General features: G+C 68.3%; 420 protein-coding genes, 4 tRNA genes and 1 pseudogene (1 of these 425 cut by a window edge). 175 read left to right on the top strand and 250 right to left on the bottom strand.

Translation table 11 applies throughout. The features are described 5' to 3' along the window. Positions 1–81: 81 nt before the first annotated feature. Positions 82–534: a CopD family protein gene (locus tag BDK89_RS03335; RefSeq protein ID WP_166657349.1), complete on the top strand. Its 453-nt coding sequence runs from the start codon at positions 82–84 to the stop codon at positions 532–534. A gap of 4 nt (positions 535–538) precedes the next feature. On the opposite strand, the gene BDK89_RS03330 is transcribed toward BDK89_RS03335, so the two are convergent. Continuing rightward, positions 539–1156, bottom strand: a complete 618-nt coding sequence (locus tag BDK89_RS03330; protein WP_133867604.1) for a type 1 glutamine amidotransferase family protein — start codon at positions 1154–1156, stop codon at positions 539–541. A gap of 80 nt (positions 1157–1236) precedes the next feature. Here BDK89_RS03330 and BDK89_RS03325 point away from each other — a divergent pair, with 80 nt between their 5' ends. The 4 genes from BDK89_RS03325 (at position 1237) to BDK89_RS03310 (ending at position 6477) form a co-directional block, all read left to right on the top strand. Continuing rightward, on the top strand, positions 1237–2091 hold the full coding sequence (locus BDK89_RS03325) for a 3-hydroxyacyl-CoA dehydrogenase family protein (protein ID WP_133867603.1): 855 nt from the start codon (positions 1237–1239) through the stop codon (positions 2089–2091). A gap of 31 nt (positions 2092–2122) precedes the next feature. Continuing rightward, positions 2123–2800 (top strand): leucyl/phenylalanyl-tRNA--protein transferase, encoded by a 678-nt coding sequence (gene aat / locus BDK89_RS03320; protein WP_243839083.1) that lies wholly within the window; start codon positions 2123–2125, stop codon positions 2798–2800. A gap of 294 nt (positions 2801–3094) precedes the next feature. After that, positions 3095–5047: a protein meaA gene (locus tag BDK89_RS03315; protein WP_133867602.1), complete on the top strand. Its 1953-nt coding sequence runs from the start codon at positions 3095–3097 to the stop codon at positions 5045–5047. Between the two features lie 131 nt (positions 5048–5178). Beyond that, the gene (locus tag BDK89_RS03310; protein ID WP_133867601.1) at positions 5179–6477 is read left to right on the top strand and encodes an MFS transporter; all 1299 of its coding nucleotides are present in this window, start codon (positions 5179–5181) and stop codon (positions 6475–6477) included. Between the two features lie 10 nt (positions 6478–6487). Here the strand turns inward: BDK89_RS03310 and BDK89_RS03305 are convergent, their stop codons facing one another. Further along, on the bottom strand, positions 6488–7189 hold the full coding sequence (locus BDK89_RS03305; protein ID WP_243839082.1) for a hypothetical protein: 702 nt from the start codon (positions 7187–7189) through the stop codon (positions 6488–6490). A gap of 147 nt (positions 7190–7336) precedes the next feature. Then, positions 7337–7690 (bottom strand): LysM peptidoglycan-binding domain-containing protein, encoded by a 354-nt coding sequence (locus BDK89_RS22020; RefSeq protein WP_208293949.1) that lies wholly within the window; start codon positions 7688–7690, stop codon positions 7337–7339. Between the two features lie 70 nt (positions 7691–7760). Between BDK89_RS22020 and BDK89_RS03295 the strand changes: the two genes are divergently transcribed. Then, positions 7761–8672, top strand: a complete 912-nt coding sequence (locus BDK89_RS03295) for an alpha/beta fold hydrolase (RefSeq protein ID WP_243839081.1) — start codon at positions 7761–7763, stop codon at positions 8670–8672. Beyond that, the gene (locus tag BDK89_RS03290) at positions 8669–9313 is read left to right on the top strand and encodes an alpha/beta fold hydrolase (protein ID WP_208293947.1); all 645 of its coding nucleotides are present in this window, start codon (positions 8669–8671) and stop codon (positions 9311–9313) included. Before BDK89_RS03295 ends, BDK89_RS03290 begins: the two co-directional genes overlap by 4 nt. A gap of 43 nt (positions 9314–9356) precedes the next feature. Here the strand turns inward: BDK89_RS03290 and BDK89_RS03285 are convergent, their stop codons facing one another. Further along, a complete protein-coding gene (locus tag BDK89_RS03285) occupies positions 9357–10079 on the bottom strand; it encodes a spheroidene monooxygenase (protein ID WP_166657260.1) in 723 nt (240 codons plus the stop codon). Between BDK89_RS03285 and BDK89_RS03280 the strand changes: the two genes are divergently transcribed. Beyond that, entirely contained in the window at positions 10063–10644 is a 582-nt protein-coding gene (locus tag BDK89_RS03280) for a glycerol-3-phosphate acyltransferase (protein ID WP_208293946.1), read from the top strand. The two genes, BDK89_RS03285 and BDK89_RS03280, sit on opposite strands and share 17 nt — an antisense overlap. Here the strand turns inward: BDK89_RS03280 and BDK89_RS03275 are convergent. Together BDK89_RS03275 and BDK89_RS03270 are read right to left on the bottom strand one after the other, a co-directional pair. After that, positions 10571–11665: a glycosyltransferase family 2 protein gene (locus tag BDK89_RS03275; protein WP_133867596.1), complete on the bottom strand. Its 1095-nt coding sequence runs from the start codon at positions 11663–11665 to the stop codon at positions 10571–10573. The genes BDK89_RS03280 and BDK89_RS03275 overlap by 74 nt on opposite strands. Continuing rightward, entirely contained in the window at positions 11662–13113 is a 1452-nt protein-coding gene (locus BDK89_RS03270) for a phytoene desaturase family protein (RefSeq protein WP_279586767.1), read from the bottom strand. Before BDK89_RS03270 ends, BDK89_RS03275 begins: the two co-directional genes overlap by 4 nt. A 33-nt stretch (positions 13114–13146) precedes the next feature. Here BDK89_RS03270 and BDK89_RS03265 point away from each other — a divergent pair, with 33 nt between their 5' ends. Then, positions 13147–13734 (top strand): DinB family protein, encoded by a 588-nt coding sequence (locus BDK89_RS03265; RefSeq protein WP_133867594.1) that lies wholly within the window; start codon positions 13147–13149, stop codon positions 13732–13734. A gap of 53 nt (positions 13735–13787) precedes the next feature. Next, the gene (locus BDK89_RS03260; RefSeq protein ID WP_133867593.1) at positions 13788–17330 is read left to right on the top strand and encodes a PAS domain S-box protein; all 3543 of its coding nucleotides are present in this window, start codon (positions 13788–13790) and stop codon (positions 17328–17330) included. Here BDK89_RS03260 and BDK89_RS03255 read toward each other — a convergent pair whose 3' ends face one another. From BDK89_RS03255 to BDK89_RS03240, 4 genes are read right to left on the bottom strand one after another with little or no spacing between them, the layout of a single operon-like run. Beyond that, positions 17331–18068, bottom strand: a complete 738-nt coding sequence (locus BDK89_RS03255) for a carotenoid biosynthesis protein (protein WP_133867592.1) — start codon at positions 18066–18068, stop codon at positions 17331–17333. It lies immediately after the preceding gene. Next, entirely contained in the window at positions 18065–18910 is an 846-nt protein-coding gene (locus BDK89_RS03250; protein WP_133867591.1) for a phytoene/squalene synthase family protein, read from the bottom strand. Before BDK89_RS03250 ends, BDK89_RS03255 begins: the two co-directional genes overlap by 4 nt. A gap of 15 nt (positions 18911–18925) precedes the next feature. Next, a complete protein-coding gene (locus BDK89_RS03245) occupies positions 18926–20416 on the bottom strand; it encodes a phytoene desaturase family protein (RefSeq protein WP_243839080.1) in 1491 nt (496 codons plus the stop codon). A 41-nt stretch (positions 20417–20457) separates the two neighbouring features. After that, on the bottom strand, positions 20458–21519 hold the full coding sequence (locus BDK89_RS03240; RefSeq protein ID WP_208293944.1) for a polyprenyl synthetase family protein: 1062 nt from the start codon (positions 21517–21519) through the stop codon (positions 20458–20460). Between the two features lie 65 nt (positions 21520–21584). Between BDK89_RS03240 and BDK89_RS21580 the strand changes: the two genes are divergently transcribed. Beyond that, positions 21585–21752, top strand: a complete 168-nt coding sequence (locus BDK89_RS21580) for a hypothetical protein (protein ID WP_166657346.1) — start codon at positions 21585–21587, stop codon at positions 21750–21752. A gap of 6 nt (positions 21753–21758) precedes the next feature. Here BDK89_RS21580 and xseB read toward each other — a convergent pair whose 3' ends face one another. The 11 genes from xseB to BDK89_RS22015 all read right to left on the bottom strand — a co-directional run bounded on the left by xseB (position 21759) and on the right by BDK89_RS22015 (position 32745). Continuing rightward, positions 21759–21983: an exodeoxyribonuclease VII small subunit gene (gene xseB / locus BDK89_RS03235; RefSeq protein WP_133867590.1), complete on the bottom strand. Its 225-nt coding sequence runs from the start codon at positions 21981–21983 to the stop codon at positions 21759–21761. Continuing rightward, positions 21980–23314 (bottom strand): exodeoxyribonuclease VII large subunit, encoded by a 1335-nt coding sequence (gene xseA, locus BDK89_RS03230; RefSeq protein WP_166657345.1) that lies wholly within the window; start codon positions 23312–23314, stop codon positions 21980–21982. Before xseA ends, xseB begins: the two co-directional genes overlap by 4 nt. A 47-nt stretch (positions 23315–23361) precedes the next feature. Further along, the gene (locus BDK89_RS03225; protein WP_133867588.1) at positions 23362–24681 is read right to left on the bottom strand and encodes a DNA recombination protein RmuC; all 1320 of its coding nucleotides are present in this window, start codon (positions 24679–24681) and stop codon (positions 23362–23364) included. Positions 24682–24762: 81 nt separating this feature from the next. Next, complete coding sequence (locus BDK89_RS03220; protein WP_166657344.1) at positions 24763–25329, bottom strand: GNAT family N-acetyltransferase; 567 nt, start codon at positions 25327–25329, stop codon at positions 24763–24765. A 44-nt stretch (positions 25330–25373) separates the two neighbouring features. Continuing rightward, on the bottom strand, positions 25374–26498 hold the full coding sequence (locus BDK89_RS03215) for a lysylphosphatidylglycerol synthase transmembrane domain-containing protein (RefSeq protein WP_133867586.1): 1125 nt from the start codon (positions 26496–26498) through the stop codon (positions 25374–25376). Between the two features lie 51 nt (positions 26499–26549). Next, positions 26550–26741 carry a hypothetical protein gene (locus tag BDK89_RS03210; protein WP_133867585.1) on the bottom strand — a complete coding sequence of 64 codons (192 nt, stop codon included), beginning with the start codon at positions 26739–26741 and terminating at the stop codon, positions 26550–26552. A gap of 43 nt (positions 26742–26784) precedes the next feature. After that, positions 26785–26949: an RDD family protein gene (locus BDK89_RS22635; RefSeq protein WP_133870954.1), complete on the bottom strand. Its 165-nt coding sequence runs from the start codon at positions 26947–26949 to the stop codon at positions 26785–26787. A 21-nt stretch (positions 26950–26970) separates the two neighbouring features. Next, positions 26971–28512, bottom strand: a complete 1542-nt coding sequence (locus BDK89_RS03200; RefSeq protein WP_133870953.1) for an acyl-CoA carboxylase subunit beta — start codon at positions 28510–28512, stop codon at positions 26971–26973. 61 nt (positions 28513–28573) lie between these two features. Beyond that, on the bottom strand, positions 28574–29395 hold the full coding sequence (locus tag BDK89_RS03195) for a M14 family zinc carboxypeptidase (RefSeq protein WP_133867584.1): 822 nt from the start codon (positions 29393–29395) through the stop codon (positions 28574–28576). 40 nt (positions 29396–29435) lie between these two features. Next, positions 29436–31664 carry a transketolase C-terminal domain-containing protein gene (locus BDK89_RS03190; protein WP_424955294.1) on the bottom strand — a complete coding sequence of 743 codons (2229 nt, stop codon included), beginning with the start codon at positions 31662–31664 and terminating at the stop codon, positions 29436–29438. 58 nt (positions 31665–31722) lie between these two features. After that, positions 31723–32745, bottom strand: a complete 1023-nt coding sequence (locus BDK89_RS22015; protein ID WP_133867583.1) for a M14 family zinc carboxypeptidase — start codon at positions 32743–32745, stop codon at positions 31723–31725. A 61-nt stretch (positions 32746–32806) separates the two neighbouring features. Between BDK89_RS22015 and BDK89_RS03180 the strand changes: the two genes are divergently transcribed. The 4 genes from BDK89_RS03180 (at position 32807) to BDK89_RS03165 (ending at position 43305) form a co-directional block, all read left to right on the top strand. Next, positions 32807–33739 carry a nitrilase-related carbon-nitrogen hydrolase gene (locus BDK89_RS03180; RefSeq protein WP_133867582.1) on the top strand — a complete coding sequence of 311 codons (933 nt, stop codon included), beginning with the start codon at positions 32807–32809 and terminating at the stop codon, positions 33737–33739. Next, a complete protein-coding gene (locus BDK89_RS03175) occupies positions 33736–35457 on the top strand; it encodes a hypothetical protein (protein ID WP_133867581.1) in 1722 nt (573 codons plus the stop codon). The genes BDK89_RS03180 and BDK89_RS03175 overlap by 4 nt, the downstream gene beginning before the upstream one ends. A gap of 109 nt (positions 35458–35566) precedes the next feature. Continuing rightward, positions 35567–40522, top strand: a complete 4956-nt coding sequence (locus tag BDK89_RS03170) for a DUF7933 domain-containing protein (protein ID WP_166657342.1) — start codon at positions 35567–35569, stop codon at positions 40520–40522. Positions 40523–40704: 182 nt separating this feature from the next. Then, entirely contained in the window at positions 40705–43305 is a 2601-nt protein-coding gene (locus BDK89_RS03165; RefSeq protein ID WP_166657341.1) for a molybdopterin cofactor-binding domain-containing protein, read from the top strand. Between the two features lie 9 nt (positions 43306–43314). Here BDK89_RS03165 and BDK89_RS03160 read toward each other — a convergent pair whose 3' ends face one another. After that, positions 43315–43782 (bottom strand): DUF7715 family protein, encoded by a 468-nt coding sequence (locus tag BDK89_RS03160; RefSeq protein WP_166657340.1) that lies wholly within the window; start codon positions 43780–43782, stop codon positions 43315–43317. Positions 43783–43955: 173 nt separating this feature from the next. On the opposite strand from BDK89_RS03160, the gene BDK89_RS03155 reads away from it, so the two are divergent. Together BDK89_RS03155 and BDK89_RS03150 are read left to right on the top strand one after the other, a co-directional pair. Further along, positions 43956–44384 carry a hypothetical protein gene (locus tag BDK89_RS03155; RefSeq protein ID WP_133867577.1) on the top strand — a complete coding sequence of 143 codons (429 nt, stop codon included), beginning with the start codon at positions 43956–43958 and terminating at the stop codon, positions 44382–44384. Continuing rightward, entirely contained in the window at positions 44384–44593 is a 210-nt protein-coding gene (locus BDK89_RS03150) for a helix-turn-helix transcriptional regulator (RefSeq protein ID WP_133867576.1), read from the top strand. Before BDK89_RS03155 ends, BDK89_RS03150 begins: the two co-directional genes overlap by 1 nt. 29 nt (positions 44594–44622) lie before the next feature. On the opposite strand, the gene BDK89_RS03145 is transcribed toward BDK89_RS03150, so the two are convergent. Next, complete coding sequence (locus BDK89_RS03145) at positions 44623–44988, bottom strand: hypothetical protein (RefSeq protein WP_133867575.1); 366 nt, start codon at positions 44986–44988, stop codon at positions 44623–44625. Positions 44989–45030: 42 nt separating this feature from the next. Beyond that, positions 45031–45870 carry a hypothetical protein gene (locus tag BDK89_RS03140; protein WP_133867574.1) on the bottom strand — a complete coding sequence of 280 codons (840 nt, stop codon included), beginning with the start codon at positions 45868–45870 and terminating at the stop codon, positions 45031–45033. Positions 45871–46176: 306 nt separating this feature from the next. Between BDK89_RS03140 and glnII the strand changes: the two genes are divergently transcribed. The 3 genes from glnII (at position 46177) to BDK89_RS22525 (ending at position 49412) form a co-directional block, all read left to right on the top strand. Next, the gene (glnII, locus tag BDK89_RS03135) at positions 46177–47220 is read left to right on the top strand and encodes a glutamine synthetase GlnII (RefSeq protein ID WP_133867573.1); all 1044 of its coding nucleotides are present in this window, start codon (positions 46177–46179) and stop codon (positions 47218–47220) included. A gap of 159 nt (positions 47221–47379) precedes the next feature. After that, positions 47380–48717 (top strand): glutamine synthetase family protein, encoded by a 1338-nt coding sequence (locus BDK89_RS03130; protein ID WP_133867572.1) that lies wholly within the window; start codon positions 47380–47382, stop codon positions 48715–48717. After that, positions 48717–49412: a winged helix-turn-helix transcriptional regulator gene (locus BDK89_RS22525; RefSeq protein WP_133867571.1), complete on the top strand. Its 696-nt coding sequence runs from the start codon at positions 48717–48719 to the stop codon at positions 49410–49412. The genes BDK89_RS03130 and BDK89_RS22525 overlap by 1 nt, the downstream gene beginning before the upstream one ends. Before the next feature lie 90 nt (positions 49413–49502). Here the strand turns inward: BDK89_RS22525 and BDK89_RS03120 are convergent, their stop codons facing one another. From BDK89_RS03120 to BDK89_RS03070, 12 genes are all read right to left on the bottom strand, one after another. Beyond that, on the bottom strand, positions 49503–50354 hold the full coding sequence (locus tag BDK89_RS03120) for an SGNH/GDSL hydrolase family protein (protein ID WP_133867570.1): 852 nt from the start codon (positions 50352–50354) through the stop codon (positions 49503–49505). A 36-nt stretch (positions 50355–50390) separates the two neighbouring features. After that, complete coding sequence (locus tag BDK89_RS03115; RefSeq protein ID WP_133867569.1) at positions 50391–51992, bottom strand: ABC transporter permease; 1602 nt, start codon at positions 51990–51992, stop codon at positions 50391–50393. Next, positions 51989–52894, bottom strand: a complete 906-nt coding sequence (locus BDK89_RS03110; protein ID WP_133867568.1) for an ABC transporter ATP-binding protein — start codon at positions 52892–52894, stop codon at positions 51989–51991. Before BDK89_RS03110 ends, BDK89_RS03115 begins: the two co-directional genes overlap by 4 nt. A gap of 148 nt (positions 52895–53042) precedes the next feature. Further along, positions 53043–54398: an 8-oxoguanine deaminase gene (locus tag BDK89_RS03105; protein WP_133867567.1), complete on the bottom strand. Its 1356-nt coding sequence runs from the start codon at positions 54396–54398 to the stop codon at positions 53043–53045. A gap of 15 nt (positions 54399–54413) precedes the next feature. Next, complete coding sequence (locus BDK89_RS03100) at positions 54414–55778, bottom strand: pyridoxal phosphate-dependent decarboxylase family protein (protein ID WP_133867566.1); 1365 nt, start codon at positions 55776–55778, stop codon at positions 54414–54416. Between the two features lie 10 nt (positions 55779–55788). After that, positions 55789–55944 carry a hypothetical protein gene (locus BDK89_RS21565; RefSeq protein ID WP_166657339.1) on the bottom strand — a complete coding sequence of 52 codons (156 nt, stop codon included), beginning with the start codon at positions 55942–55944 and terminating at the stop codon, positions 55789–55791. A gap of 22 nt (positions 55945–55966) precedes the next feature. Then, positions 55967–56317, bottom strand: a complete 351-nt coding sequence (locus BDK89_RS03095) for a RidA family protein (protein ID WP_133867565.1) — start codon at positions 56315–56317, stop codon at positions 55967–55969. A gap of 37 nt (positions 56318–56354) precedes the next feature. After that, positions 56355–57878 (bottom strand): (2Fe-2S)-binding protein, encoded by a 1524-nt coding sequence (locus BDK89_RS03090; protein WP_133867564.1) that lies wholly within the window; start codon positions 57876–57878, stop codon positions 56355–56357. 19 nt (positions 57879–57897) lie between these two features. Then, positions 57898–58509 (bottom strand): hypothetical protein, encoded by a 612-nt coding sequence (locus BDK89_RS03085; RefSeq protein WP_133867563.1) that lies wholly within the window; start codon positions 58507–58509, stop codon positions 57898–57900. Between the two features lie 69 nt (positions 58510–58578). Continuing rightward, positions 58579–60204, bottom strand: coding sequence for a fasciclin domain-containing protein (locus tag BDK89_RS03080; protein WP_133867562.1), 1626 nt, complete (start codon positions 60202–60204; stop codon positions 58579–58581). A 108-nt stretch (positions 60205–60312) separates the two neighbouring features. Next, entirely contained in the window at positions 60313–60636 is a 324-nt protein-coding gene (gene erpA, locus BDK89_RS03075) for an iron-sulfur cluster insertion protein ErpA (RefSeq protein ID WP_133867561.1), read from the bottom strand. Positions 60637–60778: 142 nt separating this feature from the next. After that, a complete protein-coding gene (locus BDK89_RS03070; RefSeq protein WP_133867560.1) occupies positions 60779–61504 on the bottom strand; it encodes a helix-turn-helix transcriptional regulator in 726 nt (241 codons plus the stop codon). 39 nt (positions 61505–61543) lie between these two features. Here BDK89_RS03070 and BDK89_RS03065 point away from each other — a divergent pair, with 39 nt between their 5' ends. Next, positions 61544–62734, top strand: coding sequence for an Mrp/NBP35 family ATP-binding protein (locus tag BDK89_RS03065; protein ID WP_133867559.1), 1191 nt, complete (start codon positions 61544–61546; stop codon positions 62732–62734). Positions 62735–62853: 119 nt separating this feature from the next. On the opposite strand, the gene BDK89_RS03060 is transcribed toward BDK89_RS03065, so the two are convergent. From BDK89_RS03060 to orn, 8 genes are all read right to left on the bottom strand, one after another. Further along, entirely contained in the window at positions 62854–63696 is an 843-nt protein-coding gene (locus BDK89_RS03060) for an NUDIX hydrolase (RefSeq protein WP_133867558.1), read from the bottom strand. A 10-nt stretch (positions 63697–63706) separates the two neighbouring features. Beyond that, a complete protein-coding gene (locus BDK89_RS03055) occupies positions 63707–64591 on the bottom strand; it encodes a cytochrome c biogenesis CcdA family protein (RefSeq protein WP_133867557.1) in 885 nt (294 codons plus the stop codon). Beyond that, positions 64591–65193: a TlpA family protein disulfide reductase gene (locus BDK89_RS03050; protein WP_133867556.1), complete on the bottom strand. Its 603-nt coding sequence runs from the start codon at positions 65191–65193 to the stop codon at positions 64591–64593. Before BDK89_RS03050 ends, BDK89_RS03055 begins: the two co-directional genes overlap by 1 nt. Positions 65194–65357: 164 nt before the next feature. Next, positions 65358–65804 (bottom strand): WhiB family transcriptional regulator, encoded by a 447-nt coding sequence (locus BDK89_RS03045; RefSeq protein ID WP_133867555.1) that lies wholly within the window; start codon positions 65802–65804, stop codon positions 65358–65360. 548 nt (positions 65805–66352) lie between these two features. Then, positions 66353–66790, bottom strand: a complete 438-nt coding sequence (locus tag BDK89_RS03040) for a WhiB family transcriptional regulator (protein WP_133867554.1) — start codon at positions 66788–66790, stop codon at positions 66353–66355. Between the two features lie 207 nt (positions 66791–66997). Continuing rightward, positions 66998–67972 carry an NAD(P)H-quinone oxidoreductase gene (locus BDK89_RS03035; protein ID WP_133867553.1) on the bottom strand — a complete coding sequence of 325 codons (975 nt, stop codon included), beginning with the start codon at positions 67970–67972 and terminating at the stop codon, positions 66998–67000. A 125-nt stretch (positions 67973–68097) separates the two neighbouring features. Then, positions 68098–69021, bottom strand: a complete 924-nt coding sequence (locus tag BDK89_RS03030; RefSeq protein WP_133867552.1) for a hypothetical protein — start codon at positions 69019–69021, stop codon at positions 68098–68100. Beyond that, positions 69002–69643 carry an oligoribonuclease gene (orn, locus tag BDK89_RS03025; RefSeq protein ID WP_133867551.1) on the bottom strand — a complete coding sequence of 214 codons (642 nt, stop codon included), beginning with the start codon at positions 69641–69643 and terminating at the stop codon, positions 69002–69004. Before orn ends, BDK89_RS03030 begins: the two co-directional genes overlap by 20 nt. Positions 69644–69683: 40 nt before the next feature. Here orn and BDK89_RS03020 point away from each other — a divergent pair, with 40 nt between their 5' ends. Next, complete coding sequence (locus BDK89_RS03020) at positions 69684–70292, top strand: poly-gamma-glutamate hydrolase family protein (RefSeq protein ID WP_133867550.1); 609 nt, start codon at positions 69684–69686, stop codon at positions 70290–70292. A gap of 33 nt (positions 70293–70325) precedes the next feature. Here BDK89_RS03020 and BDK89_RS03015 read toward each other — a convergent pair whose 3' ends face one another. After that, positions 70326–71543 (bottom strand): M20 metallopeptidase family protein, encoded by a 1218-nt coding sequence (locus BDK89_RS03015; RefSeq protein ID WP_133867549.1) that lies wholly within the window; start codon positions 71541–71543, stop codon positions 70326–70328. A 55-nt stretch (positions 71544–71598) separates the two neighbouring features. On the opposite strand from BDK89_RS03015, the gene BDK89_RS03010 reads away from it, so the two are divergent. From BDK89_RS03010 to BDK89_RS02990, 5 genes are read left to right on the top strand one after another with little or no spacing between them, the layout of a single operon-like run. After that, positions 71599–72114: an NUDIX hydrolase gene (locus BDK89_RS03010; RefSeq protein WP_133867548.1), complete on the top strand. Its 516-nt coding sequence runs from the start codon at positions 71599–71601 to the stop codon at positions 72112–72114. Between the two features lie 34 nt (positions 72115–72148). Beyond that, a complete protein-coding gene (locus BDK89_RS03005) occupies positions 72149–72385 on the top strand; it encodes a hypothetical protein (RefSeq protein ID WP_133867547.1) in 237 nt (78 codons plus the stop codon). Continuing rightward, positions 72382–72750 (top strand): helix-turn-helix domain-containing protein, encoded by a 369-nt coding sequence (locus tag BDK89_RS03000; RefSeq protein WP_133867546.1) that lies wholly within the window; start codon positions 72382–72384, stop codon positions 72748–72750. Before BDK89_RS03005 ends, BDK89_RS03000 begins: the two co-directional genes overlap by 4 nt. Before the next feature lie 26 nt (positions 72751–72776). Beyond that, positions 72777–73475 (top strand): HAD family hydrolase, encoded by a 699-nt coding sequence (locus tag BDK89_RS02995; RefSeq protein ID WP_133867545.1) that lies wholly within the window; start codon positions 72777–72779, stop codon positions 73473–73475. Next, positions 73472–74218: a class I SAM-dependent methyltransferase gene (locus BDK89_RS02990; protein WP_133867544.1), complete on the top strand. Its 747-nt coding sequence runs from the start codon at positions 73472–73474 to the stop codon at positions 74216–74218. Before BDK89_RS02995 ends, BDK89_RS02990 begins: the two co-directional genes overlap by 4 nt. 77 nt (positions 74219–74295) lie before the next feature. On the opposite strand, the gene coaA is transcribed toward BDK89_RS02990, so the two are convergent. Beyond that, positions 74296–75213 (bottom strand): type I pantothenate kinase, encoded by a 918-nt coding sequence (gene coaA, locus BDK89_RS02985; protein ID WP_133867543.1) that lies wholly within the window; start codon positions 75211–75213, stop codon positions 74296–74298. Between the two features lie 24 nt (positions 75214–75237). Here coaA and BDK89_RS02980 point away from each other — a divergent pair, with 24 nt between their 5' ends. Continuing rightward, on the top strand, positions 75238–76656 hold the full coding sequence (locus BDK89_RS02980; RefSeq protein WP_133867542.1) for an N-6 DNA methylase: 1419 nt from the start codon (positions 75238–75240) through the stop codon (positions 76654–76656). On the opposite strand, the gene BDK89_RS02975 is transcribed toward BDK89_RS02980, so the two are convergent. Further along, a complete protein-coding gene (locus tag BDK89_RS02975) occupies positions 76598–77263 on the bottom strand; it encodes a zf-HC2 domain-containing protein (RefSeq protein ID WP_166657338.1) in 666 nt (221 codons plus the stop codon). The genes BDK89_RS02980 and BDK89_RS02975 overlap by 59 nt on opposite strands. A 53-nt stretch (positions 77264–77316) precedes the next feature. Between BDK89_RS02975 and BDK89_RS02970 the strand changes: the two genes are divergently transcribed. The 5 genes from BDK89_RS02970 to BDK89_RS02950 are packed head-to-tail and all read left to right on the top strand — an operon-like array spanning position 77317 to position 80300. Continuing rightward, complete coding sequence (locus tag BDK89_RS02970; protein WP_133867540.1) at positions 77317–77868, top strand: sigma-70 family RNA polymerase sigma factor; 552 nt, start codon at positions 77317–77319, stop codon at positions 77866–77868. Next, a complete protein-coding gene (locus BDK89_RS02965) occupies positions 77868–78275 on the top strand; it encodes a c-type cytochrome (protein ID WP_133867539.1) in 408 nt (135 codons plus the stop codon). Before BDK89_RS02970 ends, BDK89_RS02965 begins: the two co-directional genes overlap by 1 nt. Before the next feature lie 8 nt (positions 78276–78283). Continuing rightward, positions 78284–78886 carry an SCO family protein gene (locus BDK89_RS02960; protein ID WP_133867538.1) on the top strand — a complete coding sequence of 201 codons (603 nt, stop codon included), beginning with the start codon at positions 78284–78286 and terminating at the stop codon, positions 78884–78886. Next, complete coding sequence (locus tag BDK89_RS02955) at positions 78883–79290, top strand: cupredoxin domain-containing protein (protein WP_133867537.1); 408 nt, start codon at positions 78883–78885, stop codon at positions 79288–79290. Before BDK89_RS02960 ends, BDK89_RS02955 begins: the two co-directional genes overlap by 4 nt. Beyond that, on the top strand, positions 79287–80300 hold the full coding sequence (locus tag BDK89_RS02950; protein WP_133867536.1) for a hypothetical protein: 1014 nt from the start codon (positions 79287–79289) through the stop codon (positions 80298–80300). The genes BDK89_RS02955 and BDK89_RS02950 overlap by 4 nt, the downstream gene beginning before the upstream one ends. A gap of 7 nt (positions 80301–80307) precedes the next feature. Here the strand turns inward: BDK89_RS02950 and BDK89_RS02945 are convergent, their stop codons facing one another. The 17 genes from BDK89_RS02945 to BDK89_RS02865 all read right to left on the bottom strand — a co-directional run bounded on the left by BDK89_RS02945 (position 80308) and on the right by BDK89_RS02865 (position 98297). Continuing rightward, positions 80308–80799, bottom strand: coding sequence for a TlpA family protein disulfide reductase (locus BDK89_RS02945; protein WP_133867535.1), 492 nt, complete (start codon positions 80797–80799; stop codon positions 80308–80310). Beyond that, positions 80796–81389: a copper chaperone PCu(A)C gene (locus tag BDK89_RS02940; RefSeq protein WP_133867534.1), complete on the bottom strand. Its 594-nt coding sequence runs from the start codon at positions 81387–81389 to the stop codon at positions 80796–80798. The genes BDK89_RS02945 and BDK89_RS02940 overlap by 4 nt, the downstream gene beginning before the upstream one ends. A 57-nt stretch (positions 81390–81446) precedes the next feature. Next, positions 81447–82430: a type I methionyl aminopeptidase gene (gene map / locus BDK89_RS02935; RefSeq protein WP_133867533.1), complete on the bottom strand. Its 984-nt coding sequence runs from the start codon at positions 82428–82430 to the stop codon at positions 81447–81449. Positions 82431–82697: 267 nt separating this feature from the next. Then, positions 82698–83759, bottom strand: a complete 1062-nt coding sequence (locus BDK89_RS02930; protein WP_133867532.1) for a sensor histidine kinase — start codon at positions 83757–83759, stop codon at positions 82698–82700. Beyond that, positions 83756–84457 (bottom strand): response regulator transcription factor, encoded by a 702-nt coding sequence (locus tag BDK89_RS02925; RefSeq protein ID WP_133867531.1) that lies wholly within the window; start codon positions 84455–84457, stop codon positions 83756–83758. The genes BDK89_RS02930 and BDK89_RS02925 overlap by 4 nt, the downstream gene beginning before the upstream one ends. An 84-nt stretch (positions 84458–84541) precedes the next feature. Next, a complete protein-coding gene (locus tag BDK89_RS02920) occupies positions 84542–85888 on the bottom strand; it encodes a hypothetical protein (RefSeq protein ID WP_133867530.1) in 1347 nt (448 codons plus the stop codon). A 168-nt stretch (positions 85889–86056) separates the two neighbouring features. After that, positions 86057–87379 carry a hypothetical protein gene (locus BDK89_RS02915; protein ID WP_133867529.1) on the bottom strand — a complete coding sequence of 441 codons (1323 nt, stop codon included), beginning with the start codon at positions 87377–87379 and terminating at the stop codon, positions 86057–86059. Between the two features lie 82 nt (positions 87380–87461). After that, complete coding sequence (gene pdxH, locus BDK89_RS02910; protein ID WP_133867528.1) at positions 87462–88109, bottom strand: pyridoxamine 5'-phosphate oxidase; 648 nt, start codon at positions 88107–88109, stop codon at positions 87462–87464. A gap of 1 nt (position 88110) precedes the next feature. Next, on the bottom strand, positions 88111–89415 hold the full coding sequence (gene serS, locus BDK89_RS02905; protein WP_133867527.1) for a serine--tRNA ligase: 1305 nt from the start codon (positions 89413–89415) through the stop codon (positions 88111–88113). A gap of 78 nt (positions 89416–89493) precedes the next feature. Further along, the gene (locus BDK89_RS02900) at positions 89494–89841 is read right to left on the bottom strand and encodes a cytochrome C oxidase subunit IV family protein (protein ID WP_133867526.1); all 348 of its coding nucleotides are present in this window, start codon (positions 89839–89841) and stop codon (positions 89494–89496) included. A 14-nt stretch (positions 89842–89855) separates the two neighbouring features. Further along, positions 89856–90488, bottom strand: a complete 633-nt coding sequence (locus tag BDK89_RS02895) for a cytochrome c oxidase subunit 3 (RefSeq protein WP_133867525.1) — start codon at positions 90486–90488, stop codon at positions 89856–89858. Continuing rightward, positions 90481–92484: a cytochrome c oxidase subunit I gene (gene ctaD / locus BDK89_RS02890; RefSeq protein ID WP_133867524.1), complete on the bottom strand. Its 2004-nt coding sequence runs from the start codon at positions 92482–92484 to the stop codon at positions 90481–90483. Before ctaD ends, BDK89_RS02895 begins: the two co-directional genes overlap by 8 nt. Before the next feature lie 12 nt (positions 92485–92496). Continuing rightward, the gene (gene coxB / locus BDK89_RS02885; protein WP_133867523.1) at positions 92497–93729 is read right to left on the bottom strand and encodes a cytochrome c oxidase subunit II; all 1233 of its coding nucleotides are present in this window, start codon (positions 93727–93729) and stop codon (positions 92497–92499) included. A gap of 41 nt (positions 93730–93770) precedes the next feature. Next, entirely contained in the window at positions 93771–94898 is a 1128-nt protein-coding gene (locus tag BDK89_RS02880; RefSeq protein WP_133867522.1) for a hypothetical protein, read from the bottom strand. A gap of 13 nt (positions 94899–94911) precedes the next feature. Then, entirely contained in the window at positions 94912–95505 is a 594-nt protein-coding gene (locus BDK89_RS02875; protein ID WP_133867521.1) for a cytochrome c oxidase subunit 3, read from the bottom strand. Further along, on the bottom strand, positions 95502–97178 hold the full coding sequence (locus BDK89_RS02870) for a cbb3-type cytochrome c oxidase subunit I (protein WP_133867520.1): 1677 nt from the start codon (positions 97176–97178) through the stop codon (positions 95502–95504). The genes BDK89_RS02875 and BDK89_RS02870 overlap by 4 nt, the downstream gene beginning before the upstream one ends. A 183-nt stretch (positions 97179–97361) precedes the next feature. Continuing rightward, a complete protein-coding gene (locus BDK89_RS02865; RefSeq protein WP_133867519.1) occupies positions 97362–98297 on the bottom strand; it encodes a heme o synthase in 936 nt (311 codons plus the stop codon). A 146-nt stretch (positions 98298–98443) separates the two neighbouring features. Here BDK89_RS02865 and clpS point away from each other — a divergent pair, with 146 nt between their 5' ends. Both clpS and BDK89_RS02855 read left to right on the top strand, forming a co-directional pair. After that, complete coding sequence (gene clpS / locus BDK89_RS02860) at positions 98444–98749, top strand: ATP-dependent Clp protease adapter ClpS (protein ID WP_133867518.1); 306 nt, start codon at positions 98444–98446, stop codon at positions 98747–98749. Positions 98750–98767: 18 nt separating this feature from the next. Further along, a complete protein-coding gene (locus BDK89_RS02855; RefSeq protein WP_133867517.1) occupies positions 98768–99253 on the top strand; it encodes a DUF2017 family protein in 486 nt (161 codons plus the stop codon). Positions 99254–99285: 32 nt separating this feature from the next. On the opposite strand, the gene BDK89_RS02850 is transcribed toward BDK89_RS02855, so the two are convergent. Continuing rightward, positions 99286–99723, bottom strand: a complete 438-nt coding sequence (locus BDK89_RS02850; protein WP_133867516.1) for a MarR family winged helix-turn-helix transcriptional regulator — start codon at positions 99721–99723, stop codon at positions 99286–99288. Positions 99724–99845: 122 nt separating this feature from the next. On the opposite strand from BDK89_RS02850, the gene BDK89_RS02845 reads away from it, so the two are divergent. Next, positions 99846–100421, top strand: coding sequence for a YceI family protein (locus tag BDK89_RS02845; protein ID WP_133867515.1), 576 nt, complete (start codon positions 99846–99848; stop codon positions 100419–100421). 162 nt (positions 100422–100583) lie between these two features. On the opposite strand, the gene BDK89_RS02840 is transcribed toward BDK89_RS02845, so the two are convergent. Beyond that, positions 100584–101939, bottom strand: a complete 1356-nt coding sequence (locus BDK89_RS02840) for a PAS domain-containing protein (RefSeq protein WP_133867514.1) — start codon at positions 101937–101939, stop codon at positions 100584–100586. Positions 101940–102022: 83 nt separating this feature from the next. Between BDK89_RS02840 and BDK89_RS02835 the strand changes: the two genes are divergently transcribed. After that, complete coding sequence (locus BDK89_RS02835; protein ID WP_133867513.1) at positions 102023–102436, top strand: DUF1801 domain-containing protein; 414 nt, start codon at positions 102023–102025, stop codon at positions 102434–102436. A 40-nt stretch (positions 102437–102476) separates the two neighbouring features. Here BDK89_RS02835 and BDK89_RS02830 read toward each other — a convergent pair whose 3' ends face one another. The 5 genes from BDK89_RS02830 to BDK89_RS02810 form a co-directional block, all read right to left on the bottom strand. Further along, positions 102477–103259 carry a nitrilase-related carbon-nitrogen hydrolase gene (locus BDK89_RS02830; protein WP_133867512.1) on the bottom strand — a complete coding sequence of 261 codons (783 nt, stop codon included), beginning with the start codon at positions 103257–103259 and terminating at the stop codon, positions 102477–102479. Beyond that, positions 103259–104449 carry a pyridoxal phosphate-dependent aminotransferase gene (locus BDK89_RS02825; protein WP_133867511.1) on the bottom strand — a complete coding sequence of 397 codons (1191 nt, stop codon included), beginning with the start codon at positions 104447–104449 and terminating at the stop codon, positions 103259–103261. Before BDK89_RS02825 ends, BDK89_RS02830 begins: the two co-directional genes overlap by 1 nt. Positions 104450–104586: 137 nt before the next feature. Then, the gene (locus BDK89_RS02820; protein ID WP_166657337.1) at positions 104587–105783 is read right to left on the bottom strand and encodes a GGDEF domain-containing protein; all 1197 of its coding nucleotides are present in this window, start codon (positions 105781–105783) and stop codon (positions 104587–104589) included. A 201-nt stretch (positions 105784–105984) separates the two neighbouring features. After that, a complete protein-coding gene (locus BDK89_RS02815; protein ID WP_133867509.1) occupies positions 105985–107751 on the bottom strand; it encodes a 4Fe-4S dicluster domain-containing protein in 1767 nt (588 codons plus the stop codon). Continuing rightward, positions 107748–108785 (bottom strand): amidohydrolase family protein, encoded by a 1038-nt coding sequence (locus BDK89_RS02810; protein ID WP_133867508.1) that lies wholly within the window; start codon positions 108783–108785, stop codon positions 107748–107750. Before BDK89_RS02810 ends, BDK89_RS02815 begins: the two co-directional genes overlap by 4 nt. A gap of 244 nt (positions 108786–109029) precedes the next feature. Here BDK89_RS02810 and BDK89_RS02805 point away from each other — a divergent pair, with 244 nt between their 5' ends. Genes BDK89_RS02805 through metH form a run of 3 tightly spaced genes read left to right on the top strand, consistent with a single transcriptional unit; the run spans position 109030 to position 114571 of the window. Beyond that, a complete protein-coding gene (locus BDK89_RS02805; protein WP_133867507.1) occupies positions 109030–110055 on the top strand; it encodes an ArsR/SmtB family transcription factor in 1026 nt (341 codons plus the stop codon). Continuing rightward, on the top strand, positions 110052–110879 hold the full coding sequence (locus tag BDK89_RS02800) for a methylenetetrahydrofolate reductase (RefSeq protein ID WP_133867506.1): 828 nt from the start codon (positions 110052–110054) through the stop codon (positions 110877–110879). The genes BDK89_RS02805 and BDK89_RS02800 overlap by 4 nt, the downstream gene beginning before the upstream one ends. An 11-nt stretch (positions 110880–110890) precedes the next feature. Next, complete coding sequence (gene metH, locus BDK89_RS02795; protein ID WP_133867505.1) at positions 110891–114571, top strand: methionine synthase; 3681 nt, start codon at positions 110891–110893, stop codon at positions 114569–114571. Here metH and BDK89_RS02790 read toward each other — a convergent pair. From BDK89_RS02790 to modA, 4 genes are read right to left on the bottom strand one after another with little or no spacing between them, the layout of a single operon-like run. After that, positions 114559–115113, bottom strand: coding sequence for a PadR family transcriptional regulator (locus BDK89_RS02790; RefSeq protein ID WP_133867504.1), 555 nt, complete (start codon positions 115111–115113; stop codon positions 114559–114561). The genes metH and BDK89_RS02790 overlap by 13 nt on opposite strands. Continuing rightward, positions 115110–116162, bottom strand: a complete 1053-nt coding sequence (locus BDK89_RS02785; RefSeq protein WP_133867503.1) for an ABC transporter ATP-binding protein — start codon at positions 116160–116162, stop codon at positions 115110–115112. Before BDK89_RS02785 ends, BDK89_RS02790 begins: the two co-directional genes overlap by 4 nt. Next, entirely contained in the window at positions 116159–116977 is an 819-nt protein-coding gene (locus BDK89_RS02780; RefSeq protein WP_133867502.1) for an ABC transporter permease, read from the bottom strand. The genes BDK89_RS02785 and BDK89_RS02780 overlap by 4 nt, the downstream gene beginning before the upstream one ends. Beyond that, positions 116974–117678 carry a molybdate ABC transporter substrate-binding protein gene (modA, locus tag BDK89_RS02775; protein ID WP_208293942.1) on the bottom strand — a complete coding sequence of 235 codons (705 nt, stop codon included), beginning with the start codon at positions 117676–117678 and terminating at the stop codon, positions 116974–116976. Before modA ends, BDK89_RS02780 begins: the two co-directional genes overlap by 4 nt. A 92-nt stretch (positions 117679–117770) precedes the next feature. Here modA and BDK89_RS02770 point away from each other — a divergent pair, with 92 nt between their 5' ends. Continuing rightward, complete coding sequence (locus BDK89_RS02770; protein WP_133867501.1) at positions 117771–118694, top strand: formylglycine-generating enzyme family protein; 924 nt, start codon at positions 117771–117773, stop codon at positions 118692–118694. 8 nt (positions 118695–118702) lie between these two features. Here the strand turns inward: BDK89_RS02770 and BDK89_RS02765 are convergent, their stop codons facing one another. From BDK89_RS02765 to BDK89_RS02755, 3 genes are all read right to left on the bottom strand, one after another. Then, positions 118703–120439 carry a chorismate-binding protein gene (locus BDK89_RS02765; RefSeq protein WP_133867500.1) on the bottom strand — a complete coding sequence of 579 codons (1737 nt, stop codon included), beginning with the start codon at positions 120437–120439 and terminating at the stop codon, positions 118703–118705. 69 nt (positions 120440–120508) lie between these two features. Beyond that, positions 120509–120581, bottom strand: a tRNA-Arg gene (locus tag BDK89_RS02760). A 67-nt stretch (positions 120582–120648) separates the two neighbouring features. Continuing rightward, positions 120649–122247, bottom strand: coding sequence for a LysM peptidoglycan-binding domain-containing protein (locus BDK89_RS02755; RefSeq protein WP_133867499.1), 1599 nt, complete (start codon positions 122245–122247; stop codon positions 120649–120651). Positions 122248–122523: 276 nt separating this feature from the next. Between BDK89_RS02755 and BDK89_RS02750 the strand changes: the two genes are divergently transcribed. Then, complete coding sequence (locus tag BDK89_RS02750) at positions 122524–123375, top strand: hypothetical protein (RefSeq protein ID WP_133867498.1); 852 nt, start codon at positions 122524–122526, stop codon at positions 123373–123375. Here BDK89_RS02750 and BDK89_RS22010 read toward each other — a convergent pair whose 3' ends face one another. From BDK89_RS22010 to BDK89_RS02725, 5 genes are all read right to left on the bottom strand, one after another. After that, complete coding sequence (locus BDK89_RS22010) at positions 123376–123705, bottom strand: TraR/DksA family transcriptional regulator (RefSeq protein WP_208293941.1); 330 nt, start codon at positions 123703–123705, stop codon at positions 123376–123378. Positions 123706–123794: 89 nt separating this feature from the next. Continuing rightward, entirely contained in the window at positions 123795–124907 is a 1113-nt protein-coding gene (locus BDK89_RS02740) for a helix-turn-helix domain-containing protein (RefSeq protein ID WP_133867497.1), read from the bottom strand. Between the two features lie 51 nt (positions 124908–124958). Next, entirely contained in the window at positions 124959–127709 is a 2751-nt protein-coding gene (locus BDK89_RS02735; protein ID WP_133867496.1) for an ABC transporter permease subunit, read from the bottom strand. Then, positions 127706–129826, bottom strand: coding sequence for an ATP-binding protein (locus BDK89_RS02730; RefSeq protein WP_166657336.1), 2121 nt, complete (start codon positions 129824–129826; stop codon positions 127706–127708). The genes BDK89_RS02735 and BDK89_RS02730 overlap by 4 nt, the downstream gene beginning before the upstream one ends. Further along, positions 129823–131313, bottom strand: a complete 1491-nt coding sequence (locus BDK89_RS02725; protein WP_133867494.1) for a type 1 periplasmic-binding domain-containing protein — start codon at positions 131311–131313, stop codon at positions 129823–129825. The genes BDK89_RS02730 and BDK89_RS02725 overlap by 4 nt, the downstream gene beginning before the upstream one ends. 74 nt (positions 131314–131387) lie before the next feature. Between BDK89_RS02725 and BDK89_RS02720 the strand changes: the two genes are divergently transcribed. From BDK89_RS02720 to BDK89_RS02700, 5 genes are read left to right on the top strand one after another with little or no spacing between them, the layout of a single operon-like run. Next, the gene (locus BDK89_RS02720; RefSeq protein WP_166657335.1) at positions 131388–132131 is read left to right on the top strand and encodes a TetR/AcrR family transcriptional regulator; all 744 of its coding nucleotides are present in this window, start codon (positions 131388–131390) and stop codon (positions 132129–132131) included. Next, positions 132128–133498, top strand: coding sequence for a M28 family peptidase (locus BDK89_RS02715; RefSeq protein ID WP_133867492.1), 1371 nt, complete (start codon positions 132128–132130; stop codon positions 133496–133498). The genes BDK89_RS02720 and BDK89_RS02715 overlap by 4 nt, the downstream gene beginning before the upstream one ends. Before the next feature lie 21 nt (positions 133499–133519). Next, positions 133520–135841 carry an alpha-L-rhamnosidase-related protein gene (locus tag BDK89_RS02710; protein ID WP_133867491.1) on the top strand — a complete coding sequence of 774 codons (2322 nt, stop codon included), beginning with the start codon at positions 133520–133522 and terminating at the stop codon, positions 135839–135841. Beyond that, positions 135838–137349 (top strand): arylsulfatase, encoded by a 1512-nt coding sequence (locus tag BDK89_RS02705; protein ID WP_133867490.1) that lies wholly within the window; start codon positions 135838–135840, stop codon positions 137347–137349. The genes BDK89_RS02710 and BDK89_RS02705 overlap by 4 nt, the downstream gene beginning before the upstream one ends. Next, positions 137346–138200, top strand: coding sequence for an alpha/beta fold hydrolase (locus BDK89_RS02700; protein WP_166657334.1), 855 nt, complete (start codon positions 137346–137348; stop codon positions 138198–138200). Before BDK89_RS02705 ends, BDK89_RS02700 begins: the two co-directional genes overlap by 4 nt. Before the next feature lie 75 nt (positions 138201–138275). On the opposite strand, the gene BDK89_RS02695 is transcribed toward BDK89_RS02700, so the two are convergent. From BDK89_RS02695 to BDK89_RS02685, 3 genes are all read right to left on the bottom strand, one after another. Next, positions 138276–140546, bottom strand: a complete 2271-nt coding sequence (locus BDK89_RS02695) for a xanthine dehydrogenase family protein molybdopterin-binding subunit (RefSeq protein ID WP_133867488.1) — start codon at positions 140544–140546, stop codon at positions 138276–138278. A gap of 208 nt (positions 140547–140754) precedes the next feature. Then, entirely contained in the window at positions 140755–142398 is a 1644-nt protein-coding gene (locus BDK89_RS02690; RefSeq protein WP_133867487.1) for a carboxylesterase/lipase family protein, read from the bottom strand. A gap of 109 nt (positions 142399–142507) precedes the next feature. Further along, positions 142508–143302, bottom strand: a complete 795-nt coding sequence (locus BDK89_RS02685) for an AIR synthase related protein (RefSeq protein ID WP_133867486.1) — start codon at positions 143300–143302, stop codon at positions 142508–142510. A gap of 156 nt (positions 143303–143458) precedes the next feature. Between BDK89_RS02685 and BDK89_RS02680 the strand changes: the two genes are divergently transcribed. From BDK89_RS02680 to BDK89_RS02670, 3 genes are all read left to right on the top strand, one after another. Then, positions 143459–144307, top strand: a complete 849-nt coding sequence (locus BDK89_RS02680) for a YceI family protein (protein WP_133867485.1) — start codon at positions 143459–143461, stop codon at positions 144305–144307. A gap of 300 nt (positions 144308–144607) precedes the next feature. Continuing rightward, positions 144608–145675, top strand: a complete 1068-nt coding sequence (locus tag BDK89_RS02675; RefSeq protein ID WP_166657333.1) for a DUF2817 domain-containing protein — start codon at positions 144608–144610, stop codon at positions 145673–145675. Between the two features lie 73 nt (positions 145676–145748). After that, positions 145749–146657, top strand: a complete 909-nt coding sequence (locus tag BDK89_RS02670) for an LLM class flavin-dependent oxidoreductase (protein WP_133867483.1) — start codon at positions 145749–145751, stop codon at positions 146655–146657. Here the strand turns inward: BDK89_RS02670 and BDK89_RS02665 are convergent. From BDK89_RS02665 to BDK89_RS02645, 5 genes are all read right to left on the bottom strand, one after another. Then, positions 146648–146917 (bottom strand): hypothetical protein, encoded by a 270-nt coding sequence (locus BDK89_RS02665; protein ID WP_133867482.1) that lies wholly within the window; start codon positions 146915–146917, stop codon positions 146648–146650. The two genes, BDK89_RS02670 and BDK89_RS02665, sit on opposite strands and share 10 nt — an antisense overlap. A 42-nt stretch (positions 146918–146959) precedes the next feature. Then, positions 146960–148246, bottom strand: a complete 1287-nt coding sequence (locus BDK89_RS02660) for a cation:proton antiporter (protein WP_133867481.1) — start codon at positions 148244–148246, stop codon at positions 146960–146962. A 189-nt stretch (positions 148247–148435) separates the two neighbouring features. After that, entirely contained in the window at positions 148436–149260 is an 825-nt protein-coding gene (locus BDK89_RS02655; RefSeq protein ID WP_133867480.1) for a phytanoyl-CoA dioxygenase family protein, read from the bottom strand. A gap of 220 nt (positions 149261–149480) precedes the next feature. Next, positions 149481–150701, bottom strand: coding sequence for an acetyl-CoA C-acetyltransferase (locus BDK89_RS02650; protein WP_133867479.1), 1221 nt, complete (start codon positions 150699–150701; stop codon positions 149481–149483). Positions 150702–151140: 439 nt separating this feature from the next. Continuing rightward, positions 151141–151971 (bottom strand): DODA-type extradiol aromatic ring-opening family dioxygenase, encoded by an 831-nt coding sequence (locus BDK89_RS02645; protein WP_133867478.1) that lies wholly within the window; start codon positions 151969–151971, stop codon positions 151141–151143. Between the two features lie 358 nt (positions 151972–152329). Between BDK89_RS02645 and BDK89_RS02640 the strand changes: the two genes are divergently transcribed. The 4 genes from BDK89_RS02640 to BDK89_RS02625 all read left to right on the top strand — a co-directional run bounded on the left by BDK89_RS02640 (position 152330) and on the right by BDK89_RS02625 (position 155969). Beyond that, positions 152330–153529, top strand: coding sequence for a S1C family serine protease (locus tag BDK89_RS02640; protein WP_133867477.1), 1200 nt, complete (start codon positions 152330–152332; stop codon positions 153527–153529). A 60-nt stretch (positions 153530–153589) separates the two neighbouring features. Then, on the top strand, positions 153590–154393 hold the full coding sequence (locus BDK89_RS02635) for an SDR family NAD(P)-dependent oxidoreductase (RefSeq protein ID WP_133867476.1): 804 nt from the start codon (positions 153590–153592) through the stop codon (positions 154391–154393). Positions 154394–154458: 65 nt separating this feature from the next. Then, entirely contained in the window at positions 154459–154833 is a 375-nt protein-coding gene (locus BDK89_RS22520) for an OB-fold domain-containing protein (RefSeq protein WP_133867475.1), read from the top strand. Then, positions 154830–155969: a thiolase family protein gene (locus BDK89_RS02625; RefSeq protein WP_133867474.1), complete on the top strand. Its 1140-nt coding sequence runs from the start codon at positions 154830–154832 to the stop codon at positions 155967–155969. The genes BDK89_RS22520 and BDK89_RS02625 overlap by 4 nt, the downstream gene beginning before the upstream one ends. Before the next feature lie 9 nt (positions 155970–155978). Here the strand turns inward: BDK89_RS02625 and BDK89_RS02620 are convergent, their stop codons facing one another. From BDK89_RS02620 to BDK89_RS21560, 6 genes are all read right to left on the bottom strand, one after another. Then, the gene (locus tag BDK89_RS02620) at positions 155979–157535 is read right to left on the bottom strand and encodes a class I adenylate-forming enzyme family protein (RefSeq protein ID WP_133867473.1); all 1557 of its coding nucleotides are present in this window, start codon (positions 157533–157535) and stop codon (positions 155979–155981) included. A gap of 43 nt (positions 157536–157578) precedes the next feature. Next, a complete protein-coding gene (locus tag BDK89_RS02615) occupies positions 157579–158805 on the bottom strand; it encodes a cytochrome P450 (protein ID WP_133867472.1) in 1227 nt (408 codons plus the stop codon). A 22-nt stretch (positions 158806–158827) separates the two neighbouring features. Then, complete coding sequence (locus BDK89_RS02610; RefSeq protein ID WP_133867471.1) at positions 158828–160093, bottom strand: cytochrome P450; 1266 nt, start codon at positions 160091–160093, stop codon at positions 158828–158830. 95 nt (positions 160094–160188) lie between these two features. Beyond that, entirely contained in the window at positions 160189–160935 is a 747-nt protein-coding gene (locus tag BDK89_RS02605) for a hypothetical protein (RefSeq protein ID WP_133867470.1), read from the bottom strand. 31 nt (positions 160936–160966) lie between these two features. Continuing rightward, the gene (locus BDK89_RS02600; RefSeq protein ID WP_208293939.1) at positions 160967–161443 is read right to left on the bottom strand and encodes an RNA polymerase sigma factor; all 477 of its coding nucleotides are present in this window, start codon (positions 161441–161443) and stop codon (positions 160967–160969) included. 52 nt (positions 161444–161495) lie between these two features. Then, positions 161496–161663 (bottom strand): hypothetical protein, encoded by a 168-nt coding sequence (locus BDK89_RS21560; RefSeq protein ID WP_166657332.1) that lies wholly within the window; start codon positions 161661–161663, stop codon positions 161496–161498. Positions 161664–161765: 102 nt separating this feature from the next. On the opposite strand from BDK89_RS21560, the gene BDK89_RS22515 reads away from it, so the two are divergent. Further along, positions 161766–163931, top strand: a complete 2166-nt coding sequence (locus tag BDK89_RS22515; protein WP_133867469.1) for a winged helix-turn-helix domain-containing protein — start codon at positions 161766–161768, stop codon at positions 163929–163931. A gap of 19 nt (positions 163932–163950) precedes the next feature. Here BDK89_RS22515 and BDK89_RS02590 read toward each other — a convergent pair whose 3' ends face one another. Genes BDK89_RS02590 through BDK89_RS02570 form a run of 5 tightly spaced genes read right to left on the bottom strand, consistent with a single transcriptional unit; the run spans position 163951 to position 168179 of the window. After that, positions 163951–164280, bottom strand: coding sequence for a DUF1294 domain-containing protein (locus BDK89_RS02590; protein ID WP_133867468.1), 330 nt, complete (start codon positions 164278–164280; stop codon positions 163951–163953). A 19-nt stretch (positions 164281–164299) separates the two neighbouring features. Continuing rightward, positions 164300–165529, bottom strand: coding sequence for a dihydrolipoamide acetyltransferase family protein (locus tag BDK89_RS02585; RefSeq protein ID WP_133867467.1), 1230 nt, complete (start codon positions 165527–165529; stop codon positions 164300–164302). Further along, on the bottom strand, positions 165526–166539 hold the full coding sequence (locus BDK89_RS02580; RefSeq protein ID WP_133867466.1) for an alpha-ketoacid dehydrogenase subunit beta: 1014 nt from the start codon (positions 166537–166539) through the stop codon (positions 165526–165528). Before BDK89_RS02580 ends, BDK89_RS02585 begins: the two co-directional genes overlap by 4 nt. A 1-nt stretch (position 166540) precedes the next feature. Continuing rightward, complete coding sequence (locus BDK89_RS02575) at positions 166541–167800, bottom strand: thiamine pyrophosphate-dependent dehydrogenase E1 component subunit alpha (RefSeq protein ID WP_133870948.1); 1260 nt, start codon at positions 167798–167800, stop codon at positions 166541–166543. A gap of 55 nt (positions 167801–167855) precedes the next feature. Continuing rightward, positions 167856–168179 (bottom strand): hypothetical protein, encoded by a 324-nt coding sequence (locus BDK89_RS02570; protein WP_133867465.1) that lies wholly within the window; start codon positions 168177–168179, stop codon positions 167856–167858. 134 nt (positions 168180–168313) lie between these two features. Here BDK89_RS02570 and BDK89_RS02565 point away from each other — a divergent pair, with 134 nt between their 5' ends. Beyond that, the gene (locus BDK89_RS02565; RefSeq protein WP_133867464.1) at positions 168314–168775 is read left to right on the top strand and encodes a winged helix-turn-helix transcriptional regulator; all 462 of its coding nucleotides are present in this window, start codon (positions 168314–168316) and stop codon (positions 168773–168775) included. Between the two features lie 19 nt (positions 168776–168794). Here BDK89_RS02565 and BDK89_RS02560 read toward each other — a convergent pair whose 3' ends face one another. The 5 genes from BDK89_RS02560 to BDK89_RS02540 all read right to left on the bottom strand — a co-directional run bounded on the left by BDK89_RS02560 (position 168795) and on the right by BDK89_RS02540 (position 175416). Then, the gene (locus BDK89_RS02560) at positions 168795–169196 is read right to left on the bottom strand and encodes a tautomerase family protein (protein ID WP_133867463.1); all 402 of its coding nucleotides are present in this window, start codon (positions 169194–169196) and stop codon (positions 168795–168797) included. 96 nt (positions 169197–169292) lie between these two features. Beyond that, positions 169293–171719, bottom strand: a complete 2427-nt coding sequence (locus BDK89_RS02555) for a dipeptide ABC transporter ATP-binding protein (RefSeq protein WP_133867462.1) — start codon at positions 171717–171719, stop codon at positions 169293–169295. A gap of 48 nt (positions 171720–171767) precedes the next feature. After that, positions 171768–172643: an ABC transporter permease gene (locus tag BDK89_RS02550; RefSeq protein ID WP_133867461.1), complete on the bottom strand. Its 876-nt coding sequence runs from the start codon at positions 172641–172643 to the stop codon at positions 171768–171770. Beyond that, a complete protein-coding gene (locus BDK89_RS02545; RefSeq protein WP_208293938.1) occupies positions 172640–173608 on the bottom strand; it encodes an ABC transporter permease in 969 nt (322 codons plus the stop codon). Before BDK89_RS02545 ends, BDK89_RS02550 begins: the two co-directional genes overlap by 4 nt. A 53-nt stretch (positions 173609–173661) precedes the next feature. After that, positions 173662–175416 carry an ABC transporter substrate-binding protein gene (locus BDK89_RS02540; RefSeq protein ID WP_133867460.1) on the bottom strand — a complete coding sequence of 585 codons (1755 nt, stop codon included), beginning with the start codon at positions 175414–175416 and terminating at the stop codon, positions 173662–173664. Positions 175417–175633: 217 nt separating this feature from the next. Between BDK89_RS02540 and BDK89_RS02535 the strand changes: the two genes are divergently transcribed. Further along, positions 175634–176557 carry a LysR family transcriptional regulator gene (locus BDK89_RS02535; RefSeq protein ID WP_133867459.1) on the top strand — a complete coding sequence of 308 codons (924 nt, stop codon included), beginning with the start codon at positions 175634–175636 and terminating at the stop codon, positions 176555–176557. 27 nt (positions 176558–176584) lie between these two features. On the opposite strand, the gene BDK89_RS02530 is transcribed toward BDK89_RS02535, so the two are convergent. The 7 genes from BDK89_RS02530 to BDK89_RS02500 form a co-directional block, all read right to left on the bottom strand. After that, positions 176585–176974 (bottom strand): hypothetical protein, encoded by a 390-nt coding sequence (locus BDK89_RS02530; RefSeq protein ID WP_133867458.1) that lies wholly within the window; start codon positions 176972–176974, stop codon positions 176585–176587. Between the two features lie 31 nt (positions 176975–177005). Then, positions 177006–177995 carry an NAD-dependent epimerase/dehydratase family protein gene (locus BDK89_RS02525; RefSeq protein WP_133867457.1) on the bottom strand — a complete coding sequence of 330 codons (990 nt, stop codon included), beginning with the start codon at positions 177993–177995 and terminating at the stop codon, positions 177006–177008. Beyond that, the gene (locus BDK89_RS02520; RefSeq protein ID WP_133867456.1) at positions 177992–179023 is read right to left on the bottom strand and encodes a phytanoyl-CoA dioxygenase family protein; all 1032 of its coding nucleotides are present in this window, start codon (positions 179021–179023) and stop codon (positions 177992–177994) included. Before BDK89_RS02520 ends, BDK89_RS02525 begins: the two co-directional genes overlap by 4 nt. Before the next feature lie 199 nt (positions 179024–179222). Continuing rightward, on the bottom strand, positions 179223–180173 hold the full coding sequence (locus BDK89_RS02515; protein ID WP_166657331.1) for a YeiH family protein: 951 nt from the start codon (positions 180171–180173) through the stop codon (positions 179223–179225). Between the two features lie 62 nt (positions 180174–180235). After that, the gene (locus BDK89_RS02510; protein WP_133867454.1) at positions 180236–181303 is read right to left on the bottom strand and encodes an LLM class flavin-dependent oxidoreductase; all 1068 of its coding nucleotides are present in this window, start codon (positions 181301–181303) and stop codon (positions 180236–180238) included. An 8-nt stretch (positions 181304–181311) separates the two neighbouring features. Then, positions 181312–182424, bottom strand: coding sequence for a Gfo/Idh/MocA family protein (locus BDK89_RS02505; RefSeq protein ID WP_133867453.1), 1113 nt, complete (start codon positions 182422–182424; stop codon positions 181312–181314). 100 nt (positions 182425–182524) lie between these two features. Beyond that, positions 182525–183424, bottom strand: coding sequence for an aldo/keto reductase (locus tag BDK89_RS02500; RefSeq protein ID WP_133867452.1), 900 nt, complete (start codon positions 183422–183424; stop codon positions 182525–182527). A gap of 105 nt (positions 183425–183529) precedes the next feature. On the opposite strand from BDK89_RS02500, the gene BDK89_RS02495 reads away from it, so the two are divergent. Further along, positions 183530–183886 carry a DUF2200 domain-containing protein gene (locus tag BDK89_RS02495; protein WP_133867451.1) on the top strand — a complete coding sequence of 119 codons (357 nt, stop codon included), beginning with the start codon at positions 183530–183532 and terminating at the stop codon, positions 183884–183886. A gap of 2 nt (positions 183887–183888) precedes the next feature. After that, entirely contained in the window at positions 183889–185586 is a 1698-nt protein-coding gene (gene betA / locus BDK89_RS02490; RefSeq protein ID WP_133870946.1) for a choline dehydrogenase, read from the top strand. A gap of 12 nt (positions 185587–185598) precedes the next feature. On the opposite strand, the gene BDK89_RS02485 is transcribed toward betA, so the two are convergent. Beyond that, on the bottom strand, positions 185599–186807 hold the full coding sequence (locus tag BDK89_RS02485; protein ID WP_166657330.1) for an MFS transporter: 1209 nt from the start codon (positions 186805–186807) through the stop codon (positions 185599–185601). Positions 186808–186973: 166 nt separating this feature from the next. Between BDK89_RS02485 and BDK89_RS02480 the strand changes: the two genes are divergently transcribed. The 4 genes from BDK89_RS02480 (at position 186974) to BDK89_RS02465 (ending at position 190497) form a co-directional block, all read left to right on the top strand. Further along, entirely contained in the window at positions 186974–187264 is a 291-nt protein-coding gene (locus BDK89_RS02480) for a hypothetical protein (RefSeq protein WP_133867449.1), read from the top strand. A 220-nt stretch (positions 187265–187484) separates the two neighbouring features. Further along, positions 187485–188642 carry an acetyl-CoA acetyltransferase gene (locus BDK89_RS02475; RefSeq protein ID WP_133867448.1) on the top strand — a complete coding sequence of 386 codons (1158 nt, stop codon included), beginning with the start codon at positions 187485–187487 and terminating at the stop codon, positions 188640–188642. Between the two features lie 58 nt (positions 188643–188700). Continuing rightward, positions 188701–189153 (top strand): SRPBCC family protein, encoded by a 453-nt coding sequence (locus tag BDK89_RS02470; RefSeq protein ID WP_133867447.1) that lies wholly within the window; start codon positions 188701–188703, stop codon positions 189151–189153. Positions 189154–189213: 60 nt separating this feature from the next. Continuing rightward, positions 189214–190497 (top strand): MFS transporter, encoded by a 1284-nt coding sequence (locus BDK89_RS02465; RefSeq protein WP_341785675.1) that lies wholly within the window; start codon positions 189214–189216, stop codon positions 190495–190497. Positions 190498–190502: 5 nt separating this feature from the next. On the opposite strand, the gene BDK89_RS02460 is transcribed toward BDK89_RS02465, so the two are convergent. From BDK89_RS02460 to BDK89_RS02450, 3 genes are all read right to left on the bottom strand, one after another. Then, on the bottom strand, positions 190503–191138 hold the full coding sequence (locus BDK89_RS02460; protein ID WP_133867446.1) for a bifunctional 4-hydroxy-2-oxoglutarate aldolase/2-dehydro-3-deoxy-phosphogluconate aldolase: 636 nt from the start codon (positions 191136–191138) through the stop codon (positions 190503–190505). Between the two features lie 49 nt (positions 191139–191187). Then, positions 191188–191700, bottom strand: a complete 513-nt coding sequence (locus BDK89_RS02455; RefSeq protein ID WP_133867445.1) for a hypothetical protein — start codon at positions 191698–191700, stop codon at positions 191188–191190. A gap of 63 nt (positions 191701–191763) precedes the next feature. Then, the gene (locus BDK89_RS02450) at positions 191764–192768 is read right to left on the bottom strand and encodes a hypothetical protein (RefSeq protein ID WP_133867444.1); all 1005 of its coding nucleotides are present in this window, start codon (positions 192766–192768) and stop codon (positions 191764–191766) included. Positions 192769–192912: 144 nt separating this feature from the next. Between BDK89_RS02450 and BDK89_RS22325 the strand changes: the two genes are divergently transcribed. Both BDK89_RS22325 and BDK89_RS02440 read left to right on the top strand, forming a co-directional pair. Then, positions 192913–193998 carry a sensor histidine kinase gene (locus BDK89_RS22325; RefSeq protein ID WP_133867443.1) on the top strand — a complete coding sequence of 362 codons (1086 nt, stop codon included), beginning with the start codon at positions 192913–192915 and terminating at the stop codon, positions 193996–193998. Further along, positions 193995–194648, top strand: coding sequence for a response regulator transcription factor (locus BDK89_RS02440; protein WP_243839077.1), 654 nt, complete (start codon positions 193995–193997; stop codon positions 194646–194648). The genes BDK89_RS22325 and BDK89_RS02440 overlap by 4 nt, the downstream gene beginning before the upstream one ends. 51 nt (positions 194649–194699) lie before the next feature. On the opposite strand, the gene BDK89_RS02435 is transcribed toward BDK89_RS02440, so the two are convergent. Beyond that, positions 194700–194918: a hypothetical protein gene (locus BDK89_RS02435; RefSeq protein WP_133867441.1), complete on the bottom strand. Its 219-nt coding sequence runs from the start codon at positions 194916–194918 to the stop codon at positions 194700–194702. A gap of 204 nt (positions 194919–195122) precedes the next feature. On the opposite strand from BDK89_RS02435, the gene BDK89_RS02430 reads away from it, so the two are divergent. Together BDK89_RS02430 and BDK89_RS02425 are read left to right on the top strand one after the other, a co-directional pair. Further along, positions 195123–195530 carry a pyridoxamine 5'-phosphate oxidase family protein gene (locus BDK89_RS02430; RefSeq protein ID WP_133867440.1) on the top strand — a complete coding sequence of 136 codons (408 nt, stop codon included), beginning with the start codon at positions 195123–195125 and terminating at the stop codon, positions 195528–195530. Positions 195531–195603: 73 nt separating this feature from the next. Next, entirely contained in the window at positions 195604–196110 is a 507-nt protein-coding gene (locus BDK89_RS02425; protein ID WP_133867439.1) for a hypothetical protein, read from the top strand. Between the two features lie 34 nt (positions 196111–196144). Here the strand turns inward: BDK89_RS02425 and nagA are convergent, their stop codons facing one another. The 14 genes from nagA to BDK89_RS02355 form a co-directional block, all read right to left on the bottom strand. After that, positions 196145–197266 carry an N-acetylglucosamine-6-phosphate deacetylase gene (gene nagA, locus BDK89_RS02420; RefSeq protein ID WP_208293935.1) on the bottom strand — a complete coding sequence of 374 codons (1122 nt, stop codon included), beginning with the start codon at positions 197264–197266 and terminating at the stop codon, positions 196145–196147. Positions 197267–197268: 2 nt separating this feature from the next. Further along, entirely contained in the window at positions 197269–198051 is a 783-nt protein-coding gene (gene nagB, locus BDK89_RS02415; protein ID WP_133867437.1) for a glucosamine-6-phosphate deaminase, read from the bottom strand. Further along, complete coding sequence (locus tag BDK89_RS02410; RefSeq protein WP_166657329.1) at positions 198044–198931, bottom strand: ROK family protein; 888 nt, start codon at positions 198929–198931, stop codon at positions 198044–198046. Before BDK89_RS02410 ends, nagB begins: the two co-directional genes overlap by 8 nt. Then, on the bottom strand, positions 198928–200385 hold the full coding sequence (locus BDK89_RS02405; protein ID WP_208293934.1) for a glycoside hydrolase family 3 protein: 1458 nt from the start codon (positions 200383–200385) through the stop codon (positions 198928–198930). Before BDK89_RS02405 ends, BDK89_RS02410 begins: the two co-directional genes overlap by 4 nt. A gap of 83 nt (positions 200386–200468) precedes the next feature. Then, the gene (locus tag BDK89_RS02400) at positions 200469–201305 is read right to left on the bottom strand and encodes a carbohydrate ABC transporter permease (RefSeq protein ID WP_133867436.1); all 837 of its coding nucleotides are present in this window, start codon (positions 201303–201305) and stop codon (positions 200469–200471) included. Beyond that, positions 201305–202276, bottom strand: coding sequence for a carbohydrate ABC transporter permease (locus BDK89_RS02395; protein ID WP_133867435.1), 972 nt, complete (start codon positions 202274–202276; stop codon positions 201305–201307). Before BDK89_RS02395 ends, BDK89_RS02400 begins: the two co-directional genes overlap by 1 nt. Positions 202277–202394: 118 nt before the next feature. Further along, positions 202395–203795 (bottom strand): extracellular solute-binding protein, encoded by a 1401-nt coding sequence (locus BDK89_RS02390; RefSeq protein ID WP_133867434.1) that lies wholly within the window; start codon positions 203793–203795, stop codon positions 202395–202397. 58 nt (positions 203796–203853) lie between these two features. After that, on the bottom strand, positions 203854–205008 hold the full coding sequence (locus BDK89_RS02385) for an ROK family protein (protein ID WP_208293933.1): 1155 nt from the start codon (positions 205006–205008) through the stop codon (positions 203854–203856). Positions 205009–205288: 280 nt separating this feature from the next. Next, the gene (locus BDK89_RS02380) at positions 205289–206452 is read right to left on the bottom strand and encodes an ABC transporter ATP-binding protein (RefSeq protein ID WP_133867433.1); all 1164 of its coding nucleotides are present in this window, start codon (positions 206450–206452) and stop codon (positions 205289–205291) included. Positions 206453–206455: 3 nt separating this feature from the next. Beyond that, complete coding sequence (locus tag BDK89_RS22320) at positions 206456–207691, bottom strand: (Fe-S)-binding protein (protein ID WP_133867432.1); 1236 nt, start codon at positions 207689–207691, stop codon at positions 206456–206458. Between the two features lies 1 nt (position 207692). Beyond that, positions 207693–208610, bottom strand: a complete 918-nt coding sequence (locus tag BDK89_RS02370; RefSeq protein WP_133867431.1) for an FAD-binding protein — start codon at positions 208608–208610, stop codon at positions 207693–207695. Beyond that, positions 208607–209989 carry an FAD-binding oxidoreductase gene (locus BDK89_RS02365; protein ID WP_166657328.1) on the bottom strand — a complete coding sequence of 461 codons (1383 nt, stop codon included), beginning with the start codon at positions 209987–209989 and terminating at the stop codon, positions 208607–208609. Before BDK89_RS02365 ends, BDK89_RS02370 begins: the two co-directional genes overlap by 4 nt. Positions 209990–210096: 107 nt before the next feature. Then, the gene (locus tag BDK89_RS02360) at positions 210097–210519 is read right to left on the bottom strand and encodes a GlcG/HbpS family heme-binding protein (protein WP_133867429.1); all 423 of its coding nucleotides are present in this window, start codon (positions 210517–210519) and stop codon (positions 210097–210099) included. Further along, entirely contained in the window at positions 210516–212702 is a 2187-nt protein-coding gene (locus BDK89_RS02355; RefSeq protein ID WP_133867428.1) for a malate synthase G, read from the bottom strand. The genes BDK89_RS02360 and BDK89_RS02355 overlap by 4 nt, the downstream gene beginning before the upstream one ends. A gap of 57 nt (positions 212703–212759) precedes the next feature. Between BDK89_RS02355 and BDK89_RS02350 the strand changes: the two genes are divergently transcribed. Beyond that, a complete protein-coding gene (locus BDK89_RS02350) occupies positions 212760–213479 on the top strand; it encodes a GntR family transcriptional regulator (protein ID WP_133867427.1) in 720 nt (239 codons plus the stop codon). Positions 213480–213552: 73 nt separating this feature from the next. Here the strand turns inward: BDK89_RS02350 and BDK89_RS02345 are convergent, their stop codons facing one another. From BDK89_RS02345 to BDK89_RS02295, 11 genes are all read right to left on the bottom strand, one after another. Then, positions 213553–214230 (bottom strand): aspartate/glutamate racemase family protein, encoded by a 678-nt coding sequence (locus BDK89_RS02345; RefSeq protein ID WP_133867426.1) that lies wholly within the window; start codon positions 214228–214230, stop codon positions 213553–213555. Next, positions 214227–215555, bottom strand: coding sequence for a four-carbon acid sugar kinase family protein (locus tag BDK89_RS02340; RefSeq protein WP_243839236.1), 1329 nt, complete (start codon positions 215553–215555; stop codon positions 214227–214229). Before BDK89_RS02340 ends, BDK89_RS02345 begins: the two co-directional genes overlap by 4 nt. Next, positions 215555–216811, bottom strand: a complete 1257-nt coding sequence (locus BDK89_RS02335) for a ribulose-bisphosphate carboxylase large subunit family protein (protein WP_133867424.1) — start codon at positions 216809–216811, stop codon at positions 215555–215557. The genes BDK89_RS02340 and BDK89_RS02335 overlap by 1 nt, the downstream gene beginning before the upstream one ends. Continuing rightward, on the bottom strand, positions 216808–217989 hold the full coding sequence (locus BDK89_RS02330; RefSeq protein ID WP_166657327.1) for an MFS transporter: 1182 nt from the start codon (positions 217987–217989) through the stop codon (positions 216808–216810). Before BDK89_RS02330 ends, BDK89_RS02335 begins: the two co-directional genes overlap by 4 nt. A gap of 122 nt (positions 217990–218111) precedes the next feature. After that, the gene (locus tag BDK89_RS02325; RefSeq protein ID WP_133867422.1) at positions 218112–219206 is read right to left on the bottom strand and encodes an NAD(P)-dependent oxidoreductase; all 1095 of its coding nucleotides are present in this window, start codon (positions 219204–219206) and stop codon (positions 218112–218114) included. Then, entirely contained in the window at positions 219203–220327 is a 1125-nt protein-coding gene (locus BDK89_RS02320) for an enolase C-terminal domain-like protein (RefSeq protein WP_133867421.1), read from the bottom strand. Before BDK89_RS02320 ends, BDK89_RS02325 begins: the two co-directional genes overlap by 4 nt. Continuing rightward, positions 220324–220827, bottom strand: a complete 504-nt coding sequence (locus tag BDK89_RS02315; protein ID WP_166657326.1) for a VOC family protein — start codon at positions 220825–220827, stop codon at positions 220324–220326. The genes BDK89_RS02320 and BDK89_RS02315 overlap by 4 nt, the downstream gene beginning before the upstream one ends. 26 nt (positions 220828–220853) lie before the next feature. Beyond that, positions 220854–222107: a Gfo/Idh/MocA family protein gene (locus BDK89_RS02310; protein WP_133867419.1), complete on the bottom strand. Its 1254-nt coding sequence runs from the start codon at positions 222105–222107 to the stop codon at positions 220854–220856. A 40-nt stretch (positions 222108–222147) separates the two neighbouring features. Continuing rightward, positions 222148–222975 carry a carbohydrate ABC transporter permease gene (locus BDK89_RS02305; protein ID WP_133867418.1) on the bottom strand — a complete coding sequence of 276 codons (828 nt, stop codon included), beginning with the start codon at positions 222973–222975 and terminating at the stop codon, positions 222148–222150. After that, entirely contained in the window at positions 222972–223718 is a 747-nt protein-coding gene (locus tag BDK89_RS02300) for a carbohydrate ABC transporter permease (protein WP_166657325.1), read from the bottom strand. Before BDK89_RS02300 ends, BDK89_RS02305 begins: the two co-directional genes overlap by 4 nt. A 256-nt stretch (positions 223719–223974) precedes the next feature. Then, a complete protein-coding gene (locus tag BDK89_RS02295) occupies positions 223975–225375 on the bottom strand; it encodes an ABC transporter substrate-binding protein (protein WP_166657324.1) in 1401 nt (466 codons plus the stop codon). A 201-nt stretch (positions 225376–225576) separates the two neighbouring features. Between BDK89_RS02295 and BDK89_RS02290 the strand changes: the two genes are divergently transcribed. After that, entirely contained in the window at positions 225577–226449 is an 873-nt protein-coding gene (locus BDK89_RS02290) for an NAD(P)-dependent oxidoreductase (RefSeq protein WP_133867415.1), read from the top strand. Between the two features lie 8 nt (positions 226450–226457). On the opposite strand, the gene BDK89_RS02285 is transcribed toward BDK89_RS02290, so the two are convergent. From BDK89_RS02285 to BDK89_RS02270, 4 genes are all read right to left on the bottom strand, one after another. Continuing rightward, complete coding sequence (locus BDK89_RS02285) at positions 226458–227510, bottom strand: Gfo/Idh/MocA family protein (protein ID WP_166657323.1); 1053 nt, start codon at positions 227508–227510, stop codon at positions 226458–226460. After that, the gene (locus tag BDK89_RS02280) at positions 227507–228373 is read right to left on the bottom strand and encodes an amidohydrolase family protein (protein WP_166657322.1); all 867 of its coding nucleotides are present in this window, start codon (positions 228371–228373) and stop codon (positions 227507–227509) included. Before BDK89_RS02280 ends, BDK89_RS02285 begins: the two co-directional genes overlap by 4 nt. Beyond that, on the bottom strand, positions 228370–229041 hold the full coding sequence (locus BDK89_RS02275; RefSeq protein WP_133867412.1) for a GntR family transcriptional regulator: 672 nt from the start codon (positions 229039–229041) through the stop codon (positions 228370–228372). The genes BDK89_RS02280 and BDK89_RS02275 overlap by 4 nt, the downstream gene beginning before the upstream one ends. A gap of 95 nt (positions 229042–229136) precedes the next feature. Beyond that, positions 229137–229445, bottom strand: coding sequence for a putative quinol monooxygenase (locus tag BDK89_RS02270; RefSeq protein WP_133867411.1), 309 nt, complete (start codon positions 229443–229445; stop codon positions 229137–229139). Between the two features lie 134 nt (positions 229446–229579). Between BDK89_RS02270 and BDK89_RS02265 the strand changes: the two genes are divergently transcribed. From BDK89_RS02265 to BDK89_RS02245, 5 genes are all read left to right on the top strand, one after another. Further along, positions 229580–230512, top strand: a complete 933-nt coding sequence (locus tag BDK89_RS02265) for a fumarylacetoacetate hydrolase family protein (RefSeq protein WP_208293932.1) — start codon at positions 229580–229582, stop codon at positions 230510–230512. A 61-nt stretch (positions 230513–230573) separates the two neighbouring features. Next, positions 230574–231974, top strand: a complete 1401-nt coding sequence (locus BDK89_RS02260; protein WP_133867410.1) for an aldehyde dehydrogenase family protein — start codon at positions 230574–230576, stop codon at positions 231972–231974. Continuing rightward, a complete protein-coding gene (locus BDK89_RS02255; protein WP_208293931.1) occupies positions 231974–232852 on the top strand; it encodes an MBL fold metallo-hydrolase in 879 nt (292 codons plus the stop codon). The genes BDK89_RS02260 and BDK89_RS02255 overlap by 1 nt, the downstream gene beginning before the upstream one ends. Before the next feature lie 66 nt (positions 232853–232918). Beyond that, entirely contained in the window at positions 232919–234433 is a 1515-nt protein-coding gene (locus BDK89_RS02250) for a sulfatase-like hydrolase/transferase (protein ID WP_166657321.1), read from the top strand. Beyond that, a complete protein-coding gene (locus tag BDK89_RS02245) occupies positions 234430–234747 on the top strand; it encodes an L-rhamnose mutarotase (RefSeq protein WP_133867408.1) in 318 nt (105 codons plus the stop codon). The genes BDK89_RS02250 and BDK89_RS02245 overlap by 4 nt, the downstream gene beginning before the upstream one ends. A 47-nt stretch (positions 234748–234794) precedes the next feature. On the opposite strand, the gene BDK89_RS02240 is transcribed toward BDK89_RS02245, so the two are convergent. Continuing rightward, positions 234795–235529 (bottom strand): GntR family transcriptional regulator, encoded by a 735-nt coding sequence (locus BDK89_RS02240; protein ID WP_166657320.1) that lies wholly within the window; start codon positions 235527–235529, stop codon positions 234795–234797. Further along, positions 235474–236427: an SMP-30/gluconolactonase/LRE family protein gene (locus BDK89_RS02235; RefSeq protein WP_166657319.1), complete on the bottom strand. Its 954-nt coding sequence runs from the start codon at positions 236425–236427 to the stop codon at positions 235474–235476. The genes BDK89_RS02240 and BDK89_RS02235 overlap by 56 nt, the downstream gene beginning before the upstream one ends. 25 nt (positions 236428–236452) lie before the next feature. On the opposite strand from BDK89_RS02235, the gene BDK89_RS02230 reads away from it, so the two are divergent. From BDK89_RS02230 to BDK89_RS02215, 4 genes are read left to right on the top strand one after another with little or no spacing between them, the layout of a single operon-like run. Continuing rightward, on the top strand, positions 236453–237565 hold the full coding sequence (locus BDK89_RS02230) for an isocitrate/isopropylmalate dehydrogenase family protein (protein ID WP_133867405.1): 1113 nt from the start codon (positions 236453–236455) through the stop codon (positions 237563–237565). Next, positions 237562–237972: a VOC family protein gene (locus BDK89_RS02225; protein WP_133867404.1), complete on the top strand. Its 411-nt coding sequence runs from the start codon at positions 237562–237564 to the stop codon at positions 237970–237972. Before BDK89_RS02230 ends, BDK89_RS02225 begins: the two co-directional genes overlap by 4 nt. After that, a complete protein-coding gene (locus tag BDK89_RS02220; RefSeq protein WP_133867403.1) occupies positions 237969–239354 on the top strand; it encodes a four-carbon acid sugar kinase family protein in 1386 nt (461 codons plus the stop codon). The genes BDK89_RS02225 and BDK89_RS02220 overlap by 4 nt, the downstream gene beginning before the upstream one ends. Further along, complete coding sequence (locus BDK89_RS02215) at positions 239351–240379, top strand: Gfo/Idh/MocA family protein (RefSeq protein ID WP_133867402.1); 1029 nt, start codon at positions 239351–239353, stop codon at positions 240377–240379. Before BDK89_RS02220 ends, BDK89_RS02215 begins: the two co-directional genes overlap by 4 nt. Before the next feature lie 462 nt (positions 240380–240841). Here the strand turns inward: BDK89_RS02215 and BDK89_RS02210 are convergent, their stop codons facing one another. Further along, positions 240842–241159: a hypothetical protein gene (locus tag BDK89_RS02210; RefSeq protein ID WP_133867401.1), complete on the bottom strand. Its 318-nt coding sequence runs from the start codon at positions 241157–241159 to the stop codon at positions 240842–240844. A gap of 72 nt (positions 241160–241231) precedes the next feature. Further along, complete coding sequence (locus BDK89_RS02205; protein ID WP_133867400.1) at positions 241232–241993, bottom strand: hypothetical protein; 762 nt, start codon at positions 241991–241993, stop codon at positions 241232–241234. Positions 241994–242565: 572 nt separating this feature from the next. On the opposite strand from BDK89_RS02205, the pseudogene BDK89_RS22630 reads away from it, so the two are divergent. Together BDK89_RS22630 and BDK89_RS02200 are read left to right on the top strand one after the other, a co-directional pair. Then, positions 242566–242769: pseudogene (locus BDK89_RS22630) on the top strand (GntR family transcriptional regulator); the annotation flags it as partial. Between the two features lie 9 nt (positions 242770–242778). Then, on the top strand, positions 242779–243252 hold the full coding sequence (locus tag BDK89_RS02200; RefSeq protein WP_243839073.1) for a GntR family transcriptional regulator: 474 nt from the start codon (positions 242779–242781) through the stop codon (positions 243250–243252). Here BDK89_RS02200 and BDK89_RS02195 read toward each other — a convergent pair. From BDK89_RS02195 to BDK89_RS02165, 7 genes are all read right to left on the bottom strand, one after another. Beyond that, positions 243240–243956: a sulfite exporter TauE/SafE family protein gene (locus BDK89_RS02195; protein WP_133867398.1), complete on the bottom strand. Its 717-nt coding sequence runs from the start codon at positions 243954–243956 to the stop codon at positions 243240–243242. The two genes, BDK89_RS02200 and BDK89_RS02195, sit on opposite strands and share 13 nt — an antisense overlap. A gap of 36 nt (positions 243957–243992) precedes the next feature. Beyond that, positions 243993–244727: a sulfite exporter TauE/SafE family protein gene (locus tag BDK89_RS02190; protein ID WP_133867397.1), complete on the bottom strand. Its 735-nt coding sequence runs from the start codon at positions 244725–244727 to the stop codon at positions 243993–243995. Positions 244728–244812: 85 nt separating this feature from the next. Then, positions 244813–245829, bottom strand: a complete 1017-nt coding sequence (locus tag BDK89_RS02185) for an ABC transporter ATP-binding protein (RefSeq protein ID WP_133870939.1) — start codon at positions 245827–245829, stop codon at positions 244813–244815. After that, on the bottom strand, positions 245819–246844 hold the full coding sequence (locus BDK89_RS02180; protein WP_133867396.1) for an ABC transporter ATP-binding protein: 1026 nt from the start codon (positions 246842–246844) through the stop codon (positions 245819–245821). Before BDK89_RS02180 ends, BDK89_RS02185 begins: the two co-directional genes overlap by 11 nt. Beyond that, entirely contained in the window at positions 246844–247938 is a 1095-nt protein-coding gene (locus BDK89_RS02175) for an ABC transporter permease (protein ID WP_133867395.1), read from the bottom strand. Before BDK89_RS02175 ends, BDK89_RS02180 begins: the two co-directional genes overlap by 1 nt. After that, positions 247935–248858, bottom strand: coding sequence for an ABC transporter permease (locus tag BDK89_RS02170; protein ID WP_133867394.1), 924 nt, complete (start codon positions 248856–248858; stop codon positions 247935–247937). The genes BDK89_RS02175 and BDK89_RS02170 overlap by 4 nt, the downstream gene beginning before the upstream one ends. Before the next feature lie 30 nt (positions 248859–248888). After that, positions 248889–250250: an ABC transporter substrate-binding protein gene (locus BDK89_RS02165; RefSeq protein ID WP_166657318.1), complete on the bottom strand. Its 1362-nt coding sequence runs from the start codon at positions 250248–250250 to the stop codon at positions 248889–248891. Positions 250251–250253: 3 nt separating this feature from the next. Here BDK89_RS02165 and BDK89_RS02160 point away from each other — a divergent pair, with 3 nt between their 5' ends. After that, a complete protein-coding gene (locus BDK89_RS02160) occupies positions 250254–251336 on the top strand; it encodes a GntR family transcriptional regulator (protein ID WP_133867392.1) in 1083 nt (360 codons plus the stop codon). A gap of 5 nt (positions 251337–251341) precedes the next feature. On the opposite strand, the gene BDK89_RS02155 is transcribed toward BDK89_RS02160, so the two are convergent. The 4 genes from BDK89_RS02155 to BDK89_RS02140 all read right to left on the bottom strand — a co-directional run bounded on the left by BDK89_RS02155 (position 251342) and on the right by BDK89_RS02140 (position 255029). After that, positions 251342–252112, bottom strand: coding sequence for an SDR family oxidoreductase (locus tag BDK89_RS02155; protein WP_133867391.1), 771 nt, complete (start codon positions 252110–252112; stop codon positions 251342–251344). A 2-nt stretch (positions 252113–252114) separates the two neighbouring features. Then, positions 252115–253503 carry an aldehyde dehydrogenase family protein gene (locus tag BDK89_RS02150; protein WP_279586808.1) on the bottom strand — a complete coding sequence of 463 codons (1389 nt, stop codon included), beginning with the start codon at positions 253501–253503 and terminating at the stop codon, positions 252115–252117. Between the two features lie 100 nt (positions 253504–253603). After that, on the bottom strand, positions 253604–254077 hold the full coding sequence (locus BDK89_RS02145; RefSeq protein WP_133867390.1) for a GlcG/HbpS family heme-binding protein: 474 nt from the start codon (positions 254075–254077) through the stop codon (positions 253604–253606). A 16-nt stretch (positions 254078–254093) separates the two neighbouring features. Further along, a complete protein-coding gene (locus BDK89_RS02140) occupies positions 254094–255029 on the bottom strand; it encodes a hypothetical protein (RefSeq protein WP_166657317.1) in 936 nt (311 codons plus the stop codon). A 137-nt stretch (positions 255030–255166) separates the two neighbouring features. Between BDK89_RS02140 and BDK89_RS02135 the strand changes: the two genes are divergently transcribed. Then, positions 255167–256060 carry an LLM class flavin-dependent oxidoreductase gene (locus BDK89_RS02135; protein WP_166657316.1) on the top strand — a complete coding sequence of 298 codons (894 nt, stop codon included), beginning with the start codon at positions 255167–255169 and terminating at the stop codon, positions 256058–256060. Positions 256061–256063: 3 nt separating this feature from the next. Then, positions 256064–257218, top strand: coding sequence for an MFS transporter (locus BDK89_RS02130; protein WP_133867387.1), 1155 nt, complete (start codon positions 256064–256066; stop codon positions 257216–257218). A 32-nt stretch (positions 257219–257250) separates the two neighbouring features. Here the strand turns inward: BDK89_RS02130 and BDK89_RS02125 are convergent, their stop codons facing one another. Next, positions 257251–258705 (bottom strand): gamma-glutamyltransferase, encoded by a 1455-nt coding sequence (locus BDK89_RS02125; protein ID WP_133867386.1) that lies wholly within the window; start codon positions 258703–258705, stop codon positions 257251–257253. Between the two features lie 102 nt (positions 258706–258807). Between BDK89_RS02125 and BDK89_RS02120 the strand changes: the two genes are divergently transcribed. The 4 genes from BDK89_RS02120 to BDK89_RS02105 all read left to right on the top strand — a co-directional run bounded on the left by BDK89_RS02120 (position 258808) and on the right by BDK89_RS02105 (position 260764). After that, positions 258808–259572 (top strand): iron-containing redox enzyme family protein, encoded by a 765-nt coding sequence (locus BDK89_RS02120; RefSeq protein WP_133867385.1) that lies wholly within the window; start codon positions 258808–258810, stop codon positions 259570–259572. Positions 259573–259636: 64 nt separating this feature from the next. Beyond that, positions 259637–260002, top strand: a complete 366-nt coding sequence (locus tag BDK89_RS02115; RefSeq protein WP_166657315.1) for a 2Fe-2S iron-sulfur cluster-binding protein — start codon at positions 259637–259639, stop codon at positions 260000–260002. Beyond that, positions 259999–260400 (top strand): Rieske (2Fe-2S) protein, encoded by a 402-nt coding sequence (locus tag BDK89_RS02110; RefSeq protein WP_133867383.1) that lies wholly within the window; start codon positions 259999–260001, stop codon positions 260398–260400. The genes BDK89_RS02115 and BDK89_RS02110 overlap by 4 nt, the downstream gene beginning before the upstream one ends. Next, positions 260306–260764, top strand: coding sequence for a RidA family protein (locus tag BDK89_RS02105; protein ID WP_133867382.1), 459 nt, complete (start codon positions 260306–260308; stop codon positions 260762–260764). The genes BDK89_RS02110 and BDK89_RS02105 overlap by 95 nt, the downstream gene beginning before the upstream one ends. A 355-nt stretch (positions 260765–261119) precedes the next feature. On the opposite strand, the gene BDK89_RS02100 is transcribed toward BDK89_RS02105, so the two are convergent. Continuing rightward, positions 261120–261196, bottom strand: a tRNA-Met gene (locus BDK89_RS02100). A 199-nt stretch (positions 261197–261395) separates the two neighbouring features. On the opposite strand from BDK89_RS02100, the gene BDK89_RS02095 reads away from it, so the two are divergent. Further along, the gene (locus tag BDK89_RS02095) at positions 261396–262097 is read left to right on the top strand and encodes a DM13 domain-containing protein (protein ID WP_133867381.1); all 702 of its coding nucleotides are present in this window, start codon (positions 261396–261398) and stop codon (positions 262095–262097) included. 37 nt (positions 262098–262134) lie between these two features. Here BDK89_RS02095 and BDK89_RS02090 read toward each other — a convergent pair whose 3' ends face one another. Continuing rightward, on the bottom strand, positions 262135–263058 hold the full coding sequence (locus BDK89_RS02090) for a LysR family transcriptional regulator (protein ID WP_166657313.1): 924 nt from the start codon (positions 263056–263058) through the stop codon (positions 262135–262137). 77 nt (positions 263059–263135) lie between these two features. Here BDK89_RS02090 and BDK89_RS02085 point away from each other — a divergent pair, with 77 nt between their 5' ends. Beyond that, positions 263136–263396, top strand: coding sequence for a hypothetical protein (locus tag BDK89_RS02085; RefSeq protein ID WP_133867379.1), 261 nt, complete (start codon positions 263136–263138; stop codon positions 263394–263396). Positions 263397–263475: 79 nt separating this feature from the next. Here the strand turns inward: BDK89_RS02085 and BDK89_RS02080 are convergent, their stop codons facing one another. From BDK89_RS02080 to BDK89_RS22315, 5 genes are all read right to left on the bottom strand, one after another. Next, positions 263476–264246, bottom strand: coding sequence for an LLM class F420-dependent oxidoreductase (locus BDK89_RS02080; RefSeq protein WP_133867378.1), 771 nt, complete (start codon positions 264244–264246; stop codon positions 263476–263478). 125 nt (positions 264247–264371) lie between these two features. Beyond that, entirely contained in the window at positions 264372–264815 is a 444-nt protein-coding gene (locus tag BDK89_RS02075) for a MaoC family dehydratase (protein WP_133867377.1), read from the bottom strand. 46 nt (positions 264816–264861) lie between these two features. Beyond that, positions 264862–265971 (bottom strand): adenylate/guanylate cyclase domain-containing protein, encoded by a 1110-nt coding sequence (locus tag BDK89_RS02070; RefSeq protein ID WP_133867376.1) that lies wholly within the window; start codon positions 265969–265971, stop codon positions 264862–264864. 7 nt (positions 265972–265978) lie between these two features. After that, complete coding sequence (locus BDK89_RS02065) at positions 265979–266875, bottom strand: alpha/beta fold hydrolase (protein WP_133867375.1); 897 nt, start codon at positions 266873–266875, stop codon at positions 265979–265981. Positions 266876–267009: 134 nt separating this feature from the next. Beyond that, a complete protein-coding gene (locus tag BDK89_RS22315; RefSeq protein ID WP_243839071.1) occupies positions 267010–267516 on the bottom strand; it encodes a Rho termination factor N-terminal domain-containing protein in 507 nt (168 codons plus the stop codon). Positions 267517–267626: 110 nt separating this feature from the next. On the opposite strand from BDK89_RS22315, the gene BDK89_RS02055 reads away from it, so the two are divergent. Further along, complete coding sequence (locus BDK89_RS02055) at positions 267627–268280, top strand: GumC domain-containing protein (RefSeq protein WP_133867374.1); 654 nt, start codon at positions 267627–267629, stop codon at positions 268278–268280. Positions 268281–268395: 115 nt separating this feature from the next. On the opposite strand, the gene BDK89_RS02050 is transcribed toward BDK89_RS02055, so the two are convergent. The 3 genes from BDK89_RS02050 to BDK89_RS02040 all read right to left on the bottom strand — a co-directional run bounded on the left by BDK89_RS02050 (position 268396) and on the right by BDK89_RS02040 (position 274812). Beyond that, positions 268396–271290 carry a UPF0182 family protein gene (locus tag BDK89_RS02050; protein ID WP_133867373.1) on the bottom strand — a complete coding sequence of 965 codons (2895 nt, stop codon included), beginning with the start codon at positions 271288–271290 and terminating at the stop codon, positions 268396–268398. A gap of 69 nt (positions 271291–271359) precedes the next feature. Beyond that, positions 271360–273459 carry a DivIVA domain-containing protein gene (locus tag BDK89_RS02045; protein ID WP_133867372.1) on the bottom strand — a complete coding sequence of 700 codons (2100 nt, stop codon included), beginning with the start codon at positions 273457–273459 and terminating at the stop codon, positions 271360–271362. Positions 273460–273555: 96 nt separating this feature from the next. Further along, positions 273556–274812 carry a S16 family serine protease gene (locus BDK89_RS02040; protein ID WP_166657312.1) on the bottom strand — a complete coding sequence of 419 codons (1257 nt, stop codon included), beginning with the start codon at positions 274810–274812 and terminating at the stop codon, positions 273556–273558. A gap of 28 nt (positions 274813–274840) precedes the next feature. On the opposite strand from BDK89_RS02040, the gene BDK89_RS21550 reads away from it, so the two are divergent. Further along, a complete protein-coding gene (locus BDK89_RS21550) occupies positions 274841–275137 on the top strand; it encodes a hypothetical protein (protein WP_166657311.1) in 297 nt (98 codons plus the stop codon). Beyond that, positions 275134–275757 (top strand): HEAT repeat domain-containing protein, encoded by a 624-nt coding sequence (locus BDK89_RS02035; protein WP_133867370.1) that lies wholly within the window; start codon positions 275134–275136, stop codon positions 275755–275757. The genes BDK89_RS21550 and BDK89_RS02035 overlap by 4 nt, the downstream gene beginning before the upstream one ends. Before the next feature lie 29 nt (positions 275758–275786). On the opposite strand, the gene BDK89_RS02030 is transcribed toward BDK89_RS02035, so the two are convergent. Beyond that, positions 275787–276935, bottom strand: a complete 1149-nt coding sequence (locus tag BDK89_RS02030) for an IS30 family transposase (protein ID WP_133867369.1) — start codon at positions 276933–276935, stop codon at positions 275787–275789. 121 nt (positions 276936–277056) lie between these two features. After that, positions 277057–277488: a GNAT family N-acetyltransferase gene (locus BDK89_RS02025; RefSeq protein ID WP_133867368.1), complete on the bottom strand. Its 432-nt coding sequence runs from the start codon at positions 277486–277488 to the stop codon at positions 277057–277059. A 74-nt stretch (positions 277489–277562) separates the two neighbouring features. Here BDK89_RS02025 and BDK89_RS02020 point away from each other — a divergent pair, with 74 nt between their 5' ends. Beyond that, positions 277563–278453 (top strand): PAC2 family protein, encoded by an 891-nt coding sequence (locus tag BDK89_RS02020; protein WP_133867367.1) that lies wholly within the window; start codon positions 277563–277565, stop codon positions 278451–278453. Between the two features lie 148 nt (positions 278454–278601). Here BDK89_RS02020 and BDK89_RS02015 read toward each other — a convergent pair whose 3' ends face one another. From BDK89_RS02015 to BDK89_RS02005, 3 genes are read right to left on the bottom strand one after another with little or no spacing between them, the layout of a single operon-like run. Beyond that, positions 278602–279297 (bottom strand): NUDIX hydrolase N-terminal domain-containing protein, encoded by a 696-nt coding sequence (locus tag BDK89_RS02015; RefSeq protein WP_243839070.1) that lies wholly within the window; start codon positions 279295–279297, stop codon positions 278602–278604. A gap of 34 nt (positions 279298–279331) precedes the next feature. Then, positions 279332–281659, bottom strand: a complete 2328-nt coding sequence (locus tag BDK89_RS02010) for a [protein-PII] uridylyltransferase (protein WP_133867366.1) — start codon at positions 281657–281659, stop codon at positions 279332–279334. A 40-nt stretch (positions 281660–281699) separates the two neighbouring features. Continuing rightward, positions 281700–282164: a hypothetical protein gene (locus tag BDK89_RS02005; protein WP_133867365.1), complete on the bottom strand. Its 465-nt coding sequence runs from the start codon at positions 282162–282164 to the stop codon at positions 281700–281702. 23 nt (positions 282165–282187) lie between these two features. Here BDK89_RS02005 and BDK89_RS02000 point away from each other — a divergent pair, with 23 nt between their 5' ends. After that, complete coding sequence (locus tag BDK89_RS02000; protein WP_133867364.1) at positions 282188–283435, top strand: ABC transporter substrate-binding protein; 1248 nt, start codon at positions 282188–282190, stop codon at positions 283433–283435. A 206-nt stretch (positions 283436–283641) separates the two neighbouring features. On the opposite strand, the gene BDK89_RS01995 is transcribed toward BDK89_RS02000, so the two are convergent. After that, on the bottom strand, positions 283642–284760 hold the full coding sequence (locus tag BDK89_RS01995) for a helix-turn-helix transcriptional regulator (RefSeq protein ID WP_133867363.1): 1119 nt from the start codon (positions 284758–284760) through the stop codon (positions 283642–283644). A 39-nt stretch (positions 284761–284799) separates the two neighbouring features. Next, positions 284800–285495 carry a hypothetical protein gene (locus tag BDK89_RS01990; RefSeq protein ID WP_166657309.1) on the bottom strand — a complete coding sequence of 232 codons (696 nt, stop codon included), beginning with the start codon at positions 285493–285495 and terminating at the stop codon, positions 284800–284802. A 527-nt stretch (positions 285496–286022) separates the two neighbouring features. Here BDK89_RS01990 and BDK89_RS01985 point away from each other — a divergent pair. Continuing rightward, positions 286023–286685, top strand: coding sequence for a chlorite dismutase family protein (locus BDK89_RS01985; protein ID WP_133867361.1), 663 nt, complete (start codon positions 286023–286025; stop codon positions 286683–286685). 111 nt (positions 286686–286796) lie between these two features. On the opposite strand, the gene fdhD is transcribed toward BDK89_RS01985, so the two are convergent. Both fdhD and BDK89_RS01975 read right to left on the bottom strand, forming a co-directional pair. Then, positions 286797–287594 (bottom strand): formate dehydrogenase accessory sulfurtransferase FdhD, encoded by a 798-nt coding sequence (fdhD, locus tag BDK89_RS01980; RefSeq protein ID WP_133867360.1) that lies wholly within the window; start codon positions 287592–287594, stop codon positions 286797–286799. Beyond that, positions 287591–288427, bottom strand: coding sequence for an ATP-grasp domain-containing protein (locus BDK89_RS01975; protein ID WP_133867359.1), 837 nt, complete (start codon positions 288425–288427; stop codon positions 287591–287593). The genes fdhD and BDK89_RS01975 overlap by 4 nt, the downstream gene beginning before the upstream one ends. Before the next feature lie 24 nt (positions 288428–288451). Between BDK89_RS01975 and BDK89_RS01970 the strand changes: the two genes are divergently transcribed. Genes BDK89_RS01970 through BDK89_RS01950 form a run of 5 tightly spaced genes read left to right on the top strand, consistent with a single transcriptional unit; the run spans position 288452 to position 293358 of the window. After that, positions 288452–289216, top strand: a complete 765-nt coding sequence (locus tag BDK89_RS01970; RefSeq protein ID WP_133867358.1) for an MIP/aquaporin family protein — start codon at positions 288452–288454, stop codon at positions 289214–289216. Next, positions 289185–289760, top strand: coding sequence for a DUF1697 domain-containing protein (locus BDK89_RS01965; protein WP_166657308.1), 576 nt, complete (start codon positions 289185–289187; stop codon positions 289758–289760). The genes BDK89_RS01970 and BDK89_RS01965 overlap by 32 nt, the downstream gene beginning before the upstream one ends. A gap of 5 nt (positions 289761–289765) precedes the next feature. Further along, a complete protein-coding gene (locus BDK89_RS01960; RefSeq protein ID WP_166657307.1) occupies positions 289766–290989 on the top strand; it encodes an MFS transporter in 1224 nt (407 codons plus the stop codon). 43 nt (positions 290990–291032) lie between these two features. Next, positions 291033–291515, top strand: coding sequence for an RNA polymerase sigma factor (locus tag BDK89_RS01955; protein WP_133867355.1), 483 nt, complete (start codon positions 291033–291035; stop codon positions 291513–291515). After that, positions 291508–293358: a hypothetical protein gene (locus tag BDK89_RS01950; RefSeq protein WP_133867354.1), complete on the top strand. Its 1851-nt coding sequence runs from the start codon at positions 291508–291510 to the stop codon at positions 293356–293358. Before BDK89_RS01955 ends, BDK89_RS01950 begins: the two co-directional genes overlap by 8 nt. Positions 293359–293421: 63 nt before the next feature. Here BDK89_RS01950 and groL read toward each other — a convergent pair whose 3' ends face one another. Continuing rightward, a complete protein-coding gene (gene groL / locus BDK89_RS01945; RefSeq protein ID WP_133867353.1) occupies positions 293422–295035 on the bottom strand; it encodes a chaperonin GroEL in 1614 nt (537 codons plus the stop codon). A gap of 248 nt (positions 295036–295283) precedes the next feature. Then, positions 295284–295559, bottom strand: a complete 276-nt coding sequence (locus BDK89_RS01940) for a ubiquitin-like small modifier protein 1 (protein WP_133867352.1) — start codon at positions 295557–295559, stop codon at positions 295284–295286. A 127-nt stretch (positions 295560–295686) separates the two neighbouring features. On the opposite strand from BDK89_RS01940, the gene BDK89_RS01935 reads away from it, so the two are divergent. From BDK89_RS01935 to BDK89_RS01925, 3 genes are all read left to right on the top strand, one after another. Next, on the top strand, positions 295687–296961 hold the full coding sequence (locus BDK89_RS01935; protein WP_133867351.1) for a hypothetical protein: 1275 nt from the start codon (positions 295687–295689) through the stop codon (positions 296959–296961). 103 nt (positions 296962–297064) lie between these two features. Next, positions 297065–298237, top strand: a complete 1173-nt coding sequence (locus BDK89_RS01930) for an aminotransferase class V-fold PLP-dependent enzyme (RefSeq protein WP_208293929.1) — start codon at positions 297065–297067, stop codon at positions 298235–298237. A 16-nt stretch (positions 298238–298253) separates the two neighbouring features. Further along, positions 298254–299231, top strand: coding sequence for a glycerate kinase family protein (locus BDK89_RS01925; protein WP_133867349.1), 978 nt, complete (start codon positions 298254–298256; stop codon positions 299229–299231). Positions 299232–299380: 149 nt separating this feature from the next. Here BDK89_RS01925 and BDK89_RS01920 read toward each other — a convergent pair whose 3' ends face one another. Both BDK89_RS01920 and BDK89_RS01915 read right to left on the bottom strand, forming a co-directional pair. Then, positions 299381–300091 carry a LytR C-terminal domain-containing protein gene (locus BDK89_RS01920; protein ID WP_133867348.1) on the bottom strand — a complete coding sequence of 237 codons (711 nt, stop codon included), beginning with the start codon at positions 300089–300091 and terminating at the stop codon, positions 299381–299383. Further along, a complete protein-coding gene (locus BDK89_RS01915) occupies positions 300088–300348 on the bottom strand; it encodes a DUF3263 domain-containing protein (protein ID WP_208293928.1) in 261 nt (86 codons plus the stop codon). The genes BDK89_RS01920 and BDK89_RS01915 overlap by 4 nt, the downstream gene beginning before the upstream one ends. 117 nt (positions 300349–300465) lie before the next feature. Here BDK89_RS01915 and udk point away from each other — a divergent pair, with 117 nt between their 5' ends. Continuing rightward, positions 300466–301113: a uridine kinase gene (udk, locus tag BDK89_RS01910; RefSeq protein WP_243839069.1), complete on the top strand. Its 648-nt coding sequence runs from the start codon at positions 300466–300468 to the stop codon at positions 301111–301113. A gap of 9 nt (positions 301114–301122) precedes the next feature. On the opposite strand, the gene BDK89_RS01905 is transcribed toward udk, so the two are convergent. Together BDK89_RS01905 and BDK89_RS01900 are read right to left on the bottom strand one after the other, a co-directional pair. Beyond that, positions 301123–301836 (bottom strand): LytR C-terminal domain-containing protein, encoded by a 714-nt coding sequence (locus BDK89_RS01905; RefSeq protein ID WP_133867345.1) that lies wholly within the window; start codon positions 301834–301836, stop codon positions 301123–301125. 87 nt (positions 301837–301923) lie between these two features. Further along, positions 301924–303426 carry an HD-GYP domain-containing protein gene (locus BDK89_RS01900; protein ID WP_133867344.1) on the bottom strand — a complete coding sequence of 501 codons (1503 nt, stop codon included), beginning with the start codon at positions 303424–303426 and terminating at the stop codon, positions 301924–301926. Between the two features lie 104 nt (positions 303427–303530). Between BDK89_RS01900 and BDK89_RS01895 the strand changes: the two genes are divergently transcribed. The 3 genes from BDK89_RS01895 (at position 303531) to BDK89_RS01885 (ending at position 306702) form a co-directional block, all read left to right on the top strand. Then, entirely contained in the window at positions 303531–305330 is a 1800-nt protein-coding gene (locus tag BDK89_RS01895; protein WP_133867343.1) for a flavin-containing monooxygenase, read from the top strand. Between the two features lie 128 nt (positions 305331–305458). Beyond that, a complete protein-coding gene (locus BDK89_RS01890) occupies positions 305459–306400 on the top strand; it encodes a L,D-transpeptidase family protein (RefSeq protein ID WP_133867342.1) in 942 nt (313 codons plus the stop codon). Positions 306401–306629: 229 nt separating this feature from the next. Then, positions 306630–306702: transfer RNA gene (locus BDK89_RS01885), tRNA-Thr, on the top strand. A gap of 65 nt (positions 306703–306767) precedes the next feature. Here BDK89_RS01885 and BDK89_RS01880 read toward each other — a convergent pair. The 6 genes from BDK89_RS01880 to ispD all read right to left on the bottom strand — a co-directional run bounded on the left by BDK89_RS01880 (position 306768) and on the right by ispD (position 312814). Continuing rightward, positions 306768–307841, bottom strand: coding sequence for a fasciclin domain-containing protein (locus BDK89_RS01880; RefSeq protein ID WP_133867341.1), 1074 nt, complete (start codon positions 307839–307841; stop codon positions 306768–306770). Positions 307842–307983: 142 nt separating this feature from the next. Next, positions 307984–308748 carry a hypothetical protein gene (locus tag BDK89_RS01875; protein WP_133867340.1) on the bottom strand — a complete coding sequence of 255 codons (765 nt, stop codon included), beginning with the start codon at positions 308746–308748 and terminating at the stop codon, positions 307984–307986. A gap of 64 nt (positions 308749–308812) precedes the next feature. Further along, positions 308813–310621, bottom strand: coding sequence for a sortase (locus BDK89_RS01870; protein WP_166657306.1), 1809 nt, complete (start codon positions 310619–310621; stop codon positions 308813–308815). A 125-nt stretch (positions 310622–310746) separates the two neighbouring features. Beyond that, positions 310747–311637, bottom strand: coding sequence for a 23S rRNA (guanosine(2251)-2'-O)-methyltransferase RlmB (gene rlmB, locus BDK89_RS01865; RefSeq protein WP_133867338.1), 891 nt, complete (start codon positions 311635–311637; stop codon positions 310747–310749). Further along, positions 311634–312140 carry a 2-C-methyl-D-erythritol 2,4-cyclodiphosphate synthase gene (gene ispF, locus BDK89_RS01860; RefSeq protein WP_133870935.1) on the bottom strand — a complete coding sequence of 169 codons (507 nt, stop codon included), beginning with the start codon at positions 312138–312140 and terminating at the stop codon, positions 311634–311636. Before ispF ends, rlmB begins: the two co-directional genes overlap by 4 nt. Further along, positions 312140–312814 carry a 2-C-methyl-D-erythritol 4-phosphate cytidylyltransferase gene (gene ispD / locus BDK89_RS01855; RefSeq protein WP_208293926.1) on the bottom strand — a complete coding sequence of 225 codons (675 nt, stop codon included), beginning with the start codon at positions 312812–312814 and terminating at the stop codon, positions 312140–312142. Before ispD ends, ispF begins: the two co-directional genes overlap by 1 nt. Positions 312815–312841: 27 nt before the next feature. On the opposite strand from ispD, the gene BDK89_RS01850 reads away from it, so the two are divergent. The 4 genes from BDK89_RS01850 to BDK89_RS01835 all read left to right on the top strand — a co-directional run bounded on the left by BDK89_RS01850 (position 312842) and on the right by BDK89_RS01835 (position 316623). Further along, on the top strand, positions 312842–313507 hold the full coding sequence (locus BDK89_RS01850; RefSeq protein ID WP_133867336.1) for a Crp/Fnr family transcriptional regulator: 666 nt from the start codon (positions 312842–312844) through the stop codon (positions 313505–313507). Positions 313508–313721: 214 nt separating this feature from the next. Beyond that, positions 313722–314843, top strand: coding sequence for an ABC transporter permease (locus BDK89_RS01845; RefSeq protein ID WP_133867335.1), 1122 nt, complete (start codon positions 313722–313724; stop codon positions 314841–314843). Next, positions 314840–315940 carry an ABC transporter permease gene (locus BDK89_RS01840; protein ID WP_133867334.1) on the top strand — a complete coding sequence of 367 codons (1101 nt, stop codon included), beginning with the start codon at positions 314840–314842 and terminating at the stop codon, positions 315938–315940. Before BDK89_RS01845 ends, BDK89_RS01840 begins: the two co-directional genes overlap by 4 nt. A 2-nt stretch (positions 315941–315942) precedes the next feature. After that, positions 315943–316623, top strand: coding sequence for an ABC transporter ATP-binding protein (locus BDK89_RS01835; protein ID WP_133867333.1), 681 nt, complete (start codon positions 315943–315945; stop codon positions 316621–316623). Between the two features lie 34 nt (positions 316624–316657). Here the strand turns inward: BDK89_RS01835 and BDK89_RS01830 are convergent, their stop codons facing one another. Further along, positions 316658–317395 (bottom strand): YczE/YyaS/YitT family protein, encoded by a 738-nt coding sequence (locus tag BDK89_RS01830; protein WP_133867332.1) that lies wholly within the window; start codon positions 317393–317395, stop codon positions 316658–316660. Between the two features lie 119 nt (positions 317396–317514). Continuing rightward, a complete protein-coding gene (locus BDK89_RS01825; protein ID WP_133867331.1) occupies positions 317515–318819 on the bottom strand; it encodes an LPXTG cell wall anchor domain-containing protein in 1305 nt (434 codons plus the stop codon). A gap of 138 nt (positions 318820–318957) precedes the next feature. Between BDK89_RS01825 and BDK89_RS01820 the strand changes: the two genes are divergently transcribed. The 5 genes from BDK89_RS01820 to BDK89_RS01800 all read left to right on the top strand — a co-directional run bounded on the left by BDK89_RS01820 (position 318958) and on the right by BDK89_RS01800 (position 322378). Then, positions 318958–320592 (top strand): AMP-binding protein, encoded by a 1635-nt coding sequence (locus BDK89_RS01820; protein ID WP_133867330.1) that lies wholly within the window; start codon positions 318958–318960, stop codon positions 320590–320592. Between the two features lie 49 nt (positions 320593–320641). After that, positions 320642–321118 (top strand): PaaI family thioesterase, encoded by a 477-nt coding sequence (locus BDK89_RS01815; RefSeq protein ID WP_133867329.1) that lies wholly within the window; start codon positions 320642–320644, stop codon positions 321116–321118. Positions 321119–321297: 179 nt separating this feature from the next. Beyond that, the gene (locus BDK89_RS01810) at positions 321298–321678 is read left to right on the top strand and encodes a hypothetical protein (protein WP_133867328.1); all 381 of its coding nucleotides are present in this window, start codon (positions 321298–321300) and stop codon (positions 321676–321678) included. Next, on the top strand, positions 321675–321974 hold the full coding sequence (locus tag BDK89_RS01805) for a hypothetical protein (RefSeq protein WP_133867327.1): 300 nt from the start codon (positions 321675–321677) through the stop codon (positions 321972–321974). Before BDK89_RS01810 ends, BDK89_RS01805 begins: the two co-directional genes overlap by 4 nt. A gap of 98 nt (positions 321975–322072) precedes the next feature. Continuing rightward, positions 322073–322378 (top strand): hypothetical protein, encoded by a 306-nt coding sequence (locus tag BDK89_RS01800; RefSeq protein ID WP_133867326.1) that lies wholly within the window; start codon positions 322073–322075, stop codon positions 322376–322378. On the opposite strand, the gene BDK89_RS01795 is transcribed toward BDK89_RS01800, so the two are convergent. After that, the gene (locus BDK89_RS01795) at positions 322359–323720 is read right to left on the bottom strand and encodes a M20/M25/M40 family metallo-hydrolase (RefSeq protein ID WP_133867325.1); all 1362 of its coding nucleotides are present in this window, start codon (positions 323718–323720) and stop codon (positions 322359–322361) included. The genes BDK89_RS01800 and BDK89_RS01795 overlap by 20 nt on opposite strands. A 314-nt stretch (positions 323721–324034) precedes the next feature. On the opposite strand from BDK89_RS01795, the gene BDK89_RS01790 reads away from it, so the two are divergent. The 5 genes from BDK89_RS01790 to BDK89_RS01770 all read left to right on the top strand — a co-directional run bounded on the left by BDK89_RS01790 (position 324035) and on the right by BDK89_RS01770 (position 327152). Continuing rightward, positions 324035–325192, top strand: a complete 1158-nt coding sequence (locus BDK89_RS01790) for a serine hydrolase domain-containing protein (protein WP_133867324.1) — start codon at positions 324035–324037, stop codon at positions 325190–325192. Positions 325193–325290: 98 nt separating this feature from the next. Next, on the top strand, positions 325291–325713 hold the full coding sequence (locus BDK89_RS01785) for a PPOX class F420-dependent oxidoreductase (protein WP_133867323.1): 423 nt from the start codon (positions 325291–325293) through the stop codon (positions 325711–325713). Beyond that, complete coding sequence (locus BDK89_RS01780) at positions 325710–326054, top strand: DUF3467 domain-containing protein (RefSeq protein ID WP_133867322.1); 345 nt, start codon at positions 325710–325712, stop codon at positions 326052–326054. Before BDK89_RS01785 ends, BDK89_RS01780 begins: the two co-directional genes overlap by 4 nt. Positions 326055–326070: 16 nt before the next feature. Next, positions 326071–326436 (top strand): VOC family protein, encoded by a 366-nt coding sequence (locus BDK89_RS01775; protein WP_341785687.1) that lies wholly within the window; start codon positions 326071–326073, stop codon positions 326434–326436. A gap of 38 nt (positions 326437–326474) precedes the next feature. Continuing rightward, positions 326475–327152, top strand: a complete 678-nt coding sequence (locus tag BDK89_RS01770) for a YjjG family noncanonical pyrimidine nucleotidase (RefSeq protein WP_133867320.1) — start codon at positions 326475–326477, stop codon at positions 327150–327152. A gap of 1 nt (position 327153) precedes the next feature. Here the strand turns inward: BDK89_RS01770 and BDK89_RS01765 are convergent, their stop codons facing one another. Then, positions 327154–328710, bottom strand: coding sequence for a DHA2 family efflux MFS transporter permease subunit (locus tag BDK89_RS01765; RefSeq protein WP_133867319.1), 1557 nt, complete (start codon positions 328708–328710; stop codon positions 327154–327156). Positions 328711–328801: 91 nt separating this feature from the next. On the opposite strand from BDK89_RS01765, the gene BDK89_RS01760 reads away from it, so the two are divergent. After that, positions 328802–329452 carry a TetR/AcrR family transcriptional regulator gene (locus BDK89_RS01760; RefSeq protein ID WP_208293923.1) on the top strand — a complete coding sequence of 217 codons (651 nt, stop codon included), beginning with the start codon at positions 328802–328804 and terminating at the stop codon, positions 329450–329452. 15 nt (positions 329453–329467) lie between these two features. On the opposite strand, the gene BDK89_RS01755 is transcribed toward BDK89_RS01760, so the two are convergent. After that, positions 329468–330103 carry an aspartate/glutamate racemase family protein gene (locus tag BDK89_RS01755; RefSeq protein ID WP_133867317.1) on the bottom strand — a complete coding sequence of 212 codons (636 nt, stop codon included), beginning with the start codon at positions 330101–330103 and terminating at the stop codon, positions 329468–329470. 142 nt (positions 330104–330245) lie between these two features. Between BDK89_RS01755 and BDK89_RS01750 the strand changes: the two genes are divergently transcribed. Then, positions 330246–330758: a PadR family transcriptional regulator gene (locus tag BDK89_RS01750; RefSeq protein WP_133867316.1), complete on the top strand. Its 513-nt coding sequence runs from the start codon at positions 330246–330248 to the stop codon at positions 330756–330758. A 270-nt stretch (positions 330759–331028) separates the two neighbouring features. On the opposite strand, the gene BDK89_RS01745 is transcribed toward BDK89_RS01750, so the two are convergent. Beyond that, complete coding sequence (locus tag BDK89_RS01745; RefSeq protein ID WP_133867315.1) at positions 331029–332681, bottom strand: Rieske (2Fe-2S) protein; 1653 nt, start codon at positions 332679–332681, stop codon at positions 331029–331031. A gap of 24 nt (positions 332682–332705) precedes the next feature. Here BDK89_RS01745 and soxR point away from each other — a divergent pair, with 24 nt between their 5' ends. From soxR to BDK89_RS01725, 4 genes are all read left to right on the top strand, one after another. Continuing rightward, positions 332706–333167, top strand: a complete 462-nt coding sequence (gene soxR, locus BDK89_RS01740) for a redox-sensitive transcriptional activator SoxR (protein ID WP_133867314.1) — start codon at positions 332706–332708, stop codon at positions 333165–333167. A 78-nt stretch (positions 333168–333245) separates the two neighbouring features. Next, entirely contained in the window at positions 333246–334076 is an 831-nt protein-coding gene (locus BDK89_RS01735; RefSeq protein ID WP_133867313.1) for a hypothetical protein, read from the top strand. Between the two features lie 190 nt (positions 334077–334266). Continuing rightward, positions 334267–334971 (top strand): hypothetical protein, encoded by a 705-nt coding sequence (locus BDK89_RS01730; protein ID WP_133867312.1) that lies wholly within the window; start codon positions 334267–334269, stop codon positions 334969–334971. A gap of 120 nt (positions 334972–335091) precedes the next feature. Then, complete coding sequence (locus tag BDK89_RS01725; protein ID WP_133867311.1) at positions 335092–336492, top strand: DUF3179 domain-containing (seleno)protein; 1401 nt, start codon at positions 335092–335094, stop codon at positions 336490–336492. Between the two features lie 40 nt (positions 336493–336532). Here the strand turns inward: BDK89_RS01725 and BDK89_RS01720 are convergent, their stop codons facing one another. The 4 genes from BDK89_RS01720 to BDK89_RS01705 all read right to left on the bottom strand — a co-directional run bounded on the left by BDK89_RS01720 (position 336533) and on the right by BDK89_RS01705 (position 341484). Then, complete coding sequence (locus BDK89_RS01720) at positions 336533–339079, bottom strand: serine hydrolase (protein ID WP_133867310.1); 2547 nt, start codon at positions 339077–339079, stop codon at positions 336533–336535. Next, positions 339079–339933: a hypothetical protein gene (locus BDK89_RS01715; RefSeq protein WP_133867309.1), complete on the bottom strand. Its 855-nt coding sequence runs from the start codon at positions 339931–339933 to the stop codon at positions 339079–339081. The genes BDK89_RS01720 and BDK89_RS01715 overlap by 1 nt, the downstream gene beginning before the upstream one ends. A 272-nt stretch (positions 339934–340205) precedes the next feature. Then, on the bottom strand, positions 340206–340973 hold the full coding sequence (locus BDK89_RS01710; RefSeq protein WP_133867308.1) for an enoyl-CoA hydratase-related protein: 768 nt from the start codon (positions 340971–340973) through the stop codon (positions 340206–340208). A 43-nt stretch (positions 340974–341016) separates the two neighbouring features. After that, a complete protein-coding gene (locus tag BDK89_RS01705; RefSeq protein ID WP_133867307.1) occupies positions 341017–341484 on the bottom strand; it encodes an SRPBCC family protein in 468 nt (155 codons plus the stop codon). A gap of 110 nt (positions 341485–341594) precedes the next feature. On the opposite strand from BDK89_RS01705, the gene BDK89_RS01700 reads away from it, so the two are divergent. Next, complete coding sequence (locus tag BDK89_RS01700) at positions 341595–342758, top strand: flavin-containing monooxygenase (RefSeq protein ID WP_133867306.1); 1164 nt, start codon at positions 341595–341597, stop codon at positions 342756–342758. Between the two features lie 21 nt (positions 342759–342779). On the opposite strand, the gene BDK89_RS01695 is transcribed toward BDK89_RS01700, so the two are convergent. Continuing rightward, positions 342780–342851 (bottom strand) — tRNA-Lys (locus BDK89_RS01695). Between the two features lie 324 nt (positions 342852–343175). Here BDK89_RS01695 and BDK89_RS01690 point away from each other — a divergent pair. Further along, the gene (locus tag BDK89_RS01690) at positions 343176–344039 is read left to right on the top strand and encodes an META domain-containing protein (protein ID WP_133867305.1); all 864 of its coding nucleotides are present in this window, start codon (positions 343176–343178) and stop codon (positions 344037–344039) included. 226 nt (positions 344040–344265) lie between these two features. Here the strand turns inward: BDK89_RS01690 and BDK89_RS01685 are convergent, their stop codons facing one another. Next, positions 344266–344562, bottom strand: coding sequence for a hypothetical protein (locus BDK89_RS01685; protein ID WP_133867304.1), 297 nt, complete (start codon positions 344560–344562; stop codon positions 344266–344268). A 472-nt stretch (positions 344563–345034) separates the two neighbouring features. Between BDK89_RS01685 and BDK89_RS01680 the strand changes: the two genes are divergently transcribed. The 5 genes from BDK89_RS01680 to BDK89_RS01660 all read left to right on the top strand — a co-directional run bounded on the left by BDK89_RS01680 (position 345035) and on the right by BDK89_RS01660 (position 351116). Continuing rightward, positions 345035–345523 carry a hypothetical protein gene (locus BDK89_RS01680; RefSeq protein WP_133867303.1) on the top strand — a complete coding sequence of 163 codons (489 nt, stop codon included), beginning with the start codon at positions 345035–345037 and terminating at the stop codon, positions 345521–345523. 451 nt (positions 345524–345974) lie between these two features. Beyond that, positions 345975–346430, top strand: a complete 456-nt coding sequence (locus BDK89_RS01675) for an RNA polymerase sigma factor (protein WP_133867302.1) — start codon at positions 345975–345977, stop codon at positions 346428–346430. A gap of 430 nt (positions 346431–346860) precedes the next feature. After that, entirely contained in the window at positions 346861–347556 is a 696-nt protein-coding gene (locus BDK89_RS01670) for a hypothetical protein (protein ID WP_133867301.1), read from the top strand. A gap of 750 nt (positions 347557–348306) precedes the next feature. Further along, the gene (locus BDK89_RS01665) at positions 348307–348780 is read left to right on the top strand and encodes an RNA polymerase sigma factor (protein WP_133867300.1); all 474 of its coding nucleotides are present in this window, start codon (positions 348307–348309) and stop codon (positions 348778–348780) included. Further along, the gene (locus BDK89_RS01660) at positions 348777–351116 is read left to right on the top strand and encodes a hypothetical protein (RefSeq protein ID WP_133867299.1); all 2340 of its coding nucleotides are present in this window, start codon (positions 348777–348779) and stop codon (positions 351114–351116) included. Before BDK89_RS01665 ends, BDK89_RS01660 begins: the two co-directional genes overlap by 4 nt. Before the next feature lie 203 nt (positions 351117–351319). Here the strand turns inward: BDK89_RS01660 and BDK89_RS01655 are convergent, their stop codons facing one another. From BDK89_RS01655 to BDK89_RS01640, 4 genes are all read right to left on the bottom strand, one after another. Beyond that, complete coding sequence (locus BDK89_RS01655; RefSeq protein WP_133867298.1) at positions 351320–351550, bottom strand: type I restriction-modification system subunit M N-terminal domain-containing protein; 231 nt, start codon at positions 351548–351550, stop codon at positions 351320–351322. A 294-nt stretch (positions 351551–351844) separates the two neighbouring features. After that, positions 351845–352288: a hypothetical protein gene (locus tag BDK89_RS01650; protein ID WP_208293922.1), complete on the bottom strand. Its 444-nt coding sequence runs from the start codon at positions 352286–352288 to the stop codon at positions 351845–351847. 176 nt (positions 352289–352464) lie between these two features. Then, positions 352465–353859, bottom strand: a complete 1395-nt coding sequence (locus BDK89_RS01645) for an AAA family ATPase (protein WP_133867297.1) — start codon at positions 353857–353859, stop codon at positions 352465–352467. A 216-nt stretch (positions 353860–354075) separates the two neighbouring features. Beyond that, a complete protein-coding gene (locus BDK89_RS01640) occupies positions 354076–354690 on the bottom strand; it encodes a hypothetical protein (RefSeq protein WP_133867296.1) in 615 nt (204 codons plus the stop codon). A 200-nt stretch (positions 354691–354890) separates the two neighbouring features. Between BDK89_RS01640 and BDK89_RS01635 the strand changes: the two genes are divergently transcribed. Continuing rightward, positions 354891–356378, top strand: a complete 1488-nt coding sequence (locus BDK89_RS01635; protein WP_133867295.1) for a hypothetical protein — start codon at positions 354891–354893, stop codon at positions 356376–356378. A 17-nt stretch (positions 356379–356395) separates the two neighbouring features. On the opposite strand, the gene BDK89_RS01630 is transcribed toward BDK89_RS01635, so the two are convergent. Both BDK89_RS01630 and BDK89_RS01625 read right to left on the bottom strand, forming a co-directional pair. Then, complete coding sequence (locus BDK89_RS01630) at positions 356396–356809, bottom strand: hypothetical protein (RefSeq protein WP_133867294.1); 414 nt, start codon at positions 356807–356809, stop codon at positions 356396–356398. 284 nt (positions 356810–357093) lie between these two features. Then, on the bottom strand, positions 357094–357498 hold the full coding sequence (locus BDK89_RS01625) for a helix-turn-helix domain-containing protein (protein WP_166657305.1): 405 nt from the start codon (positions 357496–357498) through the stop codon (positions 357094–357096). Positions 357499–357575: 77 nt separating this feature from the next. On the opposite strand from BDK89_RS01625, the gene BDK89_RS01620 reads away from it, so the two are divergent. The 4 genes from BDK89_RS01620 to BDK89_RS01605 all read left to right on the top strand — a co-directional run bounded on the left by BDK89_RS01620 (position 357576) and on the right by BDK89_RS01605 (position 361307). Further along, positions 357576–358448 carry a hypothetical protein gene (locus BDK89_RS01620; RefSeq protein ID WP_133867292.1) on the top strand — a complete coding sequence of 291 codons (873 nt, stop codon included), beginning with the start codon at positions 357576–357578 and terminating at the stop codon, positions 358446–358448. A gap of 30 nt (positions 358449–358478) precedes the next feature. Further along, a complete protein-coding gene (locus BDK89_RS01615; RefSeq protein ID WP_133867291.1) occupies positions 358479–359798 on the top strand; it encodes a hypothetical protein in 1320 nt (439 codons plus the stop codon). 93 nt (positions 359799–359891) lie between these two features. Then, complete coding sequence (locus BDK89_RS01610) at positions 359892–360686, top strand: BRCT domain-containing protein (RefSeq protein WP_133867290.1); 795 nt, start codon at positions 359892–359894, stop codon at positions 360684–360686. 42 nt (positions 360687–360728) lie between these two features. After that, complete coding sequence (locus tag BDK89_RS01605; RefSeq protein ID WP_133867289.1) at positions 360729–361307, top strand: hypothetical protein; 579 nt, start codon at positions 360729–360731, stop codon at positions 361305–361307. Here BDK89_RS01605 and BDK89_RS01600 read toward each other — a convergent pair whose 3' ends face one another. From BDK89_RS01600 to BDK89_RS01590, 3 genes are all read right to left on the bottom strand, one after another. Next, positions 361308–361676 carry a hypothetical protein gene (locus tag BDK89_RS01600; RefSeq protein WP_133867288.1) on the bottom strand — a complete coding sequence of 123 codons (369 nt, stop codon included), beginning with the start codon at positions 361674–361676 and terminating at the stop codon, positions 361308–361310. A 2079-nt stretch (positions 361677–363755) separates the two neighbouring features. Next, complete coding sequence (locus BDK89_RS01595) at positions 363756–364169, bottom strand: type II toxin-antitoxin system VapC family toxin (protein WP_133867287.1); 414 nt, start codon at positions 364167–364169, stop codon at positions 363756–363758. Position 364170: 1 nt separating this feature from the next. Then, complete coding sequence (locus BDK89_RS01590; RefSeq protein ID WP_133867286.1) at positions 364171–364398, bottom strand: AbrB/MazE/SpoVT family DNA-binding domain-containing protein; 228 nt, start codon at positions 364396–364398, stop codon at positions 364171–364173. A gap of 104 nt (positions 364399–364502) precedes the next feature. Between BDK89_RS01590 and BDK89_RS01585 the strand changes: the two genes are divergently transcribed. Then, a complete protein-coding gene (locus tag BDK89_RS01585; protein ID WP_133867285.1) occupies positions 364503–365207 on the top strand; it encodes an endonuclease/exonuclease/phosphatase family protein in 705 nt (234 codons plus the stop codon). 16 nt (positions 365208–365223) lie between these two features. Here BDK89_RS01585 and BDK89_RS22510 read toward each other — a convergent pair whose 3' ends face one another. Further along, positions 365224–374286: a SpvB/TcaC N-terminal domain-containing protein gene (locus BDK89_RS22510; protein ID WP_133867284.1), complete on the bottom strand. Its 9063-nt coding sequence runs from the start codon at positions 374284–374286 to the stop codon at positions 365224–365226. A gap of 227 nt (positions 374287–374513) precedes the next feature. Here BDK89_RS22510 and BDK89_RS01575 point away from each other — a divergent pair, with 227 nt between their 5' ends. Then, positions 374514–376604, top strand: coding sequence for a cation:proton antiporter (locus BDK89_RS01575; protein ID WP_133867283.1), 2091 nt, complete (start codon positions 374514–374516; stop codon positions 376602–376604). 28 nt (positions 376605–376632) lie between these two features. On the opposite strand, the gene BDK89_RS01570 is transcribed toward BDK89_RS01575, so the two are convergent. Then, positions 376633–377883: a cytochrome P450 gene (locus tag BDK89_RS01570; protein WP_424955293.1), complete on the bottom strand. Its 1251-nt coding sequence runs from the start codon at positions 377881–377883 to the stop codon at positions 376633–376635. 266 nt (positions 377884–378149) lie between these two features. Here BDK89_RS01570 and BDK89_RS01565 point away from each other — a divergent pair, with 266 nt between their 5' ends. Further along, the gene (locus tag BDK89_RS01565; RefSeq protein WP_133867281.1) at positions 378150–379022 is read left to right on the top strand and encodes a phytanoyl-CoA dioxygenase family protein; all 873 of its coding nucleotides are present in this window, start codon (positions 378150–378152) and stop codon (positions 379020–379022) included. 81 nt (positions 379023–379103) lie between these two features. On the opposite strand, the gene BDK89_RS01560 is transcribed toward BDK89_RS01565, so the two are convergent. Beyond that, positions 379104–380045: an alpha/beta fold hydrolase gene (locus BDK89_RS01560; protein WP_133867280.1), complete on the bottom strand. Its 942-nt coding sequence runs from the start codon at positions 380043–380045 to the stop codon at positions 379104–379106. Positions 380046–380323: 278 nt separating this feature from the next. Between BDK89_RS01560 and BDK89_RS01555 the strand changes: the two genes are divergently transcribed. Beyond that, positions 380324–381280: an NAD(P)-dependent oxidoreductase gene (locus tag BDK89_RS01555; protein WP_133870933.1), complete on the top strand. Its 957-nt coding sequence runs from the start codon at positions 380324–380326 to the stop codon at positions 381278–381280. Between the two features lie 53 nt (positions 381281–381333). On the opposite strand, the gene BDK89_RS01550 is transcribed toward BDK89_RS01555, so the two are convergent. Next, a complete protein-coding gene (locus BDK89_RS01550) occupies positions 381334–381996 on the bottom strand; it encodes a hypothetical protein (RefSeq protein WP_133867279.1) in 663 nt (220 codons plus the stop codon). 201 nt (positions 381997–382197) lie between these two features. Here BDK89_RS01550 and BDK89_RS01545 point away from each other — a divergent pair, with 201 nt between their 5' ends. The 4 genes from BDK89_RS01545 to BDK89_RS01530 all read left to right on the top strand — a co-directional run bounded on the left by BDK89_RS01545 (position 382198) and on the right by BDK89_RS01530 (position 385860). Next, entirely contained in the window at positions 382198–383568 is a 1371-nt protein-coding gene (locus BDK89_RS01545; RefSeq protein ID WP_133867278.1) for a mercuric reductase, read from the top strand. A 30-nt stretch (positions 383569–383598) separates the two neighbouring features. Beyond that, a complete protein-coding gene (locus tag BDK89_RS01540) occupies positions 383599–384387 on the top strand; it encodes a YbhB/YbcL family Raf kinase inhibitor-like protein (RefSeq protein ID WP_133867277.1) in 789 nt (262 codons plus the stop codon). 266 nt (positions 384388–384653) lie between these two features. Beyond that, complete coding sequence (locus BDK89_RS01535) at positions 384654–385055, top strand: nuclear transport factor 2 family protein (RefSeq protein WP_133867276.1); 402 nt, start codon at positions 384654–384656, stop codon at positions 385053–385055. 25 nt (positions 385056–385080) lie between these two features. Continuing rightward, positions 385081–385860: a class II aldolase/adducin family protein gene (locus tag BDK89_RS01530; protein WP_243839068.1), complete on the top strand. Its 780-nt coding sequence runs from the start codon at positions 385081–385083 to the stop codon at positions 385858–385860. Positions 385861–385862: 2 nt separating this feature from the next. On the opposite strand, the gene BDK89_RS01525 is transcribed toward BDK89_RS01530, so the two are convergent. After that, positions 385863–387587 carry a TIGR00341 family protein gene (locus BDK89_RS01525; RefSeq protein ID WP_133867275.1) on the bottom strand — a complete coding sequence of 575 codons (1725 nt, stop codon included), beginning with the start codon at positions 387585–387587 and terminating at the stop codon, positions 385863–385865. A 42-nt stretch (positions 387588–387629) separates the two neighbouring features. Here BDK89_RS01525 and BDK89_RS01520 point away from each other — a divergent pair, with 42 nt between their 5' ends. Continuing rightward, on the top strand, positions 387630–388127 hold the full coding sequence (locus tag BDK89_RS01520; protein WP_133867274.1) for a DUF5655 domain-containing protein: 498 nt from the start codon (positions 387630–387632) through the stop codon (positions 388125–388127). 63 nt (positions 388128–388190) lie between these two features. Here the strand turns inward: BDK89_RS01520 and glsA are convergent, their stop codons facing one another. Then, positions 388191–389171 (bottom strand): glutaminase A, encoded by a 981-nt coding sequence (gene glsA, locus BDK89_RS01515; protein WP_133867273.1) that lies wholly within the window; start codon positions 389169–389171, stop codon positions 388191–388193. Between the two features lie 82 nt (positions 389172–389253). On the opposite strand from glsA, the gene BDK89_RS01510 reads away from it, so the two are divergent. From BDK89_RS01510 to BDK89_RS01500, 3 genes are all read left to right on the top strand, one after another. After that, positions 389254–390003 carry a proteasome-type protease gene (locus BDK89_RS01510; protein WP_133867272.1) on the top strand — a complete coding sequence of 250 codons (750 nt, stop codon included), beginning with the start codon at positions 389254–389256 and terminating at the stop codon, positions 390001–390003. 97 nt (positions 390004–390100) lie between these two features. Continuing rightward, complete coding sequence (locus BDK89_RS01505) at positions 390101–392422, top strand: molybdopterin cofactor-binding domain-containing protein (RefSeq protein ID WP_208293920.1); 2322 nt, start codon at positions 390101–390103, stop codon at positions 392420–392422. A 3-nt stretch (positions 392423–392425) separates the two neighbouring features. Then, positions 392426–392887, top strand: a complete 462-nt coding sequence (locus BDK89_RS01500) for a (2Fe-2S)-binding protein (RefSeq protein WP_133867270.1) — start codon at positions 392426–392428, stop codon at positions 392885–392887. A 66-nt stretch (positions 392888–392953) separates the two neighbouring features. Here BDK89_RS01500 and BDK89_RS01495 read toward each other — a convergent pair whose 3' ends face one another. Together BDK89_RS01495 and BDK89_RS01490 are read right to left on the bottom strand one after the other, a co-directional pair. Further along, entirely contained in the window at positions 392954–394372 is a 1419-nt protein-coding gene (locus BDK89_RS01495; RefSeq protein ID WP_133867269.1) for a hypothetical protein, read from the bottom strand. Between the two features lie 169 nt (positions 394373–394541). After that, positions 394542–395177, bottom strand: coding sequence for a hypothetical protein (locus tag BDK89_RS01490; protein ID WP_133867268.1), 636 nt, complete (start codon positions 395175–395177; stop codon positions 394542–394544). Positions 395178–395471: 294 nt separating this feature from the next. On the opposite strand from BDK89_RS01490, the gene BDK89_RS01485 reads away from it, so the two are divergent. Then, a complete protein-coding gene (locus tag BDK89_RS01485; RefSeq protein ID WP_133867267.1) occupies positions 395472–397130 on the top strand; it encodes an N-acyl-D-amino-acid deacylase family protein in 1659 nt (552 codons plus the stop codon). Between the two features lie 5 nt (positions 397131–397135). Beyond that, positions 397136–397828 (top strand): alpha/beta hydrolase, encoded by a 693-nt coding sequence (locus tag BDK89_RS01480; RefSeq protein ID WP_133867266.1) that lies wholly within the window; start codon positions 397136–397138, stop codon positions 397826–397828. A gap of 4 nt (positions 397829–397832) precedes the next feature. On the opposite strand, the gene BDK89_RS01475 is transcribed toward BDK89_RS01480, so the two are convergent. After that, positions 397833–399386: a copper resistance CopC/CopD family protein gene (locus BDK89_RS01475; RefSeq protein ID WP_133867265.1), complete on the bottom strand. Its 1554-nt coding sequence runs from the start codon at positions 399384–399386 to the stop codon at positions 397833–397835. Between the two features lie 104 nt (positions 399387–399490). On the opposite strand from BDK89_RS01475, the gene BDK89_RS01470 reads away from it, so the two are divergent. Next, on the top strand, positions 399491–400063 hold the full coding sequence (locus tag BDK89_RS01470; protein WP_133867264.1) for a lysophospholipid acyltransferase family protein: 573 nt from the start codon (positions 399491–399493) through the stop codon (positions 400061–400063). On the opposite strand, the gene BDK89_RS01465 is transcribed toward BDK89_RS01470, so the two are convergent. The 4 genes from BDK89_RS01465 to BDK89_RS01450 all read right to left on the bottom strand — a co-directional run bounded on the left by BDK89_RS01465 (position 400060) and on the right by BDK89_RS01450 (position 405214). Next, positions 400060–400740, bottom strand: coding sequence for a helical backbone metal receptor (locus BDK89_RS01465; protein ID WP_166657304.1), 681 nt, complete (start codon positions 400738–400740; stop codon positions 400060–400062). The genes BDK89_RS01470 and BDK89_RS01465 overlap by 4 nt on opposite strands. A 19-nt stretch (positions 400741–400759) precedes the next feature. Then, the gene (locus BDK89_RS01460; protein WP_208293919.1) at positions 400760–401536 is read right to left on the bottom strand and encodes an ABC transporter permease; all 777 of its coding nucleotides are present in this window, start codon (positions 401534–401536) and stop codon (positions 400760–400762) included. A gap of 115 nt (positions 401537–401651) precedes the next feature. Further along, on the bottom strand, positions 401652–402611 hold the full coding sequence (locus tag BDK89_RS01455; protein ID WP_350167511.1) for a ribonucleotide-diphosphate reductase subunit beta: 960 nt from the start codon (positions 402609–402611) through the stop codon (positions 401652–401654). A gap of 149 nt (positions 402612–402760) precedes the next feature. Further along, on the bottom strand, positions 402761–405214 hold the full coding sequence (locus tag BDK89_RS01450; RefSeq protein ID WP_133867261.1) for a ribonucleoside-diphosphate reductase subunit alpha: 2454 nt from the start codon (positions 405212–405214) through the stop codon (positions 402761–402763). A 224-nt stretch (positions 405215–405438) separates the two neighbouring features. On the opposite strand from BDK89_RS01450, the gene BDK89_RS01445 reads away from it, so the two are divergent. Both BDK89_RS01445 and BDK89_RS01440 read left to right on the top strand, forming a co-directional pair. Then, positions 405439–406305: a cobalamin-dependent protein gene (locus BDK89_RS01445; RefSeq protein ID WP_133867260.1), complete on the top strand. Its 867-nt coding sequence runs from the start codon at positions 405439–405441 to the stop codon at positions 406303–406305. 54 nt (positions 406306–406359) lie between these two features. Then, positions 406360–407151, top strand: a complete 792-nt coding sequence (locus BDK89_RS01440; RefSeq protein ID WP_133867259.1) for an SDR family oxidoreductase — start codon at positions 406360–406362, stop codon at positions 407149–407151. A gap of 13 nt (positions 407152–407164) precedes the next feature. Here the strand turns inward: BDK89_RS01440 and BDK89_RS01435 are convergent, their stop codons facing one another. Next, a complete protein-coding gene (locus BDK89_RS01435; RefSeq protein ID WP_133867258.1) occupies positions 407165–407545 on the bottom strand; it encodes a hypothetical protein in 381 nt (126 codons plus the stop codon). A 48-nt stretch (positions 407546–407593) separates the two neighbouring features. Further along, on the bottom strand, positions 407594–408547 hold the full coding sequence (locus tag BDK89_RS01430) for a hypothetical protein (RefSeq protein ID WP_133867257.1): 954 nt from the start codon (positions 408545–408547) through the stop codon (positions 407594–407596). Positions 408548–408717: 170 nt separating this feature from the next. Between BDK89_RS01430 and BDK89_RS01425 the strand changes: the two genes are divergently transcribed. From BDK89_RS01425 to BDK89_RS01410, 4 genes are all read left to right on the top strand, one after another. Next, positions 408718–410706 carry an alpha-1,4-glucan--maltose-1-phosphate maltosyltransferase gene (locus BDK89_RS01425; protein WP_208293918.1) on the top strand — a complete coding sequence of 663 codons (1989 nt, stop codon included), beginning with the start codon at positions 408718–408720 and terminating at the stop codon, positions 410704–410706. 62 nt (positions 410707–410768) lie between these two features. After that, the gene (gene treS, locus BDK89_RS01420; protein WP_133867256.1) at positions 410769–413948 is read left to right on the top strand and encodes a maltose alpha-D-glucosyltransferase; all 3180 of its coding nucleotides are present in this window, start codon (positions 410769–410771) and stop codon (positions 413946–413948) included. Positions 413949–414027: 79 nt separating this feature from the next. Then, positions 414028–415923, top strand: coding sequence for a 1,4-alpha-glucan branching protein GlgB (gene glgB / locus BDK89_RS01415; protein ID WP_133867255.1), 1896 nt, complete (start codon positions 414028–414030; stop codon positions 415921–415923). Positions 415924–415972: 49 nt separating this feature from the next. Continuing rightward, positions 415973–416602 (top strand): TIGR03085 family metal-binding protein, encoded by a 630-nt coding sequence (locus tag BDK89_RS01410; protein WP_133867254.1) that lies wholly within the window; start codon positions 415973–415975, stop codon positions 416600–416602. 17 nt (positions 416603–416619) lie between these two features. On the opposite strand, the gene BDK89_RS01405 is transcribed toward BDK89_RS01410, so the two are convergent. The 3 genes from BDK89_RS01405 to BDK89_RS01395 all read right to left on the bottom strand — a co-directional run bounded on the left by BDK89_RS01405 (position 416620) and on the right by BDK89_RS01395 (position 419720). Next, the gene (locus BDK89_RS01405) at positions 416620–417630 is read right to left on the bottom strand and encodes a hypothetical protein (RefSeq protein WP_133867253.1); all 1011 of its coding nucleotides are present in this window, start codon (positions 417628–417630) and stop codon (positions 416620–416622) included. 40 nt (positions 417631–417670) lie between these two features. Then, on the bottom strand, positions 417671–418204 hold the full coding sequence (locus BDK89_RS01400; protein WP_133867252.1) for a hypothetical protein: 534 nt from the start codon (positions 418202–418204) through the stop codon (positions 417671–417673). A gap of 541 nt (positions 418205–418745) precedes the next feature. Then, positions 418746–419720, bottom strand: a complete 975-nt coding sequence (locus BDK89_RS01395) for a hypothetical protein (protein WP_166657259.1) — start codon at positions 419718–419720, stop codon at positions 418746–418748. 241 nt (positions 419721–419961) lie between these two features. On the opposite strand from BDK89_RS01395, the gene BDK89_RS21545 reads away from it, so the two are divergent. Next, positions 419962–420537 (top strand): hypothetical protein, encoded by a 576-nt coding sequence (locus BDK89_RS21545; RefSeq protein WP_166657258.1) that lies wholly within the window; start codon positions 419962–419964, stop codon positions 420535–420537. A gap of 67 nt (positions 420538–420604) precedes the next feature. On the opposite strand, the gene BDK89_RS01385 is transcribed toward BDK89_RS21545, so the two are convergent. After that, positions 420605–420832, bottom strand: coding sequence for an FmdB family zinc ribbon protein (locus BDK89_RS01385; RefSeq protein ID WP_133867249.1), 228 nt, complete (start codon positions 420830–420832; stop codon positions 420605–420607). Positions 420833–420929: 97 nt separating this feature from the next. Between BDK89_RS01385 and BDK89_RS01380 the strand changes: the two genes are divergently transcribed. Then, the gene (locus tag BDK89_RS01380) at positions 420930–422111 is read left to right on the top strand and encodes a M20 family metallopeptidase (protein ID WP_166657302.1); all 1182 of its coding nucleotides are present in this window, start codon (positions 420930–420932) and stop codon (positions 422109–422111) included. Positions 422112–422196: 85 nt separating this feature from the next. On the opposite strand, the gene BDK89_RS01375 is transcribed toward BDK89_RS01380, so the two are convergent. Next, positions 422197–423624: an NAD-dependent succinate-semialdehyde dehydrogenase gene (locus BDK89_RS01375; RefSeq protein ID WP_133867247.1), complete on the bottom strand. Its 1428-nt coding sequence runs from the start codon at positions 423622–423624 to the stop codon at positions 422197–422199. Between the two features lie 104 nt (positions 423625–423728). On the opposite strand from BDK89_RS01375, the gene BDK89_RS01370 reads away from it, so the two are divergent. After that, a complete protein-coding gene (locus BDK89_RS01370; RefSeq protein WP_133867246.1) occupies positions 423729–424478 on the top strand; it encodes an SDR family NAD(P)-dependent oxidoreductase in 750 nt (249 codons plus the stop codon). A gap of 119 nt (positions 424479–424597) precedes the next feature. Next, complete coding sequence (locus BDK89_RS01365; RefSeq protein ID WP_166657301.1) at positions 424598–425011, top strand: cyclic nucleotide-binding domain-containing protein; 414 nt, start codon at positions 424598–424600, stop codon at positions 425009–425011. 19 nt (positions 425012–425030) lie between these two features. Here the strand turns inward: BDK89_RS01365 and BDK89_RS01360 are convergent, their stop codons facing one another. Beyond that, a complete protein-coding gene (locus BDK89_RS01360; RefSeq protein ID WP_133867244.1) occupies positions 425031–426035 on the bottom strand; it encodes a pirin family protein in 1005 nt (334 codons plus the stop codon). Continuing rightward, on the bottom strand, positions 426032–427285 hold the full coding sequence (locus BDK89_RS01355) for an MFS transporter (RefSeq protein WP_166657300.1): 1254 nt from the start codon (positions 427283–427285) through the stop codon (positions 426032–426034). The genes BDK89_RS01360 and BDK89_RS01355 overlap by 4 nt, the downstream gene beginning before the upstream one ends. A 106-nt stretch (positions 427286–427391) precedes the next feature. On the opposite strand from BDK89_RS01355, the gene BDK89_RS01350 reads away from it, so the two are divergent. Then, positions 427392–429812, top strand: coding sequence for a xanthine dehydrogenase family protein molybdopterin-binding subunit (locus BDK89_RS01350; RefSeq protein ID WP_208293917.1), 2421 nt, complete (start codon positions 427392–427394; stop codon positions 429810–429812). Positions 429813–429946: 134 nt separating this feature from the next. Here the strand turns inward: BDK89_RS01350 and BDK89_RS01345 are convergent, their stop codons facing one another. Continuing rightward, positions 429947–430546 carry a hypothetical protein gene (locus tag BDK89_RS01345; RefSeq protein ID WP_133867242.1) on the bottom strand — a complete coding sequence of 200 codons (600 nt, stop codon included), beginning with the start codon at positions 430544–430546 and terminating at the stop codon, positions 429947–429949. A gap of 143 nt (positions 430547–430689) precedes the next feature. Here BDK89_RS01345 and BDK89_RS01340 point away from each other — a divergent pair, with 143 nt between their 5' ends. From BDK89_RS01340 to BDK89_RS01330, 3 genes are all read left to right on the top strand, one after another. Beyond that, complete coding sequence (locus BDK89_RS01340; RefSeq protein WP_133867241.1) at positions 430690–431916, top strand: CaiB/BaiF CoA transferase family protein; 1227 nt, start codon at positions 430690–430692, stop codon at positions 431914–431916. A gap of 41 nt (positions 431917–431957) precedes the next feature. Further along, positions 431958–432845, top strand: a complete 888-nt coding sequence (gene ligD, locus BDK89_RS01335) for a non-homologous end-joining DNA ligase (protein WP_133867240.1) — start codon at positions 431958–431960, stop codon at positions 432843–432845. A gap of 74 nt (positions 432846–432919) precedes the next feature. Then, positions 432920–434071 carry an aminotransferase class V-fold PLP-dependent enzyme gene (locus BDK89_RS01330; protein WP_133867239.1) on the top strand — a complete coding sequence of 384 codons (1152 nt, stop codon included), beginning with the start codon at positions 432920–432922 and terminating at the stop codon, positions 434069–434071. A gap of 88 nt (positions 434072–434159) precedes the next feature. Here BDK89_RS01330 and BDK89_RS01325 read toward each other — a convergent pair whose 3' ends face one another. The 8 genes from BDK89_RS01325 to BDK89_RS01290 all read right to left on the bottom strand — a co-directional run bounded on the left by BDK89_RS01325 (position 434160) and on the right by BDK89_RS01290 (position 449938). Then, positions 434160–443246 carry a prealbumin-like fold domain-containing protein gene (locus tag BDK89_RS01325; protein WP_133867238.1) on the bottom strand — a complete coding sequence of 3029 codons (9087 nt, stop codon included), beginning with the start codon at positions 443244–443246 and terminating at the stop codon, positions 434160–434162. 392 nt (positions 443247–443638) lie between these two features. Then, positions 443639–444607: an MBL fold metallo-hydrolase gene (locus tag BDK89_RS01320; protein ID WP_166657299.1), complete on the bottom strand. Its 969-nt coding sequence runs from the start codon at positions 444605–444607 to the stop codon at positions 443639–443641. Positions 444608–444609: 2 nt separating this feature from the next. Next, positions 444610–445548, bottom strand: coding sequence for an asparaginase (locus BDK89_RS01315; protein ID WP_133867237.1), 939 nt, complete (start codon positions 445546–445548; stop codon positions 444610–444612). Continuing rightward, positions 445545–446750: an AI-2E family transporter gene (locus tag BDK89_RS01310; protein ID WP_133867236.1), complete on the bottom strand. Its 1206-nt coding sequence runs from the start codon at positions 446748–446750 to the stop codon at positions 445545–445547. The genes BDK89_RS01315 and BDK89_RS01310 overlap by 4 nt, the downstream gene beginning before the upstream one ends. A gap of 49 nt (positions 446751–446799) precedes the next feature. Next, complete coding sequence (locus BDK89_RS01305) at positions 446800–448014, bottom strand: winged helix-turn-helix domain-containing protein (RefSeq protein ID WP_133867235.1); 1215 nt, start codon at positions 448012–448014, stop codon at positions 446800–446802. 95 nt (positions 448015–448109) lie between these two features. Beyond that, positions 448110–448670, bottom strand: coding sequence for a peptidylprolyl isomerase (locus BDK89_RS01300; protein WP_243839067.1), 561 nt, complete (start codon positions 448668–448670; stop codon positions 448110–448112). Between the two features lie 123 nt (positions 448671–448793). Beyond that, positions 448794–449483, bottom strand: a complete 690-nt coding sequence (locus BDK89_RS01295; protein ID WP_133867234.1) for a hypothetical protein — start codon at positions 449481–449483, stop codon at positions 448794–448796. Positions 449484–449674: 191 nt separating this feature from the next. Next, a complete protein-coding gene (locus tag BDK89_RS01290) occupies positions 449675–449938 on the bottom strand; it encodes a hypothetical protein (protein WP_133867233.1) in 264 nt (87 codons plus the stop codon). A 325-nt stretch (positions 449939–450263) separates the two neighbouring features. Between BDK89_RS01290 and BDK89_RS01285 the strand changes: the two genes are divergently transcribed. The 7 genes from BDK89_RS01285 (at position 450264) to BDK89_RS01255 (ending at position 457534) form a co-directional block, all read left to right on the top strand. After that, positions 450264–450986 (top strand): hypothetical protein, encoded by a 723-nt coding sequence (locus BDK89_RS01285; protein WP_133867232.1) that lies wholly within the window; start codon positions 450264–450266, stop codon positions 450984–450986. Positions 450987–451072: 86 nt separating this feature from the next. After that, the gene (locus tag BDK89_RS01280) at positions 451073–453145 is read left to right on the top strand and encodes an ATP-binding protein (RefSeq protein ID WP_133867231.1); all 2073 of its coding nucleotides are present in this window, start codon (positions 451073–451075) and stop codon (positions 453143–453145) included. Beyond that, a complete protein-coding gene (locus BDK89_RS01275) occupies positions 453142–453807 on the top strand; it encodes a response regulator (protein ID WP_208293916.1) in 666 nt (221 codons plus the stop codon). The genes BDK89_RS01280 and BDK89_RS01275 overlap by 4 nt, the downstream gene beginning before the upstream one ends. A 58-nt stretch (positions 453808–453865) precedes the next feature. After that, the gene (locus BDK89_RS01270) at positions 453866–454660 is read left to right on the top strand and encodes an LLM class flavin-dependent oxidoreductase (RefSeq protein ID WP_166657298.1); all 795 of its coding nucleotides are present in this window, start codon (positions 453866–453868) and stop codon (positions 454658–454660) included. Positions 454661–454716: 56 nt separating this feature from the next. Continuing rightward, positions 454717–456057, top strand: coding sequence for a DNA repair protein RadA (gene radA / locus BDK89_RS01265; RefSeq protein ID WP_243839066.1), 1341 nt, complete (start codon positions 454717–454719; stop codon positions 456055–456057). Positions 456058–456126: 69 nt separating this feature from the next. Beyond that, positions 456127–457200: a DNA integrity scanning diadenylate cyclase DisA gene (gene disA / locus BDK89_RS01260; protein ID WP_133867229.1), complete on the top strand. Its 1074-nt coding sequence runs from the start codon at positions 456127–456129 to the stop codon at positions 457198–457200. 28 nt (positions 457201–457228) lie between these two features. Continuing rightward, positions 457229–457534, top strand: coding sequence for a Dabb family protein (locus BDK89_RS01255; protein WP_133867228.1), 306 nt, complete (start codon positions 457229–457231; stop codon positions 457532–457534). A gap of 16 nt (positions 457535–457550) precedes the next feature. Here the strand turns inward: BDK89_RS01255 and BDK89_RS01250 are convergent, their stop codons facing one another. From BDK89_RS01250 to BDK89_RS01240, 3 genes are all read right to left on the bottom strand, one after another. Continuing rightward, the gene (locus BDK89_RS01250; RefSeq protein WP_133867227.1) at positions 457551–457781 is read right to left on the bottom strand and encodes a hypothetical protein; all 231 of its coding nucleotides are present in this window, start codon (positions 457779–457781) and stop codon (positions 457551–457553) included. A gap of 6 nt (positions 457782–457787) precedes the next feature. Continuing rightward, positions 457788–458717, bottom strand: a complete 930-nt coding sequence (locus BDK89_RS01245) for an alpha/beta fold hydrolase (RefSeq protein ID WP_133867226.1) — start codon at positions 458715–458717, stop codon at positions 457788–457790. A gap of 165 nt (positions 458718–458882) precedes the next feature. Beyond that, positions 458883–461373: the 3' portion of a LysM peptidoglycan-binding domain-containing protein gene (locus tag BDK89_RS01240; protein ID WP_133867225.1), read on the bottom strand. Its footprint extends 755 nt past the window's final position; only the last 2491 of its 3246 coding nucleotides appear in the window; its start codon lies off the right edge, out of view; its stop codon occupies positions 458883–458885.

Below are 461373 nucleotides of genomic sequence, written 5' to 3'. Positions count from 1 at the left end.
CGGAAAGCGTGTCGGAGACGTTACGTCGGTCCCGGCGAAACGTCTCCGACCCCATCGGTGGGTGGGCTAGGTTCGATGCACATGATCGCCATGCTCCGTGACACCGGGTACAACGTCGTCCTGTTCCTCCACATCGTGTCGATCATCGTGGCGATGGCCGGCGCGGTCGCCCATCCGCTCATGCTCAACATGGAACGCAACCGTCCCGACGGCGACATCGCGGCGTTGGCACAGCGAATGGAGACGCCGTCGCGGATCTACTCGATCGCCTACGTCGTCGCCGGCATCATCGGCTTCGGCCTCGTCTCGATGGGCGACTGGCCGTGGAGCGACGCCTGGATCTGGATCAGCATCCTGCTCTGGGTCGCGTCGACCGGCATCCTGCACGGCGCGCTGATCCCGGCGGAGAAGGCGCTCGCTCAGGGCGACGAAGCCGCCTGGTCGAAAGTCGACATGTTCGGCAAGATCATCACGGTCATGATCGTCGTGATCCTGATCATGATGACCGTGAAGCCGGGCGGCAGCGCCCTCTGAGCCGTCAGGTCGGCAGGTCGCCGTGGACCACGGCATCGCCGACCGTTTCCCACGAGCCGTCGCGGCGCACGATCGCACTGCCGGTCGGGAGTTCGACCAGCGGCGTGTTCGCCAGTTCGCGGGCACGGGTGAGCTGACCGGGTGACCACCCGTCGATCTCGGTCATCAGCGCGACGCCCGAGATCAGGCCGAGCCCGATCGTGAAGGCTCCGCCACGACGGTCGGTCATCGGATCGCACAGCGCCGACGCGCTCGGGCCGGTCGCGATGAGCGTGCCGCCACGCTCGAGGAGCCGTTCGATCGCCGCGAAGACCGGCGTGTTCTTGATCGCGCTGCGCAGATGGATCGCCGAGTCGCCGGCGAGGAACACGGCAGCGGCGCCGTCGATCACGGCGGCGGCGTCGTCGCCGGCGTCGGGACGGGTGATCACCATCAGCGGCTCCACCTCGACGCCGATCCGGTCGCCCCACACGCGAGCAGTCTCGACCAGATCGGCCGGCTGCTCGAACGCATCGGCGGTCGGCAACATCACCACCCGGTCGATCCCGTCGAGGAGCTGACGGTCGAGGTCGTCGTTGGCGACGAACGGGTCGCCGCCTTGCAGTGCGATCACTCCGGGCATGGCCGCATGGTAGAGCGTCGACGGGTCGGGCACGCGTTCCGACTTGGCACGGGTTACCCGCGGGTAACTACGGTGTGCTCATGGCAGACATCTTCGAAGTGGGCGTGGTCGGATCGGGAATCATGGGGGCCGGGCTGGCCGAGGTCGCCGCCCGGGCCGGACACCACGTGGTCGTCCGATCCCGCACCCTCGAGGGCGCCGAAGCAGTCCGCGACAAGCTGGTCAAGGGCTTCGACAAGCAGATCGCCAAGGAGCGTATGACCGCCGACGAGCGCGACGAGATCATGAGCCGGGTTCGGGTCACCGATCACCTGGGCCAGCTGGCCGACTGCGACCTCGTCATCGAGAGCATCGTCGAAGACCTCGAGACCAAGAAGACCCTGTTCGCCGAACTCGAGCAGATCGTCAAGCCGTCGGGCATCCTCGCGACGAACACCTCCACCCTGCCGGTCGTCGAACTCGCCATGGCCACCCAGCGCCCCGACAAGGTGTGCGGCATCCACTTCTTCAACCCGGCACCGGTCATGTCGCTGGTCGAGATCATCAAGCCCGTCACGGCGAGCGACGACACCATCGCAACGGCGACCGCATTCGCCTCGACCTGCGGCAAGGACCCGGTGCAGGTCCAAGACCGAGCCGGCTTCATCGTGAACGCCTTGCTGTTCCCGTACCTCAACAACGCCATCCGGATGATGGAGTTCGGCACGGCATCGCGCGACGACATCGACGCTGCGATGAAGGGCGGCTGTGGCTTCCCGATGGGCCCGTTCGCCCTGCTCGACCTCGTCGGGCTCGACACCTCGCTCGCCATCCTCGATGCCCTGTACGAGGAGTTCCGCGACCCGAACTACGCCGCCGTCCCGCTGCTGCGCCGGATGGTCGCTGCCGGCCAGCTCGGACGCAAGTCCGGCAGCGGCTTCTACGACTACTCCTGACGAGCGGCGACCGCCGTGCGAGGATGGTGGCGTGAGCGAGCGGACGAGCCCCTGGACCGGCGCGCCGCTCGTCTCGCCCGTCGAACCGCCGCCGTCGCGCTGGTCGATGCCCACGAGCGGCCCGATCGACGACAGCGACATCGTGGCGATCGGCGCCGACCTCGAACCGGGCACCTTGCTGTCCGCGTATCGGCAGGGGCTGTTCCCGATGCCGTTCGATCGACGCCGCATCGCCTGGTTCTCACCCGACCCGCGCGGCGTGATCCCGCTCGACGGGCTGCACGTCTCGCGGTCGCTCCGCAAGAGTGTCCGACGGTTCGCGGTGGCGATGGACACCCGGTTCACCGACGTGATGCAGGCGTGCGGCGATCCGAAGCGGCCGGGCAGCTGGATCAACAAGGCGTTCGTCGACGCCTATACCCGGCTCCACGAACTCGGGTGGGCACACTCGATCGAGATCTACGACGACGCCGGCGAACTGGTCGGGGGCCTGTACGGGGTGCGGATCGGCCGCCTGTTCGCGGGCGAGTCGATGTTCCACACGGCGACCGATGCGTCGAAGGTCGCCCTCGTGCACACCGTCGACTGGCTGAACGAGACCCAGGCGACCTTGTTCGACGTCCAATGGACGACCCCACACCTGATCAGCCTCGGCGCCGTCGACATGCCGAGAACCGAGTACCTACGCCATCTCGCCAACGCCGTGTGAGCGAGCGGTGCCGCGCATCGCAGCCGACCGCGAGCGCCAGCGAGGACGGCTGCACGGAGGGAGCGGGCGAAGCGCAGCGGAGCCCAGTCCCGACCATCAGAATTGATCCGACGCTGGTGGGCCGCCACCCACCAGCGTCGAAATCGGGCCGACCGTTTGTCCCAGGTGCCGGAGGAGCTGTTCCAACCACGAGGTTCGTGTACCGGCTGTTCGGTCGGACATGCTTGGTATCGGCGACCCCGGCACCCCACTTGAGTGAAACCTGACGATTCCGTCCTGACGAGGAGTTCAGCGATGAGCGAGCAACCCACCCGAGACCGTCCCTGGATGATGCGGACGTACTCCGGTCATTCCACGGCCGCAGCTTCCAACGCGCTGTACCGCACCAACCTGGCCAAGGGACAGACCGGTCTGTCGATCGCGTTCGATCTGCCGACCCAGACCGGGTACGACCCCGACTCGGAGATGGCGCGCGGCGAGGTGGGCAAGGTCGGCGTGCCGGTCGCCCATCTCGGCCACATGCGCACCCTGCTCGACGGCATCCCGCCGGGCGAGATGAACACGTCGATGACGATCAACGCGTCGGCGTCGTGGCTGCTGGCGCTCTACGTGGCCAACGCCGAAGAGCAGGGCGTCGCGTCGGTCGATCTGCGTGGCACCACCCAGAACGACATCGTCAAGGAGTACCTGTCGCGCGGCACGTACATCTTCCCGCCGGTCCCGTCTCGTCGCCTGATCGTCGACATGATCGCCTGGTGCTCACAGCACGCACCCAAGTGGAACCCGATGAACGTGTGCTCGTACCACCTGCAGGAGGCGGGTGCGACGCCGGTGCAGGAGATCGCCTACTCGATGGCCACGGCGATCGACGTGCTCGACGCGGTCCGCGAGAGCGGCCAGGTGTCCGACGACGACTTCGGCCAGGTGTTCGGATCGATCTCGTTCTTCGTCAACGCCGGCATCCGCTTCGTGGAGGAGATCTGCAAGCTGCGGGCGATGACCGAGATGTGGGACCGGATCGGCGCGGAGCGCTACGGCGTCACCGACCCGAAGGCGCGCCGGTTCCGGTACGGCGTACAGGTCAACTCGCTCGGCCTCACCGAAGCCCAGCCCGAGAACAACGTCCAGCGCATCGTGCTCGAGATGCTCGGCGTGTCGCTGTCGAAGCGGGCTCGCGCCCGTTCGATCCAGCTCCCGGCCTGGAACGAGGCCCTCGGCCTGCCGACACCGTGGGATCAGCAGTGGTCGCTGCGCATGCAGCAGGTGCTGGCGTTCGAGACCGACCTGCTCGAGCACGGCGACATCTTCGACGGCTCCCACGTCATGGAAGCCAAGACGACCGAACTCCGCGACGCCGCCCAGGCCGAACTCGACGACGTGCTCTCGCTCGGCGGCGCGTTCGAGGCGGTCGACACGCTCAAGTCTCGTCTCGTCGCCTCGATGGCCGACCGCACGCGTCGGATCGAGAGCGGTGACCAGACCGTGGTCGGCGTGAACGCCTACACCGAGACCGCCGACGGGCCGCTCGGTGGCAGCGAGGCCATCCTCACCGTCGACCCGGCGGTCGGCGAGGAGATGATCGCCGACGTGACGGCGTGGCGCTCCGACCGCGACCAGTCGGCGGTCGACGCTGCACTCGCCGAGCTCGCTCGTGTCGCCCACTCCGACGAGAACATCATGCCGGCGACGATCGCCCTGGCGAAGGCCGGCGGAACCACCGGTGAGTGGGGATCGGTCATGCGGGAGGCGTTCGGGGAGTACCGGGCACCGACCGGCGTCGGCGGCGCGCTGGGTCGGGTCACCGGCAAGCTCGCCGAAGTGGCGGGACGTGTGCGCGACCTCGACGGCGGGCCGCCACGCCTCCTCGTCGCCAAGCCGGGCCTCGACGGCCACTCGAACGGCGCCGAACAGATCGCCGTCGCCGCACGTGACGCCGGCATGGAGGTCATCTACTCCGGCATCCGACTCACGATCGATCAGATCGTGGCGTCGGCACGCGACGAGGATCCGGACGTGATCGGGGTGTCGATCCTGTCGGGCTCGCACATGGAGCTCCTCCCCGACCTGGTCGGCAAGCTCCGCGCCGAAGGCGTCGAGTCGGCGGTGGTCGCCGGCGGCATCATCCCGGAGGCCGACCGTCAGCCCCTGGTCGACGCCGGCATCGCCGCGGTCTACACCCCGAAGGACTTCGAACTCGCCACGATCATGTCCGACATCGTCGATCTGACGGTGCGACACCGCACCTGACCGTTCGCAGGACCAATGGGGTCGGATACGTTTCGTCGCAGACCGTCGTCGTCGCCGGCTCTGCGACGACGAAACGTATCCGACCCCATCGTCGTTTCGGGGTTCGGGTGACGGGGTAGTCATTCGGGGTCATGACCACACTCTCGTTCGATCGGGCGACCGAACTCGTCTTCGGTGAGGGGGCCGACCGGGTCTGCAAGGACATCCCGGAAGCCGCCTGCCACGAGCAACCTCGCAACCTCGGCGTCCATCTCGCCAGCCTCAGCGCCACCAAGACCGGCGACGGCCTGCTCGACCCCAAGCTCGTGCTGGCCTGGCTCCTCGGCGCGCTGTCGGCGCCGGCGGCCGCGATCGGTGCGATCGTCCCGGTTCGCGAGGCCATGGCGCTCCTCCCCCAGCTCTTCATCGCCGGCTCGATCCGCGAGCTGCCTCGACGCAAGTGGGTCTGGGCCGGCGCCTCGCTCGCCCAGGGTCTGGTCGTCCTCGCGATCGCACTGGTGGCGTTCACGCTCGACGGTGCCGCCGCCGGGTGGTCGATCGTCGGCCTGGTCGTCCTGTTCGGCGTCGCTCGGAGCGCTGCGTCGGTGAGCTACAAGGACGTGCTGGGCAAGACCGTGTCGAAGTCTCGGCGCGGCACCGTGACCGGCACCGCCACGTCACTGTCGGCCGCCGCCGTGCTCGCCTTCGGCGTGCTGCTGTGGGCCGAGATCATCCCGCTCACCACGACCGCGATCGCGACGGTGCTGGTCGTGGCCGGCGCCTGCTGGATCTTCGCCGGGCTGCTCTTCTCGTTCGTGCGTGAGGACGAGGGAGCGACCGAAGGCGGTCGCAACGGCATCGGGGTCGCGCTCGGCAACCTGACGCTGCTGTGGGAGGACGCCCAGCTCGGGCGGTTCGTCGCCACCCGGTCCCTCCTTACGGTCACCGCGGTCGCCCCGCCGTACGTGTTGGCGCTGGCGCGGGAGGGCGACAGCAGCGGCCTCGGTGTCCTCGGACCGTTCGTGATCGCCTCGTCGATCGCCACGATCGTCGGCGGGCGACTGTGGGGACGGCTGTCCGATCGGTCGTCACGGCTGGTGCTGGTAGGCGCCGCTGCTGCGTCGACGCTGCTGTTCGTCACCGCCACGACCGGCTCCGCGGCGGGCTGGCTCGAGAGTGCCTGGCTCGCGTCGGGGCTGCTGTTCCTCGTCGTGCTGGCCTACCAGGGCGTCCGACTCGGCCGCTCGACGCACCTCGTCGACATGGCGAGCGAGGACGAGCGGGCGATCTACACCGCCGTCTCGAACACCGTGGTCGGCATCGTGATCCTGGCGACGAGCGCGTTCGGTGTGCTGTCGAGCACGATCGGCCTGTCGTGGCTGTTCGTGGTGTTCGCCGTCATGTCGGCCGCAGCCGCCGCCGTCGCCTGGACCCTCGACGAGGTCCAGTAAGAGCGAAGCGTCAGACGTCGGCGGTGGCGCGCTGGGCGTCGATCCAGGTCTCGAGGGCTGGGCCCGATTCGAAGCTGGTGATCAGCGCGTAGCGCGGGGCGTCGCCGTTGTGGACGACGACGTGCCACAGCCGCTGGGTGTCGACGACGAAGCGGGCGCCCTTGTTCAGCGGCACGCGACGTTCGGTCGCCGGGTCGGGCAGACCGTTCTCGTCGTTGTCCATCAACAACATGTAACTGTCGGGGTTGTCGGTCAGCTCGACCCACGACCGCACGACCCAGCCCTCACCGTCGGGGTTGAACCGGTTGTTGTCGTCGCGGTGGATGGAGCGGATCGCGGTCTCACGATCTTGGGGCTCGAGCTTGATGATGCGGACCCGACCGAAGTTGGCGCCCACGGCGTCGACGTACTCGCGAAGCGTCGGGGCGATCTCGGCGTTCGACGTCCAGAGCGCGTCCTTGTCGGTCTTGCCCTTGTCCCAGAAGCCGCGGCAGTCGAGCTCGCCGTCGGCCGAGGCGATCGGCGCGAAGTTGGTGTCGCCACCCGACTTCCAGTCCATGTACTCGAGTGACTCCCACTCGGACGCGGGCACCTCGACGGGCATCGGGCCCAGTTCGACGACGCCGGTCTCGTCGAGCACCGGCATGCGGTAGTGGTCGGTCTGGAGCGGGATCTTCACGCTCCAGTGTTCGGGCGTCGGCCAGAAACTCATGCGCACCAGTCTACGAACGCTCCGCCGCCCGCACAGGGCACTTCGTCACTCGAGGCGAACGGGGTCGGATACGTTTCGTCGCACGTCCCGCCGTCTGTCGGGCTCGTGGTCGACGAAACGTATCCGACCCCAACGACCGGCCCTCGGTCAGGGGGCGTCGGTGGAGTCCGGTGGCAGGGTGGGGCGCGTGGTGTCGACCCGGATGTTGGGGATCTCGAGTTCCTGGCCCGGCTGGATCTCACCGTCGGCGCCCAGACGGTTCAGTTCGATGATCATCGCCGCCGTGACCTGGTAGCTCTTGGCGATCTCGTTCACGTTGTCGCCGGGCTGCACGATGTAGATGATGCCGCGCGGGTCGATCGTCGTCGTGGTGGTCGACGTCGACGTCGTGGTGCGGATCGGCGGCAGTGTCTCGATCGCGCTCGACGCCTCGCTGCCACACGAGGCGGCGACGAGAGCGGCTGAGACGACGAGGCTGGGAACGATGACGAGGCGGCGCATGGCAGATGTCACTCCGCACGAGGCGGGTCGGGTCCGAAAGATCGTACGCCGTCCACCTACGCTCCACCACGTGACCCCCGAGTTCCCTGGTGCACGGACACCCGATCGCGAGTACACCATCGACGCGAAAGGCGTGGGTATCGCCATCCACGAATGGGGTGACGCCGACGCTCCGCCGCTGATGATGGCGCACGGCGGCTTCGACTTCGCCCGCACCTTCGACGTCTTCGCGCCAATCTTCGCCGACGCCGGCTGGCGCGTCGTCAGCTGGGACCATCGCGGTCACGGCGACAGCGCCCACACCCACCTCTACTCGTGGGAGGCCGACCTGCGCGACGCCTCCGCCGTGTTCGACCACGCGGCCGGCCGACGCGCCGTGCCGGCGATCGGGCACTCCAAAGGCGGGGCACTCTGCCTCAACCTGGCCGACGCCGCCCCGTTCCGCTTCCGCAAGATCGTCAACATCGACGGCATGCCGTCTCGCCGACCGGTTCCCGACGTCGCCGAGCACGAGCGGACCAAGATGCTGACCGGTGAGATCACGACGTGGCTCGACCATCGTGCGACGACGGCGACCGCCGAGCGCAAGCCGGGCACCGTCGACGAGTTGGCCGAGCGGCGGCGGCGCATGAACCCGCGCCTGCGACCCGACTGGCTCCGCTACCTCGTGTCGGTCGGGGCGTTCGAGTCGAACGACGGGTGGCGTTGGAAGCTCGACCCGTCGATCCGCTTCGGAGGGTTCGGCCCCTGGCGACCCGAGTGGGCGCTGCCGAAGATGGCCTCGCTCGGCGTGCCGTTCTACGGATTGCTGGTCGAGCACTCGGAGCCGATGGGGTGGGACACGACGATCGACGACGTCACCCCGTACCTTCCCGACGGCGGTCACGTCGAGGAGATCAAGGGCGTCGGGCACTTCGCCCACATCGAACAGCCGCAGGCGACGGCCGCCCGCATCATGGAGTTCCTGGGAGCCCCGGCATGAGCACCACCTTCCTCACCCACAACAAGGTCGAGTTGGCGCTGCACACCCTGCGCGCCGCGGACGGACCGAACCTGCTGCTGCTGCACGGCCTCGGCGAGGCCTCTCCCGACGCCGTCCCCCGGTTCGCACAGTGCTGGCCCGGCGCCGTGCACGCCCTCGACTTCACCGGCCACGGTGCGAGCGGACTCCCGATCGGTGGCGGCTACACCGCCGAAATGCTGCTCGCCGACGCCGACATGGCGGTCCGCGAACTGGGCCAGGTGACCGTGGTCGGTCGAGGTCTCGGTGCATACATCGGGCTCCTCATCGGTGGCGCCCGAGCGGCGGCCGTCCGTGGCGTCGTGCTGTCGGACGGCCCGGGCATGTCGGGCGGACCGACGTCGCCGACCTCACAGCCGGTGGTCACGGCCGACGCGGTCGACTCGACCCCCGATCCCTATGCGATCCTCGAACTCGGTCGCGACCTTCGCCCGCCCGACTACGCCACGACGTTCGTGCGTCTGGCCAACGAGGGTTCCGGGCTCGACGAGCCGATCACCGTGACCGCGAAGTTCCGCCCTCGCTGGCTCCGGGCCGTCGTCGACGAGCCCGGCGTGCGCGAGATGTCGTCGCTCACCGACGCCCTGGCCCGCTACGCCTGACCCGGCCCGGCTCGCCCCGACGAAGGCGTGAACAGTGTGCGCATCAGGTGCGCACACTGTTCACGCCTTCGTCCGGTCCGGGGATGGGTTCGAAGCGGGCGAAGAGGGATTCGGTGAACATGCGGTTGGCGGCTGCGGCGCGCATCGCCGCGGCGTGATCCGACCACTCGGTCATCGCCCGTCGGGCGGCTCCGTCGTCGTCCCACACCGCCACCGTGCCGAGCCGGACGATCGGAACCTCGCCGAACCCCACGGCTCGGCGCAGCCCGGCGACGGCGTCCAGCGATCCCGTCACCGAACGGCTGTGGCGGAGGAACGACGGCAACGCGCCGAGCCGGATCGCCGCTCGGGTCACCGTCACGACCGGACCACCGATGCCTCGCGCCGGTTCGATCTCGTCGAGGATCGGCTCGCCCGCCCATCGACCGTGCCCCTCGATCAGCCGGAGGCGAACGTGCCACGACGCCTCGGCGGTCGTCCACCGGGCCGCCACCGGGTTCTCGTCGAGGAACCGGTCGAGCGCTGCTTCGTTGCGCCACACGGCGAACAGCGCTCGTCGGTCGGGCTGGAACGACATCGCCATCCGACCGTCACGACCGGCGCCGAGCGACCGGGCGTGGAGCAAGCCGGGAGTGCGTGCCAGTGCACGACGGTCGAGCCCGATCCGGGCCAGAGCGGCGGGGGCGCGCCGGAGGCCGACGTCGACGAGATGGAACGACGCGATCGCCACATCGGCCATGCTGGCACCCGTGCGCACCAGGCTCATCGTCGCGACGGCAGCGGGCTACCTCCTGGGCTCTGTGCCCGTCGCACGCACGATCGCGAGGCGCCACGGCATCGACGACCTCCGCGACGTCGGCGACCGCAACCCGGGCGCCTGGAACACGATGGAGCTGCTCGGGACATCGGCCGCGCTGCCCGTGTTCGTCGGCGACACCGCCAAGGGGGTGGCCGCCGCCGGACTCGGCCGTGCAATCGTCGGCGGTTGGTGGGCACCGTACGTCACGGGAGGCGCCGCACTGGTCGGTCACGCCTACCCGTTCACCGACGGGTTCCGAGGTGGTCGGAGCGTGCTGACGTTCGTCGGCACCGGACTGGTCGCGTCGCCGCGCGCCGCGGCCGTGAGCGTTGCCGTCGCGACGGCGGTGTGGGCGGGCACTCGTCGCTTCGACGTCGCCGCCCGCGCCGGCGTCGCCTCGTTCCCGGTCGTGCAGCTCGCAGCCGAGGGGCCTCGACGAACCGCGGCGACCGGCGTCCTCATGACGTTCGTCGGGTTCCGCTTCGCCCTGGCGGCACTCGAGGGACGGCCCACCGACGACCGCGCCAGCTGATATGGCGACGGAACGCCGACGCAGCGACGGTGCCGATCGCGACCGGGTCGGCGATCGGAGACATCCAGACAGCCGGCCCTGCCGGGCGGTAGGCGCGTCCGACCCCGAGCGCCGCCCCCCATCGAGCGGCGAGCAACGCGATGTCGAGTGCGTCACCACGGCCGAGCACGAGCCGAGCGAGCGGCAACGGCATCACCGCTGCGAGCGCGACGAGATCGAGCACCGATCGCCATCTCGGCTCGATACCGGGCAACCCGATCGATCGGCCCCACCCGCGCCACACCTCACCGAACGAGGCGAACTCGATCTCGGCGTCGCCGTCGACCATCGCGACGTGGCGCCCCACCGACGCGAGGTGCCTTGCGAGCGCGACGTCCTCGGTGACGTGATCGGCGACAGCGCTCCACCCGTCGGACTCGGCGAGCAGCGTCCGCCTGGCCGCGAGCACCTGGCCGTTCGCCATCTCACGACCGGGCGAGAGCCCACCCGGCCCACCGGTGCGACACACGAGCGTCACCAGCATCGAGGCGTGCAGCCAACGAGCCACCGGCGGTGCCACGACGCGGGTGGCCACCGTGAGGAGATCGGCGCCGAGCTCCTCCGCCGCTGCGACCGCTGCCGTCGGCGTGTCGGCGGCCGGACGCACGTCGGCGTCGAGGTGCACGATCCACGAACCGTTGGCCGCTTCCACACCACGCTGCAGGGCCCACGTCTTGCCCGCCCAACCCGCGGGCCGATCGCCGGCCTCCACCACGGTCGCACCCGAGCGGCGGGCGAGCGCAGCGGTGCCGTCGGTCGACCCGTCGTCGACGACGACGACCTCGTACCGCTCACCGAGTGCGACGAGGAGCGGCTCGAGACGGTCGGCCTCGTCGCGAGCGGGGACGACGACCGTGATGTCGTCGCGAGCCGCCGTGGGCCGCGCGTCCGGCCGGTGGGCGAGCGCCGCCCGGGCGACGTGCGGGCCGACCCAGGCGGCAGCCGCGAGGCGGAGCACCGTCGACGGCGCAGGTCGTCTCATCCGACGAGGTCGGCGACGATGCGGGCACCGGTCGCGACGAGCGGCAATCCCCCGCCCGGGTGCGTCGAACCGCCGACGAGGAACAGCCCGTCGACCGGCCCCACGTTGGCCGGGCGCCGGAACGCGGCGGTGCGCCCGTTCGACGAGGTGCCGTAAATCGCCCCGCCAGGCGCCCGATACCGGGCATCGATGTCGGCGGGCAGCAGGGTTCGGGTGAAGTCGATCCGCTCACGCAGGTCGATGCCGCGTTCGGCGACCCGGTTGAGGACGGCCGCGGACATCAGCTTCCGATCGATGCCCATCTCGGCCGGCACGTTCACCAGGAACACCCAGTTCTCGCCGTCGCGGGGAGCCATCGACGAGTCGGTCACCGACGAGACGCACGCGTAGATCGTCGGATCGGTGGCGAGGCGCCCTTTCGCCAGGTCCGCGAACTCCTGCTCGTCGTCGAGCGAGAAGAACACGTTGTGATGGGCGATGCCCTCCGAGTGGCCGCGGACCGCGGCGCACATCACGAAGGCACTCATCGATCGGCCCAACTTGGTGATCCGCTTCCGTCGACGGGAGTCAGGGAGCAGATCGGTGTACAGGTGCTCCGCATCGACGTCGCTGATCACGATGTCAGCGGGTTCGCTCCCGCCGTCGGCGAGATCGACGCCGGACACCGATCCGCGTGCCGTGGTGACGCGGCCGACGTCGACCCCGAGCCGGATGTCGACCCCGAGCCGTCGAGCGGTCGTGGCGAGTCGTTCGGCCAGGACGGAGATCCCGCCGTGGAGGTGCCAGCAGCCGTACTCCTGCTCGATGTGGAAGATGCACGAGAGGGTGCCGGGCGCCTGGTACGGCGACGAGCCGGAGTACGTCGCGTAGCGGCCCACCAGTTGGTGCAGGCGCGGATCGTCGAAGTAGGCGCGAGCCAACCGGTTGAGGGTCCGCTTGCCTTCGACGCGGTCGAGATCGAGCGGGTTCTTCGAACGTTTGACGAGCGACCACGGCGAGTCGACCGTGCCCGCGAGGAAGGTGCGTTCGGCGACCTCCCAGATCTGCTGGGCGTGGTACTCGAAGTCCATCCACGCATCGCCGTCGTCGGGCGCGAGTGACTCCACCCGGTCGAGGAGTCGTTCACGCTCGTTCGGGACGTCGAGTGACGATCCGTCCGGCCAGCGGTAGTGGAACTGCGGATCGAGGCGGGTCATCTCGACCTGCGCTGCGAGCGACGAGCCGGTCAGTCGGAACACCTCGTCGAACAGGTGCGGCATCGTGAACAGCGTCGGGCCGAGATCGAACGTGTAGCCCTGCTCGCTCAGTGCGCTGAGCTTGCCACCGACCATCGGGTTCCGTTCGAGGATCGTGACGTCGTGTCCCGCCGTCTGCAGCCGGATCGCTGCGCACAACCCGCCGACACCGGCGCCGATCACCACCACCTTCATCGCAACCGATCCTGCCACACCAGCATCAACCGACAATGGGAGACTTCGCCGATGGGGTACGACGCGAAGGCGAAACTGCACCGCTACCTGCAGGTGGGGCGCGAGGCGATGCTGTGGAAGCTCGACGGACTGTCCGAGTACGACATCCGACGACCGCTCACACCGACCGGCACCAACCTGCTCGGTCTGGTGAAGCACCTGGCGAGCGTCGAGTACGACTACTTCGGCGTGACCTTCGGGCGCCCCCACGACGAGCCGCTCCCGTGGATGGCCGACGACAGCGAACCGAACGCCGACATGTACGCAGCGGTCGACGAGTCGCGCGACGACATCCTCGACCTGTACCGACGAGCCAACGCCCACGCCGACGCCACGATCGACGCGCTCGATCTGGACAGCGAAGGTCACGTTCCCTGGTGGCCCGACGACGTCAATCCGGTGACCCTGCACTGGATCCTCGTGCACATGGCGACCGAGACCCATCGACACGCCGGACACGCCGATGTCGTTCGCGAGCTGATCGACGGCGAGGTCGGGTACCGACCGGCAGCACCGAATCTTCCCGACGGCGGCGCCGACTGGTGGGCCGGCTACGTCGCCCGGGTCGAAGCGACCGCTCGCGCCGCCGGCGAACGCTGAACGCAGCCGAACGACCCTGCTCCGCAGCGGCATCGTCGTCTACCATCACAGAGGTGGCGACCGCAGACGGCTCGCACTCGGGTCCGAACGACCACACCGACCCGCTCACCGAGAGCTGGATGACACGCGCCATTCTCGACCAGCTCCCGGTGGCGCTCTGGGTCAAGGATCTCGCCGGGCGCTACCTCGGCTGCAACCAGCGGTTCGCCAGCGCGTTCGGCAAACCCGAATCGGAGATCGTCGGCATGCACGACGCCGAATATCACGACGAGTCCACCGCAGCGGCATACGACCGCCAAGATCGTCTCGCCTTCTCGTCCGGCATGCCCGTCACGTTCGAAGAAGACGTCACCGACACGACCACCGGCAGGCAGATGCGGTGGGAGACGACGAAGATGCTCGTCCGCGACGCCGACGGCGAGCCATTCGCGATTCTCGGTGTCGGGTTCGACATCACCGATCGTGACGCCGTCCAGAACCAGCTCATCGCTCAGACCGAACGGTTCGAAGCTGCCGAACGACTGGCCAGCTTCGGCAGCTTCGACGAGGACGTCCGGACCGGCGTCAGCGAGTGGACTCCCGGCATGTACCGGATCTTCGGGGTCGACCCGGAGCTCGGTCGGTCCGGTATCGAGGAGGCCCTCGAGAAGATCCACCCCGACGACCGTGCGACGGTGTCGAACGTCGTCAACACGTCGTACCGCACCGGCGAGCCGTTCACGATCGAGCATCGGATCCTGGTCGACGGAGACGTCCGACACGTCGAGGCCCGCAGTGAGTACGACCGCGACGAGCACGGTCAGGTGATCCGGGCATTCGGCACGACGCACGACATCACCGACCGCGTCCGCTCCGAACAGCGCGCCGAGAGCTTCGCTCGCCTCATGGACCGAGCCTCCGACGCGATCTGCATCGTCGACGCAGGTTCGGGCGACGTCATCGACGTCAACGACAAGGCAGTCGCGCACTTCGGTACCCCTCGAACCGAGATGCTCCAGCTCAAGGCGTGGGACATCGTCGAGGAGCTGACGCCGAGCTGGTGGCAGGACCAGGTCGGTTCGGGTCGGGTTCCGTCGATCCTCGAGTGCACGCTGTTGCGCAGCGACGGCAGCGCGGTGCCGGCCGAGGTGACGATGGAGCTGATCGACGGCGTGCGCCCGGTCGTCATCGCCGCGGCACGAGACATCACCGACCGAGTCGAGCGCGAGCGCGCCGCCCGAGAAGCGGCCGATCAGTACCACGGGCTGATCGACGGCACGATCGATGGCTTCGCGCTGCTCGACCTGACCGCCACGATCGTCGACGTCAACGATCGCTACTGCGAACTCACCGGGTGGTCGCGAGACGAGCTCATCGGGCGTCGGATCGACGAACTCGACGCCAACAGCGACCCGGCCGACGTCGCCCGCCGGGCCGCCCGGATCGCCGTCAAGGGTGGCGAGGTGTTCGAGACCGAACAGTGGCACGCCGACGGCACCACCTGGCCGTCGGAGGTCTCCATCACCTACTCGCCTGCGAGCGGCGGACGATTCTTCGTCTTCGTCCGAGACCTCACCGATACCCGGCTCGCCGCGCAACGATGGAGCACCCTGCTCGCCGGCTCCGTCGACGGCATCGTCCGTGTCGACCGTGCGGGCATCATCGTCGAGGCGAACGATGCCTACGCTGCACTGGTCGGGCTGTCTCCCGACGACGTCATCGGCCGCTCCGTCGCCGACCTCGACGCCGACACGGAGCATGACGAGCTCGGCCCGATTCTCGATTTGATCGCAGCAACCGGGAGCCACCGGCGCGACTCCAGGCTTCGACGATCGGACGGCGTGATGATCCCTGTCGAGCTGGCCATCACGTACAGCCCGGCAGAGGGGGGTCAGTTCTTCGCTTTTGCGCGTGACGTGACCGAACGACGTGAGGCCGAACGACGGATCGAGCGACTCGCCTACACCGATGCGCTCACCGACCTCCCCAATCGCACCCGGTTCTCCCAGCTCCTCCGAGAGGCCCAGACACGAGCGGACGGTGGCGTCGTCGCCGTGTGCTACCTCGACCTCGACGGCTTCAAGCAGGTGAACGACCGATTCGGACACGAGGCGGGTGACGTGCTCCTGGTGCAGCTCGGCGAGCGCCTCCGGAGGTGGCAGCGCAGGAGCGACGTCGTCGCCCGCATCGGCGGTGACGAGTTCGTGGTCCTGCTCACCGGTGCGTCGTCGCCGGCCGAGGTCGAGCTCGAGGCACAGCGGTTGGTCGACGTCGCCGCCGAACCGTTCGTCGTCGAAGGCCACCGGTTCCACCTCGGTGCGACGGTGGGTGTCACGATCTACCCCGACGACGACGGTGACGAGGATGCCTTGCTGCGACACGCCGACCAGGCGATGTACCGGGCGAAGGAGGCAGGAAAGAACACCTTCGTGGTGTACGACCCAGTGGCGAAGACCGATGTCACTCGACAGCGCGCTGCCATCGCCGAACTCGAGTCCGCCGTTCGCGACGACGAGCTCGTGCTCCACTACCAACCGAAGATCGAACTCGAGACCGGCCGCGTCGTGGGTGTCGAGGCACTCGTACGGTGGCAGCACACCGAGCGGGGCTTGCTCGCCCCCGGGGTGTTCCTCCCGCTCGCCGAGGGCAGCCCGCTCGAGTTCGAGCTCGGCGAATGGGTCGTGCGCACCGCGCTCCGGCAGCTCGCTGCCTGGAGGGCGAACGGCCTCGATCTGACCGTCGCCGTCAACATCTCGCCCCGGCACATCGCCCGGCCCGAGTTCGCCGACTTCCTGACCACGGAGCTGGGGAGGCACCCCGACGGGCTCGCTGCGAGCCTCGAGCTCGAGATCCTCGAGGCCAGTGCCGAAGGCCGGCTCGACACGGTCGCTGCCTTGATGCGGCGCATCGAACGACTCGGTGTGCGGTTCTCGCTCGACGACTTCGGCACCGGGTACTCGTCGCTGACGTACTTCAACCAGCTCCCGATCTCGACGCTGAAGATCGATCAGGGATTCGTCCGCGATCTGTTCGCCAGCCCCAACAGCCTCGACATCGTCGAGGGGGTCATCGACCTCGCGAAGGCGATCCGGCGCCCCGTCGTGGCGGAGGGCGTCGAGACATTCGAGGTCGGATTGATGTTGCGCCGTCTCGGCTGCCAGTACGCGCAGGGGTTCGGGATCGCCCGCCCGATGCCCGCCGACGAGATCGCCCCGTGGGTGACTGCCTTCGCGTCGGCCCCCGACTGGCACGACCTGTCGAGAAACGATCTCGTGCTCAGCCCGTTCGGCGACCTCGACGTCGTGAAGACGATGCACGAACGATGGAGTAGTTCGATCCTGGCAGCCGTCGCCGCCCGAGACCGGACGGCTCCTGCTCCGCCGGAGGCCTTCCAGCAGTGGCTCGCTGCGCCGGGAGCCCGCCGCTACTCGGGGTTCGGATCGTTTACCGACCTCCGAGCGCACCACCAACACCTCCAAGCACGGGCCGAACAGCTGCTCGAAGCGGAACGGCCGCAGCCCGACGCCGAGTCGATCGTCGCATTCACGTCGACCGCCGCGCTGGTGTCGGAGACGATCGCACGCCTGGCACGCGAGGCCCGTCACCAGCTCGACTGATCAGCGCACCGCCCGGCGAACTGCTGCCCCGGCGGTGACCGGCAGCATGCCGAAACCGCCCGCCACGGCGACCAGCGGATCTCGCCAGAACGTCGAGAACGCCACGGTCTCGAGCACGCCGAGCGCACCGTAGGTCATCCTGTGCGCGTCGTCGTCGGACGACGCGCCCGTCACCTCCAACGCCGCCGACACACCCGCCGCGACGAGGAACCATCCGGCGAAGTTGCGCAGCGGGATCCCGCGATATCGGCCACCGTCGGCCCATCGCCAGGAGCCTTCGGCGGTCATCTGCGGATCGAGGAACAGATCCCACGCCGTCATGGCGGCCGCACCGACGCCGACGCGTGCCAGCGGCGTCGACCGTGTTCCGAGCGCTCGATGGGCGACCGTTCGGGCAGGGATCAGCACGGCGTACCAGGCGAGCGGCACGAGGAGCGGCACGCCACCGACGAGCGGGCGCAAGCGATCGGTGTAGGTGTAGTGGCCGAACGGGCGACCGGTGCGCGTCCCCACGACCTCGGCCGCCAGCGTCGCCGCTGCGACGGCCGTTGCGGTCGCCGTCGCCGGTCGGTCGCCACGACGTCGACGTTCGATCGACCAGGTGCGCGTCGCACCCGCCAACACGGTCGTCCAGGTGAGTGCGACGCGTCGCCGGCTCGCCACCGGGACGAACGGGGTGGCCAGCATCGCCGAGAGCGCCACGGCACCGGCAACCCGTTCGAGCGTGTTCGGCCTCACGATCGTCGGTACTGGCGAGCGGCGATGCGGAGCTTGCGACTCGTCGGCACCGAGATCCGGCCCGAGAACACGTCGTAGTCGGCGGCCACGATGCGGTCGAGGATCTCCCGATACGCCACGAGGGCCGTGGCGACGCACCGACGGCTTCGCGTCGGCAGCGACGCGAGTCCGGTCTCGGCGCCCTCGTACAGCGCCCGGCACCGGACGATCTCGAACCGCATCAGCGCGACGAACTCGTCGTCGACCACGCGACGGCCGAGGTCGACCCCGAACCGTTCGAGGTCGTCACGGGGAAGGTACCGGCGGCCGAGGTCGAGATCGGCGTCGACGTCGCGCAGGAAGTTCGTGAGCTGGAACGCCAACCCCAACTGTCGAGCCGGCTCGAACGCGGCGTCGACGTCGGTCGGCGCCAGGACGGGCAGCACCATCTCCCCCACGACGGCGGCGGAGCCGTCCATGTAGCCGAGCAGGTCGTCCCAGGTCTGGTACTCGAAGGTCGACAAGTCGGCGAGCATGGCGTCGAAGAACCGGTCGAACAGCGCGGCGTCGAGCGAGTACGCGTCGACGGTGCGGGCGGCTGCCGTGAGGACCGGGTCGTCCACCGCGACGCCGGTGAGCGCCCGTGCGAAGTCCCGACGGAACGCGGCGAGCGCAGACCGGCGCGCCTCGAGAGGTTCCAGGGTGTCGACGATGTCGTCGGCGCGACGGCACAGGGCGTACAGGGCGTGCACGTGGCGTCGTTGCTCGGCACCGAGCAACTGCGCAGCCCAGTAGTACGTGACCCCGTGTCGGCGGTTGACTCGTCGACACACGCGGTCGGCGTGGGCGATGGTCGAGGTCATCCCGTCAGTCTCGCGTCACCAGCGCACCGTGCGCGTGGCGATCGCGTACTGGTCGATCCGCTGCGCCGCCAGGCGGCCCGACAGCATCACCATCGGGACGCCGACGCCCGGCACCGTCGCGCCGCCGGTGAACGCCAGGCCGGGGATCCGGTCGTCGGTGTTGCTGGGACGGAACGGACCGGTCTGGCGGAACGTGTGGGCGAGCGAGAACGGCGTGCCCCGATCGAGACCGAGCGACCGCCACGTGAGCGGGTCGACGAACCGTTCGACCACCACGTCGTCGACCGGGTACCCGAACGACCCGAGACGATCGCGGAGCTGGCCGGCGAGCTGTGCGCCCTCCGACGACCAGTCGACCTTGCCGTCGAGATTCGGAACGGGTTCGAGGGCGAAGATGGTGCTCGATCCGTCGGGTGCGGCGGTCGGGTCGGTTCGGGACGCAACGGTCACGAAGGTGGACGGATCGCTCATCCGGACCCCGGCATCGAGTGCGGCGAACGCATCGTCCCACTCCCAACCGAAGTGGATGTTGTGGTGCTCGGTGCCCGCAGGTGGCAGCCCGCGAACACCGGCGCTCCACACGACGCACGACGGGGCGTACCGGGCGTGGCGCGACCGCCGCGGTGCCTTGACGTCGAGCAAGGTGCGATACGCCACCGGTAGGTCGACGTCGCACACGACGGCGTCGAGCCGAACCCGGCGTTCGCCGGCGATCTCGACCCCGTCGACGGCTCCCGTGTCGTCGCCCCGTCGCAGGATCTTGGTGATCGGCGCGTCGTACACGAACTCGACGCCGCGGCGATCGAGCTGTCGGGCCAACGCGTCGGCGACGGCCGAGATGCCCCCGTGCACCTCGTAGACACCGGCGATGGTGTCCATGTAGGTGATGACGGCATACAGCGACAGCGCCTGCTGCGGAGCGACACCGGCGTAGAGCGACTGGAAGCTGAACACGCGTTGGAGTCGCGGCTCTTCCAGGAACGATGCGACCGCCTGGTCGAGCCGCCGGAACCCGGCCGTGCGAACGAGACGAGCGAGTACACGCCACTTGGCGAACAGGTCACCGGCACCGTCCCACTGGGTGTCGATGAAGTTCGGCATCTCGATGCGGTAGAGCTCGGTCAGCCAGTCGGCGAACGCCTCGAAGTTGGCGGCCTCACGAGGGCCGGCGAACTCGCGGATCTCCTCGGTCATCGGGCCGCGACCATGACGGACACGGAACTCCGAACCATCGGCGAACACCGCCCGGTAGGCCGGGTCGAGCGGCGTGATCGTCACCTCTCGTTCGAGGTCGGCGCCGATCGCGGCAAAGGCCTCGCCGACGATCCGCGGCATCGTGAGGACCGTCGGCCCGAGCGCGAGCCGGAATCCGTCGACGACCTCCGTGGTGGCCCGACCGCCCGGTGCGGACGATCGCTCGAACACCGTGACCTGGTGCCCGGCCGCGACGAGGTGCGCTGCCGCCGAGAGTCCGCCGAGGCCCGCTCCGATCACGCCGACGCGCATCAGATGGTCACCCTCCATCGTCCCGCCGGAGGAGCCATCGCCTAGATCTCCCGACGGATCACGAAGTCGGCCAGCGCAGTCAGTTCGCGTCGCGGCTCGTCGTCGATGTCGAGCGCCGCCAGGGCCGCGAGGGCGGCTTCGGTTCGCTGCTCGATGGTGGACTCGAGGTCGGCCAGGGCCCCGGTGTCGACGATGGTCTGCTGCGCGGCGGCGACGTCGGCATCGGTCATGTCGGCGGCACCGACCTGCTCGAGCACCGATCGCTGTTCGGTCGTCGCCGCCGCGATCGCACGGGCGAGCAACGGGGTCGGCTTGCCCTCCCGCAGATCGCCGCCGACCGGCTTGCCGGTGGCGGTCTCGTCGCCGAAGGCGCCCATCACGTCGTCGCGCATCTGGAAGGCGTCACCGAGCGGCAGGCCGTACGCCGACAGGCCCGCCTCGAGCTCGGCGAACCGCCGTGGGTCGGCGAGCGCGGCGCCGAGGTGCAGCGGACGTTCGATCGTGTACTTACCCGACTTGTAGCGACAGATCCGCTCGGCCTGCGCGACATCGCGCACACCGCGGACCGAGCCGAGCACGTCGAGTACCTGGCCGACGTTCAGTTCGATGCGCAGCTCGTTCCAGATACCCCACGCCGTGGCGTTGGCGCCGTGGAGCAGGCGGTCGGAGTAGACGAATGCCAGGTCGCCGATCAGGATCGCGATGCCCTCACCGAAACGACGCGACTCGCCCGACCAGCCTTCGGCATCGTGGAGTTCGGCGAACACGGTATGAGTCGTGGGTTGGCCACGGCGGCTCGCGGCGTCGTCCATCACGTCGTCGTGGAACAGGGCGAACGCATGCATGAGTTCGAACGCCGCGCCCGCATCGACGACGGTCGGGTCGTCGGCAGCACCGCCGGCGGCGACGAAGCCCCAATGACAGAACGCCGGACGGAGCCGCTTGCCACCGGTGAGCACGAGGCGCCGGATCTCGGCCATCGGTTCGGCCAGGTCGGCATCGAGTGCGGCCCATCGCTCGAGTTCGGGTGTGAGCACGTCGTCGAGGCGCGCCTCGACGCGTTCGGCGATCCGGAGCAGCGAATCGGGGGCGGTCGCAGGCACGGTCCCAGGCTAGAGGTGCGCCGAGGCGACGCGATCGCCGGAACCGGCGATCTACGATCCGACGCATGCCCGACGACGAGCAACCGAAGCGGGACCGTCCGCCTGCACCAGACCCCTTGGCCGACTACCCCGTCGGCCCCGACGACGCCGGCAACGCCGTGATGGCGGCCTACGCGTTCGCAGTGCGGGGCCGGCGTTGGCTCGTCGATCGAATTCGACGGAGCCCCTCGTAGGGCGATTCAGCCGCCGTCGGCGTCGAGGTCGGCGATGACGTCGTCGATCCGCAGCCGTGCGGCATCGATGCGATCGCGGCACACGGCGATGAGGTCGGCGGCCCGTGCGACCCGATCGGCGAGCCGGTCGACGTCAACGTCGCTGCCTTCGAGTTCGCGCAAGATCGTGTCGAGCTCGGACAGCGCCTCGGCGTAGCCGATCTCGGGCGTGGTGGTTGCGTCGTCGGTCATGGTTCCTCGGTTCGGCTGGTGAGCGTGCCGTCGGCCAGCTCGGTGGTGATGACGGACCCGGTCGGGGCCTGCTCGACACTGCGGACGACGGCGCCGTCCGCGTCGCGGGTGATGGTCCAGCCGCGACGGAGCAGGTTGACGGGGTCGAGGAGAGCGAGCCTGCTCGCCGCGGCGTCGAGCGACCTGGTCTCGGCGTCGAGCAGCTGTGGCGACCGCCGCACGAGACGTTCGGCGAGGGCGGTCAGGCGCTGCTCGTGGTTGGTGAGCAGACGGCTCGGTGTCGTGGCGAGCCGTTCTTCGCGCGTCGACAACCGCTCGTCGGCCCGCTCGACTGCGGCATGAGTTCGGCGGGCGACCCGATGCGCACGGTCGACCAACGAGCCCGAGGCTTCGGTGACCCGTCGTTCGGCAACGGCGGTGATCGCCGCCCACGCCTGCTCGATCTGGCTGCTGAAGTCGGCGACGGCGTCGATCAGCGCTCGCGCGCACGCCGTCGGGGTCTTGTACGAGGCGTGGGCGACCTCGTCGGCGACCGAGCGGTCGATCTCGTGACCGAGCCCGGTGATCACCGGCACCGTCGACGTGGCGATCGCCATCGCAATCGACTCGGCGTCGAACGTCGCCAGTTCGTTGCGAGCGCCGCCACCACGGATCACCACCACGCAGTCGACGTCGGAGCGCCGGGCGAGTGTCGTCACGGCGGCAGCGACCGAGCGGTCGGCCCCCTCGCCCTGGACCCGCGTGTCGCACACCCGGAGTTCGAAGCCGAAGCCGCTCGTCTCGATCTCGTGGTGGAAGTCGTGCCAGGCCGCAGTGCCGACGCTCGTGACCACGCCGACGCGCAGCGGGGCAGCCGGCCACGGGCGACTGCGGTTGGCGTCGTAGAGACCGCTGGTGACGAGCCGGCGGACGACCTGGTCGCGAGCCTGGGAGAGCTCTCCGAGCGTGAACCGCGGATCGATGCCGGCCATCTTGAGACCGAGCCGACCGTTGGGGGCGTAGTAGTCGAGATGGCCGTAGATGCGAACCTTCATGCCGTTCGTCAGCTCGAGCCGGTTCTTCTTCAGGACCGGCGTGAGGTTGCGCTTCATGGGTGCGAACAGCGACACGTTCATGACGGCGCGCCCGCGTTCGGTGTCTTCGACGAGCGCGAAGTAGGTGTGCGGCCCACTGTTGCGGAGCCCGTCGATCTCGCCCCGGACCCAGACCCCGTCGAAGAAGCCACGCCGGAGCTGGTCGTTGATCGCGTCGGCGAGTTCGCCGACCGAGTACGTGGGGTTGGCGGCGTCGTCGACCGGTTCGTCTCCGAAGTCGAACGCTGGCTGGCTCACGATGCTCGATTCTGGCCCGGTTCGGCGCGACGGCCAACCGGGCGGGCTCAGGCGCCGAGACGTCGGACGTTCGGCGGCGTTGCGTCGGACGACGAGCCGTCGTCGAGTTCGGTGAACAGTTGCCCGTCGATCGGCAGGTTCCGCTCACGACGGACGGCATCGAGCTGCTGCAACGGCTTCTCGAGCTGACGCTTGCGCGTCCCGACCAACTCGTCGAACTGGCGGTCGAGGCGCTCGAAGCTCGACTTCACCTTGTCGAGCTGGTCGGTGTACTTCTCCCACTGGGTCGAGAACTTGCCCATGAGCGCCAGGATCTGATCGCTGGTCTGCTCGATCATGAAGTTGTCGTACGCCTGTCGAATCACGCCGAGGAACGCGAACAGGGTCAGCGGCGAGCACATCACGACGCGCTGGCCCATCGCATCGTCGAGCAGGCTCGGGTCGTGCTCGTGGATGAACCCGGTCAGCTGCTCGTTGGGCAGGAAGAGCAACACGTAGTCGACCGACTGCTTCGCCGACTCGTTGGCGTAGTCGCGCTTGGCGAGTTCTTTCACCCGGGCCCGCACATCGCGCAGGAAGGCGGTGCGATGGGCCTGGCGCTCGGCCTCGGTGCCGGCGTCGAGATAGCGGAGGTACCCCGCCATCGGGAACTTGACGTCCATGTAGAGCTCGTGGCCCTTGGGGAGGGGGAACGTGAAGTCGGGGCGACCGGTCGCCCCGTCGAGCTGGGTCTGCTTGACGTAGTTCACGTTCTCGACGAAGCCGGCGAGCCGCAGCACGTCTTCGGCCATGCGCTCACCCCACTGACCACGCGCCGTCGACGATGCCATCGCCTCGCGCAGCGCCCGTGCCGAGTCGTTCAGGGTCTGGGTGACCTCGGCGTGGCTGCGCAGCGAGGCGTCGACCTGGCCGAACCGCTGGGCGCTCGACTGGGCGAGTTCGGAGACGATGCCGCCGAGCTTCGACATCTCGGCTCGCATCTCGGCCTGAACCTGCTCGAGCCGTGAGTCGATGACGTCTTTCTTGGCCCCGAGGTCGGCAGTCGATTGCTCGCGCGCCTGGTTGGCGGCGGCGCTGAGTTGCTCTCGCTGCATGACGGCGGCCTGCTGCAGTGCGGCATGGACGGCCGCATCGCGCTCGGCGGCCGACGACGCCCGCATCTCGGCCAGTGCCGACGAGACGGCCTCGTGGACCAGTTCGTCGACGCGAGGCTCCGGCTCGAGCGGCTCGTCGGGCTCGAGGTCGATGCCGTGATCGGGCACGGCCGGGGCGGTGTGCTCGTAGCGGCGGCGGGTGACCTCGACCGCCACGAAGGCGGCGACGGCCCCGACGACGGCGAGCAGCAGCAGCACGAGCAAGATCTCCATGTCCCCATGATGACGAAGGGGTGTCACACAGTTGCGGATGCCCCCTGACCAGGCAGTTCGCGAACAGGGCCCAGGACGGCGTCAGCCGTCGCCGGTCCAGCCGGCCCGGTCGATCCACCAGGTGCAATCGATGCCGTCCTCACCGGGCGAATCGATCCCGTCCGGCCGTTCGGGTCCGCGACGGAAGCCGAGCGAGCGCGGCACACCGGCGCTCCGTCGGTTGGCCCGATCGTGGTGGATCTCGACGCGCTCGGTGTCCGGGTCGCCGAAGGCGACGGTCGTCAGTGCACGCGACAGTTCGGTCGCATACCCGCGACCGATGTGATCGACGTGGATCCAGTAGCCGAGATCGACGACGCCCGGACCCTGACGGCGATGGAGCCCACAACCGCCGACGACCTCGCCGTCGACCCGGACGCCGTAGTTCGCGTCGCCACCGCCCTCGTGTGCGCGCCGGCCGGCCTCGATGAACCCGATCCGGTCATCGCGGCTCAGCGGTTCGAAGCGGACCCAGACCATCCACGGCCGGAGGTGTTCGAGGCTGGCGGTGATCGCGTCGTGGAGCGCGGGCGCGTCGTCGGGGTGCCACAGCCGCAGCAGCAGCCGTGGGGTGACGACGTCGCTCGGCCACACGTGCACACCGTCCACGATGCCATCGGCGCCGCTGCCGAGCCGCGTCGGATTTCGGGGCCTTACGGCCCGGTGGCGGCGGCAGCGGTCGCCGACTTGCGGAGACCGAGACGCCACAGGCCGAGTGCGACTCCCCCGGCGGGGATCATGAGCAGCCAGGTGAGCAGGCGGAAGATCAGCACGCCTGCGGTGATCTGGTTGATGAACTCGTTGCCGGCGATCGCGGCGAGCAGACCGGTGAGCGCGAGTTCGGTGACACCGGCACCGCCGGGCATGATCGGCACGATGGTGAGGCCACGCTGGATCGCCCACACGGCGAAGATCGCCTCCCACGAGATCGCCGACTCGGGCACGTCCATGAAGCGCAGACACATCACGAGCAGCGCCACGCGTGCGACCGACACGAACACGCCGGAGGCGATCGCCCGCCCCCACCGCCCACGCAGCAACTCGATCGACTGCGCTCGCTGGTCGACCAGCCAGTTCGCGATCGGGGACCCCTCGCGACTGCGGCCCACGAGCCGGACCGTGACCCGCCAGAACCGGTCGAGCACCCGACCGAACCAGTGGGTGCGACGCTCGGACACGATGACGAAGATCATCAGCCCGACGAACACGCCGACGATGATCAGCCCGGAGATCAGGATCGACATGATCGTCCCGAGCGGGATCTCGGCCGCCGCCAGCCCGATCGCCGCCACGACGGGGAAGAGGAGCTTCATGCCGATGTTGATAATGCCGCTCGCCGCCACGGCCGTGCCGGCGGTGTTGCTGTCGTACCCCCACGACACGAACATCTTGTAGCGAACCGGCATGTCGGACGGTCCCGGCACGATCGACGCGACGGCGACCGGGCCCATCCAGGCCAGGGCGCCACGTCGGGCCGGGAGCCCCTCGACGACCGACGCCGTGAGCAACGACTCCGCCCACACCATGATCACGGTGCCCGACAGCAGGGCGATGATCTCGGCGTCGTCGAGGGAGCGGACCGAGTCGACCACCTCGTTCCAGTCGAGGTCGTCGAACGCCCACACGAGGAGGGCCCCGGCGATCCCGAGACCGACGGCCATGAGCAACGCGCGCCCACCGACACTGCGCACCATCGCCCAACGAGACCGAGCATCGACCTCGACGTCGGCCGGGATCTGTACGTCGTCGACACGCTCGTCGTCGTCGGACCCGCTCATGCGGCGCTCAACCTAGTCGGAACGTGTGCGCGCACGTCCGCCGTCTGCGGTTCAGGACCAGGGGCGCGAGGCGTGGGCCATGCGGTCGCGCTGCCACCAGCGGCCGCTGTAGCGCCATGCCAGCGTCGGATCGACCTCGGCCGGTGCGGCAGCCATCGGCTTCGGCCACAACGCCTCGACCGCCGCCATCACGGCAGCGGCTTCCTCTGGCGTCGGGGCCGGCGAGATCGTCGGATCGCTCACGCCGAGCACACTACGCGAACGCCACGAGATCGGACCAGCCGACTCACTCCGTCACGACGTACGTGTCGGCCACCTTGTCGTGCCACGTCTGGTTCTGACCGTCCCAGATCATCCACAGGTACCCGAGGTAGAAGATGTTGGCGCTGATGAACCCGGCGAACAGCGACCGGCCGATCGCCTTGCCCCAACCGGGGGTGGGGCGAGTGATTTCGACCGTTCGGTCGGATGATCAGAGCGGCACGTTGCCGTGCTTGCGCTGCGGCAGGTCTTCGCGCTTCGAGCGGAGCACACGGAAGCCGGCGATGACCTTCTTGCGCGTCTCGGCGGGCTGGATCACGTCGTCGACGAAGCCGCGCTCGGCGGCGGCGTACGGGTTCGCGTACCGCTCGGTGTACTCCTCGACCAGCTCGGCTCGGCGTGTCGCGGGGTCGGCGGCCTGCTGAAGCTCGCGGCGGTACACGATCTCGACGGCGCCCTGCGGGCCCATGACGGCGAGTTCGGCCGACGGCCACGCGAACGACAGATCGGAGCCGATCGACTTCGAGTCCATGACGACGTAGGCGCCGCCGTAGGCCTTGCGGGTGATGACCGAGATGCGCGGCACCGATGCCTCGCAGTAGGCGTACAGCAGCTTCGCGCCGTGGCGGATGATGCCGCCGTATTCCTGATCGACGCCCGGGAGGAAGCCGGGCACGTCGACGAAGGTCAGCAGCGGGATGTTGAACGCATCACACGTGCGCACGAAACGGGCGGCCTTCTCGGCCGACTCGATGTCGAGCACGCCGGCGAGCACCATCGGCTGGTTGCCGACGACGCCGACCGGGTGGCCGTCGACACGGGCGAACCCACAGACGATCGACTTCGCCCAGTGCGGGAAGTACTCGAAGAACTCGCCGTCGTCGACGACGGAACGAACGACTTCGAGCATGTCGTACGGCAGGTTCGGGCTGTCGGGCAGGATGGAGTCGAGCTCGGGGCAGAGCCGCTCCGGGTCGTCGCCGACATCGTCGACCGGCGGCTGCTCGAGGTTGTTGGCCGGCAGGTACGAGAGCAGGAAACGAACGTCGTCGAGGCAGGCCTTCTCGTCGTCGGACACGAAGGTCGCGACGCCCGACTTGGTGGCATGCGACATCGCCCCGCCGAGCTCCTCGAGGGTCACCTCTTCACCCGTGACGGTCTTGACGACGTCGGGACCGGTGATGAACATGTGCGACGACTCGCGCACCATGAAGATGAAGTCGGTCATCGCCGGGCTGTACACGGCGCCGCCGGCGCACGGGCCGAGGATCACCGAGATCTGCGGGACGACACCCGACGACTGCACGTTGCGCCGGAAGATGCCGCCGTAGCTGGCGAGGCTGACCACGCCCTCCTGGATGCGGGCGCCGGCGCCGTCGTTGAGGCCGACGACGGGTGCGCCGGTCTTGAGCGCCAGATCCATCAGCTTGTGGATCTTCTCGGCGAACACCTCACCGAGGGCTCCGCCGAACACGGTGAAGTCCTGGCTGAACACGAACACCTTGCGGCCCTCGACCGTGCCCCAGCCGGTGATGACACCGTCGGTGTAGGGACGCTCGCCGAGTCCGGCGTCATGGGCGCGGTGGCGTGCCAACAGGTCGAGCTCGTGGAAGCTGCCGTCGTCGAGGAAGTACTCGATCCGCTCCCGGGCGAGCATCTTGCCCTTGCCGTGCTGCCGCTCGACGGCCCGCTCGGAACCTGCGTGGTACGCCTCCTCGCGGCGGCGCTGCAGATCGTCGATCTTCTCCTGCATCGAAGTCACGTCGTGCACGCTACTGCGCGGGCCTCGTCGGGAAAGAAGACGCAGGGCGGGGTCAGAGCGCGGCGAGCAGCGCCTCGAAGCCACGCCGGTGCGCGGACGTCTCATCGGCCGAGGTGTCGCGGGTGGTTCCCTCGACGAGGATCGACGGCAGCCGCATCGTCTTGTACGTCCACGTCTCGCCGCCGCCGTGTTGGGCAATCGGCGGCTCGTACGCCAACCCGGCGGCACCGGCCCACGCTCTCGCGAGGTGTTCGACGCTCGGATCGACCGCCGAGACGTACTCGTACGGCTGATGGATCCAGACGGTGACCGTGGGGCGCAGTTGTTCGACCAGCGTCATCAACGCCTGGGTCTCCGGCTCGCTGGCGGGGGTCGGGCCGCCGTCGGCGCGCGTCCACCACCACGGGAAGTTCCGGTTGAGATCGACGTCGCGTGCGTTGTTGCGGCTCCCCCGGGCCCAGCCGTCGGGGTTGGCGACCGGCACGATCCAGGCGTCGATCCCCGTCGGGATCGGGACCGTGGTCAGCTCGACGCCCACCGGGGCGACGCCTCGTTCGTCGCCGTGCACTGCGGCCACGACCAGCACCGACTTCCGTGAGTCGGGACGCACGGTGCGGTGGGCGACGATCGGGCGCCCCTCCACCGAAGTACCGATCCGGTGTGCCTCCCACCGCCGACGGTCGGGGGTCGCGAGCCGTTCTGCACGCTTGCGGGCGGTCGCCAGGCCGTCGCCGCGGAGCTGGTCGAAACCGCCCTCGGCTGCAGCGACGCCGCCCGTCATGACCGCACCGGCGGCGGCCGCGAGGAACAGCCGACGGCGTGTCAGGACGCGCTCGGGGATCGGCTCGGTTCGCAGTTCGCCGTCCCCGCACACGACGTCAAGTCTGGCCCAGCCGCGGGGCCTCGCCAACCCGTTATCGCCCTGAGCGATGGTGGTCCTGGAGTCCGTGTACGGCGTCGACGATCTGGTCGACCGAGACCAGCACGAGGTTCGCCGCGTCGCCGAGCGGGACGAACGAGTCGACTGCTGCGACACGTCGGATCGTCGCGTCGACGCCACGTTCGACCAGCGCCGTGACGACCCCCTCGCCGACCCCGCCTGCGTGTCGCGTCTCGTCGACCACCAGCAGCCTGCCCACGTCGGCGGCGTGATGGACGAGCTGGTCGACCGGGAGCGGAGCCAGCCAGCGCAGGTCGAAGACTCGGCACGACACACCCTCGGCGGCCAGCTGTTTGGCGGCTCGGAGTGCGAGATGGAGCCCGTTGCCCCACGTCGCGATCAGGACGTCGTCACCCTCGCGGACCAGCCGCCCCTCGCCGATCGGCACGTGCCCGTCGACCCACTCGTCGGGATGCGGATAGGGCGCCGTCCACACGTCGTCACCGTCGTCGTGGAGATCTCGGGTGTGGTAGAGCGCGATCGGCTCGAGGAACGCGCTGACCGTGCCGTCGGCGAGCGCTGCCGCGACGCAGGTGCGGAGCATCGGCGCCGCGTCACTCGGATGTGCGGGGCTGGCGACGACCAGACCGGGGATGTCGCGGAGCACCGCCACCGAGTTGTCGTTGTGGAAGTGACCGCCGAACCCCTTCTGGTAGCCGTAGCCGGCGATCCGGACGACCATCGGGTTCCGGTATTGACCGTTCGAGAAGAACGACAGGCTCGCCGCCTCGCCCCGCAGCTGGTCCTCGGCGTTGTGAAGATACGCCAGGTACTGGATCTCGGGGATCGGCACCATCCCGCTCACACCGGCGCCGAGCGCGAGGCCGAGGATCGACTGCTCGTCGAGGAGGCTGTCGAACACCCGGGCCGCACCGAAACGTTTCTGGAGACCGCGGGTCACCCCGTACACGCCACCCTTCGCCGCCACGTCCTCACCGAACACGAGCAGCTGGGGCGTGCGGGCGAGTGCGTCGGCGAGGGTGCGGTTGATCGTCTCGGCCAGGGTGAGCGGGCCGGCCGACTCGGGCAGCTTGCCGCCGAACGCCTGGTTGCGTTGTTCGGCGTCGGCCGCGGTCGTGGCCAGCGAGCGGACGAGATCGGGTCGCCGGGGCGACAGCGGCTCGATCACCTCGTCGGCGGACGCGATGCGCGGACGGCCCGTCATCGACATCGCCCGTTCGCGGATCTCGGCGCGCCGCTCGAGGTATCGATCGACGAGCGAGGAGGGATCGATGCCGGCGTCGACCAGCGCCCGAGCCGTGCCGAGGATCGGGTCTCGTGCGTAGTCGGATCGGATGGCTCCGCCCGAACGGTAGGCCGTCTCGACGTCGGTGCCGGCGTGGCCGAGGTAGCGGACCGTGCGGAGATGGAGCACCGCCGGGCGTCCCGTGGCGCGGACGTCGGCGGCGAGCCGCGCGGTCGTGTGGAACACCGCATTGGGGTCGGTGCCGTCGACCCGGGCGTACCCGAGACCCGGCCGGTTCGACAGGGTGGCGTCGATCCAGCCGCTCGGGGTGGGCACGCTGATGCCGAGACCGTTGTCCTCGCACACGAACAGGAGCGGCACGGGCAGACCGCTGTACGCCGTGTACGCAGCGGCGTTGATGGCGCCCTGCGCCGTGGAGTGGTTGGCGCTGGCGTCACCGAACGAGCAGACGGCGATGGCGTCGCCCGGCCAGGCGGCGTCGACGCCGAGTCGGGCCGCCCGGCGGATCGCGAACGCCACACCGAGTGCTCGCGGCAGATGGGATGCGATCGTCGAGGTCTGCGGGATCACGGCGAGGTCGCGATGACCGAACACCTTGTGACGACCACCTGCGATCGGTTCGTCGGTGAGGGCGAGCATGCCCGCCAGGACGTCGCCGATCGCGTCGTGCCCGGGCCGCTGACGCGCCCGTCCGCAATAGAAGCCGCCCGATCGGTAGTGGAGCAGAGCCGGATCGGTCGGACGCAGTGCGATCGCGACGGCCGCGTTGCTCTCGTGTCCGGCCGATCCGATCGTGTAGTAGCCGAAACCCTGGCCCCGCAGCCAGCGTGCGGTGTGGTCGAGCAACCGGCTGTCGACCTGGGCCCCGAAGATCTGATCGAGCGGGACCGGGACCTCGTCGTCGGGGCCGGACACGCGGTCGCGTTCGTCGGTCGGTTCGAGCGCGATGACGGCCTCGAGCAGGTGGCGTTCGAGATCGTGCAGGTCGTCGGGCAGTTCGGGCACGTCGGGAGCGTACGCCTGCCGACCCGTCGGGTACAGGCTGGGTGACGGGTCAGCCGAACAAGGCGATCAGCGCCGCGAAGCCGTTGCGATGAGCAGCGACCATCTCGGGCGTCGCGTCCCAGCCGTTCGCCTCGATGAGCATCGAGTTGTAGCCGCCGGTGAAGTTGGTCCAGCTCTCGCCGCCGCCGTGCTGGGTGACGTCTCGGCGGACGGGCAGACCCGCCCCGGCGGCCCACGCTTCCTCGAACGAATCCGGGGTCGATCCGATCGAGCTGATGTAGTCGAGGGGCTGGTGCACCCAGACGGCGACGTGCGGTTCGGACCGGATGATCAGGTCGGCGACGGCCGTCGACTCGGGTTCGGAGAACGGCGCCGGGCCGCCGTCGTACGCGGCCCAACCCCACCCGAAGTTGCGGTTCAGATCGACACCGTTCGCGTTGGCCCGGGTGCCGGCCTCGACGCCGTCGGGATTCATCTCGGGCACCAACCAGACCTCGATGTCGGTCGGCATCGGCACGTCGACGAGCGCTCGCACGATCGGCGGGCTGACGGGCTCGTTGCCGTGGATGCCGCCGATCACGACGACACGGACGCGAGCGGTTCCCTCGACCGGTCGGTGCAGGGCGACGATGTCGCGCCCGAGCACCGACGTGCCGATCCGCTGGGTCTCCCACCCGTCGGGGAGCGGCGGGGGTGGGATGTCGGACTTGGGGCGGACGTCCCAGATCGACCCGGTCCGAGCAGGCGCGAGCGTGGTCGTCGGCGCGGGCGGAGGCGGCGGGGTCGTGGTCGTCGTGGTCGTGGTGGTCGACGTGGTGGTGCTCGTCGTGGTCGATGTGCTGGTCGTGGTACTGGTCGATGTGCTGGTCGTCGTCATCGTCGGGAGCGTCACGGGCAATGTCGTGGTGGTCGTGATGGTCGTGGGAACCACCGTCGTGGTCGTGGGAACCACCGTCGTGGTCGACGACGTCGTCGCAGTCGTCTCGATCCCGGGCGACGCGTCACCGCCGTCGCCGGCACATCCGGCGACCAGCACACACGCTGTCACCATGAGACCCACCTGCCATCGCACGGTGCCGAGTCTGGCAGCGGAGATGCTGCATGTGGCAGCGCGCCACGGCAGACTGTCGCCAATGGAGCGGAAGATACGAGTCGCCGGTGGCCAGATGGGCCCGATCCAACGCGCCGACGAACGCGAGCAGGTCGTCGAGCGGCTGATCGCCCTCCTCACCGAGGCCGCCGACCTCGGGTGCGATCTGATCGTGTTCCCCGAACTGACGCTCACGACGTTCTTCCCGAGGTGGCACACCGGCAAGGTGTCCGACTTCGACCACTTCTACGAGACCGAGATGCCGAACGCAGCGACGCAACCGCTGTTCGACGAAGCGAAGCGGCGCGGCATCGGGTTCTCCCTGGGCTACGCCTTGCTCGAAGAAGCCGCCGACGGCGTCGTCCACCGCTGGAACGTGCAGACGCTCGTCGATGCGAGCGGCGAGATCGTGGGCACGTTCAAGAAGGTCCACATCCCCGGCCACGACGAGTTCGACCCTGCCCGGCCGTTCCAGCACGCCGAGCGATACTTCTTCGAGCCGTCGCCCGACGGGTTCGGCGTCTGGGAAGCGTTCGGTGCGCGCGTCGGGATGATGATCTGCAACGACCGCCGGTGGCCCGAGACGTACCGCGAGATGGGGTTGCAGGGCGTCGAGCTGATCCTGTGCGGCTACAACACACCGATCCACTACGTGCCCGACCCGAGCCAGGACCGTCTGCAGGGCTTCCACAACAAGCTGGTGATGCAGTCGGGTGCCTACCAGAACGGCACGTTCGTGGTCGGTGTCGCGAAGGGCGGCGTCGAGGAGGGTGTGGCATCGCTCTGCGAGTCGATCATCGTGGCGCCGTCGGGTGAGATCCTCGCCGAGGCGGCGACCGACGGCGACGAGGTGATCTGGGCAGATCTGCGTCTCGACTGGTGCAAGCAGTACACCGGCACCTTGTTCGACATGGACTACTACCGACGCCCCGAGGTGTACACCCGGCTCACGACGATGCGGGGCCCGAACGGGTGACCGACCCCTGGGCACGCCCCTCCGATGACGGAGCGCGAGCCCGACGGCCGCCTGCGCAGTCGGTCGAGATCGAACTCGACGGCCCCGACGGCCCGACCGGCGATCCGGGAGAACGGATCGACTCCGGCGAACCGAACTGGAGGGCGGTGTCCGGCATCGCGGCCGTCCTCGGCGTGGTGCTCGGTCTCCTCGTCGCCGGGGTGATCTTCTGGTCCGGCGGCGACGACGGTGACGAGGGCGAGCCGTCGTCCTCGACACTCCCGATCGACGAACTGACCGCCGAGATCACGGTTCCGCCGACGCTGCCGCCGGTCGAGACCGCTCCCCCGACGACGATCGCCGGGCTGGAACGAATGGCCCCCGAGCCGCGCCCGGTGACCGTCCCGACCTACCCGCCGTCGAGCGGGGCCGTCGCCGACTGGGACACGGCCGTCGAGTTCGACACGCTGGCGAACTCGATCGTCGCCGAACTGGTCGCCGACTCGTCGGCCGGTGACGGCCCCTCGTCCGGTCAGGCGATCTGGGACTCGACCAGCCGTCGATTCGAACTCCGGCTCGACTTCCCGATCGGCACGTCACGCACGATCTACGACACCGTGACCGAGACGGTGTACGAGACGGTCGAGCGACCGCGATCCGGCGCAGCCACGTGGACCAGCAGGGCAGGGGACGACTACTTCCCACCCTCCTTCGACCCGATGGAGTACTTCAGCGAACTCGTCCTGGGGCCGGTGCGAGCCGACAACGCCGATCTGGCAACCGACGTGACGACCGACCGGAACGTGGTGAGCGTTCGAGCCGTCCCGACCGTTCGCACCACCTACCGCCTGCCGATGTTCACGCTCGGCGCCTGGGCCGGCGACGGCGACGAGCCTGTCGACGTCGACGTCTTCGTCGACGAGGGCGGCCGGGTCGTGCGGAGCCAGTTCACGTACGTGAACCCCACCGCCACCCTGGTCCAGGTGCATTCGCCGACCCGCGTCGACGTCAGCGTCGAGCTCCCGTCCGACGCGGACATCGAACAGGCCTCGTCCGACGCCGTCACGGCCGAGTCGTTGCGCCCCGTGTACGAGACGATCGAGCCGGTCCCGGCGAACAGCACCGGCCAGTACTCGATCTCGGCCGCACTCGATCAGCGCGACGAGTCTCCGCCGGCGGCCGCTGCGATCGACGTGTCGTGGGCCGGCAACACCGCCCGGTTCACGGCACAGCGCGACGACGGCAACGACCGCCGCCTGCTGACACAGACGTTCGACGCGGTGTCGACGGTGTCGGTCCAGATCGACGACGCCGCAACGGCGACGACGTACGTGACCGACGACGTCGAGGGGGTCTGGACCCGACTGACGAGCACGGGGCCCGGCGGCCGGCTCCCGCCGGTCGACGAACGGATGATCAGTGGGCTCGTGCCCCGGGCAGCGCTCGAGGACGCCGAGGTCCTCGAGTTCTACCGGTACGTCGTCCTCCGCGACGGCACGATCGCGCTCGAGGCCCATCTCGAGGTCGCCCCGGGTGAGATCGTGCTGCCGAGCAGGGTGCCGATGACCCTCGACCCGACCGAACCGGTCGAGGTCTATCTCTACGTCGGGTCGGGCGTCGTCCACGAACTGCACATCGTCGGCAACCAGGGAGAGCCGCAGGCCCTCGTGCAGTGGTTCGACCTGCGCGCCGCCCCCGACATCACCCTCCCCGACGACGACCGGGTCGTCGACGGCTGATCCCGCGCTGCCCCCGCCGCGGCTTTGCGGATGACCGCACGATGCGCGAGGGTCGACACGTCAGCGGAGACACGACGGGAGTCAGCGGATGGGTTCGAGGTTCACGAGGTTGGGGGTTGCCGCGGCGACCCTCGCGACGGCAGCGATCGCCATCACGGCGACTCCGGCGGCGGCGTTGACGCCCCCGACGTTCAGTAAGCAGTTCGCTCCCGACATCATCGGACCCGGCAGCGTCAGCACGCTCACGTTCACGATCGACAACACGGGCGATCCCGACCCGGTCACGAGTCTCGCCTTCACCGACGTGCTGCCTGCGGGTGTCACGATCGCCTCACCGGCGATGGTCACGCCGGGGTGCGACGCCACGGTGTCGGCGCCCGCGGGCGGCTCCACCATCGCCGTGTCCGACGGCCGCCTCGGTGGCGGTTCTGCGTGCACGATCTCGGTCGACGTCACCTCGTCGACCCCGGGGTTGGCGATGAACGTCAGCAGCGACCTGACGTCGACCGCCGGGAACAGCGGACCTGCGAGCGACGATCTCACCATCGACATCGACCGACCCGGCTTTTCGAAGTCGTTCACCCCGTCGTCGGTCACCCTCGGCCAGCGGAGCACGCTGACGTTCGTCATCGACAACTCGCTCAACGCCTCGAGTGTGCCGAACCTCGACTTCGGCGACGACCTGCCGATCGGCATGGAAGTGGCCGACCCGCCGTCGGTGTCGAGCACCTGCGGAACGCCGACGATCCCGCCCGTAGTGACCGCGTCGCCCGGCGGCACCTCCATCGTGCTCGACGCCGACGGCACCCTGGCGTTCCCCGCTGTGGCCGCCGAGGCGGTGTGCACGGTCACGGTCGACGTGGCGACCACCGGTGTCGGCTCGCTCGACAACCAGTCGGACGATCTCCAGGCCGAGTTCGTGTCGGCCGGCCATGCGAACGCCTCACTCGAGGTCACGCGGTCCGACCTCCACATCGAGAAGGAGTTCACGAACGACCCGGTCGCTCCCGGCGGACAGGTCGAACTCGAGTTCCGGATCCGGAACTTCGACCGTGCACAACCCGCCGGATCGATCTCGTTCACCGACGACCTCGACGCCACCCTGACCGGACTGACCTTCGACTCGGTCGTGTCCGACGACTGCAACGCGACGATCAACGGGACCGGTTCGGGCCTGATCACCGTGTCCGACGTCTCGCTGGCCGCCGGAGCGGGCTGCACGATCCGCACGTCGCTGACGGTGCCTGCCGCCGCGCCGGGCAGCTACGAGAACGTCACGAGCGCCGTCGCAGGTTCGGTCGGCCGCAACCCGGTCACGGGCGACTCGGCCGCCGACCTCCTGTTCGTCGAAGCCGCGCCCGTCGAGTTCACCAAGGAGTTCGTCGACGACCCGGTGGGCCCGGGCGACCAGGTGACGCTGCGCTTCACCATCTCGAACCGCGACTCGTCGCCGGTCACCGCCATCTCGTTCACGGACGACGTCGGCGGCAGCCCGCCTCCCGAGGACCGTGCGGGGACGCTCCCCGGGATGGCGGCGAACGGTCTGGTCGACGCCGGCGGGCTCGAGCCCGACCCGCTCGTCGATCCGTGCGGCCCGGGCAGCGAGCTGACGATCCCCGACCCGAACGAATCCCTGCCGTCACCCCCGTTCCCTGATCTCCCGCCGGACCCGACGTTCCTCCAGTTCACCGGTGGCAGCCTCGCTGCCGCCGGGCAGCCGGGTGACTCGTGCACGTTCGACGTCGTGCTCGACGTGCCGGCAGATGCCCCTGGCGGGCAGTACCTCAACACGACGTCGCCCCTCGACGCCGACCCGAGCGGCGCACCTCCGGCGACCGACACCCTCGAGGTCGTCGACACGCCACGCCTGACCAAGGAGTTCGTCGGCGGCGCCGTCGCACCCGGCGGCTCGGTCACCCTCCGCTTCGAGCTGAGCATGCAGGAGGAGGCTCCGAACGCGACGGCCATCTCGTTCACCGACGATCTGTCGGCCGTCGTGGCTGGGCTCACGGCGACGAGCGTCGACGCCAACTCGTGCGTCGGCAGCACCGTCGACATCTCCACGCCCACCCTGATCGACGTGTCGGGCGCATCGCTCGGTGCCGGGTCGACGTGCACCATCGACGTCGTCCTCGCGGTCGACGCCGGGGTCGCTCCCGGTTCGTACCCGAACACCACCTCGACCGTCGCTGCGACGGTCGATGGCATCGCCACCGCGTCGAGCCCGGCTACCGACGACCTCACCGTCACGGCACTGACGTTCACGAAGGAGTTCGTCGGTGATCCGGTCATCGCCGGCGACACCGTCACCCTCCGGTTCGACATCGCGAACTCGTCGCCGTCCGACGCCGCGACCGGCATCTCGTTCACCGACGATCTCGCCGCCGTGCTCCCCGGCACCCCCGACCTCACCGCCACGCTGCCTCCGACGACGAACACCTGCGGCGGCACCATGGCCGGCCCGACCTTCCTCACGTACTCCGGCGGCTCGGTCGCTGCAGCGTCGAGCTGCACCATCGACGTCGAGATCCTCGTCCCGGCGGGCACAGCCGACGACACCTACCGGAACACGACGAGTTCGCTCACCGCCGACCAGGGCGGCGCCGTCGTCGTCCAACCCGCCACCGACGACCTCGCCGTCCGGAGCGAGTTGCTGCAGATGGCCAAGGAGTTCACCGACGACCCGGTCAACCCGGGTGACACCGTGACGCTCGAGTTCGGCCTCACCAACCTCGACGCCACGCGCCCGATCTCCGCCGTGGGGTTCACCGACAACCTCACCGCGACCGTGGCCGGGCTGTCGTTCGACGGCATCGTCTCGAACGACTGCGGCGGCACCGTCGGTGGTGCCGGCACCGGCCTGATCTCCGTGTCGGGCGCCGCATTGGCGGCCGGCGCATCCTGCACGATCGTCGTGTCGCTCTCGGTTCCCGGGGGCGCCGCTGCCGGCTCGTACACGAACACGACGAGCGAGGTGACCGGCACGATCGACGGCCTCGCCGTGTTCGGGACGGCCGCCGGCGACGATCTCGTCGTCACCGACGTCGACATCACGCTGACGAAGTCGTTCGACGGGCCCACCATCCCGGGTGGCACGGCGACGCTGACGTTCACCCTGACCAACGACGGTGCCGACGAGATCGGCGACCTGTCGTTCACCGACGACCTCGACGCGGTCGTGTCCGGCCTGGTCGCGACCGACACGCCGATCGCCGGCGTCTGCGGAGGGCGGAGCAACATCTCGGGCACGAGTGTGTTGACGTTCTCGGGCGGCCCGCTGGCGGGTTCGGGCGGCACGTGCTCGTTCTCCGTCGAGGTCGCGGTGCCGTCGACGACGATGCCGGGCACGTACCCCAACACGACGAGCGCGCTGTTCCAGCTCGGCCTGCCGGTCTCCGAACCGGCGACCGCCGACCTCGTCGTCGAACCGGCGGCCGACATCTCCGTCACCAAGACGGACGGGGCGACGACGGTGGTGCCGGGTGAGACCACCACGTACACCATCGTCGTCACCAACGCCGGGCCCTCGACCGACCCCGCCGTCACCGTCACCGACACCTTCCCCGCCACGCTGACCTGCGCATCCACGTCGGTCGCCACCGGCGGCGCAACCGGCAACACCACCAGCGGAACCGGCGACATCGACGACACCCTCTCGATGCCACCCGACTCCACGGTCACGTACACCGCCACCTGCGACATCGACCCCGCAGCAACGGGCACCCTGACCAACACCGCCACCGCAACCGCCTCGGTCACCGACCCCGACACCACCAACGACACCGCCACCGACGACACCACCCTCACCCCCACCGCCGACGTCTCCGTCACCAAGACGGACGGGGCGACGACGGTGGTGCCGGGTGAGACCACCACGTACACCATCGTCGTCACCAACGCCGGGCCCTCGACCGACCCCGCCGTCACCGTCACCGACACCTTCCCCGCCACGCTGACCTGCGCATCCACGTCGGTCGCCACCGGCGGCGCAACCGGCAACACCACCAGCGGAACCGGCGACATCGACGACACCCTCTCGATGCCACCCGACTCCACGGTCACGTACACCGCCACCTGCAACATCGACCCCGCAGCAACGGGCACCCTGACCAACACCGCCACCGCAACCGCCTCGGTCACCGACCCCGACACCACCAACGACACCGCCACCGACGACACCACCCTCACCCCCACCGCCGACGTCTCCGTCACCAAGACGGACGGGGCGACCACGGTGGTGCCGGGTGAGACCACCACGTACACCATCGTCGTCACCAACGCCGGGCCCTCGACCGACCCCGCCGTCACCGTCACCGACACCTTCCCCGCCACGCTGACCTGCGCATCCACGTCGGTCGCCACCGGCGGCGCAACCGGCAACACCACCAGCGGAACCGGCGACATCGACGACACCCTCTCGATGCCGGCAGGTTCGACCGTCACGTACACCGCCACCTGCGACATCGACCCCGCAGCAACCGGCACTCTGACCAACACCACCACCGCAACCGCCTCGATCACCGACCCCGACACCACCAACGACACCGCCACCGACGACACCACCCTCACCCCCACCGCCGACATCACCGTCACCAAGACCGGCGGTCCGGCGACGGTCGTCGCCGGCGGCTCGATCACCTACACGATCACCGTGAGCAACGCCGGCCCCTCGACCGACCCGGCGGTCACCGTCACCGACGACTTCGCCGCCGGACTGGCCTGCAGCTGGACGATGTCGACGATCGGGGGTGCCAGCGGTTCGACGTCTGGCACCGGCGACATCGGCGAGACGATCTCGCTGCCGCCGGGCTCGACGGCGACCTACGCCGCGACGTGCGCCACCGATCCGGCGTTGTCGACCACCGTCACGAACACCGCGACCGCCTCGGGCTCCGTGACCGACCCGACTCCGGGGAACGGCAGCGCCAGCGCTGCGGGGACGATGGTGACGCCACCCGGACTCCCGGCCACCGGCGGCGACCCCGCCGGCACCCTGCTGCCGGCGACCCTGGCGATCCTCCTCGGCGCAGTCCTGCTCGCCACCCGCCGCTTCCGCCGCACCTGAAGTCCACCGGGTCGGGTGTCGGACGGAACGGCGAGGCGCAGCCGAGGCGTTTCGGGAGATCACCCGACCCGCTGCCTCTCCGTCGCCGTTCCCTGCGACACCCGACGCCCCTTTCGTGAACGGGGTGTGACGTTCGAGTCGTCGTGCTGACTTCACGCCCGTGCTTTGACAAACTGTCAACCGTGACTGCGACCGAGCCCTCCCCCGCGCACACGCCCACGGCATCGTTCGAGCTGAACGGCCAACCCGTGTCGGTGCGCCGGAACCACCCCCACCTGCTCGCCGCGCTCCGCGAGGAGCTCGACGTCACCTCCCCGAAGGACGGCTGCTCGCCGTCGGGCCAGTGCGGGTGTTGCACCGTGCTGATCGACGGCAAGGCCGTCGTGTCGTGCCAGCAGTCGCTCGACAAGGTCGACGGCTCCTCGATCGTCACCCTCGAAGGAGTCGACGAAACGGAGCGTCAGGCGTTCGCCGACGCCTTCGCGGCCTGCGGCGGGCTGCAGTGCGGTTTCTGCATCCCCGGCATCGTGATGCGCGCCAAGGCCCAGATCGACAAGAAGGGCGACTCGCTCACTCGTGACGGCATGAAACCGCACCTCGGCGCCCACCTGTGCCGGTGCACCGGCTATGTCAAGATCCTCGACGCGATCGAGATGGTCGCGCAGGGCACCGCATGTGCCCCGTCGCTCTCGAACGAGATCGGTGGCGGCGGCGCCAAGTACGAGGCAGCGCCACTCACCCTCGGCGACCGCGGCTACATCGACGATCTGCGCGTGCCCGGCATGTTGCACGCCGCCCTTCGCCTCACCGACCACGCACGCGCCGACGTCACCGCGATCGACGCGAGCGCCGCCGATCAGGCCGACGGCGTCGTGGCCGTTTTCACCGCCGCCGACATCCCCGGGGAGTTGCGACACGGCCTGATCCATAAGGACTGGCCGACCATGATCCCGGTCGGCGGCACCACCTCGTGTGCGGGCGACGTGCTCGCGATCGTGGTCGCCGAGACGCGCGAGCAGGCCCGTAGCGCGGTCGAACTCGTCGCCATCGACTACGACGTGCGCCAGCCGAACACCGACCCGGTCGCTGCGCTCGCCGACGATGCTCCGCTCTCGGTCTGGGGCACCGATTCGAACGTCCTGTCGGTGAGCGCATACGAACGCGGCGACATCGACGACGCACTCGCCGGTTCGGCGTTCACCGTGTCGGAGACCTTCCAGACCCAACGCATCGAACACGCCTTCCTCGAACCCGAGTCGACCCTCGCCGTGCCGAGCGGCGACGGCGACGACCGCTCCCTGTACGTGTACTCCGGCGGCCAGGGCGTCTGGGACGACCGCAACGACATCGCCGCGATCCTCGGCATCGACCGGTCGCGGGTCACCGTCGAACTGGTGTCGAACGGTGGTGCGTTCGGCGGCAAGGAAGACATGTCGAACCAGGCCCAGACAGCGCTCGCCGCGTTCTTGCTGGGTCGACCCGTGAAGTGCACGCTCTCGCGCGAAGAGAGCTTCCGGATGCACGCCAAGCGTCACCCGATCCGGCTCGAATACACCGCCGGCTGTGACGCCGAGGGTCGGCTGACCGGCCTCCGTGTGCGCGGCATCGGCGACTCGGGCGCGTACGCCAGCGTCGGCATGAAGGTGCTCGAACGGGCCGCCGGGCACGCCTGCGGCCCGTACCGATGGCACGCGATCGACGTCGAGACGATCGCCGTGCGGACCAACAACCTCGTCTGCGGTGCCTTCCGCGGGTTCGGCGCCAACCAGGCGCAGTTCGCGATGGAGGGCGTGATTGATCGACTCGCCGAACAGGTCGGCATCAGTGGCTGGGAGATGCGCAAGCGCAACGTGATCCAGCCGGGCGAGGTGTGGGGACCGGGCCAGATCATGGACGACGGGGCCGGTGGCGCCGAGGCGGTGCTCGACGAGATCCGCGCCGTCTACGAAGAGGCCGCCGCAAGCGGCAAGGCGATCGGGCTCGGGCTCGGTCTGAAGAACTCGGGCCTCGGCAACGGCTTCCGCGAGGTGTGTGGCGCCGTGGTCCGGTTCCACTCCGACGACGACCGGGTCGAGGTCCGCCACGGCTGGACCGAGATGGGACAAGGCGTGCACACCGTCGCGCTCCAGATCGCCAGCGCCGAGTTGGGCATCGATCCCGACCGCATCGACGTCATCGTCGACACGAGCCGCGAGCTCGGCTTCGGGCAGACGACCGGATCGCGCGGGACGCTCATGACCGCCGGGTCGGTGCAGGCCGCCTGCCAGGCGGCGCTCGCCGCCGGTTGCGCACCCGACGTCGATCACAGCGGCGAGTACGTCGTCGACTGGACCCAGAAGCTCGGTGACCCGGGCGTGCAGAACCCGACGATCCACTCGTGCTTCTCGTACGCCGCGCAGTTGGCGATCGCCGACCCCGAGACCGGCGCAATCGAGAAGATCGTCGCCGTGCACGACGTCGGCAAGGCCGTCAACCCGATGCTGGTCGAAGGTCAGGTGGAGGGTTCGGTCCACATGGGTCTGGGCTACGCGCTGAGCGAGCAATTCCCGACCGACCCCGAGACCGGCTTCCCGACCAACATGACGCTGCGATCGCTCGGCATCCTGCGTGCGAAGGACATCCCTGAGATCGAGGTCCGGATCGTCGAGGTGCCCCAGCCGCGATCGCCCTATGGCATCAAGGGCGTCGGCGAGATCGGCCTGGTCCCCACCGCGCCGGCGGTCGCCGCAGCGCGGCGCGCCGCCACCGGCGAGTGGGCGACCGAACTCCCGATGCAGCCCTGACCCGGCCGATCAGGCGGCAACGGCGGTCGACCGGGGGGCGACCAGTTGCCCCATCCGGCTGACGATCGTGCCGACCGCGAAGTTGGCGCAGATCTCTCGGATCTCGTCGACGTGGGCCGACACCAGGTCGTCGACCGCGGCGACGGCGTCGTCGAACACTTCGCCGTTCACGGCGTAGTCGCCCGCCTCGACCGCCTGCACGACGAGATCGATGGTGCCGGTGCAATCGAGCCAGTCGTGCAGCCGGGTGCGCAGCGTGTGTTCGGTGACGCCCGGACGGTCGACGACCATGGCGGTGGTGGTCGCCCCGTGACTGACGAGGCCGAACCAGCCCCGATCGCAGACGTCGCAGTGTTCGTCGGGGCAGTCGAGCACGACGGGGGCGACGAGTTCGCCGTCGACGGCACAGTGGTGATCGGACGGGGTCGAGCCGAGCGGTTCGGTGGAGAGTTCGTCGGTGGCGATGAGGACGAGCATGGCGAGTTCCTGTCTGGAGCGGTGGAGGCGGGGCACGAGCCCGATCACGACCCATCCTGACGAAGGGGTGTCACATCGTTCGGTTCCCGCCCACCGACCGACGGGCTGACGTCAAGGACACTTGTCGTAAAGTTTGTTTGTCATTTAGACAAGGACCCTTTACACTGCCGAGCATGACCGATCGACACGACGACACGTCCGCAGTGCGCGAACAGCGAATGAGCGCCGCGGACAAGCAGCAGCGCAACAGTTACCTCAAAGAGTTCATCCCCGCGATCCTGACCTACGGCGTCCTCCTCGCGATCGTGCAGACCACGGTCGACGCGAACACGCCGGGCGCCCGCTGGTGGGTGTTGCTCCCCGTCATCCCGATGATCGGCGTCGCCGTCGCCCTCTACCGGGCGGTCCAGCGAGCCGACGAGTACGGCCGGACGGTGATGCTCGAGTGCATGGCGCTCGGCTTCGGTGTCTCGATGATCGTCGCCATGGCGTACGGCTTCCTCGGCGGGATCGGGGTCGCGCCGACGTACGGTCCGTGGATCGTGTTCGGCGCCGGCATGGTCGCCTGGAGCGGGTCGCTCCTGCTGCGCGGATTGCGCTGATGCAGAACCGACTGAAAGAGCTGCGCGCCGTCAATGGGTGGAGCCAGGCTCACCTGGCCGACCTGCTCGGCGTCAGCCGTCAGACCGTCAACGCGCTCGAGAAGGGCCGCTACGACCCGAGCCTGCCGCTCGCGTTCCGGCTCTCGCGGGTGTTCGACGCCCCGATCGAGCAGATCTTCAGCCCCGACGACGATCTCGGCGCCGCCTGACCGACTCGGCGTGGCGCTCGGCGATCGGCTCAGCGGCGAAGGCGGCGCCAGCGGTCGACGATGTCGTCGGTGTCGAAGTGATCGACCGGTGCGCCGTCGACGATGTTGACGTTCGCCCGGTCGATCGCCGCGTTCGCATCGGCGACGGCGGCCCGCACCGTGTCCTCGTCGGGGCACCGCCAGAACGCCGCTCTCGCAGCGGCTGCGCCTTCGAGCGCCGCCGCACGCCGGTCGTGGCTGAGCTCGCGTTCGAAGAACCGCTTCGCCCACCAACCCTCGGGCCGCTCCCAGTGGAGATCGGCGATCGGCTTGCCCTCGAGGCGCGGTGCCGACAACTCACCGTCGGCGGCCGCCTTGGCCAGACGCTCTTCGAGCATCCGCTCGAGATAGCTCACGGCGGCAACGCTACGCCGCGACGGCCACCGACGCCAGCCGCTTCAGCCGAACGGATCGAGGAGCGCGAGTGCGTCGGCCGGGAGCGACGGTGCGGGCACGCTCCCGAACCAGGGGCGGGCGGGCCCGGCCACCGGACAACCCTCGAGGCCGTCCACCACCACTGTGCCTGCCGCATCGAACTCGACGGACGAGGCGTCGCCCCCACAGCCGTCCCCCACCGGCACCACGTCGACCGCCACGACATCACCGCCGGCGAGCGCCGTGATCGCCGGCGCCGTCGTGCCGTCGACCCCTTCTCCGACGACGGCACCGAGATCGCACGACACGAAGCCGGCGTTGCGGACCACGACGACGCCGTCGGCGACGTCATCGATGAACACGGCGTCCAGGTCGGCGCAGGGCTCGTCGGGCGAGTCGGCGACGTAGAAGGCGAGCAGCGAGGGCTCGCACGCGGCGACCACGATCGACGACACCTCGACGATGACGTGACTCACGACGACCTCGACCGTGTCGAACACCGTCGGCGAGCACCGGCCGTCCTCGGACCCGACGATCAGGTCGCCCCACTCACCCGGTTCGAGCCAGACGCTCGGTTCCGCCTCGGTCGACAGCGTCGGTGACCCGGCGACGTCGACCTCGCACCAGCCGTCGCCGTCGTTCCTGACCCGGACGGTCGCCGACGACGTGACGTCGACCGGACTCGCCTGCGCGGTCCACCACGTCAGGGAGTCGGGATCGCACGGCGGTGGGGTGTCGGGCCGGACGACGGTCGAGGCCGACCGCTGGCTCGGCGCCAGTCGGTGGGTCGTCGACGGCGCCGTGTCGCCTCCGCCTCCGCACGCCGCGAGCGCCAACAGACCGACCGCGGGCCACCACCTCACGCCGATCGACGGTAGTGCCTCGCGCCCACCGGCCTCGGTCGCGCCGGGACGGCGCACGGTTCGCGCATCGTTCGCGCACGGTCGAAACGACCCCGGTCGCGGGCGGCGATGGCAGCGCGGTCGCGGCGATGCGCTACGGTTCGTTGCGAGGGCTGGTCCAACGTCGAACCGCCCGGTTGCCCAGTCGCTCGCCACCACCTGGCGCTGTTCACACGGCGTTCACACAGCGAACACGACGGTGCAACGGCCTGCTGACATCGTTCGGCGCTGCCCCTACAACCCTGCTATCTCGGAAGGAACTCCCCCGTGGCGTACCAAGCTGAATACATCTGGCTCGACGGCTATGAGCCGACTCCGTCTCTGCGCAGCAAGACGAAGATCCTCCACGACGAGGTCACCGAACCCCCGATCTGGGGCTTCGACGGCTCGTCGACCGAGCAGGCGACCGGCGACAAGTCGGACTGCGTGCTCAAGCCCGTCTTCAAGTGCCCCGACCCGATCCGCGGCGGCCGCAACATCCTCGTGATGTGCGAGGTCATGCTCGTGAGTGGTCGTCCGCACCCGACGAACACCCGCAACGCCTGCGCCAAGGTCGAGAAGAAGTTCGCCGACACCCAGATGCTGTTCGGTCTCGAGCAGGAGTACACGATGCTCCGTGCCGACCGCACCCCGCTCGGCTTCCCCGAGGGCGGCGGACTCCCCGCTCCCCAGGGTCCGTACTACTGCGGCGTCGGCACCGGCAAGATCTCGGGTCGCCAGATCGTCGAAGAGCACACCCAGGCGTGCATCGACGCCGGCCTGTCGATCTCGGGCACCAACCCCGAGGTCATGCCCGGTCAGTGGGAGTTCCAGGTCGGCCCGCTCGGCCCGACCGCCGTCGGCGACCAGCTCAACGTCGCTCGCTGGCTGCTCCACCGCATCGCGGAGGACTACGACGTCATCATCAGCTTCGACGCCAAGCCCGAGAAGGGCGACTGGAACGGCGCCGGCTGCCACACCAACTTCTCCAACGTCGCGATGCGTGAGAGCTACGACGCGATCATCGATGCCTGCGAGAAGATCGGCGCCAACTTCATGGAACTGGTCGAGAACTACGGCGACGGCGTCGCCGAGCGCTTGACCGGCTCCCACGAGACCGCCCCCTGGGATCAGTTCAGCTACGGCGTCTCCGACCGTGGCGCCTCGATCCGCATCCCGTGGCAGGTCGAAAAGGACGGCAAGGGCTACGCCGAGGATCGCCGCCCGAACGCCAACATGGACCCGTACACGGTGTCGCGTCTCATCACCGAGACGATCAACACGCCGAAGGCCAAGCCGGCCAAGAAGAAGGCTGCCGCCAAGAAGAAGTGAACGACGGTCACCGTCGTTGATCGGCGAGCGGGAGCTCCGGCACCGAGCCGGGGCTCCCGTTCGGCATTTCCAGACCTGTCGCACCGCCCTACCGTGTGACGCACTGCGAGACCTGTCGCACACGCCCCTACGGTGCGACAGACTGAAGGAGTGAGTCGAATGCTCGACCAACACCGCGACTACGTGCTCCGCACGGTCGAAGAGCGAGGCGTGCGCCTCGTTCGGCTCTGGTTCACCGACGTGCTCGGCAACCTGAGGAGCTTCGCCATCAGCCCGGCCGAACTCGAGAACGCGCTCGAGGACGGCATGACGTTCGACGGTTCGTCGATCGACGGGTTCTCGCGCATCCAGGAAGCCGACGTGCTGGCGATCCCCGATCCCGACACGTTCGAGATCATCCCGTGGGGCGAAGCCGGCGCATCCGAGGCGCGGGTGTTCTGCGACATCCACCACCTCGACGGCAGCCCGTTCGACGGCGACCCCCGCCAGGTGCTGCGCCGCCACGTGCGCGCCGCCCACGACGAGGGCTACACGTTCTACCTCGCCCCCGACGTCGAGTTCTTCTACTTCGAACAACCGGCGCCCGGCGAGCGGCCCACGCCGCTCGACGAGGGCGGCTTCTTCGACCTGACGATGCGCGACGCCGCCGGCGACCTGCGCAAGCAGACGATCCGCAAGCTCGAACAGATGAGCATCCCGGTCGAGTACTCGTTCCACGAGGACGCGCCGAGCCAGCAGGAGATCGACCTGCGGCACACCGACGCCCTCACGATGGCCGACAGCGTGATGACGTTCCGACTCGTCGTCAAGGAGGTCGCCGCCAGTCAAGGCGTCCACGCCACGTTCATGCCCAAGCCCCTCCAGGGAGTGCAGGGCTCGGGCATGCACCTCCACATGTCGCTGTTCCGCGGCGACGAGAACGCCTTCTACGACGGCGACGACCCGCACCAGCTGTCGCCCGTCGCCAAGTCGTTCATGGCCGGTCTGCTCCGCCACGCGTCGGAGATCACGGCCATCACGAACCAGACGGTCAACAGCTACAAGCGTCTGGTGCCGGGCTTCGAGGCACCGGTCCACATCTCGTGGGCCCGCAACAACCGCAGCGGCCTCATCCGGGTGCCGATCGCCAAGAAGGCGAACCCGCTGGCCACCCGCATCGAGTACCGCTCCCCCGACGCTGCGTGCAACCCGTACCTGGCGTTCAGCGTGCTGCTCGCCGCCGGCATGAAGGGCATCCACGAGGGCTACGAGCTGCCCGAGGAGGCCGAGGACAACCTGTTCGAGATGGACGACGCCGCACTCGCCAAACTCGGGATCACGCAACTCCCGCAGTCGTTGTCGGACGCCCTCCGCACGATGGAAGAGTCCGAGCTGGTGCAGGAGGCACTCGGCGAGCACATCTTCGAGTGGTTCCTGCGCAACAAGCGCCGCGAATGGTGGGCGTACAAGGAGCACGTCAGCCAGTTCGAGATCGATCGGTACCTGAGGTCGATGTGATGAGCGGCAACGGTGTGATCGCAGTCTTCGCCACCGACGTGCCGCCCGAACTCGCCCGCACGCTCGATCTGGGCGGGTACTCGTGGAAGGGAGTTGCGTCTGCGGACGAGGCTGCCGAGTCGGAACCGGCGGAGGGATGGAGCGCCGCGATCGTCGAGATCGGCGACGACAGCGAGAACGCGTGGGCGTTCTGTCGTTCGCTCCGCCAGCACGACGACGGGACGACCCGCATCATGTTGCTGGTGTCGGGCGGCCAGCTCGGCGAACTCGAACTGCGCGACGATCTGTACGACGACTTCTGTCTGTCGCCGTTCCACCCGAGCGAGCTCGAGGCGCGCCTGCGGCACCTGATGTGGGCGACCGGCTCGTCGCCCGTGCTGCGAGCCGACATGGTCGAGTACGGCGAACTGGTCCTCAACCTCGAGACGTACCAGGCGACGATCGCCAAGCGGCCGCTCGACCTCACCTACATGGAGTACGAACTGTTGAAGTTCCTGGCCCAGAACCCGGGCAAGGTCTTCACCCGCGAGATCCTGCTCAGCCGGGTGTGGGGCTACGAGTACTACGGCGGCGCCCGCACGGTCGACGTCCACATCCGTCGCCTCCGCGCCAAGCTCGGCGAGGAGTACGCCGGCCTGATCGCCACGGTCCGCTCCGTCGGCTACCGCTTCGGCCAGTCCCGCTGGGGCAGCTGAAGGGGTCGGATACGTTTCGTCGCCACCGCACGCCGAACGGCACAAGGCGACCCGACGAAACGTATCCGACCCCTTCGCCGGCCGCGCGGGTCAGGCCTGGCTGCGGGTGAAGGTGTCGCGGAGGGCTCGGCCGATCATGCGGGCGTACTCGAGCTGACCGCGAGCCGTGAGATGCACGCCGTCGTCGGAGATCAGCCCGTCGATCTCGGCCAGTGCGTGCCAGTCGAGCACCCATGAGTTCGGCCGGTCGGCGAGCGTCGCGCGGACGAGCAGGTTGAACATGTTCGCCCGGTCGTCGAGGTCGCGTACCCATGTGTCGACCCAGAACACGGCGGCGTCGTCGGGGATCTCGGCCAGGACCTCGTCGATGTCGTCCTGGATCGCCTCCTGACTCGTGCCGGCGCCGACGTCGTTGGTGCCGAGCGCCACGATCCACAGCTCCGGTTCGGCGCCGACGGTGACGATGTCGTCGATCGCCGACACCCCGGACGGGAGGTCGGCGCCGCCCCACTCGGCCATCCGTCGGCTCTCGAGTGCGTCGTAGGCCAGGATCTCGATGCCGTGCAGCGAGATCGAGCTGGTGATCAGGTCGGTCGCCGAGCGGGCGATCGAGTCGCCGACCACGGCGACCGATGCCGGCAACGCCGGACGCTCGTCGAGGGGGACCGTCGCCACGGGCGGCACCATCGGATCGTCGAGCACCTGCTCCTCGTCGATGTCGACGGGCGTGGCGGTCGTGGGAGGAGCCGCGGCGGCGACCTCGTCGTCGCCGGTTCCGGCCTCGTCGAGGAACTCGGCGGCGGTGAGCTGCTCCTGCTCGATCGTCGACAAGACCGAAGCCTCGGTCGCCGTCGGCGAACCCGGAGCGTCGTCGCCGCAGGCCGTGACGGCGACGGCCGATGCGATCAGGAGCGCGACGAGACGGTGGCGGGTCGGGGGCACCGGACCATTCTGGACCGACGATCGCCTCGGCGGGCGTCAGTGGTGCGGAATGTCGCGTCGGCGGAACCCGACGAAGCCGAACGCGGTGACGACGAGCGCCACCACGACGAGCACGGCGATCCCGGTCGTCGACGGGTCGTCGGCCGGGACGAACCCGACCGAGTACATCGGCGAGAGGCGCAGCACCCACTCGTCGACGTCGAGCGTCGGCCCGACGAAGGCGATGAAGGTCTCGTAGCCGAGAACCAGCCAGGCGATGCCCTGCCATCGAGGCATCCAGCCGAAGCAGGCGACGCTGACAGCCGCGACGACGGCGATCGCGGGCACGTACGCGATCCCGGATGTCAGGATCTCGCCCGTCTGGTTCCCGTCGTCGCCGAGATCGCCGACGGTGAGCCCGAACGCCAACGCGGATGCGAGCGTCACCACCAGGTACCCGGCGGTGACGACGGCGAGGTGCGAACCCAGCCAGGTGTGGCGGCTGACGGCCCGGGCCAGGGTGGGTTCGAGGTTCCCGTCGAGTTCGGCGGAGCGCAGCTTCGCGAGGCCCTGCACTGCGAACCCGGTCGCCATGAGCACGAGCATGGTGATCGTCAGCGCGAGGTAGCCGTCGGCTCCCCCGTCGAGCTCCGCGAACGCCGGGTTCGACGCCACGGCATCGGCAACCGCATCGGACAGGGCACCGAAGATCACGGCGACGGCGATGGCACCCGCCGTCCAGGCTGCGATCGATGCACGGTGGTCGCGGAACGCCAGGCCGACGACCGACTGTGTGTGGGCAGCGGCTCGGTCGGGCCCGGCTCGCGTGTTGAGGAGACCCGATCCGAGGTCGCGACGGGCGCTCTGGACGACGCCCACGGTGATCAGGATCGTCGCCGTGCCGGCGGCGAGCAGGAGCGGCCACCAACGTGGCTCGGTGTCGAAGGGCCGGGTTTCCTGCTGCCAGGCGAGCGGCGACAGCCACTTCCACCCGTTCTCGTTCACGTCGCCGATCGCTCGGGTCGCGTACGAGACGCCCAAGACAGTCAGGCTGATCGCGTACACCTTGCCGGGGATGCGGACCAACTGCGCGACGAGAGCGGCGATGCCGACCCAGACCGCGCCGAGGCCGAACAGCGAGAGCGCGTACAGCGCAGCGTCACCCGTGTCGATGTCGTACGCCGCTGCGCTGAGGAAGATCCCGAGTGCGCTCACGGCGAGTGCGGCCAGGGTGGTGATCACGGCGCCGACCGTCGGCGCCCAGCGGGCGACGCACCGCGACCGGACGAGTTCGAGCAACCCGGATGCTTCCTGGGTGCGCGTCGCCCGCGTGATCAGGTGGGTCGCCATGACCGGGAGCATGATCGCAGCCATGAAACCGAACTCGTTGGCCGTGACGCCGCCCAGGTTGTCGGCCCCGTACGGAGTGCCGTTGATCGCTGCCACGGCGGCATTGCCGTCCATCGCCGCCCCGTAACTCTCGAGGGTCGCAGCGTCGGGGTACGCCGCGTCGATCGCCGCGATCGTGACGAGGTAGAGCCCGATGATCGATCCGACCCAGATCGCGATCGGTTTCCATCCCGTCCGCAGCTGGATCGCGAGCATCGTTCCGATGCCGCTGCCGTGCTGATCGGCGGGCACCGCCACGGCGGTCGTCATGCCTCGACGGTCCCGGCGTAGGCGTCGAGGAACAGCTCGTCGAGGTTGGGCGGCCGGACGGTGAGCGAGTGGACCCCTGCTGCGAAGAGCACGTCGAGTGCCTCCTGGAGCGCCGACTCGTCGACGTCGAACCGGACGTCGAGCCCGCCGGCGCTCGAGGTGAGGACCAGCTCGCTGACGGACGATCGGTCGCCGAGACCGGTCGGCTCCGACTCGGTCGTGGCGTGCACCTTCGTGCGCGACCCTCGTCGCAGTTCGGCGAGACCGCCCGTCCGGATCGTGCGACCCTGGCTGATGATCGTGACGCGGTCGCTGAGCGCTTCGGCCTCGGCGAGGATGTGGGTCGACAGCAGCACCGACACGCCGTCGTCGACGCGCTCACGAACCGACTGCTGGAAGACCTCCTCCATCAACGGGTCGAGGCCCGACGTCGGTTCGTCGAACAGGAGCAGTTCGGCCCGCGACGCGAGTGCAGCGACCAGCGCGACCTTCTGTCGGTTGCCCTTGCTGTACTCGCTGATGCGCTTGGTGGGGTCGAGCCCGAAACGCTCCGTCAACGCCGCTCGGCGATCGTCGTCGAGACCGACGCCGGCGCCCGCCAGCACGTCGATGCACTGGCCGCCCGTCAGTCCGGGCCACAGCATCACGTCGCCCGGCACGTAGGCGATCCGACGGTGCAATCGGACGGCGTCTTTCCACGGATCGCCGTCGAGCAACCGCACGCTGCCACCGTCGGCCCGCATCAGGCCCAAGATGATGCGCAGCGCGGTCGACTTGCCGGCCCCGTTGGGACCGAGGAAGCCGTGTACGTGTCCCTGCTCGACGCTCAGTTCGAGCCCGTCGAGCGCCTTCGTACGGCCGAAGCTCTTCCGAAGGTCGTTGATGTCGATGACCGTGTCCATGCCCACTCCCGTCTGGTTCGGTCCGCCGTCCGGGACTGTACCGAAGTTCGGTGGTGTCGACGGGCGACCGCGTCACCCGGACCAGCCAGGTCGGCCGGACCATCGGTGGATGCCGGTGACACTCGACGGATGCCGGCGGATGCGTCCGTCAGCGCTGCTGGATGCGGCGGCTGTGTTGCGTGTGGAGCTGCACCATCTCGTCGACGCGCTCGCTCACCAGTCGGCCGCCCTGCACCACCGGGGTTCCGTGCACGACGGTGTCCCGGGCAGCGACGGGTCCGCAGCGCAGCCACGCCTCGATCGGGTCGGCGAGGGCCCCGGCGAAGATCGGACCGTCGAGCGACCACACGGCGACATCGCCGACGGCGCCCGGTTCGAGCACGCCGAGTTCGCCGGTGCGTCCGAGACACGCAGCGCCCCCGAGCGTCGCGATCTCGAGCGCCATCCGAGCGGTGCCCGCGTGTGCGCCGTCACGGAGCTTGGCGAGCAGCATCGCCTGCCGGGCTTCGAGCCACAGTGAGGCGGCGTCGGCCGACGACGATCCGTCGACGCCGAGCCCGACGGGCACACCGGCGGCTCGCAGCGCCACGACCGGGGCGATGCCGGAGGCGAGGATCAGGTTGCTCGACGGGCAGTGGGCTGCGCCGACGCCGGCGGCACCGAGACGCCGGATCTCGTCGTCGTCGGGTTTGACGCAGTGGGCGACCCAGGTGCGGTCGGTCGCCCAGCCGGTGCGTTCGAGGTATTCCATCGGACGGCACCCGAACGTCTCGAGGCTGAACTCGTCGTCCTCGTCGTTCTCGGCGAAGTGGGTGTGGAGCCGGACGTCGAGCCGTTCGGCGAGTTCGGCCGTGCGCACCATGAGCTGCTCGGTGACGGAGAAGGGTGAGCACGGTGCGAGCGCGATTCGGGTCCTCGCTCCCCACGACCGGTCGTGATGCTTCGCGACCGCTTCCTCGCTCGCTGCCAGGATGTCGTCGTCGTCGGCGACCACGTCGTCGGGTGGCAGACCGCCGTCCTTCTCCGACAGCGACATCGAACCGCGAGTCGGGTGGAATCGGACACCGAGGTCACGAGCCGCCTCGATCTCGGCCGTGAGCAGATCACCCGCACCCTTCGGATGGAGATACAGGTGGTCGGTCGACGTCGTGCAGCCCGACAGCGCCAACTCGGCCAGCCCGACCCACGCCGACACGTGCACGGCGTCGGTGTCGATCGCACGCCAAAGCGGATAGAGCGACTGCAGCCATCCGAACAGCGGCTTGTCGGTCATCGGCGGGAACGCCCGGGTCAGGTTCTGGAACAGGTGATGGTGGGTGTTGATCAACCCGGGCGTCACCAGACAGTCGGTGGCGTCGATCACCGTGGTCGCGACCGGCGGCTCGCCCTGCCCGACCGCTTCGACGAGGCCGTCGCTGATGCTGACCCACCCGCCAGTGAGCTCGCGCCGGTCGCCGTCCATCGTGGCGAGCAACCGGGCGTTCGAGATCAGCAGGTCGGCCATGAGCAGCCCTTTCGTTCAGCGCAGCGATTCGATGATGGCGGCGAGGTCGTCGACGGTGGTGAGCGGGTTGACGAGACAGATGCGGAGCACCGTCTCGCCGTGCCACGACGTCGCGACGACGAACGACTCCTCGGCGGCGAGCTGGGCATCGCTCCAGGCGTGGTACTGCTCGGCCGTCCATCCGCGGCGTCGGAACATCACGATCGACAGCTCGGGTTCGACGACGAGTTCGCAGTGGTCGCTCCGGCGGATGAGGTCGGCGCCGGCGTGGGCGACCTCGAGCGTCGTCTCCACGGCCTCTCGATACGCGGCCGTGCCGTGGGTCGCGAGGCTGAACCACAGGGGCAGGCCACGGGCACGACGCGACAGGTGGTGGGCGTAGTCGCTCGGATTCCAGTCGTCGTCGTCGTGGAGCACGTCGAGGTACTCCGCCTGCTGCGTGTGCGCGGCCTTCGCGACACGTGGGTCGCGGTAGAGCAGGGCACAGCAGTCGAACGGGGCGAACAGCCACTTGTGCGGATCGACGATGAAGCTGTCGGCGCGCTCGATGCCGGCGAACTTGTCGCGCAGCGCCGGCGCGACCAGCCCGGCGCCGCCGTAGGCACCGTCGACGTGGAACCAGACCCCGAGCCGCTCGCTGACGTCGGCGGCGCCGGTCAGGTCGTCGATCACCCCGGCGTTCGTGGTGCCGCTCGTCGCGATCACGGCGAAGAGTCGGTCCCGATCGACGGGGTCGAGCGCCTCGACCGTGGCGTCGAGTTGGGCGCCGTGCATCCGACCGGTTTCGTCGGCCGGCACCGTGATCACGTCGGCGTCCATCGCCCGACCCGCCTGGGCCACCGACGAGTGGGCGCCCGACGAGGTGATCATCAGGCCGCGGGTGCGATCGTGCTCGCCGGCCGCGTCGTGGCGCCACTTCCACCGGGCGGCGATGAGCGCCGACAGGTTCCCGGCCGTGCCGCCGCTGACGAACGCACCGCCGGCCTCGGGCGGGAGACCGGCGAGGTCGGCGATCCAGCGCAGTGCCTCGTTCTCGGCGAAGACCGCACCGGCCCCTTCCATCCACGACCCGGCGTAGACGCTCGAGGCGCCGACGACGAGATCGAACAGGATCGCCGCCTCGGTGGGCGCCGCCGGCACGAACGACAGAAAGCGTGGATGATCGACCGAGATGCACGCGGGCGCCAGGACATCGCCGAAGACGCGCAGTGCCTCGAGACCGCCGATACCGCGTTCGGTGATCGTGTGGCCGGCCATGGCGCGCAGGTTCTGCGCGCTCTGGGGGCCGTCGAGTGGTGGTGGGTCGAGCCGGACCCGGTCGACCGCGTAGCGGAGGACCGCCTGGGTGAGGATCTCGGTCGATGCGTCGTGACGATGCATCGCCGCGACGTCAGTCGTCGATGTCGAGCAGCTCGCTGCCCTCGTGACGGATCTCGCCGTCACGCTGCAGGAAGAACCCGAGGATGGCCGAGCCGAAGCCGCCGCTGATGAGCACCAGCGACGGGAAGATCAGCAGGGCGACGACGATCGCAATGGCTCCGGCCATGGGCAAGAGGCTAGCCGCTCGGTCAGGCCGGACGGTAGGCGACGGCTTCGATCTCGACCACGGCCCCGATGGGGAGTTCGCGTACGGCGACCGTCGAGCGGGCCGGGCGGTGCGATCCCATCGCATCCACGTAGGCGTCGTTGAACGTGGCGAAGGCGTCCATGTCGACGAGGAAGCAGGTGGTCTTCACGACGTCGGTGAGCGAGGCCCCCATCGACTCGAGCTGCGCGGTCAGGTTGGTGACGGCCTGACGCGTCTGGCCGGCGACGCCGCCGTCGGCGAGCGATCCGTCGGCGATGCCGACCTGACCCGAGACGAAGATGAAGTCACCGGCGCGGACGGCGGGTGTGTACGGACCGAGAGGCTTGCTCATGGCGCGCCACCGTACCGTCTGGGATCGGCGGAGCGGGTCAGTGCGTCGTGGGCCAGCGGGCCGGGAGCCCGGCGCGACGCCAGACCGCCGAGGCCACCGCTGCGAAGACGGCATCGCTGCCGTTGACCGGTTCGGCGTCGGACGACACGATCTCGACCTCGATCCGAGGGGTGTCGACGGCTCGGAGCACCCCGAACGACCGCATCGTGAGGTCGTGCGGCACGCCGTCGTCGCCGAGCGACAGCCCCTCGCTCGTGACCCAACCGAGGGCCATGTGGGCCGCACCGATGCAGTAGCTCCGCAGGACGCGGGCGTCGAGCACCGCTCCGGCGTCGACGCGCACGGTGATCGCACCGTCGTCCGCGACCGACGCGGTCGCCGATCCGCCGTTCGGAGCGGTGACACTCGACGTGGCATCGCCGGACAGTGCAGCGAGGACGACCGCGGCCTCGACCCACCCGGCGCCGCGGATCGCCGACGAGGTCGCCGGACCGACGAGGTCGACCTCGACGACGTCGAAGCCGGGAGCGGCCGACCTCACGGCGTCGACGATGCCCGGCGTCCGTGCCACGTGGACGACGCCGGTGCCGTCGGACCGCGCGCCGATCGCCAACGGCGGGCGTTTGGCCCCGAGCCGGACGACGTCCTCACGGGTCGACAGGACCCGCACCGGTCGGCCGTGCTCGTCGGCGAGACGACGGGCCACCTCGCCCAGTTCGCCGCTCTCCTTGCCGCCGAACGCACCGCCGTTGCCGTGCGAACTCATCGGCTCGCCGCCGGGTTCGCACCACGAGGCGTCGGGTTCGAGGTAGCCCGGTTCGACCCACGTGGTCTGCAGGGTCAGGTCCCAATCGCCGTCGGCAACGTCGATCGGCCAGGCGATCGGGGCAGTGGTGCGGCGTCCTTGCACCTTCCCGCTCCGTTCGCGGGCCTCGTGCAGGGTGTCGCCGACGACCCAGTCGCCGGCCGAGTCTCGGACGGCGACCAGCGCGTCGGCGGGAGCCGTGTCGTCGGCGAACCCGCCGGCGCCCAGCGCGACGTTCGGGCCGACGACCTGGGGCACGCCTCCTTCGAGGCGCGCACGCGCCGCGGCAGCCGACGCGTCGTCGAGGTCGGCGTCGCCACCCGGGCCGTCGACGATCGCCTCGATGACGGTCTGCCAACCGGTGCACCGGCACTGATGGGCGAGCATGGCCTGGCATGCCCCGGCCGTGGTCGACCGCTTGGCCTCGTCGAGCCCGGCGGCCCGCATGATGATGCCGGGCGTGCAGAAGCCGCACTGGCTGGCTCCGTGGCGGGTGAAGGTCGCCGACCAGTCGGCTGCGTCGGGGAGACCCTCGATCGTGGTGACCGACCGTCCGCGGACACGGGCCACCGGCGTGACGCAGGCGACACGTGGCTGACCGTCGACCCAGACGGTGCAGCAGCCGCATTGGCCCTGCGGGCTGCAGCCGTCCTTCGCGCCGGTGAGACGGAGCTCCTCACGGAGCGCGTCGAGGAGTGATCCACGGGCGGGCACAGCGACGGCTCGACCGTTGACCGTGAACTCGACGTCGCTCATCGCAACCGGTTCGGCGTCGTCACGACGTCGACGCGTCGGACGGTGCGGTGAGTTCGTCGCGCAGCGCAGCGAACGATGCCCAGTCGCGGGCGGCCAGGAGTTCGGCCTGGTGCGGCCACATCGTCGGGTCGTTGGTCTTCGACCGGGCGCCGGCGTCGTTCAGCATCGTCTGCAGCAGTGACACCTCGGTCGACGCGAGGTCGGCCCACGTCCGGATCCCGATGCCGTGGCAGAGTTCCTCCACGGTGGGGCCGATGCCGACGATCACCTTGAGGTCGTCGATCGTGACCGGCGTGCCGAGCACCGCCTCGGCCTGCTCCGTCTCGGGGTCGGCCGGTGCGCCGATCAGCACGTCGCCGGCGGTCTCCGGCGCCGGTTCGGGGTCGGCGTCGGCGGGCGGCGCCACGTCGGACTCGAGGTCGGCGATCCGGCGATCGCGCTCGGCGATCGTCGATTCGAGGGTGGTGATACGGCCCCGGAGCCGTTCGACCTCGCCGTTGTCGCCGCGCTGGCTGCGAGCACGAGCGATCTGACGACGTGCCGTGACGTTGCGCAGGAGCCAGCCCGTGATGATGCCGAGACCGACCGCGAGCACGATCCACAGGAGCATCTTGGCGAGGGTGTAGGGCATCAGCGGGTCACCTCCGGGGCGGGCAGGAGCGGGGCGGGCAGTGTACGGGGTTCCATGTTCGCACGGGCATCACGGCGAGACCGTGACCACTCGGAACTCGACCCGCCGGCTGGCGGCTTTGTCCTCGACACCGTCGACGAGGATCGGCTGTTCGCTCCCGAACCCCTCGAACTCGATCACGGCGTCGGCGATGCCGCGCTCGATCAAAGCCCGTTCGACCGACAGGGCCCGCAGGCGGCTGAGCGTCAGGTTCTCGTCGGGGTCGCCGTCGCTGTCGGTGTGGCCCTCGACGGTGACCAGCACCCCGTCGGCACCGCCGATGATCTGGGCGATCCGGTCGAGCGCCGGCGCGGAGTCGTCGGTGATGAGCGCCGAGCTGGGCTGGAACAGGATCGGGTTCGCGGCGACGTAGGCGTTGAGCAACGTCTCGACGTCGGCGGCCGGATCGGGCTCGGGCTCGGGTTCGGGTTCGGGTTCGGGCGCCGCCTCGACGGTGATCTCGGCGGCCGCGTCGGCCTCGGCGGCGACCTCGGCGACCACGTCGCGAGCGGCCTCGGACGGAGCGACGCCGGTGACCGTCAACGCTTCACCATCGAACGCGATCGACGCCTCGACGAGCTGCGACGTCGAGGACGAGATCAGCGCCGCCATGCGGGCACCGACCTCGGCGTCGACACCGGTGTCGGGGTCGACGCCCAGCTCGTCGACCACCTCGACGCCGTCGGCGGCGGCCCCCAACAGCGTCGCGCGGACGGCTTCGGTGGCGACGGTGCCGGTCAGGCCGACGGTCGTGCCGTCGAACGCAGCACCGGCTTCGGCCATCGCCGCGGCGCCCACGCCGAAGTCGTCGGGGAAGATCACCTCGTCGATCATGTGGACGACGCCGTTGCCCGTCTCGATGTCGAGCACGCTGATCGTGACGCCGTCGATCGACGGCACCTCGGCGTCGAGGTCGAGCGTCGTCCCGTCGGCCATGTCGATCGGGCCAGTTTCGAAGTCGTCGCTCGACAGGGCCCCGTCGGCAGTGTGGTGGAACACGAGCGACCGGAGCAGCTCGGTGTCTTCGCGGATCTCGGCGAGGACGTCGGCCGGCAGGGCTTCGAAGGCGTCGTCGGTCGCGGCGAACAGCGTGACCTGGTCGGCGCCGGGGTCGCCGAACTCGGCGATGAGGTCGGCTTCCTGCAGGAGCACGGCGAGGAGGGACAGCTGAGGCGATCCGGCCACGGCGTCGGCGACGGTGGCGAACGCCGGCTCCGACGGCGACGTCGTCGACGTCGGTGTGGTCGTGGTGGGCGGCGTCGGATCGGTGGCGTCGGCCGCCTCGGTGGCGTCGGCGGTCGTGTCGGCCGTCCCGTCGGCACCGTCGTCGACGAGCGGCGAGGTGTTGACCCGACAGGTGCGGTCGAGCTCGATCGCACGGACGCCCCAGATGTCGTACGCCGCCTGTCGGGCGGCCTCGGGATCGTTGAGCGGCGCCTCGCAGAAGATCGTGCCGTCCTGCCCGCTGAAGCTCGCCGTCAGGTTCGGGTAGCCGGCCTCGGCGAGCTCGTCGGGCACACGCGTCTCGAGGTCGGACTCGACCCGATCGAGATAGATCGGGGCCGTCACCACGAAGCCGATCGTCGCGATCGCCGCGCAGATCGCGAGGATCCGGCGCCGATATCGGCGCGTGTCACGGCGGACGGGCGAACTCATAACGGGGTCACCATCTCAGCGGGGGTGGCGCGAGGCAACCCTCGTCAACGGAGTGCAACAGTTTCTCAACACGCGGGACGCGTGTGGCGGACCGTGAGGCCCGAGCGGTCAGGAGAAGCTCTGACCGCAGCCGCAGGTGCGAGAGGCGTTCGGGTTCGTGATCGAGAACCCGGACTGGTCGAGACCGTCCTTGTAGTCGAGCGTGGCGCCCTGCAGGAGCTGGGCCGAGGCCGGGTCGACGACGACCTTGACGTCGTTGTCGTACTTGGCCTGCTCGTCGTCGGACGCGACGTCACCGTCGAAGTACATCTCGTACTGGAATCCGCTGCAGCCACCCGGCTTGACGGCGACGCGCAGCGACCAATCGGGCGTGCCCTCGGAGTCGAGCAACTCGCGGACCTTGACAGTGGCGGAATCGGTGAGGGTGATCATCGTCGGTCCTTTCACACGGGGTGGATTGCGGTGAAGATGAGATTCGAGTGTACCGGGGCGGCCCGCCGCGCGCCGCACGGGGTGACGGCCGGAACATCACCTGCGGTGATGATTCGGGTGATGAACCGGGCGGTGCACGGCATCAGGGCGCTCCGACGAGCGACACCTGGCACGGCGTGCGGGCGGCGACCGAGCAGAACTCGCGCACGTCGGTGTCGCCGAGCTCGGCGAGGAACCCGGCGATCAGGCCGTGGTGCAGGCTGCACACGAGATCGGGATGACGTTCGGCCAGATCGCCGAACGGGCAGTTGGCGAATGCGACGACCGCGAGCTCGTCGTCGTCGGGATCGCCGTGGACGACCGGGTCGAAGCCGAGCCGGTCGAGGTCGGACACGACCGCCTCGAGGCTCGACGGTGCCGAGCGAAAGGCCACGCTGCGTGCGTGGCCCTCGTCTTCGCCGACGGCGAATGCGTCGGTCGGGCCGGCGCCGAGGCGTTCGGCCATCGAGAGCACCATGCGGGCGAGCACAGGCAGCACCGGCGGTTCGAGTCCGAGCGACGGCGCCGCGTCGGAGAGCGAGTAGCGGTGCTGTGGACGGCCGACGTCGCCGCGCCCGGCCACCTCGACCGAGACCAGCCCGACATCGCGCATCCGCTCCAGGTGCGGTCGGACGGTATTCGGGTGGAGCTCGATCAGGTCGGCGATCTCGGCCGTGGTGAGCGGCCGTGCCGAGCGGGCGAGCTCGAGATAGATCGCGTACCGGGTGTTGTCGCCGAGGGTCTTGAACAGTTGCAGGCGGGCGGCAGGGTCGGTGAGATCGGGCGCGTCGACGACCGCCGGCGGTCGATGATCCCGTTCTGCGGCCATGAGGAGAGATTACACGGCATCCACCGGTAAAATCACCACATGGCACCTGACGTCGCCCCTCCCACCCGAGACGACGTGATGAGCGTCCTGCGCGGCGTCGTCGACCCCGAACTCGGCGCCGACGTGGTGAGCCTCGGCATGGTTCCCGATGTCGTGGTCGCCGACGACGGCGTCGTCACCGTCACGATCAAGCTCACGATCGGCGGGTGCCCGCTGCGCGCCGACATCAAGAAAGACGTCGAGTCACGCCTCGGGTTGCATCCCGGCGTCGCCGACGTCCGGATCGAGTGGGGCGAGATGACCCCCGAGGAGCGCTCGAACGTGATGTCGACGGCTCGCTGGATCGCCCGCGAGCGAGCCCCGCACACCGCCGTGCCGACCGACTGCCAGGTCGTGGCGGTCGCCAGTGGCAAGGGCGGGGTCGGCAAGAGTTCGGTCACCGCCAACCTGGCGGTTGCGCTCGCGGCACGGGGCTTCCGGGTCGGCGTGCTCGATGCCGACATCTGGGGGTTCTCGATGCCGCGGCTGCTCGGCATCTCCGACCGCATGGAAGCCGAGCGGGTCGACGGCTCCGAGAAACCGAAGATCATCCCCAACAAGAAGCAGATCGGCCCGGGCGAACTCGAGGTCGTGTCGACCGGGTTCCTGGTCGACGAGTCGACGGCGCTCATGTGGCGCGGCCTGATGCTGACGAAAGCGGTCGAGCAGTTCTTGTCCGACGTGGCCTGGGGCGAGCTCGATTACCTCCTGATCGACATGCCGCCGGGCACCGGCGACGTCCAGATGGGCCTGGCCCGGCTGCTCCCGCGGGCGTCGATGCTGATCGTCACCACGCCGGCCCGTGCCGCACAGAAAGTGGCCCAGCGTGCGGCCGACATGGCAGCCCGCAGCTTCCTGCCCGTGATCGGCGTGGTCGAGAACATGAGCGCCTTCGTCTGCGACCACGGCGAGACGTACGCCCTGTTCGGCGACGGTGGCGGCGAGGCGCTCGCCACGGCGATCGACGCACCGCTGATCGGTCAGGTGCCGCTCGAACCGGCGGTCGCTGCCGGCAACGACGACGGTGTCCCGGTTGCGACGGGCGGTGACGGCGCCGCAGCGGCCGAGTTCCGTGCGATCGCCGAACGGCTGGCGACCGAGATCGTGCCGCCGAAGACCGACACCGACGTCGACATGGCCGGCTGCTCAGCCCGCCTCCTCGACGCCGTCAACGCCGCCTTCGACGACTGACGGCAACGAAAGAGACGGAACAGAAGGGGTCAGGCACCTTCTGTTCCGTCAGCTCCGACCACCGTCGACGGGTGCGAACAGAAGGTGCCTGACCCCTTCTGTCATGGTGTCGTTCGTCGTCAGAGTGTGAACTCGGGTTCGACGGCGTCGTCGTAGCCGTCGTCACCGGGGCGCTTGATCCCGACGACCTTGCCGTCGACGACGATCACCTTCGGCAAGACCGGTTCAGGGATGCCGACGGCCGCCGCAGCGGCGACGGCGTCGCCGGCGGTCGCGTGCGGCAGCAGGAACTCGAGCGTGGCGATCGTGGGCGGCAGCATCTGCAGCTCGCCGCTGCGCCACAGGTCGATCGCATCGGCCGGGCGCACCCACCGACTGTCGATCGTCTCCTTGTCGTCGTGCAGGGGGTGTTGCGCCGGTGGCGCGGCACCGAGGAAGAACCGGGTGTCGAACCGGCGGCGCTCGCCCTGTGGCGTGATCCAGTGGTCGACGAGATGCAACGAGTCGACCAGCAGCAGCAGCTCCTCGTCGGCGCAGAACTGCGCGAAGTCGAGCCGACCCTCGTGGATCGCGTGGCGGGCGTCGTTGTAGCGGGCGGCGATGTCGGGCTCGTCGAGATCGACCACCTCGTCGTCGCCCTCCCGGCGGGCCAGCAGGACACCCGCCTCCTCGAACACCTCGCGCACGGCGGCCACGTACCAGGCGAGACCGCCCGAGTCGAGACCGAGTCGTTCGGACGCCGGCCCGTCGTCGAGCCCGTCGCAGATCGGTTCGAAGTGATCGGCCTCGTCGGCAGCGTCGACCTTGCCGCCCGGGAACACGTACATGCCGTGGGCGAACGCCGCCGACAACGTGCGCTGCATCATGAAGACCTCGAGGCCCGCCTCGCCGTCGCGCACCAGCATCACCGTGGCGGCGGGTCGGATGGGGACGTCGGCGGCGCGCTGCGGGGTGTCGGGCATCGCCGGAACGCTAGGCGACGTGCTCGCCGGGGCCGGACTCGGAGCCGGTCGGCTCCGGAACGTCGTCTGGGTCGCCGCGACGACCGACGGCGAACAGGATCGCGGCGACGACGATCGCAGCGAGGACGGTCGCGACGATCTGCCAGCGATCCTGGAGCGCGATCGTGATGCGCTGTTGGAGCGAGTCGACACGATCGGTGATCGCCGAGTTGCCCTCGTTCAGGTCGACGACGACGAAGTAGTAGAGCAGGTACAGGCCGGACAACAGCACCAGCGTCGCCGCGACGGTGTGGACGTATCTCGAACCCGACCGCAACGCGCCGAGCAGCGATGTGTTCGCCACGGCCAAGGCCACGGTCAGCGCCGTGACGACGAGCGCCATGCCGAGCCCGTAGGCGACGACGTTGAGGAAGCCGCTCCCCCACCCATCGCGTCGCACGTTGCCGAACAAGGTCGTGCTGAACAGGGGAAGCGTGCAGCTGATCGACGTGATCGCATAAGCGACGCCGTAGCCGGCCATGGCGAGGATCGTGGCCCGTTCGGCTCGCAACCCGCCGAGCGACCCGATGGCCGGCGTGCTCACCGGGAGTTCGTAGCCGGCGAGCATCGCGATGCCGAGGATCACGAATCCGGCGCCGATCACGGCCGTCGCGTAGATCGCGTTGCTCTCGATCCAGCCGGTCACGTACTCCGACACCACGCCGACCGCGACGAAGACCGACAAGAAACCCGCCGACACCGAGGCCGACACCAGCAGGGCCCGCCGAACCGATGCGCGCTGGTCGCCCGGATGCGTGCCGGCGAGGCCGAGGAAGTACATGAGGTACGTCGGGAGGAGGACGAACGCGCACGGATTGACCGAGGCGACGAGACCGCGGAGGAACGACAGCCCCATCAGCCGACGTCCGGGAACAGCTCGGCGATGGCGCTCCGGAGCCCGGCCGCGTCGATCTCGCCGGTCTGGCGGACCACGGTGCCGTCGGCGTCGACGAACAAGGTGACCGGGAAGCCGACGATCCCGATCGCATCGACGAACTCCTGGTCGGGGTCGCGCCAGAGCTCGTACTCGACGCCACGTTCGGTGGCGAACTCGACCATCGCCTCGGGGGTGTCGAACGGGTCGATACCGACGAAGGCGATGCGATCGCCGTACTCGGCGTGCACCTCGGCGAAATCGACGAGCTCGCGCCGACACGGGATACAGCGGGAGAACCACAGGTTCACGATCGCCGGTCGGTCGGCGACCTCGTCGAGACTGCGCTCGACACCGTCGGCGTCGATCAGGACGACGTCGGGGAGCTGTTCGCCGGAGGTGTCGTCGTTGACGTCGTCGAAGGGCTGCTGGAAGATGCCCGGCTCGTCGAGCACGAACGAACCGTCGGTGCGCTGCGACGGCTCGAAGGCGCCACCCAGCCAGAATCCGGCGACGACGACGGCCACGGCGACGACCGAACCGGCGACGATCGCCAGGGCGCGATCTCGGGGCCGTCCGGTCATCCCGTCAGGCTACGGCCGGTGCCACGCGAGGCGAACTCGCGAGGCACCGGCCGGGCCCGGGGGGACGCCGACACGCCCGTGGGAAGGTCGGGTGTGCCGGTGACGTCGACAGCCCGGCAGGTCGGTGATGAAGCCGGCCGGGCCGCGATCTGGTGGTGGTCGTCCTAGACGGCGACCAGGTCGCTGTCACCGTCTACGGCGGGCGGCGAGTCGGCGGATGCACGAACATCCACCTCCACGACACCGAGTTCGTCGACGATGACGGGCGGCCTGGGCCGCTTGGGTGGTCGACCACCTGGTCGCTTGTTGGCGACGATCCGGCCCATCGACAGGAGCTCGCCGCCCCACACACCCCACGGCTCTTCTCGGTCGAGGGCGTCCGCGAGGCACGATTCGGCGAGGGCGCACTTGGCGCAGATCGCCTTGGCGCGAGCGATGTCGAGGACGTGATCGGAGAAGAAGAGCGGGGTCAGGGTGCCGTTGCCGTCGGCGCAGCGGGCGACGGGGACGGTGGAGACGGAGGTTTCGTCGACGGGCGAGAGTTCGATGATGTTCACGGTGCTGGTCCTGTTCTGCTGGTTGTCGTGATGGTGGGTGGTGGTGGTTGTCATGCGAGGGCTGAAAAACGAAGAAGGCCGCCGGGTTCGGAACCCGGCGGCCTCGGTGTGAGGTGTTTCGACGTTGGAGTTACGTCGACCTCGTTCCGAGGGGCCGGGCGGTGCGCTTGATCAGGCCGAAACCGAGACCGGTGGCGCCGGTGGTCCCCACGTAGCCCATCGCGGCATCGGCTGCCGGATTCGCGACACGGGTCGCGACATGGGACGGGGAGACCGCAGCAGCACGCCAGCTACCGGCATGCGGTGCGCGGCGCGCGGCATGCGAGCGGCAGCGGGAGGCGAACGCGCCGAGACGCGCGCCACCGGGCTGCTGGCCCAGTTCTTGCGTCGTCATCGGAATCATTCGGTTCGTCCTCCTGGGTGGGCACCCTACGCGAGTGGGGTGCCGGGATTCGGGTGGGTTTCGCGGCCGGGCCGCACTACGCGTGTTCGGCGCAGCGGGGTCTAGTGGACCACGCTGCGCCGACGTCAGTCAAGGAGGTTTCTGCCATGTCGGACAGAAAGCCTCCGGGAGGCTCGGAACGCTGCCTCAGAGGAACATCTCAGGCCACCAGGTGCGGCGGCAGCGGCACCTCGTCGACGACCAACGGCGGACGGGGATGCTTGGGCGGTCGGCCACGGCCACGCTTGACCTCGACGATCACGCCGTCGATCACCAGCGACCCACCCCACACGCCGTACGGTTCGGCCCGTTCGAGCGCCGACGTGAGGCACGACTCGGCGAGCCCGCACTTGCCGCAGATCGCCTTGGCGCGAGCGATGTCGAACTCGTCGTCGGAGAAGAACAGGTGGGTGAGCGTGCCGTTGCCGTCGGAACACCGGGGATACGACGACAACTGCGGCTCGTCGGCCGTCGATGCCTCGTCGTCGGTGTGCGCCCAACTGACGCCGCGCCGCTCGTCCTGGTCGAACCGGTCGAACGTGTTGTCGTCGATGTCGTCGGCGGCCCGTCCGCCGACAGGGAGGTCGATGAGTGTCATTCCCGCTGCTCCTTCGCTTCCTGTGTCGGGTCCAGAGAGGCGCGAGCCGGGGTCGCTGATACGCGCGTCCGCAGATTTCTCGCGGCGCCGGTGGTCGGTCGATCGGTCATGGTGGTGCTCCTCGGGACGTGTGTTCACGTCCGTCCAGAGCCACCCAACACGTCGACCTCGCGGTTTTCTTGGAAAATTCTTCGGGCAGGCCCCGAATCAGAGGTCGATCAGGATCTTGCCGACGTTGGCGTTGGCCTCCATGTGGCGATGTGCGTCGGCGATCCGGTCGAGTTCGAAGCGGGAGTCGACGACCGGGCGGAGCACGCCGGCGTCGATCAGCGGCACCATCTCGGCGACGAACCGCTGGCAGATCGCCGCCTTCTGCTCGATCGGCCGTGACCGCAGGGTGGTCCCGATCCAGGTGGCTCGCTTGACGAGGAGCAGGCCGATGTTGACGTCGGTCTTGGCGCCTCCCATCAGACCGACCTGGACGATCGTGCCCTGCGGCTTGATCGACGCCAGGTTGCGGTTGGCCTCCTCGCCGCCGACGACGTCGAGGACGACGTCGACGCCACCCGGGACCGCGGACTTCAGTTCGGACGCCCAGTCGGCCGGCGACCGCTCGAGCACCACGTCGGCGCCGAGCTCCCGACACGCGTCGATCTTGCCGGCGGAGCAGGTGACGGCAATGCGGGCACCGATCGCCTTCGCGATCTGGATCGCCGCGGTCCCGACACCGGACGCCCCGGCGTGGACGAGCGCCCACCGTCCGCTCGTGAGCCCGCCTTGGACGACGAGCGCGTCCCACGCGGTGAGGAACACCTCCGGGAAGGCGGCGGCATCGGCCAGGTCGACCGACTCGGGCACCGGCAGTGCGAGCCGTTCGTGGGTCACGAGCAGTTCCGCGTTGCAGGCACCCGCCTCGATGCCCATCACGCGATCGCCCGGCTGCCACAGGGTCACCCGGTCGCCGACCGCGGCGACCGTTCCGGCGTACTCGAGGCCCAGGATTTCGTGGTCGCGCCGCTGCGGGTCGGGGTAGCCGCCCTGTCGTTGCAGGGTGTCGGCCCGGTTCACCGCCGAGTGGGCGACCCGGACCAGGATCTCGTCCGGACCGGGGGTGGGATCGGGGACGTCGGTGACCGTGAGCACCTCCGGCCCGCCGTACTCGTTGACGACGACAGCGCGCATACCCCCGAGTCTCGCGTGCCCACCCCGCCCCGCCCCCACCGACCTCGGCCATTGCGTGAACAAACTGCGGAATAGTTCCGCAGTTGGTTCACGCCTTGATCGGATGTCGGCGTCGGGTGTCGGGGTCAGGTGTTGGCGGTGGTGAGGAGGTCGAGGAAGGTGGTGACCTCGTCGGTGAGCTCACCACCGTCGGTGCGGATGTCCCACTGGTCGGCCGACCAGAACGCCACCATTGCCTCGGCGAAGTCTTCCGACGGTGACCCTTCCCAATCCTCCATGCGGTGGCCGCCGTTGCCGCGCCACGGGGTGTCGGCGGGGAAGCCTCGGAGCTCGGTGAACTCGTCGCGCAATTCGTCGTCGAGCCACTCGAAGTCGACGACGTGGCCGTACTCGTGCAGGATCGTGCGGACGAAGTCGTCGACCGTGCGTCCGCGGTTTCGGTACACGATCACTTCCTTGGTGGAGGCATCGGCGGTGCCGCCGGTGCCCGACAGCAGGCCGCCGATGGTGATCGTCCACTCGGGGAACCACACGTCGGTCGGGGCGATGCCCTGGGCCAACGGGATCGCCGCTTCGATCTTGGCGATGACCTCTTCCTTGGTGTCGGCGTCGGGGTCGAGGGTGTAGACGCGTCCGCAGGCGTCGGCGACGCAGACGGTGTGTGCGCCCTCGTCGGCGATGAACACCCGGGTCTCGAAGGTGCCGTCGGCGGCGATGTCGAACGACACCACGTCACCGGGAGCGTCGTCGACGGTGACCGGGTCGGCGGCGACGGCGCCACGGCCCACGACCAGCGCCACTCCGTTCTCGGGGCTCCGCAACTCGTCGATCGTGACCCGGCCGGCGTCGGCCGGCACCGTCGCGGTTCCGGTCGCGGCCGGCGGCAGGTCGAGCGTCGCCGGAGGCACCGTCACCGACGTCGCCGGCGACGTGTCGCGCACCGGGAGCGGGTCGACGGCTTCGGCGAGCTCACGGCCGTCGTTGCTGGCGCACGACGCCAGTGCGAGCAGCGCCGTCAGCGCGACGAACTCAGCCGTTCGGCGACGCATCGCTCGCGGTGCTCGCGTCGGCCGGTTCGACCGGATCGGCGTCGGCCGACTCGGCCTTCAGCGCGGCCAGCCGTGCGGCGACGTCGTCGGGCCCGGCGAAGACGAGGTCACGGTAGATCTGCAACTCGCTGACGCTTTCGCGGATGTCGTCGAGCGCACGGTGGGCACCCTGCTTCCATCCACGGGCGCCGAGCACGTCGGGGTACCAGCGCCGGACCAACTCCTTCACGCTCGACACGTCGACGGAGCGGTAGTGCAGGTACTCCTCGATCTCGGGAAGATACGCGGCGAGGAACCGTCGGTCGGTGCCGATCGAGTTGCCGCACAGCGGCACCGTGCGCTCGACCGGCGCGTGTTCCCTGATGAACGCCAGCGTCTCGGCTCCGGCCTCCTCCAGCGTGATGGTCGACGCCTTGATCTGGTCGAGGAGCCCGGACCGGGTGTGCATGTCGACCACGAACGGGTCCATCCGGGCGAGTACGTCGTCGGGCTGGTGGACGACCAGGTCGGGGCCCTCGGCGACGATCTGTAACTCGTCGTCGGTCACCAGGGTCGCGATCTCGACGATCACGTCCGAGGTGTGATCGAGGCCGGTCATCTCCAGGTCCATCCACACCAGCATCGATCCGACTCTAACGCGAGGTCCGTGCGACCATGGAGGGATGACGCAGCCGAGTTTCGCCGAGGTGCTCGCCACACCCGACGTGACCGAGGAATGCGAACTCCGCAGCCGGTTCGGCGTGATGGCCTACCACGGCGGCGGTCTGGAGGCGATGACCGACGTGATTGCTCGCGAGGCCGCCGAGCGATCCGGTGCCTCGTATTACGGCGTCGTCCACCCGCCCGGCTGGACGACGCATCTCCCGTCGATCCGCGTCACGCCCGATCAGTCGGATCGTCTCGCGGCCTTCGTCGAGCACGTCGACGTGGTCGTCACCGTGCACGGCTACGGCCGACGCGGGCTGTTCACCTCACTGCTCCTGGGCGGACGGAACCGGCCGCTCGCGACCCACGTCGCCGACCATCTGCGTCGCGCACTACCCGCATACGAGATCGTCGACGACCTCGATCGCATCCCGACCGAGCTGCGCGGCGTGCACCCGAAGAACCCGGTCAACGCGCCGCGTGGAGGCGGCGTCCAGATCGAGCTCCCACCGCGAGTGCGCGGGTCGAGCCCGCTCTGGTGGGACTGGCACGAGCCGATCGTGCCGCACACCCGATCCCTGATCGACGGGTTGGTGACCGCTGTCGAGGATTGGCCGCTCGACTGACCCCTGGACTGACCGGTCGAATCGACGGAGTCGCTACTCGGCTCCGAGATGGCGCAGCGCCATCTGGGCGTAGAGCTCGACGCCGGTCGGCATCGCGTCCTCGTCGAACACCACCAGGTTCGAGTGGTTGGCGGGGGCCGAACGCACGTCGCGCTCGGGTGACGTACCGCCGAGGAACATCATCGTGCCGGGGATCTCGTTGAGCACGTACGAGAAGTCCTCCGCGCCCATGATCGGGTTCGGCAGCCGGTGCACGTTGTGGCCGCCCAGCACGTCGCGCGCCGTGTCGAGCGTGAAGTCGGCGAACTGGTCGTGGTTCGACGTGACCGGGTAGCCGAGGATGATCTCGGGTTCGGCGGTCGCGCCGTGTGCCTCGGCGATCTTGCTCGCGACGCGGCGCAGGTGGTCGTGCACCTTCGCCCGGGTCGCCTCGCTGACGGTTCGGATGGTGCCCTCGATCTCGGCGACGTGCGGGATGATGTTGTTCGTCGTCCCCGCCTGGATGCGGCCGACGGTGACGACGGCGGGATCGAACACGTCGATCCGTCGGGTGACCATCAGCTGCAACGCCTGGACGATCTCGCAGGCGATCGGAACCGGGTCGATCGTGCGGAACGGTTCGCTCGCGTGACCGCCCTCGCCGTGCACCCGGATCATGAACTGGTCGGCCGAGGCCATGCAGGCGCCGCCACGCGTCGCGACCATGCCCGTCGGGATGGTGGACGTGATGTGGAGCGCGAAGGCCCCGGTCACCGGCGATTCGGTGCCGTCGGCCAGCGGCGGCACGTCGAGCAGGCCTTCTTCGAGCATGTACTTGGCGCCGTGGTGCCCTTCTTCGCCGGGCTGGAACATGAACAGCACGCGGCCGGCGATCTCGTCCTGGTGGGCCGACAGCAGCTTGGCCGCCGACGACAGCATCGCCGTGTGGGTGTCGTGTCCGCAGGCGTGCATCTGACCGTCGGTCTTCGACGTGAAGTCGAGGCCGGTCGCCTCCTCGAGCGGCAGGGCGTCCATGTCGCCGCGCAGGAGCACCGTCGGGCCGGGGCGGCCACCGGTCAGGAGCGCAGCGACTCCCGACGTCGACTCGTGGAGCGTGATGTCGAGCGGCAGACCCTCGAGCGATTCGAGCACGGCGTCGCGGGTGATCGGCAGGTCGTTGCCGAGCTCCGGACGTTCGTGGATGCGGCGCCGCAACGCGATCGTGTCGTCCTGCAGATCGAGCGCTTCGTCGCGCAGCGTGTCGAGACTCATGTCGTGACTGTACGCGCGGCGCCCGGGGGCTGTCTCCCCGGCGTACCGTGGCGCGATGGCAGCCGCTGACGAACCCGTCGAGTGGGTCGACGACGACGACCGTGTCATCGACGTCGTCCCACGTTCGACCATGCGCGCCGACAACCTGCTCCACCGCTCGGTGGCGATCATCGTGACCACGTCCGGGGGTCGACTCGTCGTGCAGCGACGGGCCGACGACAAGGATCTGTTCCCCGGCTGGTGGGACATCGGAGCCGGTGGCGTCGTCACAGCGGGCGAGGACCGTTCGGTCGCGGCTCGACGCGAGCTGGCCGAGGAGCTCGGCGTCGACGCCGAGCCGGTGTTCGTCGGCGTCGGACGTCACGACGACGAGCACGCGCGGGAGATCTGCTGGGTCTACCGGGCGGTGTCCGACGGTCCGTTCCGTCCGGTCGACGGCGAGGTCGTCGAGATCCGAGCGGTCGATCCGGACGAGTTCGCGACGCTCCGGTCGTCGGTCCCGTTCCTCCCGGGGAGCCTCGCCCTGCTCCTGCCGCACGTGCCAGCCTTCGACGGCCGGGGCCACGTGTGACGGCCGTGCGACGTGCCGCCTACGATGTACCGCCGTGCAGCGTGTGGAGTTCACGATCGAGCCGTTCGTCGAGGCGGCACCGGGCGATCACGTGACCGCGCCCGTCGACGCACTCCGCTCGCTGGGCTTCGACGTCGACGTCGGGCCGTTCGGGTCGTCGTGCACCGTGGCGAGCGACCGGGTCGGCGACGTCGTCGCTGCGATCTCCCGAATCGCCGTCGCGCACGGTGCGACCCACATCAACATCGACATCGTGGCGGTCGACGAATGAGCGGGCGGCAGCAACCCCATCCGCTGGTCGCCGCCGTGCGGCCCGTGGTCGACGCGGTCGGGGCCACGCTGGTGCCCGCGGACGACGTCGAAGGGTCCGACGTCCCGCTGATCTGGGAGGGCGAAGTGGTCGGCGCCGTCCGCATGCCGCCGCTCCACGGCGCGCTCGATCGTCTGATCGAGGCGGTCGAGGCCGAACTCGGCGACTCGCTCCCCCGCCTGTCGCGCGAAGACAAGCAGAAGGCGGTGCGGCTCCTCGACGAGCGGGGCGCATTCATCCTTCGCCGTGCGGTCGAGGACGTCGCCGACGCGATGGGCGTCAGCCGCATCACGGTCTACAACTACCTGAACGCCATCCACCGCTGACCGCCTGGCCCGGTACGGTGCCTCGAATGGCACGCGGCGACCACTACGACGTCGTCGGCTTCGACGCCGACGACACCCTCTGGAAGTCGGAAGACAGCTTCCGCGAGGCGGAGCAGCTGTACGTCGAGCTGGTCTCGCCGTACGCCCCCGACGGTGTCGACGTGATGCGCTCGCTCGAGGCCATCGAACTCGACAACGTGTCGATCTCGGGCTACGGCGTGAAGGCGTTCGCCCTGTCGATGGTGCAGGCCGCCGTCACCGCGACGAGCGGTGCCGTTCCGTCGAAGGTGCTCGGTCAGATCGTCGATCACGCGCACGACATGCTCATGCAGCCGGTCGAGCTCCTGCCCGGCGTTCCCGAGACCCTGGCCGCCGTGGGACGAACCCATCGCCTGGTCCTCATCACGAAGGGCGATCTGGTCCACCAGCTCCGGAAGGTGCGCACCTCTGGACTCGATCATCACTTCGAACACATCGAGGTCGTGCTCGACAAGGACGCCGACACATACCGCCGCATCCTCGCCGAGTGGCACATCGAGCCGGCCCGGTTCGCGTTCGTCGGCAACTCCGTTCGCTCCGATGTCCTGCCCGTCGTCGAGGTCGGCGGCGCGGGCATCCATGTGCCGTACCACATCACGTGGGGCCACGAGGTCGTCGACGACCACGACGGCGGCTTCACCGAACTCGAGTCGATCACCGACGTCCCCGCCTGGCTCGCCAAATGAGCCCGGCGCAGAACATCTACGACGACGACGAGTTCTTCGCGGCCTACAGCGGGCTGTTGCGGCAGCAGATCGGCCTCGACGGAGCGCCGGAGTGGCCGACGATGCGGGCGATGTTGCCGGCATCGCTCGACGGAATGAGGGTGCTCGACCTCGGTTGCGGCTACGGCTGGATCGCACGCTGGGCGGAGACGGCCGGAGCTGCCGAGGTGGTCGCCGTCGACGTGTCGGAGAAGATGCTCTCGCGCGCCCGTGAGTTCGACGACGGTGGCCGCATCGAGTACGTCCTGGCCGACGTCGACGCGTTCGAGCCAACGGGTTCGTTCGACGTCGTCGTCAGCTCGCTGACGCTGCACTACCTCACCCGCCTCGACGCCGTGCTCGAGCGTCTCGCGTCGTCGATCCGACCCGGCGGCCGGTTCGTCTTCTCGTGCGAGCACCCGATCTACCTGGCGCCGGCCGAACCCCGCTTCGTGAAGGGAGACGGGTTCAGCGAGTGGCCGGTCAGCCGGTACCACGTCGAGGGCGAACGGCGCACGGAGTGGCTCGGCGCGAGCGGGGTCGTGAAGTACCACCGCAAGATCGACACCTACTTCCGGCTCCTGTCAGGCGCCGGCTTCACCGTCACCGACCTCGTCGAATGGGGACCGAGCGCCGCCGACCTCGAGGACCATCCCGAGTGGACCCCCGAACTCGACCGCCCGATGATCCTCCTGGTCGGGGCCCAGATGGGGCCCGTCGGATGATGTCAGACATCATCCGACCAAGTGCGAGCGGACACCCACCGACGCCTGTCGGATGATGTCTGACATCATCCGACGGGTCAGAGCTTGCGGAGTTGGACCTGGCTGATGCGGTGGTCGGACTCTTTGCGCAGGATGAGGCTGGCGCGTTCGCGGGTCGGCTCGATGTTCTCGACCAGGTTCTTGCCGTTGATGGTGCGCCAGATGTGACGAGCGGTCTCGTTCGCCTGCTCGTCGCCGAGCGCCGCGAAGTTGTTGAAGTAGCTGTCGGGGTTCTGGAACACCGATTCGCGGAGGGTGAAGAAGCGATCGACGTACCACTCCTCGATGTGCTGCACGTCGGCGTCGACGTAGATCGAGAAGTCGAAGTAGTCACTGACGAACTCGACGCCCTCGCGTGCGACCTGCAGCACATTGAGCCCCTCCACGATGACGATGTCGGGTTGCCGAACCGTCGCCTCGACCCCGTCGAGGATGTCGTAGGCGGTGTGGTCGTACACCGGCGCCGACACCTCGGCCTCGCCGCTCTTCACCGCACGGAGGAACGCAAGCAGCGAACGGGTGTCGTAGCTCTCGGGGAAGCCCTTGCGGTCCATGATCCCGCGCTCGTTCAACACGGCGTTCGGGTAGAGGAACCCGTCGGTCGTGATCAGGTCGACCTGCGGGTGGTCGGGCCAACGGCCGAGCAGCGCTTGCAGGATGCGCGCGAAGGTCGACTTGCCGACGGCGACCGAACCGGCGACGCCGATCACGTACGGCACCTTCGGGGCGATCGACCCGAGGAAGGTCGACGAGACGCGCTGGAGGTCTTGCGTGGCACTCACGTACAGGTTGAGCAGTCGGCTGAGCGGCAGGTAGATCGCAGCGACCTCGTCGAGGTCGATCCGCTCGTTGATGCCTTGCAACGCCTCGAGGTCGTGTTCTCGGAGCGTCAACGGTGTCGCGGCGCGCAGCTCGGCCCAGTCGTCGCGAGAGAACGTGAGGTACCGGTCGGACACGAGTCTTCACCGTACGCTGGTGCGATGCCCCGATCGCAACCAGCGCGCAAGAAGCTCGGGCAGTACTACACCCCGCCCGACCTCGTCGACCTGTTGGTCGAACGGACCTTCGCCGACATCGACGCCGCCGGCGACTGGGCTGCGTGGCTCCCCACCCGACCGGTCCGGGTGCTCGATCCGGCGTGCGGAGACGGTCGTCTGCTCGAACGGGTGAGGGTCGAACTGCACATGCGCGGCTACTCGGTCGATGCCGTCGGCTGCGATCTCGACGCGGACGCGCTGGCGTCCGTGTCACATCCGCGAACCCGGACGTTCCATGCCAACGCGCTCGAACACGACTGGGGCGACGAACGCTTCGACATCGTCATCGGCAACCCGCCATACCTGTCACAGATGGCGGCGTCGACCTCGCGAGGCGGCTCGAGCAAGCACGGCGGTGGCCCGTACGCCGACGCCGCCGCCGAGTTCCTCGCCCTGGCGGTCGCGCTCGCCGATCCCGACCACGGCCGGGTGTCGCTGGTCCTCCCCCAATCGATCCTGGCCTCGCGCGACGCCGGCCCGATCCGGGCGCGGGTCGACGAGCAGGCCGACCTGGTGTGGTCGTGGTGGTCGACCGAACAGGAGTGGTTCGACGCGGCGGTGAACGTGTGCGTCGTCGGGCTCCGCCGACCGGCCGCCGGTCGTTCGGCACCGATGGCGTGGACTCGGATCGTCACCGACGTGCTGGGCATCCCTCACATCGATCCGGCCACTCTGACGACGCAGGGCACCATCGGGGACCGGGCCGACCTGAACGCCAACTTCCGCGACGAGTACTACGCCCTGGTGCCGGCCGTGGGCGAAGACATCGACGGCCCGCCGCTCGTGACGAGCGGCTTGATCGACCCGGCGCACTGCTCGTGGGGTGAGCGCCGGATCAAGTTCAACAAGCAGTTCTTCCAACGTCCGCGGGTCGACCTGTCGAAGCTCGAAGGTCGGTTCGTCGCCTGGGCCGAACGCAAGCTGGTGCCGAAGGTCCTGGTCGCCAACCAGACCAAGATCGTCGAGGCCGTCGCCGACGTCGACGGGGCATGGGTTCCCGGCGTCCCCGTCACCACGATCATCCCGACGAGCACCGACCCCGACGAGGTCCGACGAACGGTGTTCGACATCGAGGCGATCCTGTGCAGCCCGATCGCCTCCGCGATGTGCTGGCATCTCGGTGGCGGCACCGGGCTCTCGACGAAGGCGGTCCGTGTGTCGCCCGGTGTCCTCGCCGACGTGCCGTGGCCGGCCGGCGACCTGTCCGACGCCGTCGACGCGTGCCGACGAGGCGACATCGTGGCGGCCGGTCGACTGGTCCTCGACGCCTACGGCTGCGACGACGCCACCGCGAGCGCCCTGCTCACTTGGTGGGCCCCAGGGCTCCCGAACGCCGCGAGCGGCGATGCGGCAGGTGACTGACGAATTCGTCCCATCCGGGTGAGCCGGCGACGATCCACAGCACGATGATGCCGATCAGTTCGGCGACGTGGGTCGCCTCCGCGAAGGCGGTCCGGTGGCCGGCGAGCATGTCGGCGACCATGGCGACGACCGTGGCGGCGAACAGGGCACCGACGAACGGCAGCAGGCCGTAGGCCCGGTGCGGTCGCCAGGCGACGTAGGCCAGACCGACGGCGAGTGCGAGCCCCGAGGCGCCGAGGTGTCGGGCGAGATGTTCGGATGCGCCATCGGCCGACCCGAACACCAGCGGTCCGATGCTCTGCACGAAGATGACCAGCGCGCACCACGCCAACACCGGCCGCGCCCATCCCCCACGCCCGAGTCGTGCCGGGCGGGCGTCGGCCATCACCGTCGCGACGAAGACCGGGTCGGGCGTCGAGGCGTGCACACGGAGCCGACGATTGAGGCCGGCGGATCGATCGACGAAGCTCCGACACCCCGCACACGTCTCGAGATGCTGGTCGAGTCGATCCTGCTCGGCAGCGGTCAGCTCGTCGTCGAGCGACGCCGACGCCAACTCGCGGAACGCCGAGCACGGGTCGACGGCGGACAGATCGGTGCGCTCCACAAAGGTGACGGTCGACCCTAGGGATGATTTGGTTCCCACGGCAGACTTGTTTCATGGATCGGCTGACGAAACTGCTCCTCGACGCGCAGGCGGGCGACCGTGGCGCGCTCGAGCGGTTCGTGGCCGAGACCCACCGCGACGTGCTCGACCTGTGTCGCTATCTCGGCGACCGTGACAACGCCGACGATCTCGCCCAGGAGACGTATCAGCGCGCCGTGGCGTCGCTGCACCGGTACCGCGCCACGGGCCCGGCCCGCCACTGGCTGCTCACGATCGCCCGCCGCACGTGCGCCGACGCCACCCGCCGTCGATCCCGCCGCCGGCGCCTCGACCAGCGCGTCGCCGCATGGCCCGACGAGGGTGTCACGAGGCCGAACGACGAGCAGCCCGAGATCGACGAACTGCTCGCGCTGCTCGACGACGACCGCCGCGCCGCGTTCGTCCTGACGCAGCTGAGCGGGTTCCAGTACGACGAAGCCGCGGAAATGCTCGGCGTGCCGATCGGTACGATCCGGTCACGGGTCGCCCGTGCACGCGAGCAACTGCTCGACACAATGGCGCAGACCCGGGAACTCCCACCCACCGCCGAACGACCTGGAACCTGATGTCCACTCCCCGACGCGCCTGGCGCGCCGCCCTGCTGTTGCCCGTTGTCACTCTCACCGTCGCCGCCTGTGGCAGCGACGGCGATGGCCCTGCCCTGTCGGCCGCCGGTGAGGCCGGCCGGAACACGATGCGCACCAACGGCTGCTCGTCCTGTCACGGCGCGAACGGCCAGGGCGGCGTCGGCCCGACCTTCCAGGGCCTCTACGGCACCGAGGTCGAGCTGGACGACGGCACCACCGTGGTCGCCGACGACGACTACCTCTACACCTCGATCAGCGATCCGGGCGCCCAGATCCATGCCGGATACCGCGTGCCGATGCCACCCAACAACCTGACCGATGCCGAGATCGCCGAGATCATCGACTACATCCGCGAGATCGGCCCGAGCTCCGAGGACAACTCGTGAACCGACGCATGACGTTCCGCCGACCGCTCGCCCTCGCTGCGACCTCCGTCGTCGTGTTGGCCGCGTGCGGCGGCGACGAGGAAGCGACACTGACCGGCTACCAACGCGATCCGGCCCCCGATGTGAGCGAGATCACCCTTCCCGACATCGAGACCGGCGACGAGGTGGCGTTGCGGGCCGACGAGGGCGAGCTCTTGGCGATCTACTTCGGGTACACGCACTGCCCCGACTTCTGTCCGACGACGATGTCCGATCTGCGACTGGCGCTCCGCCGGATGGACGAGGACGAAGCCGACCGGGTCGACGTCGCCATGGTGACGGTCGACCCCGATCGCGACCTCGAGATCCTCCCCGAGTACGTCGGCGGCTTCTTCGAGGACGGGATCGCCCTCGGCACCACCGATGCCGCGGCGCTCGCCACCGCGGCTGCACCGTTCGGTGCGACCTACAACGTGCAGACCAACGACGAGGGCGAGATCGAGGTCGCCCACTCGACGGCACTGTACGTCGTCGACGACGAGGGCAAGCTGGTGCTGACCTGGCAGTTCGGCGTCGAGATCGACGAGCTGAAGAACGACCTCGAGATCCTCCTCGACGGGTACTCGGCATGAGTTCGCGAGCCCGCCTGGTGGCAGTCCTGCTGCTGATCCCCGTCGTGATCGTCGGCGGGTTCCTCCTCGGCAGCATGGCCGGCGACGACGGCGGCGCCGGCACGGTCGCCGTGTCCGACGTCGACGACGATTCACAGTTCGCCGAGGACTTCCTGATCCCCGCCGGCACCGCCGACCGCATCGAGGCCGGTGAAGAGGTCGAGATCGTCCCGCAGGAACTCGTGATGGAGACGGGTGAATCGATCCGGATCGTCAACGACGACGACGTCGGACACGTCGTCGGCGTGTTCTACGTCGGCGCAGGTGAGACCCTCACCCAGCGTTTCGACACCCCGGGCGAGCTCAGCGGCGAGTGCAGCGTGCATCCGAGCGGCTCGTTCACCCTGCGGGTCGTCGAGGCGTGATCCGCGCCGTCGGCGCGCTCGTCATCGGCCTGCTCGCAGTCGTCGCGGCACCGTCGGCGGTTCATGCCGATGCCGCCGGACCGACCGACTACGTGACCGAGATCGTCGACGTGTCGCCGGCGTCCGACGCCATCGAACTGGCGGTGATCGGCGGCGACGCCTTCATCGAGCTCTCGGTCGCTCCTGGCCACGAGGTCGTCGTGCTCGGTTACCTCCCCGATCAGGAGCCGTACTTGCGATTCGGAGCCGACGGTGCGGTCGAACGGAACATCCGCTCGTACGCGACGTACTACAACGAGAACCGCTACGGCACCGACGACATCCCCGACGTGGTCGACACCACCGCAGAGCCGGAGTGGGAGCGGGTCGCCGACGACGGCACGTACGCCTGGCACGATCATCGCGCCCACTGGATGTCCGACGAACCCCTCGTCGGTCTCGATCCCGGCGAGTCGCTCCCACTCGACGAGATCGTGCTCGTCGTCGACGGCGTCGAGACGATCGTGACCGTCGAGATCACGCTGCAGGAGTCGGCGTCACCGGTTCCGGCCTTGGTCGGTGCGCTGCTCGGCGCCGTGATCGGGCTGGCCGGGCTGACGTTGGGGCGGGCGTCGAGCACACTCGTGGCGATGGTGCTCGCGATCGCTGCGTTGGCGGCGGGGGTCGCCCAGTACACGTCGCTCCCCGCTTCGACGGGCCCGGAGACCGGCTGGTGGCTGTACCCGGTGGTGGCGCTGGGATGCTCGATCGCCGTGATCGCGATCTACCGACGGTCCATCTGGATCGAGAGCGGCCTGCTCGCGCTGGCGGGCGTCCAGCTGCTGATCTGGGCCTGGCCACGTCGCGGCCACGCGACGGCCGCGTACCTGCCGACCGACCTGCCCGCCGACGTCGATCGGGTCGTGTCGATGATGGTGCTCGTCGGTTCGGTCTTCGTGATCGTCGCAGCCGGGCGAGCGATCGTCGACGCCGCGTCGCCGAGCGACGACCCCGAGCGCGTCCCCGGCTGATCGGGTGTCAGGACGAGGCGAGCGCCTCGTCGATGGCCTCGTCGAGGTCGTCCTCGTCCATCGGGCCGAGGCGGCGTTCGGTGATGTCGCCGTTCGCGTCGATCACGATCGTGACGGGCATGGCCGTCGTGTCGAGCTCGGTGACCACGTAGCCCTCCGAGTCGGCGTACTGGTCGTAGGTGGCGCCCACCTCGGCGAGGTACTCGGCGGCGACGTCGGCATCCTCGCCGACGTTGATGCCGACGAAACGGACCTCGTCGATACGTTCCTGGTGGACCTGCTCGAACGCCGGGATCTCCCGACGGCAGGGGGCGCACCAGGTCGCCCACAGGTTGATGACGGCCGGGCCCTCGATGTCGGCCAGGCTCGTCGTCTCGGTCCCGTCGAGCGACACCAGCTCGACATCGGGCAACGACGAGTCGTCGTCGCCGCCGGAACAGCCGACGGCGACGACGGCGAGGCACGCGGCCAACGCCGCCGTCGCACGCCGTGCGATCACGACTCGGGCGCCGTTTCGGCGACGGTGACGGTGACGGTCACGTCGTCGGCGTTCTCGAAGTCGAGGGTCAGCTCGAACTCGTCGCCGGTCTCGAGCGGCTCGACGAGGTCGAGGAGCATCACGTGGTAGCCGCCCGGCTCGAGCGACACGGTCTCGTCGGCGGGCAGGGGCAGGCCGTCGGCCATCTCCTGCATGACCATGGCCATGTCGCCGTCGCCCATGTCCATCTCGTGGTCGCCGTCCTCCATGTCGTCCATGTCGGACATCTCGCCGTCGTCCATGTCGGACATCTCGCCGTCGTCCATGTCGTCCATGTCGTCCATGTCGTCCATGTCGTCCATGTCGTCCATGTCCATCTCGGCTTCGACGATCTCGTGGATCTGGGCCTCGCCGGCGACATCGCTCGACACCGACGCAGCGACGAGCACGTCGTCGTCGGCGGCGGTGATGTCGAAGTACGCCGCACCGAGGGTGGTCGCCATGGGCGAGGTACGCGCCCAGGCGTTGTCGATCTCGACGGCCTCGTCGTCGCCACCACAGGCAGCGAGCACGAGCGCGGCAGCAGAAAGAATGGTCAGTTCACGCTTCATATGCGTTCCTGGTCGTCGGCCGGGGGACGATAGTTCCCGAGGATCCCGACGAATCGATCACCGGTTCCAGGGGGCCGTCGGCGAGGCGGCACCCTCGCCCCCGGTGAGCACCTCGACGCCGTCGTCGGTGACGAGGCAGGTGTGCTCGAACTGGGCGGTGCGCTTGCCGTCGGCGGTGACCGCGGTCCAGTCGTCGTCCCACATCTTGTGCTGCCACGTGCCGAGGGTGATCATCGGCTCGACCGTGAACGTCATGCCCGGCCGCATGATCATCGAGTTGCGCGAGTCGTAGTAGTGCAGCACCTGGATGTCGGTGTGGAACTGCTCACCGATGCCATGCCCGATGAACGCCTTGACGACGCCCATCTTGTGCGCCTTCGCATGGTCTTCGATCGCCCGTCCGATGTCGCTGATCGGTCGACCGGGGACGATGGCCTCGATGCCCTTCCAGGTCGCCTCCTCGGTGACCCGGACGAGGTCGCGGCTCTGCGGGTCGACGTCGCCCATGAAGAACGTGGCGTTGGTGTCGCCGTGGACACCACCGATGTAGGCGGTGACGTCGAGGTTCATGATGTCGCCGTCCTGGATCACCCGGGAGTCGGGGATGCCGTGGCAGATGACCTCGTTCGCCGAGCTGCACAGGCTCTTCGGGAAGTGGTTGTAGTTCAGGGTGCTCGGGTAGGCGCCACGCTCGATGTACAGGTCGTGGGCGTAGGCGTCGACCTCGTCGGTGGTCATCCCGACCTGCATGTACTCGCCGGTGAGCCGCAAGATCTCGGCCGCCACCTTGCCGGCGTGGCGCATGCGTTCGATGACCTCGGGCGACTTGATGCGTGGTTCGTCCCAGTAGACGGGTTCGCCGGTCTCGGCCCAGTTCGGCCGCTCGATGCCGTCGGGCACGGTGCGCATGGGCGACACCTCGCCGGGCAGCACGCGACCCTCGAGCTTCTTGTGGCAGCGCTTGTACTTGCGCCCGCTCCCGCACCAACACGGATCGTTCGCCTGCGGGAGCACGGACGGGGGCTGAGAAACGGCACGCATGGTGGCAACGAGTCTACGGGCGGTCCGGCGGCGGCCCGACGGCGTTGCATCGAGCGGGGCCGGGAGCGCTTCCAGGACGGGGGGTGTGTGGACGACGGCGGATTCGCCCACACACCGCATGTACCCCGTCGGTGTCGGCCTCGCCACAGCGGAACGGCAAGACCACCGAGTCGAGTCACCGGAGCGACTCGCTTGTCGGGCGAGCGTACGACCGGATGTTTGCGACCGCAAGCCACCGACTGAGCGGAGGCTGAGACCTGGTTCGGGTCAGGACCCTGCAGGCGTTATCTGTGGGTCCCGGGGAGGTGCACCCGGGATCATGAACCAGACGACACCTCCGGGGCCGTCTCCGATCCCGATCCGACCGTCGTGGGCCTCGACGATGCCGCGGGCGATCGCCAGTCCGAGCCCAGCGGTGCCCGTTCGGACGTCGCGCGCCTCGTCACCCCGGGTGAACGCCTCGAACGCGACGTCGCGGACGTGCGGCGCGAACCCGGGACCACCGTCGGCGACCCGGGCGATGACGTCGTCGCCGTCCTGGTGGACGTCGACGGCGACCGTCGACCCCTCCGGCGAGTGTCGGATCGCGTTCTCGATCAGGTTGCGCAGCACCCGAGCCAGCTGTGCCGGCTCACCGTCGACCGGGGCGCCCGACGTCGCCTCGAAGCGCAACGTCACGCTCTCACGGGCCGCGAGCGGACGCATCGAGTCGACGGCTTCGTCGGCCAGTTCGGCGAGGTCGAGCCGGCTTCGGCGCATCTCGAGGGTGCCGCTCGCGAGCCTGGTGTGCAGGCCGAGGTCGTCGACGAGCACGGCGAGCGCCTCGACCTGATGCTCCATCCCCTTCAGGTAGGCGTCGGGATCGTCGGCGAGGCCGTCGCGGATCGCCTCCACCGACACCCGCAACGCGGCCAGCGGGGTCCGCAGGTCGTGCGAGATCGACGACAGCATGAGCGCCCGTTCCTTCTCGACCGCGTCGAGGCGTTCGGTCATGCGGTCGAACTCGAGCGCTGCGTCGCCCAGCTCGTCGTTGCGGGCGACGCCGGTGCGGACGTTCAGGTCGCCGGCGGCGACGCGGCGGGCCGCCTCGCTCAGACGGTGGGCGTCGCGTGCGATCGGCGCCGAGAGGATCCAGGCGGCGAGTGCCGCCGCCACCGCAGCGGGCAGCATGATCCACAGCAGGGTGCCGAGATCCTGATCGTTGATGAACATCTGTTGGGCGGCGATCAGGATCATGATCACGGCGACGGCAAGCACGCCCATCGAGGCCCACATGAAGCGACGACCCAGTCGATTGAGTCCCCACCGGTTGCGGGTGGCGTCGGTCATGGCTCGAACCGGTAGCCGACGCCCCACACCGTGGTGATCCAGCGGGGGTTCTCGGGGTCGGCCTCGATCTTGTTCCGGATGCGACGGACGTGCACGGTGACCGTGGCCGGGTCTTGCCAGTCGGGCGACGACTGCCACACGTCACGCAACAGGTCGGCTCGGGAGAACACCTCGCGAGGCGACGCGGCCAGGTGCGCGAGCACGTCGAACTCCTTCGGCGTGAAGTCGACGAGTTCGCCGTCGAGGGTGACCTCGCGGGCTCGCTGGTCGACGACGAGCGGCCCGAAGTCGAGCCGGGCTGCGTCGGTGGCGACCTTGGGCGCCGCCCGGCGCAGCACGCCGTTGACGCGCGCCGCCAGTTCGCGGGGCGAGAACGGCTTCACCACGTAGTCGTCGGCGCCGAGCTCGAGGCCGGCGACACGGTCGCTCTCCTCTGCCCGGGCGGTCAGCATGATGACGGGCATGTCGCCCATCTGGCGGATGCGGCGCAGGATGTCGAGTCCGTTGACGCCGGGCAGCATCATGTCGAGCACCACGAGATCGAAGCGTTCCCGCTGCACGAGGTCGATCGCCGTCGTGCCGTCGCCGGCCTCGGTGACGGCGTGCCCGTCACGCCGCAGGTAGGTCGCGACGACCTCACGCACGGTCGGCTCGTCGTCGACGACGAGCACTGCGGTGCCGGAGACGGACTCACTCATGGCAGTGAGCTTGTCCGACGGCGTGGCCCCGGGCAACCCGGGGCCACGCTGTTTCGGAAACGTTCCGTTGGGTCGGAGCGTCGATCAGGCGGTGCGTCGGCGGACGCCGACCAAGGCGAGCCCCGCCGCGATCAGAGCGAACGCCAGCACGGCGATCGTCGTGTTCGTCTCCGACGAGGCACCCGTCGGGGGCAACGTGCCCGCCCCCGCATCGAACGCCGTCGTCGTCGTCGCCGGCTCCGTCGTGGTCGTGGTCGGCTCCGGAGCCGGATCGTCGATCGCCACCTCGATCTCGACGAGGCCGCCGTTCTCGATCGTGAACTCGGCGTCCGGATCGTCGGTCACCATCGCCTCCTGGATGACCGGCAACGACGTGGTCGTGGTGCTCGGTGCCGTCACCGACTGGGTGATCTCACGGGTATAGCCATCGGGGCCCGTGTAGCCGATCACGTAGTCGCCGATCGGCAGCATCTCGTCGAGGCAGGAGCCGTCGGCCGCGCACGCTGTCGCTGCGATGACCGGGGCGTCGACACCGTCCTCGTACACCTCGATCGACACGTCCTCGACGCCGGCGGTGCCGCCGTCGTCGTTGTTCACCGAGGCCGTCACGATCAACTGCCCCTCCGCATACGTGTTGGTGATGGTGCAGTAGAGATCGCTCTCGAGCAGGTCGTACGTGGCGCTCTCGTCGTCGAACGCCTCGCGATCGTCCTCTTCGTAGTCGAACGGGTCGATGCCCTCGCAGTCGAGCGCCGCCAGCTCGTACCCGGTCACCGGGAGTTCGCCCAGTGTGATGACCCCCGGTTCGACGCCGATCACCGCACAATCGGTGCCCGCGTCGGCGTCGTCCCACCCCTCGCAGGTCGCGTCCGACGGGTCGACCGCGGTCGCGACCTGGGCGCCGTCCGCGAACACCTCGAGGGTGAAGTCGCTCGCCGGAGCGGGCGTGTCGGTCCCGACGACCGTCTTGTCGAGGATCACGATCCCCTGCCGGAGAGCCACCGTGCACTGAGCGGGATAATTGCCGCCGGTCGCGAACTCGGCGCCCGGGTCGTCGAGCCGCTCGGTGATGTCGCCTCCGTCGTAACACTCGACGTACACCGACCAGCCCTCGGGCACGCCGCTCAACCCCAGTGCGTAGGTGCCGCCCGGCTGGCCGGGGAGATCGCAGCCGACGTTGTGCTGGGCGACAAATCGGGTCGAACCGTCGTAGTCGTACTCGTCACAGGTCGGCGTCACCATGGTGCCGCCGGCCGTCTCGTAGAACTCGACGACGATGCCGTCGCGCACGGTGGGCGCGTCGACGCCCGAGAGGACGACCTCGACCCAGACGTCATTGGGCTCTTGTGCATCGGCCGGCGCGGCCAGCGCCAGCCCGCCAGAGGCAGCGACCGCCGTCGCCACCATCATCCGCTTGATCCGTCCCATCATCCCGCTCTCCTTGTTTCGCCATTCGGTTGGAACCCCGATGACGCTACGGATCGGCCCTCGGGCGATCTTCGGGCGGTCTTCACGAACCGAGATCGGCGCGGGAGTGTCGAGCCCGAAACCGACGAAACGGGGCCGGCGACGTGTCGCCGGCCCCGTGTGGGTCGTTCGTCAGGCGGTGCGTCGGCGGACGCCGACCAGGGCGAGACCCGCCGCGATCAGAGCGAACGCCAGCACGGCGATCGTCGTGTTCGTCTCCGACGAGGCACCCGTCGGGGGCAACGTGCCCGCCCCCGCATCGAACGCCGTCGTCGTCGTCGCCGGCTCCGTCGTGGTGGTGGTCGGCTCCGGAGCCGGATCGTCGATCGCCACCTCGATCTCGACCACCTCACCGAACGCCGCCGTGAATGCCGCGTCGGCGTCGTCGGTGACCTTCTCGGTGACGACCAAGCTCACCGACTGGGTGATCTCCCGCGTGTAGCCGTCGGGGCCGATGTAGCCGATCACGTAGTCACCGATCGGCAGCATCTCGTCGAGACACGAGCCGTCGGCGGCGCACGCCGTGGCCGCGATCACCGGCGTGTCACCGTCGGCCTCGTACACCTCGATCGACACGTCTTCGACACCGGCGACGCCACCGTCGTCGTTGTTCACCGACGCTGTCACGATCAGCTGGCCCTCGCGGTACACGTTCGTGACCGTGCAGTACGCATCACCGTCGTCGGTCCGGAACGCTGCGCTTTCGTCATCGATGATCTCCAGCTGCTCGTCGCCCGCCTCTCCGAAGTACCTCCGCAGGTCGATGAAGCTGTCGCATTCGACCGAGCCGACCTCGTAGCCGTGTGACGGCAGCACCTCTCCGAGGGTGTACTCGCCGGCGGGCAGGGCGATGATCTCGCATTCGGTCAAGCTTCCGGTGCACACGTCGTCGGACGGATCGACGATCGGGTCACCGGTGTCGACCAGCACGCCCTGGTCGTCGTACACCTCGAACTCGAAGTCGGACGCCGACGCGTCGCCGCCCTCGACCACCTTGTCCACGGCGAGCATCGGCGTCACGACATAGATTTCGCAGTCCCAGTAGGGCGACTGGACCGACATCGTGAACGTCGGAGTGCCGCTCTCGATCCGTTCCCTCTGGCCGAGGTCGTAACAGTACGCCGAGACGGACCAGCCCTCTGGCACGCCGTCGAGGCCGAGCGCGTAGTCACCGTACGCGAAGGCGTCGCACGAGATTTCGGTCTCCGCGTTGAACGTCTCGACGACCGGCGTCGACGGAGCCCCGCAATTGTTGCCGGCGACATCGATGCCGCCCGACTCCTGGAAGACCTCGAGGGTGAGTCCGGCGAGGACCGACTCGGCATCGGGGCCGTCGACCAGGAGTTCGATCGACACCCCGTTTCCTCCACCGCCGGCCTCGACCGGTGCTGCGAGCACCACTCCTGTTCCTGCCATGACCGTGGTCGCCACGATCATCTTCCGCCATCGTCCCATGTGCCGCTCCTTTGATTCGCCGTTGGTTGGAACGGCGTGCACCCTACGAGACGAGCTCGAAACGTTCTTCGAATATTGCTCGTCAGGGGGCGAGGCGGGTGCGGTGCCACAGCCCGTCGAGCAGGCGGTAGTGCACTCGGTCGTGGAGGCGGCTCGGGCGTCCCTGCCAGAACTCCCACTCGTCAGGCACCAGCCGCCAGCCGCCCCAGTGGGCCGGGCGCGGCACCTGCTGGTCGCTCGCGAAGCGGGCGGCCTCGTGCTCGACCAACGCGTCGAGTTCGCCCCGACCGCCGATCGGCTGCGACTGCGGCGACGCCCAGGCGCCGATCTGGCTGGGCCGGGGGCGGGTGGCGAAGTAGGCGTCGCTCTCGGCCTCGTCGACGCGGGCCACCTGACCTCGGACCCGCACCTGTCGGTGCAGTTCGAGCCATCCGAACGTGGCGGCCGCCGCCGGGTTGACGTCGAGCTGACGGCTCTTCGCCGATTCGTAGTTCGTGTAGAAGGTCAGGCCGCGCTCGTCGGCGCCACGGACGAGCACGATCCGGGTGTCGGGGGCGTGGCGGACGTCGACGGTGGCCAACGTCATCGCGTTCGGCTCGACGAGACCGGCCTGCAGCGCGTCGTTGTGCCAGCGCCGCCACTGCTCCATCGGGTCGGCGTCGACATCGGCCACGTCGAGGCCGTCGGTCTCGTACTGGACCCGCCGATCGCGGATCGGATCGCCGTCCATGTCAGCCGGCCGTGATCGTCTCGATGCCGCGCATGTACGGGCGCAGCTCGTCGGGAACCGTGACCGAACCGTCGGCGTTGCGGTAGTTCTCGACGATCGCCGCCCACACCCGGGGTACGGCGAGCGCCGAGCCGTTGAGCGTATGGACGAACTCGGTGCCTTTCACCGGCTTGCCGTCGTCGTCGAGCGGTCGATACCGGATGTTGGCGCGTCGGGCCTGGTAGTCGCTGAACCAGCTCACCGACGACACCTCGAGCCACGAATCGGCACCGGGGGCGAACACCTCGATGTCGAAGCTGCGGTGATGGCTCTGCCCCATGTCGCCGGTGCAGATCTCGATGATGCGATAGGGCAACCCGAGCGCAGCAACGAGCGACTCCGCGCGTGCGACCATGTCGTCGAGCAGGTCGGGCGCCTGAGCGGGAGTCGACAGCGCCAGGATCTCGACCTTGTCGAACTCGTGCGACCGGAGCATGCCGCGGGTGTCGCGGCCGGCCGACCCGGCCTCGCGTCGGTAACAGGGCGTGTACGCCATGAACCGGTACGGCAGGTCGGCCTGATCGACGATCTCACCGGCATAGATCGACGTGAGCGGCACCTCGGCGGTCGGGATGCACCACAGGTCGTCGCGCTCGATCGCGAACGCGTCGTCGGCGAACTTGGGCAGCTGCCCGGTGGCGGTGAGGGTCGCCGACGAGACCAGGGTGGGCGGCCGGATCTCCTCGTGGGCGTCGGCCATCCGGTCGAGCGCGAACTGGCACAGCGCGCGGGCGAGGGTGGCGCCGGCGCCGCGCTGCATGGTCCACATCGACTGGGCGATCTTCGTGGCCCGCTCGTTGTCGAGGATGCCGAGCTCGGCGGCGCTCTCCCAGTGGGGAACCCGTTGATGATCGGCGAACTCGTCGGGGAGGAAGGGCCCCTTCACGATCGGGTTGTCGGCGTCCGACGAACCGTCCGGTGCGCCGGCGAAGGGGAGGTTCGGGATGACGAGCAACTCGTCGCGCAGCCGCCCGGCGACGTCGTCGTGCTCGCGATCGAGCTCCTTCTCGTGCTCGCCGAGTCGGCGGCTCTCGGCCTGGACGGCCTCGGCCTCGTCGACCTTGCCGTCGCGGCGGAGCATGCCGACGTCTTTCGACAACGACTTGACCTGAGCCCTCGTGGCGTCGCGGTCGGCGATGATCGCACGCACCCGCTCGTCGAGCTCGCGTGCCCGCTCCAGCGACTCGAGGACGGACGGGTCGCCACGGCGGGCGAGCGCCTCGCGGGTGGCGTCGTAGTCGTTGCGGATGAGCCGTACGTCGATCACGTCAGTGCAGGCTAGACCGGCATCGGCGCAGGTGACGCATGTGATCGACGCAGCCGCCGGGCGGCGGCCACGCGATGCTCAGGAGCTGAAGAACTGGAAGGTCATCAACGCGGCGACGTAGACGCCGACCGCCAGGAACAGCCCCATGTAGAACAGGATGCTGAACCACCGGTTGTCGAACTTCAGGTGCATGAAGTAGAAGACGACCGAGAAGAACTTGATGAACATCAAGAGCAGCAGGAGCGGCAGGAAGAGCGCTCCGAGGTCGTCGACCATGTAGCTGAGTGCGACCTCGATCGCGGTGACGACCGCAAGGCCGATCGCGAGGTAGACGAACTGCAGGTCGGTCCAGTGATCGACGTGGTCGTCGGCTTCGCGGAAGTCGACTTCCTCGGTGGTGGCGTCGGTTGCGGTTTCGGTGCTCATGCGCAGTCTCTCGATCAGGCCGGGATGAGGTAGACGAGGGTGAAGATCAGAATCCACACGATGTCGACGAAGTGCCAGTAGAGGCCGACGAGCTCGACGACCTCGGCCTTGTCGCCGGGGATCCGATTCCGGATGATCATGCCGACCACGGCGAGCAGCATGATCACGCCGACGGTGACGTGGACGCCGTGGAAGCCGGTCAGGGTGTAGAAGCTCGACGAGAACAGGCTCGTCGTGTAGCCGAGGCCCTCACGGTAGAAGACCGTGAACTCGTAGACCTGACCGGCGACGAACAGCGAGCCGAGGAGCGCCGTGACGCTCAGCCAGACGTTCGTCGTGCGATCGTCGTGCCGCTTGGCGGCGGTGACGGCCAGCACCATGGTCAGCGACGACATCAGGAGCACGAAGCTCGACGCCGAGGTGAAGGGGATGTCCCACACCTGGTCAGGGCCGAGGTTCGCCGTGTGGCGGCCCCGGTACAGCATGTACACCGAGATCAGACCACCGAACAGGAGGCACTCCGAACCCAGGAAGAGCCACATCGCCAGCTTGTTGTTCGACAGGCCGGTCGAGGTGTAGTGGCCGCCGTGATGACCGTCGTGGTGGTCGTCGTGACCGGCGGCGGCGTGCACTGCAGTATCAGCCATGAGTGGAGAGCTCCAGATCGGTGCCGCCCTCGCTGGGCGGGTCGTAGTCGGAATCGGGTGCGGTCGCAGGCTCGAGCGCCCAACCGAACATCGCCAACAGGACGATCGCGGCGCCGACCACGATCATCAAGATGTTGTAGATCACGCCGTAGGCCATGATCGGCAGGCCGAAGGCGAGGACGATCGGCCAGTACGAGGGCGACGGCAAGTGGACGTCGTCCTCGGCGTTGGCCTCTTCGATCGCCATGACCTCTTCTGCGGTCATGACCTGTTCGTACGACTTGTGGTCGCCGTCCTTGTCTTCGTACTTGCGATGGAAGAACTCGTCGAGGTGGCTGACGACGGGCGTCCGGTCGAAGTTGATCTCCTTCGGCGGGCTCGAGGTCATCCACTCGAGCGAGCGGGCGTCCCACGGGTCGAGCGGGGCCGGGCCGGCCTTGTGCTTGCCGAAGTGGGTACGCCAGGCGTTGTAGAAGAACACCAGCACGCCGAAGCCGAGGATGAACGCACCGATCGACGAGATCAGGTTCCAGAACCCGAGGTTGAAGAAGCCTTCACCGGCGCGGGCCTCGGTCCAGACGTACATGCGTCGGGGCTGCCCCTGGAGACCGATGATGTGCATCGGCCCGAACGCCATGTTGAGACCGATCACCATCAGCCAGAAGTTCCACTTACCGAGCGTCTCGGACAGCAACTTGCCGAACATCTTGGGCCACCAGTAGTAGAGGCCCGAGAAGATGCCCAGGATGGCGCCGCCGAACAGCACGTAGTGGAAGTGGGCGACGATGTAGTAGGTGTCGGTCTGCTGTGTGTCCGATGGCGCCACGGCGTGGGTGACACCGGAGAGGCCACCGATCGTGAACTGCACGATCAGACCGATGGCGAACAGCATGGCGGTGGTGTAGCGGAGCTTGCCGCCCCACATCGTCATCGTCCAGTTGACGATCTTGACGCCCGTCGGGATCGCGATCGCCATCGTGGCCACGGAGAACACGGCGACCGAGATCGGCCCGAGTCCGGAGGCGAACATGTGGTGGGCCCACACGCCCCAGCCGACGAAGCCGATGGCGACGCCGGAGAAGACGACGAGGGGGTAGCCGAACAGCGGCTTCTTCGAAAAGACCGGGAGGACCTCGGAGACGATGCCGAAACTCGGCAAGATCAGGATGTACACCTCGGGGTGTCCGAAGATCCAGAACAAGTGCTGCCAGAGCAGCGGGTCGGCGCCGGCTTCGACGGTGAAGAAGGTGGCGTCGAACGTTCGCTGGAACATCAGCAGGAACAGCGCCACCGTGATCACCGGGATGGCGAACACGAGCAGGAACTGCACGACGAAGATCATCCAGGTGAAGATCGGCATCTTCATGAAGGTCATGCCGGGCGCTCGCATGTTGATGACGGTGACGATCAGGTTGATCGCACCGGTCAGCGACGCGATGCCGGTGATCTGGAGGCCGAGACCCCAGAAGTCGATGCCGTTCGTCGGTGAGAACGGGACCGACGAGTTCGGGGCGTACATGAACCAGCCGCCGTCGGCGGCACCGCCGAGCAGCCACGAGGTGTTGATGAAGAGTGCACCGAACAGGAAGCACCAGAAGCTGAACGCGTTGATGCGAGGGAACGCGACGTCGCGCGCACCGATCTGGAGCGGGACGAAGTAGTTACCGAACGCCGCCGCCATCGGCATCACGAAGAGGAACACCATCGTGGTGGCGTGCATCGTGAACATCTGGTTGTACTTGTCGGCCGACAGGATCGTGCCGTCGGGTCCGGCGAGCTGGGCCCGGATGAGGAGGGCCTCGAGACCACCGACCAAGAAGAAGAACATGGCGGTGACGCCGTACATGATGCCGATCTTCTTGTGGTCGATCGTGAAGAGCCACGACTTCCACCCGGTCGACTCGACGGGACGGCGGAATGCGCCGTAGGTGGCCTCGGGGGTGGCCACGGCCGGCGTGAGGTCGCCGGTGGTGCGGGGGCGTTCGATCAGCGCCATGTCAGTTCATCCTCACTTGCGCTCGAGCAGGTAGGCGACCAAGCGGTCGATCTGGTCTTCGGACAGTGCGAGGTACGGCATGCCGCGGACGAGGCCGTCGGTGGCCTCGAGCGATTCGGCGTCGGCGTACATCGGCTTCTTGGCGGGCGCGTCGCGCAGCCATTCCTTCAGGTCGATCTCGTTCAGGCACGACTCGGTCACACCCTCGAGATAGAGGTCGCCGAACACCTCGGGGTCCGCCTCCCACACGTCGGCACGGCATTCCTCGTTGAGCAGATCCCACGTGGCGCCGGCGAAGGTGTTACGGGTCATGAAGTTGGTGAGGTTGGGCGCAGCACCCGAGTACACCTGGTCTTCGGGATTCGACACGACCAGTTCGCCGTCGGCGTCGACGAGGCCGTCGACCTGGTGGCAGCGGGCGCACTGGGCGATGAACTCGCTCTCACCGTCGGCGGCGAGGGTGCCTTCCTCGGGCGACTGGTACGGCTCGAGCTGGTTGTCGATCCAGGCCTGGAAGTCGGTGTCGTCGAGGGCGACGATCTCCATGCGCATGTTGGCGTGGGAGAGGCCGCAGAACTCGGCGCACTGGCCGGCGTAGATGCCCGGCTGCTCGGCGTTGAAGTTCCAGGTGTGGACACGGCCCGGGACCATGTCGCGCTTGCCGTTCAGGCGGGGCACCCAGAACGAGTGGATGACGTCGCGGCTGGTGCCACGGATGACGACCTTGGCGTCGGTCGGGATGACCATCTGGCCGCTGGTCACGATCGTGCCGGACTCGCCGGTGGGCATGAACCCGCAGATGCTGCCGTCGGCGGCGATCGGGTAGTCGTACTCCCACCACCACTGCTGGCCGGTGACGTTGATGACGCAGTCGGCGTCGTCGGTGTCGTTGAGGTCGATGATCGTGGCGACGGTCGGCACGGCGATGCCGGCGAGGAGCACGGCCGGGAGCGCGATGAACAGGTACTCGAGCCAGGCCTTGCCGTGCGACTGCTCGGGGATCGGCTGGCCGCGATCTTTGAACTTCACGACGACGACGGCGACGACGGCCATCACGATCAGGCCGACGATGCCGGCGATCAGGAAGATCGGCCACTGGAGGTCGTGGATCTTCTGGGCTTCACTACCGGCCGGCTGCCACGTGTCCTGGGGTGCGTCCTGCGCACACGAGGCGAGCACGACGCCACCGACGCCGACGAGGGCGGCGGTGCGCAGACGGGAGCGGAGCGGGGAAGACTCGGTCATCGGCTTTGTCCGTACTTTCGTAGTCAGGCTAGACGATCGACTCACGGCACGACCACCTCGACCGAGGCATCGCTGCCGGCGACGACGAACTCGTAGTTCACGCCTTCGGCCTCGAGTGCGAAGCTCGGGCGGTCGAACTCGACGGTGAGGATCTGGCGGCCGCCCTCTTCGACGAGCGTCGTGCAGACACGCTGGTCGCCCTCGGAGTCGGCGGCGGGATGCAGTTCGAGCACCAGGCGAGCTTCCTCGTCGGACTCGTTCAGGAACATCACGTTGGTGGCGTTCCCGCGCGGGAAGGTCAGGGTGCCGACCTGGCCGTCCTCGCCGACCTCGTCGATCTCGAGCTCGGAGCCGTCGAAGATCAGGGTCGCGGCCGGGTTCGACTTGGCGCCCACCGTCTGGCTGGCGTGGTGATCGGCTTCGGTCTCCTCGGTGCCGCACAGGTTGGCCTCGGCGAGATCGGCCGTCGTCTCGTGCACGTGGATGTCGCGTTCGCCGTTGAGTCCGGCGATCGCACCGCCGGCGATCATGGCGATCAGACCGATCGAGAACACGCCGGTCACGACCGGCACGCTGATCTGCTTCTTCAGTGCGATCAGGACACCGATGGCGAGCACCACGGTGGCGACGACCGAGAACACGACGACCGTCGCTTCCTTGGTGTTCATGCCGAGCATCACCCGGCTGAACGAGTACACGATGATCGCAGCCAGGATGGCACCGGCGACCGGCAGCTCGAGCGGGTCGGCGACGACCTCGCGGGCCTCCTCGTTGAAGGCCCGGTCGGCGGACGCACGCTCGCTCCAGCCCTGGACCAGCCACTCGGCGAGGCCGGCGGCGAGGGCCACGAGACCCAGGATGAAGATCGCGGGCAGGGTGGCCATGCCGAGCGCCAACATCGTGAAACCGATGCCTGTGAGCAGCGGCCACAGCGACCGGCGGGCCGAGGCCTGCGCAGCGGCCGCCGTCTCGAATGCCTCGGTGTCGGTGGCCGACACGTTGGAGTCGCGGACGAAGGCGTTGACGCCGGCGAGCAGGGAGAGCGCGACGGCGGCGGAGACGAGGCCGATCGTGCCCAGGGCGCCCTCTTGGGCGATGCCGTAGACCGCCGCGCCGATCCAGGCGAGGGCGGCGGAGCCGATCAGGAGTTTCGTGCCAGTGGTGAACATCTCGGTGCTGATCTCACTTCGTGACGTAGACGACGAACCAGACGGCGCTGTAGGCAGCGGCGGTCCAGTACCAGTAGAGGGCGTGGCCGGCGAGCACCTCGGTGTCGCCGAGTCGGCCCGACAGGGAACGGAAAGCGGCGACGACGGTGTAGACGAGGCCGATGGCGACGACGGCGAGCATCGTGCCGGTGATGGCGTAGAAGAGGGCGCCGTAGTACTCGTCGGCGATCTCGACCTCCATCTGGCTGTACACGAACGCCTGGGCGTTGATGTAGGCCAGCGCGAACACGCCGGTGACGCCGAGGCCGAGGGCGGTGTGCGCCCGATCGCCACGGTTGCCGGCGTACACGGCCCACTGGGCGAACAGGCAGAGAGCCCAGACCGTGATCAGCATCACGTTCGTGGCGACCTCGTGGATGATGTAGTCGATCGGGAAGCGTTCGCCGGCGTCGACGACGCGCTCACGGAACAGCACCCAGACGGCGAGCATGCCGCCGATGAGCATCGTGCCACCGACGCACGCCAGCGCCGTGCCCAGCAGGACTTGGCGTCGGGGCGCCGGCGGAGCGGCGGGGGGCAGGGCCACGGTGGCCGGTCCAGCGCTCACTCGGAGCTCCCTTCGGTGTCGGTGGCGAACAGCGGCTCGGCCGAGGCAACGGTGGGCACGTGCTCGAAGTTGTGGGCGGGCGCCGGCGACGGCGTGCTCCACTCGATCGTCTGACCGCCGTACGGGTTGTCGTCGGCGGCGTCGTCGTCACCCTGGGGCTTGAGGAGCAGGCCGCCGAACGCGAGCAGCGTCAGCGCCATGATGCCCTGACCGATCAGCGAGAGCGTGATCCAGATCTCGGCGTCGTCGGCGACGGTCATGATCTGGTCGACCTCGGCCTGGCTGGCCGGGTAGCCGCCGATCTGGTCGACGAAGCCGGCGACGAGCAGCGGGGCACCGGCGAGCAGTGCGCCGAGACCACCGAGGAGCGCGAGTGGCAACACCTGCTTGTCGGAGAGCAGGCGACCCGACAGCTTCGGCGCCCAGTAGACCAGGCCGCCGAGCATGGCGAGCACCGCTCCGTAGACGACCAGCAGCGTGGCGCCCTCTTCGAAGGCGGTGGCGAGGTTGGTGGCCGGGTCGACCAGCTCGAGGTCGGTGATGCCCTCGGCGAAGTTGGCGGCGATGCCGGCGCCGACGAGCAGCAGGCCGAGCAGTCCGAACACGAACGGGGCCCGCACCGAGGGGCTGTTGCCCGCACCGTTCTTGACGTTGAGCAGCGACAGCAGGAGCACGACCGTGACACCGAGCAGCGGCAGTCCGGCGAAGAGCAGGAACGGCACCGCACCACGGATGAAGGTCTCACCGCTGGCGTCGAACGTCACGTCGTGGACGAACTGCTGGGTCGAGCCGGCGTAGGCGGTGACACCGATGAGCGCGATCCCGGCGAACAGGACGCCGCGCATCGGCTGACGGGTCTTGAACGCCACCGAGAACTGCTCGGCGGCGAAACCGACGGCGGGAATGGCGAAGATGATGACCGTCGGCACGGTGAAGGCCCAGCCGATCCAGGCGCCGATGCCTTCGACACCCATGAAGTTGGCCTGGGAGCCGAGCCGGTGGTCGACGTAGAGATAGATGAGCACGCCGAACAGGACCGGCATGACGAGCAGGGTGGCGATCGCACCGACGAGCGCCGACCAGGTGAACGCCGACACCCGACGCATCGTCATGCCGGGCGCCCGGGTGGTGAGGATCGTCGTACCGAGGCTGGCGGCCGTGGCGCAGAGGCCGAGAATCGCCAGGCCGAGACCCGTGAGGAAGAGATCGACCATGTCGGCGTCGCCGCCACCGGCGCCACCGTTGAGACCGAGGCTGACCATCACGAGCGACGTGCCGCCGAGCCAGGCGTAGAAGCCGGTGAGAGCGACCCGCGGGAAGGCGATCTGACGGGAGCCGAGCTGCATCGGGACCACCGCGACGGCGAGTCCGAGTGCCAGCGGGGCGATACCGCCGACGACCAGGCCCACCCGGTACATCTGGATCAGCTGGAGCTGGGCACCGGTGTCGATGAAGCTGCCCGGGTCGCCGAGTCGCTCGATGTCGAGCAACAGCGCCAGGACGGCCGCTGCGAGCAGGACCAACATGCCGAAGCCGGTCGACAGTCGACCGATCTTCTTGTGGTCGACGGTGGTCGCCCAGTCGTAGGCAGCCGTGATGAAGGACGGGACCGTCGAATCGCCGGCCGTGGAGGCCGCGACGGTGTCGTCAGGATGTGTCTCGATCGTCGTCATGGGACGTGGCTGATTCCTTGGAAGTCTGGCTGCACGCTGAATTGCACTTCGATGCTCGGTCGGTCGACGACGCAGGCGCGGAACGTCGACACGACACTACCGACCGAACACTACTGGCCGAGCCCCTCGCGAGAGGAAATCCGGCCCGCTCCGACGGCGTCGTCGGAGCGGCTCGGCATGGCCTCAGAGCAGGACATCGACGGTCATCGCACCGAACAGGACGGTGACATAGGTGATCGAGAAACCGAACACCCGCATCGACATCGCCGCAGTGGGCCGTTTCGCCAAGACGATGGTCGAGGCGAGGAAGGCGGCACCGAGGACGACAGCAGTGACGGAGTAGATGGCGCCGAGATCGGCGACCGGGATGAGCAGGAGGGTGCACGCGACCATGGCGATCGTGTGACCGATCATCTGGCGGACGGCGTGGTCGAAGGGGACGACCGCCGGGAGCATCGGCACATTGGCCGCCCGGTAGTCGTCGGCGTACTTGATCGCGAGCGCCCAGAAATGGGGCGGCGTCCAGAAGAACATGGCGGCGAAGAGCACCCACGGCGTGAGCGACAGGCTGTTCGTGACCGCCGACCAACCGACGAGCACCGGCACGGCGCCCGCAGCACCGCCGATCACGATGTTCTGGCGGCTCGTGCGCTTGAGCCACAGCGTGTACACGCCCACGTAGAACGCGGTCGCCGAGAGGGCGAGCACGGCCGACAGGAGATTGGCACCGACCCACAGCACGGCGAACGCCGCCACTTCCAGGCACAACGCGAAGATCAGGGCGTTGCGGGGGGCGATCGCACCGGTGACGAGCGGCCGGTTCTGGGTCCGCTTCATCAGGCGGTCGATGTCGCGGTCGACGTACATGTTGATCGCGTTGGCGCCGCCGGCGGCCAAGGTGCCGCCGATCAGGGTGATGAGGACGAGCCAGGTCGACGGCCATGCCCCCTCGGCGAGCACCATCGTGGGCACCGTCGTGATGAGCAGCAGCTCGATGATGCGCGGCTTGGTGAGTGCGATGTACGAGCCGATCGTCGACGTCGCCGGCTTGCGGCTCCCGTGGGCCACACCACCCGGCGCCAGCCGGGACGGGACGATGGGGCGACTGCCGACGGACATAGCGACTCCATGGTACGGCCGATCGAGCCCGCGCGACCAACCTGTCGCTACCTGTCACACGATCGCCGTGCGCGCCGCGAGCCCCACCGATCCGTTTCGCCGTCGTTCGAGTAGGGCGCGGTGCGTGGGCTTGCCAGAATGGGTCCGTGCCCACGACGCTCGAACCCACCCAGGTCGCCGAACCGGCGGCCGACGAGCGCGTCGCGGAAGACCATCCGTGGATCGTCCTCGTGTGGAACGATCCCGTCAATCTGATGAGCTATGTCACCTTCGTGCTCCAGAAGCTGTTCGGCTACAGCCTCGAGAAGGCGACCGAGCTGATGCTCGACGTCCACCAGAAGGGACGCGCTGTCGTGGCGAACGGCACGCGAGAGCAGGCGGAGATGCACGTGTTCCGGCTGCACGAGCACGGGCTGTGGGCGACGATGGAGAAAGACGGCCAGGACGGGTGATGGACGAGTGATGGCCGAATGAGCCGGTTCCGCGGCCCGGTCCGCTCGACACGCAAGGGATTCGAGATCGCCGTCGACGACGACGAGGCGGCGCTGATCCGGCGGCTCGCCGGCGAGCTCCGGCAACTCCTGACCGACGATGCCGACGACGAGCACGCCCGAGCGCTGCTCGTCAGGCTCTTCCCGACTGCGTATCCGGACGACGAGGAGCTCGAGGAGGAGTACCAGCGCCTGATGCGCGAGGAGCTCGTCGCGTCGAAGCTCGCTGCGCTCGACGTTGTCGATCGGGCGCTCGCGCCGGGTGCCGATCCGCTCGACGACGCCGGGCTGTTGGCGTTCATGCAGTCGGTGAACTCCGTCCGCCTGATTCTCGGGACGATGCTCGAGGTCAGCGACGACCCCGACGCCGACGAAGTCCGGGCCGGCCTCGAGGACTCACCCGAGTACGCCCTCTACAGCTACCTCAGCTGGCTCCTCGAACACTGCGTCCGAGCCCTCAGCTAGCCGAACGGGGTCGGATACGACCCCGTGCTCGGTCAGTCGAGGAGCGTGCCGAACAGGTCGGCGCCGGCGCGGATCTGGGTGACGTCGAGGTGGTCGAGGAGGTGCCGACGCACCGAGGCGACGTGGCCGGGAGCAGCCGCCTCGAGTGCCGTCATGCCCTCGTCGGTGAGGACGGCGAAGGTGCCGCGGCGGTCGTCGGGGCACTGCTGCCGCTCGACCAGTCCGCGCGTGACCATCCGGTCGATGCGCTGGGTCAGCCGACTCCGCGACTGCACCACGCGTTCGGCCAGCTCCGACATCCGGACCCGTCGGTCGGGCGCCTCCGACAGGTGCACGAGCACCTCGTAGTCGTCGAGCGTCAGACCCGACTCGGAGCGCAGGTCGGCGTCGATCGCTGCGTTGAGGCGGCCTGCCGCGACGGTGTACGCACGCCAGAACGCCATCTCGTCGTCGTCGAGCCATCGAGTCATGCCGACAGCGTAGTCGAAACAATTTCAAGATTGAACTTGCAAGTTCAATCTTGAACCTTTACGATGCAACTGTTCAACCTTGAACCCTCCCTTTCTTCCTCTCACATCACAGGAGTCCCCCGATGAGCACCACCGAGACCAACTCGAACACCCCGACGACCGGCGACCAGCCCACCCTCCACAGCGGCACCTGGGTCGTCGAGCCCGCCCACTCCGAGGTCGGCTTCACGGTCCGCCACCTCGGACTCTCGAAGGTGCGCGGCCGCTTCAACAGCTTCACCGCCACCGCCGAGATCAGCGACCCGACCACCGCCAGCTCGGTGCAGGCCTCGATCGACATGTCGTCGGTCGACACCAACAACCCCGATCGCGACGGTCACCTGCAGAGCGGCGACTTCTTCAACGCCGAGACCAGCCCGCAGATGACGTTCGTGTCGACCTCGGTCACCGACGACACGCTCGCCGGCGACCTCACCATCAACGGCGTCACCAAGCCGGTCGAGCTCGACCTCGAGTTCCACGGCGTCACCGTCGACGGTTACGGCATGACCCGCGCCGGCTTCTCGGCCGAGGGCCAGATCAAGCGCAGCGACTTCGGCATCGACTTCAACATGCCGGTCGGCATGGACGGCATGCTGATCAGCGACAAGGTCAACATCTCCCTCGAGATCCAGCTCGTCCCCAGCGACGCCAGCTGACGCCGCGGCGATCAGGTGACGCCGTGCGGCGTTGCGTCTCGCCGCTCGCAGCCGCGAGGCCGCTCAAGTGCGCCGCACCTGGCGAGGGCGCCACCTGATCCTCGCTGAAACCAGGAATGGTCGTCTCGGCCGCACCCCCACCAGGGTGCGGCCGTTGCGCGTTCAGGCGGGGGTGGGGGTCGTGAGGGTGTTGATGCGGGACAGCGGGGTCTCGAAACGGGCGACGTCGAACGACGCCGATGCGGCGCGGAGCGCCTCGGCGAGCTGTTGCAACTGGGCGAGCTGATCGCGCCCGGCTCGGAGGTGCTGCTCGACCGGGCCGACGATCGGCGTCAGCGGGACATCGGGGATCTTGCGGATCGCCATGCGTTCCCATTCGGTGAGGAAGAAGCCGAACCGGTCGGTGAGCTCGTGCGCCGACCGGACCCGCTCGGCGACCGTGTGGAGACGACCGTTGAGCGACGACGAACCCGCCAGCATCTCCCGGACGTCGTCCGCCATGGCCGTGCTGAGTGCCGGCACCTCACCGAGCGAATCCTCCGGCGCCAGCCCGTCGACCGATTCGGCGGCGAACACACCCGTCATCTCGGCGTGGAGACGGGCGACCGAGATCGAGAACCGCTCGCGTCGCAACGCATGGAGCACCTCGCCGAGGTCGGCGGCGAGCAGCTCGAGCGCCACGACGGCCTCGTGCATCGGGTGCCGCATCACCCGCGCCGAGTTACGCAGGGTGGCTGCCTCCGACTGCTCACTGACGTCGGCGGCGTGCTCGGCGACCGCCTCGAGCTCGCGGGCATTGTCGAGCAACTCGATCGACACCGGCGCGATCCGACCGACGAGATCGGCGTACCGGACGATGTGCTGGTCGAGACCGTCGAGTGCGTGGTGCATCTCCCGCACGGCGTCGAGAACCTCGGCGGCGTCACCGGTCGCCTCGGGACGGTCGGAGTGCGGACGCACGATGGCGTTGCGTTCGGCGACCTCGAGCGCGAGTGCGTCGTACATCAGTGCTTCGTACGACGGGTAGCCGAGCCGTCGCACCTCTCGTTCGATGAGCGCAGCGCCGTGGCGGGCCACCTCGGCACGATGGTGCCCGTCTGCCGCGTGTTGCTGCTCGGCAGCGAGAACTCGGGCGTAGACGTCGCGCACCGTGTCGAACATGGTGGTGAGCGGCGCGCTCCGCACCGAGAGGAAGCCGTCACCGAACGGGGTGATGGTGGCGAACACCCAGTACGAGCCACCGTCGGCGGCCAGGTTGCGCACGTACGCCGCCATCGGCTGGCCGGCGAGGAGACGCTGCCACATCACGTGGAACGCACCCGACGGCATCGAGGAATGCCGCACGATGTTGTGCGGTCGACCGACGAGGTGTTCGTGGTCGTACCCGGCGATGCGGACGAAGACGCTGTTCGCGCTCCGGATCACACCGCGCCGATCGGTGGTCGAGAAGAACAGTTCATCGGGCGCGACGACGTGCTCCACAGCGGTCGGTTCCGGGCGGTTGGACGCGACGCTCATGCCTCGCCATCGGCGCACCCGCCGAGCCGCTTGACCCCCGTGGGACCAACGTCACACCGATCGGGTCGGGGTACGGTTCACCCATGAGCGACGAACCGGTCCTGCTGTCGGGTGGGAACCCGCAGATCGCCAAGGCCGACGGCGACGAGCCGGTGCAGCGGTACATCGAGGCGATGCCCGAGTGGAAGTCGGACGTCGGCCGCCGGCTCGACGAACTGGTGGCTCGCCTCGTCCCCGAAGTGAGCAAGGCCGTCCGGTGGAACTCACCGTTCTACGGCGTCGACGGTCGCGGCTGGTTCCTGTCGTTCCACTGCTTCACGAAGTACGTGAAGGTGACGTTCCTCCGCGGCGCTCACCTCGAACCGATGCCGCCGGTCGGCTCCAAGGATCCCGACGCCCGCTACGTCCACCTGTTCGAAGGCGACGACGTCGACACCGCCGAGATGCGCTCCTGGATCGAGCAGGCCGCCGCGATCGACGGCTGGCACGGCTTCTGACCGCGCTGTCCGGTATCGCCGCCTCGTCGATGCCGGTCGGTCAGCGCCGGTCGGGCAAGAACCGGAAGTGGGCGCGGGTCGACTCCACCTCGTCGGTGCTCAGGTCGGCGAGCAGGATCGTCTCGGTGTGCGCCCCGGCAGCGAGCACCCGACCGAGCGGGTCGATGATCTGGCTGTCGCCCGAGTAGTCGAGACCGCTCCCCTCCCCCACCCGGTTCACACCGACGACGTACGCCTGGTTCTCGATCGCCCGGGCCCGCAGCAGCGCCATCCAGTGTTCCCGTCGCTTCGCCGGCCAGTTGGCGGGCACCAGGTACAGATCGGTCTGCTCGGCGAGCTGCCAGAACTCGTCGGCGAACCGGAGGTCGTAGCAGACGAACAGCGACACCCGGAACCCGTCGATGTCGACCGTCACGAACTGGTCGCCGGCACGCACGAACCGCTCCTCACCCGCGTGTGAGAACGGATGGATCTTGCGGTAGCGGTGCACGGTGCCGTCGGGGCCGGCGAGCACGAACGAGTTCGACGGACGGTCGTCGCCCGGCTCGTTGTCGGCGCGCACCTCCGGGCACGATCCGCCGACCCACACGCCGTGTTCGGCGGCCTGGGCGACCAGGAACTGCGACGACGGGCCACCCTCGGCCTCGGTCGTGAAGCCCGGCTCCGCGAAGCCGAAGCCGGTCGAGAAGGTCTCGGTGAGCAACACGAGTCCGGCACCTGACGCGACGGCGCCTGCGATCTGCGGCGCCAGACGTTCCATGTTCGCTGCCGGGTCGTTCCAGACGATGTCGTGCTGGACGGCGGCGACGCGCAACTCGGCCATCAGCTCGCTCCCAGGCTCGCGAGTCGTTCGACGGCCTGATCGAGCACCTCGAAGCGTTTGCAGCAGGCAAAGCGCACGAGATGGCGGCCGTGTTCGGGGTTGGCGTAGAAGACCTGGGTCGGGATGGCGACGACACCGACATCGACCGGCAACGACATGCAGAAGGCGATCCCGTCGCCGTCGGGTCGCACCGGTCGGATGTCGACGGTCGTGAAGTACGTCGCCTCGGGCACGAAGACCTCGAACCCGGCGGCCTCGAGGCCGGGCAGCAGCCGGTCACGCTTGGCTTCCAAGTCGGCGGCGAGGTGATCGTAGAACGAGTCGGGCAGGCGCAGTCCCGTGGCGATCGCCGGCTGGAACGGCGCACCGTTCACATAGGTGAGGAACTGCTTGGCCATCTTGGCGGCGTTGATCATCGGCGCCGGGCCGCACATCCAGCCGGTCTTCCACCCGGTCGTGTTGAACGTCTTGCCACCCGAGCTGATGCAGAGGGTCCGTTCGGCCATCCCGGGCAGGGTGGCCATCGGGACGTGTTCGGCGCCGCTGAACACGAGGTGCTCGTACACCTCGTCGGTGACGACGAGCAGGTCGTGCTCGATCGCGACGTCGGCGATGAACTGCAACTCGTCGCGGGTGAACACCTTGCCGGTCGGGTTGTGCGGCGTGTTGAGCAAGATCAGCTTCGTCCGCGGCGAGACGGCGGCGACGAACTCGTCACGGTCGAACCCGTAGCGGCCGTCGCCCTCGAAGTCGGGCCGCAGGACGACCGGCTTCAGCACCCCGCCCGCGAGCGCGATGCAGGCCTGGTAGCTGTCGTACATCGGCTCGAACAGCACGACCTCGTCGCCCTCGTCGAGCATGCCGAGCAATGCGCCGGCGAGCGCTTCGGTGGCGCCGGCGGTGACGAGCACCTCGGCGTCGACGTCGTAGTCGAGCCCGTAGAAGCGCTGCTGGTGTTCGACGATCGCCTCACGCAACACCGGCAGGCCGGGGCCGGGCGGGTACTGGTTGACGCCCGACCGGATCGCCTCGACCGCCGCGTCGAGCACCTCGGCCGGGCCGTCGGTGTCGGGGAAGCCCTGCCCGAGGTTGATCGCACCGGTCTCGATGGCGAGGGCCGTCATCTCGGCGAAGACGGTCGTGCCGAACGAGGCGAGCTTGGAGGTCAGGGCGTGATCGACGGAAGCCACCCCGCCAGCGTAGGTGCCACCCGCCGCCACCCCGAATCCCCGGGCTATGCCATCCGGTTCCGGACACCCAGGCGGTTAAATCCACCAGGCGTCCACCCGTGGACGCCCAGGCGATTTAATCCACCAGGCGTCCCGGTTCAGGCGAGGGGGACGAGTTGGTCGGCGTCGTCGTCGGGGCGGGCGTCGGCGAGCACGGTCGGGATGCCTTCGCGCTTGGCCCGGTACATGGCGTCGTCGGCGGCCTCGAGCAGGCCGTCGAGATCGTGAGCGTGCGACGGCCAGATCGCCACACCGACGCTGACCTTGACGCGGAGCGACTCGGGAACGCCGTCGATCCGGGTCCGCCCACCGACGAGTTCGGCGATCTGACGCGCCCGTCGAACACCCATCTCCTCGGCGGCGATGCCGGGCATCATGGCGACGAACTCGTCGCCGCCCCAGCGAGCCACGAGGTCGCCGTCGCGCACGGCCGACGCCAGCCGGCGGCCGACCACCCGCAACACCTCGTCGCCGGCGGCGTGGCCCCACGTGTCGTTGATCTGCTTGAACCCGTTCAGGTCGAACAAGAGCATGCAGACCGACTTCCCGGTGCGCTCGGCACCGGCGAGGATCTCCACCGCACGACGTTCGAACTCACTGCGGTTTGCGAGGCCGGTCAGGCCGTCGAACGTCGCCCGCTCACGGAGCGAACGCTGCTCGACGATCAGCGTCGTGCCGGCGAGGAGGAACAGGACGAGGGCGAGCGCCGCCACGATCAGGTAGAAGCGCTCCTCCTCGGTCGGGAGCCGGACCCCGGAATCGGTTTGGGCGATCACGAACGTGCCGGGGGCGGCCAACACGCCGGCCGAGGTCTGGCGCTGGCGGCCGTCGTCGACGAACGATCCGACGCCCTGCGACATGGTGCTCGCCTTCACCTCGATCGAGTCGTCGGCGCCGGTCCACACGTCGATGTCGGCGATGACCCGGAGGGCGAGGTCGTCACTGTCGACACCGATCACGACGACGTCGTCGAGCGCGGTCACCTCGGTGGCCGACCCACCGGGGGTGAGGTCGACGTTGCCGACCTCGGCGGCCAGCGGGCCGTCACACACGTTGTGGTCGACGGAACCGGCGCACGCCGAGACATTCGGATAGGCCTGCCGAACGGCATCGACCGCTGCTTCGGGCGACGAGGCCGACACGACGGCGACCGTCGCACTCTCGACGAGGGCGTCGACGCGTGCAGCGCCGACGTCGGCGGCACGAGTGAGGCGCTCGTCGCGGATCTCGGCCACCTCCGAGCGACGGCCGACGTAGCCGACGGCGATGGCGACGAGCAGCACGAGACTGAGCACCACTGACGCTCGACGAACCACCCGCATATCTCGTCATCGGCGCACGGAGACCAGACCTGAACCGTTCGGAAATGACATTGCCGAAACTTTGCCGATTCGGTTCCGCACTCACGCAATAGCGGTGTTCTTGTCGTTCCCCTGACGCGCAACCGAGCGCACGTCACCCGCTCGGGCGACGTGGAGGTCGGCGCCTCGCCGTCGTCAGCCGAGGGGGTTGCCGGCGTCGCTCGCCAGCAGCCGACCGACCAGTTCGATGCTCTCGTCGTCGGCACGGGCGTCGACCACGCGGCCGCCGTCGACGAGGAACCCCTGGCCGTCGCGGGCCTCGAAGAGGGCTCGATCGGTGTAGAGCCGAGGCTTGATCATCGCCGGGTCGCCACGCTCGGGGCAGAACACCATGCAGTTCCCGCACTCGTTGCAGAGCTCGCTGAACACGAGGTACTGCTGGCGGCCGTCCATGCCGTCGAGGCTGCGGATGTTCGTGAACGCGTCGTTCGGACACACGGTGACGCAGAAGTTGCAGGCGACGCATCCGAACATCTGGAGATCGTTGTCGACCTCGCGGGGCAGCTTCGAGTTGCCGTCGAGGTGATACGACTCGATGCCGTCGCCGCGGATGTCGGCGACGTGCTGCGCACACGCCGTCGCGAAGCCGGCGTCGACGGCGGCGGCCTGGCGCAGCTGCTTCCACGACGCCAGATCGGAGCAGCCGTCGTCGCGCACGGCCGCGGTGAGCGCCTTGAGCATCGGCGCCAATCGGCCGTACCCGCCGGGCTTCAACAGGTCGGAGCAGACCGTCGCCGGATTGACGCCCATGGCGATCGCCTCGGGCAGGTTCTCCTTCGTGATGCCGGCCGAGAAGCTCACCATGACGTCGCCGTCGTGACCGGGGATCGCGAGTCGACCGGGGAGCGCCGTCGCCAGCCGGTCGAGCAACGTCGACGCCAGCACGTGGAGCGGTGCACCCGACAGGTACATCGGATCGTCGGGCATGAAGCCGCGGGTGTTGTCGACCACGAGCGTGTTGGTCAGCTTGATGCCGAAGCGACGGCCGCGCTGCTTCGCGTACTCGTTGAGCTCTTCGATCAGCTCGATGCCGCGCTCGAACTGGAGGTCGTCGGCGAAGGCTTGCTCCTTCACCGACACGTCGCGGTACCCGAGCTCGTCGTTGACGATGCCGGCGACCGTTTCGTAGCCGAGCAGTGTCGGGTTGAGTTTGACGATCACGTCGAGGTCGTGTTCGTCGATCAGGTGCTTCGTGATCGACTCGATCTCTTCGGGCGGGCACCCGTGGAACGTCGAGAGCGTCAGGGTGTCGGCGATGTGGGTCGAGAAGTCGAGGTCGGCGAGGGCGGCGAACGAGCCGCCCGCCTCGGCGATCTGCGGTCGGAGGGCGGCGATCTCGTCGGTGGCGTCGCGCATGCCGCGGATGAAACGACTGACCTTGTCGCCGGAGATGCCGGCCAGGTCGTAGCCGACGCTCATGTCGAACACGTGCGAGCCCGGGCCGTCGCCGGTGTCGTTGTGGAGGTGGTCGGCGAGTGGCTCCCACTGCGTCAGCATCTCGACCAGCATCGACGCCTTCACGTACTCGGTGAGGCTCTGCGGAACGGTGAGCTCCTGGCTCCACTCGATGTTGTAGCCGATCGTCTGCATGTCGATGCACGGCCGGGCGATCTCGAGATCGTCGAGCACCTGCACCGTCTTCAACTCGAACAAGCGTGAGCCGCCGAGCCAGGCGAGGACGATGTTCTCCGCGAGCTGGCTGTGGGGGCCGGCGGCGGGGCCGACCGGCGTGGCGCACGGACGGCCGAGGAACTCGAAACCGAGGTCGACGTCGGGGTCGGGCTGCCAGATGCGGGCGCTCGGGAGATCGAAGATCTTCTGGCGGGTCGACCACTCGTGTTCGATGCGGCCGAGCAGCGTCGACATCGTCATCGGGGTGAGTGGTGCGGTGTCGTGGCTCATGTCAGTTCCTCGAGGGCTCGGAAGAGTCGTTGGGCCTGTTCGGCGGCCTTGGCACGCACCTCGGCCTCGTCGACGCGGGTGGTGGTGCCGTTGCGCAGCACCGGCTCGCCGTCGACGTCGACGTCGATCGCGTTGACGGTCGTCGAGTAGGCGAGATGCCAGGGGTCGAACGTCGGATAGTTCCACGTGACGGTGTCGTCGCGTGCCTCCGGGAACAGATCCCAGCCGGCCGACAACCAGCCCCAGGCATCGTCGGGCGACGCCGTGACGTCGGACTCGCGTTGGCGGACGAAGGCGAGACGGAACTCGTCGAGCATGTCGGCGCCGATCCCGTCGGTGCCGAGCGCGACCGGGTTGTCGAAGCGGGACGGCCTGGCGTAGCCGACCGCGTTGTTCATGTTCGAGCGCGGGTTGTGGACGATCGTGCCCGACAGGCCGTGATCGTCGCGCAGGTGGACGCCGTGGATCAGGAGCCAGTCGTCGCGCGTCAGCCCGGCGAGCCGCTCGGGCGCATCGAGGTCGTCGGCCCCCTCCGCGACGTGGATGTGGACGCCAACGCCATGCTTCTTCGCCAGTTCGGCGGCGGCGGCCAGGGTGTCGTCAGTGCACGTGAACGAGGCGTGCACGCCGACCATGCCGCGGCCACCCTCGGACAGGAAGCGGTCGTTCTCGGCCAGGCCGCGGGCGGCGCCGTCGGGGCCGTGACGGTCGGTGACCCCGTACGCACACGAGACGCGGACGCCCACCTCGGCACAGGCGTCGGCGAGCGTGGTCAGCGACCCCTCGATCGCGTTCGGTGACTCGTGGTGGTCGATGATCGCGGTGGTGCCGGCCTGCAGCGCTTCGACGGCAGCGAGCTTGGCCGACCACTCGAGCATCTCGAGATCGAGCGCTCGGTCGAGCCGCCACCAGACCTGTTCGAGCACCTGGAGGAAGTTCCGGGGCGTCGACGGCGGCGCCGGCATGCCGCGAGCGAGCCCGGAATACAGGTGGTGATGGGCACAGACCAGACCCGAGGAACGTGACGCTGCCACCTCCCCGAACGTACCACCCGAGTTTTACGAACTGTTCAACACTCTGCGCGGCTCCCGTGTCTCGGGTCGGGTGTCGCACGGAACGGCGACGGAGTCGAAGTTTCGGAAGATCACCCGACCCGAGCCGGGACTCGCCGGGTCGGGTGATCTCCGGAAACGTCTCGGCTGCGCCTCCCCGTCCCCTGCGACACCCGACCCGGCGAGTTGGCTTGCGGACATGTAGATATCTTTATATATTGCTCGAATGGCATTGGCGGCCAAGACGACCATCGACGTGCTGCGGGCGATCGGAGAAGACACCCGCTTCCGCATCGCGCTCCTCCTCCACCACGGCGAACTCACCGTCTCCGACCTGACCGACATCCTCGGTCAGTCGCAACCCCGCATCTCCCGGCACCTCAAGTTGCTCACCGAGGCGGGCGTGGTCGAGAAGCACCGAGAGGGCACGTGGGCGTTCTTCGATCTGGTCACCACCGGCCCGATCGCCGACGTGGTCGGCGCTGCGATCGACACCGTCGACCCCGACGACCCGGTGCTCGCCGCCGATCTCGACCGCCTGGCGCTCGTCCGCAACCAGCGCGCCGCCACCGCCCAGGAGTACTTCGCCGCCATCGCCGAGCGTTGGGACGAGGAACGGTCACTGCACGCGCCCGACGATGTCGTCGAGGCGGCGATCGTCGAGGCGCTCGCCGAACGGCCGTACCACTCGGTGCTCGACATGGGCACCGGCACCGGCCGCATGCTCCAGCTCCTCATCGGCGACCGGCTCGACGTGCGAGCCATCGGCCTCGACAACAGCCACTCGATGCTCGGCGTCGCCCGAGCCAACCTCGAGCGGGCCGAGGTCCACGGGGTCGACCTGCGCCAGGGCGACGTGTACAGCCCACCGGTCGAGCCGGGCTTCGATCTCGTGGTCGTCCATCAGGTGCTCCACTTCCTGCACGATCCGGCCCGCGCCGTGCACGAGGCACGCCGGCTCCTGAACCCCGGCGGCAGGCTTCTGATCGTCGACTTCGCGCCGCATGCACTCGAGTTCCTTCGTACCGATCACGCCCACCGCCGACTCGGGTTCCGCGACGACACGATCGTGGGCTGGCTCGAGCAGAGCGGCCTGCGCCCCGACGAGCCGTGCCGGATCGAGCCGCAGCACGGTGCGACGAACCCCGACGACGAGCGTCTCGTCGTGACGCTGTGGCTCGCCCACGACCGGGCGGCCGCACCGACCACCGATTCCCCGACCGACGCCGTCCCCGAGGGAGCGCTCCGATGACCACCTTCAGCTTCGAGGTCTTCCCACCGAAGACCGATGCCGGCCTCGTCCAACTCGCCGAGGCGGTCGCCGAACTCGAACAGCTCCGGCCGTCGTTCGTGTCGATCACCTACGGCGCCGGCGGATCCAGCCGCGACCGGTCGTTCGAGACGATCTCGACCGTCGCCCGGCAGGGCTCGACGATGGCGGCGCACCTCACCTGCGTCGGTCAGTCACGAGCCGACCTCGACGACGTCATCGACCGCTACCTGTCGCTCGGCGTCTCCCACGTGGTGGCGCTCCGCGGCGATCCGCCCGAGGGCATCGATGCGCCGTACGCACCGCACCCCGACGGCTACACCTCGACCGCCGAACTCGTCGCCGCCGCCAAGGCGCGCGGCATCGAGCACATCTCGGTGTCGGGCTACCCGGAGAAGCACCCGCAGTCGCCGTCCGACGACCACGACATGGCGATCCTCGCCGAGAAGGCGGCCGCCGGCGCCGACCGGGCGATCACCCAGATGTGCTTCGACACCGAGGCCACGATCCGCTGGATCGACCGGGTTCGATCGGCCGGTATCGACATCGACATCGCTCCGGGCATCTTCCCGATCCACTCGTTCCCCGCCGTCGCACGTTTCGCCGCTCGGTGCGGGGCGTCGATGCCGGCCGAGGTCGCCGAGCGCTTCGCCGGCCTCGACGACGACCCCGACACCACCGCCAAGGTCGGCGCCGAGTTCGCCGCCCAGCAGATCGCACGCCTCCGCGAACACGGCGTGCGGCACGTCCACCTCTACACCCTCAACCGGGCTCCGCTCGCTCGCGCCGTGACCGAGCAGCTCTGACTGGACCCAGCATGACGAACCCGACCTCCCTCCACGACGCCGCCGCCGAGCGGATCCTCCTGCTCGACGGCGCCTCCGGCAGCGAACTGCAGCGGATGGGCATCACCGAGGCCGACCTGCGCGGCGGTCGGTTCGCCGACCTGTCGCAGTCGCTCGCCGGCAACAACGACCTGCTCGCCCTCTCGGCCCCCGACGTCGTGCGCCGGTTGCACGACTCGTACCTCGAGGTGGGCGCCGACATCCTCACCACCAACACCTTCTCGGGCACCACGGTCGCGCAACGCGAGTACGGCCTCGACGACCCGGCGCTCATCGCCGACCTCAACCTGGCAGCGGCGTCGATCGCCCGCGAAGCCGCCGATGCCGCGGCGACCGCGACCGGACAGCCCCGCTGGGTCGCCGGCGCGATCGGGCCGACCAACGTCACCCTGTCGATGTCGCCTCGGGTCGACGACCCGGGCTACCGGGCACTGTCGTTCCGCCACCTGGCCGAGGCCTATCGCGGACAGATCGAGGCTCTCATCGACGGCGGCGTCGACGTGCTGCTCGTCGAGACGGTGTTCGACACCCTCACCGCCAAGGCCGCCATCTGGGCCGCCCGCCGCCTCGAGGCCGACACAGGCAAGCACGTGCCGATGCTGATCTCCGGCACGATCACCGACCGTTCGGGCCGCACCCTGTCGGGCCAGACCGCCGGCGCGTTCTGGCAGTCGGTACGACACGCCGACCCGTTCGCCGTCGGACTGAACTGCTCGCTCGGCGGCGCCGACCTGCGGCCGTACGTGCAGGAGCTGTCGGGATTGGCCGACACGCTCGTGATCGCGTACCCCAACGCCGGGCTGCCCAACGAGCTCGGCCAGTACGACGAGGCGCCCGAGACGACGGCCCGCATCCTCGGCGAGTTCGCACGTGACGGCATCGTCAACATCGTCGGTGGTTGTTGCGGCACGACGCCCGAGCACATCGCGGCGATCCGTGACCAGATCGCCGGAGCCGCGCCGCGAGTTCCGGCCGACGCGCCGCAGCAGCTGCGCCTGTCGGGCCTCGAACCGTTCACGCTCAGCTCCGACATCCCGTTCGTGAACGTCGGTGAGCGGACGAACATCACCGGCTCGGCCCGCTTCCGTCGTCTCATCAAGGAAGGCGACTTCGACACCGCGCTCGACGTCGCCCGCCAGCAGGTCGAGAACGGCGCCCAGATCATCGACGTCAACATGGACGACGGCCTGCTCGACGGCGTCGAGACGATGACCCGGTTCTTGAACCTCGTCGCCGCCGAGCCCGACATCGCCCGTGTCCCGGTGATGATCGACTCGTCGAAGTTCGAGGTGATCGAGGCCGGACTCGAGTGTGTCCAGGGCAAGTCGATCGTCAACTCGATCTCTCTGAAGGAAGGCGTCGAGCCGTTCCTCGCCCAGGCACGGGTGTGCCGCGATCATGGCGCCGCCGTCGTCGTGATGGCGTTCGACGAGGACGGGCAGGCCGACACGTACGACCGACGGGTCGACATCTGCAGCCGGGCGTACGAACTGCTCACCACCGAGCTCGACTTCCCGCCGACCGACATCATCTTCGACCCGAACGTGTTCGCCGTGGCCACCGGCATCGCCGACCACGACCGCTACGCGATCGACTTCATCGAGGCGACGCGTGAGATCCGGCGCCGCTTCCCGCAGACCAACATCTCGGGTGGTGTGTCGAACCTGTCGTTCGCGTTCCGCGGCAACGAACCGGTTCGCGAGGCGATGCACTCGGCGTTCCTGTTCCACGCGATCGACGCCGGGATGCGGATGGGCATCGTGAACGCCGGTCAGCTCGCCGTGTACGAACAGATCGATCCCGAGCTGCGCGAGCTGTGCGACGACGTGATCCTCGCCCGCCGACCCGACGCCGGCGAACGGCTGCTCGAAGCGGCCACGAAGTTCGCGAGTGACGGGAGCGAGACCGTCGACGTCGCCGCTGCCGAGTGGCGTTCGTGGGACGTCGACAAGCGGCTCGAACACGCCCTCGTCAACGGCATCACCGACTTCATCGACGGCGACGTCGAGGAGGCCCGCACCCGACTCGGCTCACCGGTGTCGGTGATCGAGGGTCCGCTGATGGACGGCATGAACGTCGTCGGCGACCTGTTCGGCTCCGGCAAGATGTTCCTCCCCCAGGTCGTGAAGTCGGCCCGCGTGATGAAGCAGGCCGTCGCGTACCTCACCCCGTACCTGGAGGCCGAACGCGAGGCCAACGCCGGACCGTCGTCGAAGGCGACCGTGGTCGTCGCCACCGTCAAGGGCGACGTGCACGACATCGGCAAGAACATCGTCCGGGTCGTGCTCGAGTGCGCCAACTACCACGTCGTCGATCTCGGCGTGATGGTGCCCGCCCACACGATCCTCGACGCCGCCGAAGAACACAACGCACAGATCGTCGGCCTGTCGGGCCTCATCACACCGTCGCTCGACGAGATGGTGAACGTGGCGAGCGAGATGGCGCGTCGTGGCATGACGACGCCGCTGCTCATCGGCGGCGCCACGACGAGCCGGATCCACACGGCGCTCAAGGTCACGCCTGCGTACGAGCAGGCGCCCGTCGTCTACGTCCCCGACGCATCACGTGCCGCCGGGGTGATCTCGAAGTTGCTCGGCAACGACGAGGCACGCCAGACGTTCCTCGGCGACCTCGACGCCGAGTACCGGCGCGTCATCGAGGCCCATGAGCGGGCCGAGGTCGAGCGGCGTCGGCTGTCGATCGGCGAGGCACGACGCAACGCCCCGTCGTACACGTTCGACTCGTCGTCGGTCGTGGCGCCGACGTTCACCGGTGCCCGTGCGGTCGAGGGGCTCTCGGTCGCCGAACTCGTCGACTACATCGACTGGACCCCGTTCTTCCACGCCTGGGGCATCCGGGCGCAGTACCCCGGCGTGCTCACCGACGAGCGCACCGCCGAGGCCGCCGCTCCCCTGTTCGACGACGCCCGCCGCATGCTCGACCAGGCCGTCGCCGAAGACTGGTTCGGTGTCCGCGCCGCCGTCGGGTTCTGGGAGGCGTACGGCGAGGGTGACGACATCGTGCTGCCCACCGTCGGGCGACGTCTCCACGGGTTGCGACAGCAGCTCCAGCGCCGCGACAACAAGCCGAACATCGCGTTCGGCGATTTCGTGGCGCCGGCCGACGCCGGGGTCACCGACCACATCGGCGGCTTCGTCGTGACGGCCGGGCCGGAGGAGATCGCGATCGCCGAACGCTTCGAGGTCGCCGGCGATGACTACTCGGCGATCATGGTCAAGGCCGTTGCCGACCGCATCGCGGAGGCATTGGCCGAGTTCGTCCATCAGAAGGTGCGTCGCGAGCTGTGGGGCTACGCCCCCGACGAGTCGTTCGCACCGCAGGAGCTGATCGGTGAGCCGTACCGCGGCATCCGTCCGGCCCCCGGCTACCCGGCGCAGCCCGACCACTCCGAGAAGGACACCATCTTCGAACTGCTCGACGCCGAGCGGCTCTCCGGCGTGTCGCTGACGGAGTCGTACGCCATGACCCCGGGTTCGTCGGTGTCGGGCCTGTACTTCGCCCACCCCGACAGCCACTACTTCGCCGTCGGTCGCCTCCAGCGCGACCAGGTCGCCGACTACGCCGACCGCAAGGGCATCACCCTCGCCGACGCCGAACGCCTCCTCGCCAGCACCCTCGCCTACCGCCCCTGAGTCATGGGGTCGGATACGTTTCGTCGGTCCCGACGAAACGTATCCGACCCCATCTGTGCGAGGAAGCGTTGGGCGGCGGCGGCTGATTCGGCTCGCCAGAGGGTGACGACGTCGGCGTCGTCGGCGGCATCGAGCGCCTCGGCGAGTTCGTCGACGACGATGCGTTGATCCTGCACCATCGCGGTCACGTCGATGTCGAGTCGCTCGGCGAAGACGAGCTTGAGGAGCAGCTCGCTGCGCAGGTCGCGCAGGTGGGGCACCGGGGTGCGAAGCCACGATCGGAACCGGGCCCGCCCCGCTCGTGTGGCCGCCATGATCGTGCGGGTCGGCCCACCCCCGCCCGTCTCCTCGGCCCTCGGCTCGATCCAGCGGCGCTCGGCCAGGCGGTCGATCGACCGGTAGGTGAGCGGACGCGAGAGCGACCACACCCGCCCGACGGGTCCGTCGGGCCGCAGTTCGCGGGCGACCGCCCACCCGTGAGCGGGCTGGTCGTAGAGCACTCCCAGGCACGCCCATTCACCGAGCAGCGGTTCGGTGCTCATGCCGGATAGATCTCGATGTCGGTCGCCTTCAACGAGGCGCTGACCGCATCGCCCGGACGGAGGCCGAGGCTGTCGAGCGCCCCGACGGTGATCTCGGCAGTGAGGTGGAGCGGGCCGGCGATCCCCACCCGCACCCGGTCGCCGATCCGGTCGACGTCGTCGACGACGCCGTCGAACGTGTTCCGGGCGCTGGTGTCGGCAGCGACGCGGGCGAGCGTGATCGACTGCGGCCGCACGATCGCGAACGCCGGCCCGTCGAAGTCGGCGACGACGGCGACCTCGACGCCGTCCAGGGTGACGAGCACCGAGCGGTCGAGTCGGCCTTCGATGAGGTTCGTGCCGACGAGTTCGGCGACGTACCGAGATCGCGGGTGAGCCGTGATCTCGGCCACGGTGCCCGACTGCACGATCGATCCGCCGTCGACGATGGCGACACGGTCGGCGAGGGCGTAGGCGTCGACGGGATCGTGGGTCACGACGATCCTGACGCCGCCGAAACCTCCCAGCTGATGCCGCAGGTCTCGACGAACCTGACGGCGCGTCGCGACGTCGAGCGCAGCGAGCGGTTCGTCGAGCAGGAGCAGGCGCGGATCGTTCGCGAGTGCGCGGGCGAGGGCGACACGCTGTGCCTGGCCGCCCGACAGCTCGGCGGGCCGGGCGTCGCCGCGGTCGGCCAGCCCGACCGACGCCAGGCGCCGCGCAGCCTCGGCACGCGCCGGCCCCTTCTTGACGCCTCGTGCCCGCAGGCCGAAGGCCACGTTGTCGCGCGCCGACAGGTGCTCGAACAACAGGTACTGCTGGAAGACGACGCCGATGGGTCGCTGCTCCGGTGGCACGAAGACCCCGGCGCCCGGATCGTCGAGCAGGACTCCGTCGACGACGATGTGTCCCTCGTCGAGCGGGACGAGCCCGGCGAGGGCTCGCAGGAGCGTGGTCTTGCCGGACCCGTTGGGCCCGAGCACGGCCAGCAGCTCCCCGTCAGCCACCTCCAGGTCGAGGTCGAGCTCGAACCCGCCGACGGTGACGCCGATCTCGGCCGACAGGCTCACGACAACCCCCGGGTGCCGCCGAGCCACCGGTCGCGCAACCCGACCAGGACGGCGAGGCTCACGGCGACGAGCACCAGGGCGATGACGATCGCCTCACCGGGATCGGTCTCGAGTGCCAGGAACGTGGCGAGCGGCATGGTGCGGGTCGTGCCCGGGAAGTTGCCGGCGAACGTGATCGTCGCTCCGAACTCGCCGAGTGCGCGAGCCCACGCCAGGACGGCGCCGGCGACCAGGGCCGGCCGGATGCCGGGCAGGGTCACCCGTGAGAAGACGTACCAGCGGCCGGCGCCGAGCGTCCGGGCGGCGTCTTCGACACGCGGGTCGAACTGGCGGATGGCCGACTCGACGGTGAGGACGAGGAACGGCATCGCGACGAACGTCTGGGCGACCACGACGCCGGCGGTGGTGAACGGCAGACGGATGCCGAACCACTCGTCGAGGTACTGGCCGAACAACCCGCGACGACCGAACGAGGCGAACAGCGCGACGCCGGCGACGACCGGCGGCAGGACCATCGACAAGGTCGAGACGGCCCGTACGAGTCCGCGGCCTCGGAACTCGACGCGGGCCAGCAGCCAGGCGAGCGGCACGCCGAACACGACCGACAGCACGGTCGCGGCCAGCGAGGTCTGCAGCGACAGCCACAGCGCGTCGATCACTGACCGGCGCGTGATCACGTCGCCGATCTCGCTCCACGGCACGCGCCACAGGAGTCCGACGAGCGGGAGCACGAAGAATGCGACGGCGACGACGGCGAGCGCGAGGACCGGCAGCGGCAGGCGCTCCTCTGCGACGCGTCGGCGGTCTCGGCTCATGGCGCGCCGAACCCGTGCTCGCGCAGGATCCGTTGCGCCTCGTCGCCGACGACGAAGTCGACGAACGCCTCTCCTGACTCGCCGAGCGCAACGATCGGGTACTCGGCCTCGACGTTGAACTCATCGGCGATCGCCACACCGTCGACCCGCTCGGCGGCGGCTGCGATGTCGGTCGCGTACACGACACCGGCGTCGGCCTCACCGAGTTCGACCTTGGTCAGGACCGCCCGAACGTTCGACTCGAACGACACGGGAGTGAGGTCGATACCGGCACGGTCGAGGACTTCGGTCGTGTAGGCGCCGCACGGGACCTGCTCGGCACAGACGACGACGAGCAACTCGGGGTCGGCGAGGTCGCCGAGCGTGACGATGCCGTGGGGATTGCCCGGTTCGACCACGATCTCGGCGCGGTTGGTGGCAAAGATCCGTGCCGCACCGTCGACGCCGTCGATCCGGTCCATCGTGGCGACGTCGGCCGAGGCGAAGACGTCGGCCGGTGCACCTTCGTCGATCTGTGCGGCCAGGTCGGACGACCCCGCGGCGCTGATCACTACCGACTCCCCCGTGCTGCTGGTGTAGGCATCGGCGATGTCGTCGAACGCGTCGGTCAGCGACGAGGCAGCGAACACCACCACGTCGTCGTCCGTCGGGCCGCCACACGCTACGAGCGGGAGCACCATCGACAAGGCCAGGAGCCGCACGGAGCCACACTAGTCACCGAGTGACTAGTTCGGAGCAGCCCATCGGCACGGTGCTCTTTGCTCCACCCACCGATCGCGGTGACAATGGCGGCGTGAGTGCGTGTTGTGGTCCATCGCGGGACGAGTCGGCCGAGGGCGACAGCGGAGCGTCGTCGTTCTCCGGAACCGGGTCGGCAGGCGATCTCGCCGCCGTTCCGGCCGGCAGCTTCCTGATGGGGAACGACGGAGGGGTCGGCTACCCGGCCGACGGCGAAGGTCCCCGGCACGAGGTCGAACTCGACGCCTACTCGATCGGTGTCACGACCGTCACGAACGCACAGTTCGCTGCGTTCGCCGACGACACCGGCTACGTCACCGAGGCCGAACGGTTCGGCAACTCCTTCGTGTTCGCCGGGCTGCTCCCCGACGACTTTCCGCCCACGCGCGGCGTGGCCGCCGCGCCCTGGTGGCGCGAGGTGATCGGTGCGCAGTGGCGCCATCCCGAGGGCCCGCAGAGCGACATCGCCGCACGGGCCGACCATCCGGTCGTCCACGTCAGCTGGAACGACGCCGTCGCGTTCTGCTCGTGGGCCGGAGGACGGCTCCCCACCGAGGCAGAGTGGGAGCGCGCCGCTCGCGGCGGCCACGACGGTCGTACCTACCCGTGGGGCGACGAGCTCGAGCCGAACGGCGAGCACCGCATGAACGTGTTCCAGGGAACGTTCCCGGCGAGCAATACCGAAGCCGACGGATTCGCCGGCACCTGCCCGGTCCGCTCGTTCGAACCGAACGGTCTCGGGCTGTACGAGGTAACCGGCAACGTGTGGGAGTGGTGCAGCGACTGGTTCGATCCCGGCTACTACCAACGATCACCGAGCGCGAACCCGACCGGTCCCGACGCCGGCCAGGCACGAGTGATGCGCGGCGGCTCGTACCTGTGCCACGACAGCTACTGCAACCGATATCGGGTCGACGCCCGCAGCGGGAACAGCCCGGACAGCTCGGCCGGCAACATCGGCTTCCGCGTCGTCACCTGACCGGACGGTCAGTCGACGATCGTGGCGCGGCGCCAGCCGCGGAGATCGTTGAGCACTGCGACCTCGGCGCACTCGACGAGATCGGCGGCGGCGATCGACCGCTCGGCGAGACGGCCCGATTCGACCGCCAGATGCCGGGCGACGCCGGCGAGCCCGCCGTCGTCGAGCGGTGGGCACCACCAGCGGTCGTCGATCAGATACGCGACGTTGGCGATCGTCGTCTCGATCGCGTTGCCGTGCTGGTTCACCAACACGACGTCGTCGGCATCCGGACGACGGGATCGGGCGGCGTCGTAGTGGTCGCGCATCGTCGTCTTGTGGCAGCAGAACGGATCATCCGATCTGGTCACCTCGGTGTCGATCGCCAGTCGGACCACGTCGGGCGCATCGTCGAGCGGCAGCACCTCGACCGCCAGCTCGCCGTCGGGGTGCAGGGTCACCCGCACCCGCTCGACCTGTGGCGCCGGCGGCACGGCGGCCAGACGGCGACCGAACAGCGCCCGATCGAAGGGGAGGCCGAACCAGTCGGCCGAAGCCGCCATCCGGTCGGCGTGCAGGGCGACGTGCTGGACACCGTGCCGGTCGTTGCGGAGCGTCTCGAACAGCGACGTGCCGTCGCGCCGCAGCGACGTCGTGAGCACGCGGGCCTTGGCCTCGACCTCACGATCTTCGGCGGCCGGGTCGGACGACCAGGTGATGCCGCCACCGGCCCCGTATTCGTAGGTGCGATTCGACGGATCGATCACCGCCGTTCGGATCGGGACGGAGAACACGGCTCGAGTCGGCTCGGACGGCGGCGCCAGCACGCCGATCGCGCCGCAGTACACGCCGCGCGGATCGAGCTCGGCCTCCCGGATCGTCTGCATCGCCGAGATCTTGGGGGCGCCGGTGACCGAGCCGCACGGGAACAGCGCCTCGAACACGTCGAGCAGGCCGACGTAGTCGGGCATCTCGGCGGTGATCGTCGACGTCATCTGCCAGACGGTCTCGTAGCGCTCGATGTCGAACAGGCTCGGCACGGCGACCGATCCGACGGTGGCGAGCCGCCCGAGGTCGTTGCGCAACAGGTCGACGATCATCACGTTCTCCGCCTGCTCCTTGGCCGAGGCGCGCAGCACCTCGGCTGCAGCACGGTCGTCGTCCGGGCGTGGGCGGCGCGCCGCGGTGCCCTTCATCGGGCGGCACGTCACGACGTCGCCGTCCCACCGGAAGAACAACTCGGGTGACGCCGACGCGACAATCCGGTCGCCCATCTCGACGTAGGCACCGAACGCGCCGCTCTGCGCCGCGACGAGCGCCTGGTAGACGTCGAGTGGCGAGCCGACGTAGCCGCCGTCGAACCGGTCGGTGATGTTGACCTGGTACACGTCGCCGACTTCGATGTGGGAGCGAACGAACTCGACGGCGTCGGTGTACGGCCACCGGCTCGGTCGGCGCTCGGGCGGACCGGGTCGAGCGTCGGCGGCCGACAACGGTTCGGCCGCACGCCGCTCGGCGAACGACTCCCACCACACGTACGGGATCCCGTCGGGTGGGGCCGGCGCCGTGCGCATGGCCGGGTCGAACGCGGGCGCGGCCTCGTAGGCCATGACCACCACGACCCATTCGTCGTGACGGCGTGCTCGCTCGTCGGCGGCGGCGAGGACCGCACGAACCCGATCGACCGTGTCGGCCCGACCCGTCGCGACGGGATCGTCGAACTGCCAGGCACCGGGTTCGGTGGAGAGATCGTCGAGTCGGATCATGGGCGGCAGTTCGGCGGTCGGAGTCGAAAACGTCGAAGGTCCCACCCGGTTGGGTGGGACCTTCCGCTGCGCGCCCGTAGGGATTCGAACCCCAAACCTTCTGATCCGTAGTCAGATGCTCTATCCGTTGAGCTACGGGCGCTGGGCTCGGACAGTGTAGAGCCCTCGTCGGCGAAAGCGAACCCCGTTGTTCGCGATCGCGTGGAGGCTCAGCCGCCCCAGGGACCCCAGCCGCCCGAGCTCTGATAGAGCGCATAGGCGGCGGCGATGTTCTTGCGAGCGTTCTTGAGGTCGTCGCGGGTATAGATGCCGTAGTCGTCGAGCCAGCTCTGGTGCACCGTCCAGTAGATCTGGAACACGCCCACGCAGCACCAGCCGTTGTCGGCGGTCTCGATGTAGTTGCTCTCGCGCCAGGCGACCTGCAAGGCCTTCTCGTGCTGGTCTTCGGGCCAGGTCTCGCGGATCAGGGCCTGCACTTCGGCGGGCGAGTAGGTCTCGCTCGGGGCGACGGTGGTCGTGGGAGCAGCCGTTGTGGTCGGGGCCTGCGTCGTCGTCGGTGCGGCGGTGGTCGTCGGCGCCTCGGTCGTCGTCGGGGCGACCGTCGTGGTCGGCGCGGTCGGCACGGTCGAGCCGGCGGGCAGGCAGATCTCGTCGCCCGGCAGGATCACGGTGTCGAGCGACGCCATGTTCTGGGCGAGCAGGTCGGCGGGCGTGGTGCCCGCCTCGTCGGCGATGCGATACCACGAGTCGCCGGCGCCAGCGGTGTAGTTGAGCGAGCAGTCGGGCGTGATGCGTTCGGCGGGCTCGTCGACGACGGCGGGTTCGTCGGTTGCGACAGCGGCCTCGACCGGTTCGTCGGCCTGGGCCGTTCGGGCGGCGGCGACCTGCTGCGGTGCTGCCGGCGATGCGGCGTCGCCAGTCGTCGGTTCGGCCGATTCGGTGACACCGGCCGCATCGGTCGATTCGCCGGTCGACTCGGAGGAGGCTGCGGTGTCGGCGGGCGCCGCTGCGGGCGTCGCCTCGGCGGTCGGGGTCGGAGTGGCGTTCTCGGCGGCATCGGGCTGGGCGCCCGTCGCGCTCACGCTCTGCGGGGCAGCCGGAACGGTGTCGCCGGGCAGTTCGGAACCGGAGGCGTCGTCGCCACGCATGGCGAGTGCGATCGGCAACGCCAGCACGAGCACCAGCAGCACGATCCCGACTCGGATCACGGCGGGATCGACCGTGGCCAGACCGAAGCGGTCGCCGAAGCTGACCGGGGTCAGTGCCACCAGGTCGTCGTCACGCTCGATGCGTCGGTCGGCGGCGTCGCGCGCCGACGCGTGGGCGACCGGCGCTGCGGCGCTGCGGCGGGCCGGGATCGGCTCGTCGAGGTCGGACAGGTCGTAGGCGTGGTCGTCGTAGTCGTAGCGGCCGGCGCCGAGGTCGGCGATCGACGCGTCGGAGTGCGCCATCGTCTCGGCGGACGGCCGACGTGGCGACCGTGGTGCCGGGTCGTCGACGGGCGCCGGGGTGGCTCCGGTGACGACGCCGTGCTGACGGGTGCGCTGCACCGGGCCGGTCGAGTCGTCGCGCATCCGGCGCTTCGGCTTGAAGGCGGCGATGCCCTCGCGGACGGCTCGCATCGAGGTCGGCGTGTGGTCGAGCCGATACTCGTCGCGCCCGTCGTCGGCGGGCCGGATCTGCATCGTCCGACCGCTCGAGCGGCGACGCTCGTCGGACACCCAGGCCGACTTGTCACCCCAGAACTCGCGGGTGAGGTCGTCGGCGCTGTCTTCCTGATGATCGAACAATGACGTGGAATCTCGCATGGGACAGACCGTTCCGGGCCGGCGGGGGCGGCCCTGACTCGGAACAGGTCTAGTCGGTTCGTCATGAAACCGCAACATCAGCGACATGGATCCGCAATCAAATGACAGCTGTGTAACGCTCCAGAACCCCGAAATCACGGGGTCTGCGGCGTCGCGAGGGCGGTCGCGCCGTCCGTCACACGGGCCGTCACATTCGTCGCTCTACGACGGACCGCACGCCGACTCAACGGGCACGGTCACGCCGGGCTCGACCCCACCGAGGCTACGGTCCCGCGGATGGACGAGGGCCTCGACGACCACGTTCGTGCGCTGTTCGCGACGGCACCCGACGAGTTCGTGGCTGCCCGCACCGAGCTCGTGAAGGCGCTGAAGCGCGATGACCGGCGCGACGACGCGGCGACGATCGCCGGTCTCCGACGCCCTTCGTGGATCGACGGGGCGCTCAACCGGACGGCGGCTGCAGAGCCCGAGCCGGTCGCCGAGTTCGTCGACGCAGCGCGGGCGGCCCGACGCATCCAGCAGGCCGACGCCGAGGGGCGCCGGACTGCCTCGCTCGCCGATGCCCTCCGCACGGTCCGTGCGGCCCAGGCACGCCTTGCGAAGGTCGCCGACACCGCGCTGGTGGGATTCGGGCGCAAGGCCGACCTTGCCGGCGTCACGGCCCGGCTCGCTCAGATCGGCGCCGACCCGGTCGGTCTCGAACTCCTCCGGGCCGGCGTGCTCGGGATCGGTGACGAGCTCGCCGGCGTCGTCGTCACCGACGACACGAGCGAACCCGGCGTCACGAGCGACACCGGCGAATCCGGCGACACCGGCGCTCCGAACGCCGACGACGATGCGGCCCGTCGGAAGGCGATCGACGCCGCCACGCGTGCAGCCCGCTCGGCCGAGAAGGACGCGCAGGTCGCTGCGACCGCCGCTCGACGAGCCGCCGAGCGACGCGATCGTGCGGTTGCGGCCGTCGAGGCCGCGGAAGCCGCAGTACGCGATGCCGAGCGGGTCCTCGAGCAGGCGCGCAGCGAACTCGCCGAACACGAAACCCGCGCTGCCGACGCCGAGCGCGCGGCCGACGAGGCGGCGGAGGCGGCATCGGACGCCGCCGCCCGGCTCGACGACCTGCTCGACTGATCAGGCGCAGGCCGTGCAGTGGTCGGCGGTCGGAATGGCCTCGAGCCGCTCCGGTCGGATCGCCGAGCCACACGTGACGCACCGTCCGTAGCGGCCCCGCTCGATCCGTTCGAGCGCACGGGCGGTCTGGCGCATGTCGCTGCGCACGGCATCGACGACGCGCCGCATGTCGTCCTCGTCCTCCTGGATCGAGTCGTGGGCCCGCAACATGTCCGACAACGCCCCCTCCAGCTCGACGAGCTGTCCTTCGGTCCGTTCCAGTTGGCCGCGCAGTCGCCGTTCGACCGAGACGAGGTCGAGGTCGGGCAGTGCTGTGGTGTGATCGGTCATCGGCGGAGCTCCCATGCGTGTGGACGGGTTGCACGAGGACGCTAGGCCCGCTCGGCCGTAGGCTGCCCGGCGCGTCAGCGCCGCTGTACTCAGTCGCGCAGGATCCAGTGGAATCGCGCGGGTTGCACCCGGAGGTTGCGCCAGGCGCGCACGCCGCCCCGCTCGACCATGAGCACGTCACCCGACCGCACGACGGGGCGGTCGTCGGCCAGCACCACCTGGATCAGTCCGCGGAGCGGGGCGATCATCGCCACACCCCGGTGGTCGAACGGCGGCGAGCTCTCCTCACCGGGTGCGAGCTCGATCAGGTACGACCGCAACCCGACGGTCGAGTCCGACGCGAGCGCCGTCACCGAGGTGTTCGCCAGGCGGCGAGAGCGATCGTGGCGGGCGAGCGTGTACGAGCGGCTCGTGCCGGCCGAGAGGATCCGGTCGGTCGTGATCTCGAGCCGGTCGGCGATGGTGATGACGGTGTCGAGCGACAATCCGCGAGCGCCGCTCTCGGCCTGGGAGATCGCGCTCGGCGTGACCCCGGCGACGGTCGCGAGTTCTTGCTGGGTGAGTCCGAACTGTTGCCGGACGGCGTGGAGGCCGCGAGCCAGTCGGCCGCCGGCGGGCGGTGAGTCGACGATCACGCCGCCGTCGTCGTCGAGACGGAGCTGGTAGGTGATGTCCTGGAGCGACTCGGATCGCCCCTCGGCCTTGAGCACACGGAGACGTCCGCCGCGCACGTCGAGCAGGCACTGGGTGATCTGGCGGACGTGATCGCTGAAGGCGCGCCCGAGCATCGAGTCGATGCTCCAGTACGCCGTGACCCCGGCGTCGAGCATCGCCGGGCAGACCCGGGCGAAGAAGGCGGAGACCGCCTCGACCCCCCAGCGACGAACGACCCGGCCGAGCCCGTCGATGATCAGGTAGTCGGGCTGCTCGGCCCGCACACGTCGTTCCAGTTCGTCCGCCAGGGGCACCGCCGTGCGATACGGGCTCGTCGGGCCGGCGTCGAGCACGGTCACCGGCGCCTCGCCGGCCGGGCCGCCGCCGAAGTCGACGACCAGACCGGAGGTGCCCGCTGCGCCCACGAAACCGGCGACGAGCCGCCGGTAGAGCTGCTCGTCGTCGGTGAGCCACACGACGTTGTCGCCGGTGATCAGACCGCCGAGCGCCGCGTCGATGGTGTCGAAGCCCGTGCCGTAATCCCGCATGACGGCACGTTAGCGACGCTGTTGTCGAAGTCCGACTTCAACAGCAGAGTTTCATCCGGATCGATCGACGGCGACGGCGTCGGTGCCGAGGTACGACTCGACGACCGCCGGGTCGTGGCGAACGTCGTCGGGCGTTCCGTCGGCGATCACGCGCCCGAGTTCGAGACAGACCAGACGATCGCACACCTGCGCCAACATCGCGACATCGTGCTCGACGATGACGATGGTCGCGTCGAGGCGGTCGCGCAGCGACCGGAGCAGAACCGGGAACGCTTCGACCTCACGCTGTGCCAGCCCGGCGGTCGGCTCGTCCAGCAGGAGGACCCGACCCCCTCCGGCGACCAGGCACGCCATCTCGACCAATCGACGGGTGCCGGTGCTGAGCACCGAACACGGGCGGTCGGCGTAGCCGGACAGTCCGGTGAGCGCGATGGCGGCGTCGGTTCGCTCGGCGATGCGACGTTCGGAGCGCCGGGCGCGCGGCGGGAGCAGACCGTCGAGCAGGACGCTCGACCGTTCCCGTCCGGCGGCAGCGACGGCGACGGTGTCCCGAAGCGTCATCTGAGGGAACAGCCGGGCGTCCTGGAAGGTCCGGCCGAGTCCGGCCCGTGCCCTGCGGTCGGCGCTCCACCTCGTGACGTCGACGCCATCGATCACGAACTGCCCGTCGGCCGGCTGGAAACCGCTGATGGTGTTGAGCAGCGTCGACTTCCCCGCACCGTTCGGACCGATCAGGCCGACGATCGACCCGCGCTCGATCGTGAGGCTCACTGCATCGACGGCCCGCGACCCACCGAACTCCACCGCCACGTCGGTCACCTCGATCGCCACCTCGCTCCCCCGGCCGGCGTGATCGCCGACGGTGCCGGTGTCGACGGTGTCGTCGGTGCCGGTGTCGTGCACGACGAGCTCCACCGAGTCGTCCCGACCGCCGGTGGCCGACGGGAGTGGCGGGCCGGCCGCGAGCTGCTGGACGCGACGCACGACCGACACGAGCCCGTCCGGGAAGTAGAGCAGGAGCACCAGCAGGCCGACGCCGCTCACGAGCAGCTGCAAGCTCTGGAGGTCGGAGAAGAATGCCGGGAGCGCACCCACGTACAGCACGCCGAGTACCGCACCTCCGATCGACCCCAGCCCACCGATCACCGCCATGACCACCACCTCGATCGAGTCCTCGGCGGCGAACTCACCCCGACGGAAGTTGACGAGCAGGCCACCCAGCAGGCCACCTGCCAGTCCGGCGAGTGCGCCGGTGACGACGAAGGCCGACACCCGCGCCCGCCACGGGCTGACACCCATCGCAGCGGCCGCGCGGTCGTTGTCACGAACCGCTCGCCAACGCCGACCGGTCGCTCGGGCGCCGAGCGCCCGGATCGCGACGAGCACCACGGCGCCGACGGTCAGCACGAAGAAGTAGTAGGCACGCTGAGGACGCAGCTCGAACAATCCGAAGTCGACGCGGGGAACTTCGAACACCAGCGACTCACCCGTCACGCCCAACCGGAAGAGCCAGGCCGGGGCCAACACCGACAGTCCGAGAGTGGCGATCGCGAGCATCGATCCGTTCAGCCGGGACGTCGGCAGCGCGACCAGCCCGGCGGTGGCGGCCGCGACGACGACACCGGCGATCAGCGACACCTCCCACGACGACCCCTCCTCGACGACCCGCGCCGAGACGATCGCACCGATCCCGGCCAGTGCGTACTGGGCGAGGGACACCTGGCCCGACCACCCGGCGAGGACGGTGACCGACACGACGACGAGCACCAACGTCGCCAGGCGGGCGAGCTGGAACGTGTTGCCGGCGGAGGTCACGACGTACGGGGCCGCGACGAGTGCTGCGGCGCCGCACAGCGGCGGCCCGTACCGGACCGCTCGCACTCGCCACGTCGACGGCCAGTCGCTCCAGGCACGCGCCGTCTCGGTGGGACGCACCGGGTCGCTGTTCGCGTCACGAGGGAGCGTCGCCAGGCCGACGATCACCATGAGGAACACCACGAGGTTCGCGGCGCCCGGGTCGGACGACCACCGGATGACCAACGCTTCCACGACGCCGAGCACGAGCCCGCCGACGAGCGTCATCGGGACCGACCGGAATCGCCCGAACGCCGCCGCGGCGAAGCCGCGCAGCAGCAGTCCCGGCCCGATCGTGGCGATCGACACCGCCGTCCCACCCCGCAGCGGGATGGCGACGGTGGCCGCCAATGCGGCGAGCGCGCCGGCGGCGACCCACACCACCGTCGACACGGCCGCCGCGTTGACGCCGGCGAGGCGAGTCGCCTCCGGATTCGCCGATGTCGCTCGCACCACTGCCCCGGCGGTGGTGCGAGCAAGGACGTACCAGACCGCCAGAGCGATCGTCGGCGCGAACACGAGCGCCCCCAGTTCGGCGCCGGTCAACTCGAGCGAGCCGATGGCGAACGTCGACGTCGTGAGGGTGGGGAACGGGGCGAACATCTCGACGCCCGGCAGCGATACCCGCAGGAGTGACGCCAGTTGGCCTGCCCCGAGGGTCGCCACCATCACGACGACGGCAGAACGATCACCGAGCCGCTTGATGACGACCAGTTCGGTCAGGCCACCCAGGACGGCTCCGCCGAGCACGCCGACGACGAGCGCGGGGATGAACGGCCAGCCGTACCGGATCGAGAGCACCGCGACGACTGCCGCTCCGAAGGCGCCGATCTCGCCATGGGCGAGGTTGAGGATCCGGTCGAGCCGGTAGATGAGGGCGAGGCCGATGCCGAGCAGGCCGTAGGTCGTCCCGGTGATCAGGCCGATCGTGACGAGGTCGACACTCACGCGCCGCCTCCCAGGAAGACGGCGCGGGCGAGATCCGGTCGAGCGAGGAGGTCGTCGCCCGCACCGTCGAACAGCACGCGACCACGATCGAGGAACACGACGCGGTCTGCGGTTGCGGCGGCGACGTTGAGCGACTGTTCGACGATGACGATCGCGGTGCCGTCGGCTCGGATCCGGTCGAGGGTGCCGACGAGGCGGCCGACGACCACCGGCGCCAGGCCCAGGGAGAGCTCGTCGATCAGCAACAGATCGGGATCGAGGAGCAGCGCTCTCGCCAAGCCGAGCATCTGCTGCTCACCTCCCGACAGCCGGTCGGCGCGTTGGTCGAGGAGTCGATCGAGTTCGGGGAACAGTTCGAGCGCCTCGTCGACGCGCCGGCGTCGGACCTCGTCGTCGAGGTGCAGACCGCCGACCTCGAAATTCTCGCGAACCGTCAACGGGCCGAAGCTCGAGCGACCTCCGGCGAGTTGGACGATGCCGGCCCGGGTCCGTGCGTGAGCCGACTGCAGGGTGATGTCGGTGGGGCCGAAGCGGATCACGCCTCGCTCGGCGCTCTGCAGGCCGGAGATCGAGCGCAGCAGCGTCGACTTGCCCGATCCGTTCGTCCCGACGATGGCGAGGATCTCTCCGTCGTTCACCTCCAGATCGATGCCGTGGAGGATGGGGACCGTGCCGATCGAGACGTGGAGGTCCTTGACCTGCAGCACGGGGTGCTCACCGGTGCGAGCCCGTCGCTCCTGCTCCGAGGCAGCCTCGATCAGGTCGTCGCTCACTCGTTGCATGTCGGCGTGGACGGTGCGTCCTGCGCTCGCGATGAGCACGCCGCCGACGATGGCCGCGGGCAGCAGGACGACCGGGATCGCCGGCCGGGTCCCGATCGAGTCGGCCACGATGCCGGCGACGATCGAACCGAAGAATCCGCCGATCAGGAACACGTACACACCGATGAGCGAGAAGCCCTGGGCGCGAAGGTTCGCGGGCACGATCGACGACACGATGACGAACAACGTGACGAACGCCGCTGAACTGATCGCGCCGCCGGCGGACGCCACGATCGTGTAGAGCACGGCGTTGGGCATGAACACCGCGATCGACAGCAGTGCGCTGGTGACCACGACGGAGACGCCCATGATCCGGAGCAGCAGGGCCGGGTCGCGGGCGTAGATCTTGCCGCCGATGGTCGCTCCGACGGGTACGGCGACGAGCGACACGACGGCCCCGACCGTGCCGATCACGCCGCGTTCCCCGGCGCTCAGCCCGAAGTGGTCTTCGAGCACGAGGCTGACGAAGATCGGAACGCTGAAGATGGTGAACCCGATGACACCGATGCCGGTCGCGATCCGGTCGAAGGTGGCGATGCGTCGGATTCGCTCGAAGGCGAGCGACATCGCGATCGGTTGTTCGTCGGTGTCGAGAGCCGCCGCCGAGCCCAGGACGCGCTCGCGTTCGTGAGCACCACGCTTGGGCTCGCGCAACCAGACCGCGGCGACACCCGCCATGACGAACGGGGGGATCGCGGCGATCAGCGCGATCGTTCGCCAGGCGTCGTCGCCGGTGATCACGATGGTGAGGAGCGCGACCGTGAGCGGGCCGAGGACTCGGCCGAACGGGCCGGAGGCGCCGTGGATCGCGTACACCGACCCTCGGGCCTCCTCGGGATATGCGTCGGCGAGGATCGAACCGTGGATCGGGAGTGTGTTCGACTTGCCGAGTCCGGTCACCACGCGACTGAGCACGAACTGGAACACGTTCTGAACGAAGCCGAGCAGCGCAAGTGAGGCGCTCCAGATCACCGTGGCCACCACGGCGATCACGCTGCGGTTCGTGCGATCGGCGAGTCGGGCGATCGGGATCGCGCCGGCAACGAAGACGGCACCGGAGGCCGTCCCGATGGCCGCCAGCCCGGTCGTGCTGATCCCGAGCGCGTCCTGGATCTCGGGTGCGAAGATGCCGAGCAGCGCGTTGTCGAGCTCGTCCACCGTGGCCAGACCGCTCAGGATCGCCACGGTTCCGACACCGCCGGCCTTGACGGCCGCGCGCGGGCCCAGGGCGGTCGACGGCGGCTCGTCGGCGACGGCCTGGCGGTCGTCGGTACCGGGTTCGTCGGTGGCGGTCATTCGGCGAACAGCGGTTCGAAGTCGCTGATCGCGGTCCAGCACTCGCAGTCGGCCGACCATTCGATCGTGCGGGCTTCGTCGGCGGCGGTGAACTTGTCGATGCCGAAGCCGGACGGGCCGCGTTCCACCAGCTCGAGCTCGGCGAGGCCGTGGATGGCCGTCGCGAGCGACTCGGTGGTCAGGTCGCCGTCGACGCCCTGACCGGCGAGCACCAGCAGGTCGACGAAGTTGCACGCCGGGACCGCTGCGGCGACGTCGATCGACTCGGTCGAGAAGTCACCGTCGGGCACGAGCTCGGCGGCACGCTCTCGGCAGTCGAGTCGGCTCGCGGGTTCGTCGAGCCCCGCTGCACGCCAACCGACGGTTCGGGTCGTGATGGCCAGGGCCCCGTCCATCTGCGCCGGCGGCATCTGGCTGGCGTAGAGATCGCTCGCGAAGCCGCCGGCGTCGCTGCCGATCCAGCGGACGTCGACGCCTCCGGCGTCGAGGGCCTGCGCGAACGCAGCCGTCGAGAAGAAGCCGGGCGTCGCGATGACGTTCTCGACCCCTGCGGCACGGATCTCCTCGACCTCGATCGGGATCTGGCTGGCGGCGACGTCGGTGTCGCTGTCGATCACGACCACCACGGCGGGTTCGAGTCCGGCCCCGTCGAGCGCGGGGAGCAGGTACTCCTGCATCGTGTCGTAGTCGCCGCCGGTGTCGAGGGTCGCGAACACGGCGAACGGTGCGGCGGCGAGTTCGTCGGCGAACGCGTCGACGATGGCCACCTGCGACTCGGCCTTGTTCGGCGTGAGGCTGAACAGGCGACCGTCGGCACGTTCGTAGAACTCGGCGGGCGAGCCGTCGTCCTGGAGCAGGAGCGTCTCGTTCTGCTCGGCGACGCACACGACCGGGTCGCCGTAGACGCCGCCGAGGCCGATCACGACGAAGGCGTCGAGATCCTGGGTGGCCGTGAGGCAGGCGCTGACGGCGTCGCCGTCGACGAGCAGGTCGAACTCGACCATCTCCAGCTCGATCGGATGTCCGGCGATGCCGCCTCGCTCGTTCGCGTCGGCGGCGAACGCCTCGAACACCGGCGTGAAGTCTCCGATCTCCTCGGCGAATCCGAACTGTGCTGCGACCGAGAGGTCGGGGTACATCACCGCAACGGTGACCGGGTCGAGCGTTGCCGGTCCGGCCGGCTCGTCGTCGGCGGGCGCCGAGGTCGCCGGCGTGTCGCCCGTCCCGTCGCCCGATGTCGCCGTGTCTGCCGTCGTGTCGGTCGTGGTGCCGGCCGTCGTGCCGGCGGTCGTTCCGTCCGTCGGGTCGGGACTCGACTCGCCCTCGTCGTCGGCCGGCGCCGATGTCGCAGCAGAATCATCCGTACTGACGTCGGCGTCGTCGGTGTCGTCGGCGTCCTCGGCGGGCGTCGAGCACGCTGCTGCGATGGCGACGAGTGCGGCGACGGCGACTCGACGACGTCCTCGGGCGGTGGTGGCGTGCTGCATGGGTTCCCCTCGTGAAACGCTCCGGCTTTAACTACCGGCGGTAGATTCAATATACTGCCGGTAACTTACGCCGCTTGTCCAATCGGGTCGAGCGGCTCGACACACGGAGCACGATCCTGGCCACCGCCGACACCCGACTCGCCCGACTCGAGACACGAGCGCACGAACTGAACGACCAGGTCGGACGGTTCGGACCACGGTCGGTTCCGACCGACCTTCGGCGCGAGCACGTCCTGACCGTCGCAGCGATCGCCTTCGTCAACGACGGGTTCGAGGGTGCGTCGATGGATCGCATCGCCACCGCGGCAGGCGTGACCAAGCCCGTCGTCTACGGACTCTTCGGATCGAAGGAGGGGCTCTTCGCCGCCGTGGTCGACCTGGCGAGCGCCGAGATGGCGCAGAACATCGCCGTGGCGACGGCCGAGACCGACACGCCACTCGCCGCCGGCATCCGAGCGTTCCTCTCGTATGCCCGCGATCACGCCGGGCTCTGGGGCCCGGTGTTCGGTTCCCGCCAGCACAGCGCCGTCGATGACGCCGTCCAACGCCTGCAGGAGCAACAGGTCGCGATCGTCGCCGAATCGGTGAGGCGAGGCCATCTCAACGCCGGTGTCGAACCCGGCGACCGGGAGATCGAAGCGATCGCCCACCTCATCGCCGGTGCCGTCCAGTCGGTCGGCCGTTGGTGGGACGAACACCATGAGTTGTCGCTCGACGACGTGGTCGCGTTCCTCGAGGCGGCGATCGCTCCGACGTTGGCAGCGCTCCGAGCCGATCGTGCCGGCAGCACGTGGTTCGACGGCGGCGACCCGACATGAGTCTGTTCGACCGCCTCGCCGCCGCCGTGCCCGACGCCGATCAGCAGCTCGCGTGGATCGATGCGGTGTGCGCACTCGGCGTTCGGCGCCCCGGCACCGACGAGAACGCACGCACCGTCGAATGGCTCGCCGCCGAGTTCGGCCGGATGGGCTACGACGTCGAGCTACAACCGGTCCGAACGCTGACCTCCCATCCCGGCCCGGCGATGGTCACCGCGTGGCTGACCGCCGAGCCGAGTCGACGGCTCGAAGTCCACGGGCTCACCATGCCGTTCAGCACGGCAACCGATCGAGCACGCTTCCGTCTGCGCAACCGGGCGTCGGACGATCGACTCGATCCCGACGATGCAGCCCTCGAACACGTGCGGCTGACGGCGCTACCGACGTCGCTGCTCGAGAACGGGATCCTCGCCCGCCACGACCCGGCCGGCGAGTTCGCGAGTCACGTCCACGTGCTGCCGTTCGGCAGCGCGCTCGGCAAGGAGATCGACGTCGTCGTGGCGTCGGGTGCCGGAGCGATGGTCGGCGTCGTCGACGCGCCGTGGTCGACGTCCGACTACTTCGTCCCGTACGACGGTGTCGTCCGCCCGCTCCCCGCCGTCTGGATCGATCGCGACAGCGGCGCCGCCCTCGACGAACTCGTCGAGGAGGGCGACGTGACGGTCGAGATCAGTTCGACCGTCGACCACCGGGAGACCGTCGACCACAACGTGATCGCCACGGCACCGTCGCCGACCAACGACGAGTGGGTCGTGATCGGCAGCCACCACGACGCTCCGTGGGCGTCGGCCGTGGAGGACGGCTCCGGCATCGCACAGGTGCTCGCCCAAGCCGCGGCCTGGTCGGAGATCCCCGCCGACGAGCGACCGATCTCGCTCGCGTTCCTGCTCACCGCCGCGCACATGTCCGAAGGCGCCGGCACACGAGCGTTCATCGCCTCGTGGCCGCATCTCGATCGTGTCCGGTTCGCTCTCCACCTCGAACACATCGCCGTCGAGGCCGAACCCGACGGCGACGGCGGCATCCGGCCGACCGATCGACCCGAGGTGCGGTGGTGGTTCGTGTCGGCCCCCGACCCGGACGAGGCCGCGGCGTTGACTGCATCGACCGCACGAGCGATCGACGAGCACCGGCTCGACCGATCGATGGTGCTGCCGCCCGACGTGTTCGGGCCCATGCCGCCGACCGATGGCGGCTTCTTCCATCCGGCCGGTGTCCCGATGGTGAATCTGCTGGCGGCACCGATGTACTTGTTCGATCCGGCCGACACGATCGACATGGTGCACCGACCATCACTGGTGCCGACCGCGCTGGCTGCGCTGCAGCTGACACTCGACGCCGTCGCCGGCTGGCCGACCGACGATTGAACCACCGGTTCGAGGGGGACCATGACGAACGGACGAACAGCGAGCGGCAGCGTGTCGCTCGAGCGGACCACACCCGACTTCCCGGGCGGACCGTGGCGCGCATCGTGGATCTGGGCCGACGGCGCGCCCGCAGCACAGCGGCACGTGGTCGCCCTGACGGCCGAGCTCGTGCTCGACGAGGTTCCCGACACGGTCCCCGCGCGCTGGTGCGCCGTGTCGCGGGCGGTCGTCTACGTGAACGGCGTCGAGGTGGGCCGAGGGCCGATCCGGTCGAACCCCCGACGTCAGCCGTACGAGGTCACCGACCTCGCGCCGCACCTGACTCCCGGCACGAACCGGATCGCCGTCCTCGCTCTGACGTATGCCGGGGCGACGCCGTGGTACCTGCCGATGCCCCCGTTCGCGACGGATCTCGCGAACGGCGCGTTCGTGCTCGAGGCCGACCTCGGCGACCGATGGTTCGTGACGGACGAGGCCTGGTCGGGATCGGTGCTCGACGGGTGGGGGTCGACACCCGCAGCCGGTGTGTCCGGTCGCGGCATCGAGACGATCGATGCACGGTCGCTCGGGAGCGAGTGGGCGACCGATGGCGTGACCGGTGCGGCGGTGGTACGTCGTGCACACGCCGTCGGCGAGCCCGGGCGGAGCACGCCTCCGTCGTATCCGATCGGCCCGTTCGGCGCGAGGCCGATCAGCGATCTCACGACCCGACCGGTCGAACTGGCGGCCGTCGACGACACTGCGTGGAGCACGGACCGGATCGTCGCCGGCACGCTGCTCGTCGAGGTCGACGGCCCGGCGGGTGGCGAGGTGACGATCCGCGTGGCGGAGGAGTCGATCGACGGCTGGCCCACGCCGACCGAGCACGACGCCGCAGTCCGCATCGTGTGTGACGGCACACGTCGCGTCGTCGAGTCACTCGACCGGTACGGCGGTCAGGGTGCGCTGGTCGCCGCCGACGACGGTGTGACCGTGCACGCAGTGTCGATCGTCGAACGCTTGTATCCCGCCGGCGCCCACCGATTCGCGTGCAGCGATGCAGCGCTCGAGACGATCCACGCCGTGGGCCGACGATCGGTGTCGCTCAACTCCACCGACGCGTACACCGACTGCCCCACTCGCGAGCAGCGAGCGTGGACCGGCGACTTCGTGGTCCACCAACTGGTCGATCTGACGACCAGCGACGACTGGCTGTTGGCACGCCACAATGTGCGCCTGATCGCCGACTCCCGTCGCCCCGATGGCATGTTGCCGATGGCGGTCGCCGGCGACGCCGAAGCGGTCGACTTCACGATCATCCCCGACTGGGCGCTGCACTGGGTTCACGCCGTGTGGAACCTGTACCGGTACGTCGGCGATCGGGACGAGATCGCCGAACTGCTCCCCGTGGTGGAGGGTGTCGTGCGGTGGTTCGAACCGTTCACCGACGACACCGGCCTCGTCCGCGATGTCTACGGCTGGGTGATCATCGACTGGTCGGCGATCGACACGCGTGGCGCTTCATCGGCGCTCAACGGATTGCTGGCGCGGGCAGTGCGCGAGTTCGCCGAGATGGCCGACTGGCTCGGCGATACCGGTCGGGCGAGCTGGGCCCGAGCGCGCCACGATCGTCTGCGTGCCGGATTCGAGGCCTTCTGGGACGCCGGGCGCGGACGCTACGTCGACTCGATCGTCGGGCGCTCGGCCACCGACTCGGGTGAACGGCGCACCGCCTCCGAACACGGCCAGGCCGCAGCGCTCGTCGGCGGCGTCGTGCCCGCCGAGCGAGTCGGGCGCCTCGTCGACGTGTTGCAAGCGTCGGAGGGCCGGGTCTGGGCGACCTGGTCGGCTCCCGGCCGCGAGGCGTCACCGAACAGCGGCCTCGACGTCGGCGGTGCCTACCTGCGTCAGGGACACCCCGAGCCGTGGTGGGACGTGGACGGACTCGTCGTCGCCCAGCCCTTCTTCTCGTACGTCGTCCACGACGCCTTGGCGGCCGCCGGACGGGCCGACCTGATCGTCGAGCGCTGCAGGCGATGGGAGGTCGCGCTCGAACGATGCCCGACGTCGTGGACCGAAACGTGGTTCGGCGGCACGATCAGCCACGGGTGGTCGAGCACGCCGACCCGCGATCTCGTCCAACACGTGGCCGGGGTGACGCCTGCACGACCCGGGTTCGCCATGGCGTCGATCGCGCCGGCGCTCGGCGACCTCGACTGGGTCGATGCATCGGTGCCGACACCGCACGGCCCGATCGAGGTGTGGGCCGAACGCGGCCGCACCGTCGTCGACTCGCCCGTTCCCTTCGTCCACCGGGGAACCGAGTACTGCGCCGGTCGTCACACCATCGAGGAGTCTCAATGAGCCGCGACACCAACATCGTCATGCTGATGGTCGACCAGTGGCGAGCCGACTCGTTCGGCATCGAGGGCCACCCGGTCGTCGAAACGCCCAACATCGACATGCTGTTCGAACAAGGCACCGTGTTCGACCGTGCGTACGCCGCCGTGCCGAGTTGCATCGCCGCTCGCGCCTCGCTCCTCACCGGGCTGAACCATCGACGGCACGGGCGCGTCGGCTACCACCCCGAGGTGTCGTGGGACTATCCGTTCACGCTCGCCTCGGTGCTCGCCGACGCCGGCTACCTCTGCCACGCCGTCGGCAAGATGCACGTCTGGCCGGCGCGCCGCCGGATGGGTTTCCACGACGTCGACCTCCACGACGGCTACACCATCGACGAGCGACGCAAGCTCGACAACTTCGACCAGGTCGACGACTACCGCACCTGGCTCCGCCTCCGGTCGCACGCCGAGGCCGACATCGTCGACGCCGCACTCGGGTGCAACGGATACGACGTCCGCCCATGGCCGATGGACGACCGACTCCATCCGAACGCGTGGGCGGTCAGCCGGTCCGTCGACTTCCTCCGTCGACGCGACCCGACGATGCCGTTCTTCCTGAAGGTGTCCTTCCACCGGCCCCACCCACCGATCGATCCACCCCAGTGGGCACTCGACCGCTACCGCGACGTCACGGTGCCGCCGCTCGTCCAAGCCGACTGGAACGACCGGGATGCCCCGCCACGGCCGGGCTACTTCCTCGACAGCCCGGTCCCGACGAGCCCGACCGCGATCGACCGGGCTCGGCGCGGCTACTACGCCCAGTTGACCGCCATCGACCACGAACTCAACCGGCTTGTCCAGGCGCTCACCGAGCACAACCTCTTGCAGACGACGGCATTCGTGCTCGTCGGCGATCACGGCGAGATGCTCTACGACCACTGGCGCGTCGCCAAGAATCTCCCGTACGAGGCGTCGGCTCGGGTGCCCATGATGATGCGACTTCCCGGCCGCCCGCACGAGGTGCGCCGATCGTCTGCCGTCGTCGAACTGATGGACGTGCTCCCGACCCTGTGCGACGTGGCGGGCGTCGAGCCACCCGACGCCGCCGACGGTCACAGCATGCTGCCGCTCACCGCGGGCGACGCCTCGTCGGTGCGCGACGTCCTCCACGGCGAGCACTTCAACTGGGCGTTCAGCTCGGAGGTGGACGACGACAACCAGTGGGTGACCGACGGTCGCTACAAGTACGTGTGGTTCCCCCGCTCGGGCCGAGAGCAGCTGTTCGACCTCGCGACCGATCCGACCGAGTGCAACGATCTCGCTCCCGACGGTGGCCCGGTACTCGAGCGCCTCCGGGGCGAGCTCGTGACGGCGCTCGACGGTCGAGAAGAGGGCTACGTCGCCGTTGGCGAACTCGTCGTCGGCCGGCAAGGGCGAGCAACACTCGAGGAGGCCGGGATCATGACCGAGGCCCAGGCGAAAGGTCAGCGCGACATGCTCGCCTGGATCGCAGCGAAGGCCTCGTCGTGACGGAGCGATTCGGGGTCACGGTCGAACCGGGCGTCGAGATCCACGTCGCCATCGACGGCCCGTCCGACGGTGAGCCCGTCGTGCTCCTCCACGGGTTCCTCGGCAGCGGCGAACAGTGGAACGCCAACGTGGAGGCGCTGGTCGATGCAGGCTTCCGTGTCGTCCGGCCCGACCATCGCGGCCACGGCCGCTCCACCAACACGGGCGACGAGGCGAGCTACACGTTCGAGCACCTGTACCGAGACGCCTTGGCGGTGATCGACGGGTTGATCGACGAGACCGTCCACCTCGTCGGGCACTCGATGGGCGGGCTGGTGGCGGAGCTGATCGCCACCCGCGACCCGGAACGTCTGCGATCGGTGGTCTTCGTCGACTGTTCCCCACTGCCCGGTCGAGGCGATTCGATTCGCGCCGACCGCGTCCGTCGCTTCCTCGGCTATCGGCTCGGCGTCGCCCGCCTGATCCGGTGGACGTCGCCCGTCCTTCGCCACGTGAAGACGGGTTCCGCGCCCGACCGGACGACGGTAGACCGCAAGGAAGGGTTGGCGGGGCTCGAACGATCGGTCTCGTCGATGGACCCGGCCGCGTTCGTGGCGTTCGGTGCGCACCTGAACGAACACGACGATCTCCGGCCGGCGGTGCGGACGGTCGAGCTGCCGACCACGATCATGGTGGGCGAGTTCGAGATCGCTCGGTTGCGCGAGGGCGCCGAGGCGCTCCGCGACGCCATCCCCCACGCGACGTTCGTCGAGATCGAAGGCGCGGGCCACTCCCCCAACATCGAACAACCCACCCGCTTCGACGAAGCCCTCCTCACCCACCTCTCGCGAGAACCGGGTCGGGTGTCGTAGGGAACGGCGACGGAGTCGACGTTTCCGGAGATCACCCGACTCCGGGGACGACGGCGCGCGTGGTCGCCGGTGTCGTCAGCGTGCGGCGGTGATGGCTCGCCAGACTCGCTCGGCCGTGGCGGGGATGTCGACGTGGCGGATGCCGAGGTGGGCAACGGCGTCGATCACCGCGTTCTGGACCGCCGGGGTGGCGCCGATCGTGCCCGACTCACCGATCCCCTTCGCGCCGAGCGGGTTGAGCGGCGACGGGGTCTCGTGCGGGCGCCGCTCGAAGCTCGGCAACTCCGCCGCGGACACGAGGGCGTAGTCCATGAAGGTGGCGGTCTTCGGGTTGCCGTCCTCGTCGTAGACGAACTCCTCCATCAACGCCTGCGCGGCACCCGACGCCACACCGCCGTGCACCTGACCGGCGACGAGCATCGGATTGACCATCACACCGCAGTCGTCGCACGTGACGAGACGCACCAGGTCGACCTCGCCGGTGTCGCGGTCGACCTCGACGATCGCGAGGTGCGAACCGAACGGGAACGCCGAACCCTCCGGCTGGAAATCGGCCTCGGCGAGGAACGCCTCGCCCCCGCCCGACACCGCAGCCTCGGCGACGTCGGCCCACGAGCGGGCGACCGCCGGGGTGCCGGCGACCGAGAAGTTGCCGGTCGCAGGATCGAGCACGACGTCGTCGACCGCGGCCTCGAGCAGGTCGGCGGCGAGTTCACGCGCCCGGTCGATCAGCGACTCGGTGGCGAGCTTGATCGCCGATCCGCCGATCTGGAGCGAACGGGAGCCACCGGTGCCGTTGCCGCGGGCGACGAGGTCGGTGTCGCCGTGGCGCACCTCGATCTGCTCGAACGGGATGCCGGTCAGATCGGCGGCGATCTGGGCGAACACCGTGTAGTGCCCCTGACCGTGCGGCGACACGCCCGTGAGGAGGAGCGCGGAACCGTCGGGGCGCACCTCGATCGACCCGAAGTCGGGGGTCGTCACCGGGTTCGTGATCTCGATGTACGACGAGAAACCGAGCCCGAGCAGCTTGGCGTTCGGGTCGTCGCGCCGGCGGGCCTGCTCGGCGCGCAGGTCGTCGTAGTCGACCTGGGCGAGCACTTCGTCGAGGGCGCCTTCGTAGTTGCCGGAGTCGAGGGTGGTGCCCGACGCGTTCGTGTACGGGAACTGATCGGGCTGGACGTAGTTCATGCGGCGGACCTCGGCCGGGTCCTTGCCGATCTCGCGGGCGAACGCGTCGACCATCCGGTCGACGATCTGTGCGGCCTCGGGGCGACCGGCGCCGCGGTAGGCGCCGACCGGCACCGTGTTCGTGACCACCGAGGCGGTCGAGACGTCGACCTTGCCGATGTCGTACGGACCGGTGGCCAGGTTCTTCGCGAAGATCGGCAGCACGCTGCCGACCATCGGATACGCACCGCCGTCCTGGATCACGTGCGAGCGGAAGCCGAGCACCCGGCCATCGCGGGTGCCGCCGATCGTGGCGGTGATCTCCTGGCCGCGTCCGTGCACGAGTCCGAGCATCGACTCGGTTCGGGTCTCGACCCAGCGCACCGGTCGACCGAGACGGCGGGCCGCCATGGCCACCACGATGTCTTCGGGATAGATGCCGTTCTTGGCGCCGAAGCCACCGCCGACGTCGGGGGTGATCACACGTACCTGTGCCGTGTCGACACCGAGTGCGGCGGCGAGGCCGTCGCGGGTGCCGTGGGCTCCCTGGTTCTCGGACCACTGGGTCAGGTGCTCCTGCCCGTCGATCGTCTCCCACCGAGCGATCGTCGCCCGGGTCTCGAGCGGGCACGGGGCGAGCCGGTGGTTACGGAACGACAGCTCGACCGTGACCTCGCAGTCGGCGAACACGTCATCGCCGGACGGCGGCATGCCGAACACGGTGTTGGTCCCGGCATCGGGGAACAGCAGCGTCTCGTCGGTGAGCGAGTCGTGGACCGAGACGACGGCGGGCAGCGGGTCGACGTCGACCCAGACCATCTCGGCCGCGTCGACGGCCTGGGTATGTGACTCGGCGAGCACCACCGCGACGGGTTCACCGACGAAGCGGACGCGATCGGACGCCAGGTGTGTGCGTTTCATCTCGGCGTTGAACATCGGCATGCCGGGCGGCTGCGGGGTCAGCTCGAGGTCGGCCGCGGTGAGGACGGCGACGACGCCGGGCATGCCGACGGCTTCGTCGATGTCGATCGACTCGATCACCCCGTGGGCGAGCTGCGACCGCACGAACGCCACGTGGAGGGCGCCCTCCATCGGGAGGTCGTCGACGTAGCTCCCGCCCTCGGTCAACAGTTGGGGATCTTCTTTGCGGACGACGCTGGTGCCGAGCATGCTCATGGTGACGCCACCGTAACCCTCCGACCAACCCGGGTCGGGTGTCGCAGCTTCGGGTCGAGTGTCGCAGGGAACGGCGACGGAGTCGACGTTTCCGAAAGATCACTCGACGCCGAGGACGCGGGTTCGCGGCCGGGTCGGGTGATCTCCCGAAACGCCTCGGCTGCGCCTCGCCGTTCCGTCCGACACCCGACCCGAATGGGTCGGACGGTCAGTCGGCGGTGAGGTCGGCGATGCGGCGGTCGATCAGGGCGCCGAAGATCTCGTACTGCTCTCGACGTTGCACCGGTTCGACGGTGACCGTGTGGTCGAAGCGGATCCACTGCGGGTCGGCAGGATCGAACGCCGGCCATTCCGGGTGGTTGACCCCCGGTGCCCCGGCGTTGACGTCGGCCCGCCGAGCGTGATCGGTCCAGTACCGCATGATTTCCCGTGACAACGCCTTGTCCTTCGACGACATCGGCAGGATCGGCACGTTGCTCCCGTGCACGAACGGGATCTCGGCAGCATGGTAGGCGCCGAGCGTCTGGCCGACCTGCTTGGGCACGCGAGTGAAGAAGTACACGTGCGTCGGGTTGCCGGCGGTCGCGTGGTGGCGGGCGTAGTGGTAGACGGCGGCTCCGAACAGCCGGTCGCCGAGGAAATCGGTCGCCGCTCCGACGTCGCCGCGGTCGAGCCCCGGGTAGATCTCGATGAGCCGATCGATGTCGTCGCCGAGGGCCTCTCGCACCTCGGGTTGCAGCCCGTCGTCCGGTACCGGCAGGTACCGGTACTCGACCATCGGCGACTGCATCATCGAGATCAAGAGGGTTCCCTCGTCGGCGTTCGAACCGATCACGAGCGGCACCGGCGCCTGGCGGCCGGCGGCGAACGCCGCGTACGGCGACTCGGGGAGGACGTACCCGTCGATGGTCGGATAGTGGTCGCCGGTCTCGTCGTCGGCGAGGACGATCTCGTGGAGCCGGTCGGCGCTCATCGAGCGGAGCTGGGCGACCGGGTCGTCGCCCGTCGCTCCGGCGGCGTCGGCGAAGGCCCGGCTGCGCGCTTCGGCGCCCGGGTGGGCGAGGAACGGCCGGTCGAGCGGCACCATCTGGCCACCGCTGCCGGGGCTCTGGGCGATCGCTCGGTGGAACAGGCCGCGGGCGAGCGGTGACGTCATGAGATGGAGTACCGACTCGCCTCCGGCCGACTCGCCGAAGATGGTGACGTTGTCGGGGTCGCCGCCGAATGCGGCGATGTTGTCGCGCACCCACTCGAGCGCGGCGATCTGGTCGAGTGTGCCGTAGTTACCGGACACGTCCTGGTCGGACTCGGCTCGCAGGTCGGGGTGTGCGAAGTAGCCGAACAGCCCGAGCCGGTAGTTGATCGAGACCGTCACGACGCCGTGCGAGGCGAGCGCGTTGGACTCGTAGAACGCGTCGGAGCCGCTGCCGTCCTGATGGTCGCCGCCGTGGATCCACACCATCACCGGCAGCGCCGCCGACGGCTCGAGCGACGGAGTGCGCACCGACAGGTACAGGCAGTCTTCGCTCTGCTCCGGGGTGGGCATGCGCTTGACGAGCGCCTCGAGTCCGCGGACGCGAGTGGGGTGCCACCCCTGCCCGTTGAGCAGGTTGCCCATGAACTCTTCGAAGCCCGCGGCCCGCTGGATCGCCATCGGACCGTGCTTGGTCGCCTGGCGGGTGCCGCTCCAGGTGGGTGCAGGACCGGGGGCCTTCCAGCGTCGGGCGCCGACGGGTGGCTCGGCGAAGGGGATGCCCTTGAACACGGCGACCGTGCCCTTGGCCTTCCACCGGCCGCTCAAGCGGCCTTGGGCGATCTCGACCTCGGGGGCGGTGCGCTTCGGTCCTGCCATGTCGTCCTTTCCTGCGGCGACCCACTCGACCGCGCTGGCCGGAGCGTAGGCGCCGAACGGCACGTCGGCCGGATCGGCGATCGTCAGATCGATCGATGCGAGCAGGACGTCAGACGACGCGACCGAGGTGCCAGGCAGGCCGACCCGTGTCGGTCAGGCGGTGCAGGACCTCGGCGAGACGATGCGGCGTCACGGCGAGCAGTGCAGCGGTCGACGGGCCGCCACTCTGGTCCCGGTCGCACGGCCAGTGGTCGTTCATCTCGGGGGTGCCGGCGGCGGTGCGGGCCATCGCCGCGAACTCGCTGGCCACGCCGCTCGACCCGATCGGCAGCGCTTCGACGACGCCGTCGAACGCCAATACGGCGGCCAACGTCGGCACGGTGAGGATGTCCGGGTGGTCGGGTCCGAAGATGTCGGCCGGTGCACTCATCGGCCGACCGAACAACACCACCTCGAACGGCGGCCGCGCCACCCCGACCCGGAGTGCACTCAGCGCGACGTCGCCGATAACCGTCACGCCGACGCCGGTGGAGACGGTCGGCACGTTCTCCTCGGTGCTGCCGGTGATGCTGGCCGGATCGAGCCCGCCGGCAACCGCTTCGGCACGGACACCTTCGAGGATCAGATCGCCGGTCGGATTGCGTTCGACGGCGAGTGCGTCGACGACGAGACGAGGCGTCGCTCCGGTCGCGACGACCTCGAGCAGCGGGACTCGCAGCGCGAACTGCCCCAACACACCCGGGTCGACCGCAATGGTGTCGTGCGGCTTCGGCCCCAGCCCGCCCTGGGAGTCGCAGGCGACGACGAGCACCCGCTCCCCGCCGAGCGACAGGTACGAGACATCGCGTTCGGTGACGACCGACCACGGATCGGCGGTGGCGAGACGGTGAGCGAGTCGGGACATCGGGAACAGTGTGGCCGCCGAACCGGTTGCATCGACTCACAGGAAACTCACAGCGGGCACACGGAAGAATCGGTGGAAGGCGTGCGAATCTGCTGTTCGTCCCATCCACCACCCACTTCGCCCCGAACGACGGGCACGACCCGAGGGAGACACCCGATGACCGAAGCCTCCAACAACCGCAAACGCCTGCTGCTGATCGGCGGTGGACTCGTCGCACTCGGCGTGGTCGCCTTCATCGCCTTCGCCGTGTGGTTCCTGCAAGACGACGCCCCCGACGAGGTGGCGATCGACAGCGCCGCCGCCCAGGTGGCCGCCGGCGCCGAGACCACCGACGACACCACGAGCGACAGCACCACCGACGACACCACGGCGGCGACCGACGCACCGTCGACCGACGGCACGACCGCCACGACCGGCGCCGACTCGACCGACGCCCCTGCGGCCGATGGCGACCTGAGCGGCACGTGGAGCGTCGACACCTCGATCGGTGAGTTCAGCTTCGCCGACTCGACCGGCACCTTCGTCGGGTTCCGGGTCCAGGAAGAACTGTCGAGCATCGGTTCGACGACGGCGGTCGGACGCACGCCCGAGGTGAGCGGCACGCTGGTCATCGACGGCTCGACGATCACCGAGGTGTCGGTCGAGGCCGACATGACATCGATCACCACCGACGACAGCCGTCGCGACAATCGGGTGCAGAGCGCCCTCAACACGTCGGAGAACCCCACTGCCACGTTCGTGTTGACCTCACCGATCACGCTCGACGACGCCGCCTTCGACGGCGAACCTGTCACGCTCGACGCGGCCGGCGATCTCACGATCAACGGCGTGACGCAGTCGGTGACGTTCCCGCTCACGGCGCAGCTCGTCGAGAACACGATCGTGGTCGTGGGCTCGCTCGACGTCGTCTTCGCCGACTACGACGTCGAGGTGCCGAGCGCACCGATCGTCGTCTCGGCCGAGGACAACGGACCGATCGAGCTCCAGCTGTTCTTCACCCGCTGACGCCACCCACTCTCCTCCCCCCGGGTGCCCCGGCCGACCGTCCATCGTGACGGCCCGGCCGGGGCACCGCCGCGCCCGGCCCGATCTCGGCGGCTCCGGTTGCGGAAACCTCACCCGCATTCGCCGAGAACTCCCCGACCGGTGACGAGTTGATCTCGGCGGCCTCGCTTGCGGAAACCGCACCCAGGTTCACCGAGAACTCCCCGACCGGTGACGAGTTGATCTCGGCGGCTCCGCTTGCGGAAACCGCACCCAGGTTCACCGAGATCCGGCGCGGCGGCGGGGAGTAGGTTCGCTCGGGTGATCGCACCGCTGTCCCGTTCGTACGCCGACGCTCGCGCCGCCTTCCTCGATGCCGCGGCCACGGCACAGGCTCGCATCCGATCGTTCCCGCATCCGCTGACCGGGCTCGAGGACGAGGAACTCTTCGTCGATGTGGCCGAAGTCGGACCCGCCGACGCCGAGCACGTGGTGATCGTCGTGTCCGGCACGCACGGCGTGGAGGGCTACCTCGGTTCGGCCCTGCAGCGCCACCACCTGGAGACGTACGACACCGATCGCGACGGCGGTGCTGCGATCGTCTTCGTGCATGCGCTCAACCCGTACGGCTTCTCCTGGGTCCGCCGGGTCAACGAGGACAACGTCGATCTCAACCGCAACTTCGTCGACTGGTCGCAGCCGACGCCGACGAACGACGACTACGCCGATCTGGCCGACGCCCTCGTGCCCGGTGACTGGTCGGCGGAGACGCAGGAACGCACCTTGCTCGAGCTGATGGGCAAGGTCGAGTCACTCGGTATCGAGCGACTCCAACAGATCGTGTCCGGCGGCCAGTACGAGCACCCGACCGGCGTGTTCTACGGTGGCACCGGACCCACCTGGTCGAACGACTGGCTGCGATCGTTCATGCACGATCGACTCGACGGCGGCTCCCGAGCGGCGATCATCGACCTGCACACCGGCCTCGGGCCGTGGGGCCACGGCGAACTGATCTCGAGCGAACGCCCGGACAGCGACGGGTTCGACCGGCAACAAGCGTGGTGGGGTGACGTGATCTCGATGGCCGACGACGCCAGCGTCTCGGCCGATCTCAGCGGTGACTGGCTCGGAGCGGCCCCCGAGTTCGCCGGCGACACCGAGATCACCGGGATCGCGATCGAGTACGGCACCGTCGATCCGATCACCGTGCTGCAGAGCCTGCGCGCCGATGCCGTGCTCCACGGGCACCGCGACCCGACCGCCGACGACGCGGTCGAAGTGCGCGACCAGGTCCGGGCCGCGTTCCTCGACGACGACCCGTCCTGGCTCGAGACCTGCCTGCCGCGGTACCACTCGGTCGTCACCGCCGCCTTGGAACAACTCGGCTGATCCCCGCCTGCTGCGCGATGGAGCTGCCGCCCGGGATCGGGCCCGCCGACGGCGCACGGGTACGGTCGGCGGCATGACCGACCGCATGCCTTCCGTCTCGCTCGCCGCCACACCGGGCAAGCGAACCCGCACGATCGCCATGGCCACCGAGATCGAGGCGGCGGGGTTCACCGGCATCTACTGCCCGTCGTTCGGTGATGCCATCGGCCTCTGCCTGTCGATCGCCCACACGACCGAGACGCTGCACGTCGGCACGTCGATCCAACCGATCTACCTCCAGCACCCCATCGCACTGGCGACGTCGGCGACCTACCTCCACGAGGTCTCGGGCGGCCGGTTCCGACTCGGCGTCGGCGTCACCCACGGCCCGGTCGTCAAGCGGCTCGGCGTCGACACGGGCAAGCCGCTCTCCGACATGCGCGAGTACGTGACGACGATGCGGGCCGCCGCCGAGCGGATGGGCGACCTGCCCCCGATCGACCTGGCGACCCTGCGCGACAAGATGGTCGACCTCTCCGTCGAGGTCGGCGACGGCGCTGTGTGGGCGAACGCGTCACGCAGTCGGATGGCGCACTCGCTGGGGCTGGTGCCCGACGCCCGACTCGGCGACGGATTCCGCATCGGGAACATGATCCCCACCGTCATCGACGACGATCTCGAAGCGGCCCGGGCCCGCAACCGGGCGACGCTGAAGGGCTACGTGGCGCTGCCGAACTACCGCAACTACTGGATCGATGCCGGCTACGCCGACGAGATGCACGCAGCGAAGGCAGCTCTCGACGCCAAGGACGACGCCGCACTGATGGTCGCCATGTCCGACGCCTGGCTCGACGACTGCACGCTGTCCGGTCCGGCCGGACGGGTCCGCGACGGCATCGACGCCTGGTTCGACGCCGGCGTCACCGACCCGATCATCGTGCCGTCCTCGACGAGCGGCGGCCAGGCCAAGGCGGTCGAGGAACTCGTCGCCGCCTACGCCTGAGTGTCGAGGTCGGCGCGCGACCAGCTCACCGACCCAGGGCGCTGGCCCTTCATCTTCGGGGTCGCGGCCAGCCGACCGACGAACAGAGCGGTGTCGTCCGGCAGGCGCCACTTGATGTCGTGATAGAGCTCCGACTGGGTGAACTCGGTCTCGACCAGTGCGTGCGATGACGACAGGCGTTGCTCGACGCCCAGATCGTCGAGCTCGATCTCGTCGAGCCCGACCTCGGGGTCGACGACGACGGAGTAGGTCGCAGCCATGGTTCGCCTGTCCCCCGAGAGGCGCCGAGCGAAACCGGTGAGTCAGACCTTCGGGGCCCGATGGAGCGACCATCGCACCCGCCGGTCTCGCACCTCGGCCGACTCGGGCATCGCGTCGCGTTCGTGGTCGGGCATCGCTGCATACCACTCGCCGTACCGGTGGGCGCCCCAGGTCGCCGTCGCTCCGTGGGCCACCACGCTCGCCACGACGGTCCAGGCGATGATCGCGAACAGCTCGTCGGCATCGGACAGCCCTTCGGCGACGCCTTCTTCCAGCAGCTGCAGACCGAACAGCATCGACGCCAGGCCACGCGGGCCGAACCAACCGATGAACAACTTGGTCTGTGGCGCCGCACCCATACCCGTCATCGCGACGGCCACCGGGGCCATCCGCATCACCGTCAGGGCCAGCACGGCGCTCGCCACGACGGCGACCGTCGTGTCGCCGACGGCCTCGACGACGAACAGATTGCCGAACACGAAGAAGGACGCGATCGCGAGCAGGCGGCCGGTGTCCTCGGTGTACTCGTCGTACTCCTCGGCCTTCTCGCGTCCAGTGGCAGCCCCGAATGCGAGTCCGGCGGTGAACGCAGCGATGAACCCGTTGGCGCCGGCGACTTCCGAGCCGGCGAAGGCGAGCACGGCGATCGACAGGGTGGCGAGCTGGGCGTAGATGCCCTGGACGAGGCCGTGACGGTGGGCCCGCACGAGCAGTGCGCCGCCGACCAGTCCGCAGGCGACGCCGATGACGACCCCGAGCCCGATCTGTTCGACGATGAATCGGCCCCAGAAGCCCGGCTTCGTCTCCTCGCCCGTGGCCAGAGCGATGAACAGCAGCACGGCCGGAACGGCGAGACCGTCGTTCAGACCCGATTCGACGTTGAGACCCTGACGGACCCATTTCGGCACCGACCGGTCCTCGACCACGGCCTGGCCGAGCGCGGCATCGGTCGGCGACAGGATCGCTGCGACGAGCGCCGCTTCCCAGCCGGACAATCCGGGGATGAGGAGCGCGAACAGAACGGCACCGAGCAACACCGTGAGCGGGAGCCCGATGAGGAGGAGGCGCGCCGGCAGCCCGACCTGGCGTTCGAGCGAGCGGACGTCCATGCGAGCCGAATCGCCGAACAGGATGATCGCCAGGGTGATCTCGCCGAGGACGGCGACGCCCTCGGTCTCGACGGCGAGTTCGACGACACCGAACCAGTCGGTGAGAGCGCCCGCCGCGACGAAGACCATCGGCATCGTGAGCGCCATCGATGCGACGCGCCGCGACACCAAGGCGAACGCGATGATCATCCCTGCGATGACGGCGATGTCGGCTTCCATCCGGTCCTCCTGATCGGCGCCGCAAACGTAGCCGAGCACCACCGCGGTCGGTCAGGTCCGCGGGTCAGGTGCCAGAGGTGACGACTCGCCCGCTGGGCGAGGCGTTACCAACGGTCGCCTGACTCCGGGGCCCTGTGGTCCGGCCCGACGACTCGTTCCCTCCGGTTCGCGCACCCACCCCGGGGTCGGTCAGAAGCTGGGGCCAGTGGTGGTGCCGGGGTGGACGGCCTCGAGCGGGTCGAGGGTGTCGCCGTAGTAGCCGAGCGCGATCGCCGCTCGCGAGTAGCCGGCGAGCTTCGCCAACTCGACAGGGAGATCGCGAGCCTGTTCCGGCGGACACGACAAGTACTGATTCTCCTCTTGGCGGAGCCATCCGAGGCAGTAGTCGATGTTGATGCCGGTCCGCCGAGCGTCGGAGTCGTTCGTGCCCGCACCATGAATGAGCGAACCCGTGTACAGCACGACCGACCCCTTCGGCATCTCGGCCGAGACGGTCTCGTCGTCGGCGCCCTTGCGCTCGGGGTCCCAGCGGTGACTCCCGGGGATCACCCGTGTCGCACCGTTCTCCACGCTGAAGTCGACACCGGCCCAGATGGTGGAGACCTCGACCTCGAAGCCGACCGGGAACGGATAGAAGTCCCACGCCCATTGATCGCGATGCAACATCTGCTTCGGAGAGCCCGGACCGACGTCGATGACCTGGGTGAGATGGAGCTGATAGGTGCTCGCTCGTTCACCGAGCACGCGATCGCAGACGCCGATGACGAGGGGATGCATCACGAGATCGTGCGACGCGGTCGACCGGGTGAGGAGGCTGCCGGTCCGACGGGTGTTGTGTCCCATGAAGTCGTCGATACCGGTCGGCGTCGCCTCGATGTGCGGCTCCATCTCGGTGAGTACGGCGTCGATCACCGACTCGGGCACCGCCCGCTCGACGATCGCGACTCCGTCGGCAGCCAACGCCGCCGCGACCTCGTCGGCCGACGACTCCACCGTGAACCGTTGAATCCCCATGCCCCGAGTCTGCCCGACGAGCACCGCGGGTCAGGTGCCAGAGGTGACGACTCGCCCTCTGGGCGAGGCGTTACCGGCAGTCACCTGACTCCGGTGTCCTCGAGTTGGCCAAGCGGCTCGAGCGAGTGGGTTCGCGCACCCGTCCCGGGTCAGGTGATCTCCGGTAACGGCTCGTTTCTCGCCGTCACCTCCGACACCCGACCCGAAGCTGGTTGGTCGCTCAGACTCGTTCGATGATGATGGCGGGGGCCATGCCGCCGCCGGCGCACATGGTGATCAGGCCGACCTGCTGGTCGGTGCGCTCGAGCTCGTCGAGCACGGTGCCGATCAGGATCGCTCCGGTCGCCCCGATGGGATGGCCGAGCGCCATCGCGCCGCCGTTCACGTTGACCTTGTCGCGATCGAGTTCGAGGTCGCGGATGAACTTCTCCGCGACGACGGCGAACGCTTCGTTGACTTCGAAGATGTCGATGTCGTCGAGCGTCATCCCGGCTCGAGCGAGCACCTTCTTCGCTGCCGGCACCGGGGCGTTCAACATCAGCGTCGGGTCGTCGCCCATGTTCGCCGTGGCGACGACCCGCGCACGCGGCTTCAGGCCGTGCTGCTTCGCGTAGTCGTCGCTCGCCCACAAGATTGCCGCCGCGCCGTCGACCACGCCGGACGAGTTGCCGGCGTGGTGGACGTGCTGGATGTCGAGGTCGGGATAGCGCTGGTTGATCAGCTCGCGGAACGTCGGCTCACCCGGGTACGCCATGTCGGCGAGCTTCTCGAAGCTCGGCGGCAGCTGCGCGAGCGACTCCATCGTCGTGTTGGGCCGCGGGAACTCTTCGCGGTCGAGCGCCACCGAGCCGTCGGGGTTCAGCACCGGGATCAGGCTCTTGTCGAATCGACCCTCGTCGATCGCACGGGCCGCACGGTTCTGCGACTCGACGGCGAGTGCGTCGAGTGCGTCGCGATCGATGCCCTCGATCGTGGCGATCGCGTCGGCGCACACCCCCTGGTTCGATTGCGGATGCAGATCACGGAGGTGCTCGTTCAGGGCACCCATCGGGAGCATGTTCGGGTGCTTGATCGACATCATCTCGGTACCGCCGCCGACGACGAGGTCTTCCATGCCGGCCATGATCGAGTGCGCGGCGAGGTTGTTGGCGGTGATACCAGATCCACAGAAGCGGTCGAGGGTGACACCACTGGCGGTGATGTCGTAGCCGGCATCGAGCGCCGCCATGCGCCCGAGGTCGCCGCTCTGCGGACCCTGCTGTGCGCTGGTTCCCCAGATCACGTCGTCGACGTCGGCGGTGTCGAACCCGTTGCGGTCGACGAGGGCCTCGAGCACGGTGCGCGCCAGGTGCTGCGGGTGCAGGTGGGCGAGAGCGCCTTTGCCCTGTTTCCCGATCCCGCGCGGGGTCCGAACCGCATCGATGATGTACGCGTCGGCCATGTGTTGCTCCTGTTCATCCGGGTTGACGCTTCGCAGTCTTTCGCGACGCGGTGGTCACCCGAGAGTCGGAGCACACGACGTCAGGCGTTGTGGCGCGGCGTCTCGCGGTTGGTTGCCACGACCGCCATGGTGACCACGATCCCGCCGACCACCACCGTGGTCACGACGTAGCGGGGGCGCCGGCTCGTCGAGCGACGTGCCGAGGAAGCAGACCGTCGATCCGAACTGCGGTAGAAGGGAGCAAGCATGCCTGTGCACACGCACGACGACGCCGTTGATCACGGGTCGACTGGAGATATATCGGCAGGCCGGTCGACGCGTCGCGCGACGAACCAAACGCAGACGTTGAGCCGGTCATCGTTGCGCCCGTCGGGGCCGCCCTTCCCTTCGAGAGCTGACCGGCCCGCCCTGGTCGTGCCGGGCCGAGCCGCTCGACTCCTCAGGCCATCGCTGCGATGGGTTCGCCGATGCGGTAGCCCGACGAGGCGGTGTGCCCACCCATGAACCCGTCCTCGTGATACTGGCGCACACCCGGCTCGTCCTCGGCGGCGCCGACGGCGACGAGTAGCGGGATGAAGTGGTCTTCGCGCGGATGGCAGACACGGGCGCTCGGCGCCTTGGCCCAGTCGAGCAGACGTTCGCTGCGCTCGGCGCCGGTGAACTCGACCATCGTCTCGGTGAGCCAGTCGTCGAACTCGATCGACGGACCGCTCGACGCCGGTCCGAACTTCGACAGGTCGTGGAAGCTCGGCAGTCCGCTCCCGACGATCAGAACGCCTTCGTCGCGCAGCGGTGCGAGCGCGCGGCCGGCGGCGAGGTGTGCCGCCGGGTCGTAGCCGCGCAGCATCGACAGCTGGAACACGGGCACTTCGGCGTCGGGGTACATCACGTACAGCGGTGCGAACACACCGTGGTCGAAGCCGCGGTTCGGGTCGGCGGCGGCGGGGAGTCCGGCGTCGGCGAGGAGCTGCTGGGTTCGTTCGGCGATCGCCGGTGCGCCGGGTGCCGGGTATTGGATCTGGTACGTGAAGTCGGGGAAGCCGCCGTAGTCGTACAGCATCGGCGGGTTCGGGCTGGTCTGCACGGTGAACGCGTGCTGCTCCCAATGCCCGCTGATGACGAGGACGGCCTTCGGGGCCACACCGGCCTCGCTCGGGATCGCCTGGAGCGACTGCTCGAGCGGAGCCCAGTCGACGGGCATCAGGTCTTTGATCCAGGGCCATGGTCCGCCACCGTGGGAGATGGCGTAGACGGGAAGTCGGTTCGTCATGGGGGCTCCGTTCCACCGGGTTCGAGCAACTGTTCAATTCTGAACTATATCGTCCCGATCGGTCCGTCACCCGCTCACCCGACACCACCCGACACCACAACCCACCCGGACGCCCAGGCGATTAAATCCACCAGGCGTCCACCCGTGGACACCCAGGCGATTTAATCCACCAGGCGTCCGCACCCCACCCGACGCCACAACCCACCCCGGACACCCAGGCGATTAAATCCACCAGGCGTCCACCCGTGGACACCCAGGCGATGTAATCCACCAGGCGTCCGGGAGGTGGGGGTGGATTCACAGCGAACTCTGTGGTGGGTCTTGCGGGGCTCTTGGGTTCACGGCGCACGGTGTGGTCATGGCAACCCCCGGAACCGCCCACACCGATACCGTCCACACGGGCTTCGACCGCCCCCAGCTCGACCCCGCCCGAACCGCCGACGCCGCGCCCGAACCCGCCGAACGCTTCGATCCCGCCCGACCCGAAGCAACCGGACTCGGCGGCACCCGGCCCGACGCAACCGGTCTCGGCGGCACCACACGCGGCCGAACCGATCCTGACCCGAGCGAGCTCGAACCCGCTACCGGGACCGGCACAGAGGCGGACCTCGAACCTGACGGCGACGACGTGTGGTGGCCCGCCGCGCCGCGACCCGTCGCCGGTGAGCCGCTCGCTCCTCCCCCGCCGCCACCGCTCCATCACACCACCCGGCGCGAGGGAGGCGATCCGCGGCCACGGCGCCGCACCCGCCCATGGGGCGTGATCGCGCTCGCGGCGCTCACGGTCGGGGCGTCCGTGTTCGGTGGTGCGGCGGCCGGCTACCTCGCCGCGTCGGCCGACGACGACACGTCGGCCGCTGCGACGACCGCCACCGCGTTGGCGACGTCGGCGACGACGGCCGATCTCGACGTCGCCGCGGTGATCGACCTCGTCGACCAATCGGTCGTCTCGGTGAGCACCACCGTCGAGACGGTGCTCCGCACGCCACGCGGCGACGTCGTGCAGCAGGGCGAAGGCGCCGGCACCGGTGTGGTGATCGACGCGGTGAACGGGCTGATCCTGACCAACGCCCACGTCGTCGACGGCGCGACGACCGTCGAGGTGACGCTCGATGCCGACACGACGCCTCGCGCCGCCACGTTGATCGCGAGCGATGCCGCGTCCGATGTCGCGGTCCTGCGGGTCGACGACACCACCGGCTTGGTCGCCGCCGAGACCGCGTCGGCCGACACGGTCGACGTCGGCGATTCGGTGATCGCCGTCGGCAACGCGCTCGCCCTCGAGGGCAGCATGACCGTGACGAGCGGCATCGTGTCGGCGATGGATCGTTCGATCGCCACCGACTCCGGCACGCTGACGGAGCTGATCCAGACCGACGCCGCCATCAGCTCCGGCAACTCGGGTGGCCCACTCGTCAACGCGGACGGTCAGGTCATCGGGATCAACACCGCCGTGGCGTCGAGCGGCGGCACGATCCAGGCATCCAACATCGGCTTCGCGATCTCGATCGATCACGCCCTCGGCATCGTCGACCAACTCTTGGCCGGCAGCGCCTGACGGGCTGATCGTGGCGGAAGGCCCTGGATCCCGCCCGGGGCCTTCCGTACGGTCGGAGGTATGGATGTGAACGGCAAGAACTGGATCGTGACCGGCGGCGGCAACGGCATCGGCCGTGAAGTGGTCGTGGAGCTGCTGCGGCGGGGCGCCGGTGTCGCTGCGGTCGACCTGCGCGCCGACTCGCTCGCCGAGACGGCCGAACTGGCTGGCGCAGCGGCGAAGTTGGCCACGTTCGAGCTCGACATCACCGACCGAAACGCCGTGTTCGCGCTCCCCGATCGCGTCGTGGCCGAACTCGGCCCGATCGACGGGTTGATCAATGTCGCCGGCATCATCCAACCGTTCATCCCGTTCGCCGAACTCGACGAGGACACGATGCGACGGGTCGTCGACGTCAACCTGTGGGGCACGATCCACCCGATCCGCGCGGTGCTCCCCCACCTGCTCGACCGCCCCGAAGCGCACATCGTCAACGTGTCGAGCATGGGCGGCTTCCTCCCAGTGCCCGGCCAGACCGTGTACGGCGCCAGCAAGGCCGCGGTGAAGCTGCTGACCGAGGCGTTGTGGACCGAGCTCCGTGAGACGAACATCGGGGTGAGCGTCGTGATGCCCGGCGGCGTCAGCACCGACATCACCACCAACTCTGGCGTCGACATGCCGGCCGACGCGGACGCGAACGAGTCGAAGTTCCCGATGACGACACCGAACGAGGCAGCGAAGCAGATCATCGCCGGCATCGAGAAGAAGCGGTTGCACGTCTACATCGGCAAGGACAGCAAGGCGATGGGCGCGCTCGTCCGGCTGGCGCCCAAGCAGGCTGCCAAGCTGATCCAGCGCCAGATGAAGGATCTGCTGCAGCGCTGACGCCGCCGTCCGGCCCCGGCGGCGCGAGGCGTCGTCACTACGCTCCCGGGCATGGGAGCGAAACCGTGACCACGGTGCCGGACCCTCGTCCGAGCGCCGATCCGGAGCATCCGGGCAGCGTGCGTGGATCACGATGCGCGGCCTGCGGCCATGCGTCATGGTGGGCCAGCCCCCGTTGCCCCTCCTGCGGCGGCACGCTCGCCCCGACGACGTTCGGACCTCGGGGCGTCGTCTGGTCGTCGACCGTGGTTCGCGTTCCGGTGCCGGGTCGCACGCCGCCCTACGCCGTTGCCTACGTCGACCTCGACGACGGTCCCCGACTGCTCGCCCACGTGCGCCAACCCACCGACGCCGTCGACCGCGTCGCGCCGGGTACACCGGTCGAAGTCGTGGGGACGACCGACGCCGGCGACCCGCTCGTCGAGATCGTGACGTCATGACGACAGCGGCGATCCTCGGCGTCGGCACGTCGCTGTTCGGCAAGCAGCCCGACCTGCACCCGTCCGAACTCGTGTGGCGTGCGGTCGACGAGGCGCTGCGATCGGCCGAGATCGCCCCCGCCGACCTCGACGCCGTCTATCTCGGCACGGTGTTCGGCGCACCAGGCGTCGCACAGCGGGCGCTCCACGCGCTCGGCGTCGTCGGCGTGCCGATCATCACGGTCGAGAACGCCTGCGCCAGCGGCACGACCGCACTCCACGAGGCAGCAGAGGCGGTGCGACTCGGCCGGTGGGAGCACGTGCTCGCCGTCGGGGTCGAGAAGATGACCGATCAGTTCGCCGGCGCGATCCACCCCGAGTCGACCGACATCGAGGGCCGCACCGGTCTCGCTCTCCCGAGCCTGTACGCGATGGCGGCCACCCGCTACCAGCACGAGTACGGACTCACCGATGCCGAGTTGGCGATGGTCGCCGAGAAGAACCATGCGCATGCGCGGTTCAACGAGCGGGCGCAGCATCGAACGCCGCACACGGTCGAGGAGATCCTGGCGTCTCGCATGATCGCCGATCCACTGACCCTCCTCCAGTGCTGCCCGATCGCCGACGGAGCCGCAGCCGCCGTCGTCGGGCGGACCACGCCAGGTCGCCGCTCGGTGACGATCCGGTCGTCGGTGCTCCGATCCGGCCGGCTGTGGGACCACCGCAGCCAGCACGTCTGGGGGTTCGACGTCATCCGCGACACCGCTGCCGAGGCGTACGAGCTGGCCGGCGTCGCACCGTCCGACATCGACGTGTTCGAGTGCCACGACGCGTTCACCATCGGCGAGATCGTCACGACCGAAGCAATCGGACTCGCCCCGGTCGGCGAGGGGGCGCGTCTGCTGCACGACGGGCACACCCGGGTGGGTGGGCCGCAGCCGGTCAACCCGTCGGGAGGGCTGCTGTCGCGCGGTCATCCACTCGGCGCGACCGGTCTGGCCCAGGTGGCCGAACTGACGTGGCAGCTCCTCGGTCGAGCGGGTGACCGCCAAGTGGACGGCGCCCGCCTCGCCGTCGTCGAGACGATGGGTGGCGGCGTCGCCGGCATCGACGGCAACGCGTGTGCGGTCGCCGTCCTCGAGGGGCCGTCGGCCTGACCGACTGCGTCAGTTGCCCGCGACGCGACGGTCGTGGCCGGCCCAGTAGGGCTCGCGGAGCACCTTGCGCTGCAACTTGCCGACCGGGCTCTTCGGCAGGTCGTCGTGACGGAACTCGACCCGTGACGGCTTCTTGTAGCTGCCGAGTCGGTCGGTACACAGGCGGATGACCTCGGCGGCGAGATCGTCGCTGGCCTCGTGTCCGTCGGCGAGGACGCACAGTGCGATGGGCGTCTCGCCCCAACGGTCGTCGGGAGCGGAGACGACGGCGACCTCGACGACGGCCGGATGATCCTGGATCACGTTCTCGAGTTCGGCGGGCCAGATGTTGTAACCGCCGGAGATGATCATGTCGTCCTTGCGGTCGAGCACGTAGAGGTAGGCGTTCTCGTCGAGCATCCCGACGTCGCCGGTCAGCACGAACCCGTCGCTCGTCATCCGGGCGGCGGTGGCCTCGTCGTCGCCCCAGAAGCCGAGCATCTTACCGTCGCACTTGATGGCGATCTCGCCTTCCTCACCGAGCGGCAACACGGTCTCGGGATGTTCCGGGTCGCGGATCTGTAGGTAGGCGAACGGCAGTGCCCGGCCGGCGGAGCGCAGCGGGTTCGAACCGTCGACCTCTGAGAACCATTCCTCGGGACCCATCATGCAGACCGGGAGCGCCTCGGTCTGCCCGTACCCCTGATACAGCACGTCGCCGAACACCTCGCGGCCGAGCAGCGCCGTCTCGTCGGTGATCGGCGCCCCGCCGATCTGGATGACGCGCAGGCTCGACCAATCGCGACCGCTCGCCGACGGCTCACGGGCGAGAGCGTTGAGCATCGCCGGCACGGCGAACATGTAGCCGATCCGTTCGCGCTCCATCACCTCGATCGTGTCGGCCGGGTCGAAGTGGTCGAGCAACACATTGCAGCCGCCGCTCAGCCACGTCGGCGTGTAGAGGTAGCCCGAGCCGTGGGAGATCGGACCGACGTGCAGGCAGGCGTCGCCGACCTGCATCGGCGGGAAGTTGTAGAACCAGTCACGGCCGGCGGCGATCCACGACCGATGGGAGTAGGCGACGCCTTTCGACTTCCCGGTCGTGCCACCGGTGTGCCGGATGATGTACCAGTCGTCGGGGTCGATCTCGACGTGGGGGTCGACCGCCGACTGCTCGGCCAGCCATGACTCGTAGCCGTCGCCTCGGACCATCACGTGTTCGAGCGACGGCACACGCTCGCGGACACCGTCGAGGTCGACGGCGTGGTTCGCACTCACCACGACCGCCCGACATCCGGTGTGCGACAGCATGTGGTCGTGACTCTCGATGCTGTTGCGGGCGTAGAGCGGCACCCGGACGAGACCGGCGATCGCTGCGCCGGCGAAGAAGTCCTGCGCCTCGACCGAGTTGTCCTCCAGCACGCCGACGCGATCGCCGGGTTGCAGGCCGAGCGCGAGCAGCCCGTTGGCCATCCGCACGCCGCGATCCCACGCCTCCGCGAACGTGAGCCGCCGCTCGCCGTGGACCACGGCAGTGCGGTGCTGGTTGAACTGCGCCGACTGGCGCATGAGTCCGGTGACGTCCATCGTTGATCCCCCTCGTTCGTGCTGGTCGTCGTCGCAGAGTCGGTCAGCCCGGCCGCAGCGCGACCGGGAGTTCGGTGAGCCCCCTCGAGAGCATCGTCGGATGCCACGTGAGTTCGGCCGGATCGACGGCCAGGGCCGCCTCCGGGCATCGGTCGATCAGCGCACGGATCGCCAGCTGGCCTTCGAGTCGCGCCAGCGGAGCGCCGAGGCAGTAGTGGATGCCGACCCCAAAACCGAGGTGGCTCGCCGGGTTGCGTTCGATGTCGAACCGGTCGGGCTCGTCGTAGACGTCGGGATCACGGTTGGCCGCGGCATTGATCAGGAAGACACGATCGCCCGGCTCGAGGACGGCCTCGTCGATGGTGTGGCGTTCGGCGACCAGGCGCATCGTGGCGCGTGCCGGTCCGTCGAAGCGCAGCATCTCCTCGATCGCCGGGCCGATGCGGTCGGGTTCGCTGGTGAGCAGCGCTCGCTGATCGGGGTTCGTCAGCAGCGCCAACGTGCCGTTGCCGATCAGGTTGGTCGTCGTCTCGTGGCCGCCGAACAGCAAGAGCGTGCAGGTGGCGACGAGTTCGTCACGGCTCAGTGCATCGTCCCCTTCGTGTTCGAGCAGGACGCTCATCAGGTTGTCAGCCGGATGCGCCTCGTAGTACTCGATGAGGCCGACCAGGTAGTCGCGCAGCTCGATCATGCCGCGGGCGCCGGTGGCGAACCGGTCGGCCCGGCCGTACGCGCCGAACACGAGCGCCGTGATCTGATCGGACCACGCCTTGAACAGTCGGCGATCGTCGGGCGGCACGCCCAGCATCTGTGCGATGACGATCGCCGGGAGCGGCGCCGCGAACGCGTCGATGAGATCGACCGTCTCGTGATCGGCGAGGTCGGCGGCCAGCTGATCGACCGTGGCGGAGACACCGTCGACGTTGGCCTTCACCACCGACGGGGTGAACGCTCTCGCCACGAGTCGGCGGAGCCGTGTGTGCTCGGGCGGGTCGCGGAACACGAGCCAGTTCTCGAGGATCCGAAAGGTCTCGACGACCTCCTCGGACGGCGCCTGTTGTTCGATCGAGCGCACGAACGGCGAGATCCGTTCGGCCGTGAGGTTCGGACCCCGCAGTTCGGCCGACACGTCGGCGTGGCGGGTCAGCACCCAGGCGCGATGCCGTTCGTTCCAGCAGACCGGTTCGGTGTCGCGCAGTGCACCGAAGGCGGCGTACGGGTCGTTGACGGCGAGCTCGCCGACGAGGTCGAGGTCGTCTGCTCCGGACATCGAACTGGTCGATCGGGCTCGGTCAGCTGGTGCCGATCGGTGCGCTCGGTGTGAAGCGCACCGGCAGGCGTTTGATGCCCGCCACGAGCGGGATGCCCTGCGACTCGAGCGGCACCGGGTCGCCGGCGACCTCGAGGTCGGGCAGGCGAGCGAACAGCTCGCGGAACACGACCGCGACCTCGCGACGGGCCAGGTGGGCACCGAGGCAGAAGTGCGGGCCGGGCCCACCGAAACCGACGTGCTGGTTCGGCTGACGGAGCACGTCGAACGACTCCGGGTTCTCGAACACGCGCGGGTCTCGGTTGGCGGCGCCGTAGAAGAGCACCATCCGGTCGCCTTCGCTGACGGCGTGGTCGCCCAGCATCTGGTCTCGGGTCGAGGTGCGACGCATGAAGGTGACGGGCGACGCCACTCGGACGATCTCCTCGACGGCGGTCGGGGTGACGCCGGGGACGTCGGCCCGCCAGATCTCACGCTGGTCGGGATTGCGTGAGAGCAGATCGACGCCGTACGTGATCGCGTTCCGGGTCGTGTCGTTGCCGGCGACGGCGAGGAGCACGAAGAACGAGGTGATCTCGGCCGGCGTGAGCAGGTCTTCGGACAGGTCGTTGTGGACGAGCTTCGAGGTGAGGTCGTCGGTCGGGTTCGCCCGGCGCTCCTCGATCAGCTCACCCATCAGGGTGGCGAGCGACATGCCGGCCTCGATCAGCTTCTCGATGCCGCCGTCTTCGCCCATGAACTCGGGGTCGCCGCCGCCGAGGATGACGTTCGTCGCGTCGAGCACCGTCTTGAACTCGCTGCGCGGGATGCCCATCATGTCGCAGATGATGAGCAGCGGGAACGGCTGCGAGAGCACCTCGACGAGGTCGACCTCGCCCCGTTCGCAGAAGTCGTCGATGACCTCGGTGCAGATCGTCTCCACCATGTCGAGGACGCCGGCGAGCTCGGTCGGCGTGAACGTCTTGGCGACGATGCGACGCTGATGGGCGTGCCTCGGGTTGTCCATGTTGATGAACCCGCCGAAGAACTCGAGCATCTCCATCGGCAGGTCGAACAGCGCAGTCGCCCCTTTGCCCGAGCAATAGTCGTTCGGGTTCTTGCTCACCGCGGCGACGTCCTCGTAGCGCGTGAGCGCGTACACCGTGTCCTCGGTGTCGGTGAGCATGTTGTGCACGGGCACCGGGAGCACCGGCCCTTGCTCGCGCAGTTCGGCGAACTGGGCCATGCGGGCGTCGAGGGGCTGGTGCCAGAACGTCGACTCGGCGAGGCGACTGGGGGCGATGGGCATCGGTTTCCTCCGGGAAGACGGCGAACGGCCTCAGTTTCGCCGATCGCCCCGACCCGCGTCGTATCGGGCGGGCCACCCCGGGATCGGTCGCAGCGTCAGTCGTCGTCGTCGAGTTCGGTGTCGTCGAGTTCGGTGTCGTCGAGTTCGGTGTCGTCGTCGTCGGCGCAGGCGCTGCGGTCGAACTGCTCCTTCAGGGCGTCGCGCTCGTCCTTCGACATCTTCCCGGCCCACGGCGGCTTGCCCTTGCACGGATCATCGGCATGCTTCGTCTGACCGGGAGCGTCTCCGGACTTGCCCGGGGCTTCCCCCGACTGGCCCGGCGCTTCTCCCGACCGACCCGGTGCCTCACCCGACTTGCCCGGCGCCTCACCCGACTTGCCCGGAGCGTCACCCGACTTGCCCGGAGCGTCGTCGGTGTCGTCGCCACCGGGTTCGTCGTCGGTCTCCGGATCGTCGTCGGTGTCCGGATCGTCGTCGTCGCCCTTCGGGCACGCGTCTTTCGCCGCCTGCTTGGCGTCCTTGTCCTCGATCTTGGCGGCCTGCGACACGCATGCGCCGCGGTTGCCGCCCTCCGGCACCTCGACCTTGACGACGCCCAACACGTCGTGCGCGACGTTCTGGGCCGGGTCGGGCAACGCCCCCGCCGACGCGAGGCCGGCGGACCCGACGAAGAACCCGAGCACCGCGGCGGCAGCGATCGCTGCCGGGCCGAAGCGGCGCGGTGCCGTCGCCGGCACGGCCACATCGGCCCGGCGGAGATGCGCAGCGCGCACCTCCGGATCGATCGACTGGCGGCCGAGCGCCGCGAGACGCTCTTCCGTGTGGTCGGATTCGTGGCTCATGTCCCGGTCAACGATCGACCGGCCGAAAAGGTCACGCGTCGGGTTCGGCCAATCTCGTGCGAAGCTCGTCGAGGCCCCTCGCCTGCAGCATCTTCACCGCGCCGGTCTTCTTCCCGACGATCCTGGCGACGTCGCGAATCGGGAGGTCGGCGACGTAGCGAAGCACGACGACCTCACGCTGTTCGTCGGTGAGCGAACCGAGCGCGGCGACCAGGTCGCCATCGATCGGATCTCCGCCCGTCGACCCGTCGGTCTCGGGCAGCGTGTCGGTGACGACCTCCCGTTCCCGGCGGGCCGACTTCAGTTCATCGACGAGGCGGTGATGGGCGATCGTGAACACCCAGCGGCGGAGCGCTGCATCGTTGCCCCGAAACGACGGCAACGCGCCGGCGACGCTGACGAACACGTCACCGCACGCAGCCTCCGGATCCGACGAGCCACGCCCTCGGAAGTACCCGGTGACGGCAGGCGCCAGATCGTCGTAGATCTCCTCCAGACGGCGCGCCACGACATCAGTGTTCCAGAGCGGCGTCCTCGCGCTGCGGAGGCGGACGAACGCGTCAGCTGCCGAGCGCCGACGACGAGAAGCTGCGGAGCTTCCGCCAGCCCAACCAGACTGCGGCGGCGAGTAGGACGGCGGTGATCAGGAACAGCCAGAGCAGTCCTTCGATGACGGCGCCGACACCGAAGACGAGGGCGGCGAGCAAGAGGATGACCAGGAGAGCCATGGGACGTCTGTACCCCGCCGTCCCTCGACTCATGCCTGCCTCCCCTCCGGCCGCCGCGTTGGCCATCGCGGGTCGTTCTCCGGTCGCGCCTACGCTGACCGCATGGCCGGTCCCCCTGCGGTCGTCACCGCCACCAAGGTCACCCCGCCGCGGCCGCCGCGCCGTTATCTCGGGCGCGCGCGACTGGTCGACCGTCTCGAGGAGTCCGTGCGGGCGGGGCGAGGCGTCGTGCTGGTGAGTGCCCCGGCCGGTTCGGGAAAGTCGACGTTGGTGAACGGGTGGCTCGACGGACGTCCTGGCCAGCCGGCGTGGTTGCAGGTCGACGAGGGCGACGACGACCCGGCGCGTTTCTGGACGTACGTGTCGGCCGCCCTCGCCGACACGGCGCCGGTGTCGCCGGCTTCCGTGGCGGACGCACTGGCGGCCGGGCTCGACGAGGTGGTCGACGTCATGGTGAACACGATCGCCGCAACCGGCGACGAGATCGTGTTGGTGATCGACGACTACCACCTCGTCACGAACCCCGACGTGCACACCAGCGTCGAGCGGCTGATCGGTCTCCGACCGACGAACCTCACGGTGGTCCTGGTGACCCGCTTCGACCCACCCATCCGGCTCGGGCGACTCCGCGTGCGGGACGAGCTGACCGAGGTCCGCGCCGACGATCTGCGTTTCGACGACACCGAAGCGGGTTGGCTCCTCGACGCCGACAACGTCGGGCTCGACCACGATGCCGTCGCTCGGCTCCGGCAACGCACCGAGGGTTGGGCCGCCGGTCTGGTGCTCGCGAGCCTGTCGCTGCGCGACGGGGTCGATCTCGAGGCCTTCGTCGACTCGTTCCACGGTGACGACCAGCTCGTCGCCGACTATCTCGGTGAGGAGTTCCTCGACTCGCTCGACGACGCCGACCTCGAGCGGCTGCTCGACGCATCGGTGCTCGACCGGATGTCGGGACCGCTGCTCGACGCGGTCACCGGGAGTTCCGACGGTGCGATCTGGCTGCAGGCGCTCGCGAGCACCAACCAGCTCGTGATCGCGCTCGACCGCACCGGCACGTGGTTCCGCTTCCATCACCTCCTCCGCGACGTGTTGCGCGTCGAGCTCGAGCGCCGCGACCCGACGCGCCGAGCCGAACTCCATGCCGCAGCCGGGCACGCCTTCGAGGAGCAGGGCGACTACACCGCAGCGGTGGAGCACCTGCTCGCCGCCGGTGCTCGCGTCGAGGCGGCCGATCTCGTCGCCAATCACGCGACGATGCTGCTCAACGTCGGTCGGTCGTACACGGTGAGCCGCTACATCGAGCAGCTCAGCGATCTGCTCGACAGCCACCAGGGCCTCGCGATCGTCCACGGCTGGTTGTCGTTCGTGATGGGGCGGTTCGCCGAGGCCAAGCAGTCCCTCGCGACGGCGAAGCGACTCGACACCGACGGCGTCGAGGCAGGGCTCATCCAGTCGCTCACCGGGATGATCCACCTGGCGGAGGGCGACGTGGCGGGCGGGCTCGCTGCGATCCGGGACGACGTCCCGATGTCCGACCCGACGCACCCGATGGTGCTCGGGGGGATCCGAGTGATGGCCGGCTTGTTCGACGACGCCGTGCCGTACCTCCGCACGGCGAACGAGATGGCGGCCACACGCCCCGACCATTTCGTCGCGGCGGTCACGCCGGTGTTCGAGGCGGTCGCAGCGATCGAAACCGGGCGGAGCGACGCGGCACGAACACTGGCCGACGGGGCGCTGGCCTACGCGGACGACCGCCGGTTGAGTGAGCTGGCACAGGTGTCGCTGGCCCACAGCATCGTCGCCCGCACGTCCGACGGAGAACTCGCCGTCGACGCCGCGGCCCGGGGCGTTCAGCTCGCACGCCGCTCACCGGAGAACGTGATGCTCACCTACGCCCTCGCGAGCGCCGCCGACGTCGGCTTCGCGCACGAGCGACCCGAGGCGGAGGAATGGCTCGCCGAGGCCCGTTCGATCGTCAATCGCTGCGTCGACCCCGGCATCGCCGGCCGCTACCTCGGCCGCGTCGAGGCGCGCCACGGACGAGCCGAACGACCGGCGGTCGACGGCCAGGTCGAGGAACTGACCGAGCGTGAGCTGTCGGTGCTGCGCTACCTCCCGTCGACGCTGTCGCAGCGCGAGATCGCGGCCGAGTTGTACGTGTCGCTGAACACGGTGAAGACCCACTCGAAATCGATCTATCGCAAACTCGGCGTCGACGGTCGCAAGGCCGCCGTTCAGGTAGCCCGCGACAACGGACTGCTCTGACGCCTCGTCCGCCGACCGGTCAGTCCGTGGTGACGACGAGCACCGCCGCCCAGGCCACCGTTGCGATCGTGAGCACGACGGTGAACTCGCGCTTACGGGTCTTGTGACGGAACACGGCACGGCCGGCCCAGGCCCCGACGACACCGCCCGCCAACGCCAGGACGTGCAGCGTCGTCTCCGGCACCCGCCATCCGCCGGTCTTGGCACGCGCCTTGTCCCAGCCGTAGACGGCGAACGTCGTCAGCCCGAGACCGAGCAGCCACGACAGCACCCACCCGATCGACGTGAGCAGGCCGAGGGCTACGGCGAGCGCCCCGCCGACGACGAGGAAGGGCACCGCTCGTTGCATGCCCGAGAGTCTGGCCGAGTCAGCGGTCGTCGACGAAGAGCAGAGCCGGTGTCTCCAGGAGGGTCTTGATGCGTTGCACGAACACGGCGGCGTCCCATCCGTCGACCATCCGGTGATCGAAGCTCGACGACAGGTTCATCATCGAGCGCGGCAGCCAGGCGCCGTCCTGCCAGACGGGCCGGACCTCGATCTTGTTCACCCCGATGATGGCGACCTCGGGCGGGTTGAGGATCGGCGTCGTCACCAGACCGCCGAGCGCTCCGAGGGAGGTGATCGTGATGGTCGAACCGGTCAGCTCGTCTCGGGTAGCACGGCCGTCTCGGGCGGCACCGGTGACACGCCCGATCTCGTCGGACAGGTCGTCCAGGCCCAGTGCCTCGGCGTGGCGCACGACGGGGACCCGGAGACCGTCGTCGGTCTGGGTGGCGACGCCGACGTGGACGGCGTCGAACGTCGTCAGTGTCTCGGCGGCGTGGTCATAGTGGGCGTTGATGTTCGGCTGGTCACGAACGGCGACGACGATCGCGGTGGCGAGGAACGGCAGCAGCGTCAGCCGTGTGGCTCCGTCACGGCCGTTCAACTCGCCGCGCAACCGTTCGAGTTCGGTCACGTCGACGGCATCGACGTAGGTGATGTGTGGGATCTCGGTCCACGCCGACGTGAGTCGTTCGGCGATCCGCCGCCGAACGCCCCGGACCGGCTGGGCCGTACCGGCACCCGATGCGGCGGCAGTCGGACGCGGAGCCGCGCGGGCGGAGCGGCCGGCGATCCGGTCGAGGTCGGCGTGGACGACGCGACCCTCCGGACCGGACCCGTCGACGTCGGCCAGGTCGACGCCCAGGTCCTTCGCACGGGCGCGGACGGCCGGCGCCGCGGTCGGCCTTCGTCCGGCCTCGGCAGAACGGGCCGGAGCGGGCGGCGGTGCAGCCGGCTCCGGCGCAGGGGTCGGGGCCGGGGCAGGCTCCGGTGCAGGATCGTCGTCGGCGGCTTCTTCGGGCGGCACCGCACCGTCGGTGGCGATCTCGAGGAAGTCGGACCCGACGGCGAGGATCTCACCAGGCTCGCCGTGGAGCGCGGCGACCGTGCCGGACATCGGCGCCGAGATCTCGACGGTTGCTTTGTCGGTGAGGACTTCGGCGACGGGCGAGTCGGGGGTGACCTCGTCACCGACGGCGACGAGCCATTCGACCAACTCGGCCTCGGCCACGCCCTCGCCGACGTCGGGCAGCTTCATCGTGAACGAGCTCACGCCTCCATCACCTCCTGCATCGCGCGTCCGACCCGATCGGGGCCGGGGAAGTACGACCACTCGAGCGCATGCGGGTAGGGCGTGTCCCACCCACAGACCCGCACGATGGGTGCTTCGAGGTGGAAGAAGCAGCGCTCCTGCACCGTCGCACTCAGTTCGGCGCCGAAGCCGGAGGTGCGAGTGGCCTCGTGGAGGACGACGCAACGACCGGTCTTGCTCACCGACTCGACGATCGCGTCGACGTCGAGCGGGACGAGCGTGCGCAGGTCGATGATCTCGACGTCGAGGCCCTGCTCCTCGGCCGCGGCCTGCGCCACGTGGACGAGGGTGCCGTAGGTGAGCACCGTCAGGTCGGCGCCCGCACGGTGGATGCGGGCCTTGCCGAGCGGCACGGTGTAGTGGCCGTCCGGCACCTCGCCGAGCGGGTGGTTCGTCCAGGGGACGATCGGCCGATCGTGGTGACCGTCGAAGGGTCCGTTGTAGACCCGCTTCGGTTCGAGGAACACGACCGGGTCGTCGTCCTCGATCGCCGAGATCAGCAAGCCCTTCGCGTCGTACGGGTTCGAGGGGACGACCGTCGTGAGCCCGGCGACGTGGGTGAAGAGTGCCTCGGGACTCTGGGAGTGTGTCTGTCCGCCGAAGATGCCGCCGCCGGTCGGCATGCGAACGACGATCGGCGCCGAGAAGTCGCCCGCCGAACGGTGACGCAGTCGGGCGGCCTCGGACACGATCTGGTCGTAGGCGGGATACATGTAGTCGGCGAACTGGATCTCGACGCACGGCCGGAGGCCGTAGGCGGCCATGCCGATCGCGGCCCCGACGATCGCCGACTCGTTGATCGGTGCGTCGAAGCAACGGTGGTCGCCGAAGCGTTCCTGCAAGCCCTGCGTGCATCGGAACACGCCGCCGAAGAAACCGACGTCCTCGCCGAACACGACCACCCGGTCGTCTCGCTCCATCGCGACCGCATGGGCGTCGCGGATCGCTTCGACCATCGTCATCGTCGGCATGTCATTCACCAACCTGGTCGCGCTGCTCGCGGAGATGACGGGGCAGTTCGGCGTACACGTCGTCGAACATGGTGGACGCGCTCGGCACGACGCCGCTCTTCACGGACCCGTGCGAGTCGGCCTCGGCGAGCGCAGCGTCGATCTCGGCGGCGATCTCCTGCTCGAGCGCGGCGTGCCGCTCGTCGTCCCAGTCACCGTCGACGACGAGGTGCTGCTTGAGGCGGTCGATCGGATCGCCGAGCGGGAACTGTTCGGACTCGTGGTCCGGCCGGTACACCGATGGGTCGTCGGACGTCGAGTGGGCGCCGCGCCGGAGTGTGATCCACTCGAGCAGGGTCGGGCCGAGGTTCGACCGGGCCCGCTGCTCGGCCCACTGTGAGGCCGCGTAGGCGGCGAGATAGTCGTTGCCGTCGACGCGAATGGCCGGGATGCTGAAGCCGTATCCACGGTCGGCGAAGGTGGCGGACGCGCCGCGGGCGAAGTCTTCGGGGGTCGAGATCGCCCAGTGGTTGTTGACGATGTTCAAGATCACGGGTGCCTGGTACGTGGACGCCATGACGAGCGCCGCGTGGAAGTCGTTCTCGGCCGACGATCCCTCACCGATCCAGGCCGACGCGATCGCCGTGTCGCCACGCATCGCCGACGCCATCGCCCACCCGACGGCTTGCGGGAACTGGGTTGCGAGGTTGCCCGAGATCGAGAAGAAGCCGTGCGACTTGGCGGAGTAGAGCACCGGCAGCTGACGCCCCTTCAGCGGGTCGTGCTCGTTCGACAGGATCTGGTTCATCATCTGCACGATCGGGTAGCCGCCGGCGATGAGCAGACCCTGCTGTCGGTAGGTCGGGAAGTGCATGTCGCCCGGACGCAGTGCTCGCTTCTGGCTACACGCGATCGCCTCTTCCCCGAGCGCCTGCATGTAGAACGAGATCTTGCCCTGGCGGTGGGCTCGCAACATGCGGGCGTCGAACGCCCGGACGGTCATCATGTCGCGCAGCCCGGTGAGCTTGTCGTCGAACGACAGGTCGGGTACCCACTCACCGACGGCTCGGCCGTCGTCGTCGAGCACCCGCACCATCTGCTTGCGCATCAGCGCGACCCGTTCGACCTTCTCGTCGAGATCGGGCTTCTTCATCTCGCCCGCCTTCGACACGTACCGCACCTGATCGGCGGGTTGATGTCCTCGGGCAGGTTGCGGAATCCGGAGGCTGAGGCCGGATGACGGTGCGTGCGCGTCTGACGAGTTCCCCACGGCGCCGAGCATCGCGCACGCAGTGGCCGCCCGCCAGGGCACCTCGCCGGTTGTCGGCGCCGGCTGCCTACATCGGGTCGATCTCGGTCACGGCGACGACGACCTCGTGATCGGTACAGCCCGTCACGTCGGTCCAGATGTCGCAGACGCCGCGCATGTACGCCTCGCGCTCCGCGAGCTGGGTCGGGTGCCCGACGACGCACGCCACGATCGACGACGTACTCGGTCGTCCTTCCGTGAACATGTAGCCCTCGGGAACCGCTCGCCACGACACGGACACCGACTCGCCGGGATAGTGCGAACCGTGGAGCTCCTCGAGGCGACGCTCCAGTTCGCCGGTTGCGGCGTGGGCGGCTCCCCCGTCCTGGATGACGCAGCTGAAGTGTCCCATGTGCCCTCCGACGGCTCGACGAGTGTTCGACCGCGAACCGATCCGTACGAACCGGTCCGAGGCGATGGTAGCTGTGAGCTACCTTCGGCGTCAACGATCGGTAGCGCTCGACTACTGGCACTATCGTCAGCGCCATGAAGCTGACCGAACTCGGTGAGCAGCGCTGCCCGATGGCACAGGCCCTCGGCGAGATCGGCGACGCGTGGAGCCTGCTCATCCTGCGCGAGGCGTTCTACGGCCGCCGACGTTTCTCCGAGTTCGTCGAGCACACCGAGGCCCAGAAGACGGTGGTGTCGGCGCGCCTCAAGCAGCTCGTCGGCGCCGGGATCCTCGAGCGCGAGCGGTACAGCGAAGCACCGACTCGCCACCACTACGTACTGACGGAGAAGGGCCGCGATCTCGCCGGCGTGATGGTCATGCTGACCGAGTGGGGACGGCGATGGGTCGACCGCGACGAACCGGAGGTGACGCTCGTGCACGCCCCGTGCGAACACGACCTGCGGCCGCAACTCCAGTGTGCCGAGTGCGGAGATCGCGTGGCGGACGGGTCGATCACGGCCCGGTTCAGCCGGCACCAGACCGGTTCACCCGGCTGATCCCCGCCGACCGCCCGGCCTACTCGGCCGAGCTGCCGATCGCCTTCCAGGCCTCCTCGTCGGCCGAGCCCGGCTCGGGCAGGAGAACGCCGCCCTCCATCGTGTACGAGGCGTCGACGTCGACCGAGACCGCGGTGACCGACGAGGTCGCGATGCTGGCGCGGTCGGCCAGCGCGGCGGCCAACCGGTCGGTGAGCTGTTGCTTCTGCGCGTCGGTGCGACCGTGCCGGATCGTGCCGAACACCAGGGCGCTCTGCCCCTCGTCGAGTCGGCCGTCGTCATCGTCGGCGAAGAGGACGTGCACGAACGATCGGGGCGCCCCGGTGATGCCGCAATGGATGTCGACCACATCGTTCGCAAAGGCCTGGCGTTGCTCGAGCGAGAGCAGACCCGGGCGGGTCAGGGTTCGGTACAGCGGCACGGCACTCCTCCTCGTTCACCGACGATGAGCACCGTAGAACCGATCCGCGTCGGTAGTCAAGAACTACCGACCGGGGAGGATAGATCGTCGGACTCGTCAGCGGCCCGAGAGCGATGGCGATTCGGGGTCAGGACGCACGTCGATCGAGACCGGGGTCTCGATGGGGTGGTGGCAGGCAACGGCGTGACCGACTCCCAGTTCGGTCAGCGCAGGGTCGTCGACGCGGCAGCGATCGGTCGCAACGTCGCAGCGAGGCGCGAACGCACATCCGGGCGCACGGTCCACCAACTCCGGTGGACGACCCTCGATCGCAGTCGGGAGCGCCCCCGGGGCGTCGTCGAGGCGCGGGATCGAACGCAGCAGCGCCCTGGTGTAGGGATGCTTCGGCTCGGCGAACAGGCTCGAGACGTCGGTGTGCTCGACGACGCGACCGGCGTACATGACCGCCACGTCGTCGGCCCGACCGGCAACCACGCCGAGGTCGTGGGTGACGAGCACCATCGCCATGTGCCGCTCGCGTCGTTGCACCTGCAGCAGGTCGAGCACCTGGGCCTGCACCGTCACGTCGAGTGCCGTGGTCGGCTCGTCGGCGAAGAGCAGATGCGGGTCACACGACAGGGCGATCGCGATCATCGCCCGCTGCCGCATGCCACCGGACAACTGGTGCGGGTACTCGTCGAAGCGGCGTTCCGGATCGGGAATCCGAACGGAGCGGAGGAGTTCGATGCCGCGTTCACGGGCGGCGCGATCGTCGAGATCCAGGTTGGCGGCGATCGCGTCGGTGATCTGTCGACCGATCTTGTACATCGGGTGGAGCGACTGGGAGGGATCCTGGAAGATCATCGCCATGTCGCCGCCCCACAACGAGCGCATCGCCCGGTTGCTCAGATCGTCGATCCGCCGCTCCCCGAACGTGATCGTGCCCGAGCGGTGCACACCGTTGGGCGGCAACAGGTTCATGATCGAACGCGACAACACCGTCTTGCCCGAGCCCGACTCGCCGACGACCCCGAGCGTGCGACCCGGCCAGATGTCGAGATCGACGCCGTCGACCGCCCGCACGAGCCCACGCGGCGTGTCGAAGCTGGTCCGCAACGAACGGACAGAAACGAGGGGTCGATCAGGCACCGGCCGATCACTCGACGCCGACTGCGATGCACGGGCCTCGACGGTCACCGAGGGCGCAACGGTTCGTGGCTCGGTGTCGATCGGATGGTGGCAGGCGACGAAGGACTGCTCGCTCGTCGGCTCGATCGTCGGCTCGACCTCGGCACACAGCGTCGTCGCCCGTTCGCATCGGGTCCGAAACCGGCACCCCGACGGCGGGTTGACGGGCGACGGCAACTCACCGAGCTCGTGGACCTCGTCACCGACCACCACCGACGGGTCCGGTAGCGGGATCGCATCGAGGAGCATGCGGGTGTACGGGTGACGCGGCTGCTCGAAGACCTCGTCGGGGGTGCCGACCTCGCAGATCTTGCCTAGGTACATCACGGCGATGCGATCGGACATGGCCTTGACCACGGCGAGATCGTGCGCGATCAGCACGAGCGCCAGGTCGCGCCGCTCGGTCAGGTCGTGCAGCACGTTCAAGACCTGCGCCTGAACCGACACGTCGAGCGCCGAGACCGGCTCGTCACAGATGAGCACCGAGGGTTCCCGAACCAGACTGCGCGCGATGCAGATGCGCTGGGCCTGACCGCCGGAGAACTCGTGCGGCCGCTTGTGGAGGGTCTGGTCGGGATCGATGCCGACCTCGAGCAGCGCCGTTCGGGCGCGTTGCTCGGCTTCGCTCCGGAACGTCGACAGCTGTGTCCGACGCGTCAGCGCCGTCACTGCCTCGACCATTGCGCCGACGACGGCGAGCGCCGACCACAGAACGGCGGCGAGCAAGCCGCCTGCAACCAGCGGTGCTGCGAGCACGATGCCGACGACCGCGGCGACGATCACCGGCACGGTCGGCGATCCGTCGCTCATGTCGTAGCCCAAGAGCAGTTGGACGAGCAGCGCACCGACGAGCAGGCCGAGCCCGACCTTCGCTGCGGCGACGACCGAGCGCGTCGTGAGGCTTCGGACTGTGGAGGTCCACAGTCGACTTGCCCAACGCGACGGTGCCGAACGATCGAACCGGGACCGCCACTGGATCTCCAGCGGATCGATCAGGCTCTCGCCGATCGTGCGGCGGGGGTTGAGCGAGCCGATGGGGTCTTGGAACACCATCTCGAGGTGAGCGCGGCGCTCGTCGCCGATCCGCAACGCGGTCACGTCTTCGCCGCGAAGGCTGACCGTGCCGCTGCTGGGTCGCCAGATGCCGGCCACGGTGCGGCCGGCCGTCGACTTGCCACAGCCCGACTCACCGACGATGCCGAGCACCTCGTTCTCGAGGACGTCGAAGCTGACGCCCGACAGGGCGCGCACGCGATCGTGCGTGCCGTGGATCGGGAACTCGACGGTGATGTCGTCGACGCTGAGCGCAACCCGCGAGGAATCACGACGGAGGTGGGCGTCACCTGATCCGGCCATCTGGGCACCTCCGTTCGGCTTTGGGACGGATACCTGGTCGAGTGGCCATCAGTCGGCCGTCCTCTTGATGCTCCATCGAGCGCGGAGCCGTTCGCCCTGCACGTTCAGGGCCATGACGGTGATGAACATGGCGAGCGACGGCATCACGACCAGATACGGGTCGGTGCGCAGGTGGCGCTTGCCCTCGGAGATCATGGTGCCCCAACTGGCGGTGGGTGGCGGCACGCTCAAGCCGAGGAAGGCGAGGCCGCCCTCCAGCACGATCACGACGCCGAGCGACACGAGCGCAAAGGCGACGACGGGCATGACGACGTTGGGCAGGATGTCGCGACGGAGGATCCGCCGGTCACGCGCACCGTAGAGGCGCGAGGCGAGCACGTAGTCGCGGTCGGCCACACCCATCGAGTTCGCCCGGGAGATCCGCATGTAGATCGGGATCGAGAGCAGCCCGATCGTGATGGTCACCGTGGTCAAGCTCTGGCCGACGAATGCGATCACCCCGAGCAGCAGGACCATGCCGGGGAACGCCAGGATGACGTCGATGACCGCGCTCAAACCTGTGTCGAGATGACCGCGGAAGTAGCCGGCGACCAGGCCGAGTAGTCCGCCGAGGGTGAAGCCGATCCCGACGGCGACGACCGACACGAAGAGCGACACTCGTGCGCCGTAGACGAGCCGCGACAGGATGTCGCGACCGAGGCCGTCGGTACCGAGCAGGTGGCCGTCCGTACCCGGAGGCGACAATTTGTTTGCGATGTCGATGGCGAGCGGGTCGTCGATCGGCAGGATCGGCGCGGCGACCGCGACCACGACGAGCAGAACGAGCCAACCGGCACTCCAGTAGCCGAGGACCCTGCGGATCGGGCTGCGCCGACGACGGACGACGGTGTCGTCGGACGCGGCGAGCGGTTGGGCGAGGGTCACGGATTCAGGCTCCTGAGTCTCGGATCGACGACGAGGTAAGCGAGGTCGGCGAGGAAGTTGACGATGACGAAACTCGCAGCCATGACGAGGACCACGCCCTGCACGACCATCAGGTCGCGCTGGAAGATCGCGTCGACGAGCAACCGGCCCATGCCGGGCACGGCGAACAGCGTCTCCACGATCACCGCCCCTCCGATCATCGCTCCGATCTGCACGCCGAGCACCGTCAACAGGGTGAAGCTGGACGGGCGGAGCGCGTTGACGAACAGGAGCCGGCGGGTCGACACGCCCATCGAACGCGCCATCACCAGGTAGTCCTGCTGAAGTGTTGCGAGCATGTCGGTACGAAGCACTCGGGTCAGCACGGCGATGTTGCCGATCGCCAGCGTGAGCGCCGGCAAGATCGCCCCCCGCAGGTTGTCGGCGAGGTTCTCCGGGAACGGTGTCAGGCGCGTCCAGCCGGTCGCTGGAAGTAGCGAGGTCTCGACCGCCAACGTGTAGATCAACACGAGGGCGAGCACGAAGGTCGGGACCGAGAGCATCCCGAACGAGACGGTCGACGTGACCTGGTCGAACGCTCGGCCGACCCAATGGGCCGAGCCGACCGCCAGGGGGATCGACAGGAGTGAGATGGCGAGTGCCAGCGCACCGATCTCGAGCGTGACCGGCGCCCGGTTGGCGATCTCACCGGCGACGGGCTGGTTCGTGATGTACGAACTCCCGAAGTCGCCGCGCACCACGCCAGACAGCCAGTCGAGGTAACGCAGCGGCAGGGGCTCGTCGAGACCGAGCTCGTCACGGACCCGTTCGAGCGCCTCGGGTGTCGCGTCCTCGGTGCCGAGCACCTGCAGCGCCGGGTCGCCGGGCAGCAGGCTCGTCAGCATGAAGGTGAGCACCGAGACGGCGAACAGCACGCCGACCAGGACCAGCAGCCGGTGGCCGATCTGTCGGACGACGGGCGGCACCCGGAGCGGCCGTGCCGGGCCGGACGCTAGGCCCGACCCGGCAGCTGGCTCGGTCACTGGCCGGTGAGGTACGCCTGCACGAGGCGGGCCTGGGCCTGGGCGTGTCCGTTGCCGGGCGTGCCGTCGGGATACGTCCAGCCGTCGACGCCGGCGATGTCGTCGGCGTGAGCAAGTGCCGACACCGTGTAGCCGGCGTAGACGATCGGGGCCAGTTCGACCATGTGCTCGTTGAAGGCCATGTAGACGGCCTGACGTTCGTCGACATCCACGGTCGAGCGGCCCTGGTTCAGGAGTTCGTCGGTGGTCTCGTCGTAGATGTTGGCGTAGTTCGTCGAGTTGCCGACTGCGGGCTCGCCGCCCCAGAAGGCGAACGGGTCCTGGTCGCTGCCCTGACGCCAGCACGACGCCTGGAACGAACCGATGAAGTCGGGCGCCTCACCGACGACTTCCTGACCGAGTGCTGCGCTCTCGAGCTGGTTGATCTCCACGTTCACCTGGCCGGTGCTGCTCCACATCGCCTGGGCCGCCTGGGCGAACTCCACGAAGTCGCCTTCAGGCAGGCAGTTGAGCGTAAGGTCGATCGAACTACCCGGCTCCTTGCCATCGGACCGTTCGGGGTCGTCGATGTACTCCTGGAGCATCGCCTGGGCGCCCTCGTCGTCGGCCTGCAGTGCGTCGTAGGTCGCGGCAGCGTCGAGCGAGTGGTGCGGGTGTTCGGGGCCGACGAGTTGGCTCGCGGGCGGGCTGATGTCTTCGCCGCCGAGCACGGCGATCAGGCCCGGCTGGTCGGACAGACCGATCAGCCCGTATCGCACGCGCATGTCGTCGGTCGGTGCGTTCATCATGTTGAGCAGGGTGCCCGTGCTCTGATTGCCGAGATTGCGACCGACCGAGACGCCACCGATGCCGTCGAGTGCGCGCACGGTGCTGCCCGAGTACGTGTTCATCATGTCGATGTCGCCCGACTCGAGGGCTGCGAGGCGGGTGTCCTCGTCGGGGATCGGACGGAAGGTGATGCTGTCCAGGTACGGCAACTGTGCCCCGCTGTCGTCCGTGCGCCAGTAGTCGGCGTTGCGGGTCAGGACGATCTCCGAGCCACGGTCCCACTTCTCCATCACGAACGGTCCCGTTCCGATCGGGTTCTCGCTGAACGCAACCGGGTCGGCCTTGAATGCACCGGGTTCGAACACGAGTCCGGCCACCGACGCGAGCGTCTGCGTGAACGAGGCGTCGGGCCCGGCCAGGGTGATCGTCACGGCCAGGTCGCCGTCGGGGGTCATCTCGGTGATGTTGCCGAGGCGACCGAGCAGCCGCGAGTCTTCGGCGGTCGACACCTCGAGCATCTCGATGAGCGTTGCTGCATCGAGCGGGACGCCGTTCGAGAAGGTGATGCCGGCAGGCAGCGTGATCGTCCACTCGCTCGCGTCCTCGTTGGGCACGATCGATTCGGCGAGGTACGGCTGCGGGACGCCATTCGCGTCGGTCTCGACCAGCGGGTCGTAGACATGGCGTGCGACGGTCAGGCACGCATCGCTGCAGCCGTCGACGGTCGGGCTCCAGCCCGCCGGTTCGCCGTCGACGCCGACGATGATCGAGCCGCCGTAACGGTCGCCACCATCGCTGTCGGCATCGCCGGCATCGTCGCCGGCCGCTTCTGTGGTGTCGGCGACGTCGCCGCTGTCGCTGTCGCCACCTTCGTCGGTGTCGCCACCGTCGTCGGCTTCCGCTTCGGTGGACTCCGAATCGGACGACTCGTCGTCCGAGCCGCAGCCGACGGCGATGAGTCCTGTGGCGATCGTGATCGCCACTGCTTGCCTACTGATCGTTCGACGCAACGTCGTCCCCCTTCTCGGTGCTCCCTCGGATCGGACTCCGGGGAATATTCGGCCGCGGACGACGGGCACTCCGAGACGACCGGGTGAGGCCCCTCTGGCTGCGTCGTACCGCTGACGTGTGGTGACACCATCCCAAGTCGGTCGCCCCGACGGAACCGCCAGGATGACTAGAAGGTCATAGGCTGAACGCATGGCCTCCCCCACGATCGTCGACGGGATCGACATCTCCGCGATCCGACTCTTCCTGTCCGTCATCGAGCTCGGGAGCGTCTCGAAGGCAGCTGAGCGCCACGTGTTGGCGCAGCCGTCCGCCACTGCCAAGCTGCAGAAGCTCGAACGCCAGCTCGGCGTCGCGATCCTCGAACGCAGCCCGACCGGCTCGAAGCCGACCGCGGCCGGCATCGGCCTTGCACCAGCGTGCGCCGAAGTACTCACGACGGCGTCGGAACTCGTCGAGCGAGCCGATGCGCTGCGCAACGAGGCCACCCGACTCGCGGTTGCGACCACCCGACACGTCGCCGAGCACCGCCTCCCCGGGTGGATCATCGCCGCCGGACTCCACGACATCCGCCTCGACCTGGTCGAAACGAACACGCTCGGCGTCGCTCAAGAGGTTCGCAACCGCGGCGTGGCCATCGGTTTCATCGAAGGCCCGCACCCGCCCATCGGTCTCAGCTCCGAGGTCGTTGCGACGGAGGAACTCGTGCCGGTGGTCGGATCGTCGCACCCGTGGTCGAACCGACGGCGCGCCGTGACACCCGCCGATCTGATGAAGACGACGATGGTGCTGCCTCGGCCCGGATCCGGCACACGCGACGTGGTGGAGGCGGCGCTGCACGACGAGCCGCGGACGGCGGAGTCGAACCACTTCGAGGTATCGACCGGTTCTGCCGCCAGGCTCGCTGCGATCAACGGGGCGGGCATCGCTTTTCTGCCGGCCAGCCGCGTCGAAGACGACCTCGCAGCTGGACGTCTGCACCTCATCGAGGTGAAGGACACCACGATCATCCAACCCGTGCGAGCGATCTGGCGGGGTGCCCGTCCGTCGATCAAGGCCGCGGCGCGCCTGCTCGATGCGGTGCTCGCCGCACGGGCACCAGCGCTACTCGGTTGATCGCTGCGCGTCAGAGCTGCGGGCAGATCAGTTGTCGGGTGCGATGTTGAAGACGACCTGGGAGATGCGATCGTCTTCGATGGTGATGCGCGTGCAGATCGGGGTGACGACCTCGTCGCCGTCGGAACTGGTGCCGACCCGGTCGAACATGAGGTAGATCACGTTGGCGATCACTCGCGAGTAGATGCGGACGTACCGAGCATCGGGCATGTTCGTCTTCATCCGCTCTTCCGTGCGGCGGCGGGCCTCGAGCATCTCGTCGACGGTGAGACTCTTGTCGTTGGGGTTCGCCGGCTCGTGCATCACGGTCACCGACGGACCCCAGTGCTCGGCCATGAGCTCGCCGTATCGGCGGCGGTCCCCGAGTTCGTGGGAAGCGTGCAGTTCGGCTCGTAGCCGGTCGAGGTCGATGGACATGACAGCTCCTTGGGACGCTCGGCGTCGTCGGTCAGACGACCGACGCGTGTTCGCTGATGATGCGGTCGACCAGCCGATCGACCGCCGAATCGGGTTGATAGCCGGAGGCCAGCCGTGCCCGACCGAACTCGGCCGTGCGTCGGAGGCCCTCCGCCAGTGTCACCTCACACCGCCACCCGTCGACGACCGACCGGACATGTGACGTGTCGAAAATCATCGAGTCCGCCTTGTCGCCACGCAAGGGCGCCGACCACTGCGGCTCGTACTCGACGAGTGTGTCGGTGGGGACGTGGACGAGTTCGACGTCGAGATCGAGCGCACCACCGACCTGGCGAAGGATCGTGTTCCACGACAACGCCGTCTCGCTCGTGATGTTGAACGTCGAGCCGACGGTTGCACCGCTCTCGAAGAGTCCGACGAAGGCGGATGCGAAGTCGGCGGCATGCGTGAGGGTCCACATCGAGTCACCGTCATCGTGGACGAGGATCGGTTTCCCGGCGAGCATCCGCCAGGTCTGGTGTTCGCTCTGCAGCACCGCGCTCGGAAGGCGGGTTCGGTAGGTGTGGCTCGGGCGCACGATGGTGACGGGGAGGACGCCGGCTTGCTGAGCATCGAGCAACGTTCGCTCACACGCCAGCTTGGCCAGGCCGTACGCCGAGAACGAATTCCCGACCGGGGTCGACTCGGTGACTCGCTCGTCGGCGATCGGCCGGCGGTAGACCGCTGCGGACGACACGAACACGAACTGACCACAGCGACCGGAGAACGCCTCGATGTCACGGACTGCATCCGCACCGTCGAACGCCATGAACTGGCACACCACATCGAACGTGCGGCCGCCGAGAGCCGCATACGGCTCATCAGAGCGCAGATCACCCACGATCGACTCCACACCGTCGGGCAGCAACTCGCTCCGGTTGCCCCGATTGAGGACTGCGACATCGTGACCGGCAGCAAGTGACCGCTCGACACAGGCGTGCGAGATTTCGCCGGTGCCGCCGACGTACAGGACCCGGGTCACGGATCGGCCACGAGCAGCTCGGCGCCGTCATCGACCAGGCGGGCGCCGCCGACGAGATGGGCGTCGAGGAAGTGGTTCACGCGCTGCGGCGGACTGACGAACCGGACGTTCCGATCGATCCCGTGCGGCGACGGCACCTCGAACGCCTGCCGAGCGCTCTCGTCGAAAACGAGTCGGCCGTCGGCGAGTTCGCCGGAGTCGAGCAGACGCAGCGTCGGGTCAACGTCGAGCTGCCGCCGGATCTCGGGGTCGATGTCGTGGAGGACGACGCCGCGATAGTGCTTGGCGATGGCCTCGTGATAGGTCAGCGCCAGCATCGGACGCGGCGTGTCGGACGGATTGGGCACCCCGCGGTGCCACATGCGGGGATCGCGGAAGCAGACGCCACCTGCCGGTATCTCCATCGATGCGGGCGGACCCCACTTCTCGAGCAGATCGGGGTGCGACGCAGGACGCTCTCCCGGCTCCCAGGTGGTGACGATGGTCTCGCGGTGCGACCCCGGGTAGATCTCGGTCGCACCGGTCTCGATCGTGATGTCGGTGAGCGCCGTCGAACACGACAGCGTCGTGGTGCGCGGCGGCCACTCCTCGCCTGCGGCGAGGGCTTCCGCCTCCGTCGTCCAGGAGTATGGACGGTCGGCGTGCAGGGGTTGGGCTCCGCTGCCAGGGCAGTTCACGTTGCCGTTGTAGAAGCCGAGCCAGGCGCCGTCGCCGAGCACCGTCGCCACGACACTCTCGATCAGGGGATTCGCCACGATGTCAGCCGAGACGTACAGCGCAGAGCGACGGGGTCCGAGCTGGAGGTGCCCCTTGCCGGTCCGCTGCTCGTGCGGCGTCATCGTCGCTGCTTCACGAACCGCTGCCGTGTCGTCGAGCATCGATGCCAGCAGCACCTCACGCGTTTCGGCCGACACCAGGTTGCCGACGACGGCAAAACCGATCGTGCGGAGGTCGTCGCGGATCTGCGACAGCGTGGCGGGCGGCAGCGTGCCGGCGGCGCGATCGGCGTCGGTGGCGTGGTACGTCATGACGCCGACCCCGCGGACGGGATTCGGTCTGTCACGGTCGGGATCTCGCTCAGCCGACGAGCCGTCGTCGCGTTCCCCCGATTGTTCGCCTTCCGCAGCTCCAATCGCATGGCGACATCTTGACAATCGACGCCCGACGGCTGAACCCTGCACCTCGCTGTACCGTCATAGGCGGTCACTATCGGCAGGTCACTCATCGTCAAACGGCGATCGACGTACCGACGAATGCGGCTCCGGCCACGAGCACCCAGGCTGCCATGCCGAGCGCGAGCGGTCGCCCGCTCAAGCGCCGCAACCGGTCGATGCGCACGCCGAGCCCCAGTGCGACGAGTGCGACGGTCAGAGCGATCTTCTCCAGATCGGCGCCGAGCGTCAGTGCGTTCGGGCCGAGCAGCCCTGCGCTCCGCACGAGCACTGCGACAAGGAACCCGACGACGAAGAGCGGGACCAAGGGCGGCCGTTCCGTCTCGTCGCTCGGTCCGACCCGAACGGGTCGCCGGCGCAGGGCGACGATTGCCACCAGGGGTGCCAGCAGGACGACCCGCGTCAGTTTGACGACCGTCGCTGCAGCGAGCGCTTCGCTGCCCCCGGTTCCGGCGGTCGCCACGACCTGGCCGACGTCGTGCACGGCGGCGCCGACCCAGGTGCCGAACGCTGCTCCGGTGAGGTCGACCGCGGAGGCGATCGACGGGAGCACGATGATCGACAACGAGCCGCACAGCGTGACGAGTGCGATCGCGTAGGCAGTTTCTTCTTCGTCGGCGTCGACGACTCCGTCCATCGCCGCGATCGCGGATGCTCCGCAGATCGAGTAGCCGGTTGCGATCAACAGGCCGAGTCGGTCGTCGACGCCCATGCGGCGAGCGAGCCATTGCGTGCCGAGGAACGTCACGGTGACCACGCCGGCCACCACGCCGAGTCCACGTACACCGAGCGCTCCGAGATCGCCGAGCGACAGTCGAAGGCCGAGCAGCACGAGGCCCGCACGCAGAATCGTCCGGGCGCAGAAGGCGATGCCGGGCTCGAACCGACTCGGCAGCTCGATGCAGTTCGCGACGACGGCACCGGCGATCACCCCGACCACGAGCGGCGACAGCACCGACGGGCCGAAGCCGGCGACCACCGTCGCGCCGACCGCCAGCACCCCCACGAGCGCGAGGCCCGTGAGGATGCTGCGGGGGGTTGCGGTGCGGTCGTCGAACGTTCGGGGCGTCAGACGACTGCGACCGGGTGCGGGTCGAATCGGAGTGCTCCGTGGTCGATGCGTCCGAGGACGTGCCGGGCGAACAGGTCGCATTCGGCGGCGTGGGGATAGCCGGAGAAGATGAACGACTCGATGCCGGCGTCGATCAGTTCTTCGATCTTGGCGTGCACCTGGTCGGGGTCACCGACGATCGCCGCTCCTGCGCCCGACCGGGCTCGGCCGACGCCGGTCCAGAGGTGGCGCTCGACGTAGCCCTCGTCGTCCGACGATTCGCGCAGTGCCGCCTGGTTCGCCACACCCGCCGACGTCGAGTCGAGCGACTGCTTGCGGATCGCCTCACCGGTCTCGACGTCGAGGCGAGACAGCAGGCGACGTGCGGCGGCACGCGCCTCGTCCTCGGTCTCACGAACGATGACGTGCGATCGCCACCCGTAGCGCAGGGTGCGGCCGTACTCGGCGGCTCGGGCATCCATGTCGGCCTTGACCGCCAGGACCTTGTCGGTCGTGTCCGGCCACATCAAGAACACGTCGGCACCGCGTGCGGCGCACTCACGTGCGGCGGGCGACAAACCGCCGAAGTAGAAGAGCGGGCTGCGTCCGCTGACGGTGCGAGCACGAGGCGGATCGACCGACAGGTCGACGTGCTCACCGTGGAAGTCGACGGGTTTGCCGTCGAGCAGCTCGCGGAGGCAATACATGATCTCGGTCGAGCGGCGATAGCGCGGCTCGCTCTCGAGCTGTTCGCCCGGGCGGTCGGACGAGATGATGTTGATGGTCAGGCGGCCGCCCATCATCTGGTCGAGCGTCGCGACCTGGCGGGCGAGCTGCGGCACGATCAGCTCACCGCAGCGGACGGCGAGCAGCATGCGCATCGACGTCATCGATGCCATGCCGGCGGCGAAGGCCGTGTTGTCGATGCCGAGTGCGTAGCCCGACGGCAGCAGGACGTTGTCGTAGCCGTAGCGGTCGGCCGTCAGCACGATGTTGCGGCAGTGCTCGAACGAGCTGGCGAGATCGGGATCGGGCACCCCGAGGAACTCGTAGTCGTCGTCGCACAGGGCGCTGAACCAGGACATCTCGACGGTCATCGCACGGCCTCCCGGTCGTCGTCTCGTTGCATGATCTCGGACAGTTCGACCGGTCGGCCGAGGTCGATGCTGCGGTGTGCCGCAGCCCCCATCGCCACGGCCCAGTAACCGTCGTCGAGGGTCACGGCCGGCTGACCGCCCGTACGGATCGCCTCGGCGAACTCCACGTGCTCGATGAGACTGGAGCCGTGGTGGAGCCCTTGGTAGGTGATGCGATCGTCGCCGGCGGTCGACTTCTCCACGTTGCCGATGAAGTGCTCACCGCGTCGTCCGAGGTGGACGGTGTTCGACGGCATGCGGGCCTCGACCTTGCCGCGCGCGCCGACGACCGACATCTCTTCCTGCTCGTCGGTCGCCTCGGCGAACATGCACAGGTCGAGCAGCGCGCGTGCCCCGCTCGGGTAGTCGACGATCACGAAGGCGTTGTCGAGGATGTCGGGCGTACGACCGTCGTATTCCTCGTCGAGATGGTTGACGTCTTGTGCTCCCGACGCCATCACGCGGACCGGTCGCTCTCGCAGGACGAGGTTCATCAGGTCGAAGTAGTGGCAGGTCTTCTCGACGAGGGTGCCGCCGGTGTTCTCGCTGAACCGGTTCCAGTCACCGACCTTCTGCAGGAACGGGAACCGATGCTCGCGGATGGCGACCATGCGCGGCTGACCGACGGCGCCGTCGTGGACGTGTTCGACGAGAGCAGCGACGGCCGGCATGTAGCGGTACTCCATCGCCATCCAGGTGACGACCCCGTCTGGTCGATCGGCGGCGAGGGCGAGGATGCGCTCACAGTCTTCGACGGTGGTGCAGAGCGGCTTCTCGATCAGCACGTGCACCGGTCGTTGGAGAACGTCGGCCAGTACGTCGACGTGAGTGAAGTTGGGCGTCGCGATGACGACGGCATCGCACAGCTTGCTGTCGAGCAGGTCGACGTGGTCCTCGAACGCCGCCACCTCGCCATCGGCTGCCTGAACGCCGCGAGCCCGCGAGTCGGCGTTCGTGTCGGACACCGCCGTGACGACCGCTTCGTCGAGGGCATTGATGTTCTCGATGTGCTCGACCCCCATCATTCCGGTGCCGATCACCCCGTAGCGGATCACCTCGCCTCGTTTCATGACACCACGAAAGCACACTCCTCGTCGGGCAACCATGGGCAACTTGGCTGTGGGGTCATAGCCCGTACCTTGGGCCTGAATCGATCCGGTTCAGCGACGTCTACGGCAGCGGAGCGCCGTCCGATGCCTGGACGATCGCATAGACGTCCTCTCGGTCGAGGTGCACGTCCAGCGCTCGGAGTGAAGCCCCGATGCGGGCAACCTTCTGCGTTCCGACGATCGGGATGACGCCTGCAGGGTGAGACAGCACGAAGGCGAGGGCGATGTGCGACCGCTCGAGCCCCTCGCGCTCGGCGAGCCGGTCGAGGACGTCGAGCAGCTCGCTCGAGAGTCCGTGCCCCGTGGCGAGCGCTCCTCCCGCCAGCGGACTCCACGCCAGGGGTACCGTCCCATTGGCCATGCTGTAGTCGAGGGTGCCGTCGCGCATCGGTCCGAGCTCGACCGCCGAGAACTCGGGTTGCGTCGTGGCCAACGGAAAGTCGAGGAAGCGCTGCAGCGCCTCCGTCTGCCGCACGGTGTAGTTCGAGACGCCGACCTCACGCACCTTGCCGCTCTCTCGAAGGTTCGTGAGCGTCTCAGCGACCGCTTCTGGATGGGTGTAGCTGTCCGGCCGATGAACCTGGTAGAGGTCGATTCGATCGGTCTGCAAGCGACGAAGGGACGCCTCGCAAGCTGTCGTGAGCCACTCAGGTGACGAGTTGTAGGGCGTCGGCGGTGTGATTCCGCCTTTGGTCGCGAGCACCATCCGGTCGCGAAGCGAGGGCGTCGAGGCGAGGACGGCGCCGAGCATCTGCTCGGCGTCGCCGAACCCGTGCTGTCCGTCGAACCCGTAGATGTCGGCGGTGTCGATCAGGTTCATGCCTGCTTCGAGCGCCGCCTCGACGAGTTCTCGCGCCCGGTCGACTTCCTGCGATTCGAGCCGCCACTGGCCGTAAGCGATGGGGCCGACCACGGGGAGGTTGCCGAGCTTGCGTGGCTGAGAACGAACGAGGGAGGTCATTCGACCGAACGTAGCCGAGGACGTTCGGGCCGGCCCCGAGCCAGCCGTTTCCCGCGGCGAGGCTGCGCGCCGCACGACGGGCTGGTCTCGGTACGGTGAATCGCCATGCCTGACGAGCACCGCATCTACTCGATGAGCGTGGCGAGCGTGTACGTGCACTACGTGGCGAAGGCCGAACGGAAGGGCCGCACGAAGGACGAGGTCGACGAGATCCTGCGCTGGCTCACCGGCTTCGATCAGGCGACGCTCGATCGTCACCTGGCCGACGAGACCGACTTCCGCACCTTCTTCGATACAGCGCCCCTCAACCCCGATCGCCACCGGATCACCGGCGTCGTGTGCGGGGTTCGGGTCGAGAACGTCGAAGAACCGCTGATGCAGGAAATCCGCTACGCCGACAAGCTGATCGACGAGCTCGCCAAGGGCAAGGCGATGGACAAGATCCTGCGGAGTGCCTCATGAAGATGCTCGACCGGCTTCGACGCGGCGCCGGTGACGACGACCGGCCCTGGGACTACGTGATCGTGGGCGGCGGCAGCGCCGGGTGTGCGCTGGCCAACCGGTTGAGCGCCGACCCGTCGAACCGGGTGCTCGTGCTCGAGGCCGGACGGACCGACTGGAAGTGGGACGTCTTCATCCACATGCCGGCCGCGCTCACCTTCCCCATCGGTAGCCGCTTCTACGACTGGAAGTACGAGAGCGAGCCCGAGCCGCACATGAACGGGCGGCGGGTCTATCACGCTCGCGGCAAGGTGCTCGGCGGGTCGTCGAGCATCAACGGGATGATCTTCCAGCGGGGGAACCCGATGGACTTCGACAAGTGGGGCGCCACGCCCGGGCTGGAGCAGTGGGACTACGCCCACTGCCTCCCCTATTTCAAGCGGATGGAGCATCGCCTCCTCGGCGGTGACGCGTGGCGTGGCGACGACGGGCCGCTGCAGCTCGAAACCGGGCCCGCCAGCACTCCCCTCTTCCGGGCCTGGCTCGAAGCCGGACCGCAGGCGGGGTTCGCGTCGACCAGCGACGTCAACGGGTTCCGCCAGGAAGGCTTCGCCGTGTTCGACAAGAACATGACCAGGGGCCGCCGCCTCAGCGCGGCACGGGCGTACCTGCACCCGGTGCTCGACCGACCGAACCTGACCGTGCGCACCCTCGCCCAGGCGAACAAGATCCTGTTCGAGGGCAACCGCGCCGTCGGCGTCGAGTACCGACGCGGACGGCGCACCCACACGGTGCGAGCGTCGAACGTCGTGTGCTGCGGCGGGGCGTTCAACACACCGCAGCTGTTGCAGTTGAGCGGCGTCGGCGAACGCGACCATCTGGAATCGCTCGGGATCGACGTCGTGGCCGAGGTGCCCGGCGTGGGCGAGAACCTGCAGGACCACCTCGAGGTGTACGTGCAACACGCGTGCACGCAGCCGGTCTCGATGCAGCCGTACAACGCGACGTGGCGCCGCCCGTTCATCGGACTGCAGTGGCTGTTCCGACGCGGACCGGCGGCGACCAACCACTTCGAGGCCGGGGCGTTCGTGCGCAGCAACGACGACGTCGAGTACCCGAACCTGATGTTCCACTTCCTGCCGATCGCGATCCGCTACGACGGGTCGTCGCCCGAGGGCGGGCACGGCTACCAGGTGCACGTCGGCCCGATGTACAGCGACGTCCGCGGCACCGTGAAGATCCGATCGACCGACCCGCGCGAGCACCCGGCCGTGCGGTTCAACTACCTGTCGACCGAGGACGACCGGCGGGAGTGGATCGAGGCGATCCGCACCACCCGTCACATCCTGAGCCAGCCGGCGTTCGCGCCGTACGACGGCGGCGAGATCTCACCGGGGCCGTCCGTGGAGACCGACGAGGAGATCCTCGACTGGGTCCGCCGCGACGCCGAGACCGCACTCCACCCGTCGTGCACCGCGAAGATGGGGCCGGTGTCCGATCCGATGGCGGTCGTCGACCCGGACACGATGCAAGTGCACCACACCGAGGGTTTGTACGCCGTCGACGCGTCGGTCATGCCGGCGGTCAGCAACGGCAACATCTACGCCCCGACCATGATGATCGCCGAGCGGGCCGCCGACTTGATCCTCGGCAACGAGCCGCTCCCGCCCGACCACACCGAGGTGTACCGAGCGCCCGACGCCGGCCGCTACATGAGCTGAACGGCACCAGGATCAGCGCGGCAGTCGGCTCGCCGAGACGGCGCCGGCAACCGAGACGACGGCCGAGAGTACGAAGACCCAGGTGAACGAGCCGAGCGCGTCGGCGATCGCTCCGCCGATCTGCGGGGAGATCATCTGCATGACCCCGAACGCGAGCGTGGCGGCACTGAACGCCGGCCCGTAGTTGTCGGTGTCGGTGTGATCGACGATGTGGGCGATGATCAGCGCCGGCATCCCCGAGAACATGAGGCCGACGCCGATCGCCGCGATCGCCACCGACGGCTGACTGCCGGTCAGCACGAGGAGACCGCACCCGGCGAAGATGGTGAAGGCTGCGGTGAGCGCGACCCGACGACCGATCCGGTCGGACAGAGGACCGAGCAGCATCCCGCCGAACACCGAGCCGGCGCCGACCAGGGAGAACGTCGCCGTCGCCGCACCCGATGAGAAACCCGAGTCGTCCTCCAGGCGGGCGACGAGGAAGGCGAGCACCAGGATGTACGCGAAGCCGAAGGCGGCGTAGCAGATCGTGAGCGGGATCCAGCCCCGGACGGTCTTCAGCGCGGCGACGCCGCCGAACCCACCGCTCAGCGCCGGGCGGTCGCCACGCGAACGCAGCAGCGTGAAGGCACCGATCAGCACGACGACGGCGATCGCCAACTCGACCCGGTACACGGTCTGCCAGAGGTCGGGTGCGTCGCTGCGACGATCGAGGAAGGCGGACAGCTGACCGGCGAAGACGAGCCCGACCCCGATCCCGGAGCCGACCAGCCCGACCGCCATGCCGGCTCGATCCGGGGGCAGCGCACGGGCGGAGATCGCCGGAGACGGGATCCAGATCGTGGCACCACCGAGGCCCATCGCGAACAGTGCGATACCGAGCACCGGGCCACTGGGTGCGAATGCGGCGAGCGCCAGCGCGGTGGTGGAGATCGACAGCCCGATGCGCATCAGTTGCACGAGGCTGAACCGGCTCGACGCCCACGAGACGGCGAGCGTGCCGATCATGTAGGCGGTGACGTTCAGCGTGCCGAAGAACCCGGCGAGGGTGTTCGACCCGCCGAGCACGTCGTCACGAGCACCGGGGAGCACCACACCCCAGGTGAAGCGCCCGAACGCCTGGGCCACACACGCGGCAGCCATGACGAGAGCGACGACGAGCCACGCGCTCTCGAGCCGGCCCGCCCCCGCCGGCGGACGGTCGTCGTCGACGTCGGCCACCGCGCCCAACCTATGCAACGACCCGGTCCGCTCTCCCAGCGGGCGACGACGCACGCCGGGGTCGGTGGTTCGGTTCGGGAATCCTCCCGATGCCCGGGGTGGGGCGTCGTCCGTACCGTCGCTCGTGTGGTCACCGACGGGGTGACCGAACCAGTGGAGGAAACCCATGAAGACGCTCACGACGATGACGATCACCCTGGCGGCGTTGGCACTGCCCCTCGCCGCCTGCGGTGGAGACGATGATTCGGGTGGCGGCGGTGCCTCGGCGGAGCAGATCGCTCAGGCGTTCGTCGACCAGGGCGCGCCGGAGGACGAGGCCGCCTGCGTCGCCGACAAGGTCGCCGGCAGCATCTCGCTCTCCGACGTCGAGGACTTCGCGAACGCCGTCGATCCCGACGACGTCGACGCCGACGTGCTCGAGACCATCGGCGAGGCCCTGAACGGCTGCATCGGCTGAGATCTCCACCCCAGCGTTCTCGGCGGCTGTAGTCCGAAATCCCGGACCACAACCGCCGAGAACGACCTGAGGTCGTATCACCATCAGATCTCGGCGGCCACCGTCCGGTATCCCGGCCCACAGCCGCCGAGAACTGGAGTTGGCTGGTCGTCGGGTGGGCGACTACCAAGGGGGTCGTGACGCCCGGCGACGCGTTGGGCGACGACGAGACGGAGCACTCATGAACCCGAGCATCATCGGCTGGTCGCATCTGCCGTTCGGCCGCCGCGACGACACCCTCGAAGAGATGATCATCAGCGTCGCACGCGGCGCGATCGCGGACGCCGGCATCTCCTCGAACGAGATCGACGCCACGTGGCTCGGCCACTTCAATAGCGGGCTCGTCGCCGACGGCTTTCCGGCCTCGCTGACGATCCAGGCCGACGAAGGCCTCCGCTGGAAGCCGGCGACCCGCGTCGAGAACGCGTGCGCGTCGGGATCGGCGGCGATCTACAACGCCATCAATGCGATCAAGGCGGGCGACGCCGAAATCGTCCTCGTCGTCGGCGCCGAGAAGATGACGAACAACAGCACCGCCGACGTGGCCGCCGCACTCGGTGGTGCGTCGTACCAGAAGGAAGAGGGCGGCCTGTCGTTCCCGCAGATCTTCGCCCAGTTCGCGCAGGCCTACTTCGACGAGTTCGGCGACCACTCGTCGACGCTCGCCACGATCGCCGCGAAGAACCACGCCAACGGGGTGAAGAACCCGCTGGCGCACATGCGCAAGGACGTCGGCTTCGAGTTCTGCAACACCGTGTCCGAGAAGAACCCGATCGTCGCCGACCCGCTCCGCGTCACCGACTGCTCCCTCATTTCCGACGGCGCCGCCGCGATCGTGATCGCCTCCGACGACGTCGCCAAGCAGTACGACCGTGCCGTCCGCTTCCGCTCGACGGCCCACGTCCAGGACGTGCTCCCGATGTCGCGCCGCAAGCTCACCGACTTCGAAGGGCCGGCCAGGGCGTTCGGCTCGGCGTTCGACCGAGCCGGCATCCAGGTCGACGACCTCGACTTCGCCGAGATCCACGACTGCTTCACGATCGCCGAGCTGCTCGTCTACGAGGCGATGGGTCTGGCGCCCAAGGGCAAGGGTGCCTCGGCGCTCGAGCAGGGCACCGTCTTCCCCGACGGCGACCTGCCGATCAACCTGTCGGGCGGCCTGAAGGCGAAGGGACACCCGGTCGGCGCGACCGGCGTGTCGATGCACGTCATGTCGGCGATGCAGCTCAACGGCGAGGCCGGCGATCTCCAGAAGGCCGACGCCGAACTCGGCTGCGTGTTCAACATGGGCGGCTCCGGTGTCGCCAACTACTGCTCGATCCTCGAGCGCCGCAACTGAGTCCCAGGTCTCGGGGCGGCGCGCATCCCGCGAGCGGTCCGATTCCGTAGCACTGGTCATGTCGGCTGCTGTGCGATTCGAGGTCAGGACGAGCTTCGACGCTCCACCGCGCCGGGTGTGGGACGAGATGATCGACTGGAACGGCCACGGCGACTGGATCCCCGCCACGCGCATGGACGTCGCGCCCGGAGACGCGACGGCCGTCGGGGCCGAGCTGACGGCCTTCACCGGCTACGGCCCGCTCACGCTCGAGGACCGGATGCGGGTCGCCCGGTGCACGTGGGACGACGAGGAGTCGATCGGTGCCTGCGAGGTCGAGAAACTGGGTCCGGTCTTGACGGGTCGGGCCGGCTTCACGGTCGTGCCGGAGGGTTCGGGCACCGCCGTCGTCTGGCTCGAGGACGTCACCGTGCCGTACGCGCCCGGCTTCACGGCGCCGGTGATCGCCAAGCTGAGCGCAATGGGCTTCAAGCTGGCGATGCGCAGCCTGGCCAAGATCGTCGAGCGCTGACCCTGCCGAATCCGTCGCTCGTTCGGGAAGCAGCGGGCCGCCGCGCGGGTTAGACCCGCCGTGCCCGAGCCGCGACGAAACCCGACCTCTGCCGCGGCGATCGTTCCGGACGACGCGCTTCCTCCTCCCAGGAGCGCCAGCCCGGGCCTTGCACCCCGGCGACGCACGCAGACCCTGACGGTGCTCGCCGTCGGGTTGATGCTGGCGATGACGACGTGGTTCAGCACCTCGGCGGTGCTGCCGACCCTGACCGACCGATGGGCGTTGTCGACCGGGTCGGCGTCGGTGCTCATCATCGTGCTGCAGCTCGGCTTCGTCGTCGGCGCCCTCGTCTCGGCCGCGCTCGGCCTGGCCGACCGGATCGCACCACCGACCCTGGTGCTCGGCGCCGCACTGCTCGCGGCCGCGGCCAACGCCGCGATCGTGCTCGCCGACGCGTACGCCCCCGCCGTGGCCCTCCGATTCCTGACCGGTGTGTTCCTCGCCGGTGTCTATCCACCGGCGATGAAGCTCGTGGCGAGCTGGTTCCGTGCCGGCCGCGGCTTCGCGATGGGTGTGCTGATCGCTGCGCTGACGGTCGGCAGCGCAGCACCTCATCTCGTCAACGCGGTCGGTGGCGCCGACTGGGACTCGGTGCTCGTCGCCACCTCACTCTTGACGGTGCTGGGCGGCGGCATCGTCGGCGTGTTCGTCGCCGTCGGGCCGTTTCCGTTCCCGGCGACCGACTTCCGGTGGCGGGAGGCGTGGGTGGCGTTGCGCGACCGTGACGTCCGGATCTCGACCGTCGCCTACTTCGGCCACATGTGGGAGCTGTACGCGATGTGGGCCTGGGTCCCGCTGTTCCTCGCCGACCGCTTCGACGCCGACGGGTCGGGCCTCGACCCGTCGGCCGTGGCGTTCGTGGTGATCGCTGCCGGGGCCGTCGGCAGCGTGATCGCCGGCAGGTGGGGCGACCGTGTCGGCAAGGCGAGAGCTGCCATGGCGGCGATGCTCATGTCGGGCACGATCGCGCTGATCATCGGCGCGCCGGGGATCCCCCTGTCGGTCATCGTCGTGCTGGCGGTGCTGTGGGGTGTGAGCGTGGTGGCCGACTCGGCGCAGTTCTCGGCGATCGTGAGCGAGCGCTGCGATCAGCGTTTCGTCGGCACCGCGCTCACCGTGCAGCTCGCTCTCGGCTTCCTGCTCACGGTCGCCACGATCTGGATCGTGCCGTGGCTCCGCGATCACGTCAGCTGGTGGGCAGCCTTCGCCGTCCTCGCCCCGGGCCCGTTGCTCGGAGCCTGGGCGCTGCGCCGGCTCGGCCCTGCCGATTCGGTGGACGACGGCTCACCGCCGACGGCCTGACCTCGTCAGTCGTCTCGACGGGCGACGGCCACGGCGGCGTCGATCATCGTTCGTGCCGTCGCGAGATCGTCGTACGAGCCGAACAGGCTGTCGCCCATGCCGACGGCGATCGCGCCGGCGTCGTAGAACGCCTGCATGTTCTGGGTCGAGACGCCACCGGTCGCCATGAACGGACGCTGCCGATAGGCCGGGGCGACCTGGGCGAGCCAGGCAGGGCCGGGCGGGTCGGCCGGGAAGAACTTGAGCACGTCGGCCCCGTGGCGGATCGCGGTCTGGATCTCGGCCGGCGTCTGCACCCCCGGCAGGGTGAGCATGCCGAGTTCGGCGCTGCGCTCGGCCGTGGCGACGTCGATGCCCGGGAGCACGCAGAACGTCGAGCCCGCAGCCGCTGCCGACTCGGCCTGCTCGATCGTCCACGTGGTCCCGACGCCGACCGATGCTTCGTCGCCGAACCGGTCGACGAGGAAGGCGACGTCGTCGACGGTGCCGGGATAGTCGTGGGTGATCTCGAGCGAGCGCACGCCCCGCTCGACGAGGAGGTCGCACAACGGCACGAGGTGTTCGCGTGGGATCTGCCGCAGGACGGCCATGATCCGGTCGGCCCGGAGGCAAGCGAGGGCGTGATCTCGGAGGTCGCTCATCGACCGTCGATTGTCGCGCACTCGAAGTCGTGCCTCGCTCGCTCGCTGCTCAGGGCGACCGACGTCGACCGAACCACTGACGGACCCGGTCCCAGAAGGTCGGCTCACCGTCGAAGTCGAACGCCACCTCGTCGCGTTCGGGTGGCGAGTCGAAGCTCGGCGTGTCGGCGGCGACCGGATCGGGTCGCGGTTCGTCCGAGGCGGGGAACTGCCAGTCGGGCTCGGGCGCCTCGTAGACGTTGCCGTCGTCGTCGGACACCGACGCGTCGAGCGCTGCGGCGACGAGCAGCGCACCGGTCAGCGCATGCTCATCGTCGAACGCCACGGCGACTCGACCGGCCCACCATCGGAACGGCACCTCGGCGACGACGGGATGTCCCGTCCAGCATCCGAACGGCCCCGCGACGGTCGCCTCGTCGCCGCGCGAACTGGTGGCGGTCAACGTGTCGCGGAGCTCGAAGTCGGGTGACGAGCCCACGAACTCGAGCCACTCGGATTCGGGGATCTGGGCGCGGTTTCCCGTGCCGGCGTCCCGCCGCTCGATGTGCAACTCGGATCCCATGGTGTTCGCCTCGACCGTCCACAGTCTGCCCCAACACCTGTCGCTGCGGCAGTCGCCGGGCCGTCAGACGGTGACGGGTTCCGCATGTCGATGGCGGTCGTCGGCCGACGGGCGAACGCTGCGAGCCAGAGCGACGACGCCGACGAGCACCTGGGCGCAGATCGCCGACCAGAAAACAGCCTCCATCGAATCATGGTCGCGTAGCGGCCAGAGGGCGTTGTACGTAGCGGCAGCGGTGAGCGGCATGATCGCGAGAGGGACAAGATCACGGACTCGGATCCGTCCTGCGAGCGCATCGACCACGGTCGATCCACCCACCGCGTCGTGGCGGCGGGCGATCTTCCAGAGGACCCAGCCGATGGCGGCGAGCTTGAGTGGCGCCCAGAAGACCGCCGGCACCACCATCGTGAGCGCCAGGAACGTGGTGGCGAGGCCGGTCGTCACCAGACCGGCCCGGCTCATCCGCCAGCCCACGGCCGGCCAACACCGGTCCATGACCAAGTGCGCCAGCACCAGGGTCAGGGCGACCCAGAGCCCGTATTCGAGAAACGCTGCCGGGTCGAGCACCTCGGACGACCCGCCGTCGAGCGCCATCTCCTCGGCAGTCTCGCGGTCGGTGACCGAACTCGCGAGTGCCCACACTCCCCAGCCGACGCCGACGGTGGCGGCCGACGCGGTGAGTGCGAGTCGCCGCCGGTCGAGTGCCAGGCGGCGGAACCAGACGACGAACACCCCGAAGGCGAGCACGCCGTGCCAGCCGACGAACATCAAGAACAACACCGGCAGCGGACCGTCCTCGTACATGACGGGGGTGATGATCCCTTCGACGATCAGTGCGAACAATGCGCCACCGAGGACGACGGTGCGCCATCCCGACGACCGGATGGTGGCGAGGGCGGCGAACGCGACTGCCGTGGCGACGGCGTAGAAGGAGCCGAGCACGCCGAACGAGTCGGGGCCGATGCCACCCCAGTACCAGTACAGACGTTCGGAGGCCATGCAGGCAGCGACGGCGGCGGCGAGGAGCCATGTGAGGGTTCGCGCCCCGGTGATGAATCGTTCGAGCATGGGATCCGAGCCTGACGCCGAGACGTCGGCCGCACATCGGCCCGACGATCGTTCTGCGCCACCTGCGACCGATCGATCGATCGGCGTGGCAATCAACCGTTCGATCGATGTCCCGACCGGCGTGGCACGCCTACGCTCGACGAGGTGCACCATGTGTGGCGAATCGGCGGAGCGGTCTTGGCACTGCTGATCGCGATCGCCGACGTGCCCGAGGGGATCGAGCCGTGGCAACCGTGGACCGCGCTGTCGGCCGTCGTGGCAGTGGCGGCGCTCGTCAGCCGCGAGCACACCCGACCGCTGGGCGCCGTCACAGCGCTCGGTGCCCTCGCAGCGGTTGCGTTCGGGGCCGAGGTGGTCGACTCACCCGGGCAGGTGCCGTTCGGCCAGTTCGTGGTCGTCGCGCTCGTCCTCGCCGACGTCGCGTACGCCGGTGACCGCCGCACGGTCGCCGGTGTCGGCGTGCTGGGATCCGCCACGGCGGTGGCGGTCGAGGGACTGGCCGACGACCGCACCGTCGGCGACGTGGTGTTCCTCCTGTCGGTGTGGGCGCTGGCGATGGCGACGGCGCTCGCCATCCGGTGGCGGCGACAGGCCGAGGCCGCCAAGGCCGAACAGGTGCGCACCGCCGAGCGGGAACGCATCGCCCGAGAGCTCCACGACGTGGTCGCCCACCACGTGTCGGCCATCGCAATGAGCGCCGAAGGAGCCCGGGCGACCCTCGATGACGATCACGCCGACGTCGACCGGTCCCTCGCCGGCATCCACGACGCCGCCTCGTCTGCGCTCGACGAGATGCGCCAGATCGTCCGGATCCTCCGCGACGACGAATCACTCGCCGTCGGCACGGACTTGTCCGACCTCGCCGAGTTCCTCGGCCCCGACGGCACCCCTCCGGTCCTGGTCTCGGTCGACGACGATCTCGGTCGGCCGGGGCAAGCCGTCACCGGCGCCGTGTTCCGAATCGCCCGCGAAGCCGTGACCAACTGTCGGCGGCACGCCGTCGGCGCCACCCGGATTCAGGTCGACGTCCGATGCGAGGGCGACGAACTCACCATGACGATCACCGACGACGGCTCACGGTCACGACCGGCATCGGGCACGACCGGATTCGGGCTGCGCGGCATGGGCGAGCGTGCCGAGCTGATCGGCGGGAGTTGTACGTCCGGTCCGACGCCGACGGGTGGGTGGCGCGTCGAGGCGCGGCTGCCGACGGGGAGGTCGGACACGTGATCCGGGTCCTGATCGCCGACGACCAGGAGATGGCGCGCGACGGGTTGGCGTTGATGCTCTCCCGAGCCGACGACATCGAGGTCGTTGCGACCGCAGCCGACGGTCGGGAAGCGGTCGAGGCGGCACACCGCGTCCGGCCTGACGTGTGTCTGCTCGACGTGCGCATGCCGCGACTCGGCGGCGTCGAGGCGTGCGTCGAGTTGCGACGCGAGTTCGGCAGCGGCGGGGCGCAGGTGGTGATCGTCACCACGTTCGACGAGGACCGGGTCGTCGACGACGCACTGTCGGCCGGAGCGGTCGGGTTCCTCCTGAAGAGCGCGAGTGCGGCGTTGGTGATCGAGGCGGTTCGTGCAGCGGCGTCGGGGGACGGCCTCGTGGCCCCCGAGATCACCGGTCGCCTGTTGCGCCGATTGGCGGCGGCACCCGACCCGGCCGCACCGACGCAGGAGCCGTTCGACGCGCTCACCGAACGCGAGGAGGACGTCGTCGCCCTCGTCGCCGCCGGCCATACCAACGCCGAGATCGCCGAACTCCTCCACCTGTCGGTCGCCACCGTGAAGACCCATGTCAACGCGATCCTCACCAAGCTCGGCGCCCGCAACCGCGTCGAACTCGCCGCCTTCGCCTTCCGTACTGGCCGGGTGACCTGACCCGGGCAGGTCGAGTCGGGCCGATCGTCCTTTGGGGGTCACGAGCGGCCGTCAGGAGAGGCAGACGACCAGACCGGCGATGCTGATGGGCACGAGGACGACCGCGAGCGGTATCGAGATGCGGCGCAGCCATGCGGCCTGACTGTTGCCACACCGCGATCGGATCAGCGCACCGTCGTCCGACCAGTTCCTGATCCCGATGACGGCTTCACGAACGAAGAAGGTCGCGAGCATCGCCAAGACAAGGAAGAGCAGGCAGGAACCCGACACGTCGCAAACTCTGGCGCACCTGATGTCAGGACCGTTCGTGGGCCCGATGGCTATTGGCGACCCAGTGCAGGAAGCGGAGGGCGCGCCGGGTCGCCGAACGTTTCGAGCCCACCGAGTCCGGTGGCGGACGCGCATCCCTCCCCACCGATCGAACCCGGAGGGACCGAGTGGCAACACCGTCGGCTCACCTACAGTCGCGTGCTGATGATCGATGAAGCGAAGGCGTTCCTGCTCGAGGGGCCTCGCGTTGCGACGCTCGTGATGGTGCGCGACGACGGCTCTCCGATCGGCGTGCCGGTCTGGTTCGACTGGGACGGTGAGGTCGTGCGCATGTTCGCCGCCGGCGACAGCAAGAAGGTCGACCGGCTCCGCGACCGTCCCGCCGCTTCCCTCGTCATCCACAACACCGTCGACGAACCCGAAGCCTGGATCGCGTGGGACGGCGACGTCACGATCGGTGGTCCAGGCGCCGGCGAACTCGCACTCCGGCTCGCCCGCCGCTACTGGGACCTCGACGACCCGAGCCGCAAGGCGACCTACGACGCCTGGGCAGAGGCGCCGGACACGTTCGTCCTCCTCGTCATGACGCCGTCGCGTATCCGGTCGGGCTAGCGCATCAGACGGTTGGTGACCCGCTGACCGGGCGCCGTCCTGGCCTCGGGCCGGGCCGGGCTACGGTCGACGCATGGCGTTCAAGGAAGAGCATTGTCAGGCCTGGCTCGGCGAGCACGCACCGGGCGAGACCCTCGTCTCCTACCTCGTCACACAGACCTGGGCGCCGCAGAACACCCACGCTCCGGGCATGAACACCAACATGAACTTCTCCGGTGTCGAGATCATCCGCAACAAGGCGGCCGAGCTCGGACTCGACGACGACGACAAGGTCGGCCAGTTCCAGGACAAGACGTTCCTCGCCCTCACCGACGACCAGATCGTCTACGGCAGCCGGAACTGGCGGGATCGGCCCAAGGCCCTGCTCCACACCGCGCCCGCGCGCGACTTCCAGGTGCACTGGGTCGACGAGGACTACGGGGCCGGCACCCACCTGCGACACCTGCTGCTCGACTTCGGCGGCGGAGCGTGGCGCACCGATCGGGTCGGGCTCCGGGCGATGAAGCAGGACACCGCGAAGAAGCACAACGTCGAGCCGTTCTTCGCCGAGCTCGGCGACCGGGCCCACCAGATCCAGTAGACGGACTCGGCCCACCGGACTCCGCCGACGGGCGTCAGCCGAGCAGGACGTCGACGACGGACAGGTCGACGGCGAGCAGCACGAGATCGCCGGGAGCTCCCGAGACGAGCAGGGCCGGCTTCTGTTCACCGATCGCCCTGGCCGGGGTGTCGGTGAGTGCGCCCACAGCGTCGTGCAGCGCGATGCCGCAGTCGTGCACCGCGGTGCGAAGGGCACGATCCGGCGTGAGCGTCGAACCGGCCAGGGTGTCGGTGCCGGCAACAACCGCTCGACCGTCGGCGACGTCGACATCGAGCGAGCCGAGCGTGTAGCAGCCGTCCGACGCACCGGCACCGGCCATCGCATCGGTGACCAGAGCGATCCGGCCGGGTGCGGCAGCGAAGAGCAGAGCGATCGAGGCCGGATGGACGTGGATGCCGTCGGCGATCACCTCGATCGTGACGTGCTCGGCGGCGACGGCTGCGCCGAGCACACCGGGGAACCGACCCTCGATCTGAGCCATGGCGTTGAAGGCGTGGGTCACCAACGAGGCGCCCCGGTCGAAGGCTTCGCGGGCGGCGTCGTAGTCGCAGTCGGTGTGTCCGACGGCGACCGGGATGCCCGCCGCGAGGAATCGCGAGATCGCCTCCATGGCACCGGGCAGCTCCGGCGCGATCGTGATCTGCCGGACGATCCCGGGTGCGACGTCGAGCAGCCGGTCGACCGATTCGCGATCGGGGTGGCACAGCACCCGTCGGTCGTGGGCGCCCTTGCGGCCGGGGGCGATGAACGGCCCTTCGACATGGACGCCGAGCAGCCCCGGGTCGAGATCCATCGCCGACCTCGCGCCGATGATCGAATGCACCATGCGGTCGATCGTCGTGGAGACGAACGATGCAACGGCTCGCGTCGTACCGAACTGGCGCATCGCTGCGAGCGCCGCCAGCGCCTCCTCGGTTCCGTCCTGGTAGTGGGCGCCGCCGGCACCGTGGCCGTGGATGTCGACGAAGCCGGGCGTGACATATCGCCCTGTCGCGTCGACCGAACGGTCGGCCGACGGGGCCTGCTCGCTCGGGTCGCCGGTCGAGACGATCCGTCCGCCGTCGACGTGGACCCAGCCAGGACGTTCACCGTTCGCGTCGACCAGCGTGCCGGAGTGGATCAGCGTCGAGGGCATCGTCACAGTCCTTGCCAGTGCGGCTTGTTCTCGTACACCCACCGGTAGTAGTCCGACCGCTCGAGCCGCGACGCCGCAGGTTCGTCGACGACCACGGTGACGTGCCGGTGGAGCTGGATGCACGATCCGGGCACCGACGCGGTGACCGGCCCTTCGACCGCGCCGGCGACGGCGTCGGCCTTGCCGTCACCGAACGCCAACAACACGAGATGGTCGGCACGGAGGATCGTCCCGATGCCCTGGGTGATGCAGTGGGTCGGCACCTGTTCGGGCGAGTCGAAGAATCGGGCGTTGTCGGCTCGCGTCTGCGCGGTGAGCGTCTTGATGCGCGTCGCCGAGGCGAGCGACGAGCCGGGTTCGTTGAAGCCCACGTGCCCATCGGTGCCGATGCCGAGCAGCTGCAGGTCGACGCCACCGTTGGCCGCCAGGAGCGCTTCGTAGCGCTCGCCCGCCGTCTCGATCGTCGCCTCGTCGCCGTCGGGCACGTGCACCCGTGTCGGGTCGAGGCCGAGCGGTTCGGTGACCTCACGTCGGATCACGCTGCGGTAGCTCTCGGGGTGATCGTCGGGCAGACCGACGTACTCGTCGAGCGCGAACGCATTCACACTCGACACGTCGAGGCCGGCGTCGCACTCGCGTCGCAGGGCGGCGTAGACGGGCAGCGGGGTCGACCCGGTGGCGACCCCGAGGGTGAACTCGGGGCGGGCACGGATCTGGGCCGCGATGTGGCGGGCGACGAGCTCGCCGCCGTCCTCTGGGTTGTCGACGATCACGATTTCAGCCATGGCGTTCTCCCATGATCGCAGCTCCGATGGCGTGGACGGGTCGTTCGTCGGCGAGCAGTGAGGTGATGGCGTCGAGTTCGAGCGACGCGATGAGTGGCGATGCCTCGGACCAGGCGGCGAAGTGCTTCGCCATGCCGTCGGACAGCGGCCGGCCGAGCAGGGTCAGTCCACCGCCGACCACGACGGTGTCGGGATCGAAGGTGAGCGCCAACACGCGGACTGCGCTCGCCGCACCGAAGTACACGCCGTCGCGGATCGCGATCGCTCGGGTGTTGCCGGCCGCGGCGGCTCGGAACACGTCGACCGCCGTGGCACCCTCGACGCCCCACTGGGCGACGACACCCGACCCGGACGCGTATCCCTCGAGTGAGCCGGCGAGGCCGTCGACGTGACCGGGGCCGTGGGGGTCGGCGGAGACGTAGCCGATCTCGCCGGCGAGCCCTCGGGCGCCCTCCCAGACGCGACCGTCGACCACGAGCCCGGCGGCCAAGCCGGTGCCGAGGTTGAGATAGGCGAACGCCTTCGAGGAAGCACCTCGCAGGCCCCATGCACCGACGGCGGCGGCGTTGACGTCGTTGGCGACCCGCACCTCGACGCCGATCGCCTGCTGCACCGCGGTTTCGAGGTCGAGCGATTCGATGCAGAGGTTGCGGGCGTTGCGGACGACGCCGCGCCGGATCGCGCCGGGCACACCGATGCCGACCGATTCGATCTCGCCGCCGGCGGCGCGAGCGACCGCCTCGCTGGCTTCGATGGCGCCGGCGGTGACGCCGTTCGGACCGGGGCGCACCGGCGCTCGAAACGTGGCGAGCACGTCGAAGTCGTCGTCGATGGCGACGGCCTCGATCTTCGTGCCGCCGATGTCGATGCCGATCCTCACGCCGACTCTTCCACGAGTCGGAGCAGCGCCTCGCCGATGCGGCGAGATGCGCCGAAGGTGGCGATGTCGACGTGATCGGAGTGGGCGTACCCCATGTCGACGATCAGCGCCTCCGATCGTTCGGCGATCGCCATGGCCGCGTCGAGCGCGCCGGGGTCGCGATGGAACTCGCGACCGACGACGAGGGTCGTGACGCCGGGCTCGGCGACGTACTCGGCAGCCACGGCACGATCGTCGACTGGCACGACGAGTGACGGCACGGCGCCGCCGTCGAAGAACGGCCCGAGCGGGGTGACGCCGACGGCGACGTTGAGTTCGGGGTCGATCCGGACCCAGCGGACCGGCCGAGTGTCGGCGGCCAGCGCGGAGCGGGCGCGCTCGGAGAGTGTGAACGATGCCGCCAGGCGTTGCGGATCGGTGAGGCGTTCGTAGGTCGCGGTGGTGTGCGAGCGATCGACCGGGCGGTGCTCGGCGGCCCACTGGGCCAGGCCGAGACAGCGCTCGGCGGCGGCGACGAGTCGGCCGGCCGGTAGTCGACCGGCACGGTCGGCGCTCATCAGTGCCTCGGCGATCTCGGCGACCTCGCTCTCGGACCCACGCTGTCCGAGACAGAGCAGGTCGGCGCCGGCGGCGACGGCCTCGACCGCGGCGGCCGGGATGCCTCGGGTTCCGGAGGCGCCGACCATGTCGAGCGCGTCGGTGACGATGACCCCGTCGAACCCCAGACGGTCTCGAAGCAGATCGGTGAGGATGGTCGTCGAGAAGGTGGCGACCGAGTCGGGATCGAGCGCCGGGACGCGGATGTGCGACGTCATGATCGACCGGGTGCCGGCCTCGACGGCAGCGACGAAGGGCACCAGTTCACGGTTCATGATGGTCGCGGCGTCGGCGGTCACGACCGGTTCCGACACGTGGGAGTCGGTCGAGGTGTCGCCGTGGCCGGGGAAGTGTTTGGCGCAGGCCGCGACACCGGCGGCCTGCACACCGCTGGTCCACGCCGCCGTGTGCGCGGCGACCGAGGCAGGGTCGGCGCCGAAGCTGCGAACACCGATGACGGGGTTGTCGGGGTTCGAGTTGACGTCGGCGTCGGGCGCGAACGTGAGATGGATGCCGACGTCGGCGAGCTGTGCGCCGACCTCGCGAGCCACGGCGACGGTGACGTCGAGGTCGTCGATGCGACCGAGCACGGCGTTGCCGGGGAACGGTGAGCCGTCGTGTTGGTGCAGGCGCGTGACGTCGCCGCCTTCTTCGTCGATCGCCACGATGGCGTTCGGGTTGGCGGCACGAATGGCGCCGGTGAGCGCGGCGACCTGGGCCGGTGACACGATGTTGTGGGCGAACAGGCAGACGCCACCGAGGCCGTGCCGGAGCAGTTCGGCGAGCCAGTCGGGCAGCGTCGTGCCGACGAAGCCCGGCATCAGCACGCCGAGCGCCGGCGAGTGCTGCTCGGTCACGACGGTCGAGTCAGGCGTGGTCGTGGGCGTTGTCGTGGTTGTCGTCGGCGTCGAGTTCGGGGACGACAACGGGGTGCCGGCCGTCACCCCTTCACCGCTCCGCCGACGAGACCTTGGGCCATGCGGCCCTGCACGATCACGAAGAAGATGATGACGGGGACGGCGACGAGCACCGAGCCGGCCATGATCTGGCCCCACTCGGGGGCGCCGAGGTTCGACTGTTGCGCGATGTCGCGGAGCCACAGCGGGAGCGTCTGCACCTCGTCGTCGGTCAGGAGCACCGAGGCCAGCGCGAACTCGTTCCAGACCTGGATGAACGCGAACACGCCGGACGCGACCAGACCGGGGGCGATGAGCGGGAACGTGATCCGTCGGAACGCCTGGAGACGGGTGCACCCGTCGACCATTGCCGCCTCTTCAAGTTCGATCGGTACGCCGGCGACGAAGCCGCGCAGCATCCAGATCGTGAACGGCACGACCATGGCGACGTAGATGATGGAGACGCCGGCCAGCGAGTTGAGCAACCCCAGCTCGGAGATCATCTGGAACTGGGCGATGAACATCGCTTCGGCAGGCAGCATCTGGACGAGGATGACCGTCAGGACGAAGGTCTTGCGGCCTTTGAAGCGGAAGCGGGAGATGGCGAGTGCGGCCAGCGTGGCGAACGCAAGGCACACGATCAACGCGACGGCAACCACCATGATCGACATGGTGAGGGCCTCGAAGAACGGGGTGTCGGCCGTGACGTCGCGGTAGTTCTGGAGAGTGCCGTCGAACGGGAGGAACGTCGGGGTCAGGCCGCTGATGGTGAGCGGCGTGAGGAACGACGAGTTGATCATCCAGTAGACCGGGAAGGCCCAGACGATCGCGATGAGCACCGCGGCGACGGCGGCGAGGTAGCGCTTGAATCGGCGGTTCATCAGGCTGCGTCCTCTCGGAGGAGCTCGCGCACGTAGAACCCGCTGACACAGAGCGTGATCAGCAAGACGATCATCGCCGCGGCGGCGGCGAGACCGAACTGGCCCTGGCCGATGCCGAGACCGTAGATGTACGTGCCGAGAAGGTCGTAGTCGTCGCCCTTGGGTCCGAGATCCTGGAGCAGCTGGATCTGGGCGTAGACCCGCAGGTCCCAGATGAACTGCAGCAGCAGGAGGATGATGAGGACGGGACGGATGATGGGCATGATGACGTACCCCAGTGCCTGTCGGGCATTGGCGCCGTCGAGTTGTGCCGCCTCGAGGATCTCGTCGCTCACCTGGGTGAGCGCGGCGTAGACCGAGATCGCGACGAACGGCACCGACGCCCAGGTGATGATCACCGAGGCGACGAAGAAGAAGCTGAGTGGCTCCTCGAGCCAGTTGTGACCGATCATGTCGACGCCGGGCAACTGGGTGAGCAGGTAGTTGAGCACACCGTTGCGTGGGTCGATCAGCCAGCTGAACACGGTCATCTGGGCGACGATCGGCATCGCCCAGGCGAGGAGGAGCGCGCTCTGCAGCACGAGGCGCGCCCACGTCGGCGCGGCCTTCATGAGGAGGGCCAGTCCGATGCCGATCACCATCGTCGCTGCGGCGGTGGCGGCCATGAACACGAGCGAGCGGAGGACGACGGTCCAGAAGAAGGTGTCGCTCAGGAGGGTGGAGTAGTTGTCGAACCAGATCCACGGGGCGGCTTCGCCGAACTGCTGGCGCAGGCCGAACTCGCGCATCGAGTTGAGGATCTGCCAGCCCATCGGATAGGCGAGGCCGACGACGAGCGCGCCGACGGCGGGCACGATCAGCCCGTAGGGCAGCTTCGGCGAACGCGCCCGACGGCGCTTCGGCTTCTTCCGCTCCTGCGGCTGCGGTGGCGGCGACGTGGCGTCGAGTTCGGATGGTGCGACGATCGACATCTCGGGCCTTTCTGTCAGTCGCTGGGCGTTCGGGAGGCTGGGGGTGGGTGCAGTGAGGTGGATGCGGTGAGCGCGTGCGGGTGGGACACATGGTCCCACCCGCACGATGCTCGGTGGATCAGCCGTTGATCACGGCGTTGATCTGGTCGTCGTACTCGGCGGCGAGCGACGCGACGTCGCCACCTTCGGCGACGGCCTGGAAGTACTGCTCGAGCAGCTGCTGCTCTTCGACCGACGTCCAGCCCGGAGCGGCCGGGGTCAGCTTGGCGGCGGCCGCCGTCTCGAGCGAGATCTCGGCGATCGCCGGGTCGGCGGCCGACTCGACGTACACCGAACCGAAGTCGGTGTTGGCCGGGCCGAGGCCGTTCTCGGCGAGGAGCGTCTGGTACTCGTCGGAGAAGATGATCTTCATCAGCTCGAGGGCCGACTCCTGCTTCTCCGAAGCGGCCGAGATGCCGATGTTCGAACCGCCGGCGAAGACCGGAGCGACGCCACCGTCGACGCCCGGCAGGGCGTAGGCACCGAACGTGTCGGGGTTCCAGGTGGCCACGGCTTCACCCTCGTCGTTCTCCGAGATGTCACCGAGGCTCCAGTAGGCCCAGTTCGGGGCGAGCGTGGTGCCGACGGCGGTGTCGGGGAGGAAGTCGTCGTTGATCGCCTGGTAGGCGGTGGCGTCGGTGTCGGTCGGACCGGCGACCGAGGCGGTCGTGAACAGCTCCTGCCACATCTCCATGCCGGCGATCGACTCGGGCGTCGACAGGGCGGCGGTCCACTCACCGCCGTCGTAGGTGGCGAGGTCGCCGCCGTTGGCGAAGATCCACGCGATACCGCTGCGCCAGTCCTGGCCCGGGATGTACGCGCCCGAACCCGACTCCTTCAGGGTGGCGTTCACGTCGGTGAACTCCTGGAGCGTGGTCGGCTCGGCGACGCCGGCTGCTTCGTAGAGGTCCTTGCGGTACCAGGCGAAGCGGGAACCGAAGTAGTACGGCAGCGAGTAGACCTCGTCACCGACGGAGCCGGCTTCGACGAAGCCCTGGAGCAGCGAGTCGCCGCCCATCTCTTCGTAGTACGGCGTGAGGTCGCTGTAGGCGCCGACCGCGGTGAACGTGGCGGTCTGGGTGTTGCCGGTCTCGAAGACGTCGGGGGTCGACGACGAGTCGGGAAGTGAGGCGGTGAGCGACGGGATGAGGTCGCCCCAGCCGATCTGTTCGATCGACAGCTCGCCGCCGGTGTTCGCGGCGTAGGTGTCGGTGAGGTAGGTCAGGGCCACCTCGGGGGTGTCGGTGCCGGCCAGCCAGAGGGTGATGTCCTCGCCCTCGGCCATCTCACCGTCGTCGCCCTCGGCGGGTGCGTCGGTTGCCTCGGATGCATCGTCACCGGCATCACCGGAGTCGTCGCCCGAAGCGTCGTCCTCCGCGGGTGCGTCGGTGGCCTCGGAGGCGTCGTCCTCGGAGTCGTCGGAGCCGCAGGCGCTGAGTGCCACGGCGGCCGCAACGGCGAGCGCTGTCATCTTTCTCATTGGTTCTCCCCTATTGGTTGATGTGTGCCCTCGGCCGTTGCGACCTCGGACGATCGGGTCAGGTGACCCCGAGTCGGTCCTGGAGGACCAACACGACTGCGCCGAGCACGACCAGGTCGGGTCCGAGCTCGGTCATTCGGAGCCGCAGATCGCCGTGTGTGTCGGCGAGGGTGCGGTCGCGCACGGTGGTGTCCGCTGCGGTGAGCAGCGGACCATCGATGTGGTCGGCCGAACCGGCGAGGACCACATCGGCGAGATTGAGCGTGCTGACGATCGGGGCCAGCACGAGGCCCAGGCGGCGGCCCGCCTCGGCGAGGACGGTGGACCGGTCGGCGTCGGGCGCCGCGAGGCGGGCCTCGATGCGTGGGATCGCGAGCCAGGTCTCGAGGCAGCCGCGGTTGCCGCAGGCGCACAGGTCGCCCTCGTCGGTGCCGCTGACGACGTGTCCGATCTCGCCTGCTGCGAAGCGTGCGCCACCGACGACGCGTCCGTCGATCATCACACCGGATCCGACGCCACCGCCGACGCGCACGAGCATCATGTCGGGGCGGCCGGAGCCGAACGAGCGCTCGCCGACGATGGCGGCGTTGGCGTCGTTGGCGACGGAGACGTGCAGACCGCAGGCGGCGGCGAGTCGTTCTTGGAGCGGCACGTCGCGCCAGCCGAGGTTGGGTGCCGACAGCACCACGCCTCGGTCGTCGACGATGCCGGGGCTACTGACCCCGACGCCGAGCACCGGCATCGGTGCGAGCGCGATCAGGTCGGCGAGCAGGGTCTCGATCGCGACGAGCGCATCCTCACCGACGGTCGCCGGGATCTCGACCCCGGAGCGGGCGACCACGTTGCCGTCGAGGTCGGTGACCACACCCACGAACGAGCCACTGTTCGACAGATCGAGTCCGACGATGTTGTGGCCGGTGCGGTTGATGTCGAGCATCGTCGCCGGCTTGCCGGGACGTGACGCGGTGCGGGTCCCGAGCTCGACGACGAGGTCTTCGTCGATGAGATCGCTGACGACGTCCGACATCGTCACCCGACTCAGGCCGATGTCGCGGGCGAGATCCGCGCGGGATCGACCGCGGCCCCGATACAGCGCCTGCAACACGAGCGCCCGGTTGTGCCCGCGAGCCTCGCGCGGCCCGATGCGGGGCGCCGTGAGGTCGGGACTGAGCCGGCGGATGACCGGAGCGGTCGGTGTGGTGTCGTCTGCCACGTCTGTTAGTAAAGGTAACAAACAAAACGCGATCAAGTCAGGATCGGCGGCTGTAACGCAACTGTCATGTGGGTGGCTCGACCCCGCAGGTCACCGAGCGACGCCCGCACACCCTGGATCGACGGTGTTATCGGCGGCCCGAGTCCGGGATCCCGGACCACTGCCACCGAGATCCGGTTTGCAGACCCCAAGTCGGTGACCCGCAGGGACAACGACGTGACAGTCCGTGACGATCACCGGCCGATCGTGCGGATGCCGCGACTTTGCCCCCGTGGCCTCGCTACGAAAGTCCGATGGCGCGTCGCGTGCCGAAGTCGAAGAAGTGGAGATTCTCCGTCGAGATCGCGATCGTCGCCATCTCGCCCGGCTTCACCCGAGAACGCGGGTTGAAGCGACCAACGGCGTTCGCACCGCCACCGGTCTCGTCGACCGCGTCGGGGTCACCCGAATCGACCGTCGGAGCATCGATCCCGAAGTGGACCATGATCTCCGACCCGAGCGCCTCGAGCAGCGTCACCTTGGCCTGAATCGTCGGATGCCCATCCTTGTCGAACTCGGCATCCTCGTAGTCCTCGGGACGAATGCCGAGCACGATCTTCTTGCCGTCGTAGTTCCGCAACGACGGACGCTGCTGCAACGACGACGCACTCAACGGCACCGTGAGCGAACCGAGCCGGATCGAACCAGCGTCGCCATCGATCGACAGCGTTGCCTCGAACAGGTTCATCGACGGCGATCCGATGAACGCCGCCACGAACACATTCGCCGGGCGGTCGTACAGATTCTGCGGGGTGTCGACCTGCTGGAGGTAGCCGTCCTTCAGCACCGCCACGCGGTCGCCCATCGTCATCGCCTCGATCTGATCGTGGGTGACGTAAACGGTCGTGACACCGAGTTCGCGCTGCAGCGCCGCGATCTCGGCACGCATCTGCACACGCAGCTTGGCATCGAGGTTCGACAACGGCTCGTCCATCAAGAACGCAGCCGGCTGACGCACGATCGCACGACCCATCGCGACACGCTGGCGCTGACCACCCGACAACTGACCCGGCTTCCGATCGAGATTCGCCGTCAACTCCAAGATCTCGGCGGCCTTGCGGACCCGCTGATCGATCTCTTCCTTGGGCACCTTGGCGAGCTTGAGCGCGAACCCGATGTTGTCGTACACCGACATGTGCGGATACAGCGCATAGTTCTGGAACACCATCGCGATGTCGCGATCTTTCGGCTCGACATCGTTGACGACCTTCTCGCCGATCTTCATCTCGCCCCCGGTGATCGACTCCAACCCGGCGATCATCCGCAACGCGGTCGACTTGCCACAGCCCGACGGACCCACCAGGACCAGGAACTCCTTGTCCTGGATCTCGAGATCGAGATCGTGAATGGCATGGAAGCCGTTGTCATACACCTTGTTGATGCTGTCGAGTTCGACAGTGGCCATGTTTCATTGCTCCTTGTTCTGATTGTCAAGTCTTGGGTTCGCCTCGTCGAGCAACGCCCGGGCCGCTCCAGACCTGCTGGACCCTCTCGACAGCGCCCGGTCGAACAGTTCAATGGGATGACACACTTCGACTCCGGCTGTAGCCAGGTGACCGGAACACCCGGGGTTGGCACTGACGACGATGTCTGCGTCGGCACGCCTGATGGAGGCAAGCTTGAGGTCGCGGATTCGGCGAGAGAGTTCGGGTTGCATCACGCTGAATGCCCCGCCGGCGCCGCAACACAGCCCGAGGTCATCTAGCTCCCGGAGTTCTCGCACGACTGGCTGCAGCAACGTCCTCGTCGCTTGGTGGACACCTTGGACGTGGCGGAGATGGCACGCGTCCTGAATAGCGACCGAGATTTCCAGTGGGTCGACGTCGCCGAGGCCTTCCACAGCGTCGAGATGCTCGGCGAGAAACTCGTTGATGTCGACGACGCGCCGGGCGAAGTTCGCCGCACTCGGATCGTCCGGAAGAAGGGATCCGAACGCCTTCATGGCCGCTCCGCAACCAGCCGAGTCCACGACGATCGGAACATCGCTCGGCAGCGCTTCGACAACGTGTTTGGCAAGTTGCACGGCGCGGTCGTGCAGTCCGGCGTGATGATGAAGAGCTCCGCAGCACGGGGCCAGGTCGCCGCTCACGAAGACTGCGAACCCCGCCCGTTCGAGACTGCGCTGCGCAGCGTCGTGAATGTGCCGCTGCCAGGCATCCATGACACATCCCGTGAACAGAACGACATCGCTCCCGGTCGAGCGTCGTGGAGTTCGGTGGAGAGCCAATCGGGGGACACCGAGCCGGCTCGGAACGAGCCGGAGACGCTGTGCGTACGCGGTCACGGTCGATACTGCTCGCAGGAGACGCGGACGAACAAGGGCAGCGAGTCCGATCCTGAGCAGCGGCGACGGCTTCGAGACTTCGGACGCAATGGTGGTGCGGGTGGCGCCGATCAGATCGCCGTACGGAACGCCCGACGGGCACGCCGGCTCACACCCGCGACACTGCACACAGGTATCGAACGCTTCGACGATCGCTGACGTGACCGGTTGATCGTCGTCTTGGACAGATCGCATCAGGTTGATGCGTCCGCGAGGCGACTGCGTCTCATCGCCGGTTACGCGATACGTCGGGCACGACGAGAGGCAGAGCCCGCATTGAACACAGGCATTGAGGGCTTCTGGCTCGATTCGTAGATCCATGTCAGGCTCCCGGCCGCCTGCCTGGATTCAATCGGCCCTCGGGATCGAACTCGTTCTTAACCCGCATGGACAGCCGCTCGAACGACGATGATCTCGGCGACCTCGGAAGTGGGTGGGTGGTGAACACGAGGCCGAGCCCGACCGCTGCCACGAACTGACCACACGCGATCGAGTGGATCGCTCTGACCCGGCCGGGTGCGATCGAGTTGCGACAGGGGGGTAGGTCTGGTGGCCCGCCGACGTCGGCGCAGCGCCCGGTCGCCCGGAGTCTGGTCCGGGCATCGGCAACATCAGCCGCAGCGCCCTCAAGACACACCCATGTGCGCTCACCGTCCCACAAGACCGCAGAGTATGGCTGCCAACCTTGTGCGATCGCGAAGGGGTCGGAGTCGTCCAAGACCACCCAGCGGCATTCCTCGGCGACCGGAACCGTCCGGAGCGTCACCTCAGCGACAAGGCCGAGTGTCCCGAGCGAGCCAGTGATCAACCGGCAGAGGTCGTAGCCGCTGACGTTCTTGACGGTCGCTCCCCCACCGGTGATCATCCGACCTTGCGCGGACACATAGCGCACCTGCAGAACCGCATCGCGGAGCCTGCCGACACGCCGGAGACGCAGATCGTTCTCGCCGACGACGACAGCGCCGCCCACTGTGCCGCCGCGGTCAGGAAGCGCTGTGCACTGGCCAGAGGCCGCGAGCTCGTGATGCAACTCGGCCACCGAGGTTCCCGCTCGGACCCGGACGGTCATCTCGGAGGGCTCGTGGGCAACAATCCCTGTCGGAGCAGAGACCAAGCGTGCCGAACCAGCAGCATCACCGCCGATCCGCCATCGAGTCCGACAGCCCTCGACGGCGACCGGCCCGGAGTCCCCGACGAGCTCGGCGAACTCGTGGAGAAGCGGATCGGAAGCGACGCTCACAACCACACCCCTGCTGGAACGGAGCTCAGTTGCTGAATGTCCGCGCACGAGTGGCTACTGGGCAGAACCTTCCCAGGATTCGAAAGACCGAGCGGATCGAACGATCTGCGAAGGCGGTTCTGATGATCGAGATCGTCGTCGGTGAACATCGCACTCATGAACTCCTGCTTCTCGATCCCGATGCCGTGTTCGCCGGACAACACGCCTCCGGCGGCCAGTGATGCTCGGACGATGTCAGCTCCCGCCTCGTGCACGCGCTCGAGAACGCCCGGATCCCGCCGATCGAAGACGATCAGAGGGTGGAGGTTGCCGTCACCTGCGTGGAACACGTTGACGATCATCAGTCGATGACGCACGCCGATCGAGGCGACCTCGTCGAGCACCGAGGCGAGGCGGGCCCGCGGAACCACCGTGTCGTGAAGGTAGTAGTCGGGTGCGATATTCGCGACGGCACCAAACGCTGTCTTGCGCCCTTTCCAGAGGAGAGCACGCTCGGCCTCGTCGACGGCTGTTCTGATCGACGTGGCCCCCATGCGCTCGGCGATACCCCGAATCGCTACTTCGTTGGCAGCGACACCGCCCTCGAGTCCCTCGACTTCGACGAGCAGGACGGCTCCGGCGTCGGTCGGATAACCGGCTCCGACGTACTGCTCGATTGCCCTGACAATCCCCTGGTCCATCACCTCCATTGCGGCAGGGACGATGCCGGCGGCGATGATCGAACTGACCGTGTTGGCTGCACTGGTCATGTCTGCGTACGCCAGAAGGAGCGTGCGAGTGACCGGCGGGTTCGGGGTGATCGCGACCGTGATCTCGGTAGCGATCCCCAACGTGCCTTCGCCGCCGATGAAGGCACCTCGCAGATCCAGCCCGCAAGGCTCAGGGTCATCTCCGCCGAGGTCGACGACTTCCCCGCCGACGAGCACCACTCGGACCGCCAGCACGTGAGCGCTCGTCACACCGTATGCGAGGCAGTGAGGACCACCGGAGTTGTTCGCAACATTGCCCCCGAGCGTGCAGACCTGTTGGCTCGACGGGTCGGGCGAGAAGTGGAATCCGGTGGACCTGAGGAGCCGGTCGAGGTCCAGATTTACGACGCCGGGCTGGACGCGTGCTGATCCGTTGTCACGGTCCACGTCCAGGACCCTGTTCATTCGTGCTGTCGACACGACGATCGCACCGCCAGATGGTACGGCACCACCCGCGAGCCCCGTTCCAGCACCGCGGGGAACAACGGGAACACCGAGATCCGCAGCGATGGTCATCATCGCGACGACGTCATCATGCGACTCTGCGAGACAGACGACGGCGGGCGGGGTCGGACGGACCAGCGACGCATCGCGAGCTGCCACGCGCAGTGACGCATCGTCGGTCTTCACTTGATCAGGTCGCAAGACTGTCAGGAGGGCGCGCTCGACCCGGTCGACGCCGCGAGAGCCGGACCGTCTCATTCGAGGTCGGGAGAGCAGTCGCATGACGGGTCGAACTACAGACCGACCTCGAGACCGGCAGCGCGGATGCCAGCGATGGCGGCGAGTTCGTCATTGTCGGAGGTGTCGCCTGATATACCGATCGCACCAACGGGCGTGTCGCCGTCGACGATCAGCACCCCGCCAGCGACTGGAACGATGGGGCCGAGCGCGCTGGTGAGACCGACGAGGAAGTGTGGGCGCTCGATCGCCATCTCGCCGAGCCGACGAGACGAGACACCGAGTAGTACTGCAGCGCGGGCCTTGCCCACGGCGACGTCGAAGCGGCCGGGGGCCGCTCCGTCCCATCGTTCTGCGGCAACGAGGTGCGCCCCGGCGTCGACGATCGCGATGCAGAGCGGCTGGACCTCGACCGATTGGGCGTGGGAGCGAACTCCTGCGAGTACTGCATCGACGAGAGCTCGAGTGGGCCGACTCACGAGCCCGCCTCCTTCTTGCGTTCGTGGCGGTATCGATGGAGGATCGGTTCCGTGTAGCCGCTCGGCTGACTTCCGCCGGCGACGACGAGTTCGCGTGCTGCCCGGAACGCAACTCCGTCGAGATTCGGCGCCATCGGGCGGTAGGTCGGATCGTCGGCGTTCTGTCGATCGACGAGGGCCGCCACTGCTTGCAACGCATCGTCGACCTCATCGATGGACACCACGCCGTGTGCGAGCCAGTTCGCAACGTGCTGTGATGAGATCCGGCACGTTGCTCGATCCTCCATGAGTCCGACGTCGCCGATGTCGGGTACCTTCGAGCATCCCACGCCTTGGTCGACCCAGCGCACGACGTAGCCAAGGATCCCCTGGAGGTTGTTCCTGAGTTCGGCGAGCCGCTCGTCGTCGCTCCAGTCGGGTCGCGCCACAACCGGCGCAACGAGGAGCGAACCGAGTTCGGCGCGTGCTTGGCATTCGTCGAGCCGACCTGCGAGATCGCGCTGACGCTGTGCAACGTCGACACGGTGATAGTGCGTTGCGTGCAAGGTCGCAGCCGTCGGTGATGGGACCCATGCGCAGCTCGCTCCGGCGAGCGGGTGAGCGATCTTCTGATCCAGCATGTCGGCCATCAGATCTGGCGCCGCCCACATGCCCTTGCCGATCTGCGCTCGCCCGATCAAACCGCACTCGACCCCGGTGCGAATATTCCAGTCTTCGTACGCCGGCAGCCAAGTCGAGGTCTTCATATCCGCCTTGCGCATGACAGGTCCAGCACGCATACAGGTGTGGATCTCGTCGCCGGTACGGTCCAAGAAGCCCGTGTTGATGAAGGCGACCCTGCGCCGGGCGGCCCAGATGCACGCAGAAAGATTCACCGACGTCCGGCGCTCCTCGTCCATGATGCCGAGCTTGACCGTGTTCTCCGGTAGCCCCAGGGCGCGCTCAATGAAGGTGAAGACGTCGACAGCGAACGCAACTTCCTCAGGACCGTGCATCTTGGGTTTGACGACGTAGATGGAACCGGTCGCACTATTCGGGTGGTCGCTCCGCCCCAGGGCATCCTCGCGCGCGCACAACACCGTGACCAGTGCGTCGAGAAGCCCCTCTGGGATCTCCCGCCCGTGCTCATCGACGACTGCCGGGGTCGTCATGAGATGTCCCACGTTGCGCACCATCAACACGGACGTCATTCGCATCGGCAGACTTCCCTGCGCGGTGGTGAGCTGCCGGTCGCCATGGAGGCGACGGGTCGCCGTCCGGCCGGCCTTCGAGACCTCGGCGGTGAGAGTTCGCCGCAGCAGCCCCAGCCAGTTGCGGTAGCCAACGACCTTGTCCTCGCCGTCGACGGCGGCGACGGAGTCCTCGAGGTCGATGATCGTGGTCACCGCTGACTCGAGCCGCACGTCGGACACCCCAGCGCGATCCTCCGCTCCGACGTGGTGAGACCGGTCGATGACGAGCTCGAGCAGCAGGCCATGATGACGAACCACCAGCGTCGAGGGCGCCTCCGGATCCCCGTTCCAGCCCACGAGCTCTGCCGAAGGACTGAGCATCGTTGCCGACCCCATGTCGAGATCGGCGACGAGCTTGCCGTTCCGAACCCTGTAGCCGACAACAGACTGGTGGGATCCTTGGTTCAGCGGTGCCGCCGAGTCGAGGAACTGCTTCGCCCACTCGACCACACGCGCTCCTCGTTGCGGATCATAGGGCCCTGGAGGCGGGGGGTCGCCAAGGACGTCGGTGCCGTACAGCGCGTCATAGAGCGACCCCCATCTCGCATTCGCCGCATTCAGCGCATAGCGAGCGTTGTCGGCTGGAACGACGAGTTGCGGGCCGGCGATGCGGGCGATCTCGTCGTCGACACCATCCGTTTCGATGCTGAACGGATCTGGGGCGGCAACGGAGTAGCCGATCTCCGCCAAGAACGCTGGATCGGGGTCGGTTCCATTTGCGTCGTACCAGTCGTCGATCTGACGCTGCAACTCCTCGCGGCGTTCGAGCAAACGGCGATTGCGAGGTCCGAACTCGCTGGCAAGCGTCTCAAGAGCCGACCAGACGGTTGCTGCGTCCAGGTCAGTGTTCGTAATCACCTCGTTCTCGACGAACTCCACGAGCGTTCGGTCGACCTGCAACGTTCCTCGCTCGACTCGTGAGCCGGTCGACGCAAGATGGAATTCATTCATGACTGTTAACAATGGATCATCGATGATCGAGAGTCAAGTCTTGGCTACGATGTTCCGGTGGCAACGGCGACGGTTCGACATCGGGATCTCGGAAAGGCTGCCGCATTGGCAATTCGTGCCCGGATCCTCTCAGGCGACCTGCAGCCGGGACAGCGGCTCGTCGAATCTCAACTGGCCACTGAACTCGGCACGAGCAGAGGCCCGGTACGAGACGCCCTGACTCATCTGGCAGGTCGCGGCCTGGTGACGATGCAACCACGGCGAGGCTGTTGGGTAACGACGATCACCGTGCGAGACGTCTCTGAGATCTATGCGCTACGTCGCCATCTCGAGTGCGTCGCCCTTCGACACGTGGTCGACGGTCAGGAGCAGGTTGGCCCACTGGTCGCTGCGCTTCGCGGCCGGCTCGACGACATGGAGCAAGCTCAGCGCTGCGAACGACACCTCGACATCGGACTCGCCGACATGGCCCTCCATCGGTCGATCGTCGAAGCCAGTGGATACTCTCGCGTGTTGGAGGCATGGGATCGGGTCGGTGACGAAACCCTGTTGTTGATGACCCAGCTGAGCCTGGCCGACTCGACGCGACACGGCCCATCCGGGGACCACGCCGGCATCGTCGACGCAATCGAGCAGCGCGACTCGGACCTGGCTGTTGGGCTGCTCGAACGCCACCTCTTGAGAGCCGAGGGCGTGATCAACGAGAGCCTCAGGAGCGCACCGCCGTCGCCCATTGGGGCGCTCACCGACGCATCCACGAACCAGCCCAGGGGTTGATCGATCGTCGACGCATGGGTCTGGACATCTGGATGCCATACACCACTGCAGGATCGCCCCTGGTCACTACCGCCTACGGTGCCTCGGTCAACAGGTCTCGGAGCGCTTCGACACCAAGGCGCGGGCTGGTCAGGATCGGAGGCAGGTTGCCGAGCGATTCCAGCAACTCGGCCGACCGCGCCATCGACGCCTGGGAGAGCACCACCACGTCCACCTTGGAAGCGAGATCCTCCAGACCTTGCGAGACGATCAGGTCATGACGCTCCACATCGCCGGACTTGACAGCTTCGTAGGCACCTTCGCACACTCGCTCGTCGACGGTGACGTCAGCGCCAACCGCTGTGGCCTGTTCTCGAATCATGGTAGCCGTCGGCGCGAGCGTTGTCTCGAGCGTGGCGAGTACACCGATGCGAGGGCCGATCGACACTGCACGCGCTGCCATGGCTGCATCGACTCGAAGCGCGGGCACCTCGAGCATTGGCCTCGTCGCGTCCACGGCCGGCCCGATCGACGAGCACGTGACCAGGAGCGCTTCGACACCGAGATCTTCCAGGCAGAACAGGTGCTGTGCGACTCGTCGTCGAGTCCGTGCCGTCAGATGGCCAGCTTCGATCGTGCGCTGGATGAGCGACTCGTCGACGACATTCGCAACTGCGTAGTCAGGGAGGATCTCGGCAAACAACTCGTTGAAGTTCGACGTGAGAAACGCCCCGGTGTGAAGCACCCCGATCGTGCGCGTTGTTTGGTTCATGGTGAGTCCTTCAGCGTTAATGCCGGCGACGTCGTCGGACCGCCTCGTCGCACGAGCTCGAAGTAGTCGTCTGATCCGACCTGTCCGCCTTTGAGCGCGACCGTGAGTCCATCGGTCCCTAAGTGCGCAGACGATGCCAAGCAGAGCGGTCCGCCCGGCTCGACCGATGCAAGGATTCTGAGTGAGTTCAGCCCTAGGTCGCGTACGACCCGACCGCAGGTGTCCCCTCCGCTGACGCACAGTCGGCTGACCTCGATGGAGTCGAGGAATCGACGAACGATGTCGGCCTGCGCGTCGCCGAGTCGAGTTGAGATGTCGGGCCCGCGGGTGCCAGATGAGGAGCGTAATGAGGGGTCGTCGGGCCCAAGAGCCGAATAGTAGATGACGCTATTGCCGCGACTCCACGCAGCTCGACCCAGGTCGAGGAGCGACTCGATGTCGAGGGCGGTTGGCTCCACGCGGATAGTGCAATAGCCGATGGATCGTGCGTACTCGATCTGCGACGCTGTCACCGGCGACGCGCTACCTGACATCACGAGTATCTGATCAACGGGCGGAACGGGCGATGGCAGCGCTGAGGCCCCCGACGCAAGACCGACCGCTCGCTCGACCGCCGACGATCCGACGACGAAGGTCCGGGTCCGACGTGCGAGGTGGAGCAGGACGCGGCCAATGGTGCGGAGGTGGTCGTCGTCGACGGTGTCGAAAACGATGATGTTGCGACCGGAGCGTCGCTCGTCATCGATCGCTTCGAGTGCCACCTCGACGCCGCGTGAGAGCACATCGATGTCGACGGAGCCGACTGTTCTCGCCGTCTGACGTTCGAGGTGCCGTCGCAGGTCCGATTCGTCCATCGGCGTGACGGGATGTCGACTCATCGTGGGATGACGGTCGATCCGGTACATCGCACCGTTCGCTCTCGCGAACAAGTTGCCGTAGACCACCGCTCTGCCAAGTGGTGGGGTGCCTATGACGACGGGCACCACGTCGGCATCGAGGACTTCGATTCCTATCTCGATCGCGGTTCCGATGCTGCCGATCGTTGGAGACGAATCGAAGGTTGAGCAGACCTTGTAGTGGCAGAGGTCTGCTCCAGCATCTCGCAGCGCGGCAAAGGACGAGGGGAGTCGATCCCACATCTGCTCCGGTGACCAGGTCCGAGCCGTCGTGGCGATCCCGACGCTCGCTCTGCGCTCCGTCGGCAGCGAGAGTTCCGTGCCATCGACAAGGAGTTCCGCATCGATTCCACCGAGATAGAGCGACTCCAGCGCGTCCGTCGACCCGGTAAAGTCATCGCCGACGAAGCCGACCCTTGGAACGGCCATCACGACCCGAACCGTTCGAAGGCTCGTCGCAATGCCGGCCGATCGTTCGCGTGCTCCGCCACCGACCGGTCCGCGAGCGCTGCTTCCCAGGCGTCGAGCATGCTTTCGACTCCGGCTGCGGGTCCGTCAGGATGTGCCATGATGCCGCCGCCGGCGACATGGATGAGGTCCGGACCCCCGGCAGCGGCGAGCGTTTCGGTAGCGGTCCCAGCCCACTGCCCTGACGAGAAGACGGGAACGGTCGGTGGGTGACCGCCGAGCGGCTCGATGCAGGATCTGGCGCTCGCTGCGACTGATTCGTTCGATTCGGTGAACTTGTTGTCAATGCCGTTGACGTGGATGTGATCGGCACCAGCGAGCCGCCAGAACTTCTGCATGACGTCGAAGTCGAAGCCGAGAAGTGGGTGACGGGTCAGCGCGCCCCATCCATTGCGGTGAGCATGGATGGGTAGGTCGCTGTGTCTCCTCAGAGCCATCAGGCCGGCGAGTCCGACCGAGAGCACGCTGACCATCACGCAATTCCCGCCATGGTCGACGACGGCGTCGTGATGACGGCGCATGTCGTCGCTGTCACCCGTGAGATTGGCGGCGTACATGACCGATCGACCGCTTCGATCCCGGTGGCGTCGCAGCGCGGCAAGCACGGCCTCCGTTCGGTCGACGAATGGCGAGTAGGGGGGATCTGCGATGAGTTCGTCGTCCTTCACGAAGTCCAGCCCGGCGTCAGCGAGCGTTTCGACCAGTTCGGCTGTCTGTGCCGGGGTGAGACCGACGCTGGGCTTCACGATTGTGCCGATGAGCGGTCGACCGTCGACGCCTGCAAGGCGTCGAGTGCCTTCGATACCGAACTGAGGTCCGGGGCAGTTATCGAGCACCGGGGCCGGAATCTCGACGTCGACCACCCGCACGCCGGACAGCGGCGCGAGCTCGAACAGGTTGCCGCCGATCGTCGTCAGGAGCTGTGGAAGTGAGTCGCCCACGTTCTCGACCGGGTAGGCGATTTCAACTCGCGCTCGTCGATACGGCTCCCCGGGTCGGGCGACGATCGCGCCAGGTAGCGCAGGGCGCTCCGACTCGTCGAGCACCTCGACGTTGAGAACGATCGCTCCGTGTCGCGCGCGAAGGCCGTCGGTCTCGGCCGGCACTCGCACGAACGTTCCAGCAGACTGTTCGCCGGCGAGCGTCTCGGCCGCGTCCTGAGGGTCGGAAGCGGTTTCGATCAGGTAGGTGGTCCGGAAGTGTGTGGTGGCGTTCATGTGCTTGATAGACCCCTCGGTGGCTGATTCGGGCCGAGCGCGAGGGCGAGCGCGAGCAGGGGCACGATGAGCAGGATGAGCAGCGCTGACGCGTATGTGCCGGTTGCGTCCACCAGCAAGGTCATGGCGAGAGGCCCGATGGCGGAGGCGCTGACCATCACCAGCGTGAGCACTCCGGAGATCGCCCCGACGTGAGCGATCCCGAACCAGGCCGGTACGACGGTCACGAACGAGGCCCGCATGGCACCCTGGGTGAGACCCACGAAGAGTGCGAAAGCGACGACGGAGGCGCCTGGTCGAACGACCGTAGCGACCAGCTGGGCGCCGATCAGGGCCAACATGGCGACAGCCGGGAGAAAGCGCACACCCATCCGGTCACTCAGGACACCGAAGGCCAAGCCGGCAATCGATGATCCGATGACCTGAGGGAGGAACAGCGCTGCTGCTTCGCCCTCGGAGAATCCCGCCCGACCCAGCAGGTCGATCTGATGGAAGTTGAACGACGTCACCATGAGGGCCGAAGCACCGACCACCGAGGCCAGCATCCAAAATTGGGCCGTGCGGAGCGCCTCGCGACGGGTGAAGGCTGTTGCGGATTTCGCCGAGCGGCAGACGCGACCAACGTCCTGAACCGGGGTGTCGCGTTCGCGAGCTGCCCCGATATGACGAAGCCCCAGGAGTGCGATCGGTGAGATGGTGACACCGACGACCAATCCGCACAGTAGCCATGCCGTACGCCACCCATACGCGTTGATGAGGAGCGCCAAGACCAAGGGGGAACACGCGATGAGTGCCGAGACGACCGTGGTGTGGATGCCGAGGGCGACGCCACGTCGACGATTGAACGCGACCTGCACGGTGACCGTCGCGACCATCGTGAGCGCCCCCTGGCCGAGGAATCGGATGCCGGCGAATCCGAGCACGAGCCAGACGAAACCGTCGACGTACGACATGTTCATGAGCGCCACACCGAACGCCACGCCGAGGACGGCTTGCGCCTTCCGAACCCCGAAACGGTCCACCAACGATCCGACCGCGGGTTGCAGGACGGCACCGATCAGCGTGCCGATGAGGTAGGCGGTGGCGACACCGGACCGGCTGAGCGCCAGATCGGTCACGATGTGGTCGACGAAAACCGATACGCCGAACGTCTGACCTGGGCCGGTCAGCGCACCCACGATGATCGCGAGGGTGAGAACGAACCACGGCGAACTCGTTGTGGGCAAACGATGTGGAACGTTGGACGTTGGCGGTGGTGGCGCGCCAAGTTCTGGAGACGAGACCAACCGAGGGCCTTGGTTCACGAGTCCGGCGGCGTTCCGGTGCGGTTCGCCACCACGCGAGGTGAGAGGTCGTGACGCGTGCGGTGGCCCCGGAACACCCGCTCGATCTCGTCGACCATCAGTGAGAAGAATCGCATTCGGCCGGCAGCTGTGACGCCTGCGATGTGGGGCGTCAGAAAGACGTTGTGCATCGACCGCACTGGGGAGTCGGCCGGGATCGGCTCCGGGTCGAACACGTCGAGGCACGCGATCACATCGCCCTCACGGAGGCGGTCGATCAGTGCGGAAGTATCGATCACGGCTCCTCGGGATACATTGACGAGCACGGCGCCGGAGCGGAGCATCCCGAGTTCTTTCCTCCCGAGAAGTCCCTTGGTTCCCGGTGTGAGGGGCACGAGGCAGATCACCACATCGCAGCCGGTGAGGACCTGTTCGAGCGATGTCAGGGTGAGGTCGTAAATGTCGGCAATCTCGTTCGGCACATACGGGTCGTGAACGTAGAGATCGACCTGAAACGGTCGAAGTAGCTCGATCAACCTGCGGCCGATGTAGCCGCATCCGATCAGGCCCACCCGTTTCCCGGTCAGCTCGCCGTAGCGATAGACGGGATCCGCCTCCCGTTCCGCTCGGCTCGCGAAGATCTCCTCGCCGGAGATGAGGCGACGGAACAGCGAGCCGGCATTGTTGAGTCCGACGAGCGTCAGCCCGAGGGCCCACTCAGCGACGGGGTAGGACGAGCCGTGGGTCGTGTCGACCACAGCGACGCCTCGTCGGCTCGCCTCTTCGACGTCGATCCGCTGAGCGAATCGGTCACCTTCCAGCTCGCCGATGAGCTTCAGGTGCGGCGCTCGATCCATGACCTCGGCGGTGATCCTCGGCGAGCCATGGCAAACGATCAGCGCATCGAGATCGGTGACGAAGACCTTGAGTTCGTCCAAGTCGTGCGGAGATGCTTCCGGGGGCTTGTCCCAACTCGACTCGAGGTCGCTCTCGAAGAAGCGGAAGTCGGCGAAGGCGTCGAGCTGTGCGAGCGCGTCGTCGCCCAGATAGGCGCTGCGGAGGAGTTCACGTCCGACCAGGCCCACGTTCCAACGGCGATCGGGCTCGTTCATCGCAGTGCCACCGTTCCATCGGCTTTGAGGTGCGCAGTCGGGGGCTTGTCAAGTGGCGGAGTGTTCTTGAGCCCTTCGTGATCGAGCGAGATGCCCAACCCGGGGAGATCGGGGATGACGAAGTACCCGTCCTCGATGCGGGCGACGTTTTCGACGACATCGGACCACGGCGATCCGTCTTGGGCGCGGTGCTCTTGCGCATCCCAGTTGGGTGTGCACGCGCCGAGTTGAACTTGAGACGCGGTGGCGACCGGTCCGGACGGGACCGCGTGCGGGGCGATTGCGGCGTGATGCGCCTCTGCAATGGCACAGATCTTGCGCACATGGGTGATACCCCCGGCGACGCCGACATCGGGGCGGACAAAGGCGACACGTGCGTGTTCGAGGTACTCGCGAAACTCCCAGATCGATGTGTTGCGTTCACCTGCCGCCATCGGAACGGACACCTTCGATGCCACCTCGGCGAATGACATCACGCTGTCGGGCGCACACGGATCCTCGACAAAATATGGTCGCATTGAAGCCAGTTCGTTGATCAGGAGCGGCGAGTCGCCCGGGGACAAGTTGCGATGCAGCTCGATGGCGATGTCGACGTCCCATCCGACAGCGTCTCGAACTGCCCGGGCTCGGCGTACGAGGTCGTCGATCCGGGCGCCGTATCGCAGGTCGTGATGTTCGTCTTGGAACAGCAGCACCTTGATGGCGCTGAAGCCGGCTCGGACGGCTGCCGTAGCGTGCTCGGCGACCTCCTCGACGGTGCCCGTCGGAAGGACGGGCATGGCTCGGACGCCGTCACGGACCTGCCCGCCGAGCAGCTGCCAGACCGGCGCTTCGAAGTATTTTCCGCGTATGTCCCACAGCGCCTGGTCGATCGCGCTGATCGCGCCCATGATGGCCATGCCGCGCATGGACTTGGCTCGATAGGCCGAAAGCCAGTGGTGCTCAGCGCGCATCGGATCGGTGCCGAGCAGCGAACGGCCGAAAGCGTCGGCGATCGACGCTGCAGCCTCGGGAAAGCCGAAGAACGTCGACTCGCCAACGCCGACTATTCCCGTGTCTGTGGTGACTTCGACGAAGGTCCAGTTGTGCGCAACGTAGGTCTCGATGTGCTCGATCCTCACGGGTTGCCCCCCGGCTCGGCGGGATACACGAAGTCGGGTGGGATCCGAACTTTCGGCGCCTCGATCACCTCGATGATCGTTCCGACAGGCTCATCGGTCTCGAAGTAGGCGAACGCCCCATCGCCTTCGGCGCCGAACCCACGGGCTCCTTGCACATACCGAAACCCGGAGTCGGTGAGCGACTGCATAGCGGCAGGGTGGTCATCGACGAAGATGCCAAGGTGGTGCTGCCCCTCGCCACAGACGTCGAGATGGTCGGAGAAGATGCTCGGTCCGTAGAGGGGCTGCACCAACTCGAGCTGCGTCTCACCCGACCAGGCCAATGCGTGTCGGATCGCGAACTCGACTGGTTCCCCGTGATACGTCATGTCCTTGAGCCGGGGCGGTTCAAGTACGTAGGAGGTCCAAGGGCCAACTCCCAGGCGGTTCCAATAGGCGCGTACGGCTTGGTCGAGGTCCCGGACGACCATCGCGACTTGCTTGATCGGGAAGCCTGCCACATGGGCCACCTGGCCAGTAGGAGAAGTCATGACCGGCCGCCGACAGGCTCAAGCCCTAGTGCAAGGTCGATCTCGTCTTGGTATGAGTGCACCGCACCAGAGCGGACCTCGTCGTAGGTCACAGCGCGGCCGAGGACACCCGACTCCAGAACGGCAAGTACTGCGGCCACCGCGGCCGTGCCGAGCTCGCCGTCGACCTCGGGCGACCGATTTTCGATCACCGCAGAACCGAAGTCCGCAAGCTCGACCGCGACGTGCGCAGCGTCGATCCATTCGAACGGGCGGTCGTACACCGTCGATTGGAAGAGTCGCTGGGTGAGCGGGTCGAGCTCGAAGCCGATCAGCTCGGCCAGATCGTCGCCCTGGATGCTGCCATCGCGAAACGTGACCTCGACGGCGAGGCCGCTGCGATCGCGGGGGATGCGCATGACGCCGTCGCGTCCGTAGACGGTCCGGCTGCCGAGCTTCTCGGGTCCAGATGCGATGTTGACGCATTGAGCCATGACACCTGACTGCATCTGGAACATGGCGATGATGGAGTCCTCGCCTGTTGCTTCGACGGTTTCGGGCATTCCTGCGTGACGGGCGTGATACGACGCGAGGTCCATTTCGGGCGCCTCCCGTCTGCGCCGAACCGGCTCGGCGATCAATCCGGCACCGAAGGCGGTCTCGAAGGGTCCGAGTAGATACTGAACGATGTCGGTGTAGTGGACCGCCATATCCAGGCCGATGGCTCCTCGTTCTTTGAGGTGACGCCAGGGCGTGATGATGATGCCGTCGTCACCTCCGACGTGGAACTCGACGAAGAGGTGGATATCGCCGAGGATTCCGGAGTCGAGGACTGCCCGCGCCAGACGATTCGCAGGACCCCGGCGATAGTTCTCGGCAACCCCGAGCACGGCCCCCGATCGCTGTGCAGCGTCCAGGATCACCTGACAGTTCTGAACGGTGATACCGAGCGGCTTCTCGCAGAGAAGGTGTCGGCCGGCCTCGAGGATGGGGACGGCGACACGGTGATGGCTGCTCGCGTCGGTCACGATGTCGAAGGCATCAATGCCGTCGTCGTTCAGTGCTTCGTCGACGGAGGCATAGACCTTGGGGCGATGCCCGAGCGTGCTTTCGGCGATACCTGCGATCCGCACCGCCGCCGCCTCGTCGAGATCGCAGACCGCTGCGAGGCCAACGTGCTCGATGCCATGCTCGCGCAGCGCTCCGAAACCGCGGACATGCCGCTCCCCCATGCCGCCGCAACCGACGAGGCACATTTGTACGTTCTCCATGGTTCTCCCTAATTCGCCCCGGCAGCGGGACGAGATGGATCTAGTCGAGTCCGGTACCGCTGAGTCCCTGGACGAAGTAGCGCTGGGCGAAGAGAAACGCGATCAAGACGGGGACCGTCGAGACCAGCAGCGCCGCCATAGCGATGTTGGGTGGCACGATCGTCCCTTCGCTCGCGAGTGGCGCTATGGCAAGCGGCAGGACTCGAAGGTTCGGGCGGGTGGCGACAACGAGGGGCCACACATACATGTTCCAAGCATTGAGGAAGGTCACGGCGCAGTACGCAGCTGATGCAGGCCCACTCAAGGGCACAGCGATCTTCCAGAAGATCTTCCACCATCCTGCTCCGTCGAGACGGGCGGCCTCGATCAACCCGTCCGGAAGCTTGATGAAGAACTGCCGAAACAGCAGCGTGCCGAATGCAGCGTGGCCCACGATCGGGAGGATCATGCCTGGATAGGTATTCAGCAGGTTCATCTCTCGCACCACGATGTACATAGGAATCAGCTGCACTTGACCTGGGATGAACATGGATGCGGCGACGACAGCAATGATGGTCCCGCCACCACGGAACCTCATTTTTGCCAGCGCGAATCCGGCAGCGATGGTCAGCAACCATTGGATCGCGACGACCGAGCCGCTGAAGATGAGCGAGTTGACGATCGTTCGAACGCCCACGAGGTCGATGGCATCGGCGACATTGCTCCACTGTGGTGGCGTAGGAACGAAGACCGGCGGGAAGGAGTAGATCTCCTCGGTCGACTTGAATGCACTCGAGGCCAGCCACAACAGCGGAATCGCCATGACGATGCCGCCGAGGAGCACGACCGCAAGGTGCACGCTGTTTCGGGTTCGGTTGCGGACGCTCACTTGACAAGCCTCCTGCCGATGGCAAGGACGGCGCCCAAGGTTCCGAAGACGGCGACGAAGTTGAACACGGCGAGCGCGCTCGCATACCCGACTTGGAGCTGGTTGAAGGCGGTGTCGTACATGTAGTAGATCAACGTGTTCGTGCTGTCGAGCGGCCCGCCTTGCGTCAGGGAGGCGATGAGATCGAACGATCCAAAAGCCAACCCGAGGACGGTCACGAGCGACACGAGCGCAGTCGTGGGGCGCACCATCGGCCAGATCACGTGCCACAGCATGGCGACGAAGCCGGCGCCGTCGATTCGTGCCGCTTCGAGCACGGTGCTGGGGATGCCCTGGAGCGCCGCGAGGTAAAGCATCGTGCTGAGCGGAATCGCCAGCCAGACGAGGACCATGGCGATCGCTGGGAGCGCCCAGCGCGTCGAACTCAGCCATGGCGGGCCGTCGATCCCGATCAGGCTGAGTAGCCAGTTCAAGAGTCCACGATTGGGCTCGTAGATGAAGCGCCACAACACACCGCTGGCGACCAGCGAGATGACGATCGGCATGTAGTAGAGGGTGCGGATGTACCGAATGCCACGGAACTTCGCGTTCAACAGTGTCGCTGCGACGAGACCGATCACGATCGTCGGGAGCAGCCCGAAGAGAATCAGGAGGGCCGTGATCCACAGCGCATGTCGAGCCTCACCGTCGTCGAGAAGCCTGCGATAGTTCTCCAAGCCCACGAACTCCGGGGATGAGATCAAGTCCCATTCGTAGAAGCTCAACCCGACACCGACGACAACCGGAAGCAGCGTGAAGACGGTGAAGAGAGTGAGATTCGGCAGCAGAAAGGCCAGGGCAGGCCATCGATCGGGTGACCGACCGCGAGCAGATCGTCGGTGGCTGACTTCGGATCCGTCGGCGGTGAACCCGGGTGGGGGACTCCCGGATTCACCGTCGGCGGCCAGCGGCACCGTGGGGGCGGGTGAGTGAGCGATGACGCGTCCTCCGAAGCTCTCGTCAGCCTTCGGCGTTCGCTTCGTCGAGCGCCTGCTGGGCGGTTTGGTTGGCTTCTGCAAACGCATCTTCGTAGCTTGCACCAGCCAGCAGGATCGAGTCGATTGCGGTGTTCACCGCGTCGTTGTACGACGACCATGCCGTGTACGGCAAACGGGGATTGGGCTGACCGGTCTCGATGGCCTCGACGAATACGTCGACGTTCCCAGGCGGCGCCGGCAGGTCTCGCCAGGTGGGGCTGTCGAACAGCGACGGAACCGCAGGCACCACCGCGTAGGTCTCGGTGAGGACCGGGACGCCGCCATCCTCGGAGAAGAACCATTCGAGGAACGCCCAGGCGAGGTCGGGATTGCTCGCGGCCTGCGTCATGCCGATTCCAATGCTGCCTGATCCGCTCTTGCGCACTCCGTCGACCGTTGGTGCCGGCGCAACATCCCAGTTGAAGGACGCGCCTGCTCGCACGGCCGGAACGTTTGCGCGGACGCCAGTAAACATGGACGCCCGTTGCTGGATAAAGGCATCGTCGTACCGAATCGTGGCCATCTCTTCCCGCGGAACGAACGGCCCGTCCTTCATCGGCTCGAGCATCATTCGGAAGGCCTCGATCGCCTCAGGCGAATCGAGGCGCGCCTCCGTATAGTCGTCGCTTGCAATGCTGCCACCGAGAGCGACCGTCATCGCGTTGTAGCGTGGCGAGAAGTCCGCTCGCTCGTAGGCGCCCCACCGTTCGTCAGTAGAGAGCGCCTCCGCTGCCGCCACGAAGTCCTCGTACGTCCAGTCATCTGCTGGATAGTCGAGTCCGACCTCGTCGAAGTGGTCCTTGTTGTAGAAGACGACGACTGCGTCTGCGCTTTGCGGCAGGGAAATGATCTCGCCTTCGTGCGCCCCCGTCTTCGGAATGAAGGCGTCCAGGAAGTTCGGGGCGAAGTAGTCGACATCGAGGACTTCGCTGCTCTCCAGGTACGGCCGAAGGTCGGCAGTGATTTCTGCCTCGGCAAGCACCGACACGTACTGATCACCGGTCATGATGAGGTCGGGAAGATCCTCGCCCAACCGAGCCGTCACCAAGCGCTGAATGTACTCAGGCGGCGGCGCCGGGAGCTGCTCGAGTTCGATGTTCACGTCCGGGTGGGCCGCCTCGAACGCATCGACCATCGTCTGCGCCGGCCCCGCAAGATTCTCGCGGACCGCCCACCGCAGCTCCCCGCTCAACGCTTCGGAACCTGCGGGCTCCTCGGCAGGCTGATCCGTATCCGGTTCGGTGCCCGACGGTGCCTCGGTGTCTGCCGGCGCGTCAGCGGGCTCGGCCGGTGCGCTGTCTGCGTTGTCGGAATCCGCCTCGTCGGCGTCGTCGCCGCCACAGGCGCTGAGCGCCAACCCCGCAACCACAGCGATAGCTGCCAAGCGAGACCGTCGACGTGTAGTCGCAATCATGATCGGGCTTCCCCTCTCCCCTCGAGAGCCGTTCATCGCGACAGGCATCTGTACCCGTCTTTAATCTTTCATCGATGATCGGTCACCGATTAAGTTAACATCGGCGCCGGGCGACCGCAAGCCCGTTCCTGTAACCCACGCCGGTCGCGGCACGACAAACCAAGGAGAGCTATGGCACACGTTGCGTTCATCGGACTCGGAGTGATGGGCGGCCCGATGGCCGGCCATCTCGTCCGAGCCGGACACGAAGTCACCGTTTTCAATCGCACCACCGAAAAGGCCGACGCCTGGGTGGCGGAGTTCGGGCACCGACGAGAGCTCACTCCGGCGGCGGCATCGGAGTCTGCCGACTTGGTGATGATGTGTGTCGGCAACGACAACGACGTGCGAGAGGTGGCCCTCGGACCTGAAGGAGTGCTGTCGACGATGAAAGATGGCGCCGTGCTCGTCGATCACACGACAGCGTCGGCCTCCGTCGCTCGCGAACTGTCCGATGCGGCCACGGCAGCTTCGATCGGTTTCGTCGACGCACCGGTGTCGGGCGGGCAAGCCGGCGCTGAGGCGGGAATTCTGACCGTCATGTGCGGTGCAGACGATCGCAGCTCTTTCGAGGCAGCTCGGCCGATAATTGCGTCCTATGCACGCGAGTGTCGCCTCCTTGGTCCGTCGGGGGCTGGCCAGACGACGAAGATGGTCAATCAGATCTGCATCGCCGGTCTGCTGCAGGGGCTCAGTGAGGGCATCGCGTTCGCACAGCGAGCGGGTCTCGACGTCGACGAGGTCGTCGCCGTCATCGGTAAGGGTGCAGCCGCAAGCTGGCAGATGGAGAATCGCGCGGCCACAATGGCGGCACGTGAGTTCGACTTCGGATTCGCGGTCGAGTGGATGCGCAAGGATCTCGCGATCTGCCTCACCGAGGCCGACCGGCTCGGTGCGAGACTCCCGGTCACGGCGCTCGTGAACCAGTTCTATCAAGACGTTCTTGGAGCTGGCGGCAAGCGGTGGGACACGAGTTCCCTCATCACGCGACTGGATGATCGATAGTCGCCTAGTCACTCGGGGGCGCGGAGCTGCTCGGTGCCTCTCGGCTCATTGGGCTCGAACGGAAATCTCAGACCGGTTCTGCGACGGATCTCGTCCATGACAGCGTGTGTGTCGAGCGTGTCAGCATGTTTCCAGTCGGGATGTTCGAGCCAACCGTTGTCCAACGCCTCGTGCACCGCACGGATTTCGTGCTCGAAGCCGTGCCCATCGAGCGGGTGTTCGTGCGTTTGCTCGGTGCCGTCGCTGGTCCGAATCATGAACCTCTCCGGTCGGATGAGCACGGCCGGGATGGTCAGCCGGGCCCGTTCCCCGATCAATGTGGCAGTGTTGGGCACCGACGTGTCGCACGCAGCCCTGTAGTGCACGAGTACCTCACCGTGACGAACGGTTGCCGTCGTCTCCAGGTCGATGCCATCGCGAATGCGCGATGACGCGTGAACCACCTGCGTTGCCGGCCCCAGAAGCATGTGCGCCATCGAGATTGGGTAGATCCCCCGGTCGAGCAGCGCACCACCGGCACGCCAGGGATCGAAGATTCGCGGGCTCTTGTGCGGATCGACGACGGCGCCGAAGGAAAACTCGGCCGAGACCAGGCGGCCGAGTTGGCCGCTGCGAGCCACTCGACGCGCTGCCTGCAGAGCTGGCAGGAACCTTGTCCACATCGCTTCCATCACAAACGTGCCAGCGTCCCGCGCAGCGGTGAACAACCGTTCGGCGTCATCGCGGCGGACGCCGAGCGGCTTCTCGACGAGGAGGTGCCGGCCCCGTTCGACGCACAGCAGCGCTGTCGGCACGTGGTCGACGTGGTCGTTGCCGACGTACACGATGTCGATGTCGTCGTCGTCGACGAGTTCGTCGTAGGAACCGTATGCCTTGATCGCTCCGACCCTTGTAGCGAACTGCGCGACCGATTCGGGGCGCCGAGACCCGACTGCGAGAAGCTGGGCGTCGTCAACTCTGGCAAGGCAACCAGCGAATCGCTCGGAGATGCCGCCGGCGCCGAGTATCGCCCATCTCTTCGGGGCGGCCTCTCGTTCGGGCGTCGTCGTAGCCGGCGTCACTCGTTCGTTCCGTAGCGAGCGAGGAGCTGCGCCATCGTCCCACCCAGGATCAGCGAACGATCGGCGTCGGTGATGAAATCGGCGTGCCGCCGGAGAAGATTCATCGTCTGCTGGTAGGTGGTGAATGGCCGCTCGACGGGGTAGTTCGAGCCCCAGCACAGCCGCGTTCCGAAGCTCTCATACAGGAAACGAAGCGTGTCGATGACGTCCGGATACGGATACTCATGCGGTGAACTCGACGCGTACCGCCAACCGGATACCTTGACGAAGAGGTTCGGTCGAGCGGCCAGCTGGCGCAACGCCTCGAGCTGTTCTGGATAGTCCAGTTCATGGGGGCGGAGCCCCCCGAGGTGATGCAGCACAATCGGCACGGCCGGGAAGCGATCAGAAACGGACAGCAAGGAGCGATACCACCGCCACGACGCTGCCAGACTCACGAGCAGACCTCGTTCGGTTGCGACCTCGAAAACGGATGCCCCCTCGTCGGAGGTGAACCAACCGTCGTCCTCGCGCTGCAGGTAGTGAGTGATACCGACCGGCTCGAGCTGATCACACAAGTCCGAGAGGCGTCGAGCTGCGCCGGCGACGTGGTAGGTCGAGGACCAGTGGCTATCGAAATCTGCAAGCTGGAACAGCCTGCCGGGGTGGTCGGCGACGGCCTCGGCGACGTAGGCGTTGTTGTCGTCGTTTCCGCCGATGTTTGCAGAGACGATCGTTGCTGCTGAGACGCCGTGAGCGTCCATCTCGTAGATGAGTTGCGCGGCGACGGCGCGATCGAGCGGATCCGGCACCGGGGGCTCGTACGGCCAGCGTTGCCAAACATGGCAGTGGGAGTCGACCACGGTCGGTTCGAGATCGGTCACGACGGTGGAACGTGGGGGGCTGTTCCGCTCACGGCGGCGGCGATCACCGTGCCAAAGTGCTCGATGTGCCGCCGCAGAACCTGCGATGCCTCATCGGCGTCGCCCGACTCGATGGCTTTGAGAACATCGACATGGGTTTCGGCGATTGCGTCAAGGTCGCTCGAGGTTCGGACCTGGCTCACCAGGGTGCGCGCTTCCGGTCGAAGGCTCGCCCACACCTCGTACAGAATCGAGTTGCCGGCCTGCCGGATGATGTGCTCGTGAAACGCGACATCGTGGGTCATGTGGGCCTGTGCGTCACCGGCCGCCGCGGCTCTTCGCATGGCATCGAGTTCACCCCGCAACGCCTCGATGAACTCGGGACTGCTTCGCCGGGTGGCCTCGCGTCCAGCAACCTCCTCAAGCGCGGCGCGGACGGGATAGATCTCGATGAGTTCGTCGACCGTGACCTCCCGCACCCGCACCCCGCGGTACGGCTCGGATTCGACCATGCGAATGCCTTCGAGATCGCGGAGCGCTTCGCGAATCGGGGCCGGACTGACACCGAACTCCTTCGCCAACCGACTTTCGACGAGACGGTCGCCGGGCTGGTAGGTGCCGTCGAGAATACGCTCGAGCAAGACATTCTTGATCTGGTCCCGAAAGACGGTTCGTGCGAGTTCGGCCATCAGCTACACCCTTCGAAGAAGTGGGACCCGTTGCGCCGTCGAAGCGGTACGCGCACCTCGTCGGCGAGGCCAGGACCCAGAGGTCGTCGTCAACGTCATACCACGTCCAATGCATCCATGACGACGACCGAGATGTCCTCGTCGAGTAGCTCGGGGATCGCAGCGCGGTAGCTGCGGTAGTGGTCGGTCTGTCGATGATCCTCGAGTGCGCTCTGATCCCGGTACCGCTCCACGAGGTGGAACTGCTGGCGACCGTTGGACGATGACCGGCACAGGTCATACATCTCGTTGCCGCCCTCGGACCGCGTGGGCTGGATCATCCCTCTCAAGACGTCCTCGACCTCTTGTTCAGCCCCCGATTTCGGGGTGAACGTTGCGAGCACGACGATCTGGTTGCTGCTCATGATGACTCCTTCGTTCGGTGCGTTCACACACAATACAAGATGATCGATGATCGACGAGAACTCATCGCATCGCGGCGAGACTTGACGACTACCGAGCTGGCTGACATCATAGATGATCTATTCAATCATCGTCGATGATCGACGACGGCGCGAGCGCCTCGACCTGCAGGAAGCAGATGAAGTACGTCTCTTATGTAACCTCCGAAACCACCGACGTGCTTGTTGGCCGCCTCGACGGCACCGACGTGATCGACCTCGGTTTCGATGGCGACATGGTGTCGTTCATCGCGAGCGGTGCGCCGCAGGGCCACGAACGCCTCGTACCGAATGCGCAGCTGGTCGCCCCGCTCCGCCCACCCGTTCTTCGAGACTTCCTGACCTTCGAAGGACACCTTCGCAACGCGTTCGCCGGCCTCGGGAAGGACATCCCCGACGAATGGTTCACCGTACCGGCCTATTACAAGGGCATCCCGTCGACGGTCATCGGCCCGGACACCGTCATCCCGTGGCCGTCCTACTCCGACCGACTCGATCACGAACTCGAGATCGCAGCGATCATCGGCCGGCCAGGCCGCAACATCTCGGCAGCGGAGGGGCTCGACCACGTCTTCGGCTTCACCCTGTGGAACGACTTCTCGGCGCGCGACGTGCAGACTCGGGAGCTCCCAGTCGGAATGGGTCCCGCAAAGGCAAAGGACTGGGACGGCTCCAACATCCTTGGGCCCTACATCGTCACAGTCGACGAAGTCGACGCCGGCCAGATCGAGGCCGAAGTCGTTGTGAACGGCCAACGTTGGGGCGCGGACTCGACCGCCAACATGCGCTTCTCGTTCGGAGAACTCATTGCATACGCCTCTCGTGATCAAACACTGCATCCCGGCGAGATTCTGGGCTCAGGCACCATGGCAGGTGGATCGGGCATCGAACTCGATCGCTGGCTACAACCCGGAGACCTCATCGAGTTGCGGTCACCGCAACTCGGAGTACTGACCAACACCGTTGGCGCCAAGCCTTCCGGGACGCCGGTCCCGATCGAGGTCGTTCGAGATCGCTCGGCCCCGGCGTGACGCAGCCTCATGTCCGCGCACGAGCGGCAGGAGCGGCTGGCAGATGCACGCTGAAAGCGCCATGACCGACATCGTCACCGTCAACCCGGCGACCGGCGACCCATTGGCGAGCTATGGGAGCATGGACGATCGAGCGATCTCGCTGTCACTCGAGACTGTCGCGGCTGCCCAACCGGACTGGGCCCGGCGATCGCTGCGAGCACGCGTCGATCGCCTGGCCGAACTCGCAAACGTTCTGGAGCGACGCCGCGTCGAGTTCGCCACCCTGATCACGACAGAAATGGGGAAGCGACTCGTCGAGTCGCTCGCTGAGATCGACAAATGCGTGGCGACGTGCCGCTACTACGTCGAACACGCCGAAGAGATATTCACCCCGCACGACGCCGAGGGCCCGGGCAGCCGGAACCAGATCCGACTGGAACCGCTCGGCACGATCCTGGCGATCATGCCCTGGAACTTCCCGTTCTGGCAGGTCATTCGCTTCGCGGTCCCGGCCCTGCTCGTCGGCAACGGCGTGCTGATCAAACACGCCCCCAACACAACGGGCTGCGCTCTCGCGATCGAGACTGCCATGATCGAGGCCGAGATGGAAGGGATCGCGCGAGCGCTGGTCGTCGACCCCGCAGTCGTTCCGACCACAGTCGAACGCCTGATCAATCACGATGCGATCGGTGCCGTCACCTTCACCGGAAGCACCCCTGCCGGAGCTGCCGTAGCGGCGGTTGCCGGCAGGGCCGTGAAGAAGTCCGTTCTCGAGCTCGGCGGGTCGGATCCATTCGTCGTGCTCGACGACTGCGACCTCGAGCAGGCCGTCAGCGCTGCCGTTGCGTCGAGATTCGGTAACTGCGGGCAAAGCTGTCTTGCCGCCAAGCGATTCATCGTCCACAAGCGGATCGCCGACGAGTTCACAACTCGCTTCGTCGAGTCAGTGTCGGCGTTGCGAGTCGGAGATCCTTTCGACGAAGCCAGCGACCTCGGGCCCATGGCACGTGACGACCTCCGAGATGCGCTTTGCAGCCAGGTTCTTCGATCCGTCGACTTGGGTGCCGAGATGCTCGTCGGACAGACCGACCCCTCGGACCGACCTGGTTGGTGGCAACAACCGATTGTCTTGTCCGGTGGTGAACGAGACCGCTTGATGCCGGCGATGGCGGAGGAGACATTCGGCCCAGCCGCGATCATCGCAGTCGTCGACCATGACGACCGCGCCGTCGAGCTCGCGAACGACACACCGTACGGGCTCGCAGCCAGCATCTGGTCAAGCGACGTCGAACGAGCGCTGAGCGTCGGCCGACGCGTCCAAAGCGGCGCACTCTTCATCAATCGAGCGGTCGCGTCCGATGCTCGCCTGCCTTTTGGCGGTGTCCGCCGGTCGGGCTACGGACGAGAGCTCGGAACCGTCGGGGCGCACGAGTTCGCCAACGTTCGGCCGCTGGTCATCGACGATGTGACACTGGGCTGATGATTCAACTCGATCTGCGGCAAGTCTCGCCTCACGCCTGGGCCATCACCACCATGCGAGGATGCAATCCGGCCATCGTGGCGACGTCGAGTGGTGTCGTCGTCGTGGACACTCCGCAACTGCCGACCAAAGCACTCCAGCTTCGGCGCCATGCCGAGTCACTCGGCGATCTCCGGTACATCATCAATACCGAACACCATGTCGATCACATCTTCGGCAACTACTACTTCCGTGGCTCGGGCGCCGTGGTTCATCATCGTGGCGTCCACGACAACTACATGGAAACGACGCCCTCGCTCGATTCCTTCGACTATGCCGCTTCTGCCGTGGCCGAAGATGACCCCGAAGGCCTGGCGCTCCTACCTGACCGGGCGGCATACTTCGCCGATCCGAACGACGGCGACGTGGTGTTCAACGGCGACCTCAGGCTTTCGGTGGGAGACACGACATTCGACCTCGTCCACACTCCTGGACACACGCCCGGCCAGATTGCCGTTCATGTGCCGAGCGAGGGGGTCGTCTTCACCGGAGACTCGGTGTTCGTTGGCTGTCAAACCTGGCTGATGAACTCGAACGTCACGCAATGGCTCGAGTCGCTCGATCGCATTCGCCAGCTCGACTTCGACGTTCTGGTACCGGGCCATGGGCAGGTCGCGGATCGTCAAGCGATCGACGACCAGCGCTCCGTACTCGAGGAGTGGGTCGAGACCGTGAGGGCAGCCGTCACACGTGGATGGTCGCGTGACGAGGCAGTCGATCAGATCAGCTTCGCCGATCGGTGCCCGGTCGATATCGGCCAGGAGCACATGATGCAGTTCGTCCAACGACACAACACCGGCGCTTTGTGGGACAAGCTCAGTTCAGGACGCGTTCCATGACGCTGAGACCCCCGAGCTCCGACGGATCGCCGCACCGTGGCGATGCTCGAACCTGAAGGGAACACGATGACCACTCGTCCGAACGTCCTGATCATCTGGACTGACCAACAGCACAACGAGGCCATCGGAGCGTCTGGCAGGTCGCCGGTGAAGACGCCGCACCTCGACGAACTCGCTTCAACAGGCGCGATGTTCGAGCAGGCCTATTGCACCCAACCGGTCTGTAGCCCGAGTAGGGCATCGGTACTCACCGGGATGTACCCGCACAGCCACGGCATCGTCCACTGCAACGACGTGCTCGACGCCGACGTTCCGACGCTCGCCGAGATACTCCGAGACGAGGGGTACGTCGGCGGCTACGTCGGCAAATGGCACCTCGGATTCGAACTTCGGCCACAGCGCGGTTTCGACGACTTCTGGGCCAGCACCGAGGACGTGTACACCGCTCACGACGCCGACGTGTCCGAAGGCAACAGCAAGTACCACGAGTGGCTCGTCACCAAGGGGTATGAACCGACCGACGTCGGCAAGTTCGGCTTGCCCGTCTTCTCGCGTGACACCGTCACGAAGCTGCCCGAAGAGGTCAGCAAGCCAGCGTTCATGGCCGAGCAGACGATCAACTTCCTGGACGAGCATCACGACGAGCCCTTCGTTCTCTCCGTCAACTATCTGGAACCGCACTTCCCGTTCTCCAGCCCCTACGACGGCCGATACGACCCGGACGACATCGAGCTGCCGGCATCCTGGTACGCGGAGATGGACGACACGGTCCCTCAGCACTATCGGCTCCTGCGCGAGTACTTCGCAACGCGGAACCCCTATGTCGATACCAACGATGAGCGCGGTTGGAAGGAACTGATCGCCCGCTACCTGGGGATGTGTTCACTCATCGATACCTACACCGGCAAGATTCTCGACCACCTGACGGCGACCGGATTGGCCGACAACACCATCGTTGTCTTCACCAGCGATCACGGCGACATGATGGGCCAGCTTCGATTGGTGTGCAAGAGCGTTCAGTTCGAGCGTGCCGTTCGGGTGCCGCTCATCATCAGGGCCCCCGGCGCGGAGCCTCGCCGGATCACCACACCGACGAGCCTCGTCGACATCACGCCCACAGTGTTGGATCTGGTGGGTCTTCCGATTCCCGAACACATGGAGGGCAAGAGCCTTCGCCCATTGATCGAGAAGGGAGACTCAGCTCCAGACGATGCGACGGTCGTCATCGAGTGGCACGATTGGGACGGGATCGCACGCGTTCCACAGGCCGGCAGCCCCGAACCACTGCGACTGTGGGATCTTGCTCCCAACGATCAACCGGAGTCCGTAGGAGCGCGCACGATCCGCCGAGGTCGGTGGAAGTTGAGCCTCTACGCGACGGGCGAGGCAGAGTTGTACGATCTCGAAACCGACCCGCAGGAGACCCGGAACGTCGTCGACGACGACAACGAGGACGTCATCGACGACCTTCTTGCGAGGCTCCGGACCTGGCAACGCGACACCGACGACGACTTCGTGATCTCGTTGCCTTCCTCGAGCGGATCAGCAGTCTCGACGCAGGACGGGGACGAGCACCGATGAGCGTTGAACGAGTTGCTTGGACAGGCACGCTCCATCCCGATCGAGTCGACGAGTACGCACGAAAGCACACCGAGATCTGGCCAGAGATGGCCGAGTCGCTCGCTGACGTCGGCATTCGGAACTACTCGATCTTCGTACATGGCAACCTTGCCTTCGGCTACTACGAATCCAGCGATGCCGAAGCCTCGATCCGAGGCCAGCGGGAGGCACCGATCCGTCCTCGATGGAAAGCCCACATGTCCGGTTTGTTCATCTCGGACGGGACCACTCGGATGCGTGAGGTCATGCACCTACCCGGCCATCCGCTGAGCTGACCTGCGACCAGTCGGCCCAGACGCCGAGGCACTCAGCACGGGCTGGGCTACACCACGAGTCGATTCTCACGGAGCAGCGTCACGAGCAGCTCAGCGGCACGCCGACGGTGAGCGAGATGGGACGCGAAGGCGTCTGCAGCCCTCCCTGCTCGAATGAGGGCGACCAACTCGGCGTGATCCCGGACCGATTCGGTCGGGAGCGGTCGCAGCCGCATCGTCATACGACGAGCTCGCCGCACCCGGTCAACCGATGTCCGAGCCGCCGCCACGAGGTAGTCGTTCTCGGAGGCCTCGACGAGCAGTCGGTGGAAGTCGTCGTCGGCTCCCTCCCAGCCATCGAGGTCGCGCTCTCGCAGCGCGCTGCTCATCGACGCGACGGCCGAATCGAGCGCCGCGATACGCGCCGACGACTGTCGGGTCGCGGCGAGTTCGGCAGCGCGCGCCTCGAGCAGCGCAAGGACGTCGTAGATGCCTTCGAGTTGGTCCGCCGAGACCGGACGGATGCGCACTCCGCGACGCGGGACGATGTCGACCAGCCCGTCAGAGCGAAGCATGAGAACGGCTTCGCGAATCGGTGTTCTGCTGACGCCAAGATCCTGCGCTAGCTCTGCCTCGAGAACGTGCTCGTTCGGCGCAAGCGTCATATCCATGATCCGCCTCTTGATCTCGCTGTACGCACGTTCTGTTGCGGTCATCGTTCCATCCACACCTTTCAACCTCTCCGGCCTACCACGACGCAGGACCCGGATAGGGAGAGCGGAACGTCGCCAGTCGCTCGCCACCGAGACATCCGAGGTAGACCTGCCGGCGGTCCGGCCCGCCGAACGCAAGGCTGGAAATGTTGGCGAGGATAGTCCCGCGCGCAGCGTTGAGATCCTCCGACGTGAGTTCGTTCGCGACGTATCGTCGCTCCACTTCTTCGACCTCGGCTGGGTCAGCATCAGCGAGCACGCACTCGACCTCGCCTTCCGCATCGATCCTGAGCAGGCGATTGCTGATGATCGACGTGACCCAGATTCCTCCGCGCTGATCGAACTCGAGCCCGTCGGGGTATGTTCCTTCGCCGAAACGTGCGATGGTCTCGCGAGTTCCCAGACCGGTGGGAGTGATGGGGAACCGTGAGAGCCGCCGGGCGAAGGTCTCGTTGACGTAGAGGTACTGTTCGGTTGGATCAACCCTGGCTTCGTTGGTGTAACCAAGGTCGTCGGCGACGATGGTCGCAACGCCGTCAGCCAGTTGGACGATGAACCCGTCGGCGACATCGCTCCGATAGGCCGATTGGCGAGGTCTCCGTCGGGTGCTGACGGTGACCCAGACTCGGCCATCCGGTCCGAAGTGGACGAAGTTCGTCGGCGGCAGCGGCCGTCCGTCGACCTCGTCGACCACAGCCTCGACGCGTCCGTCAGGATGCAGCCGAAAGACGCCACCGGTGTCGTCCCCGAGGTGCGCGATGAGGTATGACCCGTCCACATCGACGGCGATGCCGTTCGGACGGAGCGCAGCCTCGTGACGGCCGATGACCGTGGTCTGGGTGCGGTCTGCGGCAATCCTGGTGACACCGCCGCGCCAGTCCGACACATGCAACGTTCCGTCACTGGTCGCCACTACGCACTCGGGCCGCTGCAGCCCCACCCCGACGAAGCGGAGTTCGGAGAGATCCACGACTGGCTCGACATCCATCAACGGATACTTTAATGTATACGTTATGAAGAAGTACACCGTGGCGGTGCTCGCCGGAGATGGCATCGGCCCTGAGGTGACCGACGCCTGCGAACGCGTCCTCTCCCGGATACAAGACACCTCGGGTGCCTTCGAACTCGATCTTCAACGCCACGACGCGGGCGCGCACACCTTCCTCGATGCGGGAGTTGCACTCCCCGACGAGACGCTGGCGGCAACCCGGTCGGCCGATGCCACGTTGCTGGCAGCCATGGGTCTACCGTCGGTCCGGTACCCGGACGGCCGAGAAGTAGCACCTCAAATCGAGCTCCGCGAACGGCTCGATCTGTTCGCCGGTGTGCGCCCGATCCGCTCGATCCCCGGAGTACCCGGCCCGCTGTCCGACCCTCGGGCACACGGCCTCGACTCGGTGTTGATTCGCGAATCGACCGAGGGACTGTTCGCCGGCCGTGAACGCACGGAGTTTGCGAGCGACGGTACCTGGGCGAAGAACGAGGTCGTCATGACCCGTTCGGGGTGCGAGCGAGTGGTGCGGGCGGCGTTTCAACTCGCTGCGACTCGACGGCGACACATCGACCGGCAGCCCCGGGTCACACTGGTCGACAAGGCGAACGTCCTCGGCACCTTCGCCTTCTTCCGGGAGATCTTCGAGTCCATCGCCGGTGAGTTTCCTGACGTTCACTCCGACTGTCGCTACGTAGACGCGATGGCGCTCGAACTGGTCCGCCGCCCGTGGGAGTTCGACGTCATCGTCACCGAGAACCTGTTCGGCGACATCTTGTCCGACCTCGGCGCGGGCCTCATCGGTGGACTCGGCATGGCACCGTCGGCCGACATTGGGACCCACCACGCCGTCTTCCAGCCATGCCATGGCACGGCGCCCGACATCGCCGGACACGGCCTTGCCAACCCGACCGCGATGATCCTGTCGGCGGCGATGATGCTCGAGTGGCTCGGACAACGTCACGACGACGCAGCGCTCACGCAATCGGCTGTTCTCATCGAGCAGGCAGTCGACGAGGCCTTCCGCCCCGGGGACCTACGTTCCGTCGAAGTCGGGGGAAACGCCAACTGTCAACTCATCACGGAAGCGATTCTCCGCTCGATTGACACCGTCGGGCACAGGTGCGAACGATGAGCGCTGGACCCCCGTGGGGTCGGCTCGACCACGTGGCGCTCGTCGTTCCCGACACCGACGATGCCCTCGCGATCTGGCGAGATCTGATCGGTCTGCCGGAGTTGTTCAGCGAAGTGGTCCAGAATCGAACGATCCGCCTCACGCACCTCGATCTCGGCGCCACCGAGCTTCAACTCGTCGAGCCACTCGTCGAGAACCATCCACTGATGACCTGGATCGAACAGCACGGCGCCGGTCTCCACCACCTGTGCTTCGAGGTCGACGACTTCGACGCTGTGTTCGATGAAGGTTCGATGCCACTCGAACCCGCGTCGCAGCTTCCGCACGAAGCGACATTGGGCAGACGAGCAGTGTTCCTCGACAACGGGCTGACGTCTGCGGTCATCGAGCTGATCTCTCGGCGATGACGCAGTTGGGGGACCTCGATCTCGGCGCCCATCTTCACCCTGATCCCCTCCAGTGGCTCCGATCTCGCCAGGACGAAGATCGCCGCCTGATCATCGTCGTCGATGACGATCCGACCGGCACTCAGACCACCGCCGGCGCGTCGATCGTCACGAGCACCGATGCCGACGACATCGAGTGGCTCGTGCAGCAACAAACCGATCTCAACTTCGTGCTCACGAACTCGAGGGCGATGAACGTGACCAACGCCCGGGACGTCAATCGACAGATCGGGCGATTGGCCGCCGATGCGGCGGCACGACACCGACGGCCACTCGATCTCGTCAGCCGCTGCGACTCGACGCTGCGGGGACACTTTCCCACCGAACCAGTTGCGCTGGCGGAGGGCGCTAACCGTCCCAACGCCGTGATCGTGTTCGTTCCGTTCTTCTTCGAGGCCGGACGCATCACCGTCGATGGGGTGCACTACGTCGTCGACGCCGGACGACTGATCCCCGTCGCCGACACGGCATTCGCCCGGGACGCCGCGTTTGGCTACAACACCTCGGAACTGACCCGCTGGGTCTCGGAGAAGTTCCACAACGCGGTGCAGCCGGACGACGTCGTACGGTGCACCCTCCGGACGATCCGAGTCGGCGGACCAAGTGGGGTCGCCGACGTTCTGCAGGGCTGCCCCGACGGCTCGGTCGTCGTCGTCGACTCGGCCGACTATCGCGATGCGCGCGTCGTCATCGCGGGCCTCCGCCGCGCTCAGGCATCGTCGGATCGCTATGTGCTTCGAACCGCGGCAAGCGCCCTCCCGGGTCTTGCCGGCCTGGAGCCGGCAGCGCCAGTGCTTCCGCCGAGGGCGGCCAACAACCACGGGGGACTTGTCGTCGTCGGATCGCACGTCCCGCTCACGACCCGTCAGCTCGACAAGCTCACAGCGACCCGCAGGACGACACATCTCGAGATCGACGCTGCAGAACTCGTCCAGGGCGCAAGTACAGCAGCCTCGACGGTGGCAGAGCGCGCCGTCAAGTTGATCGCACAGGGGCGGTCGGTGACGGTCTCCACGTCGCGTACGCGCCTCGACGGTCGCGACCCCGTTGCTACCGCATCGCTCGTTGCCGACGGAGTGTGCCGCAGCGTCGACTCGATCGTTGACCGGATCCGCCCGTCATACGTCGTCACCAAGGGCGGGATCACATCGCACCGTCTGGCAACCGAGGTGCTCGGCATCCGGCGAGGGCGCGTGCACGGCCCGATCGTTCCCGGCGTACCCGTCTGGGTCTCCGACGTCGGCGCCCGATGGCCCGGACTGACGACCGTCGTCTTCCCCGGCAACGTCGGCGGAGACGACACGTTGGCTGAGGTGGTGCAGCTACTGGAGGAACGTCGATGACCACGAAGGTCGCAATCGCCGGCGCCGGATACTTCTCGGCCTACCACCTCGACGGATGGCAGCGGCTCGATGGCGTTGAGGTATGCGGGATCCTCGACCCCGATCGCGACCGAGCAAGCCGATTGGTATCGGGGACATCGATTCCGACCTTCGCTTCGTTGGAACAGCTCCTGAACACCGTCCGGCCCGACGTGCTCGACATCGTCACCCCTCCGGAGACCCACGCCGAGATCGCTCTGGCTGCAGCACAACGCAACATCGACGTGATCGTTCAGAAACCCCTGGCACCTTCGTGGGACGAGGCAGTGCAACTCGTCGAAGCACTCGGAAGCCTCCCAGTGAGGTTCATGGTCCATGAGAACTGGCGATGGCAGCCGTGGTATCGAGCGATCAAGTCGCTGAGCGATGACGGCACGACCGGCCGACTCTTTGGCGCATCGTTCCGACTTCGAACTGGCGATGGATGGCAGCCTGACGCCTACGTCGAGCGGCAACCGTACTTTCGATTCATGCCCCGGCTTCTGCTCCACGAAACCGGCATCCACCTCGTGGACACCTTTCGGTTCCTCCTCGGCGAGGTCGAGACAGTTCACGCCATCACCCATCGACGCAACGCAGCCATCGCCGGCGAGGACGAGGCCATCGTCGTGCTCGAGTTCGTCGACGGGGCGACCGCAGTCCTCGACGCCAGTCGTTACAACGAGCCCGATGCCGGTACACCCGATCCGAGGTACACCTTCGGCACCGCGCGCATCGACGCCGAGCGAGGGCACTTCCAACTTCCCGGTGATGGCCAGGTCATGTGGAAAGCGTTGGGTGAGGATGCCACTGTCCTGCTTCCGAATCCCCCACGGATTGGGTTCGCGGGGGATTCGGTACACGCTCTGCAAGCCCACTTCCTGAAGTGTCGTCGGGACGGGACCGCGTTCGAGGCTGAGGGCGATGACTACCTGCGGTCGGTAGCGGTCGTCGAGGCATGCTACGAAGCCGCCAGGTCCCGACGCCCGACACGAGTCGCATACTGATCACTCCCGTTGGCTTGGACCAGGTTCCAACCCCGCAACCGTGCGTCTGCTGAAGACGCGTGGAGCTGCAGATCGGTCGGTCTGGTGTGTCTGCTCACGGCCTGGCTGCGAGTTCGCGACCGACCCAAGCCGACGACACGAAGATCCGCTCGCCGCGAACACGAACCCATGCCGGACGACCCAACGAGTACTCGGCGTCCTTCACCGGCGCTGCCGACAGCTTGCGACGCCGCACCCACCTCGACCAGACCTCCACCTCAGGCCCACGACGCACGACCACCCGCGGCCGACGCACCACGTAGCACAACAGATAGACGGCCACTGCCGACACGAACGCCAGCGCGCCCGTTCCCGGCCTATTGCCGATCGAGACCCCCGCCAACCAGACAACGACCGCGACGATCACCGACACCCTCCCCCACACAGGCCGCGAAACGAACCCGACCGTGTCGCGACCCGCGCTCATCGACCCGGGCTCGTCGCCTCGGCCTGCTCCATGCACAGCTCGAGTCGCCCGAGAAACACCCGGTCCTCATCCGTGGACTGGACGGCATTGACGCGCTCACCTCGGAACGAGCGAAGCCGGACCTCGATGCCGTCATCGGACACGTCGTCGAGCGCCTCAGCGATACAGGCTGGATCACCGCCACCCCGCTCCGAGTAATACGAGGCGAGCTCGTCGATCCTCGCCGCCCGACTCGCCCCACCGCAGCCGCTGACGCACACCACGGCCACAGCCCAGCCGAGCGCTGCCCGGCGTTGCCGACGGATTCGACGCATCTCAAGACAACCCTTCGCAGGCGACTCGAGTTGTCAGCGGTCCCATTCACACCGATCGTATGCCCGTCGCACCTACCTGATGGGACGGCCCGGTGGCTCATCGGCCGGTCCAGCCAACAGCGGCGCGCACGCGTCTCGCGAAACGTCAACTGTTTCGGGGACCGCTGCCACCCTCACGACGGAGCGACCACCGAGCTCGTTCATGAACCGTCGAATTGCGTCTCGGTCACGGTGGGCCAAGTCGATGAACTGCAGCCGCTGCTGCGACGTCGACTCAGAGGCTGCGTACACGATGAAGCGCCGAAGTGTTGCCTCGCTCGCGGGTCCGTTGACAGCAACCAGGTAGGCAGCGAGCGACTCGTCGCCGTATCGGGACCGTAGGCCACCAGAGAGATCCTCGAGCTGGGGCCTGATGAGCTCGTTCCTGAAGACCTGGTCCTCCACCGCAACCACCAGTTCTCGGTCGAACGACCCGTCCACGACTGCTTGGGCTGCGTTGTAGTAGCGATCTGCCGATGCCACGACCACGTTCGTGTCGGCGATGACGTCGGTCGCCCAGTACCAGCCGTTCACGCAGTACGCCACGACGCCGGCATCGGCCGGAAGCGCTGCAACTCCGCCGAGCAGCCGGTCGAGGGAAACGTCGTCGACCACCGAACCGGCACCCCGCGTCACATGGAACACCTCCTGACCGTTTGAGGGTCCCGAGGTGTACTGCCACACGACCGCCCCGACGAAGAACGCAAGTGCGAGCAGCCCGACCCACAACGTTTGCCGCCCCCAGTCGAAACGGCCCTCACCACCGAGTCTCACGAGCTTCGACCTCGCTCGCACCGATCGCTCCGTTCCATCAACACGAGCCAACCTAGAGGAACTGCACGAGAGGCGCAGCTTTCCCTGCTGCGGCGTTCCGCACCGCACAGGGCCAGCTCACCGGCGACACGACCTGGAGACCCGGGAAAACGGGAAAGTCCCGGCCGCTGGGCCGGGACTTTCACTGAGTGGCGGGGGCATCACTATGTCCAGTCCGCCAGCGAGTCCCACACCGATAAAACCCCTGGTAGAAGAACCGTGTCCATGTCGATGTCCATGACGTTGGACATCCCTGAGGGGTATGTGGTCACAGATTCTCGTTGCGGAGGATCGCTGCTGGGTGGACATCGGCAGGACCGTACCGTTGGCTGTCAACTCCGGTGGGCAGCGGCGGGTGCCGTGATCCAGTCGGCCAATACTCCCGCCGCCCTCAACAAAGGACCTGGCAGGCCGCACCCGGTGGGGAGGATCGATACAAGCCTCAGCCCGGTGATGTCCAACCGCACCGTTCTCACCGAACGACGATTATCCACGCGCTCCTCCGTATACAGAGGACATAATGGGGCCATGTCGGCCATTTGTTTCACAGCGACATGAGTGTCGGGGCTCAACATCGCACGCTTCGCGAGGTCGTTGCCGACGAGATCGCAGGGCAGATCCTGCGCGGCGACCTCGAACCGGGCACCCGCCTCTACGAAGACAGGCTCGCCGAGTCGCTCGGCGTCTCGAGGAACCCCGTACGTGAAGCAATCCGTGCGCTCGAGTCGACGGGGCTCGTGACCGTGGTTCCTCGACGAGGTGCCTACGTGTCGGAGATCGACGCAGCGGATCTTCGGAATCTGCTGGAACTGCGCGCCGTACTGGAGGGTTACGCCGCGGAACTCGCAGCCGAGCGGCGCGACGACGATGTCGTCGCGCAGCTCGATCGGTGCATCAGCGCTGGCGCTGCTGCATCGAAGGCGGGCGATGTCGTCACGGCGGCCGGCCATCATCGGGAGTTCCACTTGGCGATCGAGCGAGCGTCGGGGAACTCGTACATCGCTCAGACCGTACGCCCCCTTCGGCAGCAGACCGAGTTGGTGTTCTCGGTGCTTTCGGACCACCGCAGCATGCTGAGTTGGGACGAGCACCGAAGGATTCGAGATGCCGTGGCGGAGCGCGACTCAGTCGCCGCTCGAGAGCGCGCTTTGGAGCACATGTCCGGAGTGATCGCCGATCTCGCTGAGTTCGAAGCGAAGGATCGTCGTTCGGGGGGAACGCCCGACGGTCACCACACCTGACGCACGAGGATCGACAGCGCCGAGAGCGTGGCGAAGACCAGGACGGCTTGTCGCGTGTGACCACGGTCGAGGAAGCGATTGGTCCACGAGCTGAGCACGAACCCCGAGAGGACTGCGGGCGCGAGCGCGAGTGTGACCTTGACGTGGCGCCCCTCGAACTGACCGGCGATCGCGAGTACGGCGATCGACAGCGTGGCACCGAAGGCCATGAACGCTGCAAGCGATGCACGGAGTTCGGGCCCCTCACGCCGCTGGAAGAGCAGCGCCATCGGCGGGCCGCCGACCGAGGTCGCAGTTCCCATCAGCCCTGAGAAGAATCCTGCCGTGAGCAGACTGCCTCGCGACGGCTCGACCGAGAGACCGATGACGCTCAGCACGACTGCGAGGAGGACCGATCCGGCGAAGAGTGCAGCGAGTGTCGACGTGCCGAAGGCGACGACAGCCATGGTCCCGAGAACGGTTCCGGGGATCCGTCCGCCGATCGCCCATGACACGGGCCGGACGTCGAGCGCCTTCCTCTCTCGGTATGCGACGAGATAGGTCAGCGGCGTACCGACGGCGAGTACGACCGACGGCACCAAGGTTGGGTCGATGATGACGAGCATCGGAGCACCGACGAGTCCGAGACCGAATCCGAGGGAGCCTTGAATGCACGCCCCGATGAGGAGGGCCGTCGCTGCCAGTGCGAACTCGAACGGCGTCATGTCTGGTCGCGGTCGGCGTGGGAGCAGGCGAGCATGTCAGTACAGCCCGAGTAGTCCGCCGGCAAGCACCAGCGCGGCGACGATCATGACGCCTCGGATCAGACGCTCACCTCCGGAGACCGCGACACGTGCTCCCAGCCAGCCGCCGACGGTGAAGCCGGACGCCAGCACGAGTGCAGGACCCCATGCGATCTGGCCCTGCACGATGAACACGGGGAGGGCGACGGCGGTGACTGCGAAGGTGACGATCACCTTGATGTTGTTCGCCGTCACGAGATCGAAGCCCGCACGCGTCAGAGCAGCCAGCAGAACGAGGCCGACACCGGCTTGGATCGCACCCCCATAGCAGCCGATGAAGAAGAAGACGATCGCCGTCGTGGTGGGTGACCACGGTTCGAGGTCGGTCCGGGCCTTCGGCTTCCGCACCGACAAGATGATGAGGGGCACCATCAGCAGCCCGAAGATGGTCTCGAACGCCCCGTCGGTCACCCGGCTGATGAGCAGCGAGCCAGCGAGCGACCCGCACAAGACCGGCAGCAGCACCTTGCCGGAGTGTGCAAGCCCCTGGACGCCGAGCTTGCGGAATGACGCTGCAGCGGCGAGGTTCGAGGTCAGAATGCCGACGCGGTTCGAACCGTTCGCAGCGTTGCCGGGCACCCCGGCGAGCACGAGCAGCGGGACCGTCAAGGTCGAGCCGCCGCCCGCAACGGCGTTGATGCCACCGGCGAACAATCCGCCGACGACCAGTAGCAAGGCTTCCCAGCCACTCATTCGTTGTTCTCCTCTGGGCGCGTGTGGGCGTCGACGGTGAACGTCACCGCCCGATCGAGTACGGGGGACACTGCTCGGTGGGTCGTCAGCGCACCCAGCAGGCGGCGAGATGCCCCTCGCCGCGCGACGTCAGGGGCGGGGTCTCCTCGCGGCACTTCGCTTCGACGAGCGGGCACCGTGAAGCAAATCGGCAGCCAGGCGGCGGATCCACCGGATCGGGGATCTCGCCCTCCAACACGATTCGCTGTCGCGCTCGCTGCGCCGGCGGATCGGGGATCGGAACGCTCGATAGGAGCGCCTCGGTGTAGGGGTGCACCGGTCGCTCGTAGATCGACTCGCAGTCGGCGATCTCGACCAGCTTGCCCGAGTACATGATGGCGATCCGGTGAGAGATGTGCCGAACCACCGACAGGTCGTGCGCGATGAACAGGTAGGTCAGCCCGAGCTCATCTTGAAGATCCTGGAGCAGGTTGACGACCTGGGCACGGACCGACACATCGAGCGCCGACACGGGTTCGTCGGCGACGATGAAATCGGGTTGGAGAGCCAGGGCGCGAGCGATTCCCACGCGTTGCCGTTGGCCGCCGCTGAACGCGTGTGGGTGACGATCGATGGAGTCGGAGGGAAGTCCGCATCGTTCGAGGAGCGCCGACACTCGGTCTCGGGCGTCGCCCATCTTGTTGACGATCCCATGCACCATGAGCGGCTCCGCGACGAGTTCGCCGACGGTCATCCGGGGGTTCAAGCTCGCGTACGGGTCTTGGAACACCAACTGCATGTGCCGGCGCAGGTGACGGAGCGCTTCACCGTCGGTGGTCGTGATGTCCCGACCACGGAACTTGATGGTCCCGGCTGCGGGGGTCAGACGGCGAAGAAGGGCCCGGCCCGTCGTCGTCTTTCCCGACCCGGACTCGCCGACGAGCCCGAGGGTTTCGCCCTTGGCGATGTGGAACGAGACGTCGTCGACGGCATGCACCACCTTGCGCTCACGGTGGAAGAACCCCGTGGGTGCGAGCGGGAAGTGGATGGAGAGCCGGTCGACCTCGATGATCGGCCCCGAGTCTGCTGAGGCATCGTCGAGGTGTTGCGCCTCAGGTGAGATCGATGGGGTGCCAGCAGGCAACGCTCCTCCCTTCGGAGACGTCGATCAGCTCAGGGAGCTGATCGACACAGGTGTCATCGGAGTCCGTGCACCGAGCGGCGAACGGGCATCCAGCGGGCGGCCTGACCAGATCGGGTGGTGCTCCGGGGATCGACACGAGGCGATGTTGCGCCTCGTCGAGTCGGGGAGTCGAGTTGAGCAGGCCGGCCGTGTACGGGTGGTGGGGTGAGGCGAAGATGTCATCGGCAGGCCCGACTTCTCCGATGCGACCTCCGTACATGACGGCTACCCGGTCACACATGCCGGCCACGACACCGAGGTCGTGGGTGATCAGCAGGATCGAGAGGCCGAGCTCGGATTGGAGGCGAGACAGCAGTTCGAGGATCTGCGCCTGGATGGTGACATCGAGTGCGGTCGTGGGTTCGTCGGCGACCAGTAGTTCGGGCTCACAGAGCAGCGCCATCGCGATCAGCACTCGCTGGCGCATGCCACCGGACAGCTCGCTCGGTCGTTGCTCGAGTCGCCGCTTCGGGTTCGCGATCCCGACGAGATCGAGCATCTCGAGGGCGCGCGATCGGGATTGCTTCTTGTTCATTCCGAGGTGCCGTCGGGTCACCTCGCTGAGCTGATCACCGATCGTGAAGAGCGGGTTGAGCGAGGTCATCGGGTCCTGGAAGACCATCGAAATTTCTTTGCCGCGCACCTTCTTGAGGGCGCTCGTGGTCCGGCCGTCCTTGACGAGGTAGTCGCCTTTCCACAGCACGTCCCCGCCGGTGATGAAGCCCGGTAGCTCGGTCAGCCCCATCACCGCCTGCGACGTCACCGATTTGCCGGAGCCGGACTCGCCGACGAGGCCGAGCACCTCACCGCGTCCGATGCAGAAGTTGATGTCGCGCACGGCCCGGATGACGCCGCGGCGCACGTGGAACTGCACCTCGAGGTCGGAGACCTGGAGCAGGCTGTTCCCGGGCTCGACGTTGGCCGACTCGGCCGAGAGCGAGGTAGTAGCCGACATCAGCGCGCCTCCGCGATTCGTCCGGTGGTAATGGCGTCGCGCTTGACGCGCGCCTTGTTGCGTCGCATCCGCCTTCCTGCGACGCTGGCGAAGCGCTTCTCACGTTCGGATGGGTCCGAGATGATGCGAAGCCAACTGGCGACCAGGTTGACCGACAGCACTGTCAGAGAGATGGCGAGGCCGGGCATGACGACGAGCCACCACGAGTTGAAGATCGCATCCTGTCCTGCCGCGACGTCGAGTCCCCACGACACGTCGGTGCGCTTCACCCCGACGCCGAGATAGGACAGTGCCGCCTCGGCAAGGACGATGCGGGCGAACTCGAGTACGGCGAGGGTGCTCAGCGGGGCAGCGAGATTCGGAAGGATGTGCTTGAACATCACTCGCCGTTGACGACAACCGATGATCTCCGCTGCTTCGACGTACGCCGTTTCTTTGACGGAGAGCACCACGCTTCGGCTCATCCGGGCGTAGATCATCCAGCCGTTGATCGACAACACGATGACAACCGTCTTCACACTCGGGCCGAGCAGCGAGGCGAGCAAGATGGCGATGAGCAGCCCGGGGAACGCGATCTGCGTGTCGACCGTTCGCATCACGATGCGGTCGATCCTCCCGCCCTTGTAGCCGGCGATGAGCCCGAGTGCGACGCCGACGATTCCGGCGATCGCGACGACGGAGAGGCCGACGAGCAGCGAGATCCGTGCGCCGTACATCAGCCGAGAGAGCACGTCGCGCCCGAGGCTGTCGGTACCGAGCGGGTACTCCCACGACCCGCCGTCCATGAATCCGGGAGGTGCCAGCCTGTTGACGAGGTTCTGGTCGTGGGGGTCGTGGGGAGCGAGGAGCGGTGCGAAGACAGCGACGAAGACCAGGACGATGAGGAAGATGGCGCCGAAGAAGCCCGCTTTGTCGTGCCAGAGCTCGCTCGTCAGTCGCTTGATGCGGACCACGCGCCCGGCGCGGTCGTGGTGGGTGAGCCCGGTGTGGGCAGTCTCGTCGCCGGCGACCGACTCGAGGTCGTGATGCTCGGGCGACGTGATCTCGCGCTCGTTCGCAGCGCCGGCGTCGGGACGCGGATTGGAGATGGTCATGACAGTGTGATCCTCGGATCGATCCACTTGTAGAGAATGTCGACGATGACGTTGACCACGACCACGAGCACCGATGCGACGAGCACGATCGTGGAGAGGAGGAAGAGGTCGCGCCGCGTGATCGCCTCGAGGGCGAACAGCCCGAAGCCGGGCCACGCGAAGACTTTCTCCACGACGACCGTGAAGCCGGCGAGCGCTCGGGTGATCTCCCAGCCCGACATGGTCAGTACCTGAATGCCGGCGTTGCGGAGGGCGTGCTTCGCGACGACCGACTTGCGAGCCATACCTTTGGCGCGAGCAGCTTTCACGTACTGGCTGTTCAGTTCGTCGATCATGGCGGATCGCACCACCATCGTCAGCCGGCCGAGTGCGGGCAAGGCCAGTGCGATCGCCGGCAGGATGAGATGCTCGAGTCCGCCGTAGCCGCCGACGGGAAGCCATTGCAGTTGAACGGCGAAGATGATGATCAGCATCAGTCCCACGAAGAACTGCGGCATGGACAGACCAGCAAGGCTGAGCGTCACCAGCGTGCGATCGAGCACGCTGCCGGGCTTGAGCGCGGCGAACATCCCGAGCGGTAGCGCCAGGGCGATGGCGAGAAACATTCCGGCGCCCACGAGGAGGAGCGTCTTGGGCAACGTCTGAGCCACGATGTCCATCGTCGACCGCCCGGGCTGCCAGAGCGACTCTCCGAAGTCTCCTCGAAGCAGGTCGCCCATGTAGGCGACGAACTGCTCGGGGATGGACCGGTCGAAACCGAGTTCGGCTTCTCGGGCCGCTCGTTCGGCTTCGGTGGCCTCGAGAGGAAGGATGAAGTCGACGGGGTCGGTGAACCATCGTGTCAGCAAGAACACGACCACCGTCGCCGCGAATACGACGAACAGGCCTTGACCGATCCGTCTGAGTGCGTACATCCCCATCGCTTCGTCCTTCCCCTTGAGTCCTGGCGATCAGCCGGAGACTGCCATCTCCTTGAGCAGGATCTTCGAGTCGACGCGCGGCGTCCACTCCATTCGCTCGCTCAAGCCATAGATGTCCTGGTTGTTGATGAGCCAGACGAAGTACGCCTGGTCGTAGGCCACGGCGACTGCCTGCTGGTAGATCGACTCGCGCTCGGCCTCGTCGAGGGTCGAGCGACCTTGATCGATCAGTTCTGCGAGATCGGCATCGCTGTTCGAGCTACCGATGCCGCCGGCCTGGTAGTAGGTGCTCAGCTGACGATCGGCGTCCAAGATGTCGTTCGAGCTGGAGACGAAGATCGCGTCGGCGCGGGAGTCGCGATCGAACAAGACATCGAGGTACTCGCCGAACTCGGGCAGCTGCAGGTCGACGGTCAGCCCGGCGTCCTCCCAGTAGCCGGCCACTGCTTGGAGCAGCTCGGCGTCGAGCAACCAGCGGCCGCTGGATTCGCCGACCAGGGTGATCGTCTCCCCGGCTACGCCGGCGTCCTGAATCAGCTGCTGTGCTTGATCCGGGTCGTAGGGATACGCCTCGAGGTCGGGGTTGAAGCCGAGAATCGACTCACTCAGCAACTGACCGGGATCGACGGCGGCGAAACCTCCGAACAGGCTCTCGGCAATCGCTTCCTTGTCGACCGCGAGATTGAGGGCGGTGCGCACGTTGACATCTGCGGTGATGCCTTCGTCGGCATCGAGGATGATGATCGGATGTTCCTGGCCCTGAACGGCTGCGACTTGCGGCGCTTGGCCGACGTCGGCGGGACTGAGGTTGGTGATGAGGTCGTAGTCGCCGGAGAGCAAGCCGGCAAACCGGCTGCCCGACTCACTGACGAAGGTGTACTTCGCCTCGGCGACGCTCGGCGTGTCGCCCCAGTAGTTTCCGCTGGCGACCAGGTCGACGCGCTCACCACGAACCCATTCGACGAACTCGTACGGGCCGGTGCCGACGACGGTGTCGCTCAAGTCGTCGCTCTCGGCGGACGACGGCGGAATCATCTTGAGCCACGTCATCCGTGCGGGGAGCACGCCGTCGGGCTCTGCGGTGGTGATGTTGACCGTCGTTGCGTCGACTGCTTCGGCACCGGTGATGATCGAGTAGTAGCCGTCGAGGTCGGTCACGCCGTCACCGATCAGGCGGAGCATCCGTTCTACCGACGCGACCACCGAGTCGGCGTTGAACTCTTCCCCGTTGTGGAACACCACACCTTCGTTGAGAGTGAACTGCCATGTGGTTTCGTCGACCTGGGTCGGGAGCGCCGAGGCGAGACCTGGAATGATTTCGCCGTCGGGCGTGCGGGTCAGCAGGGACTCGTAGACGTTGTCGTTGATCGCCCGTTCGCTGCCGTCCTCCACCAGATGAGGGTCGAGGCTGGTCGGCTCGGAGCCGAGGGCGATAACCACTGCTGCGCCGTCGACGGGCGCATCGTCGGCGGCGTCGCTGGCGCTCGTGCCACCGTCGTCCGTCTCTGCGGCGTCGTCTCCGGAACCGGCCTCCGTGTCGGCAGGCGCGTCGTCGGCACCGTCATCGTCGTCGCTTCCGCCGCACGCTACTGCGACGAGCGAGAGCGACAATGCCAGGGCAACTGCCCGAGTTCGCTTCTTCACTTCATCCCCCTTTTGGATGCTCGGTCGGCTCGGATCGCCTTCCGGTTGCATGATGTATACAATGAGCACGACTGCTCGGTCAAGCTCCGACTCGAGAACGGCCTGTTAACAGGGAGTTCGTTCGGCCTCGGCTTGGCGTCAACCGGCGAGTCGAGAAAGGTCGAACTGATGTCAGAAGCCAACCCCCCATCGATCGGAGCGAGTCACACCCCGTTGCGTCAAGCTGTAACCGACGCGATCCGCGACCGCATCATCGAAGGCACGTACCCTCAGGCGAGTCGGTTGTACGAGGAGACGATCGCCGCTGAGCTGGGTGTCTCGCGAAACCCGATCCGGGAGGCGTTCCAGACGCTCTCGGCGGAGGGTTTCGTTCACATCGAGCCCCGACGCGGCGCCCGAGTCGCTGTCATCGACACCAAGCGTGCCGCAGAGATCTTCGCGGTTCGGTGTGCCCTCGAGGGGCTGGTGGCCGAGCTCGCAGCCGCCAATGCCACTCCGACGACGTCAGGACAACTCGGACAGATCGTCGCCGATGGCACGGCGGCCATTGTCGACGGTGACCTCAGTGACCTCCCAAAGCTCAACACGCAGTTCCACGAACACCTGGCGGCAATGGCGGACAACGCCCTGTTGACGTCGATGATTCGCCAGCTGTCCGACATCGTTCGTTGGATCTACGCCGAGCGACTGGAATCGCGCGTCCGTCAGTCGTGGAGCGAACACGCCGACCTCGCTTCGGCGATCGAGGCTGGTGACCGGGCGAGAGCGCACGACATCGCCGTTCGCCATATCGAAGCCGCTCGAGTGGCATTTCTCGGTCCGGACGCGGGCTGACGCGTTCAGAAGCCTCGAATCGCGCCCCCGTCGACGCGGATCGCACTTCCCGTCACGAAGCTCGATCGAGCGCCACAGAGAAACGTGACGACATCGGCGAGTTCATCCGCTCGCCCGACGCGTCCGAGCGGGATCGCTTCGATGTGCTCAGCACGCACTTCGTGGACATCGCGCCCCTCGGCGCGTGCACGGGCGTGTTCGAACCGTTCGAGCGCACCGGTGTCGAACTGGCCGGTGACGACCACGTTCACGTTGACGTGCGGAGCGAGATCGAGTGCCAGCGAGCGCGCTGCAGCGGCAGCTCCGGACCTGAAGACGGACGACAACGCCAGGTCGGTGGTTGCCTCGGCGACCGACCTGGCCGTCAGGACGACCAGACGGGCCTGATCGGAGCGTCGGAGGTGTCGAGCGGCCGCGCGCCCCCCTTCGAGTATCGGCCGCAACATGGATCGGTAGGCGGCATCGTCGTCGGCGGCGGATTTGTCGAGCAGGCTGCCCGCACCCCCTCCACCCGTGTTGAGGACGACGATGTCCAATCCGCCGAGTCGCTCTGCTGCGTCGTCGACCAGCGATTCGGTCGCGCCGGGCTCGGTCATGTCTCCCGCGAGCGCCGCCTCGGCGCCGCACTGCCGGCGGGCGTGTTCGGCCCGATCCGCGTCGCGACTCGTGACGACGACACGGGCGCCTTCGGCAACGAGTGTCGCCGCGGTTGCGTGGCCGAGACCACTCGACGATCCGAGCACGATCGCTCGGCGGCCCTTCAGACCGAGGTCCATGATCAGCCTCCCAGGAAGACGGTACGGAGCGACGTGTAGAAGTCCATGACCGTCGGCCCGAGCTGCTCTCGGTGCGTCCCGGTACCGGACATCTTGATGCCACCAAAGGGGGCGTTGAACGCTGCGCCGACAGTCGGGCGGTTGACACGAACCGTGCCGGCTTCGATTCGGCGACTGAATTCATGGGCAGCAGCGATGTCACGTGTGCAAATGGCCGATGTCAGTCCGTACCGGTTGTCGTTCGCGAGCGCGATGGCGTGTTCGAGCCCGTCGACGCGCTCGAACCCGACAACCGGGCCGAAGACTTCGTCATGGACGAGTGCCATGGTCGGGTCCACGTCGACCACGATGGTGGGTGGCATGAACCAACCGTGTTCGAGTCCGTTGTCGGTCACTCTGCGGCCGCCCGTAGCGACGCTCGCTCCTGCGGCTACTGCGTCCGAGACCGATCGGCTGACGTCGATGAGAGAGCGCTCGTCGACGAGCGGGCCCATGGTCACGCCTTCGGTACGGCCGTCGCCCAACTGATGCGCTTCAGCGCGGGCAACGACGCGTTCGAGCAGCTCGTCGAAGATCTCGGTGGCCACGAGAACCCGACCGGCGGCCGTGCAAGCCTGCCCCGACATGGTGAAGCTCGATCGCGCAACGACATCGGCGGCTGCGTCCAGGTCGGCGTCGGCGAGCACGACGACCGGGTTGTTTCCGCCGAGTTCGAGTTGCACTCGACGGTCGAGGCCCATGGCAGCGTGGATCCGCTGTCCGGTGGCGGTCGAGCCGGTGAACGTGACCGCGTCGACGCGCTGGTCTGCGACGAGCGCCGCGCCGGCCGAGTGCCCGTGGATCGTGTTCACGACCCCGGGTGGGAAGCCAGCCTCGTGGAACGCGGCGCCGAGTCGTTCACCGACTCGGGGCGTCATCGGGGATGGTTTGAAGACGACGGTGTTGCCGGCAGCGAGGGCGGGACCGATCTTGCGGCTTGCGAGGTTCAGCGGGAAGTTCCAGGGGGTGATGACTCCGACGACCCCGACCGGCTCACGCGTGGAGTAGACCGTGGCGCCACTGTCGTCCGACGGGTACGTGGCACCGGTGAGTCGTACCGCTTCGGCGGCGTACAACTCGAGGTTCTTCGGTGCTCGCCCTGCCTCCATTCGGGCGGCGCCGATCGGCTTGCCCATCTCCTGCACGATTTCGACAGCAATGTCATCGGCTTGGTCAGCGAGAACCGACGCTGCCTTTTCGAGCAAGGAGGCGCGTCGTGATGGTGGCATCGCGGCCCACTCCGGGGCAGCGTCTCGCGCTGCCGTCACGGCGTCGGCGACGTCTGTGCTGGTTGACTCCGGCATCGTGCTGACGAGTCGCCGGCTGTCGGCTGGGTCATGTCGCTCGAGCACTGCGCCGTCGCTCGATGGGCGCCGCTCTCCGGCGATGAGGTTCTGGACCTTGTGGATCACGGAAATGTCCTCTCGAGGGTGTTGACGGTGTTGGTCGGGCTCACTCGACGGGAGGCGCTTGCCAGTTGTCCCACTTCGAGAAGTCGGCAGTCAGGCCGAGCGACTCGTGGAGTGCTTCGATCGCCGCCTTGCAGCACGCGATGTCGTCGGCGGTGTGACCGCCGCTGACTCCTACGCCGCCAACGACTTGTCCTTCGACCTCGATCGGCCAACCGCCGACGAAGATCGTGAATCGACCGCCGTGCATGTTCATGATGCCGAAGGCCTCTTGATTCGGCTGGGCATTGGTGTATGTGTGTGTCGGGCGGCGATGGCACGCTGCGGTGAACGCCTTGTCGATGGCGATCTGCACGCTGGTCGGCTTCCCTCCGTCGAGTCGCCGGACGGCGAGGGGCCAGCCGCCTGCGTCCGAGATGCAGAGTGTTTCGGGCACACCGCGTTCTTCGGCGACCTTCTGGGCTGCGTCGAGCATCAGGTTGGCTTCGGCAAGGGTGAGTTGCTTGACATCGATCACGATGCACTCCTTGGTTTCAGTGGGTTGGCTTGTTGGGCGACGTGGGGTCGCCGTCGGACTCGGTGAAGGCGTGCCATGCAAGTGCCGCGGCGGCGATGTCTTGGGCCGCGACGCCCTGGCTCTCGAACACGACCGGGGCTCCGGGACGTGCTCGCTCGACGTGAGCGGCGCCGGCGAGGAGGTCCGCCAGACCGAGTAGGCGGTCCCACGAGAAGGTGCGAGCAGCGACGGCATGGATCAGGTCGCCACATTCGCTTCGCGCCCCGTCAGGCGAGTCGGTCAGCACAGCGGCGGCTCGGCCGAAGAGATCGGGTGGCAGTTCACAACGGCGGGCCTTGGTGGCACCGATGCCGCAGACCAACGCATTCGATGCGATCGCAGCATCGTCGACGATCGGCTGATCTGCCGACGTCACCGTGATGACCACGTCGGCGTCGTGCACGGCGTCGCTCGACGTCTGCGCCGCCGTCACATCGATGCCGCGCTCCGCGCACTGGTTGGCGAGGTCGACAGCCTTCGCAGGGTTCCTCCCCCACAGTCGGATGCTCTCGAAGGTGCTCCGCCGCGACAGCATGTCGATGTGTGGGATCGCCTCCCGCCCAGTGCCGAGGACGGCGGCGACAGCTGATTTCTCAGGTGCGAGACGGTCGACGACGATGCCCGTCAGAGCGGCGGTTCGCACCTCGGTGAGCGCGCTGCCGTCGAGTGTGCAGAGCACGTGACCATCCAGGTCGAACAACACGACGACGAACGTGAAGCGTCCGTCGACGGTCGAGTAGACCTTTCCGCCACTGACGCCGAGTGATGGGATCGCTGCCGCCATCGCCGATGCCATTGCTCCATCCGCCTCTGCGCGCACACGGACCGTCGAGGCGGCCGAGCCGTGACCGAGTTCGGCGAACACCGTTGACATCGCTGCCTCGACCGCTGAGGCGTCGAGGAGTCGATTCACGGTGTGGTCGTCGAGGTGCGGCGTAGCGATGGGAATGCTCCGGAGGGTGGGATCAGCTGGTCTGGTCGTGGCGTGCGGTCGCCAGGGCCAGAGTTGCATACAGTATGCGAACGAGTCAAGATCACTACGGAGACACGATGCGTTTCGGAGTACAGACAGCACTGCAGAACACCCGACCGAACGAACTCATCCCGCTGTGGAGACGTTTGGAGGAGCTCGGCTACGACTGGATCTCTGTCTGGGATCACTTCCACGCCGTCGGCGGCGGCACCGACAATCTCGAGGCGATGACGATGCACACCGCGCTCGCACTGTGCACCGAACGTGTCCGTGTTGGCGGGTTGGTGTACTCGGTGAACTATCGGCCGCTCGCGGTGCTCGCGAACGGCATCGCCGCGATCGACCACCTGAGCAACGGTCGCGCCACGCTGGGCCTGGGCGCCGGATACATGCAGTCCGAGTACGACGCCTGGGGATACGACTTTCCGCCCCCACGGGATCGCCTCGACCTGCTCGAGGATTCACTCTCGGGGCTCCGCAGGCTGTTCGCTGGAGAAGCAGTGACCGAGCACCGACGGCATCTTCGGCTCGAGGGCGCCGTGTGCGATCCGACGCCCGTACAGGAACGACTTCCGATCTGGATCGGAGGGGGAGGCGAGCAGCGCACCATCCCCATGGCCGCACGCCTCGCAGACGGCTGGAACGTACCGATGGCATCCCTGTCGGACTTCGACCGGAAGGTTCGGGTCCTCGATCACCACATCGAACTGGCGGGACGAGACCGACGAGCAGTCGAGCGAAGCGTCGGGCTCGGGCTGTGCTGGGATCGCAGCCTGCTGGTCGAACGTTTCGGAGACCGAGCGGCCTCACTCGAACCGATGATTCTCGGCGGTTCGACGGGAGAGGTCACCGAACGAGTCGCGACGTACCGAGACGCGGGAGCCGACTGGCTGTTCGTCTCGATCCGAGCGCCGTTCGACCTGGAGGAACTCGAACGATTCGCCGAGGAAGTCGTTCCGGAGTTCCGGTAGGCCGTGACCGCTCACCCGACGTCCACGCAGAACGACCCCGACCAACGGACTCGTTGGTGGCCGTTCTGGGCGGTGTGCATCGGGTACCTCGCAACGACGACCTCCGAATCGCTCCTCGCCCCCATCTACCCGCTGGTTGCTCCGGACCTCGGTTTGGAGGTTGCCGACGCTGGCCCGTCCTTTGCGCTCCTCGCGTTCTCGATCGCGGTTGCGAACCTCGTCGGCGGCGTCTCGCTTCGACGGTTCAGGAGCAACCAGGTGCTCGCTGGTGCACTTGCGTTCGCGGCGGCGGGCAGTGCCGTCGCAGGCATGGCGTCTTCGAACGCGGCGTTCCTCACCGGTCAGGTTCTCATCGGCACGGGCGCCGGGCTCTTGTATCCCGCAGCGATCATGTCGATCGGCCACTTCGCCGGCCCTGGACGTCGGGGTTTCGCGATGGGTGTGTTCGGTGTCTTCTTCTCCGGTGGTCTGACTCTGGCGGCGGCGCTCGCTGCCCTCGGGTCCGCCTTCGACTGGCGACTCAGCTTCGTTGTCGGCGTCTTGCTCGCCACCGTTGCGCTCGGCGGAGTTGCGACGCTTCGGGATTGTCCGAAGAGCGACACCGCTGGAACGATGTTCGCCGGCCTTCGCTCGGTGCTCGGCGTCCCATCGCTCGTCGGTATCGTCGGAGGGGTTTCGCAATACGCGACGGTGTCCTTCCTCCCGTTGTTCGCCGTCGAGATCTGGGGGTGGTCGGACGCCTCGGCGGCGGTGGTTCTCGCTGTCGGACGCGTGCTCTCGGTCCCGAGCAAGCTCGTCGCCGGCGCACTGGCCGATCGTTCCGGTCCGGAACGATCGGCCGCCTGGACCGCGGCGGCGCTGGTCGCAGCGGGCCTCGCGTGGACGCTCGTCCCACTGGAGCCCGTGTCGGTGACCGGTGCGGTCGTCTTTGCAGCCGGGGTCAGCGCATTGTTCCCACTCGCCAACCTGCTCGCTCTCGAGCGCGTCGGTCGAAGCGGTGGTGCTCTTGGGGCGTTTCGTTCCCTTCAGCTGGCGGCAGGCGCGGGCGCCGGGCTGGCATTGGGGGCGTCCGCCCATGCGTTCGGGCTCCACGCAACCGTGGCGTTGGCGACGGTAGTACCCGCTTTGATCGTGGTCGGGCTTCCTCGACGTCGATAGCACTTCGCAGCCCGGCGTGCTGGCCCGTGATCTCAGATGGGGACGACAGCCCCAACGGTGCGAGGGTCAGCGACGGCGAATCGGCGGTCGCCGAAGTCGGCCACGATCTGCATCGCGGAGCGCAAACCCCACCGTTCGCAGTGCGACGCCTCGGGGACTCGAGCGATCAGGCTGGCAAGTTCGTGATCGGTGAAGCCGTCCTCGATCGTGATCGTGCCGGTCGGTTCGAGCTGCCATCTAGGCGCGACGACTGCGTCGGCAAGGTACGTCGGTTCGAGCTGGTGGCGGTGCGCTACCCGAGCGATGGTTTGCGCGTTCCACGGCATCTGGTTCGCGCCACCGGGAGTTGCCCCGAGCACACGTGTTCCCGATCGGTGCCGCCAACCCCACGCATGCAGCGTGGTGGCCGGCCGGCGGCCCGGAGCCGGGTAGTTGGGGTGGGCCGGATCAGCGCTGAAGCCTCGGCCCGCTCGATTCGCGAGAATCAAGTCGAACTCGTCGACGATCAGCCCACTCCCGAACCGGGGATACGAGTTCGAGTGCACGACGACGACCATGGTGCCGTCATCGTCGACGGCGCCGACCATCGAAGTGCCGGAAGGGTCCGCCAGCTCGGCCAACCGTCGCCTGGCCGCCTCCCGAACAGCGACGAATACTTCGGCAGGATCCGCACGGGACCCCCATCGGGCCATCGCATCGAGCAGTGACGGGCCGTGGGTCGGCGCCGGGGTCGCCCACCACTCCCCTTCCGCACCGCCATGAGCGTCGATCCACTCGGCCCTGGAGTGCCTGAAGTCGCTCGAGGTCAAAATTCCGCCCGATGCTTGAACACGGGAGACGATCGCTTGGCCGACGGGACCGTGCAGGAAGTCGGCCCCGTCGTCCACGAGACGCTGCAGTGCTCGACCCAAGCCCGGCAGACGGGTCACAGCACCTGGCGCGATGGGGCCCCCGTCCGGGTAATAGACGGTCCCCGACGGCTGGTGAGTTCGTACGAGTTCGGCCGACTCTTCCGCAAGGACCGTGCAGATACGAGACCAACAGAATCCCTCGTCGGCCAGTTCGATCGCTGGCGCCGCAGCTGCCGCCAGTCCGCGCCGACCACGCTCTGCGAGTGCCTGGTAGCCGGCCGGGGCGCCCGGCACGCCGACCGACAACGGGCCGGTATCCCCGAGCGACCGGTCGCGGAGAGCATCTGCGAGTGCGTCCGGCGCACCTCCGATTGCGAGCAGCGCTTCGGGTGAGGGGTCGTCCTGGCGCCATGCGAGGGCGATGAGATCCCCTGCGAGGCCACACTTCGGGGGCAACAACACGGTCTCGGCCAGTGCCGCTGTGAGGACCGCGTCGTATGCGTTTCCTCCGTTCGCCATCGCAGCGGCGCCGAGCCGCGCCGCAACCGGAGCGGCTGCCGCGACGACAGCCGTCGGGCTCAATGCCGTGCACTGCTCTGCCATGATCGGGCGGGGCCCGGCGGGTCGTGTCGTCATCGCCTTGTTGTCCTCCTTGACATCCGGCTCTAATGTATACAGAATACGAACCGTCCGTCGAGGGGCGACGGATCACCCGGTCGACACGACAAGGAGCCTCACATGACCGAACTGCTGAACGAACAGGATTTCCGAGCCGCCCTCGAGGGCGCAATGGCTGGCCGCCAGGCCAAGGACGCATCCTTCTCACTCGCTTGGGCGTCGGGCAAGCTCGAACGCAAGCACTTCGCCCGCTGGGCAGAAAACCACTACCACTATGTGGGCCCGTTCGCCGACTACCTCGCCTACATCTACGCGAACACGCCCGACACAGCGACCGACGCAAAAGACTTCCTGCTCATGAACATGTGGGAAGAGGAGATCGGCGACGTCCGCCACACCGACCTGCTGATCCGTTTCGCCGAAGCGTGCGGAACCACGAAAGAAGCGATCGAGGACCCGTCCAACATCACCGCCGCAACCCGCGGACTGCAGGCGTGGTGCTATGCGATGTCGATGCGTGAGCATTTCGCAGTCGCAACGGCGGCCCTCGTCGTCGGGCTGGAGTCGCAAGTTCCGAGCATCTACCGCAAGCAGCTTCCTCCCCTGCTCGACCCCGACAAGTACGGCTTCACCGAGGACGAGGCCGAGTTCTTCGACCTGCACATCACCTCGGATGAGATCCACGGCGAGCGCGGCTTCCAGATCGTCCTCAAGTACGCCGACACGCCTGAACTCCAACAGCGTTGCATCGACGTAACTCGCGATGGTGCCGACATGCGGTTCGCCTACACCAAGGCGCTCTATGACACCTACGTCGCCGAGGATCTCGGCGACTGGCAGCAAGCGAGTGAGGAGTCGGAGTCCAAGGTCGACGTCGGCGTCTGAGCCGCCCGGCCTGACAACACCGAACCCCGCCCCGACCACCCACCAAGAGACGAGGCAACGCACCGTGCCAAAGATTCGATTCGAGACGAGCGACCGTGAAGTCGAGTTCGAGGAAGGCGACGACGTCAACGTGTTGCGGGTCGCAATCCGAAACGACTGCGGAGTGCCTTGGAAGTGCGCATCTGGGCTCTGTGGAACCGACCGGATCACCGTCGTCGAGGGGCTCGAGAACTTCGAGCCTCCTCGGCGACGGGAGCGGGAGCGACTTGGCGACCTCGTCGACCAAGGTGTCCGCCTGGCCTGTCAGTCCTACGTGACGGGCGACGTCACCGTCGTGTGGGATCCGGATCAACAGGGGATCGACGAGGACTCCAAAGCCGGCAAGCGGCTGAAAGCTCAGTGGCTCGACGCAGAGGACGGCGCGCGATGACGAAGCCGGACGCCGACTCGACCGTGCCGCCTCGCTGGCTCGAAGTGGCGTCGACCGCCGAGATCCAACGAAGGAAGATGATCGTGGTCGACGCCGGCGAGCTCGACATCGTCGTCGGTTGGCACGAAGACCGTCCGTATGCGATGGCGAACATCTGCGTCCACCGCGATCGAGAGCTCGCACGCGGCATGATCTTCCAGGACCGCCTCGTCTGCCCCGGACACCAATGGGCGTTCGACATCGACAACGGCTACTGCCGAGAGCGCGACCGTTGGCAACCCATCTACCGGACCGAACTCAGGGATGACATGGTGTACGTCGACGCATCTGCGCCCATCAGCATCTCCAGCGAGACCGCCGTCGCAGCGCCGAGGTCGGCGAGTGAGTCGGCCACCTGAAACCGACCTTCCGCGGCTGCTCGGCCCGTACTCTCCGTGCGCCGCCGGGTCTGGGCTGCTGTTCCTCTCCGGTCAAGTCGCCAAGCGGCCGGGCTCGGTAGCGGTGGTGGGTTCTGTGGCCGAGCAGACGACACAGTGTCTCGACAATCTGTTCGCCGTGCTCGCCCACGAGGGACTCGGACCTCGCCACCTCCTGAAGTGCAACGTGTACCTCGTCGACATGCACGACTTCAGCGAGATGAACACCGCCTACGACACAGCTCTTCACCCGTGGCGACCCGCTCGCACCACCGTCCAGGTGGCCGCGCTTCCGCAACGAGCAGCCGTCGAGATCGAAGCAATCGCGTCGCTCGACGTGGACTGACGACCGCGCTCCCAAGGGCCCGTGGCAGCCGGTGCCAATGAGACACGAGGCATCGAGCCCACAGCTTGCGGCCGGCCAGCCCATGAGTGGCGTCAGGGACACGGCCCTGGACATGGACGGGTGGCCTGGCCGAAGCTCGACGGCACTACCAGAGGCCCCGAACGGCTCCAGGAGCCTGACGTCTTCCATCCACAGAAACGAGATGCTGGTGTCGTGTTCGCCGTGAGAGCCCCGGGAGCTGCGAGCAACTGAGTACTGCGCCCGCCGAGCCGACACTCGTCTGCAACGATGGACGCCTGGCCCAGGAAATCCGGGAGAACGAGAAAGTCCCGGCCACAGGGGCCGGGACTTTCAATGGTGGCGGGGGCAGGATTTGAACCTGCGACCTTCGGGTTATGAGCCCGACGAGCTACCGGACTGCTCCACCCCGCGTTGGAGGCTTTGAATACTAAGGGTCTGTGCAGCGATCGACAACCTGATCACCCCTTGACGGCTTCTCGACAGGGAACGAATGGCGACCCTGTTGGCTCGTCGGTCATGAATCCTTGCCGAACACGAAACGGGTGTGAACAGGATCGGAACAACGGCTCGACCGGGAACGTCGGGCGGATCGAGCGACGTTGACCACGCCATGATCAACTCGCTCCGCACCTATCCCGCCCGTTGGGCCGCCGGCGCCGTCGCCGGTCTGGCCGTCCTGGCCTGGCTCGCCTTCGGCTACTTCGGCGTGCACACCTTGTTCGTCGACGACGTCGTTTCCGAGGCGGCGCCCGTGTTCGACGCCCCGGCCGTCGAGACATCGACCGCGGCATCGGCCGCACCCTCGGCCGAGCAGCCGGCAGCCACCGAGGCCGCACCCACCACTCCCCCGGTCACCGAGGCACCCGCCGGCGACCCGGTCGAGGCAACGGCACCCGAGATCGAAGCAGAGGCGGTCGAGGCGGCTCCGGTCACCGCCGCTGCGCCGACCGTGCCGCCCGCCACCGCACCGGCTGCGCCCGAGATCGTTACCGAGGCCGCGGGCGACTTCTCCGGCAGCGGTCGCTACTCGACCGGCGGTCAGGCGGTCGTGCTCGGAAACGGGACCGGGCAGCGCTTCCTGCGGTTCGAGAACTTCGAGACCAGCAACGGCCCCGACCTGAACGTGTACCTGGTCAACAGCTCGACCGGCGACGTCTCCGACTTCGTCGACCTCGGTGATCTCAAGGGCAACATCGGCGAGCAGAACTACGAGATCCCCGCCGACGTCGACCTCTCGGTCTACGACACCGTCTGGGTCTGGTGCGTCCGATTCGGCACCGGCTTCGGCTCCGCCCAGCTGACGGTCGCCTGACGCCACGCCGCCCATGCACCCCCGGCGAGCGGGTGCGTCAGGCGATCGCCCGGCGTTGGCCGGAGAGATCCCGGGAGATCTCGGTCGCCAGTTCGACGAACCGTGCGGCGGCCGGAGACCGGGTTCGATTCTGGCGCCAGGCCAACACGATCGATCGCTCCGGGATGGGCGGCTCGATGTTGTGGAGTGCCACCCGGGGATCCTCCGGCTCGACGCACAGGAAGGGCATCACGGCGACGCCCATGCCGGCCCGGACCATCGCGGTCACCGTGCTGTTGTCGTTCGTCCGGTATACGTAGTTCGGCGTGATGCCGGCCGCTCGTAGGCCCGCCTCGCCGGCGAGCTGGCAGGCGTTCGGGTGCTGCCCGATCATGGGCTCGTCGGCGAACTGCTCCGGCCGCACGGGGCCCTCCGGGAACTGATCGGGTCGCGCCACCAGCACGAACGGGTCGTCGAAGAGGTGCACCGACTCGGCAGCGGAGGGGGCCTCACCGACGAGGAACGACACCTCGACCTCTCCCGTCGACAGCGCCTTGATCAGCACCTCTTCGTCGTCGCTCTCGATGACGTGCATCTCGATCGACGGGAACTGCTGTCGCATCCGGGCCACGATCTTCGGGAGCAGCATGGCGGATGCGCTTTGGAACGTCCCGATCGAGAGCTTCCCGGCCGACCCGGTGCGGAACAGATCGAGCTCGAGCGACATCGCGTCGACCCGGGCGAGCAACTCGCGAGATCGCTCGAGCAACTCGGCACCGAGCGGCGTCAGCACGACCGGACGTGGGCCGCCCGGACGATCGAAGACCGGCACGCCGAGCAACCGTTCCAACGCCGCGATCTGCTGGCTGACGGCCGACTGGGTGTAGCCGAGCCGATCGGCCGCCCGAGCGAACGTCCCTTCCGCAGCGACGGCGTCGAGGGCGACGAGATGCTTCAGTTCGAGCTGCCGCAGGTCGATCACGTACATCAGCGTAGCTGTTGCTTATCGACAGGAATGATCGCTTTTCATGGAGTTATCGATTCCATACCGTCGACCTCATGAACGGACACGACCTGCTCCCCACCGATCTCGATCGGATCGCCGCAGTCGTCGCCGAGCAGGGCTTCGATGCCATCGACCCGGCACTCGTCGACGCCGTGGTCGACCGCGCCATCGCCTGCGGTGCGAGCGCCACCCTCGTCCACGTGGTCACGACCGATGCGGAACCGCCCGTCGCTCGACTCCGGGCGTTCGGCCGCCTCGTTCAGGCAGCGGCGAAGCCGACCCCGACACGCACCCCCGTCCACGCCGCCGCCTGAACCACCCCCGACCGACGAAGGCGTGAACAAACTGCGGAACTATTCCGCAGTTTGTTCACGCCTTGCAAGAGGAAGTGGGTCAGCTGTTGATGGTGTCGCGCTGGGCGATGAGGGATTCGAGGGGCGACAGGTCAAAGGGGCTGCCGACCATCACGATGACGTGGGAGGCGCCGGCTTCGACGTAGCGCTCGATGTCGTGCACGTCGTCGGCGCCGACGGCGACGGTGCGCTCGATCTCCGACGGGTCACGGTCGGACTTGGCGCACCACTCGTCGAGGATCTTCGACTTGGCAGCGAAGTGCTCCGGCGGACCGAACGTGTTCCACGCGTCGGCGTACTCGGCGACGAGACGGAGCGTGACCTTCTCGCCGGCACCCCCGATGAGGATCGGCAGATCGCCGACCGGCGCCGGGTTGAGCTTGGCGATGCGGGCTTTCATGCGGGGCAGGTCGTCGCCGAGCTGACGGAGACGGCCGCCGGCGGTGCCGAACTCGTAGCCGTACTCGTCGTAGTCACGCTCGAACCAGCCCGAACCAACGCCGAGGTACATCCGACCGCCCGACACGTGGTCGAGCGTGCGAGCCATGTCGGCCAACAGTTCGGGGTTGCGATAGTTGTTGCCCGTCACGAGCATGCCGAGCTTGGCGTTCGACGTGTCGGCGGCCATGACCGACAGGAGCGTCCAGCCCTCGAAGTGCTCGGCGTCCGGCTCGCCGTAGAGCGGGAAGAAGTGGTCCCACGTCCAGATCGAGTCGGCGCCCATCTCGTCGACCGTGCGCCAGGTGCGGCGCATCTCGTCGATCGTGGTGGCCTGGGGATGGAGCTGGATGCCGACGCTGAGGGAGGTCATGGCCGCGACAACGACGACGACGGCGCCAGTATTCCGCCCGCCCCCGACGAACGCATGAACAAACTGCGGAACTATTCCGCAGTTTGTTCACGCATTGCGCAGTCGGCGGGCGGGTGGTGAGGGGGTCAGGCTGGGTGGCGGGCGAACATGGTCATGCCGTGCATGGTGAGGACCGTCACGTCGTCCTGGTTGCGTAGTTCCCAGACGGCGTTGACGATGCCCCGGTCGGGCTTCGACGTCGACGCCCGCGTCGAGATCACGGTGTACGTGCCCGTCAGCCGATCGCCGGGCCGGACGGGGTGCGGCCAGCGGATCTCGTCGACGCCGGGCGAGCCCATGCTCGTCGTGTCACGCAACAGCCCGTCGACGAACAGGCGCATGCACATCGAGCACGTGTGCCACCCGCTCGCCACCACCCCGCCGAAGTGTGTCTCGGCCGCCGCCACCGGATCGGTGTGGAACGGCTGCGGATCGAAGCGGCCGGCGAACTCGAGTACCTCTGCCTCGTCGACGTCGACCGACCCCAGCGGGTAGACGGTGCCGGCCTCGAAGTCGTCGAAGGTGAGCATGGTCGCAGCGTGGCAGTTGCTGCGAGCGACCGACGAAGCGAAACCGTCAGCCAGGCAGGGCGAGCACGGTGATCGGCGCGTCGAAGCCCTTGAGCATGCGACGACCGGCCGGTTCGAACTCGCAGTCGGTGGCCTCGGCGATCCCGGTCGTGACGAGCAACTCGCCCGGCACGGCGGCGTCGGCGAGTCGGGATGCGATGTTGACCACCGAGCCGTAGTAGTCGCCGCCGCGCAACACCACGCTGCCGTAGGCCATGCCGCCGCGGGGCAGCACCCCGTCGCCCATCGACGAGAACGTGTCGATCAGGGCCCGCCCGGCGTCGACGGCGGCGTTCGGGTCGGGGTCGACGAACATGACCTCGTCACCGATCAGCTTCACGACGCGTGCGCCGGCGCCGCTGACCACCTCGTGCGCCGTCCGTTCGAATCGACCAACGAACGCTGACAGATCTTCCGCGCTCATGTCACGGGAGATGGTGGTGAACCCGACGAGGTCGACGAAGCCGACGGCGTAGCGGTACTGGAAACGCTCGACCGCGTCGATCGTGGTGGCACGAGTCCGCTCGGCGGCTTGGAGCATGTGGCGCCGCAGGGCCGGGTCGAGCCGCGCACCGAGATCCTCGATCAGCTGCACCGCCTCGTAGACCGTCTGCGCCAGCTCGAACTCGCTGCCGCCCTGACGGACGTGTGCCGATTCGACGTCGGCCAGGAATAGCGAGATGGTCGCCTCGGCGATTCGCGCCAACGCGCTCCCGATCACCCGGACGAGACTCAACGCCTCGTCGCGTTCGAACAAGCCGGTGAGGACCTCCATCGACGCGAGCAGGTCGATCTCGGCCTCGGTGATGCCGACCTCACCGTCGGGCGCGCCCTGGATCGGTTCGTAGCCGAGCGCGGTCACGTATGCGTCGTACGCCTCCGGATCGAGACCGCTGCGCTCGATCGCGTCATCACGCCGAAGGCGTTCGCCAGGGACCAGCCAGCGGTCGCTCGCGACGGACGAGAGCGCGCCGTAGTCGAGCGCCGAACGCAGCTCGTCGACGGTGACGCCCATCGCCTGGAGCCATCCGAGCAGACGCAGGCGGTCGTCGGCGTCGGGCGCCGACGGGTCGTACAGACCGGCGGCCTCGTACTCCTCGGCGCTCGGGCTCGACATCGCGGCGTCAGGAAGCCGCTGCCTGCTGCTCGGCGGCAGCGGCGCGGTCGGCGTTCTGGCGAATGGCGTCGGCCATTTCGTCCCACCGGGTGCGGGGCAGGTCGTGGCCCATGTCGTTGAACATCAGCAGACGCGAATCGGGCACGGCTTTGGCCGTCGCGATGCCGCCACTCGGGCGCACCAACGGGTCGACCATGCCGTGGATCACGAGCGTGGGCACGTCGAGCTGCTTCAGGGCCGGTGTCCGGTCGGGGCTGGCGAAGATCGCCGCCGTCTGACGGGCGGTACCGGCCGGGCGGAAGCTGCGGCTCACCGATTCGGTCGCCAGCGCCCGGAAGTCTTCCTCGTGGAAGGTCGGACCGCTGATCAGCCGGAAGAACTCCACGCTCTGCTCGACCGCCGTCTCGGGCGTCGGCGTCTCACGCTTCGCCATGGTGCGGACGAGCTTCGCCTTCGGCTGGCCGACCCGCCGGTTGCCGGTGGTCGACATGACCGACGTCATCGAACGGATGCGGGACGGGTACTCGATCGCCAGCGTCTGTGAGATCATGCCGCCCATCGACATGCCGGCCACGTGCACCGAGTCGAGGCCGAGTGCGTCGAGCAGGCCGACCGCGTCGGCAGCCATGTCGGCCAGGAGGTACTCGGCGTCGACGAATCGGCGGGACACCATTGCCTTGGCGAGGTCGACGGTGGTGGGCGGCGCCGACGTGAACTCGGTCGAGAGGCCCGCGTCACGGTTGTCGAGACGGATCACCTCGAACCCACGGCTCGTCAGCGCGTCACGAAAGCCCTGTGGCCAGTCGGACAGCTGACCGCCCAGACCCATCACGAGCAGGAGCGGATCGCCCTCACCCTCTCGTTCGTATTCGATGGTGATGCCGTTCGCGTCCACGGATGCCATGGCACGACAGGCTACGTCGGTATGGCCACCGTTCCGGAACGGCCGCCCGGGCGCGGGACCGCCCGCCCCGGGGCGGAAGGAGAAGGGGCGGGCGGTCAGTGCAGCCGCTGGGCGGCTGCGGTGGGGGGAATGGGTCAGGCGCTGCGGAGCGCCTCGATGAGCTGCTGCTTCGACATGCCGGAGCGGCCGTCGATCTCGAGCTCCTGGGCCCGCTCGTACAGCTCGGCCTTCGACCACTGCTCGTACGGTGTGCCGCTCGACGGGCTGGGATCGACAGCGTCGATCGCCCGTTCGGCGGTGCGCTCCGTGACCCGGTCGAGCTGCTCGTTCGCACGCTCGCCCTGGGCACGGGCCTGGCCGGTGACTTCCTTGACGCCCTTCGACGCCTGGTTCATCGTGCGCTCGCCGGCGGAGCGGGCCTGGCCCACCACCTGCTTGGCGCTCGTCGACGCCTGGTCGACGGTGCGCTCCGTGGCGGACTGTGCCTGGCCGACGACGGTGGCGCCGGTGTCACGGAAGATGTGGAAGGCGTTGGTGAAGCCGTCGCCGACGGCGCCGGCCACGGTGCGGGCGGTGTCGACGGACGCGTCGACAACGGCCTTGTTGAAGTCGTAGATCTTGCGGACGACGGTGGTCGTCATGGTCGTACTCCTTGGGGGACGTTGACGGTGTACGAGAGTGGTCTACCCGTCAGTAACCCGGGTCAAACCTGTTCCGATCGTCGCCGTCCGGTACGGTGGCGCCCGGAGCTATGGGACTGTTCAAGAAGCGTGCCGACCCCGCCGAGATGGAGCGTTTGCGGGCCGAGATCCAGTCGATGAGTCAGCGCCTCAGTGCGGCCGATGCCGCCAAGCAGCAGCTCGACGAACGGCTGCAAGGCATCCAGCAGCGTCTCGACACACCACTCACCTCGCCACCGACCGAACCGCCGCCGAAGCCGGGCGGGGTCGATCAGGCCGAGGTCGACCAGCTGCGCTCCGACATGTTGCGCCTGTCGACCCGGGTCGACGAACGCCCGGTCGAACCCACGGTCGACCCGGCCGAGATGATCGCCGTGCGCGAAGAGGTCGGTCGCATCAGCCAGCGGCTCGACGAACGACCCGAACCCGCTACGGCAGGCGCCGACGCCGGCGAGCTGGCCGAGGTGCGCGACATGGTCGAGCGGTTGACGGCCCGGCTCGACGAGGTCGATGCCCGGATCACCTCGATCAGCACCGAATTGGCGAACCAGATCTCGGAGATCTCGAACGACATCGACGCGATCGGCGGCGACGCTCCCCCGACCGACGAGGTCGTCGAGGAGCTGCGTGAGGCCCAGACCCGGCTGGCGAACGAGCAGGCCCGCTACCAGATCGCCTTCCGCCAGGACATGGCCGACCTCGCCGAACGCCTCAAGCGCAGCTGACGCACCCAGCGGCACGACATCGGATGATGTCAGACATCATCCGACCGGTCGGTTGTGGGCCCGAGCGGCGGCAACGTCGGATGATGTCTGACATCATCCGACCGACCCGGCGGTGCTACGAGTCGAGTTCGGCGGCGAGGGCGGCGAGGACTTCGCCCATCTGGTCGATCTTCTGCTGGTAGCCACCGAGGTCGCCGTCACGCAGGAGGTCTTGCGCCTCGTTGTACAGCGCCTCGGCCTGCGACACCAGCTCGGCGGCGTCGCCGGTGATGACCGACGGCTCGTCGGGCTCGTCGGTGTCGGCGGGTTCACCGGTCTCGCTGTCGTCGCCCGGGTCGTCCGAGTCGCCGTCGCCGACGTCGTCGGGATCGGGGATCCGTTCGCCGACCTCTCCCTCGTAACCCGGGAACAGGCGGGCGAGCGCCGCGTCGAGCGTCTCTTCCATCACCGACCGGTTGTTGTGCGACACGATCACGAGGCGGAACTCGGTCACGTCGCTCGCCACGACGTACACAGGACGGATGTAGACGAGGCCGTCGGCGACGGGGATCGGCTGCATGTCGCCGAACTTCACCTGGGTACCCGTCTCGTCGTTCGCGAGCAGGCTCAGCTCGGGGCTGATGTCGGAGTCGGACTCGGCCTGGTCGGCCACGCGCAGCGGGCCGGCGGGAAGCGGATCCTGCTCGACGACGTACGTGGTCATCTCGCCATACGTGTCGGGGTCGCTCGAGGCCGTCATGTACGCCTGCAGCTCGGTGCGTCGGTCGTCGGTCGAGAACGGCACGAACGGGCGGAGGATGACGAATTCTTCCTCGCCGGTCTCCTCGTCGCGGAACATGGTGTAGTACGGGATGAACCGTTCGGCGTCCGATTCGGAGGCGAACTCGGTCTGCACGTTCGTCGGGTCGGAGGCGGTCGCCGCGGTCACCGTGGATTCGCGTCGGTCGACCGACGGTGCCTGCGCCACCGACCAGGCGCCGATCCGCTGGAAGAAGTTCTGCGGTGCGATCTGGTACTTGGAGTACAGGTCGGTCTGGACCCGGAAGAGGTCTTCGGGGTAGCGCAGGTGTTCACGGAGCTCGTCGGGCATCTCGTCGCCCGGCGTGAACAGGTCGGGGAACGCCGAGCTCCACGCCTGGAGGATCGGGTCCTCGTCCTCGATGGCGTAGAACGTGACCTCGCCGGTGTAGGCGTCGACCGTGGCCTTCACGCTGTTGCGCACGTAGTTGTCGCTGCTCGACAGGCCGGTCTCGCGGCTGAGCTGCACGTCACCGATGCGCTGCGCGTACGGGTAGCGCCCGGTCGAGGTGTAGGCGTCGACCACCCACACGACGCCCCCGTCGACCGCGACCGGGTAGGGGTCGCCGTCGTAGTCGAGGAACGGTGCGAGCGTCTCGAGCCGGTCTTCGACCGAGCGGTTCCACAGGATCTGACTGTCGCTCTCGATGGCGCCCGAGCCGACGATGTTGTAGTCGAGGAACCCGAGCGCGAACACGGCCCGACGGAAGAACGACGACATCTCCACGCCGGCGTCGCCCTCGTACTGGCCGGTGCCGCCGCACGGCGTCTCGTTGACCTCGGTACCGACGATCGCGTAGCCGCTGATCGACGGGCTGAAGTAGAGCTGCGGCCGATCGAGTTCGGGCGTCCGGTAGTCGGGGCGGTCGGCCTCGGTCACCTGCGAGGCCGACGCGAGCACGAGCCCACAGCCTCGGGTGCTGACGAGGTGCTCGCCCTGCCAGCTCTTGTTCGGGATGTTGTTGAGGTCGAGCTCACGAGCGGTGACCAACACCTGCTCGACGTCGCCGTCGAGTTCGTAGCGGTCGACGTCGAGGTCGTCGATCTTCAGACCGGCGACCTCACCGCGGTCGAACGAGAAGCGGGGCAGCATCTGTGTCGGGTTGAGGAGACGCACGTTCCGGATCGGCTCGAGGTCGCTCTCGACGTCGGTGGCGGTCAGACGCTGGAACTCGATCGGCACGGTCTCGACGTCGGCGATGCCCATCGCCGCCCGTGTCGCCTCGACGTTGCGGGCGATGTACACCGACTCACGCTCTTCCTGGTTGGGCTGGACCACGAGCGACTGGACGAGAGCCGGGTAGATCACGGCACCACCGATCAGGACCACGAGCCACAGGCCCGACGCCACGATCGGCAGACGCCAACGATCGAATCGGATGGTCGAGAGGAACAGCACCGACGTCGTCAGGGCGATCAGCACCAGCAGCATCAGCGCCGGGATCTGTGCGTTCACCACCGTGTAGGTGGCGCCCTGCACGAAGCCGCGGGTGTCGTTGGTGAGCTCGTAGCGCGACAGCCAGTAGTCGCCGGCCTTGACGGCGGCGAGGATCGCGAGCAGGACGGCGACGTGGACCTTGGTCGACGACCGCACCGTCGGCGTCGCCGAGGTGAACAGCACGCCACCGTTGAGGAGGTGGGCGGCGATCGTCAGGATCAGCACGATCACGAGGGCGGCGAACAGCCAGTCGATCGCGAACGTGAGGAACGGCAGCTCGAACACGTAGAAGCCGACGTTCACCCCGAACTGGGGATCGGAGTCGGGGAACGACTTGCTGTTGCGGAACAGCAGCCACTCCTGCCAGCGCGACGCCGCCGGCAGCGCCAGCATCAGGGCGAGGATCAGCGCCGTGCCGTAGCGGAGCAGACGGAGACGGTGCCCGAACACCTCGTGGAACCGCTCGACGTACGGATGCACGTTGGCCGGGAACTCGGTGGGTGCCGCACGGTCGGCGAACCACAGGTTGACGAACGCCATGACCAGGAAGATCAGGAGGAACATCACGAACAACGTGATCTTGGCGCCGATCTGGCCCCAGAACACGTCGCTGCGACCGAGGGCGTCGTGCCACAGGGCGCTCACGTAGAAGTTCGCGATCGCGCGGCCGAAGACGACCACCACGAACAAGAGCGCCCCGAGGGCGATGAGGATGGCGCGGCCGGTGATCCGGGACCGGAAGCCAGGGCGTGGAACGTCGGTATCGCTGGCCATGTCGCCCTGGAGGCTAACGGGGTCCGTCGACGGCGGGACGTCGGACGGCGCCGACGACTCGGCTGCCGCTCAGGACTGCGGCAGCGTCAGACACCGACAGCCGGGATGCGCCGGCGCCGCCTGATGGCCGGTCGGGAACGCGTCGCCCGACGGGACTGCGCCCGACAGTGAGTTGTCCTCGCAGTCGGGACACGCCGACGTCGACGGGTCGATCGTCCACATCAGTGGCGTGCCGGGTTCGACCGTGACGGCCAGCCCACCGGCGAACGCACGCCGGAAGACGTCGTCGAGTTCGTCGTCGATGTGCTGCGTCTTCCACTCGCGGTAGACCGCACGGACCCGCTTGGTGATGTCGTCGTTGTCGCCGTCGCCGTCGGTGATCGCCCGACCGAGCCGGTCGCGCAGTGGGGTCACGAGCGCCAGCCGAAGACGTTCATGGGCGTCGTCGAGGGCGCCTGCCTTGCCGAGCTTGGTGCGCAGGTTCTTGGTGTCGTTGGCGCCGGCTTCGGCTGCCCCGGCGACCGCTGCCTCGAGCAACTCCTCGGCGAGGGCGGCGGTGTAGGCAGCGGCGTGATCGTCGAGGGCGGGGGCGACGGCGTCGAGGGCGATGACGGGTTCGCGCTGGCGCAGGGTGTCGAGTGCCTCGTTCTGCTCGTCGGCGAGGACTCGCTTGAGGCGGCGGGCGCCGGCGACGATCAGCGGGACGAGCGCCTCTTCGCGTCGGGTGAACGGCGTCGGCGCTGCGGCGGCCTCGACCTCGTCGGAGGCGTCGGCTGTCACCTCGTCGGGCTCGACCTCGTCGTGCGGGTCGTCGGCCGGTGCGTCGGTCGTTGCGTCGGGTTCGACGGTCGTCGACGCGTGTGGCACCTCGTGGCGGAGGCGCTCGAAGATGCCGCCGACGTCGGGCTTGTCGGTGCGTTCGCCGGCCGGAGCCGGGGTCTCGTCAGTGATGACGGGGACCTCGGTGGAGGGGTGATCGTCGGCGACGGCCGTCTCGGCCGGGGTCGGACGGCCACGGAAGAGCGACACGACGTTGGTGTCGTCCTTCGACGGCGTCTCGTCGTCGGCCTGATCATCAGGCGAGTCGACGGCGTCGGCGCTGTCGTCGTGCTCATCGCTGTCGTCGGACTCGTCGGTGTCGGTGACGTCGACGGTCTCCGTCTCGGCGGCGTCCTCGGCCGACTCGACGATCTCGACCGTGTCGATCGCTTCATCGGTGTCGATCGCGTCTCCGGTGTCGACTGCGTCGTCGGAGTCGATCGCGGTCGTGTCATCGTCCGCGTCGACCGTCTCGGCGGCGTCGGCCGGGTCGTCGGTGGGCACCTCGTCGGCGACCGTGTCGTCGTGAGTCGGCCCGAGGTCGTCGCTCTGGGTGTCGTCGTCGATCGTGTCGGTCAGATCGGGCACGTCGATCGCGTCGGTCGAGTCGATGTCGACCGCCGGTTCGGGCTCGGGCTCCGGCTCGGGCTGCCGCTGGTGCGGCACCATGATCGGGACGGGGCCGGTGGTGGGCGCCAGGTTGACCAGTTCGTCGGGCGAGTCGACCGCCTTCAGCTCGCTCGTGACGTCGACGGCGACCAGCCGGGCCCGCTCGAACACCTGCAGGAGGCGATCGCGGCCGTGGATCAGTTCCTCGATCTGCTGACGGGCGAGCGTCGTGCGGCGATCGAGGTCGGCGAGCACCCGCTCGCGATACGCCCGAGCCTCATTCACCATCTCGCGGCCCTGCTGCTTGGCCAGCGCGACTTCGGCTTCGGCGTCGGAGGTGGCGTCCTGGCGCTTGCGGGCGACCTCGACCTCGATGTCCTGGCGGAGACGGTTCGCTTCCTCGGCGGCTTCTCGCAGTGTGCGGGCGGCGTTCTCCTCGGCCCGGACACGGATCTGCGACGCCGACTCGCGTGCGGTCTGGAGCACCCGCAGGGTTTCCTCACCGAGCATCTTCGTCACCGTGTCGTCGTCGAGTTCGACATCGGTGACCGCTTCCTTGGCCTGGCGGAGCTCGGCTTCGAGCTGACGCTCGCGCTCCTGCAACCGGCCCATCTCGGCAGCGACCGACACCAGGAACGCGCGGACCTCGTCGGAATTGAAGCCGCGACGCGCGGTGTTGAACGACGCCTCGGCCACCGACGACGGTGAGGAGGGGTCTGGGCGCGAGAGTGATGCAGCCATCCCATCAGCGTAAACGCCGCCCGGCCGCCAATGGCGTCAATCAGAGCACGCGGAGCGAGGAATCCACAAGCCCGGCCGGCCGGCCGATCCGGGTCGTCAGCCTGCGACGGCCGGGATCGGGTCGCCGCCGTACTCGGCCAGCACCTCGAGCGCCTCGTCGAGGGTGGCGACCGGGACGATCGTCAGGTCGTCGCCGCCCGACTCGCGTGCCGCCTCGATGTCCTCGTCGCTCTGGCTCGCCGGCACGATGAACAGATCGACGCCGGTCTGCGCGACTGCGGATGCCTTCTGCCGGAGGCCACCGATGGCGCCGACCGACCCGTCGAGTTCGATCGTGCCGGTGACGGCCACTCGCCCGCCGCCGGTCAGTTCGCCCTCGCTCAACTCGTCGATCAAGGTCAGAGTGAATGCCAACCCAGCCGACGGGCCGCCGATCGTGCCGGTGTCGATGTCGAGTTCGAAGGGCAGCTCGACCCGACGTGTGTCGAACGGGTAGAAGCCGACGATCGTCCGGTCCGGTTCTTCGGGCGACGACGTCAGCTCCACGTCGACCTCGATCTCGCCGTCGCCGGGTCGCTCGATGAGCATCGGCACCGTGTCGCCCGGCTCGAGTCCCTCGAGCAGGCGGCTCAGGTCTTCGACCCCGTCGATCGGTTCACCGTCGACTTCGAGGATCCGGTCGCCCGGGTCGAGCACCTCGTCGGACGGGCTCCACTCGAGACACTCGAGGCCGTCCTCGCTCGGCACCAGACACACCATGTCTTGGATCAGGACGTCGCCGAGCACGAGTTCGACGTCGTATCCCAACCGTTGGAGGGCCACGAACTGGGCGACCTGCTCGGACGTGCGCATCTGCTCGAGCGCGAACGTGCGACGCTGCTGCGGCGTCTGGAAGCCGTACTTCGCTTCCTCGGTCAGGAACTGGATGGCCGGATCGTTGCGACCGACCAGCCACGACAGGATCGACTGCGACGGCTCGGTGATCGTCACGAAGTAGAAGTCACCCTCGGGCGGGTACTGCGGCGCCACGTCGTCGATCTGACCGACGGCGATCCGGTCGGTGACCGGCTGCGCCGACGCGGGCACCCGCGCATATGGCGCCGGCTGCATCTCGTCGACCCGTGCGTTGTACTCCTCGGCGACCCAGTCGGACGGCAGCACGGCGAACACGGCGATGCACGCGAGCACGAGGAACGACACGGCGACGAGCGGGAACGTCCAGAGCCGATGGCGGGACGAACCGACCGTCAGACCGACCCGATCGGCCGCCTCACCCGTCGTCTCGACGTGGGTGAGCGGCGCCCCGCCCGATGGAGGCGGCGGGGGTAGGGTCTGTGGTCTGGTGTCGGTCACACTCGCGCTTTCGGTCGACGGTCTCACGGTGAGAGCCGCATTCATCGCCGGTCTGGCGATCGCCGCTCTCCTGCTGACCGGGTGGCGTAAGCCTGCCAGAGCCGAGCCGCGAACACCACGCAGCGTCTCAGCTCGCTCTTCGTCCGGCATCGTCGTCGATCACGTCGACGCTCCGATCTACCGACGACCCGGCATCATTCGACGCATCGTGGCGCTCGCGACGAGCGGCGGGATCGCCGTCCTGATCGGTGTCCTGTCCGCCATCATCACCGCCTTCGCAGTCGCGTGGGCCGTGATCTGGATGACCAACCTGTTGCAGCAGTGAGCACCGACACCTCGACCCGACGGCGCGCCGCCGTCCTCGCCGGCCACACCGGCGACGCCGACGCCGCACGCGCCGCGTGGGGCGACCCGGAAGGGCGCGTGCGCGAAGCGGCGCTCGGTGCGCTCGAACGGTGCGACGCGCTCGACGGCGGCCTGTTGGGTCAGGCATTGCTCGATCCCGACACGTTGGTGCGCCGCCGGGCGGCCGAGCTGGCGGCCCGCCGTCCCGACGTCGACCTGCTGGCCACCCTCGACGACGCCGACCCCGACGTGGTCGAGGTCGCGGCCTGGGCGTGCGGTGAACAGCTCGAGACGAGCGACGACCCCGACCTCGCGGTGGTCCAGCGGCTCGCCACGCTCGCGACCGACCACGATGCACCGCTCGTGAGAGAGGCGTCCGCTGCGGCGCTCGGCGCGATCGGTCACCCGGCCGGGTTGCCGGCGATCCTGCAGGCCTGCGACGACAAGCCACAGATCCGTCGACGGGCGGTGCTCGCGCTCGCCCCCTTCGAGGGCCCCGAGGTGGCCGCCGCCATCGAACGCGCCCTCACCGACCGCGACTGGCAGGTCCGCCAAGCCGCCGAAGATCTCCGCCGAGCCGAAGGCGAAGTCGACACCTGACCAGAAGGGGTCAGGCTGGATTCCAGTGGTCAGTGCAACACGAGTTGGTCGAAGACTTCTAATGGTGTCAGGAAGCTGTGGCGTTTGCGTGGCCGGTTGTTGAGTTTGTGAGCGATCGCGTCGAGTTGTTCTTGGCTGAACTGGGACAGGTCACTGTCTCTGGGTAGGTATTGGCGTAGCAGCCCGTTGATGTTTTCGTTGCTGCCTCGTTGCCAGGGAGCGTGCGGGTCGCAGAAGTACACCTTCATGTCGGTGGCCATCGTGAACCGGCGGTGAGCAGCCATTTCGGTGCCGCGATCCCAGGTGAGTGTTCCCTGCAGCACGGCCGGCAGGGTTCGGACACGTGCTGCGATCGCGTCCGCGACGTGATCGGCTTGTTTGGTGCCAAGTTTGGACAGCATCACGAGTCCGGTGGTGCGCTCCACGAGCGTGCCGACCTGGGAGCCGTTGTTGCGACCCATGATCAGATCGCCTTCCCAATGGCCAGGCACCAGACGGTCCTCGATGTCGTCGGGACGTTCCGCGATCGACACCAGGTCCGGGATCGAGGACTGGTCCCGGTTCCGAGCCGTGACCGGGCGGGCCCGGCGATGCTGACGTTGAGTACGTAGACACGCAGCGAGTTCTTTACGGAGCCCGCCCCGACCATGCACATACAACGCTCGATAGATCGTTTCGGGGGACACTCGCATCGTCTCGTCGTCGGGAAACTCGAGCACCAGCCTGGCACTGATCTGTTCCGGCGACCACTGCTCGAGATCAAGCCAGCACGCAACCACCATCGCCAGCAACGGGAACTGCTCGAACTTGAACAACTTCGGTCGCTTCGCACGCTGCTGAGCGGCCAGATGCGCAGCAACCGCCCGATACTCGTCGCGGCCACCGTTGTTGTTGATCTCACGGCCCACCGTTGAACGATGCCGATCAATCCGACGCGCGATCTCAGCGTTGGAAACCCCTTCCACGATCCCACGAGAGATCTCTTCCCGGTCGGTCAACGTCAACCGGCTCACTGATGTGTCACGAACCTGTTTCTCCACCTCGGGATCATGAGCAATCCGACGCACCGTTGTCGAAGACAACCCGAACCGTCGAGCCACCCCAGCTTGTGTGTGACCATCGGCCACCAACAACCACACCCAACAACGAACCTCATCAGCAACACGCTGTCTCGGCATGAACACCTCCAAAAGATCAAGGTGTTGCAACGACCCTCGGAACCCAGCCAGGCACCTTCTGTGCTCGCCAGGACCTGTGCGGTCACCATCGACCGACCAGAAGGTGCCTGACCCCTTCTGGTCAGAGTTTGTAGCGGTAGAGGTTGGTGTCGTAGAGCTCGAAGCCGATGCGTTGGTAGAGGCGGTTGGCGGCTTCGCGGGTGGAGCGGCTGGTGAGGCTGACGTTCTTGGCGCCACGTTGTGCGGCCTCGTCGAGCGCGGCCCGGTTCAGCGCCTCACCGACGCCGTTCCCCCGTGCCACGTCGTCGACGACGACGTCTTCGATCCACGCCTTCACCCCGGTCGGGATGCGGTAGAACGCGAGCGTCAGGCTGCCGACGATCGCGCCGTCGAGGCGAGCGAGGAACAACACCGAGTGTGGGTTGTCGACGATCGCACCCAGCGCTTCCGCGTCGGGCGGCGGCGACGAGGACGACAGCTGCGGGATGAGGTGGGCGAACGCCGCGACGAGTTCGTCGTCGACGTGCGAGCACTGGCTGATCTCGACGGTCACGCGGCCCGACGCTACCCGGCGACCGACGCCCGACACGGACAGGCACCCTCGTACACGCCGGTAGTGTGAGGCCGATGGAGCACGTGCGATGGCTGCCCGGAGTCGACGCGATCTCGCTCACGAACCCTGTCGTCGTGGCGGCGTTCACCGGCTGGAACGACGCGGGCGACGCGGCTTCGACCGCCGTCCGCACCCTGATCGAGACGTCGGGCGCCGTGCCGCTCGCCGAGATCGACCCCGAGCCATTCACCGACTTCGCGACCGTCCGGCCGCACGTCACGCTCGACGACGAACGCAACCGGTCGATCGTGTGGCCGACCGTCGGCGTGTGGGGCGCCACCACGCCCGGCACCGACGTGGTGCTGGTCCTCGGACCGGAGCCGGCGCTGAAGTGGCGCACGTTCTGTGAGCAGATCGTCGTGATCGCCGACCGCGTCGGCGCCCGCATGGCGTTCACGCTCGGTGCGCTCCTCGCCGACGTGCCGCACACGCGCCGCACCCAGGTGATCGGAACGGCCACCGACCCCGACCTGATCGACCGCTTCGATCTCGAGCGTTCGCGCTACGAGGGCCCGACCGGCATCGTCGGCGTGCTGCACGAAGCCCTGTCGAACAACGGTTTCCCGACGGCGTCGCTGTGGGCGGCCGTTCCGGGCTACGCCGCACAGCTGCCGTCGCCGCGGGCGACGTTCGCCCTGCTCGAGAAGTCGTGCACGATGATGGGCACCCCGGCGCCGGTGGCCGGCGTCGCGTCCGAGATCGCCGACTACGACGCGAAGGTCGCCGCCCTGATCTCCGACGACGACGACCTCGTCACCTACGTCTCGCGGCTCGAGGAGATGGTCGATGAGATGGCCGACGACGAGCCCGAACTCGACGAGGAGACGTTCGAGTCGATCGACGACACCGACCCCGGCATCCTCGTCGACGAAGTCGAACAGTTCCTCCGCAACCAGGACGATTGATATCCGATTTCACGGACTCTGTCCGCGGCGCACTGCGTTCGTCCTGGTCGTGCTCGCCTGACGCCCACGTTGCGGAGGGCCGAGCCTCGTGACGAGTGGGGTCGGATACGTTTCGTCGGTCCCGACGAAACCTATCCGACCCCACTCGTCACGTTCTCCAGACGTTGTCTCGGGGTGGGTCGAATCTGGCGGGGGTGGGGTCGCCGGTGATGGCGGCGAAGGCGGTGGGGCCCCACCAGCTGGCGCCGGCGGTGGCCTCGGGCATGGACGTCGGGCCGAACCAGCCGACGTCGCTCGTCTCGAGCGGATGGGTGCGCAGCTCGCCGCCGGTCGCCCGGCAGTGGAACAGCAGCATGTACATCGCGAATCGCGAGAACCCCATTCGCTGACCGTCGATCACCGAGATCAGGCTGACCGGTTCGCACTCGATGCCGGTCTCCTCCGAGACCTCCTTCACGGCGACCTCCGATGCCGAGTAGCCGACGTCGGCCCACCCGGTCGGGTACAGCCAGATACCGGAGTCGGCCCGTTGCACCAGCAGGATCTCACCGTCGTCGTTGCCGACCACCGCGCCGACCGCGATCTTCGGGGTGACGTAGCCGGGCACGCCTTCGCCGATGTTCTCGAGCCACTCCTGGACGAAGTGGTCCTGTTCGCGTTCGATCTCGGCGGCTTCCTCCATCTCGGCGGCGGCCGCCTTGATGTCGGCGGCGATGTGGAGCACCTCTTCGTACCGCTCCCGCTCATAGAGGTTCTCGGTGAAGCCCATGCCGGTCCGGGCGATCGCGGCCAGCGAGCTGCTCCAGCGGGCGAGATCGCGGGGTTCGGGCGCTTGGGACGTCACGGCTGCGACGCTACACGCGGCGCCGAGCGCACGATCAGCCGATCGAGTGCAGCACGGCTCGCTCGATCTCGGCCCGGTGCCCCGGGTCGGTGATCTGGTCGCCGTTCCAATCGCGCACGTAGAACGTGTCGATGATCTCGGAACCGATCGTCTGCACCGTGGCGTGGCGGATGTCGAGCCCGACCTCTGCGAGCGCCTTGGCGATCCGGTACAAGATGCCGATCTTGGTCTGACAGCGCACCTCGATCACGCTCGCATCGTCGGACGCGTGATCGTGGAACGTCAGACGAGGCGGCCCCGGGTCGGCCGCCTGCAGGGTCCGCCGACGGCGATACGTCTTGGCGCGTTCGACGAGCCTCGACTCGATGGCAAGGCGCCCGTGCAGCGCCTTCTCGAGATCGTCGACGACCGGTTCCCACTCGACGCCGGTGCGCGGCATCTGCACTCGGAACTCCGATGCGCCCATGCTGACGCGGCCGAGCTGGGGTTCGTCGGAGTGGGCCCGCGCGGCGAGCACGTCGAGACCGTGCAACGACACGACGCCGGCGATCCGGCTGAAGATGCCGGGCGAGTCGCGGTACACGACGAGCAGACGAGTGCCGTCGACGACGACGTGTGGGTCGCCGGTGGCCATGAGCGCCAGCGTCTCGGCGTCGGGGAACAGCGTCCACGTGGCGTCGGCGACGTCGCCGCCACCCACCACGTGCGAGACCCGCTCGACGAGTTCTTGCACCAGCTGTTCCTTCCAGCTCCCCCACGCCGACGGGCCGGTCGCCTTGGAGTCGGCGATCGTCAGCGCGTGGAGCAGCTCGAGCACGTCCTGGCTGCCGACCCGCTCCGCGACGTGGGTGATCGTCGCCGGATCGGACAGGTCGCGGCGCATGGCGACGTCGGGCAACAGCAGGTGCTGCTCGATCATGGTGATGATGATCGCCGTGTCGGCCTCGGACAGGCCCATGCGGGGTCCGAGTTCTTGCATCATCGCCATGCCCACCTCGGTGTGATCGCCGGGGTAACCCTTCCCGACGTCGTGGAACAACGCCCCGAGCACGAGCAGGTCGGGGCGACCGACCATGTCGACGAGCTCGCTCGCGTTGGCCGCTGCTTCCCACAAGTGCCGGTCGACCGTGAAGCGGTGATAGGCGTTGCGCTGCGGCTTGGACCGCAACGGCTCCCACTCGGGCAGCATCCGCGAGATCAGACCCTTCTGGTCGAGCGCTTCGAGCACGTCGATCGCAGCGTGCCCTTCCAGCAGGAGCGCGACCAGCTTGTCGATGGCACCGGCCGGCCAACGGCTCGGCCACTCCGGCAGCACCTCTGCGAGCCGATCGAGGCTCTTGCGGCCGATCCGGGCCTGTTGCCGTGCCGCCGCCGTGGCGATGCGCAGCATGTAGGTCGGATCGATCGACGGGTCGGCGTCGATCGCCAATTCCATCTCACCGTCGATGTACATGACGCCGGGAGCGACTTCGCGCGGCGCCCCGCCCTTGCCCTTGTCGACGCGGCCCCAGGCCTCGTCGGCGACCCAGGCGACCGTGCGGGCGGCGGCGGCGATGTCGGCCATGAACGCGTCGGCACTCTCGGCACCGGCCGCCGCTGCCGCGGCGTCCTGGTCTTCGAGCCGGAGGGTGTCGCCGGTTCGTTCGGTCGCGAGGTGGAGGGCGACGCGCGCCGACAGGAGCACGTCGTAGCACTCGTTCAACGCCGCGTTGTCCTCCTTGCTCAGCACGAGGCCGCCGCACTCCGCCCACCAGAGCGAGTGGGCGTCACGAATGCCGCCGTGTCCGTTCTTGAGATCGGGCTCGAGGATGTAGGCGACGTCGCCCGCGTTGGTCTGTCGTTCGAGCACGCGGCGCGCCAGTTCGAGCCGCCACCGCTTCTTGCGCTTCGTCCAGTTCTTGAGACCGGCCTCGACCACGGCCTCGCCCATCTTCTCGTCGCCCCAGATCGGACGGGCCGTCAGCAGCGCCGTCGCGGTGTCGAGGTCGTCCTTGGCCAACTCGAGGTGATCGTCGAACGTGCGGACGGCGTGCCCCAGCTTCAATCCGGCGTCCCAGATCGGGTACCAGATCGCCGACGCCACCGATTCCATCGACTGCTTGCTCTGGTGGATGAGGACGAGGTCGATGTCACTCTGCGGCGACAGTTCTCCGCGTCCGTATCCGCCGACGGCGACCAGCACGAACTTCGGTGCACGCGGATGGTCGTCACGTGCCTGCTGGGCGAGCGCTGCGATCCAGGCGTCGGTCGCGATCGCCAGACGGTGGCAGTACTCACGACCACCGATGCTGCGATCGGCGAGCGCTGCCTCGCGCGCCTTCCACGCCTGGTCGATCTCGCGGCTGGCGGCGGTCGTGGTCACGACGCAACCGTAGAACGCCGGGCGTCCGGTGTGGACATCGTCAACGCAGCCCTTCCTCGCGACGACGCCGGAGCACGGTCATCGCCTTCCATGCACCCCACGTCAGGCCGGGGGTCTGGAGCTCGTCGTCGATGTCGTTCCAGGTGGCCGGCCCGAGCTGGTACGGGTCGTCCGGGAAGTGGTCGGCGGCGAACCGGTCGATGTGTGGTTCGGGCACGCCGTGCGTTCGGAGCAGCGCCGTCGGCGCTTCGATCGCGCCGCGGTAGAGCGACAGCGGGTTGTTGCGCTGCTCGTCGACGTCGGTCGCCAAGAGCCGCTCGAGGGCATCGAGCAGATCGGACGCGGTGTCGGTGACGACGCGGTCGAGATCGTCCCAGTCGCCCGTGTCGACCCCACCCGCTCCGGCGGCGCGTTCGATGCTGCGCCGGAGCCACGTGGCGGTCACCCGCGCCGCGACGGCTAGGAGGTCGGCCGCTGGTTCGGGGAGCTGCACGTCGTCGGCCACACCTCTCTTCTATCGTGAAGCCCGTGCCGACCGCTGCTCGACCCCCGTCCCGGACGCGACTCGCGCTCGCGACGATGGTCGGGGCGGCGCTGGTGCTCCCGGCGTGCAGCGGCGGCGACGACGATCCCGCCCCGTCGACGACCGTGGCCGTCACGACCACCACGGTGGTCGAGCGCGAGAACGACGGCACCTTGACGCTCGGCGTCTATCTGCCCTTGACCGGTGCCGGGGCGTCACTCGGCCCGCCCCTGATCGCCGGCGTCGAGGAGGCGGTGGCGCTCATCAACGACAACGGCGGCGTGCTCGGCCAAGACATCGAACTGGTCTCGGCCGACGAGGGATCGGAACCGATCGAGACGCTGCTCGACGACGACGTCGACGCCATCATCGGGCCGGCGTCGTCGCTGGTGGCGCTGACGGGCCTCGGCCCGGCGGTCGATGCGAACAACGGTGTCGTCACCTGCTCGCCCATGGCGACGGCACGCGGACTCGACGCGTACCCCGACAACCAGTTCTTCTTCCGCACGGCCCCGAGCGACACATTGCAGATGGCGGCCATCGCCCGAGTGGCCGAGCGCACCGGCGCCCTGACCGTGTCGGTCGGCTACCTCGACGACCCGTACGGCCGTGGCCTCTCCGACGCGTTCGAGGATGCACTCGAGGGTCGCCCGCTCAACATCGCCGAATCGATCGGGTTCAGCGGCGACCAGGGCGACCTGGGCTCGGTCGCTGCCGACCTGCTCGCCGTCGACCCCGGCGTGGTCGTGGTGCTCGGCGACGCCGACGACGGCAGCCGACTCCTCGCCGCGCTCGACGCACAGACCGACGATCCGCCCGAGGTGATCATCAACGACTCGATCCGGCAGGCCCGGCAGGTCATCCAGGGCCTGTCCGACGACTTCCGCGACGAGCTCACCGGGCTCGCACCACAGTCGGGAACGGCGTCGGGCGACGACGAGATGGGCTTCTTCGTGCCACACGCCATCGACTGCGTCAACCTGATCGCGCTGGCGGCGACCGACGCGGGCTCCGACAGCCCCGTCGAGATCCGCCGGCAGATGCCGGCCGTCAGTACCGGCGGTCGTGCCTGCACGACGTTCTCGGCGTGCGCCGACCTCATCAGTCGCGACCTGGGCATCGACTACAACGGCCTCTCGGGCCGGGTCGACTTCTCGAGCGTCACCGGCGACCCGACCCGTGCGTGGTTCGAGATCTTCACCTTCGACACCGACGGCAACGAGGTCAGCCAAAGCCCCATCGAAGTCAACTGACCCCAACCGCGGGCCAGCGGGTCAAGGGCCAGAGGTGGCGCCTCGCTCAGCTGCGGGTCAGGTGCCAGAGGTGACGACTCGCCCCAGGGCGAGGCGTTACCGGCGGTCACCTGACCCTGGGTTCCGGAGGTCGCCCCGACGACTCGTTCCCCCGGTTCGCACTCACGACCCGGTTCGTCGCTCCCCCGGCACCGGGTGCGACGAGATCAGACGGCGCGCCGGTCGGCGCCGGAGAAGACCCGGTTGCCCGTCAGGGTCGCGACGAGTTCTCGGCGGCTCGTGACGCCGACCTTCGCGAACACCGACTTGAGGTGATCCTGGACCGTGTGCGCCGAGATCCCGAGTGATCCAGCGATCGCAACGCTGCTCGCACCGGCGACGACCTCCCGGACGACCTCGCGCTCGCGCGCCGTCACACCGTACAGGTCGAGATCGAGATCGAGGGTCCGACCGGTCTCGGCCGGCTCGATCGTGACGACGGTCCGAACCTGCCCCGCGTCGCTCCCCAATGGTGCTGCGCTCACCACGAACCACCGACCGTCGACACCACGGACGTGGGCGACCGGGGACACCGGGTGTCCGGCCGCCTGGGCGCGTCCGGCGGCGGCGACCATGCGGACCGCGTGCGGGACGCCGTCCCCGGCCGAACTCATCAGCTGCGCTCGCGCCTCCGCTGCTCGTGTCGATTCGAGAACTCGCCCGTCGGCGTCGAGGATCATGACCGCAGGACCGGGATGCGCACCGCGGTCGTCGGCGCCGACCGCCGTGTCGCTCTCGTGCTCGCTGCCCGTCTGACCGTGAGCGCGCCGGACTCCATTCGCGATCGCATCCTCCAGCGCCGACAGTGCGATCGCCTCGTCCGCGGTGAACCCCGGCCGTCCTGCCGATCGGTAGAGCCCGCACGCGGCGACGATCCGTCCACCGGACCGAACCACGCCGCGCATCTCGTGTTCGAGGCCGAAGTGCGGCGCGAGGAGGTCGCGAACGCGGGGACTGCTGTACGGGTCGCCCGCGACGTGATCCGCCAGGATGCCGACCCCGAGCGGTTCGCCTGCCAGCGTCGTCAGGGTGATCGGGTCGGGGTGCGTCAACTCGATGTGCATGAACAACTCGTCCTGCGAGTCGTCGATGCCCGACCGGACGATGTTCGTCAGCAGGCCGGTGGCAGGGTCGATCATGGAGACGACGGCAGCGTCGAACGGGACGAGCTCGGCGAGTACGGCGATCACCGATGCTCCGAAATCGGACCACGCCGGCGAGTCCGCAGCGTGATCACCCAGCGCTCGACGCGCCCGTTCGATCGTGCGGCCTGACCGGATCGGCATCCGCCGAAGCTAGCGCTCCCCGGCCGGCGCCGGAGGTCGCTACGGGGCGCCGAGGTCGTCGAGCACCGCTTCGGCCAGCTGCTGGGCGACCGCCGGGTCCGGCGCGTCGGCTTCGACGGCCATCGTGCCGACCCCGACCATCACCGTCGGCCAACCGTTGAACGACTCCGGATCCCCGGTGTGTGTCTGACAGAGGCTCGCGTAACCGCCCACCTCGCACGGCGAGAAGGGATTCGCCGCGAACTCGTGCAGCGACTCCTGTTCGCTTCGGTCGGCGAACACCCAGACGCCGGCGATCGCGAATCGATCGCCGTACACCTGGCAGAGGTTCCGATCGTCCTGGAAGAGGTCGTCGGGCCGCAGCTCGACGAAGTCGCCGACGATGCTGCGGATCTCGTCCTGGTCGAGTGCGTCGCACAACGCCTGAGCGTCTGCGGCGAGGGCCTGCAGCTGCGCAGGCGCCGCGTCGGTTGCGGCTTCCGCTTCCGGCTCGGCTTCGGACTCGGTTATCGCCTCGTCGCTCTCGACGGCCGGCTCGGCGGCGTCTGCCGGTTCATCGACCGGCTGCGACCCGTCGTCGGCCGGGCTCGTCGTGTCGGCCACGACCGCGGTGTCGGCGTCGCCGGGTTCGTCGGCATCGTCGTCACCGGTCGAGCACGCCGCCACCGTGACCACCAGTGCCGTGGCCATCACCCGACCGGCGACGACTCGCCGTCCCCGCACTCCACCTCGCATACCACTCTCCTCGGGATCCATCGCCGCCTTCCGCCAACCTGCCACAGGCCCCACGAGCCGGACATCCCAACTTCTTGGGGGGTCCGACCGACCCGACCAACGGGTCGGGTGTCGGACGGATCGGCGAGGCGCAGCACCCCCAACGGGTCGGGTGTGGAACGGAACGGCGAGGCGCAGCACCCCCAACGGGTCGGGTGTCGGACGGAACGGCGAGGCGCAGCACCCCCAACGGGTCGGGTGTGGAACGGAACGGCGAGGCGCAGCACCCCCAACGGGTCGGGTGTCGGACGGAACGGCGAGGCGCAGCACCCCCAACGGGTCGGGTGTGGAACGGAACGGCGAGGCGCAGCACCCCCAACGGGTCGGGTGTCGGACGGAACGGCGAGGCGCAGCCGAGGCGTTTCGGGAGATCACCCGACCCGACGCTGATGCCCAACCCTGTTCCCGGGTCGGGTGACCTCCGGAAACGTCGACTCCGTCGCCGTTCCCTCCGACACCCGACCCGAGTGACCCGTAGGCTCGGGGGCATGCGTATGGAAACCGGCGTGTGCGTCCTGCATCTGTTCCTCAGCCCTCCGGCAGACGGCCGCTCGGTCGACGTCGACGGAGCGAAGGCCACGATCGAGTGGGCGCGCGAACACGACTGCCAGGTCGTCACCGCAGCGATGCTCGGCCACAAGGGCGACATCGCCGTGATGGGCCTGTCGCCCGACGTCACCACGCTACGTCACCTCCAGACCGGGCTGCAGAAGGCGGGCCTCGAGGTGACCGACTCGTACCTGTCGATCACCGAGGTCAGCGAGTACGCACCCGGTCTTCCCGAAGAGATGCTCAACGCCCGGCTCTACCCGCAGCTTCCGCCCGAGGGAAAGCCTGCGTTCTGCTTCTACCCGATGAGCAAGCGGCGCGAGGCCCACGCCAACTGGTACGCGACCGGGTACGAGGAGCGCAAGGAGATGATGTACGAGCACGGCTCGAGCGGGCGCAAGTTCGCCGGCCGAATCGTGCAGCTCATCACCGGCTCGACCGGCCTCGACGAGCACGAGTGGGGCGTCACCCTGTTCGGCGAGAACCTCGAGGCGATCAAGGACGTCGTCTACACCCTTCGCTTCGATCAGGCCTCGTCGATCTACGGCGAGTTCGGCGACTTCTACGTCGGCTACCTCGCCGACATCACCGAAGTCCTCTGACCCACCGGCCGCGGGCCGCAGACGGCTTGGGTCAGGTGTCAGCGGTGACGGCCAGAAACGAGCCGTTACCGGCGATCACCTGACCTTGAATTGGTGCGTTGCCCGGCTGGGTCAGAGACGTTCGGGGCTGTAGACGTTGAAGGTGTCGCCGGTGACGAAGCCGGCCAGCACGAGGTTGGCGCGCCGCGCTGCTGAGACGGCCAAGGCCGTCGGGGCGCTCACTGCGACGACGGCGGCGAAACCGGCAGCCCACGCCTTCTGCACCATCTCGACGCTCGCCCGACCGCTGACGAACAGCCCGAGATCACGGGCGGGCAGGTCGCCGGCGAGCAGCATCGCGCCGACCACCTTGTCGACGGCGTTGTGGCGCCCGACGTCTTCGCGTACGAGCCGCACGGCGCCGCTGTGATCGAACACGGCGGCGGCGTGCACCGCTCCGGTGTCGCCGAACAACTCCTGCTGCTCACGTACGGAGTCGGGGACGCCGGCCAGCACGTCGAGGGCGAACGGCTCGGTCGGCTGGAGTGGCGTGAGACGCTCGGTCAGCTCGTCGATCTGGTCGCTGCCGCACCACCCACAGCTCGATGATGTGGTGCCGAGACGGGGCGTCGGTACGGGCGCCCGGCCGAGCGTGTCGACCGACACGACGTTGAACTCGGTCTCGACCGCGCTACCGGTGCCGCAGTACTTGATCGCCTCGACGGGTGCCCCGCCGAGCAACCCCTCGGTGTGGCAGAACCCGACGGCCAGTTCGAAATCATGGCCGGGCGTTCGCATCGTCGTGCTGACCGTGGTGCCGTCGAGCTGGATCGTCATCGGCTCCTCGACGATCAACCGGTCGGGACCGCGCCGGGCACCGTCGGCCGTCACCTTGGTGACGATCAGGCGCTCGGTGCGTCGACGGCTCACGAGGCCAGGCTACGGAACGCTGCGGCGGCCCGCGCCGGGGCGCTCGGGTCGGTATCGAGGAAGAGCGACGGCTCGGTCAGCTCGAGTTCGAGCAGTTCCGGCCCGTCGGTACCCGGGACGAGGTCGATGCGGGCGTACGCGGTCGGCGGCAGGCGGGCGACGATGCGATCGGCGAGGGCGCGCTGTTCCGCCGTCGGCGTGCGAGCAACGATCGTCTCCTTCACGTAGAGCGTGCCCTCCCATTCGACGGGCGCCGCGAGGATCGCCGACTTCTCGAACGCATGGCTGTACTCACCGCCGAGATAGACGAGCCCCGTCTCGCCGTCGGCGTCGATGTTCGCCCGATACGGCTGGATCATCGCGACGTAGCCGTCGGCGTGGAGCGCCGCGACGTGGGCTGCGGCCGCCGCCGCATCGTCGGTGACGCGCCGGACGCCCTTCGAGCCGCCACCCACGGTCGGCTTGACCACGATGTCGCCGGCGAGTACGTCGGGTGCCGGCGACTCGCCGGGCACGACGAACGTCGTCGGAACGGTGGCGACGCCCTCGGCGGCGAGACGGTCGAGGTAGCGCTTGTCGGTGTTCCACTCGAGCACCTCGACGGGGTTCCACAGCGAGGTGATTGCCGAGACACCCCGAGCCCAGGCGAGGAACTCGTCGCGTCGGCCGGGATAGTCCCACGCCGACCGGATGACCACCGCGTCGAAGGTCGACCAGTCGACGGTGGGGTCGTCCCACACGACGACGGCTGCGTCGTCGCCGAGTTCGGCGAGCAAGAGCGGCAGGTCGGTGTCGAGGTCGCGGGCGTCGGCGCAGGTCACGAGGGCGATCACGGGGTCAGGCTACGCTCGCCGACGATGGGCGATTCGGTCGACCTCCGGAATGTGTTCGCCGAGTTCGTCGGCACCGTCTTCGTGATGCTGGCCGGGCCCGGCTTGCTCGTGCTGGGCGGCGACGCCGTCGGCACGCTCGGTGTCGCGATCGGGTTCGGCGCCGCCACCGCCCTGTCGATCGGCGTGATCGGCGCCGTCGCGAACCCGATGTTCTCGCTCGCGCTGTTCTTCGCCCGCGGCATCACTGGGCACCAGCTCGTCACCGACCTGATCGGTCAGGTGCTCGGCGGCATCGCCGGCGCCGCCCTCATCTGGGGGATGAACGACGCCGTGCGTTTCCGTGCGGGGAGCAACGGGTGGGAGCCGACCAGCGAGGTGGGCCTCCAGCTGACCGGCTACTCGACGCTCGGCACGGTGATCGCGGCCGAGCTCGTGATCGGCATCGTCATCACGATCGTGCTGCTGTCGTCGATCAACCAGGAACTCCCCGAGTCGGCCGTCGCCGCGTTCACCGGCCTCGCCGTGACCGTCGGTGCCCTGTTCCTCCTGCCGATCTCCGGCTTCGGCGCCAACCCGGCTCGCAGCATCGGTGCCGCGATCTTCGCCGACACCGACCCGAACGCCCTCGGACAGCTGTGGGTGTTCGTCATCGTGCCGCTGATCGCATCGTTCGGCGGGGTGCTCGTGTGGCTCGGGATCGACGAGGCGACCGTCGACGACACCGTCTTCGACGACACGATCCTCGACGATGTGGCCGATGCCGTCGACGAGCTCGTCGACGGCGACTGACGTGCCGCCGATCCACGTCGCGTTCGTGCGCGCCGTGATGATCGGACGAGAGGGCCTCCACCGCACCGTGCTGCTCGACATGTTCGAGCGGGCGGGCGCCACCGAAGCGACGTCGTACATCAGCACCGGCAACGTGTCGTTCCGTGCCGACGATGCAGCAGCGGTGAGCGCTGCCGTCGAGGCCGATCTGCACGAGCTGCTCGGCCGGGAGACGCCGCTGTTCGTGCGCAGCCTCGACGAGCTGGAGGGATTGCTCGACAGCGACCCGTTCGCCACCGAACCGTTCGACGAGGTGTACGCACGGCTCGTCACGTTCTTCGGCGACGAGGTGCCGCCATCGATCGAGTTGCCCGTCGAGGCGACCAACGGTGACTGGTCGGTGTTCGCCGCCGGACCACGCGAGCTGTTCAGCGTCACGAGGGCATGGCCCGACCGCCAGCCGAACGACCCGGGTGGACGCATCCAGCGCATCGCCGACCAGCCCGTCACCACCAGAGCCCTCGGCACCCTCGAACGCATCGTCGCGAAGCTGGTCGACGAGTGAGGTTCGTGCGGCTGGGACGGGACTTCGACCGGTTCTGGGCTGCCGCCACCGTCTCCAACCTCGGCGACGGCATCCGCTTGTCGGCGCTGCCGCTCCTGGCGCTCACACTCACCGACGACGCCCGGCTGATCGGGCTCGTGAGTGCGTCGAGCCTGCTGCCGTGGGCGGTGCTCGGTCCGATCGGCGGAGCGCTCGTCGACCGTGGCGACCGTCGCACGCTCATGATCTCGGGCCAGGTGTTCCGGGCCGTGCTGGTGCTCGGCCTCGCCTTGCTGGTCGCCGCCGACCAGGCGACCGTGCTCGCCGTCATTGTCGTCGCGCTCGGCATCGGGTCGGCCGAGGTCATCGTCGACACGAGTTCACAGTCGGCCGTACCGTTGCTCGTCGGGCGTGAACAGCTCGAACGGGCGAACGCCAGGCTGATCACGTCGCTGATCGTGTTCGACGAGATGATCGGGCTCGCGTTGGGCGCCGTGCTCTTCGCCGCCGTGGCCGAGCTGCCGTTCCTGGTCGACAGTGCGACGTTCCTCCTGGGCGGCGTGCTCCTCGCCACGGTGCGTCGGCCCCTCCAGGGCGAACGCACTCGGACGACGACCGTGCGGGCCGACATCGCCGACGGTATCCGGTTCTTGGCGCACCATCGCTTCCTGCGCTCGATGATGGTCACGATCACGACGTCGAACCTCGCCGGGAACATGGCGTTCGGGGTGCTCGTGATCCTCGTGGTCGACGAACTCGACACCGACCCGGCCATGTACGGCGTCGTGCTCGCCGTCGGCGCAGTCCTCGGTCTGGTCGGAGCACTCACCGCACCCCGGCTCACGGAGCTGGTCGGTCGACGACGGCTGTTGGGCTCGCTGCAGCCGCCGCTGATCCTGAGCTACCTGATCAACGCCGTGGCGACGTCGGCGTGGATGGTGTCGGTCGCGTTCGGACTGGCGAGCTTCGCCATCGCCTGCTTCAACGTCCCGGCGCAGTCGATCCGACAATCGGTCATCCCCGAACCACTCCTCGGCCGGGTCGTGGCGACGTGGCGGATGTTCGGGATGAGCGCCGGCCCGGTCGGGGCCGTCCTCGGCGGCGTCATCGCCGAAACGGCCGGAATCCGATGGTCGTACCTCGCCGCCGCCGGCCTCGGGTTCGTCGCCTGGCTGATGGTCCTCTGGTCGCTCCGCTACCTGGACGAAGCGCTCGCCGCGACGAACCAGTCCGAGAAATCTTCACCATGACGTCACCCACGACCGGCTTCGGTGCCGTCTCAAGGGTGTGACGATGACGGCGACACGACTCGAGGAGGCCTACCGGGCTCATGCGGACGAACTCGTCCGCTATGCGACCGCGATGGTCGGCCCCGAACGTGCCGGCGATGTCGTCACCGACGCGTTCCTGACGGTGTTCGAGTCCGAGTCCGATCGCGACATCGAGCACCTGCGCGCCTACCTGTTCCGTGCGGTGTACCACCGCGCAGTCGATCTCGGTCGGAGTCGGGATCGACGGCAGGCACGGGAGGAGCGCGACGCTCACGAACGGCTGCGTCTCGCTCCCCCACCCGGGGTCGCCGAGTCGCAGATCGCGATCGACGCACGACGGTCGCTCTCGGTCCTCACCGATCAGCAGCGCGCTGCCGTGTTCCTCACCTATTGGTGCGACCTCCCACCGGGCGAGGTCGCCGAGCTGCTCGGTGTTCGATCCGGCACCGTCAAGAAGCAGCTGTCCCGTGCCCGGTCGAAGCTCAGGGAGGTGCTCGATGTCTGAGCCGAACGATCCCTTCGAGACCCGACTCCGACGACTCGTCGGCGACGCCGCGGACGACGCTCCGACGCCGCCTTACGTCGAGGAGATGCTGCAGATGCCACGACCCACCGACGATCGCCACCCCGCACGCCGACGATGGATCGCCGGCGGCACGATCGGACTGGTCGCCGCGGCAGTGATCGCTCTGCTGGTCTTGCCCGGCAACGACGACGATGCGATCCAACCGGTCGACACACCTGCGCCGACCACCACCGTCGAATCCACCGGTCCCACGGTGCCGTCGAGCGACACGACGGTCCCCACGACCGAGGTCGTCGCCACGTCGGTCCCCGACGACCCGACCTCGACGATTCCCACCGCGGCGACCGACCCGACGTCGACCGTCCCGACGGCACCGCTCACGGTGATCGCGGCACTCGACGACAACGGTGATGCCGTCCTCGTCCCGACGGACGCCGATCCGTTCGTCGTGCTCGACGGGCCGGATCCGGACCAGCCCGCTCCCGAGGAAGGCCCCGGACCGAACGTGGTCGACAGCGTGGCTCTGCGACCTGCGGGCCACACCGCCTTCGTCGGGATGTGCTGCGAACCGATCGCCGGGTCGATCCTGAGCGGGTCACCGACCGATTTCGGGACCGAGTCGGTCGCATTTGGGTACGCGCCCGCGTTCAGCCCTGACGACCGCTACCTGGCGATCGGTGTGATCCAGGGACCAGCACTCACGATCACCGATCTCACGACCGGCTTCGATCTCGCGCTCCCCGAGTTCGCGCCCGAGGTCGGGACCTACAGCCCCGCTGACACGATGTGGCTCGATCCCACGCGGGTGGTCGCCCTGGGCACCAGGCTCGACGACGACGGCACACCGCGCTGGATCGCCATCCCGATGGTCGTGAACGGTCAGGTCGTCGAAGTCGGGGAGCCGCTCGACGTCAACGAGATGCTCCCTGCCGGCGAGAACGCCACGCCGATCGAACACCCCATCGTCCGGTTCGCTGGTGTCGTCGACGACGATCACTTTGCGATCCACGTTCCGGGGGAAACGAACGCAATCTCGGTCGAGTTCCGACCCGACGGGGTGATCTCCGGCAGCACTGCGGCGAGTGGCGACCCGTCCGGCGTCGGCGAGTCCGCACGCTCGATCTGGTACCGACCAGGCAACCCGGTTGTCTGGGTGGGTGAGGACGGCTCGCTGCACCGCGGTGACGAGACCTTCTCCGGCAGCTACCAATGGGCCCGCCCCACCGACGCCGTATCGCTCGAGAGCACCGGCGAGCCGACCCAGCCGCCGACGACGACACCTATGGGCATCGCTCCCGAGAGCGTAGTGGACGTCGCCCAGCGCTCCGCATTCGGATGGTCGTTCGGCGACCAGGTGTTCGTCCCCGCCTTGGTCGACCGCCTCTCCGCAGACATCGGCGAGCCCTCGTTCGACAGCGGTTGGCAGTCGATGCCCGATGTGTGGGCGTGCACGGGACAAGCCGCCTATCGAACCCTGTGGTGGGGCGACTTCCGGATGACTATCGAGGGAGACGGGTCCGACGACGCGACCGTCTCCGGTTGGAGCGTTGGTGACCCTGACGCCGCGTTCGCGCCGCTCGGCAATCGCCCGACGAGCACCGAGGCGTCCGGTGTCGGATGGTCGTCCGAAGTCGGCGTCGGAACGGCCCGCGATCGGGTCCTTCCGGCGATCCCCGTTGATTCCGGGATGATCGACGAGCAGCCGAACCGAGTGACCGTCAATGGTGTACTGCCCCTGACGGTGCTCATCGACGACGACACGGTCACCGGCATCGGCAGCGGGCGGAACGACTGCATCGACGAGATGAACCCCGGCCTCTGAGCACGTACGCGGACGAGCCCGGGCCGGAGCCCGGGCTCGTTCACATGCGGGGTAGATCAGTGATCAGAAGTCGTGATCGTGACCGTGGCCGTGGTCGTCGTCTTCGGGCTTGTCGGCGACGATGGCCTCGGTGGTGAGGAACAGGGCCGCGATCGACGCAGCGTTCTGCAGCGCAGAGCGGGTCACCTTGGCGGCGTCGATGACGCCGATCTGCACGAGGTCTTCGTAGACGCCGGTGGCGGCGTTCAGACCCTCGTTGCCGCTCAGCTCACGCACGCGGTTGATGACCACGCCGCCTTCCATGCCGGCGTTCTCGGCGATCTGCTTCAGCGGGGCCGTCAGCGACTTGGCGACCATGCGGGCACCGGTCGCCTCGTCACCCTCGAGCGCCTTGGCGGCGGCCTCGACGGCGTCGAGCGAGCGAACCAGCGCAACGCCACCGCCGGGCACGACGCCCTCTTCGATGGCGGCCTTGGTGGTGCTGACCGCGTCTTCGATGCGGTGCTTCTTCTCCTTGAGCTCGACCTCGGTGGCCGCACCGACCTTGAGGACGGCGACGCCGCCGGTCAGCTTGGCGAGGCGCTCCTGGAGCTTCTCGCGGTCGTAGTCGGAGTCGGTGTTCTCGATCTCGGACTTGATCTGGCTGATGCGACCGGCGATGTCGCCTTCGTCGCCGGCGCCCTCGATGATCGTCGTCTCGTCCTTGGTGATGACGACACGCTTCGCGGTGCCGAGCAGGTCGAGCGTGGTCGCCTCGAGCTTGAGGCCGACGTCTTCGCTGATGACCTGACCACCAGTGAGGGTGGCGATGTCCTGCAGCATGGCCTTGCGACGCTCACCGAAGCCGGGTGCCTTGACGGCGGCCGACTGGAACGTGCCACGGATCTTGTTGACGACGAGCGTGGCGAGCGCCTCACCCTCGATGTCTTCGGAGACGATGACGAGCGCCTTGCCCGACTGCATGACCTTCTCGAGCACCGGGACGAGGTCGCGGACCGACGTGATCTTCGACGAGACGAGGAGGATGTACGGGTCGTCGAGCGACACCTCCATCCGGTCGGTGTCGGTGACGAAGTAGGGCGAGATGTAGCCCTTGTCGAACCGCATGCCCTCGACGAAGTCGATGCCCATGCCGAAGGTCTGGCTCTCCTCGACGGTGATGACGCCGTCCTTGCCGACCTTGTCGATCGCGTCGGAGATCAGCTCACCGATCTCGGCGTCGGCGGCGGAGATGGCGGCGACCTGGGCGATCTGCTCCTTCGAGTCGACGTCGGTCGACAGGCCCTGGATCGAGTCGACCGCAGCGGCGACGGCGGCCTCGATGCCCTTCTTGAGGCTCATCGGGTTGGCGCCGGCAGCCACGTTGCGGAGCCCCTCGCGGACCATGGCCCAGGCGAGAACGGTGGCGGTGGTGGTGCCGTCACCGGCGACGTCGTCGGTCTTCTTGGCGACTTCCTTGACGAGCGATGCGCCGATCTGCTCGTAGGGATCGTCGAGCTCGATCTCCTTGGCGATCGAGACACCGTCGTTGGTGATCGTGGGGGCACCCCACTTCTTGTCGAGTACGACGTTGCGGCCCTTGGGGCCGAGGGTGACGCGCACCGCGTCGGCGAGCTTGTTCATGCCCGCTTCGAGACCGCGCCGGGCCTCTTGATCGAACGCAATCTGCTTCGGCATCGATGTGTCCTCCGTTGGACGAGATGATGAGAGCTGGCTAGCACTCGCAGGCAGCGAGCGCTAGCACTCTACAACCGAGACTGCTAAAGGACCACTGCGCAGCGTGGGGACTTGCCGCCCGATGCATCGACCACGACGCGGGCCGCGACCACAGCGGGCTCGTCGGTCCCGACTGGTGCCGGACCGAGTCCGCGAAACGCAGACGTGACGGTGAGGCGGAACGACGCGAGCGGGCGATCTGGCCCGGCTCAGCCGCCGGCGACGGCGGGGATGATGGAGACGGTGATGCCGTCTTTCACATCGGTGCCGAGGCCGTCGAGGTAGCGGACGTCGTCGTCGTCGACGAAGACGTTCACGAACTTGCGCAGCTCGCCGTTCTCGTCGAGCAGGCGGTCGGCGAAACCTGGGTGCTGGGCCTCGAGCGCGGCGACAACCTCGGAGAGGGTGCCCGGCTCGACCTCGACCAGCTTGTTGCCGCCGGCCATCGGGCGGAGGGTGGTGGGGATGCGAACGCTGACTGCCATAACGTCAAAAGATAACTGACTTGGTCGGGTTTTCATTCCCGATGGTCCGGACGATCGTCACCCGACGTCTCCGAATCGTTCCGACGAAAAAGCGCGAGGTCGTCCGTGGGCCCGGCTCTGGACGTGCATGCAGAGCAACACCTTCGCTTCCAGCCGACTCCTCCTCGCCGCCGCCGGCACCCTCGTGCTCGGCGCATGCGCCGCCGAGACCACCGCCTCCGACGCTCCGGCGTCGACGCCGGCACCGATCAGCACGTCGGCGCCGACCACACCGCCGATCGCGACGATCCCGCCGACCACCGTCGGCCCGTCCGTCACCGTCGCCCCGACCACCGATCCGCCACCGGTCACCGCTCCCCCGGCGGAGCTTCCCGAGGCGACACCGGGACCGTGCGGCGCCTACGGGCCGCTCCCCGCGCTGCCCGACTCGATGCCGACCGAGCTGTTCGACACCGACGGCGACGGTGAGGCCGACGACGAGGTCACGGCCTACGGCGCGGAGGACGGCTGGCGGGTGCGGGTCGTCGAGGACGGGGTGACGTCCGAGGCGTTGGCCCTCAACGTCACCACGTGGGGCTACCTCGCCGATCCGATCCCGACACCTGACGGCGATCAACTCGCCGTCGTCGACAACGACGACCACGGCGAAGTGTGGCACTTCGCAACCGACGACGCCGGCTGCGTCCGGCCGCTCCTCGACCCGCCGCACGAGGACGGCGTCGACGACCTCGTCGCACCCGAACCGACACCCGAACCCACGGTGCCGCCCGCTCCGGTCGACGACCTGGCCGCACCCGAGGACGACATGATGTGCGGGCCGCTGCCCGCCATCCCCGGCAACGCCGTGATCGGCAGCGACCTGTGGCTCGACCTCGACGGCCACGGCGTCCCCGACGACCGCCTCGTCTCGTACTCGGTCGACGGGAACTGGTTCCTGCGCGGCTGGATCGGCCCGTCCGAGTCGGAAGTCGCCGTGCCGGCCGCCGGCGTGCACGGCGTCCGGGTGCTCGGCGTCGCCGACATCGACCACAACTACGGCGGAGACGAGATCGTCGCCGTCGTCGGTGGCGGCGCCTACGCGATGGAAATCGGCTTCTTCACCTTCCTCGAAGGTGGCTGCATCCATCGCTACATGGCCGAGGGCGGCGGCGAATACGGCCCGACGGTCGGCGCCTCGATCGGCAACGGCTCCGGCATCGCCTGTGTCGACGGTCGTGTGATCGAGACCGGCTTCCAGCTGATGGACGACGACACGTACACCGTGTGGGAGGCCACCTACGAGCCCGTGTCGGTGATCACCTTCGGCGGCGCCCCCGGCATCGAGGGTTTCGAAGCCGACGGCCTGAGCTACGACGAGGTGGCCGAGTACGCCACCTTCGACTGTCACGGCCTCACCCTCTGACGCACCAGAAGGGGTCAGGCACCTTCTGGCGGCCAGCCGGCGCGACGAGCAGGACTCCCGGCGCCAGAAGGTGCCTGACCCCTTCTGGTTTAGGGTCGACGCCGTGACGAGTTTCGGACGCTCCCTGCGCGATCAGTGGTACCTCGACCCCGACCTCACCTACCTCAACCATGGGACGGTCGGCGCTCCGCCGAAGGCGGTGATCGCCGAGCAGTTCCGGCTGATCGAGGAGATCGAACGGCACCCGGCACGCTTCATGCTGCGCGAGCTGGCCGACACGTCGGGCGAGGCGACCGAACCGTCCCGCCTCAGGCGCGCGGCCGCGGCGGTCGCCCCCTTCGTCGGCGTGCGAGCCGACGACCTGCTGTTCGTCGAGAACATCACGACCGGCGCCAACGCCGTCCTGCGATCGTTCCCCTTCGACGCCGGCGACGAGATCGTCGTCACCTCGCTCGGTTACGGCGGCGTCACCCTCGCCGCCGAGTACGCCGCCCGCACCAACGGCTGCGAGATCCGCACGATCGAACTCCCCGGGCCGGGCGCCGCGCCGCACGAGTACGTCGAGCGGATCGAAGCCGGGCTCGGCCCGAAGAGCCGGGTGCTCGTCGTCGACCACCTGGCGGCGACGGCGGCTCTCGTCCTGCCGCTCCGTGAAATCGCCGAGGTGTGCCACCGCAACGGCACCCTCGTGCTCGCCGACGGCGCGCACGTGCCGGGCAACATCGGACTCGACATCGAATCGCTCGGCGTCGATTGGTACACCGGCAACCTGCACAAGTGGGCGTGGACGCCCCGCAGTTCCGGCGTGCTCTGGGCCGCCCCCGAACAGCGGGCACACCTCCACCCGACCGTGATCTCGTGGGGGCTCGACCACGGCCTCACCGCCGAGTTCGACCTGCTCGGCACCCGCGACCCGACAGCGCACCTGACGGCGCCGTTCGCGATCGACCTGATCCACTCCCACGGCGAAGGGGCCGTGATGTCGTACAACCATCAGCTCGCCTGGTGGTCGGGGCAGTTCCTCGCCGACGCCTGGGACACACCGTTCACCACACCCGAGTCGATGATCGGCTCGATGGTCACCGTGCAGCTGCCGCCGAGGCTCGGCGGCACCGCGGCCGACGCCGAGCGGGTTCGGACCGAACTCGACCGGCAACGGATCGAGGTCCCGGTCGCTGCGGGCGGCGACCGGCTGACGCTGCGGGTGTCCGCACAGGTCTATTGCGACCGCGACGACATCGAGTTGCTCGCCGCAGCGGTGACCGCGCTCGCCTGACGCTACGGTCCGTGCCATGAAGGTCGTGGCGGCCGTCGACAAGTTCCGGGGCTCGGCGACTGCCGCCGAGGTGGCCTCGGCGATCGGCCACGCCTGCTGGGAAGCAGGTCACGACTGCGTCGAAGTCCCGATGGCCGACGGCGGCGAAGGGCTACTCGACGTGCTGGGCGGCGCCAACCGCACCACACGCGTCACCGGACCGCTCGGCACCCCGATCGACGCCGCTTGGCGGCTCTCGGGACGGACGGCCGTCATCGAGATGGCCCTCGCCAGCGGACTCGAACTGGCCGGCGGGGCCGACGGCAACGACCCCATGAACGCGACCACCGCCGGCACGGGCGAACTGATCGACGCAGCCCTCACCGCCGGGGCGAAGCGGATCGTCGTCGGTCTCGGTGGTTCGGCGACGACCGACGGCGGGCTCGGCGCGCTGCAGGCGTTGCGGTCACCGACTCGCCTGAAAGGAGTCGAGCTGGTCGCGGCGTGCGACGTCACCACGGTCTTCACCGACGCCGCCCGGGTGTTCGGCCCGCAGAAGGGCGCGACGAACGCCCAGATCCGGATGCTGACCGCCCGGCTGGAGCAGCTGGCCGAGCGCTACCGCAGCGAGTTCGAGATCGACGTCACCGACGTCGAGGGGTCGGGCGCGGCCGGCGGGATCGGCGGACTGATCGCTGCGCTGGGTGGCACCCTCATGCCCGGGTTCGAGTTGGTCGCCGACGAGCTCGACCTGTGGGATCACGTCGAAGGGGCCGACCTCGTCATCACCGGCGAGGGCCGGCTCGACGCCCAGAGCTTCGACGGCAAGGTCGTCGGCGGGGTCGCCGAGATCGCCGGCGAATGCGGCGTCGACGTCGCCGCCGTGGTGGGTGTCGCCGACAGCGACGTGCGTGACCGCATCCGCCACGTGGCGATCGCCGACCAGTTCGGACTCGATCGGGCGATGCGCGAACCGCAATGGTGCATCGAACGCGCCGTGCCGTTGCTGTGGTAACCGTCGGTTGATGTCAGACCTCAACCGAGATGCTCTGGTAACCGTCGGTTGGGGTCAGACCTCAACCGACGAGCACGGTGACGCCCTCGACCATCAGATGGTCGGTTGAGGTCTGACCCCAACCGACTGACATCAACCGACCGCGGGTGTCAGCCTTCGGTGGTTTCGGTGTCGCCGGCGACCGGCGGGCTCGTGACCTGGGTGGCGCCCCCGGTGGCCGTGTCGGGGTTGAGCTCCTCGAGCGTCTTGCCGGCCTTGTCGTTCCCCAACATCAACAGCACGTCAGCACCCATGAGGTCGCCGTCGGAGGTCGGCGGCGTGTCGGGCATCGGCGAGATGTCGGTAACACCGCCGAGCACCTCACCGAGCGACTCGGCGACGGGCTGAGCCTGAGCGTTGGTCTCCTCGTAGTAGATGACCGACGTCTCGAGCGTGCCGACCGACGTGCTGGCGTTCACCGCACCGACGACCGTGAAGCCGGGGCCGGTCTCGAGCGCACGCTGCATCTGACCGGCCGAGCCACCGACGTTGTTGGCGTTGGCGACGAGCACCGAAGCGCCGTCGGTGACGATTGCGGGCACGGTCGTCGCCGGAGCGAGCGTGGCGACCGTCGTGGCGGACGGGTCGACCGTGGTGGCCGTGCCGGCGTCGCCGCCGTCACCGGAGCTGTTGGAGGAGTCGACCGGGAAGTCGAGGGCGTCCTCGCCACCGTTGCTGATGGCGTTGAGGATCAGGAAGCCGGCGACGACCGCCACGAGCGCGAGCACGATCGCCACCGCACCGCTGACCGGCGCTCCCCCGTCGCTGACGCGGGGGTTGCGGCGGGGCATCTGGCCGGACGCATCGGTCATGTCGCTCATCGGTGGGTGCCTCCCTGGGCGTCGGTCCCGGTGTCGAGGCGTTCGCGGCGGCGGCGCAGGCGCTGACGCTGCAGACGCCGGACCACGAGTGGGTCGTGATCCATCGCTTCGGGCGTCTCGAGCAGATCGTTCAGCTCCGCATAGTACTCGTCGGCCGAACAGTTGAACCGCGCGCGGATCAGGGTCTCCTTCGGCTCGTCGAAGGTCCAGAAGTTGCGCTCGAACTCGAGCATCGCCTGATGCCGCTCACTGATCACCCGCCTAGCCTGGCGCTCCGATGGGGTCATTTACAAGCACCCCCACCGACTTTGTTGGTGACGTCGGACCGGGCACGCCGTGGAGCGCCCGCCGACCGGAGCCCTAGTGTTGAGCGGGTGACGCTCACCGACGACACAGCGCCCCACTCGGACCGACCGTTCCTGATCGGTGTGGCGGGTGGTTCGAACTCCGGCAAGACCACGATCGCTCATCGCTTGGCGGAGATGATGGGCGACGACCGGTTGTCGTTGCTGAAGCTCGACTCGTACTACAACTCGCGCTCCGAGGAGCCGATCGAGGTCCGCGCCGCAGCGAACTACGACCATCCGGATGCGTTCGACTGGGATCTGCTGAACGATCACGTCGCCGCGCTCTCCGCCGGTGCGTCGGTCGATGTGCCGATCTACGACTACACGAACCATGATCGGTCCGACGACTTCGAGACGGTCAACTCGACGAAGGTGATCGTCGTCGAGGGAATCCTGGTGCTGTGGGAACCGCGGTTGCGTGAGCGATTCGACCTGAAGATCTTCGTCGACACGCCGGCCGACCTGCGCATCATCCGACGTCTGCAACGCGACGTCGCCGAACGCGGCCGCACTCCGGAGAGCATCCTCGACCAGTACCTCACCACTGTCCGGCCGAGCCACGAACGGTTCATCGAACCGAGCAAGCGCTATGCAGACGTCATCGTTCCCGAGGGCGGCCTGAACCGGCCGGCGATCGAGGTGTTGCTGGCGCGGGTGCGTGAGCTGGCCGGCTGACGGCCCGGCTCAGCCGTCGGCTTCGGTCGTGTCGGTCGACGCCTCGGTCGTGTCGGTCGACGCCTCGGTGGTGTCGGAACCGCCGTCGCTGTCGTCGCCCGTGTCGTCGCTCTCGGCCGGCGCACGGCCCTGCAGCTCTTCGAGCGTCTTGTCGGCGGTGTCGTTGCCCATCGAGACGATCACGGTCGCGTCGCCCGGGTCGCCCGAATCGACGGGGGCCGGGACGCCGACTTCGACGACCTGGATGTCGCCGCCGCCGAGCGCTTCGCGCAACGACTCGGCAACGGGCAGCGCATTCTCGTTGGCCGGGTCGTAGTAGATCTTCGTGACCTCGAGCTGGCCTTCGGTGCCGTTCGTGGCGGTGCCCATCTCGAACCCGACGGCGGCGAGGCGGTCGGACATGCGACCGGCGCCGCCGTCGACGTTGGAGGAGTTGGCGACGATCACGATCGCACCCTCGGTGACGTAGTCGGGTTCGTCGGGGACCGCCGGTGTGGTTTCGGTGGCGGTCGTGGTGGTGGTCACGGCCGCTTGCGTCGTGGTGGTCGCCGCAGCGAGCGTGGTCTCGGGCGTCGTGTCGTCGGATTCGTCGTCGCCACCGCCGCACGCTCCGAGCGTGAGTGCGGCGACCGAGACGCCTGCGACGATGCCGAACGCTTTGCGACGGCGCGGCCGGCCGGCGACCGTCTGGATCGATGACGAGCTGGACGATGCGCGCTTCACACCGTGAAAACTAGTCGCGACCAGGGAGGTGATGCGTGGCACCCTCGCGAAGAAGGCTGATCGCGACGCCGAGCGGCCGGTCGCGAGTCAGATCTCGGCGTCGACCGCGGCGAGGATCTCGCTGAGGTCGTCGGGCACCTGCGAGACGTCGATGTCGTGGGAGGTGGTGAGCGACTGGTCGTCCGGACGCCCGACACTGACAAAAGCACCGGCCGGCGCCATCGCCGGGAGGGTCGCCATGACCTGGGTGACCACGTTCTGGTCCCACTGGCTCCCGGCGTGCTCACGGAGGATCGCGAACGCCATGCTGACCGGCATCGCCGTGCGGTAGGGGCGGTCGTGCGTCATGGCGTCGAGTGCGTCGCACACGGCGATGATGCGCGAGGCGAGCGGGATCTCGTTCCCGGCCAGTCCGTCGGGATAGCCGGCACCGTCCATCCGCTCGTGGTGGGAGCGGACGATGGGAGCCGCCTCGGCCAGCGAGGGCTCGGCGGCCAGCATCTGCTCACCGTCGGCCGGGTGGAGCTTGATGATGTCGTACTCGGCCGGCGTGAGGCTGGCCGGCTTCTTGAGCACGGCGTTCGGCGTGTTCAGCTTGCCGACGTCGTGCAGCATGGCCGCCAGCCCGAGGTTGCGAAGGTCGCGGGGCGACAGCCGCATCCGCTCGCCGACGCGGATGGCGAGTTCGCCGGTCCGGACGACGTGGTCGCGGGTGATCTGGTCCTTGCGCTCGAGATCGGCCACGAACTGGTGGACGACCGGGCTCAGCCCGAGTTCGAACGCCACCAGCGGATCGCTGGCGAGCACCGGGGCGAAGATGTCCTGCGCCGACTTCGTCATCCGGCGGGTGACGGTCATGCAGATGCAGGCGGCGAACACGCCGACGCTGCCGGCCACGTGGAGCAGCCAGAAGCCCGGGCTGTAGGCCGTCTCGACGACGGGGAGCAGCGCCGTCATCGAGATCAGGACGAGCGACAGGGACGCGATCAGGTTGGCGGGGCTCCGACCGAGCTCGTACAGCCGCAGCTGGCGGAGCGAGAGCGACCCCATGGCCGCCACGACGATGACCGTCATCGCGATCGTGAAGGGGGCGTGAGGGCCGGGCACGGTGACGAGATCGGGGAAGAACACGATGATCGACGCCAGGACGAACACGCCGAGCAGGGAGAGGAGCGTCCAGTCACGCCAACGGCGGGCCGCCCAGCGGCCGAACGACGACATCGGCCGCATCAAGGGCAGTGCGACGATGACGGCGACCGGCAGGGCCAGGTACATCGAGGTACGGAAGGCCTCGTTGTCGTCGTAGAGCACGCCTGGTGTGGTGAGGCCGTGCACCAGGGGCAGCACTGACGTCACCATCATGGCGGTGCCGAGCAGGCCGATCTCGGCCATCTCGCGCTGGTCAGCGAGCGCGATGGTGATCGTCGAGGCGATCACGCAGGCGGCGGCCGTCACGGTCACGAGGGTGAACAGCAACTCGGGGTTGTCCCAGGTGGTCGACGCCGACGACCCGAGGAGGGTCGCCGCGGCGACGGCGACCATCACCCCGACGAGGAGCACCCAGGCAACGCGGCCGGAGGAACGACGCAAGACTTTCACGATCGGTCTATCGGCAGCGACGGTGCGCTGCTTGAGGACCGGGGCGCGTGGGCTCCGATCGTTGTCGAACGCAACGGCTTTGCCACGATGAGGTCGTGGCTGCCACGAGTGAACCGACGACGCGAGACGAACTGACCGCCAAGTATCGGGCCGAGCGCGACAAGCGACTGCGCACCGACGGCAACGAGCAGTACGTCGAACCGACGGGCCGCTACGCCCACTTCCTCGACGACCCGTGGGCGGAGCTGCCCGAACGCGAGCCGCTGCACGACGAGGTCACCGTTGCCTTCATCGGCGGCGGGTTCGCCGGGCTCGTCACCGGCGCCAAGCTCGTGCAGGCCGGCATCGACGACGTCCGCATCATCGAGAAGGGCGGCGACGTCGGCGGCACCTGGTACTGGAACCGCTACCCGGGCGCCCAGTGCGACACCGCGGCGATGATCTACCTGCCCTTGCTCGAAGAGACCGGACACATGCCGTCGGAGAAGTACACGCACGGTCCGGAGATCTACGAGCACACCCGCCGCATCGCCGAGACGTTCGGCCTGTACGACAACGCACTGCTCGGCACCGAGGTGACCTCGCTCGAGTGGGAGGACGACACGAAGCGGTGGGTCATCCGCACCAACCGCGGTGACGAGATGCGGGCCAAGTTCGTGGCGATGGGCACCGGCCCGCTGCACCGTCCGAAGCTCCCCGGCATCCCGGGCATCGAGTCGTTCGGGGGCCACGCGTTCCACACCAGCCGTTGGGACTACGCCTACACGGGTGGTGATCCCGAGGGTGGCCTGATGACCGGGCTGGCCGACAAGCGGGTCGGCATCATCGGCACCGGGGCGACGGCGGTGCAATGTGTGCCGCACCTCGCCCGGGCCGCCGGCGAGTTGTTCGTGTTCCAGCGCACCCCGTCGTCGATCGACATCCGGAACAACCACGAGATCGATCCCGACTGGTTCTCGACCTTGGAGCCGGGCTGGCAGCGCCAGTGGCTCGAGAACTTCATGATCCTCCAGACCGGTGGCTTCGCCGACGAAGACCTGGTGAAGGATGGCTGGACCGACATCAGCCAACGCATCCGCGATCGCGTGCTCGCCGACCCCGACGCCACGATGGATCCCGCGTCGTGGTTGAAGGCGTACGAGGACAGCGACGACGAGAAGATGGCCGAGATCCGGGCGCGCGTCGACGAGATCATCAGCGATCCGGACACCGCCGAGGCGCTCAAGCCGTGGTACCGGCAGCTGTGCAAGCGTCCGTGTTTCCACGACGAGTACCTCCAGTCGTACAACCGGCCGAACGCCCACCTGATCGACACCGACGGCAAGGGCGTGGAGCGGATCGACGAGACGGGCGTGTGGGCGAACGGTGAGCACTACGAGCTCGACTGCCTCATCTATGCGTCGGGCTTCGAGGTCGGCACCGAGTACTCCCGCCGCTCGGGGTACGACACGGTCGGACGGAACGGCCTCACGCTGTCGGAGAAGTGGGCGGACGGCATGTTGTCGTTCCACGGGATGCACGTGCACGGCTTCCCGAACCTGTTCGTGGTCAGCCCGTCGCAGGCGGCGAACCTGATCTCGAACGTGCCGCACAACCTGGTCGAGGCCGGCGAGACGATCGCCCACATTCTCGGCCACGCAATCGAGGTCGGCGCCGACGAGGTCGAGGTGACCCAGGAGGCCGAGGACCGATGGGTCGACCTGCTCGAGAAGCACGGTCGACGGTTCGGCAACAACCAGGAATGCACCCCCGGCTACTACAACAACGAAGGCCAGTCCCCCGGGCGCCGGGGACTCCTGAACTCGGCCGGCTACCCGGCCGGACCGGTGGCGTTCTTCCAGTACATCGACCAGTGGCGCACGTCCGGCGAGTTCGAGGGGCTGGAATTCCGGTGAAGCCCGGCTGAATTCGGGCGATAACGCCGACCTGCCGTTGGCGTCGGATCGGTGGGGAATAGGCTCGATGGTGAACGGCGTTGACTCGGCAGCCCCGTCGACCACACGCCACACCCGAGAAACCACCGATGCCGCACCGCCTCCCCCTTTCCGCTTTCGCGCTCGTCGTCCTCGCCGGCTGCTCGTCGGCGACCATCAACGCGACCGCCGAGGAGTCGTCGTCGCCATCGAGCGACGCCACGTCGACGGTCGACGACGCCGCCGGCGACACAACCGCCACGACCGACGGCCTGGTGTCGAACACGACCGTGCCCGTCACCGAGCCGACCACGACGACCACGCCGACGACCACCACCACGACGCTGCCGCCGCCCCCGATCACCTTGCCGGAGCGGGAGATCCCACCGCTCGCTGCGATGACGCCGCCGCTCGAGCCGGTCGGCACATCGAGCGGCGAGGCGACCAAGCGGGCCCAGTGGCGTCTGATCGAGCTCGGCTTCTGGCTTCAAGATCCGAACGGCCGCTTCGACCAGACCACCCAGCAGGCGGTCATGGCGTTCCAGAAGTACTACGGCCTCGAGGCCGACGGTTCGCTCGGCCCGATCACCGCCGCCGTTCTGAGCGAGGTCGACGAACGGCCCAGCGGTGCGAGCACGGCCGGCACCCTCGTCGAGGTCGACAAGACGAAGCAGCTCGTGTTCATCGTCGACGAGGGCGTCACGACCTGGGTCCTCAACACCTCGACCGGCACCGAGGTGCCGTACGACACGATCAACAAGAACACCGGCGCACCCGAGTCGGGCGACTCGGTGACACGTCCCGGCGTGTTCGAGGTGAACCGCCAGCGCGAAGAGGGCTGGTGGGCCGGCGACCTCGGTGAGATCTATCGCCCGAAGTACTTCGACGGTGGCATCGCCCTGCACGGGTCGAACTCCATCCCGAACTACCCGGCCTCCCACGGCTGTGTGCGTCTGAGCACCGCAGCCATGGACTGGATCTGGGACGCCGACATCGTCCCGATGCGCACCACCGTCTGGGTCCACGGCCAGATCCCCGGCGCCGAAGCCTGACCCGAGCGTCCAACCCACTGGGTCGGGTGTCGTACGGAACACCGAGGCGCAGCCGAGGCGTTTCGGGAGATCACCCGACCCAGTCGGTATCGGCGGGCCCACGAAACCGGGGTCGGGTGATCTCTGGAAACGTCGACTCCGTCGCCGTTCCCTCCGACACCCGACCCGCTTCAGTGCTGCGGCGGCCGAGTCGGCGGGGGTTGTTCCGATAGCGTTCGTGGTTCCGATCGCCGGGTTAGCTCAGTTGGTAGAGCGCGTCACTTGTAATGACGATGTCGCGAGTTCGATTCTCGCACCCGGCTCGTCTGACGCGAAGGAGGCCCGGCCAGTTGGCCGGGCCTCCTTCGGTTGTCAGGTGCTGATCAGGTCATGCGGTCGGACGGCGGCGGGCGAGGAGGAGGCCGCCACCGGCCAGGACGAGCATGCCGGCGACCAGCGCCAGGACGGAGTTGTTACCGGTCGGCGGCAGGTCGCCACCAGGAGGCGCCGTCGGGGTCGGCACCGTGGTCGGTGCCGGGTCGGGCGTCAGGCTCGGCGGCAGCAGCACGCCGTCGATGGCGTGGACCACACCGTTGCAGGCCCAGTTGTCGGTCGAGACGATGTTGACCGAACCGTTCAGTTCCGTCTCGTTGACGGCGATCGACTCACCCTGCAGCGTCTCGAGCGAGGTCGAGCCGACGACTTCGGCGGAACCGACGATGCCCGGCACGACGTGGTACTGGAGCACCGTGGTGAGCAGCTCGGTGTTCCCGAGCAGTTCCTCGGCGGTCAAACCGAGCGCCTCGAGGGCGGCGGCGAAGGCCTCATCGGTCGGGGCGAAGACCGTGAACGGGCCTTCGGCGCAGTCGGCGAAGGTCTCGGCCAGGCCGGCGGCTCCGAGCGCAGCGACGAGGGTGTCGAAGCCACTGTCGGTCGCGATCGTGGCGATGCTCGGCAGCTCCGGCACGAGCACGGCGTCGATGATGTGGACGACGCCGTTGCAGGCGAAGTTGTCGGTGCCGGTGATGTTCACGGTGCCGTTCAGCGTGGCGGCGTCGCCGTCCACGACGAGGTCGGCACCGAGCGCCGTCGTCAGCGTGTCGGCGGCGAGCACGTCGGTCGCCGGCACGATGCCGGGAACGATGTGGTAGTTGAGAATGTCGGTCAGCAGGCCGTCGGGATCGCCGAGGGCGGCGGTGAGGAGATCCTCCGGCACCGCAGCGAATGCGTCGTCGGTCGGCGCGAACACCGTGAACGGGCCGGCCGAACAGTCGGCGAGCGCTCCGTCGAGGCCGGCAGCGGTCGCCGCCGTGAGGAGCGTCTCGAAGACTCCGGCGTCGGTCGCCACCTGGGCGATGCTCTCGTCGGGCAACGGGTCGGGGACTTGGGCGTTGGCGGTGGCGGGCACCGCCAGGGCTACGAGACCGACCGCTGCTGCGATCGAGGCGAGTCGTTTCTTCACCGGGATTCCTTTCGGTCAGGTCCGGCGCCGACGTGGCACCGGATCGATCGGAGACTCGGTGGCAGATCCCCCGACCTCCGACCCGCTTTACGAGCGGGCCGAGAGCGCCGGATGCAAGAAGTTCAGAATTCTCGTCGACGCCTCAGGTCAGGCTGCGCGCCGTGGCAACCCACGCACCCAGCTCGGCACGGTGGCGGTGGGCGTTCTGGACGGCCTCGGCGACGAGCGCCGGGTCGGCCCCCTCCATCGTGCCCATCCGCAGCGCTGTGTCGATCGAAGTGGTGAGCTGTCCGAGGATCATCCCGAGCTGTTCCCACATCTCGCGGTACCCGCTCGACGCCATCATGCGGCCGTCGATGCCGAGCTGATCGACCCGACCTCGCTCGACTGTCCAACGCCGCAGGCCTTCGGCGGGCGGCATCGCGAGGACCTCGAGGGTCAGCTGATCGTGCACCCATCCAGCGGTCGCCACGAGCTCACGCCGGCGGTCGACGCCTGACGCTGCCGACGACTGCTTCCGATTGCCGACGACCAGTGCGAGCACCAGTCCGACGGCGACCACGCCCAACAGCGCGAGCAGGAGCGGTGCCCAATCGCCACTGTCGTCGTCGCCGGTCTCGCCACCACCCGCATCGGGTGCCTCCGTCGGCTGCGACGCCGGCGCTTCCGTCGGTTCCGGGGCAGGGGCGTCGGTCGGCTCGGGAGCCGGCGGGTCGGTCGTTTCGCCGCCGTCGCCGGTGTCGCCGCCGTCGCCGGTGTCGCCACCGTCGCCGGTGTCACCGCCGCCGTCGGGCAGGGTGATGCCGATGTCGGGTTGGCCGTCGCCGTCGCTGTCGCACGCGGCGACCCCCAGCGCCGCCACCGCGACGAACGAGAGGCCGGCGATGGAACGCGTCAGGGCTCGCATACGAGCGACCCTAACAATGGGGCGGGTGGGGTCTGCCCCACCCACAACGGGTGGTTGTCGGCGATCAGACCTCGCGCCAGGACAGCAACTCGAAGTTGACCACGATGCGGTACTTCAAGCTCGTCGCCGCCCACGGGTTGGGGTAGCCCGACTTCGTGCTGTCGTAGCCCACCGTGCACGCCACGATCGAGAACGTCGTGCCGTTGTTGGCCCGAGTCGCGTTCAGGATGTTCTGCGTGCCGGCGTCGGTCAGATAGCGGCCCACCATCCGGTAGGTGTACTCGCGACCGTCGCCCGTGGTGACGCTGATCAGGTCGCCGTTCACCATCCGGTCGATGTAGCGGTACGGACCGCCGGCCTCGGTGCGGTGTCCGAACACGGCGACGTGGGCGTTCTGGCCCATGTAGCCGGTGCCCGTCCAGTGCCACGTGAAGCCGGAGTCGGTGACGACTTCGGCGTTGCCGGCCATCACCGTCGAGGTGAGGCCGAGGCGCGGGACCCGCAGGATCCAGTTCGGCGGTGCAGCCGGGGGCGGCGGGTTCGTGTACTTCGGCAGCGACGGCACCTTCGGCGTACCGGTGAAGTACCCGGCGAGGTCGACGACGACATGGCTGCCCGTCGCGTTGAACACCTGCATGCCCACGTTGTGGGTCACCTGCGAGATGACGTGGTTCGGCACGACCGAGTAGGCGGTCGACCAGTTCACGTTCGACGTGTTCGGGATCGTCTGTCGTGCCGCCGAGACGGTGAGGTGTCCGGCGCCGCGCGACGCGGTGCCGGTGACGTTGCACGCGATCGCCGCGGCCTTGCCGTCGATCGACTTCGGGAGCGGCACCTCGACCACCCAGTTCGGCCACATGCGGCCGATCTGGCCCGGTTTGCGGGTGTCGATGAGACGATCCGGCGTGACGGGGACGAACAGCCCGGTCTGCGACAGACTCGACGCTCCGCCGGTGTAGTAGCCGAAGACGTCGATGATGATGGCCGCCGACCGGTGCGCGTACACCTTGATCCGGCGCTTGCCGCCCTTGGTCGGTGTGGCGACCACGGCGCTGCCGGCGCGGGCCTCGTTGGGACCGGACACGTTGAGACTGGACGTCGTCGGTGGGCCGGCGGCGTCGTACGGCATGACCGTGAAGTGGCCGTCGCCGGTGCTGAGCGCTGCCGTGAGGTTGACGACGGCGGCCGTGGCATCGGGCGGGATGTACGCCGTCAGGTCGATCGTGGTGTACGAACCGCTCGCGACCTGGCGACGCGACGTCTGACGGGAGTCGAACACGCGCTTGGGCGTGGCGAGCGTGATGAAGCGGCCTTCACGGACGGCGCCCGCCACCGGTTCGTAGAAGCCGAGCACGTCGACGATGAGGTGACCGGGCAGCAGCGCCTGGACGTCGATCGAGCCGTTGTTGCCGAGCTTGACCGTCACCATGTTGGCGTTGGCGGCCCCGGGCAGGAGGTTGAGGTTCGAGGCGACGGGCATGCCCTCGCCGGTCGGCCACACCGTGACGTGGCTGTGCGACGAGTAGTTGACCGCCGTCACCGTCAACACCGCTGCTGTTGCGGTGCTCGGGACGCCGTAGCGGCCGCCGACCTTCACCCGGATGTACCGGTTGCTGAACTGGGTGAAGTCGTACTTGTTCTTCTCGCGGGTGTCGGCGAGGCGAACGGCCTTCGGCAGGATCGAGAACTTGCTCGCCCCTGCAGGGACCGACGCCTGGGCGACGCCCTGCGGAACGAACTGCGTCGCCGCTGCGGCACCCGCGACTGCGCCGGCACCGGCGATCAGGCGGCGGCGGCCGATCGTCGACCCGTCCGGAGTGTCGGGAAGCGCGAGCGCGTCGGGCAACAAAGTGGTCTCGAGTGGTTCAGCCATGCTCATCTTCCGCCAAGGAGGTCGAAGGTTGCATCGAGACTACAACGGTCCGGGCCGGGCTGTCCCGGCATTCTCGATGAACTCTGGGGATGATTCCGGCGCCGTTCGCGCACAGCGCGAACCGGCTATGACGAACGGTGACGACGGATCTCGTACGTGGTCAGAGCGGCCGCTGCGGACACGTTGAGTGAACTCACCCGACCGAGCATCGGGATGCTCACGATGACGTCACAGCGCTCCCGCACGAGGCGCGACAATCCGGCGCCCTCGGCACCGAGCACGACGCACACCGGCTCAGCGGCCAGATCACCCAGGTCGAACAAGGTGCGGTCGGCGGCGTCGTCGAGACCGACGACCCAGATCCCGGCGTCGCGCATCCGCTGGAGCGCAGCAGGGAGGCCCGACACGACGGCGATCGGCACGTGCTCCACCGCTCCGGCCGACGCCTTGGCGACGGTCGGAGTCACGTGCACCGCACGATGGCGAGGCACGACGATCACGTCGACACCGGCGCCGTCGCAGTTGCGGATGATGGCCCCGAGATTGCCCGGGTCGGTGACCCCGTCGACGGCGACCACGAACGGCGGCTTGCCGCCCTGTCGGCGCAGATACCGGTTGAGGTCGGCTTCGGGCAGCGCCGCCGCCAACGCAAGGACACCCTGGGGGGCTTCGCTGCGGGCAGCCTGCTCGAGCTTCTTGCGAGCGACCTTGATGACCGGCACCCGATTCGCTTCGGCGATCGCGACGATGTCGTCGACGGCATCGCTCCCCTCGAGTTCGCCCGAGATCCAGACTTCGTGGACCTTGCGGCGCTGGGCCAGCAGCAGCTCACGAACCGCTTGACGGCCCTCGATCTGCTCACCGCCGAGCGTCTTCGGCTTCGTCTTCGGTGCCGGTGCGTCTCCCTGACGGGTGCGGCCCGTGCGGCCGGCTCCACGGCTCTGCGGCTTGCTCGATCGGCGGCCGGCGGCGGCACGTCCGCCACGTCCCTGCCCGGGTCCTCGTTTGTTACTCATGTCGTCTCCTCGGCGCTCGTCGGGTTGGCGGCGTCGTCGGACGTGATGAGCGCGACCGACCACGCGGCGATGCCCTCCTGACGACCGAGCGCGCCGAGCCCTTCGGCGCGGCGGCCGGCAACGGTGATGGGAGCGCCGGCGGCGGTGGACAGGTTGCGTTGCATCTCGTCGATTCTGGGTGCGAGCTTCGGTCGTTCGCAGACGACCTTGATGTCGACGTTCTCGATTCGCCAACCGGCCTCGCGCACCAACTCGGCGACACGGGCCAGGATCATGAGGCTATCGGCGCCCTTCCAGCGAGGATCGGTGTCGGGGAAGTGGTGGCCGATGTCGCCGAGGCCGGCCGCGCCGAGCAGGGCGTCGGCCGCGGCGTGGGCGGCGACGTCGGCGTCGCTGTGTCCGGCGAGCGGCCGCGCGTCGGCGAAGACACAGCCGCCGAGGACGAGGTCGCGGTCGGGGTCGTCGACGTGGCGGTGGATGTCGAACCCTTGGCCGACGCGCATCATGACGGTTCCTCCTGACAGGTGTCGTCGTGCAGCCGATCGAGCTCGACGATCCGCTGCCGGGCCCAGTCGAGATCGTCGGGCACCGTGATCTTGCGGTTGTCGGCGGCGCCCTCGACCACGACGACACGACCGCCGGTCGCCTCGATCAGGGCTGCATCGTCGGTCGCGTCGGCGCCGGAGGCGTGGGCGGCGACGAGCGCGCCGTGCCGGAACGCCTGCGGGGTCTGGACCGCGACGAGTGTGGATCGCTCCGGCGTCGCGGTCACCACGCCGTCGCCGTCGACGACTTTGATCGTGTCGGTGACGGCGATGCCGGGCACGGAGGCGTCGGCGCCGGCCTCGACCGCGGCAACGACCCTGCGGTAGAGGTCGGCGTCGGCGAACGGACGGGCGGCATCGTGGACGCAGACGATGTCGGTGTCGGGCGGCACCTCGGCGAGTCCGGCCCGCACGCTCTCGCTGCGGGACGAGCCGCCCGCGACGCCACCTTCGGCGGTTGCATCGTCGGCAGGGACCACGAGGACGACCCCGTCGGTGACCGACGCTGCGATCCGGCGCGACCGATCGATGATCCGCTCGTCGCCGAGCCGTTCGTACTGCTTGGGACGGCCGAATCGGGTGCCGGATCCGCCCCCCACGACGATCGTCCACACCTTGGAAGGCGAAGCCACGGGTCGAGGGTAGTACCGTGGCAGACAATGACTGGCCATGCTGAGCAGTTGGCGCGCACGTCGTTCTTCGCCGACGCCGAAACCGGAATGATCCAAGACGTTGCCGACGCGGGGATCGAACGCAGCCTGACGCGCGGCGACATCCTCTTCCAGGAAGGTGACCCGCCCGACGCCCTCTACCTGGTGTTGTCCGGCCGGATCGCGATCGCGATGTCGAGCCAGGTCGACCACCGCGAGAGCGTGGTGGCACTGATGGAACCGGGCGATCTGTTCGGCGAACTCGGCCTTCTCGACGAGGGACCGCGTTCGGCGATGGCCCGCGCGCTCGAGTCGTCGTCGGTGCTCGAGGTGCCGTTCGAGCCGGTCAAGACGCTGTTCGAGCGCGACCCCCGACTCCTCTGGAACGTCACCCGCCTGTTGGCGACCCGGCTCCGGGTCATGGACGAGGTCCTCGCCGACTCGGTGTTCCTCGACGTGACGGGTCGCACCGCCAAGCGCCTGCTCGAGTTGGCCGGCGAGTTCGACGAGTTCCAGCTCCCGGTCACGCAGGAAGAACTCGCCGGGATGGTCGGCGCGTCACGCGAGCGGGTGAACAAGGCGATCGCCAACTTCATCAAGCTCGGCTGGATCGAACAGCACGACCGCACGTACCGCATCGTCCATCGCGACCGCCTCGAACTCCGCTCCCGCTGACACCCCCGTCGGTTGATGTCAGACATCATCCGACCACCCACGACCAGGACGTCACCGGAACCTGTCGGTTGATGTCAGACATCATCCGACCACCCACGACCAGGACGTCACCGGAACCTGTCGGATGATGTCTGACATCGACCGACTGACTGCATCCGGGGGTGGGTACGGTGCCGTAGTGCCCGGTGTTACCCAGTCGATGATCTGAGCCTGCATGTTCCTCGCGTTCACCGAGATGTCCCGCGCCAAGGTGCGCTTCGGCCTGCTGACGGCTGCGCTGGGCATGCTCGTCTTCCTGATCCTGTTCCAGACGTCACTCCAGAACGGGCTGCTCACCTCGTTCGTCGGAGCGATCCGCAACCAGACGGCACCGGTGCTCGTGTACTCCGTCGACGGACAGCGGGTGATCCAGGGCAGCTTCATCACCCCCGATCTCGAACAGCTGACCGTCGACGCGGACGGCGTCGGCGACGTCGGCCGGATCGGACAGGGGACGTTCTCCGCCACCGACGCCGACGGCACCCTCACCGACGTCACCGTGCTCGGCTACGAGGACGAGTCGCTGGGCGCACCGACCGAACTCGTCGAGGGCCGCTACCCCGAAGCGGCCGGTGAGGCCGTCGGCAGCTCGAACGACGCCGACGCCGGGTTCGGTCTCGACGACACCATCGTGGTGCAGCCCGGCGGATACGAGATCACCATCGTCGGGTTGGCCGACGACGTGCAGCTCAACGCCGGGGCCACCTTGTTCGTGGCGTACGACGACTACGTCGATGCCGTGAAGTCGGTCAATCCCGACGCCGGCGACCCGCTCCCCAACGTCTTGGCCGTGGCACCTGCCGATGGAGTCACCGACGACGAGGTCGTCGCGAGCATCAACGGCCAGTCGACCGATCTCGACGCACTCACGAAAGACGACGCCGCCGACGAGACACCGGGCGTCGCCCAGGTACAGCAGTCGTTCCAGGTGATCTTCCTCCTGTACGGCCTCGTCATCCCGTGCGTGACCGGCCTGTTCTTCCTCATCATCACCTTCCAGAAGGCGGGCGCGTTGACCTTGTTGCGGGCGATCGGCGCCCCGGCCAGGCGACTCGTCTCGTCGCTGCTCCTGCAGGCCGTCGTGATCGTCGTCGCCGGCTACCTGATCGGGTTGGCGCTCTACTACCCGCTGTCCCAACGCCGCCTCGGCGGCATCCAGCTGCGGTTCGAGTCGACGGCCGTCGTCGTGTGGGCGGTGTTGCTCCTGATCCTCGGCATCGGCTCGTCGCTGATCTCGGCGCGGCGGGTGCTGAAGATCGACCCGATCGAGGCGACGACGGGAGGTGCGAACCGATGAAGCTGGCCCTTCGAGAACTGGTCCGCAAACCCGGGCGGTTCGTCACCGCCACCGTGATCCTCACCCTGATCGCCGTGCTGTTGATGTTCCTCGGCGGTCTGCTCGACGGCCTGCTCCGCCTGTCGACCGGAGCGATCCGTGCACAGAGCGCCGATGCGATCGTCTACAGCGACGCATCGCAGTCGTCGTTCCTGCGGAGCCGCATCGAGGCCGACGAACGCGCCGCGATCGAGTCGGCCGACGGCGTCGACGAGGTCGGCGGTCTCGGCGTCGTGCTGCTCGGAGCGCGTGTGCCCGACAACGGGCCTCGCGACCTCGCCAACGTCGCGGTGTGGGGATACGAGCTGCCGCCCACTGGTGTGCCCGAACCGCCCGGCCCGGGCGAAGCGTACGCCGACGAACTCCTCCAGGCCGACGGCGTCGAGATCGGCGACGAACTCCTGATCGGACCGGCTCGCACGCCGATCACCGTGGTGGGGTGGGTGACCGACACCGCCTACAACGGATCGGGCGGGCTGTGGGCCGACCTCGAGACGTGGCGTGGCGTGCTCGCCGAGAACCGGCCCGACGCCGTGCTGGCCGACGACGTCGTGCAAGCGCTCGCGATCAGTGGCCCCGGCGACCCGGCCGACGTCGTCGCCGCCGCCGATGCCGCGAACGACGGCACGTACGCCCTGACGATCGACGACGCCATCTCGGCGATCCCGGGTGTCGACGAACAATCCGGCACTTTCAACCAGATCCTCGGTGTCACCGTGGTCATCGCCCTCGTCGTGATCGCGCTCTTCTTCGCGCTGCTCACGGTCGAACGCACCGCCCTGTACGGCGTGCTGAAAGCGATCGGTGCACGGTCGCGAACCATCTTCGGTGGGCTCGTCGTGCAGGCAACGGCCGTCACCCTGATCGCGTCGGCGATCGCCGGCGTGCTGGTGGTCGTGCTCGACCTGCTCATCCCGCCCGGATCGATCCCGCTCTACGTCTCGGTCGGTCGCATCCTCTTGTCCGTCGTGCTGCTCCTGATCGCCGCGGTGATCGGCAGCGCCTTCTCCCTCCGCCGGGTCCTCCGCGTCGACCCGGCCTCAGCACTCGGGAACTGACCATGTCACAGCCAGCACTCCAGATGTCCGACGTCCGCAAGGTGTACTCGATGGGTGACAGCGAGGTCGTCGCCCTCGACCACGCCACCCTCACCGTCGGCACCGACGAGATCATCGCCCTGGTCGGGCCGTCGGGTTCGGGCAAGACGACGCTCTGTTCGATCGCCGGCGGCATCTTGTCGGCCACCGAGGGTTCGGTGACCGTCGGCGGCGAATCGATCGCCGACTACGGCGACAAGGAGCTGACCACGTTCCGTCAGAACAAGGTCGGGTTCGTGTTCCAGTCGGTGAACCTCGTGCCGTTCCTCAACGCACGCGAGAACCTGCTGGTGGTCGACGAGTTGGGACGGCGCGAAGGCAAGCCGGCGCGTGAGCGCGCCGACCGCCTGCTCGACGAACTCGGTCTCGGTGACCGTTCGAAGAACCTGCCGTCGCAGTTGTCGGGCGGCCAGAAGCAGCGCGTTGCGATCGGGCGGGCGCTGATGAACGAACCGGAGCTGGTGCTGTTCGACGAGCCGACGTCGGCGCTCGACACCGAACTCGGCCAGCAGGTGATGGAGCTGATCCAGTCGGAGATGAAGTCGCGTGGCACCGCCGCCATCGTCGTGACCCACGACGAGCGCATCACCAGCTACTGCGACCGCACCGTCCACATCACCGACGGCGTCCTCGAAGCCGACTGACGCCACCGGCGCCCCCGGCGGCGCGGAACGCCGCTCAGGTGGCGACGAGGTCGAGTTGGCGGCGGGAGGCGGTGGCGACGGAGCCCACGGAGCGGAGGCCGAACGCCACGGCCGGGCCGATCAGGGCGGCGACGATCACGGTGCCGACACCGATCGGGCCGCCCAGCACCACGCCGAGCACCAGGAGCGCCATCTCGAACCCGAACCGCACCCGCGGCTCGGGGTGACCGCTGCGGTCGGACGCCGCTGCGGCGAGCAGCTCACCCGAACCGGCGCCCAGGTTCGACACGATCAGGGCACCCGCCCCGATGCCGACGACGATCACGGCCGATGCGTGGAGCAGCACGCGCACGGCGAACGACGACGGCACGTCGAAACGCTGCAACGTCTCGAGGGTGATCTGCATCATCGGGCCGATCACGATCGGGCTGACGATGCTGCCCAGTCCCGGCCGACGGCCGAGGCCCCAGGCGACGGCGAGCATCGCGGCGATCGTGACCCAGACCGCCAGGGTGAGCGGCAGTCCGGTCTGCTCGCGCACGCCGCCGATGAAGACGTCGAGCGGTCCGGGACCGAGTTCGGTCCAGAGCATCACGGCGACCGACGTCGAGATCAGCAGGGTGCCGACGGCGAAGAGCACGACCCGCGATGCACCGGCGACGACCCGCCGGGGTCGGCCGGCGGAGATCACTTGAGCGATCGCACCGGCCCGGCTCCAGGCGCGCGACGAGGCCCACTGGCCCATCGTGCTGATCTGGTCGCGCCAACTCACGCGTGCAGTATCGGCCCGCGACCCGGGTCGGCCCGAGGCACACCGCGGTGTTTCGCGTCACATCCCGCGAATCTTGATCCGGACGTCGCCCGTCGTTCAGGCAGGCGACGCCAGACCGATCAGCGGCGGGAGAGGACGAGGCCGGCGCCGCCGAGGAGCAGGAGGCCGGCCGCGATCAGGGCGATGTTCGTCGACGAGTCGTCGCCGGTGGGCGGCAGGGTGACGCTGCCGGCATCGAATGCCGTCGTGGTCGTCTGCAGCGCGGTCGTCGTCGGCGCAAGGGTCGTGGTGGTGGTCGTGGGGGTGTCGTCGCTCTCGACGTTCACGGTCACCTGCTCGAGCGGCCCGAGCTCGATCTGCGCTTCCGCGTCGGCGAGTTGCTCGGTCGGCACGAGGACCTCCTGGGTCACGGTGCGCGTGTAGCCGTCGGGCCCCGTCTCGCCGACGGTGTACGAGCCGACCGGGTACGTGCCGGTGAGGCACGAGCCGTCGGCAGCGCACATGCCGCTGTCGATGATCGTGCCGCCCTCGTACAGCTCGAGTGTGAAGTCGCTCATGGTCGCCGTGCCGCCGTCGTCGTTGACCAGTGTCTTCGTGAGGGTGATCTCGCCCTCGGCATAGGTGTTGCGGACGTTGCACGTGAACCAGCGACCGAACGGAGTGGGATCGACGGTGACCGTCTGGTTCAGTGCGTCGTCGAAGCGCTCGTCGGGACCGACGTCGCTGTCGCACTCAGTCACCGCGCCGAAGTAGCCCTGGACGGGCTGCTCGCCGAAGCTGTAGTCGCCCGACTCGAGGTCGGTGTAGAAGCACGGCACGCCGTCCGAACCGAGGAGCCAATCGCACTCGGGACTCGTCGCCACCGATCCGGAGTCATGAAGCCCGCCGTCGCCGTTGTAGACCTCCAGCACGAAGTCGGCCGGATCGGCCGGCGTCTCGGGGCCGCCTTCGAGGGGGACGACCACCTCCTTCGTGAGCACCGCCATGTTCGCGCCGATCACGACCCAACAGTCGGTGAGGGCACCCGCTGCGATGGTGAGGCTGTTCCCGTCATCGACGATCCGCTCGTTCAGTTGGGGTTGCCCGCACGACACGTACGAGTCGTAGTTCGCGGGGAGCGGGTCGAGACCCAGCGAGTAGTCGGTTCCCGGTTCGAGATCGCACCATCGGGTGAACTCGAGGTAGACGTCGGTGTCCTGCGTGACCGGTTCGCTGACGTCGTCGCAGTCGGCGGTGTCGAGGACACCGTTGTCGTAGATCTCGATCGCCGTGTTCAGGCCATCGGCCGCCGCCTCACCGACGATCTGCACGGTGACACGAATCTGGCCCTGGGGGACGCCTGCTTCCGCTGACGCCGCGACCCCCAGGGTCGAGATCCCCGCCATTGCCGCCGCCGCTGCGAGTATCCGCCGGTTGTTCCGCATGATCCGACTGTACGAATCCGCCCTCAGGCGAGCTTCGGATTTTCTTCACGAGGCCGACGGATCGACCGGTTTCCCCTGGTCAGCAACCATGCAGGCGATTCGGCCCACGTGCCCGGGGCGACCGTCTACGCTCGCGCCATGGGGGAACTTGCAGAGGACCGCGGGCCGACCGACGTCGCCCTGCTCGACGACACGATTCCGGCGAACCTGGAACGCGCCATCGAGCACTATCCCGATCACGAAGCGCTCGTCGCCGTCCACCAGGACATCCGATGGACGTACCGCCAGTTCGGCGATCACGTCCGCGACATCGCGAAGAGCCTGATGCACGCCGGACTCGAACCCGGTGACCGTCTCGGACTCTGGGCGCCGAACTACGCCGAGTGGACGCTGGTGCAGTACGCCACGGCCGAGATCGGTGTGATCCTCGTCAACATCAATCCGGCGTATCGCACCCACGAACTCGAGTACGCACTCAACCAGTCGGGATGCAAGTGGCTGATCGCCGCGCCGGAGTTCAAGGGGTCCGACTACGTGGCGATGGTCGCCGAGATCGCCGACCGGGTGCCGTCACTCGAGAAGGCCGTCTTCTTCTGGACCGACGAGTGGAACCACCTCTACGAGGGCGACGAGTACGTCTCCGACGACGAACTCAACGCCCGTCGCGACGCGCTGCAGCCCGACGACCCGATCAACATCCAGTACACATCGGGCACGACCGGCTTCCCGAAAGGTGCCACGCTCACCCACCGCAACATCTTGAACAACGGCTACTTCGTGGCCGAGCTGCAGGGGTTCAACCACGGCGACCGGCTCTGCATCCCGGTGCCCTTCTACCACTGCTTCGGCATGGTGATGGGCAACCTCGGCTGCACGTCGCACGCGGCGACGATGGTGATCCCCGGCGACGCCTTCGACCCCGCCGCGGTGTTGCGTGCTGTCGAGGAAGAACGGTGCACGGCGCTCTACGGGGTGCCGACGATGTTCATCGCCGAACTCGGTCTGCCCGACTTCGACTCGTACGACCTGTCGTCGTTGCGCACCGGTGTGATGGCCGGGTCGCCGTGCCCGGTCGAGGTGATGAAGCAGTGCGTCGACCGGATGCACATGGACGACGTCACCATCTGTTACGGCATGACCGAGACGTCGCCGGTGTCGACCCAGACGCTGCCCGACGACTCGCTCCACCACCGCACGGCGACGGTCGGGCGCGCCCATCCGCACGTCGAGGTACGGATCGCCGACCCGGAGACCGGCGAGACGATGCAGCGCGGCGAGACCGGTGAGTTCTGCACGCGTGGCTACTCGGTGATGCAGGGCTACTGGAACGAGTCCCAGAAGACCCGTGCCGCGATCGACGACGAAGGCTGGATGCACACCGGCGACCTGGCCGTGATGGCCGACGACGGTTACTGCAACATCGTCGGCCGCATCAAGGACATGGTGATCCGCGGCGGGGAGAACATCTACCCGCGCGAGATCGAGGAGTTCCTCTACACCCATCCCGACATCGAAGACGTCCAGGCGATCGGTGTGCCCGACGAGCGGTACGGCGAGGAGCTGATGGTGTGGGTGAAGGTCCGCGCCGGAGCGACGATCGACGAGGACGAGGTGCGCGAGTTCTGCCGTGGCCAGATCGCCCATTTCAAGGTGCCGCGCTACGTGAAGTTCGTCGGCGACTTCCCGATGACGGTCACCGGCAAGGTCCGCAAGGTCGAGATGCGCGAGCAGTCGATCGCCGAGTTGGGCCTGCACTCGACCGAGACCGCCTGACCGGTTCGGGTCGTCCGCCGCGCTCGCCGGCGGCCAAGCTCTGTCCCGCATGGAGACGACCGACACCCCCACCGACACGTCCACCGACACGTCCACCGACGCCTCGTCCGACGCGGCGTTGATCGCCCACATCACCGACTCGTTCCAGGTCGGCGGTTCGCCGTTCGTGGTCGACATGGGGATCCGGGTGACCCACGCCGAGACCGGCCTGGTGCGGTTCACGCTGCCGGTCACCGATCGGTTGACGCACGGCGGTGGCGTGCTGTCGGGTCAGGCGATCATGTCGTGCATGGACACCGGGATGGTGTTCGTGATGATGTCGCTGCGCCCGGACGAGGACGTCAACTTCACGACGGTCGAGCTGAAGACGGCGTTCGAACGAGCGGTGCCGGCCGACACGCCCGAGGTCACCTTCGAGGCACGCGCGACCAAGCCGGGTCGCAGCCTGGTGTTCGGCGAGATCGACCTGTTCCTCCCGAACGGCAAGCGAGCCGCAGCCGCCACCACCACCTACATGTGGATCTGACCCGGCCGGAGGCCCGAACCCCGAGCCACCCCGAACCCCGAGCCGCCCCGGACGCACAGGCGGTTAAATCCACCAGGAGTCCGGGCGGGCCGGACGGGTGGTTGAGGCAGTGCGGTATCGCGGCGGTATCGAGGGCGCAGGGGTTTCGCCGGATACCGGACGTCAGTACCGTCGATGCCATGGGTGGGAACCAGCGACCGGGGGAACGGCGTCGTCCCAGCAACCCGATGCAGGGCGACGACATGTTCCGCACGCGCAACCAGCAGCGGCAGAACGCTCCGTTCTTCAAGCTGAACGCCGACGACGGTGAGGACTTCTGGTCCGACCTCGACGGGCGCCACGCCCAGCACCGCCAGCAGTTGAAATGGCTCCTCGTCGGGTTCGCCGTGATCGTCGTGCTCGGCCTGATCATCGACACCGTGCTGATCGGGTTCGCGCTCATCATGCTGATCCCGATCGCGGTCGAGGCAGTCATGATCCGACGCACCCGGTCCCGCGTGAAGATCCCCGACTACCGGCAGCCGGAATCGGCCGAGATCGAACTGGAGTCGGAGCCATGAGCGCCCGCCCCGCCGGCGATCCGACCTTGCGTTGGAACGAACGCGCCTACGGCAGCTGGGACGAGATGCCGATGGGCGACGGCCGCCACCGCCGACTCGCGATCGTGTACCTCGCTGCCACGGCCGTCTGCCTCCTCGGCGGCGCCCTGTTCCACCCTTTCTTCCTCGCGCTGGCGTTGCTGTTCGCGGCGCTCGGCGCGGTCGAGTACGCGATGTGGCGCCGCAGCAGACCGACGTCCCGCATCCCCGACTACCGGCAGCCGGAGCCCGCCGAGATCGACCTCGAGCAGCCGTAGCGACCATCGGGTCGGGTGTCGTACGGAACGGCGACGGAGTCGACGTTCGGGAGATCACCCGACCCGCCAGGCACCCAGGGCCGTCGTAGTCTGACGGCATGGAGCCGCGCCGGCGGCGACCGCCGCTGCATCTCGACCTCGACGGAACCGACGACTTCTGGACACATCCGGAGCGTCGCCACGAAGGTCACGTCCGCACCACGGTGCTGTTCGTCGCCGCGATCGTGTTCATCACCGCCTGGTCCGTCCTCCTCTCCCCCAGCATGTTCGTCCTGGCCGTCATGCTGGTGCCGGGCGCGCTGCTCGCCGGTGGCCTCGCCTGGCACACCCGCGAGCGGCCGATCCCCGACTACACCGACGGCGCTCCGGCCCGCCGGAGACGGTTCAGGACATCAGGTCGGTGACGACCCGCTCCCAGAGCTCCGTCGTCAGGCGGAGGCTCTCGACGTCGACCCGCTCGTTGTGGCCGTGAAAACGAAGGCTGAACTCGCCGGGATCGACCACCGGTGAGAACAGTCCGGCGCCGTAGCTGACCGCACCCAGTTCTCGAAACACGCGGGCATCGGTGAAGCCGACGCTGAACTGCGGGTTGAGCCGGGCGTCGGGGAACGGCACATTGACCGCCCGCTGCAACGCATCCCACAGCGGGGTGTCGATGCGGCTGATCGAGGAGGGGTCGTCCATCAGGATCTCGACCTGCACCTTGTCCATCAGCTCGTCGCCGAGCGCCGCACGCAGGTGAGCGGTCACCTCGTCGGTGTGCTCGCCGGGCAGGGTCCGGATGTCGACCTCGACGTCGACCACGTCGGGGATCACGTTCGTCTTCGGCCGACCGGCGGTGCTGACGACGTTCGGGGCGAAGGTGGTGTGGGTGCAGGCGTGGAAGAAGCCCTTCCCCGACGTGACCGGCAGGCCCTCGAGGAGTTCGTCGATCCGCTCCTCGTCGAGCATCGCAGCCTTCGCCTCGTCGGGGATGTCGAGCGACTGCACCTGACCGCGCCAGTGCTCGTGGAAACGCGGCGTCGGTCGGTACTCGTTGAGCCGGCTCACGATCTTCGACGCCGAGACGAGCGCGTTGTCGGCACCGAACGGCATCGACCCGTGGCCGGGCGTGCCGCTCACGCGCAGCCGACGCCACGCGACGCCCTTCTCACCGACGGTCACCCCGACCGACCGCTTCCCCTCCGGACCGGAGTGGAGACCGCCCGACTCGGTGAGGAGGTAGTCGCAACGGATGGCGTCGGCGTGGTGGTCGGCGACCCATTGGGCGCCGTACGTGCTACCGGCTTCCTCGTCGGCGACCGCGAAGTAGAGGAGGTCGCCCTTCGGTCGGAAGTCGCGCTCGGCGAGCGACTTGAACACGACGGCCATCGACGAGGTCAGGTTGAGCATGTCGACGGCGCCGCGGCCCCACACCTCGTCGTAGCCGTCGGGGCTGGAGATGATCTCGCCGCCGAACGGGTCTTCGCGCCATCCGTCCCGGTTGACGGGCACGACGTCGGTGTGGCCCATCAGGCAGAGCGACGGAGCGTTCGGGTCGGAGCCGGGGATGCGGGCGACGAACGACTGGCGTTCGGGGGACGGGCCGAAGCGCTCGATCTCGACACCGTCGCCCTCGACGTACGACTGGAGCACGTCGGCGTTGCGCGTCTCGTTGCCCGAGTCGGGTCGTCCGTCGTTCACGCACTCGTTCCGGATCAGCGTCTGCAACAACTCGACGGTGTCCGCGGTCAGGTCCTTCCCCATCGCCAGATCATGACAGAGCCGCCCGGGTCGGGTCACCGGGCCAGGTGCCAGCGGTGACGACTCGCCCTCTGGGCGAGGCGTTACCGGCGGTCACCTGACCCGGGGTCCTGTGGTGTGGCCCGACAACTCGTTCCCTCGGGTTCGCGCACCGACCCCGGGTCAGGTGATCGACGGTAACGGCTCGTTCCTCGCCGTCACCTCCGACACCTGACCCGAGTGGCCGTCACCTCTGACACCTGACCCGAAGCACCCTCGGACCTCGCCGTTCCCTCCGACACCCGACCCGGGTTGGCTCGTCCGCGAGACTCTCCGCCATGGCTGAGATCGAGGGGCAGGTCGACGACGGATTCGGGGCGGTGGCGGATGCGTTCCGCGCCAACTTCGACGAGCGCGACGAGTTGGGCGCGGCGTTCGCGCTCTACGTCGACGGCGACAAGAAGGTCGACCTGTGGGGCGGCACCGCCAACGCCCAGACCGGCACGCCGTGGACCGAGGACACCCTGCAACTCGTCTTCTCGACGACCAAGGGCATCGCCGCCACCGCGATCGCGATGCTGGTGCAGTCGGGCACGCTCCGATACGACGACCCGGTGTCGAAGCACTGGCCGGAGTTCGCCGCAGCCGGCAAGGACGACATCACCGTCGAGCAGGTGATGAGCCACCAGGCAGGCCTGATCGCCGTCGACGCCCCGATCGATTTCGACCAGATCATGGCGGTCACGCCGGTCATCGAGTCGCTGCAAGAGCAGGCACCGATGTGGGAACCCGGAACGGCGCACGGCTATCACGCGATCACCTACGGCTGGCTCGCCGGCGAGATCGTCGCGCGGGTCGACGGGCGACGCATCGGACAGTTCGTGCAGGACGAGATCGCCGGACCACTCGGCATCGACCTGTGGATCGGGCTGCCCGAGTCGGAGGAGGAGCGCGTCAGTCGCCTCGAGACGACACCGCTCCCGACCGACGACCCGGCGCTGCTCGAGCACCTCGGCAAGTTGTACGCCCGCGGCGCCAACGGGTATCGGGCGCTCGCACTCGACGGACGACTGTCGACGGCGAAGGGCAACCACTTCAACACCCGAGCCGTGCACGCCACCGAGATGCCCGGGGCGAACGGCATCACGACGGCTCGTTCGCTCGCCAAGTTCTACGCCGCCACCGCCGGCACCGTCGACGGTGTCCGCCTGCTCGACACCGACACGATGAACGCCGCCCGCACCCAGCGGGTGAGCGGTGACGACCTGACGCTGCTGACCGCGAGCCGGTTCGGCGCCGGTTTCTGGCTCCACAACGAGGGTGCGCCGATGATCCAGGACGGCTCGTACGGCCACCCGGGTGCCGGCGGTTCGCTCGGGTTCGCCAATCCCGAACTCGGCATCGGCTACGGCTACGTCATGAACCGGATGGGCAACAACCTCACCGCCGACCCCCGCTGCCTCGCCCTGAACGACGCCGTCCAAGCCAGCCTCTGAACAGATGGGGTCAGGCACCTTCTGGGCGATCAGCGGATGGTCACGAGGACCTGCAACGCCAGAAGGTGCCTGACCCCTTCTGTGGTTGCATGGGTGGGATGGAGATCTCTGATGGGCTCGAGTACGTACGACAGCGGCAGCAGGGAGTGCTCGTCACGTTGAAACGCGACGGTCGGCCACAGCTGTCGAACATCGTGTATCGGGTCACCGACGACGGGACGATCCAGATCTCCGTCACGGCCGACCGGGCCAAGACCAACAACCTGCAGCGTGACGGCCGCGCCAGCCTGCACGTGACCGCCGACGACTTCCGGTCGTACTGCGTGATCGATGGTGACGCCGAGGTCATGCCGCCTGCCGCATCACCCGACGACGCGACCGCTGACGCGATGGTCGACTACTACCGCGCTCTGCAGGGTGAGCATCCGGACTGGAGCGAATACCGGCAGGCGATGGTCGACGACCGCCGACTGTTGGTGACGATCACCCCCACCCACGCGTACGGCATGCTGGGCCGATGAAGATCCATTCGACCCCCGACCAGATGGGTGGTGTGTGGGCCAACGGCGCCGCCGTCCGCCACTCGCCGCACGAGTTCACCATCGATTTCATGCGCTTCGACTACGACAACGACGGCAAGCCGCAGGCCGGTGTGTTGGTGCAGCGGGTCAACATGTCGCCGCTGTTCGTCAGCCAGCTGATCACCGCCCTGCAGGACAACTGGAGCAAGTACGCCAGCAAGGCAATGCCCCAGGAACTGATCGGCGACGCCGTCATCGACCCCGACACGATCCGCCATCAGCACGAAGAAGACGACGGCGACGACGCCGACGACAGCGACGTGGGCGACGGGGAGTCGTGACGTGATTCCGCAGCCGATGCTCACGTGCCGTTCGGTGAGCGGGTCGAGCGAGTGGTACCAGCGCACGCTCGGGCTCACGAGCGCCCATGGTGGCGACGAGTACGAGATGCTGATGCACGACGGTGCGCTGGTGCTGCAGCTCCACGAGGTCGACGCCCACGAGCACCCGTACCTCGTCGATCCGGCCGAGCGATTCGGCAACGGCGTGGCGGTGTGGTTCGAATCGGCTGACTATCCCGTGGCCGTCGAGCGAGCCCGTGCGGCGGGCGCCGACTTCCTCGAGGGCGACCACGTCAACGAGTTGGCCCATCACCGGGAGATCTGGCTGCGCGACCCCGACGGCTACGTCGTCGTGGTCAGCAGCCCCTACGGCCAGACGTGAGTGGTGTGTCGAACCGTGCCTGGCACACTTCGACACTGATGTACTCGACGATCCTGTTCGACCTCGACCACACGTTGTACGACTCCGACGAGTCGGAGCGACTGGCGTATGCGCACACCGCGGCGACGTTCGGCCTCGCCGACCCCGACGCCCACTTCGGCACGTACGTCGACATCAACCGAGCGATGTGGGCAGCGGTCGAACGGGGGGAGCTACAACCGACCGACGTGCGGCACCGCCGATTCGAGCAGTTCAACGCGACGGTCGGCCTCGACGCCGACGTGGAGGAGATGGCCACGGCGTTCGTGTGGGGCCTCGGCGCCCACGGCACCTTGTACGACGGCGCCGCCGATGTGCTCGCTGCACTGGCGTCGCGCGCCTCGCTCGGGCTGATCACCAACGGGCTGAGCGACGTCCAACGATCGCGTCTCTCGCGGCTCGGGATTGCCGACTACTTCGACTCGATCGTCGTGTCGTCCGAGGTCGGTGTGACCAAGCCGAGACCGGAGATCTTCGATGTTGCGTTCGAGCAACTCGGCCACCCGGACAAGGCGACGACGGTGATGGTGGGCGACAGCCTCACCTCCGACATCGCCGGTGGTGCCGGCTACGGCATCGCGACGTGCTGGTACAACCCGCACGGCAAGCCGCTGGCGCCCGACAGCGCCCCGACCCATCAGATCGGAGCGCTGTCGGAGCTGCTGTCGCTCGTGTGACTCAGGCGCGTGCCGGCAGGAACCGGCTGGCGAACAGCGCGCCGGCGTAGGCGACGCCGGCGGCGACGAGGCAGCCGATGGTGAGGCCCGACAGGAACGCGTCGTTGACCTCGGCCAGATAGGCGGGGGCGTTCGGCCCGAGTTCGCGGGCGACGAAGCCGGCGGCACCGACCGACTCCCTGGTGATCTCCTGCGCTTCGGCCGGGAGGCCGGCGAAGACGCTGTCGGCGCCCCCGTCGTCGAGCGCACCGATGTAGACGGAACTGAAGACGCTGCCGATCACGGCCACGCCGAGGGTGCCGCCGAGCTCGCGAGTCGTGTCGTTGACGGCCGAACCGATGCCGGCCTTGTCGGCCGACAGCGACCCCATGATCGACTCCGTCGCCGGAGCGGTCGTCGCTCCGAGGCCGGCGCCGAGCACGACCATCTGGCCGACGATCTCCCAGTAGGAGGTGTCGACCTCGACTCGGAAGGCGATCCACACGAACGCCGAACCGAGCAGCGCGAGGCCGACGCGCACGACGTTGGTGGTGCCGACTCGCTCGACGATGCGGGGCGCCATCACCGAGGCAACGGCGATGGCGATCGCGACCGGCAGGGTGCGGAGACCCGCCTCGAACGGCCCGTAGCCGCGGACCAGCTGGAAGTACTGGGTGATCAGGAACACGAAACCGAACAGTGCGAAGAACGCCGACGTGACGGCGACGCTCGCCGCGCTGAAGCGCAGGTTGCGGAAGATGCCGACGGGGAGCATCGGTGACGGGGTGCGCAACTCCCACCACACGAACGTGGCGAGCAGGACGGCAGCCAGGACGAAGCCACCGATGGTGGTCGGGTCGGCCCATCCCCACTCGGGCGCCTCGATGATCGTGAACACGAGGGCGGTGATAGCGGCAATGGAGAGGAAGACGCCGGGGAGGTCGAGACGGGGCGCGTCGTGCTCCCGCGACTCGGGGATGAGGCGCCACGCGGCGACGGCCACGATGATTGTGATCGGCACGTTGATGAAGAAGACCGATCCCCACCAGTAGCGCTCGAGCAGCCAGCCGCCGACGATCGGCCCGAACGCGACGGCCATCCCGCTGACGGCGCTCCACACGCCGATCGCCTTGGCCCGTTCGGCCGGGTCGGTGAAGACGTTGGTGATGATCGCGAGGGTCGCGGGGAAGATCATGGCGGCGCCGATACCCATCAGCGCACGCCCGGCGATCAGGGTGTTGGCGGTGTCGACCGATCCGGCGTACGCCGAGGTGGCGCCGAACACGACGAGCCCGGCGATCAGCATCCGCTTTCGGCCGTACTTGTCGCCGAGTCCGCCGGCGGCGAGCAGCAGGCCGGTGAAGACGAGCAGGTAGGCATCGACGATCCACTGCAGTTGACGGTTCGTCGCGCCGAGATCGACGGTCAGGGTTGGGAGGGCGACGTTGACGATCGTGCCGTCGAGCACCGTGACGAAGACGGCCAGGCAGGTGACGGCGAGGATCGCCCACCGGTGACGGTCGCCGGCGGCGGGCTCACCGGGCGGTGATGCGGTTTCGTGGAGCGGGGTGGTAGTCATGCTGTTCCAATCTTGACGATGTCAGGTGACACTGTAAAGATCGATCTGGGCAGCGTCAAGATGCGAGGGTGACGCGACTAGGATGAACGACGTGACATCGGCCACGACCGCACCGACCTCCGGAACCGGCAAGTCTGGCGACGGCTACCACCACGGCGACCTGCCGAACGCGCTGCGACGCGCGGCGGTCGAGGTCATCGAAGAACGCGGCGCCGGCGGATTCAGCCTGCGCGAGGTCGCGCGGCGCGCCGGCGTGTCGCACACGGCGCCCGCCCACCACTTCGGTGACATGAAGGGGCTCCTGACCTCGGTCGCCGAGGAGGGTTTCGCCGCCCTGCACGTCGCCTCCGAGGCAGCGATCTCGACCACCGACGACCCGGTCGAGCAGCTGACTGCACTGGGCCAGGCCTACGTCCGGATGGCCACGACCAATCGCGGCCACTGCGAGGTCATGTTCCGCACCGACATCGTCGACACCGACGATCCCGAGCTGCAGTCGTGCGGGCTCGAGGCCTACGACGTGCTCCACCGCGTCGTCCAGCAGATGATCGACGACGAGCACCTGTCCGCCGATGTCGACGAGGTTGCCTGGCTGTGCTGGTCGACGATGCAGGGCCTCGTGCAGCTGGCACCGAAGATCTCGTTGATCGCCCAATTGCGTGGCGGCGAGGCCCCCGAGGTCGACGAACTGATCGCCCGCTTCACGACCCTGATGGTCGACGGCATCCGCAACGCGGCGTAGCCCCGCCGCGCGAGGTCAGCGGAGGAGCTGCTCGATGGCGGTCCGGGGGCTGGCCAGAACCGGAATGCCCACCTCGCCGGCGATGCCGACGGCGCCCGCCATCGACGCCTGCGCGAGCACGACGACGTCGGCGCTCGCCGCCAGCGAGGGAAGTGCCGCGGCGATGACCCGCGCGTAGCCGTCGAGGTCGCCGGCCTCGAAGCGCTCCCACGCCTCGGCGACGACGTGCGTGGCGATCTCGATGTGCACGCCGCGCCCGGCTGATATCCCGGAGACGAGTTCGGTCGTCGGGCCGATCGTGCTCTCGAGCGCGGCGACGATCGCGACGCGCCCTCCCGTGGCGACGGCCAGCTCGGCCATCGGGCGGTCGACCCGCACGACCCGAACGTCGACGGTGCCGGCCGACGCCTCGGCCAGACCTCCGATGGTCGAACACGTGCAGACGATCAGCTCCACGTTGCGGGCGGCGAGGTCGAGCAACGCTCGCCCGACGGCGTCGCTCACCGTGGCGAGGCCGTCGAGCCGGGCCCGTTCGAGCAGGGATTCGTCGACGAGGTGCTCGGCCGTCCAGCCGGGCGCCAACTCGCCGACGAGCTCGTCGAAGGTGGCGACGTGGAATGGCGCGGTGTGGAGCAAGCCGACGGTCGGCATCACCGCAGTCTGACCGATCTCGCAACGGCGGGTTGTGTCGGTATCGATATGTCGCTACATTAACGACATATCGATACCGGAAACGACAGCCGGCCGGTCAGAACGGCCGCCAGCGTTTCCCCGACACAGAAAGAGGCAGCACATGCCCAAGCATCATCGACACCATCGTGGCCCCCACGGCCACGGCCGCAAGCGGGCCCGCCGGGGCGCCGTCGGCCGCTCGATCCTCACCCTCCTCGCCGAACAACCCATGAACGGCTACGAGTTGATGGCCGAGCTCGACGAACGCAGCGGCGGCAAGTGGAAGCCGAGCTCCGGCTCGATCTACCCCGCCCTCAAGCGCCTCGAACACCGCGGCTTCATCGCCGAGACCGCGAACGACGACGACACCAAGCCGCGCTACGAGCTCACCGACGAAGGTCGCGAGCGACTCGGTGAGTTCAACGCCGAGGGTGACGGCACGCCACCGTGGGAGGGCGAAGTCTCCCGCCACGGTGAGATCCGAGGCGCGATGGCCGAGCTCGTCGGCCCGGCCCGTCAGATCGGACGGTTCGGTTCGACCGACCAGGTCGAGGCCGCCACCGCCGCCATCAAGGAGACGACGGCGAAGCTCTACCAGATCCTCACCGACGGCCCCACCGAAGAAACCGAGTAACCGATCACTCCGGGTCAGGTGCCAGAGGTGACGACTCGCCCCCTGGGCGAGTCGTTACCGGCGGTCACCTGACCCGGGATCCTGTGGTCGACCCAGCGACTCGCTCCCTCGGGTTCGCGCACCGACCCCGGGTCAGGTGATCTGCCGGTAACGGCTCGTTCCTCGCCGTCACCTCCGACACCTGACCCGATTGCCTCCGACACCTGACCCGATTGCCTCCGACACCTGACCCGATTGCCTCCGACACCTGACCCGATTGCCTCCGACCGGTCAGTCGCGGTGGGCTTTGCCGCTGAGGAAGTCGATGCTGCGGGTCACGGTGGCGGCGACGAAGCGTTCGAGCTTCGGGGCGGCCATGAAGCGGGCGGTGGCGTCGAGCGGCGCGGACGTTCCCAACCGGGCCGCTTCCTCGGTTGCCGCCACGCTCATCTTGACGGCGTGGGCGTGGACGATGAACGCCGTCGTGCCGTCGAGCAGCGCCTCGTGCTGCAGCGAGCGCCCGTACTCGAGCAGATCGTTCGAGCGGGGTTCGATCTCGGCCCGATCCCCGACGGCGGTGTGCCATTCGTGGCGACCGGTCCAGTTGGCGAGGAACGCCGTCCACAACACGAGGCGGACGTCGTCGACGGTGACCGGGCCGTCACCCACGTGCCACCGCGCCGCGTTGGCGTAGGTCATGCCGTGTGTGATGTCGAGCCAGCCGAAGTCGTCGTGGAAGTCGAGCTCGCCGTCGGTGTCGTAGCGCAGCATCCGCTCCGACACGGCGAGCGTGACGACGTCGAGCACGTCTTCGAGTGAGGCGCCGCCCGCCAGCGCTGCGCCGGTGGCGAGAGCCGCCTCGGTACGGTCGGGGCCGAGCAGCGCCGTCAGCAGGCGCCCGTCGTCGACCCAGTTCGGATCGGGTTCGTTCGCCCGTTCAGCGAGGTCGCGCAGGTCGAGTTGGTCGACGCCGCGGTGGAACAGCTTCATGTACGGCAACTTGTCCTCACGGGTGCCGTAGACGATGGTCGGCACGAGGTGCGGCAGGACGGTGTCGGCCCGGTCCCATCCGATTCGTTCGAGGAGCTGGAACGCCTTCTGGGCGTAGATCGCCCCGTGCCCGTAGCCGAGCAGGTGGTCGCTGACGACGTCGGTGAACCACGGCTTCAACATCGCGGCGTCGGCACCGTCGTGGATCGCCGCTCGCAGCACCGACTGGGCGCCCTCGACACTCTCGCCCTCGACCTGGCGCCGGAACTCGGCGCGGGCGTCGGGTGGGAGGGTCGGCAGCGCGTCGGCGAGCGGCCGTTCCGGACGGCCGCGTTCGGTCTCGGCGACGCCGGCGATGGCCTGGACGATCGGCAGCGCCCGGTCGTCGTTCTCGTACTGAACGACCATGCCGAGGCAGTCGGTCAGCGATGCGATCGAGTGGCCCCATCCGAACTCCGCCCGCGGCGCCCCGTAGGCGACGGCTTCCCAGATGAGCTCGCCGGGGTTGGCGTCGGCGCGCAGGAGCCGGACGATGTCGCGCGACACCTGGCCGATGTACTGGCGCTCGATGCCGCTCCGCAGACTGGTCATCAGCTTCGGTCGGATGACGGCCGGATCGGGTTCGCTGAACTCGACGGCGAGGGTGCCGTCGTCGGCGACCGAAACGGGGTAGGTGCGCACGTCTTCCTCCCCGAGCACGCACGACCCGTCGCTCACCCGGAACTTCCAGTTGTGCCACGCGCACGTGATCAGGTCGCCGTCGAGCTCGCCGGTCGTGAGTCCGTACCCCTCGTGCGGGCATGCCTGGTCGAGTGCGTAGACGCCGTCGCTCGTGCGCACGACGCACAGGCGATGCCCGTCGACCTTCACCATCTTCATGGCGGCCACGTCAAAGTCGTCGATGTGGCCGATCACCGTCTGCTCGCCGGCCTGGTTGTCGATTGCTGTCGTCACGGCGGTCACGGTAAAACTTCAAGCATGGTTGAAGTCAAGGGGCAACGACGATTCACCATCGGCGAGGTCGCCGAGCGCGCCGGCGTCGCGACATCGGCGTTACGTTTCTACGAAGAACATGGGTTGATCCAGTCGGAACGGAACGAATCGGGACATCGCCGGTACCACCCCGACGTGCTGCGACGGGTGAGCTTCATCCGGATCGCGCAGCGGGTCGGGTTGAGCCTGGCGGAAGTGGCAGAGGCGCTCGCCTCACTCCCCGACCGGCGGACCCCGACCTCGAAGGACTGGGCGAAGCTGGCACGCACCTGGCAGCCCCGACTCGACGAACAGATCGCGATCCTCACCCGGCTCCGTGACGAACTCGACGGCTGCATCGGATGTGGATGCCTGTCGCTCTCGTCGTGCGGCCTGTGGAACCCCGACGACGCGGCGGCGACGCTCGGCACCGGGCCGCGCTACCTCCTCAGCGACGAGCGTCCCTGACGACGGTGGGGACGACGGTGGGGACGGTGCCTCTCGTCGGGCGGCGGCGTGGAGCCGGATCACCGAGCCTGGCCCGTGGTGCCAGGTACCCCGCCAGGTCGCCCCGATGTCGAGCGTCGAACGGCACCACGACGGCACGTCGTCGACGGACTCGCACCGGACGACGAGGGGACGGTCGACCGCTGCGAACGCCTCGGCGTCGTCGGCGTCGACCACGAGCACGGTGGCCCGCCGGATCGGGGCCAGCTGGCCGAGCATGGAGGCGATCACGGCATCACGGTGCGGGCCGACGACGGCGACGGCTTCACCCGCGACGAGCTCGATCCGGACGGGCACCTCGTGCCGGGCCAACCGTTCGACGGCGGCGGCCGTCGGGTCGCTCCACCCGTCGGCCGCGATGGGCCGACCGGATCGGTCGAGCACCCGTGGCGCCAGCACGAGCGACGCGACACCCACCTCCACGGTGCCCGGCGGACGGCGTTCCAGGTGGGCTCGGCGCAGTGCCGGAGCGACCCGTTCGAGGTCGCGTTCGAAGCGTCGGAGGTCGTCGGCCGACCCTGCGAGCGGGGCATGGATCGCGCCGGCGCCGCCGAGATCCGGACCGGAACGCACCGTGCCGGCTCCGACGATCTCGAGCCGACTCCAGCCGGCCTCGACGACCGACCCCGGCACGAGCGGCACCCACCCGTCGGCGACGAGCCCGTCGACGCAGAGTGGCGACCGACCCGCGGTCTGGATGATCGACGCGTCACCGGTCGGGCCGACGTCGATCAGCGCGTGGTGGGCTTCGAGGGTCGGGTCGGCGATGCTCAGGTCGCCCGAGGCGCGACCGAGCCACCGGCGGCCGGTACCGAGTGGTTGCTCCCAGCCGGCGTCGGGGCCGGCCGTGCAGCGGATCGTGATCGATGACTCCACGACCCTCGGGAAGGTCGTTCACCGGCCGATCCGGAAAGCAGAGGCGAACAAATCGAGAAATCGCCGCTGACCTGGTGCGGTGAACCCGCTGTGAGGAGTCGCGAGCCAGCGGTGAGACCGCGTCTCCGACCGATGTGAAGCCCTGTGAGACCTGCGGTGAGCCTCGATCGGCATGGTGGCCGGCATGTCCGATCGCTGGTACACCACCAATGCCCGTCTCGCCACCGAGTGGCTCCGCCTCTCCCACTGCCCGGTCGCCGTCGGCCGAGCCGGGCGATGGGGATTGCTCCCCGAACCGCCTGCGGATCTCGACGAGGTCGTGAACGCCGTCGGTGGCGATCGCACCGACTCGGCCGAGGCCGACCTGCTCCTCCGCCGCCTGGTCGCGATCGCACGCGACGACGAGCTCGCGGCCCGAATCGTCATCGAACGACTGCGTCGCGGGCTGCTGTCGATCGCCAAGCGTCGACGCGAGACGCGGGCGTTCGAAGACCTCCTGTCGGCTGCCTGGATCGCCGTTCGGACCTACGACCCGTGTCGCCGGAACCGGTTCGTCGCCGCCGCGCTCTTGGCCGACGCCGAGTGGCATGCGTTCCGCCGTCAGGAGCGGCGCAAGTCGAACGACGAACTCCCGCTGTTCGACGGTGACCGGTGGGCCGCACCGACGCCGATCGAGCACGACGGCGGCCCCGAGACCGAGCTGGCCGAGTTGCTCGCCGACGCACGACTGGCCGGTGTCGCCACGGCAGATCTCGACTTGATCGACCTGCTGCTGCAGAACCCGAGCGTCGACGAGGTGGCGGCCCAACTCGAGGTGACCTCGCGCACGGTCCGCAACCGACGCAGCCGGATCGCCGCCCGCCTCCGCGAGGTCGCGCTCGCCGCGTGACGGCGCTCACCTCGCCGTCGATCGCCGGATGCGAACGAGGTCGGGACGGGCCACGAAACAAATCGCGAACACCGGGCGGGTCGACCGGCTGCCCGGACCGGCCGACTCTACGCTCGCCGCATGACCTCCGGGACGACGGCATGGCTGCTGGTCGGAACCCTAGCGATCGCCGCCTGTGGGAGCTCCGACACCGACACCACCGCGCCGCCACCGCAGGCCACGGCGGCGACGATCACCTACCCCGAGCCGCCGCCCGCACCGGACGGACCGAACGACGCTGCGACCAGAGCGTTCGACGAGGTGCTCGCCTACATCCCGACCGGTACGTCGCCGGCACCCGGTTTCGACGAGTTCATCACAGCCGGCGACACCCGGCATGCGTGGCTCGTCGCCGACCTGCTCCGGTTCGCCCCCGACCTGGCGACCGCCCAGGCCTACCTCGACGGGTTCGCCACCCTGACCGGCGTCGACCTCGCCGACGACCCGGATGCGAATCGCACGCCTTGGACGGTCGTGACGAACCACCTCATCGCGTGGGACACACCGGCTCCGCCCGACTACCAGCGGTCGAAGGGCGACCTGTTCGCACTCGCCGACCACGGTTGGCAGCCGTTCTTCGGCGACGTCGATGCTGAGATCGACTGGCGCTGGATCGGCTGGGGTGGCGTCTTCATCGACGACCGTCCGCTCGGCGACACGAGCCGCTGTGTCCCCGGCTGCATCCCCGCGCTCGACGACCCCGCGCTCGTCGATGCCGCCGAGGGCGACTACTACCCGGACGACGCGATCGTGTTCGGCGTCGACGAGGGCGGCGAGGCAGTGGCGTTCCCGAAGAACGTGATGCAGGTCCACGAGATGGTGAACATCACGATCGGCGGACGCCGCTTCGGCATCCCCTACTGCACCCTGTGCGGGTCGGCCCAGGCGTTCGCGACCGACGCGGTGCCGGGCGGTGACGAGCCGCTGGTGCTGCGCACGTCGGGGCTACTGAATCGGTCGAACAAGGTCATGTACGACCTGACGACGATGTCGGTCTTCGACACGTTCACGGGTGCGGCGGTGAGCGGCCCGCTCCACGACGACGGCGTCGTGCTCGAGCAGCACTCGGTGACGGTGAGCACGTGGGGCGAGTGGAAGGCGGAGCACCCGGACACGTCGATCGTCGCCGAGGACGGCGGCATCGGGCGCTCGTACGCCGACGATCCCCTCGACGGGCGCGACGACAACGGTCCGATCTTCCCGATCGGTGACGTCGACAACCGGCTCGGGGTGCAGCAGCCGGTGCTCGGTGTGCTCCTCGACGACGGCACCACGATCGCCTTCGGGGTCGATGCCCTGCGGACGGCGCTCGCCGACAGCGACGAAGTCCGCTTCGGCGGGGTGACCGTCACGACCGACGGAGGCGGCTTCGTCGCCTCGACCGACGACGGCGAGGTCGGCGTGCACGAAGCGTTCTGGTTCGCGTGGAGCCAGTTCCACCCCGACACGGCGCTCTGGCCGAACGACGCCGACGGTTCGTGACCCGACCCGACCTGACCGGACCGAACCGACCGACGACCGATCAGAAGGTGGTGCGGATCGAGGCGAGCAGGTCGTAGACGTCCTGCTCGTTCAGCTCGTCGGTCCAGAGTGACTCGGTCAGGCTCACCGCGACCACGAGGTCGTCCGACGGCGAGTACTGCACCGAGACCTCGCCGCCGTTGTGACCGATCGACGTGACGATCGGCGTTCCGTCCTCGGCGACCGAGCAGGGGCAGACCGGGAAGGCGCCGAGACCGGCTCGGAAGTCGTTCGACACGTCGGTCATCTCGGCGACCATCTCGGGTGAGAGGACGAGATCCTGCTGGAACAGGGCGGAGCCCCATGTGGCGAGATCGACGACCGACGCCTCCAGGCCGCCGGCCGATGATCCGACCCAGCCGCCGACCTGGTTGTCGTCGAGCTGCATCGTGGTGAGTCCGAGAGCCGCGGTGCGGTCGGCGACGAGATCGGCGTACGGTCGACCGGTGACCTGTTCGGCGATCAGGCCGAGCAGGAGGAAGCCGGAGTTGCTGTAGCCGCGAGCGGTGCCGGGCTCCCACTCGAGCGGCGTGTTGCCCGACATCGTGACCGCCTCGATGTCGGTCAGGTACTGCGTCTGGTCGTAGCCGGTGGCCGACTGATAGGCGACCAGGCCGGACGTGTGCATCAGCAGCTGTCGGATCGTGATCTGGTCGTTGTACGGGAACTCGGGGAGGGCGGCGACTGCGGGCAGCGGACCGTCGAGGTCGAGCACGCCTTGCTCGGCGAGGTCGAGGATGATCGCCGCCGTCATCGTCTTGGTGGTGGACGTGATCGGGACGACGTCGTCGAGTGCGACGTCGCCGACCGCGGCGGTGGTCATCGTGCCGGCGCCGTCCACGACGGCGACGCGGACGCCGTCGACGCCCTTCGCCGCCAACCAGTCGGCGACGACCGAGTCGAGGTCGCCCGAGGCTGCCGTCGGCGCGACGGCGTCGGCTGCATCGGCGGTGTCGGTCGAGCCGAAGTCGGCGATGTCGGGGCTTCCGCTCGGTGCAGGCGGGAGCTCCGAGTCGTCCGTCTCGGTGGCGCCGTCGTCGCTCGATTCACCGAAGTCGGCGATGTCGGGGCTTCCGCTCGGTGCAGGCGGGAGCTCGGTGTCAGTCGACGTGGTGTCGGCGGCGTCGGTCGAGTCGCCGAAGTCGGCGATCGCCGGGCTGCCGCTGGGGGGCGGCGGCAGCTCGGACTCGTCGGCCGACGCGGTCGCGGCGGCGGTCGGTCCGGCGGCGCTCACCGAATCGGCACCGCTGCGGTTGACGGCGACGGCGGCGAACGTGGTGGCCGCCAGCAGTCCGAGCGCGAGCCCGCTCAGCACGGCATTGCCGCGCCGCTGCCCCCAGGGCATGGCGTCGGGCCAGCGCCACATGACCGAGGCGGCCGGACGCGGCCACAGGCGGGCGGGCTGACCGCTGGCGATGTCTTCGATCCAGCCGAACAGCACGACGGCGAGCACGGTGAGCGCAGCGGTGGGAACGAGCACCCAGATGCGGGCGGCGTCGGGGGCGATGCCGCCCATCAGCCAGTAGCCGATCGCGATCGCTGGGCTGTGCCACAGGTAGACCGACATCGCCCGCGCGGTGAACCAGTACACGATCGCCTTGCCGATGTCGTTGTCGGTCGCGCCGAGCAGCCACGGCTTGGCGACGAGGAACAGTGCGATCCAGCCGATGCCGCTGGCGAGCAGACCGATGAACGAGTGGTTGATGACCCCGGTCGGTGCGGGGAACACGGTCCACCACAGGAACGTGCCGACGGCGGCGATCAGCATCCACTCGGCGGCGGCCCACGTGGTGAGCCGTTCGAACGCACCGTCGTGGTGGAGGAAGCCGAGCATCAGGAAGAACGAGAACAGGGCGGTCTCGCCGAGCATCCACGACGCCTCGCTCGGGACGAGTCCGGTCGGGCCTTGGACGGCCGTCGGATGGTGCAGCCACATCTCCATCACGGCGGCGATCACGACCGACGGCAGCAGCGCCAACGAACCGAACCGCTTCACGGCCCAGCGCAGCACGGGCGAGAGGACGAGCAGCCACAGGTACACGCGCAGGTACCACATCGGGCTCGACGCCCAGCCGCCTTCCCAGAGCGAGACCGACGGGTCGACGACCGGGAAGATCCATGCGAAGACGCGCGACGGCTCGACATAGCGGGCGACGGTCGGGTCCATCAGGTAGGCGAACTGGGCGACCAGGAGCACCGTGCCGCCGAAGAACCAGTAGGGCACGAGGAGCCGTTTCAGGCGCTTGCGATACATGTCGCGCACGCGCATCCGGTCGAGCGAGCCGGCCAGGAGCGAGCCGGCCACGAAGAACATGATCGGCATCGTCGCGACGACCCACGAGATGAAGGCGATGCCGAAGGCGTGCCACACGACGACGCGCACGAGCGCGACGGTGCGCATCACGTCGAGGCTGTCGTCGCGCTTGCGTCGAGACGACGTGACGGCGACGGTCGGCGCCGGCAGCTCGTCGGCGTATTGCCGGGGCGGCTCCCACTCGGCAGAGCTGCCGCCCGTCGACGCGGCGACGCGGTGCAGCTGGTTCGACATCAGAGGGCCTCGATGGTGAGGTCGTCGAAGGCGACCGTCGACTCGGAGGTGACGAGTCCGGCCATGCCACCGACGACCGGGTCGAACGTGCCTTGCGGATCGCCGTTGAAGAACACGGTCGACTCCGACTCGGCAACCTTCACGCGGAGCGTGTTCCAGGCAGCGACGTCGCTGCCGACGTTCAGTCCGCCGAGGTACTTGTAGATACCGGTGTCGACGTCGTAGCGGCCCCACCGAAGGAAGGTCCCGCCCGCCGTGAAGTCGATCAGGTACGCACCGCGCCGCGACGCAGTGTTGCTCAGACCGACGACGATGCCCCCGCCGAGGTTGTCGCCCTGCGCCTGCATGCTGACGGTCACGTCGTACTCGGCAGGCAGGTCGAGGTCGAGGGTGTTGATGAGGTCGAAGCCGCTCGGGTCGCTCTGCACCAGGGTGCCGGCCTGCACGGCCCACGAACCCGTCATCGTCCTCCAGTTGCCGGAGTCGGCGGTGAAGTCGTCGGTGTAGGGCTGGTCGGGCGTGATCGAGGAGGCGCTCTCGGCGACGGGGGCGTCCTCGGTCACCGCTCCGGCTTCGGTCGATCCGGCTTCGGTCGATCCGACCGACTCACCCGTGTCGGACGAGACGGCCGTGTCGGCCGTTGCCGTCGGGTCAGTGCTCGGGGTGGCCTCGACGGCGGCGGGGGTCGTGGTCGGCACCGTCGCTGCAGACGTCGTGCCGTCGACGACGGGTTCGGGCGACTCGCTCAGCGCGACCGACACGATCGTTTCCTCGTCGGCCGCTTCGGTGGCAGCCGGAGCGGTGCCGCCGCTGTAGACGGTCGCGCCGACCGCGACTGCGGCCAACGCGACCATCACGGCGAACCGACCACGTTGTCCGGGCAGGCCGGGGGGCGTCCTGCTCGGTTGTGGTGGGGGGTACTGGTTCATCGATCGTCCGCCTTCGTCCGGTGACTACGCCATCACGATGCAGGGCGGACGTTCAGCGTTGATCGACCGAAGATCAAGGTCCGGTCTCGATCGGCGCGCTCCGTCGCCGACCGGTGGCGGATCTCACAGCGGGTAGGGACCAATGGCCCTAGCGACCGCCGGCGAGCCCCGTCGGCGGAGCGGGGTTCGTGACGCGCTCAGGAGAAGTCGGGTTTGCGCTTCTCGAGGAACGACGCGATGCCTTCTTGGCCGTGCGGGGTGACGACGCCGGCGGCCATCACTTCCATCGCGTAGGCGTATGCCTTCGGCTGGTCGAGGTCGACCTGGGCGTAGAACGATCGCTTGCCCTGCGCCTTCGACGAGGCGCTCCCTCGCGTGGCGCGACGCATCAGGTCGTCGACGGCATCGTCGAGATCGTCGTCGGGAACGGCACGGTTGATGAGACCCCAGTCGGCCGCCGTGTGGGCATCGATCGGGTCACCGGTCATCGACAATTCGAGGGCGCGCTTCCGACCGATCTGGCGCGCCACGGCGACGAGCGGTGTGTGGCAGTACAGGCCGCCCTTGCCGCCGGGGAGGGCGAAGCCAGCCGATTCAGCGGCGATCGCCAGATCGCACGTGGCGACGAGTTGGCAACCGGCCGCCGTGGCGAGCGCATGCACCTTGGCGATGACGACCTGGGGCACCTGCTGCACGACGTTCATCATGTCGGTGCAGACCTGGAGCAGTTCCTGGGCATCGGAGAGCGACACCCCGAGCATGTTCCCGAAGTCGTGTCCGGCCGAGAACACCGGCCCGTTCGCGGCCAGCACGATGCCGCGCGCATCGGTGCGTCCGATCGTGCGGAACGCATCGGTGATCTCGAGCATCACGTCGAGCGCGAGCGCGTTGCGTCGCTGCGGGTTGTCGAGCGTGATCGTGGCGATCGGCCCGTCCGTGGTGACGTCGAGGTACCGGTACTCCATGTCGCGAGGCTACGACGCCGGCGGCGGCCCGTCGATGTCGGAGCTACTCGACGAGTGCGGCGAGCTCGTCGAGCGCCGCACGCTGCTGACCGTCGAGTCGCTTCGCAGCCAGCTTCACCAACCAGCCGAAGCCCTTGGCCGGTTCGATGCCTTGGGTGTAGGTGATCGTGCAGCCGTCGCCGTCGGGCGCGAGCACGACCGACTCGGCCATCGACGTCATGATGCGCGGCCCTTCGAACAAGGTGAAGGCGAATCGATGCGGCGGCTCCCACGCGGTGAACCGTTCCTTGACCGTCATGCCCGGCACCTTCACGTCGCGGCCACCGCCAACACCTTCGGCGCCGAAGGTGACCGCGACCGACGACAGGTCGGTGAACCACTCGGGCCAGGTCTCGTGGTCGGCGATACGCTCCCAGACCGTCTCGACCGGCGCTGCGATCGGCCGGGAGTTCTCGACCACGACGGGTGCGGTCGACACCCAGTCGGCCGGTCGTTCGGTGAGTTGTGCCATGTCGGGTCTCCTCCCAGCGGCGCCCCCGGCGCCGCGTCGACGACCAGGGTAGGTTCGATCGGAGTGCCACGTCCGAGCCGTACTCGGAGACGGCCACTCCCACCCCGCCGATGTTCGCCCGCCTCACCGACCGCCTCCGACCCTGGTCCGCTGCCGAGCCGGCCGCCGATGCGCCGGTCGTCGTCGTGGTCGGCGCCGGACCCGCCGGGCTCGCGACCGCTGCGCTCCTTCGTCGAGAGGGCGTGCGGGCCGTCGTGGTCGACCGGGCCGAGCGGGTCGGAGCTTCGTGGGCCGGCCGATACGACTCGCTGCGCCTGAACACGGTGCGCTGGATGTCGGACCTCCCGGGCCTCCGCATGCCGCGGTCGTTGGGCCGCTGGGTCGGTCGCGACGATCTCGTCGACTACTTCGAGCGCTACGTCGAGCATCACCGACTCGAGGTCGTCCTGGGCGACGCGGGGTCGGTCGACCGGATCGATCGTCGGCCCGACGGCGGCTTCGACGTGACGGGTGGCCGCTCCTGGCGAGCCGACGGCGTGGTGATCGCCACCGGTCACTCGGCCACGCCGACCCGGCCCGACTGGTCGAACGCCGGCCGCTTCTCCGGTCGGCTCCTTCACGCCGCCGAGTACCGCAACCCGGATCAGGTCGCCGATGGTCGGGTGCTCGTCGTCGGTGCGGGCAGCTCCGGCGGCGAGATCTGCGTCGATCTGGTGAACGCCGGGATCGGCGTGACGTGGGCGGTCCGGTCGGCGCCACGGGTGTTCCCACGCGAAGTCGTCGGAGTGCCGTCGACGCCGTTCGCTCCCCCGGCCGACGTGATGCCCGACTACCTGGTCGACCGAGCGGCGCCCTGGATCGAGCGACGCATCTACGGCCGGCGCGACTACCTCCCCGAGCCGACCGCTCCGATGATGGAACTGCTCGCCCGACACAAGGAGCCGATGACGGCCGACGGCATCGTCGACGCCATCAGGTCGGGACGAGTGACGGTGGTCGACGCCGTCACCGACCTCGACGAGGACGGAGCGTTGCTCGACGACGGCGACCGGGTCGATGCCGACGTTGTGATCGCAGCGACGGGATACCGCCCGGCGCTCGAACCACTCGTGGGACATCTCGGCGTGCTCGACACCGACGGGCGGCCTGTCTCGGTGACGCCGTCCGCCGGGCTCGGCTTCGTCGGATTCACGGTGCCATTGACCGGCACGCTCTGGGCGATCGAGCACGACGCCCGCCGGGTGAGTCGTGCGCTCGCACGACACCTCCAGTGAACGTCGGCCGACCGACATCAGTGCGCCCCCAGGGTTTCGAACCCTGAACCAACGGGTTAAAAGCCCGCTGCTCTACCGTTGAGCTAGAGGCGCAGGGCTTGCAAGAAAACCCACAAGCCAATGCGCGAGGTTAGAGCCCTTGGGGGGCTCTTTCCCATATCCCGGTACCACCCGGGAGAAACGAACGTGTCGAAGCCGCTGCTGTCGGCAACCACGGGGTCGTCGAGAGATCGAGACTGCCCTCCTCACCGCCGAAACGATCCCGAAGCAGCGACTGGTCCGAGTGCTCACGCAGCGCGACCTCGGCGCTGCTCGAACTCCGCTCGTAATGCCGGTTCTGCTCGGATTCTCGCTCCTGGGCTGGGTGATGTTCTGAGCGCGCCGGAACTATGGAGCGGTGTGATACGTCTGATCTGCATGAAGGCCCTCTGGCTCTTCGCGATCGTTGCGTTTGCCTTCGCGTCGGGCTGCGGTGGGGGCGACGCCGCGTCGGACGGTACGTGGCGGGTGATCTCGCTGGAAGTCGATGGTGAACCCGTCGAGATCGAGCAGCCACTGTTTATGGACATCACAGCCGACGGGTTCCGCGCAGCGACGACCTGCAACTGGCAGTCGGGCGAGTTCGGCGGCGAGATCATGTCGACGGCCATGGCCTGCGGGGGCGATGCGAACACCGGCGAGGCCTATATGCGGCAGGCGTTCGATGACAGACCGACCGAACGCGAAGGTCAACTCGTCTTTGAGAAGGGCAACGTCAGACTCGTGTACGAACGATACGACGTTGCGGCTGTCGACGACCTCTTCGCAGTGCTCGGCGACCCGACGGCCAGCGTCGAAGAGTCCGAACTTCCGCCCGAGTCGGCAACCGGCTCAGTCCCGCCCGACTATGCGGCGCTGGTCGCTGTGCCGTCACCGTCTGACGACATCGACCTCTTCCTCGGACAGCTCGACGACAACATCTGCATCGTCTACGGAACCGCGTCGGCCATGGACAAGCGGTGTACCGAGCCCCGCTTTGCGTCGACGCAGGTGCTGGCGGTCGACCTGCCCATCTACAGCCGGCCGATCGTGCGAGTGGCGCTGATTCCGGATCGCTTCGCAGCTGCTGCCGCCGCCCGCGCAGACCTCGGCAAGTACGAGAAGAACATCCTCTTCGTACACGACGACGCGCCCGACGGCCGGCACGTCCTGGTCGACGACACGGGCGCAGAGCTTGCCATTGTCGTCCCACCTCCGTGGAGCGACCCGATGGCGGCATCAACGTCGGTTCCTGAGTCGTAAGTCAACGGCTGCCCACACCCATAGTGCGCTGACTCGCCGCCGAGCCGCTTCGCTTTCGCCGGCCCCGTCGTTCAGGTTCGAGCCGTCGGCACCCCACGATCACGTCTTGGTGCGCCACCGTCCGTGGCCGATACCCCTCACCCACGTATCGCTCGATGTGCCGGTTCTCGCGCTGGCGCAGGCTGTTGCGGGCGTTGTCAGTATGTGCGTCCGGTGCCGAGCGGGTTCAGCCATTGACATTGTCGTCAACGACGTTGCACGGGAGCGGGACGCCCCAACTCCACTCCTCTCCGGCGTAGGAAGGCGCGTACACCGCAAGCTGGCAGTTGTCGTCGATCCGCTCCCAGAGCTCACCGTCTACAACAACTCGCCGGTCTCCAACCGGCTGCGACAACTCAATGTCGGTCCCGCCCTCGCAGTCGCCGTCGACCAGCGTGCCCTTGACCTCGTCGATCGCCACCTCGGAAGCAGACTCAGCGACAGAAGCGGTGACGTCGCGTGCGCACCTGAAGGTCGCCAACACGTACCCATCTGATGTCTCGCTGAGCGCTGCCGGAGTGAGACTCTCCGGGCCGCACCCACCGACAGCAACACATGCGAGTGCCAGGCAAGCAACGCCTCGACGACCAAAGCGCTGTCCTCCCACACGCTCCGACATGCTCAGGGCTTCGGCGTGCTGGCTCACCACGCCACATCCAGCCGACGCTCCTCGATCTCGCTCCACGTACCGATCACAGTGCGTTTCCGGATGCTCAAGCGCGAACCCATCACTCGAATGTAGACCGGCTGCGCCTGTCCGGCACCTCGGCGGGGAGCTTCGGATCGTCGCTGCGGCTCGCAACCCGACCACCGACGGTGGCCGCCGGCTGACGGCGTCGTACCGCTCGCTATGCCGGTTAGCGCGTGGGGTCGGCGTGACAGCGGGGGCGTCGTTCTGATCGCCCGGTTGCCGTACTCCTCGGGAACCGCGGCAGGTGACCTATCGTCCAAAGTTCATGAGACACAGCAGGTTGGTCAGCGTCGGCTTCGTCGCGTTGATGAGCGGCGCCGCGTGCGATGTAGGTGACGTCGACGATGGCGTGACCCCGTACGCGCGCAGTGCCAGCAGCCCGGTCACGACAGTTGTTGTCAATTCGGCGAGGCCAGCAACAACTGTCGCCGTCCTCACCTCGATTCCGTACTGTCCGACTGAGCGAGAGGACGTGTACTGGAAGCCGGGCGACCCGGTTCCCGAGCCCACCTGGACACAGGACAAGTTGGACGCCGCTCTCGACCGCCTGGTCGAACGGTTCGAAGTGTCCGGCGACACCATCATGAGTGGGGTGAGCCCCTACGGCCGGGGAGTTGTCGAGAACCGTGTTCAGATCGACTTGAGCGATGCGTCGCAGGCAGGGACGTTCGCCGCCCAGATCGGGCTCGAACCGCCCTACGAGATCTACTGCATCACACCGGAGGATGTGGGCTCCGAGAACGCCGACGACTGAGTGATTCGAGGGCGAACCGGACGGTCGCGCTGTTGTCGTCTCTGCCGAGCTTGACCGGTCTGGACGGCGCCGAGCATGCGCCGGCAAGCACGCATAACGTTCACCTCAGGTCGCCGCCACAGCCGCACAGTCCGGCACGTCAGTGGAGCGCTACGGCGCCTCGACCCGCTCAGTAATGCGATCACCGCCGGTGGCCACCGCCATACCGCCCACTGTGCCGGTTCGCGCGTGGGTCGGGACGGCATCGGCGGCTGTCGATAAGCGTGGCCCCGAGCCGGCGGTAGGCGGCAGCTTGTTCGTCGTGCCCTGCCGACGCTCTGGGCGTCTCGTGAGCACCGATATGTGAGACGAGCGAGGCAGCGCCGGGACGCCGGTACTGTCGCCCGCAGATTGTTGAGAGCGTTTGTAGCGGTTTCACGTCGCTCAGGGGTTCAGAAGGGTAGAGACGACGATGACGACAGCTATCCACGACTTCGATGACTTCTTCCGGAAGGCAGAGCCGCGTCTGCGGCGCGCCTATGGCGGGCGTATCGCTCCGCATCGCGTCGGTGACGCTGTTGCGGCTGCGTTGGAGTTCGCGTGGAAGAACTGGGATCGGGTTGCCGTCATGGAGTACCCGGTGCCCTATCTGTTCCGTGTGGGGTTGTCGAAGTCACGCCGTCGGAAACAGGGCCGGCTTCCTGCATCGCCACCCGCCGACATGGCGCACGTCGAGCCGGCGTTGATCTCGTCGATGCAGCAGCTCCCTCGCCGGCAGCGCGAAGTCGTCTGGCTCGTCGAGGCATGCGAGTGGACACCGACCGAGACCGCCGAGGCGCTCGGACTGTCGTTGTCTGCTGTCAGAACCCACCGCGATCGAGGGCTGGAACGCCTTCGCCATCACCTGGGGGTGAACACCAATGCATGACCCCACCGACCAACTCCGCGAATGGTCGAAGGCCCTTGCGCAAGCTGTTGAGCCCGCCGACATCGAGAGGCTCAAATCGCCGATGACCCGGACCGACACCGCCAGCAACAATCGCCGCTGGCTCGCCGTCGCGGCGTCGGTTCTCGTGATCGCAGCCGGGATCTTGGCCGTGGCAACGCTTGGCAACGACGATCCCGACCAGATCATCCCGGCAACCAACCCGCCGCAAACTCAACCGACTCCGACGACCAGCGTCGTACCAGCGCCCACCGGCGCGCCACCGTCGACCACCGTCGACGTACCAGGGACCACAGCTCCCAACGCACCGTCTGCAACGACGAACCCCCGACCATCCACAGTGCCATCGACCACGACCGTGCCATCGACCACGACCGTGCCATCGACCGCGACTGTGCCGACGGTCGCTCCGTTGAGCTGTGGCACAACGACGTCGGTCGACGAGTTCATGACCGAGCTCGCCAATCAGATGGTGATGGCTCGGGACAGCGACCAACTCGACCTGATCGACGATTGCATCGACACTGTCCCGGCCATCTACGACGGAACTGCACCGAACTGCTGGACGACGTGCCCACCGGCAGAACGCACCTTCCATCTCGACGTGGCGCGCAACGACCAACTGACCAACATCCAAGATGATGTGTGGTGGCGCACGACGCTTCCGGTCACCTACGTCACCGACGACGGGATCATCGATGTCACCGAATACTGGTCGATCCGCCAGGTCGACGACCGATTCACCGTCGACGAGTTCGAGATCCAAACCCCGATCATGCAACGACAATCCGCGACCGACATCCTCACGGTCTACTTCGCCCACATCGACAACGAGAACTGGGCCCAAGCCGCCGACCTCCTGACACAAGCCTCATCAGCACCTTTCGGAGACCGCCTCGATCTGCAACAACTCGGAGCGAACAGCTATGACCAAGGCGACATCGCCGATGCGCTCGCCCGCTGGTGCGCCGACGGCTGCGACACCACACCACCGTCGGCCGCGGAACTCACCTTCACCGGCGGCTACGAACTCACCCGCAACGCCCAAACCATCAGAGTGACCTGGTACGAGGGCGCCTACGGCATCTACGGACCACCCCTCCGATGACGATTTCCAACCATCTCCCACTGCGGTTTGCTCAACACCGAGCTGGAAATCCGCCGGCCATGCGCCGAAAGGGTGCCATGGTGGCTGCCGTCGGTGCGCTCACGTTCACTGCGTGCGGTGTGGACTCGTCCGAACGCAACACCCCAGCCGAGGTTCCAGTCGCTGCGTCCACGCCGTTCACTGCAGCACCGTTCGAAACAGTCCGTGAAGACGCCCCACAGCTTCAACTTCACGTGGAGCCGTCGCCGCGGAAGGCTGCGACAACGACGACCGAGCCGGCAGACGACCGATGCTCGGAGACACCGCAAGCGCCGCCGTTCCTCGTCGACGGCTCAGACCCCGGTGAGCCCACGATCACAGATCAGGGCGATACCGCACTTGTCGTGTGGGGCGAACCGGGCCCTCCCGGGGATCCTGCTCCAGAGACCGTCACGGCGGTTCACCAAGTGCTAGGCGAAGCTGCCGCCGAGCCGCCGGCGGGCACTTGAACAGCGGAACCGAAGATCGTCACGGCCACGACCCTGCCACCCAGCCACCAGCTCGGGCGAGCAGGAAACCCGAACGCCTCCAGCGCGCCTCGGAGCGCCAGCACCCAACGTGGGCGGCGACCGACTCGGTCGTATCGCTCGTCGTGCCGGTTCCGAGCGTGTATCGATCGGAGCGGTTCGCGATGTTCTGATCGGTCTGGAATGTTCGTGGAACCGATCGTGCTTGTGGTGGTGTCGTAGTGGTGTGGGACAGTCATGCGAGATGGCGGACGGGTTCGTGAGCGACGATTTCGAGGGGCTGTACCACCGCGAGTTGGCGACGACCGTTCGGCTCGCGCATCTGTTGACCGGTTCGAACGCTGCCGCCGATGACATCGCGCACGAGGCGTTCCTGAAGGTGCGTGACCGATGGGAGTCGATCGTCAATCCCGGCGCCTATCTCCGGGTCGTTGCGGTGAACCTGTGTCGGAACTGGCACCGTTCCAATCGGCGACGCGTCGCTCGTGAGCAGCGAGCGGCAAGCGTGCCACGCACAGGTGCCGACGATCCGGCGATCGATGTCGAGTTGCTCGACCTGGTCGATCGACTCCCATTCCGGCAGCGGACGGTTCTGGTGGCTCGGTACTGGCTCGATCTTCCAGAGGCCGAGATCGCCGAACTGGTCGGGTGCCGTCCCGGCACGGTCAAGTCGCTGGCGTCCAGGGGCTTGGACAGCCTCAGAAAGGACCTGTCGTGAACGACCTCGAACAGCGCCTGCGTGACGCCTTTGCCGGGCGTGCCGCCACGACGCAGATCGACCGACGATCCGATCCGCCACCGGCTCACGGCGGTGCAACTGCGGTCCAGCGGTCGTGGCCACTGATCGTCGGTGTCGCCGCTGCGGTCGTCGTGATCACGGTGCTGGGACTTGCGATGTTGGTCCGTTCGCCCGCCGACGACATGCCCGCGAGCGACCCGTCCACACCGTCGCCGACGAGCCCCTCGGCGTCTGTAGACCTCCTCCCGGAGGTGTTCCCGGCGCTGCCCGCCGACGACCCGCGCAACGCAGAGGCGGTCGCGGCCTACTCGGGGTTCGTGTCGTTCGAGACCACCGACGCCGGCCGAGCGCTGGTCGGTCAGATCGACGACGAAGGTCGTCTCGTCGATCCGGTGACGATCACCGTCTTCGCCGACATCGACGCGATCCCACTCGAGAGTCCGTACGACGACGGAGGCGAGGAGGTCGTCGTCGATGGCGTCACGTACACGCGCTACGTGCTCGGCTCCAATCCCGTGAGGATTGCGTTGGTCGACAGGGGCGATACCGATGTCGCAGTCGTCGGCGAAGACCCGGCAGCGTTCATCTCCGCCGCCGGCGGCATCCCCCTGGCTGACATCGTTGTCCGGTCGGACGGCGGTGTGTCGTTCTCACTGGGCGACTTGCCCGATGGATATCAGACGATCGTCCCACCGTCGACGTTCCCCATCATGTCGCCGCGGGTCGACCTGACCATCGGGACCGACGGTGATGAAACCTTCGGCTATCTCACGACCGGGCGGCTATCGGACTTGCTGCTGCATGCCGGTTCGACACCGTTCCGCCAGGTCGACATCGACGGCACGACTGGATGGGCGGAGGACCCGTCAGGTGGCGGCGTGGGCCTGATCGTCTGGCAGGTCGCTCCCGACACGTGGGCAACCGTGATGGGGTCGGACGAGTCCGCACTCGAGCTCGCCCGTGACGCAGTGTTCGTCGACGAGGCAACCTGGCAAGCCACCTACGACGTGACACGCCCCGACGACCCGAGGTTCGCCGGGGCCACACCGGTCGAGCCGGGCACGACGCCGAGCGTCCCGACCGCCCCGTCAAGCACCGCACCGCCGACCGAGCCCGTCGCTACTACCGGACCGGTCGGCGGCACGGCCAACGCCGAGCTGGTCGGACGGTCCTGGGTGCGTGTCCCGACCGATGACGAGTTCCACTACCAGTACGAGCTCGAGCTGAGCTTCCCGGACGCTACGACGGTGACCGGCTACGACGGCTGCGACGCCTGGGATGCCGACGTGACGATCAACCCGTTGAGCAACGACGACTCCGAGCTCGGGCAGGTGTACGACGTCGCTGTGGATCTCGGCTTTATCGCGTGCGCGTCCGAGCAGCAGTTGATGGTCAACCGGCAGATCACGGTCGGATCAGACCGGTTGCAGCTCCACTCGGGCGCCGGGGCCGCTGTGTACATCGACACGGACACGCTCGACGTGCCGCAGGCCGACGAGCTGGTCGGCGCCTGGACGACACGCTCCGGGTCGCGGCTCGAACTCCTCGCCGGCGGCAGCGCCCGACTGGGTGCCTGCGCACCGGCGGGCACATGGACCTACCAGGACGGACAGTTACAACTCGCCGGCTTCGACACCTCACCAGCGGAGACGGCCGCATGCTCGAACGGCGGCCTCTCGGGCATCGTCGGCGGCTTGACTCCTGAACTGACAGAAAGCACCGTCACCGCAGACATCACAACAAACGAAACTGACCTGCTGGTACGGCTCGGCGAACGCGCACTGTGGCTACAACCCGCCGGACCGATCAGCCCTCTCGACCTGGAATCGTCCACCGCGTACGGGTTCGGTCCGGTCACCGACATCAGCGCCGAGTTCATCATCGACACCGTGACCGCCGTCGCCGGACCACCGACGTTCGACACCGGCTGGAACACCATCGCCCCGACAGACAACGGCGACACCGCCGACTGCTACGGCGGCCTCGGCCAACGCATCGTGTTCTGGAACGACATCCGGTTCGGCTTCCTCCGAGGCGACTTCCCACCCGACGGCGACCGGCTCTACATGGTCGGCGCCGGCAGCATCGACCGAGCCGGACTCTTCGGCTACGACGGGCCACTCCCGGACCTCGCCGGAATGGCGACAGTCGCATCACAAGGAGTCGGCCCAGGTAACACCATCGACGAGTTCGCGGCCGCCGGATACCCCATCAGCGAGCAGCAGATCCTTGGAGGCGGCGTCCGACAAGGCTTCGTATCCGTCACCGGCGACATCATCACCGGCGTCGAGTACACCAACCCCGGGTTCTGCTGACACAGACAATCTGTGACGGGCGAGTACGGTCACGAGCAGGTCATGCCGGACGCAACCACTGACATTTGCCAGACCCGGAGGTGCGCACGCTTCGCTCTGCTCGCCGCGGCCGTCCTGGCAGTGCTGACGTCGTCATGCTCGAACGACGACGAGGCAGCAGCGGACGCATGCGCGCTGCCGGGCGAGTGGCAGGTCACGCCGACCTAGAGCACCGAGCGCGCCTTGTAACTGTCAGGGGTGACCGGGCGGCGAGCCGAGGCATTCGCCTCCACCTCCGGTCGGACCTGTTCGAAGCGGTGCTCCGCGTATGCGAGAAAGATCAGCCCGAGAACCGGGCTGCGATACTCGGCCGGGCCGAGGGTCGAGTTGGCGCGCATCTCGTCCGCTGCTTTCCACAGCGTGTTGCGCACCTCGTTGAGTTCAGTCGTGTTCATCGTTTCCAAAGGTTGGGGTCAGAGTCGAAGAGCTGATCCGTCTGTCGGAGACCGAAGCTGAGCCTCCTCCCCCTCGCGCCGGTTCGACGCATGGGACGTGAGCAGGGGGTTCAGTTCGCACGCGGGTACCGCCGCCCACTGGCCCCGGCCACGTTGGAAACCGCGCGTCGACGCGTGAGTTCGTGGAGCCCGCCACGCTGTCATCGTGCCACAGGGGCACAACTCCCTGCGTGGAATGTCGGACATGTCGCTGCAGTCAGCTCGGTACAAGAGAGCCAAGAACGCTCAGTCGCCTCATTCGAGCTGGGCAACGGCGGCGTCGGTGTCGGCCAGCAACCGCTGCCAGGAGCTCAACGTGGAGACCGGACCGTCTACGTCCAGTCGTTCGATGAGCAGGGCGCGCAGTCGCCCAAAGTCGCGGACAACAGCAGCGCGGCGACGGCCGCTGTTCTCGCTGGCGTCCACGAGGACATCCCGCAACACGGCTTTGGGGTCAGCGATGCGCTCCGCTTCAGCTGCGGTGGGTAGGTTCAAGGGTCGGCGTCCGTTCGGCTTGCCGGCGGCTCGTCGGATCGCTGCCTCGTCGAGGAGGAGCCACGCTTCGGTCATCCGCAGCGGAACGACAGGGACTACTGGGCAGTTGACACCAGCCGCAATCCGTCCAGACTCGATCTCGTCGACCCGAGACTCGGGTGGCTCGCCCTCGGCGTCGCGGTGGACGAACACGATGTCGCCCACACTGTCTTGCTCTACGAGGAACGCCAGTCGTTCGGCAACCGTTCGACCCGCTTGCATGTGTCTCGGGTCGACCGAGGTAAGCGCAACCGGCACGCCAGCGTTGGCACACAGCCATTCGAGGTGACGTGCGAGTGGAAGATCGGAGGGGCCATCGGCCAGGAACACCCCCTGACGTATCATGTGACGGGGAACAAGGAGATCTGGGCTCCGGGCGGTGTTGCGAGGTAGGGCAGGAGATCCGCTCGCGTAGCAACCGGGACGCCCTCGACTGCTCGCCATGAGTCCTGCATTCCAAGCAGGCGAAGCGCTTCACGTCGGCGACCCGCTCGATCGTCGGGAACCAACCGTGCGTACAGCAGGTCTCCTCCGTCCATCAGTGCGACGACGGCCGGTGAATGTGTGTTGACGATCACCTGGCGAAGCGGGTTGTCAGGACCAGGCTCGATAGTGGCATCGACAGCGAGCTCTCGGACGAGGTCGACGACCTGCTGCAGGTTCGCCGGGTGAATGCCGTTTTCGGGCTCCTCCATCGTGATCAGTCCGGTCATACGTGGGTCTTCGAGTAACACGCACAGCGCGAGATAGCGAAGTGTGCCCTCTGAGAGCGAGCGGGCCGGGAGCTCTCGCCCGTCTGCGTCGCAGACGATCAAGCTGTAGAGCTGACGGGTCTCGTCGACGTCGACTCGGAGGGATCGGATATCGACACCTGCTAGACCTGCGACTCGGTTGGCGACGCGAGCGTAGACATCCTCGGGATCTCCTCCGCCGAGCGCCGTCGCGATCCGGTGGAGCGCGGCGGCCAGGTGCCGGCCATCGCTGCCCATCACGTCAGGGTCGACGAATCGGTCAGCTGCGCGGAGAGCTGACGGTTCGAGGGCGAGGCGCCGCCACGATTGGATCTCGCGGCGGACGGCGAGCACCGTCGGATCGTCAGCGCTGTTGATCGTGCTGACGACGGTTGTGCCGGCTCGTGTCGGCAACTGGCGTCGCGGACGGCCTCGGCTACCTCCGTCCTGGTGCACGGTGATGCGATCGTTCTCGGGCTCGGTGGAGATGAACGGGCCACCGCGGCGCTCACCGACGACGATGGCGTTTCGGAACTTCTTGACGTCGTGCCTGAATCGGAGATGCTTGTGTGCGTCGCCACGGTTGATGTGTCGAAGCTCTTCACGCTCGACCACGAGCTGACCGCCGCGGCTCGTACCGGTCGATCGCTTGAGCCCCAGCTCGACCTCATAGCGCAGGAGCGTGATCGCCGGCTCGACGTGAACGCCAAAGTCGTCGGTCACCCTCGGCGGCACGATCATCTCGGCTGCGAGTCGCATCCTGGGATCGTCCGATCCGATCGTGAAGAGGTGCTCCGGCTCGCCGACGCCGTCCTCCTGGCTCGAGCGAACCCGACCGGCGGCTTCCATCAGCGACATGTCGGAGATCAGCGAGAGGAACTCGATGGCGTCGAACACGTTTGACTTGCCGACGCCGTTCTCACCAGCGATGCACGTGAAAGGTCCGAACTGCGCGTCGAACCCGGAGAGGTTCTTGAACCCGTCGACCTCTAGACGCAGCAACATGGACCCGATCCTACGATGGCGTTGCGACTCCCTGGAGCTTCGCGACGCGAACAGGCACGAAGTCCTCGTAGGGACAACGGCCGGTCGACCGGGCCCGCTCTTCGGGCTAGGGAACCGCTGGTGCGGGGGTTGCTCTCGCTGTCGTGGTTCTCGTCGTCTGGGAACGCCAGGAACAGCGACTCCGTTACACGGCGTATCAGCCTCGCAGTTCCGATGTCAGGCTGGGTGGCAGCGACGCCTGATCCACGTGTAGGCGTTGCCGCCCTTGCCGATCCCGAGTTCTTCGGGGACCCGGGCGTCGGACGTCGTAGCGGGTAGGGCGGTCTCGACGCGGTGAGCGGAGGCGGCGTTGAGCTGGCGGGCCGTGCCGGTGTTCTGTTTCCAGGGCAGCTCGATCTCTTCGTCGTGGCAGCGTTGCTCGAACCGCCGGTTCGTCGTCCCGCACGATGACAGTCCGAGGTGCTGGACGGCGTCGCGTGTGTTGCTGGCATGGATGACCGCGTTGACGAGCTTGTCGCGGTCGTCGAGTGGGCTGGGTCGCTTGGGTTTGCCGGCGCGATGTGGCAGGGCGATGCCGTAGGTGGCGGACACCGCGCGCAAGCGACGGGTCGAGCGTTGGTCCCGTGTGATGCCGAGGGTTCGGAAGATGTCGCTGATCGATCGGGCAGCCGCGGCGGCGTTGGCGACCGCACAGGGATCGGCGAGCGGTCCGCGCTCGGGCAACCGCCCGCCAACTGGGCTGGGCACCGCCCGGTCGATGTCGTCGGTCGTGATCATCAGCGGGTGACATCGGCAGTCGGGGTGGGGCCGGTAGGTGTTCGGGCTGGTCATGGCGTCCACCGTGCGGACGCGGCCGAGACGTGCAACACCCCCGCCCCTGATTCGGCACGAGGCCGTCGTCGGAGCAACTCGCAGCCGGCCGAGCGGCGGCGCAACGCGATCGAGCACGTAGCGGGTGTGCGGCGGGGGTTGCGCAACGCGAGGAAGTGCGGACGGTCGCTGCTCATCACACCCCGACGAAAGGACCCGTGATGAATACCGCCATTCGCCCGCTCCCGATGCGCAGCTACCACTTCGACAACCTCGCCCACATCGAGCGGCTCGAGATCGTGGTCAACGATCCCGTGTTTCACCTGTTGGCGGCTCAGCTGCCACCGATCGGCACGACGACGAAGCCAGCGGCGACGTCAACGGCTGGTTTCTTGTTCGTGGGTGTCGCGACCGTCGTGTACGGCGGTGACGACCGGGCAACAGCGGAGCTGCGCGCCCACTGGACGTCGTTCATTCGGATCCTTCGCAACGCCGGTATCCCCGCTCCGTCGCAGCCACTGACGGCGCAGCACTTCCGGGACTTTCGCGACAAGTTCCTCGTCCGCAAGTTCGGCAGCGTCGCGGCCGCCAACGACGTCCTCAAAGCGGCCCTGCGTGCTGCGGCGCTCGGCCAGGCCAGAGATCTCGGTCTGCTCCACGGTCACGATTGGACGGTCGCTGACAGCACGAATGGGTGGTTCGACGTGCCGCGCGAACGGGTGTTGATCGCGGACGGTACGTGGTTCTACGAGATGTACGAAAAGACGCCGCCCGACATGAACCAACGCAAGAAGAAGCGGAAGAACAAGCGGGCCGGGTCGAAACGGCAGATTCGGCTGACCCGCTCCAAGGTCGGCGTCCGGCGAACCACACCCGATGCCGACTATCAAGGCAAAGCCCATGGTTACTCGCACGCGATCTTGTCGGTACGCGGCGACGATCGACATCGTTCGATCGTGCTCGATCTGGCTCGCTGCCCGAAGGGACACGAGATGGGCGTCGTGACCGAGTCGCTGGTCCGGCTGCGGAACCGGCTCCCCAACGAGGACATGGCATTCGTGTACGACGGCGCAATGCGTGGCAAGCACCACAAGCAGCTTCGTGAGGAGTTGGGGCTACTCACGATCAACGAGGCCCCTGGCCACGACGGCCGCGCGTACCGACAGTACGAAGGCACACAAGTCCCCAAGAGCAGCACTCGCTTGAGGGACTTGGCGTTCACGACGAGCAGCGGGGAGACCTGCATGCAGCGGGTTGAGGTGCTCGCCGGTCAGATGTTCAGAACCGAAGCGTCAGCACTGCGGGGCCGCCGCCAGCGCCAGCAGCCGCTCGACCACGTCGCCGTCCGCCGGTTCGAGTCCGACGGCACCTACCGGTGGGAAGTCGATGTCGAGTTCACCTGCACGACGCATCACGAAGTTCACCGTGCAACGATCGACCCGAACGCGACCATGGGCGGCATCGCACTGGCCGAGCAGCTGTGCGCCGTGCCTCCGAACCACGAACGGTTCCGGGCTCTCTACGGGGTCCGGAACTTCGCTGAGTCGCTGAACCAGTACCTGAAGGGCACGATCATGCATACCGAACGTGCACGCTCGACCAACGGTCATCGTCACGAACTCGACTTGATCTTCGCGATGCTCACGTCGAACGCCATCGCGTGGGCCGAGCACGGAAGCAGCCGCTACGCGGCGCTCCCGGGTCGTTGACCGGGCGTACCGGACGCTCAGCCCTCGCCGTCGCCTTCGCCGTCGCCGTCGCCTTCGCCGGCGACCTCGCCTTCGCCGTCGGTGGGTCGGAAGGGTTCGATGCTTGCGATGAGTGATGAGCGCCGGTAGTGCTCGAGCCAAACCGGTTGTACGGGGTCGTCGAACCACAAGAAGAAGGTGGAGCCGACGACGGGCCAGGCGTCGACTCGGGTGATCGTGACCGGCTGCCGGTCGTAGGGGAACTGTTGTCGTCCGCCGCCGGGCATCCGCAGGTAGGTGTTCGTGTCGCAGTCCCAGAGATGCTGGGAACCGACCGTGGTGATGAGCCACTGGCCCCGGCTATCCGGCCCGAGTCGGTCGACGTTGCCCGTGTTCGATTCGTCGCTGTCGCCGGCTGCCGCGCCGTCGGCAGGGTGGTCGTCGTCGTACATGGCTGTCTCCTCTCGCTGCCCCGGTGGCGAGGCCCACTCGCAGTAGGCCACGGCCGACGCCGACGTGCCCGTTCTCAGGCGGTTTGTTCGGTCGTGGGCCGGACAACACGACGATTCGGGCTCGTCGGCGTGGTCGGCGGGGGAGGCTGTCGTTCTGTCGAGGACCGGACGAGCAGTCGGCCTGGTGCGGCTGCGACCCATGAAGGGAGCAACCCATGACGTCATCAGCAACGCCGATCATCCGCGTTCCTGTCCGGAGCGTCGCCGGCGGGACGTCGATCGTGTCAACGTCGCTGCGGGGTGGCCGTCGGGCCGACCTTGTCAGCGCTGGGGAGCTCGTGGTGGGCGCGGCGCTGGTGGTGCAGTTCGGCGACGCGCAGCGAGATGGCCAACAGCACGGTGACGTTCGGCCATCGTTTGCCGGCGACGACGTCGCTGACGGTGGAGCGGGACAGCCCGTGCCGACGGGCGATTGCGGCCTGGTCGCCACGCGGGGCGAGGTTCCGGTAGTCGACCATCAGGCGGTGCAGGAACAGCGCGAACGGCGCGACTCGTTCGCTGCCGCTGTTCGGAGTCGCCGTTTCCGGGTCGGCGACGGTTCCGAACTGCTCGGGTACGGCGAGGTAGTCACGCGGTGGCGGTCCGAGTCGACGATCGATCGATCGTGGGGTGGTCGTTGCGGTGGTCATGGCCAGAACGTGCGGACTGGTCCGCACGCTGCACTCTCCGACGGACCGCACCATCACCGGGTACGGGCGGGTGGGCGTTGAAGCCGTTGGACGACGAACTCGACGCTGTCAGGACGGCGTGGACGTTCGACCCGGAGTTCGCTGCGTCGACCGTCGAGCGGATGTCTGCGGTGCTGGTCCGATTCGTCCGCTACGTCGACGCTCACGGCTACTCGTCGTTGTGCGACCTCGACACTGACGTGTGTCATCGGTTCGTTCACGCGCCGACTCGGTCCGGGCAGCCGCCGGCAGCTCAGACGATGCACTTCCGGCGGACGACCATCCGCACGACGCTGCGCACCTTGCGGCTTCTCGGCGTCGATGCCGCAGACCCCACGCTCGACATCGAGCTGCCGGCGCGTGGCGGAGTGCAGTTGCGGGCCTTGACCGACGTCGAGATCGAACGTGGTCGTATCGCGGCGTTCGTCGACGGGGCCCGAGACGTGAAACGGCCAACGGCGTGGGCACTCGCCGAAACGACAGGCACGACGGCCGATCTCACCACGATCGGTGCCGGTGACGTCGCTGTGTCCGACGACGGCGCTGTCACGGTTCGTTTCCCGGCGTCGCGCACCGCTGCGGCGCGTACCGTCGCGGCGACCGGGTGGGCTGCGACCGTGTTGCGGCGTCGACTCGTCGAAGTCCCCGCTGACCGGCTGTTGTGCTACGACGGACAGAACCCGCCCGGGTCCGGCGCGGCGCAAGCCGCGACGTGCGGGATGCTCGGCGCCATCTTGCGTGTCACCGGGCTCAGCCGGGACCCTGCCGTCCGCCCCGGTTCGATCCGACTCTGGCGGGTCCGCCGCGAGTTCGACGAGACCGGATCGCTCGAACACGCTGCGCGCATCGCCGGCGCACGCAGTCTCGACACGCTCGCTCATCAACTCGACCACCGCTGGACCAGGTCGTGACCAGCCGGTCGCTGCTTTGAACACTGGCCCATGGGTTACGCCGACCGGTTCCGACGCCAACGATCCGCCACCGTCGGCGAAGTCGTCTACAGCCTCACCCACAGTCCCTACACCGCGCTCGGTGATCTGTACCTCGAGGACCGTCTCGGACGACGACGCCGCCACCCCGGCTGGGTCCCTGTCGTCTACTGCGCGCTCGCTCGCCACCTCGGTTCCTACAACCGGCTCGACGCCGAACTCGCCGACGGGCTCTGGGCGCAACTCCTCGCTGCGGCCGACGACGCCGGACTCGAACCAGCACCCCGCAGCGAGCCGTTCCGCTACTACCACCACGCCTACTGGCGCGACCTGATCATGAGCGACGACACAGCACGGCATCATCTCCTCACCCGCCTCACCGAGATCGCACTCGAACAAGCTCGACGCCAAGGCTTACTGCTCCCCCACGGGCCCGGCTCCATCACCCACCCCCACCGCCGACGCCTCATCTACGGCGACGGCACCATCCTGCGGCCCCGCTTCCGATACCGCCCCGACAACACCGGTGCCCGCAACGACCCGTCGGCCGCCACCCACACCCGCCACGACGGTCACATCTGGGGCAACAACTACGTCCTCATCTCAGCGCGGGGCGAACACCCCTACAGCCGTGTCGTGCTCGCCATCGGGCGAGTCCCCGAACCAGGTGGCGAGGCCGCCACCGCGATCGAACTCATCCAACACGTCCATCAACTCGCCGGGCCCGGCATCGTCGGCGTCGCCTACGACGGCGCATTCCAAGGCGCCCACCACGACAAGATCATGCGCACCACCGGACTCGTGGTCATCAACAAACCCCACGTCGCCGTCCGCGGCGACGAAGTCGTCGTCAAACGCCACACGCTCGGGACCTACACCCACACCGTCGGCCGCCACAACCAGACCTGCAGTCACCAACTCGCCGCCGTCAACGGACGCATCGCCGACATCGAGATCACCGAGGACGGCACACCTGCCGTCGTCGCCTGGGCCAACCGGCACCAAGTCAAACGGGCCCGCCGCGCTGACGGCACGTACCGGTTCAACATGGTGATCCGCCTCACCTGCCGACACCACAACTGTGACTGGGATACGTGGCTGTCACCGCACGACGACCCCGAACACATCCGCCTCCTCCCGCCCGACGACATCGACTTCGATCGTCTCTACGCAGTCCGGCCCGACGCCGAAAGCCTCAACGCCAGCTTCAAAGCAAGCCTCGTCGCCGACCGCGCCCCCAGCATCGGCTGGCAACGCCAGCTCTACGACGTCGCCGGCTTCACCATCCTCCACAACGCCACCAACCTCCACCGACAGGCATCGATCCGCTAGCCGGTCAAGCCCCCTTCCGATCGTCCGCCGGCGCGAACTCGAACAGCACCCGATCGCAACGGAAGGTCACCGCCGCTCACTACCGTCTGAGCGATGGGGACGACAGATCGGTTGAGCTCACTGCGTGGTCGTCAGGTCGTCTTCACCGGGAGGTTCTCGACGGGCCGACAAGAAGACCTCATCCGGCGCGTCCGCGCACGCGGCGGCACCGTCAGCGACAAGCAAGTGACCAACCGCACCTCGATCCTCGTCAACGGTGCGCCGGTCGCTCACTACAAGTTCGGCGACCACGGCACCAAGATCGACGACGCCATGGCGTTGCGGCGTCGCAGTCAGCCGATCTACTTCATCACCGAAGGCGAGTTCCAGCAACTGGCGAGCGGCCGCGGACTGTCCGACGCCCAGTCAGCTGCTGCGCTCGCCGTGCTCGAACCCGAAGACGCCGGGATGCCCTTCCGGCCCAGTCTGAGTCGGCGCACCACCAACGGAACCCTCACCATCGACTTGGACGCCCGCGACCGGGCGACCGCCGCGCACCACCGCGTCTGTCGCCGGCTCGCCGAAGCCGTCGAAGATGCAGGCCTCCAGCCGCTCAGCCCCTTCACCCATGGCTGGCCGCAGTACGACCTCGCTTGGAACCGCGGCCGCAAGCTCTGGGTGGTCGAAGTGAAGACGGTCTCGACAACATCGGAGCGGCAGCAGATCCGTCTCGGGCTCGGACAGGTCCTCGACTACCGCGTCTCGATGGAACGTCTGAAGCACAGGGTCCAACCCGTACTTGCCATCTCCGCGCCCCCATCGGACGAGCACTGGGAGGCCGTGTGCGAAGCCGCAGGCGTCAAGCTCTGCTGGCCGGACAACTGGAAGCACCGACTCGGACTTCGATGACTGGCCACGCGCCACACGCTGCACGACGCGTACGGTTGCGGGATGCGACAGGTTTGCCCACTGTGTGCTCTGGAGGACTACCTCGAAGAACTCGCCGCTGACAAAGAGGCCGGCACGATCGACTACGAGTGCCACAACCCGACCTGCAGTTCGTTCAGCTGGCGAACCACACCCAGCCACTCGAGCCTGGACGGCCGCACAGGCATCGCCGCCGAGTACGGCGTCCACGACGACCTCCTCGCGTGCATCGACCCCGACGACCCGTTCCTCGAATACGGCATCATCGAGTACCGGTACGCCCGTCTCCGCCCGGACATCTACATGAACGAGTTCATTCCACGATGGGGTCACACCTGCCTCGGACCTCGCCGCTACACCGTCTCGGCGTTCCTCGCCAGCACGCTTGGCAGCCTCCTACGATCCGGCGAACTCGCGTGGAAAGGCGGACCGGCGACGGGCTACTGGTCGTACAACAACACCGTCAGCTACTTCACGCACCGCCGCACCCCACTCCCCGACCAGATGCTCAGCTGGAACGACTTCGCTACGGCCCAAGGCGAGGATCCTGACCAGTGGCCGCTACCGCCAGGGCACGGCGCACCCGACCGGAACCCGGCGTAATCAAGCCGGCCGACACGTCGAGCCGTACCGGTCGCAGTACAGATCCGGAAGGAAGAACGACACCCCACTCGGGCTGCCGCCCCAGTACCGCACACACGGGATGTCACCGAACACCTCACCGCCGTCGCACAGATAGCGGTCAAAGTCGTAGGTGATCTCGAAGTAGTCCGCCCACTGCGACGGGTAGCCATCGGGATCGCACTGCAGCCCGCCGTCATCGCTGCAGTACAGATCGACCAGCCCCATGCTCGACCCCGGGTCACCGCCGCTGTAGCGATAGCAGTCGTAGTCGCCGAAGTCCCCCGTCAGGGCACGTGTACACAGGTATCCGGCGCCACCGATCGTGTAGCGGTCGAAATCGTCGAGCACCGCCGGGTACCACTCGGTCGAGCAACCGAGACCCGAGCTGCAATACGCACCTACGACACCGCCGAGCAACGACGGGTCACCACCGCTGTAGCGATAGCAGTCCAAATCCCCAACGCCACCAGCCGACGCGTCGACGCAAAGGAGGTCCGCGCCATCGATCGTGACCTGCTGATGGAGGTCGAGCACATCAGGAAACCACAACGTCGAGCATCGCCAGGCGCCGCTCGTCGCGCCGTCCGCCGAGCAATACAGCTCCGGTCCGAACTGTCCGATCGGAGGCGGCCCGCCTGAGTAGCCGACGCACTCGGACTGCGTAGACCTCGGGCCGAATCCCCGCTGGCAGATGTAGTGGCGACCTCTGAACTCGATCTCCACGAACACGGTTGGGTCGTACTCGTAACACAGCGCCGCGTCGCACCAATGCGTTGCGGCCACGAACGACACCGTCGACGGGACCGGCTCGGAGGCGGGCACACAGCGACGCACATCGCTCAAGATGTTGCGTTCGCACCAGTACTCGACTCCTCGTGACCTGAACGCCGTCACGTTCCCCGGCTCACCCAGCGTCGTGGTCGTCAACGACGGAGGAGGGAACGGCCGCGGTCTCGGCTGCGCCAAGGTCGTCGTTGTCGATGGAGTGGTCGTCTCTGACGGGACGGCGGACTCGTGCGGGACGACCGGTACGACCGCGACGGTAGGTCGCACCGTCGCGAGCGACGTAGCGCCCGATGTCGTCGGACGGGCGCTCCCCATCGTGTCATTGGTGCCACCGGTGGTGCGCGCTTCGACCAGCGCGCTGTCGTCTCCGCTGCCCTGCTCCCATGAGTCAGCGAAACGGGTGAAGACCAACAGCCCAGCGATGACCATCACCGCAAGGGCCACCGACACCGCGACACCCATGCGTGACGACTCACCCGGTCCGGCACGATCCGCAGCCACCGGCGAGGAAGACGTTGAGTCCTCGTCAGTCACGAAGCCGACCGCCGCTGCTCGTCGCTGGTCGAGGTCCCTCTGCGTCCCGCTCGCATGCAACCATTCAACACGAACGCCCGAACCGAGGCGTCGCCACTCGCGATGCCCTGCGGCTCGACGCCAGATCAGCCGGGTCCTTCAGCTCGCCGGTTCCAGCTGTCGATCGCCTGCTTCACACCGCCCGGCTACGACGCCACACACCACCGAGATGGCGACGCCGACCGACATATATTCGCTTATACAACGCTTATACATCTGCCCGGCTCAGCACGATCTCCACCGTTGGCAACCACAAGCTGACCGACCTGAAGGCGTTCCAGGCCAGCCCCGGCGCAAACATCGGTTGGCCAACCCCACGCCGCCTCGCATCGGGCACTGGACGACTTGACCGAAGCCGAGGTTGCGCCGGGCGCCGAACTTCGCACAGTGGGCCACGATGCCGCATCCGAAGCGAGGGCGGCAGCCGCAACCACCAGCCAGGTCACCCAACAACCAGCGAGCCCTCCAAGCACGCGTTCCAGACCCGACCCGGCCTCGTTCCAACCGGCCCGAACTAGCCCGGTCAGACCGACGCGCCCCGACGGCCGCTACCAGGCACGACAGGAGAAATCTTGCAGACCCGAGGCGCAGGGCTTGCAAGAGAACCCACAAGCCAATGCGCGAGCATAGGGCCCTCGGGGGCCCGCTCCCATGTCCCGGTACCACCCGGGAGAAATGAACGTGTCGAACCCGCTGCTGTCGGCAACCACGGGGTCGTCGAGAGATCGAGACTGTCCTCCTCACCGCCGAAACGATCGTGAAGCAGCGACTGGTCCGAGCGCCCACGCAGCGCGATCCCGGCGATTGCTCGCGTTCCGCTCGTAATGCCGGTTCCCGCGTGGGTCCGCGGTTTGTCGGCTGCGTGGCCGCCCCTCCGGCAGCCTCGATTGCGTCGGCCCACGGTGACCACACCGTTGCTGCCGACTCCGCACTCACACGCCGGCGGAACCCGCAACACAACCGAGCCCCTACACCGAGCCGTCCCACCGAACCTGAGCTCCGAGCTCGACCCGGGCCCGTTCCTACTGACGCCGAATGCGTCAGTCGGCCAGCGCGCTCGCGGGAGTGTCAGCCCTCCGGCGAGACGAGGGTCACGGTCGGGAAGTAGGTCCGGTAGCGGCCGACGTCTCGGGTGAGCAGGTCGAGATCCGCGACCGCTGCGTGGGCGCCGATGAAGAAGTCAGGCAGTGTCGACGACTTCGCGCCCCGGTTCCGCCGGTAGTCGACGAAGACTTTGCCCGCCAGGAACGCTGCCGCCCACGGGAGCGGTGCGCGACGGTAGTCGTCGGGCGGGAGTGCGTCCTCGAGCGCCTCGATGCTGGTGAACCGGACCGAGACCTCCGAGTAGATGATCGGGTTGATGTACACGGGACCGGTCTCGGCAATGTCAGCGAGCGCGTCGGCTGACCAGTTCTGCCAGGTTGCGTCCTCGGTGAGGATGTCGAGCAGGACATTGCTGTCGACCAGCGTGCCGTGGGCCACGTCACGACCCTCGGGTCAGGCCCATGATCTCGTCGGTCGTCATCGCAACGTCACCTCGTCCGCGTAGACGCTCGACGAGTTGGCGTCCGCGGCCGTTTTCGACGTTCGTCTTGCGGACGACGATGGTGTCGCCGTTGCGCTCGAACTCGACATCGGTGCCGGCGCCGATTCCGAGCGCATCGCGGAGGTCCTTCGGGATGGTGACCTGGCCCTTCTGGGTGACGCGCATGGTAAGAATCCTACAGGTATTACTCGGATGCCAGCTCGGTCCACCACGCTCGTGCCCGTCGAGTGTCCGGGATACCGTGGGCGCGGGCTCGGAGGGCGGCTGACATGCGAGTGGTTTCGTGGAACATCCAGTACGGCATCGAAGCGGCGATGGCCGCTCGGGAGATCGCCGACTCGGCCGACATGCGCGACTTCGACGTGCTCTTGCTCCAGGAGATGGACGAGCCGGGAACGGCCACGGTCGCCGAGGCGTTCAGCGCGAACTACACGTATGCGACGACCGGCCTCCACGCCAACACCGGGCGCGACTTCGGCAACGCGGTCGTGACGAGATGGCCGATCCGTCGCACGGCCGAGATCCCACTCCCCCACCGTGCGTCGGTCAACGGACAGGCACGCAGTGCGACCCACGCCGTCGTCGGCGTCGGGGACCACGACGTGTCGTGCTACAGCGTGCACACCGAGATCCCGCTGCTCTCGTTGGCGCGTCGCATTGAGCAGTTCGCAGCGGTGGCCCAAGACGTCGGGTGGCAGCCGTTCGAGCTGGCCGTCGTCGGCGGCGACTTCAACACGGTCACCGCGCGCGGCGTACGCGCGCTCGCCGACACATTGCGAGGCGTCGGCCTCGAGAAGGTGTCGTCGACGACGCCGTCCTATCGTCGACGCGGACGGAACCTGATCCTCGACCACATCTTTGCGTCAGGGTTCGCCGACGCGACCTCCTCCGGAGTCGTCGAGGGCACGACCGCGAGCGATCACGCGCCGATCTGGGTCGAACTCGAATTGCCCGCCGGCGCCGCGGACGAGTAGCCCAGCCGCCGGGCGATCACCCCGTACTCGACGAATCCTCGGCGGAGGGTCCGTTCGAACCGCTCGGGCTCCGGTTCGACGAGGTGTCACTCGACGACGAGCTATTGCTCGCCGCCGGGCTCGACGATGTGTCGACGTTCGACGTGTCTGCGCTCGTCTGTCCTGGTTGGGCGCCGGTGCCGCCAGGGTCGGGCTGGCCGTTCGACCCCGTGGCGCCGGCTCCGGCGGGCGGCGCTGCATCGCCGGTGCCGTCGGTGGCCGGACCGGACTTGTCCGGCAGCTCCCACTTCTTGCGCGGGCCGTACGGAGCGCCCAACTTCACCGTGCGCTTCACCAGGTTGATTTCGATCAAGGGGTTCGGGTCGAGCAGCTCGGCCCGTTCCTGGGCCGCCTTGGCTTCGGCTTGCTTGGCGCGCAACGCCTGACCGATCCCCTTGGCGAGGGTGCTCGTCTTGCCCTGGTCCTCGACGTCTTTGAGATTCGCCTCGATCTGCGCGGCGACCTGGTTCTTCTGGTGAGCGAAGAAGAACCGCTCACCGCTCGGGTCGATGATCGATGCCCCGTTGCCGGCGGCGTAGGTGTACGCACCGCCGAGCGCCGGCTGGTCGATCAGGGCCGTCACGTCGTTCACGAGCACCGGATCGGGCGACAGGAACAGCTCGCGCTCGGTGTCGTACCACCGCACCCCGAACAAGACGAGGTCGAACAGGTCTTCGTAATACCCGTCGGCGAACTGGAACGGTGTGCGGATCTCTTCCTTGTGGTCGTCGATCCAGATCTCACCCGACGGCAGGTACTCGTGGCGTTGGAACCCGCGCCCCTGCACGTCGCTCACGATGTTCGTCGAGCCGACGAGATCGGTGTGCCGGTACAGCTGCTTGTCTTCGTACGTGAAGTCGGTGTCCATCTTGACGAGGAGTCGGTCGTCTCCCGCCCAGGTGTGCTTGTAGATCTTCTGGGCTCGGATCGTCACCCAGTCGTTCAGGAAGATCGTCTCGGGCCCGGCGCCCGACTCCCTGAGCTGGGTGCCGTCGTCGGCGAGCAGATTGCCGTCCTGGATGTACAACTCGCCGGCGTCGTTGTAGGCGAAGATCCGCAGCTCGCTGCCGTCGTCGGCGCTGGTCATCTGGTCGAGCGAGTTCCAGCTGAAGGTGCGATCCCACTCGTTGGGTTCGCTGGGCTGCTGCTTCTTGCCCTTGCCCTTGCCCGTCGACGGGATGCTCGTCTCCTCGGTGGCCAGCATCGTCTCGATGGCGCCGTTCGAGTTGTAGACGTACTCGTACACCTGGGTGGCGCCGTCGGCGTCGGTGCGCTCGTCGGCGACGACGTGGAGCGGGCCGCCCGAGGTTCCGAGGGTGCGGTCGAACGAGTACGTGGTCTCGTCGGTGGTCCACACCTTTTTGTCGGAGCCGTTCGGGCGCAGCGTCGCGTACTCGTCGTGCTGATCCTTGCTGACGATGTTCCACGGCGCGGCCGGGGTGAACTCGACACCGTACGTGTAGCGCTGTTCGGTGTCGCTCTTGAGCTTGAACGTGCCCGCCGAGCCGACGATCCGGCCGAAGCCGTCGTAGAGGAACGACTGCTGAGTCGAACCGCCGTTGATGGCGCGGTTGGCGAACGGGAGGTCGTTCTCGTAGGTGAGCGGCCGCCCGACGACATCGAAGCTGTACTCGATGTCCTGGAGCTCGACGCGGTCGGTCACGAGCGGGTCGGGATCGGCGGACGTGGTGACGATCTCGGTGAGCCACGAGGTGTCGGCGTCGTAGACGCGTGTCGTCACGGCCGAGTTGCCCAGCTGGTCTTCGATCGACAGGAGGCGGTGGTCGTAGATCCGATCGATCAGGTAGTCGTACTCGTGCTCGATCGGACGTGGGACGAAGACGGTCGTCTGGACGCCGTCGATGAACTGATCGATCGGTTCCTCGACGTACGTGATGCCGGCCTCGGCACCGCCGATGCTGCGGACCATGCCACCGGAGTCGTAGTCGTACACGACGAGTTCGCCGGGTTCGTCGACCTCCTCGATCAGGCCTGCGAGCTGGTCGGGTGCCGTCAGACCGGCGACCGACGTCGCCGACGGCACCGTCCCGAGCGTCTTGGCGTCCGGGTATCGGACGGTGTGGATGCGACCGAGACCGTCGTAGCTCCACTCGGTGGTCCACCGGAACTTCTCGAGTTCTTCCTCGGTGAGGGTCGGGTCCCAGTTGTGACGCTTCACCTCGACGAGCTGCGACACCAGCGCGCCGCCGGGGCCGTAGGTGTTGTCGGCGATGCGCGTCCGGTCGTCGATCCGCTTGACGCGCCCGGCGGTGAACCGGCCGTCACTGTTGTCGAGTCCGTACTCGTACACCACGTCGTCGGCCAGCCCGGGGTTGTCGACCGTCACCAGACGATCGAGGTCGTACCCGTAGGAGGTCTCGGTGCCTGCGGCACGCATCATCTCGTTGACCTTCGCGGCGCGGCGGCCGGCGAGGTCGTACTCGAAGGTCGTCAGACCCGAGTTCGGTGTGGTCACCGACGTGGTGTCACCGCGCATGTCGAAGCTGTACGACGTGCTCGCACCGGTCGAGTCGATGACCTGCGTGGTTTCGCCCAATGGCGTCACGACATAGCGGGTGGTCATCGCCGGGTCGGAGCCGAAGGGTGGCGTCTCGATGACGAGATGCTGGAACCCGCGGACGTCCTCGGCGAGCGTCGTCACCCGGCCCTCGGGGTCGGTCTCCACCGTGAGCCCGAGTACCGGGTCGCCGGTGGTCGGCGCCTCGATCGGGTACTCGTACGTGGTCGTGCGCGCACCCGGCTCCACCACTTCGGTGAGGAAGTCGGCCACGTCGTAGGCGAGGGTCGTCGGGTTGCCGTCGAATGCCGCAGTCGTGAACGAACCGGCCGGGCCGTCGTCGGCAACGGGTCCGAACTCGACGACCGGCCTCGCGTACTGGTCGAAACGGGCGCTGCCCGTCACCTGGCGGGTGTTGCGCGGCACCGTTTCGCCCGGCGCCACGATCCGTGCGTCGCGCTTGGTCTGGGTGATCCGTCCGAGGCCGTCGACGAAGGTGACCGTGTCGATCGTCGCGGTCGTGTCGTCACCCGCACCGTCGTCGGCACCTGCGAGGTCGTTGCCGTCGAAGATGTCCTGGTGACGTGCGATCGCGTGCGCATAGGCGGGGTCGTTGGCGTTGTACTCGATCGTGATCAACGCGGTCGGTGAACCGCCGACGGCGATGTTCGAGATCTCGACGTTGCGTCCCAGCTCGTCGTACACGTACCGACGCGTGGCGCCGTTCGCGTCGGTGCGCGAGGCGACCCGGCCCGACAGCGGATCGAACGTCGCCGTCGATGTGATACCGACCTGGTCGCGAGCCGGATCGACCCCACCCGCCAGTGCAGCGGCCGCGTCGGACTGGTGGACATCGAACTCCTCGACCATCGCGACGTCGGTGTGGCGGTCATCGTCGTAGGTGTACCGCACCGTGTAACGATCGCCGTCCTCGCCCGGAGGCGCCATGATCAGCTCGTAGTCGCCGTACTGGTTGACGGTCATGTTGGTGATCGCCTCGATCCCGGGCGACACGGTGACGCGCTGCTCGGTGACGGCGCCGTTGTCGCAGAGCGCTGACATGCCGGAGCGTGCTCGCACCACGCCGGTCGAGTCGGTGACGGTGATCGCTCCGGGGTAGCTGGCCCAGTTGATGCAGGTGCCGGGCGACTGGAACGGTGACGGCACGACACCGGCCGCGGCAACCTGATCGGCCAGGCAGCCGTTGCCGGTGGCACCGGTGATATCACAGGCGCTGTACAAGAGCGTGGTCGTCAGCTCGTCGCCCGCGATGGCGAGATCGCCGAGGTCGCGCTCCTCGAGGACGTTGCCGAGGCCGTCGAAGACGTACTCGATCCGCCACTCGAAGATCTTCGAGCCGCCGTCGTACCAGTACTCGCTGTGTGCGGTGGCGAGCGGGGCGATCGAGCGTCCCCGCGATCCGACGGTGTCGGTCTCGCCGACGACGCTCGGGGTCAGCACTGCCGGGTCGTGCGGGTCGCCGCCGGTGGCAAGCACGTCGAGGAACTGGTACTCCACCGTCGAGCCGCGAACCTCGGTCGTGCCGTCGGCGTCGATCAAGGTCACCTCGGTCAGCAGACCGGCGGAGAAGATGCTGTCGTTGAGGTAGGTGTGCTCGGTGGCCCGGAGCAGACCGTCGGCGTCGTCGAGTTCTTCGATCCGGACCGCGCCGTAGCCGAGCGAGTCGCGGTGCACTCGCGAGTAGCCGAGGTCGCCGTAGGTGATGCGTTGCTTGTAGACGTCGTCACCGTCGCCGGCAGCGTCGTCGGGGCCACCGGCGTCACGGCCGTCGTCTTCGACGATCTCGCTGAGCACCCAGATCGAGTCGGGGTGCGTCGTCGTGTTGCCGTCGCGTCGGTAGTCGACGCTGAACGAGCCGCCGAGCGGGTTGGTGACCGACTTGAGCAGATTCGTCTTGCCCTGCTTGTTGAGGGCCACCGTCACGGCGTTGTCGTTGGTCGAGCTGAGCACGTCGGCGAACCCGTCACCGTTGATGTCCTCGATCTCGACCGTCGACGTCGTCTGGGTCTGGTTGTAGCCGCCACCGCCGCCGATCACGAGGTAGCACGCCACGAGACACAGGGGTCCGATGTAGGCGGTGGCGCTGACGCCGCCGCCGATGCCCGACGCCTGGTCGAGCGCGAAGTGCTGGTTCGACGTGATGCCCGGCGACAGCTCGACGTTCACGAGGTCGCCGTAGTCGATCGCTCCGAGCAGGCCGCTGCCGGTGCCGAAGCGCACCTTGACGTCGCTCTCACCGATGCGATGGAACTGGTCGAGGATGCCGTCACCGTTGAGGTCGATCCAGCCGTAGCGGTTCCAGTCGGAGTTCCACAGGAAGTTGATCCCGCCGCCGAACTCCCCGTACGGGAGGGAGAAGCCGAGGCCGGCGCCACCGGAGGCGCTCTCGCGACTCTCGAAGCCGCCGGTCCCCAACCTGATGGAGTTCTCGGTGAAGCCGTAGCCGAGGCCGTAGTGGACCCAGACGCCTTGGGCGTCGGTGTACACGCGGTCGGCGATGCCGTCGCCGTTGACGTCGGACAGGGCTCGTTGGATCGCCGCGCCGCCGTCACCGGCGTCGGCCTCGAGCTCGCCGAACTGGGCGGCGTTGTCGCCGTCGCCCGGTCCGTCGTCGCCGCCGGACGCGTTCGGGGAGGACCAGGAGAAGCCTCCACCGCCCGACACGCCGATCGAGTAGGCCGGGCCTTCGTCGGAGGCATCCTGTCCCTTGGCTGCGGACGGTCCGGTCGTCGCGTTCGTCGACCCCTTCGAGTTCGGGATGATGTCGACCATGCCGGAGTCGAGACCGCCGCTCACCGAGAAGGTCAGGTCCTGATTGGTGACGTCGGTGCCGTCGACGTCGCGCGATGCCACGTAGCCACCGAGCTGGTCGGTGTAGGTCACGCTGCCTGCGGACACGACGTCCGGGTAGCCGTCACCGTTGAGGTCTTCGAAGTCGGTGATGCCCCACGACGGCGAGAGGCCGGCCGACGCACCGAACGGACCCGCACCGAACATGAGGGTCAGCCCAGGCCCGCCGATGCCGAGTCGGGTCGGCGCGGAACGCTGGCCCGATCCGGACGACGAACCGAGGTCGGTCAGCGATGAGACGTCGGTGATGAGGCGCGACGTGCGAGCGCTCGTGCCGTCCGCCCAGATCTCCTCGCGCGGCCCGTTCCACCGGTCGGGCACCAACGGATCACTCGGGGTGCCATCGCCCGACTGCGGGGCGGGGATGAACGCGTAGGCGGGCTCGGCCGACGATTCGTCGAGGCTGACGTCGCCACGGTCGGGTTCGGACACCGGCGTGGACTCGTTGAACTGGCTGTCGTCGATCTCGAACGCGGACTCGACGATCGCGCTCGTGGCGAGCGAGTCGGCGGCCGTGTAGCCGGCAACACCCCAGCCACGGTACGAGAGGGGGAAGATCCCCTGGAGCCCGGTCCATCGCAACCGGCTGTCGATCGAGGTCCAGTTGTCGGGGGACGTCTCGCGATCGAAGTGGACGAGGTCGAGGCCGCCCCGGGTGAACGTCCCGTTGCGGACGGAGATGTCGACGAAGTAGTCGGCACCACTGATGGAGCTGAGGTCGACTCCGAACTCGTCGTTGCTGTCGTCGGTGAGCGACCGTGTGTACTTAACGATGCCGTTCGTGTTCTTGAACGTGACGACGGCTTCGGCGCTCCCGGGATCGTCCGCCAGGGCGTTCACGCGGAGGCGGGCCGTGAACGAGTCGGGCAGTGACGTGGCCGCCGCTGGACTCGCCGGGTCGAGCCCCGGATAGAACTCGGTGTGAGGACGAACCGGGTGCTCGAAGAGGGGGCTCGGTGACGGATCTCCCTGCGGCGTCTGCCTCGCATCGCTGCCGTCCGCGCGCAGGACCGGGAGCGACTCGTCGTAGGTGATGGTCGCGTCCCAGTCGATCTGGCCCAGGTCGACCGGGGAGTCGGCAGCGACGTACACCTCCAGGCGGTCGGCGACGACGATCGTGTCGCTGCCCGAGGTCTGGTTGGCCACCGAGACGGGGACGCTCGTCGTGAAGTTGGTGACGCCGGTGCTCCCGGCGGTGATGGTGGCCGCGACGACCGGTCCAGCCGGCGAGGTGACGACCTCGGATCCGCTGAGCGAAGCGACGTGGCGAACGACGACGACGTCGATGCCGTCGGTGAGCGCTGCACCGACGTCGATCGTGCCGTTCACGATCGCCGTGCCGGCGAACGGCATGGCGACGGTGTCGTCGGGGCGACCGGCCAAGGTGAAGTCGCTGCCTGCGTCGTAGGTGGTCTGCGACAAGCCGTTGGCGTCGGCGCTCCAACCGACGCCCTGATACGTGATCGTCGGGTCCCAGTCGACCAGGTCGTTCTGGCCGTCGGTCCTCGCCCCGACCCTGAAGTAGATGCGGTCACCCGCGGCGACCGCGCGAGTGATCGGCGTGGTGAACGCCGAGGTCGTACCACCAGAGTCGAGGGTGGCCGCACTCACCTCGGAACCGTTCTGCTGGATGGCGACCCGAACACCGTCGACGGAGGACCCGCCGGTCGTGTCGAGCGCGACGGTCGCGTCGATCTCGACGGTGCCGTCGAAGGGTGCGACCCATCGGCGAACCGTGTCGATCGGTGGATTCTGCAGGACGAACTGCTCGTTGATCTCTTCCAACTGCTCGCTCGAGATCACCGGAAGCGCCGCGGGCTCCAGCGGGACGACCGTGTCGCCGCTGTCGGCTGAGAACGTCGGCACCCCGGATGCGTCGAGGTGATTGAACAGCACCGAGCCACCGCTGACGAAGTCGACCAGTCCGTCGGCGTTGACGTCGGAGAAATAGTGGCTCGACCACGAGAACGACAGGCCGGTCCCGACTCCCAGGGCGACCAGCGGGTACGCCTCGCCGGAGATCTGGAACGCGAAGTCGGAGTCCTTCGACAGCGAGTCGATACCAGGAGCCGTCCCGAGATCACCCCCGAAGCCGGGCGTGCCGTTCGCTCCGCTGGTGTTGAGACGGAACTTCACGGCGCTGCCGTCGAGGAAGACCTTGTCGGGCAGTCCGTCGCCGTTGAGGTCGACCCACTCGGCGACGGCATCGGTGTCGCTCCCGCTCAGTTCGAGGCCGACACCGAACGAGCCGGTCTTCGACGGCGCCGCCGGGTTGAAGCCGATGTAGATGTTGCCGGAACCGGCGTTGCTGACCGAACCGCCGAGCAACGAGACGTCCCACTCGGTACTGAAGTCGACGACGTCGACCTCGTCGGTCGTCGTCCACTCGGAGGCACCGTCCCATCCAGTGGTGGGATTGGTGTTGGCCGGGCCGAGCTCGTTGAAGTACTCGATGGTGTGCACGTGGGGGTCGGACACACCTTGTGTGATGGTCTCGAGCAGCGACTTGCCGAACCATCCGGTGGTGTACGTGAAGTCGTAGCGGCCGGCGAGGTCGGTGTAGTCGCTCGGGGCGCCGGTGCGCGGCGGAGCACCCCACGAGATGTCGATGCGGGCGAGGCGGTCGGCGGTGACGTCGACGTAGCCGAGGCGAGCGTTGACGTCGGGGTCGATGCGCACCGGCAGGCTCTTGCCGGGCATCTCGCTCTCGCGGATGAAGTCGATCTCGTACGGCGCGCCGTTGAAGCCGGTGATCACGCTGGTGGCGTCGGTGTAGATGATGCGATCGAGGTACGGGTGCTGGCCGCAGACGTCGTCGGCGGGATTGCAGCTCGACACCGCCTCCCAGCCGTTCGAGCCGAACGTGTAGTCCTGGATGTCGTACTCGTACCGGATCAGATTGACGCCGATGTCGCGTTCCGCCGACAGGAGCCAGCGGACGATGTTGCCGTTCTCGTCCCGCACCACCGAGTTCTCGTCGAGCGTCGGAGCGACCGACGGTGCCGGCCCACCGTCGTCGGGGGTGGCGCCGTACCACTTCACGCCACCGTCCTTCTCGCGGACTTCCCAGAAGTAGTTCGCCGGGCCGCCAGCGCCTTCGTGGCGAATGATCTCGGCGAAGTCCTCCTCCACCTGATGGGTGAAGTCGCGACGGGTCTGGCCCGTGCGCGCTTCCCATGCAGCGTCGTTGGCGTTCGGAACGAGCAGGTCGCCGTCGTGCGAGTACGACTCGCTCTCGTGCGTGGCGCTGAAATGCGGCGCGCCGAAGCTGGTATCGACGGCGATCTCGCCGACGCCGAGGTCCCAGCCGACGCCCATCCAACTGTTGCCGCCGGAGGAGTCGTAGCTCACCACGAGCTCGGGGGTGATGCCGTGGCCCGGTGGAACGTCGATCGGGAACGACAGCGTCGCCGTGCCTTCGTGGTTCGGTTCCGGGGCGTCGACCAGTCCGAGTGCCTCGGTCGGGTCGGCGTACTCGAGGCCGTCGACCGGACTGTCGCCGTGCTCGGTCGGATCCTGCGGATCGATCGGTTGGAGCGTTTCGGCTGCCACCCGCTCCGGATTCTCCGACAGCACGGGGACTGCACCCGCGATCACGAGACCCGCCCCGGCAGCACCGAACAGCGCCGCCTTGATACCAGAGACGCGCATGGCGCCCTCCCCATTTCCCTGTTCCGCCTGACCGACGTCCGCCGCCGGCCGAGGACGACGCTAAAGCAAATCGCCGAGAGCGTCCAGCGTTATACGACAGGTACCGCGCGGGCACCGTCCGTCCGTCGTCGCCAGCGGCGGTCGCGCACGCTCACATCGTCCGTTCGCATCGGTTCGCCGCACTAGCGTTCGGCCGGCAGCGCCGACCGGCGCACGAGGAGGGGCGAGTGAACGGAGTGTTGGTCGGCACGGTCGAGGCGACCCTGCTGATCCTGTTGGTCACGGTGCTGCTCGGGCCGATCGTTGCCGAGCGGTTCCGAGTCCCCGGCATCGTCGGGCTGATCTTCGGTGGCACCCTCTTCGGGCCGTACGTGCTCGACTGGATCAGCGCCGGCGGGCTCGTCGACGATCTCGGTGCGATCGGCATCTTGTACCTGATGTTCCTGGCGGGCATCTCGTTCGACATCCGCGCCTTCCAGGAGAATCGGACGAGCGCCATCGCGTATGGGTTGCTCGGCTTCTTCATCCCGTTCCTCCTGGCCGCGATCGTGATGATGGCCGCGTTCGGGGTCGGCCTGTTGCCGGCAGCGCTCGTCGGCGCGATGTGGGCGTCGAACACCCTCGTCGCCTATCCCGAGATCCAGACGGCGGGGCTGCAGAACAACCGTGCGGCGAGCGCCGCCGTGTCGGCTGGTGTCGTCGCCGACCTGCTGTCGCTCACCGTGCTGGCCTTCGTCACGTCGACGACCGTCATCGAGAGCGACCCACTCCCGGCCCCGTTCGACGGCGAACTGTTCGACCTCACCGACATCGACCTGTCGACGTTCGACTTCGAACCGAGCACGCCCGACCCGACGCTGCCCCTCCTCATCGCTCTCCCCGTCCTCGTCGGGTTCTGCCTCTGGCTGCTCCCCAAGATCGGCGAGCGCTTCTTCGTCCGTGTCGGCCGTTCACGGATGCAGCGCTTCGTGTTCGCCCTCGCCGCCATGTCGGCCGGCGCGTGCGTCGCACTGATCGGAGGCGTCGAGGGTCTGATCGGCGCGTTCCTCGCCGGTCTCGGACTCAACCGGCTGGTCCCGAACCGCGGGTCGCTCATGGAACGACTCGAGTTCGTCGGCACCGCCGTGTTCGTCCCGACGTTCCTCGTCTCGATCGGCCTCAACATCGACCCGGCGCTGCTGATCGATCGTGACACCCTGCTGCTCGGTCTCGTCTTCACCGCCTTCGTGATCGTCGGCAAGTGTGTGGCGGCCGGCATCACCGGCGCCATCTTCGGCTTCACCGGCAACGAGATCGGGATGATGTCGTCGCTGTCGTTCGGTCAGGCGGCGTCGACGCTCGCGATCGCCCAGGTCGGCCTCTCGCTCGGCATGTTCGAACAGATCATCGTCAACGCCTCCGTCATCGCGATCGTCGCCACCGCACTCATCACGTCGTACGGCACCCGGTTCTTCGCACGGCGGGTCCCGAAGCCGGAGAGCGACACACGGGCCCTCGGCTCGAACGTGCTGCTCGACGTTCGGGCACCGACCGACTCGATCGACGCGCCGATCCGACTCGCCGAACTGATCGCAGACGGCGACAACGGTCTCGTCTCACCGTTCGCCATCACCGAACGCGACCACCGCGAGGTGGCGCTCGCACGGGTTCGTGAGGTGGCGGCCGCCGTCGCCGCTCGTGGGCTCGACTCCGACGGCCTCGTCCGCATCGACGACTCGTTCGCCGACGGCACCGTCGCGCTGGTCGACGAGCAGGAGGCGTCGCTCGTGGTGCTCGCATGGGACGGGCCGAGCTTCGCCGCCGACTACCTGTTCGGCAACGACATCGACACGATCGGCGAAACGTGTCCCGTCCCGTCGATGGCCGTGAAGGTGACCCGACCGTGGAACCGGCTCGTCGTCGCGGTCGGCCGAACCGACACCGACTGGCGACGGGAGGACGCCGGCCTCGCGTTCGACGTCGGACGGCGTGCAGCATCCGCCGAGGAACTCCCCCTCCTGCTCGTCGTGCCCGACGGCGCAGTCGCCGACGATCTCCTCGGGCCGATCGACCGTGACGAGGAACGCATCGAGGTCGTCGTCGATGCCGAACTCTCGACCTCGACGCTCGAACGCCTCACCGACGACGACCTGGTCGTCGCCGCCTCCCACGTCCTCCACGAACTCACGCCGCGCGCGGTCTGGCGGCTCGCACGCGACCTGGCACTCGCCAACGTCGCGATCGTCGGCGGCCCCTACCGACTCAGCGTGTCGAAGGGTGTGACCCGCGAACCGTTGCGCGGAGCCCTGTCACGCACGGCCAGCTCCGGGCCGGGCTGACACAGCGCCGGCCGACCCGGCGGTCGGGTCACTTGTGGCGGATCTGCACCGGCAGTTCGGTGTAGCCGTGCACGAACGACGAGAACGTGCGCTTCGGCTCGGCCATGACCTCGATCTTCTCGAAGCGGTCGAGGATTTCTTCCCAGAGGATGCGCAGCTGCATCTCGGCCAGGCGGCTGCCCATGCAGCGGTGGATGCCGTAGCCGAACGAGAGGTGCTGGTCGGCGTTGGCCCGCTCGATGTCGATGACGTCGGGGTTCTCGAACACGTCGGTGTCGCGGTTCGCGGAGATGTACCACAGCAGGACCTGGTCGTTCTTGCGGATCTGCTTGCCGTGGAACTCGACGTCTTCGGTCGCGGTACGCCGCATGTACGGCAGCGGCGTCTGCCACCGTATGATCTCCTGGACCATGCTGCGGATCAGCTCGGGGTTCGCGATCAGCTTGTCGTACTGCTCGGGGAACTTGTTGAGCCCGTACACGCTGCCCGACATGGTGTTGCGGGTCGTGTCGTTGCCACCGACGATCAGGAGCAGCAGGTTGCCGAGGTGCTGGAGCGGCGACATGTCCTTCGTTGCTTCGCCGTTCGCGAGCATCGACACGAAGTCGTGACCGGGATTGCCTCGGCGCTCGTCCCACAGCCGGCTGAAGTACTCGACGCACTCGATCAGTTCGTCACGACGCTGCTCGTGCGACTCGACGATGCCGCCAGGCTCGGGGATCGCGAACACGACGTCGGACCAACGGGTCAGCTTGCGGCGGTCGTCGAACGGGAAGTCGAACAGGGTGGCGAGCATCCGGGTGGTCAGCTCGACCGACACGGTGTCGACCCAGTCGAACGTCTCGCCTTCGGGCAGCGACTCGAGCACCTCGACGGTGCGCTCGCGGATCATCGGCTCGACGTTCTCGAGGTTGCGCGGCTGCACCGACGGGGTCACCGTGCGTCGCTGATCGCGATGCTCCGGTGGGTCCATGGCGATGAAGGTGACGATCCGCTCCTCTTCGGGTGGCAGACGATCGATCGGCAGGCCGAGCACGATGCTCGGCGAGTTGGAGAACCGCTTCCAGTCGACCTCGATCTCCTTGAGGTCGTGGTACTTGGTGATCGACCAGTACCGGCCCGCCGCCTCGATCTCGTTGAAGTGGACCGGGTCTTCGGCGCGCAGCCGATCGAAGTGGCTCTGCCAGCGGTCTTCGGCGAACAGGTGCGGGTTGTGCGGGTTGATCTGGCTGATCAGGAGGTCGGCGGCGTCGGGCACCTCGGCACCGAGCTCGGCCATCTCCTGGTCGGGTGTCCGGAAATCGGGATCGAACTCCGACAAGGTCTTGGTTGCTCGGGTGTCGCTCATCTCAACTCCTGTTCGAAACGACGTCCGCGCCTCCCCCGGCACGGACTCACCGGCGATCTTGCCGCCGTCCAGACAGTGTCCCACACCGCCCCACCCCCAGCCGCAGCGGGCCCACCCCGTTCATGTCGCGCTCAGTTCAGGTGACGGAGCTGAGACCGACATGAACGAGGCAGCACGGCACGTGGGAGAGTGTCGGCGTGGGCGATGAACTCGATGCGGCGGCGCAGCAGTGGCGGGAGGAAGGGTTCGCGATCGTCGACGGCCTCGTTCCCGTCGGTGACATCGATGCGGCGACGCCCGAACTCGAAGCCCTGTACGGCGGCGACACCTTCGACGATTACAACCAGGCCAGCAAGTTCGGCGACGGTGATCCGACGGGCAAGCGGTTCCGGGCCACCCAGTTCGACGGCATGCGGGGCTTCCCGATGCCGGGCTGCCCCCGGCTGAACGACCTCTTCGTCCACCCGCGGATCGCAGCCTTCGCCGGACGCGCCCTGGGCGACGATGACGTGCGGATCTACCAGGCAGCCTCGTGGGCCAAGTGGGCGGGGGCGGTCAACTACGAACAACCCCTCCACCAGGACGGCAACCATTCGCTCCTGCCGCCGCGCATGGAGCCGGGCTTCTGGCACATGGAGACGTTCCTGTTCCTGACCGATGTCGACGACGGTTGCGCTCCGCCACGGCTCGTGCCGCGCAGCCGATCGACCGGGTCGCCCGACGACATGTACGACCACGAGATCGCCGCCACCGGCGCCCGCGGCACCCTGCTCGCCTACCGCTCCGACGTGTGGCACCGCGGCTCCGACTTCACCCGACCGGACGCGTCACGGGCGGTGCTCGTGATCGGATTCCGGCCGGCCTCTGCCGACTGGTTCAGCTACGACGCCTTCGGCCGTCTCGGCGGCAACCCGCTGTTCGCCGACTTCGTGCAGGGCAAGACGCCCGAGGACCTGGCGCTGTTCGGCATCCCCCGCCCCGGCCATCCGTACTGGAACGCCGCCACGGTCGATGCCATGGGCGCCCGCTACCCGGGCCTCGACATGAACCCCTGGCGCACCGCCCTCTGACTCCCGCCCCGACCGGCCCGGGGTTGGCGAAGGCGTGAACAAACTGCGGAACTGTTCCGCAGTTTGTTCACGCATTGGCCTTCACGCATTGGTCGAGGTGAGCCAGGTGAGGATGAGGTGGTTGGTGGCGTCGGGCTGTTCGTCCATGATCCAGTGACCGCAGTCGAGCGCGGCCTCCGTCACGTGGGGGACGAACTCGGTGAGGCGGGGGTTGCCGGCCACCATGTCGCGGGTGCCGGTGATCATCAGTGCCGGCTGGCGGATGATCGGATCGGCGTCGGCGAGCAGGTGCCAGTTGCGATCGACGTTGCGATACCAGTTGATGCCACCGCCGAAGCCCGACGTCTCGAACGCCCGCACGAACACGTCGAGTTCGTCGTCACTCATGATCGGGTCACCCGGTGCCGTGTCGGAGGTGGCGAGGTTCACCATGGCGTTGCCCGGCTCGGGCGGAGCGAGCGGCACGTTCTGACGGAACAGGTTGCCGAGGAACCGACTCGGGTTGTCGTCGAGGACGGCGTCGGCGACACCCGGTCGGCGGTTGAAGTCGACGAAGTAGAAGTCGCTGCCGAGCATCTGTTCCATCGCCTCGACCCACGGCTGATCACCGCGGTCCATGTAGGCCATGCTGAGCGCGACGATCTGCTTCACCCGCTGCGGATGCAGCAGCGTCATCCACCACACGACCATCGCTCCCCAGTCGTGTCCGATGAACGTGGCGTCGTCGTAGCCGTAATGGTCGAGCAGACCGACGAGGTCACCGGCGAGGTGCTCGATGTCGTAGGCCCCGACATCGGCCGGCACCGACGAGTTGCCGTAGCCGCGCTGGTTCGGGACGATGACGTGGTAGCCGGCCTCCACGAGTGCCGGGATCTGGTGCCGCCACGAGAAGGCGTGTTCGGGCCAGCCGTGCAACAGCACGATCGGTCGGCCGGCGTGCTCGGCGCCGGCCTCGAACACCTCCAGTTCGATGCCGTTGACCGGCACCATCGTGGGCTCGGGGAAGTCGGAGGGGTGGAACATGAGGTGTCCTCTTTCTGCATGGGTTGGTTGGACGGCTGCCACCGTACGAACCCATGCGGACACATTCCGTCCGCAATCAGAACGAGCATGTTGTCGGTCCCGAGCGAAGGCGTGAACGGTTTGCGCACCGGGTGCGCACACTGTTCACGCCTTCATCGCGTTGGGCGAGTCGCGGTGCGCGATGATCTCGGCATGCCCCCGCTTCATCTCGGCGCGTGCTGCGTCGCGCCCGTGAACCCGTGCTCGCCCGACCGTCGACGAGGTGACTGGTGAGCGGGTTGCCGACGGTGGGGTTCATCGGTCTCGGCAACGTCGGCGGCAAGCTCGCCGGATCGCTGCTCCGCAACGGTGCTGCACTCACCGTCCGCGACCTCGACCGGAACGCCGCAACCGCATTCTTGACCGGCGGCGCCACCTGGGCCGACTCACCGGCCGAGTTGGCGGCGGCCGTCGACGTCATCGTCACGTGTCTCCCGTCGCCCGCCACCAGCGCCGCCGTGATGGAGGCTGACGACGGCGTCCTCGCCGGCATCCGGCCCGGCACCGTGTGGATGGAGATGTCGACCACCGACGAGGCCGAGATCCGGCGCCTCGGCGCCCTCGTGGAAGCAGCGGGAGCGCACCCCGTCGACTGCCCCGTGTCGGGTGGATGCCATCGTGCCGATACCGGCAACATCTCGATCTTCGCCGGGTGCGACCGCGACACGTTCGAGCGGATCCTGCCGCTGCTCACCGTGCTCGGACGACGGGTGCTCCACACCGGGCCGCTCGGCACGGCGTCGGTCCTCAAGGTCGTGACGAACTATCTCGCGACGGCGAACCTCGTCGCCATCACCGAGGCCCTCACGACGGCGGCCGCTGCCGGGATGGACCTCAACACGACGTACGAGGCGATCCGGATCTCGAGCGGCAACTCGTTCGTGCACGAAACCGAGAGCCAGGTGATCCTCAACGGATCGCGCGACATCAGCTTCACGATGGACCTCGTGCTGAAGGACATCGGACTGTTCCAGACCGTGGCCGACCGGCACGACGTGCCGCTCGATCTCAACCCGGAACTGATCCGGGTGTTCCAGGACGGCGCCGCCCGCTACGGCGACCGTGAATGGTCGCCGAACATCATCCGCCGTCTCGAGGACGCCACCGGCCTCGACGTCCTGGGCCAGGGCTTCCCCGCCGAGATGGTCGACGACGAGCCCGAGGAACCGGGCGCCGAAGTGGTGCCGCGCCGCTGACCAAGCGGCGGTCCGCACCGAGTGCGGGTTCGATCCGAGCGATTCGACCTGGGTCAGCGGCAACGAATGGCGAAGGTCGCCTCGACATCGTCGCCTGCGATGCCGTCGACCATGCGCGTGATCCCCGACGCCATACCGTCGCCGACCTCGATCGGATCCATCCTCGGCGGGACCACGCCGAACTGCTGGAAGTACGGATCGGTCTCTTCGCCCTTGCCGACGATGTACGCCGTGTCGGGTAGGAACGCCACGACCATGACCTGCTTGTCCGGGCCGTAGTGGAAGTCGAGGTGAGGCGAACCCTCCTCCGGGCCGCCGACGAGATCCATCTCGGCCTCGCCGAGCTCGAAATCCGGGTTGAGCTCACAGACGTCGAACGTGCCGTCACCTCGTTCGAAGCGGTACTCGTTGCCGTCGACCGACACAACGGCGGTACCGGGCTCGAGATCGACGGGGTCGTAGGACGATGCGGTGGAAGACCCACTCGATGTCTCATCCTGCACATCGGTTGCGGCCGTTGCGACGCCGTTCTCGGACGGTGCGACGTCAGCGACGCTGTCACTGTCGGCGTCGTTCGAGCCAGCGACAGATGCCGGAGCCGTCGCGGTGACGGGCGCTGTATCGGACGCTGCAGAGAGGCCGTCGCCGTCATCGCCCGAACCACACGCAGCGAGCACGAAACAGACGACGACGGCCGATCCACGATGCTTGTTCACGATGTCTGCTCCTGTGTGCGGGGCCCACCGCCGCCCGGCGAGCACGTTCGAGACATGTTCCGACAGCCCGCTCAACGATCGCTCAACGCAACCATCGTTCCTGGCAGTTCGATTGATCCGCCGCTCCACCGGGAATACCGCGCAGACGAACGGGCTTCCCGTGGTCGCACACACGACGAACGACGAGAGAAGACGAACCCCATGGCTGACTACGACGTGATCTGGATCGGGACCGGACAGGCGACCGGGACGGTGGTTCCCCGGCTGACGGGTGCCGGCAAGCGCGTCGCCCTGATCGAGGGCGGCGAGGTCGGCGGCTCGTGCGTGAACTTCGGCTGTACGCCGACCAAGACGATGGTCGCCAGCGCGCGGGCCGCACACATGGCGCAGCGCGGGCCCGACTTCGGTGTCGCGATCCCCGAGTACTCGATCGACATGGCGACGGTCATGAAGCGCATGAACGCGATGCGCGACAACTCCGGCATGACCGAGTGGCTCCGGACGATGGACGGCGTCGACTTCTTCGCCGAGTACGCCCACTTCGTCTCCGACCACGAGGTGCAGGTCGGCGACCGAGTCATCTCCGGCGACACGATCGTCGTCCACACCGGCACCAGCGCGCTGAAGGTGCCGATCGACGGCATCGATGACGTCGACTGGCTCGACAACGCCGGCCTGCTCGAACTCGACGCCGTGCCCGACCATTTGGTCATCGTCGGTGGCAGCTACATCGGCATGGAGTTCGGCCAGATCTTCCGCCGGCTCGGGAGCGCTGTCACCATCATCGAGGCGGCCTCACAGCTCATGCCGCGCGAAGACGGCGACATCGCCGCAGCCGCGGAAGAGATCCTGACGTCCGGTGGCATCGACGTGCGCACCGGGGCCGAGGTCCAGTCGGTCGCTCAACCGGAGCAGGGCCGGATCGAGGTCACCTTCGACGGCGGCGACGGCGCCGAGACGATCGTCGGCAGCCACCTCCTCCTCGCCGTCGGTCGGGTGCCGAACACTCGTGCTCTGAACCTCGACGCAGCCGGCGTCGAGACGAACGAGCGCGGCTACATCCAGGTCGACGACGTGCTGCGGACCAACGTCGACCACATCTACGCACTCGGCGACGTCAACGGCGAGGGGGCGTTCACCCACACGTCGGTCAACGACGGCGAGACGTTCTGGGACCACTACGCCGAGGCCGGCGACCGCCGACTCTCCGACCGCATCCCGATCTACGCGATGTACATCGACCCGCCGCTCGGGCGGATCGGCATGAGCGAGCGCGAGGCACGCGAGAGCGGGCGCAACGTGTTGATGGCGACGCGACCGATGTCGGAGATCGCACGGGCCAAGGAGAAGGACGAAACGGCCGGCCTCATCAAGATCCTGGTCGACGCCGACACCGAAGAGTTCCTGGGCGTCGCCGTCCTCGGCGTGGGCGGCGACGAGATCATCAACATGTTCGCCCCGTTCATGCTGGCGAAGCAGTCGTACCGCCTGTTCCGCAAGGCAGTGATGGTGCACCCGACCGTCGGCGAGCTCCTCCCCTGGATCCTCGACGACCTCCAGCCGCTCGACTGATCGGAGCGTGAGCCGACCTAAGGTCGTCGCATGACCGAGACGCCGAATCCGGAACCCGAATCGTCGAGCAGCACGGGCCGAACCGTGGCGATCGTCGCGGTGCTCGGGCTCGTCCTGGGCGTCGCCGTCGTCGTGTTCGCGCTGAACGGTGACGACGACGAGACGGCCGACACGACCGTGCCCGCCGAGACCACCGTCGCCCCGTCCACGACTGCGCCCGGCACCACGGTTCCGGGCACGACCGCACCACCCACCACGGGGCCGGCGACCACCGCCGCGCCGGCCACCACCGCACCGCCCGACACGACCGCACCGCCCACCACAGCACCGCCCACCACAGCACCGTCGACGACGGCGCCCCCGGCGAACGAACTCGAGTTCACGATCGCCGACATCGACGACGGCGGCACGATCCCGACCGAGTTCACGTTCGACGGCGACAACAACGCGCCGATCCTCACCGTCGAGTCGGTACCCGACGGCACGGTGCAACTCGCGCTGCTGGTCGACGACCCCGACGCTCCGACGCCCGAACCGTTCGTGCACTGGGTCGTCTACGGCATCCCGGGCGACGCCGGCGAGATCACCGACGGCAACGACGCCTTCACCTACGGCGCCAACGACATCCCGACCGAGGAATGGTTCGGCCCGTGCCCGCCGGAGGGTGACGGTCCGCACGGCTACGAGTTCACCCTGTTCGCGCTCGACAGCGACCTCGGTCTGGAGCCAGGCCTCGACGGCCGTGCGCTCGAGGAGGCAGTCGAGGGAGCGACGATCGCGGCGTTCACGGTTGCGGCCGACTACGAGCGAGCCGGCTGAGCCTCGACGACCGCCGGCTCGCTCGTCGCGGTGCCGGTACGCGACAGATCCACGAGGTGTGATCCGTACAACTCGGAATCGGTTTCGGGACCAGGAGCCAGGTCGTGCGATCGTGTCGCCGCTGGGTCTGTGTCCCCGATGGGCACCTCGTGGATCTGTGTTGTCGAGATCAGTGTGCCCGACCCCGAACATCGGGGCTAGGGACCAATGGCCCGTTCGCCGCTCCGGCTCTTGCCGGGGCGTGGACGTCGGCGTTCAATGGAGCCATGGGGGACGACACCACGACCATCGACGCCGCCGAACTCGACGCACGTTGTGCCCGGTTCTTCCAGTACTCGGCGGCTCACGCCTGGGACGCGCTGGCCAACCTGTGCTCGCCCGACACGGTGTTCGCACAGAACGGCCACGACACCGACCTCGCCGGCCTGCTCGCGATGGTCGACGGGTTGACCAGCTCGGGCATCGAGTACTCGTACTCGAACGTCCGTCGCGTCGTCGCTCCCGAGGCCCGGACCGTCGTCGAGCAGCACCACGTGATCCTGCGCCGCGGCGACGGCGTGGAGGCCACACCCGACGCCTGCATCGTGATGCAGTTCGACGAGGACGGCGCCATCACCCGGGTCGAGGAGTATCTCGACACCGCCGCGCTGGCGCCGCTGTTCGCATGACACGCTCGTTTGTCAGACTGTCGACGTGAGCGTCTACCCGCCCTTCCCCGACACCGACGACGGCGCGGACCGTTCGGTCCACGAGGAGCGCCTCCATCGCAAGCGCATGTGCGCGATCGGGTATCGCATCTTCGCGGCGATGCGGTGGGGGCAGCTCGGTGACGGCCATATCTCCGCCCGAGATCCGGAGCTGACCGATCACTTCTGGTTGCTCGACTGGGGCGTGCCGTTCAACGCAGCGACGGTCGAGTCGCTCGTACTCGTCGGCCCCGACGGTTCGGTGAAGAACCACGCCTTCGAACCGACGGGGGCGGTCAACACCGCCGGCTACAACATCCACAGTCCGATCCTCGCAGCGCGGCCCGACGCCGTGGCGGCGGCGCACACGCATACCCAGTTCGGCACACCGTGGGCCGCGAACGTCGAGCCCTTCCGGGCCATCAGTCAGGAGTCGTGCGCGTTCGTGTTCGACCAGGCGATGTTCGACGACGAGGAGGTCGAGGTGCTCTCGTACGACGGCGGTAAGCGCATCGCAGCCGCCCTCGGCGAGAACAAGCTTGCGATCCTGCGCAACCACGGCCTGCTCACCGTCGGCTCGTCGGTCGAGTCGGCAGTCGGCTGGTTCGTGATGGCCGAGCGGGTCGCCGAGGTGCACGTCAAGGCGCCCGACGGCAAGGCGATCAGCGACGAAGCCGCCCGCATCGCAGCGTCGACGCTCGCGACCGAGGACACCGGGTGGCGGATGTTCCAGTGGCTCCAGCGCACCCTGGTGCCGGACGCCGCCGTCGTCGACCGACCGGACTGAGTTCAGCCCGGGCCGGGCGACGTCGATGACGTCGTCGTGGTCGGCGGGACCGTCGTGGTGGTCGTCGTCGTGGTCGTGGTGGTCGTGGTGGTCGTCGTGGTCTCGGTGATGTCGAGTTGCTCGACGAAGAGGACCTGGATGGCGTCGTCGTTGCCGACGAGTTCGGTCAGGTCGTCGACCAGATCGGTCGCATCCGGGATCTCCGGACCGGCAACCTGGATGGTGGCGACCTCACCGTCCCAGTCGGTGGAGACGACGGTGACGTCGACGGTCGCTGCCCAGGCGGTGGCGACGCTGTTGATCTGACCGGCGATCACCTCGTCGGGAGCCGGCGGCTCGGCGTCGGCGACGTTCTGTCGTTCGAGCCAGGTCAGCTGCACCTCGAAGGTCTGATCGAGCTGTTCGTCGAGCGCTTCCGTGAGCGACGCGAGCTCCGGCGCTGCGATCGTGCCGCTCGCGTCGAGACGGATCACGTTGTCGGTGATGGTCAACACGTCGATCCGGCCGTTCGCTTCGGGCCCGAGATCGGTGAGCCACTGGCCGACGATCGCGGTGACCTGCGCCTCGAGGAGCTCCTCGTCGCTGACGACGACGGTGGTCTCGGGGGCGACGGTGGTCGTGGTCGCCTGATCGACCCGGTCCCATTCGATCGACACGACCCGGTCGGCACCGAACGACGCCTGCAGCGCTGTGATGAGCGGTTCCGGGTCGGGCGGGGAGTCGAAGCTGCGCACCGTCACGGTGATGCGTTCCTCGTCGAACGTGACCTGGGGGGCGGCCCGCCGGTCGGTCTGCCCGAGCCACACCGACACGATGTCGAGCGCCTCCACTTCGCGTTCCGATGCCTCGACGGCGGCGGTCGACGCCCCGTAGAGGGGTAGTGCCACGGCCACGACGACGACGGCGACCATCGCCGAGACGGCCGCGGAGTGCCGGAAGGTGTTCGCCAGGCGGCGGGGTGGCACGAACCCGGTTGCGACGAACACGAGCACGCCGGCGAGCACGATCGCACAGAGGTTGGTGACGTACAGCAGCAGCGCACCCCACGCGAAGGTGGCGTTGCCCGCCTGGAGGGTGATCCCGAGCACCCCGAGCGGCGGCACGAGGGCGACCGCGACCGCCACGCCGGGCAGTGACGACGAGACGTCCTTCCGCACCGTCGCGTACGCGCCGGCGGCGCCGGCGCCGAGCGCCACGACGAGGTCGCGGATGTCGGGCGCCGTTCGACTCTGCACCTCGTCGGGCAGTTCACCGTTCACGAAGATCGCTGCGAGGACATACGACAGTGCGACCGACCACGCCGTCGCGAGCACGACGGCCATCAGCGCCCGCATCGCGTTCTTGAACAGGGCCATCGAGATGCACGCCGCGATCCCGAGCACCGGCTGCATCAGCGGGGCGAGCAGCATGGCGCCGATGACGACCGCCGGCGAGTCGGCCGACAGTCCCATCACGGCGACGACGACCGACAGCGTGAGCATCACCGAGAAGCGATAGACCCAGTGATCTTCCCGACGGATCGCGAGTTCGGCCATGACCCGCTTGCGTTCCTCGCTGTCGAGGTGCCGGTGCCACCAGCGCCGGCGGCGTTTGCGGAGGATGCCGAGACTCGGGTCGGCGCTCGGCTCCGGTGCTGCGGGCGCGTCGACGGGGTCGTCGGTGAGTTCGGTCCAGACCGGGGCGTCGCCGGCGTGATCTGGCTCCCGCTGATCCGGCGGCGTCGGCACGCCCCGACTCTACCGATCACCCGGCGACGTATCGTGGCGGTCATGGCGACATGGGAGTGTCCCGACTGCGGCCGGACGTTCGGCACCGCCGGCCGCTCGCACATGTGCAACCCGGGCCTATCGGTCGAGGAGTATCTGGTCGACGCACACCCCGTCACGGCGCCGATCCACGAACGGGTCCTCGCCCACGTCTCGGCCCTCGACGGCGAACTGATCGTCGATCCCGTGCGAGCCGGGATCATGTACAAGCACGATTCGATGTTCGCCATGCTCACGTCGAAACGGAAGTGGGCGGCGTTGACGGTGCAGCTGCCCCGCCGTCTCACGTCCGACCGTGTGTCGCTCAAGATCAACGACTACGGCGGCGTGTTCAGCCACACGTTCAGCCTGCACGACCCCGACGAGATCGACGACGAGATGCGCGCCTGGCTGACCGAGGCGTTCTTCCGCAAGCACGGCGGACCACCCGGCGACACCGCAGCGAACGCCAGCTGGGATCCGATGGTCCCCGACGACATCGACCTCGGCCCGCTCGGTTGACGCCTCAGGCGGAGGAACGTTGCGACCAGATGACGACCGGTCGCCCATCTCGGGAGCGTGTCGTCAGCTGGTTCGGGTCCAGGGGCGGTCGGGGTCGAACAGGTGGAGCGCGAACCGGTCGGACAGTTCTTCGAATACGCGCACGCCGCGGATACTGTTGCCGTGGCTGTCGAGGCGCGGCGAGAAGGTGGCCATGCCGCCGACATCGGGGATGATGCCGAGGATGCCACCACCCACACCGCTCTTCGCGGGGATCCCGACGGTGAAGGCCCACTCGCCCGCGTAGTCGTACATACCGCACGTGAGCGCCACGGTGAGCATGTCGCGGGCCACGTCGGGCCGGACGACCTGTTCGCCGGTGCGCGGGTTGACGCCGTGGTTGGCGATCGTCGCCCCGATCGCCGCCAGGTCGTCGGTGGTCACGAGCACCGAGCACTGAGCGAAGTACAGGTCGAGCGTCTCCTCGACCCGGTCGGCGATGATGCCGCGGCTGAGCATCAGGTAGGCGATCGCCCGATTGCGATGGCCGGTCGCCTGCTCCGACTCCCAGACGGCACGGTCGGGCTCGGGCTGGTGACCGAGGTACTGCTCGTACATGCGGCGCACCGTCGCGACCCGTTCGTGCAAGCCGTCGCCTTCGACGAGGTCGGTGACGGCGATCGCGCCGGCGTTCACCATCGGGTTCGGCGCACGGTTCCCGTGCTCGTCGAGCGTGATGGCGTTGAAGCTGTCGCCGGTCGGGGCGACGCCGACCCGTTCTAGTACGTGGTCACGGCCGTGTGTCTCGAGCGCGAGTCCGTAGAGCAGCAGCTTCGAGATCGACTGGATCGTGAACCGGTGGCCGCAGTCGCCGACGCTGAAGTGATCGCCCTCGATCGTCTCGGCGGCGATCGCGAACCGGTCGGGCTCGACGTTCGCCAACTCGGGGATGTAGTCGGCCGGCGCACCCTCAGCGACGCCACGGATGTCGTCGTGCAGCCGCCGGACGGTCTCGCGGAACCACAGCCGACGGTCCTCGGCCACCTGATCGTCGGCATCACCCATCCCGGCATCGTAGAGCGGCCCGTCCCCGGCGCGACCGCCGAGGGATACGCTCACGCCACCTGCTCGAGATCGGATCGATTCGATGACCTACTGCCTCGCCATGCGGCTCGACGAGGGGCTCCTGTTCCTCTCCGACACCCGCACCAACGCCGGTGTCGACAACGTGAGCACGTACCGCAAGCTGCACGTCTTCCGCCCCGGTGACGACCGTCTGTTCGTCCTCCAGTCGGCCGGCAACCTGGCGACGACGCAGGAGGTGCTCGACCGGATCACCCGTGACCTCGCCGCCGGCGGCGAGTCGCTGAACACGGTGAATCACCTGTTCGAGGCAGCGCTGTATCTCGGCCGACTCAGCAGTGAGGTGGCACGCAACCACGCCGCCACACTCGGCGCCAATGCCAACGCCACGTTCATCCTCGGCGGGCAGGTGGGCGACGAGGCGCCCGACATCCTGCTCGTGTACCCCGAGGGCAACTACATCCGCTGCTCCGACGACCGGCCGTTCCTCCAGATCGGCGAGACGAAGTACGGCAAGGCGTGGCTCGATCTCGCCGTGCGGTCGCACGCCGACATGGCGACGGCCGGCAAGATCGCACTGTCGTCGATGGCGGCCACCGCGTTGGCGAACCTGTCGGTCGGGCCGCCGTACGACCTGGGCATCTACCGAACCGGGTCACACGAACTGCAGCACGCTCGCATCGCCGGCGACTCGCCGTTCCTGTCGCGCCTCGTCGATGTGTGGCGAGACCATCTGCTCGCCGCCATGCACGCGCTCCCCGAAATCGAGCCCGGCGACATCGCCCTCCTCGAACCCGAGTCGCGCCCCACCTGAAGCCGTTTCGCGAGTTCCCGAAATTTTTTCGAGATCGACCAATCCGGGCCGGCAACGGTTCCGAATGCTCCGGCAACTCGACGAGAGAGGGGAACTCATGAGTTCGCAATCACCTGTGGTGTCGTCTGCAGCGACACCACCCGGCCAGGACGACGCACCGGGCGTCGATCGACGGCGCTTCATCGGCTACGTCGTCAAGGGATCGACGCTCGCGGTGGCGCTGTCGTACGGTGCCGACACGTTGACGAGCGGTGACTCGGCGACTGGCGCCGCACCGTCGGGACGGGCCGCGCAGCTCCTCGGCATCCCGGAGCTCGCCGACGTCGTCGACCTGACCGACCTGCTCCTGCTCTCGGGCGATCCGTTCTACTACGACTTCCTGATCCGCATCACGCCCGAGAACCGGATCCGGTTCGAGTTGCCGCGCATGGAGGTCGGCCAGGGCATCGAGACGGCGTCCGTCATGATCGTCGCCGAGGAACTGGACGTGGCGATCGACCAGATCGACGTGTCGCTCTCCCCCGCCGAGATCCGACGGGCCACCGGCCAGATCACCGGCGGATCGCACTCGGTGTCGTCGCTCTGGGATCCGCTCCGCAAGGTCACCGCAGCCCTCCGCACGCTGATCGTGCACGGGGCCGCGGCCCAGCTCGGCGTCGCTCCGAACCAGATCACGACCGCGAACGGCATCGCGTCAGCTCCCGACGGTCGTTCGGTTCGCTACGCCGACGTGTCGGACGGTGTCGAAGGCCGCAACGACTTGGCACGCACCGCCGTCCCGAAGGACCCGTCGCACTATCGGGTCATCGGTTCGCCGACGAACCGGATCGATGCCCGCGACATCGTCACCGGTCGGGTTCAGTACGCCATGGATCTCGACGTCGTGCCCGACGCCCTGCCGACGGTGGTCGCCCGGCCCCCGACGCTCGGCGGCACGGTCCGCTCGTACGACGCCTCGGCCGCCTTGGCGATGCCCGGCGTCGTCGCCGCGTGCGAGGTGCCCACCGACGTCGAGGGAGCGTCGTCCGGCGTCGCCGTCGTGGCACGCTCGTTCGGCGAGGCATTCAAGGCCCGCGATGCGCTGCAGATCGAGTGGAACGGCGGCACCGCCGACCACCTCTCCGACGACGACATCATCGAACAACTGCGGGCGATCAACCTGCCGACGCTGCCGGCGATCCCGATCCTGACGAAGTCGGTGTCCGGCGAGTTCATCTTCCCGTACGTCGCACACGCCCCACTCGAGACGATGACGGCGATCGCCGACGTGTCGGGTGGCAGGGCGCGGGTGTGGACCGGCGCCAAGACGCCGATCGCCGCACAGGCCAAGATCGCCCGCGACCTCGGGCTCCTGCCGACGAACGTCGAGGTCAACGTCGTCAAGAGCGGCGGCTCGTTCGGCCGACGGCTCTTCTTCGACGCCGCCGTCGAATCGGCCCGCATCTCCAGCATCGTCGGCCGACCGATCAAGCTGATGTTCACCCGCCAGGAGGACACCAAGTTCGGACGGGCCCGCCCCCTCAGCATCCACAAGGTGCAGGCGACGTACCGGCGTGGCGGGCTGCTCGGCGGGCCGGGCAAGGTGCTCACGTTCGACCACCGAGCCGCCACCTCGGCGCTCGACGCACGCCACGGGTTCGGTGAGGGGATCACTGCGTTCGCCGGCGAGCTGGGAGCGTTCGGATTCAGCCAGACGCTGTGGCACACGACCCAGCTCGTCCAATACGACTTCGGTCTGACGTCGCTGCTCCTCAACGAAAAGGAGTTCCCAGTCGCCACCTCGTCGTGGCGCGGGATCTACTCCGGCACCGCCGTGGTCGCCAACGAGGTGATCGTCGACGAACTCGCCCGCGAACTCGGCGAGGACGAATACGCATTCCGGATGCGCACCCTCGACGACGACCGTTCGAAAGCCGTGCTGCAGGCCGTCGCCGAAGCGGGCGGATGGGGACGGTCGATGCCGCGTCGAACAGCGCAAGGTCTCGGGCTCCACAACGAGTACAAGTCGCGCGCCGCCGTCCTGGCCGAGATCAAGACGTCACCCAGCGCCCAGCAGGACGCTCGGGTCACGAAGATGGTGGTCGCCGTCGACGTGAACCGGGTCGTGAACCCGAAGGGACTCGAGGCGCAGGTGATCGGCGCCGCCACCGACGCGATCACCACCATCCTCCGAACAGGTCTGCACCTCGACAACGGCGCCATCCGCGAGAGCAGCTACGGCGACTTCGAGATCGCCCAGATGAAGCACACGCCACCCGAGATCGAGGTGATCTTCATGCCGACGAACGGCGACCGACCGGGCGGTGCCGGCGAACTCGTCGTCCCTGCGGCGGCCGCTGCGATCGCCAATGCGTTCGCCCGGGCCACGGGGATCAAACCCCGACGATTCCCGCTGCGCGACTTCTACGAGGAGGCCTGAGCCATGCCCGACATCACCTTCGACATCAACGGAACACCCGTCACGATCGACGCCGAGAACGACGACGCCCTCCTCTACCTGATCCGCGACCGCCTCGGCATCACCGGCCCGAAGTACGGATGCGGCGTCGGCGTGTGCGGTGCGTGCACGAGCTTCCAGGGCGGCGAACTCGTCCGCCCGTGCATCGTGCCGATGAGCGAGGCCGCCGGCCAGAGCTACACCACCATCGAGGCGTTGGCCGTCGACGACGTGCTGCACCCGGTGCAGCAGGCGTGGATCGACGAGGACGTCGCCCAGTGTGGCTATTGCCAGGCAGGCCAGATCATGACCGCCGTCAAGCTGCTCGAACGCAACCCGAACCCGAGCGACGACGACATCGACGAGGCGATGAGCGACAACTACTGCCGATGCGGCACGTACCACCGCATCCGCAAGGCGATCAAGCGCGCCGCCGGCAACGGCTGACGCTCGCGGCCCGGGCGGGCTCGGGGACGTCTCGCCTCCATCGGTGACCTTCCCCCGAGTCGAGATTCATGCGTCAGCAGCCGGGTCGCCGGCGAACCCGTCGGTCGGGTCGTCGAGTCCGTCCACCGAGTCGTCGATCAGGCCGTTCGCCAGGCCGAGGTCGGTGTCGGCCAACGGGTCGATCAACACCGGCTCCATCGGTTCCGCGATGGGGGTGAAGCCCGGGCGACCGGGCGGTGCGGTCGGCTCGTCGAGCCAACGCCCGACGACGACCTCGCCACCTGCGCCCTCGACCTCGTCCACCTCGTCGGTGTCGTCGGTGTCGTCGGTGACGTCACCGTCCGATCGCAAGAATGCGCCGCCGGTGATGTCGTCGAACAGCAGATCGGCGAGATCGCCGACCGGTTCGGGCTCGGCGACGTCGACCTCGCCGAAGCGCTCGACCAACTCCTCGTAGGGCGGCAGCTCGGGCAGGGTGCCGATCCCCCATGAGCCGTCGAGCGCACGAATGAGCTGGGTCCCGTCGGGGAACACGAACAGATCACCGCCGGGGAAACGGCCGCAGTCGACCGGGACGCCTGCGGGAACCTCGACCTCGACGGCCATGTCGACGAGGACGAGTTCGCCGTCGACCATCGTGGCCGTCTGTCCGTCGGCGTAGGCGTACACCTCGGCGAACCCCGACCCCGACCCGTCGATGCCGCGCACGTCGCCGGCGTAGAACCGTCCCTGGAAGACAGCGTGACCCTCGGGATACTCCGCGTCGGTCGGCACGATGACCCGCTCGTACTCGCCGGCATCGTTCAGAATCGCCTGCGAGCCGTCGCGGAACAGATACACCCGCTCCACGTCGCCCGACCTGGCGTCGAAGGCGTAGTCGCCGATCGAGACCGGCTCGCCGCGCAGCGGTCCGGGATCGATCGAACGGACCGCCGACCAATCGATCTCGACGTCGACGGGCATACCCGACGGCGTCAGCAGCATGGGCTCGCCGTCGGCATCTATTGCGACAACAGCTGGTTGCCCCTCGTACACGGCGAACGAACGGAACGAGACCTCGTACGCCCCGATGGCTCCGCTTGCGTTCACCGGGAGGCCGGCGTCATCCAGCGTCAGGTGACCGGCCTCGCCGTAGCGGTGTTCGAGGGTCCCGTCGTCCGTGACCACGGTGTAGGCGTAGGTCGGCACCTCGGCCGGTTCGTCGAGACGGTCGACCGGCACACCGTCGTCGGTGCGGTAGGCGATCGTGTCGCGCTGGTTCGCGCCACTGAGCGCCGTCGACTCGTACGCGTGAACACGCTCGCCGTCGACGATCGCCGTGAACTCGTACCGACCGAAGTCGGTGAGGGTCTCCGGATCGATCGCGTCGCCGTCGGGCGTGACGAGGTCGAGGCGTTCATCGAGGGTGACCTCCACCCAAACGCCATCGACCAGCTGATGGCCGTACGACGTCCCGGGCTCCGGCTGGCTCGCTCGTTGTGACATGACGGAGAACCTAGATGCCACCGAAGGCCACTCGAATCGGGAGGATTCCCGATTCGAGACCCGCACGTCGCGATCAGCCGGAGCCGCGGCCGACCACTCAACGGCACCGTCTGGCGCTCGCGGACAGCGCGGGCTCGGTCTCCGCCGGCCGAGCCCGCCCCGCCATGACTCAGGCGATCCGAGTCGTCATCCTCCGATGTGCCGTGCCGGGGACGAAGAGGTCGCCTGCGTCGTTGATCATCTTCAGGTAGCCCTCGTCGGCGTTCACGGCGTCGGTCGCCGCTTGTGCCGTCGCCGCGTCGGGTGTGACGCTCAGCCAACCGAGCTGGCCGAACTCGCCGAACGCCGACGCCAGCACCATGATCGGGACGCCACCGACGTTGCCGGCGTGCGCGGCGATCTCGAGGCCCCACTCGACGGCGTCGGTCATGTGGCCGTTCGCCGCCGTCGCCATCGTCACGATCGCCACCGCGCCGACGGGCGGCGTGGTGCCCGCGGCCAGGTCGGCGTTGAGCGGCCTCGCCAAGGCGTCGGTGCCCGGGATGCCACGGAACTCGGCACCGGCCTCGAGCTTGTCGAGGTAGGTCTCGTCGGACATCAACGTCGTGTTCATCTCCGCCAGGTGGGCAAGGCCCTCGACACGTGCGCTGAACACCATCGTGCCGTGCGGCGCACCGAAGTTCGCCGACCAGAGCCCGATGTCCTGTCCGAGTTTCTCGCTCACGTAGCCACGGATGTCGGCGCAATACGCCATCGCTCTCGGCAACGAACCGGTCATCGTGACGGTGCGTGTGAACAGATGCATTGGGAACCCCCATTCCCTCTGCGGACCCGACCGTTTCGGATCCGTCGCGGCCCGAACCTCGCCACACGGACGCTTCCACATGCGCGCTTTTCGCGCCTCTCGTAAAGTCAAGATTTCGACGCTGCGTGCACGACGGAACCGTTCACGCGCAACCCGCGCGAAACCGATCGGATAGCAGCGCGATCGCACCGAGCCGCCGCCTCGAGTCTCGTTCCGCATCGTCGCCGACTCGTGGCGCTCACTACGTTCGGACCACCGGGCGTCCGGGGCGCCCGACCACCTGAAGGAGTAGTCATGGCCCACGATCTCGTCATCCGCAACGGGACCGTCTACGACGGTACGGGCGCCGCGCCCGTCGTCGCCGACGTCGGCATCACCGGCGACACGATCACCGCGGTCGGCCACATCGCCGAGCAGGGTGCTCGCGAGATCGACGCCGCCGGAAAGGCGGTCACGCCGGGCTTCGTCGACATCCACAGCCACCTCGACGCCCAGATCGGTTGGGACCCGCTCCTCACACCGTCGAGCAACCACGGTGTCACGACGGCCCTGCTCGGCAACTGCGGCGTCACGTTCGCGCCGTGCGAACCGAACGGCCGCGAGATGCTCGCCCACATGATGGAGAGCGTCGAGGACATTCCGGCCAAGGCAATCCTCGACGGCCTGCCGTGGACGTGGGAGAGCTACGGCGAGTACCTCGACGCGATCGACGAACTCGACCCCGCGATCAACGTGATGGGGCTCGTCGGTCACTGCGCGGTGCGCCCGTACGTGATGGGCGAGCGGGGCATCGACGGTGATCCGAGCGAGGCAGACATCGCCGGGATCGCGGAGGCAGCGGCGAAGGCGGTCAGCGAGGGTGCCGTCGGGTTCTCGACCTCGCGCATCCTCCTCCACTTCATGCCCGACGGGCGCTACGTGCCGGGAACGACCGCACCGCACGACGAGATGGTCGCCGTCGCGAAGGCGCTCGGCGAGAACGGCCTGACCCAGAACGTCCCGAACTTCACCGGCGACTTCGCGGGTGAGATCGACCTGATCCGCAAGCAGGCCGACGCAGCCGGTGGGCGTGTGCTGTTCAGCACCGGCGTGAGCGAGAACCCCGAGTCGGGGAAGATGATGGCCGACATCGTCTCGACGCTGAACGACGAGGGCTACGACGTCACGGGCCTGTGCATCCCCCGCCCCTCCGGTCTCATCATGGGCCTGCAGAACGACATGTACTTCCGCGGCGGGCCCTGGAAACAACTGAACGCGATGAGCTTCGAGGACCGCTTGGCGGCCATCCACGACGACGCGTTCGTCGCCGAGTTGGTCGAGCAGGCGAAACAGCGCCCGCCGAAGACGCCGGCGTCGCTGATCTTCCCGCTCGGCGAGGGTGTGCCGCGCTACGTCGACGGGCCCGAGCACAGCCTGGGCGCGATGGCCGAGGCGGCGGGCGAGCACCCGGCCGAGACGTTCCTGCGCATCGAGCGAGAGACCGACGGCCAGGCCCTGTTCACCGTGCGCCTGTTCAACCGCAGCGTCGACGCCGTCGAGTCGCTGATCACCTCCGAGCACGTGCTGCCCGGACTCGGCGACGCCGGTGCCCACGTCGGCCAGGTGATGGACGCCGGCTGGACCACGTTCGTGCTGCGGTACTGGGTCGGCGAACGCAAGGCCATGAGCTTCGCCGAGGCGGTCCGCCGCATGAGTTCGGCACCGGCGCGGGTGGTCGGGCTCACCGACCGCGGCACGATCGCCGAAGGCATGCGTGCCGACGTCAACGTGATCGACGTCGACCGACTCGTCGAGTCGGTGCCCGAGTTCGTGCGCGACTTCCCCGACGGTGGCGGCCGCCTGTTCCAGGGCGCGACCGGCTACGACGCGGTCATTTGCAACGGCATCCAGATCGTCGACAACGACACCCACACCGGTCAGCGACCGGGGTCGGTGCTGCGTTCGGCCGCCTGAGCACCGTGTCCGACCGACCCCACAGCGACGGACCGAGCGCGCTCGACTCGCTCCAGGTGTTCGCTCGCGGCTCGGTCGACATCGCGCCGGGGCTGACCCACACCGAGATCTACACGGGCCACGGCCTGTTGTCGGTCTTCCGGACGATGCCGCCGGACAACGCACCACAGGCGGCGATCGTGGGGTGCGGTGGGGCGATGGGTGGCGTCCTCGGCCCGGGTCACGGGCTCTACACGACACTCGCCGACCGGTGGGCCGACCGTGGTGTCGCTACCTACCGCGTCGGCTACCGCATTCCGAACGACCTCGACCGGTGCGCGCACGACGTCGCCTGCGCGGTCGAGATGGCCGTGGCCGACGGCGCCGAACACGTCGTGGTGATGGGGCACAGCTTCGGTGGCGCCGTCGTGATCCGCACGGCGGTCGTCATGATGGCGGAGGTCGACGGCGTGGTCACGTTCGCGACGCAATCGGCCGGCTGCGAGGTGGCCGGCGCGCTCGCCGGGCGGCCACTCCTGCTGTTCCACGGCGAACACGACGACATCCTGCCGCCGCAGTCGAGCGAGATGGTTCGCATGATCGCCGGATACGGCGACCTCGAGATCCTGCCGAACGACGGCCACCTGCTCGGCCGGAGCGACGACGCCATCGTCGAACGACTCGACGAGTGGCTGCCGGGAGTGCTCGGGTTTCGCTGACCGGTCAGATCGCGGCGGCGACCAGCCAGCTCGTCAGGAGCACGATCAGCACGAACAACCCCGACTCGATCGCCAGCGTGCGACGCAGGTCGGCGAGTAGTGCGGGGTCGTCGGGACGTTGCTCGAGCGACGGGCGGATCCGGAAGTGGTTGTACGCACCGAGCAGCGCCGCCAAGGCGACGCCGACGATCTTGGCGACCATGACCCGGCCCCACTGGGTCGAGAACAGATCACCGGGCTCGTCGATGATCGAGAACGTCATGACGGCCCCGGCGACCGCGACTGCTGCCAAGGCGAACCCGGCGATCGACGAGAAACGCACGACCATCGACGCGGTGTCGGTCGGGTCGTCCGAACGCCGCCGCATGAACACGATCGTCGTCATGGCGAACACCCCTCCCGCCCAGACGGCCGCCGCGAGGACGTGGACGAGGTTGACGGCGGCGTGGAGTGGCCACCAGCCCCGACTGACGGTGTGGCCGTCGAACCAGAACGAAGCCAGCACGAGTGCGAAGCCGATCAGGCCGATCGCCGCCGAGGTGGTCGGGACCCACCTCGCCCCTGCGGCTCGAGTGTCGGGCGACGCGTCGTCGGTCAACGTCGCCGCCGAGAGCGACCGGGCGGGTGCGACGACCCGCCCGACACCGGGGTGGAATCCGATCAGCACGACCAACCCGCCGACGATCTTGAGCGCGACGGCGACGCCTGCCTTGGTCTGGAGGAGCTCGGTGGCGACGGCGTCGTGCGTCATGTGCAGGCCGGCCCACTCGATGAAGCCCCCCAGTGCGATCGCGAGACCGGCGATGCGGACCCAGTTCAGCTCGGCCGCGATCTCATCGCGGCGTCCGCGGATGACCCAGACGAGCGCAGCGACGGTGCCGAGGCCGAAGATCAGCCCGAGGAAGGTGAAGGTCCGACCGACCCGACCGACCCACGCGGCGTCGTCGGCGGTGTCGTCGCCGGCCAGGAACTCGTCGAGCGCAGCAGGCGGCACCGTCGTCGTCGGTGACGCGGCCGGCGTCGCAGCGGCGGTCGTCGGCGGGACGTCGAGCTGCGTGAGCGTCGTCGCCGGCACCGTGGTCGCGCCTGACGACTCCGTCGTCACCGGCGTCGTCGTCGGCAACGTCGTCGCAGGCGGCGTCGTCGTCGCCGGTGCCGTCGTGGCCGGGACGGGCGCATCGACCGTGAAGCTGAACGAGCCGTCGATCGGGTGGGCGTCACCCGCACGCACGTTCCACCGGAGTCCGTAGGTGCCGGCCTCGAGCGGTGGGTCATAGGTGAGGACGAAGGTCGTGCCGTCGGTCGGGTCGATCGAGGTCGGCTGACGGATCTCACCGGACGGTTCGAGCAGCTCGAAGCCCTCGCCCGCCGGCTCGGCCGACGACGTGAAGTTCAGCGTGATCTCGCCCAACGGCCCCTCGACCGTCGCGCCGTCGGTCGGCGTCGACGACTCGAAGTCGGTGTGGGCCGATGCGACGGACGGCCACAGCACCGTGAGGCAGGCGGCGATCACCGCGAGGAGCAGGACGCGCGTTCTCGGCACGACGTGCACGGACATACTGATGGACGGTATCGGTCGTCCGGTGCGCAAGCCACTCACCGGCCACCGGCGGGCGTTGCCCGATCCCCGGCTAGCGTCGACCGACCCGACCCGAGGACCGCATGACCCTTCGCCAACGACTCGCCCGCCGCCTCCTCCGCCTCGTGGGCTGGCGCACCGACGGTGAACCACCGACGCCGCACCGATTCGTGCTGATCGCGGCGCCGCACACCTCGAACTGGGACTTCCCGCTCATGATGCTGATGGCGTTCGAGACCGGGTTGTCGATCCACTGGCTCGGCAAGGAGAGCCTGTTCCGGGGCCCGATGGGGTGGTTCCTGAAACGGCTCGGTGGCGTCCCGGTCGAGCGGACCGAGCCGAACCGGTTGGTCGCCCAGATGGCCGACGTGTTCGCCGAGCAAGACGACTTCGCGCTCGTCGTCCCGCCCGAAGGCACGCGCAGCCGGTCCGACCACTGGAAGTCGGGCTTCTACCGGATCGCTCATGGCGCCGACGTGCCGATCCTGTGCAGCTACCTCGACTATTCGACGAAGGTCGGCGGTTTCGGCCCGCTGATCACGCCGACCGGTGACGTGCGCGCCGACATGGAACCGATCCGGGCGTTCTACGCCGACAAGCACGGCCGCTACCCGGATCAGAAGAGCGACATCCGGCTGCGCGACGAAGCGAGCTAGCCAGCGGCGTCGCGCAGGCTGCGATGCAGACGGTCGAGCGCGTCGGCGGTGCGCGCTCCCCACCAGAACAGGTCCTGCCCGTCGACGCGAACCGGACGGGCGATCGAGGCCAACTCGTCGAGGTGTTCGTCGGTGAACACGTACGGTTCCGACGGCACCAGCACCACGTCGGGCGCCAGCGCCGCTGCTGCGTCGAGTTCGAGTGTCGGGTAGTCGTCGGTCGCGTCGGCGAAGACGTTCTCGACGCCGAGGCGACGCAGCATCGACGAACCGAACGTGTCGCCACCGATCGTCATCCACGGCCGCCGCCAGATCGGGACGAACGCTCGCAGTCCGAGTGACGGGTACGAGTCGGCGACAGGATCGGGGGCCGACACCCCGACGGCCTCGGCCAGCACCGACAACTCGTCGTGGAGCCGGTCGAGCGACCGGACGTCGAGCACGACGAGTTCGAGGCCGACGGCCGTGAGCGCCTCGGCGTCCTCGCGTCGGTTCTCTTCCCGATCGACGACGACGAGATCCGGCGCCAGCCCGGCGATGGCGTCGATGTCGGGGTTCTTCGTCCCGCCGACGTGGAGCAGGTCGGGCCGTTCACAGAACCGGGTGCATGCGACCGGTTCGACGCCCCACGCCGTCAGCGTTTCCGTGGCGGACGGCACCAGGCTCACGACCCTCACGGCGCCGAGGGTGGACCGCTCATGCGGTCGGGAGCCGATCGCGCAGCTCGTGATCGAGGACCCGACCGGCAGCAATCAGTCGGGCACCGACGACGACCGTGATCGTCTGGGCGGCAACCAGGCCGACGAGCACGATCAGCTGTGCGGCCGCCGCGTCCGCTGCACTGCCACCACCGAGCAGCACGCCGATGAACGCTCCGGGCAACGAGACGAGGCCGACCGTGCGGGTCTGGTCGAGCACGGGGACCAACGCCTCGGGACGGTCGTGGTCGACCACGAGCGCCATCGCCCGCCGCCGCACGAACCCCAGCGACAGCGCCGCCTCGACCTCGCCGAACCGTTCCCGCAACGCCGCCAACGACCGACGACCCATCAGCGTGAACCCGGTCATGGCGTTCCCGATGACGATGCCGCAGATCGCGACGATGGTCGGCGGTTCGAACGGTGCCGCGCCGAGTCCGAACACGATCAGCAGCACCGGGACGGCACCCGCGCCGATCGACGCTGCGATCCAATGGATCGACGAGCGAGCGTCGACGCGGCCCGACGCCGTGACCGTCGCGACGCCGAACATGAACCCGACGAAGAGCAACGACGACCAGACGTGTTCGAGCGCCGCGGTGACCACCAACGCCACGACCAGCAGTTGCACGATGGCTCGGGCGACGGCGCGAGCGCTCGGCAACGCCGTGCCGAGTCGGCCGACCCACGACGCCGCGACGGCGAGCGCGGTGAGCGCACCGACCGCGACGGCCAACCGCCATTCGAGTTCGGGTCCGATGGTCGTCGACGCCACCACGCCCCGCATCATGCCCCGCCCGACGAAGGCGTGAACAAACTGCGGAATAGTTCCGCAGTTTGTTCACGCCTTCGACGGGTTGGGTCGGGGTTGGGGTTGGTGGGTGGTGCGGTCAGAAGTCTTCGTCGAAGGCGACGTCGCCGGAGACGCCGACCTGGTACGACGACACGGTGCGCTCGAAGAAGTTCGAGAGCCCTTGCACGTCCTGCAGCTCCATGAACGGGAACGGGTTCTTCGATCCGAACTCGGGCTGGTAGCCGAGCTGTGCGAGACGCAGGTCGGCAATGTACTGCAGGTACTCACGGGTGTCGTTGAGCGACATCCCCGGCACGCCCTCGGCGAGCACGTCCTGCGCGAACTGCAGTTCACAGTCGACCGCGTCGCGCAGCATCGCCCGGACGTCGGCTTCCATCTGTTCGTCGAACAGGTCCGGCTCCTCCTTCCGCACGGTCTCGACGACCTCGAACGCGAAGTTCATGTGGCACGACTCGTCGCGGAACACCCAGTTGGTGCCGTCGGCGAGACCGTTCAACAGTCCCTTCGAACGGAGGAAGTAGACGTACGCGAACGCGGCGAAGAAGAAGAGGCCCTCGATGCTCGCTGCGAACGTGATCAGGTTGAGCACGAACTGGCGACGATCGTCGCGGGTCTCGAGCCGGTCGAGGTCGCCGATCGAGTCGATCCAGCGATAGCAGAACTCGGCCTTCTTGCGGATCGACGGGATGTTCTCCACCGCGGCGAACGCCGCCTCGCGTTCGGCCATGTCGGGGATGTAGTTGTCGAGCAGGGTGAGGTAGAACTGCACGTGCAGCGCCTCTTCGTACAGCTGCCGCGACAGATACATCCGGGCTTCGGGTGCATTGATGTGCTGGTACAGGTTGAGCACCAGGTTGTTCGCCACGATCGAGTCACCGGTCGCGAAGAAGGCGACGAGCCGAGACACCAGGTGCCGCTCGGCCGGCAGCAGCTTGCGGTCGAGATCGACGAGATCGTCGGAGAAGTCGATCTCGTCGACGGTCCACGTGTTCTTGATGGCATCTCGGTACATGTCGTAGAAGGCCGGATAGCGCATCGGCCGCAACGTCAGATCGAAGCCGGGGTCGAGGATGTTGTTCGGTCGAGCGGACGAGATCGAGCTCGGCCGGGCAGCCGGTGTCCCTGCCGACGGGGCCGACGCCGTCGCCGGGGTCGACACGTCGAGGAGTCGTTCGGTGGCACTCATCAGTCGCACGCCTCGCAGGCTTCGGGGTTCTCGAGCGAGCAGGCGATCGCCTCCTCGTCGGTGAACGTCGCGGCAGGCTCTCCACCGCCGGGGCCGGGTGACGCCGGACCGCTGGAGGTGACCTGGTTGATGCGGGTCGCCGGACGGCTCCGCAGGTAGTACGTCGTCTTGAGACCCTGCTTCCACGCGTGCAGGTACATCGACGAGAGCTTGCCGATCGTCGGTGTCTCCATGAACAGGTTCAGCGACTGGCTCTGGTCGATGAAGGCGCCGCGGGCGGCGGCCATGTCGATCAGGCGGCGCTGCGGGATCTCCCACGCCGTGCGGAAGCGAGTCCGCAGCGCTTCGGGGATCCGTTCGATGTGCTGGATCGACCCCTCCGACCGCTTGACCTCCGCGATCATCTGCTCGTCCCACAGACCGAGCGCCTGGAGTTCGGCGACGAGGTAGCGGTTGACCTGCATGAACTCGCCCGACAGCGTCTCGCGTTTGAACAGGTTCGACACCTGCGGCTCGATGCACTCGTAGCAGCCGGCGATCGATGCGATCGTCGCCGTCGGCGCGATCGCGACCAGGAGGCTGTTGCGCAGACCGTGTTCGTCGATGCGGCCCCGCAACGTGTCCCAGTCGAGTTCGGCGGGCGGCGCGACGTCCCAGAGGTCGAACTGCAGGTCGCCTCGTGCGGCACGCGTTCCGGAGAACGCCTCGTGCGGCCCGAACTCGGCGGCGAGATCGGTCGAGGCCCACAGCGCGTGGAAGTAGATGTGGGCGCTGATCCGGGTCGACAGCGCCTCGGCTTCGGGGGCGTCGAACGGGAACCCGAGTCGGAAGAAGACGTCTTGGAGACCCATCAGGCCCAGGCCGACCGGACGCCACACGCTGTTCGAGTGGGCGGCTTCGGGCGTCGGGTAGAAGTTGATGTCGATCACCCGGTCGAGCAGCGGCACGACCTGGCGGACCGCCTGCCCCAACCGATCGAAGTCGAAGCCGGGCGCGTCGCCGCTCGTCACGTAGGCGCCCAGGTTGAGCGAGCCGAGGTTGCAGACCGCCGTGTTCTCCTGGTCGGTCACCTCGAGGATCTCGGTGCACAGGTTCGACAGGTGCACGACCCGGGGCGACCCGTCGGCGTTCGTGGAGCCGGTCTGGTTGCACGTGCGGTTGGACGCGTCCTTGAACGTCATCCAGCCGTTGCCGGTCTGGGCGAGGGTGCGCATCATGCGCGAGTAGAGCTGGCGGGCCGGCACCTGCTTCTCGAAGCGACCGGCCTCCTCGGCGGCCTGGTAGGCGGTCGTGAACTCGTCGCCGTAGAGGTCGACGAGCTCGGGCACCTTCTTCGGGTCGAACAACGACCACATCCAGTCCTTCTCGACCCGCTCCATGAACAGGTCGGGGACCCAGTTCGCGATATTCAGGTGGTGAGTGCGGCGGGCGTGGTCGCCGGTGTTGTCGCGCAGTTCGAGGAAGTCCTCGATGTCGGCGTGCCACGACTCGAGGTAGACGCACGCGGCGCCCTTGCGGCGACCACCCTGGTTGACGGCCGCGACCGACGAGTCGAGGGTTCGGAGCCACGGCACGATGCCGTTCGAGAGGCCGTTCGTGCCCTCGATCAGGCTGCCCTTCGACCGGACCCGGCTCCAGGCGACGCCGATGCCGCCGGCGAACTTCGACAGCTTGGCGATGTCGGCGTAGCGGTCGTAGATGCCCTCGAGGCTGTCCTCGGGCGAGTCGAGCAGGTAGCAGCTCGACATCTGTGAGTGTCGGGTTCCCGAGTTGAACAGGGTCGGGCTCGACGGCAGGTACGCCAGCGACGACATCAGCTCGTAGAAGGCGACGACCTCGTCGACGTCGGTCGACAGGCCACAGGCGACGCGCATGAAGAAGTACTGCGGCGCCTCGAACACCTGGCGGGTCTCGGGGTGACGGAGCAGGTACCGGTCGTACACGGTGCGGAGACCGAAGAACTCGAACCGGCGATCGCGGTCGGTGTCGATCGCTGCGTTCAGCTCGGGGGCGTTGGCGTCGACGAAGGCGTACACCTCGTCGGAGATGACGCCCGCGGCGTGGCCGACCGCGATCGACTCCGAGAACCACGGCACGTTCTGGGTGCGCACCTCCTTGTCGATCACGGTGGCGAGCAGCCGTGCTGCCAGACGCGAGTAGGCCGGCTCTTCGACGATCAGGCCGGCGGCGGTGCGGATCGACAGCTCGTCGAGCTCCCGAGTGGTCGCACCGTCGGACAGCGCAGAGATCGTCCGGGTCGCCACGCGCATCGGGTCGACGCCGCGAAGGCCCTGCGCAGCCTTGGCGATCGAGATGACGATCTTGTTGACATCGACCGGCTCCAGCGATCCGTTGCGCTTTCGAACCCGCATCCCCTCGGTGTCGACGGCCACGCCGCCGGCGCCGCTGATGGCCGTGAGGGTGGGCGGTCGGTTCTCGTCGATCACGGTCATGGGTGGTGCTCCTCGGGTGCGGTGCGGTGCTGTGCGGTCGATCCGCCACCACAACATCTGGTGCGTACGCCGCAAGGTGAGCCAGGACGACCACCAGATGTTGGGTGGGGGGTTGTGCATTACACCGGTGTAACTCGCCCACCGTCAAGGGGCTCGGCGTTCGGGCTTTGAGCACTAAACCGCAACCTCGGAAGCGCCCCCGTGGACGGGCTACGGTCGGGACGGTGACCAGCCCGTCCGACGACCTGAACCTGAAACAGGTCGCGGCCCGGCTCGGCGTCCACTACATGACCGCCTACAAGTACGTGCGTCAGGGGCAGCTGCCGGCCTGGCGCGACGGGACGAACTGGCGGGTCGACACCGCTGCACTCGAACGCTTCGAGCAACGCCGCAATCATCCCGACGCGGAGATCGTGCCCGCCGTCGATGTCGACTGGACCGACCGGCTCGTCGCCGCGCTCCTCGCCCACGACGAGCCGATGGCCTGGGATCTGATCGAGCGTGCCCTGGCCGCCGGACACGACGCCGCGTTCTGCTTCCTCGACATGATCGGCGCCGCGCTCGCCGAGATCGACCGTCGCAGTGGTCGCGGCGAGCTCGGACCCGCCGCTTGGCCCGCTGCGACGGTGGTCGCCGAGCGCCTCGTCGCACGACTCGGCGCCCGCTTCCGTCGACCAGGTCGACGCCGTGGCACGGTCGTCCTGGGCGCGCCGGCCGGTGAGCAGCACCAGCTGCCGATCTCGATCCTCGCCGACCTCGTCCGGCTCGAAGGGTTCGACGTCGTCGAGCTCGGCGCCGACGTCGACCCCGCCGTGTTCGCCGACGCTGCCGCTCGTGCCGAGCGGCTCCACGCCGTCGGTATCGGCGTCACCACCGTCGACCAGCTCGACGCCGCGTCGGCAGCCATCACAGCCGTCCGCGGCGTGGCGCCACGTGTCCCGATCATCGTGGGCGGTCAGGCCGTCCGCAACGACGACGTGGCGAGCGTGCTCGAGGCCGACGGATGGGCGCCCGACGGCCGCGCCGCGGTCCGCCTCCTCGCCCACCTCCCCGACCCCGCCCTCACCCCCGACCAACCGACGAAGGCGTGAACGGTGTGCGCACCCGGTGCGCAAACAGTTCACGCCTTCGCTTAGGTTCGGGCGATGGAGATTCAGCAGGGGGAAACGGCGGCGATCGTGACCGGAGGGGCGTCGGGACTCGGGCGTGCGAGCGCCCGTGCGTTGGCGGCGGCCGGCGCGAAGGTCACGATCTTCGATGTCAACGCGGAGGGCGGGCAGGCGGTCGCCGACGAGATCGGCGGGTTGTTCTGCCGGGTCGACATCCTCGACGAGGACAACGTCGTCGACGGGTTCGCCCAGGCCCGGTCGGCGTTCGGGCAGGAGCGGATCCTGGTGCACTGCGCCCAGGTGTCGCGAGGCGGCAAGACCGTGGGCCGCGACCGGGAGAACGGCGGCTACAAGCGGCTTTCGACCGAGGCGTTCGCACTGTCAGCCGAGGGCATCTTGGTGGCGAGCTACCGGATGGCGTCGTTGTCGGCGCTCGGCATGTGCGAGCACGCCGAACCGCTCGGCGACGACGGCGAGCGCGGCGTCATCACGCTCACCGCGTCGGTCGCTGCGCAGGACGCGCAGGTGGGCCAGGTCGCCTACGGCTCGTGCAAGGCCGGTGTGAACGGGCTGGTGCTGCCGATGGCCCGCGACCTCATGAACGAGGGCATCCGGGTCAACTCGATCATGCCCGGCATCTTCGCGACACCGCCGATGCTCGGGGTACCCGAGAAGGTGCTGACGAACCTGTCGGCGTCGGTGCCGTTCCCGAAGCGGCTCGGTGACCCCAAGGAGTTCGGCTCGCTCGTGCTCGAACTGGTCCGCAACAGCTACTTCAACGGGCAGAACCTGCGCCTCGACGGCGCCATCCGCATGCCGCCTCGCTGAGCGTCGTCGGTGCTCAGGCGGCGGTCGTGTCGATCGAGCCGCTCAGCACGCGGCCACGCTCGTCGGTGATCGCGTTGACGCCCTCGATCTCGCTGAGGGTGTCGACCAGTCGGGCTCGCCCCTTCCATCGCGTCGACGCGTCGATGACGAGGCGGTCGTCGTCGAGGCGAACGTGCTTGAGCTGGCGTGCTCCGGCGAGCTGCGGGTCACGTGTGATCGCCCACAGGACCTTGCCGATCACGGCGACTCGCTTCGGATCGATTCGGCCGGGTTGGGTCAGCTCGGTCCAGAAGGAGCGACCCCACCGCATGATCGTGCGGCGGTGGGTCCACGCGAACATGATCAGCGCCGTCCGGCTGAACGGGTTGGCGATGGTCTTGAACAGACGGCTCATGTCGGAACCGTGCCCGCCGGGCAGGCTCGCGAAACCCGGCGGGGCCGGTCAGCAGGTGGCGGTGGCCGTGCCGGCCTGATCGCCGGACGGGGTGGTGAAGGTGCCCTCGTAGGTGACGGTCGTGCCGTCGACCGTCAGGCCGGTGCCGTCGGCGGGGATCGTCGACGACAGGTTGCCGTCGTCGGTGTAGACGGTCACGTTGCCGAGCCACTGCCCGCCGTCGGACGTCGCGTTGATCTCGAGCTGGATGCCCTCGAGCGCGAGCCGGTTGATGCGTACCTCGACGGCGTCGTCGGTGACCGTGCACGTCACGCTCTGAGCACCGCTCACCGGGAATGCGTACGCGGCGTCGCCGATCTCGGCCGTCGGGTCGGATCCGCCGCCGGCCGGGTCGCAGTTGACCGCCATCCGGGCGTCGACCATCTCGGCGTTGGCGACGTCGAAATCGGCCACCCGCTCGACCTGTCCCTCGTACGACAGCGCGCCGTCGCCGATCGTGAACGTGCCGTCGCGGGCGATCGACTCGGCCGTGTAGCGAGTGTTGTCACCACCTCGGGCGAACGTCGTGGTGAGGAACCAGGTGCCGTCCTGCGGGGCGCCCTGTACGAGGAGATCGTGCCCGTCGGCGGTCTGGAAGTTGACCGCGACCTGGGCATCGGTCACCGTGCACTGGACGTTGATCGAGCCGCTGGCCGCATAGTCGAGCCGCTCACCGTCGAGTTCGACGAAGGCCGTCCCCGGATCGGCGGTGACCGGCGGCGTGCCCAGCACGACGAGCGCGTCGAGGTCGGACGGGTCGCCCGCCGACCCGTCCTCGCCACCCGAGCCGTCTCCCGAGTCGACACCGGCGTCGTCGCTCGCACCGCCTTGGTCAGCTGCCGAATCGTCGTCGGCGCTGCCGCCGTCCGCATCGTCGTCACTGCCGCCGCACGCGGTCGCGACGACCGCCAGTGCGGCGATCGCCAGCATGCGACGCCCTCGCCGTGTCGCGTTCGTACCCATGTGCCCGCTCCCTTCTTCCCGCCGGAAGTGTGTGCTCACGCTAGTTCCCGGACGGTTCACCGACCAGCGGTTTCACGCGTCACCCGGATGGGTAACACTGGAGGGGTGATGTTGCGCGTGTTGCCGACGATGATTCTCCCCACTCGACCGTCCGATGGGTGGTGTGAGCGATGAGCAAGATGCCGAAGCGACGCCCCGCCCGCGCCGTGATCGAACCCGTCTCCCCCGTCGTCGACGGTGGCCGCTTCCCGTCCAAGGCGGCCCTCGGCGAACCGGTCGTGGTGACTGCCGACGTGTTCGGCGAAGGTCACGACGCGATCGACGCCGCGATCCGCTGGCGTCACGCCCCCGTCGTCGGTGACGCCGGCCCGTGGGTACAGGTGCCGATGCAGTTCGTCGTGAACGACCGCTGGACGGCGTCGTTCGTCCCGACCGAACTCGGTCGCCACCAGTACGAGATCATCGCCTGGTCCGACCATGTCGAGTCGTGGCGCCACGGCACCGAACGCAAGGCCGAGGCCGGCGTCGACATCGGCGTGGAGTTACTCGACGGCGAGCGGATCACCGACCAACTCCTCGCCACGGCCAAGAAGGCCAAGCCCCGCATCGACGACGACGTCGAGACGCTCGAACGGCTCCTCGCCGCCATCCGTGACGGCGATGCCGAAGTGCTCCACGACGAGGCCTGGCCCCGACTGTCGCACCGATACATCGACCGCAAGCCGGCCGCCGCGAGCGCCAAGTTCGACATCGACGTCGACCCCGAGCGAGCCCGGTTCAGCGCGTGGTACGAGTTCTTCCCCCGCTCACCGTGGAGCGGCGACGCCCCGAACGATGAGCACGCCACGCTGCGCGACGCGATCGATCGGCTCGACCGTGTCGAAGCCATGGGCTTCGACGTGCTGTACCTGCCGCCGATCCACCCGATCGGCGAGGTGAACCGCAAAGGTCGCAACAACACCACCGAAGCCTCCCCCGACGACGTCGGCAGCCCGTGGGGCATCAGCGACCACTACGCCGTCCACCCCGAACTGGGCACCGTCGACGACGTGACCGCGTTGGCGACCGCGGCGCGCGAACGAGGGATCGAACTCGCACTCGACATCGCGTTCCAGTGCACGCCCGACCACGTGTGGGTCGACGAGCACCCCGACTGGTTCAAGCATCGCGCCGACGGCACGATCCAGTACGCCGAGAACCCACCGAAGAAGTACCAGGACATCTACCCGATCGACTTCGAGACCGACGACTGGGAGGCGCTCTGGACCGAACTGGCGAACGTGATCCGTTTCTGGGTTGACCGGGGCGTGACGATCTTCCGCGTCGACAATCCGCACACCAAGGCGTTCCCGTTCTGGGAGTGGGCGCTCGGTTCGATCCGCGCCGATCACCCCGAGACGATCTTCCTCGCCGAGGCGTTCACCCGCCCGCGCGTCATGGAGCGGCTCGCCAAGATCGGCTTCAACCAGTCGTACACCTACTTCACGTGGCGTCGCTCGGCGTGGGAGCTCCGCGAGTACTTCACCGACCTGTCCACCCGCACGGTCGACTACTACCGCCCCAACGCCTGGCCCAACACGCCCGATATCCTCACCGACCAGTTGCAGCACGGGGGCCGCCCGGTGTTCGCCGTGCGTGCCGTGTTGGCGGCAACCCTGTCGGCCAACTGGGGCATCTACGGCCCGGCGTTCGAGGTGGTCGAGCAGCGGGCGATCCGTCCGGGGTCGGAGGAGTATCTCGACTCCGAGAAGTACCAGACCCGTCAGTGGGACCTCGACACGCCCGACTCGCTCGAGCCACTCATCACCAAGCTCAATCGGATCCGCGCCGATCAGCCGGCGTTGCGCCACTTGAGCACGCTGCGGTTCCACGACGTCGACTCCGACGGACTGCTGTGCTTCACCAAGACCGACCCACTCGGCGAAGGCGACCCGATCCTGGTGATCGTCAACCTCAACGGCTACGAGCCCCACAGCGGTCACGTCCACGTCGACCCGAGCACGTTCGGACTCGGCATCGGCGACGACGACGAGTTCGTCCTCGAAGACCTCCTCGGCGGGGGCATCTACCGCTGGCGCGGCTGGCACAACTACGTCGAACTGAGTCCCGGTCGCACCGGATACGCCCACGTGTTCGCCGTGCGCCCGGCCGACCGATGAGCGGGCCCGAGCCCGCAGTGCGGTCGGCGACCGCGACGACGAACGAGAAGGGAAACGCCTCCATGAGCAACGACTGGTTTCGCGACGCGGTCATCTACGAACTGCACGTCCGTGCGTTCGCCGACTCCGACGGCGACGGCACGGGCGACTTCGACGGGTTGACCTCCCGCCTCGACTATCTGGTCGATCTCGGCATCACGGCCGTGTGGTTGCTGCCCTTCTACCCGTCGCCGCTGCGCGACGACGGATACGACATCGCCGACTACCGGGTGGTCAACCCGACGTACGGCAACATGCGGTCGTTCAAGCGCTTCTTGAAGGCGGCGCACGAGCGTGGCCTCAAGGTCATCACCGAACTCGTCATCAACCACACGAGCGACCAGCACCCGTGGTTCCAGCGGGCACGCAAAGCACCGAAGGGTTCGCCCGAACGCGACTTCTACGTGTGGACCGACGACCCGTCGGAGTACTCCGATGCGCGCATCATCTTCCAGGACTTCGAAGGCTCGAACTGGACGTACGACCCCGTCGCCGAGCAGTACTACTGGCACCGCTTCTACCACCACCAGCCCGACCTGAACTTCGACAACCCCGCCGTGGTCGATGCGGTCAAGGAGTTGCTCGACTACTGGCTCGATCTCGGCGTCGACGGGCTCCGCCTCGACGCGATCCCGTACCTGTTCGAGCGCGAAGGCACGAACTGCGAGAACCTGCCCGAGACGCACGCCGTCCTCAAGGACCTCCGTGCCCACATGGACAAGCGCTACGGCGACCGGATGTTCCTCGCCGAGGCGAACCAGTGGCCCGAGGACGCCGCGGCTTACTTCGGCGACGGCGACGAGTGCCACATGAACTTCCATTTCCCGCTGATGCCGCGGATGTTCATGTCGCTCCAGATGGAGAACCGCACGCCGATCATCGACATCCTCGAACAGACGCCGCAGCCGCCCGAGGGGTGCCAGTGGGCGACGTTCCTCCGCAACCACGACGAGCTGACGCTCGAGATGGTCACCGACGAGGAGCGGCAGCTGATGCTGCGCGCCTATGCCCGCGACAACGAGATGCGGATCAACCTCGGCATCCGGCGCCGCCTCGCTCCCCTGCTCGGCAACGACCGACGCAAGATCGAGCTCCTCAACGTGCTGCTGTTCTCGCTGCCGGGCACCCCGGTGCTCTATTACGGCGACGAGATCGGGATGGGTGACAACGTCTACCTCGGCGATCGAGACGGCGTGCGCACACCGATGCAGTGGACTGCCGACCGCAACGCCGGGTTCTCCACGTCGAACCCGCACCGGCTGTACCTCCCGCTCATCACCGAGCAGGGGTACCACTACGAGGCGGTCAACGTCGAGACACAGCAGGACAACCCGGCGTCGCTCCTGTCGTGGATGCGCCAGCTGATCGGCCTGCGCAAGCGCCAGCCGGTCCTGGCGCGTGGCGACATCGAGTTCGTCGAGCCGGACAACCCGCACGTGCTCGCGTTCACCCGCAGCCTCGACGGTCAGGCCCCGTTCCTGTGCGTCGCGAACCTGTCACGCCTCGCGCAGGACGTCGAACTCGACCTGCGCGCCTTCGCACAGCACACGCCGGTGGAGGCCTTCGGCCAGACGCGCTTCGCCCCGATCGGCGACGGCCACTACCACCTGACCCTGGCACCGTACGGCTTCTTCTGGTTCACGTTGCAGCCGCCGGTCGAGTCGGCCGGTTCACCGTCCGAACTGCCGACGCTCACGGGTACCTGGCCCGAGATGTTGCGTCGACGTGCAGCGCTCACCCGTGCGCTCGGCCGCTGGATGCCGTCCCGGCGGTGGTACGCCGGCAAGGAGCTGCGGGTCCGCGACATCACGATCGAGGACACGATCTCGCTCCGCCACCCCGACACCGACGTCGCGCTCCTGATCGTCCGGGTCTCGTTCACCGAAGGTGACGACCATCGCTACGCAGTCCCGCTCATGCGAGCCGACGGCACGGCGGCACACACGGTCGCCACCGAGACACCCGGCGCGATCGTCGCCGAGTTGGCCGACGGCAGCCTGCTGGTCGACGCCATGGCCCACCCCGAAGGTGCTTCCTCCGTCGTCGCCGCTGCCCTCTCGCGCCGAACGGCAACCGGTCGACACGGCGGCCTGCGTGGCCGTCCCCGCAGGAACCGGGCGTCGGCACCGCTGCGGTCGGCGACCGACGTGCACGTGCTCGGGGTCGAGCAGTCGAACTCGTCGGTGCTCGTCGGCAACGACTACATCGCCAAGCTCATCCGCCGTTTGGAGGCCGGCCCGAACCCCGACGTCGAGCTCGTCGGACACCTCGCCGCACGCGGCTTCGCTCACGTGCCGGGGCTGGTCGCGACGGCCGACGTATCGCTCTCGAACGAGCAACAGGCCGCCGACGTTGTGGTGGTCCACGACGCCGTCGCGAACGACGGCGACCTGTGGAGTTCGATGCTCGACGAACTGTCGCTCGAGATCGAGCAGACCGACACGCTCGACGTCGATCACGGGTCGTCGGCGTGGCTGGCCGACCTGCTCGGCCGCCGCACCGCCGAACTCCACATGGCGCTGGCCGACCCCACCGAGCCCGATCTCGCGCCGCAGGGGTTCACGTTGTTGTGGCAACGCTCGCTCCTCCAGACGCTCCGCAACGGGGTGCGATCGACCCAGCGTGCCGTACGACGGTCGAAGCTCGAACTCGACGGCATCGACGTGCTCATGCGTCCGGCCGACGAGGTCTTGGCCCGCTTCGACCGGCTCCGTGCCGAGAAGCTCGACGCCCGACGCATCCGCGTGCACGGCGACCTGCACCTCGGTCAGATCCTGCGCACGTCGAACGACATCACCTTCATCGACTTCGAAGGTGAACCCGGTCAACCGATCGGCGAACGACGCATCCTGCGCTCCCCGCTCACCGACCTCGGGGGCCTGGTCCGGTCGCTCGACTACGCCGGACGCAGCGCCGTCGACACCGCGATCGCCCGCGGCCTCGTCGCCGACGCCGACGTCGCCGATCTCGACGCCGCACGCGACCGGTGGACCCACCGGATGCAAGAGCTGATGACCGACGCCTACCTCGCCGAGATCGAACCATCGGGCCTCGTGCCCGCCGATCGCGACGACGCCCGCCTGCTCCGCGACGTGTACGCACTCAACAAGGGCCTCTACGAGATCCGATACGAACTCGCGAACCGCCCCGACTGGGTGCACTGGCCGCTCTCGGCGGTCGCCGCGATGCTCCGACCGGCCTGATGCGAACGACGCTGATGCCAACGACGAACGCCGCCGCCATTCCGAACGACTCGACCGACCAGCGAAGGGAACCCTCCGCATGAACACCATCCCCGATCTCGACCTCCATCTCTTCACCGAGGGGAAGCACCGCCGTGCCCACGAGCACCTCGGTGCCCACCCGGTCGACGGCGGCGTGCGGTTCGCCGTGTGGGCGCCGTCGGCGCGTTCGGTCCACGTGCTCTGCGACGCCGACGGGTGGAGCGGCGAACACGAACTGCAGGCCCAGGGTTCGTCCGGCGTGTGGGCGGGCGTGGTCGACGGAGCCGGCATCGGCACGACGTACCACTTCCGGATCACTGCCCAGTCGGGCGAGCGGCTCGACAAGGCCGATCCGTTCGGTGCCGCGCACCACGAGGCGCCGTCGACCGACTCGCTGGTCGCCGATCTGTCGTACGAGTGGAACGACGGCGACTGGATGTCGAGTCGGCACGAGAACAGCTCGTTGCGTTCGCCGATGTCGATCTACGAGGTCCATCTCGGATCGTGGGGACGCACGCTCAGCGACGGCCAGCGCTTCCCGAACTACCGCGACCTCGCCGATCCGCTCGCCGATCACTGTCTCGCCCACGGGTTCACCCACGTCGAGTTCCTCCCGATCATGGAGCACCCGTTCTACGGATCGTGGGGCTATCAGACGACGGGCTACTTCGCGCCGACGAGCCGATATGGGTCGCCCCAGGACCTGATGGCGTTGGTCGACCGGCTCCACCAGCGCGGCGTCGGCGTTCTCCTCGACTGGGTGCCGTCGCACTTCCCGACCGACGACCACGGGCTCGCCCGCTTCGACGGCACCCACCTGTTCGAGCACGCCGACCCCCGCCAGGGGTTCCACCCCGACTGGAACTCGGCGATCTTCAACTACGGCCGCAACGAGGTGCGGTCGTTCCTGCTCTCGAGCGCAATCTGTTGGCTCGACCGCTTCCACGTCGACGGTCTGCGCGTCGACGCCGTTGCCTCGATGCTCTACCTCGACTACTCACGACAGGCCGGCGAATGGATCCCCAACGAGTACGGCGGTCGCGAGAACCTCGAGGCGATCGGCTTCCTCCGCCAGCTCAACGAGGCCGTCTACGACGAGTTCCCCGACGTCGTCACGCATGCCGAGGAGTCGACCGCCTGGCCGAGCGTCAGTCGTCCGACGTACGTCGGCGGGCTCGGGTTCGGCGGCAAGTGGGACATGGGCTGGATGCACGACACGTTGCAGTACATGCAGCGCGATCCGATGCACCGCGCCTGGCACCACGGCGAGATCACGTTCCGATCGGTGTACATGGGCAGTGAGCACTACGTGTTGCCGCTCAGTCACGACGAGGTGGTGCACGGGAAGGGTTCGCTGCTCCAGAAGATGCCGGGCGACGACTGGCAGCAGTTCGCCAACCTCCGGCTCCTCTACTCGATGCAGTGGTTCCAGCCGGGCAAGAAGCTCCTGTTCATGGGCGGCGAGCTCGCCACCCGCCACGAGTGGAACCACGAGGCCAACCTCGACTGGTCGCTCCACGACGTCCCGATGCACGAAGGTGTCCGACTGGCGCTGGCCGAACTGAACGGCCTCTACCTCACCGAGCCGGCCCTGCATCGTGGCGACGCCGACGCCGACGGCTCGGGGATCGGCATGCAGTGGATCGAGTCGCACGACTCTGAGCAGAGCGTGTTCGCGTTCTTGCGGACCGACCCGACCGGTGAGTCGCGCCCCGTCCTGGTGGCGATGAACGCCACGCCGATCCCCGGACACAACTATCGCCTCGGCGTGCCGTCCGACGGACGCTGGGAGGCGATCTTCAACAGCGACGAGGAGCGGTTCGGTGGCAGCGGCGTCGGCAACGGCGAGTACGTGGACACGACCCCGGTCGACGCTCACGGGCAACGCCAGTCGATCCTGATCACGTTGCCACCGCTCGCGGCGGTGGCGTTCGTCCCCGAGTCCGCCTCCTGAATCCGGTCCGAATGAATCCAGATCGATCCGTCCGCCCGAAAGGAACGGCATGACCACACCAGCGACCCTCGAACGACAGCGCTTCGCCGACGAACTGCTCGCCGTCGGCCCCGACGTCGACACCCTCTGCGAGGGGTGGACCGCCCGCGACCTCGCCGCCCACGTCGTGCTGCGAGACCGGCGACCCGACGCCATGCCCGGCGTGCTCGTCCCGATGTTCTCGGGGTACACCGACAAGGTGCAGTCGAAGATCGCCGACACCGAGTGGACCGACCTCGTCGAGAAGGTGCGTGCGGCCCCGAAGCTCTCACCGACCCGGATCGACGCGGTCGATCGCTTGGCGAACACCAGCGAGTTCTTCGTTCACCTGGAGGACGTCCGGCGCGCCCAGCCGGGCTGGGAACCACGTGAGCTCGACGACGAGCTCACGGCCGACCTGACGAGCGCGCTCGGGCGCATGGCCAAGCCGCTGACCCGTCGGGCCCCGGTGGGTATCACGCTGGCGCCCGAGGGTGGCGATCCGATCGTCGCCAAGCAGGCGGAGCCGATGGTGACCGTGCGTGGCCCGGTCGGCGAGCTGGTGCTGTTCGTCTTCGGCCGCCAGGATCACGCCCGGGTCGCCCTCGAGGGCGACGAGGATACGATCGAGCAGGCGCGCAGCGCGTCGTTCGGTCTCTGAACCGTTCGCCGGGTCGGTCAGGCGCCCTGCGTGGCGACCCCGCCCGCTGTGCCTGACTCGTCGAGGCGGTCGAGGTGGTGGTGCACCGCCTGATAGGCGAGGATCGCGACACCGACACCCGAGCCGGCGGCGACGAGTCCGGCCGCCCCTCGGGCCAGCACCCCGACCGTGATCGCACCGACAGCGGCACCGATCGCCGCCGAGCGGGCGACGTGGCCGTGTTCGAGGTGGATCGCGTCGAGCACGAGCACGATGTCGGCGGGCGCGTCCGCCACCAGTGAGTGGGCGATCTCGCCGTCCGGGGTGCGGAGGACGGCGTCGGGGATCTCGCTCGGCGCGGTCGGCTTGCGACCGTGCACCGTGAACCCACCGAGGGCGAGGACGACCGACGACGCGCCGTCCGCGTGGTAGCGGGCGGTCACGATCGGGTCACCGTCGACGTCTTCGTCGAACGCCGCCACATCGTGATCGGTGATGAAGCGGCGCGCCCGGTCGAGCGCCTGCGGGTCGCGTACCGGTGCGTTCGTCCGGTCGCCGGGCAGACGGAGGATGTGGAGTGGGCGGCCGAGCGTCCCGGCCAACCCGGCCGCGAACAGTGCGGCGAAGCCCGAGTCGGAGTGGGCCGGGTCGAGCTCGACGACCGGGCCCGTGACGGTCGCGTCGGGGTGCACGACCGAGACCGCGAGCACTCCGTGGCCCGCCTGCTGACACTCGCCCGCCGCCTGGACGATGCGACGCACGTAACGACCGGGGTGTTCGGCGGGACGTGGCACGAACGCCAGGTGGATCGACTCGTCCGCGCACCGGCAGATCGCGTCGTGGACGTCGTCGCCGGCACCGAGCACCACGACATGGACCGGGGTTCCGGCGTGATCGGCGGCGGCGACGTTGCGGGTGTGATTGGGCGACGCCGGGGTCATCGCCACGACGATCCGGGCGGCGACATCGAGGGCGCGGTCGAAGGCGATCGCCCCGCCGGGCGAACCGTCGTCGTAGACGAGGACGGGGATGCGATCGTCGGCGGCCACGGTACGAGTATGGCCGACGTCGAGCGTCGGCCGCATCCGGTCAGGCCTGACGACGGGCAGCGCGGTCGAACGCACCGAGGCCGGCCGATGCCTTCCCCGATTCGGCCTCGGGAATGAGGCCGAGCTTGCGCGCGGCGCCGACACGTTTCGGCCCGCTCGCCGGAGACAGGCCGCGAGCGATGGCGACGTTGGCCGATGGCTTGGCGCTCCCCACGGCGACCGACAGGAGGTAGACGAGTGCGTCGACGTGCTCGGGCGGATGGTCGGGATGATCGGCGACGACACCGGCCCAACCTCGATCGTCGAGCACTCGTGACTCGATCGCAGCGCTGACGGTCTCGGCGATCGGCACCCGGATGATCGACGACATGCGCACGGCGTTGTCGGGGGCGAGGAACGTCGCTTCACGGATCGTGTGACGGCGTTCGGCCTCGTCCCATTCCGTGACGAAGCGGAGGTCGTACGGCGACCCCTCGGTGACCGTGATGGTGAACCGGGCCGGTAGCGCGACGTCGGGTCCGCCCGGCGGGCCGACCTCCACCTTCGCCCTCGACGCCGTGATGTCCACCTTCACAGCACCGACCGTAGCCGACCCACCACCCTGCGACCAAGGTCGATGAACAACCTTGGTCAAATCCCGGCAAAGGACGAAGGACCATGGTTGATCGTTTGCCAAGGCTGATAAATTGCTTGGCGCAACACACCGCCCGACTGGTTCGGATCCCGGGTTCGACTCCCGGGCGGGCACTCGACGACCGCTCCTGGCGCATCCCGCCAAGGCCCAGGAGCGGTCGTCGGTTTGCGACGGACGCACCACCTTCCGCAGGTGCCTTCGGGACCGGGCGAACGAGGACCCGCCACCTCACCGCTCGGCGTGCGTCCGTCGCACAGATCGCCACCGGCACGGTGCGCGGCGCTCCCGGCTGCGTGGGGAGGCGCCGGGCAGCAGCGTGGTGGCAGGGTCGCGGCGGGCGCACCACCGCCATGGGTGGTTGGTGCATCGAACCTTCGGGTTCGGCACGGTGCGCGGAGGAGCGGTTCTCCGCACACGGGTGGTGCGCCCACCGAGACCCTGCCACCACGACTGCGGCCTCCGGCTCCCGGCGAGCGCCGCCTCAGCCGGGGAAGGTCATCGTCACGTTCGACCAACGCGCATAGTTGGGACCGGTGTCGGCGATCTCGGGTGGTCCGAACGCGCATTGGGTGGCGCTCAGGGCGAAGAAGGCCCTCGCCTCGCAGCGGAGGTCGAGCCGCACCCGGTACGCCTGGTTCGGCTCGAGCTGCAGTGTCTCGGTGATCAACTCCGAGTCCTCCAGCGTCACGTTCGAGGCACTCTGGATGGCCTCGGCGAGGATCTCCTCGTCGAGCACGGTGCGTCGGTAGATCTGGCCGCCCTGCGATGAGCCGTCCAGCTCGTAGACCGCGAACTCGATCTCGACGGCGGTGCCCGATCCGAACGAGGCCAGCGTGATGAGATTGCCGTGGTACGAGACCGTGGCACGGAGCGTTCCCTCGGGACCGTCGGCCACGAAGTCGGACCAGATGGAGGATTCGGCCCACAACTCGTCGGACCCCGTCGGGCCGACCCCGGTGACGGCCCGAAGGTTGCCGCTCCGCCACCAGCTCGCCCACACGCTGCGGCGCGGCATCGCCGGCTCGTCACTCCCGCTCGCCGAGCCTCCGAAGGGCTCGGACAGATCGATCACGAACGGTTCGGGGGGCAACGTCGTGGTCGTGGTCGTCGTGGTGGTGGTCGGCGGCACCGTGGTCGTGGTCGTCGGCGGCAGTGTGGTCGTCGTCGACGTCGTGGTCGACGTGGTCGTCGTGGTCGTCGTGGTCGTGGATGACGTGGACGTCGTGGTCGACGTGGACGTCGTGGTCGACGTGGACGTCGTCGTCGGCATCGTCGTCGAGGTGGTGCTCGAGGTGGTCGACGACGACGTCGGGACCGGCGTCGGGATCGTCTCGGAGGCGACGGGGTCGTCGTTCCCGGAGCGGCCGATGGCGATCCCGGCGGCGAGCAACCCGACCACGAGCAGGGTTCCGCCCGCTCCCAACAACGCGTACAGCACCGGCTTTCTGTCGTCCATGGCCCGTTCCCCTTCGGTCCATGCTGCCACACCGGGTTATGCCATCTGTACGGGCTCGGCGGGCTGTACGGGCTCGGCGGGCTGTCCGGGCTCGGGCGGGCGCCGGTGGCACGCGACGCCGATCACCGTCACCAGCAGCCGTTCGGGAACAGATCGGGAGAACTCCCGATGTGAGCACCACGCCGGAGCCGCGACACTGGCCCCCGACAGACACCCCCTCGGCCCGTTGGAGGATCGACCCATGCTCACCACCCACACCCGCACGCTCGCCACGGCGGCAGTGCTCACCCTCACGCTCGTCGCCACCGCATGCGGCGACAGCGAGTCCGACGACACCGACGGCGACTCGAACGGCGGCGTCGCCGCCGAGGAACCGGCCTCGGAGCCGTCGACCGCATCGTCTGGCGCCGACGAACTCGGCGGCGCCGGGCCGTGGACCTCGGAGCAGCTGTGCGCCCTCAGCACCCCCGACGCCGTGCAGACCGCGTTCGGTGTCGACGAGGTCGAGGAGATCGCGGGCACGCTCGAGTCATCGCCGTCGTGTCGCTGGATCGACGCGTCCGACCCCGCAGCGCCGGCCGCGCTCGGGATCAGCCTCTATCCGGAGTTCACGAGCGAACGACTCGGCGCCGACGAAGACGTCGAGATCCCGGGCGCCGACATGGCCGGCTTCTCCGAGAACATCGGTGGAGCCGCCAACCTGATGACGGTCGTCGGGACGCAGGCCCTCGAGATCACGTTCCCCGTCGGCACCGCGGGAGCGAGCGAGTTCGGTTCGGCGATCGCATCGGTCTGGGTCGCTCGACAGACCGGCTGACCGACCCGCCGTGCCGCGCGCTGCTCGCCCGGCTTCGAACGGTGGGAGTGGTCGGAGGACGAGGAGCTCAGTGGCCGCAGCCGCAGCCACCACCGCAGCATCCGCCGCCTGCCGGCATGGCCGACACCGGTGCCGGGCCCGACGACGAACCACCAGTACTAGCGAAGACCGAGAGCAGACGGGCCGTGTCGTCGTGCCCGTCGGGGCAGGTGGCCGGGTCGCCCGACCGGCTCATCGGGCGGCGCACCTCGAAGGTGTCGTCGCACGTGCGGCACCGGAACTCGTAGGTCGGCATGGCAGGAATCTACGGCACGACCAGTTCGAGTGTCGACGTGTCGACGTGTCGACGTGGCCGGCGTCGACGTGTCGGCGGGACCGCGCGAGACTGCGCCATGGTCGTCACCGCCGAGCAGCTGGCCGGATGCGTCGCCGAACTGGTGCGCATCCCGAGCGTGAATCCGCTCCACCGGGGCCCGATCGCCGAGTCGGCGGGGCCGATCGGTGAGGCCGCGATCGCCGGGCGCCTCGCCGAGCGGCTCTCGTCGCTCGGCGCGGACGATGTCGTACTCGACGACGTCGACGAGGGGCGGCCGAACGTCTACGCCCGGTTCGACGGGCGCACCGACCGACTCGTCGTCCTCGACGTGCACACCGACACGGTGACGGTGGAGCACATGACCGACCCCCCGTTCGACGGCCGCATCGACGACGAGTTCGTCTGGGGCCGAGGTGCACTCGACACCAAGGCGTCACTCGGTGTGATCCTGGCGTTGCTCGAACAGTGGCGGGCCGACGGCCGCACCGCAGAGCCGACGCTGCTCGTCGTCGGGTCGGTCTGCGAGGAGGCCGGTGGCCTGCTCGGAGCCGGCCGCTTCCGTGACTGGGTCCACGAGCGCGGCCACCGCATCGATCAGCTCGTCGTCGCCGAACCGACCGAGCTCGCTCCGATCCACGGCCACAAGGGCGGCGTCAGCATCGAGGTCACCGTGCACGGCAAGGCGGCACACAGCGCCCTGCCCGACCTCGGCGCCAACGCGATCGAGGCGATGGCCCACGTGATCGCTGCGTACGAAGCCGAACACCGACGGCTCCAGACGATCGAACCGACCACCGAACTCGGCACCAGCACGCTGTCGGTGACCGAGATCAGCGGCGGCACCGGCGGCAACGTGATCCCCGCCGAGTGCCGGATCACGATCGGACAGCGGGTCGTACCCGGGCAGGTCGCACACGAGTGTCACGAGCGGCTGATCGAGATCGCGCACGAGGCGAGCCCACTGCCGGTCACGTGCCGGTCGCTGCTCCCGGCGCAACCCGACGGCACGTTCGGCTCGGAGGCGTTCTACCAGCCACCCGACGGCGACCTCGTCCGCACACTCGCCGGAGCCGCCGGCACCACACCGACGGTCGCTCCGTTCGGCACCAACGCGCTCCGGTACGGCGGTCTGGCGCGCGAACTGTGCGTGTTCGGGCCGGGCCGCATCGACGACGCCCACCAGGCCACGGAACGGGTCGCGATCGCCGACCTCGTCCGCCTCGCCTCCTGCTACGAAGCCTGGCTCACACCCACGTGACCGAACAGAAGGGGTCAGGCACCTTCTGTTCCCAACGGACCAGCGGGTCCGAACGGACCGAACAGAAGGTGCCTGACCCCTTCTGTCACCAGCTCGTGGCGATGTACTGGGTCTCGCAGAACTCGTAGATGCCTTCGGTGCTGCCTTCGCGGCCGAGGCCCGACTGCTTCATGCCACCGAACGGCGCGGCCGGGTCGCTGACCGCGCCCCGGTTCAGGCCGATCATGCCGGCTTGGATCTGCTCGCTCACCCGGAGCCCCTTCGCCAGATCGCGGGTGTACACGTACCCGGTCAAACCCATCTCGGTGTCGTTCGCCTGACGGATCATGTCGTCGTGATCGGTGAAGGTGATGATCGGAGCGACCGGGCCGAAGATCTCGTTGCGGGTGATCTCCGACCCGGGGGCGACGTCGCGTAGGACCGTCGGGTCGTAGAAGAATCCGGTGCGGTCGCTCGGCGAGCCGCCGAGGAGCACCGACGCCCCCTCCCCCACGGCGCCCTGGACGAGCCCGTCGATGTCGGACACGGCCTTGGCGTTGATCATCGGGCCGCACGTGACGCCCTCGTCGAGGCCGCTGCCGACGCGCACGTCGCCCATCGCCGCGGCGAACTTCTCGGCGAACTCGTCGACAGCACCGGCCTCCACGAAGAAGCGGTTGGCGGCCGTGCAGGTCTCGGCCGAGTGACGCATCTTGGCGACCATCGCTCCCTCGACCGCGGCGTCGACGTCGGCGTCGTCGAACACGATGAACGGCGCATTGCCGCCCAGCTCCATCACCGTCTTGAGCACGCGGTCGGCGGCGCGCCGGAGCAGCACCCGACCGACCTCCGTCGAACCGGTGAAGCTCAGCATGCGCACGGCTCGGTGGTCGACGACGGCATCGAACCAGTCGCCCGACGTCGACGTCGGCACGACGTTGACCAGTCCGTCGGGCACACCTGCCTCGCCGAGCAACTCGGCGATCCGCAACGCCGTGAGCGGCGTCTCCTTCGGTGGCTTGATCACCACGGCGTTGCCGGCGCCGAGGGCCGGGGCGAGCTTGCGGGTGATCATGGCCGCCGGGAAGTTCCACGGGGTGATCATCGCCACGACGCCGATCGGCGGGTGGTGCACGATGATCTTGTTGGCGCCCGACGGCGCCGTACCGATGTCGCCCCTGATGCGAACGGTTTCCTCGGCGTTCCACCGGAAGAACTCGGCGGCGTAGGTGATCTCGCCCTTGGCGTCGGCCATCGGCTTGCCGTGTTCGCGCACGATCAGCTCGGCGAGCTCGTCGGTGTGCTCGACGAGGACCTCCCACGACCGGCGGAGGATCTCGCTGCGCTCGCGGGGAGCGGTGCGGGCCCACGCCACCTGTGCCGACTCCGCGGCATCACACGCCGCCAGCGCGTCGGCGGGCGTGCCGTCGGCCACCTCGGCGATGGTGTCGGTCGTCGCCGGGTCGGTCACCTCGATCCGCCCGTCGTCGGCGCCTTGGCGCCACTCACCACCGATGAGCAATTCCGTTCGCATGCGCGAACGGTACCCCGCGCGAGGCCCAGCGGAACAGGGGCGAGGAGCCGCCGTCGACGGCCCGATGGCGGACCGTTCGACCGGGTGGCTTAGCGTCGTTCGGCATGAGCGAGATCGGGACGGAATTCGACGGACGAGTGGTGCTGGTGACGGGGTCGTCGAGCGGCATCGGCGAAGCGATCGCGCACCGTTTTTCGGCGCTCGGCGCCACGGTGGTCGTGAACTCGTCGTCGTCGGTCGAGGCAGGTGAGGCGGTGTCGGCCGCCCTGCCCGGCGAGTCGACCTACATCCGTGCGGACATCGCCGATCAGGAGCAGGCGCACCATCTCGTCGACGCCACGGTGGAGCGGTACGGCCAGCTCGACCTGCTGGTGAACAACGCCGGATGGACGACCGTCGTGCCGCACCACGAGCTCGACGAGCTCACCGACGAGATCTTCCGCAAGACGTTCGAGGTGAACGTGTTCGGCACGTGGTGGCTCACCAAGCGGGCGATCCCGTATCTCCGGCGCTCGGACGACGGCAACATCGTGAACATCACGTCGATCGCCGGGGTCCGGCCGGTCGGTTCGTCGATGGCGTACTCGATGTCGAAGGCGGCGCTCAACCAGATGACGCTCCTGCTGGCCAAGTCGTACGGACCGATCCGTGTGAACGCCGTGGCGCCGGGCCTGGTCGCCACACCGTGGACGAGCGACTGGGACGCTCAGCACGAGGCGGTTGCTGCGACCGCGCCGGTGCCGCGCTCGGCGACGCCGGACGACTGCGCCGAGGCGACCTTGGCGCTCGTGCGCAACCGCTATGTCAGCGGCGAGGTCTTCGTCGTCGACGGCGGGCTCACTCAGCGCATGTGACCACGACCGCGGGGTCGTCGTCGACGGCGTTCGACACCGCCACCGCACGGCCCGGTGATCTACGCTGACACGCGGGGAATCCGGCCCGAGCCGGTTCGATGAACGGGGAGACTGCACCGATGGCCCACGCGTACCACGACAACCTGACCGGAATTCCGCTGTTCGCCGGACTCGACGACGACGAACTCGACCTCGTCGCACAGTCGGCCACGCAGCTGAGCTTCCCGGCCGGCCGTGTGCTCATGCGGGAAGGCGACGTCGCCCACGAGATGTTCGTCGTCGTGTCGGGCACGCTCGAGGTGACGCGCAACGGCGAACACGTCGCCAACATCGACGCCGGCGGCTTCGCCGGCGAGATCGCCCTGCTCACGCACCATCACCGCACGTCGACCGTCGCCTGCGCGACCGAGTGCACCGTGCTCCACATCGACGGGCGCGTGTTCTCGACCGTGATCGAGGAGACCCCGGGCATCGCCGCCAAGATGATGCCCGTCATGGCGCAGCGCATGGCGGCCAACGCCGAACTGCACTGATCCGTCCCGCGGCCGCCGTTCAGGCCGGCTGGTCGACGCGGCCGTCGGCGTGTTTGGCGAACCGGTCGCCGTCGAGGCCGTGCACCGGATCGTCACGATCCCACGGCCAGCCTCCGAACTGGGTGCGCTGGTAGTCGTCGAATGCCTGCTGGATCTCCTCGCGGGTGTTCATCACGAACGGGCCGTACTGGGCGACCGGCTCGTTGAGCGGGCGACCTTGCAGCATGAGGATCTCGACCGGTGCGTCCGACGTGTTCCGCATCGGCACGTTCGCCGTCGGGTCGACGACGGCGCCCGTGGGGGCGTCGACGGTCGTGCCGTCGAGATCGGCACCCGCCCCGTCGAATACGTAGAGCACGCGGTTGGCGTCGGCGGCCGCAGCGGCGGGCAGCGTCCACGACGAACCGGGCTCGAGGACGATGTGCCAGATCGCGAGTTCGGCCTCGTCGCGCGAGCCCCACGATGCGGGCGGCGGTGACGGCGGCGTCGCCTCGCCGAGCGAGCCGGCGACGACCGTCACGGTGACGCCGTCGGCGACGACGCGCGGCACGTCGGCGTCCCAGAACATCGAGAAGTGCGGGTCGACCATCTTGTCGGCGGACGGGAGATTGACCCAGATCTGGAACAGCTCCAGGGTGTTGCCCCCGTCGCGGTCGAGCAGCGGGAACATCTCGGCGTGCTGGATGCCGGCGCCGGCGGTGAGCCACTGGACGTCGCCGCGTCCGTAGCGAGCGGCGGCGCCCATCGAGTCGGCGTGGTCGACCAGACCCTGGCGGACGTACGTGACCGTCTCGAAGCCGCGGTGCGGGTGAGCCGGGAAGCCGGGGACGACCTGGCCGTGGTACATCCGCCACCCGTCGATGCCTTCGAAGTCCTGGCCGAGCGGGCGGTCTGACAGGTCGGCGACGGGACCCTGGCGGTCGTTGCCGGCCGGGTACTCGTCGAGGTGGTGGACGCAGAACAGGAAGGGGTCGAGCGTGGGCCACTGCATGCCCAGCGGGACGGTTTGGACGACAGCGCTCATGACACCATGCTAGAGCTACTTGCGTTCGCAACAAACTGTGTCCGGCTGACGATCCACGGCCGGGTGGGCCGTGCGGTGTCGCCCAACACGATCAGGATCCACGCGATCGCCGCGAACATCACGACGGCGAGCACGATCGCCGACACCTCGAGCCCCGCCGCGTCGGCCAGCCAGCCGACGAGGAGCGGACCGAGTACCACGCCGAGATCTTGTGTCATGCCGAGCGCCGACAGGAACGGCCCCGACTCGGGCGGGGCCAGATCGCCACCGAGCGTCAGCATCGTGCCGGCCGACATCCCGTTCCCGACGCCCATCACCACGCCCGACACGATCGCCCCCGCCACGGTCGGGTTGAGCCCGAGCAGCAGCAGGCCGAGTCCGAGCAGCGAGAACGCCGGCACGATCGCGGCGAGCCGCCCGAAGCGGTCCATCAGCCAGCCACTCACCGGGAACAGGAGCAGGTCGGCGCCGGTGCCGATCGCGACGAGGAAACCGACCGCCGCCGCCGACATCGCCAGCTCGTCACCGATCAGGGGGACGATCACGTTGCGACCCGCACGGGCCGTGACCACGAGTGCCGAACCGATGCCGGCCAGCAGCAGGAGACCGGTGTGGGCGCGTAACGCGCGTACGACGCCCGACGCCGCGACCGTCGGCCGGGCGAACCGGCGACCCCCGTCGGTCGAGCGGCGTGACATGACGAACGGGATCAGGCCGAACAACGTCACCACACCACACACCACGAACGTCGCCGTGAAGCCGACGACGTCGACCAGCACGCCGCCGAGGATCGGACCGACGAACATGGCGACCCGCATCCCACCGCCGAGCATCGACATCGCCCGGCCACGCAACTCGACGCCGACGGCGTCGTTGACGAGCACCTGGACACCCACCCGGGTGCCGACGGCGCCGAGGCCGACGGTGAGGTGGAACGCGAACAGCGCCAGCACCGCCGTGCTGATCCCGAACAGCATCGAAGCGATACCGGTGAGCACCGTCGCGCCGGCGAACAGCCACTCCGGACCGAAGCGCTGCGCGGTGGCGCCGGCGGGAAGACCGCCGACGACGGCGCCGATGCCCGCTGCGGCGACCACGACCGTCACCATCGTGAAGCTGAACCCGGCGTCGCGCAGGTAGAGCGGCAGGACCGGCACGAGCATGCCGCGCCCGAGCATCGACAGCACGAACGGCGCATAGACCGACCCCGCCAACCGCCGGGCCACCGCCCGCCCCGTCGCAACCTCCACGAGCGCCAGGGTAAGCACATGGGGTCGGATACGTTTCGTCGGGACCGACGAAACGTATCCGACCCCGTTCATCGGCTTGTTCGACGGGACCGTAGAGTCGGGGGAGATGAGTGCGACACTCGAACCCTCCCCCATCCAGCGGCCCGACGGGCTGCGCGGCTCGATCCTCGGGAACCGGGTGTCACGCACCGAAGACCCCGAGCTGCTCACCGGCGCCGGCAAGTACATCGCCGACCTCGACCTCGGCGAGGGCGCGTTGCACGCCGTGTTCGTCCGTTCCGACATCGCCCACGGCATCATCAACTCGATCGACGTCGACGAGGCCCGTTCGATGCCGGGCGTCGTCGCCGTCTGGACCGCCGACGAACTCGACGTCGCCCCGCACCACGGCTTCGCCCCGATCGACCCGGCGTTCGCCCGTCCGCCGCTCGCCACCGATCGGGTCCGGTTCGTCGGCGAGGCCGTCGCCGTGGTCTTCGCCGAAACTGCTGCGCAGGGCGCCGACGCCGCCGATGCGGTGTGGGCCGACATCGAGCCGATCGACGCCGTCACCGATGCCGAAGCGGCGCTCGCTCCGGACGCACCGCTGCTCCGCCCTGAGCGGGGCGACAACATCGCGGTCGCCGACGCGCCCGACTCACCGGTCGACCTCGACGCGATCTCCGACGTCGTGGTCCGCGGGCGCTTCGTGAACCAGCGGGTCGCCGTCGCCCCGATGGAACCCCACGGCGTCGCAGCCGCCCCGGCCGACGACGATCGCATCACGGTCTGGACCGCGAACCAGTTCCCGCACTACGTCCACGCTGCGATGGCCTCCGCCACCGGCATCGACCGCTCGCAGCTCCACATCGTCACGCCGCGGGTCGGCGGCGGCTTCGGCGGCAAGGCCGGCATGCAGCACGAGTACACCGTGGTCGTCGTGGCCGCCCAGCGGCTGGGCCGACCCGTCCGCTGGATCCCGACCCGAACCGAGGACATGCAGGCGAAAGACCACAGCCGCTCGCAGGTCCAGTACGCCGAGCTGGGCTGCACCACCGACGGCGCGTTCACCGGGCTGCGCGTCCGGCTCGTCGGCGACGCGGGCGCCTACCCCGGCATCGGCGCCGCCTTGCCCGGCGGCACGCGCCGGATGAGCCACGGCACGTACGCCTTCCCCCAGATCGACTTCGACGTCGCGGTCGCCACCACCAACACACCGCCGACCGGCGCCTACCGCGGTGCCGGCCGACCCGAGGCGACGGCACTGCTCGAGCGGCTCGTCGACCAGGCGGCCCACCAGCTCGGCATCGACCCGATCGAACTGCGCGAGAAGAACCTGCTGACCGACGACGTCTTCCCGTTCCAGACCCTCACCGGGCCCGAATACGACACGGGTTCGTACCGGATGCCACTGCGTGAGGCCGCTCGCCTCATCGGCTACGACCGGCTCCGCGCCGAGCAGCAGCGACGACGCGAGGCCGGCGACACGGTGCAGCTCGGGATCGGCGTCGCGACCTATGTCGAGATCACCGGCGGCGGTGGCGGCGACGAGTTCGGCAAGCTCGAGGTGCACCCCGACGGCACCGCAACGGTGTCGTGCGGCACCCTGTCGCACGGGCAGGGTCATCAGACCACCTTCGCCATGATCGTGAGCGCACAGACGGGTATCCCGGTCGACCGCATCCGGCTCGTCGATGGTGACACCGACCTCGTGCCCAAGGGTGGCGGCACCGGCGGATCCCGCTCGGTGCAGTACGGCGGCTCGGCGGTCAACGAGGCGACCAAGCTCGTGGTCGAACGAGCGAAGCAGCTCGCCGCCCGCGTGCTCGAAGCCGACGAGGCAGACATCGTGGTCGACGCCGACGCCGGCACCATCGGCGTGGCCGGCGTGCCCGCCGCCGCACTGTCGTGGGCCGACCTGGCCACCAAGTCGGAGGAGCTCGTCGACGCTCCGCTCGCGGCCGACACCATCTACGCCCCGGACGGCGCGTCGTTCCCGTTCGGCGCCCACATCAGCGCCGTCGAGGTCGACACCGAGACGGGGCGCGCCCGCGTGCGTCGGCACGTCGCGGTCGACGACGCCGGCACGGTCATCAACAAGCTGTTGCTCGAGGGGCAGCAGCACGGTGGCATTGCGTCCGGCCTGTCACAGGTGCTGTACGAAGAGGTCCGCTACGACGACCTCGGCAATCCGATCACGTCGAACTTCGCCGATTACGGCCTGCCGTCGGCGGCCGAGATGCCGAACTTCGACGTGTACTCGACCGAGACGCCGTCCGACCGCAACGTGCTCGGCGCCAAGGGCATCGGCGAGGCGTCGACCATCGGCTCCACGCCGGCGATCCAGAACGCGATCATCGATGCCGTGTCACACCTCGGCGTGCGCCACATCGATCTTCCGTGCACCGCCGAGCGCGTGTGGAAGGCGATCGCCGACGCACAGTCGGGTGGCGGCGACCCGTGGCGCGAGCCGCCGGCCGTCTTCGCGACCCTGCCGAAGGGCCGCAAGGTCGACGATGCCGCCGCCGAAGCCGCCGACGGCATCTGACGAGAAGGGGTCAGGCACCTTCCGGTCCGAAAAGGATCATGGAGATGACACGCGCCCGAACGGAAGGTGCCTGACCCCTTCTGGTCTGGAGATGACACGCGCCCGAACGGAAGGTGCCTGACCCCTTCTGGTCGCTACGTCGTGATGGTGATGACGTCGATCACCGGGGTGTGGGGGTCGAACCGACGGAGGGCTTCTCCGGCCGCCTTGACGATCGACGGGAGTCGCGGCTCGTCGGCCGGCGCGCGGACCTCGAGGCGGAGACGGTGGGGTTCGCGACGGACGGCGAAGCTGATCGGTGGATCGTCGACGTCGACGTCGTCGGGGATGACGACGGCCGACATCAGCAGCTCGCGACGAATCGCCGCCACGTGGGCGTCGCCCGACCGAGCTGCTCGCTCGCACGTGCCGATGAGGTCGCTCGGGGCGAGGTGGGTACCGGGTCCGAACGACACGGCGTCACGTGGGTCGCCGGCCACGACGACCGGCACCCGGTAGCGGGCAGCGCACAGTGCACCGCGCTCGTCGGCGGCGAGCGGTCCGCCCTGTCGACCGACCACGGCCACGTCGATGTCGCCCCCGTCGAGCGGGCACACGCCCGACGGTTCGAGGCCCTTGCAGGGGGCGGACGGATCGACGGGCGTGCAGCCCTCGATCGTGTGTCCGTGTTCGCGCAGCTCCCGTCCGGCCGCCGCGGCGGCCTGGGTCTGTCCTTCGACCAGCAGCACCTTCATGTGACCCTCCTCACGGTGTCGCCCTGCCGCCGGGAACCCCACCGGCCGGATCGTTCCAGGTTCGTCGGTCGCGTGACGCGACGGCAGGGTCTTTGGTCCCGTTGCACTCGTAGGCGGACGGCCGCGTCGGGCACGATGGGACGATGACCGCACCTCTCGACGGGATCCGCGTCCTCGACTTCACCAGGGTCTTGTCCGGCCCGCACTGCACCCGGATGCTGTCCGACCTCGGTGCCGAGGTGATCAAGGTCGAGCCGCCCGACGGCGACATCACCCGGTTCACCTCGCCGCGGCGCAACTCGATGCCGAGCTACTACGCGCAGCAGAACGCCGGAAAGCGGTCGATCAGCCTCAACCTGGCGAGCGACGAGGGGTCGGCGATCGCGTTGCGTCTCGCCGAGCAGGCCGACGTGATCGTCGAGAACTTCCGGCCGGGAGTGATGGAGAAGTTCGGGCTGTCGTACGAGGCGGTCTCGGCCGCCAACCCGCGGATCGTCTACGCCTCGATCACCGGCTACGGGGCGACCGGGCCGTGGAAGAACCGACGTGCCTATGCGCCGGTCGTGCAGGCCGAGACCGGGCTGACGAAGTCGCAGGGCGACCACGGTCGCGACGGCGTGTACCGCACCGACCGCCACAGCCATGCCGACGTGTACACCTCGCTCGACGCCGCGGCCGGCGTGCTCGCCGCGCTGTACCAGCGTGAGCGCACCGGCCGCGGACAGTGGATCGACATCGCGATGGCCCAGGTCATGCTGTACGTGAACGAGCACGTGCACGACGAGTTGTACGACGGCGATGTCGACCCCGACTGGGTGCGTAGCTTCGGCAACGAGTCGCAACCCGTCGTCACCCTCGCCGACGGCACCGGGATGGCGATCGCCGGCAACCCGGCGTCGAAGGGCACGTTCGAGATGTACATGCGGGCGATCGAACGCACCGATCTCATCGACGACCCACGCTTCGCCACCGTGGCCGGACGGCTCGAGCACCTCGACGTCGTGCTCGGCGCGATCGCCGAGTTCGCGGCGACGGTGCCGAACACGGCCGAACTCGAACGGATCCTGGCCGAGCACCGGTTGGCGAGCGGAACGATCCGTTCGGTGCGCGAGGTCTGCGACTCCGAGTGGGCCCGGGAGCGCAACGCCGTGGCGGAGATCGACGACCGAGGCGGCGGCACGTACCGGGTCCCGAACGCGCCCTGGAAGTTCTCCGACGCGCCCGATGTCGGGGTGAGTGGGTCGCCGCGCTACCGCGGTGAGGACAACGCCGAGGTGCTGCGCGACGTGCTCGGGATGAGCGACGACGAGATCGCGACGCTGGTCGACACCGAGGTCTTGTCGCAGCACCTTCCACGCCGACGGCACTGAGCCACTGGCGGACCACCGAGCGATCCGACACACTGAGACGCATGGGACTCGAGTTCCCGGTGGGGCCGATGAAGGCGACGCTCGGTCGGCTACCAGCGGACGACGACGCGTGGGCGTACGAGGTGAAGTGGGACGGCTACCGCACGATCGTGCACGTCGACGGCGGCACGGTGCGGGTTCAGTCGGTGAGCGGCCGCGACGTCACCGACGAGTACGGCGAACTCGCCGGTCTGGCCGACGCGGTGCACGCCGACCGAGCGGTGCTCGACGGCGAGCTGGTCGTTCTCGACGACGACGGGATGCCCCGCTTCGAGCTGATGCAGCGCCACGCGCGTGAGGTCGTGTTCCAGGCGTTCGACGTACTGCACCTCGGCGGGCACGACACCATCGAGCTCCCGTACGAAGACCGGCGACGGCTGCTCGAACAGGCGGTGGAGCCGGGCGCCAACTGGACGGTTCCGGCGCACCGCATCGGTGGCGGCCAGGAACTGTTCGACGCCACCGAGTCGCAAGGGCTCGAGGGCATCATGGCCAAGCGGCTCGGCAGCACGTACCAGCCGTGCAAGCGGTCGCCGAACTGGCGCAAGATCAAGCATCGCCGAAAGGTCGACGTGGTGATCGGCGGGTTCACCGAGGGCGGCGGCAACCGATCGTCGACGTTCGGTGCGCTGCTCGTCGGCCGCTGGGACGGCGACCGGTTGGTGTTCGCCGGCGGGGTCGGCACCGGCTTCGATCAGACGACCCTGGCTGCGATGACACCGCGCCTGCGCGACCTCGAGCAGACGGCCTGTCCGTTCGACCCGTTGCCGCCGGTGTCGTACCGTCGCGGCGCTCACTGGATCGAGCCAGTACTCACCGCAACGATCGAGATCACCGAGTTCACGAACGACGGCCACGTCCGCCACGCCACCTTCCTCGAACTCACCTGACGAATGGGGTCGGATACGTTTCGTCGCTCCCGACGAAACGTATCCGACCCCATTCGTCGTGGCAGGGTGGGGGGATGCAGGAGCTGGTGGAGGAGGCGGTGACGCTCGATGCGGGCGACCCGTTGGCGGGATGGCGCGAGGAGTTCGTGATCGCCGACCCCGAGTTGGCGTACCTCGACGGCAACTCGCTCGGCATGCCGACGAAGCGGGCGTTCGAACGCGTCGAACAGGTGATGCGCGACGACTGGGCGGCGGGGCTCATCCGGAGCTGGGACCACTGGCTCGACTGGCCGCAGGCGGTCGGGGCCGAACTCGCACCGCTGATCGGTGCCGAACCGCACGAGGTGGTCGTGCACGACTCGACGTCGGTGAACCTGTTCCAGCTGATCACGGCGGCGGTCGGTCTGCGTCCTGATCGTCGGGTGATCGCCGTCGACCCGGCCGACTTCCCCACCGATCGGTACATCGTCGAGTCGATCGCTGCCGCCCGCGACCTGGAGGTCCGCGCCGGATTCGACCAGCTCGACGACGTGGCCGTGGCCGTACGGTCGATGGTCGACTACCGCTCCGCCGAGATCGTCGACGTGGCCACCGAAGCCGCCCGTGCCCGCGAGGCGGGCGCCGTGGTCGTGTGGGACCTGTCGCACGCTGCCGGCCTGCTGCCCGTGCGGGTGCACGAGGTGGGGATCGATCTCGCCGTCGGCTGCACCTACAAGTTCCTGAACGGCGGACCGGGCGCTCCTGCGTTCACCTTCGTGCGAGCCGACCTGATCGAGCAGCTCGACGAGCCGTTCCACGGTTGGTTCGCCCAGACCGACCAGTTCGCCATGGGCGACACCTTCACACCGCGTGCCGACATCGGGCGGTTCCGCATCGGCACCCCGTCGATCCTGAGCCTCGTGGCGGCGCAGGCGGGTATCGAGGTCAGCGCGGCGGCGGGTATCGAGGCGATCCGAGCGAAATCGGTCGAGCTCGGACGGTTCGGCCTCCGATGCTGCGACGCCCTCGGGCTCTCGACGTCGACCCCGCGGGACGACGATCGGCGCGGCGGCCACCTGTGCGTGCACGAACCCGACGCTCGACGGATCGTCGCCGAGATGACCGAGCACGACCGCGTCCTGGCCGACTTCCGCGAACCCGACGTGGTGCGACTCGGTTGCTCGCCGCTGACGACCCGGTTCGCCGACGTCGCACGGGCGACGATCGCCGTCGCCAACCGCCGCTGACGCTCACTGCGAAGCGGATCGGAACGCGAAACGGCCGGAGCGGGCGACATGCCCACCCCGGCCGTTCCGGCTCAACTGATCAGGTGGATCAGATCGTCGTCGTCACCCCATCGGGGCGACGACGGCGGGCGGCCGCCAGGCCCAGCGCACCGAGCAGCAGGAGCACCATGGCAGTCTTGACGACCGGCTCGGTGGAGTTGCTACCCGTTGCGGGGATGGTCGGCGTCGGGACGACGCTCGTCGGCGGGATCTGCGCCACGATCACGACGGACGCATCGTCGCTGTTGTTGTCGAGGTTCGGGTCGGGCGTCGACGCCTCGACCGTGCCCACGTTCTCGACGATGCCACCCTCGTCGTTCGCCGGCACGGACACCGTGATGGTGATCGTGCCACTGGCGCCGACGGCCATCTGAGGCCGGGTGCAGGTGACGTCGTTCCCGCTGCGGCTGCAGTCGAAGAACGACGAGCTCACGGCCGTGACCGTGACGTCGGTCGGGACGAGGTCGCCGACGACCACGTCGATGGCGGGTGCCGGGCCGAGGTTCTCGACGTCGAGGACCCAGTTGAACTCGCCGCCGGCACCGACGGTGGCGACGGAGGCGGTCTTCACGATCGCCAGGTCGGCCTGTGCCGTCATCGGCGTCGTCTCGTCGTCGTCGTCGGTGACCTGGTTACAGGCCGGGACGAACGCCTCGGAGAGGTCGGCGCCGCTGGTGGGCTCGGGGCACTCGCGATCGACGGCACCCTGCACGACGGCAGTGTTGTCGATCTCGGTGCCCGTGGCGTCGGCGTTGACCGACACCACGACGGTGATGTCGGGCGTCGACGCACCTGGGGCCAGCGACGGTGCGTAGGTGCACTCGATCGGGTCGGCGTTGTTGCAGGTCCAGCCGGCACCGCCGCTGACCGACACCAGCGAGAGCTGGGCGGGCAGATCGTCGGTGACGACCAGGCCGGGCAGGATCGACGACGTGCCGATGTTGGTCACCTCGAGGGTGTACTCGAACGACTCACCGGGCAGGACCGAGTCGCCGGCGGCGACATCGTCGGTCTTCACGATCTGGATCGCACCTTCGCGATCGACCGGGGTGGGTTCGCAGTCGATGTTGTTGTTCGAGGCGGCCTCTTCGCACGGCGGCGGCTCGCAGTCGCCGATCGGCTCACAGACCGGGTCGTCCTCGGTGGTGACCGTCGCCTCGTTGACGTAGGTGCCCGATGCGGCGTCGGCCGGGGCGCTCACGGTGGCGGTGATGACGACGGGGTCGGCACCGACGGTCATGAGGGCCGGGTCGATGTCGCAGGTCAGCGTCTGACCCGCCTGCACGCAGTCGTCGGGGAACGAGACCCACTGCAGCGGGAGCGGCAGTTCGTCGACGACGGTGACGGGCTCACCGAGGTCTGCGTCGCGGGTACCGACGTTCTGGACGGTGATGGTGTAGTCGAACGGAGCACCTCCGGCGATGACGGTCACGCCGTCGTCGTTCTTGGTGATCTCCAGGTCGACCGGCTCGTCGTCGTTGGTGATCGTGCAGGTTGCGTTGTCACCGTCGGCGAGTGTCACGGTGCCGGTGCCGGTGCCGGCGTCGCAGAGGAACAGGCTCGGCAGATAGCCCTCGACCAGCTGGTCTTCGGAGAGGGTGTAGCTGCCGGCCGGAACCGCCGAGGAGACGGCGTCGGTGCCCGAGATGCCGGTCAGGGTGACCGGACCGTCGGCGGTGAGCGGGAAGTCGGCGACCGTGGCGTTGCCACCGTCGTCGTTCACGACCACCTTGACGAGGGTGAGCGTGGCGAAGCCGGCGCATGCGTCGGTCGTCTGGGGTTCTCCACCGTCGATGGCGATGCTCATCTCGTTCAGGAAGCCGGTGCCGCCGTCGTCCTCACGCACACAGTCGCCGTCCGTGTCGGGACCCACCTCGATGGTCACGTCGACCGTGACGACGTAGGTGTGGGTTGCCCCGGCAGCGATCGCCTCACCGGTCACGATGACCGGATCGGTGTCGCCGTCGAAGGCGGCGTTGGTGGTGATGGTGCCCGGCGTCGTGTTGGCGACGGCCGCCGAGTCGGCGACGATCGAGACGCCTTCACCGAACAGGAAGGTGTCAGACAGGTCGTAGGTGCCGGCGCCTGCGTCGGCGGCGTTCTCGACGGTCAGCGTGTAGCCGATCGACCAGGTGCCGTCGTCGTTGCGCACCGGATCACCGGTGAGGACCTTGTCGTACGAGACGTCGGACTGCGCCGTGTTGGTGACCGTGCAGGCCACCTCGACGCCGTCGTTGCCGAGCGGGGCGACGAAGCTCACGGTCTGGTCGTCGACGCTGTCGCCGATCGAGCAGGTGAGGACGCCGTTGTCGTACGTGGTGCTGTTGTCGCCGGGCAGGACCTCGGCGACGGTGTACGTCTCACCGGGGACCAGACCGGTCCAGGTGACGGTGTCATTGCCGTCGCCGGTTCCGCTCGCCGTCTGCGAGCCGGCCGGTGTGGCGTCGGGCGACAGGGTGAACTCGAACGCCCATGCCTGGGCGTCGTCGAGGCCACCGTCGACCGTCTTCGTCACCGACACCTCCGACGGGATCGCCGTGTTCGTGATGTCACAGCTGATCTCGACGCCGTCGCCACCGAGCGGGGCGACGAAGGTGACGCTCTGCGGAGCGTCGTCGGTGTCGACCACGCCGGTGCAGACGAGCTCGCCGGCCAGGTAGCCGACACCAGGCGCCGTCTCGGCGACGGTGTAGGTGCCACCCGGGGTGAGCCCGCTCCAGTCGACCGTGTCGGTCGAGGTGACGGAGCCGGTGTCGGAGACCGTGGTGTCGGCGCTGTCGAGCGTGGGCTCGGCGGCGCCGGCGGACACGGCCGTGATCGAGAAGTCGAACGACCAGGCCTGCGTGTCGGCCACGCCGGAGACGGTCTTGGCGACCGAGACGTCGGCGGGGATGGCCACGTTGGTGATGTCGCAGGAGAACACGCCTCCGGCGACGGCCGTGAACTGGAAGCCCGCGTCGGCGCTGCCGTCGACGAGGTCGACCGGGTTGTTCGGGTCGTTCGGGTCGATCAGGGTGCAGGCGAACTCGGCGCCGGTCTCGTAACCGGGGACCTCGTTCTCCACGATGGTGTAGGTCTGACCCTCGACCAGCTCCGTCCACTGAGCGACCGGATCGGCCGAGTCGACGTCCTGGGCGGCGTCACCGGTGAAGGTGCCGCCGGAGAGGGTGAAGGTGAACGGACCCCATGCGCCTTCGACACCGCTCACGGCCTTGGTGGCGGTGAGACCGGCCGGGTTGGCCGTGTTGACGAAGGTGCAGGTCACGGTGGTGCCCGGATCGGGGTCGATCACGACGCCTGCGCCGGCGAAGGTGTCGCCGTTGGTGCAGGACGAGGCGGCGATGTCGAGCGTCCAGCCCGGCGTCGGTGTCTCGTTCACCGTGTAGGTCGAACCGGCCTCGGCATTCAGGAGGTCGGACGTGAAGGTGTTCGACAGCGTGCCGTCGGCGTCGTCGTCGAGCGTGAACGCTCCGAGGTCGCCGGTGAAGGCGAAGTCGGCAGCCGAGTCGGGCTGGGCGTCCTTGACGACGACGATCGTCGAGCGCTCGGTGTTGGTGAACGTGCAGGTCACGGTCTCACCGTTGTCGAGGTCGATCGATCCGGTCAGCGGCGTGGTGTCGCCCCCGGTCGAGGTGTCGTCCGCATCGGCCGACGAGCAGACGACTTCGGTGCCGTCGTACTCGGGGGTCGGGTCGGTTTCGACGATGCTGTACGGCTCGCCGTCCTTCGGCACGAGCACGTCGGTGAACGTGACCGAGCCGTTCAGGCCGTCGGTGAGGATCGAGAAGGCGGTCGGGTCGGTGGCGGCGGGGTCGGTGACGATCCCGTCGGCCGACCAGTCGCCGGCGAAATCGAACTCGCCGTCGGTGGTGCCGTCGATGCTCTTGACGATGACGATGTTGCCGCGCTGGGCGCTGTTCTCGAACTCACACGAGATCGTGGCGTCGGCCAGGTTGGCGGCGTCGATCTCGGCAGCGGTCACGGTCAGTTCCGACGAGAGGCCGTCGGGAGCGACGGTGCCGTTGCCCGTGCCGACGCAGGTGAAGCCGGTCGGGTCGTAGACGCCCACGTTGGTGCCGTCGGGGTCGATGATCTCGCTGACGGTCAGCGTCTCACCGGCGTAGACGGTCGTCGCCACGACCTCGGTGCTGTCGCCGTCACCGCCGGGGGCGAGGGCGTCGACGGGGGCGGCGTTCGAGGTGGAGTCGACGGTCAGTTCGACCGCGTCGTCCTCGACGGAGCCGAGCCACGTCTTCTGCAGTTCGAAGTCGGCGCGCTTGCGGGTGTTGGTGTACTCGCAGCTGACCGGGCCGACCAGGTCGGCGGTGATGTCGAGGGTGGCGGTCAGCGCACCGTCGACGTAGGTCACCTGGGTGTCGAGCAACGCTCCCTGGCCGTCGAGGCACTCGAAGTCGGTGTCGTAGTTGGCGGCGTCGCCACCGATGAACACCTCGGCGAGCGTGAGCGTCTCGCCGACGAGACCACGAGCGACGGCGTCGGCGTCGTTGGCGTCGTCGCCGTCGTTGCTGTTGGTCGCCTCGGGTGCGGTGACCGTCGCCTCGATGAGACCGCCGCTGATCGACAGATCGACGGCGTCACCGTTGTCCGGGCTGTCAGCCCAGTCCTTGCCGAGCGTCAGGTTGACACCGCGGCGGGTGTTGGTGAAGTCACAGGTGATCGTCGTGCCGGCTTCGTCGGCGTCGACGGTCACGGTGCCGCTGCGGCCGTCGACCGAGGTCTCGTCGTCACAGACGAGGGTCGTGTCGTAGCGGGGCGCGTCCTGCGGGTCGGTGAGGGTGATGATCTCACTGACGTCCACGACCTCGCCGACCCAGACCGGCAGCTGCGCCACGTTGGGGTCGTTGAAGTTGCCGTCGATGGCAGTGGAGTCACCGGTGCCCGGGCTGGCCGGGTCGATGCCGGCGATGGTGATACCGGCGACGTCGCCGGCCTTGCCGTTCACCCACGACTTGTCGACGACGAGGGCGGCCGACTTGCGCTGGTTGGTGAACTCGCAGGTGATGGCCGTGGGATCGGACGGAACCGTGATCGAACCGGTCGTCTCCTGGCCGACCGTGGCGAAACCGCCGATCACGAACTGACCGACCGTGTCGTTGCACTCGAGCGTGATGTCGTACCACGAGGCGTCGTACTCGGCGCCGAGCAATTCCTCGAGGGTGAGCGTCTCGCCGGCGTAGGCCGTGCTCGTCGCGTCCTGGTCGGCGTCGAGCCCACCGTCGTTGGAGTGGACGCCGGGCGTGACGGTGCCGAGGCCGCCGGTGATGTCGAGGAGGGCGACGTCATCGTCGACGGGGCTGGTTCCCCAGCTCTTGGTGAGCGTGATCGGTGCTTCCTTGCGGGTGTTGACGAAGGTGCACGTGATGAGCGAGTCGCTGTCGAGCGTCGACGGGACGACGAAGTCGCCACTCACGCCGTCGTTGTCGGCGGGCGTGATGCCGTTGTCGCAAGCGAGCGTGCTCGTGTAGTTCTCGAGCCCGGCCGGGCCGGTGGCGGTCTCCTCGAGAGCGACGGGGTCGCCGACGAGGATCGTCACCGGGGTGCTGGTCTCGTCGGCGGCGGCGTCGGGGTCGACGTCGTCGCCGTCGCCGACATCGGTCAGGACCTCGACGTCGTTGAGGGTCACGCTGAACGTGCCGTCGTCGCCGTCGGGGCGGACGTCCTTGGCGACCTGGACCTCGACGCTGCGGCGGGTGTTCTCCCAGGTGCAGGTGATCGAGGTGTCGTCGGGATCGATGTCGAGACCGTCCGACGGGTCGGTGTCGGTGGCACCGACACACACCAGTTCGGTGTCGTAGGCGGCCGGATCACCGGTGTCCCAGGTCTCGGCCAGGGTCAGGGTTTCACCGGCGTAGACGGTGAAGGTGCCGGACGTGTCGGTCTCGGTCGCCGTGTCGGCGGTCGAGGCGTACTCGATCGGCGTCGTATCGCTGCCGGTGGCCGACAGCGTGACGGCGTCGTCGATCTTCGCGTCGACCCAGTCCTTCTCGAGCACGAGGTCGACCTCGATGCGGGTGTTCGTGAACGAGCAGACGATCTGCGTGCCCGCTGCGACGTCGTCCGGCGTGATGTCGAGGGTGTAGCCGTACGGTTCGGCGTCGGTCGGTGTGATGGTGCCCGTCTCGCCCACGCAGTCGAAGGTGGTCGTGTAGTTGTCTCCGGCTTCGAGCGGCTGGAAGGCCTCGAGCATCGTCACCGTCTGGCCAGCCACGACCGGCACGAACGCCGAGTTGTCGTCGGTGTTGTCGGGGCCGAGGAACTCGGGCTCATCCGCGGCGACGGACGCGGCGTTGTCGGGACCGTCGCCCGACCCGTTGCTGGCGGCGAGGAGCACGCTGTCGCCGACGTTGCTGTTGTCGTCCCAGATCTTCTGGAGCACGACCCCTGCGGTCTTCGGCGTGTTGACGAAGGTGCAGGTGACGTCACCCGGGTCGTTGCCGACCGTCAGCGTGGCGCTGCGGTTGCCGACGGCCGGGGTGAGGACCATGCCGGCGGGCAGGGTGCCACAGCTCAGCGTGGTCGTGTACGCGTCGCCGTTCGCGGCGACCTGGAAGGTCTCGGACAGGGTGATCGTCTGTCCGGAGTAGACCGTCATCGTGTTGGTGCCGGCAGCTCCGGCGGGCGACGTGGCGGTCGTGTCGATCGCCGCAGCGATCGGAGCCGGGCCGGCAGCGGAGGCGTCGAGGTCGACGACCTCGCCGTCGAGGGTGCCGTCGCCCCACTGCTTCTGGAGCGTGAACGTCGCCTGGTTGCGGCTGTTCGTGAAGGTACAGCTGACGGCCTCGCCCGAGCCGAGCTCGATGTCGGCGCCGTCGCCGTTCTGGACCGAGTCGCCGGTCGGGTCGGTGCAGTCGACCGACTCGAGCGTGTAGCCCGGCGTCGCCGCGGTGTTTTCGGTGACGGTGTAGGAGCCCGGCATCACCGGGTTCGAGGTGAGGGCGTCGCCGTTGTCGGTGACGCCGGCCGTCGTGGTGATGTCACCGGTGACGGCGCCTTCGAAGCTGAAGGTGGCGTCCTGGTCGGTGGCGATGTCGGTCGTGCCGGGGTCGACGACCTGCTTGTCGATCGAGATCGAACCCTGCTGCTGGTTGTTGAAGGTGCAGGTGACCACCTCGCCGGCTGCGACGCCGACCGACACGGAGTTGCCGCCGATGATCGGCTCGTCACCCGAGCCGCAGTCGACCGAGGTGAGGACCCAGTCGGGGTCGGCGAGGATGTTCACGCCGGTGAGGTCTTCGGTGATGGTGTAGTCGCCGGGGGCGATGTCGCCCGTGTTGTCCGAACCACCATTGCCGACGCCGTCGAGGGCCACGGTGTCGGGGCCGACCACGTCGAAGTCGAACGTGTCGCCGGTGTCGGGATCGGTGACCTTCTCGACGACGATGCGCGACGCCTGCTCGTTGGTGAAGGTGCAGACGATGTCGTCGTCGGACCCGTCGACGACGACCGTCGCCGTCCGAGCGTCGAGGTCGTAGACCGGCGAGGTCGCGCCGTCGCCATCGGTGCAGCTGATGTCGGTGAGCGTCCAGTCGGGATCGAGGTCACCGCCGTCGAGGGCGTTGATGTCGTCTTCGGTGATGACGTAGGTGCCGGGGTCGGGCACGGTCTGGAAGACCGAGTCGCCGTTGATGACGACGGGCAGGTCGGCGGCGACACCGTTGTCGATGTCGAAGGTGAACGTCGTGCCGTCGTCGGGCGTGCCGACCTTCTGGATCGTGATACCCAGGGCATCGTTGACGATCGTGCAGCTCGCCGGGAGCACGTCGCGGTTGGCGAACGTCTCGGGCGGGATCAGGAACGTCGGGTCGGTCTCGGGGAACAGGATCGCCGTCGAGTTGTTGAGCCAGGTCGCTCCCTCGGCGGGCGTGGGCTGGCCGGGGTTGAAGGGATCGAAGTACGAGCACTCGATCGACTGGAGCTCCCACCCGTCGGGCAGGCTCACCTCGTCGAGGGTGTAGTCGGGCTGGGCGAGCACGCTCATCCACTGGTGGGTCTCGCCGAGGTCGATGTCGGCGTCGATCTCACTGAGATCGCCGTCGGGCTCGCCGAGCCCTGCTGGCGTCGACGTCAGCGTCGGGATCGCATCGTGGACGTCCGCTCCATCGATCTGCTCGAGGACGTAGTGGAACGGCGTCGCCGAGGTGGCGTCGCCGTCGGCGGCGAGCTTGGTGATGTCGATGTTGCCGCAGTTCGAGATCTGCAGGGGGTCGACGTCGAGGATGTCCTTCACCTGCGAGTTGAGCGAACCGCCGGTCGGGGTCGCCGCCTGGCCGGAGACGGTGATGGTGCGGCACTCGGAGTCCTCGTTCGGGCTGCCGGGTGCGCCGGTGCCGTCGGACGGGATCCCGACCGACGTGAGGTTGAGGGCGACCTCGCCGACCGTGCGGTCGGTGTTGAGGAACTGCTGGAACTGCGTGTTGGTGATCGTCGAGTTCAGCGTCCACTCGCCGTCGCCGAAGTCGTAGAGGCGGCCGGCGCCGGTGCTGCCGCCCTGGAAGTCGAAGATGACGAGGTAGTCGTCGGTCGAGCCGGTCGCCGTGCCGTTGACGAGGTAGGGCGGCAGGCCGTCACCACCCTCGATGAAGATGGTGAGGTTGAAGGTGCCGCTGGCCCCGGGGTTACAGGTTTCGAACGCGACGTAGAGGATGTTGTTGATCTGCGAGCCACCGCCGCCCGAGGGGACGGCGACGGCCTCGGCGCCGAGGCGGATGGCGAGGAGGTCGGTCTTCTTGTTCGGTTCACCGGTCACTTCGGGCCACACCGGACCCTCACCGACCTCGATACCGCCCGACGCGATGTTGTCGTTGGAGTCGTTGCACGGGTCGGGCGTGCGGTTGTTGTAGTAGACGCCGGTCGTCGGGTAGCCGTCGACGGTGACGCCGGGACCGTAGGTACCGGTCCAGTCACCGGACCCGGGTGGCGCCGAGTCGGGCGCCGGGGTTCCGGTCGGTGTGAGGTTGCCGTCGATCTGGAACGACGTCGTCGGGAAGAACGTCCCGTTCGTCGCTTCGGCAACCGGTGCATTCTCCGCAAAGGTCAGTGCAGTGCCCAGTGTGATCACCAGTGCTGCTGAGATCACGACCCGCAACCAGGTCGTGACGGAATCCGTCCGCTCCATTTTTCTTGCTCCTCTATCCGCCAGATGAGCCTGAGGGTGGTTCCCTACGCCACCCCCTGTGGCCTGATCGTGCACCGGCGGGGCGCTCGATCTGTTCCCAGTGTCCCGCTCGGATCGGGACCGTGTCAAAGCGATATTGCACGCGGGGCACCGAAAACAGCGAATTGACCACATGTAGCGTTCGACGCACCACAGCACGTCGATGAAACGTCAAGGTTCTTGAGAGAAATCCACCGTCCGGGTGATTCTCCGTGCTAAGGCGTCGCCGGGCCCGGCCAGCCCCGATCTCGCGTTGGTCGCCAGGGTCGAGACGGCACGCTCCGCCCCCGTCCGGGCCCGGTTCAGCGCCATCGCCTCACCCTCGAGCAGAGGTCGAGGGTGCTGTTCGGCGATCAGACAGCTCGGTAGTGCGCGTCGATGACGGCGAGTCCGCCACCGTCGACCGCGACGAGACCGTCGTCGACCAGCTTCGTGAGGTGGCCCCACACACTGTGACGCGCCGGCTTGTGGAGCTCGGGTCTGACATCGGTGTAGAGCACCTCGACGATCTCGCGGGCGGTCGTCTTGCCGGCACGGATCTGCGCGAGCACGGCAGCTTCGCGAGCGAGTCGATGGTCGACGAGTGCGGACACGTACGTGCGTGCGTCGGCGCGCTGCGGGCCGTGGGTCGGCCACAGCACCGCGTCGCCGCGACCGGCGACCTTGCGGAGCGAGTCGATGTAGGCGGTCATGTCGCCGTCGGGCGGTGAGACGACGGTCGTGCTCCACCCCATCACGTGGTCGCCGCTGAACAACGTCGACTCCTCGTCGAGTGTCCAGCAGGTGTGGTTCGAGGTGTGGCCCGGCGTGTGGACGGCGCGCATCGTGACGCCGCCGCCGGACACGACGAGGTCGCCGTCGACGACCGCATGATCGGGCGTGAAGTCGAAGTCGGTCGACTCCTCGATCGCCACCGGTTCCCCGCCGGCGCCGTCGTCGGTGCCGTCGTCGTGTTCATCGCGTTCGGGCGGAGGCACCATCGCCGGGTCGGGTTCGGGATGCGGCCCGAATGCGAACGTCGGCGCGTCGTACTCGTCGCGCATCCATGCGGCGAGCGGTGAGTGATCGGCGTGGCAGTGGGTCACGAGGATCGCACGCACCCGCTCCCCTTCCAGCGCTGCGGCCAGCGCGTCCCGGTGCGAGTCGATCGACGGTCCTGGGTCGATCACGACGACGTCGCCGTGCCCGACGAGGTAGGTGCCGGTGCCGTGGTAGGTGAACTTCGACGGGTTGTTCGCGATGACGCGTCGGACGAGCGGCGTGACCTGATCGACCGTGCCGTACTCGAACTCGTCGAGCGAGCGGAACTCGGGGGCCGCCACGGTCAGCCTCCGCCGACGAGTGGACGGAGCTGGCCGACCGACCGTCCGTGCCCCTTGATCGGATCGCCGATCGCAACGGCATCGACGTCGTGGCCGACAGCCGCGAGCGCCGAAGCCGCGACGACGCCGGCGGCGCGTGCGGCACCGTCGGCGATCTTGACCGCGACCGCGGTGCCGTCGGGCAGACCCGCGGCAAAGACACCCTCGGCACCCTCCTTGGCCATGGCGTCGGGCAGCTGGGCGACGAGACGGGCCGACGCCCGGTCGGGGCCACCGACGAGTTCGGGGAAGCGGTGCATGGCGTCCCACACCTCGCCGCGGTCGTGGGCGAGGGTGGCGAACGAGCGGGCGAGACCGGAGAGCGACACGACGTGGGCCGGGGCACCGCACCCGTCGATGCCGATGTGGGCGACCGTTCCCATCAGTTGCTCGACGCGTGAAGTGATCAGCAGCTGGAGTGGATGGTCGGGGTGCAGATAGCCCTCGGTCGGCCAGTCGTTGATGAGGCACGTCGCCACCATCGTGGCGTGCTTGCCCGAGCAGTTCATGAACAGCGCCGTTCGATGCGCGCCGGCGGCGATGACCGCCTCGGCGGCACTCTGTTCGAGCGGCCAGTCGGGCGTGTTGCCGAGCGCCGACTCGTCGAGCCCCGCGTCGGCGAGGATGCTGCGCACCACCTCGAGATGCACCGGCGAACCGTCGTGGCTGGCGCACGCAAGAGCGAGCTGCTCGGGGGTGCCGGTCCAGCCACCGCCGAGCATGGCGTCGGCCTGGGCCGGCTTCATCGACGAGCGCGGGTAGATCTCGACGTCGTGATCACCCGCGCAGAACGCGACGTCGCCGTCGGGGTCGAGCACGACGACCGCGCCGAAGTGGCACGACTCGTCGACACCCGAACGGTCGGTGATGGCAACGGGGACGAAGGCGTCGGCGATGGTCATGTCGAATCACCCGTGCGCGGTGGTCGCCCGGGTAATCGCATCTCGGTCAGCTGACTCTCGATCACTTCGTGACGCTGGCCCCATCCCCCGATGATGGCCTGCAACATCGCTGCCGCGGGTAACGCGAGCACCGCCCCCGCGGCGCCGAGCAGTGAGAAGCCGGCCAGCGCCGATCCGAACGCGACGGCCGGATGCAGCTCCATCGTGCGGGCGGTGATGCGGGGAGCGAAGAAGTAGTTCTCGACCTGCTGGTACACGATGATGAATCCCAGCACGATCGCTGCCTTCACCGGCGAGTCGAGGAACGTGATCAACACCGGCAACACGCCGGCGATGTACGTGCCGACGACCGGCAGGAACTGGCTGACCAGGCCGACCCACAGCGCCAACGGGATCGGCGCCTGGATGGCCGCGGCCTGGAACACGATCCAGTGGAAGAACGCCGACAGGAGGGCGAGCAGCAGCCGGGAGTAGAGGTAGCCGCCGGTCTTGTTGATCGCCAGTTCCCACGCTGCGAGCACCTGCCGCTGCCGGTCGGGGCGCAGACGCGAGCAGATCGATCGCCGGAAGCGCGGGCCGTCGGCGACGAGGTAATACGTGAACAGCAGGATCGAGAAGAACGCGAGCAGGCCGTTGAGGGCCTGGAGCGACAGTTCGATCGCGTTGTCCTGTTGGGCGTCGATGAACTGCTGCACCCGGCCGTCGGGGTCGTTGAACTCGTCGACGATCTCCTGCGCGTCGAGTTCGGTGCCGAACAGGTCGTTCACCCGGTCGACGGAGTCGGTGATGTAGTCCTCGGAGTTGTTGAGCAGGTCGACCAGCTGGGTGCCGACGAGGGTGCCGATCGCGCCGACGAACACGGCGGTGAGCAGCAGGAAGCCGAGCATGATCGAGGCGGTCGCACTCCCGCGCCGCCAGCCGCGCCGGGCGAGGCGATTGACGCCGGGTTCGATCGCAAGAGCGAGGAACAGCGAGATGAGCAGGAGCAGCGTGAGCCCCTGCAGCTGGCTCCACAGGTGACCGGCGACCGCCACGGCGAGGAAGCCGAGCCAGAACAGGATGATCGCTCGGATGACCCATCCGGGCACGCTGCTGTCGCTGGCGGGCGGGACGGTGATGCCGTACGTGGGCTCGAACGTGTCGTCGCTCGACACGCCGCCGTCAGGACTCCGTTCATCGGGGCCGTCGGCGTCATCGGTCACGGGCCGAGCGTAGTGACGCGACCGGGGGTTGGTGTGGACCCCGGCGGCGTCAGAGCGGGGCGGCGACCGGGGTCGACGCGACCTCGGTCGCGAGGGCCGGGCTCAGGTCGCCACCGCCGACGACGGTGACCGATTCGAGCCCCAACCAGCCCGCCATCGACGCCAGCTCTCCGGCCAGCTCGTGGGCGACCTCGACCTCGGGGATGCCGGGCTCGCCCCACGCGCTCTGCACGAGCAGGGTGCGGTTCGGACGGTCGGCCTTCAGGTCGACGCGTGCCACCAGGTCGTCGCCGAGCAGGAACGGCAGCACGTAGTAGCCGAACTTGCGCTTCGGCGCCGGGGTGTAGATCTCGATCCGATAGTGGAAGCCGAACAGGCGCTCGGCGCGGTCTCGGTACCAGACGACGGGATCGAACGGGCTGAGCAGGGCCCGGTTCGGGATGCGCCGCGGGATCGGTGCGTCGGCGTGCAGGAAGCCGGGGCGGTTCCAGCCCTCGACGTCGACGGGGACGAGACGGCCTTCCTCGACGAGTTCGGCGACCAGCTCGCGGATGTCGCTCTGGCGCTGCCGGTGGTAGTCGGCGAGATCGTTGAGGGCAGCCACGCCGTAGTACGAAGCGGCCAGTTCGACCAGCGCCTTGCGGGCGTCGTGCTCGGTCGGGGTGGGCGTGGCGAGGACCTCGGCGGGGATGACCCGTTCGGCGATGTCGTACACGCGGGCGAAGTCGTTGGGCCGGCGGACGGCGGCGACGCGGCCGAAATCGAACAGGACTTCGAGCGCCACTTTGGCGTCGTCGTAGTCCCACCACGATTCCTTCTTGCCGACGCGGGTGCTGAGATCGCTGGCGAGCAGTGGGCCGCGTTCGACGACCTGGTCGTAGATCTGCTCGATGAAGTCGGCGCGCTCGGTGACGAACCGTTTGAAGCCACCCCATCGCCGGGGGTGTTGCATCGACCAGCGGTACAGGTGGTGGTGTGCGGTCGGGACGTGGCTCGCCTCGTGGACCCAGTACTCGAACAGCTCACCGTCGGCGGTGGCGTCGTCGATGAGGGTGCGCGGGTGCGGGCCGAGCCGGGCGAACAGGGGGATCTCCTGGCTGCGGCACAGGACGTTGACGGAGTCGATCTGGATCAGGCCGACCCGGTCGAGCACCTTGCGGAGGTGTCGCCGATCGACGCGCCCGGCCGGTCGCCGCTCGGCGAACCCTTGCGCCCCCAGCGCCACCCGCCGCGCCTGCGACGCCGACAACCGCTCACGCCCCATCTCGCTCCCCCTTCTCCCCCAGCCCCCGCTCGGCCAATGCGTGAACAAACTGCGGAATTATTCCGCAGTTTGTTCACGCATTCGCAGGGTTGGTGTCAGTCGTCGTGTTGGGTGATGGTGACGGAGTTGATGATGACGTCGTCGACGGGCTTGTCGCCGCCGCCGGTCTTGACCGACTGCATCTGCTCGAGCACGTCGAGGCCCTTCACGATCTTGCCGAACAGGCTGTACAGCGGCGGGAGGCCGGCGCCGCTCGGGCCCGAGATCAGGAAGAACTGGCTGCCGTTGGTGTCGGGGCCGGCGTTGGCCATGGCGACCGAGCCGATCTCGTACTGACCGGGCTTGGGCAGCTCGTCTTCGAAGCGGTAGCCCGGGCCGCCGCGGCCGGTGCCGGTGGGGTCGCCACCCTGGCACACGAAGCCGTTGATGATGCGGTGGAAGATGATGCCGTCGAAGTAGTGGTTGAGCGCGAGGAAGACGAAGTTGTTGACCGTCTTCGGCGCCTTGATCGGATCGAGGGCGATCACGATCTCACCCATCGAGGTCGACATGTTCGCGGTGTAGCGCTTGCTGGGGTCGATGCCCATCTCGGGCGGCTCGGAGAACTTCTGCTGCTTGGGCGCGGAACCATCGAACGGAGGAAACGGAGTTGCCATGCGTCGCACCCTACCGAGGGGGTGTCACCCTTGGCGCCGCGCTGCGCCGGGTCGGGTGCCGGAGGGAACGGCGACGGCGTCGCCGTTTCCGAAGGTCACCCGACCCGGATGCCTGCAGGCCGGTCAGTTGGTGGCGTCGCGCTGGAGAGCGATGCCCGCGACGATCAGGAACAGCATCCCGGGCAGCACCGCCATGTACTGGAACGGCACCAGCTGGGTGAAGACGATCAGGCCGGTCATGACGGCCGAGAAGATCGCGAGCTTCCGACCGACGGCGCCGTGACGGAGCCCTGCGACGGCCGTGGCACCCGTGGTGAGCGCCGCGCCCGCCCAGACCCACGCCATCGTGTTGAAGATGGCGAGCTGGGCCCCGACGGTGTCGGCGTCGATCTCGTCGGCGTGCAGCAGCGAGTGGAACAGCTCGGTCGAGATGCCACCGCCGACCAGGAGCAGCGCCGACACCAGGAGCATGCCGGCGCCGGCGAGATCGGGGAGCAGGCTGCCGGCGGTGACGTGACCGCCGAGGCGTCGACGCAACCCGAGGCCGAACACGGCGACGAGGAGCGCTATGGCGACCGATCCGGTCTGGAACGCCCAGGCCCAGCCGGCCTTGCCGTCGAGTTGGTCGAGGACTCGCTGGTTGTCGATGAGGTCGTCGGTGGACGTCATGAGCCCGCCGGTGATGACGACGAACACGGGGATGGTGAGGAGGCCGGCGACCCAGCCGGCGATCGCCCAGCCGGGTCGGGTCGGCGTCGTCGACTCGGTGGGGGACGGGATGGTCAGGTGGGTGGGGTCGATGGTGGTGGACATGGTGGTTCCTTCGTGGGTCTGATTGGTTGTTTGGTGGTGAGCACTCGGTGTGAGTGCGTTCGTCTCGCTGTCGGGACGACGTCATCGAACGACGCCCGCCGTCCCGATGGCGAGAGGCGCGGGTCCCGGTCGGCTGGGAGATGCGCCCGGGACCCGTGCCGGTCAGGGCGCCGCGGTGTCGACGCAGTCGGTCACGCCAGGAGCGCAATGGCGCCCGTCGCGTCGCCGGCCGGATCGGCTGGCGGATCGGCTGGCGTTTCGGCGCCGGTCTCGTAGCAGTCGGCGTCGCCGACCGGGCAGGCCGCTCCGGCCGGGTCGACGGCGTCGGTCGGTACGTCGGACGGTGCGTCGGTCGTGTCGACGACCGGGTCGCGGTCGGCGTCGTCGTCGGTGCCGCATCCGGCCGTGCCGATGAACAGGAGTCCGGCGGCGATGGCGCTGATGATTCGGGTCATGGGTGGTTCCTCTCGTGGGTGGGCAGTGCCCGTGGCGCTCGCCGGACGTTCCGGTGAGTCGGGCCGTTCGGACGCCGCCGACGGCCGGTCGGTTCCGCCCGCTTCCGTCGCTGCGGAGCGGTGTCCCGGGTCGACGTGGTCGACCGGGTCGCTCCCACCCCGGTCCACGCCCGGCGCTGCGGGCCGGCACCGCGACCATCGAGCGCTCGATTGTCCCGGCCGGATCTCCCGGTCGACCGGGACACGGTCCACTGGGCCGGGGGACGCCGGGCGTCGGATCGTGGAGCAGTCGAGCCGGACGGTCCGGTCGACGAAAGGAATCAGCATGTCCCCCACCCGTTCCAGCGCCCGTCTCGTCGGCGGTGCCCTGTTGCTCGCCGCCGTCGCCACCGCATGCGGCGACGACGCCGAGTCGATGTCGACCGCGGCGTGCGATCGATACGCCGAGCTCCAGGCCGGCTTCTTCGGCGATCCGAGTGCGCTCGGCGCCGCTGCCACGGCGTTCGGCGAGGCTGCGCCCGACTCGCTCGAGGAGGACGTCGGCGTCGTCGTCGCCGCGTTCAACAGTGACGACCCGAGTGCGATGTCGACTCCCGAGTTCGCCGCCGCCAACGAGCGCGTCGGCGCCGCCGTGTTCGACGACTGTGATTCGGTCGTCGCACTCGACGTGTCCGGGATCGACTACGCCTTCGACGGACTCCCGTCCTCGATCTCGTCGGGACGTGTCGCCGTGCGGTTGGCGAACGACACCGCTTCGGGTCAACCCCACGAGCTGGTCATCCTGACGGGCGCCGACGGTCAGGCCGCCGACGAGCTCCGCGACCTGCCGATGGAGCAGCTGATGCAGCAGGCCCGGCCGGTCGGGCTGGTCTTCGTCGAGCAGCCGGGCGCCGCCGCGACGACGCTGGTCGATCTCGAGCCGGGCTCGTACCTCGTGATCTGCACCCTGCCGGTCGCCGAGAACGGTGAACAGCCCGACGGCGACGCGCCGCCGACCGACACCCACGCCCATCACGGCATGGTCACGACCCTCACGGTCGAGGCCTGACCGGGCTCCGGAACCGGCTGTTCACCCCTCCCCGCCGAGAGTACGATCCCGTGCCACGAACCGTCAGCCGCCGTCGTTGGTCGAACATGACCCGCGCCGCTGAGCCCCGGCGCGAGCCCGCCCCGGTCGAGCACGACGGTCATCCGGTCGTCGCCACCGTGTTGTTGGTCGCCACCTACCTGATCGCGGCGCTGGCGATCGGGCTGTACGCGGCGGTGCAGCCGCCGTGGCACGTCGGCCAGTGGTACTTCCTCGTCGACCTGGCCGACGCGATCGTCTACGGAGCCGTGGGCTGGGTGCTGCTGACCCGGGTCGATCGCCCGGTCGTGTGGATCGTCGTGGTCACCGCGCTCGGCGGGGCGGTGGCCGCGGCATCGTCCCAGTGGACACAGTTCCAGCCCGACCATCCCGACCTGCCGACGCTCGCTCTGTTCTCGTCGGCGCAGAGCTGGGCGTGGATCCCCGGCACGCTGGGCATGATCCTGGTCGCGCCATGGCTCGTCCGTCGCCGACCACTCGACGTCGTCGGGAAGATCGGGATCGCAGCCGGCACGGCGGTGACGGTCGGCTTCGTGCTCGAGCGGTGGACCGACCCGTATCCGTGGCCCGACGGCCCGTCGGTGATGCCGCTCGCGGTCGAGAGCGAGTGGTGGGTCGATCAGCTCGACTGGATCGAACGCGGCTTCATGATCGCGATCGTGGTCGTCGGCCTGGCCGCGGCGGCGGACGTCGCCCGGCGTTGGCGTCGGCTCGACGGGCTCGACGAGCGGCGGGGTCTCGGGTGGCTCGCCGTGGGTGGGGCGCTGATGACGTTGGCGTTCCTCCCGCTCGCCTTGCCTGCGGCGTGGATCGAGCCGCTCCCGGTGTGGACGACGCCGTTGCTGCACCTCGTGTCGCAACTGTTCTTCCCGGCCGCGCTGCTGGTGGCCGTGCTCGGGCAGCGCCTGTGGGGTGTCCGCATCGCCGTCAGCCGGGCCGTCGGCTGGTCGCTGCTCACCGCCACCTTGTTGTTCGCCTACGTCGCCACCGTCGCGGCGATCGGGTTGCTGCTGCCCGACCTGACGGCGGGGGTCGGACGGGTCGTCGCCGCTGCGCTGGTCGCCGCCGCGGTCGAACCGGTGCGCCGGTGGGTGCAGCGGCGTGTCGACCGCCTCGTCCACGGCGACGCGCACGAACCGCTCAACGCGGTCGCTCGGATCGGTGGCCGCCTGACGTCGCCGCGCGACCCGGAGCTGCTGTTGTCGAGCCTGCTCGAGGGCGTGGTCGAATCGTTGCGACTGGCGGGCGCGGCGATCGACGTGACGGCGGACGGCCACCCGGGCACCCTCACCGTCGGCACGGTCGGTGATCCCGACGACGTCGCCTTGCCGTTATTGGTCGACGACGAGTTGGTGGGCGCGTTGACCGTCAGCCCGCGTCCGGGCGAGCGCCTCGACCAGCGGACCCGTCGAGCGCTCGACTCGCTCCTGCCGACACTCGCCGTCGCCGCACTGTTGGCCGTGAAGGTCGGAGAGCTCGCCGAGTCGCGCTCCCGGCTGATGACCGCGCGTGACGAGGAACGGCGGGCGATCCGACGTGAGCTGCACGACGGGTTCGGTCCGGCACTCGCCGGCATCGGCTACGGGCTGAGCGCCGTGCGGAACCTGATCCGCACCGATCCGGACCGGGCGCTCGAGCTGCTCGATCGGCTGGGCAACGAGATCGACGCCCGGGTCGAGGACGTCCGAACCCTCGCGCGCGACCTCGTCCCGCCGGTGCTGATCGAACTCGGGTTGGTCGCCGCACTGCAGGAGCTGGCGGCGCGTCATCGTGCGAGCGGGGTCAGCTTCGTCGTCGACACCGACCAGCAGCTCGACGTGCCGACCGCGATGGCCACCACCCTCTACGGGCTGATCGCCGAGGCCGTGCGCAACGTGGTGCGCCACGCCGACGCGTCCCGGTGCACGATCACGGTTCGGTCCGACGGCTCGACGATCGTCGCCGAAGTACGCGACGACGGCGTCGGGTTCGACGACACCACCGTCAGCGGTGTCGGGCTGCAGTCGATGCGCGAACGGGCGTCGTCGCTCGGCGGATCGCTGGCCATCGACCATCCGCTCGGCGGCGGATCGGTCGTGCGGGTCGCCGTGCCGCTCCGGTCAGGGCGGGTGACGACGTGAGCGAGGCGGTGGGTGACGGCGTGCTCCGGCTCGTGGTCGTGGACGACCATCCGGTGTTCCGGATGGGCATGGTCGCGCTGCTCGCCTCGCTCGACGGGTTCGAGGTCGTGGGCGAGGCCGACGATCTGCGCGGTTCGATCGACACCGTCGTCGAGCTCCGGCCCGATGTCGTCCTGATGGATCTCAACCTGGGCGAGGAGTCGGGCGTCGTCGCGACGCGCGAGATCGTGGCCCGCTGTCCCGAGGTCGGGGTCCTGGTCGTGACCATGCTCGACGATGACGACAACGTGCTCGCTGCGCTTCGGGCCGGCGCTCGCGGATACGTGTTGAAGGGGGCCGGACCGACCGAGATCGAGCGGGCGGTGCGGGCGGTCGCCGCCGGCGAGTTGTTGCTGTCGCCGGGCGTGGCGGCCCGTGCGCTGCCGCACCTGGCGGGGACCCGGGCCCGCGCCCGGGTGTTCCCGCAGCTGACCGACCGAGAGCGCGACGTGCTCGAACTGGTGGCGCAGGGGCTCGACAACCTGACGATCGCCCGGCGTCTCGGGCTGAGCGACAAGACCGTGCGGAACAACCTGTCGAACGTCCTCAACAAGCTCGGCGTCGCCGACCGCGGCGCCGCCATCGCCCGAGCCCGCGACGCCGGCCTCGGCCACCACCCCTGATCCAGGCGCACGACTCGTCCAGCGCCAGATCGGTACGGCCCTCGCTACCGTCGTGGGGGTGAAGCACGGCATCTCCCTCCCACCGTTCGGCGAGCTGAGCGACCCGGTGGTGGTCGCCGACCTCGCGGTGCGCGCCGAACAAGCGGGTTGGGACGGGGTGTTCGTGTGGGACCACGTCATGCGCCCGGCGGACGAGACCGAGGTGATCGGCAGTCCGACCGTCAGCCTGGCCGCGATCGCCCAGGCGACGTCGAGGGTCCGGTTCGGTGCGATGGTCACGCCGATCACGCGTCGGCGACCGCAGGTGTTCGCCCGTGAGACCGTGTCGCTCGACCGGCTGAGCGGCGGTCGGCTGATCGTCGGCCTCGGACTCGGCGTCGACCGTGGCGGCGAACTCTCGGCGTTCGGCGAGGTCGACGAGCCCCGCGAGATGGGACGTCGTCTCGACGCCGGTGTCGAGTTCCTCCTCGGCGCGTGGAGCGGCGAGTACTTCTCTCGCGAGGAGGAGCCGTTCGCCCACGGTGAAGTGCGGTTCCTGCCGACACCGTTCCAGCAGCCCCACCCGCCGATCTGGTTCGCGGCGCGGGGCACGGGCAAGCCGGTTCGGCGTGCCGCTCGGTTCGGGCAGGGGCTCGACCTGATCGGCCTCGACCGCGACGGTGTCGACGAGGCGGCGGCGATCGTGCGGGAGCATCGCGGCAGCCTCGACGGGTTCGACTTCGTGTGCCCGGTCGATCCCGGCTCCGACGGCGCCCAGTGGGCCGACTCCCCCGTCACTTGGTGCATGCACGAGTTCGCCTCACCGCCCGACGTCGCCCTCGTCGAGCGGGTCGTCGCGGACGGCCCCGGCTGACCAGGGGTCGCGCGGTATCCGCAACCGTGTGACACCCCCTCGTCATGATGGCGGGCATGGCCAAGAGCAGGATCGAACACGTCTGCGGCGACTGCGGTGCGACGCACACCAAGTGGGCGGGGCAGTGCTCGTCGTGCGGGCAGTGGAACACGTTGGTCGAAGAGGTCGCCGTCGCGTCGGCGCCCACGATCCCCGCCGCCGGACCGGCCTCGCGCATCGGCGACGTCGATCCGCTCACGAGTCGGCCGCGCGCCACCTGCATCGGTGAGCTCGATCGGGTGCTGGGCGGTGGGCTGGTGGCCGGGTCGGTCACCCTGCTCGGCGGCGAGCCGGGCATCGGCAAGAGCACCCTGTTGCTGCAGCTGCTGGCGGCGTTCGGCGGCACCGCCCTCTACGTCACCGCCGAGGAGAGCGCCCAACAGGTGCGGCTGCGCGCCGAACGACTCGACGCGGTGCGGCCCGACCTGTGGCTGCTCGCCGAGACGGCACTCCCCCACATCCTGGCCAGCATCGACGACACCAAGCCCGACATCGTCGTGATCGACTCCGTGCAGACGGTGCACGACCCGGCGCTCGGCTCGCCGCCCGGGTCGGTGGTGCAGGTGCGCGGATGCGCTCAACAGCTGGTGAACCGGGCCAAGCAGCGCGGCGTGCCGGTCGTGCTCGTCGGCCACGTCACCAAAGAAGGGTCGCTGGCCGGACCGCGGGTGCTCGAGCACCTGGTCGACACCGTGTTGTCGTTCGAGGGCGAACGCCATCACGCGCTCCGTCTCCTGCGTGCCACCAAGCACCGGTTCGGCCCCACCAACGAACTCGGCCTGTTCGAGATGGTCGGCCACGGTCTCGAAGGGGTGCCCGACCCGAGCGAGCTGTTCCTCGGCGACCGCCGCACCGGCATCCCGGGGTCGGCGGTCGCACCGACGATCGACGGCCAGCGTCCGCTGCTGGTCGAGGTACAGGCGCTCACCACGCCGGCGCCGCCCAACGTGCCGGCGCGCCGCACCACCCAGGGCATCGACTCGAACCGGTTGGCCCTACTCCTGGCGGTGTTGCAGCAGCGGGCCCGCATCCCGACGAGCCAGACCGACGTGTACGCCTCCACCGTCGGTGGTGTGCGCCTCGCCGAGCCGGGGCTCGACCTGGCGGCGTGCCTGGCGATCGTGAGCGCCATGAACGACCGGCCGCTCCCGGCCGACATGGCGGTGTTCGGCGAGGTCGGCCTCGGCGGCGAGATCCGCCAGGTGGCCCACACGCCACGCCGCCTGGCCGAGGCGGCCCGGCTCGGGTTCCGGCGCGTGATCGGTCCCCGGTCGGCTCCCGACCCCGACGACGCCCACCTCCACCTGCTCCGCGCCGCCACCCTGCCCGAAGCCCTCGCCGCCGCCGGCCTCACCTGATCACCGATCGGTCATCGACAGTTCAGATTGGGGAGGCGGCGTCATGCGACCGTCACATAGAATCGGCCCATGGTGGTGACGCGCTACAGCGGAGCGAACGAGACGATGCGGAACGCGCTGTCTCGTGTCGCACCGGGGCAGCCACTCCGTGACGGCATCGATCGCATCGTCCGCTCGAAGGCGGGAGCGCTGCTCGTGTTGTCCGACGATCCCGAAGTGCTCGCCATCTGTTCGGGCGGCTTCCTGGTCGACTCGCCGTTCAGCCCGCAGCGTCTCAGCGAGCTGGCGAAGATGGACGGCGCGATCATCATCACCGAAGACGGCGGCCGTATCGCACGCGCCAACGTCCACCTGGTGCCCGACCCGACGGTGCCCACCAGCGAGACCGGCACCCGTCACCGCACCGCCGAACGAGTCGCCCGTTCGCTCGACGTGCCCGTCATCTCCGCGTCGGAGGAGATGGGCGTCATCAACGTGTACGCCGGCGGCACGAAGCGTCAGCTGCAAGAGATCGGGCCGCTGCTCGACCGGGCGAACCAGGCCCTGCAGACGCTCGAGCGCTACAAGGTCCGCCTCGACGACGCGATCGCGAAGTTGACGTCGCTCGAGATCGAAGACGTGGTGACGGTTCGCGACATGGTGAGCGTCGTGCAGCGAGGTGAGATGGTGCACCGCATCGCCGACGAGATCGAGACGATGATCGTCGAGCTCGGTGTCGACGCCCGTCTCCTCCGGCTCCAGCTCGACGAGATCTACAGCGACATCGACGACGAACTCGATCTGGTCATCGCCGACTATCTGCCGCCTGCCCGCCACGTCGACGACACGCTCGGCGAGATGGCCCGCCTGCGCGACGACGACGTGCTCGACGCCCGCATGGCGTTGACGAGCATGCACCTCGGCGACGTCGATCTCGACGACGACATCTCGCCGCGCGGCCTGCGCCTGCTGCGCCGGGTGAGCACCCTCCCGGCCGACGTCGCCGCTCGCATCGTGAACGACTTCGGCGATCTGGCCCGGTTGCAGCGTGCGACGGTCGACGACCTGATGGACGTCGACGGTGTCGACGCAGCGATCGCCGGCACGGTGCGCGATACCCTCCAGCGCGTCGCCGAGAACACCATCCTCGATCAGTACCACTGATCGGGCCAGCGCCCCGGAGGTCGCCCGCATGCCATTCCGCCACGTCGTCATGTTCGAGTTCGACGAGCACGTCGACGACGAGCACATCGAGCGGCTGCGTGACGCGTTGAGTGCGCTGCCGCCCGAGATCGAGGAGATCCGCAGCTACGTGCACGGCCGCGACGTGAACATCTCCGAGGGCAACTACGACTACGTCGTGGTGGCCGACTTCGACAACGTTCACGGCTTCATCGCCTACCGAGACCACCCGAAGCACGTCCTCGTCATCGAGGAGCTCATCAAGGGCCACGTCGTCAACCGAGCCGCCGTCCAGTACCAATACGGCGCCCACTGACGACGAACGGGGACGGTCAGCGACCGCGGCGCCGGGGTGTTGCGTACGCACGCATGAACACCCGGTCGAGCCACAGGCACAGCAGGCCCACGACCACGAACACCGCGGCCGGGATGAACAGGTTGGCGGGACGGTCGGTCTCCCGAAGCCGGGACGCGAGCTCCAGCCCCGCCATGAGGACGGCAGCGCCCAGGCAGATCCAGCCAGAGATCCGGGCCTTGGTCGATGCCAGCGGGCGCTCGGCCATGGTGCGTCAGTGCAGGGCCGGGTCGGGGAGGCGGGACGAGCGGATCTGGTCCGCTTCGGGGACCGGTTCGTCGTTCAGCCAGGCGGCGAGCATGGCGTTGACCTCTTCGGGCGCTTCCTGCTGGACCCAGTGCGAGACCCCCGGCAGGAACCGCAGGGTGAGGTTCCGCACGTATTCGTCGGTGCCGTCGGTCGTCTCCTTCGAGAGGGCGCCGTCTTCTTCGCCCCAAATCATCAGCGTCGGTGTGTCGACGGAGGCGAGCACCTCCTTGCGTGCCGTGCGGGCGCCGCGGACGAGCGCCCGGTAGTAGTTCACCATCGCCGTCATCGCGCCGGGCCGCTGCGCGGCGCGACGGAACTCGTCGGTGATCTCCGGCGGGAACCGGTTCGGGTCCCGCGTCGAACTGGTGAACACCTCGGCGATCGGTCGTGCGTCGTTGCGGAGGAGCATCCACTCGGGCAGCTTCGGGATCTGGAAGAAGAAGATGTACCACGACTTGCGGAGCTGCCTGAACCGGCGCAGTTCGCGCTGGCCACAGGTGGGATGCGGCACGTTCATGATGACGAGCCGTTCGAGCGGACGCACCTTGCGGATGGCGAACATCCACGCCTGGATGGCGCCCCAGTCGTGCGCCATGAGCGTGACCCGTTCGTGGCCCGACAGGTCGATCAGTGCACCGAGATCGTCGAGCAGATGATCGATCGAATAGTCGGACACCTTGGGCGGCTTGTCGGAGTTGCGGTAGCCGCGGGTGTTCGGCGCCCACACCTCGTACCCCATCTCGGCGAGCATCGGGATCTGGAATCGCCACGAGAACGCCGACTCCGGGAACCCGTGCACCAGCAACGCCAGCCCACGTTCCCCGCCCGGGTTGGCGACGGCGACTTCGAGCTCGACCCCGTTCACCGTCTTGGTCTCGTACACCAACGGATCCATCCCCGGACCGTACCCAACCCGTCGGATGAGGTCAGACCCCAACCGACGGAACGCACGTCGGATGAGGTCGGACCCCAACCGACATCGCAGGACTGCGCACCCCGGCACGGTCGTCGGTTGGGGTCTGACCTCATCCGACGATCCCTGTAGGCGAGGCGCCACCGGCTACAGGAGTTCGCGGCGGAGGTCGAGCATCTTGGGGCTGGGTTCGCCGTCGCTCCATGGGTCGGTGGTGATCGCTCGCTCGTAGCTCTCCCACTCGTGGCGGATGCCGGCCCGGTCGCCGACCTTGGCGTAGGCGCGCATGCGGACGGCGATCATCTCCTCGTGGGCGGGCAGTACCTGCAGGCCCCGGCTCGTCGCCTCGAACACACCGTCGACGTCACCGAGCGACAGGCAGTGGTCGGCGAGCGCCGACGTGAGGGTGATGGCGCGCAGCACGAGCGCCGACGTGATCCCCTCGGCGTCGGGCCACAGGTACGACGTGCCCTCGAACGGAACGCTCCGGATCCAGTCGAGCGCTCCCCGCAGGGTTTCGATCGCCTGAGCCGGCGGCTGGAGGCGGGCAGCGTCGAGTGCGTGCTCGACGAGATCGACGTCGGACACCACCAGAGGGTGCAGCGGGAGCGAGTCGGTCATCGTGCGCCCCAGCCATTCCTCGCCGTCGGGCGGCTCGACGCAGCGGGCCATCGCCCGACGCGCCTCGGACACGACGTTGGAGAAGGTGGCGTCACGGACATCGAGTTCCCAGAGCGCCGCCCTGGCGTTCGAACGGGTCGAGCGATCGCGGTGCGTCGCCAACCACGCGATGAGCTCCTTCGTCTTGGATCGTTCGAACTCGACCTCGCGACCGTCGGTCGACTCCACCGACACCGGTCCGAGCAGGCGAACGACGAGGGCGTGCTCGAGCGGCGCGACCGCCGGCTCGCCGGCCTCGGGCACCGCACCCTCGTCCGACGATGGCTCGTCAATTCCGATCGGTGCCGACTCGTCGAAGTCCTGCGGCGCCATGGTGCGGTCGTCGTCCAGCTCGATGATCGGTTCGGGCTCGGCGACGTCGACGACGGCGGCGAGCGCGGCGACGTCGTCGGCGCTCAATCCGATCGGGGTCAGGCGCACCCCGAGCGGCCGGAGCACCCACGAGCCCGTCTCGGGCGCCAGCCGCGAGGACGGCCCATGGATCGGCGAGGCCGACACCACGGCGAGGCCGGTGCGATTGTCGGGTGGCGTCACGGTGCCGGCCGCGGCCCCGGCCAGCACGACCGCCGGTTCCCAGGTCTCACCGGACGTGACCCGGGCGCGCAGATCGAACGTCGACCGGTCGGCTCGTGCGGTCGAACCGATGGCGTCAGCGGCGGTCGAGAAGGCTGCTTGCACGCTCCGTGCGGGCCGGTGATTGCGATGGCCGAGGAATGCATCGTCCGCGACGCCGACACCGACGAGGGTCGTGACCTCGGCCAGCACCGACGCGGCCAACGTGGCCGCAACAGCGGCGACGATCGCGTCGGCGGCCGCTCCGGGCCCGCCGACCTCGATCGCCTCGAGCGCTTCGAGGTCGACGTACAGGTCTCGCCCGTCGTCGCACGTCCCGAGCTGGACGAGGGTCGGGCACGGTGCACCGACCCGCCGGGCCTCCGGGGCGAGCAACTCGATGGGCGTGCTCGCCGGCAGGAGCCAGCGATGGGGCTCGGCGCCGGCCTCCCACGGCGCGTCGAGTTCACAGCCGGTCGATGCCCACAGCTCGACGTCACCGTCGGGTCCGACGGCGACGGCAAGGACGCGGGCACTCTGGTCGACGAGGGGCATGGCGGCAGCCCGGATGGCGATGTCGACCCGGGCGAATCGGTCGCCGGCGTCGATCGTGCGCAGCGCGCGTTCGGCCCGCACGACCTCGGGTCGCGGTTGTGGCAGGCAAGAGTTCGGCGGCGCCTGACGCATGCGGCGACGGCGAAGCACGGCGAGCAGGGTGAGCACACCCGCCGACAACATCGCTGCCCGTTCGAGGGTGAGCAGCTCGACGGCCGACTCGTCGGGTTCGGCGTCAGTGCCGGTGTCCGGCCGAACGCTCGGCGCGACCGGCGGTGCCGCGACCGCCGGTTCGGGCAGCCCGTCGGACGCTGCTCGGTCGACGGTCGCGTCGGGTCGTGCCTCGTCCGTCGGTCGGTCGGCTGCCCGCTCGACGGCATCGTCGGTCGCGCCGTCCGCTGCGTCGTCGGCGGAGACCGGTTGCATGGCAGTCGTCGACACCCATGCGTTGTCCCGCTGCGACGGCGCCGGTGGGTCGTGTTGTTCGACGTCGTCGACGAACTCGGCGTCTGCCGGAGCGTCCGACTCGACGATCACCGCTGGCGCCTCGGACTGCTCGGACACGGCGCCGGCGTCGTCGTCGGTCAGCGCTCGGTCGGTGGGCAGGTCGAGGTTCCAGCCGGGCTGGATCATGTCGGGGTCCGACAGCTGCCGTCCGTCGTCGAAGGTGCGCCCCTCGTTGGCCTCGTAGATCTCAGGCCACCGGGAGGCGTCGCCCAACTCGTCCTCGGCGATCGACCACAACGTCTCGCCCTCGTCGACCACGTGCGCTGCTGCCGTCACCGTGTCGGACGACGGCGATGGCGTGCCAGGCGGCAGCTGGAGCACCCAGCCGACGTCGATGTAGGCG

This window comes from Ilumatobacter fluminis (genome assembly GCF_004364865.1).
Taxonomy (GTDB): Bacteria; Actinomycetota; Acidimicrobiia; order Acidimicrobiales; family Ilumatobacteraceae; genus Ilumatobacter; species Ilumatobacter fluminis.
This window is presented reverse-complemented; position numbering and strand designations above follow the sequence as displayed.

Bases quoted from the DNA above. Each gene is read 5' to 3' on its own strand.
- BDK89_RS01435 (WP_133867258.1), bottom strand. From the start codon at position 407,545: ATGAGCCGTCTGTTCAAGACCATCGCCAACCCGTTCAGCCGGACGGCG.
- BDK89_RS01450 (WP_133867261.1), bottom strand. From the start codon at position 405,214: ATGACCGTGATCGACGAGAACCGACCGCCCACCCTCACGGCCATCAGC.
- BDK89_RS01770 (WP_133867320.1), top strand. From the start codon at position 326,475: ATGTACTCGACGATCCTGTTCGACCTCGACCACACGTTGTACGACTCC.
- BDK89_RS01440 (WP_133867259.1), top strand. From the start codon at position 406,360: ATGGAGATTCAGCAGGGGGAAACGGCGGCGATCGTGACCGGAGGGGCG.
- BDK89_RS01605 (WP_133867289.1), top strand. From the start codon at position 360,729: ATGCGACAGGTTTGCCCACTGTGTGCTCTGGAGGACTACCTCGAAGAA.
- BDK89_RS02555 (WP_133867462.1), bottom strand. From the start codon at position 171,719: ATGGCCGGATCAGGTGACGCCCACCTCCGTCGTGATTCCTCGCGGGTT.
- BDK89_RS01825 (WP_133867331.1), bottom strand. From the start codon at position 318,819: ATGCGGAACAACCGGCGGATACTCGCAGCGGCGGCGGCAATGGCGGGG.
- BDK89_RS03040 (WP_133867554.1), bottom strand. From the start codon at position 66,790: ATGACACTCATCGACCTCCCTGTCGGCGGACGGGCCGCCGACGACATC.
- BDK89_RS01410 (WP_133867254.1), top strand. From the start codon at position 415,973: ATGACCACACCAGCGACCCTCGAACGACAGCGCTTCGCCGACGAACTG.
- BDK89_RS02740 (WP_133867497.1), bottom strand. From the start codon at position 124,907: ATGCGGGATTACGGCACGGGCTTCGACACCATCGACGCGGCGCTCGGC.
- BDK89_RS01490 (WP_133867268.1), bottom strand. From the start codon at position 395,177: ATGCATCTGTTCACACGCACCGTCACGATGACCGGTTCGTTGCCGAGA.
- BDK89_RS02590 (WP_133867468.1), bottom strand. From the start codon at position 164,280: ATGCAACGAGCGGTGCCCTTCCTCGTCGTCGGCGGGGCGCTCGCCGTA.
- BDK89_RS03015 (WP_133867549.1), bottom strand. From the start codon at position 71,543: ATGAGTCTCGACACGCTGCGCGACGAAGCGCTCGATCTGCAGGACGAC.
- BDK89_RS01805 (WP_133867327.1), top strand. From the start codon at position 321,675: ATGAGCGCCCGCCCCGCCGGCGATCCGACCTTGCGTTGGAACGAACGC.
- BDK89_RS21545 (WP_166657258.1), top strand. From the start codon at position 419,962: ATGCTCACCACCCACACCCGCACGCTCGCCACGGCGGCAGTGCTCACC.
- BDK89_RS01380 (WP_166657302.1), top strand. From the start codon at position 420,930: ATGGTCGTCACCGCCGAGCAGCTGGCCGGATGCGTCGCCGAACTGGTG.
- BDK89_RS01920 (WP_133867348.1), bottom strand. From the start codon at position 300,091: ATGAGCGACATGACCGATGCGTCCGGCCAGATGCCCCGCCGCAACCCC.
- BDK89_RS03265 (WP_133867594.1), top strand. From the start codon at position 13,147: ATGGGGTACGACGCGAAGGCGAAACTGCACCGCTACCTGCAGGTGGGG.
- BDK89_RS03105 (WP_133867567.1), bottom strand. From the start codon at position 54,398: ATGGCCGACCTGCTGATCTCGAACGCCCGGTTGCTCGCCACGATGGAC.
- BDK89_RS01705 (WP_133867307.1), bottom strand. From the start codon at position 341,484: ATGGCACAACTCACCGAACGACCGGCCGACTGGGTGTCGACCGCACCC.
- BDK89_RS02625 (WP_133867474.1), top strand. From the start codon at position 154,830: ATGACGACAGCGGCGATCCTCGGCGTCGGCACGTCGCTGTTCGGCAAG.
- BDK89_RS03335 (WP_166657349.1), top strand. From the start codon at position 82: ATGATCGCCATGCTCCGTGACACCGGGTACAACGTCGTCCTGTTCCTC.
- BDK89_RS01840 (WP_133867334.1), top strand. From the start codon at position 314,840: ATGAAGCTGGCCCTTCGAGAACTGGTCCGCAAACCCGGGCGGTTCGTC.
- BDK89_RS01720 (WP_133867310.1), bottom strand. From the start codon at position 339,079: ATGTCGAACCAGCTGCACCGCGTCGCCGCGTCGACGGGCGGCAGCTCT.
- BDK89_RS01365 (WP_166657301.1), top strand. From the start codon at position 424,598: ATGGCCCACGCGTACCACGACAACCTGACCGGAATTCCGCTGTTCGCC.
- BDK89_RS01800 (WP_133867326.1), top strand. From the start codon at position 322,073: ATGGAGCCGCGCCGGCGGCGACCGCCGCTGCATCTCGACCTCGACGGA.
- BDK89_RS03180 (WP_133867582.1), top strand. From the start codon at position 32,807: ATGGAGCGGAAGATACGAGTCGCCGGTGGCCAGATGGGCCCGATCCAA.
- BDK89_RS02475 (WP_133867448.1), top strand. From the start codon at position 187,485: ATGAACCCGAGCATCATCGGCTGGTCGCATCTGCCGTTCGGCCGCCGC.
- BDK89_RS22315 (WP_243839071.1), bottom strand. From the start codon at position 267,516: ATGACGACCACCGTCGTCCGCAAGATCTACGACTTCAACAAGGCCGTT.
- BDK89_RS01615 (WP_133867291.1), top strand. From the start codon at position 358,479: ATGGGTTACGCCGACCGGTTCCGACGCCAACGATCCGCCACCGTCGGC.
- BDK89_RS03035 (WP_133867553.1), bottom strand. From the start codon at position 67,972: ATGCGCGCTGTCGTCGTCAACGAGTACGGCGGGCCGGAGGTGCTCACG.
- BDK89_RS01325 (WP_133867238.1), bottom strand. From the start codon at position 443,246: ATGGAGCGGACGGATTCCGTCACGACCTGGTTGCGGGTCGTGATCTCA.
- BDK89_RS01290 (WP_133867233.1), bottom strand. From the start codon at position 449,938: ATGACCCGAATCATCAGCGCCATCGCCGCCGGACTCCTGTTCATCGGC.
- BDK89_RS01765 (WP_133867319.1), bottom strand. From the start codon at position 328,710: ATGACTACCACCCCGCTCCACGAAACCGCATCACCGCCCGGTGAGCCC.
- BDK89_RS01255 (WP_133867228.1), top strand. From the start codon at position 457,229: ATGCCATTCCGCCACGTCGTCATGTTCGAGTTCGACGAGCACGTCGAC.
- BDK89_RS02915 (WP_133867529.1), bottom strand. From the start codon at position 87,379: ATGGGACGATGGCGGAAGATGATCGTGGCGACCACGGTCATGGCAGGA.
- BDK89_RS02965 (WP_133867539.1), top strand. From the start codon at position 77,868: ATGTCCACTCCCCGACGCGCCTGGCGCGCCGCCCTGCTGTTGCCCGTT.
- BDK89_RS02390 (WP_133867434.1), bottom strand. From the start codon at position 203,795: ATGAGAAAGATGACAGCGCTCGCCGTTGCGGCCGCCGTGGCACTCAGC.
- BDK89_RS02695 (WP_133867488.1), bottom strand. From the start codon at position 140,546: ATGAGCATGCTCGGCACCAGCGTCGTCCGCAAAGAAGATCCCCAACTG.
- BDK89_RS01545 (WP_133867278.1), top strand. From the start codon at position 382,198: ATGGCTGACTACGACGTGATCTGGATCGGGACCGGACAGGCGACCGGG.
- BDK89_RS02210 (WP_133867401.1), bottom strand. From the start codon at position 241,159: ATGCGTCGAATCCGTCGGCAACGCCGGGCAGCGCTCGGCTGGGCTGTG.
- BDK89_RS02070 (WP_133867376.1), bottom strand. From the start codon at position 265,971: ATGTCGAGCCCGAGCGCCGAGGAGTACGAGGCCGCCGGTCTGTACGAC.
- BDK89_RS01715 (WP_133867309.1), bottom strand. From the start codon at position 339,933: ATGGTCGCGTTGGCCGCAGTCGCGGTCGGCGCGACCGTCTACAGCGGC.
- BDK89_RS02505 (WP_133867453.1), bottom strand. From the start codon at position 182,424: ATGAAACGAGGCGAGGTGATCCGCTACGGGGTGATCGGCACCGGAATG.
- BDK89_RS02800 (WP_133867506.1), top strand. From the start codon at position 110,052: ATGACCACCTTCAGCTTCGAGGTCTTCCCACCGAAGACCGATGCCGGC.
- BDK89_RS02120 (WP_133867385.1), top strand. From the start codon at position 258,808: ATGACCGAACTGCTGAACGAACAGGATTTCCGAGCCGCCCTCGAGGGC.
- BDK89_RS02055 (WP_133867374.1), top strand. From the start codon at position 267,627: ATGGGACTGTTCAAGAAGCGTGCCGACCCCGCCGAGATGGAGCGTTTG.
- BDK89_RS01375 (WP_133867247.1), bottom strand. From the start codon at position 423,624: ATGCGAACGGAATTGCTCATCGGTGGTGAGTGGCGCCAAGGCGCCGAC.
- BDK89_RS01315 (WP_133867237.1), bottom strand. From the start codon at position 445,548: ATGACCATCGCCGACGCCTTCGTCCCCGTTGCCATCACCGACCGTTCG.
- BDK89_RS01935 (WP_133867351.1), top strand. From the start codon at position 295,687: ATGCAGAGCAACACCTTCGCTTCCAGCCGACTCCTCCTCGCCGCCGCC.
- BDK89_RS01635 (WP_133867295.1), top strand. From the start codon at position 354,891: ATGAATACCGCCATTCGCCCGCTCCCGATGCGCAGCTACCACTTCGAC.
- BDK89_RS03010 (WP_133867548.1), top strand. From the start codon at position 71,599: ATGGCAGCCGCTGACGAACCCGTCGAGTGGGTCGACGACGACGACCGT.
- BDK89_RS02290 (WP_133867415.1), top strand. From the start codon at position 225,577: ATGGCACACGTTGCGTTCATCGGACTCGGAGTGATGGGCGGCCCGATG.
- BDK89_RS02085 (WP_133867379.1), top strand. From the start codon at position 263,136: ATGAACGGACACGACCTGCTCCCCACCGATCTCGATCGGATCGCCGCA.
- BDK89_RS01785 (WP_133867323.1), top strand. From the start codon at position 325,291: ATGGAGATCTCTGATGGGCTCGAGTACGTACGACAGCGGCAGCAGGGA.
- BDK89_RS01295 (WP_133867234.1), bottom strand. From the start codon at position 449,483: ATGTCCACCACCATCGACCCCACCCACCTGACCATCCCGTCCCCCACC.
- BDK89_RS01395 (WP_166657259.1), bottom strand. From the start codon at position 419,720: ATGGACGACAGAAAGCCGGTGCTGTACGCGTTGTTGGGAGCGGGCGGA.
- BDK89_RS02080 (WP_133867378.1), bottom strand. From the start codon at position 264,246: ATGACCTCCCTCAGCGTCGGCATCCAGCTCCATCCCCAGGCCACCACG.
- ctaD (WP_133867524.1), bottom strand. From the start codon at position 92,484: ATGGCGCTGATCGAACGCCCCCGCACCACCGGCGACCTCACGCCGGCC.
- betA (WP_133870946.1), top strand. From the start codon at position 183,889: ATGCTCGACCGGCTTCGACGCGGCGCCGGTGACGACGACCGGCCCTGG.
- treS (WP_133867256.1), top strand. From the start codon at position 410,769: ATGAGCAACGACTGGTTTCGCGACGCGGTCATCTACGAACTGCACGTC.
- BDK89_RS02215 (WP_133867402.1), top strand. From the start codon at position 239,351: ATGACCACGAAGGTCGCAATCGCCGGCGCCGGATACTTCTCGGCCTAC.
- BDK89_RS01425 (WP_208293918.1), top strand. From the start codon at position 408,718: ATGAGCAAGATGCCGAAGCGACGCCCCGCCCGCGCCGTGATCGAACCC.
- BDK89_RS01350 (WP_208293917.1), top strand. From the start codon at position 427,392: ATGAGTGCGACACTCGAACCCTCCCCCATCCAGCGGCCCGACGGGCTG.
- BDK89_RS02225 (WP_133867404.1), top strand. From the start codon at position 237,562: ATGAGCGCTGGACCCCCGTGGGGTCGGCTCGACCACGTGGCGCTCGTC.
- BDK89_RS03070 (WP_133867560.1), bottom strand. From the start codon at position 61,504: ATGGCCGCAGAACGGGATCATCGACCGCCGGCGGTCGTCGACGCGCCC.
- BDK89_RS01820 (WP_133867330.1), top strand. From the start codon at position 318,958: ATGGGGGAACTTGCAGAGGACCGCGGGCCGACCGACGTCGCCCTGCTC.
- BDK89_RS02460 (WP_133867446.1), bottom strand. From the start codon at position 191,138: ATGAGCGACCTCCGAGATCACGCCCTCGCTTGCCTCCGGGCCGACCGG.
- BDK89_RS02325 (WP_133867422.1), bottom strand. From the start codon at position 219,206: ATGAACGAGCCCGATCGCCGTTGGAACGTGGGCCTGGTCGGACGTGAA.
- BDK89_RS01625 (WP_166657305.1), bottom strand. From the start codon at position 357,498: ATGACCACCGCAACGACCACCCCACGATCGATCGATCGTCGACTCGGA.
- BDK89_RS02850 (WP_133867516.1), bottom strand. From the start codon at position 99,723: ATGACTCGATGGCTCGACGACGACGAGATGGCGTTCTGGCGTGCGTAC.
- BDK89_RS02195 (WP_133867398.1), bottom strand. From the start codon at position 243,956: ATGACGCCGTTCGAGTTCGCACTGGCAGCGACGGCCCTCCTCATCGGG.
- BDK89_RS02575 (WP_133870948.1), bottom strand. From the start codon at position 167,800: ATGCTCGGCGCCGTGGGGAACTCGTCAGACGCGCACGCACCGTCATCC.
- BDK89_RS02495 (WP_133867451.1), top strand. From the start codon at position 183,530: ATGCCTGACGAGCACCGCATCTACTCGATGAGCGTGGCGAGCGTGTAC.
- BDK89_RS02110 (WP_133867383.1), top strand. From the start codon at position 259,999: ATGACGAAGCCGGACGCCGACTCGACCGTGCCGCCTCGCTGGCTCGAA.
- BDK89_RS03020 (WP_133867550.1), top strand. From the start codon at position 69,684: ATGACGCAGCCGAGTTTCGCCGAGGTGCTCGCCACACCCGACGTGACC.
- BDK89_RS03000 (WP_133867546.1), top strand. From the start codon at position 72,382: ATGAGCGGGCGGCAGCAACCCCATCCGCTGGTCGCCGCCGTGCGGCCC.
- BDK89_RS01430 (WP_133867257.1), bottom strand. From the start codon at position 408,547: ATGGGTACGAACGCGACACGGCGAGGGCGTCGCATGCTGGCGATCGCC.
- BDK89_RS02170 (WP_133867394.1), bottom strand. From the start codon at position 248,858: ATGGGGATGTACGCACTCAGACGGATCGGTCAAGGCCTGTTCGTCGTA.
- BDK89_RS01250 (WP_133867227.1), bottom strand. From the start codon at position 457,781: ATGGCCGAGCGCCCGCTGGCATCGACCAAGGCCCGGATCTCTGGCTGG.
- BDK89_RS02075 (WP_133867377.1), bottom strand. From the start codon at position 264,815: ATGCTCACCTTCGACGACTTCGAGGCCGGCACCGTCTACCCGCTGGGG.
- BDK89_RS02805 (WP_133867507.1), top strand. From the start codon at position 109,030: ATGGCATTGGCGGCCAAGACGACCATCGACGTGCTGCGGGCGATCGGA.
- BDK89_RS03095 (WP_133867565.1), bottom strand. From the start codon at position 56,317: ATGAGCAAGCCTCTCGGTCCGTACACACCCGCCGTCCGCGCCGGTGAC.
- BDK89_RS02450 (WP_133867444.1), bottom strand. From the start codon at position 192,768: ATGCTCGAACGATTCATCACCGGGGCGCGAACCCTCACATGGCTCCTC.
- soxR (WP_133867314.1), top strand. From the start codon at position 332,706: ATGGTTGAAGTCAAGGGGCAACGACGATTCACCATCGGCGAGGTCGCC.
- pdxH (WP_133867528.1), bottom strand. From the start codon at position 88,109: ATGGACGGCGATCCGATCCGCGATCGGCGGGTCCAGTACGAGACCGAC.
- glsA (WP_133867273.1), bottom strand. From the start codon at position 389,171: ATGGGTGATGCCGACGATCAGGTGGCCGAGGACCGTCGGCTGTGGTTC.
- BDK89_RS03055 (WP_133867557.1), bottom strand. From the start codon at position 64,591: ATGGGGCTGTCGTTCCTCCGCGGTCTCGTCGCCTCGGTCAATCCGTGC.
- BDK89_RS02340 (WP_243839236.1), bottom strand. From the start codon at position 215,555: ATGGCCGTTCCAAGGGTCGGCTTCGTCGGCGATGACTTTACCGGGTCG.
- BDK89_RS01665 (WP_133867300.1), top strand. From the start codon at position 348,307: ATGGCGGACGGGTTCGTGAGCGACGATTTCGAGGGGCTGTACCACCGC.
- BDK89_RS01485 (WP_133867267.1), top strand. From the start codon at position 395,472: ATGGCCCACGATCTCGTCATCCGCAACGGGACCGTCTACGACGGTACG.
- nagA (WP_208293935.1), bottom strand. From the start codon at position 197,266: ATGCCCTCGACGCTGATCCACTCCGGCACGCTGGTCGACGCGAACGGT.
- BDK89_RS02335 (WP_133867424.1), bottom strand. From the start codon at position 216,811: ATGAACGCCACCACACACTTCCGGACCACCTACCTGATCGAAACCGCT.
- BDK89_RS03225 (WP_133867588.1), bottom strand. From the start codon at position 24,681: ATGGAGATCTTGCTCGTGCTGCTGCTGCTCGCCGTCGTCGGGGCCGTC.
- BDK89_RS02845 (WP_133867515.1), top strand. From the start codon at position 99,846: ATGAGCACCACCGAGACCAACTCGAACACCCCGACGACCGGCGACCAG.
- ligD (WP_133867240.1), top strand. From the start codon at position 431,958: ATGGGACTCGAGTTCCCGGTGGGGCCGATGAAGGCGACGCTCGGTCGG.
- BDK89_RS01655 (WP_133867298.1), bottom strand. From the start codon at position 351,550: ATGAACACGACTGAACTCAACGAGGTGCGCAACACGCTGTGGAAAGCA.
- BDK89_RS01560 (WP_133867280.1), bottom strand. From the start codon at position 380,045: ATGTTCCACCCCTCCGACTTCCCCGAGCCCACGATGGTGCCGGTCAAC.
- BDK89_RS01875 (WP_133867340.1), bottom strand. From the start codon at position 308,748: ATGCGAGCCCTGACGCGTTCCATCGCCGGCCTCTCGTTCGTCGCGGTG.
- BDK89_RS01850 (WP_133867336.1), top strand. From the start codon at position 312,842: ATGACTGGCCATGCTGAGCAGTTGGCGCGCACGTCGTTCTTCGCCGAC.
- BDK89_RS03315 (WP_133867602.1), top strand. From the start codon at position 3,095: ATGAGCGAGCAACCCACCCGAGACCGTCCCTGGATGATGCGGACGTAC.
- BDK89_RS02995 (WP_133867545.1), top strand. From the start codon at position 72,777: ATGGCACGCGGCGACCACTACGACGTCGTCGGCTTCGACGCCGACGAC.
- nagB (WP_133867437.1), bottom strand. From the start codon at position 198,051: ATGGCTGAAATCGTGATCGTCGACAACCCAGAGGACGGCGGCGAGCTC.
- BDK89_RS01890 (WP_133867342.1), top strand. From the start codon at position 305,459: ATGCCGCACCGCCTCCCCCTTTCCGCTTTCGCGCTCGTCGTCCTCGCC.
- coxB (WP_133867523.1), bottom strand. From the start codon at position 93,729: ATGACCGAGTCTTCCCCGCTCCGCTCCCGTCTGCGCACCGCCGCCCTC.
- BDK89_RS02650 (WP_133867479.1), bottom strand. From the start codon at position 150,701: ATGGCCGACGCGTACATCATCGATGCGGTTCGGACCCCGCGCGGGATC.
- BDK89_RS03090 (WP_133867564.1), bottom strand. From the start codon at position 57,878: ATGAGCGACGTCGAGTTCACGGTCAACGGTCGAGCCGTCGCTGTGCCC.
- map (WP_133867533.1), bottom strand. From the start codon at position 82,430: ATGCGTGCCGTTTCTCAGCCCCCGTCCGTGCTCCCGCAGGCGAACGAT.
- BDK89_RS01280 (WP_133867231.1), top strand. From the start codon at position 451,073: ATGACCCGCGCCGCTGAGCCCCGGCGCGAGCCCGCCCCGGTCGAGCAC.
- BDK89_RS02020 (WP_133867367.1), top strand. From the start codon at position 277,563: ATGGAGCACGTGCGATGGCTGCCCGGAGTCGACGCGATCTCGCTCACG.
- BDK89_RS01505 (WP_208293920.1), top strand. From the start codon at position 390,101: ATGAGTTCGCAATCACCTGTGGTGTCGTCTGCAGCGACACCACCCGGC.
- BDK89_RS01340 (WP_133867241.1), top strand. From the start codon at position 430,690: ATGACCGCACCTCTCGACGGGATCCGCGTCCTCGACTTCACCAGGGTC.
- BDK89_RS02345 (WP_133867426.1), bottom strand. From the start codon at position 214,230: ATGAACCAAACAACGCGCACGATCGGGGTGCTTCACACCGGGGCGTTT.
- BDK89_RS01470 (WP_133867264.1), top strand. From the start codon at position 399,491: ATGACCCTTCGCCAACGACTCGCCCGCCGCCTCCTCCGCCTCGTGGGC.
- BDK89_RS02155 (WP_133867391.1), bottom strand. From the start codon at position 252,112: ATGGACCTCGGTCTGAAGGGCCGCCGAGCGATCGTGCTCGGATCGTCG.
- BDK89_RS02835 (WP_133867513.1), top strand. From the start codon at position 102,023: ATGAGCGACGAACCGGTCCTGCTGTCGGGTGGGAACCCGCAGATCGCC.
- BDK89_RS03150 (WP_133867576.1), top strand. From the start codon at position 44,384: ATGCAGAACCGACTGAAAGAGCTGCGCGCCGTCAATGGGTGGAGCCAG.
- xseB (WP_133867590.1), bottom strand. From the start codon at position 21,983: ATGACCGACGACGCAACCACCACGCCCGAGATCGGCTACGCCGAGGCG.
- BDK89_RS21580 (WP_166657346.1), top strand. From the start codon at position 21,585: ATGCCCGACGACGAGCAACCGAAGCGGGACCGTCCGCCTGCACCAGAC.
- BDK89_RS02190 (WP_133867397.1), bottom strand. From the start codon at position 244,727: ATGAGTGGCTGGGAAGCCTTGCTACTGGTCGTCGGCGGATTGTTCGCC.
- BDK89_RS03290 (WP_208293947.1), top strand. From the start codon at position 8,669: ATGAGCACCACCTTCCTCACCCACAACAAGGTCGAGTTGGCGCTGCAC.
- BDK89_RS02455 (WP_133867445.1), bottom strand. From the start codon at position 191,700: ATGGGATCCGAGTTGCACATCGAGCGGCGGGACGCCGGCACGGGAAAC.
- BDK89_RS02705 (WP_133867490.1), top strand. From the start codon at position 135,838: ATGAGCCGCGACACCAACATCGTCATGCTGATGGTCGACCAGTGGCGA.
- BDK89_RS01360 (WP_133867244.1), bottom strand. From the start codon at position 426,035: ATGAGCGCTGTCGTCCAAACCGTCCCGCTGGGCATGCAGTGGCCCACG.
- BDK89_RS01495 (WP_133867269.1), bottom strand. From the start codon at position 394,372: ATGTCACAACGAGCGAGCCAGCCGGAGCCCGGGACGTCGTACGGCCAT.
- BDK89_RS03215 (WP_133867586.1), bottom strand. From the start codon at position 26,498: ATGAGCGGGTCCGACGACGACGAGCGTGTCGACGACGTACAGATCCCG.
- BDK89_RS02270 (WP_133867411.1), bottom strand. From the start codon at position 229,445: ATGAGCAGCAACCAGATCGTCGTGCTCGCAACGTTCACCCCGAAATCG.
- BDK89_RS02685 (WP_133867486.1), bottom strand. From the start codon at position 143,302: ATGTCCCGACTCGCTCACCGTCTCGCCACCGCCGATCCGTGGTCGGTC.
- BDK89_RS02400 (WP_133867436.1), bottom strand. From the start codon at position 201,305: ATGAACCGCCGATTCAAGCGCTACCTCGCCGCCGTCGCCGCGGTGCTC.
- BDK89_RS22510 (WP_133867284.1), bottom strand. From the start codon at position 374,286: ATGCGCGTCTCTGGTATCAAGGCGGCGCTGTTCGGTGCTGCCGGGGCG.
- BDK89_RS03275 (WP_133867596.1), bottom strand. From the start codon at position 11,665: ATGAGACGACCTGCGCCGTCGACGGTGCTCCGCCTCGCGGCTGCCGCC.
- BDK89_RS02125 (WP_133867386.1), bottom strand. From the start codon at position 258,705: ATGACGACACGACCCGCCGGGCCCCGCCCGATCATGGCAGAGCAGTGC.
- BDK89_RS02260 (WP_133867410.1), top strand. From the start codon at position 230,574: ATGACCGACATCGTCACCGTCAACCCGGCGACCGGCGACCCATTGGCG.
- BDK89_RS01285 (WP_133867232.1), top strand. From the start codon at position 450,264: ATGTCCCCCACCCGTTCCAGCGCCCGTCTCGTCGGCGGTGCCCTGTTG.
- BDK89_RS02245 (WP_133867408.1), top strand. From the start codon at position 234,430: ATGAGCGTTGAACGAGTTGCTTGGACAGGCACGCTCCATCCCGATCGA.
- BDK89_RS02470 (WP_133867447.1), top strand. From the start codon at position 188,701: ATGTCGGCTGCTGTGCGATTCGAGGTCAGGACGAGCTTCGACGCTCCA.
- BDK89_RS01845 (WP_133867335.1), top strand. From the start codon at position 313,722: ATGTTCCTCGCGTTCACCGAGATGTCCCGCGCCAAGGTGCGCTTCGGC.
- BDK89_RS02510 (WP_133867454.1), bottom strand. From the start codon at position 181,303: ATGTCCTGGTTCAGCGCCCTGTGCGACGACGACTACGAGTTCCTCGGG.
- BDK89_RS01640 (WP_133867296.1), bottom strand. From the start codon at position 354,690: ATGACCAGCCCGAACACCTACCGGCCCCACCCCGACTGCCGATGTCAC.
- BDK89_RS01300 (WP_243839067.1), bottom strand. From the start codon at position 448,670: ATGGCAACTCCGTTTCCTCCGTTCGATGGTTCCGCGCCCAAGCAGCAG.
- erpA (WP_133867561.1), bottom strand. From the start codon at position 60,636: ATGATCACCCTCACCGATTCCGCCACTGTCAAGGTCCGCGAGTTGCTC.
- BDK89_RS01675 (WP_133867302.1), top strand. From the start codon at position 345,975: ATGACGACAGCTATCCACGACTTCGATGACTTCTTCCGGAAGGCAGAG.
- BDK89_RS02425 (WP_133867439.1), top strand. From the start codon at position 195,604: ATGGCGTTCAAGGAAGAGCATTGTCAGGCCTGGCTCGGCGAGCACGCA.
- BDK89_RS01955 (WP_133867355.1), top strand. From the start codon at position 291,033: ATGACGGCGACACGACTCGAGGAGGCCTACCGGGCTCATGCGGACGAA.
- BDK89_RS01345 (WP_133867242.1), bottom strand. From the start codon at position 430,546: ATGAAGGTGCTGCTGGTCGAAGGACAGACCCAGGCCGCCGCGGCGGCC.
- BDK89_RS01570 (WP_424955293.1), bottom strand. From the start codon at position 377,883: ATGGCCGAGCTCGGTGCCGAGGTGCCCGACGCCGCCGACCTCCTGATC.
- BDK89_RS02620 (WP_133867473.1), bottom strand. From the start codon at position 157,535: ATGGACGTCACCGGACTCATGCGCCAGTCGGCGCAGTTCAACCAGCAC.
- BDK89_RS02665 (WP_133867482.1), bottom strand. From the start codon at position 146,917: ATGGCTGCGACCTACTCCGTCGTCGTCGACCCCGAGGTCGGGCTCGAC.
- BDK89_RS02980 (WP_133867542.1), top strand. From the start codon at position 75,238: ATGCCCCGATCGCAACCAGCGCGCAAGAAGCTCGGGCAGTACTACACC.
- BDK89_RS02970 (WP_133867540.1), top strand. From the start codon at position 77,317: ATGGATCGGCTGACGAAACTGCTCCTCGACGCGCAGGCGGGCGACCGT.
- BDK89_RS01775 (WP_341785687.1), top strand. From the start codon at position 326,071: ATGCTCACGTGCCGTTCGGTGAGCGGGTCGAGCGAGTGGTACCAGCGC.
- BDK89_RS01385 (WP_133867249.1), bottom strand. From the start codon at position 420,832: ATGCCGACCTACGAGTTCCGGTGCCGCACGTGCGACGACACCTTCGAG.
- BDK89_RS02235 (WP_166657319.1), bottom strand. From the start codon at position 236,427: ATGGATGTCGAGCCAGTCGTGGATCTCTCCGAACTCCGCTTCGTCGGG.
- BDK89_RS02395 (WP_133867435.1), bottom strand. From the start codon at position 202,276: ATGTCGATCGTCGCACCATCCGAACTCGACGCCACGTCGCCGCCACCG.
- BDK89_RS01305 (WP_133867235.1), bottom strand. From the start codon at position 448,014: ATGGGGCGTGAGCGGTTGTCGGCGTCGCAGGCGCGGCGGGTGGCGCTG.
- BDK89_RS02750 (WP_133867498.1), top strand. From the start codon at position 122,524: ATGGACGAGGGCCTCGACGACCACGTTCGTGCGCTGTTCGCGACGGCA.
- BDK89_RS02855 (WP_133867517.1), top strand. From the start codon at position 98,768: ATGAGCCGGTTCCGCGGCCCGGTCCGCTCGACACGCAAGGGATTCGAG.
- BDK89_RS01630 (WP_133867294.1), bottom strand. From the start codon at position 356,809: ATGTACGACGACGACCACCCTGCCGACGGCGCGGCAGCCGGCGACAGC.
- BDK89_RS01500 (WP_133867270.1), top strand. From the start codon at position 392,426: ATGCCCGACATCACCTTCGACATCAACGGAACACCCGTCACGATCGAC.
- BDK89_RS01370 (WP_133867246.1), top strand. From the start codon at position 423,729: ATGAGCGAGATCGGGACGGAATTCGACGGACGAGTGGTGCTGGTGACG.
- BDK89_RS01970 (WP_133867358.1), top strand. From the start codon at position 288,452: ATGGGCGATTCGGTCGACCTCCGGAATGTGTTCGCCGAGTTCGTCGGC.
- BDK89_RS03065 (WP_133867559.1), top strand. From the start codon at position 61,544: ATGGCACCTGACGTCGCCCCTCCCACCCGAGACGACGTGATGAGCGTC.
- BDK89_RS03110 (WP_133867568.1), bottom strand. From the start codon at position 52,894: ATGGACACGGTCATCGACATCAACGACCTTCGGAAGAGCTTCGGCCGT.
- BDK89_RS01755 (WP_133867317.1), bottom strand. From the start codon at position 330,103: ATGCCGACCGTCGGCTTGCTCCACACCGCGCCATTCCACGTCGCCACC.
- BDK89_RS03160 (WP_166657340.1), bottom strand. From the start codon at position 43,782: ATGCTCGTCCTCATCGCCACCGACGAACTCTCCACCGAACCGCTCGGC.
- disA (WP_133867229.1), top strand. From the start codon at position 456,127: ATGGTGGTGACGCGCTACAGCGGAGCGAACGAGACGATGCGGAACGCG.
- orn (WP_133867551.1), bottom strand. From the start codon at position 69,643: ATGCTGGTGTGGATGGACCTGGAGATGACCGGCCTCGATCACACCTCG.
- BDK89_RS01725 (WP_133867311.1), top strand. From the start codon at position 335,092: ATGACCTCCGGGACGACGGCATGGCTGCTGGTCGGAACCCTAGCGATC.
- BDK89_RS01835 (WP_133867333.1), top strand. From the start codon at position 315,943: ATGTCACAGCCAGCACTCCAGATGTCCGACGTCCGCAAGGTGTACTCG.
- BDK89_RS02160 (WP_133867392.1), top strand. From the start codon at position 250,254: ATGAGGGTCGAGGCTGGTCGGCTCGGAGCCGAGGGCGATAACCACTGC.
- BDK89_RS02250 (WP_166657321.1), top strand. From the start codon at position 232,919: ATGACCACTCGTCCGAACGTCCTGATCATCTGGACTGACCAACAGCAC.
- BDK89_RS01540 (WP_133867277.1), top strand. From the start codon at position 383,599: ATGACCGAGACGCCGAATCCGGAACCCGAATCGTCGAGCAGCACGGGC.
- BDK89_RS03085 (WP_133867563.1), bottom strand. From the start codon at position 58,509: ATGCCCTACACCCTCGCCAAGATGCTCCTGTGGATCGTGCTCGCGGTC.
- BDK89_RS02900 (WP_133867526.1), bottom strand. From the start codon at position 89,841: ATGAGCACCGAAACCGCAACCGACGCCACCACCGAGGAAGTCGACTTC.
- BDK89_RS02930 (WP_133867532.1), bottom strand. From the start codon at position 83,759: ATGACCGACGCCACCCGCAACCGGTGGGGACTCAATCGACTGGGTCGT.
- BDK89_RS02725 (WP_133867494.1), bottom strand. From the start codon at position 131,313: ATGCAGCACGCCACCACCGCCCGAGGACGTCGTCGAGTCGCCGTCGCC.
- BDK89_RS01815 (WP_133867329.1), top strand. From the start codon at position 320,642: ATGGAGACGACCGACACCCCCACCGACACGTCCACCGACACGTCCACC.
- BDK89_RS02635 (WP_133867476.1), top strand. From the start codon at position 153,590: ATGGATGTGAACGGCAAGAACTGGATCGTGACCGGCGGCGGCAACGGC.
- BDK89_RS03030 (WP_133867552.1), bottom strand. From the start codon at position 69,021: ATGCGTCGCCGAACGGCTGAGTTCGTCGCGCTGACGGCGCTGCTCGCA.
- BDK89_RS02615 (WP_133867472.1), bottom strand. From the start codon at position 158,805: ATGTCCGGAGCAGACGACCTCGACCTCGTCGGCGAGCTCGCCGTCAAC.
- BDK89_RS02500 (WP_133867452.1), bottom strand. From the start codon at position 183,424: ATGACCTCCCTCGTTCGTTCTCAGCCACGCAAGCTCGGCAACCTCCCC.
- metH (WP_133867505.1), top strand. From the start codon at position 110,891: ATGACGAACCCGACCTCCCTCCACGACGCCGCCGCCGAGCGGATCCTC.
- BDK89_RS02050 (WP_133867373.1), bottom strand. From the start codon at position 271,290: ATGGCCAGCGATACCGACGTTCCACGCCCTGGCTTCCGGTCCCGGATC.
- BDK89_RS03310 (WP_133867601.1), top strand. From the start codon at position 5,179: ATGACCACACTCTCGTTCGATCGGGCGACCGAACTCGTCTTCGGTGAG.
- BDK89_RS03155 (WP_133867577.1), top strand. From the start codon at position 43,956: ATGACCGATCGACACGACGACACGTCCGCAGTGCGCGAACAGCGAATG.
- glgB (WP_133867255.1), top strand. From the start codon at position 414,028: ATGAACACCATCCCCGATCTCGACCTCCATCTCTTCACCGAGGGGAAG.
- BDK89_RS02530 (WP_133867458.1), bottom strand. From the start codon at position 176,974: ATGTCCATCGACCTCGACCGGCTACGAGCCGAACTGCACGCTTCCCAC.
- BDK89_RS02925 (WP_133867531.1), bottom strand. From the start codon at position 84,457: ATGAGTGAGTCCGTCTCCGGCACCGCAGTGCTCGTCGTCGACGACGAG.
- BDK89_RS02380 (WP_133867433.1), bottom strand. From the start codon at position 206,452: ATGGCCACTGTCGAACTCGACAGCATCAACAAGGTGTATGACAACGGC.
- BDK89_RS01330 (WP_133867239.1), top strand. From the start codon at position 432,920: ATGCAGGAGCTGGTGGAGGAGGCGGTGACGCTCGATGCGGGCGACCCG.
- BDK89_RS01535 (WP_133867276.1), top strand. From the start codon at position 384,654: ATGGGGGACGACACCACGACCATCGACGCCGCCGAACTCGACGCACGT.
- BDK89_RS02310 (WP_133867419.1), bottom strand. From the start codon at position 222,107: ATGGAGAACGTACAAATGTGCCTCGTCGGTTGCGGCGGCATGGGGGAG.
- BDK89_RS01995 (WP_133867363.1), bottom strand. From the start codon at position 284,760: ATGCCGATCCGGTCAGGCCGCACGATCGAACGGGCGCGTCGAGCGCTG.
- rlmB (WP_133867338.1), bottom strand. From the start codon at position 311,637: ATGAGTAACAAACGAGGACCCGGGCAGGGACGTGGCGGACGTGCCGCC.
- BDK89_RS01990 (WP_166657309.1), bottom strand. From the start codon at position 285,495: ATGCGAGGTGGAGTGCGGGGACGGCGAGTCGTCGCCGGTCGGGTGATG.
- BDK89_RS01510 (WP_133867272.1), top strand. From the start codon at position 389,254: ATGACCTACTGCCTCGCCATGCGGCTCGACGAGGGGCTCCTGTTCCTC.
- BDK89_RS02480 (WP_133867449.1), top strand. From the start codon at position 186,974: ATGAAGACGCTCACGACGATGACGATCACCCTGGCGGCGTTGGCACTG.
- BDK89_RS02755 (WP_133867499.1), bottom strand. From the start codon at position 122,247: ATGCGAGATTCCACGTCATTGTTCGATCATCAGGAAGACAGCGCCGAC.
- BDK89_RS03330 (WP_133867604.1), bottom strand. From the start codon at position 1,156: ATGCCCGGAGTGATCGCACTGCAAGGCGGCGACCCGTTCGTCGCCAAC.
- BDK89_RS02095 (WP_133867381.1), top strand. From the start codon at position 261,396: ATGATCAACTCGCTCCGCACCTATCCCGCCCGTTGGGCCGCCGGCGCC.
- BDK89_RS01680 (WP_133867303.1), top strand. From the start codon at position 345,035: ATGAGACACAGCAGGTTGGTCAGCGTCGGCTTCGTCGCGTTGATGAGC.
- BDK89_RS02355 (WP_133867428.1), bottom strand. From the start codon at position 212,702: ATGAATGAATTCCATCTTGCGTCGACCGGCTCACGAGTCGAGCGAGGA.
- BDK89_RS01455 (WP_350167511.1), bottom strand. From the start codon at position 402,611: ATGCGCTATCCGGCCTTCTACGACATGTACCGAGATGCCATCAAGAAC.
- BDK89_RS01610 (WP_133867290.1), top strand. From the start codon at position 359,892: ATGGGGACGACAGATCGGTTGAGCTCACTGCGTGGTCGTCAGGTCGTC.
- BDK89_RS02955 (WP_133867537.1), top strand. From the start codon at position 78,883: ATGAGTTCGCGAGCCCGCCTGGTGGCAGTCCTGCTGCTGATCCCCGTC.
- BDK89_RS03305 (WP_243839082.1), bottom strand. From the start codon at position 7,189: ATGAGTTTCTGGCCGACGCCCGAACACTGGAGCGTGAAGATCCCGCTC.
- BDK89_RS01950 (WP_133867354.1), top strand. From the start codon at position 291,508: ATGTCTGAGCCGAACGATCCCTTCGAGACCCGACTCCGACGACTCGTC.
- BDK89_RS03285 (WP_166657260.1), bottom strand. From the start codon at position 10,079: ATGAGCCTGGTGCGCACGGGTGCCAGCATGGCCGATGTGGCGATCGCG.
- BDK89_RS01730 (WP_133867312.1), top strand. From the start codon at position 334,267: ATGTCCGATCGCTGGTACACCACCAATGCCCGTCTCGCCACCGAGTGG.
- BDK89_RS01780 (WP_133867322.1), top strand. From the start codon at position 325,710: ATGAAGATCCATTCGACCCCCGACCAGATGGGTGGTGTGTGGGCCAAC.
- BDK89_RS02920 (WP_133867530.1), bottom strand. From the start codon at position 85,888: ATGATGGGACGGATCAAGCGGATGATGGTGGCGACGGCGGTCGCTGCC.
- BDK89_RS01985 (WP_133867361.1), top strand. From the start codon at position 286,023: ATGCGTATGGAAACCGGCGTGTGCGTCCTGCATCTGTTCCTCAGCCCT.
- BDK89_RS01710 (WP_133867308.1), bottom strand. From the start codon at position 340,973: ATGGAGTACCGGTACCTCGACGTCACCACGGACGGGCCGATCGCCACG.
- BDK89_RS02710 (WP_133867491.1), top strand. From the start codon at position 133,520: ATGACGAACGGACGAACAGCGAGCGGCAGCGTGTCGCTCGAGCGGACC.
- BDK89_RS02840 (WP_133867514.1), bottom strand. From the start codon at position 101,939: ATGAGCGTCGCGTCCAACCGCCCGGAACCGACCGCTGTGGAGCACGTC.
- BDK89_RS02275 (WP_133867412.1), bottom strand. From the start codon at position 229,041: ATGGCCGAACTCGCACGAACCGTCTTTCGGGACCAGATCAAGAATGTC.
- BDK89_RS02660 (WP_133867481.1), bottom strand. From the start codon at position 148,246: ATGGAAGCCGACATCGCCGTCATCGCAGGGATGATCATCGCGTTCGCC.
- BDK89_RS02230 (WP_133867405.1), top strand. From the start codon at position 236,453: ATGAAGAAGTACACCGTGGCGGTGCTCGCCGGAGATGGCATCGGCCCT.
- BDK89_RS02645 (WP_133867478.1), bottom strand. From the start codon at position 151,971: ATGACGAACCGACTTCCCGTCTACGCCATCTCCCACGGTGGCGGACCA.
- BDK89_RS02220 (WP_133867403.1), top strand. From the start codon at position 237,969: ATGACGCAGTTGGGGGACCTCGATCTCGGCGCCCATCTTCACCCTGAT.
- BDK89_RS02690 (WP_133867487.1), bottom strand. From the start codon at position 142,398: ATGGCAGGACCGAAGCGCACCGCCCCCGAGGTCGAGATCGCCCAAGGC.
- BDK89_RS02670 (WP_133867483.1), top strand. From the start codon at position 145,749: ATGACCGACCGCATGCCTTCCGTCTCGCTCGCCGCCACACCGGGCAAG.
- BDK89_RS01245 (WP_133867226.1), bottom strand. From the start codon at position 458,717: ATGGATCCGTTGGTGTACGAGACCAAGACGGTGAACGGGGTCGAGCTC.
- BDK89_RS03115 (WP_133867569.1), bottom strand. From the start codon at position 51,992: ATGACGACCGCCGTGGCGGTGCCCGCCGATCAGCACGGCAGCGGCATC.
- BDK89_RS21565 (WP_166657339.1), bottom strand. From the start codon at position 55,944: ATGGCCGGAGCCATTGCGATCGTCGTCGCCCTGCTGATCTTCCCGTCG.
- BDK89_RS03200 (WP_133870953.1), bottom strand. From the start codon at position 28,512: ATGCAGGAGAAGATCGACGATCTGCAGCGCCGCCGCGAGGAGGCGTAC.
- BDK89_RS03100 (WP_133867566.1), bottom strand. From the start codon at position 55,778: ATGCATCGTCACGACGCATCGACCGAGATCCTCACCCAGGCGGTCCTC.
- BDK89_RS02605 (WP_133867470.1), bottom strand. From the start codon at position 160,935: ATGAGCCACGAATCCGACCACACGGAAGAGCGTCTCGCGGCGCTCGGC.
- BDK89_RS02610 (WP_133867471.1), bottom strand. From the start codon at position 160,093: ATGCCCATCGCCCCCAGTCGCCTCGCCGAGTCGACGTTCTGGCACCAG.
- BDK89_RS03250 (WP_133867591.1), bottom strand. From the start codon at position 18,910: ATGACCTCGACCATCGCCCACGCCGACCGCGTGTGTCGACGAGTCAAC.
- BDK89_RS03060 (WP_133867558.1), bottom strand. From the start codon at position 63,696: ATGCCCGACACCCCGCAGCGCGCCGCCGACGTCCCCATCCGACCCGCC.
- BDK89_RS02565 (WP_133867464.1), top strand. From the start codon at position 168,314: ATGAAGCTGACCGAACTCGGTGAGCAGCGCTGCCCGATGGCACAGGCC.
- BDK89_RS03080 (WP_133867562.1), bottom strand. From the start codon at position 60,204: ATGAGTTCGCCCGTCCGCCGTGACACGCGCCGATATCGGCGCCGGATC.
- BDK89_RS01750 (WP_133867316.1), top strand. From the start codon at position 330,246: ATGCCCAAGCATCATCGACACCATCGTGGCCCCCACGGCCACGGCCGC.
- BDK89_RS02865 (WP_133867519.1), bottom strand. From the start codon at position 98,297: ATGTCCGTCGGCAGTCGCCCCATCGTCCCGTCCCGGCTGGCGCCGGGT.
- BDK89_RS02180 (WP_133867396.1), bottom strand. From the start codon at position 246,844: ATGTCGGCTACTACCTCGCTCTCGGCCGAGTCGGCCAACGTCGAGCCC.
- BDK89_RS02870 (WP_133867520.1), bottom strand. From the start codon at position 97,178: ATGACGACGATCGAGACACATCCTGACGACACCGTCGCGGCCTCCACG.
- BDK89_RS01475 (WP_133867265.1), bottom strand. From the start codon at position 399,386: ATGTCCGTGCACGTCGTGCCGAGAACGCGCGTCCTGCTCCTCGCGGTG.
- BDK89_RS03050 (WP_133867556.1), bottom strand. From the start codon at position 65,193: ATGACCGGACGGCCCCGAGATCGCGCCCTGGCGATCGTCGCCGGTTCG.
- BDK89_RS02765 (WP_133867500.1), bottom strand. From the start codon at position 120,439: ATGATCCGACTCGACGATCTCTCCACCGAACCCGGTGCCTGGCAGTTC.
- BDK89_RS02570 (WP_133867465.1), bottom strand. From the start codon at position 168,179: ATGGGACACTTCAGCTGCGTCATCCAGGACGGGGGAGCCGCCCACGCC.
- BDK89_RS03045 (WP_133867555.1), bottom strand. From the start codon at position 65,804: ATGACAACCACCACCACCCACCATCACGACAACCAGCAGAACAGGACC.
- groL (WP_133867353.1), bottom strand. From the start codon at position 295,035: ATGCCGAAGCAGATTGCGTTCGATCAAGAGGCCCGGCGCGGTCTCGAA.
- BDK89_RS02655 (WP_133867480.1), bottom strand. From the start codon at position 149,260: ATGGGGATTCAACGGTTCACGGTGGAGTCGTCGGCCGACGAGGTCGCG.
- BDK89_RS02895 (WP_133867525.1), bottom strand. From the start codon at position 90,488: ATGGCTGATACTGCAGTGCACGCCGCCGCCGGTCACGACGACCACCAC.
- BDK89_RS01940 (WP_133867352.1), bottom strand. From the start codon at position 295,559: ATGGCAGTCAGCGTTCGCATCCCCACCACCCTCCGCCCGATGGCCGGC.
- BDK89_RS02030 (WP_133867369.1), bottom strand. From the start codon at position 276,935: ATGCCGAGACAGCGTGTTGCTGATGAGGTTCGTTGTTGGGTGTGGTTG.
- BDK89_RS02790 (WP_133867504.1), bottom strand. From the start codon at position 115,113: ATGAGCACCGAACCGCTGCTCGGTGAATGGGCGTGCCTGGGAGTGCTC.
- BDK89_RS01590 (WP_133867286.1), bottom strand. From the start codon at position 364,398: ATGCGCGTCACCCAGAAGGGCCAGGTCACCATCCCGAAGGACCTCCGC.
- BDK89_RS01700 (WP_133867306.1), top strand. From the start codon at position 341,595: ATGTTCGCCCGCCTCACCGACCGCCTCCGACCCTGGTCCGCTGCCGAG.
- radA (WP_243839066.1), top strand. From the start codon at position 454,717: ATGGCCAAGAGCAGGATCGAACACGTCTGCGGCGACTGCGGTGCGACG.
- BDK89_RS02940 (WP_133867534.1), bottom strand. From the start codon at position 81,389: ATGAAGCGTGAACTGACCATTCTTTCTGCTGCCGCGCTCGTGCTCGCT.
- BDK89_RS02990 (WP_133867544.1), top strand. From the start codon at position 73,472: ATGAGCCCGGCGCAGAACATCTACGACGACGACGAGTTCTTCGCGGCC.
- BDK89_RS01690 (WP_133867305.1), top strand. From the start codon at position 343,176: ATGAAGGCCCTCTGGCTCTTCGCGATCGTTGCGTTTGCCTTCGCGTCG.
- BDK89_RS02730 (WP_166657336.1), bottom strand. From the start codon at position 129,826: ATGACCGCCACCGACGAACCCGGTACCGACGACCGCCAGGCCGTCGCC.
- BDK89_RS02065 (WP_133867375.1), bottom strand. From the start codon at position 266,875: ATGGCATCCGTGGACGCGAACGGCATCACCATCGAATACGAACGAGAG.
- BDK89_RS02680 (WP_133867485.1), top strand. From the start codon at position 143,459: ATGACCGAAGCCTCCAACAACCGCAAACGCCTGCTGCTGATCGGCGGT.
- BDK89_RS02960 (WP_133867538.1), top strand. From the start codon at position 78,284: ATGACGTTCCGCCGACCGCTCGCCCTCGCTGCGACCTCCGTCGTCGTG.
- BDK89_RS02175 (WP_133867395.1), bottom strand. From the start codon at position 247,938: ATGACCATCTCCAATCCGCGTCCCGACGCCGGCGCTGCGAACGAGCGC.
- BDK89_RS22515 (WP_133867469.1), top strand. From the start codon at position 161,766: ATGGCCGGTCCCCCTGCGGTCGTCACCGCCACCAAGGTCACCCCGCCG.
- BDK89_RS02715 (WP_133867492.1), top strand. From the start codon at position 132,128: ATGAGTCTGTTCGACCGCCTCGCCGCCGCCGTGCCCGACGCCGATCAG.
- BDK89_RS01925 (WP_133867349.1), top strand. From the start codon at position 298,254: ATGAAGGTCGTGGCGGCCGTCGACAAGTTCCGGGGCTCGGCGACTGCC.
- BDK89_RS01520 (WP_133867274.1), top strand. From the start codon at position 387,630: ATGGCGACATGGGAGTGTCCCGACTGCGGCCGGACGTTCGGCACCGCC.
- BDK89_RS02535 (WP_133867459.1), top strand. From the start codon at position 175,634: ATGGCCTCCCCCACGATCGTCGACGGGATCGACATCTCCGCGATCCGA.
- BDK89_RS22525 (WP_133867571.1), top strand. From the start codon at position 48,717: ATGAGCGGCAACGGTGTGATCGCAGTCTTCGCCACCGACGTGCCGCCC.
- BDK89_RS01585 (WP_133867285.1), top strand. From the start codon at position 364,503: ATGCGAGTGGTTTCGTGGAACATCCAGTACGGCATCGAAGCGGCGATG.
- BDK89_RS01810 (WP_133867328.1), top strand. From the start codon at position 321,298: ATGGGTGGGAACCAGCGACCGGGGGAACGGCGTCGTCCCAGCAACCCG.
- BDK89_RS03130 (WP_133867572.1), top strand. From the start codon at position 47,380: ATGCTCGACCAACACCGCGACTACGTGCTCCGCACGGTCGAAGAGCGA.
- BDK89_RS02580 (WP_133867466.1), bottom strand. From the start codon at position 166,539: ATGCCGACGATGACGATGGTCGAAGCGATCCGCGACGCCCATGCGGTC.
- BDK89_RS02430 (WP_133867440.1), top strand. From the start codon at position 195,123: ATGATCGATGAAGCGAAGGCGTTCCTGCTCGAGGGGCCTCGCGTTGCG.
- BDK89_RS02640 (WP_133867477.1), top strand. From the start codon at position 152,330: ATGGCAACCCCCGGAACCGCCCACACCGATACCGTCCACACGGGCTTC.
- BDK89_RS02045 (WP_133867372.1), bottom strand. From the start codon at position 273,459: ATGGCTGCATCACTCTCGCGCCCAGACCCCTCCTCACCGTCGTCGGTG.
- BDK89_RS22010 (WP_208293941.1), bottom strand. From the start codon at position 123,705: ATGACCGATCACACCACAGCACTGCCCGACCTCGACCTCGTCTCGGTC.
- BDK89_RS03245 (WP_243839080.1), bottom strand. From the start codon at position 20,416: ATGCGCGTCGGCGTGATCGGAGCGGGCCTCGGCGGACTCTCGGCGGCA.
- BDK89_RS02830 (WP_133867512.1), bottom strand. From the start codon at position 103,259: ATGGCCGAGTTGCGCGTCGCCGCCGTCCAGCACGACATCGTCTGGAAC.
- BDK89_RS02265 (WP_208293932.1), top strand. From the start codon at position 229,580: ATGATCGACGACGGCGCGAGCGCCTCGACCTGCAGGAAGCAGATGAAG.
- ispF (WP_133870935.1), bottom strand. From the start codon at position 312,140: ATGCGCGTCGGCCAAGGGTTCGACATCCACCGCCACGTCGACGACCCC.
- BDK89_RS03325 (WP_133867603.1), top strand. From the start codon at position 1,237: ATGGCAGACATCTTCGAAGTGGGCGTGGTCGGATCGGGAATCATGGGG.
- BDK89_RS02780 (WP_133867502.1), bottom strand. From the start codon at position 116,977: ATGAGCCGAGACCGCCGACGCGTCGCAGAGGAGCGCCTGCCGCTGCCG.
- BDK89_RS21560 (WP_166657332.1), bottom strand. From the start codon at position 161,663: ATGGCTCTCCTGGTCATCCTCTTGCTCGCCGCCCTCGTCTTCGGTGTC.
- BDK89_RS01965 (WP_166657308.1), top strand. From the start codon at position 289,185: ATGCCGTCGACGAGCTCGTCGACGGCGACTGACGTGCCGCCGATCCAC.
- BDK89_RS22020 (WP_208293949.1), bottom strand. From the start codon at position 7,690: ATGCGCCGCCTCGTCATCGTTCCCAGCCTCGTCGTCTCAGCCGCTCTC.
- BDK89_RS02135 (WP_166657316.1), top strand. From the start codon at position 255,167: ATGCGTTTCGGAGTACAGACAGCACTGCAGAACACCCGACCGAACGAA.
- BDK89_RS02815 (WP_133867509.1), bottom strand. From the start codon at position 107,751: ATGAGCCACGACACCGCACCACTCACCCCGATGACGATGTCGACGCTG.
- BDK89_RS02880 (WP_133867522.1), bottom strand. From the start codon at position 94,898: ATGTTCACCACTGGCACGAAACTCCTGATCGGCTCCGCCGCCCTCGCC.
- BDK89_RS02520 (WP_133867456.1), bottom strand. From the start codon at position 179,023: ATGACGTACCACGCCACCGACGCCGATCGCGCCGCCGGCACGCTGCCG.
- BDK89_RS01870 (WP_166657306.1), bottom strand. From the start codon at position 310,621: ATGGCTGAACCACTCGAGACCACTTTGTTGCCCGACGCGCTCGCGCTT.
- BDK89_RS01645 (WP_133867297.1), bottom strand. From the start codon at position 353,859: ATGTTGCTGCGTCTAGAGGTCGACGGGTTCAAGAACCTCTCCGGGTTC.
- BDK89_RS01790 (WP_133867324.1), top strand. From the start codon at position 324,035: ATGGCTGAGATCGAGGGGCAGGTCGACGACGGATTCGGGGCGGTGGCG.
- BDK89_RS02255 (WP_208293931.1), top strand. From the start codon at position 231,974: ATGATTCAACTCGATCTGCGGCAAGTCTCGCCTCACGCCTGGGCCATC.
- BDK89_RS22320 (WP_133867432.1), bottom strand. From the start codon at position 207,691: ATGGATCTACGAATCGAGCCAGAAGCCCTCAATGCCTGTGTTCAATGC.
- BDK89_RS02105 (WP_133867382.1), top strand. From the start codon at position 260,306: ATGACATGGTGTACGTCGACGCATCTGCGCCCATCAGCATCTCCAGCG.
- BDK89_RS01795 (WP_133867325.1), bottom strand. From the start codon at position 323,720: ATGGGGAAGGACCTGACCGCGGACACCGTCGAGTTGTTGCAGACGCTG.